This is a genomic window from Anderseniella sp. Alg231-50, assembly GCF_900149695.1.
Classification (GTDB): domain Bacteria; phylum Pseudomonadota; class Alphaproteobacteria; order Rhizobiales; family Aestuariivirgaceae; genus Anderseniella.
Genome location: NZ_LT703004.1, coordinates 57,672 through 519,044 on the forward strand (window position 1 = coordinate 57,672; position 461,373 = coordinate 519,044).

Annotated in this window: 449 protein-coding genes, 1 tRNA gene and 1 pseudogene (2 of these 451 running past the window's edge); 211 read left to right on the plus strand and 240 right to left on the minus strand. The window is 57.5% G+C overall.

Going from position 1 to position 461,373, the window contains the following annotated elements:
• The 4 genes from DHN55_RS12875 to DHN55_RS12890 all read right to left on the minus strand — a co-directional run.
• On the minus strand, positions 1–936 hold the 5' portion of the coding sequence (locus DHN55_RS12875) for a glutamate synthase-related protein (protein ID WP_108881908.1). Its footprint begins 438 nt before the window's first position; only the first 936 of its 1,374 coding nucleotides appear in the window; the start codon lies at positions 934–936; the stop codon falls past the left edge of the window.
• 43 nt (positions 937–979) lie between these two features.
• Positions 980–1,828, minus strand: coding sequence for a GXGXG motif-containing protein (locus DHN55_RS12880; protein ID WP_108881909.1), 849 nt, complete (start codon positions 1,826–1,828; stop codon positions 980–982).
• Positions 1,816–2,751 (minus strand): glutamine amidotransferase, encoded by a 936-nt coding sequence (locus DHN55_RS12885; RefSeq protein ID WP_108881910.1) that lies wholly within the window; start codon positions 2,749–2,751, stop codon positions 1,816–1,818. Before DHN55_RS12885 ends, DHN55_RS12880 begins: the two co-directional genes overlap by 13 nt.
• Positions 2,752–2,827: 76 nt before the next feature.
• Positions 2,828–4,306: a glutamine synthetase gene (locus tag DHN55_RS12890; RefSeq protein WP_108881911.1), complete on the minus strand. Its 1,479-nt coding sequence runs from the start codon at positions 4,304–4,306 to the stop codon at positions 2,828–2,830.
• 331 nt (positions 4,307–4,637) lie between these two features.
• Here DHN55_RS12890 and DHN55_RS12895 point away from each other — a divergent pair, with 331 nt between their 5' ends.
• Positions 4,638–5,339: an FCD domain-containing protein gene (locus tag DHN55_RS12895; protein ID WP_108881912.1), complete on the plus strand. Its 702-nt coding sequence runs from the start codon at positions 4,638–4,640 to the stop codon at positions 5,337–5,339.
• Between the two features lie 23 nt (positions 5,340–5,362).
• Here DHN55_RS12895 and DHN55_RS12900 read toward each other — a convergent pair whose 3' ends face one another.
• Positions 5,363–6,226 carry a nitrilase-related carbon-nitrogen hydrolase gene (locus tag DHN55_RS12900; protein ID WP_108881913.1) on the minus strand — a complete coding sequence of 288 codons (864 nt, stop codon included), beginning with the start codon at positions 6,224–6,226 and terminating at the stop codon, positions 5,363–5,365.
• A 377-nt stretch (positions 6,227–6,603) separates the two neighbouring features.
• Here DHN55_RS12900 and DHN55_RS12905 point away from each other — a divergent pair, with 377 nt between their 5' ends.
• From DHN55_RS12905 to DHN55_RS12925, 5 genes are all read left to right on the plus strand, one after another.
• Positions 6,604–7,557 carry a glycine betaine ABC transporter substrate-binding protein gene (locus DHN55_RS12905; protein WP_108882493.1) on the plus strand — a complete coding sequence of 318 codons (954 nt, stop codon included), beginning with the start codon at positions 6,604–6,606 and terminating at the stop codon, positions 7,555–7,557.
• Positions 7,558–7,675: 118 nt separating this feature from the next.
• Positions 7,676–8,716 (plus strand): betaine/proline/choline family ABC transporter ATP-binding protein, encoded by a 1,041-nt coding sequence (locus tag DHN55_RS12910; RefSeq protein ID WP_108881914.1) that lies wholly within the window; start codon positions 7,676–7,678, stop codon positions 8,714–8,716.
• Positions 8,713–10,887 carry an ABC transporter permease subunit gene (locus tag DHN55_RS12915; RefSeq protein ID WP_108881915.1) on the plus strand — a complete coding sequence of 725 codons (2,175 nt, stop codon included), beginning with the start codon at positions 8,713–8,715 and terminating at the stop codon, positions 10,885–10,887. The genes DHN55_RS12910 and DHN55_RS12915 overlap by 4 nt, the downstream gene beginning before the upstream one ends.
• A 14-nt stretch (positions 10,888–10,901) precedes the next feature.
• The gene (locus DHN55_RS12920; protein WP_108881916.1) at positions 10,902–12,242 is read left to right on the plus strand and encodes an NAD(P)-binding domain-containing protein; all 1,341 of its coding nucleotides are present in this window, start codon (positions 10,902–10,904) and stop codon (positions 12,240–12,242) included.
• A 3-nt stretch (positions 12,243–12,245) separates the two neighbouring features.
• Complete coding sequence (locus DHN55_RS12925; protein WP_108881917.1) at positions 12,246–13,034, plus strand: DUF1194 domain-containing protein; 789 nt, start codon at positions 12,246–12,248, stop codon at positions 13,032–13,034.
• A gap of 18 nt (positions 13,035–13,052) precedes the next feature.
• Here DHN55_RS12925 and DHN55_RS12930 read toward each other — a convergent pair whose 3' ends face one another.
• Positions 13,053–15,422, minus strand: a complete 2,370-nt coding sequence (locus DHN55_RS12930; protein ID WP_108881918.1) for a DUF1989 domain-containing protein — start codon at positions 15,420–15,422, stop codon at positions 13,053–13,055.
• A 296-nt stretch (positions 15,423–15,718) separates the two neighbouring features.
• On the opposite strand from DHN55_RS12930, the gene DHN55_RS12935 reads away from it, so the two are divergent.
• Positions 15,719–16,081, plus strand: coding sequence for a cupin domain-containing protein (locus tag DHN55_RS12935; RefSeq protein ID WP_337660261.1), 363 nt, complete (start codon positions 15,719–15,721; stop codon positions 16,079–16,081).
• Between the two features lie 149 nt (positions 16,082–16,230).
• Here DHN55_RS12935 and DHN55_RS12940 read toward each other — a convergent pair whose 3' ends face one another.
• From DHN55_RS12940 to DHN55_RS12975, 8 genes are all read right to left on the minus strand, one after another.
• Positions 16,231–17,226 (minus strand): nitronate monooxygenase, encoded by a 996-nt coding sequence (locus DHN55_RS12940; RefSeq protein ID WP_108881920.1) that lies wholly within the window; start codon positions 17,224–17,226, stop codon positions 16,231–16,233.
• On the minus strand, positions 17,226–18,095 hold the full coding sequence (locus tag DHN55_RS12945) for an oxepin-CoA hydrolase, alternative type (protein WP_337660262.1): 870 nt from the start codon (positions 18,093–18,095) through the stop codon (positions 17,226–17,228). Before DHN55_RS12945 ends, DHN55_RS12940 begins: the two co-directional genes overlap by 1 nt.
• A complete protein-coding gene (locus tag DHN55_RS12950) occupies positions 18,031–19,188 on the minus strand; it encodes an acyl-CoA dehydrogenase family protein (protein WP_337660263.1) in 1,158 nt (385 codons plus the stop codon). Before DHN55_RS12950 ends, DHN55_RS12945 begins: the two co-directional genes overlap by 65 nt.
• Entirely contained in the window at positions 19,185–20,375 is a 1,191-nt protein-coding gene (locus DHN55_RS12955) for an acyl-CoA dehydrogenase family protein (RefSeq protein ID WP_108882495.1), read from the minus strand. The genes DHN55_RS12950 and DHN55_RS12955 overlap by 4 nt, the downstream gene beginning before the upstream one ends.
• A gap of 305 nt (positions 20,376–20,680) precedes the next feature.
• Positions 20,681–21,184, minus strand: coding sequence for an Lrp/AsnC ligand binding domain-containing protein (locus tag DHN55_RS12960; RefSeq protein ID WP_108881922.1), 504 nt, complete (start codon positions 21,182–21,184; stop codon positions 20,681–20,683).
• 39 nt (positions 21,185–21,223) lie between these two features.
• A complete protein-coding gene (locus DHN55_RS12965) occupies positions 21,224–21,946 on the minus strand; it encodes a haloacid dehalogenase type II (RefSeq protein ID WP_108882496.1) in 723 nt (240 codons plus the stop codon).
• Between the two features lie 162 nt (positions 21,947–22,108).
• Entirely contained in the window at positions 22,109–25,528 is a 3,420-nt protein-coding gene (locus DHN55_RS12970; protein ID WP_337660264.1) for an acyl-[ACP]--phospholipid O-acyltransferase, read from the minus strand.
• Positions 25,521–26,438: an esterase/lipase family protein gene (locus DHN55_RS12975; protein ID WP_337660265.1), complete on the minus strand. Its 918-nt coding sequence runs from the start codon at positions 26,436–26,438 to the stop codon at positions 25,521–25,523. The genes DHN55_RS12970 and DHN55_RS12975 overlap by 8 nt, the downstream gene beginning before the upstream one ends.
• A 217-nt stretch (positions 26,439–26,655) precedes the next feature.
• Between DHN55_RS12975 and DHN55_RS12980 the strand changes: the two genes are divergently transcribed.
• Complete coding sequence (locus DHN55_RS12980) at positions 26,656–27,276, plus strand: TetR/AcrR family transcriptional regulator (protein WP_337660266.1); 621 nt, start codon at positions 26,656–26,658, stop codon at positions 27,274–27,276.
• On the opposite strand, the gene DHN55_RS12985 is transcribed toward DHN55_RS12980, so the two are convergent.
• The 5 genes from DHN55_RS12985 to DHN55_RS13005 all read right to left on the minus strand — a co-directional run bounded on the left by DHN55_RS12985 (position 27,273) and on the right by DHN55_RS13005 (position 31,874).
• Complete coding sequence (locus DHN55_RS12985) at positions 27,273–28,166, minus strand: EamA family transporter (RefSeq protein ID WP_108881925.1); 894 nt, start codon at positions 28,164–28,166, stop codon at positions 27,273–27,275. The genes DHN55_RS12980 and DHN55_RS12985 overlap by 4 nt on opposite strands.
• 57 nt (positions 28,167–28,223) lie before the next feature.
• Positions 28,224–29,024, minus strand: a complete 801-nt coding sequence (locus DHN55_RS12990; protein WP_108881926.1) for a crotonase/enoyl-CoA hydratase family protein — start codon at positions 29,022–29,024, stop codon at positions 28,224–28,226.
• Between the two features lie 64 nt (positions 29,025–29,088).
• Complete coding sequence (gene aguB, locus DHN55_RS12995; RefSeq protein WP_108881927.1) at positions 29,089–29,979, minus strand: N-carbamoylputrescine amidase; 891 nt, start codon at positions 29,977–29,979, stop codon at positions 29,089–29,091.
• 6 nt (positions 29,980–29,985) lie between these two features.
• Positions 29,986–31,017: an agmatine deiminase family protein gene (locus tag DHN55_RS13000; protein WP_108881928.1), complete on the minus strand. Its 1,032-nt coding sequence runs from the start codon at positions 31,015–31,017 to the stop codon at positions 29,986–29,988.
• Between the two features lie 68 nt (positions 31,018–31,085).
• A complete protein-coding gene (locus DHN55_RS13005) occupies positions 31,086–31,874 on the minus strand; it encodes an IclR family transcriptional regulator domain-containing protein (RefSeq protein ID WP_108882498.1) in 789 nt (262 codons plus the stop codon).
• A 151-nt stretch (positions 31,875–32,025) separates the two neighbouring features.
• Between DHN55_RS13005 and DHN55_RS13010 the strand changes: the two genes are divergently transcribed.
• The 4 genes from DHN55_RS13010 to DHN55_RS13025 all read left to right on the plus strand — a co-directional run bounded on the left by DHN55_RS13010 (position 32,026) and on the right by DHN55_RS13025 (position 38,024).
• Positions 32,026–33,627 carry a choline dehydrogenase gene (locus DHN55_RS13010; RefSeq protein WP_108881929.1) on the plus strand — a complete coding sequence of 534 codons (1,602 nt, stop codon included), beginning with the start codon at positions 32,026–32,028 and terminating at the stop codon, positions 33,625–33,627.
• On the plus strand, positions 33,627–34,277 hold the full coding sequence (locus DHN55_RS13015; protein ID WP_108881930.1) for a YjbE family putative metal transport protein: 651 nt from the start codon (positions 33,627–33,629) through the stop codon (positions 34,275–34,277). The genes DHN55_RS13010 and DHN55_RS13015 overlap by 1 nt, the downstream gene beginning before the upstream one ends.
• 137 nt (positions 34,278–34,414) lie before the next feature.
• On the plus strand, positions 34,415–35,533 hold the full coding sequence (locus tag DHN55_RS13020) for a TRAP transporter substrate-binding protein (protein WP_337660267.1): 1,119 nt from the start codon (positions 34,415–34,417) through the stop codon (positions 35,531–35,533).
• Between the two features lie 127 nt (positions 35,534–35,660).
• Positions 35,661–38,024, plus strand: a complete 2,364-nt coding sequence (locus DHN55_RS13025) for a TRAP transporter large permease subunit (protein ID WP_108881931.1) — start codon at positions 35,661–35,663, stop codon at positions 38,022–38,024.
• A 104-nt stretch (positions 38,025–38,128) separates the two neighbouring features.
• Here DHN55_RS13025 and DHN55_RS13030 read toward each other — a convergent pair whose 3' ends face one another.
• Positions 38,129–39,115, minus strand: a complete 987-nt coding sequence (locus DHN55_RS13030) for an alcohol dehydrogenase catalytic domain-containing protein (RefSeq protein WP_108881932.1) — start codon at positions 39,113–39,115, stop codon at positions 38,129–38,131.
• A 268-nt stretch (positions 39,116–39,383) separates the two neighbouring features.
• Between DHN55_RS13030 and DHN55_RS13035 the strand changes: the two genes are divergently transcribed.
• Complete coding sequence (locus DHN55_RS13035) at positions 39,384–39,833, plus strand: hypothetical protein (protein WP_108881933.1); 450 nt, start codon at positions 39,384–39,386, stop codon at positions 39,831–39,833.
• Between the two features lie 107 nt (positions 39,834–39,940).
• Here the strand turns inward: DHN55_RS13035 and DHN55_RS13040 are convergent, their stop codons facing one another.
• Positions 39,941–40,672, minus strand: a complete 732-nt coding sequence (locus DHN55_RS13040; RefSeq protein WP_337660268.1) for a hypothetical protein — start codon at positions 40,670–40,672, stop codon at positions 39,941–39,943.
• Positions 40,673–40,915: 243 nt separating this feature from the next.
• Complete coding sequence (locus DHN55_RS13045; protein ID WP_108881935.1) at positions 40,916–41,671, minus strand: hypothetical protein; 756 nt, start codon at positions 41,669–41,671, stop codon at positions 40,916–40,918.
• A gap of 114 nt (positions 41,672–41,785) precedes the next feature.
• Between DHN55_RS13045 and DHN55_RS13050 the strand changes: the two genes are divergently transcribed.
• Together DHN55_RS13050 and DHN55_RS13055 are read left to right on the plus strand one after the other, a co-directional pair.
• Entirely contained in the window at positions 41,786–42,520 is a 735-nt protein-coding gene (locus DHN55_RS13050; protein WP_337660269.1) for a uracil-DNA glycosylase, read from the plus strand.
• 92 nt (positions 42,521–42,612) lie between these two features.
• Positions 42,613–43,800: an aminotransferase class V-fold PLP-dependent enzyme gene (locus tag DHN55_RS13055; protein WP_108881936.1), complete on the plus strand. Its 1,188-nt coding sequence runs from the start codon at positions 42,613–42,615 to the stop codon at positions 43,798–43,800.
• 68 nt (positions 43,801–43,868) lie between these two features.
• On the opposite strand, the gene DHN55_RS13060 is transcribed toward DHN55_RS13055, so the two are convergent.
• The 8 genes from DHN55_RS13060 to DHN55_RS13095 all read right to left on the minus strand — a co-directional run bounded on the left by DHN55_RS13060 (position 43,869) and on the right by DHN55_RS13095 (position 54,170).
• Positions 43,869–45,140, minus strand: a complete 1,272-nt coding sequence (locus tag DHN55_RS13060) for an ABC transporter permease subunit (RefSeq protein WP_108881937.1) — start codon at positions 45,138–45,140, stop codon at positions 43,869–43,871.
• Entirely contained in the window at positions 45,137–45,943 is an 807-nt protein-coding gene (locus DHN55_RS13065; RefSeq protein WP_108881938.1) for an ATP-binding cassette domain-containing protein, read from the minus strand. Before DHN55_RS13065 ends, DHN55_RS13060 begins: the two co-directional genes overlap by 4 nt.
• Before the next feature lie 119 nt (positions 45,944–46,062).
• Positions 46,063–47,061, minus strand: a complete 999-nt coding sequence (locus tag DHN55_RS13070) for an ABC transporter substrate-binding protein (RefSeq protein WP_108881939.1) — start codon at positions 47,059–47,061, stop codon at positions 46,063–46,065.
• 164 nt (positions 47,062–47,225) lie between these two features.
• Positions 47,226–48,341: an FAD-dependent oxidoreductase gene (locus DHN55_RS13075; RefSeq protein WP_108881940.1), complete on the minus strand. Its 1,116-nt coding sequence runs from the start codon at positions 48,339–48,341 to the stop codon at positions 47,226–47,228.
• Between the two features lie 37 nt (positions 48,342–48,378).
• Positions 48,379–49,389: an Ldh family oxidoreductase gene (locus DHN55_RS13080; protein WP_337660270.1), complete on the minus strand. Its 1,011-nt coding sequence runs from the start codon at positions 49,387–49,389 to the stop codon at positions 48,379–48,381.
• A gap of 3 nt (positions 49,390–49,392) precedes the next feature.
• Entirely contained in the window at positions 49,393–50,505 is a 1,113-nt protein-coding gene (locus tag DHN55_RS13085) for an SAM-dependent methyltransferase (protein WP_108881941.1), read from the minus strand.
• A gap of 147 nt (positions 50,506–50,652) precedes the next feature.
• Positions 50,653–52,320, minus strand: coding sequence for an ABC transporter substrate-binding protein (locus tag DHN55_RS13090; protein WP_337660271.1), 1,668 nt, complete (start codon positions 52,318–52,320; stop codon positions 50,653–50,655).
• 278 nt (positions 52,321–52,598) lie between these two features.
• The gene (locus DHN55_RS13095) at positions 52,599–54,170 is read right to left on the minus strand and encodes a trimethylamine methyltransferase family protein (RefSeq protein ID WP_108881943.1); all 1,572 of its coding nucleotides are present in this window, start codon (positions 54,168–54,170) and stop codon (positions 52,599–52,601) included.
• Positions 54,171–54,381: 211 nt separating this feature from the next.
• Here DHN55_RS13095 and DHN55_RS13100 point away from each other — a divergent pair, with 211 nt between their 5' ends.
• The 6 genes from DHN55_RS13100 to DHN55_RS13125 all read left to right on the plus strand — a co-directional run bounded on the left by DHN55_RS13100 (position 54,382) and on the right by DHN55_RS13125 (position 60,455).
• On the plus strand, positions 54,382–54,792 hold the full coding sequence (locus DHN55_RS13100; RefSeq protein WP_108881944.1) for a universal stress protein: 411 nt from the start codon (positions 54,382–54,384) through the stop codon (positions 54,790–54,792).
• A 157-nt stretch (positions 54,793–54,949) separates the two neighbouring features.
• Positions 54,950–55,858, plus strand: coding sequence for a methylenetetrahydrofolate reductase (locus DHN55_RS13105; protein ID WP_108881945.1), 909 nt, complete (start codon positions 54,950–54,952; stop codon positions 55,856–55,858).
• A 115-nt stretch (positions 55,859–55,973) separates the two neighbouring features.
• A complete protein-coding gene (locus DHN55_RS13110) occupies positions 55,974–56,273 on the plus strand; it encodes a virulence factor (RefSeq protein ID WP_108881946.1) in 300 nt (99 codons plus the stop codon).
• 69 nt (positions 56,274–56,342) lie between these two features.
• Complete coding sequence (locus DHN55_RS13115) at positions 56,343–57,404, plus strand: dihydropteroate synthase (RefSeq protein WP_108881947.1); 1,062 nt, start codon at positions 56,343–56,345, stop codon at positions 57,402–57,404.
• A 48-nt stretch (positions 57,405–57,452) separates the two neighbouring features.
• Positions 57,453–59,498 carry an ASKHA domain-containing protein gene (locus DHN55_RS13120; protein ID WP_108881948.1) on the plus strand — a complete coding sequence of 682 codons (2,046 nt, stop codon included), beginning with the start codon at positions 57,453–57,455 and terminating at the stop codon, positions 59,496–59,498.
• A 114-nt stretch (positions 59,499–59,612) separates the two neighbouring features.
• A complete protein-coding gene (locus DHN55_RS13125) occupies positions 59,613–60,455 on the plus strand; it encodes an isocitrate lyase/PEP mutase family protein (protein ID WP_337660413.1) in 843 nt (280 codons plus the stop codon).
• Positions 60,456–60,634: 179 nt separating this feature from the next.
• Here the strand turns inward: DHN55_RS13125 and DHN55_RS13130 are convergent, their stop codons facing one another.
• A complete protein-coding gene (locus DHN55_RS13130; RefSeq protein ID WP_108881950.1) occupies positions 60,635–61,816 on the minus strand; it encodes a diaminopropionate ammonia-lyase in 1,182 nt (393 codons plus the stop codon).
• A gap of 101 nt (positions 61,817–61,917) precedes the next feature.
• On the opposite strand from DHN55_RS13130, the gene DHN55_RS13135 reads away from it, so the two are divergent.
• Entirely contained in the window at positions 61,918–62,397 is a 480-nt protein-coding gene (locus DHN55_RS13135; protein ID WP_108881951.1) for an Lrp/AsnC ligand binding domain-containing protein, read from the plus strand.
• Between the two features lie 147 nt (positions 62,398–62,544).
• Here the strand turns inward: DHN55_RS13135 and DHN55_RS13140 are convergent, their stop codons facing one another.
• Positions 62,545–63,153: a DsbA family protein gene (locus DHN55_RS13140; protein WP_108881952.1), complete on the minus strand. Its 609-nt coding sequence runs from the start codon at positions 63,151–63,153 to the stop codon at positions 62,545–62,547.
• A 290-nt stretch (positions 63,154–63,443) separates the two neighbouring features.
• Between DHN55_RS13140 and DHN55_RS22350 the strand changes: the two genes are divergently transcribed.
• Positions 63,444–63,812, plus strand: coding sequence for a hypothetical protein (locus DHN55_RS22350; RefSeq protein ID WP_337660272.1), 369 nt, complete (start codon positions 63,444–63,446; stop codon positions 63,810–63,812).
• 215 nt (positions 63,813–64,027) lie between these two features.
• On the opposite strand, the gene DHN55_RS13150 is transcribed toward DHN55_RS22350, so the two are convergent.
• The 5 genes from DHN55_RS13150 to DHN55_RS13170 form a co-directional block, all read right to left on the minus strand.
• Positions 64,028–64,888 carry a hypothetical protein gene (locus DHN55_RS13150; RefSeq protein ID WP_108881953.1) on the minus strand — a complete coding sequence of 287 codons (861 nt, stop codon included), beginning with the start codon at positions 64,886–64,888 and terminating at the stop codon, positions 64,028–64,030.
• Positions 64,889–65,040: 152 nt separating this feature from the next.
• Positions 65,041–65,463 carry a VTT domain-containing protein gene (locus tag DHN55_RS13155; protein ID WP_108881954.1) on the minus strand — a complete coding sequence of 141 codons (423 nt, stop codon included), beginning with the start codon at positions 65,461–65,463 and terminating at the stop codon, positions 65,041–65,043.
• Between the two features lie 5 nt (positions 65,464–65,468).
• Positions 65,469–66,191, minus strand: a complete 723-nt coding sequence (locus DHN55_RS13160; RefSeq protein WP_108881955.1) for a transporter substrate-binding domain-containing protein — start codon at positions 66,189–66,191, stop codon at positions 65,469–65,471.
• Between the two features lie 64 nt (positions 66,192–66,255).
• Positions 66,256–67,824, minus strand: coding sequence for a trimethylamine methyltransferase family protein (locus tag DHN55_RS13165; protein ID WP_108881956.1), 1,569 nt, complete (start codon positions 67,822–67,824; stop codon positions 66,256–66,258).
• On the minus strand, positions 67,821–68,753 hold the full coding sequence (locus DHN55_RS13170) for a LysR substrate-binding domain-containing protein (protein ID WP_108881957.1): 933 nt from the start codon (positions 68,751–68,753) through the stop codon (positions 67,821–67,823). Before DHN55_RS13170 ends, DHN55_RS13165 begins: the two co-directional genes overlap by 4 nt.
• A 197-nt stretch (positions 68,754–68,950) precedes the next feature.
• On the opposite strand from DHN55_RS13170, the gene DHN55_RS13175 reads away from it, so the two are divergent.
• Genes DHN55_RS13175 through DHN55_RS13190 form a run of 4 tightly spaced genes read left to right on the plus strand, consistent with a single transcriptional unit; the run spans position 68,951 to position 72,571 of the window.
• Positions 68,951–70,528, plus strand: a complete 1,578-nt coding sequence (locus DHN55_RS13175; protein ID WP_108881958.1) for a trimethylamine methyltransferase family protein — start codon at positions 68,951–68,953, stop codon at positions 70,526–70,528.
• Positions 70,521–71,204 carry a hypothetical protein gene (locus DHN55_RS13180; protein WP_108881959.1) on the plus strand — a complete coding sequence of 228 codons (684 nt, stop codon included), beginning with the start codon at positions 70,521–70,523 and terminating at the stop codon, positions 71,202–71,204. The genes DHN55_RS13175 and DHN55_RS13180 overlap by 8 nt, the downstream gene beginning before the upstream one ends.
• A 33-nt stretch (positions 71,205–71,237) precedes the next feature.
• Complete coding sequence (locus tag DHN55_RS13185; RefSeq protein ID WP_108881960.1) at positions 71,238–72,152, plus strand: homocysteine S-methyltransferase family protein; 915 nt, start codon at positions 71,238–71,240, stop codon at positions 72,150–72,152.
• The gene (locus DHN55_RS13190) at positions 72,149–72,571 is read left to right on the plus strand and encodes a GFA family protein (RefSeq protein WP_108881961.1); all 423 of its coding nucleotides are present in this window, start codon (positions 72,149–72,151) and stop codon (positions 72,569–72,571) included. Before DHN55_RS13185 ends, DHN55_RS13190 begins: the two co-directional genes overlap by 4 nt.
• Before the next feature lie 5 nt (positions 72,572–72,576).
• Here the strand turns inward: DHN55_RS13190 and DHN55_RS13195 are convergent, their stop codons facing one another.
• From DHN55_RS13195 to DHN55_RS13210, 4 genes are all read right to left on the minus strand, one after another.
• Positions 72,577–73,035 (minus strand): YtoQ family protein, encoded by a 459-nt coding sequence (locus tag DHN55_RS13195; protein WP_108881962.1) that lies wholly within the window; start codon positions 73,033–73,035, stop codon positions 72,577–72,579.
• Positions 73,036–73,137: 102 nt separating this feature from the next.
• Positions 73,138–73,779, minus strand: coding sequence for a DUF1638 domain-containing protein (locus DHN55_RS13200; RefSeq protein WP_108881963.1), 642 nt, complete (start codon positions 73,777–73,779; stop codon positions 73,138–73,140).
• A 109-nt stretch (positions 73,780–73,888) separates the two neighbouring features.
• Entirely contained in the window at positions 73,889–74,170 is a 282-nt protein-coding gene (locus tag DHN55_RS13205) for a hypothetical protein (protein WP_337660273.1), read from the minus strand.
• A 236-nt stretch (positions 74,171–74,406) separates the two neighbouring features.
• Positions 74,407–75,105: a cobalamin-dependent protein gene (locus DHN55_RS13210; RefSeq protein ID WP_108881965.1), complete on the minus strand. Its 699-nt coding sequence runs from the start codon at positions 75,103–75,105 to the stop codon at positions 74,407–74,409.
• A gap of 212 nt (positions 75,106–75,317) precedes the next feature.
• On the opposite strand from DHN55_RS13210, the gene DHN55_RS13215 reads away from it, so the two are divergent.
• Positions 75,318–76,571: a cysteine desulfurase-like protein gene (locus DHN55_RS13215; protein WP_108881966.1), complete on the plus strand. Its 1,254-nt coding sequence runs from the start codon at positions 75,318–75,320 to the stop codon at positions 76,569–76,571.
• A 13-nt stretch (positions 76,572–76,584) separates the two neighbouring features.
• Here the strand turns inward: DHN55_RS13215 and DHN55_RS13220 are convergent, their stop codons facing one another.
• The 3 genes from DHN55_RS13220 to DHN55_RS13230 all read right to left on the minus strand — a co-directional run bounded on the left by DHN55_RS13220 (position 76,585) and on the right by DHN55_RS13230 (position 80,316).
• On the minus strand, positions 76,585–78,258 hold the full coding sequence (locus tag DHN55_RS13220) for an MFS transporter (protein WP_108881967.1): 1,674 nt from the start codon (positions 78,256–78,258) through the stop codon (positions 76,585–76,587).
• Between the two features lie 109 nt (positions 78,259–78,367).
• Positions 78,368–79,396 carry a betaine--homocysteine S-methyltransferase gene (bmt, locus tag DHN55_RS13225; protein WP_108881968.1) on the minus strand — a complete coding sequence of 343 codons (1,029 nt, stop codon included), beginning with the start codon at positions 79,394–79,396 and terminating at the stop codon, positions 78,368–78,370.
• 80 nt (positions 79,397–79,476) lie between these two features.
• Entirely contained in the window at positions 79,477–80,316 is an 840-nt protein-coding gene (locus tag DHN55_RS13230; protein WP_108881969.1) for an MBL fold metallo-hydrolase, read from the minus strand.
• 97 nt (positions 80,317–80,413) lie between these two features.
• On the opposite strand from DHN55_RS13230, the gene DHN55_RS13235 reads away from it, so the two are divergent.
• The gene (locus tag DHN55_RS13235; RefSeq protein WP_108881970.1) at positions 80,414–80,881 is read left to right on the plus strand and encodes a DUF1203 domain-containing protein; all 468 of its coding nucleotides are present in this window, start codon (positions 80,414–80,416) and stop codon (positions 80,879–80,881) included.
• Positions 80,882–80,885: 4 nt separating this feature from the next.
• On the opposite strand, the gene DHN55_RS13240 is transcribed toward DHN55_RS13235, so the two are convergent.
• From DHN55_RS13240 to DHN55_RS13260, 5 genes are all read right to left on the minus strand, one after another.
• Complete coding sequence (locus DHN55_RS13240) at positions 80,886–81,557, minus strand: NAD(P)H-binding protein (RefSeq protein WP_337660274.1); 672 nt, start codon at positions 81,555–81,557, stop codon at positions 80,886–80,888.
• A 34-nt stretch (positions 81,558–81,591) separates the two neighbouring features.
• On the minus strand, positions 81,592–82,533 hold the full coding sequence (locus tag DHN55_RS13245) for a DmsC/YnfH family molybdoenzyme membrane anchor subunit (protein WP_108881972.1): 942 nt from the start codon (positions 82,531–82,533) through the stop codon (positions 81,592–81,594).
• A complete protein-coding gene (locus DHN55_RS13250; protein ID WP_108881973.1) occupies positions 82,533–83,288 on the minus strand; it encodes a 4Fe-4S dicluster domain-containing protein in 756 nt (251 codons plus the stop codon). The genes DHN55_RS13245 and DHN55_RS13250 overlap by 1 nt, the downstream gene beginning before the upstream one ends.
• Entirely contained in the window at positions 83,285–86,146 is a 2,862-nt protein-coding gene (locus DHN55_RS13255; RefSeq protein WP_108881974.1) for a molybdopterin-dependent oxidoreductase, read from the minus strand. The genes DHN55_RS13250 and DHN55_RS13255 overlap by 4 nt, the downstream gene beginning before the upstream one ends.
• Before the next feature lie 219 nt (positions 86,147–86,365).
• Entirely contained in the window at positions 86,366–87,379 is a 1,014-nt protein-coding gene (locus DHN55_RS13260; RefSeq protein WP_337660275.1) for a hypothetical protein, read from the minus strand.
• Positions 87,380–87,680: 301 nt separating this feature from the next.
• Between DHN55_RS13260 and DHN55_RS13265 the strand changes: the two genes are divergently transcribed.
• Positions 87,681–88,307, plus strand: a complete 627-nt coding sequence (locus DHN55_RS13265) for a VTT domain-containing protein (RefSeq protein ID WP_108881976.1) — start codon at positions 87,681–87,683, stop codon at positions 88,305–88,307.
• 18 nt (positions 88,308–88,325) lie between these two features.
• Here the strand turns inward: DHN55_RS13265 and DHN55_RS13270 are convergent, their stop codons facing one another.
• Positions 88,326–89,219 carry an EamA family transporter gene (locus DHN55_RS13270; RefSeq protein WP_108881977.1) on the minus strand — a complete coding sequence of 298 codons (894 nt, stop codon included), beginning with the start codon at positions 89,217–89,219 and terminating at the stop codon, positions 88,326–88,328.
• A 172-nt stretch (positions 89,220–89,391) separates the two neighbouring features.
• On the opposite strand from DHN55_RS13270, the gene pdxR (DHN55_RS13275) reads away from it, so the two are divergent.
• Entirely contained in the window at positions 89,392–90,891 is a 1,500-nt protein-coding gene (gene pdxR / locus DHN55_RS13275; protein ID WP_108881978.1) for a MocR-like pyridoxine biosynthesis transcription factor PdxR, read from the plus strand.
• A 7-nt stretch (positions 90,892–90,898) separates the two neighbouring features.
• A complete protein-coding gene (locus tag DHN55_RS13280; RefSeq protein ID WP_108881979.1) occupies positions 90,899–91,804 on the plus strand; it encodes an aminotransferase class IV in 906 nt (301 codons plus the stop codon).
• Between the two features lie 16 nt (positions 91,805–91,820).
• Here the strand turns inward: DHN55_RS13280 and DHN55_RS13285 are convergent, their stop codons facing one another.
• On the minus strand, positions 91,821–92,240 hold the full coding sequence (locus DHN55_RS13285) for a phasin family protein (RefSeq protein ID WP_108881980.1): 420 nt from the start codon (positions 92,238–92,240) through the stop codon (positions 91,821–91,823).
• A 136-nt stretch (positions 92,241–92,376) separates the two neighbouring features.
• Positions 92,377–92,844: an Lrp/AsnC ligand binding domain-containing protein gene (locus DHN55_RS13290; RefSeq protein WP_108881981.1), complete on the minus strand. Its 468-nt coding sequence runs from the start codon at positions 92,842–92,844 to the stop codon at positions 92,377–92,379.
• A gap of 140 nt (positions 92,845–92,984) precedes the next feature.
• On the opposite strand from DHN55_RS13290, the gene ald reads away from it, so the two are divergent.
• The gene (ald, locus tag DHN55_RS13295; protein ID WP_108882502.1) at positions 92,985–94,103 is read left to right on the plus strand and encodes an alanine dehydrogenase; all 1,119 of its coding nucleotides are present in this window, start codon (positions 92,985–92,987) and stop codon (positions 94,101–94,103) included.
• 94 nt (positions 94,104–94,197) lie between these two features.
• Here the strand turns inward: ald and DHN55_RS13300 are convergent, their stop codons facing one another.
• Positions 94,198–94,542, minus strand: coding sequence for a hypothetical protein (locus tag DHN55_RS13300; protein WP_337660276.1), 345 nt, complete (start codon positions 94,540–94,542; stop codon positions 94,198–94,200).
• A gap of 275 nt (positions 94,543–94,817) precedes the next feature.
• Positions 94,818–95,072: a DUF1127 domain-containing protein gene (locus tag DHN55_RS13305; protein ID WP_108882503.1), complete on the minus strand. Its 255-nt coding sequence runs from the start codon at positions 95,070–95,072 to the stop codon at positions 94,818–94,820.
• A 149-nt stretch (positions 95,073–95,221) separates the two neighbouring features.
• Between DHN55_RS13305 and DHN55_RS13310 the strand changes: the two genes are divergently transcribed.
• Together DHN55_RS13310 and xsc are read left to right on the plus strand one after the other, a co-directional pair.
• Positions 95,222–95,950, plus strand: coding sequence for a WYL domain-containing protein (locus DHN55_RS13310; RefSeq protein ID WP_108881982.1), 729 nt, complete (start codon positions 95,222–95,224; stop codon positions 95,948–95,950).
• Between the two features lie 163 nt (positions 95,951–96,113).
• Positions 96,114–97,895: a sulfoacetaldehyde acetyltransferase gene (gene xsc, locus DHN55_RS13315; RefSeq protein ID WP_108881983.1), complete on the plus strand. Its 1,782-nt coding sequence runs from the start codon at positions 96,114–96,116 to the stop codon at positions 97,893–97,895.
• A 93-nt stretch (positions 97,896–97,988) separates the two neighbouring features.
• Here xsc and DHN55_RS13320 read toward each other — a convergent pair whose 3' ends face one another.
• From DHN55_RS13320 to DHN55_RS13330, 3 genes are all read right to left on the minus strand, one after another.
• On the minus strand, positions 97,989–98,360 hold the full coding sequence (locus tag DHN55_RS13320; RefSeq protein ID WP_108881984.1) for a hypothetical protein: 372 nt from the start codon (positions 98,358–98,360) through the stop codon (positions 97,989–97,991).
• Between the two features lie 80 nt (positions 98,361–98,440).
• Entirely contained in the window at positions 98,441–100,246 is a 1,806-nt protein-coding gene (locus DHN55_RS13325; RefSeq protein WP_108881985.1) for a VC_2705 family sodium/solute symporter, read from the minus strand.
• Positions 100,247–100,258: 12 nt separating this feature from the next.
• Positions 100,259–100,519 carry a sodium/substrate symporter small subunit gene (locus tag DHN55_RS13330; protein WP_108881986.1) on the minus strand — a complete coding sequence of 87 codons (261 nt, stop codon included), beginning with the start codon at positions 100,517–100,519 and terminating at the stop codon, positions 100,259–100,261.
• A gap of 291 nt (positions 100,520–100,810) precedes the next feature.
• On the opposite strand from DHN55_RS13330, the gene DHN55_RS13335 reads away from it, so the two are divergent.
• From DHN55_RS13335 to DHN55_RS13350, 4 genes are all read left to right on the plus strand, one after another.
• Positions 100,811–101,467 carry a hypothetical protein gene (locus DHN55_RS13335; protein ID WP_337660277.1) on the plus strand — a complete coding sequence of 219 codons (657 nt, stop codon included), beginning with the start codon at positions 100,811–100,813 and terminating at the stop codon, positions 101,465–101,467.
• 13 nt (positions 101,468–101,480) lie between these two features.
• The gene (locus tag DHN55_RS13340) at positions 101,481–103,604 is read left to right on the plus strand and encodes a DUF294 nucleotidyltransferase-like domain-containing protein (RefSeq protein WP_337660278.1); all 2,124 of its coding nucleotides are present in this window, start codon (positions 101,481–101,483) and stop codon (positions 103,602–103,604) included.
• 294 nt (positions 103,605–103,898) lie between these two features.
• Positions 103,899–105,074 carry an acetate/propionate family kinase gene (locus DHN55_RS13345; protein ID WP_108881989.1) on the plus strand — a complete coding sequence of 392 codons (1,176 nt, stop codon included), beginning with the start codon at positions 103,899–103,901 and terminating at the stop codon, positions 105,072–105,074.
• A 3-nt stretch (positions 105,075–105,077) separates the two neighbouring features.
• Entirely contained in the window at positions 105,078–105,824 is a 747-nt protein-coding gene (locus DHN55_RS13350; protein WP_108881990.1) for a TSUP family transporter, read from the plus strand.
• Positions 105,825–105,840: 16 nt separating this feature from the next.
• Here the strand turns inward: DHN55_RS13350 and pta are convergent, their stop codons facing one another.
• The gene (pta, locus tag DHN55_RS13355) at positions 105,841–106,830 is read right to left on the minus strand and encodes a phosphate acetyltransferase (protein WP_337660279.1); all 990 of its coding nucleotides are present in this window, start codon (positions 106,828–106,830) and stop codon (positions 105,841–105,843) included.
• Positions 106,831–107,072: 242 nt separating this feature from the next.
• On the opposite strand from pta, the gene DHN55_RS13360 reads away from it, so the two are divergent.
• Positions 107,073–108,098, plus strand: a complete 1,026-nt coding sequence (locus DHN55_RS13360) for a hypothetical protein (protein ID WP_108881991.1) — start codon at positions 107,073–107,075, stop codon at positions 108,096–108,098.
• Positions 108,099–108,186: 88 nt separating this feature from the next.
• Here DHN55_RS13360 and DHN55_RS13365 read toward each other — a convergent pair whose 3' ends face one another.
• Entirely contained in the window at positions 108,187–109,833 is a 1,647-nt protein-coding gene (locus DHN55_RS13365) for a L,D-transpeptidase family protein (protein ID WP_108881992.1), read from the minus strand.
• Positions 109,834–110,136: 303 nt separating this feature from the next.
• Between DHN55_RS13365 and DHN55_RS13370 the strand changes: the two genes are divergently transcribed.
• Both DHN55_RS13370 and DHN55_RS13375 read left to right on the plus strand, forming a co-directional pair.
• On the plus strand, positions 110,137–110,886 hold the full coding sequence (locus DHN55_RS13370; RefSeq protein WP_337660280.1) for a DUF6969 family protein: 750 nt from the start codon (positions 110,137–110,139) through the stop codon (positions 110,884–110,886).
• The gene (locus DHN55_RS13375) at positions 110,883–111,767 is read left to right on the plus strand and encodes an SUMF1/EgtB/PvdO family nonheme iron enzyme (protein ID WP_108881994.1); all 885 of its coding nucleotides are present in this window, start codon (positions 110,883–110,885) and stop codon (positions 111,765–111,767) included. Before DHN55_RS13370 ends, DHN55_RS13375 begins: the two co-directional genes overlap by 4 nt.
• A 565-nt stretch (positions 111,768–112,332) precedes the next feature.
• Here the strand turns inward: DHN55_RS13375 and DHN55_RS22355 are convergent.
• Complete coding sequence (locus DHN55_RS22355) at positions 112,333–113,184, minus strand: hypothetical protein (RefSeq protein ID WP_337660281.1); 852 nt, start codon at positions 113,182–113,184, stop codon at positions 112,333–112,335.
• A 106-nt stretch (positions 113,185–113,290) separates the two neighbouring features.
• Here DHN55_RS22355 and DHN55_RS22360 point away from each other — a divergent pair, with 106 nt between their 5' ends.
• Both DHN55_RS22360 and DHN55_RS13390 read left to right on the plus strand, forming a co-directional pair.
• Positions 113,291–113,737, plus strand: a complete 447-nt coding sequence (locus DHN55_RS22360; RefSeq protein WP_337660282.1) for a cytochrome P460 family protein — start codon at positions 113,291–113,293, stop codon at positions 113,735–113,737.
• Positions 113,738–113,938: 201 nt separating this feature from the next.
• A complete protein-coding gene (locus DHN55_RS13390) occupies positions 113,939–114,283 on the plus strand; it encodes a RidA family protein (protein WP_337660283.1) in 345 nt (114 codons plus the stop codon).
• Between the two features lie 136 nt (positions 114,284–114,419).
• Here DHN55_RS13390 and DHN55_RS13395 read toward each other — a convergent pair whose 3' ends face one another.
• Both DHN55_RS13395 and DHN55_RS13400 read right to left on the minus strand, forming a co-directional pair.
• The gene (locus tag DHN55_RS13395) at positions 114,420–114,806 is read right to left on the minus strand and encodes a hypothetical protein (RefSeq protein WP_108881997.1); all 387 of its coding nucleotides are present in this window, start codon (positions 114,804–114,806) and stop codon (positions 114,420–114,422) included.
• A 76-nt stretch (positions 114,807–114,882) separates the two neighbouring features.
• Positions 114,883–115,506, minus strand: coding sequence for a TetR/AcrR family transcriptional regulator C-terminal domain-containing protein (locus DHN55_RS13400; protein WP_108881998.1), 624 nt, complete (start codon positions 115,504–115,506; stop codon positions 114,883–114,885).
• 97 nt (positions 115,507–115,603) lie between these two features.
• Between DHN55_RS13400 and DHN55_RS13405 the strand changes: the two genes are divergently transcribed.
• Together DHN55_RS13405 and DHN55_RS13410 are read left to right on the plus strand one after the other, a co-directional pair.
• The gene (locus DHN55_RS13405; RefSeq protein WP_108881999.1) at positions 115,604–116,203 is read left to right on the plus strand and encodes an OsmC-related (seleno)protein; all 600 of its coding nucleotides are present in this window, start codon (positions 115,604–115,606) and stop codon (positions 116,201–116,203) included.
• Between the two features lie 242 nt (positions 116,204–116,445).
• Complete coding sequence (locus DHN55_RS13410; protein ID WP_108882000.1) at positions 116,446–116,835, plus strand: tautomerase family protein; 390 nt, start codon at positions 116,446–116,448, stop codon at positions 116,833–116,835.
• Positions 116,836–117,042: 207 nt separating this feature from the next.
• Here DHN55_RS13410 and DHN55_RS13415 read toward each other — a convergent pair whose 3' ends face one another.
• Positions 117,043–118,551, minus strand: a complete 1,509-nt coding sequence (locus DHN55_RS13415; RefSeq protein ID WP_337660284.1) for a multicopper oxidase family protein — start codon at positions 118,549–118,551, stop codon at positions 117,043–117,045.
• Positions 118,552–118,865: 314 nt separating this feature from the next.
• Here DHN55_RS13415 and DHN55_RS13420 point away from each other — a divergent pair, with 314 nt between their 5' ends.
• From DHN55_RS13420 to DHN55_RS13445, 6 genes are all read left to right on the plus strand, one after another.
• Positions 118,866–119,264, plus strand: coding sequence for a hypothetical protein (locus tag DHN55_RS13420; protein ID WP_108882002.1), 399 nt, complete (start codon positions 118,866–118,868; stop codon positions 119,262–119,264).
• Between the two features lie 14 nt (positions 119,265–119,278).
• Complete coding sequence (locus tag DHN55_RS13425) at positions 119,279–119,923, plus strand: cytochrome P460 family protein (RefSeq protein ID WP_108882003.1); 645 nt, start codon at positions 119,279–119,281, stop codon at positions 119,921–119,923.
• A gap of 24 nt (positions 119,924–119,947) precedes the next feature.
• The gene (locus DHN55_RS13430) at positions 119,948–121,441 is read left to right on the plus strand and encodes a tyrosinase family protein (protein ID WP_108882004.1); all 1,494 of its coding nucleotides are present in this window, start codon (positions 119,948–119,950) and stop codon (positions 121,439–121,441) included.
• Between the two features lie 65 nt (positions 121,442–121,506).
• On the plus strand, positions 121,507–121,992 hold the full coding sequence (locus DHN55_RS13435; RefSeq protein ID WP_108882005.1) for a hypothetical protein: 486 nt from the start codon (positions 121,507–121,509) through the stop codon (positions 121,990–121,992).
• Positions 121,993–122,036: 44 nt separating this feature from the next.
• Positions 122,037–123,284, plus strand: a complete 1,248-nt coding sequence (locus DHN55_RS13440; RefSeq protein ID WP_108882006.1) for a S8 family serine peptidase — start codon at positions 122,037–122,039, stop codon at positions 123,282–123,284.
• Positions 123,285–123,403: 119 nt separating this feature from the next.
• Positions 123,404–123,760: a hypothetical protein gene (locus DHN55_RS13445; protein WP_337660285.1), complete on the plus strand. Its 357-nt coding sequence runs from the start codon at positions 123,404–123,406 to the stop codon at positions 123,758–123,760.
• Between the two features lie 112 nt (positions 123,761–123,872).
• Here DHN55_RS13445 and DHN55_RS13450 read toward each other — a convergent pair whose 3' ends face one another.
• Together DHN55_RS13450 and DHN55_RS22365 are read right to left on the minus strand one after the other, a co-directional pair.
• Complete coding sequence (locus DHN55_RS13450) at positions 123,873–125,222, minus strand: glutamine synthetase family protein (protein ID WP_108882008.1); 1,350 nt, start codon at positions 125,220–125,222, stop codon at positions 123,873–123,875.
• Between the two features lie 22 nt (positions 125,223–125,244).
• Positions 125,245–125,397: a hypothetical protein gene (locus DHN55_RS22365; protein WP_337660286.1), complete on the minus strand. Its 153-nt coding sequence runs from the start codon at positions 125,395–125,397 to the stop codon at positions 125,245–125,247.
• On the opposite strand from DHN55_RS22365, the gene DHN55_RS13455 reads away from it, so the two are divergent.
• The 3 genes from DHN55_RS13455 to DHN55_RS13465 all read left to right on the plus strand — a co-directional run bounded on the left by DHN55_RS13455 (position 125,396) and on the right by DHN55_RS13465 (position 128,458).
• Complete coding sequence (locus tag DHN55_RS13455; protein WP_108882009.1) at positions 125,396–126,787, plus strand: glutamine synthetase family protein; 1,392 nt, start codon at positions 125,396–125,398, stop codon at positions 126,785–126,787. The two genes, DHN55_RS22365 and DHN55_RS13455, sit on opposite strands and share 2 nt — an antisense overlap.
• Positions 126,784–128,070: an NAD(P)/FAD-dependent oxidoreductase gene (locus DHN55_RS13460; RefSeq protein WP_337660287.1), complete on the plus strand. Its 1,287-nt coding sequence runs from the start codon at positions 126,784–126,786 to the stop codon at positions 128,068–128,070. Before DHN55_RS13455 ends, DHN55_RS13460 begins: the two co-directional genes overlap by 4 nt.
• A 211-nt stretch (positions 128,071–128,281) precedes the next feature.
• Positions 128,282–128,458 (plus strand): Flp family type IVb pilin, encoded by a 177-nt coding sequence (locus DHN55_RS13465; RefSeq protein WP_108882011.1) that lies wholly within the window; start codon positions 128,282–128,284, stop codon positions 128,456–128,458.
• A gap of 22 nt (positions 128,459–128,480) precedes the next feature.
• Here DHN55_RS13465 and DHN55_RS13470 read toward each other — a convergent pair whose 3' ends face one another.
• From DHN55_RS13470 to DHN55_RS13500, 7 genes are all read right to left on the minus strand, one after another.
• Complete coding sequence (locus DHN55_RS13470; RefSeq protein WP_108882012.1) at positions 128,481–129,200, minus strand: TSUP family transporter; 720 nt, start codon at positions 129,198–129,200, stop codon at positions 128,481–128,483.
• Positions 129,201–129,247: 47 nt separating this feature from the next.
• The gene (speB, locus tag DHN55_RS13475) at positions 129,248–130,231 is read right to left on the minus strand and encodes an agmatinase (protein ID WP_337660288.1); all 984 of its coding nucleotides are present in this window, start codon (positions 130,229–130,231) and stop codon (positions 129,248–129,250) included.
• Between the two features lie 5 nt (positions 130,232–130,236).
• A complete protein-coding gene (locus tag DHN55_RS13480; RefSeq protein ID WP_108882013.1) occupies positions 130,237–131,319 on the minus strand; it encodes a polyamine ABC transporter ATP-binding protein in 1,083 nt (360 codons plus the stop codon).
• Between the two features lie 6 nt (positions 131,320–131,325).
• Complete coding sequence (locus DHN55_RS13485) at positions 131,326–132,201, minus strand: ABC transporter permease subunit (protein WP_108882014.1); 876 nt, start codon at positions 132,199–132,201, stop codon at positions 131,326–131,328.
• A gap of 1 nt (position 132,202) precedes the next feature.
• On the minus strand, positions 132,203–133,093 hold the full coding sequence (locus DHN55_RS13490; RefSeq protein ID WP_337660289.1) for an ABC transporter permease: 891 nt from the start codon (positions 133,091–133,093) through the stop codon (positions 132,203–132,205).
• Positions 133,094–133,163: 70 nt separating this feature from the next.
• A complete protein-coding gene (locus tag DHN55_RS13495; protein WP_108882015.1) occupies positions 133,164–134,234 on the minus strand; it encodes an extracellular solute-binding protein in 1,071 nt (356 codons plus the stop codon).
• Between the two features lie 138 nt (positions 134,235–134,372).
• On the minus strand, positions 134,373–135,749 hold the full coding sequence (locus DHN55_RS13500; protein WP_108882016.1) for an aminotransferase: 1,377 nt from the start codon (positions 135,747–135,749) through the stop codon (positions 134,373–134,375).
• Between the two features lie 317 nt (positions 135,750–136,066).
• On the opposite strand from DHN55_RS13500, the gene DHN55_RS13505 reads away from it, so the two are divergent.
• From DHN55_RS13505 to DHN55_RS13560, 11 genes are all read left to right on the plus strand, one after another.
• Positions 136,067–137,461 carry a circularly permuted type 2 ATP-grasp protein gene (locus DHN55_RS13505; RefSeq protein ID WP_108882508.1) on the plus strand — a complete coding sequence of 465 codons (1,395 nt, stop codon included), beginning with the start codon at positions 136,067–136,069 and terminating at the stop codon, positions 137,459–137,461.
• Positions 137,461–138,417, plus strand: coding sequence for an alpha-E domain-containing protein (locus DHN55_RS13510; protein WP_108882017.1), 957 nt, complete (start codon positions 137,461–137,463; stop codon positions 138,415–138,417). The genes DHN55_RS13505 and DHN55_RS13510 overlap by 1 nt, the downstream gene beginning before the upstream one ends.
• Complete coding sequence (locus tag DHN55_RS13515; RefSeq protein ID WP_108882018.1) at positions 138,414–139,226, plus strand: transglutaminase domain-containing protein; 813 nt, start codon at positions 138,414–138,416, stop codon at positions 139,224–139,226. The genes DHN55_RS13510 and DHN55_RS13515 overlap by 4 nt, the downstream gene beginning before the upstream one ends.
• A gap of 312 nt (positions 139,227–139,538) precedes the next feature.
• Positions 139,539–140,273 (plus strand): proteasome-type protease, encoded by a 735-nt coding sequence (locus DHN55_RS13525; protein WP_108882020.1) that lies wholly within the window; start codon positions 139,539–139,541, stop codon positions 140,271–140,273.
• A gap of 2 nt (positions 140,274–140,275) precedes the next feature.
• Positions 140,276–141,094 carry an alpha/beta fold hydrolase gene (locus DHN55_RS13530; RefSeq protein WP_108882021.1) on the plus strand — a complete coding sequence of 273 codons (819 nt, stop codon included), beginning with the start codon at positions 140,276–140,278 and terminating at the stop codon, positions 141,092–141,094.
• On the plus strand, positions 141,091–141,942 hold the full coding sequence (gene hpnC, locus DHN55_RS13535) for a squalene synthase HpnC (protein ID WP_108882022.1): 852 nt from the start codon (positions 141,091–141,093) through the stop codon (positions 141,940–141,942). Before DHN55_RS13530 ends, hpnC begins: the two co-directional genes overlap by 4 nt.
• Before the next feature lie 319 nt (positions 141,943–142,261).
• Positions 142,262–144,184, plus strand: coding sequence for a 1-deoxy-D-xylulose-5-phosphate synthase (gene dxs, locus DHN55_RS13540; protein ID WP_108882023.1), 1,923 nt, complete (start codon positions 142,262–142,264; stop codon positions 144,182–144,184).
• A 26-nt stretch (positions 144,185–144,210) separates the two neighbouring features.
• Entirely contained in the window at positions 144,211–145,143 is a 933-nt protein-coding gene (gene hpnD, locus DHN55_RS13545) for a presqualene diphosphate synthase HpnD (protein WP_108882024.1), read from the plus strand.
• A gap of 14 nt (positions 145,144–145,157) precedes the next feature.
• Positions 145,158–146,420 (plus strand): hydroxysqualene dehydroxylase HpnE, encoded by a 1,263-nt coding sequence (hpnE, locus tag DHN55_RS13550; RefSeq protein WP_108882025.1) that lies wholly within the window; start codon positions 145,158–145,160, stop codon positions 146,418–146,420.
• A gap of 87 nt (positions 146,421–146,507) precedes the next feature.
• Positions 146,508–148,490: a squalene--hopene cyclase gene (shc, locus tag DHN55_RS13555; RefSeq protein ID WP_108882026.1), complete on the plus strand. Its 1,983-nt coding sequence runs from the start codon at positions 146,508–146,510 to the stop codon at positions 148,488–148,490.
• A gap of 110 nt (positions 148,491–148,600) precedes the next feature.
• Positions 148,601–149,320, plus strand: coding sequence for a phosphorylase family protein (locus tag DHN55_RS13560; RefSeq protein WP_108882027.1), 720 nt, complete (start codon positions 148,601–148,603; stop codon positions 149,318–149,320).
• 72 nt (positions 149,321–149,392) lie between these two features.
• Here the strand turns inward: DHN55_RS13560 and hpnH are convergent, their stop codons facing one another.
• The 3 genes from hpnH to DHN55_RS13575 form a co-directional block, all read right to left on the minus strand.
• Positions 149,393–150,520, minus strand: a complete 1,128-nt coding sequence (hpnH, locus tag DHN55_RS13565; RefSeq protein ID WP_108882028.1) for an adenosyl-hopene transferase HpnH — start codon at positions 150,518–150,520, stop codon at positions 149,393–149,395.
• An 84-nt stretch (positions 150,521–150,604) separates the two neighbouring features.
• Entirely contained in the window at positions 150,605–153,460 is a 2,856-nt protein-coding gene (locus tag DHN55_RS13570) for an MMPL family transporter (protein WP_108882029.1), read from the minus strand.
• Positions 153,457–154,863, minus strand: coding sequence for an aminotransferase class III-fold pyridoxal phosphate-dependent enzyme (locus DHN55_RS13575; RefSeq protein ID WP_108882030.1), 1,407 nt, complete (start codon positions 154,861–154,863; stop codon positions 153,457–153,459). Before DHN55_RS13575 ends, DHN55_RS13570 begins: the two co-directional genes overlap by 4 nt.
• A gap of 243 nt (positions 154,864–155,106) precedes the next feature.
• On the opposite strand from DHN55_RS13575, the gene DHN55_RS13580 reads away from it, so the two are divergent.
• From DHN55_RS13580 to DHN55_RS13590, 3 genes are read left to right on the plus strand one after another with little or no spacing between them, the layout of a single operon-like run.
• The gene (locus DHN55_RS13580; RefSeq protein ID WP_108882031.1) at positions 155,107–155,652 is read left to right on the plus strand and encodes a helix-turn-helix transcriptional regulator; all 546 of its coding nucleotides are present in this window, start codon (positions 155,107–155,109) and stop codon (positions 155,650–155,652) included.
• A 32-nt stretch (positions 155,653–155,684) separates the two neighbouring features.
• Complete coding sequence (locus tag DHN55_RS13585; protein ID WP_108882032.1) at positions 155,685–156,785, plus strand: efflux RND transporter periplasmic adaptor subunit; 1,101 nt, start codon at positions 155,685–155,687, stop codon at positions 156,783–156,785.
• Positions 156,785–160,036 carry an efflux RND transporter permease subunit gene (locus DHN55_RS13590; protein ID WP_108882033.1) on the plus strand — a complete coding sequence of 1,084 codons (3,252 nt, stop codon included), beginning with the start codon at positions 156,785–156,787 and terminating at the stop codon, positions 160,034–160,036. Before DHN55_RS13585 ends, DHN55_RS13590 begins: the two co-directional genes overlap by 1 nt.
• Positions 160,037–160,100: 64 nt before the next feature.
• Here the strand turns inward: DHN55_RS13590 and arsC are convergent, their stop codons facing one another.
• The 5 genes from arsC to DHN55_RS22370 form a co-directional block, all read right to left on the minus strand.
• Positions 160,101–160,469, minus strand: coding sequence for an arsenate reductase (glutaredoxin) (gene arsC / locus DHN55_RS13595; RefSeq protein ID WP_108882034.1), 369 nt, complete (start codon positions 160,467–160,469; stop codon positions 160,101–160,103).
• The gene (locus tag DHN55_RS13600; protein ID WP_108882035.1) at positions 160,466–161,344 is read right to left on the minus strand and encodes a CDP-alcohol phosphatidyltransferase family protein; all 879 of its coding nucleotides are present in this window, start codon (positions 161,342–161,344) and stop codon (positions 160,466–160,468) included. Before DHN55_RS13600 ends, arsC begins: the two co-directional genes overlap by 4 nt.
• A 30-nt stretch (positions 161,345–161,374) precedes the next feature.
• On the minus strand, positions 161,375–162,073 hold the full coding sequence (locus DHN55_RS13605) for a phosphatidylserine decarboxylase (RefSeq protein ID WP_108882036.1): 699 nt from the start codon (positions 162,071–162,073) through the stop codon (positions 161,375–161,377).
• Between the two features lie 191 nt (positions 162,074–162,264).
• On the minus strand, positions 162,265–164,154 hold the full coding sequence (locus DHN55_RS13610; protein WP_337660290.1) for an ABCB family ABC transporter ATP-binding protein/permease: 1,890 nt from the start codon (positions 164,152–164,154) through the stop codon (positions 162,265–162,267).
• 11 nt (positions 164,155–164,165) lie between these two features.
• Positions 164,166–164,648, minus strand: coding sequence for an ArsR/SmtB family transcription factor (locus tag DHN55_RS22370; RefSeq protein WP_337660291.1), 483 nt, complete (start codon positions 164,646–164,648; stop codon positions 164,166–164,168).
• Here DHN55_RS22370 and DHN55_RS13620 point away from each other — a divergent pair.
• The gene (locus DHN55_RS13620; RefSeq protein ID WP_108882039.1) at positions 164,636–165,127 is read left to right on the plus strand and encodes a copper chaperone PCu(A)C; all 492 of its coding nucleotides are present in this window, start codon (positions 164,636–164,638) and stop codon (positions 165,125–165,127) included. The two genes, DHN55_RS22370 and DHN55_RS13620, sit on opposite strands and share 13 nt — an antisense overlap.
• A 34-nt stretch (positions 165,128–165,161) precedes the next feature.
• Here DHN55_RS13620 and DHN55_RS13625 read toward each other — a convergent pair whose 3' ends face one another.
• The gene (locus DHN55_RS13625; protein ID WP_108882040.1) at positions 165,162–167,129 is read right to left on the minus strand and encodes a LysM peptidoglycan-binding domain-containing protein; all 1,968 of its coding nucleotides are present in this window, start codon (positions 167,127–167,129) and stop codon (positions 165,162–165,164) included.
• A gap of 307 nt (positions 167,130–167,436) precedes the next feature.
• Between DHN55_RS13625 and DHN55_RS13630 the strand changes: the two genes are divergently transcribed.
• Complete coding sequence (locus DHN55_RS13630) at positions 167,437–168,057, plus strand: TIGR00730 family Rossman fold protein (RefSeq protein ID WP_108882041.1); 621 nt, start codon at positions 167,437–167,439, stop codon at positions 168,055–168,057.
• A 38-nt stretch (positions 168,058–168,095) separates the two neighbouring features.
• On the opposite strand, the gene DHN55_RS13635 is transcribed toward DHN55_RS13630, so the two are convergent.
• The 5 genes from DHN55_RS13635 to cysS all read right to left on the minus strand — a co-directional run bounded on the left by DHN55_RS13635 (position 168,096) and on the right by cysS (position 174,097).
• Positions 168,096–168,977, minus strand: coding sequence for an EamA family transporter (locus DHN55_RS13635; RefSeq protein ID WP_108882042.1), 882 nt, complete (start codon positions 168,975–168,977; stop codon positions 168,096–168,098).
• Entirely contained in the window at positions 168,974–169,879 is a 906-nt protein-coding gene (gene rarD, locus DHN55_RS13640) for an EamA family transporter RarD (protein ID WP_337660292.1), read from the minus strand. The genes DHN55_RS13635 and rarD overlap by 4 nt, the downstream gene beginning before the upstream one ends.
• A gap of 67 nt (positions 169,880–169,946) precedes the next feature.
• Positions 169,947–171,137, minus strand: a complete 1,191-nt coding sequence (locus tag DHN55_RS13645; protein WP_337660293.1) for an MFS transporter — start codon at positions 171,135–171,137, stop codon at positions 169,947–169,949.
• A 36-nt stretch (positions 171,138–171,173) separates the two neighbouring features.
• Positions 171,174–172,772, minus strand: coding sequence for a citramalate synthase (gene cimA, locus DHN55_RS13650; protein ID WP_108882045.1), 1,599 nt, complete (start codon positions 172,770–172,772; stop codon positions 171,174–171,176).
• Positions 172,769–174,097: a cysteine--tRNA ligase gene (cysS, locus tag DHN55_RS13655; RefSeq protein WP_108882046.1), complete on the minus strand. Its 1,329-nt coding sequence runs from the start codon at positions 174,095–174,097 to the stop codon at positions 172,769–172,771. The genes cimA and cysS overlap by 4 nt, the downstream gene beginning before the upstream one ends.
• 270 nt (positions 174,098–174,367) lie before the next feature.
• On the opposite strand from cysS, the gene DHN55_RS13660 reads away from it, so the two are divergent.
• From DHN55_RS13660 to DHN55_RS13680, 5 genes are all read left to right on the plus strand, one after another.
• Positions 174,368–175,240 carry an EamA family transporter gene (locus DHN55_RS13660; protein ID WP_108882509.1) on the plus strand — a complete coding sequence of 291 codons (873 nt, stop codon included), beginning with the start codon at positions 174,368–174,370 and terminating at the stop codon, positions 175,238–175,240.
• A 76-nt stretch (positions 175,241–175,316) separates the two neighbouring features.
• Positions 175,317–176,516 (plus strand): CoA transferase, encoded by a 1,200-nt coding sequence (locus tag DHN55_RS13665; protein ID WP_108882047.1) that lies wholly within the window; start codon positions 175,317–175,319, stop codon positions 176,514–176,516.
• 152 nt (positions 176,517–176,668) lie between these two features.
• Positions 176,669–177,670, plus strand: a complete 1,002-nt coding sequence (locus DHN55_RS13670) for a fatty acid desaturase (RefSeq protein WP_337660294.1) — start codon at positions 176,669–176,671, stop codon at positions 177,668–177,670.
• Positions 177,671–177,817: 147 nt separating this feature from the next.
• Positions 177,818–180,028 (plus strand): DUF255 domain-containing protein, encoded by a 2,211-nt coding sequence (locus tag DHN55_RS13675; protein ID WP_337660295.1) that lies wholly within the window; start codon positions 177,818–177,820, stop codon positions 180,026–180,028.
• A gap of 144 nt (positions 180,029–180,172) precedes the next feature.
• Entirely contained in the window at positions 180,173–180,853 is a 681-nt protein-coding gene (locus tag DHN55_RS13680) for a DUF3047 domain-containing protein (protein ID WP_108882049.1), read from the plus strand.
• Positions 180,854–180,857: 4 nt separating this feature from the next.
• Here DHN55_RS13680 and DHN55_RS13685 read toward each other — a convergent pair whose 3' ends face one another.
• Positions 180,858–182,252: a class II 3-deoxy-7-phosphoheptulonate synthase gene (locus tag DHN55_RS13685; RefSeq protein WP_108882050.1), complete on the minus strand. Its 1,395-nt coding sequence runs from the start codon at positions 182,250–182,252 to the stop codon at positions 180,858–180,860.
• Positions 182,253–182,513: 261 nt separating this feature from the next.
• On the opposite strand from DHN55_RS13685, the gene DHN55_RS13690 reads away from it, so the two are divergent.
• Complete coding sequence (locus DHN55_RS13690) at positions 182,514–182,768, plus strand: hypothetical protein (protein ID WP_108882051.1); 255 nt, start codon at positions 182,514–182,516, stop codon at positions 182,766–182,768.
• A 58-nt stretch (positions 182,769–182,826) separates the two neighbouring features.
• Positions 182,827–183,969, plus strand: coding sequence for a carboxylate-amine ligase (locus tag DHN55_RS13695; RefSeq protein ID WP_337660296.1), 1,143 nt, complete (start codon positions 182,827–182,829; stop codon positions 183,967–183,969).
• 9 nt (positions 183,970–183,978) lie between these two features.
• Here the strand turns inward: DHN55_RS13695 and DHN55_RS13700 are convergent, their stop codons facing one another.
• A complete protein-coding gene (locus DHN55_RS13700) occupies positions 183,979–184,200 on the minus strand; it encodes a DUF2093 domain-containing protein (RefSeq protein ID WP_108882052.1) in 222 nt (73 codons plus the stop codon).
• A 91-nt stretch (positions 184,201–184,291) separates the two neighbouring features.
• Positions 184,292–185,173, minus strand: coding sequence for an EamA family transporter (locus DHN55_RS13705; RefSeq protein ID WP_108882053.1), 882 nt, complete (start codon positions 185,171–185,173; stop codon positions 184,292–184,294).
• A gap of 77 nt (positions 185,174–185,250) precedes the next feature.
• Between DHN55_RS13705 and DHN55_RS13710 the strand changes: the two genes are divergently transcribed.
• Entirely contained in the window at positions 185,251–185,613 is a 363-nt protein-coding gene (locus tag DHN55_RS13710) for a winged helix-turn-helix transcriptional regulator (RefSeq protein WP_108882054.1), read from the plus strand.
• Between the two features lie 23 nt (positions 185,614–185,636).
• On the opposite strand, the gene xseA is transcribed toward DHN55_RS13710, so the two are convergent.
• A complete protein-coding gene (gene xseA / locus DHN55_RS13715) occupies positions 185,637–187,067 on the minus strand; it encodes an exodeoxyribonuclease VII large subunit (protein WP_108882512.1) in 1,431 nt (476 codons plus the stop codon).
• 126 nt (positions 187,068–187,193) lie between these two features.
• On the opposite strand from xseA, the gene purD reads away from it, so the two are divergent.
• Genes purD through DHN55_RS13735 form a run of 4 tightly spaced genes read left to right on the plus strand, consistent with a single transcriptional unit; the run spans position 187,194 to position 191,285 of the window.
• Entirely contained in the window at positions 187,194–188,477 is a 1,284-nt protein-coding gene (purD, locus tag DHN55_RS13720) for a phosphoribosylamine--glycine ligase (RefSeq protein ID WP_108882055.1), read from the plus strand.
• Positions 188,474–189,382 carry an alpha/beta fold hydrolase gene (locus DHN55_RS13725; protein ID WP_108882056.1) on the plus strand — a complete coding sequence of 303 codons (909 nt, stop codon included), beginning with the start codon at positions 188,474–188,476 and terminating at the stop codon, positions 189,380–189,382. The genes purD and DHN55_RS13725 overlap by 4 nt, the downstream gene beginning before the upstream one ends.
• A complete protein-coding gene (locus DHN55_RS13730) occupies positions 189,379–190,461 on the plus strand; it encodes a phosphotransferase family protein (protein WP_337660297.1) in 1,083 nt (360 codons plus the stop codon). Before DHN55_RS13725 ends, DHN55_RS13730 begins: the two co-directional genes overlap by 4 nt.
• Positions 190,458–191,285 carry a patatin-like phospholipase family protein gene (locus DHN55_RS13735; protein ID WP_108882058.1) on the plus strand — a complete coding sequence of 276 codons (828 nt, stop codon included), beginning with the start codon at positions 190,458–190,460 and terminating at the stop codon, positions 191,283–191,285. Before DHN55_RS13730 ends, DHN55_RS13735 begins: the two co-directional genes overlap by 4 nt.
• A gap of 14 nt (positions 191,286–191,299) precedes the next feature.
• Here DHN55_RS13735 and DHN55_RS13740 read toward each other — a convergent pair whose 3' ends face one another.
• Positions 191,300–191,755, minus strand: a complete 456-nt coding sequence (locus DHN55_RS13740; protein ID WP_337660298.1) for a nucleoside deaminase — start codon at positions 191,753–191,755, stop codon at positions 191,300–191,302.
• A gap of 64 nt (positions 191,756–191,819) precedes the next feature.
• Here DHN55_RS13740 and DHN55_RS13745 point away from each other — a divergent pair, with 64 nt between their 5' ends.
• From DHN55_RS13745 to DHN55_RS13755, 3 genes are read left to right on the plus strand one after another with little or no spacing between them, the layout of a single operon-like run.
• A complete protein-coding gene (locus DHN55_RS13745) occupies positions 191,820–192,833 on the plus strand; it encodes a pseudouridine synthase (RefSeq protein ID WP_337660299.1) in 1,014 nt (337 codons plus the stop codon).
• 16 nt (positions 192,834–192,849) lie between these two features.
• Positions 192,850–193,374 (plus strand): 16S rRNA (guanine(966)-N(2))-methyltransferase RsmD, encoded by a 525-nt coding sequence (gene rsmD, locus DHN55_RS13750; protein WP_337660300.1) that lies wholly within the window; start codon positions 192,850–192,852, stop codon positions 193,372–193,374.
• Positions 193,375–193,391: 17 nt separating this feature from the next.
• Positions 193,392–194,537 (plus strand): benzoate/H(+) symporter BenE family transporter, encoded by a 1,146-nt coding sequence (locus DHN55_RS13755; protein WP_108882061.1) that lies wholly within the window; start codon positions 193,392–193,394, stop codon positions 194,535–194,537.
• 28 nt (positions 194,538–194,565) lie between these two features.
• Here DHN55_RS13755 and mutL read toward each other — a convergent pair whose 3' ends face one another.
• The 8 genes from mutL to DHN55_RS13795 form a co-directional block, all read right to left on the minus strand.
• Entirely contained in the window at positions 194,566–196,317 is a 1,752-nt protein-coding gene (gene mutL / locus DHN55_RS13760) for a DNA mismatch repair endonuclease MutL (protein WP_108882062.1), read from the minus strand.
• Between the two features lie 103 nt (positions 196,318–196,420).
• Positions 196,421–197,740 carry a glucose-6-phosphate isomerase gene (locus tag DHN55_RS13765; RefSeq protein WP_108882063.1) on the minus strand — a complete coding sequence of 440 codons (1,320 nt, stop codon included), beginning with the start codon at positions 197,738–197,740 and terminating at the stop codon, positions 196,421–196,423.
• Positions 197,741–198,046: 306 nt separating this feature from the next.
• Positions 198,047–199,384, minus strand: a complete 1,338-nt coding sequence (locus DHN55_RS13770) for an insulinase family protein (RefSeq protein WP_108882064.1) — start codon at positions 199,382–199,384, stop codon at positions 198,047–198,049.
• Positions 199,385–199,421: 37 nt separating this feature from the next.
• Positions 199,422–200,822, minus strand: a complete 1,401-nt coding sequence (locus DHN55_RS13775) for a M16 family metallopeptidase (protein ID WP_337660301.1) — start codon at positions 200,820–200,822, stop codon at positions 199,422–199,424.
• A gap of 333 nt (positions 200,823–201,155) precedes the next feature.
• Positions 201,156–201,743 (minus strand): hypothetical protein, encoded by a 588-nt coding sequence (locus DHN55_RS13780; protein ID WP_337660302.1) that lies wholly within the window; start codon positions 201,741–201,743, stop codon positions 201,156–201,158.
• A gap of 112 nt (positions 201,744–201,855) precedes the next feature.
• Positions 201,856–202,362, minus strand: a complete 507-nt coding sequence (lspA, locus tag DHN55_RS13785; protein ID WP_108882067.1) for a signal peptidase II — start codon at positions 202,360–202,362, stop codon at positions 201,856–201,858.
• Positions 202,362–205,256 (minus strand): isoleucine--tRNA ligase, encoded by a 2,895-nt coding sequence (ileS, locus tag DHN55_RS13790; RefSeq protein ID WP_108882068.1) that lies wholly within the window; start codon positions 205,254–205,256, stop codon positions 202,362–202,364. The genes lspA and ileS overlap by 1 nt, the downstream gene beginning before the upstream one ends.
• Before the next feature lie 69 nt (positions 205,257–205,325).
• On the minus strand, positions 205,326–206,054 hold the full coding sequence (locus DHN55_RS13795) for a hypothetical protein (RefSeq protein ID WP_337660303.1): 729 nt from the start codon (positions 206,052–206,054) through the stop codon (positions 205,326–205,328).
• A 101-nt stretch (positions 206,055–206,155) separates the two neighbouring features.
• On the opposite strand from DHN55_RS13795, the gene DHN55_RS13800 reads away from it, so the two are divergent.
• Positions 206,156–206,749 (plus strand): DUF1989 domain-containing protein, encoded by a 594-nt coding sequence (locus DHN55_RS13800; RefSeq protein ID WP_108882070.1) that lies wholly within the window; start codon positions 206,156–206,158, stop codon positions 206,747–206,749.
• Positions 206,750–206,768: 19 nt separating this feature from the next.
• Positions 206,769–207,776, plus strand: coding sequence for an arginine deiminase family protein (locus DHN55_RS13805; RefSeq protein ID WP_108882071.1), 1,008 nt, complete (start codon positions 206,769–206,771; stop codon positions 207,774–207,776).
• A 5-nt stretch (positions 207,777–207,781) separates the two neighbouring features.
• Here DHN55_RS13805 and DHN55_RS13810 read toward each other — a convergent pair whose 3' ends face one another.
• A complete protein-coding gene (locus DHN55_RS13810) occupies positions 207,782–209,161 on the minus strand; it encodes a sodium:proline symporter (RefSeq protein ID WP_108882072.1) in 1,380 nt (459 codons plus the stop codon).
• Between the two features lie 138 nt (positions 209,162–209,299).
• Here DHN55_RS13810 and DHN55_RS13815 point away from each other — a divergent pair, with 138 nt between their 5' ends.
• On the plus strand, positions 209,300–209,581 hold the full coding sequence (locus DHN55_RS13815; protein ID WP_108882073.1) for an HlyU family transcriptional regulator: 282 nt from the start codon (positions 209,300–209,302) through the stop codon (positions 209,579–209,581).
• A gap of 11 nt (positions 209,582–209,592) precedes the next feature.
• On the opposite strand, the gene gor is transcribed toward DHN55_RS13815, so the two are convergent.
• The 3 genes from gor to DHN55_RS13830 are packed head-to-tail and all read right to left on the minus strand — an operon-like array spanning position 209,593 to position 213,128.
• Positions 209,593–210,957: a glutathione-disulfide reductase gene (gor, locus tag DHN55_RS13820; protein WP_108882074.1), complete on the minus strand. Its 1,365-nt coding sequence runs from the start codon at positions 210,955–210,957 to the stop codon at positions 209,593–209,595.
• A 6-nt stretch (positions 210,958–210,963) separates the two neighbouring features.
• A complete protein-coding gene (rpiA, locus tag DHN55_RS13825; RefSeq protein ID WP_108882075.1) occupies positions 210,964–211,656 on the minus strand; it encodes a ribose-5-phosphate isomerase RpiA in 693 nt (230 codons plus the stop codon).
• Positions 211,653–213,128, minus strand: a complete 1,476-nt coding sequence (locus DHN55_RS13830; RefSeq protein WP_108882076.1) for a succinate-semialdehyde dehydrogenase — start codon at positions 213,126–213,128, stop codon at positions 211,653–211,655. Before DHN55_RS13830 ends, rpiA begins: the two co-directional genes overlap by 4 nt.
• A 181-nt stretch (positions 213,129–213,309) precedes the next feature.
• On the opposite strand from DHN55_RS13830, the gene DHN55_RS13835 reads away from it, so the two are divergent.
• The 3 genes from DHN55_RS13835 to DHN55_RS13845 all read left to right on the plus strand — a co-directional run bounded on the left by DHN55_RS13835 (position 213,310) and on the right by DHN55_RS13845 (position 216,094).
• Positions 213,310–213,987 (plus strand): HAD family hydrolase, encoded by a 678-nt coding sequence (locus DHN55_RS13835; protein ID WP_337660304.1) that lies wholly within the window; start codon positions 213,310–213,312, stop codon positions 213,985–213,987.
• A 447-nt stretch (positions 213,988–214,434) separates the two neighbouring features.
• A complete protein-coding gene (locus DHN55_RS13840; protein WP_108882078.1) occupies positions 214,435–214,761 on the plus strand; it encodes a c-type cytochrome in 327 nt (108 codons plus the stop codon).
• Positions 214,762–214,771: 10 nt separating this feature from the next.
• Positions 214,772–216,094 (plus strand): PQQ-dependent sugar dehydrogenase, encoded by a 1,323-nt coding sequence (locus tag DHN55_RS13845; protein ID WP_108882079.1) that lies wholly within the window; start codon positions 214,772–214,774, stop codon positions 216,092–216,094.
• A gap of 102 nt (positions 216,095–216,196) precedes the next feature.
• On the opposite strand, the gene DHN55_RS13850 is transcribed toward DHN55_RS13845, so the two are convergent.
• From DHN55_RS13850 to DHN55_RS13865, 4 genes are all read right to left on the minus strand, one after another.
• Positions 216,197–216,730: a surface-adhesin E family protein gene (locus DHN55_RS13850; RefSeq protein ID WP_108882080.1), complete on the minus strand. Its 534-nt coding sequence runs from the start codon at positions 216,728–216,730 to the stop codon at positions 216,197–216,199.
• Between the two features lie 127 nt (positions 216,731–216,857).
• Positions 216,858–217,592, minus strand: a complete 735-nt coding sequence (locus DHN55_RS13855; RefSeq protein ID WP_108882081.1) for a glutamine amidotransferase — start codon at positions 217,590–217,592, stop codon at positions 216,858–216,860.
• Positions 217,593–217,650: 58 nt separating this feature from the next.
• Positions 217,651–218,838 (minus strand): MFS transporter, encoded by a 1,188-nt coding sequence (locus DHN55_RS13860; RefSeq protein WP_337660305.1) that lies wholly within the window; start codon positions 218,836–218,838, stop codon positions 217,651–217,653.
• 77 nt (positions 218,839–218,915) lie between these two features.
• On the minus strand, positions 218,916–219,368 hold the full coding sequence (locus DHN55_RS13865) for a DoxX family membrane protein (RefSeq protein ID WP_108882083.1): 453 nt from the start codon (positions 219,366–219,368) through the stop codon (positions 218,916–218,918).
• A 176-nt stretch (positions 219,369–219,544) separates the two neighbouring features.
• On the opposite strand from DHN55_RS13865, the gene pcaH reads away from it, so the two are divergent.
• Genes pcaH through queF form a run of 5 tightly spaced genes read left to right on the plus strand, consistent with a single transcriptional unit; the run spans position 219,545 to position 223,497 of the window.
• Positions 219,545–220,273: a protocatechuate 3,4-dioxygenase subunit beta gene (pcaH, locus tag DHN55_RS13870; protein WP_108882084.1), complete on the plus strand. Its 729-nt coding sequence runs from the start codon at positions 219,545–219,547 to the stop codon at positions 220,271–220,273.
• An 8-nt stretch (positions 220,274–220,281) separates the two neighbouring features.
• Positions 220,282–220,839 carry a protocatechuate 3,4-dioxygenase subunit alpha gene (pcaG, locus tag DHN55_RS13875; RefSeq protein WP_337660306.1) on the plus strand — a complete coding sequence of 186 codons (558 nt, stop codon included), beginning with the start codon at positions 220,282–220,284 and terminating at the stop codon, positions 220,837–220,839.
• An 8-nt stretch (positions 220,840–220,847) separates the two neighbouring features.
• Complete coding sequence (locus DHN55_RS13880) at positions 220,848–221,681, plus strand: 3-keto-5-aminohexanoate cleavage protein (RefSeq protein ID WP_108882086.1); 834 nt, start codon at positions 220,848–220,850, stop codon at positions 221,679–221,681.
• Positions 221,682–221,692: 11 nt separating this feature from the next.
• Entirely contained in the window at positions 221,693–223,033 is a 1,341-nt protein-coding gene (locus DHN55_RS13885) for an aspartate aminotransferase family protein (RefSeq protein WP_108882087.1), read from the plus strand.
• Between the two features lie 5 nt (positions 223,034–223,038).
• The gene (queF, locus tag DHN55_RS13890) at positions 223,039–223,497 is read left to right on the plus strand and encodes a preQ(1) synthase (RefSeq protein WP_108882088.1); all 459 of its coding nucleotides are present in this window, start codon (positions 223,039–223,041) and stop codon (positions 223,495–223,497) included.
• Between the two features lie 76 nt (positions 223,498–223,573).
• Here the strand turns inward: queF and DHN55_RS13895 are convergent, their stop codons facing one another.
• Complete coding sequence (locus DHN55_RS13895) at positions 223,574–224,014, minus strand: hypothetical protein (protein ID WP_108882089.1); 441 nt, start codon at positions 224,012–224,014, stop codon at positions 223,574–223,576.
• 448 nt (positions 224,015–224,462) lie between these two features.
• Here DHN55_RS13895 and DHN55_RS13900 point away from each other — a divergent pair, with 448 nt between their 5' ends.
• Positions 224,463–224,753, plus strand: a complete 291-nt coding sequence (locus tag DHN55_RS13900; RefSeq protein ID WP_108882090.1) for a hypothetical protein — start codon at positions 224,463–224,465, stop codon at positions 224,751–224,753.
• Positions 224,754–224,848: 95 nt separating this feature from the next.
• Here DHN55_RS13900 and DHN55_RS13905 read toward each other — a convergent pair whose 3' ends face one another.
• From DHN55_RS13905 to DHN55_RS13970, 14 genes are all read right to left on the minus strand, one after another.
• Entirely contained in the window at positions 224,849–225,823 is a 975-nt protein-coding gene (locus tag DHN55_RS13905) for a pyridoxal-phosphate dependent enzyme (protein WP_108882091.1), read from the minus strand.
• 54 nt (positions 225,824–225,877) lie between these two features.
• Positions 225,878–226,753 carry a KPN_02809 family neutral zinc metallopeptidase gene (ypfJ, locus tag DHN55_RS13910; protein WP_108882092.1) on the minus strand — a complete coding sequence of 292 codons (876 nt, stop codon included), beginning with the start codon at positions 226,751–226,753 and terminating at the stop codon, positions 225,878–225,880.
• Positions 226,754–226,865: 112 nt separating this feature from the next.
• Positions 226,866–227,888, minus strand: a complete 1,023-nt coding sequence (locus DHN55_RS13915; RefSeq protein WP_108882093.1) for a 2-dehydropantoate 2-reductase — start codon at positions 227,886–227,888, stop codon at positions 226,866–226,868.
• A gap of 252 nt (positions 227,889–228,140) precedes the next feature.
• The gene (locus tag DHN55_RS13920; RefSeq protein WP_108882094.1) at positions 228,141–229,265 is read right to left on the minus strand and encodes an amidinotransferase; all 1,125 of its coding nucleotides are present in this window, start codon (positions 229,263–229,265) and stop codon (positions 228,141–228,143) included.
• A 34-nt stretch (positions 229,266–229,299) separates the two neighbouring features.
• Positions 229,300–229,662 (minus strand): DMT family transporter, encoded by a 363-nt coding sequence (locus DHN55_RS13925; protein ID WP_337660307.1) that lies wholly within the window; start codon positions 229,660–229,662, stop codon positions 229,300–229,302.
• Positions 229,663–229,821: 159 nt separating this feature from the next.
• Positions 229,822–231,351, minus strand: a complete 1,530-nt coding sequence (locus DHN55_RS13930) for a tripartite tricarboxylate transporter permease (protein ID WP_337660308.1) — start codon at positions 231,349–231,351, stop codon at positions 229,822–229,824.
• Positions 231,352–231,396: 45 nt separating this feature from the next.
• Positions 231,397–231,900, minus strand: a complete 504-nt coding sequence (locus DHN55_RS13935) for a tripartite tricarboxylate transporter TctB family protein (RefSeq protein ID WP_108882515.1) — start codon at positions 231,898–231,900, stop codon at positions 231,397–231,399.
• Between the two features lie 142 nt (positions 231,901–232,042).
• A complete protein-coding gene (locus DHN55_RS13940) occupies positions 232,043–233,020 on the minus strand; it encodes a tripartite tricarboxylate transporter substrate-binding protein (RefSeq protein WP_108882516.1) in 978 nt (325 codons plus the stop codon).
• 497 nt (positions 233,021–233,517) lie between these two features.
• Positions 233,518–234,378 (minus strand): universal stress protein, encoded by an 861-nt coding sequence (locus tag DHN55_RS13945; RefSeq protein ID WP_108882095.1) that lies wholly within the window; start codon positions 234,376–234,378, stop codon positions 233,518–233,520.
• A gap of 13 nt (positions 234,379–234,391) precedes the next feature.
• Positions 234,392–235,342 carry a methionyl-tRNA formyltransferase gene (locus DHN55_RS13950; RefSeq protein WP_337660309.1) on the minus strand — a complete coding sequence of 317 codons (951 nt, stop codon included), beginning with the start codon at positions 235,340–235,342 and terminating at the stop codon, positions 234,392–234,394.
• A gap of 23 nt (positions 235,343–235,365) precedes the next feature.
• The gene (gene frc, locus DHN55_RS13955) at positions 235,366–236,637 is read right to left on the minus strand and encodes a formyl-CoA transferase (RefSeq protein WP_108882096.1); all 1,272 of its coding nucleotides are present in this window, start codon (positions 236,635–236,637) and stop codon (positions 235,366–235,368) included.
• A 93-nt stretch (positions 236,638–236,730) separates the two neighbouring features.
• A complete protein-coding gene (locus tag DHN55_RS13960) occupies positions 236,731–238,479 on the minus strand; it encodes a thiamine pyrophosphate-binding protein (protein ID WP_108882097.1) in 1,749 nt (582 codons plus the stop codon).
• A 65-nt stretch (positions 238,480–238,544) separates the two neighbouring features.
• Positions 238,545–239,255, minus strand: a complete 711-nt coding sequence (locus tag DHN55_RS13965; protein WP_108882098.1) for an FCD domain-containing protein — start codon at positions 239,253–239,255, stop codon at positions 238,545–238,547.
• Positions 239,256–239,557: 302 nt separating this feature from the next.
• On the minus strand, positions 239,558–240,592 hold the full coding sequence (locus DHN55_RS13970) for a HAMP domain-containing sensor histidine kinase (protein ID WP_337660414.1): 1,035 nt from the start codon (positions 240,590–240,592) through the stop codon (positions 239,558–239,560).
• 244 nt (positions 240,593–240,836) lie between these two features.
• On the opposite strand from DHN55_RS13970, the gene DHN55_RS13975 reads away from it, so the two are divergent.
• On the plus strand, positions 240,837–242,498 hold the full coding sequence (locus tag DHN55_RS13975) for an NAD+ synthase (protein WP_108882100.1): 1,662 nt from the start codon (positions 240,837–240,839) through the stop codon (positions 242,496–242,498).
• 18 nt (positions 242,499–242,516) lie between these two features.
• On the opposite strand, the gene DHN55_RS13980 is transcribed toward DHN55_RS13975, so the two are convergent.
• On the minus strand, positions 242,517–243,176 hold the full coding sequence (locus tag DHN55_RS13980) for an NrtR DNA-binding winged helix domain-containing protein (protein WP_108882101.1): 660 nt from the start codon (positions 243,174–243,176) through the stop codon (positions 242,517–242,519).
• Positions 243,177–243,263: 87 nt separating this feature from the next.
• Between DHN55_RS13980 and DHN55_RS13985 the strand changes: the two genes are divergently transcribed.
• Genes DHN55_RS13985 through gltX form a run of 3 tightly spaced genes read left to right on the plus strand, consistent with a single transcriptional unit; the run spans position 243,264 to position 246,490 of the window.
• Entirely contained in the window at positions 243,264–244,181 is a 918-nt protein-coding gene (locus tag DHN55_RS13985) for an SPFH domain-containing protein (protein ID WP_337660310.1), read from the plus strand.
• Positions 244,162–245,106, plus strand: a complete 945-nt coding sequence (locus DHN55_RS13990) for a sugar kinase (protein WP_108882103.1) — start codon at positions 244,162–244,164, stop codon at positions 245,104–245,106. Before DHN55_RS13985 ends, DHN55_RS13990 begins: the two co-directional genes overlap by 20 nt.
• A gap of 55 nt (positions 245,107–245,161) precedes the next feature.
• Positions 245,162–246,490 carry a glutamate--tRNA ligase gene (gene gltX / locus DHN55_RS13995; protein ID WP_108882104.1) on the plus strand — a complete coding sequence of 443 codons (1,329 nt, stop codon included), beginning with the start codon at positions 245,162–245,164 and terminating at the stop codon, positions 246,488–246,490.
• 114 nt (positions 246,491–246,604) lie between these two features.
• On the opposite strand, the gene DHN55_RS14000 is transcribed toward gltX, so the two are convergent.
• Complete coding sequence (locus DHN55_RS14000; protein ID WP_108882105.1) at positions 246,605–247,483, minus strand: LysR substrate-binding domain-containing protein; 879 nt, start codon at positions 247,481–247,483, stop codon at positions 246,605–246,607.
• Between the two features lie 122 nt (positions 247,484–247,605).
• On the opposite strand from DHN55_RS14000, the gene DHN55_RS14005 reads away from it, so the two are divergent.
• Together DHN55_RS14005 and DHN55_RS14010 are read left to right on the plus strand one after the other, a co-directional pair.
• A complete protein-coding gene (locus tag DHN55_RS14005; RefSeq protein ID WP_108882106.1) occupies positions 247,606–247,869 on the plus strand; it encodes a DUF1127 domain-containing protein in 264 nt (87 codons plus the stop codon).
• A 507-nt stretch (positions 247,870–248,376) separates the two neighbouring features.
• Positions 248,377–249,261: an EamA family transporter gene (locus DHN55_RS14010; RefSeq protein WP_108882107.1), complete on the plus strand. Its 885-nt coding sequence runs from the start codon at positions 248,377–248,379 to the stop codon at positions 249,259–249,261.
• A 112-nt stretch (positions 249,262–249,373) separates the two neighbouring features.
• Here DHN55_RS14010 and DHN55_RS14015 read toward each other — a convergent pair whose 3' ends face one another.
• Genes DHN55_RS14015 through DHN55_RS14025 form a run of 3 tightly spaced genes read right to left on the minus strand, consistent with a single transcriptional unit; the run spans position 249,374 to position 251,779 of the window.
• Positions 249,374–250,294, minus strand: coding sequence for an EamA family transporter (locus DHN55_RS14015; RefSeq protein WP_108882108.1), 921 nt, complete (start codon positions 250,292–250,294; stop codon positions 249,374–249,376).
• Positions 250,287–250,919 carry a glutathione S-transferase N-terminal domain-containing protein gene (locus DHN55_RS14020; protein WP_108882109.1) on the minus strand — a complete coding sequence of 211 codons (633 nt, stop codon included), beginning with the start codon at positions 250,917–250,919 and terminating at the stop codon, positions 250,287–250,289. Before DHN55_RS14020 ends, DHN55_RS14015 begins: the two co-directional genes overlap by 8 nt.
• A gap of 56 nt (positions 250,920–250,975) precedes the next feature.
• Entirely contained in the window at positions 250,976–251,779 is an 804-nt protein-coding gene (locus tag DHN55_RS14025) for a PhnD/SsuA/transferrin family substrate-binding protein (protein WP_108882110.1), read from the minus strand.
• 313 nt (positions 251,780–252,092) lie between these two features.
• Here DHN55_RS14025 and DHN55_RS14030 point away from each other — a divergent pair, with 313 nt between their 5' ends.
• Genes DHN55_RS14030 through DHN55_RS14040 form a run of 3 tightly spaced genes read left to right on the plus strand, consistent with a single transcriptional unit; the run spans position 252,093 to position 256,545 of the window.
• Positions 252,093–253,034: an ABC transporter permease subunit gene (locus tag DHN55_RS14030; RefSeq protein WP_108882111.1), complete on the plus strand. Its 942-nt coding sequence runs from the start codon at positions 252,093–252,095 to the stop codon at positions 253,032–253,034.
• Between the two features lie 12 nt (positions 253,035–253,046).
• Positions 253,047–254,003, plus strand: coding sequence for an ABC transporter permease subunit (locus DHN55_RS14035; RefSeq protein ID WP_108882112.1), 957 nt, complete (start codon positions 253,047–253,049; stop codon positions 254,001–254,003).
• Between the two features lie 4 nt (positions 254,004–254,007).
• Positions 254,008–256,545, plus strand: a complete 2,538-nt coding sequence (locus DHN55_RS14040; protein WP_108882113.1) for a dipeptide ABC transporter ATP-binding protein — start codon at positions 254,008–254,010, stop codon at positions 256,543–256,545.
• Between the two features lie 11 nt (positions 256,546–256,556).
• On the opposite strand, the gene DHN55_RS14045 is transcribed toward DHN55_RS14040, so the two are convergent.
• A complete protein-coding gene (locus DHN55_RS14045; protein ID WP_108882114.1) occupies positions 256,557–256,991 on the minus strand; it encodes a DUF1801 domain-containing protein in 435 nt (144 codons plus the stop codon).
• A gap of 18 nt (positions 256,992–257,009) precedes the next feature.
• Positions 257,010–257,723, minus strand: a complete 714-nt coding sequence (locus tag DHN55_RS14050) for a DUF1194 domain-containing protein (RefSeq protein ID WP_337660311.1) — start codon at positions 257,721–257,723, stop codon at positions 257,010–257,012.
• A 101-nt stretch (positions 257,724–257,824) separates the two neighbouring features.
• On the opposite strand from DHN55_RS14050, the gene DHN55_RS14055 reads away from it, so the two are divergent.
• The 5 genes from DHN55_RS14055 (at position 257,825) to DHN55_RS14075 (ending at position 265,481) form a co-directional block, all read left to right on the plus strand.
• On the plus strand, positions 257,825–260,257 hold the full coding sequence (locus DHN55_RS14055) for an FAD-dependent oxidoreductase (RefSeq protein WP_108882116.1): 2,433 nt from the start codon (positions 257,825–257,827) through the stop codon (positions 260,255–260,257).
• A gap of 26 nt (positions 260,258–260,283) precedes the next feature.
• The gene (locus DHN55_RS14060; RefSeq protein ID WP_108882117.1) at positions 260,284–262,713 is read left to right on the plus strand and encodes an FAD-dependent oxidoreductase; all 2,430 of its coding nucleotides are present in this window, start codon (positions 260,284–260,286) and stop codon (positions 262,711–262,713) included.
• 9 nt (positions 262,714–262,722) lie between these two features.
• Positions 262,723–263,829 carry an enolase C-terminal domain-like protein gene (locus tag DHN55_RS14065; RefSeq protein WP_108882118.1) on the plus strand — a complete coding sequence of 369 codons (1,107 nt, stop codon included), beginning with the start codon at positions 262,723–262,725 and terminating at the stop codon, positions 263,827–263,829.
• Between the two features lie 26 nt (positions 263,830–263,855).
• Complete coding sequence (locus DHN55_RS14070) at positions 263,856–265,109, plus strand: M24 family metallopeptidase (protein ID WP_108882119.1); 1,254 nt, start codon at positions 263,856–263,858, stop codon at positions 265,107–265,109.
• Between the two features lie 84 nt (positions 265,110–265,193).
• Positions 265,194–265,481, plus strand: a complete 288-nt coding sequence (locus DHN55_RS14075; protein ID WP_108882120.1) for a hypothetical protein — start codon at positions 265,194–265,196, stop codon at positions 265,479–265,481.
• A gap of 377 nt (positions 265,482–265,858) precedes the next feature.
• On the opposite strand, the gene DHN55_RS14080 is transcribed toward DHN55_RS14075, so the two are convergent.
• Both DHN55_RS14080 and DHN55_RS14085 read right to left on the minus strand, forming a co-directional pair.
• On the minus strand, positions 265,859–266,143 hold the full coding sequence (locus DHN55_RS14080; protein WP_108880410.1) for a hypothetical protein: 285 nt from the start codon (positions 266,141–266,143) through the stop codon (positions 265,859–265,861).
• Positions 266,144–266,779: 636 nt separating this feature from the next.
• Positions 266,780–267,406: a dimethylsulfonioproprionate lyase family protein gene (locus DHN55_RS14085; RefSeq protein ID WP_108882121.1), complete on the minus strand. Its 627-nt coding sequence runs from the start codon at positions 267,404–267,406 to the stop codon at positions 266,780–266,782.
• A 188-nt stretch (positions 267,407–267,594) separates the two neighbouring features.
• Between DHN55_RS14085 and DHN55_RS14090 the strand changes: the two genes are divergently transcribed.
• The gene (locus tag DHN55_RS14090) at positions 267,595–268,917 is read left to right on the plus strand and encodes an MmgE/PrpD family protein (protein ID WP_337660312.1); all 1,323 of its coding nucleotides are present in this window, start codon (positions 267,595–267,597) and stop codon (positions 268,915–268,917) included.
• On the opposite strand, the gene DHN55_RS14095 is transcribed toward DHN55_RS14090, so the two are convergent.
• Together DHN55_RS14095 and DHN55_RS14100 are read right to left on the minus strand one after the other, a co-directional pair.
• A complete protein-coding gene (locus DHN55_RS14095) occupies positions 268,914–270,923 on the minus strand; it encodes an oxidoreductase (RefSeq protein WP_108882518.1) in 2,010 nt (669 codons plus the stop codon). The two genes, DHN55_RS14090 and DHN55_RS14095, sit on opposite strands and share 4 nt — an antisense overlap.
• Before the next feature lie 134 nt (positions 270,924–271,057).
• Entirely contained in the window at positions 271,058–271,981 is a 924-nt protein-coding gene (locus DHN55_RS14100) for a LysR substrate-binding domain-containing protein (RefSeq protein ID WP_108882123.1), read from the minus strand.
• A 109-nt stretch (positions 271,982–272,090) separates the two neighbouring features.
• Between DHN55_RS14100 and DHN55_RS14105 the strand changes: the two genes are divergently transcribed.
• Together DHN55_RS14105 and DHN55_RS14110 are read left to right on the plus strand one after the other, a co-directional pair.
• The gene (locus tag DHN55_RS14105; RefSeq protein ID WP_108882519.1) at positions 272,091–272,510 is read left to right on the plus strand and encodes a DoxX family membrane protein; all 420 of its coding nucleotides are present in this window, start codon (positions 272,091–272,093) and stop codon (positions 272,508–272,510) included.
• 18 nt (positions 272,511–272,528) lie between these two features.
• On the plus strand, positions 272,529–273,038 hold the full coding sequence (locus DHN55_RS14110; protein WP_108882124.1) for a VOC family protein: 510 nt from the start codon (positions 272,529–272,531) through the stop codon (positions 273,036–273,038).
• Here the strand turns inward: DHN55_RS14110 and DHN55_RS14115 are convergent, their stop codons facing one another.
• The 5 genes from DHN55_RS14115 to DHN55_RS14135 all read right to left on the minus strand — a co-directional run bounded on the left by DHN55_RS14115 (position 273,039) and on the right by DHN55_RS14135 (position 278,589).
• Positions 273,039–273,782 carry a DUF1194 domain-containing protein gene (locus tag DHN55_RS14115; protein ID WP_108882125.1) on the minus strand — a complete coding sequence of 248 codons (744 nt, stop codon included), beginning with the start codon at positions 273,780–273,782 and terminating at the stop codon, positions 273,039–273,041.
• 29 nt (positions 273,783–273,811) lie between these two features.
• Positions 273,812–274,744 (minus strand): ABC transporter permease, encoded by a 933-nt coding sequence (locus tag DHN55_RS14120; RefSeq protein WP_108882520.1) that lies wholly within the window; start codon positions 274,742–274,744, stop codon positions 273,812–273,814.
• Between the two features lie 145 nt (positions 274,745–274,889).
• Positions 274,890–276,170 (minus strand): ABC transporter permease subunit, encoded by a 1,281-nt coding sequence (locus DHN55_RS14125; RefSeq protein ID WP_108882126.1) that lies wholly within the window; start codon positions 276,168–276,170, stop codon positions 274,890–274,892.
• A gap of 122 nt (positions 276,171–276,292) precedes the next feature.
• Complete coding sequence (locus DHN55_RS14130; protein WP_108882127.1) at positions 276,293–277,378, minus strand: extracellular solute-binding protein; 1,086 nt, start codon at positions 277,376–277,378, stop codon at positions 276,293–276,295.
• Positions 277,379–277,476: 98 nt separating this feature from the next.
• Positions 277,477–278,589: a polyamine ABC transporter ATP-binding protein gene (locus DHN55_RS14135; RefSeq protein WP_108882128.1), complete on the minus strand. Its 1,113-nt coding sequence runs from the start codon at positions 278,587–278,589 to the stop codon at positions 277,477–277,479.
• 308 nt (positions 278,590–278,897) lie between these two features.
• Here DHN55_RS14135 and moaA point away from each other — a divergent pair, with 308 nt between their 5' ends.
• The 4 genes from moaA to DHN55_RS14160 all read left to right on the plus strand — a co-directional run bounded on the left by moaA (position 278,898) and on the right by DHN55_RS14160 (position 283,012).
• Positions 278,898–279,929 (plus strand): GTP 3',8-cyclase MoaA, encoded by a 1,032-nt coding sequence (moaA, locus tag DHN55_RS14140; protein ID WP_337660415.1) that lies wholly within the window; start codon positions 278,898–278,900, stop codon positions 279,927–279,929.
• Between the two features lie 190 nt (positions 279,930–280,119).
• Positions 280,120–281,133 (plus strand): ABC transporter substrate-binding protein, encoded by a 1,014-nt coding sequence (locus tag DHN55_RS14145; RefSeq protein WP_108882130.1) that lies wholly within the window; start codon positions 280,120–280,122, stop codon positions 281,131–281,133.
• Positions 281,134–281,175: 42 nt separating this feature from the next.
• Complete coding sequence (locus DHN55_RS14150; protein ID WP_108882131.1) at positions 281,176–281,943, plus strand: ATP-binding cassette domain-containing protein; 768 nt, start codon at positions 281,176–281,178, stop codon at positions 281,941–281,943.
• Between the two features lie 250 nt (positions 281,944–282,193).
• The gene (locus DHN55_RS14160) at positions 282,194–283,012 is read left to right on the plus strand and encodes an ABC transporter permease subunit (protein WP_108882133.1); all 819 of its coding nucleotides are present in this window, start codon (positions 282,194–282,196) and stop codon (positions 283,010–283,012) included.
• A 16-nt stretch (positions 283,013–283,028) separates the two neighbouring features.
• Here DHN55_RS14160 and DHN55_RS14165 read toward each other — a convergent pair whose 3' ends face one another.
• Positions 283,029–283,781 carry an SDR family oxidoreductase gene (locus tag DHN55_RS14165; protein ID WP_108882134.1) on the minus strand — a complete coding sequence of 251 codons (753 nt, stop codon included), beginning with the start codon at positions 283,779–283,781 and terminating at the stop codon, positions 283,029–283,031.
• Between the two features lie 125 nt (positions 283,782–283,906).
• On the opposite strand from DHN55_RS14165, the gene DHN55_RS14170 reads away from it, so the two are divergent.
• The 3 genes from DHN55_RS14170 to DHN55_RS14180 are packed head-to-tail and all read left to right on the plus strand — an operon-like array spanning position 283,907 to position 286,115.
• A complete protein-coding gene (locus DHN55_RS14170; protein ID WP_108882135.1) occupies positions 283,907–284,263 on the plus strand; it encodes a septal ring lytic transglycosylase RlpA family protein in 357 nt (118 codons plus the stop codon).
• Positions 284,264–284,312: 49 nt separating this feature from the next.
• Positions 284,313–285,362: a pyridoxal-phosphate dependent enzyme gene (locus DHN55_RS14175; RefSeq protein ID WP_108882136.1), complete on the plus strand. Its 1,050-nt coding sequence runs from the start codon at positions 284,313–284,315 to the stop codon at positions 285,360–285,362.
• Positions 285,363–286,115, plus strand: a complete 753-nt coding sequence (locus tag DHN55_RS14180) for an SDR family NAD(P)-dependent oxidoreductase (RefSeq protein WP_108882137.1) — start codon at positions 285,363–285,365, stop codon at positions 286,113–286,115. It begins immediately after the preceding gene.
• 7 nt (positions 286,116–286,122) lie between these two features.
• On the opposite strand, the gene DHN55_RS14185 is transcribed toward DHN55_RS14180, so the two are convergent.
• The 4 genes from DHN55_RS14185 to gpt form a co-directional block, all read right to left on the minus strand.
• Entirely contained in the window at positions 286,123–287,034 is a 912-nt protein-coding gene (locus tag DHN55_RS14185; RefSeq protein ID WP_108882138.1) for an EamA family transporter, read from the minus strand.
• A 107-nt stretch (positions 287,035–287,141) separates the two neighbouring features.
• Positions 287,142–287,227: transfer RNA gene (locus tag DHN55_RS14190), tRNA-Leu, on the minus strand.
• Between the two features lie 15 nt (positions 287,228–287,242).
• The gene (locus DHN55_RS14195; protein ID WP_337660314.1) at positions 287,243–288,799 is read right to left on the minus strand and encodes an AMP-binding protein; all 1,557 of its coding nucleotides are present in this window, start codon (positions 288,797–288,799) and stop codon (positions 287,243–287,245) included.
• Positions 288,800–288,832: 33 nt separating this feature from the next.
• Positions 288,833–289,345 carry a xanthine phosphoribosyltransferase gene (gene gpt, locus DHN55_RS14200; RefSeq protein WP_337660315.1) on the minus strand — a complete coding sequence of 171 codons (513 nt, stop codon included), beginning with the start codon at positions 289,343–289,345 and terminating at the stop codon, positions 288,833–288,835.
• Positions 289,346–289,512: 167 nt separating this feature from the next.
• On the opposite strand from gpt, the gene DHN55_RS14205 reads away from it, so the two are divergent.
• The 4 genes from DHN55_RS14205 to DHN55_RS14220 are packed head-to-tail and all read left to right on the plus strand — an operon-like array spanning position 289,513 to position 293,304.
• Positions 289,513–290,445 (plus strand): DMT family transporter, encoded by a 933-nt coding sequence (locus DHN55_RS14205; RefSeq protein WP_337660316.1) that lies wholly within the window; start codon positions 289,513–289,515, stop codon positions 290,443–290,445.
• A gap of 19 nt (positions 290,446–290,464) precedes the next feature.
• Positions 290,465–291,553 (plus strand): MOSC domain-containing protein, encoded by a 1,089-nt coding sequence (locus DHN55_RS14210; RefSeq protein WP_108882141.1) that lies wholly within the window; start codon positions 290,465–290,467, stop codon positions 291,551–291,553.
• Complete coding sequence (locus DHN55_RS14215) at positions 291,483–292,292, plus strand: DUF1194 domain-containing protein (RefSeq protein WP_337660317.1); 810 nt, start codon at positions 291,483–291,485, stop codon at positions 292,290–292,292. Before DHN55_RS14210 ends, DHN55_RS14215 begins: the two co-directional genes overlap by 71 nt.
• Complete coding sequence (locus DHN55_RS14220; protein ID WP_337660318.1) at positions 292,279–293,304, plus strand: Ldh family oxidoreductase; 1,026 nt, start codon at positions 292,279–292,281, stop codon at positions 293,302–293,304. The genes DHN55_RS14215 and DHN55_RS14220 overlap by 14 nt, the downstream gene beginning before the upstream one ends.
• On the opposite strand, the gene pdxR (DHN55_RS14225) is transcribed toward DHN55_RS14220, so the two are convergent.
• Positions 293,295–294,734: a MocR-like pyridoxine biosynthesis transcription factor PdxR gene (gene pdxR, locus DHN55_RS14225; RefSeq protein WP_108882144.1), complete on the minus strand. Its 1,440-nt coding sequence runs from the start codon at positions 294,732–294,734 to the stop codon at positions 293,295–293,297. The two genes, DHN55_RS14220 and pdxR (DHN55_RS14225), sit on opposite strands and share 10 nt — an antisense overlap.
• Positions 294,735–294,806: 72 nt before the next feature.
• On the opposite strand from pdxR (DHN55_RS14225), the gene DHN55_RS14230 reads away from it, so the two are divergent.
• Genes DHN55_RS14230 through DHN55_RS14240 form a run of 3 tightly spaced genes read left to right on the plus strand, consistent with a single transcriptional unit; the run spans position 294,807 to position 296,613 of the window.
• Entirely contained in the window at positions 294,807–295,463 is a 657-nt protein-coding gene (locus DHN55_RS14230) for a pyridoxamine 5'-phosphate oxidase family protein (protein ID WP_108882522.1), read from the plus strand.
• 14 nt (positions 295,464–295,477) lie between these two features.
• Positions 295,478–295,924: a pyridoxamine 5'-phosphate oxidase family protein gene (locus DHN55_RS14235; RefSeq protein ID WP_108882145.1), complete on the plus strand. Its 447-nt coding sequence runs from the start codon at positions 295,478–295,480 to the stop codon at positions 295,922–295,924.
• A gap of 26 nt (positions 295,925–295,950) precedes the next feature.
• Positions 295,951–296,613, plus strand: a complete 663-nt coding sequence (locus DHN55_RS14240; protein WP_108882146.1) for an FMN-binding negative transcriptional regulator — start codon at positions 295,951–295,953, stop codon at positions 296,611–296,613.
• 83 nt (positions 296,614–296,696) lie between these two features.
• Here DHN55_RS14240 and DHN55_RS14245 read toward each other — a convergent pair whose 3' ends face one another.
• Together DHN55_RS14245 and DHN55_RS14250 are read right to left on the minus strand one after the other, a co-directional pair.
• Positions 296,697–297,107 (minus strand): ion channel, encoded by a 411-nt coding sequence (locus tag DHN55_RS14245; RefSeq protein WP_108882147.1) that lies wholly within the window; start codon positions 297,105–297,107, stop codon positions 296,697–296,699.
• An 18-nt stretch (positions 297,108–297,125) separates the two neighbouring features.
• The gene (locus tag DHN55_RS14250; RefSeq protein WP_108882148.1) at positions 297,126–298,514 is read right to left on the minus strand and encodes a dipeptidase; all 1,389 of its coding nucleotides are present in this window, start codon (positions 298,512–298,514) and stop codon (positions 297,126–297,128) included.
• Between the two features lie 86 nt (positions 298,515–298,600).
• On the opposite strand from DHN55_RS14250, the gene DHN55_RS14255 reads away from it, so the two are divergent.
• Positions 298,601–300,142: a DASS family sodium-coupled anion symporter gene (locus DHN55_RS14255; RefSeq protein ID WP_108882149.1), complete on the plus strand. Its 1,542-nt coding sequence runs from the start codon at positions 298,601–298,603 to the stop codon at positions 300,140–300,142.
• A gap of 10 nt (positions 300,143–300,152) precedes the next feature.
• On the plus strand, positions 300,153–301,163 hold the full coding sequence (locus DHN55_RS14260; RefSeq protein ID WP_108882150.1) for a universal stress protein: 1,011 nt from the start codon (positions 300,153–300,155) through the stop codon (positions 301,161–301,163).
• Positions 301,164–301,296: 133 nt separating this feature from the next.
• Here the strand turns inward: DHN55_RS14260 and DHN55_RS14265 are convergent, their stop codons facing one another.
• From DHN55_RS14265 to DHN55_RS14275, 3 genes are all read right to left on the minus strand, one after another.
• Positions 301,297–302,466, minus strand: a complete 1,170-nt coding sequence (locus tag DHN55_RS14265; RefSeq protein WP_337660319.1) for a hypothetical protein — start codon at positions 302,464–302,466, stop codon at positions 301,297–301,299.
• A 289-nt stretch (positions 302,467–302,755) separates the two neighbouring features.
• The gene (locus DHN55_RS14270; protein ID WP_337660320.1) at positions 302,756–303,445 is read right to left on the minus strand and encodes a DUF3306 domain-containing protein; all 690 of its coding nucleotides are present in this window, start codon (positions 303,443–303,445) and stop codon (positions 302,756–302,758) included.
• Positions 303,442–304,008, minus strand: a complete 567-nt coding sequence (locus DHN55_RS14275) for a DUF3305 domain-containing protein (RefSeq protein ID WP_337660321.1) — start codon at positions 304,006–304,008, stop codon at positions 303,442–303,444. The genes DHN55_RS14270 and DHN55_RS14275 overlap by 4 nt, the downstream gene beginning before the upstream one ends.
• 134 nt (positions 304,009–304,142) lie before the next feature.
• Here DHN55_RS14275 and DHN55_RS14280 point away from each other — a divergent pair, with 134 nt between their 5' ends.
• Positions 304,143–306,203, plus strand: coding sequence for a 4Fe-4S binding protein (locus DHN55_RS14280; protein ID WP_108882154.1), 2,061 nt, complete (start codon positions 304,143–304,145; stop codon positions 306,201–306,203).
• A 96-nt stretch (positions 306,204–306,299) separates the two neighbouring features.
• Here DHN55_RS14280 and DHN55_RS14285 read toward each other — a convergent pair whose 3' ends face one another.
• The 3 genes from DHN55_RS14285 to DHN55_RS14295 form a co-directional block, all read right to left on the minus strand.
• A complete protein-coding gene (locus DHN55_RS14285) occupies positions 306,300–306,926 on the minus strand; it encodes a LysE family translocator (protein ID WP_337660322.1) in 627 nt (208 codons plus the stop codon).
• Positions 306,927–307,173: 247 nt separating this feature from the next.
• On the minus strand, positions 307,174–308,208 hold the full coding sequence (locus tag DHN55_RS14290) for a permease (protein ID WP_108882155.1): 1,035 nt from the start codon (positions 308,206–308,208) through the stop codon (positions 307,174–307,176).
• A complete protein-coding gene (locus DHN55_RS14295) occupies positions 308,205–308,504 on the minus strand; it encodes a metalloregulator ArsR/SmtB family transcription factor (RefSeq protein WP_108882524.1) in 300 nt (99 codons plus the stop codon). Before DHN55_RS14295 ends, DHN55_RS14290 begins: the two co-directional genes overlap by 4 nt.
• 137 nt (positions 308,505–308,641) lie before the next feature.
• Here DHN55_RS14295 and DHN55_RS14300 point away from each other — a divergent pair, with 137 nt between their 5' ends.
• Positions 308,642–309,013, plus strand: a complete 372-nt coding sequence (locus DHN55_RS14300; protein ID WP_108882156.1) for a hypothetical protein — start codon at positions 308,642–308,644, stop codon at positions 309,011–309,013.
• Positions 309,014–309,110: 97 nt separating this feature from the next.
• A complete protein-coding gene (locus tag DHN55_RS14305; RefSeq protein WP_108882157.1) occupies positions 309,111–309,863 on the plus strand; it encodes an SDR family oxidoreductase in 753 nt (250 codons plus the stop codon).
• Here DHN55_RS14305 and DHN55_RS14310 read toward each other — a convergent pair.
• From DHN55_RS14310 to DHN55_RS14375, 15 genes are all read right to left on the minus strand, one after another.
• Complete coding sequence (locus DHN55_RS14310) at positions 309,860–310,186, minus strand: hypothetical protein (protein ID WP_108882158.1); 327 nt, start codon at positions 310,184–310,186, stop codon at positions 309,860–309,862. The two genes, DHN55_RS14305 and DHN55_RS14310, sit on opposite strands and share 4 nt — an antisense overlap.
• A gap of 86 nt (positions 310,187–310,272) precedes the next feature.
• Positions 310,273–311,292, minus strand: a complete 1,020-nt coding sequence (locus DHN55_RS14315; RefSeq protein ID WP_337660323.1) for a DUF6352 family protein — start codon at positions 311,290–311,292, stop codon at positions 310,273–310,275.
• Entirely contained in the window at positions 311,285–311,770 is a 486-nt protein-coding gene (locus DHN55_RS14320; protein WP_108882159.1) for a DUF6505 family protein, read from the minus strand. Before DHN55_RS14320 ends, DHN55_RS14315 begins: the two co-directional genes overlap by 8 nt.
• A gap of 3 nt (positions 311,771–311,773) precedes the next feature.
• Positions 311,774–312,511, minus strand: a complete 738-nt coding sequence (locus DHN55_RS14325) for a biotin/lipoate--protein ligase family protein (protein ID WP_108882160.1) — start codon at positions 312,509–312,511, stop codon at positions 311,774–311,776.
• A gap of 28 nt (positions 312,512–312,539) precedes the next feature.
• Complete coding sequence (locus tag DHN55_RS14330) at positions 312,540–312,731, minus strand: DUF6494 family protein (protein ID WP_108882161.1); 192 nt, start codon at positions 312,729–312,731, stop codon at positions 312,540–312,542.
• A 90-nt stretch (positions 312,732–312,821) separates the two neighbouring features.
• Entirely contained in the window at positions 312,822–312,944 is a 123-nt protein-coding gene (locus DHN55_RS22375; protein ID WP_337660324.1) for a hypothetical protein, read from the minus strand.
• 107 nt (positions 312,945–313,051) lie between these two features.
• Positions 313,052–314,461: a c-type cytochrome gene (locus DHN55_RS14335; protein WP_108882162.1), complete on the minus strand. Its 1,410-nt coding sequence runs from the start codon at positions 314,459–314,461 to the stop codon at positions 313,052–313,054.
• 18 nt (positions 314,462–314,479) lie between these two features.
• Positions 314,480–315,523, minus strand: a complete 1,044-nt coding sequence (locus tag DHN55_RS14340; protein ID WP_337660325.1) for a formate dehydrogenase subunit gamma — start codon at positions 315,521–315,523, stop codon at positions 314,480–314,482.
• Positions 315,524–315,676: 153 nt separating this feature from the next.
• Positions 315,677–315,874, minus strand: a complete 198-nt coding sequence (locus DHN55_RS14345; protein ID WP_108882164.1) for a hypothetical protein — start codon at positions 315,872–315,874, stop codon at positions 315,677–315,679.
• Between the two features lie 202 nt (positions 315,875–316,076).
• On the minus strand, positions 316,077–316,670 hold the full coding sequence (gene fdh3B / locus DHN55_RS14350; RefSeq protein ID WP_108882165.1) for a formate dehydrogenase FDH3 subunit beta: 594 nt from the start codon (positions 316,668–316,670) through the stop codon (positions 316,077–316,079).
• 12 nt (positions 316,671–316,682) lie between these two features.
• Positions 316,683–319,631 carry a molybdopterin-dependent oxidoreductase gene (locus DHN55_RS14355; RefSeq protein WP_108882166.1) on the minus strand — a complete coding sequence of 983 codons (2,949 nt, stop codon included), beginning with the start codon at positions 319,629–319,631 and terminating at the stop codon, positions 316,683–316,685.
• A gap of 80 nt (positions 319,632–319,711) precedes the next feature.
• On the minus strand, positions 319,712–319,906 hold the full coding sequence (locus DHN55_RS14360) for a formate dehydrogenase (protein ID WP_108882167.1): 195 nt from the start codon (positions 319,904–319,906) through the stop codon (positions 319,712–319,714).
• A gap of 78 nt (positions 319,907–319,984) precedes the next feature.
• Entirely contained in the window at positions 319,985–320,587 is a 603-nt protein-coding gene (locus DHN55_RS14365; protein ID WP_108882168.1) for a molecular chaperone TorD family protein, read from the minus strand.
• 151 nt (positions 320,588–320,738) lie between these two features.
• The gene (gene apbC, locus DHN55_RS14370) at positions 320,739–321,911 is read right to left on the minus strand and encodes an iron-sulfur cluster carrier protein ApbC (protein WP_108882169.1); all 1,173 of its coding nucleotides are present in this window, start codon (positions 321,909–321,911) and stop codon (positions 320,739–320,741) included.
• A gap of 114 nt (positions 321,912–322,025) precedes the next feature.
• A complete protein-coding gene (locus DHN55_RS14375) occupies positions 322,026–322,880 on the minus strand; it encodes an IclR family transcriptional regulator domain-containing protein (RefSeq protein WP_108882170.1) in 855 nt (284 codons plus the stop codon).
• Between the two features lie 230 nt (positions 322,881–323,110).
• Here DHN55_RS14375 and DHN55_RS14380 point away from each other — a divergent pair, with 230 nt between their 5' ends.
• The 3 genes from DHN55_RS14380 (at position 323,111) to speE (ending at position 325,451) form a co-directional block, all read left to right on the plus strand.
• Positions 323,111–323,689 carry a VTT domain-containing protein gene (locus DHN55_RS14380; RefSeq protein WP_108882171.1) on the plus strand — a complete coding sequence of 193 codons (579 nt, stop codon included), beginning with the start codon at positions 323,111–323,113 and terminating at the stop codon, positions 323,687–323,689.
• 365 nt (positions 323,690–324,054) lie between these two features.
• Positions 324,055–324,552, plus strand: coding sequence for an adenosylmethionine decarboxylase (speD, locus tag DHN55_RS14385; protein WP_108882172.1), 498 nt, complete (start codon positions 324,055–324,057; stop codon positions 324,550–324,552).
• A complete protein-coding gene (gene speE / locus DHN55_RS14390; RefSeq protein WP_337660326.1) occupies positions 324,549–325,451 on the plus strand; it encodes a polyamine aminopropyltransferase in 903 nt (300 codons plus the stop codon). The genes speD and speE overlap by 4 nt, the downstream gene beginning before the upstream one ends.
• Before the next feature lie 27 nt (positions 325,452–325,478).
• On the opposite strand, the gene DHN55_RS14395 is transcribed toward speE, so the two are convergent.
• Positions 325,479–326,189 carry a metallophosphoesterase gene (locus DHN55_RS14395; protein WP_108882173.1) on the minus strand — a complete coding sequence of 237 codons (711 nt, stop codon included), beginning with the start codon at positions 326,187–326,189 and terminating at the stop codon, positions 325,479–325,481.
• Between the two features lie 156 nt (positions 326,190–326,345).
• Between DHN55_RS14395 and DHN55_RS14400 the strand changes: the two genes are divergently transcribed.
• Together DHN55_RS14400 and sat are read left to right on the plus strand one after the other, a co-directional pair.
• Positions 326,346–326,969, plus strand: coding sequence for a phosphoadenosine phosphosulfate reductase domain-containing protein (locus DHN55_RS14400; protein ID WP_108882174.1), 624 nt, complete (start codon positions 326,346–326,348; stop codon positions 326,967–326,969).
• A gap of 28 nt (positions 326,970–326,997) precedes the next feature.
• Complete coding sequence (gene sat, locus DHN55_RS14405) at positions 326,998–328,188, plus strand: sulfate adenylyltransferase (protein WP_108882175.1); 1,191 nt, start codon at positions 326,998–327,000, stop codon at positions 328,186–328,188.
• Positions 328,189–328,227: 39 nt separating this feature from the next.
• Here sat and DHN55_RS14410 read toward each other — a convergent pair whose 3' ends face one another.
• Positions 328,228–328,593, minus strand: coding sequence for a nucleotide pyrophosphohydrolase (locus DHN55_RS14410; protein ID WP_337660327.1), 366 nt, complete (start codon positions 328,591–328,593; stop codon positions 328,228–328,230).
• Positions 328,594–328,893: 300 nt separating this feature from the next.
• Between DHN55_RS14410 and DHN55_RS14415 the strand changes: the two genes are divergently transcribed.
• From DHN55_RS14415 to DHN55_RS14435, 5 genes are all read left to right on the plus strand, one after another.
• On the plus strand, positions 328,894–329,739 hold the full coding sequence (locus tag DHN55_RS14415; protein ID WP_108882176.1) for an adenylyl-sulfate reductase: 846 nt from the start codon (positions 328,894–328,896) through the stop codon (positions 329,737–329,739).
• Positions 329,740–329,779: 40 nt separating this feature from the next.
• On the plus strand, positions 329,780–330,259 hold the full coding sequence (gene aprB / locus DHN55_RS14420; RefSeq protein ID WP_108882177.1) for an adenylyl-sulfate reductase subunit beta: 480 nt from the start codon (positions 329,780–329,782) through the stop codon (positions 330,257–330,259).
• Positions 330,259–332,214: an adenylyl-sulfate reductase subunit alpha gene (gene aprA, locus DHN55_RS14425; protein WP_108882178.1), complete on the plus strand. Its 1,956-nt coding sequence runs from the start codon at positions 330,259–330,261 to the stop codon at positions 332,212–332,214. Before aprB ends, aprA begins: the two co-directional genes overlap by 1 nt.
• A gap of 211 nt (positions 332,215–332,425) precedes the next feature.
• The gene (locus DHN55_RS14430; RefSeq protein WP_108882528.1) at positions 332,426–332,776 is read left to right on the plus strand and encodes a hypothetical protein; all 351 of its coding nucleotides are present in this window, start codon (positions 332,426–332,428) and stop codon (positions 332,774–332,776) included.
• Between the two features lie 28 nt (positions 332,777–332,804).
• Positions 332,805–333,335: a peptidylprolyl isomerase gene (locus tag DHN55_RS14435; RefSeq protein ID WP_108882179.1), complete on the plus strand. Its 531-nt coding sequence runs from the start codon at positions 332,805–332,807 to the stop codon at positions 333,333–333,335.
• 174 nt (positions 333,336–333,509) lie between these two features.
• Here DHN55_RS14435 and DHN55_RS22380 read toward each other — a convergent pair whose 3' ends face one another.
• Complete coding sequence (locus DHN55_RS22380) at positions 333,510–333,668, minus strand: hypothetical protein (protein ID WP_337660328.1); 159 nt, start codon at positions 333,666–333,668, stop codon at positions 333,510–333,512.
• Positions 333,669–333,849: 181 nt separating this feature from the next.
• Complete coding sequence (locus DHN55_RS14440) at positions 333,850–334,449, minus strand: TetR family transcriptional regulator (protein ID WP_108882180.1); 600 nt, start codon at positions 334,447–334,449, stop codon at positions 333,850–333,852.
• 144 nt (positions 334,450–334,593) lie between these two features.
• Between DHN55_RS14440 and DHN55_RS14445 the strand changes: the two genes are divergently transcribed.
• Both DHN55_RS14445 and DHN55_RS14450 read left to right on the plus strand, forming a co-directional pair.
• Positions 334,594–335,454, plus strand: a complete 861-nt coding sequence (locus DHN55_RS14445; protein WP_108882181.1) for a sterol desaturase family protein — start codon at positions 334,594–334,596, stop codon at positions 335,452–335,454.
• 193 nt (positions 335,455–335,647) lie between these two features.
• On the plus strand, positions 335,648–335,893 hold the full coding sequence (locus tag DHN55_RS14450) for a hypothetical protein (protein WP_108882182.1): 246 nt from the start codon (positions 335,648–335,650) through the stop codon (positions 335,891–335,893).
• A gap of 15 nt (positions 335,894–335,908) precedes the next feature.
• Here the strand turns inward: DHN55_RS14450 and DHN55_RS14455 are convergent, their stop codons facing one another.
• The 3 genes from DHN55_RS14455 to DHN55_RS14465 form a co-directional block, all read right to left on the minus strand.
• Positions 335,909–336,532: a DUF6151 family protein gene (locus DHN55_RS14455; RefSeq protein ID WP_108882183.1), complete on the minus strand. Its 624-nt coding sequence runs from the start codon at positions 336,530–336,532 to the stop codon at positions 335,909–335,911.
• Positions 336,533–336,605: 73 nt separating this feature from the next.
• Positions 336,606–337,199 carry a SagB/ThcOx family dehydrogenase gene (locus DHN55_RS14460; protein ID WP_337660329.1) on the minus strand — a complete coding sequence of 198 codons (594 nt, stop codon included), beginning with the start codon at positions 337,197–337,199 and terminating at the stop codon, positions 336,606–336,608.
• Positions 337,200–337,334: 135 nt separating this feature from the next.
• The gene (locus DHN55_RS14465; protein ID WP_108882529.1) at positions 337,335–337,928 is read right to left on the minus strand and encodes an isochorismatase family protein; all 594 of its coding nucleotides are present in this window, start codon (positions 337,926–337,928) and stop codon (positions 337,335–337,337) included.
• A gap of 126 nt (positions 337,929–338,054) precedes the next feature.
• On the opposite strand from DHN55_RS14465, the gene DHN55_RS14470 reads away from it, so the two are divergent.
• Positions 338,055–338,888 (plus strand): LysR substrate-binding domain-containing protein, encoded by an 834-nt coding sequence (locus tag DHN55_RS14470; RefSeq protein WP_108882185.1) that lies wholly within the window; start codon positions 338,055–338,057, stop codon positions 338,886–338,888.
• A 411-nt stretch (positions 338,889–339,299) separates the two neighbouring features.
• Positions 339,300–339,770: a type II toxin-antitoxin system HicB family antitoxin gene (locus DHN55_RS14480; protein WP_108882187.1), complete on the plus strand. Its 471-nt coding sequence runs from the start codon at positions 339,300–339,302 to the stop codon at positions 339,768–339,770.
• Here DHN55_RS14480 and DHN55_RS14485 read toward each other — a convergent pair.
• Genes DHN55_RS14485 through DHN55_RS14495 form a run of 3 tightly spaced genes read right to left on the minus strand, consistent with a single transcriptional unit; the run spans position 339,767 to position 342,062 of the window.
• Positions 339,767–340,780, minus strand: coding sequence for an alpha/beta fold hydrolase (locus tag DHN55_RS14485; protein WP_108882188.1), 1,014 nt, complete (start codon positions 340,778–340,780; stop codon positions 339,767–339,769). The two genes, DHN55_RS14480 and DHN55_RS14485, sit on opposite strands and share 4 nt — an antisense overlap.
• 50 nt (positions 340,781–340,830) lie before the next feature.
• Complete coding sequence (locus DHN55_RS14490; protein WP_108882189.1) at positions 340,831–341,451, minus strand: uracil-DNA glycosylase family protein; 621 nt, start codon at positions 341,449–341,451, stop codon at positions 340,831–340,833.
• Entirely contained in the window at positions 341,451–342,062 is a 612-nt protein-coding gene (locus tag DHN55_RS14495; protein WP_108882190.1) for a glutathione binding-like protein, read from the minus strand. The genes DHN55_RS14490 and DHN55_RS14495 overlap by 1 nt, the downstream gene beginning before the upstream one ends.
• 157 nt (positions 342,063–342,219) lie before the next feature.
• Here DHN55_RS14495 and DHN55_RS14500 point away from each other — a divergent pair, with 157 nt between their 5' ends.
• On the plus strand, positions 342,220–343,716 hold the full coding sequence (locus DHN55_RS14500) for a sensor histidine kinase (protein WP_337660330.1): 1,497 nt from the start codon (positions 342,220–342,222) through the stop codon (positions 343,714–343,716).
• 25 nt (positions 343,717–343,741) lie between these two features.
• Here DHN55_RS14500 and DHN55_RS14505 read toward each other — a convergent pair whose 3' ends face one another.
• Positions 343,742–344,692 carry a nicotinate-nucleotide--dimethylbenzimidazole phosphoribosyltransferase gene (locus tag DHN55_RS14505; RefSeq protein ID WP_337660331.1) on the minus strand — a complete coding sequence of 317 codons (951 nt, stop codon included), beginning with the start codon at positions 344,690–344,692 and terminating at the stop codon, positions 343,742–343,744.
• Positions 344,693–345,036: 344 nt separating this feature from the next.
• On the opposite strand from DHN55_RS14505, the gene DHN55_RS14510 reads away from it, so the two are divergent.
• The 3 genes from DHN55_RS14510 (at position 345,037) to DHN55_RS14520 (ending at position 347,422) form a co-directional block, all read left to right on the plus strand.
• Positions 345,037–345,531: a hypothetical protein gene (locus DHN55_RS14510; protein ID WP_108882193.1), complete on the plus strand. Its 495-nt coding sequence runs from the start codon at positions 345,037–345,039 to the stop codon at positions 345,529–345,531.
• 112 nt (positions 345,532–345,643) lie between these two features.
• Positions 345,644–345,883 carry a DUF1289 domain-containing protein gene (locus DHN55_RS14515; RefSeq protein ID WP_337660332.1) on the plus strand — a complete coding sequence of 80 codons (240 nt, stop codon included), beginning with the start codon at positions 345,644–345,646 and terminating at the stop codon, positions 345,881–345,883.
• 36 nt (positions 345,884–345,919) lie between these two features.
• Positions 345,920–347,422, plus strand: a complete 1,503-nt coding sequence (locus DHN55_RS14520; RefSeq protein WP_108882194.1) for a phosphomannomutase/phosphoglucomutase — start codon at positions 345,920–345,922, stop codon at positions 347,420–347,422.
• A gap of 469 nt (positions 347,423–347,891) precedes the next feature.
• On the opposite strand, the gene DHN55_RS14525 is transcribed toward DHN55_RS14520, so the two are convergent.
• The 4 genes from DHN55_RS14525 to DHN55_RS14540 all read right to left on the minus strand — a co-directional run bounded on the left by DHN55_RS14525 (position 347,892) and on the right by DHN55_RS14540 (position 352,553).
• The gene (locus tag DHN55_RS14525; protein ID WP_108882531.1) at positions 347,892–348,629 is read right to left on the minus strand and encodes an ATP-binding cassette domain-containing protein; all 738 of its coding nucleotides are present in this window, start codon (positions 348,627–348,629) and stop codon (positions 347,892–347,894) included.
• A 129-nt stretch (positions 348,630–348,758) separates the two neighbouring features.
• On the minus strand, positions 348,759–350,078 hold the full coding sequence (locus tag DHN55_RS14530; RefSeq protein WP_108882195.1) for an ABC transporter permease subunit: 1,320 nt from the start codon (positions 350,076–350,078) through the stop codon (positions 348,759–348,761).
• A 4-nt stretch (positions 350,079–350,082) separates the two neighbouring features.
• Positions 350,083–351,267, minus strand: coding sequence for an ABC transporter permease subunit (locus DHN55_RS14535; protein ID WP_108882196.1), 1,185 nt, complete (start codon positions 351,265–351,267; stop codon positions 350,083–350,085).
• A gap of 263 nt (positions 351,268–351,530) precedes the next feature.
• Positions 351,531–352,553: a transporter substrate-binding domain-containing protein gene (locus tag DHN55_RS14540; protein WP_108882197.1), complete on the minus strand. Its 1,023-nt coding sequence runs from the start codon at positions 352,551–352,553 to the stop codon at positions 351,531–351,533.
• Between the two features lie 290 nt (positions 352,554–352,843).
• Between DHN55_RS14540 and metC the strand changes: the two genes are divergently transcribed.
• The 5 genes from metC to DHN55_RS14565 all read left to right on the plus strand — a co-directional run bounded on the left by metC (position 352,844) and on the right by DHN55_RS14565 (position 357,091).
• Positions 352,844–354,019, plus strand: coding sequence for a cystathionine beta-lyase (gene metC, locus DHN55_RS14545; protein WP_108882198.1), 1,176 nt, complete (start codon positions 352,844–352,846; stop codon positions 354,017–354,019).
• Positions 354,020–354,046: 27 nt separating this feature from the next.
• Positions 354,047–354,577 carry a CreA family protein gene (locus tag DHN55_RS14550; RefSeq protein WP_108882199.1) on the plus strand — a complete coding sequence of 177 codons (531 nt, stop codon included), beginning with the start codon at positions 354,047–354,049 and terminating at the stop codon, positions 354,575–354,577.
• Entirely contained in the window at positions 354,574–355,569 is a 996-nt protein-coding gene (locus DHN55_RS14555) for a zinc-binding dehydrogenase (protein WP_108882200.1), read from the plus strand. The genes DHN55_RS14550 and DHN55_RS14555 overlap by 4 nt, the downstream gene beginning before the upstream one ends.
• A 137-nt stretch (positions 355,570–355,706) precedes the next feature.
• Complete coding sequence (locus tag DHN55_RS14560; RefSeq protein ID WP_108882201.1) at positions 355,707–356,597, plus strand: EamA family transporter; 891 nt, start codon at positions 355,707–355,709, stop codon at positions 356,595–356,597.
• A 47-nt stretch (positions 356,598–356,644) separates the two neighbouring features.
• Positions 356,645–357,091, plus strand: coding sequence for a DUF3574 domain-containing protein (locus DHN55_RS14565; protein ID WP_337660333.1), 447 nt, complete (start codon positions 356,645–356,647; stop codon positions 357,089–357,091).
• 43 nt (positions 357,092–357,134) lie between these two features.
• On the opposite strand, the gene DHN55_RS14570 is transcribed toward DHN55_RS14565, so the two are convergent.
• Genes DHN55_RS14570 through DHN55_RS14585 form a run of 4 tightly spaced genes read right to left on the minus strand, consistent with a single transcriptional unit; the run spans position 357,135 to position 361,090 of the window.
• A complete protein-coding gene (locus tag DHN55_RS14570) occupies positions 357,135–358,175 on the minus strand; it encodes an extracellular solute-binding protein (protein WP_108882532.1) in 1,041 nt (346 codons plus the stop codon).
• Between the two features lie 45 nt (positions 358,176–358,220).
• Complete coding sequence (locus tag DHN55_RS14575) at positions 358,221–359,042, minus strand: ABC transporter permease subunit (protein WP_108882203.1); 822 nt, start codon at positions 359,040–359,042, stop codon at positions 358,221–358,223.
• Positions 359,035–359,991: an ABC transporter permease subunit gene (locus tag DHN55_RS14580; protein ID WP_108882204.1), complete on the minus strand. Its 957-nt coding sequence runs from the start codon at positions 359,989–359,991 to the stop codon at positions 359,035–359,037. Before DHN55_RS14580 ends, DHN55_RS14575 begins: the two co-directional genes overlap by 8 nt.
• 7 nt (positions 359,992–359,998) lie before the next feature.
• The gene (locus DHN55_RS14585) at positions 359,999–361,090 is read right to left on the minus strand and encodes a polyamine ABC transporter ATP-binding protein (protein ID WP_108882205.1); all 1,092 of its coding nucleotides are present in this window, start codon (positions 361,088–361,090) and stop codon (positions 359,999–360,001) included.
• Positions 361,091–361,488: 398 nt separating this feature from the next.
• Between DHN55_RS14585 and DHN55_RS14590 the strand changes: the two genes are divergently transcribed.
• The gene (locus DHN55_RS14590) at positions 361,489–363,243 is read left to right on the plus strand and encodes an ATP-grasp fold amidoligase family protein (RefSeq protein WP_108882206.1); all 1,755 of its coding nucleotides are present in this window, start codon (positions 361,489–361,491) and stop codon (positions 363,241–363,243) included.
• A 328-nt stretch (positions 363,244–363,571) separates the two neighbouring features.
• Here the strand turns inward: DHN55_RS14590 and DHN55_RS22385 are convergent, their stop codons facing one another.
• The 15 genes and pseudogenes from DHN55_RS22385 to DHN55_RS14660 all read right to left on the minus strand — a co-directional run bounded on the left by DHN55_RS22385 (position 363,572) and on the right by DHN55_RS14660 (position 374,833).
• On the minus strand, positions 363,572–364,036 hold the full coding sequence (locus DHN55_RS22385; protein ID WP_337660334.1) for a hypothetical protein: 465 nt from the start codon (positions 364,034–364,036) through the stop codon (positions 363,572–363,574).
• 43 nt (positions 364,037–364,079) lie between these two features.
• A complete protein-coding gene (locus DHN55_RS14595) occupies positions 364,080–364,712 on the minus strand; it encodes a hypothetical protein (protein WP_108882207.1) in 633 nt (210 codons plus the stop codon).
• A gap of 423 nt (positions 364,713–365,135) precedes the next feature.
• Complete coding sequence (locus DHN55_RS14600) at positions 365,136–365,789, minus strand: hypothetical protein (RefSeq protein WP_108882208.1); 654 nt, start codon at positions 365,787–365,789, stop codon at positions 365,136–365,138.
• Positions 365,789–366,184, minus strand: a complete 396-nt coding sequence (locus DHN55_RS14605; protein WP_108882209.1) for a hypothetical protein — start codon at positions 366,182–366,184, stop codon at positions 365,789–365,791. Before DHN55_RS14605 ends, DHN55_RS14600 begins: the two co-directional genes overlap by 1 nt.
• A 161-nt stretch (positions 366,185–366,345) precedes the next feature.
• Complete coding sequence (locus tag DHN55_RS14610) at positions 366,346–366,891, minus strand: hypothetical protein (RefSeq protein WP_108882210.1); 546 nt, start codon at positions 366,889–366,891, stop codon at positions 366,346–366,348.
• A gap of 401 nt (positions 366,892–367,292) precedes the next feature.
• The gene (locus tag DHN55_RS14615; protein ID WP_108882211.1) at positions 367,293–367,553 is read right to left on the minus strand and encodes a hypothetical protein; all 261 of its coding nucleotides are present in this window, start codon (positions 367,551–367,553) and stop codon (positions 367,293–367,295) included.
• 15 nt (positions 367,554–367,568) lie between these two features.
• Positions 367,569–368,441 carry a phage capsid protein gene (locus DHN55_RS14620; RefSeq protein WP_108882212.1) on the minus strand — a complete coding sequence of 291 codons (873 nt, stop codon included), beginning with the start codon at positions 368,439–368,441 and terminating at the stop codon, positions 367,569–367,571.
• Positions 368,442–368,686: 245 nt separating this feature from the next.
• The gene (locus DHN55_RS14625) at positions 368,687–369,661 is read right to left on the minus strand and encodes a glycoside hydrolase family protein (RefSeq protein WP_108882213.1); all 975 of its coding nucleotides are present in this window, start codon (positions 369,659–369,661) and stop codon (positions 368,687–368,689) included.
• Positions 369,662–369,803: 142 nt separating this feature from the next.
• Positions 369,804–370,214: a hypothetical protein gene (locus DHN55_RS14630; protein WP_108882214.1), complete on the minus strand. Its 411-nt coding sequence runs from the start codon at positions 370,212–370,214 to the stop codon at positions 369,804–369,806.
• Positions 370,215–370,402: 188 nt separating this feature from the next.
• Positions 370,403–371,395, minus strand: coding sequence for a hypothetical protein (locus tag DHN55_RS14635; protein ID WP_108882215.1), 993 nt, complete (start codon positions 371,393–371,395; stop codon positions 370,403–370,405).
• Positions 371,396–371,686: a hypothetical protein gene (locus DHN55_RS14640; protein WP_108882216.1), complete on the minus strand. Its 291-nt coding sequence runs from the start codon at positions 371,684–371,686 to the stop codon at positions 371,396–371,398.
• Positions 371,686–373,320: a portal protein gene (locus tag DHN55_RS14645; protein ID WP_108882217.1), complete on the minus strand. Its 1,635-nt coding sequence runs from the start codon at positions 373,318–373,320 to the stop codon at positions 371,686–371,688. The genes DHN55_RS14640 and DHN55_RS14645 overlap by 1 nt, the downstream gene beginning before the upstream one ends.
• Positions 373,320–373,529 (minus strand): hypothetical protein, encoded by a 210-nt coding sequence (locus DHN55_RS14650; RefSeq protein WP_108882218.1) that lies wholly within the window; start codon positions 373,527–373,529, stop codon positions 373,320–373,322. Before DHN55_RS14650 ends, DHN55_RS14645 begins: the two co-directional genes overlap by 1 nt.
• A gap of 442 nt (positions 373,530–373,971) precedes the next feature.
• Positions 373,972–374,352, minus strand: a pseudogene (locus DHN55_RS22610) (DUF6362 family protein); the annotation flags it as partial.
• Between the two features lie 106 nt (positions 374,353–374,458).
• Positions 374,459–374,833 (minus strand): cupin domain-containing protein, encoded by a 375-nt coding sequence (locus tag DHN55_RS14660; protein WP_108882220.1) that lies wholly within the window; start codon positions 374,831–374,833, stop codon positions 374,459–374,461.
• A gap of 227 nt (positions 374,834–375,060) precedes the next feature.
• Here DHN55_RS14660 and DHN55_RS14665 point away from each other — a divergent pair, with 227 nt between their 5' ends.
• Entirely contained in the window at positions 375,061–375,423 is a 363-nt protein-coding gene (locus DHN55_RS14665; RefSeq protein WP_108882221.1) for a ribonuclease E inhibitor RraB, read from the plus strand.
• A gap of 38 nt (positions 375,424–375,461) precedes the next feature.
• Here the strand turns inward: DHN55_RS14665 and DHN55_RS14670 are convergent, their stop codons facing one another.
• From DHN55_RS14670 to DHN55_RS14685, 4 genes are all read right to left on the minus strand, one after another.
• Positions 375,462–375,953, minus strand: coding sequence for a hypothetical protein (locus DHN55_RS14670; RefSeq protein WP_337660335.1), 492 nt, complete (start codon positions 375,951–375,953; stop codon positions 375,462–375,464).
• 18 nt (positions 375,954–375,971) lie between these two features.
• Positions 375,972–377,798 (minus strand): vWA domain-containing protein, encoded by a 1,827-nt coding sequence (locus tag DHN55_RS14675; protein WP_337660336.1) that lies wholly within the window; start codon positions 377,796–377,798, stop codon positions 375,972–375,974.
• A 203-nt stretch (positions 377,799–378,001) separates the two neighbouring features.
• On the minus strand, positions 378,002–378,535 hold the full coding sequence (locus DHN55_RS14680; RefSeq protein ID WP_108882224.1) for a sigma-70 family RNA polymerase sigma factor: 534 nt from the start codon (positions 378,533–378,535) through the stop codon (positions 378,002–378,004).
• A gap of 109 nt (positions 378,536–378,644) precedes the next feature.
• A complete protein-coding gene (locus DHN55_RS14685) occupies positions 378,645–379,565 on the minus strand; it encodes a LysR substrate-binding domain-containing protein (protein ID WP_337660337.1) in 921 nt (306 codons plus the stop codon).
• A gap of 129 nt (positions 379,566–379,694) precedes the next feature.
• Between DHN55_RS14685 and DHN55_RS14690 the strand changes: the two genes are divergently transcribed.
• Entirely contained in the window at positions 379,695–380,858 is a 1,164-nt protein-coding gene (locus tag DHN55_RS14690) for a glycine cleavage T C-terminal barrel domain-containing protein (protein WP_108882226.1), read from the plus strand.
• A gap of 432 nt (positions 380,859–381,290) precedes the next feature.
• Here the strand turns inward: DHN55_RS14690 and DHN55_RS14695 are convergent, their stop codons facing one another.
• Complete coding sequence (locus DHN55_RS14695; RefSeq protein WP_108882227.1) at positions 381,291–382,826, minus strand: ankyrin repeat domain-containing protein; 1,536 nt, start codon at positions 382,824–382,826, stop codon at positions 381,291–381,293.
• Positions 382,827–383,252: 426 nt separating this feature from the next.
• Here DHN55_RS14695 and DHN55_RS14700 point away from each other — a divergent pair, with 426 nt between their 5' ends.
• Entirely contained in the window at positions 383,253–383,693 is a 441-nt protein-coding gene (locus DHN55_RS14700) for a glyoxalase superfamily protein (protein ID WP_108882228.1), read from the plus strand.
• A gap of 78 nt (positions 383,694–383,771) precedes the next feature.
• On the opposite strand, the gene DHN55_RS14705 is transcribed toward DHN55_RS14700, so the two are convergent.
• On the minus strand, positions 383,772–384,167 hold the full coding sequence (locus DHN55_RS14705) for a DUF1761 family protein (protein WP_108882229.1): 396 nt from the start codon (positions 384,165–384,167) through the stop codon (positions 383,772–383,774).
• A gap of 283 nt (positions 384,168–384,450) precedes the next feature.
• Between DHN55_RS14705 and DHN55_RS14710 the strand changes: the two genes are divergently transcribed.
• Together DHN55_RS14710 and DHN55_RS14715 are read left to right on the plus strand one after the other, a co-directional pair.
• Positions 384,451–385,452, plus strand: coding sequence for an agmatine deiminase family protein (locus tag DHN55_RS14710; protein WP_337660338.1), 1,002 nt, complete (start codon positions 384,451–384,453; stop codon positions 385,450–385,452).
• Positions 385,453–385,486: 34 nt separating this feature from the next.
• Positions 385,487–385,840: a VOC family protein gene (locus tag DHN55_RS14715; RefSeq protein ID WP_108882231.1), complete on the plus strand. Its 354-nt coding sequence runs from the start codon at positions 385,487–385,489 to the stop codon at positions 385,838–385,840.
• 27 nt (positions 385,841–385,867) lie between these two features.
• Here the strand turns inward: DHN55_RS14715 and DHN55_RS14720 are convergent, their stop codons facing one another.
• Entirely contained in the window at positions 385,868–386,152 is a 285-nt protein-coding gene (locus tag DHN55_RS14720; protein WP_337660418.1) for a winged helix-turn-helix transcriptional regulator, read from the minus strand.
• A gap of 195 nt (positions 386,153–386,347) precedes the next feature.
• Between DHN55_RS14720 and DHN55_RS14725 the strand changes: the two genes are divergently transcribed.
• The 5 genes from DHN55_RS14725 to DHN55_RS14745 all read left to right on the plus strand — a co-directional run bounded on the left by DHN55_RS14725 (position 386,348) and on the right by DHN55_RS14745 (position 389,825).
• Positions 386,348–387,028, plus strand: coding sequence for a glutathione S-transferase N-terminal domain-containing protein (locus DHN55_RS14725; RefSeq protein ID WP_108882233.1), 681 nt, complete (start codon positions 386,348–386,350; stop codon positions 387,026–387,028).
• Positions 387,029–387,070: 42 nt separating this feature from the next.
• Positions 387,071–387,775, plus strand: coding sequence for a DUF899 family protein (locus DHN55_RS14730; RefSeq protein WP_108882234.1), 705 nt, complete (start codon positions 387,071–387,073; stop codon positions 387,773–387,775).
• A complete protein-coding gene (locus DHN55_RS14735) occupies positions 387,762–388,520 on the plus strand; it encodes a DUF2182 domain-containing protein (protein ID WP_337660339.1) in 759 nt (252 codons plus the stop codon). Before DHN55_RS14730 ends, DHN55_RS14735 begins: the two co-directional genes overlap by 14 nt.
• A gap of 67 nt (positions 388,521–388,587) precedes the next feature.
• Positions 388,588–389,334, plus strand: coding sequence for an SDR family NAD(P)-dependent oxidoreductase (locus DHN55_RS14740; protein ID WP_108882236.1), 747 nt, complete (start codon positions 388,588–388,590; stop codon positions 389,332–389,334).
• Between the two features lie 89 nt (positions 389,335–389,423).
• On the plus strand, positions 389,424–389,825 hold the full coding sequence (locus DHN55_RS14745; RefSeq protein ID WP_337660340.1) for a GFA family protein: 402 nt from the start codon (positions 389,424–389,426) through the stop codon (positions 389,823–389,825).
• A gap of 40 nt (positions 389,826–389,865) precedes the next feature.
• Here DHN55_RS14745 and DHN55_RS14750 read toward each other — a convergent pair whose 3' ends face one another.
• Positions 389,866–390,534 (minus strand): aspartate/glutamate racemase family protein, encoded by a 669-nt coding sequence (locus DHN55_RS14750; RefSeq protein WP_108882237.1) that lies wholly within the window; start codon positions 390,532–390,534, stop codon positions 389,866–389,868.
• Between the two features lie 394 nt (positions 390,535–390,928).
• Between DHN55_RS14750 and DHN55_RS14755 the strand changes: the two genes are divergently transcribed.
• Complete coding sequence (locus DHN55_RS14755) at positions 390,929–391,825, plus strand: LysR substrate-binding domain-containing protein (protein WP_108882238.1); 897 nt, start codon at positions 390,929–390,931, stop codon at positions 391,823–391,825.
• A gap of 160 nt (positions 391,826–391,985) precedes the next feature.
• Entirely contained in the window at positions 391,986–392,384 is a 399-nt protein-coding gene (locus DHN55_RS14760; RefSeq protein WP_337660341.1) for a RidA family protein, read from the plus strand.
• A gap of 31 nt (positions 392,385–392,415) precedes the next feature.
• On the opposite strand, the gene DHN55_RS22390 is transcribed toward DHN55_RS14760, so the two are convergent.
• Both DHN55_RS22390 and DHN55_RS14770 read right to left on the minus strand, forming a co-directional pair.
• The gene (locus DHN55_RS22390) at positions 392,416–392,952 is read right to left on the minus strand and encodes an IclR family transcriptional regulator (protein WP_337660342.1); all 537 of its coding nucleotides are present in this window, start codon (positions 392,950–392,952) and stop codon (positions 392,416–392,418) included.
• A gap of 318 nt (positions 392,953–393,270) precedes the next feature.
• The gene (locus DHN55_RS14770) at positions 393,271–394,767 is read right to left on the minus strand and encodes a CoA-acylating methylmalonate-semialdehyde dehydrogenase (RefSeq protein WP_108882241.1); all 1,497 of its coding nucleotides are present in this window, start codon (positions 394,765–394,767) and stop codon (positions 393,271–393,273) included.
• Between the two features lie 173 nt (positions 394,768–394,940).
• On the opposite strand from DHN55_RS14770, the gene DHN55_RS14775 reads away from it, so the two are divergent.
• From DHN55_RS14775 to DHN55_RS14800, 6 genes are all read left to right on the plus strand, one after another.
• Entirely contained in the window at positions 394,941–396,110 is a 1,170-nt protein-coding gene (locus tag DHN55_RS14775; RefSeq protein WP_108882242.1) for an iron-containing alcohol dehydrogenase, read from the plus strand.
• A 68-nt stretch (positions 396,111–396,178) separates the two neighbouring features.
• Positions 396,179–397,276, plus strand: coding sequence for a TRAP transporter substrate-binding protein (locus DHN55_RS14780; protein WP_337660343.1), 1,098 nt, complete (start codon positions 396,179–396,181; stop codon positions 397,274–397,276).
• A 95-nt stretch (positions 397,277–397,371) separates the two neighbouring features.
• Positions 397,372–397,974, plus strand: coding sequence for a TRAP transporter small permease subunit (locus DHN55_RS14785; protein WP_108882243.1), 603 nt, complete (start codon positions 397,372–397,374; stop codon positions 397,972–397,974).
• A gap of 1 nt (position 397,975) precedes the next feature.
• On the plus strand, positions 397,976–399,337 hold the full coding sequence (locus DHN55_RS14790; protein WP_108882244.1) for a TRAP transporter large permease subunit: 1,362 nt from the start codon (positions 397,976–397,978) through the stop codon (positions 399,335–399,337).
• A 156-nt stretch (positions 399,338–399,493) separates the two neighbouring features.
• A complete protein-coding gene (locus tag DHN55_RS14795) occupies positions 399,494–399,763 on the plus strand; it encodes an usg protein (protein WP_108882245.1) in 270 nt (89 codons plus the stop codon).
• 303 nt (positions 399,764–400,066) lie between these two features.
• Positions 400,067–401,542 carry a DHA2 family efflux MFS transporter permease subunit gene (locus DHN55_RS14800; protein ID WP_108882535.1) on the plus strand — a complete coding sequence of 492 codons (1,476 nt, stop codon included), beginning with the start codon at positions 400,067–400,069 and terminating at the stop codon, positions 401,540–401,542.
• Positions 401,543–401,561: 19 nt separating this feature from the next.
• Here DHN55_RS14800 and DHN55_RS14805 read toward each other — a convergent pair whose 3' ends face one another.
• From DHN55_RS14805 to DHN55_RS14815, 3 genes are all read right to left on the minus strand, one after another.
• Entirely contained in the window at positions 401,562–402,059 is a 498-nt protein-coding gene (locus DHN55_RS14805; protein ID WP_108882246.1) for an isoprenylcysteine carboxylmethyltransferase family protein, read from the minus strand.
• A 1-nt stretch (position 402,060) separates the two neighbouring features.
• Complete coding sequence (locus DHN55_RS14810) at positions 402,061–403,260, minus strand: type III polyketide synthase (protein ID WP_337660345.1); 1,200 nt, start codon at positions 403,258–403,260, stop codon at positions 402,061–402,063.
• A 78-nt stretch (positions 403,261–403,338) separates the two neighbouring features.
• Positions 403,339–403,626, minus strand: coding sequence for a hypothetical protein (locus DHN55_RS14815; RefSeq protein WP_337660346.1), 288 nt, complete (start codon positions 403,624–403,626; stop codon positions 403,339–403,341).
• Positions 403,627–403,804: 178 nt separating this feature from the next.
• Between DHN55_RS14815 and DHN55_RS14820 the strand changes: the two genes are divergently transcribed.
• The 6 genes from DHN55_RS14820 to DHN55_RS14845 all read left to right on the plus strand — a co-directional run bounded on the left by DHN55_RS14820 (position 403,805) and on the right by DHN55_RS14845 (position 408,106).
• Complete coding sequence (locus DHN55_RS14820) at positions 403,805–404,740, plus strand: 3-keto-5-aminohexanoate cleavage protein (protein ID WP_108882249.1); 936 nt, start codon at positions 403,805–403,807, stop codon at positions 404,738–404,740.
• 26 nt (positions 404,741–404,766) lie between these two features.
• Positions 404,767–405,549, plus strand: coding sequence for a 3-oxoacyl-ACP reductase FabG (locus DHN55_RS14825; RefSeq protein ID WP_108882250.1), 783 nt, complete (start codon positions 404,767–404,769; stop codon positions 405,547–405,549).
• Positions 405,550–405,606: 57 nt separating this feature from the next.
• Positions 405,607–405,963, plus strand: coding sequence for a c-type cytochrome (locus DHN55_RS14830; RefSeq protein WP_108882251.1), 357 nt, complete (start codon positions 405,607–405,609; stop codon positions 405,961–405,963).
• A 108-nt stretch (positions 405,964–406,071) separates the two neighbouring features.
• Complete coding sequence (locus DHN55_RS14835) at positions 406,072–406,530, plus strand: hypothetical protein (protein WP_337660347.1); 459 nt, start codon at positions 406,072–406,074, stop codon at positions 406,528–406,530.
• Positions 406,531–406,606: 76 nt separating this feature from the next.
• Entirely contained in the window at positions 406,607–406,948 is a 342-nt protein-coding gene (locus DHN55_RS14840) for a hypothetical protein (RefSeq protein ID WP_108882252.1), read from the plus strand.
• A 387-nt stretch (positions 406,949–407,335) separates the two neighbouring features.
• A complete protein-coding gene (locus DHN55_RS14845) occupies positions 407,336–408,106 on the plus strand; it encodes an arginase family protein (RefSeq protein ID WP_108882253.1) in 771 nt (256 codons plus the stop codon).
• Between the two features lie 31 nt (positions 408,107–408,137).
• Here the strand turns inward: DHN55_RS14845 and DHN55_RS14850 are convergent, their stop codons facing one another.
• From DHN55_RS14850 to DHN55_RS14885, 8 genes are all read right to left on the minus strand, one after another.
• Positions 408,138–408,563 (minus strand): cupin domain-containing protein, encoded by a 426-nt coding sequence (locus tag DHN55_RS14850; RefSeq protein WP_108882254.1) that lies wholly within the window; start codon positions 408,561–408,563, stop codon positions 408,138–408,140.
• Between the two features lie 37 nt (positions 408,564–408,600).
• Positions 408,601–409,293 carry an alternative oxidase gene (locus DHN55_RS14855; protein WP_337660348.1) on the minus strand — a complete coding sequence of 231 codons (693 nt, stop codon included), beginning with the start codon at positions 409,291–409,293 and terminating at the stop codon, positions 408,601–408,603.
• Positions 409,294–409,570: 277 nt separating this feature from the next.
• Positions 409,571–410,014 carry a DUF2267 domain-containing protein gene (locus DHN55_RS14860; RefSeq protein WP_108882256.1) on the minus strand — a complete coding sequence of 148 codons (444 nt, stop codon included), beginning with the start codon at positions 410,012–410,014 and terminating at the stop codon, positions 409,571–409,573.
• 125 nt (positions 410,015–410,139) lie between these two features.
• Complete coding sequence (locus DHN55_RS14865) at positions 410,140–410,772, minus strand: MarC family protein (RefSeq protein ID WP_108882257.1); 633 nt, start codon at positions 410,770–410,772, stop codon at positions 410,140–410,142.
• Positions 410,773–411,020: 248 nt separating this feature from the next.
• Entirely contained in the window at positions 411,021–411,482 is a 462-nt protein-coding gene (locus tag DHN55_RS22395; protein WP_337660349.1) for a hypothetical protein, read from the minus strand.
• A gap of 239 nt (positions 411,483–411,721) precedes the next feature.
• Positions 411,722–412,447: a cytochrome P460 family protein gene (locus DHN55_RS14875; RefSeq protein ID WP_337660350.1), complete on the minus strand. Its 726-nt coding sequence runs from the start codon at positions 412,445–412,447 to the stop codon at positions 411,722–411,724.
• 194 nt (positions 412,448–412,641) lie between these two features.
• Positions 412,642–413,391, minus strand: a complete 750-nt coding sequence (locus DHN55_RS14880) for a hypothetical protein (protein WP_337660351.1) — start codon at positions 413,389–413,391, stop codon at positions 412,642–412,644.
• 99 nt (positions 413,392–413,490) lie between these two features.
• Complete coding sequence (locus DHN55_RS14885; RefSeq protein ID WP_337660352.1) at positions 413,491–414,360, minus strand: helix-turn-helix domain-containing protein; 870 nt, start codon at positions 414,358–414,360, stop codon at positions 413,491–413,493.
• Between the two features lie 193 nt (positions 414,361–414,553).
• On the opposite strand from DHN55_RS14885, the gene DHN55_RS14890 reads away from it, so the two are divergent.
• A complete protein-coding gene (locus tag DHN55_RS14890) occupies positions 414,554–414,832 on the plus strand; it encodes a hypothetical protein (RefSeq protein WP_337660353.1) in 279 nt (92 codons plus the stop codon).
• A gap of 77 nt (positions 414,833–414,909) precedes the next feature.
• Positions 414,910–415,347, plus strand: a complete 438-nt coding sequence (locus tag DHN55_RS14895; RefSeq protein ID WP_108882263.1) for a hypothetical protein — start codon at positions 414,910–414,912, stop codon at positions 415,345–415,347.
• Between the two features lie 334 nt (positions 415,348–415,681).
• Here DHN55_RS14895 and DHN55_RS14900 read toward each other — a convergent pair whose 3' ends face one another.
• Together DHN55_RS14900 and DHN55_RS22400 are read right to left on the minus strand one after the other, a co-directional pair.
• Positions 415,682–415,966: a DUF1971 domain-containing protein gene (locus DHN55_RS14900; RefSeq protein WP_108882264.1), complete on the minus strand. Its 285-nt coding sequence runs from the start codon at positions 415,964–415,966 to the stop codon at positions 415,682–415,684.
• Positions 415,967–416,025: 59 nt separating this feature from the next.
• Complete coding sequence (locus tag DHN55_RS22400; protein WP_337660354.1) at positions 416,026–416,193, minus strand: hypothetical protein; 168 nt, start codon at positions 416,191–416,193, stop codon at positions 416,026–416,028.
• 202 nt (positions 416,194–416,395) lie between these two features.
• On the opposite strand from DHN55_RS22400, the gene DHN55_RS14905 reads away from it, so the two are divergent.
• Both DHN55_RS14905 and DHN55_RS14910 read left to right on the plus strand, forming a co-directional pair.
• The gene (locus DHN55_RS14905) at positions 416,396–416,797 is read left to right on the plus strand and encodes an Rrf2 family transcriptional regulator (RefSeq protein WP_108882537.1); all 402 of its coding nucleotides are present in this window, start codon (positions 416,396–416,398) and stop codon (positions 416,795–416,797) included.
• Between the two features lie 246 nt (positions 416,798–417,043).
• Complete coding sequence (locus DHN55_RS14910) at positions 417,044–418,927, plus strand: SLC13 family permease (protein ID WP_337660355.1); 1,884 nt, start codon at positions 417,044–417,046, stop codon at positions 418,925–418,927.
• A gap of 42 nt (positions 418,928–418,969) precedes the next feature.
• On the opposite strand, the gene DHN55_RS14915 is transcribed toward DHN55_RS14910, so the two are convergent.
• The gene (locus DHN55_RS14915; RefSeq protein WP_108882265.1) at positions 418,970–419,413 is read right to left on the minus strand and encodes a hypothetical protein; all 444 of its coding nucleotides are present in this window, start codon (positions 419,411–419,413) and stop codon (positions 418,970–418,972) included.
• A 457-nt stretch (positions 419,414–419,870) separates the two neighbouring features.
• Here DHN55_RS14915 and DHN55_RS14920 point away from each other — a divergent pair, with 457 nt between their 5' ends.
• On the plus strand, positions 419,871–420,287 hold the full coding sequence (locus DHN55_RS14920; RefSeq protein ID WP_108882539.1) for a GFA family protein: 417 nt from the start codon (positions 419,871–419,873) through the stop codon (positions 420,285–420,287).
• Here the strand turns inward: DHN55_RS14920 and DHN55_RS14925 are convergent.
• The 3 genes from DHN55_RS14925 to DHN55_RS14935 all read right to left on the minus strand — a co-directional run bounded on the left by DHN55_RS14925 (position 420,280) and on the right by DHN55_RS14935 (position 422,529).
• Positions 420,280–420,639, minus strand: a complete 360-nt coding sequence (locus DHN55_RS14925) for a hypothetical protein (RefSeq protein WP_108882266.1) — start codon at positions 420,637–420,639, stop codon at positions 420,280–420,282. The genes DHN55_RS14920 and DHN55_RS14925 overlap by 8 nt on opposite strands.
• A 215-nt stretch (positions 420,640–420,854) precedes the next feature.
• Entirely contained in the window at positions 420,855–421,832 is a 978-nt protein-coding gene (locus DHN55_RS14930) for an alpha/beta fold hydrolase (protein WP_108882540.1), read from the minus strand.
• A 67-nt stretch (positions 421,833–421,899) separates the two neighbouring features.
• Positions 421,900–422,529, minus strand: a complete 630-nt coding sequence (locus tag DHN55_RS14935) for a pyridoxamine 5'-phosphate oxidase family protein (protein WP_108882267.1) — start codon at positions 422,527–422,529, stop codon at positions 421,900–421,902.
• Positions 422,530–422,656: 127 nt separating this feature from the next.
• Between DHN55_RS14935 and DHN55_RS14940 the strand changes: the two genes are divergently transcribed.
• Positions 422,657–423,562, plus strand: coding sequence for a LysR substrate-binding domain-containing protein (locus DHN55_RS14940; RefSeq protein ID WP_108882268.1), 906 nt, complete (start codon positions 422,657–422,659; stop codon positions 423,560–423,562).
• Between the two features lie 933 nt (positions 423,563–424,495).
• Complete coding sequence (gene katG / locus DHN55_RS14950) at positions 424,496–426,691, plus strand: catalase/peroxidase HPI (RefSeq protein ID WP_108882270.1); 2,196 nt, start codon at positions 424,496–424,498, stop codon at positions 426,689–426,691.
• A 206-nt stretch (positions 426,692–426,897) separates the two neighbouring features.
• Here katG and DHN55_RS14955 read toward each other — a convergent pair whose 3' ends face one another.
• The 4 genes from DHN55_RS14955 to DHN55_RS14970 are packed head-to-tail and all read right to left on the minus strand — an operon-like array spanning position 426,898 to position 429,070.
• Positions 426,898–427,077 carry a hypothetical protein gene (locus DHN55_RS14955; protein WP_108882271.1) on the minus strand — a complete coding sequence of 60 codons (180 nt, stop codon included), beginning with the start codon at positions 427,075–427,077 and terminating at the stop codon, positions 426,898–426,900.
• Positions 427,078–427,115: 38 nt separating this feature from the next.
• The gene (locus DHN55_RS14960) at positions 427,116–428,246 is read right to left on the minus strand and encodes a WD40 repeat domain-containing protein (protein WP_108882272.1); all 1,131 of its coding nucleotides are present in this window, start codon (positions 428,244–428,246) and stop codon (positions 427,116–427,118) included.
• Positions 428,247–428,294: 48 nt separating this feature from the next.
• Complete coding sequence (locus tag DHN55_RS14965) at positions 428,295–428,600, minus strand: hypothetical protein (protein ID WP_108882273.1); 306 nt, start codon at positions 428,598–428,600, stop codon at positions 428,295–428,297.
• Positions 428,597–429,070, minus strand: a complete 474-nt coding sequence (locus tag DHN55_RS14970; RefSeq protein WP_108882274.1) for a hypothetical protein — start codon at positions 429,068–429,070, stop codon at positions 428,597–428,599. Before DHN55_RS14970 ends, DHN55_RS14965 begins: the two co-directional genes overlap by 4 nt.
• A gap of 823 nt (positions 429,071–429,893) precedes the next feature.
• Between DHN55_RS14970 and DHN55_RS14975 the strand changes: the two genes are divergently transcribed.
• From DHN55_RS14975 to DHN55_RS15020, 10 genes are all read left to right on the plus strand, one after another.
• Entirely contained in the window at positions 429,894–431,564 is a 1,671-nt protein-coding gene (locus DHN55_RS14975; RefSeq protein ID WP_337660356.1) for an aromatic/alkene/methane monooxygenase hydroxylase/oxygenase subunit alpha, read from the plus strand.
• A 114-nt stretch (positions 431,565–431,678) separates the two neighbouring features.
• The gene (locus tag DHN55_RS14980; RefSeq protein ID WP_108882276.1) at positions 431,679–432,764 is read left to right on the plus strand and encodes a 2Fe-2S iron-sulfur cluster-binding protein; all 1,086 of its coding nucleotides are present in this window, start codon (positions 431,679–431,681) and stop codon (positions 432,762–432,764) included.
• Between the two features lie 63 nt (positions 432,765–432,827).
• Positions 432,828–433,880: an aromatic/alkene monooxygenase hydroxylase subunit beta gene (locus DHN55_RS14985; protein WP_108882277.1), complete on the plus strand. Its 1,053-nt coding sequence runs from the start codon at positions 432,828–432,830 to the stop codon at positions 433,878–433,880.
• Between the two features lie 31 nt (positions 433,881–433,911).
• A complete protein-coding gene (locus DHN55_RS14990; RefSeq protein WP_108882278.1) occupies positions 433,912–434,283 on the plus strand; it encodes an MmoB/DmpM family protein in 372 nt (123 codons plus the stop codon).
• Positions 434,284–434,381: 98 nt separating this feature from the next.
• The gene (locus DHN55_RS14995; protein ID WP_108882279.1) at positions 434,382–435,404 is read left to right on the plus strand and encodes an amidohydrolase family protein; all 1,023 of its coding nucleotides are present in this window, start codon (positions 434,382–434,384) and stop codon (positions 435,402–435,404) included.
• A 2-nt stretch (positions 435,405–435,406) separates the two neighbouring features.
• The gene (locus DHN55_RS15000) at positions 435,407–436,258 is read left to right on the plus strand and encodes an iron-sulfur cluster assembly protein (protein WP_337660357.1); all 852 of its coding nucleotides are present in this window, start codon (positions 435,407–435,409) and stop codon (positions 436,256–436,258) included.
• A 43-nt stretch (positions 436,259–436,301) separates the two neighbouring features.
• Positions 436,302–437,933, plus strand: coding sequence for a chaperonin GroEL (locus tag DHN55_RS15005; RefSeq protein WP_108882280.1), 1,632 nt, complete (start codon positions 436,302–436,304; stop codon positions 437,931–437,933).
• Between the two features lie 46 nt (positions 437,934–437,979).
• Complete coding sequence (locus DHN55_RS15010) at positions 437,980–439,023, plus strand: alcohol dehydrogenase catalytic domain-containing protein (RefSeq protein ID WP_108882281.1); 1,044 nt, start codon at positions 437,980–437,982, stop codon at positions 439,021–439,023.
• A gap of 142 nt (positions 439,024–439,165) precedes the next feature.
• A complete protein-coding gene (locus DHN55_RS15015) occupies positions 439,166–439,642 on the plus strand; it encodes a hypothetical protein (protein ID WP_108882282.1) in 477 nt (158 codons plus the stop codon).
• Positions 439,643–439,776: 134 nt separating this feature from the next.
• Complete coding sequence (locus DHN55_RS15020) at positions 439,777–441,849, plus strand: sigma 54-interacting transcriptional regulator (protein WP_108882283.1); 2,073 nt, start codon at positions 439,777–439,779, stop codon at positions 441,847–441,849.
• Positions 441,850–441,967: 118 nt separating this feature from the next.
• Here the strand turns inward: DHN55_RS15020 and DHN55_RS15025 are convergent, their stop codons facing one another.
• On the minus strand, positions 441,968–443,242 hold the full coding sequence (locus DHN55_RS15025) for an NAD(P)/FAD-dependent oxidoreductase (RefSeq protein WP_337660358.1): 1,275 nt from the start codon (positions 443,240–443,242) through the stop codon (positions 441,968–441,970).
• A gap of 44 nt (positions 443,243–443,286) precedes the next feature.
• Positions 443,287–443,550 carry a c-type cytochrome gene (locus DHN55_RS15030; protein WP_337660359.1) on the minus strand — a complete coding sequence of 88 codons (264 nt, stop codon included), beginning with the start codon at positions 443,548–443,550 and terminating at the stop codon, positions 443,287–443,289.
• A gap of 328 nt (positions 443,551–443,878) precedes the next feature.
• On the opposite strand from DHN55_RS15030, the gene DHN55_RS15035 reads away from it, so the two are divergent.
• Entirely contained in the window at positions 443,879–445,051 is a 1,173-nt protein-coding gene (locus DHN55_RS15035; RefSeq protein ID WP_108882285.1) for a cystathionine beta-lyase, read from the plus strand.
• On the opposite strand, the gene DHN55_RS15040 is transcribed toward DHN55_RS15035, so the two are convergent.
• Positions 445,048–445,938 carry a LysR substrate-binding domain-containing protein gene (locus DHN55_RS15040; RefSeq protein WP_108882286.1) on the minus strand — a complete coding sequence of 297 codons (891 nt, stop codon included), beginning with the start codon at positions 445,936–445,938 and terminating at the stop codon, positions 445,048–445,050. The genes DHN55_RS15035 and DHN55_RS15040 overlap by 4 nt on opposite strands.
• A 157-nt stretch (positions 445,939–446,095) precedes the next feature.
• Between DHN55_RS15040 and DHN55_RS15045 the strand changes: the two genes are divergently transcribed.
• Both DHN55_RS15045 and DHN55_RS15050 read left to right on the plus strand, forming a co-directional pair.
• On the plus strand, positions 446,096–446,749 hold the full coding sequence (locus tag DHN55_RS15045) for a class I SAM-dependent methyltransferase (RefSeq protein WP_337660360.1): 654 nt from the start codon (positions 446,096–446,098) through the stop codon (positions 446,747–446,749).
• A 55-nt stretch (positions 446,750–446,804) separates the two neighbouring features.
• The gene (locus DHN55_RS15050; RefSeq protein ID WP_108882287.1) at positions 446,805–447,581 is read left to right on the plus strand and encodes a methyltransferase domain-containing protein; all 777 of its coding nucleotides are present in this window, start codon (positions 446,805–446,807) and stop codon (positions 447,579–447,581) included.
• 235 nt (positions 447,582–447,816) lie between these two features.
• Here the strand turns inward: DHN55_RS15050 and DHN55_RS15055 are convergent, their stop codons facing one another.
• Genes DHN55_RS15055 through DHN55_RS15065 form a run of 3 tightly spaced genes read right to left on the minus strand, consistent with a single transcriptional unit; the run spans position 447,817 to position 449,644 of the window.
• Positions 447,817–448,413, minus strand: a complete 597-nt coding sequence (locus DHN55_RS15055) for a histidine phosphatase family protein (protein ID WP_337660361.1) — start codon at positions 448,411–448,413, stop codon at positions 447,817–447,819.
• Positions 448,410–448,982: a glutathione peroxidase gene (locus DHN55_RS15060; RefSeq protein ID WP_108882288.1), complete on the minus strand. Its 573-nt coding sequence runs from the start codon at positions 448,980–448,982 to the stop codon at positions 448,410–448,412. The genes DHN55_RS15055 and DHN55_RS15060 overlap by 4 nt, the downstream gene beginning before the upstream one ends.
• Positions 448,983–449,011: 29 nt before the next feature.
• A complete protein-coding gene (locus DHN55_RS15065) occupies positions 449,012–449,644 on the minus strand; it encodes an SDR family NAD(P)-dependent oxidoreductase (RefSeq protein WP_337660362.1) in 633 nt (210 codons plus the stop codon).
• A 539-nt stretch (positions 449,645–450,183) separates the two neighbouring features.
• On the opposite strand from DHN55_RS15065, the gene gcvA reads away from it, so the two are divergent.
• Entirely contained in the window at positions 450,184–451,134 is a 951-nt protein-coding gene (gene gcvA, locus DHN55_RS15070) for a transcriptional regulator GcvA (RefSeq protein WP_108882290.1), read from the plus strand.
• A gap of 176 nt (positions 451,135–451,310) precedes the next feature.
• On the opposite strand, the gene DHN55_RS15075 is transcribed toward gcvA, so the two are convergent.
• On the minus strand, positions 451,311–452,201 hold the full coding sequence (locus DHN55_RS15075; RefSeq protein WP_108882291.1) for an SRPBCC family protein: 891 nt from the start codon (positions 452,199–452,201) through the stop codon (positions 451,311–451,313).
• Between the two features lie 153 nt (positions 452,202–452,354).
• On the opposite strand from DHN55_RS15075, the gene DHN55_RS15080 reads away from it, so the two are divergent.
• From DHN55_RS15080 to DHN55_RS15095, 4 genes are all read left to right on the plus strand, one after another.
• Positions 452,355–453,077, plus strand: a complete 723-nt coding sequence (locus DHN55_RS15080) for a metallophosphoesterase family protein (protein WP_337660363.1) — start codon at positions 452,355–452,357, stop codon at positions 453,075–453,077.
• A gap of 55 nt (positions 453,078–453,132) precedes the next feature.
• Positions 453,133–454,296 (plus strand): enolase C-terminal domain-like protein, encoded by a 1,164-nt coding sequence (locus DHN55_RS15085; RefSeq protein ID WP_337660364.1) that lies wholly within the window; start codon positions 453,133–453,135, stop codon positions 454,294–454,296.
• A gap of 87 nt (positions 454,297–454,383) precedes the next feature.
• Complete coding sequence (locus DHN55_RS15090) at positions 454,384–455,304, plus strand: aldo/keto reductase (protein ID WP_108882294.1); 921 nt, start codon at positions 454,384–454,386, stop codon at positions 455,302–455,304.
• On the plus strand, positions 455,305–455,982 hold the full coding sequence (locus tag DHN55_RS15095; RefSeq protein WP_108882295.1) for a DUF6064 family protein: 678 nt from the start codon (positions 455,305–455,307) through the stop codon (positions 455,980–455,982). It begins immediately after the preceding gene.
• Between the two features lie 49 nt (positions 455,983–456,031).
• On the opposite strand, the gene DHN55_RS15100 is transcribed toward DHN55_RS15095, so the two are convergent.
• Positions 456,032–456,889 carry a LysR substrate-binding domain-containing protein gene (locus DHN55_RS15100; RefSeq protein WP_108882296.1) on the minus strand — a complete coding sequence of 286 codons (858 nt, stop codon included), beginning with the start codon at positions 456,887–456,889 and terminating at the stop codon, positions 456,032–456,034.
• 79 nt (positions 456,890–456,968) lie between these two features.
• Here DHN55_RS15100 and DHN55_RS15105 point away from each other — a divergent pair, with 79 nt between their 5' ends.
• The 4 genes from DHN55_RS15105 to DHN55_RS15120 all read left to right on the plus strand — a co-directional run.
• On the plus strand, positions 456,969–457,733 hold the full coding sequence (locus DHN55_RS15105) for a TSUP family transporter (protein ID WP_108882297.1): 765 nt from the start codon (positions 456,969–456,971) through the stop codon (positions 457,731–457,733).
• Positions 457,734–457,847: 114 nt separating this feature from the next.
• Positions 457,848–458,990, plus strand: a complete 1,143-nt coding sequence (locus tag DHN55_RS15110) for an amidohydrolase/deacetylase family metallohydrolase (RefSeq protein WP_337660365.1) — start codon at positions 457,848–457,850, stop codon at positions 458,988–458,990.
• A gap of 613 nt (positions 458,991–459,603) precedes the next feature.
• Complete coding sequence (ectB, locus tag DHN55_RS15115; protein ID WP_108882546.1) at positions 459,604–460,995, plus strand: diaminobutyrate--2-oxoglutarate transaminase; 1,392 nt, start codon at positions 459,604–459,606, stop codon at positions 460,993–460,995.
• A protein-coding gene (locus DHN55_RS15120; protein ID WP_108882298.1) for a Pls/PosA family non-ribosomal peptide synthetase crosses the window boundary here: on the plus strand, positions 460,995–461,373 show its beginning. It continues 4,004 nt past the right edge of the window; only the first 379 of its 4,383 coding nucleotides appear in the window; the start codon lies at positions 460,995–460,997; its stop codon lies off the right edge, out of view. The genes ectB and DHN55_RS15120 overlap by 1 nt, the downstream gene beginning before the upstream one ends.

Below are 461,373 nucleotides of genomic sequence, written 5' to 3' on the forward strand. Positions count from 1 at the left end.
GGCATAAACCAGCGTTATCTCGCCACGCTTGCCGATGTCGTCAATGGCACGCCGGGCCTGGCGGATGGCCGCCATGCCGGGCACCCCGGTTTCCTCGGTGGCCAGATGCGGACCGGCGCCGGTGCCGCCTTCCATGCCGTCGATATAGATCGAGTCCGGATCACACTTTGCCGCCATGCGTACGTCATCGTAGACACGTGCCGCGCCAAGCTTGAGCTGGATCGGAATCTGCCAGTCGGTCGCTTCGCGAATTTCCTGGATCTTCAGTGCCAGATCGTCCGGTCCGAGCCAGTCCGGGTGCCGGGCCGGTGAACGCTGGTCGATACCGGCAGGAAGCGAGCGCATTTCTGCGACCTGATCGGTTACCTTCTGACCCATCAGGTGCCCGCCAAGACCGACCTTACAACCCTGCCCGATGAAAAATTCGCAACCGTCAGCCAGTTGCAGATGGTGCGGGTTGAAGCCATAGCGCGACTGGATGCACTGGTAGAACCACTTTGACGAATACCGCCGCTCATCCGGGATCATGCCGCCCTCGCCCGAACACGTAGCGGTGCCGGCCATGGTAGCGCCACGCGCCAAGGCAGTCTTGGCCTCGAATGACAATGCACCGAAGCTCATGCCGGTAATGTAGATCGGAATATCGAGTTCAATCGGACGCTTGGCGCGCGGACCGATAATGGTCTTGGTCAGGCATTTTTCACGATAGCCTTCGATCACGAAACGGGTCAGCGTGCCCGGAAGAAATGTCAGATCATCCCAGTGCGGGATTTTCTTGAACAGCGAGAACCCGCGCATACGGTAGCGGCCAAGTTCCGATTTGATGTGAATGTCGTTCACCACCTCCGGCGGGAACACAAATGAATTGCCGAGCTTGTATTTCTTCTCGACCTGCAACTTGGAATGGCCAGTGTCTTTTTTGGTCTTGCCAGTCATCGAATTTACTTTCCTAAATTGTTGGAGCCTGAAAACCCGGTCGCTAGAGGACCAGTTTTTTCTCCGACGGTTCGAGGTTGTCGTAGCTCCACAGCTGCTTGCCGGCGACGATCTTGGTGAAATGATCTACGCCCTTTTCCGGCATCATTTCGTATTGCGTCAGCTTGCGGGTCAGCCATGCCTTGTCCAGATCGGTCAGTTCGGCAGGAACGGCATCCACACCGAGATCCTGGATTTCGCCACCGATAAAGATGGTGCCGTCATACATGCTGTCACCGAGGTTCTTGCCGGCATTGCCGCACACGACCATGCGGCCGCGCTGCATCATGAAGCCGGAAAACGCGCCGGTGTCGCCACCGACCAGGATGGTGCCGCCCTTCTGGTCGATGCCCGTTCTGGATCCGACCGAGCCCTTGCACACAAGGTCGCCGCCGCGAATGGCGGCGCCGAAAGTCGAGCCGGCGTTCTTTTCAACAACGCAGACACCGGCCATCATGTTTTCGGCAAAAGACCAGCCAACACGCCCGGAAATCCGTACCATCGGGCCATCGAGCAGGCCGCAGCCGAAGTAGCCCAAAGATCCGTTCACGATGAAATTCATCCGGTGCAGAATGCCGACAATGATCGAATGCTTGGCGCCGGGGTTTTCCAGCACGATGGTACCGTGGCCGGATTTAATGAGATCCCGGATCTCATTATTGATCTCGGTCGCTTCCTTGTCCTGGCAATCAACCGACCCGCGCTTGTTGAAGTCCACGTCCGGGGCAAATGCATAGGCATAGCCGCCTTCGTTCTCCAGCGAGAACATGGTCTTGATGTCACGTCCCTTGAGCGGCTCCGTATGGAGGCCCATCTCTTCGCCGGCGTGGCCGGAAGTGTCTAAGCCTGCCATACTCTTACCTCCTCGTCGTAAGGGTCCCAGGTATCTATTTCATGGGGAACGATTGCCCGGATCGCGACTTCTTCAGAGGCCAGGGCAACCATGTCATCTGTTTCGTACAGAACCATCGGTTTGGCCGCCATGGAATCCTTGGCCATGCCAAGCTGATCCTTGGTGGTCACCAGATAGGTGAATACGCCGTCGATCTCTTCAATGGATTTCTTCAACGTCTCTTCCAGCGTCATGCCCTTTTCCAGGCTGGTGGCCACGTAAACCGCCAGCAACTCGGAATCGCAATTGGACACGAAACGCTGTCCTTCACGCTCCAACTGCCGACGCATCAGCCAGTAGTTGGTGATCTGGCCGTTATGCACCACGGCGATATCGCTGTATGGGTAGGCCCAGTACGGGTGGGCAGAACGGATATCGACATCCGACTCTGTCGCCATGCGGGTATGTCCGATGCCGTGGGTCCCGGTGAAATCGCCCAGCCCGTAAGCGCTGGACACCACACCGGCATCACCCAGGTCCTTGATCAGTTCCAGAGCCGATCCGATCGACAAGATTTCCGCACCTTCGATGTCCTCGATATGATCGGACAGCAGTTTCATGTCGCCGTCATATTGAATTTCATATCGAAACGCGTACTCGGTGGCTTCATCCAGTTCCTTGACCTTGACCCCAAGCGTTTTCAGGGTTTCGTCAACGGCATCCTTGCGGCGCTTGATTTCCTCGTGAATCTTGAGCGCGCCATGCAGGTCTTCCTGCTCGGCAACCTTGAAGCGCAAGACAAAGGTGTTTTCTTCAGGTTCGCCGTAAATCGCAAACCCGGTTGAATCCGGCCCCCGGTGTTTCAGGGCCTGCAGCATGCTGGTCATTTCCTGACCGACATTGCTGGAGCCCTTCCGGTGTATCAGCCCTGCAATTCCGCACATGGGCATATCTCTCCTGTTAAGTGGTTGCACGGCGGGCCGGCGCCCGCCGAAAATCAGTCGTCAAAAAGGCCGCTGGTTACGGCAGGCATTCCATGTAGGTGTCTTTGTCCCAATCGGTGACGGAAGACATGAAGCGTCCCCATTCATCCGATTTGTACTCGTGGTAGAGCCGGTACATTTCGCCGGGCAGGCCACGCTGCACGACTTCGTCAGCCTCGAGCGCCTCAAGCGCTTCACCAAGCGACATCGGAAGCTTCTTCACATCCTTGCCGGCCTTGATGGCATCATAGATGTTTCTTTCTTCCGGCTCACCGGGGTCGAGCTTGTTGACGATACCGTCATCGGCAGCCGCCAGAATGCAGGCACCCATGAGGTAAGGGTTCACCATGGAGTCCACCGAACGGTATTCAAACCGGCCCGGTGCCGACACGCGCAAGCCCGTGGTGCGGTTCTGGAAACCCCAGTCCGCAAACACCGGCGCCCAGAAACCGGTATCCCACAAGCGGCGATACGAATTCACGGTCGACGATCCGATTGCTGTCAATGCCCGCAGGTGATGCACAATGCCGCCGATGGCCTCCAGGCCGGCTTTCTGCGGCATCTGGGGATCGTCGCCATCCGGCATGAAGGTGTTGTCTCCACCTTTCACGTACATGTAGTTGTCTTTCATGCCCGGCAGTGCTTTCGGGTCATTGCCGGTGCGGCAGAACTCGTCCTCGCCGCCATGCCACAGCGACATGTTGTGGTGACAACCCGAAGCCGAAACGCCTTCAAACGGCTTGGTCATGAAGCAGGCGAAGATGCCGAACTCGCGGGCGACCTGGGCGCAGATCTGGCGGTAAGTCGTCAACCGGTCGGCATTGCGCAACACGTCGTCGTACATCCAGTTGAGTTCCAGCTGGCCCGGTGCGTCCTCGTGATCGCCCTGGATCATGTCGAGGCCCATCGCGCGGGAGTATTCCATCACTTTCATGTAGACGGGGCGCAGGCTCTCGAACTGGTCGATGTGATAACAGTAAGGCTTGGAGTATCCGTGCTCCGGCTTACCGTCCTCATTGAACTTGAGCCACATCATTTCCGGCTCGGTGCCGACACGCAGGCTGAGGCCGTTGTGCTTCTTCTTGAAGTCGTCGTGCAGGCGGCGCAGGTTGCCGCGGCAGTCGGCGGTCAGGTACCCGCCTGGATCTTCCTTCTCCTCGCGGTTGCGGAACAGTGTGCAATAGAAGCGCCCGATGCGCTTGTCCCAGGGCAGCTGCATGAAGGTTTCAGGCTCAGGAATGCCGACAAGCTCTGCTGCTTCCGGGCCGTAACCGAGATACTCGCCGGCCCGGTTGGTGAACAGGTTCATGGTTGCGCCGTAAACGAGCTGAAAGCCTTTCTTGGCGACTGCTTCCCAGTGATCGGCAGGAATACCCTTACCCATTATTTTGCCGGTGACCGACACGAACTGGAGATAGAGATACTCAATCCCCAGCTCATCGATCATTTTCCGGACTTCCTTGACCTTTTCGGCCCTGCCCGGCGCATCAACAAAATTCTCAATATCCATTGCCATTGCACGGTTTCTCCCTGGTTGCGCACCAAATTGACCAATACCATACCAATGCTATACCAATTTTGACAACCTACAAAATGAACCCAAGCGTCTTTTCGCACAAAATTCCTCATCCGGAGCAGTCCTGACTTATCCAATCATGGAGTGAGAACAGTTGCCAAAGTTGCCTGTTCTGTGTGTACTCTATTGAGGTAACTTGACGAACCGCGATCGGAAATCGATTCAAAAATGGGCGGCAACAAGCTGATATAAATGGTAATTTATCAACTCTGCTCCTATATAAGTCATTACAGGAGCGCCTGCTCGAGGGTATGATTGCAAGGCAAAGGGAATGATTTCGATTGAACACAAGAGCGCCCGAGGAGCCCGGTCCATAACATCCGAGCTCCGCAAGGCCATCGAAACAGGCAGGTATCACGACGGGGACCAATTGCCTCCGGAGCGGGACCTTTCCGAGACCTATGCAGCTTCCCGCAATACAATCAGGAAAGCGCTGGACAACCTTGAAGAGGACGGCCTGGTGGTCCGGAAAGTCGGCAGCGGCACCTTTGTCAACTATGCCGGCCCGGCAGACCTTGAGACCGAAAACGTCGTCGAACAGATCAGCCCGCTGCAGCTGATCGATGCGCGTATCGGGTTCGAACGGCAGATGACCCGGCTGGCAGTGGTGCACGCGACCGGGCGGGATATCGAGAAAATGCAGGCCCTGCTGACCCAGCTCGAGGCTTCCGAGCAGGACCGCAACACCTTTACAAAGCTGGATTCAGAGTTCCACCATCAGCTGGCCAAGGCATCCGGCAATCCGTTAATTGTAAAATTATATCATCAAATCAATGAAGTACGCACGCATTCTCAGTGGAGAAAAGCGCGTGAACTGGTTCTCAGCCCCGAGAAAATCCGCCAGTACAACAAATTCCACAGGGGCATACTGGACGCACTGATAAACCGTGACACCAAGTCGGCCATCGATGCGTTGAATGCCCACATGGAGCTGGCCCACCTTGATCTTGTCGGCACAACCTCCGACGACTGATCAGCCCCCGCGCCACCCGGCACTCACCCGGAGCCGGCAAGCTTCGGTTTTTGCCCCTGCCCCCCGGTGCTCATGTGAATTGGCCGGTCGTGCTGAAGTGCGGGAATCCTGGCTCTCGCGGCTGCGACCCTGGACATATCCAGATCAGCCACAATGTATCCCTCACCATCGCCGGCATCGGCCAAAACCTCACCCCACGGGTCAATGATCAGAGAATGCCCGTAGCACTCGCCGCCACCGGATATTTTGCCGTATTGGCAGGGAGCTATTACATAGCACCCGGTCTCAATGGCCCTGGCACGCTGCAATACGTGCCAATGAGCCTGCCCTGTAACCTTGGTGAATGCGGCCGGAGATGCCAGCACCCCGGCGCCCTGCTTGGCGAGTTGCCGGTACAGTGCGGCGAACCGCAGGTCATAGCAGATCGACAGTCCCAGGGTTGCCCAGGGCGTGTCGGCCACGACGGCCTGGTCGCCCGGCGATATGGTCGCTGACTCACGATATGACCCACCGTCGAGATCCACGTCGAACATGTGGATCTTGTCATAGCGCGCTACCGTCTCGCCTTCGGCATTGATCAGGTACGAGCGGTTGGATATGCGTCCGTCATTGTTCTGCACGCCAATTGACCCGAGCAGGAACCAGACCCCGAGCCTGCAGGCCGCTTCGGCAAACGCCGGCAGCACCGGATGCTCTGCTTCCGGGTACGCACCGGGAAGAAACAGACCGTCCCTGGTTTCCAGACCGGAAAAGTACTCCGGCGTTGCAATCAACTGAGCGCCGTCTGCGGCGGCCTCACCGGCCAATCGCAGGCTTGTCTCTATATTGTGCAGAACATCCGGTGTGGCGCAGTTCTGCAGGCAGGCCACCGAAAATTTGTCGGACATCGCTTAATCCCATCGTGCTTGATGACAACCAATTCTATACCAATTCAACTTGCCTCAACATAATACGGCAAAGCAACTTGCAGACGTCAACCCGACAGTACGGGTCGCTTTGCGAAACAGGCAAAAAATTGGCATATTTCCCTGCACACCTGCTCGATCCGCACAATTCTCGGGCTCAGAGGCACCCCCCAACATGCTGCAAGTCAACCAATTTTACCAATTGGATCACAATCGGTTCTATTTTGGGTTGATTTGGTTCTGAAATCGGCCAATAGTGTGGGAGATGTCGCCGCTCAGAAAACGGAAAGAACATCCAATAAGCAAATTCAGCACTAGGTATGCCCAATGAGGGCTCATCAAATCCGGGAGGAATGACGATGAAGATTACAAAACTGCTGGCCACTTCGGCCATTGTTGCCGCCAGTCTGGCGTTTACTTTACCGGCATACGCAGAAGCAGAATCCGATGATCCGATCATCATGGTTCAAAACAACTGGACCAGCCAGCTGGTGCTGTCTTTTGTTGTCGGCAAGACGCTGGAAGGCATGGGATACACGGTCGAGTATGCGCCGTCGGATTCTCAGTTGCAGTTCAAGGCCATCGCCGATGGTGACATGCACTTCCAGGTGGAAGCCTGGGAAGGGTCCATGAAGACCGCCTTTGAAAAAGCCGTTGCCGAAGACGGCATGGTTGATGCCGGTGCGCACACAGCACTGACCCGCGAAGAATGGTGGATTCCTGACTACGTGCTGGAAAAGTGCCCGGAAGCCCAGAACTGGGAGGGCTTGAACGCCTGCGCGGAAATTTTCGCAACAGCGGAAACCAAGCCAAAGGGCCGCTTCGTTGGCCCGCCTGCAGACTGGGGCAAGAATTACGCAGCCCGGATTGACGCCCTTGAAATGAATTTCAAGGCAATCAATGTCGGACAGGCCGCGACCTTGTGGGCGGAGCTGCAGTCTGCCTATGACCGCAAAGAGCCGATTGTGCTGTTCAACTGGACCCCCAATTTCATCGAGTCGAAGTTCAAGGGCCGGTTTGTCGATTTCCCGAAGCCTGAAAAAGGTTGCATGGAAGACAAGGCCTGGGGACCAAATCCGAACGCGACCGGCGATTGCGGCGCACCACATTCCGGCTGGCTCAAAAAGGCTGCCTGGAAAGGGCTTGCTGAAAAGTATCCGAAGGCCTGGGGCGTGATGCAGAAAATTGACTTCAACAACGCACAGATCGCCGCTGCGGCACTAATGGTAGACGTGGACGGTTTGTCTCCGGAAGCTGCTGCCGACAAATGGATCGCCGATAACGCGGCGGTTGTCGAAGGCTGGAAGAAATAGCCTCACACCTCATGTGAACAGCGTTTCGAGGCCGGGCTGAAGACATCTTTTGCCCGGCCTTTTCATATGTGCAACGATAAGAAGACGATCCGGCAGGTTGTCTGCCGAAGGGGACAAAATGGGCGTCGACGCGCAAATCAAATGCCGCAACATCTGGAAGATCTTCGGGGCTGATCCGGAAGGTTTCATGCAGCGCCACAATGGCAACCCGACCGCGGACGATCTCGCCGCCGAAGGCTATATCGGCGCGGTGCGCGATGTATCCTTTGATGTGCATCAGGGGGAAATCCTGATCATCATGGGGCTTTCGGGATCCGGCAAATCCACTATTATTCGCTGCATTACAAGGCTGAACGACCCGACTGCCGGAGAGGTGGAATATGAAGGCCGCGACCTGCTCAAGGCGACACCGCAGGAACTGATCGACATCCGCCGCCACAAGATGGGCATGGTGTTCCAGAGCTTCGGCCTGTTGCCGCATCGCACGGTTCTGTCAAACGTCGCCTTCCCGCTTGAAGTACAGAATCTCGATCAGCTGGAGCGCGAAAAACGCGCCATGGAGATGATCGAGCTGGTTGGCCTGGGCGGCAGGGAAAACTATTTTCCGCGCGAACTGTCCGGTGGCCAGCAGCAAAGGGTCGGCATCGCCCGCTCACTGGCGGTGGAGCCTGACATCTGGTTTCTCGATGAACCGTTTTCCGCGCTCGATCCGCTTATCCGGGCGGAAATGCAGGACGAGTTCATCCGATTGCAGCAAATGCTGAAGAAAACCATTGTGTTCATCACGCATGATTTTGAAGAGGCCACCAAGCTGGCTGATCGCATTGGCATCATGAAGGACGGCGAGATGGTGCAGCTGTGCACGCCGGAAGAAATGGTGCTCAACCCGGCCGACGACTATGTGGCGGAATTCGCCCGCAACGCGCCGCGCGACCGGATTGTCTCCGCCGCCGCGATCATGAAAAAATCCACGGCAAAGGCATCCCGGAAAGTATCCGGTGCCTCCGTCTCTGCAACAGCCAAGATTGGCGAGATTGCAGAACAGGTCATCAACTCCGACAAACCTACACCGGTGGCCGACGCGAACGGGCACCTGCTGGGTCATGTGGACCGTGACCGTGTTACCAAAGCCCTGTTCGGCAAGGGCGAGATTGTATGAACAGCGCGATAACAGATCTCGGCAAGTCACCTCAGTCCAGCGTTGCCGGGCTGAACTCGTTCTGGGTGCAGATGGCCATAATGGTCTGTTTCACGGTGTTGTTGAGCCTGGTGCTCGACTTCATGAAAATCTGGCCGCAGGAATGGATCGTGCCCATCAAGGAATGGGTCACCCGATTCTTTACCTGGCTCGACAAGGAAGCCGGCATCGGACCGCTCAAGTTCAAGACCGTGACGCGCTCCATTTCCTGGCTGCTCGAGCAGCCGCTGGACTGGGCCGAGTACATATTGTACCGCGGCATCAAGACCAAGTTTGTCCCTGCAATCTTCTGGATGTTTGTGCCGGTCATCGGTCTGGCGCTGCTGCACAAACGCTTAGGCCTGCAGAAATGCCTGTTTGCCGTTTTGGCAATCTGGGCCGTTACGCTGGCCGACAATGTCCTGCTCCACACCGGCTTGTTCGAACTGCCGGCTACGATACTGGGTGCATTCGGCGTGAAGAAACTGGATGCGCTGCCCTGGATCGTCATCGTTGCCGGCGCCGGCATACTGGGACACTGGATCGGCGGCTGGAAACTGGCGCTGTTTTCGGCCGGCTGTATCGGCTACCTGGCCGTCATGGGGCTGTGGCGCGATTCCATGAAAACCTTCTCCATCGTGCTGGTGTCTGTGCCCTTCGCGGTCGTCCTTGGCCTTGCTCTGGGCATCTGGGTGACCCGGTCAAAACGGGCTGCTGCAATTATCTCGCCCATGTTCGATATCATGCAGGCGACCCCGCACATGGCCTATCTGGTGCCGGTGGTCGTGCTGTTTGGCGCAGGCCAGGTGCCTGCAATGATCGCAACGGTCATCTTCGCCATGCCGCCAATGGCCCGGTGCACCATACTGGGCATTCAGACGGTCTCCAGTGATGTTGAGGAATCCGGCCGCATGTCGGGGTGCACGCCGCGACAGCTTTTGTGGAAAGTCACGCTGCCATCATCACAGCGCATCCTCATGCTGGGGGTCAACCAGGTCGTCATGCAGACGCTGGCAATGGTGGTGATCGCGTCCATGGTCGGCGCCCAGGGGCTGGGCCACAAGCTGCTCTTCTCGCTGCAGCAATTGCGCCTTGGCGCAGCCGTTGAACAGGGCCTCGCCATTGTCCTCATGGCTGTGGTGCTCGATCGCCTTACGCAAGCCTACGCCAACCGGGCCCCCGGTGAACTGGCCTCGCGGGAAACCGGATGGAAAGCGAAAAAGCACCTGTGGCTTTTCCTCGGTGTCATGGTTGCTGCCTACGTCCTGGCCCAGTTCATTCCGATAGTGGAAAAATATCCAAGGGCATTTACCTTCACGCTTGGCCGGGACATTGATTTCGCGCTGCGCGCGTTTTCAAAACACGCCTATGACTACATCAATCCGATACGGGATTTCATCACGGTCTACATGCTGATCCCGTTTCGAGATTTCTTCCTTTGGCTGCCATGGAGCACGGTAATCGGTGTCGTCGGCCTGACCGCCTACTGGCTCGGCGGCATTCGCACCACCTTGCTGACCACCAGCCTGATCAGCGTCGTCATCCTCATCACCGGCAACTGGGAACAGGGCATGCTGACGCTTTATCTCGTCACATCCGCCGTCATACTGTGCGTGCTTATCGGTGTGCCGATCGGTATCTGGGCCTCCCGCTCCGAGCGCGCCGCGCGTCCCATCATGGCGACATGCGATACATTGCAGACATTCCCGTCATTCATCTACCTGATCCCGGTGATCATGCTGTTGAAGGTTGGCGACCTGTCGAATGTCATAGCCATCCTGGCTTACGCCACCGTACCGGCGGTGCGCTACACATACCTCGGCATCAAGCGCATTCCCGAAGTCACCATCGAAGCTTCCATCGCCAATGGCACCACCCCGTTCCAGCGGCTGTGGAAAGTGGAACTGCCGATAGCCCTGCCTGAAATCATGCTGGGCATCAACCAGACCATCATGATGGCGCTGGCCATGACCGCCATCACCGCGCTGATCGGGTCATCTGACCTGGGTCAGGAAATTTACCGCGCCCTGCCAACCGCAGACTCCGGTCGCGGCATCATGGCAGGCCTTGGTATTGCCGTTATCGGCATTGTTGCCGACAGGCTCATTCAGGCCTGGGCAGCAGAACGCAAGAAACAATTGGGAATAACCTGAGGAGAACAAAATAGATGTCAAAAAGAGTAGCTGTAATTGGAGCCGGCCCGTCCGGTCTGGCACAACTGCGCGCCTTCCAGTCTGCCGCAAAAGCAGGTGCAGATATTCCGGAAATCGTATGTTTTGAAAAGCAGGACAACTGGGGCGGGCTGTGGAACTATACCTGGCGCACCGGGCTGGATGAATATGGTGAACCGGTGCACTGCTCGATGTATCGCTACCTCTGGTCCAACGGCCCCAAGGAAGGCCTGGAATTTGCCGACTATTCGTTCGAAGAACATTTCGGCAAGCAGATCGCATCCTACCCGCCGCGCGCAGTTCTTTTCGACTATATTCAGGGCCGCGTGGAAAAGGCGGATGTGCGCAAGTGGATCAAGTTCCGCACGCCTGTGCGGCATGTTGAATGGGACGCGGGAACAAGCAAGTTCAACGTCACATCGCATGACCTCATAAACGACAAGGTAACAACTGAAGCCTTCGACAATGTTGTGTGCTGCAGCGGCCATTTCTCGACACCCAACGTGCCACACTTCGACGGCCTGGACCGCTTCAATGGCAGGGTTCTGCACGCGCATGATTTCCGCGATGCCGTGGAGTTCAAGGACAAGGACCTGCTGATTATCGGCACCTCCTATTCAGCCGAAGATATCGGTTCGCAGTGCTGGAAGTACGGCGCGAAATCAATCACGGTCAGCCACCGCACCGCCGCCATGGGCTATGACTGGCCGGACAACTGGCAGGAGGTGCCGCTCCTGACCAAGGTCGACGGTAACACCTGCACATTCAAGGACGGCACTACCAAGAACGTCGATGCCATTATCCTGTGCACCGGCTACCAGCATTATTTCCCGTTCATGGCCGAAGACCTGAAACTGCACACAGCCAACCGACTGGCCACGGCTGACCTCTACAAGGGCGTGGCCTACGTCGACAATCCGGCCCTGTTCTATATCGGCATGCAGGACCAGTGGTTCACGTTCAACATGTTTGATGCGCAAGCCTGGTGGGCGCGTGATGTTATCATGGGGCGTATTTCCATACCCGACAAAGCCGCCATGCAGGCAGACGTCGAAGACCGGATTACCCGTGAAGACGCCAACGAGGACGACTATGCCTGCATTCGCTACCAGGGTGACTATGTGAAGGAACTGATCGCGGAAACCGACTATCCAAGCTTTGACGTGGACGGCGCCAATGAAGCCTTCTTCCAGTGGAAGAAACACAAAAAACAGAACATCATGACGTTCCGCAACAACAGCTACAAGTCGGTCATCACCGGCACCATGGCACCCGCTCATCATACTCCATGGAAAGACGCGCTCGACGACTCGCTTGAGTCATACCTGGAGAACTGAGCAATGACGAGGCTGGCATGGGCAAGACGCTGTGCCAGCCTGGTCTGCCTGTGGTTTTTGGCTGCGTCCGGTCTATCGGTTCCTGCTGCACAGGCGCAGCAGGTTGATCTGGAAATCGTGCTGGCGATGGACGGGTCGGGCAGCATCAGTTCCGACGAGTTCCTGTTGCAGGTCATCGGGACCGCGGCGGCCCTCAAGGATGCGAGCGTCCAGCATGCTATTCTTTCGGGCCCGACAGGACGTGTGGCAATCGCCGCCGTCATATGGTCCGATGCGGCGTTTCCGAAATATCCCACTGAATGGCACCTGCTGAACTCTTCCCAGTCAATTGACGCGTTTGCCGAACGGCTGCTGAATTTCAACAATCCGGCAAATGCCAGCAAACGGCAGGGCAAAGGCGGCGGTGGAACCGGTATCGGAGACGGCATCGTCTACGCCCTGGAAATGATCCGAAGCAACCAGTTCAACGGCGCCCGCAAGGTCGTGGATGTTTCAGGAGATGGCGTTGAAACAGACCCATGGTTCAAGAAGGCTTTCACCCTGCCCGATGCACGCGAACTGGCCAGGGCCCAAGGCGTGACAATCAACGGCCTCGCCATTCTCACGGACAACTGGAAGCTGCATCAATATTATCGCGCCGAGGTTATCTCCGGGCCTGGCGCGTTCGTGGTCAAGGCAGTGAACTTCGATGCCTTTGCGGTCGCAATCCGCAACAAGCTGCTCAGGGAAATGTCCCCCGTGATCACCATGCATCCGCGGGACGATCAACTGCAGCTGGCTACAAGCAACTGAAGCCGGTTCCTTATCGGCCTAAGACCGCGGCCGCGTTTTCTTGGGGTCGTAATGCGCAAATGGAACGATGGTGGCCGGCAGGCGTTTCTGCTGGCCGTCCAATTTACCGACTTCCACCTTGGTTCCAACTTCCGCGTGCGCGACATCGACACGCGCCAGCGCGATGTTCTTTTTGAGTATGGGCGATCGCATCGAGGACGTGATCTCACCGATCTGGGCCCGGCCGATACGCACGCAATCGCCGTGCCCGACATCCACGGAGCTGTCTATGTCCAGCCCGACCAGCTTGCGCGACGGAGTTTCCTTGCGCCGGATAAGCGCATCGCGCCCGATGAAGTCATCGGTTTTGCTTTTCAACGGCACCGTGAAACCGATACCCGCTTCAAACGGATCGGTCTGATCAGAAAAATCATTGCCTGCGAATATCAGGCCGGCCTCGATGCGCACCATGTCCAGCGCCTCAAGCCCCATCGGTGTCAGGCCGTGCGGTTCACCGGCTGCCCAAAGTGCCTCGAAAACCGTCTCGGCATGTTTGGGGTGGCACCAGATTTCATAACCCAGTTCACCGGTATAACCTGTGCGCGACACCACAATCGGAACGCCCTGGTCGTCGCCCACCCGCCCGACGGTGAAGCGGAACCATTCCAACTCACCGAGCGCCGGCTGATGCGGCGGCGTCCAGACGAACTTCTTCAGTATGTCGCGGCTTTCAGGGCCTTGCACGGCAACGTTGTGCATCTGGTCGGTTGAGGATCGGATGTTGACCGTCAGGCCGAGTTTATCAGCCACTTCGCGCAACCAGACACCGCCGTAGTCATCGCCGCCGATCCAGCGGAAATTGTCCTTGCCCAGGCGCAAAAGCGTGCCGTCATCGATCATGCCGCCGTGTTCATAACACATGGCCGAATAGACCACCTCGCCCACCGCCAGTTTTGCGATATTGCGGGTCAGCGTGTATTGCATCAGCGCTTCGCTGTCCGGCCCGGTAATCTCGAACTTGCGCAGCGGTGACAGGTCCACCACAACCGCTTTTTCGCGGCAGGCCCAGTATTCGTCGATCGGGCCTGATTTTGAGAAACAGTTGGCAAGCCAGTAGCCCTTGTATTCTACAAAATTGCGGGTGTGCTTTTCGAAGCTGGAATGGAAGGCCGTTTGCTTGGTCATTTTCGGGTCCGAATCTGGTGTCGTACGCATGGCAATCGCGCGGGAGAACTTCTGCTCGCCCGAGTAGGTGCGCACGTGAATGTCTGTAGGGTTCCATCCGTTGGCAGCTGATGTGTCATCAGGACATGCGGACGTTACACAAATCAAATCCGTCAGCGCCCGCAGCAGCACATAATCGCCGGGCCGTGACCAGGGTTCATCGCTGAACAGGACGCCGTGGTCGTCTATGCCGGTATTGAAGAAGAAGTTGATCGCCATCCAGCCGGCCCGGGCGGTTACGCCATGTTCGGCCAGCACGGAGTTGAAGTTGTCGGAACAATTGACATGGCCCGGATAGCCGATGTCGTCATAGTATTTCGCCGCGCAGGCCAGCGCGAACGCGTCATGCCTGCCGACCGTATCCTGAACCACTTCAACCAAAGGCAGCATGTCCTGGTCATAGTATTTGGCATGCAGACCGGGCATGGGATAGGCATGTCCCATCAGCGCGCGCGTCGTGGTGACGTCAAGCGCATGTTCAACTCCCTTATCCAGCTTGCGCGCCGCGAAGCACTGGAAGTCCGTGCACTGGCGCCCGTCCACATCAAGAATCTGGATGAAATCACCCGCCTTCACGAAATAGCTTTCAGCCGTTTCGGTGTGAACGCGAAGATCGAGTACGGGATCAGCCAACGGGTCCGGCAGTTCGAATTTCACACGGGGCTTAACAACTGCCCGGGTTACCATGACGGTGAGCGGGGTGGAGGTGTCCTGGGCTTCCATGTCCATGGCCCCGCCGGGGGCCGCGATGATCACCATGCCATCGCGCTGAACCAACAATTCGGTCTCCTCGCCATGGCGGGTCCGGTCATCGAAAAAAATCAACGCACCGGCGCCGGCAAGATCAATATTCCGGCTCTCAAGCCCCATGCGCAATCCGCGCAAGCTGGTGTCCGGTCCGGCCAGAAGCGCCTTCAGGCCACCGGCGTCCGAGTTTGCCTTCGCGCCGAGCACGCCTGCATCAATCTTGCCGTTGCTGTCTGCTGCAACGATTTCGCAAACCTGGCCGCCTTCGTCGTTAGCGACGGTAAACCTGTCGCCCTGCTCTACCGGAATCAATATGGCACCGGCACCTTGAACCACATATCTTTCGGTGCCCGGCGGCATGGAGAAAACCCCAGGCTGAATGATATTGCTTGCAACGGGAGGCCCCGTTCTGACAACCGGATATTCTGTTTCCAGCATGCCTTGTTTCCTCGAGCCACATTCAGATGCAATCCACTATCTGCTTTTGCATGTGTGGAATAAAAATTGATCGATAAGAATAACCGCCAGCCTCCCCCTTAACAAGCTGTTTCTGGTGTTTTCATGGGGGCGGTGAGGCATAACGAGCCCACCGCGCAAGATGTATTGCTGCCACCATTGTGTTTGCAAACCTCACCGGTTTTGCGGCAATCTGGCAGCTCGTGAATTCACATGAAACCGCACGATCGCTGGCTGAGCTCAGACCTCACTTGCGGCAAACAAAAGCAGGAGACCCGATGCAAAAAATTCAACCTGCCGACCGTCGCGTCGTCAATATCTACAAGGATAACTTCAAGCCGTTCGGCACACAGGCTACCCCGTCCTCCCATGAAAGCGCCTTGCAGATAAACTCCCATGAAAAACTGGGGGTCGGGTTTCACGTCTACCGGATGCAGCCCGGCACAACCACAACGCCACATGAGCATACACAGGACGAGGAGTTCCTGGTGCTTGAGGGAGAACTTACCGACAATGATGGCTACGTTTACAAGACAGGCGACCTGGTCTGGTTGAAAAAAGGCACGCAGCATTCTTCTCATTCGGAACACGGCGCCCTGCTTGCTGTCTATATCGGCGCTGCCGAGAGGAATCTGGCCTAATTGTGCAGTCTGCCGACGGCTAGCCAGATTGGCCGGCATCGGCATTCTGGCGAGGGGCCTGGTAAAATCCACATGCCGAGCAGTGGTTGTTCAGCCCGCAATTGCGCTCCCAGCACTTGAGCATTCCTGCCTGTGCCAGCGCAGCGCGTTCACCGGTTGTTGGTGATTGACGCCAGCCGGTTTTGAGCCGCAACAGCCTCCTGCTCCATTTGTTTGACAATTTCGGCAATCGGGGCAACGGCGTGCAGGAAACCCAAAGCGTGACCGGCAGACAACAGGCCTTTGGATGTGTCGCCGGTTTCATAGGCCTGACGGCCGATCTTGCCGGATACATGAGGCAGCAGGTCTTCAATCCGGATATCGGGATTTTCAACCTCCATGCGCGTGACCAGGTCGGTTGTCTCATTACGCAAAGTCCGCACGGTGTTGCGCACACTCGCCATGGTGAGTGCGGTATCGCGCTCGGAAGCGTCAATCAGTGTCTGCTTGTAGCCCGCATGAGCCTTGATCTCTTCGGCAACCAGAAACCGGGTTCCAACCACAACGCCGTCCGCGCCCATTGCGAGGGCGGCGACAAGTTGCGAGCCGGTACCGATACCGCCGCCAATCAGGTACGGAATTGTCAGCCGCTGTTCTGCCAGGGCGGCATTGACCATGGTACCGATCATTTCCATGCCGGGATGGCCTCCGCACTCAGCCCCTACAATCGACACCATGTCGACGCCCACACTCTGCGCCTTCACAGCAAACCGGACACTTGGCACCTTGTGCAGAATGACGACACCGGCATCCTTGAGCATCGGCACATAGGCTTCGGGGTTGCGCCCCGAGGTCTCGACAAACCGAACGCCTTCATCAACGATCAGCTGGAAAACCTCTTGCGTCTTTTCACCCTGCACCAGCTTCGGCAACATTGAAACGTTAACCCCGAACGATCGGCCTTCACACAGATCACGGCACTTGTGAATTTCCGCCCGCAGGTCGTCAGGATCAGGGAAACTAGCGGCTGTTATGAACGATATGATACCGGCATGGGCAGCAGCAGCGACGTAATCCGCATCTGCCAGCCACATCAGTCCGCCGGCAACGATCGGGACCCGAATGCCGAACGCCCGGCATACCTGCGTGTCAAACTGCGCCGGCATCAGCTGTCGCCAGGCTTGGAGAAATCGGGTTTACGCTTTTCAAAAAACGCGGTTATGCCTTCCACAGCGGGACCTTCCGTGACCGCCGCGGCCATGTGATCGCGCTCCAGGTCCATCTGTTCCTCGAAAGTGGAATGCTCCGCTGCGTTCATCAGTTCCTTGACGCGCGACAATGCGCTGGTGGGAGACACCGCCAGGCGATCCGCAATTGCAGAGGCATGTGACATGGCCTCACCCGGTTCACTTAACTGGTTCAGGGCACCCAGCTGATACAGGCGTTCAGCATCAACGGGTTCGGCCAGCAGGCAAAGCTCGCTGACCAATGGTCGCGGCAGCATCTTCATCAGGCGATGGGTTATGCCGCCATCGGGTGTCAGGCCGACCCTGACATAAGAAACCGTGAACCTGGCCTCCCTGCTGGCCACGATAAAATCACAGGCATAGGCAAGCGAAACACCGGCGCCTGCCGCACCGCCTTCCACTGCTGCAATCACCGGTTTGGGGCAAGACCTGAACTTGCGAATGATGTCATGCAGTGCCTCGACAGCCAGCTTGCGTTGCTCAAGAGGTTCAAAGCGGCGGTTCCTGATCCGGTTGAGATCACCACCGGCGCAGAAGAAGGATCCCGCACCAGTAAATATCACCGATCTTACCCTGTCTGTTTCTGCGGCCAGGGCCAGCGCTTTCGAAATGACGTCATATAGCTCCAGGGTGATTGCGTTGCGGTTGGCGACGTTGGCGTTGTAGATAACCAGGCGGTCCCCAAGGTCCTCGAAGTACGCGGTTTTTTCACTGGTCATGGTCTCAGCCCCGAGTTTGAGAAAGCGCAATGAAGCGCTCCAGATGATGGTCGGTGTCTCCAAATTCATGATCCACCATGACCAGCCGGCGGGCATAGTGGGCCAGGGCATATTCCTGCGTCATACCGATGCCGCCGTGCATCTGGATGCACTCTTCCGCCACCAGCCGCCCTACCCGTCCGATGAGGTTTTTGGTAGCACTGGCATTGCGTTCGCGCTCATCACGATCCTTGTCCAATGCAGCAGCCAGGTTGAGCACCGCAGATCGTGCCTGTTCAATCTCGATCAGCAGATTCGCCATGCGGTGCTGCAGGACCTGAAATTTGCCGATGGGGCGTCCGAACTGGGTCCGGGTCTGCAGATAGGCTATGGTGAGTTCCTTGGCCGTCTCCATCGCACCCAGCGCATCTGCCGAAACAGCTGCAATCGCCGTGCATATGCGCGCCTCGATTGCCGGGAATGCGCCGCCGGGCGGGCCGAGCAGAGCCTGGGCCGGCAGCTTCAGGTCATGCAAGTCAATCTCACCTGCATAACCGCCATCGATCCTCGGATAACCGCGCACTGAAATGCCCGGTGCATCAGCAGGCACCAGGAAAAGTGAAATGCCGTCTTCAGCATCATCTGCACCGGCGACCCGCGCACTGACTACCAGTGTGCGCGCACCGTCCCCGTTCGAGACGACGGATTTGCGACCGTTCAGCACAACCCCCTGCCCGTCCGGCATGGCAGTGACCGTGACCCTGGACAGGTCATAGCGGCTGCCCGGCTCGGCATGCGCGAAGGCAAGCTGGTGTTCGCCTGACATCACTGTGTCCAGAAGCGCATGCTGATCAGCCGTTCCAAGATCGGCAATCAACCCGCCGGCAAGAACCGCATTTTCAAGCAGCGGTTCAACCACACCTGCACGCCCGATCTCCTCAAACACTGCGACAATGTCATAGCCCTGCCCGCCCAGTCCGCCGACATGGTCGCCGAACAAGGCGTGCAGAACACCCAGTTCGGCCAGCTGCGACCAGATCTCGGGCGATATGCCATGCTCTGTTGCGAGCGATGCTGAACGTTGTTCATGGGTATACACATCTGACAGGAACCGCCGCAGCGTATCGCGCAACATGGTGCGCTCTTCGGTTTCCCCGAAATTGGCTTGGTTTTGGGTGCTCACAGGTCCAGAACCTGCTTTGCTATGATGGTCCGCTGCACTTCATTGGACCCGCCATAAATCGTCAGCTTGCGATTGTTGAAATACTGTGCCGCCACAGGCGCAGCGTAGTCCGGCCCGATGGCCTCAGCGTTGGATCCCTCGTCAAGCGCCTCAGATACAAACGGGATCGCATACGGTCCCACGGCCCGCCTGGTCAGGTCGTTGATCTGCTGGCGCAACTCGGTTCCCTTGATCTTCAGCATGGAACTTTCAACACCGGGCGCCTGTCCGGCAGCCACTTGCGCGATGACGCGGAGATTGGTGGTCTCCATGGCCATCAGGTCAATTTCAATCTGCGCCAGACGCGCCGCAAAATGCGGATTTACCGAAAGTGGCTTCCCACCCGACATTTCCTGGTTGGCAATTCGCTTGACCGCATCAAGTCCGGCTTTGGCAAAACCGGTACCGGCTATATTGGTGCGCTCATGAGTCAAAAGATATTTGGCGTAAGTCCAGCCCTGATTTTCCTCACCGACCAGATTGCCGACCGGCACCCGCACATCGTCGAAGAAGACCTCGTTGACCTCCGCCTCGCCGTCCAGAAGCCGGATCGGGCGTATCTCAACGCCGGGACTGGCCATGTCAATCAGCAGGAACGAGATACCGGCTTGCGGCTTGACGTCCGTGTCGGTGCGCACCAGGCAGAAAATCCAGTTGGCGTGCTGACCCAGCGTAGTCCAGGTTTTCTGGCCGTTGACCACATAGTGATCGCCGTTTCGAACCGCCCGGGTCTTCAATGACGCCAGGTCTGAACCGGCACCTGGCTCGGAATAGCCCTGGCACCACCAGTCATCACCTTTCAGAATTCGCGGCAGGAAATAGTCGCGTTGCGCCTGCGAGCCGAATTTCTGCAATACCGGACCCAGCATCATCAGACCAAACGGAACAATTCTGGGCGCATGTGCAGCACACATCTCGTCTTCAAAAATGAACCGCTGATGGGCTGTCCATCCGGTGCCGCCAAACTCCACCGGCCAATTGACGGCAAGCCAACCCTTTTCATTCAGGATCGCATGCCACTCTTCATAGTCGGCCTTGGTCATGCGCAGGCCCGAACGCACCTTATTGCTTATTCGGCCGGGAAGGTTTTCATTCAGGAACCGACGAACTTCATCGCGAAACTCGTCGAGATCAACTTGTGCTGGCATTACATGACCTTTCGCGAAGTGTTCCGGCAGGTCTGGCACACACCGCGCAGTTCGACAGTAGATTTCTTCAATGCGAACCCCGTTTCCGCTGCGAGTGACTGCAGCCTTGCAGCTACAGTGTCATCACTGATTTCAGATACCTGACCACACTCGTCGCAAAATGTGAATGCTATGGCTTCGTATTCATCGCAACCGGGATGGTGGCATGCAACAAGTGCATTGAGGCTTTCCAGCCTGTGAACCCTCTACGGGCGTTTCGGGGACGCCTGTCGAAGCCCGAGTACCGATTACCGCCCAACCCGGCCCTATCGCGACGCGTCTTCGGGCGGCAGTACAACACCCAGCGCCACGCTGTCCCTGGTCAGGATGGACTTGATCACGATGTAGCTGAAGTATTTGTCGACACCGATATTTCGCTCCAGAATGTTCTCGATGATCTCCTGGTAGTGCGCCACGCTCCTGGCTACAAATTTCACCAGATAGTCGTAACCTCCGCTGACCAGATGGCATTCCTGCACGGAGTCGTAGCGCCGGATTTCCGCTTCGAATTTTATGAAGTCCTCGCGCCGGTGATCATTGAGCGTGATTTCGGTGAACACGGTGATGTAGTCACCCAGCTTGGCCAGGTTGATCTGCGCCTTGTAGCTGGTGATGTAGCCGGATTTTTCCAGGCGCTTCACGCGCTGCAGGCATGGGCTGGGAGACAATCCGACAGCATCCGCCAGATTGACGTTGGTCAGTTTCCCGTTCTGCTGAAGCTGAGCCAGAATGTTTACGTCAATCCGGTCAAGCTTTACGGCACCTGCCATCCGGTTTCACCCTGCAAATTTCCGTTTCCCGTCATCCGCTCATGACCGCAATGCGTCCTGGTGAGCTTTCACCAGGTCTGCCATGCTGTCGAAGCGAAAATCGTATTTCGGCATCTCACCCGGATTCATGGTCGCACCAAAACCCTGCTGGTCAAAGCGGCGATAAATCCAGCACGAGGTGAGCCCGTGCCGGTTGGCCGGACCGTGATCGTGGAACATGCTCTCTGCCGTATGCAGGATGTCGCCCTTTTCCACGCCAAGTGTTTTCAGCTTTTCGAGCATGTAATCAAAATTGCGGTCAGACGGTTTATAGGAGCCGACATCCTCGGCGGTATAGATTGCATCAAATTCAACATCCAGGCGGGCATTGCTGCCGGCAAAGCTTTCATTGTCGACATTCGACAGGATGACCAGTTTGTAGTGCTTTTTCAGATACTTCAACGCCCCGACTGAATCGGAAAAAGCAGGCCAGTTTTTCACCGACCTGCCATAGACGGCGCACTCTTCGGATGTAGCCGCCACGCCCCACTCTTCCGCCAGGCGCTTGTAGACAATCGGCAACAGCTCGCGATACCGCATTGACGGTGTCCAGGACTGCTGTGAGGATTCATGCCGGGCGTGGGCCTCGAGAATGTCGTCGCGCGACAGGTCACGATCAACCCGTGAGGTGAGCGGCTTAAGTCCTTCGACCATGCCTGTTTCCCAGTCGATCAGCGTTCCATAGCAATCAAATGTCAGTGCCTTGAAGTCGGTGAGTTTCATTGCCGGGTCCTTGATATCAAAATCGGCTGACGCCTTGGTCATCGGTACGTGTCAGCCTCATCTTGCAGAATTTTATAGCGTGTGAACCTTGAATATGCCGATCCGGTCAGCCTGATATATCAAACTGACCGGTTTGACAGCATAAAATGCTGTGACCGCCCATCAACCGCCTGCTGCGACGAGAGCACCTACACCGACATAATCGGTCTTGCCGGTGCCCAGTACCGGGACCGATTTCACGCTCATGATGGTTTTTGGCACCATCAGTTCGCCCAGCCCCTGCTTCTTGCAATGACTCTGCAACGCGTCGCGCTTGGCCTTGGCATTGTCGGTCACCAGCACAAGCTGCTCGCCCTTGCGGGCATCGGGTATCGAGATCACCGCATGCATGTTGTCCGGCCACAAGCTGCTGGCCTGGGCTTCAACAGCCGTCAGGCTGACCATTTCACCGGCGATCTTGGCAAACCGCTTGGCACGACCGAGAATGGAAATGAAACCGTGTTCATCAACATCAACTATGTCGCCGGTGTCGTAGGTCGAGTCTTCCGTAGGTTCCAGTACGCCGGGGTTTTCCGCGCGCAGATAGCCCAGCATGACATTGGGACCCTTGACCACAAGCCTGCCGCCCTCATCGATGCCGGGCACAGGCTGCAGTTCATACGAGATGCCCGGCAGGAAGCGGCCCACGGAACCAGCCTTGAAGTGCTGTGCGGTATTGGTTGAAATACCGGGCGATGTTTCAGTTGCACCATAACCTTCGAAAATGCGGATGCCGAATTTCTCGCTCCACACCTTCCGGGTCTCGTCCTTGACCTTTTCCGCTCCGGCAAATGCATAGCGCACCGAATAGAAATCATACGGATCGGAAGAGCGCGCATAACCCGCCAGGAAAGTGTCGGTCCCGAACATGATGGTGGAATTGGTGTCATAAACCAGCGCCGGCACGATACGGTAATGCAGCGGCGACGGGTACAGGAACGTCCTGACCCCGGCGAGCACCGGAAGCAGGGTACCGCCGGTCAAACCGAAGGAGTGAAACACCGGCAGCGCATTGAACACGATATCGCGTGGATTGAAGTCCACCCGCGCACCAAGCTGGTAGCAGTTTGCCAACAGGTTGGAGTGGCTCAGGACAACGCCTTTCGGAGTGCCCTCCGAACCGGAAGTGAACAATACGACGGCCGGGTCATCGGGCGAGATCGCAAGCCTGGAATGTGCGGCCCCGGCGAAAGGCGCCGTCAGCAGCGCCCGCGCCTTGTCCCAGCCACCTATGGAAGCCTTGATGTCTTCCAGATAGACCACCTTCACGGTTTTCTCGAATGCGGCGACCGTGTCTTCCATCTTGGCAACCTCGATGAATTTTCGCGAGGTTATGACCGTCCTGATGTCTGCTGCTGTGATGGCCGCCTGCATGTTTGCCAGGCCGGTGGAAAAATTCAGCATGGCCGGTACACGGCCTTGTGACTGCAGCGCAAAGAAGGTCACGACAGCGCCGACGGAGTTCGGCACCATCAGGCCCACTCGCTCCCCCTGGCTGCAAAACCGGGTCAGCTTGCGGCCCATGATGCGCGACCCCAGAACCAGTTTTCCATATCCGAGCGCCTGGCGCTCCAGGTCTTCCAGTATCGCATGCTTGCCGCCATGCACGACTTTGGCCTCCAGCAAGGCGTCAAACAACGACCGGCGGCGGTTGCAGGTTTCAAAAATCATGTCGCTCATGACATCATATAGCTGCTGGCCGGCATGACGGCGGCGGCTTTTGCCAACCAGGCCGTCCGGCACTTCCAGTTTGCGCGGCGGCATGACGGTCAGGGTTATCTTGGGGAACCAGCGGGCGCGCAGGGTTCCTTTCAACCGAGAGAAAAATGTGTACTGGGCACCATCGATGCGCACCGGCACCAGTTCCGCATCAGCCTGGTCCGCAATCATTGCCGGGCCTTCGAACACCTTCATCAGGGCGCCCGTGACGGTAATGCGTCCTTCAGGGAATATGACACAGTGCTTGTCCTGCCTGACTTCGCGCACCAGGGCCTTGGCGGCCATCGGGTTGGTCGGGTCCATCGGAAAGGCATCCACCAGCCTCAGGAACGGTTTCACCCACCAGGCATTTGCAATGTGTGTGTTGACGGCAAACAGGGGTTTGACCGGCAGGAACGCAGCCAGCAGGACCGGGTCCAGGAATGACACGTGGTTGACCACGATGACAGCACGCTTGCCGGCCTTTTCGTAATTTTCCAGGCCCTTCACCTCGACCCGGTAAAACAGCTTGAGGACGGCGATCAGAACCGTCTTGATCAACTGGTCCGGCAGCAGCACGCAGACATAGATCGCGACAATGAAATTGATCGCGGCGATACCGAGCAGCACTACAGGAATGCTCACCCCTGCCCCGATCAGCGCGGCAACTGCTCCGGCTCCCGCCGTCATGAAGAACGCGTTGACGATATTGTTGGCGGCTATGGTGCGCGACCGGTCTTCATCATCAGACCGCGCCTGCAGGATGGCATACAGGGGCACGATGAAAATGCCGCCACACAACGCCACGCCAATCAGGTCCAGCATCATGCGCAGATTGGTCCAGTCAGACAGGAAGGTCAGCCCGCCCATCAGTTCGCCGCCCGCAGGAGGTTGGTAGTTCATCAGCGCGAACGAGAAATCAGCGATAAACAGGGTTATGCCGAGCGCCCCGAACGGTGCGTGAATTGCCGTCACCTGACCTCTCAGCAGACGGTTGCACAGCATGGATCCGATGGCGATACCGACCGTGAACAGAACCAGGAACAGTGTGACAACGGTTTCGTCACCCTTGAGCAGGTCGCTGGCGATAGCCGGGAACAATGACAGCAAAGTTGCACCGACCAGCCAGAACCAGGAGATTCCCAGTATGGTCAGGCGCGAAAACCTCACCGATGCCGCTTTCGACACCATGCGCCAGCTTTCGGCAACCACATTCCAGTTGAGCTTTAAATCAGGGGCTGCGGCCGGCGCGTCCGGTATGAACCGGCTTGCCGCATAGCCGAGGCCGGCCAGCGTCAGAACCAGGCCGGAGACAACGGCAATGCCATAGCCCGTCAAAATCAGCAATCCACCGGCAATGGTGCCTGCCAGAATCGCAAGGAACGTACCAGCCTCGATCAGCGAGTTGGCACCGATGAGCTGACTTTCCTTCAGGTGTACCGGCAGAATTGAGTATTTCAGCGGGCCGAAGAATGCCGATTGCGTGCCCATGAGGAACAATACACCGAACAAAAACCATACATCGCCGGAAAACAACGCCAGCGCGCCCAGTGCCATGATGACGATCTCAGCAAGCTTGATCAGCCGGATAAGGCCCGCCTTGTCGAATTTGTCGGCAACCTGCCCGGCGGTGGCAGAAAACAGGAAAAACGGCAGGATAAAAACGCCACCGGCAGCAGTTGCCATGACGGCCGCGTTCAGGCCGGCTTCCGCGGCAATACGGTAAACCAGCAGAATGGCGAGTGCGTTCTTGAACACATTGTCGTTCAATGCGCCCAGTGCCTGGGTCACAAACAGGGGCAGAAAGCGTTTCGACCTCAGCAAGGCAAACTGCGAATTATCCATTGGGATGTCTCCTAACCTGTTTGAAACGGCCCGTCGTCAGGAAATTCAGGACCGACTGTTCAACCCCGTGGGACCTTGCAATAAATCCGTGAAGACCAGGTAAAACCATGAAATCCTGTGCACCTTCCAGACGGGTTTCCGCAACCGCCACCGTGCCGTCGTCATCACCCGGCACAAGCGGGTTATAGCCTTCGGGCGTTCCCAGACCACCGGCAATGATGCCGAAGGGAATGTCTGGAACGGAAAAGCCCGCGGCCTGTGCCGGCGTCAATTGCTGGCCGGCAGTGCCGTAAAGCAGTTTGTAAGGCCATGCGGGTTGCAGCGCCTGGGCAATGAGCGAGCCCTGGTTTGGCGGGGCAATCATAACCAGCCGCCCCGATACCAACGTTGATTTCCAGGCGCCGTTGCGAGCCAACAACCGACGCACAACTATGCCGCCCATGGAATGGGTTACGAAGGATACTTCATCCACATTCTGCACTCGCTGCAGCAGTCTTTCCAGTTGTGCGGCATGATCGTCAATCGATCCTCGTGTGCTGGGGTAGCTGATAGCGCGAGCCTCGAAGCCCGACTTGCGTAGCTTGCCCGGCAGGTCCCCGAATGTTGCCGGACCGCGTGCAATACCGTGCACAAGCAGTACGAGGTGCCGGGCTTGCGGTGCTGCAGATGTGTGGTCGTTCAACCTGATCAGGCAATCCGCATAGCTGCCCCAGGCGCGGCGAACGTCTTGTTCATCCAGCAGTCGATAGTGGCCGCTCCAGGCATGGCGCTGGATCCTCCAACCGCCTCGCAAGTGTTCGTCCGCCCATAATTGCGTCCCCCCTAACGTCGGCAGGGCAAAATTAGGGTTTTCAGCGCGCGCCTGCCCGGACAGCCCTCCCGTGAAGACGAGGCCTAGCAACACAAGCACACACACACACGTACCATATGTGAGTCCCGACAGGGATTTCACTTCATTCATTTGCCTTGGGCGACAGCTCAACATTTTAGGGGTCTCCTTCCGAACGATTACGAACCAGCTTGCAACATTCCAGAAATCAATTTATGAACGCTGTTCATGAACACATAACCCAAACATGAACAGTGTTCAAGAATTATTTTGAACGATGTTCATAAATGAGATAAAAATGGCTACCGGAAACAAAACCACTGAACGCCGGCATAAATTGCGCATTGAGCTGATCAATGCAGGCGAAGCAATCCTGAGCGAACAGGGCCTGAGCGCGCTGACGGCACGTGCCGCGGCATCAGCAGTCGGCTGCTCTGTCGGTGCCATTTACAATGTGTTTGAAGACATTGACGGCCTGATTATCGCGGTCAACTCAAGAACCCTTGCAAAGCTGGATCAGAAAATCAGCCGTTTTGTCCCCGGGGATGCCAGCGGGCTGGAGCCGGAAGACTGCCTGAGTGGACTGGCTGTCGCCTACTGCCAGTTTGCCATTGAACATACCAATGCCTGGTCTGCCCTGTTCGAACACGGCGAACGCATCAGCCGCAGCATTCCCGACTGGCACATGGACGAGCACGTGCACCTGATCGGCCATATCGTCAAGTCGCTCAGGCAATTACAGCCTGGCATTTCCGACGAGGACGGCAGGCAGCTTGCGGGGCTGTTGTTTTCCGCCGTGCACGGTGTGGTGTCGCTTGGTCTACAGGGATTTTTCTTCGCGGTGCCGCAGCGCGAACTGGAAACCCAGGTCAGCCTGCTGGTGCGGGCAACCCTGGCAGGGTTGAAAAAATCCGCCTAGGCCGACTGCTCGGTATTGCCGTAGATGTCGATGAGCACTGCGACCACAATTACCAGGCCTCCCACCACCGACAGAGTTGTCATCGAGGTTCCGATCAAGGCCCAGGCGCTGATCGTCGCGACCACGATCTCTGTCATGGTCAGCAATGCAGCCCGGGTTGCCGGCACCAGCCGTGCACCCCACAACTGCCCTATCATCGACGGCCAGAAAACAAGGATGCCGAACGCTAAAACACCAACGGCAAGTGTCGGTGTAAAAACGCCTGCAGAAAATTTGACGCTGCCGATCAGCACTGCGGCCAGGGCTGCAAACAGGGTTCCAAAGAAAACCGCCGAGGCCACATTCCAGTACGGATCGACCTCGGCCCGGCCGCGCACCATGGACAATGTGAAACCCCAGAAGAAACCTGCCACCAGACCTGCCCAGTCACCCGCATTGCGCGGCACCGGCAATCCGCCATCGCCACCAAGCAACAGCCACAAACCGGCGAAAGCCAGAAGAATTGCGAAAGCGCGCCAAGGGTTGAGCCGAACACCAAATACCACCCGGTCAATCAGGGTGGCCCAGATCGGCAGCATGTAGAACAGGAAGATTGCCCTGATGACGTCGGTGGACACGACGGCATAAAAGTAACACACCTCGGAGATGCCGATCCCGCCGCCCACCAGCGCCATCCAGCGCACATGATCCGACCGCCATTTGCCCCATCTCGACGCTGCCAGCAGCGCGACAGGCAGGCCCGCGCCCATGGCCATCGCGGCCGACCAGAACGGCCCGAAGCCGGCTTCAGACAGGTAGCGCAGCGGGATCCAGAACAGGCCCCACAGACCCGCGCCAACCCCGATAGCCAGCGCACCGCGAAGCTGCGGGGTGAAAAATGAATGTGTCATCGCTGACACTTATCTGCGCCGGTCGTTACAGGCAAGCGGCACAATGATAATTTCTATCTAGCTGATCTTGTCAAAGTCGCCATGGCGGCCCTTGCCGGCGCTGAAACGACCGGCGCCCTGCAAGCCTCCGGCAACCAGTTCCGGGCGCCCGTTGTGCCATTCGCGACGCAATGCATCACGCACGCCGAGACCGTGCTGGGCAACAACCGAGCGCCGGTCGGCACGCACGCAACTCTGCGGGAACCTTGCAATATCATGAGCCAGTTGTTCGGCCTTGTCTCGTGCACCGCCATCGTCCACCACATATTCACACAGCCCAATGCGTTCACACTCTTCGGCCGTTACCTTGCGGCCGGTCAGCACGATGTCCATGGCCCGCCCCTCGCCTACCAGGCGCGGCAGGCGCACGGTTCCGCCGTCAATCAGCGGTATGCCCCAGCGCCGGCAGTAAACCCCCATGTAAGCGGACCGCTCCATCACCCGCATATCAGCCCACATGGCCAGTTCCATGCCGCCGGCAACAGCCGGACCGGCAACAGCGGCGATCACCGGCTTGTCGAGCTCTAGGCGCGATGGCCCCATGGGACCGCGCGGATCGTTCTCCGGCATGCCCGCGAATTCCAGCTCCACCAGCGGGTCATCGCTCTCAAGGGCGGCTGCAAATTTCAAATCCCAGCCCGCACAAAACGCCCCGCCCTCGCCCCAGAACACGGCAACCGAAGCAGTGTCGTCACGGTCAAATTCAACAAATGCCTCCTGCAGGGCATCCGCGCTTTCCGGGTCCATGGCATTGCGCGCCTGTGGCCTTGAATGAATGACAGTCCACACTGCACCTGACTTTTCAACCCGCACCGTCAAGGCATCACCTCTCACTATATGCAGGACTCGCGAGGCCCTGTGCGAACCGGCAGCTTTCCGGCCATCAGTCAACACCAAACACGGAAGCACGGCCATCCAGGGAAATGACCGGATCGTACAACTCGGGACGACGGTCCCGGAAGATGCCCCAATATGCACGTTTCTCAGCCAGGTCATCCAGGTCGAATGTATGGGTCAATACCGTCTCGTCGGTGCGATTGGCTTCAGCGACCTTCTCGCCGGTGAAGTCGGCAATGAACGACGAGCCGTAGAATGTCATCTCGGTGCCGCTGCGGCCGGGTTCGGTACCGATCCGGTTGGAGGCTACCAGCGGCATCAGGTTGGCACCGGCGTGTCCCTGCTGGACCCGTTGCCAGTGCGCGGCGGAATCCCATGACGGATCCAGCAACTCAGACCCGATCGCGGTCGGGAAGAACAGCATCTCCGCGCCCATCACCGCCATGGACCTCGCTGTTTCAGGAAACCACTGGTCCCAGCAAATGCCGACACCAAGCCGGCCGAACAATGTCTCCCAGACCTTGAACCCGGTATCACCCGGAGAGAAATAGTACTTTTCCTGATAGCCCGACCCATGCGGTATATGGCTCTTGCGATAAACGCCTAAATCGGTTCCGTCGGCATCGATGATCGCTATCGAATTGAACCGTGCATTTCCCGCCTCCTCATAAAACGATATCGGCAGCACGACACCAAGCTCCCTGGCAACGCCCCTGAAATGTTCAATCGTGGGATGACCTTCGGCCGGTAACGCACGGGCATAGAATTCCGGCAGTTCGTCCTGGCAGAAATAGTACCCTTCAAACAGCTCCTGCAGCAGGACGACGTTGGCCCCCTGCCCCGCCGCATCGCGAACCAGCTTTTCGGCGCGTTCGACGTTCTCCGATACAACGTCCGTGCAAGCCATCTGCGTGGCCGCAATTGTTACATTACGCATATGACATCATCCTCCATTGGTCGCACACAGCGGTTCCTGCTGGGTGATGCAGTGCACACCGCCCCCGCCCTTGAAAATATCCACCGCCGGCACGGACGCAACCTCCCGGTCATTGAACAGCCGCCGGAAAACACCAGCCACCACCTCGTCCTGCGGGTCGTCGAACTCGCACAGAACGACCCCGCCATTCACAAACGAGAAGTTGACATAGGAACACGACAAGGGCTCGCCATGTTCATACCGTTCCTTTGGCGCCTCAAGCACAATCACTTCCAGTGCCCGGCCGTTGGCATCGGTTTCAGCCCGCATGATGGCTTCGATTTCCCGGGTGGTCTCATGATCAGGATGGTCCGGGTCCGGCTGGCCGTGCACCAGCACCACGCCAGGCTTGACGAAACAGGCCAGCGTATCGATGTGGCCGTCGGTTCCGGAGTCCGAGGTGTCGGCCGCCAGTCCGCACGGTACCCAGATGGCCTTGCGGGTGCCGAGCTTGCCATGCATCTCAGCTTCGATTTCCTCACGTGTCCAGTTTGGGTTGCGGTTCCGGTTCAACTGAACGCTTTCTGTAAGCAGCAAGGTGCCATCACCATCAACGTGAATGCCGCCGCCTTCGTTCACCAATGCGGACGGCAGTCTTTCAGCGCCCGCCTTGTCGGCCACGAACCTGGCAACAAGGGCGTCCGCCGAGCCCTCGGGAAAAGTGCGCCCTCCCCAGCCGTTGAATGTCCAGTCGACAGCGCCGAGCACACCCTGCTCGTTGACCACGAAGGTCGGGCCGCAATCACGCATCCAGCTGTCACCGAGTTCTCGTTCAACTATCGCGACACCGGCATCCAGGAATTTTCTGGCCGCTTTCTCTTCACCAGGACTGCAGACCATGGTGACCGGTTCGAACCGGGCGATTGTATTGGCTGCACCTGCCCATGCCTTGAAAGCTGCATCGGCGGAGCCGACCAACTCCAGCACAAACGGACTACAGGGCCAGGCCATCCAGGTGCGCTTGTGCGGGGTCCATTCGGGCGGCATCTTCCAGGTCATAAACGGAAATCCTTGCCTGATCACATTGAGCCGATAGGTGGCTCATACTGTGCCACCTAACCGGCAGCTCAATCAAACAGAACATTCAACAGTTTTGAAACCCCGTCTTTCAACACCGGCAAGTGCTGTTCAGCGGTTTCGCGGCTCACGCGCACTGTTGGAGCATGATAGGCCAAGGCACCGAAATACCGGTCACCCTGCAGGTAAATCGGCACGGCAACCGCAACCATCCCATCCATGAACTCTTCGTTGTCCACCGAATGGCCCTGTCTTGCCACCTTGTCCAGTTCCGCCAGCAGGCCACTTACGCTGGTGTGGGTATTGCCGGTGTGTGCTTCAAGCTTGAGCATTTCCACAAACTGCGTGCGGCGTTGCGGCGGCAGGCTGGCCAGGTAGGTCTTGCCACTGGCAGTACAATGAAACGGCACATTGGTACCAACCGGCAGCTGGATGCGGAACGGCCATTCCGTCTCCACCCTGTCGAGATAGCGCATGCCAGCATCTTCGGGCACGACAAGGTTGACGGTCTCATTGACCTTGCGCGCCACGTCCTGCAGGGCCTGGTGACGGGCAATCGACGTGTCGCTGGTGGACAGAAGCCCGGCCGCCATGCGCCGCAACCTGCGCGCCGGCCGCAAGCGACGCGGATCAGAGTCACGCGTCAGGTAGCCTTCGGCCAGCAAGGTCTGGCAAAGCCGGTGGATGGATGGTTTCGGCAGGCCCAGTTGCCGGTTGATCTCACTTGGTGTCATCGGCTTGCCGGCGTCGGCGACAATCTCGGCAATCATCAACAGGCGCAGATTTGTCGGCACCCTGTCGGTGTCCGCCGCCGTCTTTGAAGCTGCTTCAACAATCATGTGGTCCTCTCCCATGTTCGCTATGCCCGTTTGCTCGGGAAAAATTTGATTAACTAATCGTAATTTTTGCTTGCGATGAGGCCAGTTTAATGATCTTATCACAAAAAACAATAATAAAAGTCTCATTTTTTGAATTTTCGGGGAGTGTGCGTTGGAATTCGACTATGTGATCGTCGGCGCCGGTTCGGCGGGCTGTGCAATTGCTGCGCGCCTGTCTGAGAACCCGTCTGTCAGCGTGGCCCTTGTCGAGGCCGGCGGGCGCGACAGCTCACCGTGGATTCATATTCCGGTCGGATATTTCAAGACGATCCAGAACCCTGCCCTCAACTGGATGTACCGGACCGCATCTGACCCTGGCCTCAACGGACGCAAGCTGAACTGGCCGAGAGGCAAGACACTCGGCGGTTCAAGCTCAATCAACGGCCTGCTCTATGTGCGCGGTCAGGCCCAGGACTATGATCACTGGCGCCAGCTGGGCAATGCCGGCTGGGCGTGGAAAGACGTACTGCCACTGTTCAAGCGCGCCGAAAACTGGGAAGACGGAGAGAACGAACTGCGCGGTGGCGATGGCCCGCTTTCGGTCACTCACTCCCGAAAGTCCTGGAAAATCGTCGATGCGTGGGTGAAAGCAGCCCAGAACGCAGGCTTTCCCTACAACGCCGACTACAATGGCGCTGATCAGTATGGCGTCGGATATTTCCAGCTGACCGCCCATGGCGGACTGCGCTGCTCGTCAGCCAAGGCCTATCTCAAACCCATCCGTGATCGCAAGAACCTGGAAATCATCACCAATGTGATGACGGAGAAGGTGATTTTTGACGGCAAGCGGGCCATCGGCATCCAGGGTACACGTGGCGGGCAACCGATTGTCATAAAGGCGCGCAATGAGGTCGTCCTGTCGGCAGGCGCCATCGGCTCTCCGCAAATCCTGATGCTGTCCGGCATCGGGCCTTCAGAGCAATTGACCGGACACGGCATCGAGGTGCTTCACACAAGTGCCGGCATCGGCAAGAACCTGCAGGATCACCTGCAGGCGCGCCCGGTGTACAAATGCTCGGTTCCAACCATCAACACGCGTACCCGGGGCTTGTGGAACCAGGCCAAGATCGGTCTGGAGTACGCAACGAAACGCACCGGCCCGATGACCATGGCAGCCAGCCTCGGCACCGGCTATCTGAAAACCAGGCCTGAACTTGAAACACCGGACATCCAGTTTCATATCCAGCCGTTCAGCGCCGACAATCCGACCGAGGGCACCCACCGTTTCGACGCCTTCACGGCATCGGTACTGCAGATGCGTCCGGAAAGCGCTGGTGAGCTGGTACTCAAGTCCAGCAACCCGAACGACCATCCTGTCATTCACCCGAACTATCTGGCGACCCAGCTTGACCAGGATACCATCGTCGAGGGCATCCGGATTGCGCGGCATATTTGCAGGCAGCGACCGGTGGCCGACGTGATCACCGAAGAACACGCGCCGGGCAAGGCAATTGCCGACGATGACTATGATGCACTGCTCAACTGGGCCCGCGACACAGCCACCACGATCTACCATCCGACCGGCACCTGCAAGATGGGCCCTGACAGTGACAAGATGGCGGTTGTGGATGAGCGGTTGCGCGTCAAGGGCGTCTCAAACCTGCGCGTTGCAGACTGCTCCATCATGCCGCAAATCGTCTCCGGCAACACCAATGCGCCCGCCATCATGATCGGTGAGCGAGTGAGTGACATAATTCGTGAGGACGCTCGCTAATGTGGGAAAATGTAATTGACTTCGGCCAGATCGTTATCGCTGACATTATCCTGTCAGGCGACAATGCGCTGATCATCGGTATGGCTGCTGCCGGACTGGCGCCGGAACTTCGCAAGAAGGCGATAATGTTCGGCATGGTGATTGCGGCAGTGCTGCGCATCGTGTTTGCGATCGTGGCCACCAAGCTCCTCGGCATCCCAGGCATCCTGTTTGTTGGTGCGTGCCTGCTGTTCTGGGTATGCTGGCGGCTGTACAGCGACTTGCGCGAAGGAGTTGGGGAACATCAACTGCAACCTGCTGACGCAATGCAGATAGCGGAAGATGAAAGCCAGGGCTATACCGGCCCGCCGCGGCGTACCATGATGGCTGCGTTGATCTCCATCACCATCGCCGATGTTTCCATGTCGCTCGACAATGTACTGGCAGTTGCTGCAATCGCCGACGGAGACACTACTAAGCTGGTGTTTGGTCTGGGCCTTGCTATCCTGCTTATGGCATTTGCCGCCACAATGATCATGAAGCTACTGACCAAATACCCCTGGATTTCATGGCTTGGCCTCGTTGTCCTGCTGTATGTCGCAGGTGAGATGATGTATCGCGGCCTGCTGGATCCGTCATATGGAGTTCTTAAACTGATGGGAATGGCATGACGTAAGAGAATTACAGGCTGCAGTCCCTGTGGCAGTTACAAACTGCCTGAAGTCCCTGCAAGCAGAATGCTGGCCGAACTGGTTTCGGTCGGTGAAAAGTTGGAGTAGTTCCGAGAACGACAAAAGGGAGGAAAACCATGTCGATTTTCAAGAAGATGGTACAGGCAACCGCCGGTATCGCCCTCATGGCTACAGTTGCGGCAGCACCGCAAATTGCTGAAGCCAAAACCACTATCCGCGTACAGTCGGTGATCTCAGCCAAGGCTGACGAAGTGGTAATGCTGAAGAACTTTGCCCAGGACGTATCTGACCTGACAAGCGGTGAAGTCGTCATCGAAGTGCTTCCTGCCGGCGCCGTAGTCGGTGTCAAGGAAACCCTCGATGCTGTTGACAAGGGCCTGGTTGAAGGCGGCTTTGCATGGACACACTACTGGTCAGGCAAGCACCCGGCAGCCATGCTGTTCGGCTCACCTGTTGCGGGCGCCGGTGTCGGCATCGACAACATCGCCTTCATCTCGTGGTTCCAGTTCGGTGGCGGCAAAGAGCTCTATGAAGAGCTTTGGAAAGAAATGGGCATGAATGTTAAAGGCTTCATGCTGCAGCCTGTTGGCCCCGAAGCCCTTGGCTGGTTCAAAGAGCCGATCAACTCCATGGCCGACTTCCGCAAGTACCGTTTCCGCACACCTCCAGGCATCCCTGGCCAGACCTACAAGGACATCGGCGTAGCGTCGGTTGCCATGGGCGGCGGCGACATCCTGCCAGCACTTGAAAAGGGCACGATCGATGCCGCTGAGTGGTGCTGCCCGAAGCCTGACTCCGTGTTCGGTTTCCAGAAAGTGCTGAAGCACTACTACCTGCAGGGTCTTCACCAGGTTGTGGTGAACGCTGACCTGTACATCAATGGCGATGTATACAACAGCCTCACCGATCTGCAGAAGAAAGCGCTGGAAGTTGCAGCAAATGCTTCGCTGTCAAAAGCCATGTCTTACCGCATCTATGAAAACGGCAAGGCACTGAAAAAGCTGGTGGAAGAAGACGGCGTCATCCTGCATGACACACCTGCCGACTACTTCCCTGCCTACATGGGCGCTGCCAAAGCCGCGCTTGAGAAGAACGCCGCTGAAAACCCGTTCTTCGCCAAGGTCTGGCAGTCCCAGAAAGACTTCGCTGCAATCGCAGTGCCTTACTGGGCCGGTTCACAGGCCTCCAACGCGGCTCTCGGCAAGGCCTTTGCCGACAGCATCAAGAAGAAGTAATCCTTTGACGGATCGGCGGGCATCCAGTGTGATGCCCGCCAATCTTCTTCTGCTTTCAAGCCGGGCACAGAAACCGGCTATTTCATAAAAACCATTGAACACTTGGACCCTCTGGGAGGAGCGGCAGATGGCTGAGGAAATTGGCGAACTCGATATCACAGACGAGTTGATCGCGGAGCGACGCGCGGAAGAACCCGGACAGACGCCGGAAGACATGACGCCGTGGCAGAGGCCTATAACGGCGTTTATCGATGTCCTGAACCTGTGGGCAGGGCGGATCACCTGCTTTCTGTTGATCCCTCTCATCATCGCGATGGTGTTCGAGGTTGTATCGCGCAAGCTGTTCGCCGTGTTCACCGATTACGGCTACAACGAACTGGCCATTTCAATCGGGCTTGGCCCGACCCTCTGGGTCTATGATACCAGCCGAATGCTGGGCGGCGTGCTGTTTATGGCCGCTGCCGGTTACGCGCTGATGCGCGGTGTGCATATCCGGGCGGATTTCCTGTACCGGAACTGGACACCGAAGACCCAGGCCACCGTCGATGCAGCGCTTTATCTGCTGCTGTATTTCCCGGCCATGCTGTTCTTCTTCTGGAGTGCGCTCGATTTCACCATGGATGCCTTCGGCTGGAAAGGCTGGGGCCAACCTTTAGGAATTTGGGAACGCGCCAGTGATTCAACCTGGGCGCCGGTGCTGGGTCCTGCCCGAGCCGCCATGCCGATAGGTGCGTTGCTGTTGTTCCTGCAAGGATTTCCCGAACTGTTCCGGGCATTCCACCAGATGGGCAAGGAACGCGAAGCCAAGTTCGTCAAAATCCTGCCGGTCTACTTCATCGTACTGGCCGTCATCTTCGTCAGCGTCTTCTATCCCAACGCAACGCCAATCGACGACTGGTGGGCTTCGCTCACGTCATCTGCAGGCATATTCGACTTCTCCAAGCCGACCATCGGGTTGTTCATGCTCGCGGCCATGCTGTTTTCGATCTTCGTGGGCTTTCCGATTTCGTTCACGCTGATCTTCCTGGCCTTCACGTTCGGATCGTGGGGCGCCGGCAGTGCGCTGACCTTCTACCTGATGACGCTGCAGACCAACTCGGTCATGCTGGACGATCAGCTCGTAGCGGTTCCGCTGTTCATCTTCATGGGCATCATGATGGAACAGGCAGGCCTGATGGAAAGGCTGTTCAATGCCGTTCAGCTGATGATGTCCCGCACACGCGGTGCGCTTTATATCGCCGTGCTGTTCGTTTCCATGATCTTTGCAGCCGCCACCGGTATTGTTGGTGCGTCGGTGACGATCCTGGGCATCATGGCGGCAAAGACCATGAACAAGTCAGGCTATGATGTAAGGCTGGCCGCGGGCACGATTACGGCCGGTGGTACGCTGGGCATCCTGATACCGCCGTCGATCATGCTGATTGTCATGGGGCCGGTACTGGAGGTGCCGGTGACCGACCTGTTCCGAGCTGCAATCGTACCGGGCATCCTGCTTGCCGTGCTGTACATGGTGTATGCCATCGGCCGCTGCATGATCAATCCGAACCTGGGGCCCATACTGCCCGAAGACGAGCAGCCTGAAACCTCGCCTTACTATCTGCTTGAAGTAATCGGTGTCATGGCCTCGATTGTCGTTCTCACCTACCTGCTGGGTGCAGGTGCGGCCGGTACTCTCGCCTTCATTCCGCTTGGCGGATTGATCCTGCCGATCCTGTGGCTGGGCTTCATGTTCTTTGTCTACAGTTGGACACGCAAGAACAAGCCGGGCGGATTCTACTTCTCAGACCTCTGGTATGAGTTCTTCATGGGTCTGGTGCCGCCAACAGTGCTGATCGCCTTCGCGCTCGGCTCCATCCTGGCCGGCTGGGCAACGCCTGCCGAAGCGGCCGCATGTGGTGCCTTTGGTGCGATCGTGCTGTCATTTGCCTACCGGAAACTGACGGCACTCGGGTTCTACGATGCCATGATCAAGACACTGGAGATTTCGGTGCTGATCATGTTCCTGGTGGCAGCATCAAACTTCTTCGGTGCCGTGTTCTCCAACCTGGGTACACCGAAGTTCCTCACCGAACTGCTGCTGTCGATGGACCTGTCCACTGCTGCCATGCTGATCTTCGTCATGGCACTGGTGTTCCTGCTCGGCTGGCCGCTCGAATGGGTGCCGATCGTGCTGATCATCGTGCCGATCCTGGTGCCGCTGCTGGTATCGCTGAACGTGAACCTGACATGGTTTGCAATTCTGGTCGCGGTGAACCTGCAAACTGCCTGGCTGTCACCGCCGGTGGCGCTGTCCGCCTACTTCCTGAAGGGCGTTGTGCCTGAATGGGACCTGAAGGACATCTACTTCGGCATGATGCAGTTCATGGTCATCCAGGTGATCGGTCTGGCACTGATCTTCATGCTGCCCGGCTTTGCGCTGTGGCTGCCGGAGTGGCTGTCACCGGCCGGTGCGCAACCGTTCCTCAGTTATGTCGGATACGGCAGCAACTAGGACGGCACCAACGTGCAACAAAATCAGGGCCCGCTCTCAATCGAGAGCGGGCCTTACTGCATTGTCAAAAGCAAAACCGCTTCCCCCAAGGGAAATGTGCCAGATCAGGCAGGCTGCAGAATGATCTTCGGCGCTGCGCACTGGCCTGTCGAGATGTCATCAAACGCCTGCGCTCCGCTTTTCAGGGGCCGTTTTTCGATCCAGCTAAGCTTTCCAAGCTTGCCGGTGAAAATGGCTTCCGCAGTCGCTTCGAAGTCGTTCATTGTATAGGTGTAGGTGCCGATAAAGGTAACCTCCTGCAGCGTCATGCGGCGGATGTCCAGCCCGCCTTCAGCGGCGCCCAGGCCGATGTGCATGATCAACCCGCCCGGCTGCACCAGTTTGCTCGCCGATGCGCGGGTCGCCGCTATACCCACCGCGTCGATAACCAGGTCCGGCATCTCATGCTCATCTGCCTGTTTGAGGCACTTGATATCCTCCGTCTCGATGATCCGGTTGCGCCGTGACGAATTGGGCTCCACGATCGTCACCTGCCTGCCGCCCTGAGCCCTGAAAGCCAATGCTGCTCCCAGCCCTATGGCACCACCGCCCAGAACCAGGCAGCGCACCTGGGCCAGATCGCCGCCCAACGCGGTCCTGGCCAGCCTGACCGCATGCCATCCACAGGCCAGCGGCTCACACAGGGCCGCGCTTTCCAGCGCTACACTATCGGGAACATTGACAAGATTGCCTTCGGGCATGGCCAAAAGCTCTGCAAATGCGCCTTCGCGCGGTGGCATGGATATGATCTGGCGGCTGGAACACAGATTGTCCCTGCCGGCGATGCAGGCTTCACATTTGCCGCACGTTACCAGGGGGTTGACTGTCACCCGACGCACGGCACCGCCAAAACCGACAATCTCTCCGGCTGCCTCATGCCCCAGGACCAGTGGTGCGGGCCGGCGTTCATCGTGTCCTGCCCAAGCATGCATGTCCGAACCGCAAATGCCGGACGCCCTCACCCTGATCAACGCCTCACCCGCTGCCGGTGCCGGGTCGTCGACAGTCTTGAATTCCATCGTCTTGCTGCCAGTGTAAACCAGTGCCTTCATTTCGCTATGAAACCTCCATCGGTAGCGTGCTCCCTACCAATGACATAACAAACTGCTTCATGACAGCGAAACACTGCCGGCACGATCAATTCCGTGGCAGAATTCAGCGGTGTTTCCCAGCCCAACTGTCCAGCAGGCCCCCGACACCCCCAATTTCACGAACTTGCAGTAAATCCTGATTGACCGCAGCAATGTCCACACTTGGCCGCAATTGAGGTCTAACTCATTGTAGATATAGACAACTTATACCGATGAAGGGTTCACACTCATGATCCGCAAGTTCTGTTTATCACTGGCGCTTATGTGTGCCGTGTCTGTACCGGCCGTTTTTGCAACACTTGCCTCCGCCAATGCCGGGAGCAATGCCATCATCGAAATGACAATCGGCAAAATCGGCTTTCTGGTTGGCGTTTCGCGAGGCGACGGCAAGCTGTTCTACAACGGCAGACAGGCTGAACTTGACATCAACGGCCTGCGGGTCGGCCTGACCATCGGGGCGTCTTTTGCCAATATGCGCGGAGAAGTCTACAACCTTACCAGGATTGAAGACATTGCCGGTACCTACGTCAGCGCTCAGGCCTCGGCAGTGGCCATCAGCGGTGGTGGCCAGAACCTTGTGCTGATCAACGAACACAATGTGCGCCTTGTGTTGTGGGGCGAACAGCGTGGCCTTGATGCATCTCTGGATGCCGGCGGGATGCTGATTACGCTGAGGTAATTCGTAAGTTTTTGGCTTTTCCGCCTTTGGCGGGCTATTCTCCACGCCTGAACAAATCCCTGATCGCGTCCCGGCCAAATAGCGTCAGGCGAGCGGGAATGCCAGTTTCAGATCAGGCCCATTTTCTTCAATGAGCCCAGGTCCAGGGACAGTTCACGGCGTTGAAACTGACCAAATACTTCCGACAGAAAAGATCTCAGGCGCAACCGCAAGGACGGCGGCAGGCTGCCATAGACGCCCTCCTGAAATTCGATGAATGAAAACGGCGCTTCTTCCGCGGCCGCCATTGCCTCGCGGTCGAGCAATGGCAGACTGAACACGGTGTCCGGCTCGATTTCCTCATAAACCTCGCGCGCCTGACGCGTGACCAGCGGGTTGCCGTTCCATGCATTGCGGATCAGGTAAAACGTTTCGGTCGCATAGGCACCTCGCAGGTCCCTCGCGGTCATGACAGACGTCGCGGTCTGGTCCAGTACGTAGGCAATGACCATTTCAATGCGTGCATCATGAGCTGCGTTGATAAAATCAAGATCATCGACAACCGTAAAAAATGCTTCCAGTTCGTGCGACGGCAGATCAATGATGTAATCGCGATCCGGTTCAGCGAGAATCTTGTCGAACATCCTGATCTGGCCGCTGGTTTTTTCAACTCCAATGAGAGTTGAACGATCGGGATAGAAACGATTTATGCGACCGCGCGGTTCTTCGCAGTCAAACACGTGAGGATCATGCCCCGTCATCAGCAGGTGATCCATCAACAGGCGTGCGGTCAAAGTCTTGCCGTTGCGTGCCTCATCGGAACACACGACAATCATCCGACTTCCCGCACGTTCGCTCACATAAATCGTCCTGTTGATACCCCGGAATGACTGAACGGTCGAACACGCGACGCGAATCAAACGCAACCCCTGTCAGTCACACACCCAGTTTAACACGGTTGCGCCGCTGACCCGGCCAAATCGGACGGGAATTTGCAATGTACGTCCGGTTGGCTAAGCCTGCCGCCCGGCGGCAGACGAGCGACCGGGCAAGCAGAACCATTCGTAACATGCAGCGCCGAAAATCTACCGGCCTAAAGATAATCAGCTCTTGGCTTTTCCGGCTTCACCGGAACCACCCGACGTGAGCATCTGGATCAGGCGCAGCTGGTCAAATTCGTCATCGATTTCAGAGCACCACTTCTTCACATAGCCACGCAGCACGAACGAGAAGTCTGCAGACTTGCCCTGGCTGTCCTTGTTGTCGGTGAAGTTCTTGTATGTCACGTCGGCAAGATCAACCTGCTCCGCAGCCATTTCGTTGAGTTTCGGAATAACAATTTCGCGGGCTTCGTTTACGTTCGAGAAATACCGCTTGTAGGTTTTCTCGTCCCATTCAAAGAAGTTTGTTTCATTGATGAAGTTGCGGGCAACGGTGTAGTCAAGCCCCTCCACAAATGGCGTAACCTCCTGGAGCTCATCCAGTGAAGCGATCGCCGGTCCAACGACATGGATCAGGCCCATTTCAAACTGCCCGTCGCGAGCTGCTTGCAAAACACCAATCTTCTCGAATGTTTCAAGAGCGTAGGACAGGTTCCCCGCCTTGAGATCCACAACGGTTACCGGCACCTTGGCGGTTTCCAGAGTGTCGAGCACCTTCATCTGGTCTGCCACATTGTGCAGATCAATGATCTCGGTAATGGTCGGGTAGAACCGATGCAGCGTTCCGCGAGGGTTTTCCGTATCAAATGCACGGGCCAGAACATTGTTGCGGTGGAAGTAGTCCAGCAACGCACGTGAAATTGTTGTCTTGCCAACGCCGCCCTTGTCGGCCCCAACCATGATGACTACTGGTTTCATCTATCTTTTTCCCTCTATACCTCTAGAACACGCCCCCTGGGTCGGGCCTCAAAAACCGAATACCATGTCTTGCACGCCGATGCCACTGCTAGTAACGCACCAAGAGAACAGTCCTTGACGCAGTCCGTTGAAAAATCTGGCCTTGCGCCGATCACCTACAGTGGCGCCGTTGACGCCATTGCAACCGGCGGATGGGCAAATCTCGACTTCTTCCGGTCCGGTGCAGGCCGCGAAACGGCGGCGCGGTTGGATGCGCGGGTGGCTGCTGGCGTCCAGGTACTGCCGCCCCCTGCAGACGTTTTCAAAGCCCTCGAACTGACCCAGCCGGATCAGGTAAGGGCCGTGATCCTGGGACAAGACCCGTATCCGACACCAGGCGATGCACATGGCCTGGCATTCTCAGTTGCGGATCCGGAGCAGCGCATACCGGCATCCCTTCGAACGATTTTCACCAGTCTCGAGACCGACCTGGGCATCAGCCCGCCCGCCCATGGCAACCTCACCCGCTGGGCTCGTTCGGGCATCTTGCTGCTCAATGTGACGTTGAGCGTCGAGGCGGGCAAGGCAAACAGCCACAAGACCTTCGGATGGTCGGCGCTGGCAGGCGATATCATGGAACACCTGAACGAGCGCCCGGCACCAACCGTCTTCATGCTGTGGGGCAAGTTCGCCCAGCAGGCCGGTGCCGGCATTGATGCATCACGGCATTGCGTAATTGAAACCGCACACCCCTCACCGCTCGCACGTGGTCCAGGCCCGCAACACAGGTTTGTGACCTCGCAGCCGTTTACACAGGCTCAACAGTGGCTTTTATTGCGTGGCCTTCCACCAATCGACTGGCGACTGTAGAGTGCATGCAGGTCAGGACCGGGTGACGGTGATGGCATGAGTGATGGCGACGCATAAAGAAGTGGTACAGCAGATAAAGGCACACCTATCCCATGGCTCTTGCCGAAGAACACAAATACGCTCCTACCTTCAATGGCCCTGAAGGTCAGGAAGACATGCCCTGGCTCCTCACCATGGGACCGGTGACGACGTCGCGTGACGTCAAGCTCGCCATGCTGGCTGACTGGGGCATGCGGGATACCGAATTTGTTTCGCTTGCCCTGGGCGTTACCGAGCAATTGCTGGAACTTGTTGACGGGACCAGTGAGTATGATTGCATTCCGCTGCATTTGTCGGGCGACGCGATGCTGGAGAGCGTGTTGGGCGCACTGGCACCAACCGGGCGCAAACGCAAGACACTGATTGCAGCGCACGGGCCCCATGCCGAACAGGCAGCGAGTATACTGACCCACATCAAACGCCCGGTCGAGAACATCGCCGGCTCGGCTTTGAAGCCGGTCACCACCAATCGGCTGGCGAAACTGCTGGAGGCCGATCCGGACATCCACACCGTGTACCTGGCTGAGGTAGACGTTTTCACGGGATTGGCCAATCCGGTTGCCAAACTGGCAGCGGTTGCTCATGAGGCCGGACGCAAGGTTGTCCTTGATGCGCGGGCAAGCATTGGCGCCATGCCGCTCAATCTCGCCGACGGCACTGTGGATGCTGCGGTGGGTGTGCCGTGGGCATGTATCGAGAGCGTTCCCGGATTTTCATTTGTAATGGTGCGCCGAAGCCTGCTGGCAGACAGCCTGTTCCAGTCTCCATCTTCATCGTTAGACCTGGTTGAATTATGGAAGGGCATCCATCGCACCGGCTGGTTTCCCGGGACGCCACCTGCCCACTCCATTGTCGCATGTGGCGTTGCGCTGCGGCGGCTGTATCTTGAAGGCGGGCCGGAAATGCGACGCAAACGCTATCAGGAGCAGCATCTGAAATTGCTGTCAGGCATGGCGCAGCTGGGGTTCACCCCTGCTCTGGCGGATGGCACTGCAACATGCGGATACCTGACATTGTTCAGGGCTCCTGCAGACAGGCGATATTCACCAGCCATATTCATTCAGCGACTGCGCCAGATGGGCTTTGTCATCATGGACGGAAACGGCTGTCCCGGCGCTGAAGGCGGGTTCAGGGTTGCTACCGTCGGCGCCATCGATGAAACCGTCACGGACCAGTTTGTGCGGGCGGTTGAGAAAATCATGCGCGATCTCGGCATGAGATCGGGCGTACCGGCAAGATAGCGCCACAACGAAAAACGGGAGCCCGAAGACTCCCGAAATTCATCTCGTCAGTGATAATCGGCAGGCATCTAACCCCTGCCCTTCCAGGGCACCAGATAACGTTCGGACATACGCATCAGAATGTCGATGCCATATCCGATGATGCCGATCAGGATGATCCCCATGATCACGATGTCGGTGTTCTGGAACTTCGACGCCGCGATGATCATCTTGCCGGCTCCTTTTTCTGCCGCCACAAGTTCAGCAGCAACAACCGTGCCCCAGCAGACGCCCATGGCCACACGTGCGCCGGTGAAAATTTCCGGCAGTGAATTCGGCACGATCACCTTCCACAAAAGTTGGCTTTTTGAAGCACCAAGCGAATATGCCGCGTGAACCTTGGAAATGCTCACACCGGACACGCCTGCGCGTGCGGCAATGACCATGATCCACAAGGCAGCCAGGAACAACAGCGAGATCTTGCCGGTTTCCCAGATACCGAACCAGATGATGATCAACGGGATAAGGGCCAATGGCGGGACCGGGCGCATGAATTCGACGATCGGATCAAACCACCCGCGGAACCAGCCGTTCAGACCCATCGCATAACCCAATGGAATACCGACAATGCTGCCAAGAGCAAAGCCGATGATAACCCTGTAGATCGACCAACCGAGGTTCTCCCACAGGGTAACGTTCTGGTAGCCTTCACTCGAAATTTCGATCAGACGGCTCACAACGGCTTCCGGCGCCGGCAGCCAGATCGACTCCATCTGCCAGCCCTTTGTCGGTTCAAATGCCAGGCTGCCCTTGGCTGTCATGCGGACTTCCCCGGTATCGATCTGAACCGATCCGTTTGGCGCAATGGCCTTGCCATCGACCGACACAATCTCCTGTTCCTTGGGATTTTCCAGCAGGTCACTCCTGGACACCAGAGTTGAACGGTAGGTTATGACTTTTTCAGCGGCATCTTTTGCAAAACCGGTATTCGCTGCCTCGTCCAAAGTCGGTTTTTCTGCCGGTTCAGACACCGGGTGGACCACAGTCTTGATCGTGCCTGTGTCGGTGGCGCCGGATGCATCCCTGGCTTCATAGGTAAAGCTGGTTTCGCCAACATACGGCCCTGAAACGTGCAGGAAAGACGGCACGATCTTTGAGCCTGTGAACGACCCCCAGATCAGGAAGATTGCAACAATCGAGATTATCGATGCCGCGCGGTTTGATATGACGGCGCTCTCGTCACCGAAGGTCACCGTCTTGAGGCTGGTGAAATCATCTTTTTTGGTCAGAAAGCCACTGATCATCTTGTAGCCGATCATGGCTGCAATGAATATCGCGATATAGATGAGAAGGATGATCATGCCACTTCCTCCTGGCGGCCCATAATCTCTTCTTCCATATCCCAGATCATGGTCAGGATTTCCTCACGGACCTCGCCAAATTTCTTTTCTTTCTTGACCAGCCGGAGATCCTTGCCAACGCCCATTTCCGCGAACGGCAGGTTGTATTCCTTGTGGATACGTCCCGGCCGAGGCGCCATCACCACAAGGCGTTCGCCGAGCAACAGGGCTTCTTCCACCGAGTGGGTAATGAGGATGATGGTCTTGCCGGTTTCCTTCCAGAGCTTGAGCACCAGGCCTTGCATCTTTTCCCGCGTCAGCGCGTCAAGCGCACCAAGCGGTTCGTCCATCAAGATCACATCCGGATCGTTGGCCAGGCATCGCGCCAGCGCCACGCGCTGCTGCATGCCGCCCGACAGTTCGTAAATCATCTTGTCAGCAAAGTCCTTCAGGCCGACAATCTGCAAGAGGCTTTCAACCTTTTCCTGGGTCTCACCGGAAGGCTTGCCTGCCATGTCCGGACCAAATGCGATGTTCTTGCGCACATTCATCCATTCAAACAACGCGCCCTGCTGAAACACCATGCCGCGCTCCGCGGCAGGACCGGTTACAACATGATCGTTCAAAATGACCTTGCCTTCGGTTGGCGCCAGGAAACCTGCCACAATGTTCAAAAGCGTTGTCTTGCCACACCCTGACGGGCCGAGCACAGACATCAGCTCTCCCTTTTTCAGGTTGAGGGAAACATTCTGCAATGCCTGGACCGCGCCGCCGTTCGGCAGCTCAAATCGCATTGATATATCGTCGATATTGAGGCTAGACATGTACCCCTCCCTAGAGCCCTTACATGTTAGTTTCGCGGATGAGACCTTGACCGGTCTTCTTCCTGGCCGCAAACAAAAAACAGGCCACCCGAACCAACGGATGGCCTGCGCATCAGTTGTTACATGCCTGCTGCAGCTTTGAGGTAGCTGGAGTTAACAGCACCTTCGTAGGACGGCAGCGCCTTGACGGTGCCGCCTTCAGCCAGCTTGGCACCGGCTGCATTGAAATTCTCCACCAGGAAACCGCCCATCCAGCCATCGCTGAGTGCCTGTTTGGACGTGATGAACTTCATGCCTGTGGTCATGATAGCCTTTGCAGTGGCTTCATCCTGGCCGGCCATCTTGGCGATCTCACCAATCATTTCGCCTTCACCGCCGCCGTTGAACTTGTCGTTCATGTCGTTGGTGACTTTCAGGAACTTGGAGACAAGGTCAGCATTTTCCTTGGCCCAGGAACCGGTGGTGGAGATCACGTCGTAGACCTTGCCTACAACCTTTTCCTTTTCTGCGCCTTCAATGAGAACGTTGCCGAACTCCTTCATGCGACGCAGAGGACCACCCCAACCGCAAACCATGTCCATGTTGCCGTTTGCAAATGCTGCAGCGGAATCAACCGGAGCCATGTCCACGATCTTCATCTTGGATGTGTCAACACCGAAGTGTGCCATCTGGGCCAGGAAGCCCGTGTGAGCAGCCGTGCTGAGCGGAACACCAACGGTCTTGCCTTCGAGTTCCTTGGCATTGTCCTTGGTAATTTCAAGGTTCTTGCGAACCACGCAGTTGTCGTTGTCCGAATAGGTCAGGGCAACGTCAATAGCCTGCAGGTCCTGACCGGCAGAAACGGCGGTCAGGAACGGTGTCACACCTTGAGAAACGGCAATGTGAACATCACCGGAAGCCATGGCGGCAGACATCGCGGTGCCGGCATCGAAAGACACCCACTTAACCGTGACACCCAGTTCCTTGTCATAAATCTTTTTGGCTTGCGCATACTGGAACGGCATCGGCCATTCCGGGAAAAAGGCAACAACCAGTTCCTTTGTCTGCGCCTGAGCCGCAGTAAAGCTGACCGAAGCCAGGGCTGCTGCTGCAAGAGTTGCTGTCAGTAATTTCTTCATAGAGTACTCCCTCCGCTGATAAGCGTCCGAAAACGTGAATAGGTTGAAAAGCGTGCTTTCGGTGCTGTGATTATGAAACGTCAAAGGCATGTGGCGCAATGGCGCAAACCGTGTTGGTCCTACAAATCTAGCGCGTTGGTTCCATGCCAAAACAATGGGCAAAATCAAAGGCAAGAAGCCAAATTCATGACATATCGTCCAATCGCGAGACTGGACGTCAACCCCGGGCTTTCGATGCCGAACAGGTTGACCAGGCCGGGCACTCCGTGCGCTTTCGGACCGTCAATCCGGAAGTCCTGGATTTGATTGCCCGGCGGCACGATCTTGGGCCTCACCCCGGCATAGGACGGCTGCAGGGCGCCATCCGGCAATGCCGGCCAGTACCGCCTGACCAGCGCATAAAATTCATCGGCCCGCGCCGGGTCCACCTCGTAATTCGGCTCATCGACCCACTCCACATCCGGGCCGAACCGGGCCTGGCCACCAACATCGATTGTAAGATGCACGCCGAGCCCGCCGACGACCGGGCATGGATAGATCAGCCGCGTGAACGGCACCCTGCCGGCCATCGAGAAGTAACTGCCCTTGCCGTAATAGGCTTTTGGCACGTGAGCAGCAGCAAGACCCTGGAGATTTGCGGCAACCTGCGGCGCGTTGAGGCTTGCAGCGTTGACGAACAGGTTGCAACCGATGGTCATCGGTTCGGCACCGCCGATATCAACCTCGTTTTGCCTGCCGCCCACACGGCCACCGACAACCGGTGACCTGATCGCCAGCGTGGCGCCGGCGTTTTCCGCTTCGCCCAACAAGGCAAGCATGACGCCGGCAGAATCCATCATACCGGTCGATGGCGACAGTACAGCCGCTACACACTTCAGTTCAGGCTCCAGAACCCTGGCCTGTCGCTCATCAAGCAACTGCAGGTCATCAACGCCATTGGCAGCGCCCCTGGTGGTGATGGCTTCAAGCGTTGCAACTTCGTCCTGATCGCACGCCACAATAAGCTTGCCGCACTTGCTATGGGCGACATTGTGCTTGTCCATGAAGTCGTAGAGCAGCCATTTGCCCTCGACGCACAATTGCGCACGCAGGGAGCCCGGCGTGTAATACATGCCGGCATGAACGACTTCGCTTGACCTTGATGACACACCGCGGCCGAACGCCTCGTCAGCCTCGACGATCAGGACGTCACGGCCTGACTGGGCAAGCTCCCGGGCGACTGCCAGGCCGATTGCACCGGCGCCTGCCACAACACAGTCAATCTCGTAATCAACAGCCATTCGACCAAATGTCTTTTCAGAGCAATTCAGGATACTATCAACGTGTACAATCCCGCACCCGCTTCAACAGTTCACGATCCACCTCGATTGTTCCGCGGGCAAGACTTTCTTCCCGCGTTGCCAACCGGCTCAGGCCCGGCAGCCGGGTGCCCTCCTGCGCCGTGATCGAACCGGCAAGACCGGCAAAGCGATCAGCAAACAGCCCGGCCGAAAATCCTTCCGGATCTATTGCCAGGAAGAACTGCCCTGAATTGCAGGGCCCGCCGGCATCGGTGGCGAACGGAGACATGGCGCTGCCCAGTTGCGCGCCGCTCATCAGTGATGACATGGTTTCAACCATAAGCCCCTGCCCGAACCCCTTATAGCCGCCCGATGGAGCCATGGTGACCGCCTGCGCGGGGTCCGTGGTCGGGTTGCCGCCGGCATCGAGTGCCCAGCCTAAAGGTATCTCCTCGCCGCGCGCGGCATGACGCATAACCTCCGACTTCGCCACCACCGATGATGACTGATCTATCACGTAGCCCACTCCGCCCTTGCCATCAGGCGCAGCCATGGAAACCGGGTTGGTGCCGATAACCGCCTTGATGCCGCCCGGGGGCGCTATCGAGGCCGGCGCATTGGTGAACCCCATTGCCAGAAGGCCTTCGCGGGCCAGACGCTCGGTGTGTCCGCCCAGCCTGCCGCAATTGTAGGAATTGGTGACGGACAGCCCGGCGATGCCATATTTTTTCGCTGCCGAAATAATTTTCGCAAAGCCCTTTTCGATTGCCGGATGGGCGAAACCGGAACCGGCATCGGCGCGATAGGCCACCGGAGACAATCGGGTAATGACCGGCTTGGTCACGCCGTCAACCTTGCCGCACCTGAGATGCGAGCAGTAGACCGGCAGCCAGAAAAATCCGTGACTTGGCATGCCGACAAGTTCGCTATCAATGACTGCATCGGCAAGATATCGCACATTGGCACGCGCAGCGCCTGACTTGGTCAGTGCCCGAAGAGCAAGTCTGCGGGCTTTTTCAATTTCCAGAGTGGTTGTGGTCTTTTTCACGTTTTAAACTTCCTTGCTGCAAATCAGATAGGCGTGCACATAGTCCATCGCATGGCCTTCAGGCGCGGCGGCAACACTGGCCTGATAGCGTCCGTAAAATTCGTCCATGATGGCCTGCCTTTCGGCTTCACCGCGACCCGCATCAAGCCCGCCCAGGAACGTGGCTTCCGACCATGACCTCAGCGTTGGCAGATACTCCGTCGCAAACCGGGCCGCATCCTTGTGGTTTTCAGTAAAATCCTGTTCGAACGGGCAGCGCACCACCCGGGTTTCAACATGCTCCAGCCGCAGGCCTGCCTGGTACACCGGACTGTTCTTATCATTCAGCGGCGCCGTGAACTCTTCAACCGTGCGGTAGTGCTGCGGGAAATTGGTATTCAGATATTCATCCCGCGAGATGACGCCGTCATCGGCCAGTTGGCTCCAGAACCTGTTGAAGGTGTCGAACATGCTGACACCGCCGGTATCGCCAAGATAGCGGCCCTCCTCGTCAATACCGAAGTTGAACAGGCACAGCCGGCCACCGTGCTTCAACTCGCGGGTACGCTGCAGCAGCATGGTCTCCCAGTCGGTCGCGCCCTGCCTGGTGAACGCATCGCGTTCAGCACCGCTTGCACCGACCATATGCACATGGTCGGTGATGTTGCAGGGTGTCGAAGAAATGTAGTGAGACGCGGTTGCCGAAAACCCGAGATCCAGAGTCTGTGCCGGAAAGATGTTCTGGTGAAACGATGTGCCGGAGGCAAACACGTACAGGTCCTCGATTTCCGGGTAATAGCTTTGCGTGTCGGTTTGCCCGTGGATCATGCGGAAGACCTGGGCGAAGTCGTTGCGCGGCAGGTCGGTGTAGGTCATTTCAATGGGACGCGACGGCACACGGGCGCGCACATCGGCAAAAACCCGCCGCCAGAGATCGACAGATGTTCCGCCGTCAGCGGCTCCCATGTCGGTGGCGCGAAAGATGCTGCCATCGTCGACCGGGTCCATGCGCGCAACAGCTTCCAGTACCAGATTGGCCGCTTTGTCCATGACATGCTTGGCGCCAATGGTGGCTTTCGAGTAGTAGCCGTCGCCTTTCATGGCCATGAAGCCGGCGGTTCCCGGTGCCTTGTTCATGCTTGACTCCCTGATTTGTTTTTATGTCGGCATTACAGACTAGACGGAACTGACCCCGGAGCAAGCTTGCGGTGAACAACATCGACAAAAATACGCCCTCCCGACAGATCGGGAGGGCGCACTATTTCAATGATGCAATCGAAACGATCAGGCTTCGACGGCATACTCTTCACAGAAGAAGTAACGGGTCGGGTGGATGGCAAAGCCTTTCACCCGCTTGTCCATCGGAATGAACAGCTTGCGCCACAATGGCTGCGCAATCGGTCCGTCCTCCTGCATGATCGCTTCCAGCTTGCCGAGCAACTCGGTGCGCGCGGCAATATCGAGCGTACCTTCCGCCTGGGTCAAGATCTTGTCAAACTCCGCATTGGAATAATGGGTTTCATTCCACGGAACGCCTGACCGATAGGCAAGGCCAAGCACCATAAATCCGAGCGGCCTGTGCGCCCACGAGGTAAAGCCGAACGGTACCTTGTCCCAGACATCCCAGAACTTGGCCGATGGCAATACATTCATCTTGACGTTGATACCGGCTTCCTTCCACTGCTCAACACATGCCTCGACCACGGCCAGTTCCCAGGCGGGATCAGGTTTGCAGGTGATTTCCGCTTCGATGCCATCAGCATGACCTGCATCTGCGAGCAGTTTCTTGGCAGCTTCCACATCACGGGCCATTACCGGCAGTTTCTTATAGTCGGGATGGATCGGGCAGACATGGTGGTGTTCAGCAGTTGTGCCAAGATCGCCAACCGCGATTTCAGTGGTCTTGTCCACATCACATGCCAGACGCATTGCCTTGCGGACTTTCGGATCGTCAAACGGCTTTTTGTCAATCTGCATGCGCACGACACCGGTAGACGCGGTGGTCGTGTCAAACATATCGACATGATCCATGGCCTTGAACAGGTCAAACTGCTCAACATTGCCCTCATAGACACCATGCACCTGCTTGGACTGAACTGCAGCCGCAGACGCCGCGGTATTGTCACCAAGGTCAACGAACTCCACCATGTCCAGGTGGGCCTTTGAATTCGGGCGCTTCTTGAGAACCGCCTTGCGGCCTACTTCGAACTCCACCAGTTCAAAGTCACCGTGGCCGTTGGAGCCGAGGCCGAACTTGCCTTCTTCGGCCGGATCAAGGATGGCCAGCGGATAGTGGAACAAATGCTCCGGCACTGCGACCTGGGCTTCCTTGAGATTCAGGACAAGCGTCTTGTCGTCCTTGACTTGAATGGCGTTGGCATCCCACAGCTCGGTGGTCATGACCGTTTCGCCCTTGTCGTCCTTCTTGCCGGAGTCAATCTCGTTGAGCATGTAGCCCTTCATCAGGCCCACGACAGACGACCCGGTTGCCGGATCAAGGCAATGCCTGATGTTCCAGGCGAGCTGTTCCGCCGTCATCTTGCCGCCCTTGAACCACTCAATGTCGTCACTGACGGTGAAGGTCCAGGTTTTCAGGTCATCGGAAGCAGACCATGAGGCCAGGTCCGGGCGGGTTACGTTATCAACGCCGGTGCGAGTTATGTAACGCACCATCTGACGGGTGATGTTGGAGTCGTAAATCCATGAGAATGTGTGCGGGCTGCTGATCTTCGGCACACGCATGCCGATTTTCAATGTGCCGCCTTTGGGCATGTCGGCAGCGCGCGCAGGCGATGCGATCGGCTGACCGGTGATCTTGCCGGCCCACATATAGGCTGCACCGGCAGACATGCCGAGCAGTGTCGAGTAACGAATGAATTCACGGCGATCAATAAGCTTGTCAGCAAGCTGCTGTTTGAGTTTTGGAATCCAGATATTTTCTCTGTCAGACATAATTAGGCTACTCCTCCCGAGGTTACACATCGCAGATGCATGCCGCCACGACGCCATGTCATCGCACTACATGACAGCCTATCACCCGGACCTCCGGACGCAAGACCGCAAACCGGAATTACCTGCCATCCTGTGGCAGGTGTTTCCAGCGCAAATCATGGCAGGTCGGTACAACGTGTCGCACCACCCGTAAGCGACACTTGCATGTCGAATAAAGACACAATGGGCAGTTTGCATGTCTCGTGCGGGACGGTACGGCAATCTTCAGGCTACAGCCGCTATGAGACACTGTCGGGCAGAACCGACTTGCGCTGTTCCATAAACGTGCCGAGTTGCTCGTCTATCGCCTGATCAAGATCGGGCGCGACATAGTCGTTGAGCTGTCTCGTCCAGATTGCATTGGCGCGCTGGGCTGCGTCCATCGAGCCATCCGCCAGCCATTGCTCGAACGAATTGTTGTCGGCAATGCCGGAACGCCAGAACGCATCTTCAAAATTGCGCTGGGTGTGCTGGCAACCGAGATAGTGGCTGCCCGGCCCGACTTCTTCGATGGCGTCCATCGCCTGGCCGTTTTCGCTCAGGTCAACACCACCGGCAAAGCGCTGCATCATCGACAACTGGTCACAATCGATGATGAACTTCTCGTAGCTGGATACCAGCCCGCCTTCCAGCCAGCCGGCCGCGTGCAGCATGAAATTGACGCCTGCAAGCACGCCGGGGAAAACCGTGTTGGAGCTCTCATGGGCAGCCTGGGCATCGGGAAGTTTCGAGGCGCACAACGAGCCGCCGGAACGGAACGGAACACCCAGCCTGCGCGCCAGCTGGGCAGCGCCGAACAGCACGTGTGCGGGCTCCGGCGTGCCGAACGTCGGAGCACCCGACTGCATGGACATCGAGGAGGCAAACGTGCCGAACACGACCGGCGCTCCGGGACGGCACAGCTGCGAGAACGCAAGTCCCACGGACGCTTCGGCCAGAACCTGGGTCAGGGTTCCGATCACTGTCACCGGCGACATGGCCCCTGCCAGGATAAACGGCGACACGACGCTTGCCTGCCCGGCACGTGCATATACTTTCAAGGCGCCAACCATGGTGTCGTCAAACACCATGGGTGAGTTGGCGTTGATCAGGTTTATCAGCACGCAGTTGTTGTCGACGAAATCGTCGCCAAAAACCATTTTGGCCATGGCGACACTGTCTTCGGCGCGCTCCGGCGCGGTGACCGAACCCATGAAAGGTTTGTCGGAATAGCGAATATGGCTGTACACCATGTCGAGGTGGCGTTTGGCGACGGGAATGTCGACCGGTTCGCAAACCGTGCCACCGGAATGATGCATGGCCGGTGCCGTGTACGCCAGTTTCACAAAATTCCGGAAATCCTCGATGGTCGCGTAGCGGCGCCCGCCGTTCAGGTCATGCACGAATGGTGGGCCGTATACAGGTGCAAATACGGTATTCTTGCCGCCAATCTCTACACTGCGGGCCGGATTGCGGGCATGCTGGGTAAACTGTGACGGCGCCGTCTTGATCAGTGATCGCACAAGACCCTTGGGAAACCTGACACGCTCGCCTTTGACATCGGCTCCAGCGGCCTTCCACATCTCCAGCGCTTCGGCGTCGTCGCGGAAATCGATGCCGATTTCCTGCAATACCTTTTCACAGTTGGCCTCGATCAGAGACAGGCCTTCCTCGCCGAGTACTTCGTAAAGCGGAATTTGGCGCTTGATGTAGCTGAATGCCTGGATGCCACCACCAAGTCGCGCCGCGCGGCGGCCTTCCGCCCCGCCACCGCCCCTGCGGCTGCGGCGTGCAGGAGTGGCGTCAGACGGTGCTTCAGTTTCTGTAGACATCACGAATTTTCCACCTGTTGAGTAAAGCTAACCATGTTGTTAGGCCCATTACCAGCAGGCTTCTTCCGGTGATGCGTCCAGAAATGGTCATTTAGCGACCATGATCATCCGGTGTGCCCAATGATCTGGATCAACCCACTTGTCCCGCAATCATGGCATCCATAGACTTGAGTACTCGCCATATTGGCCATGAACAGGAAGGGCATTTGCAATGTTCAAGAAAATACTTGTACCGGTAGACCTCACTCACAACGAGCTTGGAGTGCAGATGATCAATCTGGCGAAAGAAATTGGCGGCGATTCCGCGGAAATAATCCTTACCCATGTGGTACACGACATACCTTCATATGCTGCGGTCGAAATTTCCGGCGAATTGCTGGACAAGACCCACAAATGGGCCAAGGCAGAGCTGGAAAAACTGGCGAAGGACAATAATGTATCCGGCCCCGCAGACCTGCGGCACGGCTCTGCCGGCTCGGCAATCCTGGAAGCTGCCACACAGCACGGCGCGGACCTTGTTATCATCGGCTCTCACAAACCCGGCGTTGCCGACTATTTCCTTGGCTCAACGGCCGGGCGCGTTGTGCGCCATGCCCAGTGCCCGGTCCTTGTCATGCGCTAAAGCGTGACGGGGTCCACGAACCCCAAGACCGTGTCCTGACAATCTGGAAGCGATCAGGTTCTGATTGCAGCAATCAATATGCTGATCAAAGCCAGAACCTGCTTGACCTCCATGCCTTCTTTTAATATATAAAGATATCTTTATATGGAGGGTGTGGATGTCGATAATTTCCCATGTGTCTGGCGGTTTTGCCCCTGGCGGCAACCCTCGTGTGTCGTTTGAAGTGTTCCCGGCCCGCTCAACCATGCAAAGCGACGGCATGGCAGAACTTGCCCGGGTCATGCGCAAGTACGATCCGGTTTTTGCATCTGTGACCTATGGCGCAGGCGGAACCAGTCATCAGGCGTCGTTCGGTACTGTTGGCCAACTGCTGGGCGTGGACGGCCTCGATGTGGTCGGACACCTGACATGTGCCGGTCAATCGCGAGCGCAAACCGATGCCGTGATTGAAAGGTATGCCGCACAGGGCGTGAAAGGCATTCTGGCCCTGCGCGGCGACATGCCGGGCATATCAGGGCCCTATCAACCGCACCCGGACGGGTATGAAAACGGCGCCGATCTGGCCACCGCTGTGATCAATCGCGGCAGCCTCGACACCTATGTCGCGGCCTATCCGGAAGTTCATCCGGCGTCCGGGTCCGGTCATGCCTGCATCGCCAATCTGAAAACCAAGCTGGCGACCGGCGCCAAAGCCGCCATCACCCAGTTCTTTTTCGACAATCGGGACTATTTTCATTTCATGGAGCAGGTTCGCGCAGCGGGTATCTACCAGCCTGTCGTTCCGGGCATCCTGCTGATCCACGACTTCGCCAAGGTGGCGAGTTTTGCCGGCAAATGCAAGGCGCGCATTCCGGACCATCTGCATGCCGCCTTTGACGGTCTGGCGCCCCACTCCACCCGGCACAAGGCGCTGGCGTGTGAACTGGCGGCCCAACAGATCATGCAACTGGGCGCGCAGGGTGTGGATCACGTTCACATCTACTCCATGAATCGTCCCGATCTGGTGGACCAGACCTGCGGGCTGGCCGGAATTGCCCAAATAACCGAGATGGCCGGTGCAATGTAGGCTTGTTGCAGTCGGTTTTGCGCGTGTGCTGGTCGCAAAACCTGCAGTGTTGTGGTGCGCCCGCGCCTATATCTGAGCCAGTACCAAACCCTGACCTGAAAAGCTGATTTCTTCGATGGCCAAATTATTCATCACCTACTGGCGCGACATCCCTTCACAGGTGACCGCCAAAGCCGGACGCAACAAGGCAGAAAAGAAAATGCTGTCAGACCGGTTTCAGGAGGCCATCGACATGGCCGCCATGCGCTCCAAGGCAGCAGACTCCGACGACTATCTGGACGAATGGCGCCGCGGTGATCCGGTTGACTGCGGCGACGATCTCATGGCCGCCGTCACCCAAACCGCCGAGCAACTTGAAACCGACTATGACCAGGATCGGATCAAGGCGCTTATTGCATCCGGTGGTACCGCCTGACGCAGGCTTGACCGACCAATGACTGTTCTGCTCCCCTCGTGTTCCGTGCTCTAAAAGGACGCCTCGCAAATGACCCGCACACTCGTCGCCTCAGCCACCAAGGAAGTCATCATCGGCTTTGACCAGCCGTTTTGCGTGATCGGTGAACGCATCAATCCGACGGGACGGAAAAAGCTGGCTGCGGAACTGCAGGCAGGGGATTTCTCGACCGTGGAGAAAGACGCGCTTGCACAGGTTGCCTGTGGCGCCACGGTCCTCGATGTCAATGCCGGTGTGGTTTACAACTCAAACCCGAACCCGAACGAGACCGAACCGCCCCTGATGCGGAAGATGATTGAGCTCGTTCAAGGGCTTGTCGACGTTCCGTTGTGCATTGACTCCAGTGTTCCCGCCGCTTTGACCGCCGGCCTTGAAACCTGCCAGGGCCGCCCGCTGCTGAATTCCGTAACGGGCGAGGAAGAGCGCCTCGAATCCATCCTGCCGCTGGTCAAGAAATACAATGTGCCGGTGGTGGCCATCTCCAATGACGACACCGGCATTTCGGAAGACCCCGATGTTCGCTTCGCCGTAGCCAAGAAGATTGTCGAGCGGGCCGCAGATTTCGGCATTCCGGCGCATGATATCGTGGTCGACCCGCTGGTCATGCCGGTCGGCGCAATGGGCACGGCAGGCCTTCAGGTGTTTGCCCTGGTGCGGCGCCTGCGTGAAGAACTTGGCGTCAATACAACCTGTGGCGCGTCCAATATATCATTTGGCCTGCCGAACAGGCACGGCATCAACAACGCCTTCCTGCCGATGGCGGCAGCGGCCGGCATGACGTCGGCCATCATGAATCCGGTACAGGCGGCCGCAACGCCAAAGAAAATCGAAGACCGCGTTGCAGAACTCGCCGCCATGGGAATCGTGATACCAGAAGGTATTGATATGGATGCGCTGGCTCCGCTTATAGGACTGGGATCCACCAAGGCGACACCGTCCAAGGAAATTGAGGCCATCAAGGCCGCCGACTTCCTGATGGACAATGATGCATCAGGTGGCAACTGGATCAGGTTCAACAAGCCGCCCGCCAGTGCCAACGCACCACAAGGCGCGCGTGGTGATCGTGAAGGACGCCGGCGGCGCAGAGGTTAGGATCGTTATCCGGGGATCATGACCCTGGATACTGGAACGGGGAGAGGTATGGCAGACGGCGGACGCAGCGACGCACTTATCGTTTTCACGCCTTCAGGCAAGCGCGGGCGCTTTCCGATAGGCACGCCGGTGCTGCAGGCTGCCCGTGCTCTCGGCGTTGACATTGACAGTGTGTGTGGCGGCCGCGCCATTTGCGGACGCTGCCAGGTCACCCCCTCCATCGGTGATTTCGCCAAGCATGGCATTACCTCGAAACCGGAAAACCTTGGCCCGGTCACCAGCGTCGAGATCCGATACAACGAAAAGCGCGGGCTGAAAGCCGATCGCAGGCTATCGTGCCAGACACTGATGCTAGGCGACTGCGTGGTGGATGTTCCGCCCGAAAGCCAGGTTCACAAACAGGTTGTGCGCAAGCGCGCCGAAGTGCGTGACATCAAGCTCGATCCGGTCACCAAGCTCTATTACATCGTCGTCGATGAACCGGACATGCATCACCCCTCCTCCGATCTGGAGCGCGTCTACAATGCGCTGAGGGCGCAGTGGGGCATCGATCAGGTTACCTGCGACCTGGCCATCATGCAGGCGCTGCAATCGGCCCTGCGCAAAGGCGAATGGCGCATTACGCTTGCTGTTCACAGCCGCATGGCCAGCAAGACCGCCCGGATCACGGCTATCTGGCCCGGGTTTCATGATCGTGCTTACGGCATGGCTGTCGATGTGGGCTCCACCACGATCGCAGCCCATCTGTGTGACCTGTCCACCGGCGAGATCAAATCTTCAGCCGGTCTGATGAACCCGCAGATCCGCTTCGGTGAAGACCTGATGAGCCGCGTTTCGTATGTGATGATGAACCCCGGCGGCGACAAGGAAATGACCGCTGTCGTGCGCGAGGCCCTGAACGAGCTGGCCCGCGAGGTTGCCGGTGAAGCCGACGTCGATCTGTCCGACATTCTCGAGGTTGTGCTGGTTGGCAATCCGGTCATGCATCATCTCATGCTGGGCATCGATCCGACCGAACTGGGCGGCGCTCCGTTTGCGCTGGCCACCGGGCTGCCGGTCACCCGCCCGGCGCGTGAATTCGATCTTGAACTCAACAATGGCGCCTATGTCTATGTGCTGCCCTGCATTGCCGGCCATGTCGGCGCAGATACCGCCGGTGTCGTGTTGTCGGAAAGCCCGCATCTGTCGGAACGGATGATGCTGGTCGTCGATGTCGGGACCAATGCGGAAATCGTGCTGGGCAACAAGGACCGGGTGCTGGCGTGTTCGTCTCCTACCGGACCGGCTTTCGAAGGCGCGCAGATTTCATGCGGCCAGCGCGCTGCCCCAGGTGCCATCGAGCGGCTGCGCATTGACCCCGATACGCTGGAACCGCGCTTCAAGGTCATCGGCTGCGACCTGTGGTCGGATGAGCCGGGCTTTGAGGACGAGATCGCCTCTACCGGCGTTACAGGTGTGTGCGGGTCTGCCATCATCGAGGCCGTGGCTGAGCTTTATCTGTCCGGGGTGATAAACCAGGACGGGCTGTTTGACGGCGCCATGGCCGCAAAATCACCCCGAGTGATACAGACCGGCCGCACCTTCGCCTACGTCATCCGCGAAGGCGAACCACTTATCTCCATCACCCAGAACGATGTGCGCGCCATCCAGCTTGCCAAGGCAGCGCTTTATGCCGGCGTTCAATTGCTGATGGACAAGCTGGAACTGGAAAAGGTCGATACCATCCGTCTGGCAGGCGCCTTTGGCAGCCACATTGATGTCAAGTACGCCATGATTTTGGGGCTGATCCCCGATTGTGACCTTGCCCATGTACATTCTGCCGGCAACGCTGCCGGCACCGGCGCGCGTATTGCTCTGCTCAACACCGAAGGCCGCGACGAGATCGAGGACGTGGTCACGCGCATCGAGAAGATCGAAACAGCCGTGGAGCCAATGTTCCAGCAACACTTTATCGAGGCCATGGCCATGCCGCACAAAACCGCGCCATTCCCCAACCTGGCATCTGTTGTGAATCTGCCGCAAATCAAGGAAATAACGCCGGTTGGAGCTGATGGAAGCGAGGGCCGCGAGCGGCGCCGGAAACGTCGCGGGTAATCCTTGGCGCAAACAATGTCTGCTGACACTTAACCCCTTGCACACGGCACAATTCCTGTCAGAGTCAGTACAGGGACGGCTTACGAACACGGCACGGGAGATCACGGCATGCCATTGACAAAGCAGAAGGCGGAGCACTTCGAGCAGCTGCATAGTCGCGAAGACAAGATACTGATTTTGCCCAATGCCTGGGACAAGGGTTCGGCGCGCATGATGCAGGCCATGGGCTTTGAGGCGATTGCCACGACCAGTGCCGGTTACGCCTTCAGCGTAGGCAAGCGGGACTGGCCCGGTGAGGTCAGCCGCAAGGAGGCACTGGAACATTGCGCCATGATGGTGAAAGCGACCTCCCTGCCCGTATCGGCAGATCTGGAAAACGGCTTTGGCGCCAGGCCCGACACGGTAGCCGAGACCATCCGCCAGGCAGCCGCCACCGGGCTTGCCGGGTGCACGATAGAAGACACCACCGGCAAATCCAATGAGCCGATTTTCGATTTCACCCACGCGGTGGAGCGCATTACCGCCGCCGTTGAAGCACGCCGTGCGCTGAAGCGGCCGTTCATGCTGACGGCGCGTGCGGAAAACTTCCTGCATGGCCGGCCCGACCTAGACGACACGATCTCCCGCCTGATTGCTTTCGAGGCTGCCGGAGCAGACGTGCTCTATGCGCCGGGCCTGGCATCCATTGAAGACATAGAGCGGGTTTGCAGCGCGGTTACAAAGCCGGTCAATGTGGTGATCGGTACCGCTGCTTCGCATTTCACCGTAACGGACCTGCTGGAGTGCGGTGTGCGCCGCGTCTCCACCGGGTCTTCGTTTGCCCGTGCGGCGATCGGCGGATTTTTGCAGGCAGCGCGCGAACTGCGCTACAAGGGCTCATTTGAATATGCCCAGTACGCGGCCAGCTTTTCCGAAATTGACGACCTGCTGGAAACAGCCAAGCAGGCACAAAATTAACTGGATAGATCAGTGTGATTTTTGCTTGAAACAATCAAAACCATAATATTGATCGTTTTTGAAATATTAGGGTCAGGCCCCATCAAATCATAACATCTGCAATGGCAGCTTGGAGCCCATTTTACCACTTTCTGCATCACCGCAAATCTCAATTCTCAAGTTGCTCAGTGAATCCGAACCTAGCTGTTCACAAGCGACGCGTAGATTGCAGGATCGGTTGCTCCTTCTGATCCTATCAACAATACCCGGGATTTTGTTGTCAGTCCGAGAGCATCGCGCAAGGAAGATTGTTGTGTCCCTGCAATCAATGCTGCGAGGCCTGCTATAGCAGACTCTCCTGCGACAATTTTTGGATCATCGCCAAGTGGCTGGGCCAACAAACGCATGGCGGGTGCAATCAGGCTTTCTGGAATTGTCACATAATCACTAGCTTCTGCTGACAGAATTTGCCACGCGATGCCAGAGGGCTCCCCAACTGAAAGGCCCGCCATTAACGTTTCCTCATGAACCTCAACATCCGTTTTTTCACCGGCTTTTGCTGACTCAAACAGGCAGGGTGCTAGTTCGGGTTCCACAATTACAACCCTAGGCGCAGCATCTCCCCAGAGTTGTCGAAAGCTTGCGGAGACACCCGCGGCAAGCCCACCGCACCCACATTGAATGAACACATGGGTTGGTGCTACGCGCATCTGCTCAAAGGTTTCGCGGGTCATTACTCCATACCCTGCCATCACATCGATCGGAGGCTGCGTGTAACCTTCCCAAGAAGTGTCCGAAACGACGAACCAGCCATTCTCATTGGCATCGTTGCGCGCTTCTTCGACCGACGCATCATAATCACCATCCACGCGAGTGACCGTTGCCCCAAAATCACGCATTGCCTGTGCACGGATTTCGCTCACCTCACGGTGTATATATATGCGGCAGGGCGCTCCAAATCTTTGTGCACCCCAAGACAAAGATTTGCCATGGTTGCCGTCTGTCGCTGAAACAAGTGTGATTTCGGCAACATCATCTGCATAAGTCCCTTTGCGGATATCGTGAGCACTGATGTCTTTGCCAAGCTGTTTTCTCAGCTCGCGTTGGATGACACGCAATCCGGCGTAGGAACCACCAAGGGCTTTGAAGCTACCCAGTCCAAATCGTGGTGCTTCGTCTTTGTAGAAAACGCCACCGATGCCCAGCGTATTGGACAAATCTCGCAGCGTATGCAGAGGCGTTTCTGTATATCCATTCCAAGATTTTATCTCAGCGACGGCATCTGCGTAGTTATCTCTGGTCACTACCAATTCGCTGGCTTGGCCCGACACCGGGACGACAGCTATATGTTTCAAGTTTGCGGCAGAAAAAATATCAAGCATCGTCGTTTTCCTTTACTAGTTGGTGCAAAGGTAACTCGCGAAACGAGAGTTGAATGCTCTAATTTTCATCTACTTGTGAAACAAAATTGCAGTCCAGGCCCATGAAAAAAATTCATTCTTCATCCACTCTGGATTCCTTCGATTTAGCGATTCTCAGAATTTTACAACAAGACAGCACTGTGCCGCAGCGCCTGATAGGTGAGAAAGTGAACCTCTCAACACCTTCAGTGCAGCGGCGGATCAAGAGAATGGAGAACGACGGTATAATCGCAGCTCAGGTTGCCCGTTTAGATCCAGCTAGTGTCGGCTTGCCACTTACAATTGTTGTGGAAGTCGAACTGAAGACTGAAACTGGGGGGAAAATTGACGACATAAAAAGACAGTTTCTAAATGCCCCAGAAATTCAGCAATGTTACTATGTAACCGGAGAAATTGATTTCGTTCTGATCGTTATCGTTGGTAGCATGGTCGAGTATGAAGAGCTCACTCAAAGGCTATTTTTTGGCAACGAAGACATTAGGAAATTCAAGACTTTCGTCACTATGGATCGAACCAAAGCGAATATGAGCCTAAATATCTGACTGGCACACGAAGCGCTGTCTCTTTGTGGCGAACCGGAAGTTGGTATATCAAACATCAATGACCGCAAAGCCCGCACAGCAGCCGTTCGCTGTTTTTCGAATTGTTGCATCCTAGCCCTGTAGCAACATGGGTTCAATTGAGCCCAGTTACTCCAGCGCCCGCTCCAGATAGTCCAGACGGTCCTGGCCGTAGAACATTTCCTCGTCCACGAAATATGTCGGTGCACCGATAACGCCGCGGATGATGGCCTCGGTGCAGTTGCGCATGAGTTCGGCCTGTGTGGCGTCAGACATGGCTTCCGCAATCAGTGCATCGGCATTCTTGAAACCAGATGCCTTGACCAGCTCTGCTACCACCGCTTCATCGGCGATATCGCGGTCATGCAGCCAGAGCGCTTCCAGAACTGCAACGCTCAAGCTGTCCACATCCCCCGCCTCACCGCGCAACACGGCGTTCTGCCCGGCAATGACGATACCCGACGGCAGTTCAACCGGTCCCATGTGATGCACCGGCTCACGCAATAACGGTATGCCCAGGTGCGCAGCCGTGCGCAGCGCATCGTGCATGGCGTAATTGCGCAGGATGGCCGGCCGCTTGTGGAAGGGTGTGGATTTCAGTGGTTTCATTGTCTCCGACAGCAGGATCGGACGATGCAATACGCGGCGCTTGTACTTTGCTGCCAGCGCATTCAGCCTGCCCGCGCCGAGCAGAGTAAAATTTGATCGGGTGGAATAGTAATAGTCGATGGTTTTCATGAAGTCGCTTGGTCCTGAAAGAGAGTTGGTACTCGGAACAATATCGTGTCACGGCCTGCAGCATCCATCAATGATCAACATGCGGGACACGGGACCGTGCACTGGAGATCACCCCGCCTCCCGGCCAAGTGATGCGGCTTGATTTCCCAATCTGAGCATCGAAAGCGTAACGTCTGGTCAATAGAGCTGGCGAGACCCTCCCTGTTTTCCGGCCAGGCTTTGATCATACCTGACAGGAACACAGCGGCCCTCTCTCCGGTTTATCCAAAACCAAAAAGGAGCAAACGCTCATGTTTAAATTATCAAACTCGACTTCCGTAACCGGACTTGCAATGGCGGGCGCACTCGCCTTCGCAGCCTTTGTGTCGACGCCTGCATCTGCAGCACCTGTGCCAGGTGCCGCCTTCGCCCCGGCAGGTCTTGAAACCACGACCGGCAAGGTAACCAAGGCGCACTTACGCAAACGCGGTTTCCGCTCGCGCCGGTTCCGCAACCGCAGATTCCGCTCGCGGAGCTTCCGCAGCCGCGGCTTCGGCTTTGGCCGTTACGGCTATTATGCGTCGCCCTATTACTATCGCGGCCACGGCTTCCGCAGAAGCTTCGGACATCGCGGGTTCGGCCGCGGCTTCGGCAGAGGCAAGGTCAGCGGCGGCAGGTAAGCCGTCGTTTTCTGCTCACTCATCTGATGCACGGCCTCATCAGGCAACCTGATTGAGGACCGGATCGGGGGAATGACGCGGTGCGTAGTCACCGCGTCATTCTTGCGAGTTGGCGTCTGCCTGCAGCAAGAAGGCAAAACGGCCCCAAGTTGCCTTGGAGCCGCGTCGGTTTCACCAGATCAGGTGAGGCAATCTGACTTGAATTCAGAACCACATTACTGGTCATCCGCCATTTGCAGCATACGTGAGTTCAGGAAACCCTGCGAAGCGCCCGAACGATCAAACGACATCAGCGTGTCTTGGCCAAAATGGATTCTGAGGCCGCCCATCACGGTGTGATTGGTGTGCTCATAACCATCTTCGTCTTCGCTGTATCCTTCATAAGCGGCAAACCAGCTTACCCGGGTGTCTTCAGGTTTATACTCCGCTTCAGCACGCCAAAACGGCATATCGACCGGGGTGTCGCCGTACTCGTCGCCGTTGAGAAAGCCACCGGATGCTTCGAGTTTCAAATTCGAAGTCGCGAAATAACGCACTCCACCCTGGACAAAATAAGTATCCTCAAACGACTCTCCTTCGGCACGATTGAACGTGTCCATGAAGCCCGCCTGTGCGAATACCGTAATCATGTCCAGATAGACGGCGGCTTCGCCACCCGCTACCCATTGATTTGAGTCATCGCTGTCGGCCCCGGCGTATCCGTAGCTTATCAGACCACCAAAAGCACCAATGTAGCCGCGCTCCGGGTCGCGCCACCCCGAATGCACAACCATCTCTATGGCGTGTTCGGTGTCATTATCCGGGTCATTTCTGAAAAAATTCAGATTGCCGTCAATCTGCACCGTGAAGCTGTCGCTCAGCCAGAAATTGACACTGCCGCCACCGCCGCCGCCAGTGTAATTATCATTGGCCCCGGATGAATTGTCCTCAATCGCGTCAGAGTGTGAGCCGAAAATTTCAACAAAACCGCTGGTGTCCATCGGCCCGAACGTGTCGGCTGAAGCCGCACTGGTAGAACCGATCATGCCGGCAGCCAAACCTGCTGCCAAAACCAAAGAATTGTACTTGAAAATCATGTGCCACCCCTGACCGAAATATTGCCCTGTGTAGATCTTTTCCCAAGATAACTGCCAAAAGTTGCTGTCATCTTTTTTTGCTCAACTAAAAGTTTAATCTACTGCGTGATGTATTTGCTGCACCATCGGTTTGGCCGGGCACCAACTCAATCTCACATTCCGGCTCCAAGCCACAACAACACCGCGTAGCGCGATGTCTTGGCGACTGCCACGATGACCGCGAAAATCAGGAACGGCGTGCGCAGCAGGCCGGCTATCACGGTCAGCGGGTCGCCCACGAACGGCACCCAGCTGAGCAGCAATGACCAGACGCCCCAGCGGGCATACCAGCGCTCAGCACGCTGCAACTGCCTGGAACTTGCCGGAAACCATGACCGGTCTCGCAGCCCGGTGGCAAACCGGCCCATCCCCCAGTTCACGCAGGCGCCGAGCGTGTTGCCGAGGCTGGCGACAGCCAGCAAAACCATGCCGGACGCGACACCATTTGCCTGCATGAGTAACAAAACAGCTTCCGACTGGGCCGGAAAAATTGTTGCCGCCAGAAACGCCGATCCAAACAGTATCAGGAGATCCAAGACAGTTATTCCGGTTGCCGGTTGGCAACGAGATCGATTTCGGCATCACTGAACCCGAAACCGGCCATCATCCGGCGATGCTCGGGCGAGCCCAGGTAATCTGCCAGCATCGCATCCACCTTGTGGCGCAAGTCATCATCCTTGCTGCTGAACGCAAACGAACCGAAGGCCGGTTGCTTTTCGCCGGCCGGCACCACGACCACTTCCAAATCAAGCTCAGCATGCTGCTCCAGAAAACCGGTATGCGCGCGCGCCACGCTGGCATAGGCGTCCGCCTTGCCGTCACGCACCGCATGACAGGCCTCGGTGTAGGTTTCGAAAATCATGATGCGGTCTTCCTGCACGCCGAATTCCACCGCCGAGCGATGTTGAAACTGGTCCCTGATCACAGCCAGCCTGCAGGTTCCGGACGCTGCCACTGACTTATATCCTGACAGCGCCAGCGGATTGCCGGCGGTGACCAGCAAACCATCCGGCAGCGCCCACACAGGTCTGCTGAATGAGGCAAGCTGGCGGCGTTCTTCGGTTGCAAACAGGCCCGTCGTCATGCGCCAGCGTCCTTCGGCGACGCCCGGCAGCAGTTCGGCAAACTCCGCTTCGACCGGTTCAAACGGCCCTGCTCCGATGGCGTCAAAAACCAGCCTGGCAAGTTCGACATCACATCCGGTTACCGTCCCGTCTTCTCGTTCATAGTTGAACGGCGGTTCGATCAGATAGGCAAATTTCATGGGTGAATCCGGCCTGGAATTTCAGTACCGGACCACAATGCGCGATGGCACGCCACAAGGTCAATCAGAAGTCGGTCGGTGCGCCGCCTTCTTCGGTGCGCCTGGCTACAAATGCCTCCAGCTCTTCCTCAACAGCTGGGTCAATCGCGGGTTTCCGGTAAGTTTCCAGTACCTGCTTCAGCACCGCGCTGGCCTTGTCGCCGGCACGCGGTGAACCCGCCGATTGCCATTGCTCGAAATTGCGCCAGTCTGAAATCAGCGGTGCGTAAAATGCGTTCTGGTAGCGTGCCATGGTGTGGGCGCAACCGAAGAAATGCCCACCGGGCCCAACCTCGTCCATGGCATCGAGCCCGAGCGCGTCACGCGTCAGATCCAGAGGCTGCAGAAACGATTTGACCATCTGTATCAGGTCGCAGTCGAGTACGAACTTTTCCAGTGACGCGACCAGCCCGCCTTCCATCCATCCGGCACCATGCATGACCAGATTGCCGCCGCCCATGGCGACACCCCACAGGGAAAACACACTTTCGTAAGCGGCCTGGGCATCCAGCGCATTGGCAGCACAGGTATTCGAGGTGCGATACGGAATGGCGTAGCGGCGGGCCAATTGACCACCAACCATCGCCGCCTTCATGTATTCCGGCGTGCCGAATGCAGGCGCGCCCGACTTCATGTCGACATTGGAGGTGAAGCCACCGTAAATTGCCGGTGCGCCGGGGCGCACAAGCTGGGTGAGAGCAATGCCGGCAAGGGCTTCGGCGTTCTGCTGCACCAAAGCGCCGGCAACCGTCACCGGGGCCATGGCGCCTGACAGCGTGAACGGCGTGACGCAGACGATCTGGTTGCGGCGCGCCATTTCAATGACGCCCTGCAGCATCGGCACATCCATTTTCAGGGGCGAGTTGGTGTTGATGATGGTGAACAGCGACGGCTCGGCCTCAAGCTGTTCATGGCCTACACCACGGGCGATGCGGGCGATCTCGATGCCGTCACGGATCCGCTCCAGGCCCAGCGAATAGGCATGGAACGGCTTTTCGGTCATCAACGCCATGTCCTTCAATGCGACCAGGTGGCGAACCGAGGCATGGACATCGATCGGCTCGACCGGATATCCCGATATGAAATCGATGCAGTTGAAACTCTGGGCGAGTTTCAGGAAACGCCGGTAATCTTCAAGGTTGCCCGGGCGGCGGCCATGCTCAAGGCCGGAAGAGTTCGGCGCCGAGCCAACAGTGCCGAATGCCAGCCAGCCATCGCCAATCTGAATTGTCTTGTCCGGGTTACGGGCGTGGAAAGTGAACTGCGACGGCACGGTTGCGATTGCATTCATGATTACATCGCCGGGAATGCACACCCGCTCGCCGTCAATTCGGGCCCCTGCCCGCGCAAAATAATCACGTGCCTCCGGCAGCATCACGTCAATGCCGATGGTTTCCAGCACCTCCAGAGATGCCAGATGCAGGCTTTCCAGCTGGTCATCAGACACAACTCTGGCCGCCTCAAACATGAGCCTTGCCTGACCTGCAGGCTGCTGCGCCAGTGTCGCCTGGCCTGCATCACCAGCCGCGGCGGCGCGGCGGGCATTTCCACGTCTGCGCGACTTGCGCGGTCCTGTATCCGTCACGTCGCTCATGCGTCACTCATCTCCCTGGTCGCTGCCGGAATGTCTTCATCACCGGCAACCTGTTCAACCAACCAGTCTTCAAACAGTTTTACCTTCGGCAACAGCCGATCTGTTGCGCGGCAGGCGAATGTCCACCAGTGCTGGTGCGGCACCTCAAGATCAACCGGCTGCACCAGTCTGCCCGACGCAAGTTCGTCACGCGCATAAGGGCCAATGGTCATGGCAATGCCCTGGCCTGCTACCGCAGCCTCCTGCGCCAGCAGGTAACTGTCGAAGGCGAGCGTGGCGGACAGCTTGGTTTCGCCGAGACCGGCCGCCTTCAGCCACAGCCGCCAGTCTTCTTCTGCGGAATAGACATAAAGAAGCTTGTGCCGCAGCAGATCCTGCGGCGTCTCTATCTTGCCGACGCGGGCCAGATAGTCCGGCGAGCAAACCGGTTTCAGGCGGGACCGGAACAGGTTCCGATAGTGATGTCCCTCGGTGCGCTGGCGCGCCAGGATGATCGCGACATCAGCGTTTTCGGCATCGAAATCCCAGTGAAAATACGACGTCGACAGGCGCACACGCATGTTCGGATGGCGCCGCTCGAAGTCATGCAGGCGCGGCAGCAGCCATTTCATCGCCACGGTCACATAGACCTGTACCGTCAACTCATTGCCCGACGCCCGCGGCCGTATCACCTGGGTCTGGCTTTCAATCTGGTCAAAAGCCTCGCGGACTGCCGGAAAATAGATCAACCCCGGCCCGGACAATTCAGCCCGTTTGCCGTCACGTGAAAACAAATCAACACCGAGGACCTCTTCCAGCGCCTTGATCTGGTGGCTGATGGCTGATCTGGTGAGACCAAGCTCATCAGCGGCACGGCGGAAGCTGCCCAGCCGGGCGGCGGCTTCAAACGCTGTCAGTGCGCGCAAGGGCGGCAGGTTTCGCTTGGTCACGTTTATTCACCCTGTTGGCGTCATTGATGTTCCGTGTCGGCAATATTGACCCGAAACTGCTTTGTATCAACAGGAAACAGCATCATCACGGTGAAAAAATTTCAACTTGAAATGAGAACTATGCGCTTTCCAAGATTCGCAGAAACGCGCACACTCCGGATCACAATAACAAGGCTCTTAGTCGAGGAAACCCGCGAATGTCCGTAGCTGAAGATACCAACCGCCGCCGCGGTGGGCGTGAAGCCCGCAAAGCCATGCGCTCGCGCGCCATTCCTGTCGATGAGGCTGCGGTTCGCCCCGGCATGAAAGGCGGGCAATACAAGCCGCTCTCCCAGGGCGAACTCGAAAAGATCCATGAAGCAGCCCTGACGCTTCTCGAGACCGTTGGTATCGGAAATTCTATTCCCTCGTGCATCGAAATGATGACCGAGAAAGGCTGCACGCTGGACGAAAACGGCCGCTTGCGGTTTCCACGTGCCCTGATCGAGGACACGCTGACAATTTGTGCGCGCCGCTTTCCGCTGTTTGCCCGCGATCCCAAATACGACCTGGAACCATGGGGCACCAATGTTCATTTCGGCACTGCCGGTGCCGCCGTTCACGTTGTCGAACCGGAGACGGAGGCCTATCGGGATTCATTGCTGGTCGACCTGTATGACGCTGCCCGCATTGTCGACAATTGCGAACACATTCACTTCTTCCAGCGCCCGTTGGTGGCGCGCGACATGGTTGAACCGCGCGACCTTGATGTGAATACGCTTTACGCCTGCCTGGCGGGCACATCCAAGCACATCGGCACCTCGATGGTGGAACCGGATCATGTGCGCGAGTGCCTGGATATGCTGCACGTGGTAGCCGGCAGCGAAGCCAAATGGCGCGAGCGCCCGTTCGTCAGCCAGTCAAACTGCTTCGTTGTGCCGCCGATGAAGTGGGCGGAGGATGCCTGCCGGTGCCTGGAAGTCGCCGTTCGCGGCGGCATGCCGGTGTTACTGCTGTCGGCAGCCCAGGCGGGTGCTACATCACCGGCCGCGCTGGCCGGAACCATAGTTCAGGCGGTCGCCGAATGCCTGGCCGGGCTGGCCTATGTCAATGCCATTCAGCCGGGTGGCTACGCACTGTGGGGACCGTGGCCGTTCGTTTCCGACCTCAGAACCGGCGCCATGTCGGGCGGCTCCGGCGAACAGGCCCTGATCTCGTCGGCATGTGCGCAGATGGGCCAGTTCTACGACCTGCCGACCGGATCCGCTGCCGGCATGGCCGACAGCAAACTGCCGGACATGCAGGCCGGTTGCGAGCATGGTGTGAACGCGGCCCTTACCGCATTGTCAGGCATCAACATGCTCTACGAAGCCGCCGGCATGCACGCCTCTCTACTCGGGTTCTGCTTTGAAAGCCTGCTGATCGACAACGACATGCTGGGCGCCATCAACCGCAATGTGCGCGGTATCGAGGTCAATGACGCAACCTTGTCCATCGACGTGATCACCGAGGTCTGCACCGAGGGACCGGGCCACTATCTGGGGTCAGGCCAGACACTGGACCTGATGCAGAAAGACTATGTCTATCCGGACGTCGGCAACCGCATGAGCCCGAAGGAATGGAACGAGGCGAAGAAGCCGGACGTGGTCAAGGTAGCCGCAGCGCGCAAGGACAAGATACTGTCGGGATACTTCCCGGACTACCTGCCGGAAGACCTGGACCGGCAACTTCGCGCCAACCACGACATCAAACTGGACAAGGCTTTGCTGCAGGCAGGCCATTCACGCTTTGCCTGACGCACCTCCAGACGCTGCAGCAATCGAAGCGCGCATCCGTGGCGAGAGCTTTGAGGTTCTGGGCTGGCTGGATCATGGGGACGGTGTAGAGTTTGAAGGCCGGTCGCTGGTTCTGATCGGCAATGCCGGACCTGCCATGTTTGGGCGCTTCGCGTCGGAGCGGGACCCGGCGCACGACCTGATGGACCATTGGACGCGAGACGTGCTTGCCCCGCTGGCCGATGAGCTTGGCGCGCACGCACAGTTTCCGTTCGACACGCCGCATCCGCCGTTCCTGACCTGGGCACGGGCTGCAGGGGCCGGTCACACGTCGCCTCTGGGCATGAACATTCATCCGAAATTCGGCCTGTGGCATGCCTATCGCGCCGCCTTCCTGTTTGATCATGGCATCACGCATCCATCTGTCACTGACAGCGGGTCACCATGTGACAGTTGTCCGGACAAACCATGCCTTGCGACCTGTCCCGTCGGTGCCTTCACGCGCGATGGCTATGATGTTCCAGCCTGTGCGGCACATCTGTCGTCGCCACAGGGTGAGCCCTGCCGGACAGGAGGCTGCATGGCCCGCAATGCCTGCCCGGTGGCTCTTGAGTATTTCTACTCGCCAGACCAAACCCGCTTCCATATGGTCGCTTTCATGAAAGCACGCGGCGTGGATCCCGAGACAATCGGATAGAGCTCGCTGCCTCTTAAAAGGAATACCCCCGGCATGTATGCGCACATAAAATCCAAACTCGACAATGGTGAACTGGTCATTCTGGACGGTGGCACCGGCACGGATATCCAGCGCCGCGGCGTGAAAATGGATTCAGATGTGTGGTGTGCGGAAGCCAACCGCACCCATCCGGAAGTGGTGCGGGCAGTGCATGACGACTACATCAGGGTCGGCGCCGAAGTCATCACGGCCAACACCTATGCATCCGCACCCTTGATGTTCAATGCGCATGGCCGAGATGCCGACCTGATCGAAACCGACACCATCGCCATGCGGGTTGCGCGCGAGGCCGCAGACGCGGCTGATCACACGGTGTGCGTTGCAGGCTCCATTTCCGTCATGCGCCCAATGACCAGGGGAACCGATGATTTCGATCCCAATTATTCCTGGGACGACGACACCGTGCGGCGCCTTTTCGACGCCAAAGCCGCCAACCTGAAAGCCTGTGGCGCGGATCTGCTGATCATGGAAATGATGCGCGACATGAAGTTTTCAAGCTGGGCAGTTGAGGCAGCGATCAATACCGGACTGCCGGTCTGGGTCGGCATTGCGGTTGAACGCAATGGCGACGGCGCACTGGCGGGCGTCAACCACCCGGACCAGTTGCTGGAACCGATCGTCGCGGAGCTGACCCGGTTCAATCCGGATGCCTGCCTGATCATGCATTCGCCGATCGACACCATACTGGAAGGTCTTGAGGTGATTTCCGCCAACTGGTCGGGTCCGACAGGCGCCTATCCGGAAGCCGGTGAGTTCACCATGCCGGACTGGCAGTTCGTTGACATTGCACCGGCAGACTTTGCCATTGCTGCCCAGGACTGGCGCAAGGCAGGCGCGCGGATCGTCGGCGGTTGCTGCGGTGTCACGCCGGATCACATTGCAGCCCTTTCGACCATGGGCACGCGATGAGTACGTCACACAAGGCAAGCTGCCTGTGTGGCGGTGTAAAGTTTGAAGTTACCGGCCAACTGCGCGATGTCGTTGCCTGTCACTGTGTGCAGTGCCGCAAGCAGACCGGCAACTATATGAGCGCCACGGGCTGTGATGATGATGCGTTGAGTATGAGCTCGTCAGACGGCCTGGCCTGGTATGAATCGACCCCCGGCTACAAGCGCGGGTTTTGCTCGACCTGCGGGTCAACCCTGTTCTGGAAAGCCGACGGGACTGACCGTATTGCAATTGCCGCCGGTGTGTTCGACGGCCCTCTCGGTGTTCCCCTCAAGGGCCACATCTACTGCGACTATGCCGGTGAGTATTATGAGATCGCAGGCGGCGAATTTCGTGAACCGCTAAGTGATGACTACTCGGACGCCAAGCCTGAAACCTGACCGGGTCAATACCCCTTCAGCTCGCCGTTGATCACATAACGCAGGATATCCACGACCTGGGCCGGTGTTTCGGTGACGGCAAGGGCGGCGGCATCGACTTCTTTCAAAGCATGCTGGTGGTCTGCGCCATGCATGATGATGACCGCCTTGCCGAGCGCCGATGCGTAACCTGCATCGAAGGCTGCATTCCACTGCTTGTACTTTTCACCGAAACGCACCACGACGACATCGGCTTTTTCAATCAGGGTACGGGTGCGAATGGCGTTGACATTGGCGCCCTTGTTGTCGTGCCAGAACTTGTTGGGTTCCTCGCCCAGGATCGCGACACCGCAATCATCCGATGCCGGGTGATTGGTGACAGGAGCGGAAAAACTGACCGGCAGCCCGGCAGCCTTGGTACCCTCTTCCAGTTCTTCGCGCCAGTTGGTGTGAATTTCGCCCGACAGGTAAACGTTCCAGGTCATATGCTTTAGGCCCTTATCGCTGATTGGAATTTGAACCCGGTATAACCGCCCTACCCCGGATTACGAAACCGCATGGCGGATTTGTTGGCCTGCAGCCGGTGTTCAGATGGTTTCCAGCCTGGCCATGTCCACCGCCAGGTCGCCATAGCCGGTGAACCGGTACTCATACTCAAGCTGCAGTTTCTCCGCTGCCGCCCTGGCCATTTCCTGCAAGGTTTCATCCTCGGTCTGTGCCAGATAGACAACCTTGGTGTAGTGGGCAAACATCATGTCACGCAGTTCCGGGTGCGCGGCCATGCCGAAGCCCTCCCAAACAAGCTTGTCAAAATGCCGGGCCAGATAGTCGGTCAGGTAAAAGGCGGTTATTTCGTCATCCTGGTGGGCGGCCCATTTATCGTTGCCGGAAAAGAACGAATAGCAGTGCGGCCCGTCAATGCGTTTTACGCCTTCCTGCTCGATGACCTTGTCCAGCAGTCCGCCGGTGCCACAGTCACCATAGGCAATGAAGATTTCGCGATAACGCCCGGTTGCCCGCGCCTTTCGGATGGCGTCGCGCACGCCGTCAGGGATCTTGTCCGGTGTATTGTGCCAGATGGCCGGCAGGCATTGTATATCAAGATGGGACCAGCGGTTCATCTCGATCAACGCCACCATTTCACGCCCCAGCGCGCCGCAGGCAATGATCAGCACATCGCCGGACTTCTTGCGGAACTCAAATTTTTCTTCCGGGCCGAGTTGTTTCATAGACGCCAGTATAGACCGGCCCGAGAGGCCCCGCGATGCTGAAAACGACAAACGCCGCCGAAAATGTCCGGCAGCGCTTGCGCAAGTTTGGAGAGATTAAACTGTGTGATCAGTAGCCGCGGCGAGCCATGCAGCGTTCCCAGCGCCATGTGTGCCAGCCAAAGCGGCGGGCGCAACGGCGGGCTGAACGGCGATAGTGGCGGCCACCGCGATAGCCGTGGTCATAGTAGCCGTGGCCGTGTGCAGCGCCGAGGGCACCAAATGCGGCCATCGTGCCGACACCGGCCCAGAACGCGCCTTTTTTCGAAATTGCATGGGCGGGAGAGGCCATTGCTGCAGCGATGGTGATAGCGGCGACGGCGGCGATTGCTGTATTGCGGATGGTAGTCATTGCTCTGTTTCCTCCAGTATAAATTTTTGTGATCTGTTTCATGTCAGTCACGTTGATGTCACTGAAGATGACAAAAATGTAATCGAAGTGATGTGCAGATCGTCACACGGCGGATGTTGAAAATCCGAATGCGCTGCGAAAAAACGCAGAAAAAAGCCGCTAAACGCCAAAAAAAATACGCCCGCAGTTTCAAGCTGCAGGCGCATTGACTTCGAAAAAGTTCAGAAAATACCGGCTCAGGCGGTGACCTGGTTGTGCTTGCGCGCCATGAATTCCTTGGCGGTTTCAACGGCAACGGCAGCATCGCGGCAATAGGCGTCCGCGCCGATGGCAGCGGCAAATTCCTCGTTCAGCGGCGCGCCGCCGACCAGCACGATGTAATCGTCGCGCATGCCCTTTTCCTTCAGGGTATCGATGACCACCTTCATGTAGGGCATCGTGGTGGTCAAAAGCGCAGACATGCCGAGAATGTCAGGTTTGTGCTCTTCAATGGCTTCCAGGTAATTTTCGACCGGATTGTTGATGCCGATATTGATCACTTCGAAACCGGCACCTTCCATCATCATGGACACCAGGTTCTTGCCGATGTCGTGAATGTCACCCTTGACCGTGCCGATGACCATTTTGCCGACGCGCGGCGCGCCGGTCTCAGCCAGCAATGGTTTGAGAATGAACATGCCCGCCTTCATGGCGTTGGCGGCCAGCAGCACTTCCGGCACAAACAGGATACCATCGCGGAAGTCGATACCGACAATGCGCATGCCCTCAACCAGGGCTTCGGTCAGGACCTTGTACGGGGTCCATCCGCGCTCAAGCAGGATGTGGACGCCTTCCTCGATCTCTTCCTTGAGACCGTCATAAAGGTCGTCGTGCATCTGCTGGGTAAGCTCTTCGTCATCCAGCGACCGCAGGTCAAGATCGTCTTCTTCAGTCATCGTCTTCTCCACTAGATGCGCCATGCGTGCGACGTGATTAGACATTCATAACCGTTAATGAATCAAGCATGCGCACGAACTTGCGACGAAAAGCTGCCCGATTGCGACTGGTGCAGTGCAAAAGAAATGCACCTGCTTGACTAAGCTGCTGATACCGCGCACCTTTAACCAACCAAGCACCCTTCCCCGACAGCTATCGTTTCAGGATCATCATGACCGGATTTTCTATTGCTGGCGTTCGCGCCCAATTCCCTGCCCTTTCCATCACCGATGACGGAAAATCACGCATTTACCTGGACAATCCGGCCGGCACACAGGTGCCTCAGCATGTCATCGACCGCGCCACCCGTGCCATGATCGAGCAGAATGCCAATCTGGGTGGTGCCTTTGTGACCTCGGAAAAAGCGCTGGCCCTGTTTGATGAAGCCCATGAGGCGGCAGCCCAATTCTACAATGCACCTGCAACCACCGACGTCTTTTACGGCGCCAACATGACTACGATAACACTGGCCATGTCGCGCAACCTGCAAAAAACCCTGGCCTTGAGCGAAGGTGACGAGATCGTGCTGTCGCGGATGGATCACGATGCAAACGTGGCACCCTGGCTGCTGGTGGCAGCCGATACCGGCGCCACCGTAAAATGGCTCGACTTCGATACCGATACGTTTGAATTCCCGGACGATGCCTTGGACAAGGTGTTGAGCGACAAGACCAAAATCGTCGCCGTGAGCTATGCCTCAAACTGCACCGGCACCATCAATGACGTGAAATCCATGTGCTCCAAGGCGCGCAGCGCCGGTGCAATCAGCTATGTGGACGCGGTGCAGTTTGCTCCACACGGCGTCATCGATGTGCAGGACATCGGCTGTGATTTCCTGGTGTCGTCCGCCTACAAGTTCTTCGGGCCCCACCAGGGTATCATGTACGGGCGTGGTGACCTGCTTGAGAGCATGTTCTCCTACCAGGTGCGGCCTCCGCTTGAGTATGGTTCCCCCGCCAAGTTTGAAACAGGTACCGCGCCTCGCGAAACCCTGGCGGCATCACTGGGGGCCATCGAATACATCGCATCGCTGGGCGATGGTGACACCGGTTTACCACTGTCGCGAAACCGGATTGCATCCGGCATGCACGCAGCCATGGGCCATGAAATGGCGCTGACCAGGCAGATGATCGGCGGCCTGACCTCCATAAAGGGCGTCAAAGTGCGCGGCATCACGTCGGACAACGCACTGGCGCGGCGGGTGCCTACCGTATCCATCACCATGGACGGGAAAAACCCCGAGGACATGGCCAAATCGCTGGCAGATAAGAACACGTTCCTGTGGTCGGGTCACAATTATGCGCTGGAGCCGATCAACCACATGGACCTGATGAAGGATGGCGGCGTCCTGCGCATCGGCCTGGCGCACTACAACACGGCGGAAGAAGTGGACACATTGCTGGAGCAGCTGGAAGACCTGGCCTAAGGCGAAATGAGGATCAGGAGGCCCGGGTAACGTCCGTCAGCGGATCGGCAAGCTCGCGGCCGCCCGGCGGTTGTGCGGTCGGCATCGAGCCGGGCTGGCGTTCGACCATGCGATGCACCACGGCGGGTGCCCCTTCGATATGAAGTTTTTCCACCTGCTCATAGATTGAAGCATCCGCCCTGGTCCGGCGCTGCGCATCGCGGACATAGTCCAGCCAGGTCGGAACGTGAAAGCGCTCCATCCACAATTGTGGGTCCGACAGGTCGCGCAACAGCGTCCAGCGTAAAAACCCGTCCCTGCGGCAGATGCGGCGGCGCTCGTTCATGACGTTCAGGAAGGCCACGACATCCTTTTCGGCAATACGGTGCTCGACCGTGATGACCACCGGGCCACTGCGCGGCTCCAGCGGTACGGCAATGTCCGGTTCGCGCCAGTGGTCGAGAGGAGCAAGGTCGACAGTCTCGATCTGCTGCAACGAACGCACGAGGCCCGGCAAAATGGCCACGGCCATCATCGCCGCAGCGGTGAACAACGCGATCGGTATGGAATAGTGCGAGGCCACATAACCGGACAGCCAGCTCCCGAACGCCATGCCGCCAAATGTCACCATCTGGTATATGGACAGCGCCCGGGCAACCACCCAGCGCGGCGCGGCCATCTGAACAGAGACATTGAACGTCGACAGCGCCAATACCCATCCCGCGCCGGTGAGCATCAACGCCGGCATTGTCAGGATCAATTGCGTACTCGCAGCTGTAATGATGGTACCGGCGAGCACCGCAACCGATGCAACGCGCACAATCCATTCCGTCGAGTATTTCTTGCGCAACCGCCCGCTGGACAGTGCGCCGCCGACGGCGCCGACACCGAAAGAGCCAAGCAACGCGCCAAAGACCAGCGGGCCGCCGGTTATGATATCGCTGGCGACGACCGGCATCAGTGCCGGCACGGCTGCCGCGGCCGCACCGAAAAGACAGCTGCGCAGCAACACGGCACGGATGTTGGGGGACATGGCCACGAACCGAATGCCCGCTGATATTGCAAGGTCGATCCGTTCACGCGGCAGCGTGCGCGGCATGGTGTCCGGCCGCCAGCGCACCAGCACGGCCAGCAATGCTACGTAACTGAGTGCGTTGGTGGCGAAAGCCGCGGCCGCTCCGCCTGCCGCAACGATCGCCCCGCCAACGGCGGGACCGACACTGCGGGCAATGTTGAAACCCATCGAGTTCAGGGCCACAGCGCCGGGCAACAGGTCACGCGGAACCATGTCACCGACCGAAGCCTGCCAGGCCGGATTGTTCAATGCGGTGCCGCAGCCAATGAGGAAAGTGAAGCCGATCAGCAGCCAGGGCGTCAGAACTCCGTACCATGCGCACACGGCCAGAACCACGGAGACAATCAACATGAATGCTTGCGCGCAGATCATCACGCGCCGGCGATCGAGATTGTCGGCAATGGCACCCGCCAGCAGCGCAAACAGCATGATCGGCAGCGCGGTAGAGGCCTGGACCAGCGCGACAAATTGCGGCGAGTCCGTCAGCGTGGTCATCAGCCACGATGCGCCCACCGCCTGCACGAGACCACCAAAGTTCGAACTCATGCTGGCCAGCCAGATAGACCGGAAAACCGGCACTCCCAGGGCCGAGGACGGAGCGGAATCCGGACTGTCTTCTAAATCGTCAGGCATGCACCTTTGTCAGGCCATCCGCGCCGATTTGCAAGGTCGCGACAGGGCTTACCGGAAATATTGCTGAAAGACGCGGGCCCGTGACGCCTAGATGGTCACAAGACCTGCACTACCCCCGGCGCCTGCCCCTGCCCTCGCGGCCGCGTCGGGCAGCGCCCTCGGCGGCAGTGTCCGTGCCGTGAGCCAGGGCGGAGACCTTGCCAAGCTTTGCCTCGACCTGATCGACCGTCGGACGGGCACCACCTGAATAGGTTTCCAGCGACGTGCGCATGGCGCGCACGTGCTCATAGGTCGTGCCGCAGCACCCGCCGATGATCTTTGCACCTGAATCAAACGCCAGCCGGGCATAATCGGCCATCAGTTCCGGCGTGCCGTCATAGTGGATGTGGCCATCCATCCAGGCGGGGATGCCGCAGTTGCCCTTGGCCACCACAATGGCGCTGCCATCGGCCTCGGTCATGCCCAGCACGGTCGCCACCAGTTCAGCAGCACCGGTGCCGCAATTGGCGCCGATGGCGTCTGGCGCGACCTGCTGTGTCGCCGCGAGAGCCGCGTAGGCCGCAGGTGTCAGTCCCATCATGGTGCGGCCATTGGTGTCAAAGCTCATGGTCGCCACCACCGGCAAGCTGGTGGTGCGAGCCCCTTCAAGGGCGGACTTGAATTCTTCTTCCGAGGAAATGGTTTCGATCCACAACACATCCGCGCCGCCTGCCTCAAGCGCCTGGGCCTGCTCGGCGAATGCCGCGACACCCTGTTCGTGGGTCATTGTGCCGACCGGCTCAAAAATCTCGCCCGTCGGACCCATGGAGCCAGCCACGATAACCGGGCGATCCACCGCGTCCGCCTCCATGCGGGCAAGCTGGGCCGCCTTCATGTTGAGTTCGCTCACGCGGTTTTGAGCATCATGCAGCTTGAGCCGGTAGGCGTTGCCGCCAAACGAATTGCTCAGCACGATGTCGGACCCTGCCTCGATGAAGTTGCGGTGCAGCGCGCGAACCCGGTCGGTGTGATCTTCATTCCACAGTTCCGGGGCGTCGCCGGACTGCAAACCCATTGCGAACAGGTTTGTGCCGGTGGCCCCGTCGGCCAGCAGCCAGTCACGGGAATTCAGGAGATCGAGAAAGTTTGCACGGGCCATGATTTGTAGGACTCACCTTGTCAGAATTGGAGCCCTCACATAACACATAAAGATTTCTTTATGTAGTTATTTCTGGACTGTTATGCTGTGAAGCTTTCGGCAGAAAACCGCAGGTCCATGCGCTCGTTCACCGGCACTTCGCCTGTACGGGGCTCATCCTTCAACAGCATGGCCACCACATTGCGCAAGGCATGCAGGTCGCCGTAGCCCAGTACTGGCGCATCATCGACACCATTTTCCGGCTGCCCGTGTGCACAGACAATCTGCACCTGTTCCGGCAGGTCGTCGAGCAACTGCTCGCAGATACGCAGATAGTCACGCAGTGATGCGCCCGGGGTCTGGGCATACAAGGCACCGCAATAAATGAAATCCGCCGCGTACAACCGGCTCCGCTCCGCCTCCCACAGCGATACAGAATCCGGCGAGTGCCCCGGCGTGTGCAGCACGTGCAGCGACCGGCCCCCTACTCTGACAACCTCATCGGGCGCAATCCAGCGGCCCACCTCAAATGTCGGCACCGGTACCGCTTCGCTTGCGCCCAGGAACATCTCATCGGTCGGGGTCAGTGTGCCATTTGTCTCGATGGCGCGCAGCATTGGCAGGTCGGCCACCGTGGCCGGCCCAAACGCATGGATATTGCCGAGATGATCAAAATGCATGTGGGACGGAAACGCGTCCACGCGCGCCCGGCCATGGCGCGCGACCAGGGGTGCAATCGACCGTCTGCCGGAGCCGGTATCAAACAGCAGGCTGTCATCGCCGTCCGATATCAGATAGCTCCAGTTGCGCTGGTGATAGGCAGGTTCACCAATGGCAATGGTTGCATCATCGATCGCCTTGACGCCGAACCAGCCATCTTCCAGCAGCACATCATCTGCCAGCGTAATGGTCTCTATTGCCACTTCAAGGTTTTCGCGCATGGGGTGACCGGATGTCCTGGTTGGCAGCTTCCGTAAATCGGGTCGTCAGCCAGATCATTCAATGCCATCGTGGGCCATCAATCAAGGAGAGCAGCACATGAAAATTCGTTATGAGGCCATTTCGACCGACACCGCGCGCAGTCTCCAGAACGGGGATCCGGATGCATACGGCAATCTACCGGAACGCGCCGTATCAGATGGCAGCCGGATACCGTGCCGGCACTGCCTGAAACTGGTCGATGAAGGTGACGAGTATCTGATTGTGGCGCATCGCCCGTTCGGCAATCTGCAACCCTATTCGGAAACCGGGCCGATTTTCCTGCACGCGGATTTCTGCGAGCGCGCCGCGGCGGACGCAAAGCTTCCGGACATGCTGGACAGCCCGGCCTACCTGGTGCGCGGCTATGATGCCGGCGAGCGGATTATCTACGGCACCGGCCAGGTGGTTCCAACCGCTGACATCGGCACTTATGCCGGAGCCCTGCTGAAAGACGACAAGGTTGAATTCGTGCATGTGCGCTCGGCAGAAAACAACTGCTTCCAGTGCCGGGTGGAGCGCGACTGACCGATCAGTCTGCCAGCGTGTGAAAATCATCCCAGCGCAGAGTTTCGACACCTGACTTGTCGAGCCTGGCGTTGAGCGCGATGGCCGTGCCCAGGGTCGCGACCTTTATGCCCCGGTATTTGGTGCGCGGCCCGGTCAGCAGGAAGTTGAGTTTCGGCCAGCCCCACAGTGTCAGTGCCTGCGTCAGGCCATAGCGGTTTTCAGGTGTCAGGATCATCGACGGCTGGAAAAGGCTCAGCCGCTCAAAATCCAGCGCTCTCAGTGCGTCTTCCAACTCACCCTTGGTGCGCAGGAAAAATGAACGCGACCTGGAATCCGACCCGATTGAACCGAGCAGTTGAAAATGCTTCACGCCCGCCTTCCTGCAGGCGGCAGCGAAATCCAGCACCGCCAGCTTGTCTATGCGGACAAAGTCCTCGCGCGACACCTTTGAAGGTTCGCCGACACCGAGCGTGCAGATAGCCGTCGTGTGACCATCCAAATGCTCTGCGTAGGAAGCTGCACCGAAAATATCTGCGTTGTGCTGGCGCAGGCCCTCATGTGCGACGCCTTCGACAGGCCGTCGGCCCAGCAAAGTCAGCCGGGCGAGTTCGGGCATCTTGACGAGCGTGGACACAACTTCAGTGCCAACAGCTCCGGTCGCGCCCAGCATCACTATGTTCAGTCTTCTGTCCATGTTCCTGTTCGCAGACGCTGCTCAGGTCAGCCGGCTACACGCTCTGCTCACCGTAAAACAGCGAGACAACATGCTTTGCCTGCGCAAAAAACAACCAGCGCTCGACGATTGCTGCAATGCCCGACAATACGACCGCGAGCACGGCAAATACCGGCGCTGCATCACCTTCAAAGCCAAACGCCGCCCACACCAGCACAAGCGCTGCAGCCAGGCAGCCCCCGACAATCATGCGCAGTTTCCGGGCGTGCTTGCGCGCAACCCTGAAACCCATTTCCGACTGGATGTAGTTCTCCGACGTATGCGGCAATTCCCACTGGCGCACATCGCTGCCGAGACCGGTGGCATCGCCCATGGTGTAGATCGGCTTCATATTGTCGATACTGGCCCAGTAAACCAGCTTGGCAATAGCTGCCAACACCAGCGCAACGATGGTGATGACACCGAGTGCGGGAATGCCGGAACGGCCGAACACACTAGCCAGTGCAAACAGCAAGACGGCGCCGGTGGCAATCGAGAAAATCAGGTAGACCGGCACCACCATCCAGTGCCGCCAGGCACGGATTGTCGCCAGCGATGCATAGATCATTGCGGTGCACACCACCGTCACCATGGCCAGGATGGCCGTGAGGATGCCCAGAACCATCAACAGGCTTTCATTGCTGTCCGGCAACACCCACAGCAATCCGAACAGGCAGGCGGGAATATAGGTGGCCACTGCCAGCACGCCTTCGCGTGACAGCCACGAAGACCGCCACTGCGAAAACGCCCGCCAGGCACGTTCCGGGTGACCAAGGTGGAACGTGGATGACAACAACCCGACGGTGATCAGGCCGAGGGCCAACAGCATGGACACGGTGCCAAACCAGAAGTCAGAAGCGCTGCCATGACTGGCACCGGTCAAACCCAGCAGCGCCAGCAGGCCATAACCGGCGCCGGACGCAGTGGTGAACAGGATTACGGAATATGCGGGATGCATTAGCTCAGGACCTCGTCAATCCAGGAAAAGACGCGCTCTGCCAGCGAGCCGTCACCCTTGCCGACCGTTTCCAGCGGTGTCGACTTTACACCGCCTGCCTTGTCACGGCGCGGCCGCGGCGGCAGGTACTTGTTGACCGGCTTGTAATCCATCTGCGGCAGCAGGTCGAAGCCGCCGCGGGCATTGACCAGCTTTGATACTTTGGAGTTTTCGTCCCCCAGATCACCGAAATGGCGGGCACCCGTAGGACACGCCCGCACGCATGCCGGCTGGCGGTCTTCCGGTTCCAGGTTTTCATTGTAGATGCGGTCCACACACAATGTGCACTTCTTCATCACGCCGTCGTCCTGGTCGTACTCGCGCGCGCCGTAAGGACAGGCCCATGAGCACAGCTTGCAGCCGATGCAGGTATCCGGGTTGACCAGCACGATGCCGTCTTCCTCACGCTTGTAACTGGCACCCGTCGGACAAACGGTGACACAGGCAGGCGTTTCGCAATGCAGGCAGGAGCGCGGGAAATGCAGGCCGCGGGCATTGTCACCGTCGCCGGTTTCGTAGCCGTGAATGCGGTTGAGCCACGCACCTGCCGGATCAGGCCCGTAAGGTTCAAGATCAGTGAGCGGCGCCGAGTAGCCCTGTGTGTTCCATTCCTTGCACGACACCGCACAGGCCTGACAGCCGACGCAGGTATCAAGGTCGATGACCAGGCCGAGCTTCTTCTGTCCGGGCTTTGTCGTATCTGGAAGGGTTGTCATGACCTGGCTCCCCGCAGCGCCCGCGAGCCGATTTTCATGGCCGCCTTGAACAGGCCCGGCGGCCGCTTGGTGGCCTCAAATTGCGGTTCCGTCATTTCCGCGCCGTCCGCCTTTTCAACGCGCACCCGAAGGTCGTACCACGCCGCCTGCCCGGTTACCGGATCGGAATTGGAATAGCGGTAACCGTCGCCGCGTGCCGGCAACAGGTCGGAGATGATGTGGTTGAGCAGGAAACCCTTCTTGGCTTCCGGCGCATTCTTGTCAAGGTTCCAGGCCCCCGACCGCTTGCCGATGGCATTCCAGGTCCACACGGTGTCCGGGTTGACCCCGTCCATCAGTTTCAGCTGCACCTTGATGCGGCCGTGGTGGCTGGTGACATGCACCCAGTCGCCGTCCTTCATACCGAGTTTCTTGGCCCGGCCACGCTCCATGTAGAGCCAGTTGCGGCCCAGAATCTGGCGCAGCCAGGCGTTCTGCGAACCCCATGAATGGTACATCGCCATGGGCCGCTGGGTGATGGCGTGCATTGGGAATTCGCGGGCATCGGTCATGGCTTCTTCAAACGGCGCATACCACATCGGCACCGGGTCGAAGAACGACTCCACACGACGGCGGTGCACCTGCGGCGGCACGACGTCGCCATGGCCGCGCGCGGCCTGGCGGAACTTCTGCATGGTTTCGGAATACAGGCTGAACATGATCTGGTTGGCATTGGGGTTGAAGCCGAAGCCCTGCGCCCATTCCAGGTAATCCTTGTTGGCCATGCGGTAGTAGCGCATGTGTTCCGGCAACTCGTACTTCCAGAAACAGCCGTTCTTGATGTAGTCGTCAAGCTGGTTCGGATTGACTTCGCCGGTGCCCTGCTTGCTGCCGTCTGCGCCCCTGAATCCGGCCAGCGGACCAATGCCCGGGCCGCGCTCGTGGTTGACAATATAGTCAGAATAACCGCCGGGGTATTTCGGCGTCATGTCTTCCTTGACCATACCCGGCAAACCCAGCCGGGCACCGAGATCCAGCATCACTGTCTGGAACGGCCGTACATCGCGGTCCGGCTCAACGACAGGCCGGCGAATTGAATCAGCCGGACCATGGGGTTCCGAAATGGGCCGGTCCAGCATGGAGATACAGTCCCAGCGTTCCAGATAGGTCGTGTCCGGCAGGATCAGGTCGGCATAGGCCACGGTCTCTGAGTAATAAGCATCCGAATAGATGAATTTCGGGATCACATAGTCCCCGGTCTCTTCATCAATTTTGGTCAGGTGCTCCATGATACCGGTGGTATTCATGGAGGAGTTCCAGCCCATGTTCGCCATGTACATGAACAAGACGTCGATACCATACGGGTCCTTGTTGGCCGCGTTGGTGATGACCGTGTGCATCAGGCCATGGGCGGCAATCGGCGCATCCCAGGAATAGGCCTTGTCGATGCGCCGGGGCGAGCCGTCGTCATTGACCAGCAGGTCTTCAGGTCCGGCCACAAAGCCAAGCGGCGGACCGGGCAGCGGCTTGAGCGGATTGACCTCGCCGACCTTGCCGGCCGGCCTCAGGCCGGGAGGGGCTGCCTTCGGGAATGGCGGCTTGTAAAGGAAACCGCCCGGCACATCGATGGTGCCCAGCAGAATCTGCAGGATGTGAATTGAACGGCAGGTATGAAAGCCGTTGGAGTGGGCCGAGATACCGCGCATGGCATGCATGGACACTGGCCGACCGGTCATCTTGTCGTGTTTGTTGCCATGGGTATCAGTCCAGGCAACGTCCAGTTCGAAGGCCTGCTCAAAGGCGGCGTGGGCCAGTTCGCCGGCAATGCGTTCGATGGTTGCAGCTTCTATGCCGCAATGAGTTGCAGCCTTTTCGGCAGAATACTCATCGGAGAGATAGCGCTCGGCAACAAACTGGAATGACGGTACGCCGATGCGCTTGGTCTTGCCGGGCAGTTTCACTTCGCCGTGCAGCGCCACCTGGTCTGCCTTGTCGACGGTCACGGGCTTTTTGGACTTCGCATCCAGCACCAGTATCTTGCCATAGCGGTCGCGTGCGATCAGGCCGTCGTCTGCCGCGCCGGGATCACGGATGACCAGGTGACCGGCATTGGTATAGCGGGCCAGGTAGTCGAGGTCGATCTTGCCTGCCTTGAGCAACTGGTGCACCAGCGCACCGACAAACAGTCCGTCGGTGCCGGGGCGAATGCCGACCCATTCATCTGCAATGGCGGAATACCCCGATTTCACCGGATTGATCGATACGATCTTGGCGCCGTTCTTCTTCAACTTGCCAAGGCCGGTCTTGATCGGGTTGGAGGCGTGGTCCTCGGCGACACCGAACAGCAGGAAGTACTTGGTGCGATCCCAGTCGGGTTCACCAAACTCCCAGAACGAGCCGCCAAACGTATACAGGCCAGCGGCCGCCATGTTCACCGAACAAAACCCGCCATGGGCGGCAAAATTCGGGGTGCCGAACTGGCTTGCCCACCAGCCGGTGAGTGCCTGTGACTGATCGCGCCCGGTAAACAGCGCCAGTTTTTTAGGATCGGTCGAGCGAACCTCGGACAACCAGGTGGTTGCCGTCCTCAGTGCTTCGTCCCATTCAACCTCGCGGAATTCACCAGAGCCGCGCGGGCCAACCCGCAGCAGCGGCTTGGTCAGGCGGGCCGGTGAATAATGCTGCATGATGCCGGCAGAGCCCTTGCCGCACAAAACACCCTTGTTCACCGGATGGTCGCGGTTTCCCTCAATGTATTTGACCGTTCCGTCTTTCAGGTAGACCTTGATGCCACAGCGGCAGGCGCACATGTAACATGTGGTGGTTTTCACCTCATCCCAGGTCTTCAGGTTGAGATCGACTTTGGGCTCGCTGGCCATGGGCGCAATACCATCCGCAGTTTTAAATGGAAGACGACTTCGATGGTCAAACTAGCAGAGCGCTGTGCCATCGCAATAGCACCAGCCGCGGCAAAGCGACCAACCAGATGGCATTTATTGAAACAAAAAGTCTCAATAATCAAAAATTGAAATGCGTATAATCAAAAAGGGCGCCGCAATCCTGCGGCGCCCTTTGTCTAAACTGCTGTGTTCGTCAGGCTATTCGAGAATTTCACCTGCGGCGACCCAACGACCGAAGTTCGGCAAGTCAAGCGTCGCACCATAACGGTCGGTTTCCCGTATTGTCTGGGTGCCAAAGCGATGCGTGAACCCGGCCATGATTGTATGTTCGGTGAATTCCGCCGAATCCGGGCTGCTTTTATCGAAGTGTGCGCCGCGATATCCGACAAATACATTGCTGTCGCCAAGAATCGGCAATCCCGCAATCATCGTATCGTAGCGAACACCCCATTCAAGGATTGTCATGTCCGACGGAGTTATCTCATTGAAATCATTTTGCCCATCCACATAAGCGATTTCAGCCTGCACGCGGGTATCGGGGTCCATGAACCAGCGAACAATGCCACGACCAAAAAAAGCGTCCCGCAAGGCATCGCTGTCTACTATCGTCGAACTGTCTGACGATGCACCATCAATGTAACCGCCCTGAACGTAGAGAGTGAAATCGCCTGCATAGAGCTGTGCCTCACCGCCAACTGCGTAGTAGCTGAAGTCTCTGGTGCTGTCGCTACCATTATCATCAGACGCTCCACCGCCAAACGATGCAAATGCACCGAACAACCCTGAATTCGGGTCTCTCCATGACAAATGCCCACCAGCCAGGAACGAGTGCGAAAAATGATCGTCCTCTCGCGAACCGGCCAATGCCTCAGAGGCATACTCGAACTCGACATCCGTCTGGATTGACAAATTCTCGCCAAGAGGCAGGCTCAATCGCCCGGTCAGACCGGAAACCAACTGGGAGTCGCCATCATCGAAATCGACACTGCCATCGCTGTCGTAGAAAGTGATCCCGGAAAAGGATTCAACCTCGCCGCCGACAACCAATCCGCGAATAGCCTCCTCGGCATCGAAATCCGCAGCGCTAACGCTGTTGGCTGACACTGCCAGCGCTATCGCCATTGCCGAGGTTGCGATTAGTTTTTTCATTATTTTTACCCTGCCCACTGATTTGAGTCGTGTATTTTTGAGTTGTACGGAGGAAAAAGCCATAACTGGCGGACCAGGTCAACGTGGTACACCGGCATGTGATGACTATTTTAGAAACCGTGACTTTTCTGCCACACTTCCAAAAGCACAAGCGGTGCTGATGAGTATCGCCCGGAATTGATCTGACGTGTGCAGATCATCACACGGACAAGTATCCTGGAGTGTTAGTCTGTCGCGGCGCGAGCATCACTAGTTCGGGACGGATACCGGCATTACCAGGCACCAGGAAAACAAAGACACGATCTGTGAATCCAGCAGCAAACCTGCCGGATTTGCATGGCGAACGTTTGCCGGTTTCGGCCTGATGCTGGCATTGCTGCTGGGCGGCGGCGCACTCGTGTGGTTCCTGAAGGATGGCACCAGTGCTCTTTCTGGCGACACATTGGCGGCCTACATAAAATCCTGGGGTATCTGGGGAAAACTGGGCGTTGTCGGGCTGATGGTGGCGCATTCGTTCATTCCGTTTCCTGCAGAGTTCGTCGCAATCGCGGCCGGCATGTGTTTCGGTACAGTGTGGGGAACGCTGCTGACCTGGGCGGGCGCCATGATCGGCGGGCTTGTAGCTTTCGGGATTGCCCGAAAGCTGGGCCGCCCGTTCGTTGCCGACATGCTGAAGCCCGAACAACTGGCGAAGATCGACAATGGAGCGGGCATAACAAGCGTACCGGCGATGATCGGCGTGAGGCTTATGCCGGTGATCGCCTTCAACCTGATCAATTACGGTGCCGGGCTGACCGATGTCAGCTGGTGGCGTTTCACCTGGACCATGGCAATCGGCATCCTGCCGCTGACACTCCTGATGGCGCTGCTCGGCGACCAGATGCGCGAGCCGACGATCGCCGACTGGATGGCGCTGCTTGGCGCAAGCGTAGCGATGCTGACAATCGTCCTGCTTGCCCGGCGCATTGGCACCCGCGGAACCAGCAACTAGACCGGTTGCTTCACCAGCTCAGCGCCTGGCAATCGCATGTTCGCGAAACACCACGTAAAGGCCCGCACAGATGGTGATGACAATGCCCAGAGCGGCGAGGCCGTTGGGCAGGTCTGCAAACACCAGATACCCGATGATGGTCGCGACCGGTATTTCAAGATACTGCATCGGGGCCAGCGTGGCAGACGGGGCAAACCGCAATGACCACGTCATCAGCAGATGAGCCATGGTGCCGACAACACCAATGGCCACCAGCAATGCCCCGGTGCTCAAGTCAGGTGCAATCAACCGCGTCTCCAGGACGCCGGTGATCGCGGTCAGGCAATAGACCAGGAGCAGGATAATTGTCGCCATGCCGCCGCTGACTGCCTGCAGGGAAACCGGGTCAACCTGCTTGGCAATTTGCCTGGTCACCAGCATGAACAGGGCGAAATCCACCGCGACCAGAAGCGGCAACAGCGCCGGCGCACCAACCTCTGAAAAACTTGGCTGGACGACGAGAAGAGTGCCCAGGAACCCGACAGCACACGCTGCCAGCCGGCGGCTGCCGACCTCTTCGTGCAGCACGAACCGGCCGAGCAACAACATGATGAACGGCATGACAAAGGCGATCGCCACTGCATCGGCCAGCGGCAGAAACTGCAAGGACAGAAACATCGCCCCTACCCCGACAATATGAAGAACTGTCCGGGCAACGGTCAGCCAGACGACACGCCGGGACATCCTGAAACTTCGCCCGCCCAGCAAAATCAGCGGCAGCAGCAAGACTGCCTGCAGGCCAAAGCGCACGATTAACAGTTGCAACAGCGGGACCGTACCGCCCAGCAGCTTTGCTATCGAGTCCCCGACAGGAGCCAACACACAAAATCCCAGCATCAGCAAAATGCCCAGTACAGGCCGATCAACAGTCATCCGCTACCCATAGGCGAAGCGTACGAGTTCAGCAATCGGACCAGATCCCGAATAGGGCAACCAGATGGCCGTCGTTCACCTTTCTGTCACAAACACTGATGACATCTGGTTGTTTTGGCGCTAGCGTGGGTCCAATTTTGTGACGATACAGGTCCAGAGGGGTCCAACTGCAATGCGAGACTGGCTTCTTCAAATCAAACGTGGCGAGTATGCCAGCCTGCAGACCCAGATCAGGGAAGCCTTTGTGTCTGCCATTCTGGACGGCCAGCTGGGCCGCGACGAGCCGGTGCCCTCAACCCGGAAGATGGCAAAAGTACTTGGCGTTTCAAGAAACACCGTCATGCTGGCCTATCAGGGCCTGCTGGACGACGGCTATCTGGTCGCCCGGGAGCGGTCAGGATACTACGTCTCCGACAAGGCTATTCCGCAACAGGCCGCACGGCCGACGCCAACCCAGCGCAGCGGCGCGTCAGAACACGATGCACCGGACTGGAATGCCCGGTTCGCGCGCACACCGGCCACGCTGGAAAACATTGCCAAGCCGCTGGACTGGTCCAGTTACAAATACCCGTTCATTTACGGCCAGGTGGACCATAACCTGTTCCCGATCGCCGAATGGCGCGAGTGCGCGCGCCAGACCCTTGGCAAACGCTGGTTCAATGCCTGGACCGATGATCACGGTTCGCACGACGACCCCCTGCTGGTGGAGCAGATCAGACGGCGTATCCTGCCCCGCCGCGGCATCATGGCCGGCGAAAACGAGATCCTGGTGACACTCGGCGCGCAGCATGCGCTCTACATGATCTCAAGCCTGCTGGCCAAACCGCAGACCAAGGTAGTTGTTGAAGATCCCGGCTTTCCCGATGCGCGCAACATCTTCTCGCTGCACACCAACAATATCCACCTGCAGGAAGTGGACTCACAAGGTATCGTGCCGGAAAACATCCCCGATGACACCGAAATGGTGTTTGTCACCCCCAGCCACCAGGCGCCCACGACCGTCACAATGCCGCTGTCGCGCCGCCTGGAACTCATAGAAAAGGCGCGCAAGAACGACTTTCTCATCATCGAGGACGATCATGAGTTCGAGACCAACTATGTCAATGAACCGTGCCCTTCGCTCAAGTCGCTGGATGATGATGGACACGTTATCTATATCGGCTCGCTTTCCAAATCGGTGTTTCACGGGCTCAGGCTGGGTTTCCTGGTGGCCCCCAAGGCATTCATCGATGAAGCGCGCGCCCTGCGCCGCCTGATGGTTCGCCACCCGCCCAACAACAATCAGCGCACTGCCGCCCTGTTCCTGTCTCTGGGCCACCATGACACCCTGATACGCCGGCTGCACCGGGCCTATCGCGCGCGCTGGGAGATCATGGCATCCGCCATGCAGGAGCATTTGCCAAACTCGACCAAGGTGCCGAGTTTCGGCGGCACAAGTTTCTGGGTGGAAGGCCCCAAGGGATTGGATTCAGAGCGGCTTGCCGCGGCGGGACGCGAACAGGGCCTGCTGATAGAGCCCGGCCGCATCTTCTTCGGCGGCCCAAATCCGCCGCGCAACTTCTTCCGACTGGGGTTCTCGTCGATAGATGAAACGCGTATCGAGCCGGGTATCGAGTTGCTGTCAAACCTGATTGACCAGGATCTGGACCTGGGCCAGGCCGCTGCGGAGTAGTTTGCCGATGAGCACTGATTTTTCAAAAGGCGCTGCCTGGATGGACGGCAAAATCACGCCCGTATCCGAGGCGAAAATCTCCGTACTGGACTGGGGTTTCACACGGTCTGACTGCACATATGATGTGGCCTCGGTTCGCAACGGCGCCTTCTTCCGGCTGAACGACTACCTTGAGCGGTTTCAGCAATCGCTTGCCAAGGTGCGCATCTCAGTTCCCCAGAAAACAGAGGAGATGCGCGACATCGTTCACAGCATCGTTGGCCGTTCCGGTTTACGGGATTCCTACGTGGCCATGGTGGCATGCCGCGGGGTTCCGCTTGTTCCCGGCACCCGGGACCCGCGCCAGTGCGGCAATCATTTCTTTGCCTGGTGCATTCCTTATGTACACGTAATCAAACCTGAGATTGCAGCGCGCGGCGCACATCTGTTCGTGCCGCGCGATGTGCGCCGCATCCCGCCCGACAGCGTTGATTCCACAGCCAAGAACTATCATTGGGGCGACATGACCAAAGGCCTGTTCGAAGCCCTGGATGCGGGTTTCGACACCGCCATGCTGCTTGATCACCGGGGCAATGTCACCGAAGGCCCCGGTTTCAATGTGTTTTCGCTGAAAGGCAATTGCGTGCGTACACCGGACACCGGCGTGCTCGAAGGCATAACGCGGCGAACTGTTCTTGAATTGTGCGGAGAACTGGGCCTGGAAACAGAAGTGCGCCCGGTTTCGCTCAGTGAGTTCATGGAATCCGATGAAGTCTTCACCTCCAGCACCGGCGGTGGTGTGGCACCGGTCACAAGGATCAATGAACGGGTGTTTTCGAACGACGCTCCCGGACCTGCGACGAGGCGCATTTCGGAAACTTACCTGTCATGGTTTGACCGGCCGGAACACCGCCAGCCGGTCACTTACGCATAATTCGGCAGTTGCTCAATCACGCCGCCTTGGTGTCATCGTCGTTTGCGTTGGCCGCCTTGAGCACCTTGCTGGTGGTTTCCGCCATCTCCTCGGCTTCCACTTCCACTTCGCGAACGAATTCTTCAACTGCCTCGGTGCCGGTCTCAGCCATGTTGCGGGCATGGTCCATGTAATTGTTCATCGCCGTGGAATAAAAGTCGGCCCACACGTCCATGATTTCCATGGGTGTCTTGCAGCCGGACAGGCGTTGCGGCATGGCAAAATCTTCCGACAGGCGCTGCTTCATGAACGCGGCATATTTGCCCTGGCAGCTGCTCAGGGTCTTGATCGCATCCGCGCTGTAGCGGCCGGCAAAATCCATGGCCGTTCGCGGTAGCTCACCGGCTGCATCAATGGCAGCTTGCGGGGCAGACGATGTGGTGGTTTTCTGTTTCATTAGGGCCTCCTGATGGTTGATGAAAACTCAAGTTGCCCCCCGGCCGTCGAACTCCAAGAATAGGCAGTACCGCATGTCAAGAAGATGACCGAGATCAAATGTTGCATAAAAAAGACGTATAAAAACGATCCGGCAGTCAGACCGGCAGGCCGGCCCATGGTTTGACGGTCCTGAGCGCAAGTGATGACTGGATACGCGCCACGCCCGGCAACCGGGTTATGGCCCGGCGATGGATGCGTTCATAGTCAGCCGCACTGGAGACTGCGATGCGCAACAGGTAGTCATACTGACCGCCCATGAGATGACATTCGAGAATGTCGGGCAGCCGGCGAACCGCATTTTCAAAGGCTTCGAGATTTTCCTCGGTTTGCGCAACCAGGGAAATCTCGACGAAGAATTCGATACTCAGGCCGAGCTCTTCACGGCCCAGCTGGGCGCCATAGCCACTGATCATGCCGCGCTGTTCCAGAAGCTTTATACGGCGGTGGCATGAGGACGCAGACAGATTGACCAGATCGGCCAATTCAACCACAGAAAGCGAGCTGTTGGCCTGGAGCTCTCGCAACAACCGACGATCTGCCTTGTCCAGGTCAGCGATACTCATTCTGAAAATTCCCCATTCATTGAAATTTTATCCGACAAAATTTGTTAAACACAGAATATTTGATAATAAATTCGACCACAAGAGATGTATCCTCGGGCCGGAAAACAAGCCAGACAATGCGATATCAGGAGGAAACGGCGATGCTGGTCGGTGTACCAAAAGAGATCAAGAACAAGGAATTCCGTGTCGGTATGACACCGACGTCGGTTCGCGAAGTGGTCGACGCCGGCCACAAGGTGATGGTTGAGACCGGCTGCGGTGTCGGCATCGGCATGGATGATACGTCCTACCGCAAGGCAGGCGCCAAGGTCGTCAAGACCGCAGCAGAAATATTCGCCAAGGCGGACATGATCGTGAAGGTCAAGGAGCCACAGGCCAGCGAGCGCAAAATGTTGCGGGAAGGCCAAATCCTGTTCACCTATCTTCACCTGGCGCCCGATCCAGCCCAGACCAAGGACCTGGTCAAATCCAAAGCCACCTGCATCGCCTATGAAACCGTGACCAGCCCGACCGGCGGCCTGCCCTTGCTGGCACCGATGTCGGAAGTAGCAGGCAGGCTGTCCATTCAGGCCGGCGCCTACTATCTGGAAAAGGCGCACGGCGGACACGGGCTCCTGCTGGGCGGCGTACCCGGTGTCGACCCGGCCAAGGTGGTGATCATCGGCGGCGGCATGGTCGGGCGCCATGCAGCACATATCGCGCTCGGCATGGGGGCGGACGTATGGGTGATCGACAGAAACGTGGATGTCCTTCGCTCGCTGTGGGCGCAGTTCGACCGCCCGCTCAATACGGTTTATTCGACCAAGGATGCTATTGAACGGCACTGCGCCGAAGCCGACCTGGTTGTCAGCGGCGTGCTGATTCCAGGTGCTGCCGCACCAAAACTGATTACGCGCGACATCCTGAAGACAATGAAGGCGGGTTCGGTCATCGTGGATGTGGCCATCGACCAGGGCGGCAGTGCGGAAACGTCCAAGGCCACCACCCATGACAACCCGGTCTATGTGGTCGACGATGTCATTCACTATTGCGTGGCCAATATGCCGGGCGGCGTGCCGAAAACATCAACCTACGCGCTCAACAACGCGACGCTGCCATTCATCCTGCAGATTGCGAATCGCGGATGGCGCAAGGCGCTGACCGAAAACAAGCACCTGATGGCCGGGCTTAATGTGCACGCGGGCCATGTGACCTACAAGGCGGTTGCCGATGACCTGGGCTACAAGTTCACAGCGCCGGAAGAAGCAGTTCGCATATAGCCTGAGACGCCGCACATGGTTTGAGAAAACGTCGAAGGCAGCGCGGATTACTCCGGCTGCCTTCTTCGTTTTCAGAGATTGCTCTCTTCTGCTCTTAGTAGAAGAACCTGTCGCGGCAGTTGTAGTAACGGTTCCACCAGTAGCGGCGACCGGTGCGACGGGCTTTCCGCTTCAGCCAATGGCAATTGCGGAAACCGTAGCCGTGACCCCAGCCGTAGCCGTGGCCCCAGCCCCATCCATGACGCCAGCGGCGACCATGACGATGCTTGCCGCCGACCAGAACAATGCCGGTCTTTGCCGCAGGTGCGGCAGAAGTTGTGGCAACAGCAGCGGCTGCGGATGACATGCCGCCGACAACGGATGCGTTGGCCGATGGTACGGCGGCAAATGCGGCAGCGGTTACAATCGCGGCTGCCATCAGGTTGGTCTTGTTGATCATGACTTCTTTTTCCTTCTTCTTGTTTTGTGACCGGCTGTCCCGGCCATCGTTGAAATGCAAACTAGCCGCATGAACACCCGCAGAATGTGCACATGATCACATGCCGTTCACCTGTATGTGATTGAGCCGGATGAGCCTGAGAACGCGAAAAGCAACACAGGGTCAAGCTACCCCGTGTTGCTCTGCTACGCTGAAAACGATCGGATTGATGGCTGCCGGGGTACAGGCACAGGACATGCCGGTCTGGTAAACCGGACGCGCGGTACCGGCACTTTCTACTGCCTGGGACCGGCAAGCCGCGACAGCTCACGGGTCGGATCATGCAACATCGATCCATTGAGTGCGTGGATCACGTCCGAGCGGGACAGGCCGATATCGGCGAGCTCGTGATCATCCATCTCCAGCAATTGCGCGGCTTCTCGGCGGTGGCGCACCAGCCTGGCAACTGCGCTCAGAACTTCAACAATCCAGTGACGCCGCTTTGTGCCGGTTGCAGCGTCGGTACGATTTGTATGAGTGGTGGTGGTCATTTTCGTTTCTCCTTCTGTTATCTGGAAACCACCATGAACCACCCCTGCTGACAGCATATTGTCAGCATGTGGCGGGCACTCCTGACAGCATGATGTCAGTAGGCTTATGCTAGGTGTCAGCAATCGATAACAAGGAGACGCCAGGTTCCATGCGCCGTGCCGACAGACTGTTCGAAATCATCCAGTTCATGCGCCGTCAACCGCTGACGCGTGCGCGTGACCTGGCCGAAAACTTCGAGGTTTCGGAACGCACCATCTATCGCGACATCCAGGATCTAATGACATCCGGGGTGCCGATCGAGGGCGAAGCCGGGATCGGCTATGTGCTGCGCGCCGGATATGACCTGCCACCACTAATGTTCAAGGAAACCGAAATTGAAGCGCTGGTGCTGGGCGCGCGTATTGTGCAGTCCTGGGCCGACAAGGAGCTGGCAGACGCTGCCACCGATGTGATTGCCAAAGTCGAAGCTGTGTTGCCCGATGCGTTGCGGGCCTACATGACCAATACGGCCCTGCTGGCCCCGTCCGAACACTATATGGCACCGCTCAAATTTGAACTGGGAGAGTTGCGAAACGCGCTGCGGGAGAACCGCAAGGTGACGATTGGATACGAGGATGCACGCGGTGATCCTACGAACAGGCAGGTCCGTCCGCTGTCGCTGGCCTATTTCGGCCCGGTCTGGCTGATGGCCGGCTGGTGCGAGCTTCGCGATGATTTTCGTACTTTCCGGCTCGACAGGATCGGCCAGTTTGAAGTCGCTGAAGACCGTTTCAAACCTGAACCCGGCAAGATGCTGAGAGACTTCCTAGCCCGTGATGACACATGGATTCGAGGCAGTGAAAAGCTGAAAGACACTCTGGACAGTGAAATTGGTTAATTATTGAGACTAAATATCTCAAATTTTGGCATCTGTCCATTACCTTTGGTGAATCTGGCACTGGCTGGCACCACAAACCCACACTAGAACACCCTCCACGGGTTGATTGATTGCCCGTGATAGCGCGCGCGGTATCCCGGCAGCACAGGAGAGGTAGTTTCCAATGAAGATGACAACAGAAGAAGCATTTGTAAAAGTCCTGCAGATGCACGGCATCGAACACGCGTTCGGTATTATCGGTTCAGCCATGATGGCGATTTCCGACCTGTTTCCCAAGGCGGGCATTAATTTCTGGGATTGCGCACATGAGTGTAATGCCGGCATGAGCGCGGACGGTTACACGCGCGCCACCGGCAAGATGTCAATGATGATTGCCCAGAACGGCCCTGGCATCACCAACTTCGTTACTCCTGTCAAAACCGCTTACTGGAACCATACGCCTTTGTTGCTGGTGACCCCGCAGGCTGCCAACAAGACCATCGGCCAGGGTGGCTTCCAGGAAATCGAACAGATGAAACTGTTTGAAGACATGGTCTGCTATCAGGAAGAAGTTCGCGACCCGTCACGCATGGTGGAAGTACTCAATCGCGTGATTGAACAGGCATTCCGTCTTTGCGGTCCCGCACAGATCAACATTCCTCGCGATTACTGGACGCAGGTTATCGACATTGACCTGCCGCAGATCGTTCGCCTTGAACTGCCAAGCGGCGGCAACCAGGCAATCGATGATGCAGCCAAGCTTCTGTCGGAAGCCAAGTTCCCTGTCATCCTGAACGGCGCAGGCGTTGTTATCGGCGGCGCCATCCCGGCTTCTGCTGCACTGGCTGAAAAACTGTCGGCACCGGTTTGCTGCGGCTACCAGCACAATGACGCTTTCCCCGGCTCGCACAAGCTGTCGGTCGGTCCGCTCGGCTACAACGGCTCCAAGGCCGCCATGGAACTGATTGCCAAGGCAGACGTGGTCCTGGCGCTGGGTACCCGCCTCAACCCGTTCTCGACACTGCCGGGCTACGGCATCGACTACTGGCCAAAGGATGCCAAGATCATTCAGGTCGACATCAACTCGGACCGTATCGGCCTGACCAAGAAGGTCACCGTTGCCATCCAGGGTGATGCCAAGGCAGTTGCTGAGCAGTTGCTGGACCGCCTGGCCCCGACGGCCGGCAATGCCGGACGTGAAGACCGTGAAGCCCTGGTCCATCAGAGCAAGTCGGCCTGGCTGCAGCAATTGTCCTCCATGGACCATGAAGACGATGATCCGGGCACCAACTGGAACGAACGTGCCCGCGGTCGTGAGCCTGAGCGGATGAGCCCGCGCATGGCATGGCGTGCCATTCAGAAGGTACTGCCGAAGGAAGCCATCATTTCTTCCGACATCGGCAACAACTGCGCCATCGGCAACGCCTACCCGACCTTTGAGAAGGGCCGCAAATACCTGGCTCCAGGACTGTTCGGTCCTTGCGGGTATGGTTTCCCGGCCATTCTGGGCGCCAAGATCGGCTGTCCGGACACCCCGGTCGTCGGCTTTGCCGGTGACGGTGCATTCGGCATCTCCATGAACGAGATGACAGCCTGCGGCCGCAACGACTGGCCGCCAATCACCATGGTGATCTTCCGCAACTACCAGTGGGGTGCTGAAAAGCGCAACACGACCCTGTGGTTCGATGACAACTTTGTCGGCACCGAGCTGAACCTGGGTGTTGAATATGCCAAGATTGCCGAAGGCTGTGGCCTCAAGGGTGTCCAGGTGACCAGCATGGACCAGCTGTCTGCGGCACTGGAAGATGCGATTGAAGGCCAGATGAAGCGCGGTGAAACAACCTTCATCGAATGTGTCCTGAACCAGGAACTGGGCGAACCGTTCCGCCGCGACGCCATGAAGAAACCTGTTTCTGTTGCAGGTATTGATCCCAAGGACATGCGTCCGCAACAGTCCCGGGTGTGACCCCTAATACTGTAACGGCATCTAAACCTGTTATCGGCAGCCTGCGTTCTTCACGGAACGCGGGCTGTTTTCATATGTATGCGATGGGTGCGCTTACGGGCCGGAACTCTTTGTGAACACCGTGTAGAGCATTCGCGCCACCTCACCTTCCAGAGGAAATGACAGCATGCCCATGACCGAATAGCCGAGCAGCCACGGCATCAGGTAAAACCGGACCATGTAGAAGAACCATGCCACGAACAGCGGCACCAGCGGCTTGATCAGGAAACCCGGTGTGACAGGTGCGAAGAACCTGATGATCGGGTCCGTGGATTTCACAAACACCTTCATGAAAAAAAAGTCGGAGTCCTCGGCAAGAAAGATGTTCATGGCGGCGCGGCCGATCAGCGTCCACATGACAACGCCAAGTGCGTAGTCAATGACCACGATCCAGACCGAAAAGCTATCCAGTGGATTGTTCTCCATGAAGCACCAACTGCCCTTTCAAGAAACCTGAAAAAGGCGGGGCTTTGACAGCCCCGCCTCTCATTGTTGCAGTCGAAGCGCTATTGGACGCGCTCGAGAACGGTCTTGCCTCCCGGCAGCCGGGTCTGATCCACCATGTCCTGTATCTCCTTGCTTGGTTCCGGTGTCATCAGTGACACGACAACCATGGAAATCAGGCTGACCGGCATGCCGATGATGCCGAAGCGCAGGCCATCAAGGCCGGCAATCTGGCCACCACCGTTCTGGATGTAGATCAGATACAGCGTACCTGACAGGAAACCGAGCACCATGCCGGCAATGGCACCTTGCCGGTTTGCCCGTTTCCACCACACCCCGAGTACCAGCGGGAAGAACAGCCCGGAACAGGCAAAACAGAATGCCCAGGCAACTGCACCGAGAATCCCGGTCAGCTTCAGTGATGCCACCAAAGCACCCGCAACACCGATAAACACCAGCAGGATCCGAGCCGCCATCAGACGCTTTTTGGTGTCTGCCTTGGGATCGATGATCTTGTAGTACAGATCGTGTGACAGGGCATTGGCGATCGCCAGCAGCAGGCCATCCGCAGTGGACATGGCAGCCGCCATGCCGCCTGCAGCAACCAGGCCGGAGATCACATAAGGCAGGCCGGCGATTTCTGGTGTCGCCAGAACAACGATGCCGCTTCGCATGAAGAACTCGTTGATCTGCAGAATACCATCACCATTGCCGTCAGTAACCTTGAGCATGCCGACGGCATCCCAGTTCTTGATCCACTCGATGTTGTTCACATCTGCAATGGACTTGCCGATGATGCTGGTCGCGAGTTGCGGGTCAAGAAGCTGCAACTTGGTCAGCGTGGCCAGGGCCGGTGCTGTGAAGTAGAGCAGGAAGATGAACAGCAATGACCACCCTACCGACCTGCGGGCCGCACGCACCGACGGTGTCGTGAAATAGCGCATCAGGATGTGCGGCAGCGATGCCGTACCGGCCATCATGCACAGAGCCAGCGTGAAGAACCGCCACGAGTCATAACCGCCCTGCGGCGAGTTGTGCAGCGTGGTAAGTGCCTTCAGACCGGCAAACGACTCGGTTGGAGCCGTGCCGACACCCAGCGTGGTTTCCAGTTCGGCAATACGCTGAACGGCGTCTCCGTAGCCGAAATGCGGAATCAGGCCAAAGCCCTGCACGTTGGACATCCAGATCACCGGCACCAGATAGGCAATGATCAGCACGATGTACTGTGCCACCTGGGTCCAGGTCACACCGCGCATGCCACCCAGCATCGAACACACCAGAATGCCGGCTATTCCAAACCAAACACCGACCTCGAACGGAATGCCGAGGGCGCGAGAGGCAATGGTACCGGTCGCGTTGATCTGCGCTGTCACGTACGTGAACGAGGCCACCACGAGGATAACGACCGCACAAAAGCGGGCCGTGTTGCCACCATAGCGCGTTCCGATGAAGTCCGGCACCGTATAACAGCCAAACTTGCGCAGGTAAGGCGCCATCAGCGAGTTCACCAGAACATAGCCGCCGGTCCAGCCGACAACGAAGCCCAGGTAAGGATACCCGCCAAAGTAAATGCCGCCTGCCAGCGCCACGAACGAGGCACCGGACATCCAGTCCGCTGCTGTCGCCATGCCATTGTACAAAGCCGGCACTTCCCTGCCCGCCACATAATATTCCTCCACTTGCGTGGTACGTGACAGCCAGCCAATCAGTGCGTAAATGGCGATGGTGAACAACAAGAACATAACGCCGATGAGACGGGCACTTGCTCCAAGCTGTTCAAAAATTGCCATAAGGGCGAAGAATCCGAGAAACCCCAGCGTGTACACTCCATACACTTTGCCAAGGTTGTCAGTGAATTTACCTTGCATTGTTCCTCTCCCCTATTCTTCGACGCCGAGTTCATCGTCGATTTGGTCCTGTCTCCAGTTTTGGATCCAGATCAGGGCCACAAAAATCGCCAATGAACCTTGCACGCAGAAATAATATCCAAGCGGAAAGCCCATGAACGACATCCCGTTCAGGGCCTTGGCGTTCCACGGCACTATGAAGGCAAAGACAACCCAGACCACCAAAACGATAATGGTGAGCGTTCGCGTCTTCTCCCAGTGTCGCTGCGCGCCTTGTGCGTTTTCGTCAGACATAATTGCTTCCTCCTGGACCAGGATGATCCTTGATCGAAACAATCAAGAATCGAAACCTGATCGCTAAGTGTTGTTTGGATTGGGGCGGCGGCGTAAAATCGCCTGAACTGTATGTGACCCCTCACCAGTTCGCGTTGATTTATCGCGTACGCTGCAAATTAGCGCATTTATTTGAGGTCGTGACAACGTAAACAAAGGTTTAACACACGGTAATGTTCCGTATGGGGTCGAGTTTTCGCCGCAAACCGGCTAAATTCTGCGAAGGATCCGGGGAAATTGAGCAACGCACTGTTGGATAAAATATCAGCATTGTCCCGATTGATCGGCTCCAGCATGGCGTTCCGGAGCGATTCGCTTTCACTCGACAATATCGACGGACTCGAGAAATTCGTTGCGGGCCGGGCTGCTTTTGTCTCCCAGAAAAAACTCTACGGCTACCTGAAAGAGCGTATCGGCACACGCTGGCCGTCAATGTTTGAAGACGAGGTGTTCAGGACCTCAATCGCCACCGCGTCGATGCAGGTGTTCGCAGCCAGCCTGTCCGACCTGACCATTCATGCCGTGGCGCATGCGCTTTCGGACTCTTCGGCGCCGGACGAGGTCAAGGCTGGCCTTGCGCACCAAATCTATGTGTCGGGACTACAGAAAAACCAGGAAGAGGCGACTGAAGATTTTGACCGGGACCAGGTAATTGCGGAATTTGACCGCCGGCTGCAGGGAACCGACTGGAACTTCGGGGCCTTGCTGCCGGAAAACTTCACCCGGTCTCCGGCAGCACTTTTGAAGTGGGCTCCCATTGCGGACAGGCACAAGAAATTCGACGCAGAGATCGTTGAAAACTCCCTGAAATTTGCATGGGTGGATATCCGCGAGCAGCTTGCCAGGCGCCTGGATGCAGACGCGATCGCGCGCGAGGTCAGCGCAAACAATCCCCGGCCGGAAGGATGAAACCTTGAGTTTCATGGTTGAAAGAACCGGCCTTTCCGCCCTGCCGCTGGCCCTGATACCGGCCGTGGTGATGGATACTGAAACGACCGGCCTGGACACCGGATCCGACCGGGTTGTCGAGATTGCCGCGATACGCGTTACCGATGGGCTTGCCGATCCTGCTGCCGCGTTTCAGATGCTGGTCAATCCCGGCATTGCGATCCCGGCTTCATCAACCGCCATACACAGCATCACCGATGCAGACGTGGCAGACGCAGATGATATTGCAAATGTGATTCCGCGGTTTTCACAGTGGACGGGAAACGCCGTCATGATCGGTTACTCGATCGGTTTTGATCTTGCCATCCTGAAAGCGGAACATCTGCGTCACGGCCTGCGCTGGAACGCGCCCAGGAGCCTGGATGTGCGGCACCTTGTTGAACTGGTGGCGGAAGACCTGCCGGAACAATCCCTCGACACTGCCGCAGCCTGGCTGGGCGTGCCGGTAGAAGACCGACACCGCGCACTGGGAGATGCCATGGTGGCACTTGGCGTGTTCCAGGCGCTTGTGCCGAAACTGAAACAGCGCGGCATAACCACCCTGGCGCAAGCCGAGCGCTCCTGCCTGGAGCGCGCTTCACGCTATCACGGCGAAGCACGCGCGGGATGGCATGATGTAGTGGACCCGGGGCGAACCTCACCTTTGAACGTCACAGACTATGCCCGCATTGACAGCTTTCCATACCGCCATCGTACCGGTGACATCATGCACTCCCCGCCCCTGAGCGTCTCCGGCGCCACAAAAATGTCGGAGGCACTGGCACTGGCGTTGCGCAAAGAGGTCAGCTCGGTTTTTGTCAATCCGGGCACCGGCGCCGGACAGCCCGGTATTCTGACCGAGCGCGACATGTTGCGCGCCATCGAGGCAACCGGCACAAAAGCACTGGATATGCCGGTCAGCAGATTTGCAGCTTTTCCTCTGGTCACCGTCGCCGCAGACGAATTCATCTACCGGGCCATCTCGATCATGGCCCGTCGCGGATTTCGCCATCTCGGCGTAACCGGGACGGACGGTAAACTGGTCGGTGCGCTAAGCGCCCGCGACCTGCTCAAGCAGCGCGCCGACACGGCAGTTGCGCTAGGCAATGACATCGATACCGCAAGCAGTACCGAAGAGCTCGGCAAGGTCTGGGCACGCCTGACAACAGTGGTGCGCGCGCTGGTGTCGGAAGACGTTGATCCGCGCGATATCGCGGCAGTGATATCGCGGGAACTGCGCTCTCTGACACAACGCGCATGCGAGCTGGGTGAAGCGGCCATGCAAATGCGGGGCAAGGGTCCGCCGCCGCAACCTTATACGATGTTCGTGCTGGGTTCCGGCGGGCGTGGAGAAAGCCTGCTGGCAATGGACCAGGACAATGCCATTGTATTTGGCAAGGGCGATCCCGGCGGCGATGCCGATCTGTGGTTTGCCGAACTGGGAGCCGTTGTGGCCGATACGCTCAACGATGCCGGTGTCAGCCACTGCAAGGGCGGCATAATGGCATCCAACAGTGATTGGCGCATGGACGCCGGTCACTGGCGCGACGTGGTATCGCAATGGCTGTCGAAATCGCGGCCTGAGGACATACTCAGTGCCGACATTTTCTTTGATGCCAAAGCTGTGCACGGTGACGATGCGCTCCTGGACACATTGAGCATGGATGCGTTGCACGGTGCACAAAAGGCGCACGGCTTCCTGAACGCCATGCAGCTGAGGGCCGGAGAGTTTACGTCGCCTGTGGGCTGGTTCGGCAAGTGGAAGCTTGAGGATGGGCGGGTGGATTTGAAACGGGCCGGACTGATGCCGCTGTTTTCAGCCGCACGGGTAATGGCCTTGCGCCATGGTGTTTCCGAGCCTTCCACGCCAGGACGCCTGGAAGCGGTGCGCGCGGCCGGTATCGAGGCAGCCCATGTCATCGACGATCTAATCGAAGCTCACAAGATACTGCTGTCTGCAATACTGCGTCAGCAACTTCGAGACATAGAGGCCGGCCTGAAACTTGGCAACAGCATGGACCCGTCCCAGATGACCGGTCACGACCTGCAGCAGGTACGCTGGGCGATTGACCAGATTCCGAAGGTTCGCGATTTGCTTGGCATCCCGGCGTATGGCTGAGACGATGAGATTGTCCGAGGGCTGCAATGAACGAGTTATTTTCGATCGAGGTCTTCGTCCACCCAGTATGGAGTGTGCCATGGATGACCTTCAAAAGTTGACCGAAAACATGTTGCCGTTTGCCGGGCATCCCGGGATAGAATTTGCAAGTGCCGACAAGGCTTCAGTCGCTGCAACGATGCTGGTGCGGCCTGAATTGTGCTTGCGACCGGTGATTGATAAATGGGCTACACAACCTTGAACATTCAAAGGGGCAGTTCGCTGGAGTGACCAGCGACTACCGATTCCAAAAAAATGAAAAACATTCTGGTGCTCAATGCCGGCTCGTCGTCGCTGAAATTCGCAATATTTTCAGGGCGTGAACTGGATGAAATACTGCACGGACAAGTCGACGGCCTTGGCAGCACACCTGTCTTTGCCGCCAAATGGCCAGGCGGGACAGCGCATTCAGGTGCAGTCCCTGACCTGCCCCGCGATGCGGGCCACGCCAAGGCGCTGGCTGCTGTTCTGGGCTGGCTGCGCGACAACCACAATGGGCCCGAAACCCTTGCCGGCAGCGGGCATCGCATCGTACACGGCGGCGACATTTATACAGGCCCGGTAATTGTCGACGACCTCGTGCTGGCCAACCTGGATGAACTGCGCTCCAAGGCGCCGTTACACCTGCCGTTTGGCATCTCCGCGCTGCGCCGGATGCGGCAACTGGCACCGGAGCTGCCGCAGGTCGCGTGCTTCGACACTGCTTTTCATGCCGACCAACCCGACACGGACGTACGTCTTCCCTTGCCCCGCAAGTTTCACGAAAAGGGGTATCATCGTTATGGCTTTCATGGCCTCAACTATGAGCATGTCGTGACTGCCCTGCCCGATCTCACCGGCAAACCACTGCCGAAACGCCTGCTGATCGCGCATCTCGGTTCCGGTGCCAGCATGGTTGCTGTAAAGGACGGCACAGGGGTAGCGACCACCATGGGCTACTCCACGGCGGACGGCCTCGTCATGTCGACACGGTCCGGCGCACTGGATCCGGGTGTCCTGATCGCCCTGATGCGCGATGAGGGCATGGACCTGAAACAGCTTGAAGACCTGCTGTACCGGCAGAGCGGTTTGCTTGGCCTGTCCGGCATTTCAGGTGACATGCGCGAACTCCTGGCAAGTGAAGACCCGCGCGCACAGGCTGCGGTCGATTACTACTGCTATTGGGCGGCGCGCCATGCAGGCTCGCTGATCACCGCGCTTGGCGGCATAGACGGGCTGGTGTTCACCGCCGGTGTCGGGGAAAATGCGGCGCCGGTGCGCGCTGGCATTGTCAATCATCTGAACTGGCTGGATGTGGCCGTTGAAAACCAGCGTAATGTGGCCGGCGAGATGGAAATCTCTCCGCCGGATGCAACCTGCCCGGTCTGGATCATCAAGGCCAACGAAGAACTGGCTATCGCGCACCATGTGAGGCGCATGCTGAAAGGATAGCCGATGCCGATTCCGTTTGATCTTGCCGGATGGCCACTTGCCTGGATGGCCCTGGTCGTGCTCGGCGCGGCCTATATTCGCGGCTATTCGGGATTTGGTTTTTCGGCGCTTGTCGTGTCGGCCTCTGCGCTGGTCACCAACCCGCTCAATTTCGTGCCGGTGGTCATGTTGCTGGAAATCGCGGCAACGGCGGGCCAGGCACCGGCGGTATTGAAGGACGTCAACAGGCCGCTGCTCGGCTGGCTGCTGGCCGGTGCAACAATCGGCATGCCGGTATCGATTGCCCTGCTGAGTTCGCTGGACACGGATCTGCTTCGCCTGATCATTTCCATCTGGATATTGATCATGTGTGCGGCATTGCTGAGCGGCTGGAGCCTGCGCCGGAAAGTCGGCACCGCCGGCACGGTGGGAGTTGGTGTTGTGTCGGGCCTGGCCAATGCCGCGGCAATTGGCGGGTTGCCCGTAGCCCTCTTCCTCACTGCGCAGAACCTGCTGGCAAGCGTGTTTCGCGCCACCATGATTTTCTACCTGTGCGCCATCGATATCGTGGCTCTGCCGATCCTGGGATATGCCGGCGTCATTTCCACCGATACATTCATTGCAGCTGCGCTGTGCATTCCGTTACTGGGTGCCGGGGTATGGCTGGGTGGCCGCAAATTCGTGTTGGCGGCGCCGGAAAATTTCCGGCGCATGGCAATCAGCCTGCTGGCATTCCTGGCCGTGCTGGGCCTGCTGAAATCACTGATATAGAGCTTGTCCGTGAGGGTCAGGCCGTGGCCATCAGGATCACTGCCGCCGATACGACGTCATCAACCGAGCAGCCACGCGACAGATCGCACACCGGTTTGTCAAAACCCTGGAAAAACGGCCCGATGGCATCTGCATTGCCCATGTACTGAACCAGCTTGTAGCCGATATTGCCTGAATTCAGATCCGGAAACACCAGCACGTTGGCATCACCTGCCACACCGGCGCCGCCAGTGACCTTGCGCTCGGCAACTGACGGAACCAGGGCTGCGTCCACCTGCAATTCACCTTCAATGGCGAGGTCGGGTGCCTGCTCACGCGCGATGGCAAGTGCGTCTGTCACCTTGGTGACACTGTCGTGGGCCGCACTGCCCTTGGTGGAAAACGACAGCAAAGCAATTTTTGCCGGCTCGCTCAGCAGCTTGGCTGCCGTCCTGCCTGTTGCCATGGCTATCTCTGCCAGGTCTTCGGCGGGTGGGTCGATGTTCACCGCACAATCTGCAAACAGGAAGTCCTTGCGCCCGCCACCCCGGTGATTCGGCACCGACATGAGGAAATAACTGGATAAACGCCTGGTACCCGGAGTGAGGCCAACGGTGCGCAGCGATGCCGAGATCACTTTTCCTGTCGCATTTGCGGCACCTGCTATCATCGCATCAGCCTGGCCGGAAGCCACCATGGCCCCGCCGAAGTAGAGTGGGTCCCGAACCATTGAGGCCGCCTTTTCAGGATCCATGTCCGGCTTTTTCTGCAACAGTTTCTGTTGCAGTCCGGGCAGTTCCGGCGAGGTTTCTATGTCGAGTATATCGATACCTTCAGAGGACAATTTCAGGTTGTCGAAAACTGCCGCTACGGCACTTGGCTTGCCGAGCAATACAGCCCTGGAAAGCCCGGATTTCTGCAATTTTACGGCGGCCTGGACAATACGGACATCTGTGCCTTCAGGATACACGATCAGGCCGTTTCGGGCGGCTGCTCTTTGGGTGAATGGTTCGACGATGCTTTGCACGCTGATTGCCTCATGGTTGTCGGATTTCTGAACTGTGGCCCGGTCAGCCAACAGACCTGATACATAGCGCTTTCGCACCTGCACACAAGCGCCAGTTGCTCACCTGCCGTATGCCAGAAACGTCGCAAGCTGATGATCTGCCTGCACAAAATTGCCTTATACCTATCATATTGCGGTCGTTATCGGCCCTAAAGTGCAGGCTGAGGGACGGCTCTCTTATTCGATCAAGGGAAACTCTCATTATGTCAGTCAGCGCCGAGCACCCCCTCGTCGGCAATGATGCTGCCAGTGAAGATGCGCACGACAATGCGCAGAACACGGTGCGCGCCAAACACGAGAATGAACAACTTCGCCCCCGCAGCGAGGATATGTCGTTTGCGTTTCGTATCGAACCTCCTCGCCAGGACGCTCAGACTGCAGACCCGTATGACGACGGCCCGATCATCAGGCGTATCGACGGCAAGCCCCAGGTCAAGCCACAGGTAAAGTCAAAGTTTGAACCGCCTAGAAAACGGGAAAGGCGGGATTTGCGGACACCGCGCCTGTTCACGCAACCGCATGGCAGAAGTGAAGCCGCACCGCGGGAAGATCTTTCCGCCAGTATCCCTGCGATGGAGGAGAGTCTGTTGGGTGATCAAGCCGAAGAGCAAAACAGCCGTGCAGCATACAATCGCCGCCCCGGCAATATGAACTTCTCCGTTGCAGCTATCAGAGCGCAGCGCATGAGGAAACCGGCAGGCACGCACAAACCGACCAGTATCCTGGCCAAAATGGCTATTGCCACCTTTGTCGGGATCACCTGTATTTCCAGTGGGGTTACCCTGGGCCTGTATGGCCCGGAACTGGGTTATCAGATTGAGCGCCAGGCCAGGCTGGCAAGCGCCTCTCTTGCCGGCGCACTGACTTGGCCCGGCAGCGACAGCAGCAAACCGGTTCAGACAACCAGCACCGCGGTCAGTCAGCAAAAGCCCGCAACCCCGAAGGTCGCTACAGCCGCCAGCTACAGCAAGCCTGCGGCCACGACCGGCGCGAAACGGTATTATGACCGCATCCTGCCGTCGAAACCGCGCACCACTGCCGACATCGAGCGGACTACTCCTACCCAGACGGCTGCTCCTACCCAGACGGCTGCTCCTACCCAGGCGGCTGCTCCTGCCGAGGCGACTGCTCCTGCGCAAGCCAAGCTGACAGGCCTGGAGAAGTATCTTGCGGTACCTCTTGACCTGCAGGCGGCAAGGATAAACGAGGCTTCGACAAGCACCGAGTGATCGGTTACCCCTGTTTCAGGCTCGGGTCGATTGAACCCGTACCGCAATTTACAAGGCCCGCCGTTTCGGCGGGCCTTTTGCTTGACGCCTATGATGAGGGTTTGCCGAACAGTGCGTTGTAGAGCTTTTTGTCACGGGAATAGATGTCCTTGCGAAACTCCACGGACCCGCCTTCACCCCGCCAGGCCGTTGCATAGACAATATGGACCGGCACCTTCTGTTTGAGCCGGACGCGGGTTGTCTTGCGGGTTTCAACGACCCGTTGCAGTTTCTGCAAATTCCAGCCGGGCTCATTTCTCAGGACCGAGACACCAAACTCAAGCGGCTTGTATACCCGGATGCAACCATGGCTGAAGGCACGCTGGGTTCTGCCAAACAAGGCCTTCGACGGTGTATCGTGCAGATAAATTGCATGGCGGTTCGGCAGCATGAACTTGATGATGCCAAGTGCATTTTTAGCACCGGGTTTCTGCCGGATGGTAAAGGGAAAATCACCACGCGAATAGTTGTTGAAATTCACCGATGTGAAGGGGATGGAACGACCGCCTGACAGGAGTTCAAAATTGCTGCCGAGATAACCCGGATTGGCCTTGAGCTTCGGCAACATCTCCTTGGTCGCAATCGAGTACGGCACTGTCCAGGTCGGATTGATATCGACATACTCAAGTTCGTCGGAGAAGATCGGCGTCTGATGGCGGTTCTTGCCGACCATCACCGGACGGGCTTCAATCTGGGTTCCGTCTTCGTAGGTGTAGAGTTCAAACGCGGCGATATTGACCATCAGATGGCGATCGCCCATGTCCCGCGGCATATGACGCCAGCGTTCCATGTTGATGACGATCTGGCGCATCCGCTCCTCGGCCGTGACATTGAGCATGGACAGCGATCCGGGCCCGATAATGCCATCGGCGTCGAGGCCGTTGCGTTTCTGGAACTGTTCGGTCGCCAGCACCAGGTCAGGCGAATAGAGCAGCGGATCCTGGACCTGGCGCGGCAAAACATCACCGGTTTTTTCCAGGCGGGCGCGAAGCTGCATCACGCGCGGATCGCTCATGCCCGGTTTCAGGGCCTCGCCGCGGGCAACTGTGCCCCACCCGCCCTGGCCGGCGATGGTGCGATACTCGCGCAGCAACGACTTGAGCGCCCGGTAATGGGCATTCTGCGGTTCGATAGTCTTCAGATATTGCGACGGATTACGCGCCGAGCCCAGGCCTTCGAGCAAGGCCAGAAGGTCCAGTTTGCGCGGCTTCTGAAAGTGGTCCCGATCAATTTTGGACAGAATGACACGACCTGTAGCAAGGTCGCTGGCATATCCCAGAAAGAACGCCGAATAGGCTATTTCAGCATAAGCGCCGGCCAGCGGGTTTGACGGGTCTATCTGATCGCGAAGTCCGACCAGGTAATCGACCGGATAATCTGCGCGCTTCAGGCCATCATCGTCGGCAAACTCAAGCCGTTGCACAAACGGCGTCATGCGGCTGGTGCCGACCCAGAATATTTCGCCATTGTTTTCGACATAGTGCTTGGTCAGCGTCTTGCGAACCCGCTGGATCGGCAACGGCAAACGGTCTTTGGTGTTCAGTATCTGAATGATTGCCTGGCGCGTCGTGGCGGCATCGGGCGCGGCATTACCCTTGGCAGCGTGCGCATAGCTGATTGTTGATGGTGCCGCTCCGGTCAGGCAGGCGGTGCCGACGCAGACCGCTGCGGCAAGCTTGATGGCTCGTGACCACATGAAATTTCTCCCCGTATTCCAATGGTCACGCCATCCGCAGAAATAACCATCTGTTAGTGTCTCCCTCAACAAAGATGCTCAATGGTATCCGTATTTGCACCTGCATCCTCTCGCCACCTGCAGGAAACGTTCAAATCAATGATACGGATTGTTTCAACCAAAGATCATCACGACGCAGTGTAGAGGTTCGGTTGCAATACATCAAACGGTTGCAACTTAAATTGATCACCGTTTGTCACTTTCACTTGAATTGCGGCGCGAGAGGCTTTTGCGGTTGCTGCCAATTGCTGTAATGTCCCGCCCATGATGACGATACAAAACATGCAGTTTGAAACGGCGCAGCATCTTGGCGTTCTCCCCCGCAGCCGGCTTGAGCAAATGGCCGAAGCCGGGCGCACGGTGAAAGAGATGTTGAGGGTGCTGACCAAGTCGAGCCAGAACATGGTCGGGCAATGTCTTGCCAATCAGGGAACGTTCTACGAACTCGACCATTACCCGAAGGGTGATGTGTATGATGATCAGACCCATTCGCAATATTACTATCACGCCCACCGTCCCGATTCCGGAGAGCACGGACACTTCCATACCTTCCTGAGGGCTGCCGGCATGCCGAAAGGCATCGAACCGGTTCCTTACAAGGGCAAGGCGAAACGTCCCGAAGGCAAGGATGCGCTGACGCACTTCGTTGCTGTGTCCATGGACCGGCCCGGCAACCCCATAGGCCTGTTCACCACCAACCGCTGGGTTACGGACGAAACCTTTTATGCTGCCGAGGACGTCATTTCACTGCTCGACCATTACGAGATGGACCTGACCTATCCGTGCCTGGCCACCAACCGTGCTCTCAGTGCGGTGATGCGGTTGTTCCGGCCGCAGATCGAGAAACTGCTGATCGAACGAGACAAGACCATGAAAAGCTGGGCCGCCATGAAGCCCGGCATCGATGTCTATGAAGATCGCGACCTGGAAGTGACCTCGATCATGGACATCAATATAGACAGGCAGATTGCCGCGGTTGAAAAGGCACTTGCCGACCTGCGCAACGTGGCATGACACCCGGCGCGGCAACGACAGCAGTGCGGGCCGGACTTGTATCTCTGACCATGCTGATGCAGTCAGTCACGCCAATACAGGCGCACGCCCCGGAAATCGACACGGTCGCCGTTGCGGCCGGACCGTTTATTCAGGGCTCGAACAGGGCGGAGCGCGAGGCCGCCTACCAGCTCGACGAAGCAGCTTATGGACATTCCGTTACCCGCAAAAACAAGTGGTACGAGTCAGAGCCGGCCAGAAGGTCTGTCGATCTTCCGGCGTTTCACATCATGCGCACGCCGGTTACCAACGCGCTGTATGCCCGTTTTGTAAAAGCCACGGGACACCGGGTACCGGATGTGGACAAGAAAACCTGGAAAGGCTACCGGCTCATCCATCCCTACAAGCGCACCAGGCAGTTTGCCTGGAAGGCAGGCAAGATACCAGGCGGGCGCGAGCAACATCCAGTGGTGATGGTGTCACGCGCTGATGCAGATGCATTTGCCAAATGGCTCTCGGAACGAACCGGCAAGCAGTGGTCGCTGCCAACCGAACAGCAATGGGAAAAGGCAGCACGCGGGCCGGACGGCAACCGGTTTCCGTGGGGCGATACCTTCAATCCCGGTGTGCTGAACAGCCATGACAAGGGGCCTTTCACCACCATGCCGGTCGGTAGTTTCGCCGATGGAGCGAGCCCATACGGCATGCTTGATTCTGCCGGCCAGGTGTTTGAATGGACGTCAACCTCGGCGTCGGCACAACGCAGCATCGTCAAGGGTGGGTCGTGGGATGACAGCGGTTGCGGCGTGTGCAGACCGGCAGCCCGGCATTCGCGACCCGACAGCATCAAGCACATTCTTGTCGGCTTCCGACTGGTTCACATGAGCCTCACGGCAAATTGAAAATACATGTGCCGAGTTTGACCGCAATGGTCACAATCCGCCGCTAAGGTTGCATTCGGGTCCAATACACAAACGCCATGTCGGCAAAACCCAAAGTGGAGAATACATTCATGAAAATGCACAAAACCAAACTTCTGTCAGGCGCTGCAGCTCTTCCTGTTGTCCTGGGCCTTGCTGCCGGTGCTGTTGTCTTGTCACCGGTTGTCAGCGACGCGCCTGCATACGCATCCTGCAACCCATGCCAGGCTGCCAAGAAGGCCGCTTGTGGTGCCTGCAACCCATGTGCTGCTGCCAAGAAGGCTGCCTGTGGTGCCTGCAACCCATGTGCTGCAGCGAAGGCCGCATGCAATCCTTGCAATCCCTGCTCGGCAGCAAAGCAGTAATATCTGCTGATACTGTAATCCCAGTTCAGGCCAATGAGCTCTGCTGAGCTCTGGTCACTGGTTGAAACCGCCGGTCATTTGCGTGGCCGGCGGTTTTTATGTGTTCACGGCAAGTTGAGCCTTTTGCCCTTGATCGTGACTAGGGTCTACCAGCCCTGCACATTACAGTGCCGTAATGTTCATTATGTCGCACCGGCATATTCAAGGAGGAAACCAATGAAGTCATTCAAATCCAACCTGCTGAGGAGCGCAGCCGCGCTTCCGGTTGCGCTCGGCCTTGCTGCCGGTGTGGTTGCAATCGGAACAGTCAGTGAGCCTCGCATGGCTGCTGCAACCTGCAACCCTTGTGCTGCTACCAAAGCTGCAGCGTGCAATCCATGCGCAGCGGCAAAGGCATGTAACCCGTGCAACCCATGTGCGGCGGCAAAAGCCTGCAACCCTTGCAACCCATGCTCGGCCGCAAAAGCCTGCAATCCGTGCAACCCATGCTCGGCAGCAAAAGCCTGCAATCCGTGCAACCCATGCTCGGCAGCCAAAGCCTGCAATCCGTGCAACCCATGCTCGGCAGCAAAAGCGTGCAACCCCTGCAACCCGTGCAAGGCATCAGCCTGCAATCCATGCAATCCGTGTAAAGCGGCCTGCGGGGCCTGTAACCCGTGCAACCCATGTAACCCATGCTCGGCATCGGCTGGCGGCGCGCCAACCGGCTGTTTCGTACCGCGCCTGCAGACAGCCGCGTTATGCAACCCTTGTGCGGCTGCGAAAGCCTGCAATCCGTGCAACCCATGCTCGGCGGCAAAAGCCTGCAACCCATGCAATCCTTGCTCGGCAGCCAAGGCCTGTAACCCATGCAATCCATGCTCAGCGGCAAAAGCCTGCAACCCATGCAATCCGTGTTCTGCTGCAAAGGCCTGCAACCCTTGCAACCCATGTGCGGCGGCCAAGGCCTGCAATCCGTGCGCGGCGGCAAAGGCCTGCAATCCATGCAATCCGTGCGCAGCGGCAAAAGCCTGCAACCCGTGCAATCCCTGCAAGGCGGCCTGTAATCCCTGTAACCCGTGCAACCCGTGTGCAGCAGCGGAAGGTCCTGAACTGACAAGCGAAGAAGCTGTTGCGCTCTACGATTGCCTGAAGCCTGTGATGGCCAAGTCATACACAGGTGGAAAGCACTGGGCAGCTACCAGGTGGAAAGGCTTTACCCAGGTCACTACGCAGCCTTACACCAGCGCCACCCACGGTGGCCGTCAGGTACAGAACCTGGTCAACAAGATTGGCCTCAAAGCCTACAAGAAGTTTGATGACATCAAGGCGGTCCCGATCGGATCGACAATGGCGAAACCAAGCTTCACGGTCGGCAAAGACGGCCAGGCAAAACTTGGGCCCCTTTTCATCATGGAAAAGATGACCCGAGGCTTCAACGCAGATACGTCCAACTGGCGCTATGCGGCTATCCTGCCAGGTGGTCAGACCATGGGCGTCACCAAGGCAACCAACTCTGCCGGCGTGACGTTCTGCCATGAGTGCCATGTGTCCGGTGAAGACAACGACTTCCTGTTGCTGGCGCCAGAAGAATACCGCGTCAAGTAATCAGCACTGACTGACATGCAAACAAGAAACCGGCGGGGTGGAAACACTCCGCCGGTTCCGGTTTTCCGGAGCGTTATTGCTGCGAGACACCCGAACGATGTTGAAAGCTGACGTTCATGAAGATGGCCAGCGGAAATCGGATCGTGTAGAAACCTAGTCTTTTGCTGTTCAGTTTTGCTGGTTGGCCAAGGGATGGTTGTTGTGAAGCGATTTCCAGTAGAGGGTAAGGGTCGATGCAGCGCGGTCGAGTCAGGCGGACTGGTCTATGCCGTTGCGACCGATCCGCATTGCGCGGATGGACTTACCGGGCAAACCCGCAACACACTTGATGAGCTGGACAAAGTGCTCGTCAAGGCAGGCAGCGGCAAAACCGCACTGATACAGGCAACTGTATATCTCAGCGACATTTCAGCTAAACCGGCAATGGATGCTGTTTGGAGCGAGTGGATCGGCCCAGAGGAAAACTGGCCGCAGCGCGCCTGTGTCGGGGTGGACCTCGATGCCGGGTACCTGATCGAGGTAGTGGTGGTCGCGACAGTGCTCTGAAGGCTCTTTGTCGCAGAAGATGTTGTTTGCCATCTGCGTCCCGACCGGCAGGCTGGAGTCCAACTCACCGGCTTCTGCGGCCTGTCCGGCGTCCGCCTTGGCCATTCATTCCCGGCCATCTCATTGCTTCGCAATCTCAACTCCCAAGGTAGAGAAGCCCGGAGCAGAGAAACCAGACCATCCAGTGCGGCAACCGCAACAGGCCCGCAGCCCGCCGGTTGAGGAATTTCAGTTGAATGACCCAAACCAGGCCCCAAAGAAAGAAGAGCAGGCTGAGTGAAAGCACGATAGGGCGTTCCAACTGCCCCAGATCAGAAAAGGCGACAGCAAAGAGTGCGACCGCAACGACCAGAAGGTCAACTGTCAGCATTTGAAATGCGCACATGGCCTGGACCCAATTTGCAGTCAGGTCCTCGTCTTGCGAAGCGGGAGCGATGGTGGCCGTTTCCTTTGTGCCAGCAAAGACATGTGCAACAAGCGCGAGCAAAGTGATGCAGGCGACGGTCAAAATCAGGACATTCATAAGCGGTTCTCCTCAACGTAACGATTGAAAATGCGTGTTCCGGACATCAGAAGACTTCGGAAAGACTGCGCATTCATCATCCGTCGCGGATGCATCCGGTCAAAAAGCCATCAACAGCGGTTTTTACAATTTGTTCGATCTCATCGTGGGAAGGAATTTGCGCAGTCAGCACCGCCAGCAGGTGTGCATTGCCACGAAGCATTCCCATAAACTGCGCCGCAGCCATATCCGGGTCAGCAATGTGTAAATTTTTTTGGTTTGACTGCTCGCGAAGATAATCTGCGAGATGTTTACTGGCCCGGCCCGGTCCGTTCTGTATGAAACTGTCCGCCAGGTCAGGAAAATGTATCGCTTCCGCCACCATTGCGCGGTACAGGGCAATTCCATCGGCCGAGGTCATGACCTGGAGATAGCGAATTCCCATGTCGATGAGCGTTTCCCTGATCTCTTTTGTTTCAATTTGAGGCGTCAGGGCAGACAGCACGCGGTCTGAAACCTGTGCGATGATAGCCTTGAACAACGCCTCCTTGTTCTCAAAATGACCATACAGGGTTCGCTTGGAACCACCGACAGCAGACAAGACGCGATCCATGGTTGTGCGTCCATATCCCTCTTTGAAAAATAGCGTTTTTGCCGCCGCCAGGATCGCGGCGCGCTTTTCCGATTGACGCCGCTCAAGGCCACTTTGTGTGTTTTTCATATCCCGTTTCCATATCGATCCTATTGACAGGTACGATATCGTATCCTATCTGTCAATTTGGGTACGATATCGTACCGTTATCCAAAGGAGAACACTCATGACGTCAGTAACCGGTACCACGACTTTTGACGGAACGCTTGTGAAGCGCATCCCCACAATGCCCGCCCCTGTCTCATTTGAAATCGAGCCCGCGAAAAAAACCAGGGAAGGTTTGGACCTTGAACTGCACACGATCGCCGAACTTATGCAGGGTCCCGGCTTGCTGAAGCGTTGCTACGTCAAACCGAACATCCCGTCATTTGGCGCTTTCGAAATGCACAGTGACGAAGGTACCGTGATTGGCGGGTCGGACCTCGCGCCAGCGCCGCTCTCCTATCTGGCAGCCGGCATCGCCTTTTGTCTGCTCACTCACCTCAAGGGCTGTGCCGACAGCCAGGGACTCAACATTTCATCGATCCGTGTTGAACAGAAAATGAAATTTCAGTCGCGCATTCCGGGCATGACCGCTGACATGGGTGGCCAGATGGAAGGGCATTCGAATGGCCTCGAGACATTTGTGCTGATTGAAACGCAAGAGGACGATGAAGTGATAACTCGAATGTCAGACATTGCCGAGCGCGCCTGCATGGCTGCCCAGACTGTTGTAAATGCGGTTCCCGCATCGCTGACTGTCACAATCAATGGGCGGCAAATCTAGTCAAAAGCCCGCGCTGTCTCGCAGCAGCGCGGACCCTTCCCCATTGCACTCTCTTGCCAAGTTAACTCGCCTGCAATTGTATCTGGCATTGGCTGGTCGCAACATTTAAACTATCCAGCCTGCCCGACATAACTCATGTCATAGCTAAACTTGATGATCATCTGACCAGGCGGTCAGGCAAGGGCTTCACCTCGCCTTCTCCTGCCCCCTTTCCACATGTTTCCCGGAAAATGAGGCCTCAAATGCCATTCAACAAACTTCATGTCCCAAAGACGCTATCAAGCGATATCTGCCGTTCGATCAACGATCAGTTGCACGCCAGCCTGGTCGAAATGTGCGGAGTGAATCCCGATGACTATTTCTGTTTGATCTGCCGATACGAGCCGGAAGATATGATCTTTCATCCAACATTTCTCGGGGAAAGAGTTCCCCGCGCCACCATCGTGATCGAAATTGCACTCCTGGGTGGCCGGTCAGACAACCAGAAAGAAAAGCTCTACAAGGATGTTCGGCACCGGCTTCGCGAAATCGGCTTCGATCCCGCGAACTCGATCATGTTTCTCGTCGAAAATGGCCCTGCCGACTGGTCATTCAGCGAAGCTGGTTCGGTGAAAACCGTGCTTGGTCTGTGACCTCCAGCAACTATGATGTGTCCGGAACCGGATCACACGTTGAGCAGCAGGAACTCCCGTTCCCATGACGAGATAACCTTGCGATACCGAACCTGCTCTTCTTCCTTAGCCGCCGCAAATTCCATCGCTGACACGGTTCGCTTCACCACGGAGTTTTGACAGTTCCCGGAACTTCATGAGGCCCGATCTGTCACGTTCTTTTCTGCATCAGATCACTTCAACCGCCTGCATCATACCCCGATCCTCGTGAAACAGAATATGGCAGTGGATGACAAACTTGCCTTTGAAATCGATGAACCGACTTCGACAGGTTATGGAACCAGGTTCACCATCACTGCCCACAGGTAAGGCGATAGTGTCCTGCCAGCGCCTTAGTGGACTGTCCAACGGAAGTTCTTTGCCATCGATATGGGTCACAAAAAACGGATTGACGTGAATATGGAAGGGATGCGTACCACTGGTTGTGTTCTGAATCCTCCATTCCTCCGACGTCCCCAGCGCCATTTTCTGTCGCACCTGACCGCTATAGAGCTCTCCGTCGATAGCGAGGCCTTCACTTATTCGCTCGAAGGTCACGACTCTTTTGGGTAGATCATCAGCCTGAATTGGTTCCAGGCCGGAACCAGGCAAAAGGTCATCGGTTGACCATTCGTTGTCAACCGGGTCTCCTTCGATTTCTATTCTGATTTCGGCCGGAGAAGCAGCCGCAAGGGATGCTCCATCCGTATGCAGGAATTTCGCATCGGCAGGCGCGGCAGATAATCTGACTGACTGGCTCGGGGCATCGCGTGGAATGTAGATCATGAGATCTGTACGATTTCCTGGCGCCAGTGCCGCGGGATTGTTCCAGGGTTCTTCATCATTCGACGGGTCGATTTTTATTCTCCGCGGCAATGTCAGGCCATCGAATGCAATCTGCCAGAGTTCCACCGTGGGCACATCAACCGCAAGGCTTACGAATGAATTGGCGAAAAGCGATCCGTTAATGATCCGCCAGCGCTGAACTGAACCTGGCCTCAGTTTTACGGTCGGATTGACATCACCACCACCATCTGCATTGACACGGATCATTTCAGCATTTCCAACGATCATAAATATCTGCTCTTCAGCTTTTTCAACGTATCCAGGCATCAATCCGGGCTTGTCTCTGATGATCAATGGACCAGCCAAACCGCTGCTCACCTGGGTTGCCGTCGAACCATGTTTGTGTGCGTGATACCAATAGGTTCCGGGAGGATGATCTTCAGGCAATTCGAAACGATATTGTGTTTCATGCCGGCGGAAATTCTCATCCCAGCAAGGCACGTCTTGATCCTTCGGAATTATTTTCAGGAAGATGTTGTCGGCATCGTACTTGCCGCTTGAATCCTTGTAGGGAGAAACGTGCAATCCATGTGTATGCAGATTTGTCGTATGATCGCCGTGGAATGTATTGTGGTTCAGGACGCAATCGTCATCTGCCCTGGGCAGGTTGTTGATAAGCCGGACATCTATCGTGTCGCCGGGGTTTGCAAGAATAGCCGGTCCAGGCGACTTGCCATTGTAAGTCATCCGGCCGCCATCTTTGGCAACTTCGAGATCCAGGCTAACCACATTTGATGCATTTGCGGGTCGCGGCAATCCAACTCCGAACGGAGATCCGGCCAGTGCAAACCCAACGCCGATCCCTGCTGTTCTTTTTACGAAAGTACGTCGGTTGACTTTGTTGATTGTCATGATTTCATTCCTCATGGTCACTACATTACACTCGAGATCAGAACCTTAAAAAAGCTTCCGTACTTCCCGATTTCAAGCGGGAAATATTTAAATGTCGCACCGTGAGCAGTAACGCATAGCCAATCAATCAATAAAACCGAAAATCTAAAATATATTATTCAATTTTTATTTGAATGAAACTGATTAACAATCAAATATACCAGGTTTTAATTTTTTGGAATGTGAAGCGCTTCACAGACCCCATTCTTTTTTCATTTATATTTCCCGATTGAAAACTCACGCCGGATATCGTGAGAAGAACGGAGGGATGTGAAATGACCAGCCCGATTGTAGGAACATGGAGTTATCGCAGCTTTCTGAACAATGCTGATTTGGACTTGGAGTTCAACAATCTCCGTTTCGGAGCGGGTACGCTTGAGATTACGGAACCGGAGAGAGGCATCGTTGCCGGCAGCCTTGGCGGAACCGGTTGGTCTCTCGGGCTTCAAGGCTGGCTCAGTTCCGGCAACCCCGGCACGATCCGTTTTCAGGGTTCAGGAGATATCGGTGGGGAGCATTGGGTTTATGATTATCTCGGATTTCTTTCTCCGCACTGGCCAAACGGGGTGGACCAGGTTCCCTCCATCGTCGGCACAATTGTGCGAACCGCACCACACAGCAATGGCAATGCTCCGGCCGGTTTCGTTGCTTCCTGGTATGCCGTGAAACAGTAAGAGAGAGCAAACGAATGAGCGAGCTCGAAAAACCCAGTTTAATAACCCGCACAACGAGGTGGGGTGGATTTGGCGTTTTGATCTTTGCCTTGTCCCTTTTCATTCCGAATTTCGCCACTGGTCAGCAAGCGCCCAACTTCGTGCCCCAATATGACAAAAGCGGGCGATTGAAGGTGCCTACCGGTTATGAAACCTGGGTCTTTGTCGGTTCGAATATAGGGCTGGGATACGCCGCGGAACTGCCCGCGATGACCGCGAAAGAAGCAAAACGGGTTGAGACAGGTTCCTTCCACAATATCTACATCAATCCTGCCGCACATCAACACTTCATCGAGACCGGTGAATTTCCTGATCCGACTGTACTTGTGATGGAGCATTACGAAGCCAAGGGAAAACAGCCCGAAGGCATCCTCGATAAAGGCGTTTTCAATGGCGCGCGCTCGGGATTTGAGGTGGCGGTCAAGAATCCCGCAAGGCCAGATGGCTCAAAGACACCATGGGCTTATTACATTTTCACAGACAGGAAAGATCCCAGCCAGGTCAAGCCGGTAGCCAAGGCCTTTCCCGATGCTGCCTGCTTCAGTTGCCACGAGAAACACGCGAGCACCGACAATGTCTGGGTGCAGTTCTACCCGGTGCTTAGGAAGCATCTGAAGTAAACCAGAAACCAACAGGAGGACAAAATGATCACTAGACGCACAATGCTAAGGACAACTGCCACCGCTGGCGCTTTGGCTTTTGCAGCAAACATGCCCGGCCTCCAAGCTTTGGCTCAAGGTACGGTGCCACTGCGGCGCAGCGTGGGTGAACTGGCCCTCAACGATCCTATTATCGAGACTTATCGCGAGTTCGTTGCGAAAATGAAGGAAAAGCCGTCCAACCAACCGGCCAGCTGGATCGGCTTTTCTGACGTCCACGGGACAGCCTCAGGCGGTTTCAATCTGTGTCCACATGGGAACTGGTACTTCCTGCCGTGGCATCGCGCCTATCTTCAGATGTATGAAATCATGGCCCGAGACACGACCGGCAATCAGGATTTCGCGATGCCCTATTGGGATTGGACGGCTGACCGGCAAATCCCTAAGGCTTTCTCGGATCCGACACTCACAAACGGTGATCCGAACCCGCTTTTTGACTCGTCCAGGACCATGCCTGCCAATGCGTCGCTACCCGACCATGTGGTCGGTCAATCGCAAGTGATGGATGGCATATTTTCCGAAACAAACTTCGAGACTTTCGCAACAACCAGGCCCGCAGGCCAAAATAACCTGGATCCATCCTGGATTACCGGAGGAGGCGGAAGTCAAGGAGCTATGGAAGGCAATCCGCATAATCAGGTTCACTGCCGAGTTGGCGGGGATATGTGTTCTGCGATCTCGCCGCAGGATCCGATCTTCATGATGCATCACTGCAACATCGACCGTATCTGGGCGGCGTGGAATGCCCTGGGCAGAACGAACACGACCGATCCTCTATGGCTCGATATGCCTTTTACCGACAACTTCATCGCGCCGGATGGAAGCCTGTACACAAAAGTCGTCAAAGACCTCCAACAAACGGAGCCCTTGGGATATACATACACGCCACCACCACCTGATCCCATACCGGTCGATCCTGATGTCAACAACAAGTACATTGCACTCTATGGAGGAGCATCCGCCGCGCTTGCAGCTGGTGCGGGGCCTCTTCGCGTTACCGCCGACAACAGCGCAATGGCGGAGGCGCTCAAACCGCTATCGGTGGCACTGGGCGTTGATCCCAAAGCAATCGCAAAAGCCGTTGCAGTTCAGACGCCCTCTCTGGCGGCATCCTCCAACGAGCCGTCACCCCAGGTACTCGCCCTGATAAAGGATATCAAGACCAACAATACCATGGTCACCGAGTATCGGGTTTTCGTGAACTGCGATTACCTTTCGCAAGCGGTTCCAACGACCGACCCGCATTATGTCACCACATTCGGATTCTTCGGTGATCACAAAGCAGGATCCGGCAGTAGTCACAAAAAAGACCCGTCCGTTGTCGTAAATCTCACTGACACTCTCAAGGCGCTCAGCCGGCAAAAACGCTTGGTGAACGATAAGGTGACCGTGCAGATACTGCCTGTTCCGTACCCGGGTGTTCCGCTTGAGAAAGCGGGAACGGCGGTTCCTGCCATGGTTGAGATCGCCGTCATATAGTACCAACATAGGTCCGGGGTAAGTCAGATGATCTGACTTACCCCGATTTGCAAAAAGTGGGAGACATGAAGGACAGACGATTTTTCCAGGTGTTCCTGATGTGTTGTGCGACGGGGGTAACCACTTTTGCGTGCAGCGCTGAGGAACCGGAGATAGGTGAAGATGAACAAAAATTTGTAACAGCGGCCAAACCCGCTTTGATCTGCCAGTCCATCAACAGGGCAGCGTTTGACACCCTGATGGCAGGTAATGGGAGATTGACGTTAGTTGTCAAATCCTATGAAGCCGGGAACAGCCAAAGTCATGAATTCAAGGTGTCTTTGGTGAATAGTGAAACGGATGAAAAGATAATTGCTACGAGATTTGGATTGTTTCCGGGCACATCATTCAAATCTGACACGCCGGAAGATTATCAGAGGTTCCAGGTCCCAGTGGCCAGGCACAAGGATGCGTTGACCTATTCGAAACAATTATGTCTCGAGGTTTCGTTCGGCACCCCCAACGCAAAAACAAAAAATTCAGCCGCCGAGGTGGATATAGAGATCAATTAGTGATGGCGAGCATTTCGCGCTAAGTTCATGAAAGGAAGCACAATATGTCAGTCCAATTAGACGCTACACTTGCGGCAAAAGGTCATGCGAAAGTTGTTGTTGCCCTCACGTCGGAGGCTGCGGCGGCTGCCGATACCAGCTCAATTCGCAACGAGTTGGAAGATTGTTTCATGGAGCCCGATTCAAGCCAGCAGGCAAGTCTGGCGACAGCCAATATGGCTTTGTCGGCAAGTCTGAGTTCCCAGAACGTAAAACCTGCACCGAAAATGCGCATCTATCCGCATCTGGGACTGGCGCTCGGCGTTGTCGATACTGATGGTGCGCGCAGGATAGCTGAAAGCAGGGCGGCAGCGGACGTCGTTGAGGCACCCGTTATCAGTCTAATTCGTCCGGTGCTGGTCCGGCCGGGGCGCCTTACGACGCGCCCAAGTTGGGGCATCAGGCGTATCAAGGCGGATAAATTGTGGGAAAACGGGTTCACGGGCGATGGCATCGTAGTGGGCCATCTGGATACCGGCATCGATGGAAAACACGACGCGCTTGTTGATGCTATTGATGAATTTGCCGAGTTTGACTTTAACGGCAATCGTGTCGCAGGCGCGACCGCCTGGGACAGCGGCAATCACGGAACTCATACGGCAGGAACGATCGTCGGCAGACCGTCCAACGACGCCTTTGGTGTCGCGCCCAAGGCCAAGGTCGCCAGTGGAATGGTGATCGAAGGCGGACAGGTGGTTGACCGGATACTTGCCGGAATGGAATGGGTCGCCAGTAAAGGTGTACGTATTCTAAGCATGTCGTTGGGCTTGCGTGGTTTTACACCAGCCTTTCAGGTCATTGTCGATGCGTTGCGCAATGCCGATATCCTGCCGGTCATTGCAGTGGGCAATGAATTTGCCAATTCCAGCCGGTCGCCGGGAAACTATGCCAATGTTCTGTCTGTTGGCGCGATGGACCAAGACGAACTTGTCGCCGGATTTTCGAGTAGCGACAGTTTCAACAGACCCAATGACCCCCTGGTTCCCGATATCGTTGCGCCTGGTGTAGATATACTTTCCTGTATTCCTGGCAACCGGTACAGAAAGATGAATGGTACATCGATGGCAACACCCCATATTGCCGGGATGGCAGCGCTTTTGCTGCAGGCCAAGCCAAATGCCAGTGTCGGTGAGCTTGAGATGTCCATTCAGAAGTCCTGCATCCGACCGGCATCCATGCCTGAAGCCAGAGCAAACCGCGGTGTTCCTGATGCTATGGAGGCGTTCTTCCACCTGACAGGCCGTCGACTCTAAGGGCATTTCTGCGATAGGATCAAAAGCACAAGCAATCTCGTCGACCGGTTTGGGTTCTAAGCAGCTTGAACCGGTGCATGAGAACCATTACATCCGGATCTGGATAGATGAGGAGAACAATGCCCGACGATCGAGATACTACTCCGCAATGGCAAAAGGAGACTGTGGTAGAGGAGATGCGAAGGCAGGCTCTGCCCGACCGCCCCCCCACCGCCCAGGTTTTTCTGGAAGCATCAGTGGAAGTTGACAGCAATTCGATGGAAGAGTTCGCCCGCAAAATGGTTGAAGACGCGGCTGCAAAATCACATACTCAGGCCGCAGAATCGCACATCGGAAAACTACACCCTTTAGCCAAGTCTTTTTCGGTAACGGCAGACCCGGAAGTTTTTGCTGAAATTGCAAAATCACCATCAGTCAAATCGATACTGCCATCGGAAATACACGACATTTATCCAAAACCGTTTGAATCGGACTGATAAGTTATTGCGATTATCGAACTGAACAGGATTCCCGTTCGCCCTTGCTTGTGATCCATGTCTGCAAGCAGCGTAGACCATGCCAAGCTCACTTCGGCCCACATCGAGCAGATCAGACGTTGAGCAGCAGGAACTCCCGTTCCCATGACGAGATAACTTTACGATACTGCACCTGCTCTTCTTCCTTCACCGCCATGAAGGCTTCGACGAAACGCTGGCCCAGAACCGTCTTCAGCGGCTTGGAATAGTTCAGCTTGTTCATCGCATCATCAAGGTTGATCGGCAGGGAATGCGCGTAGCGGTAGGCGGAGCCCTCGATCGGGGCCGACGGCTCCAGTTTCTCCATCATGCCGAGATAACCGCACGCCAGGGAGGCGGCAATGCACAGATAGGGGTTCGCATCGGCACCTGGCACGCGGTTTTCGATACGGGTGTTCTGCGGATCGGAATTAGGCATGCGCAAGGGCGCGGTGCGGTTGTCGATGCCCCAGTGGGTGTTGGTGGGGGCATCGGAGTTCGGCACCAGCCGGCGGTAGGAATTGACATTGGGTGCACAAAACCCCATTGCCGCCGGCAGGTAACGCTGCAGTCCGGCAACGTGGGCCATGAACAACTTGGACGGCTTCTTGCCACGTCCCTTGAAGAGGTTTTTTCCGGTTTCGACGTCCAGCAGCGACTGGTGCAGGTGCATTGACGAACCCGGTTCATCCTGATGCGGCTTGGCCATGAAGGTGGCATAGACATCATGCTTCAGCGCCGCCTGGCGGACAGTACGCTTGAACAGGAACACCTGGTCGGCCAGCTCCAGCGGATCGCCATGGTTGAAATTAATCTCCAGTTGCGCCGGTCCGCTTTCATGACTGATCGTGTCGATATCAATCTCCTGCGCTTCGCAGAAGTCATAGATATCCTCAACAATCGGATCAAATTCGTTGGCCGCGTCTATGCCATAAGCCTGGCCAACCTTCTCCGCCCGGCCACTGGTTCCAATGGGCGCCTCGAGCGGATAGTCCGCATCCAGGTTCTTCTTGACCAGATAGAACTCCAGTTCAGGTGCCACGACCGGCTTCCAGCCCTGCTCGGCATAAAGCTGCAACACCTGCTTCAAAACATATCGCGGCGAGATGTCCACCGGATCACCGTTCAGGTAATGAGCATCGCAAATCACCTGCGCCGTCGGGTTGACATGCCAGGGCACCAGCTTCAGCGAATTGATATCAGGAACCAGGTAAACATCACCCGATGCATCCGAGACCGGTGAATCCTGCCACGAATACTTGCCTGTAACGGTCAGAATAAAGATATCTTCCGGCAACCGCATCGAGGTACTGCCGATACCTTTGAGAAATTTCTTGGCCGGCAGTATCTTGCCGCGCGGTGTTCCTGCGGGATCAGGAACAAGGCACTCAATCTCATCAATGTTGTGTTTCGCGAACCATTCTTCAAATTTTGCTATCGACATGAACCACCAGAAGTAATGGCGGTCACCAGCCTGTTGCTGCCGAGCCGCCCGGAAAATTCATCATAACCTGATCGCTTGACGAAAAAAATGCCTTCATTGACAATGGTGGATAAGGCATGAACAGGTTCGATGGCGTACCCGCTTTGCCGAATTTTGTTTTCTGAAGGTATTTCATGAACTCCCCAACCAAGCCCGACAGTGAGGCGATCGCTTTCCTCGCTGACAATCCCGACGTGGTGACGATCGACATGCTGATCCCCGATATGAACGGGATACTGCGCGGCAAGCAACTGACCCGCGACTATTTGCCGAAACTGTATTCCGAAGGCGCCAGGATGCCGGGATCGAACTATCTCCTGGACTGGACCGGGCGCAATGTCGAGACCTTCGAATACGGCACCAGTGACGGCGATCCGGATTATCTGTGCTTTCCGGTCGCGGGCACGCTGACCTACATCCCGTGGGCCAAACGCCCGTCCGCCCAGGTGATCGCATCGATGGTGGATGCAAATGGTGATCCGCATTTTGCAGATCCGCGGCATTTGCTGAAAACGGTGCTCGACCGTTTCACGGAAATGGAGCTGACGCCTGTCGTGGCCATCGAATATGAGTTTTACCTTATCGACCAGGACGCGGCGGCCCGGGGCGAAGTCGTTCCGGCGCGCTCAGGCGAAACCGGATGGCGGGCCAGCACAACCAATGTCTATTCCATGGATGACCTGTATGACTTCGAGAGCCTGCTCGACGAAATCCAGGAAGCCTGCAAGGACCAGAACATACCTGCGGAAACGTTTGTTTCCGAGTACGCGGCCGGGCAATTCGAAATCAACCTGTACCATACGGACGACGCTCTCAAAGCGTGCGATCAGGCAATCATGCTGGAGCGCTGCATCAAGGCGGTTGCCCGCAAGCACGGCACCATTGCCAGTTTCATGGCCAAGCCCTTTGCAGAACAGGCCGGATGCGGCCTGCACATTCACTGCAGCCTGCTCGACAAGGACGGCAACAACATCTTCCTCGGGCCCCATGACCAATCAGTGGACCGGCCGATCTCCGACAAGCTGCGCAGCGCCATAGGCGGACTGCTGGAAACCATGCAAGAAGGCATGGCGATATTTGCACCCAACGCCAATTCCTACCGGCGCTTGCGGCCTGGCACCTATGCGCCGGTGCGCGGGCTCTGGGGCGGCGACAACCGTACGGTTCCGCTGCGCATACCCGGCGGCAGCGACAAGGCGATCAGGGTTGAACACCGCGTGTCAGGTGCCGATGCCAACCCCTATCTGGTCATGGCGGCGGTGCTGGCAGGCATTCACCACGGCATCACCAACAATGTCGTACCGCAGGACCCGATTACCGGTGACGGCTATGAAAGCGAAGACGGCGTGGACCTGCCGATCAGGTGGCCGGTTGCGCTGAAGGCGTTCGAAGACGGCACCATTCTGAAACGTTATTTCGGCGAGAAATGGTGCGATGCGTTCCACACCGCGCGGTCATTCGAGGCAGACGCTCATCACTACACCATCCATCAGCTCGATTATGAATGGTACCTGCGCACCTCATGACCGACAGATCCCTCGACCAGCCGACCTATTATGCAGAAACCGCCAACCGGCAGGTTGCAGCATCTGACAGCTCTGCGGTGCCGGACAAGGTCGATGTCTGCGTGATAGGTGCAGGTTTCACCGGTCTGTCCGCAGCCCTGGAACTTGCCCTTCGCGGACGCTCGGTCGCGGTGTTTGATTCAGGCCCGGTCGGATGGGGCGCCACAGGGCGCAATGGAGGCCAGGTCTGCACCGGGTTTTCACCCGGTATGGAAGGCTTTGAAAGACAACTCGGAGCAGCAGATGCGCGCATCTGCTTCGATGTTGCCGAACAGGGCAAGCGGTTGATCGAGGCCCGTGTCAGGAAACACAATATTGACTGTGACCTGACCTGGGGGTTCCTGCACGCAGCAGCTCGCCCAAGTCATATGTCAGGCCTTGCTGAACACATGGAAGAGCTGGAGAAGTATGGCGTGAAAGGCTGTACAATGCTGGATCGCGGGGAACTGGCGGCAAAAATCGGCAGCACGGCATATCACGGCGCACTGCGTGAACAGGATGCAGGCCATATTCACTCCCTGAATTACGCCCTGGGTCTCGCCGATGCGGTACTTGGCAATGGCGGGCAGATATTCGAAAACACTGAGGTCGGCAGCATTGAAGGCGGCAGTTCCCCTGCCCTCAAGCTGAGGTCGGGGAAGACGGTTGCATGCAATCAGATAGTTGTGGCCTGCAACGCCTACCTTGGCTCGCTGGTTCCCGGCCTCAACCATCGCGTGATGCCTGTGGCCAGTTATGTCGTTGCAACCAAACCGCTCGGCGAGGAACGCGCACGCAGCCTGATCCGCGACAATGAAGCGGTTTGCGACAGCAATTATGTTGTCGACTATTTCAGGATGACTGCGGATCACCGGCTGCTGTTTGGCGGCCGGTGCAGCTATTCCGGCATTCATCCGCGCGACCTGGGCGCCAACATGCGACCCAGGGTGCTGTCTGTTTTCCCGCAACTTGTTGATGTAAAGATGCAATATGCCTGGGGCGGTCATATTGGCATTACTCATAACCGGTTACCCAATATGGGACGAAGTGACGGCTCTATCTACTATGCGCACGGGTTCTCCGGACAAGGTGTTGTGCTGGCCGGTATGCTGGGCAAAGTGCTGGCGGACGCCATTGCCGGTGATACGGGGCAGTTCGACATATTTGCCCGTATACGTCACTTGCCGTTTCCAGGTGGTATGCTGCGCAGACCCGCTTTGACGCTCGGCATGCTGTATTATCGAGTACGGGATTTGCTGTCCTGAGCCAGTTTTCTGCCGAATATCTTCCAAATGCATAAAATTTTATCAAATTTCGAAGCATCTCCATAAATACAACCGGGACCAAGCATTTTTGTTCAGAATTCGTTTATATATGTGACGGATTATCAGTGTCGCTGAAAAACGAGGCAGCGGACCGGGGCCTGGGGTCACGAGAACACGCGGCTCATACGAATTGGGCAAACGGAGATTAGACATGTACAAAACAATTGCCGAGTTCATGAGCAATGAACGCGGAGCCACCGCAATTGAGTACGCGTTGATCGCAGCAGCGACCGGCGCGGCGCTGATTGTCTCGATGCCGACCATTGGCACAGCGGTACAAGATCTGCTCACTCCTCTTGGAGTAGCCTTGGCCGCTATTATAGGTTAGATCAGGGTCATGTTGCCCGACCCTAGAGCAGTCCCTTGCGCAACAGGTTCAGCGCCATGATGAAGAGGCCTGCCATGAGAACTTTTCGAAACGTCTCCGGCGCCATGGCGTCCTGAAGCTTGAAGCCAAGCCACATGCCGACAAACGCCGGTATGCAAGCCACGGTCGAAATGGCGGCCACGGCGGGCGTAATTGTGCCGTTCAGAATGTATCCGGCCAGAAGTGGCATGCTGCCGATGGTGAATGTTACCCCGACCGAAGGAGACCACTTGTTCTTCGGCACACCGGACGCCAGCAGAAACATGGTTATGGGCGGACCGTAGACCGAAGTCGCACCTCCCAGGGCGCCCGATACCACACCGACAATCGCACCCACCGGTTTTTCAACACTGGCCGGAACGCTCGGCTTCCAGGGTGATACGTTCGCCATCACAAAGACCAGCAGGGCAAGGCCAAGCCCGGTCACGATAACCGACGACGACAATTGCGTTGCAAACAGCGCGACTGTGAACAAGGTCGTGAAACAGGTGACAATGAGTGGCCAGAACCGCAACAGGGCTTCCAGAAGTTCATCTGCGCCGGAACGCATGGCCATCTGCAGGTTGGTCAGGAATATCGGAATGACAATCATCGCTACCGCCAGCTTCGGGTCCAGCAGCATGACCATGATTGATATGCCGACCAGCGGCAGAGCCACTCCGATGATGCCCTTGCACACTCCGCCGACGAACATCGCCAGCATCACCAGTATGACCTGGACAGGCGTGAACCCTTGCGTGAAAAACTCGATCAGCTGGTCATCTCCTCAGGCCGGGCACCTGCCGCATAAGCCTTGAGACACAACAGCTCCGCGGCAATCATGGCCGCAGCGTTCGATGTCATCTCGGCATGATCATAAGGTGGCGATACCTCAACCACGTCCATACCGACAAGGTCCAGTCCCTTCATGGCGCGAATGACAGACAGGGCCTGATAACTGGTAAACCCGCCAGGAACAGGCGTACCGGTACCCGGTGCCGTCGCAGGATCAAGAAAATCAATGTCGAACGTCAGGTAGGACGGCCCCGTACCCAGGCGCTCGCGTATTTCGGCGGCAACCTCTTGCGCGCTCATGTCATGGACCTGGTCTGCAAACAACACTTTCATGCCCATTGCGTCTTCGCCCTTGAAACAGGTGCGGATACCAACCTGAATGGACCGGGCCGGGTCAACAATGCCGTCCTGCAGCGCCAGGGAAAACATGGTGCCATGGTCTATTCGGTTGCCGGTCTCAGGTTCCACATCGCGATGGGCGTCAAACTGCACAAGGCCCAAAGGCCCGTGTTGTTTAGCAACAGCTTTCAGCACCGGATAGGTGATGTAGTGATCGCCGCCAAAGGTCAGTGGACACACGCCTTTTGATACGATCGCGCTGATGTGCTTCTCGATAACACGTGGCACGTCCTGCTTGCGGCCCCAGTCGAAGAAGCAATCGCCATAGTCGACAACCGCCAGGGTTTCAAACGGATCAAACCGCCACGGCCATACCGGGCCCCATGAATGCTGGGCCGATGCCTGGCGTATGCCCTGTGGCCCGAACCGTGTGCCGGGCCGGTTGGTCACGGCCTGGTCGAACGGTATGCCGGTCACGGCAACATCAACACCTTTGAGATTGCGGGTGTACTTGCGGCGCAGGAATGACAGGGCGCCCGCATAACTTGCCTCGATTGAGGACCCCATAAGATCCTTGCGGCGGAATGCGGCATCGCCCAGCGATGACTTGGGTGTCGACACGAATTTTACTCCTGAAGGATGAGCGTATCAGATGGATGCCAGCTTACATGAACCTCGCGGCCGTTTTCCAGCAAGCCCGCTGCAGCACGGTCGTTCTGCACATTAACCGCGAGCTCCAGGCCGTCCGCGCACGCGACGAAAACGTTGCTGACGTCGCCATAATAAGCGACATCGCGAATGACGCCCTTGGCGGAAAAATCAGAACCAGAAGCCGGCGCAGTGTCGGACAGGACGAGTTTCTCGGGCCGCACAGCCAGTGACACGCTGCCTGACGCGGTCCCCTCATGCGGCACAACAACCCGGCCCAATCCCTTCGCCTGACAGGTTACCCCCGTCTTTGAGGCCCCGGAGACGGTTGCATCAATCAGATTGATCTTGCCGATAAAGTCGGCCACGAAACGCGAGTGCGGCTTTTCGTAAAGTTCCTCCGGACCGGCGATCTGGCGCACGCCACCCTTCTCCATGACCGCGATGCGATCCGCCATCGACAGGGCTTCATCCTGGTCATGGGTGACAATGATGAAGGTGATGCCGATGACCTGTTGCAGGCGTGCCAGTTCAAGCTGCATGTGCTCGCGCAGCTTTGCATCAAGAGCCGACAGCGGTTCATCGAGCAGCAGCACCTTCGGGCGTTTGACCAGGGCCCGGGCCAGAGCAACACGCTGGCGCTGGCCGCCGGAAAGCTGGTCAGGCTTGCGGTCGGCCATGGCGCCCATCTGGACCATTTCGAGGGCTTCTTCGACACGCGGCAAAATTTCAGCCGCGGCAACACCGGTTACCTTCAAACCATAGGCGACATTGTCGCGAACGGTCATGTGCGGAAACACGGCATAGGACTGGAACACCATGTTCACCGGGCGCTTGTTGGCCGGTACGCCCTCCATGTCCTGCCCGTCCACGATTATGTCACCGGTACCGGACGTTTCAAGTCCGGCTATCATGCGCAGCAAGGTGGTTTTCCCGCACCCCGACGGACCCAGTAGTGCAAAAAACTCGTTGGGTAAGATGTCGAATGAAACATCATTCACGGCAACAACGCCGGGATAGCGCTTGGTGACGTTCTTGATGGAAATGATGGGTCTTGTCATCTTGCCCTAGCCTTCGGTTTTCGATGGTGCCTGCATGCGCATGGCGATGATTGTGGCAACCAGAGTAATGATGATGAGTACCGTCGAGGCAGCATTGATGTCAGGTGACACACCACGGCGAACCAGTGAATAGACCTTGACCGGGAAGGTGTTGGTCTCGGGCCCCGATGTAAAGAATGTAATGACGAAATCGTCCAGGGACAGCGTGAATGCCAACAGCGCCCCGGCAATGACACCTGGCATCATGACAGGCAGGACCACATTCCAGAACGTCTGCCACTCACTAGCTCCGAGGTCCTTGGAGGCCTCTTCGAGTTCTCGATTGAAACCGGCAAGCCGGGCCCGAACCACAACCGCCACGAACGGAAAGCTGAATGCTACATGGGCAGCGGTTATGGCTCCGAGGTTCAGGGGCCAGACGGAAAACAGCTCGTTCCACCAGTGGATCGGCCCCGACTCAAATCCGCGCATCCAGTTCCCGACACGGGAATACAGCACCAGCACCGCCACCCCCATGCAGATTTCCGGGATGACGATGGGAAGCGCCATGACGCCTTCAATCGCCGATTTTGCCGGAAACCGGAAGCGCCACAGCCACAGCGCGGTTGCCGTCCCTATGATGGTGGCGATCACCGTGCACATGACCGCGATAGTGATTGAGTTCACAAAGGCCTCCACGAGCGAAGCGTCATTCCAGGCCTTGGCATAATACTTGGTGGTAAACCCACGCCACACGATGGTGCGTTTTGAATCATTGAAGCTGAAGGCGATCAGCTGCGCGATAGGCGCATAGAGCAAAACGAAGGTGACTAGACCGAACCCGATCAGCCAGGGAGATTTTCCGTAGTCCAGCGGTCCGCGTTTCGACTTGCGTTGCGTCATGTCAGACCCCGACCCCGCCCTTCATGCGCGCACCGATAAAGGCGCGCAGCGCAAGGGCTGCAAAAGTGACGTACATCAGCAGGAACGAAAGGGCTGCACCAAACGGCCAGTCATTTGCGGCCTTGAACTGATCGGTGATGACATTGCCGATCATGATGGCGTTGGTGCCCCCCAGCAGGTCCGGCACCAGGAACATTCCGAGCGTCGGGATGAACACCAGGATGATACCTGACACGATACCGGGCATGGTCAGCGGTACGGTTACGGAGAAGAACGTCCTCCACTGGCTGGCGCCGAGGTCAAGACTGGCTTCGAGATAGGACCGATCAAGCCGTTCGATTGTGGCATACAGCGGCAACACCATGAACGGCATGAACACGTAGACCATGCCGATAACCACCATGCCGTTGTTGTAGAGCAGTTCAAGCGGCTGAAACGGACCAATGAGTTTGTCCAGGAACGCAACGTTCCACAGCCATTCCAGGGTGAAGTTGAGCGAGCCGCGGGTACGGAATACCGCTATCAGCGCATAAGTGCGGATCAACAGGTTTATCCAGAACGGCAAAATGACCAGCATCAGCAGCAATGGCCGCCATCTGGCCGGTGAAAAACAGATGCCGAACGCGACCGGATAGGCAATCGCCAGACAGACCGCGGTTGAGATGAAACTAATCCAGACGGACTTCCAGATTATCTTCAGATAAACGGCTTCGAACGACCGGATGTAGTTGGCCAGCGTACCGGTGATTTCAATGTCGATGATCGAGGTTTTCTCACCGAACGACATGCCCCAGATGAGGGCAAGCGGGATCAGGAAGAACACTAACAGCCATACCACCCCGGGCAACCCAGTTACCCAGAATACAGCCTTGTTCTGTTTCCAGTTTTCCACCCGCCCAGCACCTTGAAACAGGAAGGTCAGGACATTGTCACCTGACCTTCCCGATGTTTGTCACACCAGATCAGGCTGCCTGGATACGGGTCCAGGATTCGTTGCGCAGCTTGGTCTTTTCTTCCGAGTAGAGCGAAGCCTCGCACTTGGCGATAACCTCGTCAGGCGGGAAGATGCCCGGATTGCCGGTGTATTTGGCATCCATCTTGGCCTTGGCCGCCGCGTTTGCGGTCGCATACTGAATGGTGTCCGCGATATGTACACCGGCATCAGCGTCCAGCAGGTAGTTGATGAATGCATGTGCGTTTTCAGGGTGAGGTGCGCCCTTTGGAATGCAGACGCAATCCTGCCACAACAGGCTGCCTTCGCCCGGCACGGAATAACTCAGATCATCGTCCTCGCCCATCACCTGGATGATATCGCCGTTCCATTCCATGGCCAGGTCCACTTCACCGGACGCCAGCAGGTCCTGGCCGTTGTCGTCTGCATAGACCTTGACGTCTTTCTTGCCCTTGATGAGCAGTTCTTCGGCAGCCTTCATTTCAGCGGGAACCACCGAGTTGAACGAATGACCCAGGTATTGAAGGGTAACGCCGATTACGCTCTCGCCATCGCCCAGCAGGGAGATGCGGCCAGCGTTTTCACTGCTGTCCAGCACCGCCTTCCAGCTTGATGCGTCCTTCACCTTGGACTTGCGGTAACCGATCCCCATCGTGCCCCACATGTAGGGCACGGAGTGTTTGCGTCCCGGATCGAATGTCGCATCCTGGAAGGCATCGGCAACATTGGCCGTATTCGCAATCTTCGATTTGTCCAACTCATCCAGCATGCCGGCGGCAATCATGCGCTCAACATAATCGTTGGTCGGAATGATCACGTCGTAGCCGGGATTGCCTTCCTTGAGCTTGGCGAACAATTCGGCGTTGTCGGCATACAGATCCATTTTCACTTCGATGCCGGATGCCTTGTTGAAGTCAGCCAGTGTGGTCTCGCCGATATAGGTGTCCCAGTTATAGAAGTTGAGCTTCTTCTCCTCTTCGGACATCGCGAAACGCGGCATCATGGTCAGGCCGATAAAGGCAGCACCCGATCCCTTAAGAACGGACCGGCGCGATGCACGGAACTTTGGTGTGTATGTCATTTCATTACTCCCTGTTTTAATTTTTATGACTGTTTCAACTCACCCTCAACAACCCCGCTAAAACGAGTGTTAAACACAACACCAGCCGTTTCAACGGTAGTTTTGCTTAGCATTGCCTCCGATTTTCCAACTCTGGGGTCACGACAATTCGCCTTTCACATCCGCATAGGTCGCGTCGAGCGCTTTGCGAGTGAGATCCACCCACTCGTCCACCTCCGCTTCGGTTATGCACAGCGGCGGCGAGAACACCATTGTGTCCCAGCATGCGCGCATCACCAGATTATTGTCGAAGCAATGCTCGCGGCAGATTCCGCCGACACGGCCAAGATCGTCAAACCGGGCCCGCGTCTGCTTGTCCCTGACCAGTTCAATGGCGCCAATCAGTCCCTTGACGCGGACTTCTCCAACGATCGGATGGTCACTCAATGCTCCCATTTTCTCTTCCACGTAGGGCGCAATCGCCGCGGTGTGCTCAATCAGTTTTTCATCCTGCATGATGCGGATGTTTTCCAGGGCGACCGCGCACGCTACCGGGTGGCCGGAATAGGTGTAACCGTGGAAAAACTCACCGCCCTTGTCAAAGAAATCACCGATCAACCCGTCAGAAACCGCGACCGCACCAATCGGCTGATAACCCGATGACAGGCCTTTCGCCATGACGACGATGTCGGGATCGATGCCCATGGTCTCATGACCCCACCAGTTTCCGGTGCGGCCGAAACCACAGATCACTTCATCGGCCACAATCGGAATACCGTGTTCGCGGCAGACTTTTTGAACGTAGGGCCAGTAGCTGTCCGGCGGCACGATCACACCGCCGGCACCCTGAATGGGTTCGCCGACAAAGGCTGCAACCTTGTCAGGCCCCAGTTCCTTGATTTTTGCTTCCACTTCCCTGGCCGCCTTGAGGCCGAATTCCTCCGGGCTCATGTCGCCGCCATGCTGGAACCAGTCAGGTTCAAGCACGTGATGGAAGTTGGGCAGCGGCAGCCCGCCCTGGGCATGCATGGCCGACATGCCGCCCAGCGACGCTGAAATACAGGTCGAACCATGATAGGCGCGGTGGCGTGATACTATGTGCTGGCGCTCGGGCTGGCCCTGTACCTCCCAATAGCGACGGATAAACCGCACCATCGTGTCGTTGGCTTCCGATCCTGAATTGACAAAGAAGATTTGCTTGAACCGGTCCGGCAACAGGCTGGCAACCTTCTCCGCCAGCAAGGTTGCCGGCACCGTGGTTGTCTTGAAAAACGTATTGTAGAACGGCAGGTCCTGCATTTGCCGGTAGGCGGCATCGGCAAGTTCCTTGCGGCCGTAGCCAATATTTACACACCAAAGCCCGGCCATGGCATCAAACAGCTTGTTGCCCTTGCCGTCCCAGATATGGACGCCGCTGGCCTGGGTGATGACGCGTGCACCGCCTTCACTATGCAGGCTCTTGTGGTCGGTAAACGGGTGGAAATGATGGGCGTTGTCAGCCGCAACGAGTTCTTCGATATTGAGATTTTTGTTCATGGTTGCACTCCGCAAGTCTGGTCGACAGAAAAACGCGGCAAGGGTGCCGCACACTGTGAAACGTCATGGAAAGTGCGGTTTACGGATTGAAGCCAATACGGGCACAATGCAACAGCACTTCGTCGCGTGTAACGCGCTTTGCGGTTCCGCCCAAATGCCCTGTTTTGCCAATCCTGTAGAACATGATTGGAAGACTGCCACAATTCCGCAAGCCTTGGCAACAGGATGAAAAAAGCATCACCTGCGCGTAAATTTTAGGCTTTCGATTATGTCACAATTGCGCAACAGTGTTGGTAATGGGAGATAATTTCAACGAAATGCTCGAGGCGGACGGCAGTGTTCGCCCACCTTACGCCTTACTGCACAAGTGGCTGGAGACACAGACGCCGGGCGACCTGCGCGCCAAGATTCGCGAAGCCGAATCCATCTTCCGCAGGCTTGGCATTACCTTTGCCGTGTACGGCACCGAGGAAGCATCAGAGCGGCTGATCCCGTTTGACATCATTCCGCGCATCTTCGCTGCGAGCGAGTGGCGCCGCCTTGAAGCGGGCATCGCGCAACGGGTCGGTGCGCTCAATGCTTTCATTGATGACATTTATCACCGCCGCGAAATCGTGCGCGCCGGGAAAGTGCCTGGCGACCTGGTCTTGCAGAATGAAGCCTATCTGCCGCAGATGGCCGGCCACTCCCCTGCCCGCAACGTCTACTCGCATATCATCGGAACGGATATCGTGCGTGTGGGCGCCAACGAGTTCTACGTGCTGGAAGACAACTGCCGCACACCGTCCGGCGTTTCCTACATGCTGGAAGACCGTGAAGCGATGATGTTTCTGTTTCCCGAACTGTTCGCCAAGCACCGTGTGGCGCCCATCGAACATTACCCCGAACTGCTTCGGCAGACACTGGATTCCGTCGCCCCGCCGCAGTGTGACAGTGAACCGACCTGTGTTGTCCTGTCGCCGGGCATCTACAATTCGGCGTTCTTCGAACACGCCTTTCTGGCCGATGAAATGGGGGTGCAGCTGGTCACCGGTGATGACCTGTTTGTCCAGGACGGATGGCTTTACATGCGCACAACCCGTTCACCTGTGAAAGTTGATGTGGTTTACCGGCGGATTGACGATGACTTTCTCGACCCCCTGACATTCAACCCGGCCTCGACACTGGGGGTTCCCGGCATTTTCGACGTTTACCGCGCCGGGCGGGTCACCATTGTCAACGCGCCCGGCGCCGGTATTGCGGACGACAAGGCGGTGTACTCGTTCATGCCTGACATAGTCGAGTTCTATACCGGCGAAAAACCGATCCTGAACAATGTACCGACATGGCGATGTTCGGATAGTGACTCGCTTGCTTATGTGCTGGAGCACCTGGAAGAACTGGTGGTCAAGGAGGTCCATGGCTCAGGCGGTTACGGCATGCTGGTCGGCCCGACCGCCAGCAAGAAGGAAGTGGCCACGTTCAGGCAGATACTCAAGAACCGGCCCGGCAACTACATCGCCCAGCCGACACTGGCGCTGTCTTCGTGCCCGACCTTCGTAAAATCCGGGGTGGCGCCAAGGCATGTGGATTTGCGGCCGTTTGCGCTGACCGGCGACCGGATGCGTATTACACCGGGCGGATTTACCCGGGTTGCCATGAAACAGGGATCACTGGTGGTGAACTCCAGCCAGGGAGGCGGCACCAAGGATACCTGGGTGCTGGAGGACTGATGCTTTTAGGACGCACCGCTGCATCACTGTTCTGGATGGCCCGCTACATGGAGCGGGCTGAAAACATGGCGCGCCTGATCGAAGTGAGTTATCGCATTTCACTGATGCCGAAACCGTTCCGGGCGCATCAGGACGATTGGAGCTCAACGCTCAAGAGCGCTCATTGCGAGGCCACGTTCGCAGACAAGTACGACACGGCCAGCCAGGAGCATGTCATTCAGCACCTGGTACTGGACCGGGAGAACCCGTCAAGCATTCGCTCCAGCATGGAAACGGCGCGCAACAACGGCCGCGCGGTACGCACGGCGTTGAGCCGCGATGTGTGGGAGTCGCTCAATGCCACCTGGAACGAGCTGTCGTCATTGCGCATGAACCAGTTGTCGAGCGACAAGCTGCCTGGTTTCCTTGACTGGATCAAACAACGGTCCATGCTGTTTCGCGGTGCCATGCTTGGAACCGCCCTGCGCAGGGACAGCTTTCATTTCTGCCAGGCAGGCGCATTCATCGAAAGGGCGGACAATACGGCACGGATACTGGATGTAAAATACCACATCCTTCTGCCTCGCGGCGCCGGACCGGGCAGTTCCATCGACCGCCAGCAATGGGCTTCACTGTTGCGTTCGGTTTCTGCACACCGGGCCTACAGGTGGGCTTATCGGGACGCCAGTTACCAGCCCTGGAACGTGGCGCAGTTTCTGATCCTCAATCCGGCCATGCCCAGATCGCTGTTATTTTGCTATGACTGGATCAGCAACAACACCCTTTCAGAGATTGAAGAGGAGTACGGCGACGGAACATTGCCATGTCATGAAACAGCCACTGAAACGATGAACTTGCTGGCTAATGCCAACATGGAAAAAATTTTCCAGGACGGATTGCATGAATTCCTGTCCGATTTCATTGACCGGAACAACAGGCTGACATCCGAAATCGCCGCTGCGTACAATTTCCCATGAAAATTCACATCCGCCACGCAACAACCTATCACTATGACAATCCAGGGTCCCATCTGGTGCAGCGGCTGTATCTGACACCGCAGGACACTGCCAGCCAATCGGTGCTTGACTGGACCATCGAGGCACCGGGCATGGAAGGTGCCCTTGAGTATGTCGATGCATTTGGCAACGTGGCCCACCTGACAACCCCGCCAATTGATCTGACAGAAGTCACGGTTGTTGCAGCCGGCACTGTCAGAACCACCGATAACGCCGGTGTATCAGGGCATGACCGCGGTTCGGTGCCAGTCCAGGCCTATCTTGCGAGCACACCGGCAACTGAATCCAATGCAGCCATCAAAGCGCTTGCTCACGGCCATGACCGTTTGTCAGGCATTGAACAACTGCATTCCCTTTCAGCCGCCGTACTGGACAAGGTGGCCTATGCTCTCGGTTCCACCAATGAGCACACCACTGCCGCCGAAGCCATGCGTGACGGCAAGGGTGTGTGTCAGGACCATGCACATGTGTTCATCTCGGCTGCGCGGTTGCTGGGCGTACCGGCACGATATGTATCGGGTTACATGGTCGTGGGCGAAAATGAATTTGCCGAGGCAAGCCATGCCTGGGCGGAAGCCTATGCCGCCAACCTTGGATGGGTGGGCTTTGATGTTTCAAATCAGGTCAGCCCTGACGAGCGTTATGTGCGCGTGGCGACCGGCATGGATGTCGACAGTGCAACCCCCGCAAAAGGGGTTCGCCGCGGCCTGTCGACAGGGACAGAACGAATGGACGTGGAAGTGCTTGTTGAAAGGGTCGCGGAGCAGTAGTTTACCGCTGATTCCATCAAACTGTGCGTAGGGTCAGGACCCATTAATCTTATGCAATTCTGTTTGAAAGAAAACATTCGAATGATGGTGAAAAAGCGCAAGATAAGGCTTTGTGCCTTGTCGAGCATTTTTCGCCTTCAGGCGAGTGTTTTCTATCAAACCCGAAGGGCGGGGTCTATTTTGCCCCTGACAGCGTTGAAAGGTCTTGAAAACCGGACGGTTTCCTGCGACCTCTCGCCTTGCCGGAGGCAAAATATCCTCCCGCAGAATGTATAAGATTAATGGGTCCTGACCCTAACGACCGGAAACTTCATGACATATTGTGTTGGCCTGAAACTTGAGCGCGGCCTGGTTATGGCGGCCGATACCCGCACCAATGCGGGCCTCGACAACATTGCAACCTTCCGCAAGCTGCAGACTTTCGAAGTGCCTGGAGAGCGTGTGTTCATCATGATGTCGGCCGGCAACCTCGCCGTCACGCAAGCTGTGGTCGCCATGCTGGAAGAGGAGTTCGAGCATCCCGACGAAGACGACGGGAACAGCAGCCTGAAAACAGTGGCCAGCATGTTCCAGGCTGCGAAACTTGTCGGCGAAACACTCAAGTCGGTTCGCCAGGACCATGTGGACCAGGGCCTGAGCAGCGATGCTTTTTCAGCCTCGTTCATCTTTGGCGGCCAGATCAGCGGCGAAGAACCAAGGCTCTATCAGGTCTATTCGGAAGGCAATTTCATCGAAGCCAAGGAGGACACCCCTTTTTTCCAGATCGGAGAACACAAGTACGGCAAGCCGATTCTGGACCGGGTGGCCAATCAGGACATGCGGCTGGGCGAGGCGGCAAAGCTTGTATTGCTGTCTTTTGATTCAACAATTCGCTCGAACCTTTCGGTTGGCATGCCCATAGATATGGTGGTCTACAACACCGACAATCTGAGTATTGATCGGGTGCGGCGCATTGAACAGGATGATCCCTACTTCCGCTCCATTTCGGCGAAATGGTCCGAGGCGCTGCGTTCAGCGGTCGAGACAATCGAGGAGTTTGATATCTAGCGATGATCGATTTCGAGGTCGAGTATAACAACCGTGCACGGGTGCCGGATCATGAACCGGTGATCGCCGGCTGGGCGAGCGATGCCGCAAGTTATCGCGAGGCGGCCGCGTGTGACCTGGACATTGCCTACGGCGATCATGCACGGCAGAAGTTCGATTTTTTCCCGGCCAGCGGCCGTGATGATGCACCGGTGGTGGTGTTCATTCACGGCGGGTACTGGCAGGCGCTTGATCGCACATCGTTTTCGCATATGGCATCAGGCGTGGCAGCTCACGGGCTGGATATGGCTATTCCGTCATACCGGCTGGCGCCGGACGTGAACGTTCAAGACATCATTGATGACATGCGCAGTTTCTGCCTGGCCTTGTGGAACACCCATGGCCGCAAGCTGGTCGTGACGGGGCATTCCGCCGGCGGGCATCTGGCGGCGGCAATGTTTGCGACCGACTGGACGGCTCATGACGGACCCGACGGGCTGGTCAGCGCCGGCATGGGCATCAGCGGCCTGTACGACCTGCGCCCGCTGATGCCGACCGCTATCAATCAGCGCATCGGCATCGACGGCAAGATCGCCATGCAGTGCAGTCCCCTGTTGTGGCCGTCCCCGCAACACGGCCGGTTTGAGGCCTGGGTGGGTGGCGCGGAATCACGTGAATACCATCGCCAGAGCGAAACGCTGGCTGCCGGCTGGGGCGGCGCCGGTATTGCGTGCAGCTGGCATCCGGTCGGCGACGACAATCATTTCACCGTCGTCAGGCACCTGGCAGACGGTGCAAGCGAAATGACCAGCGCATTGGTCGCGCTATGTGAACCTGCATGAGCAACCAGCCCAAGTCAGTTGAAACGCCATCCGGCAAAGGCGCGGCAGACGAGAATTTTCCGGTCGGATCGTTCCTGTTGCCCAAGCGTCTTCGCCCGCATGTGATGACCTATTATGCCTTTGCCCGGGCCATTGACGATATTGCGGACAATCCGGATGCGTTGCCGCAGGACAAGATCACCGGTCTCAATGCAATGGATGATGCCCTGCTGGGCCGTGAAAAGAACCCGGATGAATCCTTGGCCAAGGCAACGGCACTGCGCGCCAGCATGCTGGAAACCAATGTCGATCTGGCGCACGGCAGCGACCTGGTGTCTGCGTTCCGGCAGGATGCCGTGCAGAGCCGTTACAATACGTGGGACGATCTGATCGATTACTGCCTTCGCTCGGCAGCGCCGGTCGGGCGCTATCTCCTGGAGCTGCACGGCGAAGACAAGGCGCACTTTGAATATTCGGATGCCCTGTGCAATGCGCTTCAGGTGATCAACCACCTGCAGGACTGCGCTGACGATTTGCGCGAACTCGACCGCTGTTACCTGCCGCTCGACTGGTGCGAAGAAACCGGTGCAAACATAGACATGCTGCGCGAGCAGGCGTCGCCGCCCGCCTTGCGCGCAGTCCAGATGAAATGCATTGAAGGCACCGAGAGCCTGCTTCGCCTGGCTGACAAACTGCCGGGAAAACTGAACAGCAAATCACTGGCAATGGAATCCGGTGTCATCATTTCCATTGCGTGGAAACTGGTCGACAAACTGAAACGCCAGGATCCGGTTGCAAAAAGAGTTGAACTATCCAAACCACAATTCATGCTTTATGGCCTCAAAGGTGCCATAAAGGGGCTGTTCTAACAAAGACGGGCGGCGATGCATGCTCTGGGCTATAGCAACATGGCTTCTTACGAAGCCGTAAAGTTGCTATACACTTTGGAAACGATCAGGTTTATGATTTTTGATTGGTTCAATCAAAAATCATCCTGATCTTGTGTTTGAGAGACGCGACCAAGGCAGAGGTTGGCTCGCATGCGATATTGGTATAAAGAGCGGGGTCTTGTGATGCGGCTATGCTTTGATGCCAGTCGCATAATTGCACTTGGAAACTGCCGTACCTACGTAAGTGCCGACGCGCCTCGCCGATTGAAGAACAACGCAAAAAGACAAAAGAGCTGACATGCCAATATCGACACCACTGCTTGACACCATTTCGTACCCTGCCGACCTCAGAAGGCTCAAGCATGAAGATTTGCTGCAGGTGGCGAGCGAATTGCGAGCAGAGACGATTGATGCGGCTTCACAGTCCGGCGGGCACTTCGGGGCGGGCCTGGGCGTCGTAGAGCTGACGGTTGCGCTGCACTATGTCTACAACACCCCCGCGGACCGGCTGATCTGGGATGTCAGCCATCAGGCCTATCCACATAAAATTCTGACGGGCCGCCGTGATCGCATCCGGCAGATCCGCCAGTCGGACGGGCTTTATGGCTTCACCAAGCGCGCGGAGAGCGAATATGACCCGTTTGGCGCAGCACACTCTTCCACATCCATTTCGGCTGGCCTTGGCATGGCCGTCGCCCGGGATCTGAAGGGCGCAGACAACCACGTCATTTCCGTTATCGGTGACGGATCGATGAGCGCCGGCATGGCTTATGAAGCCATGAATAATGCAGGTGCGCGGGACAGCCGTATGCTGGTCGTCCTGAACGATAACGGCATGTCGATCGCACCGGGTGTCGGTGCCCTGACCAATTACCTGTCCTGGCTGGTGTCCACACACCCATTCCTGTCGTTGCGCGACATCGCCCTGCAACTATCGAAGAAATTCCCGAAGACCCTGCGCACGGCTGCAGAGCGCGTGGACGAATATGCCCGCGGCATGGTGATGGGCGGTACCTTGTTCGAGGAACTGGGCTTCTACTATGTAGGACCGGTCGACGGTCATGACCTGGAAACGCTGGTGCCCATCCTGGAAAACATCCGCGAAGCCAAGGAAGTCGGCCCGGTATTGCTCCACGTAGTGACGGAAAAAGGCAAAGGTCATCCGTTCAGCGACACCAACAAGGAAAAACATCACGCGGTCGGCAAGTTCGATCCGGTCACGTTCGATGTCAAAAAAGGCACGTCCAACGCGCCCAGCTACACATCCGTGTTTGCCCGCTCGCTGATCTCGCACGCTGAAGCAGACGACAAGATCATCGCCATTACCGCTGCCATGCCGTCCGGCACCGGCGTCGACAAGTTTGAAGAACATTTTCCCGACCGCACGTTTGATGTGGGCATCGCCGAACAACATGCAGTGACATTTGCAGCCGGAATGGCGACGGAGGGTTTCAAACCGTTCGCGGCGATCTATTCCACATTCCTGCAGCGTGCCTATGACCAGGTGGTGCACGATGTGGCACTGCAGAAACTTCCGGTGCGCTTTGCCATTGACCGGGCCGGCCTTGTCGGTCAGGACGGTGCAACCCATGCTGGCAGCTTCGACGTGGCCTACCTTGCCTGCCTGCCGAACATGATGGTCATGGCCGCAGGTGACGAAGCAGACCTGATGCACATGGTGTCGACCGCGGTTGAATATGACGACGGTCCCTGCGCGTTCCGTTATCCGCGTGGTGAAGGCATGGGCGTCGAGATGCCGGAAACAGGTACTCCGCTTGAAATCGGCAAGGGCCGCATCATGGTGGAAGGCAACAAGGTTGCCCTGCTCAACCTGGGCGGGCGCCTTGGCACCTGCCTGAAAGCGGCTGAAGATTTGAAGCAGCGAGGCATATCCACAACGGTTGCCGATGCCCGCTTTGCCAAGCCGCTGGATACGGACCTGATCGCGACCCTTGTGAAAAATCACGAACTGGTCATTACCATCGAAGAAGGGTCAATCGGCGGCTTCTCCAGCCATGTTCTGCATTACCTTGCCGCGAACGGGCTGTTGCAGGGCGGCGCCGTGGTCAAGCCAATGACCCTGCCTGACGCGTTCATCGGTCATGGTGCGCCAGACTGGCAGTACAGGCAGGCCAGGCTGGAAGCCGATGACATAGTCGTGGAAGTATTGCGCGGCCTTAAACTTGACGAGAAGGTGCTGGAATTCGCAGCCAGGAACTGATCTCGCGTCTGTAAAGAACACAGCGCGTGACCAATCAGGAACTTCACCGGGCCGGCATCTGGAAGATCATGGCAAACAACACGCAGATAGCCTCGCCTGGCGCATCACCGGCCGCCGAAGCCCGCATGATAGCCCAAACGGTGCGCGACGCATCGACATCTTTCTACTGGGCGATGCGGATTCTTCCGAAATCCCAGCGCCGGGCGATGTTCGCCGTTTATGCGTTCTGCCGCAATGTCGATGACATTGTCGACAGCGAGCAGCTTGATGAGCCGGAAAAGCGCAGGCAGCTTACCGCATGGCGCCAGGAAATAGATGCACTTTATGCAGGCCACCCCAGACGGGCGGAAACCCGCGCCCTGGAAACGCCGATGCAGGAATTGTCATTGCGCCGCGATGATTTCATGGACGTGATTGCGGGTATGGAAATGGACGCAGGCGAGCCTATTGTCGCTCCGTCCACGGAAACATTTGACCTGTATGTCGACCGGGTGGCGTGCGCTGTCGGCCGGCTGTGCGTATGCGTGTTTGGCGATCCGACGGATTACGGTACCGCTGTTGCCCATCACACAGGCCGTGCATTGCAGATCACCAACATCCTGCGCGATGTGGATGAGGATGCCGGCATCGGCCGGGTCTACCTGCCGCGCGAACTGCTGGAAAAGCATGAAGTAGATTATTCGGACCCGGTAAAAATCACCTCACAACCGGGCTATATCGCCATGTGGCGGGAACTGGCCGAAGTTGCACACGGTGAGTTTGTGGATGCCGAACAGGCGATGAACCTGTGCCGCAAGGACGTTATGCGCCCTGCCCGTATCATGAAAGCCGTTTACCAGCGCAATCTTGAGCGCATGATGGCGCTGCCGGATTCCACCCTGGCCGACCCCAAGGTGTCCAAGCGCCTGGTGGGATCGAAAGAAAAGCTGCTGATCGCCGTCCGGCACGGATTCTTTTAGGGCAACCTGCAGCGATGGCAACCGCACATATCATCGGCGCAGGCGTCGCAGGGCTTGCCGCAGCTGTTGAGTTATCCACAGCTCAATTTCGCGTCATAGTCCACGAACAATCCGGCCAGGCGGGAGGCCGTTGCCGGTCCTTTCACGACAACACACTCGACTGCATCATAGACAATGGCAACCACCTGCTGTTGTCAGGCAACAAGTCGGCACTGTCGTACCTTGAAACCATTGGCGCATCCGATGAACTGATCGGACCGCCACACGCGGAGTTTCCATTTGTCGACCTGAAATCCGGTGAACGCTGGTCGATCGAACTGGATCGCGGCCCGATGCCATGGTGGATACTCAACAAGGACCGCCGGGTACCGGGCACAAGGCTCAGCGAGTACCTCAGCGGCCTGAAACTGTTGTCGGCCGGCAACCGCACTGTCAAGCAGCTGTTCGCAGGCCAGGGCCAGCTCTACGAACGGTTCTGGGACCCGTTCACAATTGCCGTCATCAACACCAGTGCGGACCAGGCCGCAGCGCGCCTGCTGACGCCGGTGATACGGGAGACCCTTGCCAGGGGTGCAGAGTATTCAAGACCGCTGATTGCCCGCCAGGGGCTGTCTGCCACTTTTGTGGATCCAGCCATCAAATGGCTGGAAAAACGGGGCTGCGAGGTACGTTTCAATGACCGTGTGTCCGGAATCTCGATGGACGACCGGCGGGTCACAGCGCTGGAGACCGGCAAAGGTTCAGAACCGATAAACCCCGGTGACGTTGTGGTGATGGCGGTTCCGGCATGGGTGGCGAAGTCCCTTATTGCGGACGTTTCCGTTCCCGATGCGTTTGTGCCCATCGTCAATGTTCACTACCGGGTCAACAACCCACGCATGCCGTTGATGAACAAGCCCCTGCTCGGCATGCTGAACTCACTTTCGCAATGGCTGTTTGTGCGTGATGATGTTGCGTCCGTTACAATCTCCGCCGGCGACGAAGCCGCCAGCCGTGACGCGGGCGACATCCTGGACACGGTCTGGCGCGAAATTGCTCCCGAGATCGGTCAGGACCCGGACAATATGCCGGCACGCGCACGGGTCATAAAGGAACGACGTGCCACCTTCCTGGGCACCCCGGAACAACTTGAAAAACGCCCATCTCCGTCAACAAAATGGCCAAATCTCGTGCTTAGTGGAGACTGGGTAGATAACGGGCTTCCTTCCACTATTGAAGGATCGATCAGATCGGGGCAAAGCGCCGCACGACAACTGGTTCACCGCATTGCGAGTTGACTCGGGCGGCTATTTTCTTTCTTTAGGTAAGCACCGGTAGTTGAGAGGGCGCGACTCTTCTGTTTGGTGTAATTGGGTTGAGGTAACATGCAGTCTAACGTTTACGTCCTGCGTCCCGAATCCGGGACTTCGCCGACACTTGTCTCCGATAGCGAAAACACCGCGCGTGACGCAGGTGAGCACCTGCTGGCCATGCAGCAGGACGACGGCCACATCGTGTTCGAGCTGGAAGCCGACGCAACCATTCCGGCAGAATACATTTTCCTCAATCATTTTCTTGATATGCGCGAGCCGGAGCTTGAAGTTGAACTGGGCGAGTATATGCGTTCGCTGCAGTCAAAAACCCATGGCGGCTGGCCGCTGTTTCACGAAGGCGGCTTCAATATCTCGGCCTCGGTCAAGGCGTATTTCGCTCTGAAGCTGCTGGGCGACGACAAAGACGCGCCGCACATGATCAAGGCTCGCAATGCAATTCTGGCCCACGGGGGTGCAGAAAAATCAAACGTGTTCTGTCGGTATTCTCTGGCTCTGTTCGGACAGATTCCGTGGCGCGGGGTTCCCGCCATGCCGGTTGAGCTTATGCTGATGCCGAAATGGTTTCCGGCAAACATCTGGAAGTTTGCCTACTGGTCACGCACGGTGATTGCACCACTGACCATACTGGCTGCGCTCAAGCCAATAGCCCGCAACCCGATGAAAGCATCGTGCCGGGAGATATTCTGCGAGCCGCCGGAAGACATCAAGGTGTGGAATTTCAATCATACCGGCAGCCGCTGGGGTGAATTCTTCCTGCATATCGACAAGCTGCTTCATCCGGCGGAAAAGCACATTTTCCCGCGCATGAAGTTCCGCAAGTGGGCCATTCAAAGATCTCTCGACTTCATCAAGCCACGGCTGAATGGAGATGACGGTCTTGGCGCAATCTTCCCGGCTATGGCGAACACGGCCATGGCCTATGATGCACTCGGCTACAGCCCCGACCATGAGGACTTTGTGACGGCACTCAGTGCATGCCGCAAAATGGTGACTGAAAACCGCCAGGTACGTGGTGACAAGCCGCGTTATGTGCAGCCGTGCGTATCTCCGATCTGGGATACGTCGCTTGCCGCCCATGGCCTGCTGGAGGCAGGTGTTGCGCCGGACGATGAACGCATCATCGCCATGTGCGACTGGCTGCGCGATCTTCAGATTCTGGACGTCAAAGGCGACTGGGCAATCAATGCACCCGACCTGGAACCGGGTGGCTGGGCATTTCAGTACCGCAACGATCATTACCCTGATGTGGACGATACAGCCGTTGTCGGCATGTTGTTGCACCGCGTCGATCCTGATCGATATGCAGAAAGCATTCGCCGCGCCGTTGTGTGGATCGAAGGCATGCAGAGCAAGAACGGCGGATGGGGTGCATTCGACATCGACAACAATGCCGATTTCCTGAACACCATTCCGTTTGCCGACCATGGCGCATTGCTTGATCCGCCGACAGTGGATGTGACGGCACGCTGCCTGTCTTTCCTGGCTCAGGTCGGCTACGAGCGCGATCACTCCTGCATTCAGCGCGGCATGGCATTTGTGCGCATCGATCAGGAAGAAGACGGTTCATGGTTTGGCCGTTGGGGAACCAACTATATCTATGGCACGTGGTCGGCGCTGAACGCGCTGAACGCCGTCGGTGAAGACATGGACGCTCCTTATGTGCGCAAGGCCGTCGACTGGCTCATCGCGCAACAGCGTGACGACGGCGGCTGGGGCGAGGATGGTGCGACCTACTGGAAGGAACGCCGTGGCGAGGCCAAGGCGTCGACACCGTCACAGACAGCCTGGGCCATGCTGGGCCTGATGGCAGCCGGTGAAGTCACCCACACAAGCGTGGCCCGTGGCGCACAGTTCATCAATGAAGCCCCGCGCACAGGCGGCAAATGGGACGAACCCTGGTACACCGCCGTTGGTTTCCCGCGAGTGTTCTATTTACGTTATCACGGCTACTCATCCTATTTCCCGACCTGGGCAGTGGGACGCTACGCAAATTTGATGCGCGGCAACACGCGCAGGGTCGAATGGGGCATGTAAGCGTCACCGCATGAGCCGGTGAGACTGCTCCAAGACGGCGAAAACATCTTCATGCAATGCACAAGGCGGGTTGACGAAACCGCCTTACTGTTGCACTTGCTTTGCCTCAAATGGCGACGTCAGATCACATCAGACCCATCGGGCTCATAACGGCACTTGCGCAGGAGTACTCTGTCGTAAGTGGTGTTGCGGCTCCCGTAAGCGACAGACTGATTGCAGTGCAGTCAGGACTTGGCCGTGCGGCCGGGTTTCTGGCGGCGGCGGAACTTGGCCGCCAGGAGAAACAATTGTCGGGACTGGTCTCAATCGGGTTTTGCGGCGCGCTTGATACTGCCATTGCCACCGGCAGCGTCATCCTGCCGAGCGCGATTGTCACCGCCGACAATGAGCACTTCGACACAGATGCCGACTGGACATCAGTGGTTGCAGCCAAGATGGCCGGCATGCCGCTTGTCACCGAAAGAGCCATCTATTGCGCAACCGAAGTGATTGAAACACAGGCCGGCAAACAGGCGACGCGTACACAATGCGGCGCCTGCGCGGTAGACATGGAAAGCGCCGGGATCGCCCATGCCGCCACGCGTTTCAACATCCCCTTCATCGCGGTTCGAATCGTACTGGATGAAGAGGCGGACACCCTGCCCGAAGCCACGCGAGACGCCGTTCACTCCGACGGCAATCTCAATGTCGGCGGCCTGTTGCGCGGCCTGGTGTCACGACCACAGGATGTCGGCGGACTGATACGGCTTGCCGGCAAGTCCGGCAAGGCACAGAAACAGCTCAAGGCCGTGTGCGAGGCCCTGCTGCCGGATTTTGGCTTTACGAGATAGAGATACCAAAAAAGCCCGGCACATCACTGCATCGGGCTTCTGACTGTTTCTGGAGGCTCAACTCGGCAGAAGTTACTCCGCAGCAACTTTCGGCGCGTGAATGTCCTTCATGACTTTTGCAACGTGTTCTTCATGCAGGTCATAGTCAGCCTTGCGGGCATGGGTCAGATCGATTTCCGGCGCAAAGTCGCCATCCGTTTTCACACCGCGAATTGCAACCGCCAGCGCTTTCAGCGGGTTTGCCGTGGCATCAAGGGCAGCTGTTGGTTCAAAACCGCAATGAGCCATGCAGTTGGCGCACTTTTCATACCGCCCGGTGCCATACGCTTCCCAGTCGGTGGTTTCGATGAGCTCCTTGTATGTGGAAACGTATCCCTCGCCGAGCAGATAGCAGGGTTTCTGCCAGCCGAATACGTTGCGGGTCGGCATTCCCCAGGGCGTGCACATGTATTCCTGGTTGCCTGCAAGGAAGTCGAGGAACAGGGTCGAGTGAGACAGTTTCCACTTCCTGCCCTTGCCGTGCTTGAACACCTCACGGAACAATTGCTTGGTCTTGCGGCGCGACAGGAAGCTCTCCTGATCAGGCGCGCGCTCATACATGAACCCGGGTGAGATAGAGACGTTGACGCCCATCTCGGTGGTCATGTCGAGGAACTTGGCAATGTCTTCCGGCGCGTGACCGTCAAAGATGGTGGCATTGGCATTGACCTGGAAGCCCTTTGCCTGAGCCGCCTTGATGGCTGAAATGGCGCGGTCATAGACACCGGTCTGGCACACCGACTTGTCGTGATGATCCTTCAGACCGTCGAGATGCACAGAGAAGAACAAAAACGGTGACGGTTTGAACAGATGCAGCTTCTTCTCCAGAAGCAGCGCATTGGTGCACAGCGACACATATTTCTTGCGTGCCACAATGCCTTCGACGATTTCGCCGATTTCCTTGTGGATAAGCGGTTCGCCACCGGGAATCGCTACAATCGGCGCACCGCATTCATCAACCGCCTCCAGGCAGTCCTTGACCGACAGGCGCTTGTCGAGGATTGGCTTCGGGTAATCGATCTTGCCACAACCGGCACATGCCAGATTGCATTTGAACAATGGCTCAAGCATCAGCACCAGCGGATAATGCTTGTTGCCCTTGAGCTTCTGCTTCATCACATAGGCGCCGACGCGCGCTTGCTGCATTAACGGTACCGACACAGGTCTACCACCTTTTGTTGTTCAAACTTGAGAATGCCCCTGCTAACCAGAAGACATGTTCTTAATTATGACCTCACGATCAGGTCAAGGCTTTCCGGTCGTGGTGTGCTCTTTAGCCACTGCCTGTCCATTGCCTTTCGAGAATGCCCAGTGCATCAGTTGAGGCAAGACCACCAGCGTACAAATTAGCGTGACCAGGATGGCAATTGTAAGCATTTCCCCCATGCTCGACATGCCGCGATGACCGGACAGCCACAAGGTACCAAACGATCCGATTGTTGTCAGTGCCGAAATCAGGACCGCTCTTGGAGTGGACGTACCGGTTACATCGGTTGCCACGGTTTCCTCGCGCGCGCGCATCACATAGTGGATCGAAGAATCAACGCCCAGCCCCAGCAACAGCGGCAGCACGATAACATTGGCAAAGTTGAACGGCGAGTCGAGCATGACGGTGTAACCCACCATCAGGCATGCTGCCAGGACCAGCGGAGACAACACCAGCAGAACATAGCGCACGCGCCGGAATGCAGGCCATGCCAACAGCACGACCATGACCAGAGCCGCGAGCGTTGCCATTATCATGGCCCGCGCAACTGCATCCGCCGATCCCGCAATATCCACAGGTGAACCTGATACCAGCGGGTCCACCGACTGCAGAGCGGCCACGAACTCTTCCAGATTGCCAGAATCACGCATGTTTTTGGCAGGCACCACTTCAAGCCGCCATCTGCCGTCCGGCGCCACGAAGCGCTCGCGCAGAGTTGCCTGCAGAGCATCGACACTCACCGTATTGGTTGTCGCAAGACGATTGATGTCAGCCAGCATGTCCGGCAGTCCGACAAACAATTGCCGTTCCAGCTTTGCCGTCGCCTCACCGTCATCGTCCTTGTTGTTCTCGTCAAATGCCGCAATGGCGTCCTGCAGGCGTTTGGCCGACGCCTTCAAAGGTGAAGGGGCATCCTCGGCTTCGGACAGCGCTTTCATGTTTCTGGAAATGCTGGCAATCATCCGCCGGCGCACTTCATCGCCGACATCGGAGCCTGAGTTCACCACCCGCGGCATCACATCGCGCAGCGGGTTGAGCTCGGCCAGCTTGGCTGCCTGGTCGTCGGGCAGGAAGTCGGATATGGCATGTACTTTCTTGACCTCCGGCAGCGCGTTCAGCTTTGCGATCATCTCACGCGCCGGCTGCCCGGGCTCAACCAGAACCTGGCCCGCATAGATTTCGCCGGGCTGGTCATCAAGTATCTTCATGAACGCCTTGACGGTTGGCGCGGCCGGGTCCTTCAGGTTTATCGGGTCGCCGTCAAAACGGGCGTCTGTGAACGTGAACAGTGAAGCTGCTGCAACGGCCAGAATGACCAGCGTGGCGCCGGTGCGCAGCCAGGAAGTGCCGGAAGACTTGTTGCCGTTCACCGTCTCAAGACCGGCCATGTTGCGGGCAAATTTTTCCTGCTTGCCGGGCAGCAAGGTGAGGATGGCAGGCACCAGCGTAATGGATGCGACAAATGCGATGACCAGGCCGCCGGCAGCAATGACACCGAGTTGGGCCATGCCCACGAAGTCAGTTGGTGTGAAGGCCAAGAACGCAAGCGCAGTGGTGACGGTGCACAAGGCAAGGGCCGGACCGGTCTTGCGAACCGCGCTCACGGCGGCATCGGAGCCTGTTTCACCCTTTGCCCGGTGTTCGGCGAACCGCAATACGACGTGAACCGCATAATCAATGCCAAGGCCGATAAACAACACGGCAAAAGCAACCGATATCATGTTCAGGTAGCCGACACTCAAGGTCGCAAACCCGGCATTGATCAGGAAGCCCAGAACGATGAGACTTAGTGCCGGAACAACAAGAACCATCGCCGGCAAACCAAAGAACACGGTCAATGTCACCAGCGTGAACGATATGATGCCGGCAATAGCTGCGCCCTTGGTCACCGCTTCGAACTCTTCAGCGTTCAACGCCGCCTCGCCCGTCAATTGTACGGTTACCCTGCCGGCAGCATTGATAGCCGGATCAGCCATAAGTCTGCGTGCTTCAGCCATCGGCCGGGCTGCAGATTCAATCTCGGAAAAATCGAGTATCGGCTGGCTCAGCACGAACCAGCGCTTTTCCGTAAGCTTCGGTCCGTCGTCAGTTCCACCCAGCCCCGACCAGTCCAGCGGCACCGGCTGCCCGGAGATTTCGCCGTCAACCGTCCTGGCGATGGCATTCAGAAACACGTCAACGCCTTCCGGTGCCCTGCCCGCCTGGGTGTAAGCGGTAATCTCGTTCAAGACACCCGACAGGCCGGCCATGTTCGGCTGATCGGCCAGCGCATTGAAGGTTGGCGCAGACTCCTTGATCTGGTCTGCCACCTTTTTCACATCGTCTGTATCCGCGTAGAGGATACCGTAATCGTCGAAAAACGCTCCGACACCGGGCGCGACCACATGATGAAACAGGTCGGGCCTGGCCAGCAGGGCCTTTTCGACGCGTTCTGCGCCCTTGCGGCTCTCCTCGGGATCATCGCTTTCCACGATGAACAGGAAATTGTTTTCAACCGCCGGGAAGGTTTTCGAAAACTGCTTGTACTGCTGGCGGAAATCCAGGTTGCCGGAAATCATCAGGCCGGGGTCAGTGTCAACTTTCAGTCTGGTTGCAGCCAGGCCCGCACCAAGCACGGCCAAAATGACAAACACGGCAATCACGGCCCAGGCGTGACCGGTACATGCGCGCGCGATGTGCGCGAACGCCTCACCTGACCTCAGGGCCGCAACCGCACCTTTGTCTTCGATTCCCGTTGTATCTTCAGATGTTCCGGTCTCGCTCGCCAATGGTTCAGGACTGCCCGTTTGCAGGTCCTGTCCAGACTCCGGCTGAGCGGATACTTTTTTAGGTTTCTTTTTCGCAGCAGCCTTGCGAGCGGCTGGCTTGCGCGCCGTACGCTTGATGGTCGTCATGCGGTCGCCTTGGCCTTTTCGTCCGGGCGCGTCAGCGCATTCTTGGCAATGCGGGTCAGGCTCTCCCACGCAGGCCCGGGGAATTTATGCAGATCTGCCATTACCTGGTCGAAACCGGAAACAAACCAGTCAACGTCTGCCTCGTTGATGGTCAGCGGCGGAATGAGCTTGATCGTGGTCATGCGGTTTCCCGCGACCTGGGTAAGGATCGCGTGATCCTGCAGCAGCGGAATGGTCACCGCCTGGCAGAACAGGTCCTCGTTCAGACCGTTGACGGTTGCCCATGCCGTGCGCAGCTTGAGGGATTTCGGTTTGCCAAACTCAACCGCCAGCATCAAACCGCGCCAGCGCACGTCTTTCATGAACTCGTATTTCGGCACCAGAGCGGATAACCGCTCGCCCAGCAGGTCGCCCATGGCGGTGGCATTTGAGCACAGATCCTCTTCATCAAGGACGTTCATGGCAGCAAGGGCAGCAGCCATGGCAAAATTGGATTTGCCAAACGTCGACGAATGCACGACCGCCCGGTCGAGCGATGAAAAGACCTTGTTGAAAACGCTATCTTTCATCAGGACGGCACAAACGGGCACGTAGCCTCCCGACAGGGATTTCGACAGGATAACCAGGTCGGGTTCAACGCCATCCTCGTGCTGGATTGCCAGAAACTTTCCGGTCCGCCCGATACCGGTCTGCACTTCGTCGACAACAAAAAGCGTACCGTATTTCCTGCACAGCCTGCCGGCACCGGCCAGATAGCCGTCAGGCGGGATGTTAACGCCCTTGCCCTGAATCGGTTCAACAAAAAACGCCGCGACATCACGCTTTGCAAGCACTTCCTCCAAAGCATCCAGATCCCCGAACGGGACCTTGTCGGTGCCCAGCAGTTCACCGAACTTTTCGCGGAACACTTCACCGCCGTTCAAGGCAAGCGCACCTGATGTCAGGCCGTGAAAGGCGGAGCTGGCAAACACCAGCTTGTCGCGTCCGGTGGCCCGGCGCACGAACTTGATGGCCGTCTCATTGCCTTCGGCGCCGGTTGAACAGAAGTAGACCTTGTCCAGCCCGTAGCCGCAGCGCTGTTTCAGCTGCTGCGCGACAAGTCCACACAGGATCGGCGTTTCCATCTGCACCAGGGAGCAAAAGTCCGCATCCATGAAGTCCTTCATCACCTGCCGGATGTCCGGATGATTCCGCCCCATATTGAAGGCGCCGTATCCGGCCAGCATGTCCAGGTACTTGCGGCCCTTGCTGTCCCACATATAGGCGCCGGATGCCGTGACATAGTTTTTGTCAAAGCCAATTATTTTCAATGCCTTGGCAAAGCGTGGATTGACGTGATCGGCATACAGCGCGTTGTTTGCGCCCGTGTTTTCTTCGACAATTTTCTTGATATCGAGAGGCATTTTGCCGTGTCTCCACGCCGGAATTTGTGAACCCTGCACGTCTTTTACACACAGTCGCTGCTTAACCCCATGCGACCTAGGGTCCAAAGCCCAGGTTAAAGTCTTACAAGACAGGTGTAATCCGGTTTCAGTTGAAAGGCGTAATCACAGGCAGCACTATCGTCTTGATATATTCATAATTGTTATATATCAGTTTGATATACTGCTTCGCGCCGCCACGTTAATGAAATGGGATATCGTCATATGAATGTGCGCACATTGTGTCTGGGCATCCTCGCATTCGAAGAGGCGTCGGGCTATGAAATCAAAAAGGCCGTTGAAGATGGAATGTTCTCACATTTCATTGAGGCGAGTTATGGCTCGATATACCCTGCCCTGACCCAGATGCTGGCGGATGGACTGGTCAGCGTGCGCGAACAGGCGCAGGAGGGCAAGCCGCTTAAAAAGGCCTATTCCATCACCGAGGCCGGCCGGAAAGCACTTAAGAATTCGCTGCATGAGTTGCCGCAACAGGACAAATTCAAATCGGAATTTCTGTTCCAGGCCCTGTTTCGTGACCAGGTTGATCCGAAACATCTGGAGGCCGTGTTCAACGGGCAAATGGAGTTTCTGTATGACGAACTTGCCACCATTGAAGAGTGCCGCCAGTCACTGGAACCCGGCTCCGGTCACGCGTTTGTAAACGGATACGGGCACGCGGTGGTATCAGCCGCCATCCAGTACATGGAAGCATCACGCAGCTCACTTGGCCTACCGCAAAAGCCAATATCGAGTGACGCTGCCGAATAACGGTCAATTTTTGAGAAACGGTTCAGGTAACAATGTCAAAATCATATTTATGGTCGGCGATTTTCGCCTTAGCGATCATTGGATGGTTTGGTTCAGGCTATGTCTTGCCCGCCATCGGCGATGGCGACAAAACAGCGGCCGGGCAGAAGCAGAAAGAGGAAGCGAAAGCAGCCAAACTGGCCAAACTGTTCCTCGTCGGCGTCAGGGAAAGCAAAGCCGTTGAACGTGTCAACGTGTTTCCGGTGCGCGGCATCACCGAGGCTTCGCGGAAAGTGGAAGTACGTGCGCGCACCAACGGTATCGTCGAGAAGCAGTCATTCGACGACGGTGACAAGGTCCAGGCCGGTGACCTGCTTTGCCAACTGGATACCGGTGCCCGCAAGGCCCAGATGGCGCGTGCCAAGGCGGCATTGGCGAGCGCAAAGCGCGATCTTGATGCAACGACCAAGCTGGCCAGCAGCAACTTTGCCGCCAAGGCCAAGGTGGCGTCCGACAAGGCCGCAATGGAACTGGCTCAGGCAGAACTTGCCCAGATCGAACTGGACATGAAGTGGACCCAGATACGGTCTCCGATCGTGGGCGTCCTGCGGGGCAAACCTGCCCAGTCCGGCAACTATCTGCAATCGGGTTCAATGTGCGCCACTGTACACGTCATGGACCCCCTGATCGTTGCGGCACAGGTGCCGGAACGGTTGTTGCCGAATGTGACAGAGGGCATGCAGGCCGGTGCCAAGCTGGTAACCGGCGAGATTATCGAAGGCAAGATAACGTCTATTGCGATGGCATCGGATCGGGAGACCCGGACATTCCGGGTTGAGCTTGAAGTCGCCAATACCGGTGAAAAGCTGCGCGAGGGCATTACCAGCGAGTTGTACATCAACCTGCCCAAGGTTGTGGCCCACAAGCTTTCCGCTTCCGCATTGACGCTTTCCGACGACGGCAAGCTCGGCGTACGCATAGTGGTGGACGGAAACAAGGTGAAGTTCGCGCCAATCGAGATCGTGTCGCAGGAGACGGACGGGGTCTGGGTGACAGGGCTTCCCGAAACCGCAATGCTGATTGTTGCTGGACAAGACTTTGTCGTCGACGGCCAGACGGTTGAAGTCGAAATCACCGCAGCGGAGGCCAGCTGATGAATTCCGCGCTTGCCGCCATACTGTCGCGTCCGCGTGCCGTACTGTCCATGTTGATCGTCATGCTCCTGGCCGGCGTCTGGAGTTTCGTGGAAATTCCGAAAGAGGCCGATCCGGACATTCAAATCCCGGTCGTCTATATTTCAGTGCCGCTGCCCGGCATCAGCCCGGAAGACTCTGAACGCCTGCTCGTCAAACCGGTGGAGGAGAAGCTGCGCGGCCTGGACGGCGTCAAGGAAATGACCGGCATTGCGTCTGAAAGCCATGGCGGCATCCTGGTGCAGTTTGAAACCGAGGTCGACATCGACCAGGCTATTCTCGACGTGCGCGAGAAGGTCGACCTGGCAAAGTCGGAACTGCCGACTGACGCTGAAGAACCAACCATCAACGAAATCAACTTCTCGCTGCAGCCTACCATCATTGTTTCACTGTCCGGCACTGTTCCGGAGCGCACTCTGTTCAAGCACGCGCGCGAACTGCAGGATGCGATTGAAGGCATCAACACCGTGCTGGAAGCCAAGCTCTCCGGCCAGCGTGAAGAGCTTCTCGAAATTGTCGTGGATCCGGTGAAGCTGGAAGCCTACGGCGTTACGCAGCAGGAATTGCTCAATTCGGCCAGCCTGAACAACCGGCTGGTTGCCGCCGGTGCCGTCAATTCACCGGCCGGAAAATTCAACGTCAAAATACCGGGCCTGTTTGAGAATGCGTCCGATATCTTCAACCTGGTTGTAAAGTCGTCCAACGGCACCACGGTCACCCTCGGCGAGGTGGCGCAGATCAAGCGTACCTTCAAGGATCGTGATCGTTATGCGGAGTTCAACGGCAAACCGACCATCGCCATTGAAGTTGTCAAACGCCTCGGGTCGAACATTCTGGTCAACAACAATGAGGTCAAGCGCGTTATCGCGGAGGTGACTTCGAAATGGCCCGATGCCATCAGGGTCGAGACCACGCTGGATCAGTCCCGTCTCATTGCCGACATACTGGGGTCGCTGTCCTCGTCGATTTTCCTCGCCATCCTGCTGGTGATGACCCTGGTTGTGGCCGCACTCGGACTGCGGTCCGGTCTTATGGTCGGGCTCGCCATTCCGACCTCGTTCATGATCGGCTTCCTGTTCTTCGGCTTCCTGGGATATACGGTCAACATCATGCTGATGTTCGGGCTTGTCCTGACCGTCGGCATGCTGGTGGACGGCGCGATTGTGATGATCGAGTACGCTGACCGCAAGATGGCGGAAGGCCTGCCGAAGCAAAAAGCCTACATTGCGGCTGCCCAGCGCATGTTCTGGCCGATTGTGTCGTCAACTGCGACAACACTGGCCGCGTTCCTGCCCATGCTGTTGTGGCCCGGCGTTGCCGGCGAATTCATGGGCTACCTGCCGCTGACTGTTATTGTTGTGCTGAGCGCATCACTGATAACCGCGATGATTTTCCTGCCGGCCGTGGGCACAATTTTCGGCAAGGCCGGCACAACCGACAAGGACAGTGCAGCCCGGTTGGCGGGAGACGGCGAAGGTGATCTTCTGACCATGCCCGGCATGACCGGGAAATACATCCGGTTCCTGAACGGCGCCATGAAGCACCCGGCCAAGGTCATGGTAGTCATCCTGCTCGCCATGGGCGGGATTATCGGGGCTTATGCCGCCAAACCAACCGGGGTGGAGTTTTTCGTGGAGACCGAGCCGGAAGTCGCAATCGTCTATGTCCGGGCGCGCGGCAACCTGTCGAACGACCAGAAGCTGACTATTGTCCGCAAGGCCTACAACAAACTCACCGGTCATCCGGCGATCGACAACCTGACCACTTATGCTGGCACCGAGACTGGCGGCAACAGTGGCCTTGGCGCATCACAGGACGTGCCTCCCGATGTGGTGGGCCAGGTGCAGATAGAACTGAAACCTGTCGGCCAGCGAGATGACTGGGTAACCGTCAAGAAGCAGTTCACCGAGGCCGTGCAGGGTATTCCCGGGACCATCATAGAGGTCCGCGAGCTGGCGGGAGGCCCGCAAACCGGCAAGGACATACGGTTGCAGATTCAGTCGGACAACCGCGATGACGCCACCGAGGCCGTTCGCAGGGTGCGGGCCTACATGGAAAACACCATGACCGGGCTCATCGACATCGATGACGACCTCCCCCTGCCCGGCTACGAGGTGCAACTCAAGGTCGACCGCGAAGAAGCCGGCCGCTTTGGTGCGTCGGTTGCCGCTGCCGGCTCTCTTGTGCAACTGATCACCAACGGAGCGCTGATCGGCACCTACCGGCCCGATGACAGCCGCGACGAGCTGGATATCCGGGTACGGCTTCCCGAAGATCAGCGTTCGCTGGCAAGCCTTGATACACTGAAACTGCAAACACCGGGCGGACAGCAGCCCTTGTCCAACTTCGTGACCCGCGAAATCAAGCAGCAGGTGAATACGCTTTACCGGTTCAATTCCAAGCCGTCCCTGTTCGTCAAGGCCAATGCCGGAGCCGGCGTACTGGCCAATGACAAAATCAATGAGCTGGATACCTGGCTGAAGCAGCAAACCTGGAAAAACGGGGTGAGCTTCAAGTTCCGTGGTGCGGACGAAGATCAGCAGAAGTCGGCAGCGTTTCTGCAAAAGGCGCTGCTGGGCTCGCTGTTCATGATGTTCATGATCCTGGTGGTGCAGTTCAACTCATTCTACCACACGGCGCTGACCCTCTTGACCGTTATCATGTCCGCCGTCGGCGTGATCCTCGGCATGCTGGTTATGCGGCACTATTTTTCGATCATCATGACCGGCACCGGACTGGTCGCACTGGCCGGTGTGGTGGTGAACAACGCGATCGTGCTGATCGATACATATCAAAGCCTGCTGAAGCGCGGCATGAATGCGAAAGACGCGACTCTGCGTGCGGCGGCCCAGCGTATCAGGCCAATCCTGCTGACGACGGTTACCACCATTCTCGGCCTGTTGCCGCTGATGTTCCAGCTCAATGTGAATTTCCTCGAGCGTACGGTGACGATCGGTTCCATGACATCAGCCTGGTGGGTGCATATGTCCACCGCAATGGTGTTCGGGCTGGCCTTCTCAACGGTTCTCACACTGGTATTTGCCCCGGTCATGCTGTCAGCGCCGACAGTGTGGAAGGAAAGCTGGCAGCGACTGCGAAACAGGTTCCGCAAGGGCGATGCAGCAACGGCTGGCGCTGCCGAAACAGGGGCCGGGAAGAAGCGCAAACCGGCCAGCGATGTGCCGGAGGCATTCCCCCAGGCCGCAGAGTAATGACGCAACGCCAGACGGGTAGCTGAAGATCAATGCAGGCAGCCGGGCCTGACGGGAGACAGTTTCAGGATTTGTCGCCGGCAGCATCCAGCAGATCGAGAACCAGCTCCGCCGGACGGCACAGGCGCACGCCCCTGGGGCTTGCGACTATCGGCCGGTTGACCAGCACTGGGTGCTCAACCATGGCGGCGAGGATCGTCTCGTCATCGACGCCGGGATTGGTCAGGCCAAGTTCTTCCGCAGGAGACCTCACGGTGCGCATCGCTTCGCGCGGGGTCAAGCCCGCAGCGGCAAACAGGGCCAGCAACTGCGCACGCGTCCAGCCTTCCGTGAGGTATTCGATGATTACCGGCTCTTCACCGGATGCTCGGATGAGCTCAATGGTGTTGCGTGACGTGCCGCACGAAGGATTATGATGGACCACTATTGTCATTTCTTGTCGTCACCTGCATGTGCTTCGTCTGTATCAAGGTCAGCCGGATCGATTTCGGCGGCAATGGCGTCTTCTTCACCGTTGGCAATGCGTTTTTCCCAGGCGCTTTTCTGACGCATATAACTCACGATAGAGACGGGAATAGCCGCAATGTAGGCAAACGCTGCAAAGGTCACCACTTCCCAGGTATAGGTCACCAGAAGTGCTGCAATGATGGTAACCGCTGCCAGGATCGGCAAGACCCATTCACGGCTGACCCGGCCCACACCCTTGCCGGAAAACGTCGGCACGCGCGACACCATGGAAAAGGCTATCACCGCAATATAGACCAGTACGAAATGCGCAATCTCACTGCCCGACGGGAGCAGGTCCAGAAACCCCATATACATCGGCAGCATGGCAAGCATGGCTCCTGCCGGCGCATTGACGCCGGTGAAGTAATTGATCTTCCAGGCGGGGCGGTCCGGATCCTCAAGCGCCACATTGAAGCGCGCCAGCCGCAACGCACAGCACATTGCCAATGCCAGGGCCACGATCCAGCCAAGGTTCTTCAACGCGCTCAGCGACCACATGTAGATCAGCAGGCCCGGCGCCACACCGAAGTTTACAAAATCAGCCAGGGAATCCAGTTCGGCGCCGAATTTCGATGAGCCTTTCAGCGCACGCGCGATACGCCCGTCCAGGGCGTCCAGAACAGTGGCGAGAATGACGCAGGCCACGGCCAGTTCAAAGCGGCCTTCAATTCCCAGCCGGATGGCGGTAACCCCCGAACACAGTGCCAGCAGCGTGACAATGTTAGGCACCAGGTACCTGACCGGTATCTGGCGCAGGCGCTGTTCGCCCGTGTATGCCGGTTCTTCGTCCTTGTTCATCATATCCAGTTTGCCTCGTATGGCATAGATTTGTCAGGCCTTGCGCCCGGTCGGCGCAGGCCCGGAGCCGGACAGGTCGGCAAGCACCGTCTCGCCTGCGACAGCGAGTTGTCCGACACAGACCCGGACGGCGGTTCCTTCCGGCAGATATACATCAACCCGCGAACCGAAACGAATCAGCCCGAAACGCTGACCTGCCTGCAGGCGCGCGCCCTGTGACGTGAATCCGACAATGCGGCGAGCCACCAATCCGGCAATTTGTACCACACCGATGCGACGCTTGTCCGGTAATTCCAGCGTCAGGGCCTGGCGCTCGTTGTGCTCGCTGGCCTTGTCGAGTTCGGCATTGATGAACTTTCCCGCGATGTAACTCATCTGCAGCACTTCACCGTCAACCGGTGACCGGTTCACGTGAACATCAAAGACATTCATGAAGACCGAGATCCGGGTCAGCTTGTCGCCTTCGAGCGCCAGTTCCGGTGGAATGGCAACCTGTTCGATGGCTGATATGCGGCCATCAGCCGGTGAGATCACCAGGTTCGGATCCTGCGGCGTGACACGCTCCGGATCGCGAAAGAAATAAGCACACCACAGCGTTGCGACAACGCCCAGCCAACCGAAAAAATCCGGCAACAGCCAGAACAACACCAGCGTAACGGCGGCAAAAATGGCGATGAAGCGATAGCCTTCGCGGTGAACGGGCACAAATATCGACAGGATCGAATTCAACATCGCTGGTAAATTTCTCCGGCAGTGGCGGATGATCAGAACGAAACACAGAACACGACAGGATCACCTGAACCTAAAAAACGTCCTGTCACTTTAAAACCTGGTCTAGGTAAAGCGCACTGGCGCGCAGTGCAAGAACCAAGACGCAACCTGCGGGACGAATATCAGGCGCGGCTGGTCACAGCATCCCGGTTTTATTTGTCAGCTTTCAGACTGAGGGCAATTTCCTCGGCCGTCATGCCACGGGCTTCATAGTTCTCCGCCAGCTTGCGCAATGCCTCGTCAGCCTCGCGCTGGCGATTCCACATGGATGAGTAGACGCCATCATGCTCAAGCAACTGGGCATGGGTACCGCGCTCCGCGATCCGGCCTTCTCCCAATACGATTATCTGGTCAGCGTCGACGACGGTTGACAGCCGGTGGGCGATAACCAGCGTCGTGCGATCTTTCGACACCAGCTTGAGCGCTGCCTGGATATCCTGCTCGGTCATTGTGTCGAGTGCGGAAGTGGCCTCGTCCAGTATCAGGATCGGAGGACCCTTCAATATGGTGCGCGCTATCGAGACGCGCTGCTTTTCACCGCCGGACAGTTTCAGCCCGCGTTCCCCGACCATGGCATCGTAGCCGTCCGGCAAATCAAGAATAAAGTCATGTATCTGAGCCAGTTTGGCGGCGGCCTCGACTTCCTCATCGGTTGCGTCCGGGCGGCCATAGCGGATGTTATAGCGGATCGTGTCGTTGAACAGGACAGTGTCCTGCGGCACCATGCCGACTGCGGCGCGCAGTGACTTTTGCGTCACTTCGCGAACATCCTGGCCATCAATGGAGATGCTGCCGCCGGTGACGTCATAGAACCGGTAGATGAGCCGCGAGATGGTTGATTTGCCGGCCCCTGACGGCCCGACAATGGCAAAGGTCTGTCCGGCGGGAACTTCAAAATCCAGCCCGTTCAGGATAGCGCGTTCAGCATCATAGGAGAAATCCACGCTGCTGAAGCGAATTACACCATCGCTGACTTCAAGCTGCCGCGCATCCGGTGCATCAACGATTTCCTCCTCAACGGACAGCAGGTCGAACATCTGTTCGATATCGGCCAGGCCCTGCCGGATTTCGCGGTACACGAAACCGATGAAGTTCAACGGCACAGACAACTGCATCAGCATGACATTGATGAACACAAAGTCACCGATCGTCTGCTTGCCGGCCTGCACTTCCAGCGCCGACATCACCATCACGATGGTCATGCCGGTTCCGAATATCAGTCCCTGTCCGAAATTGAGCCAGCCGAGCGAAGTCCATGTCTTGGTGGCCGAGGACTCGTAGCGCTGCATGGACTTGTCGAAACGGCTCGCCTCCATCTCCTCATTGCCGAAATACTTCACGGTTTCGAAGTTCAGCAGGCTGTCGATAGCCTTGGTGTTGGCCTCGTTGTCAGACTCGTTCATTTCCTTGCGGATGTTGATGCGCCAGTCGCTGGCACGCACGGTGAACCAGGAATACAACCACACCACTGCCGCGATAACGGCCACATAGCTCCAGCCATAGGAATAGGCGAAAATTGCCGCGGTGAGCGCGAACTCCAGAATGGTCGGTGCGGTGTTCAAAATGGTGAACCGCACTATGATCTCGATACCCTTGGTGCCGCGCTCGATAATACGGGACAGGCCGCCGGTCCTGCGTTCCAGATGAAAGCGCAGGGACAACTTGTGCATGTGCTTGAATGTACGGAAGGCAAGTTGCCGGACGGCATGCTGGCCTACCCGTGCAAACAGGGCATCGCGCAACTGGTTGAAGCCCCATTGCGTAACCCGGGCCACATTGTAGCCAAGCACCAGCATGACCGGTGTCAGGAGCCAGACCGGCAACAATGCCGGAGCCTCCAGCTTGCCGTTGAGGGCGTCTGTTGCGTACTTGAAAAAGTACGGCACTATGACAAGCACCAGTTTTGCAATCACCAGAAACAGCGTTGCCCACAACACCCGGATTTTCAGGTCCGGCCGGTCTGACGGCCACATGTATGGCCACAGATTACGGATCGTGCGGATCGTGGAACCGCTGTCGGCGGAAACTTTTTTACCGGTCAAAACTACATGCCTTAGGGGTTAGCGGATGCCTGCTGCATACAGCAATCATGAACGAGTTCATGGATTGCTGAAGATACGGACTGCAGCGCCTGCCTGTTCAATACGTAACGCGATTTGGGCCGCCGGGCTTCATAACTGACCAGACCGGCTTCGACCAACACTTTCAGATGTTGAGACACAGTGGACTGCGCCAGATTCAGGTGTTCAACCACTTCGCGGCAGCAACACTCGTCGCAACACGCCAGCCGGCGCAGGATGGTTACTCGCGCCGGATGTCCCAACGCCGCCATGACAGATGCCATTCGGGCACTATCCACACTGTCCCGGACATCGGGCGGAGACGTGTTTCGATTGTCTTTTCGAGTATTCATCGTAAATCGACGATATACGATGAAGCGGACCACCACAAGGGCTGTATGTCGCATGGCCACAGCGCAACCGGCTTGGCATTTTGTCCGACACCAGAAGGACAGCCAAATCCATGAAAAGAGCATACCTGATTGCCGCCCTCGCGGTACTCGGCGCAGCCGGCGGCGCCTACTCCGTCATGCATATGATGCACAGCGGACATCACGACATGACCGTGCAGGCAACGGCCGGTGCACTGTCAATCGGCAACGCAAAAGCGCGCTTCCTGATCGAAGGCCGCCCCGGCGCAGTGTTTTTGAGCATCAACAACAAAGGCAGTGCCGACAAGCTGGTTGCGGCATCATCCTCGTTGTCGCAACGGGTGGAACTGCACACTCATACGATGGACAACGGTGTCATGAAAATGCGCCCGGTCGATGTCATCGAAATCCCCGCCAACTCCATGACCGAGTTAAAATCAGGCGGGTATCACATCATGATGTTCGACGTGAAAACCAAGCCCGAGAAAGGTTCGCCGGTGCCTCTTACCCTGACCTTCGAAAATGCCGGCGACGTGCAGATCAACGCCATCGCCGGCGATGTTGGCGACACGCACAGCCACTAGGGCCTGCTGATACCAGTATAGCGTCTGCTGACTATCAGTTGCACTCCGCGAGGGGCCGCTTGCACGCGGGATCAATGGACTCCGGTGCATCCGAACCTGGAGTCTCGAAAATCTGTCCGGGATAAATCCTGTCCGGATCGCGGATCTGATCCTTGTTGGCATCATAAATCACCGTGTACTGGCGACCCTTGCCGTAGATCACACGCGATATCTGCCAGAGGTTGTTGCCCGGCTGAATAACCACTTTTCCGGTTGCAGGCGGCGCGGTTGCAACCTGCTGGGTTTCAGTCGTTACCGCAGCAGTTTCGGTAGCCGCTGCTTCCGGTTCCGGTTTGGCAGCGTCGGCCGTCGGTTCATCATCCTCGGTACCTGGTATCAGATCTGCAGGCTTGGCCGGTTCAGCATCCGGCTCAACGGCAGCGACCTGCTGCTGGCTTGTGTCAGGTTTGGCAGGCTCGGTGGCAGCATCAGATTCGGCAACCGGCTGGACCGTTTCAGGCTTGGCCGGTTCCACAGAAGGCTCGACCGCCGCAGTCTGCTGAGTTGCATCGGGCTCGGCCGCAGCCGGGGCAACGTCTGCCTTGACTGTTTCGGCATCACCTTTGGCCTCAGATGTCGGCTGGGCTTCAGCCACCTCAGGCTTTTCGGCGGCCTGAGTTTCTTCAGCCGTTTTCACACCGTCTGCCGCCTTGGTATCGTCTGCAGCCGGTGCTTCGGATCCGGTCGGTGCTTCGGTTCCGGTCGATGCGGCCTGCGTATCGGCTGCGGCAACCTTTGCGGTCGCGTCCGGGTCTTCAGTCGCAGTCGTCTTCGTTTCAGGTTCAACCGCAGCAGTTGTGGTTGCCTCCGGTTTTGCCTGCTCTTCCTCAGCCTCTGTCTTGCGCTGCGCCTGAAGGCTGGCAATGCGTTCCGCAGACTCACGGAAGAACGGCATTTCAATACGCTCTTTCACGTTTCCGTCCGATGCGAGTTCATCGGTGCGCAAGGTGTGAGGACCCGATGCAATTTCACGACCTGCTGTAAAAGACCATGCCCCATCGCTACCAGCGACCGTTTCGCCGGTGAACCGGTTGTCGACATAAACACGCACCCTGCTGTCAGGGGCCGATCGTCCCGAGAATGTAGTCAGTCCTGCCTCGTTGTAATCGACGACGTCAACGGTCAATCTGCGTGCTGTCGATGTGGGCTCCGGCGCAGTGGCCGTGGCAGGCGGTTCCAGGGCAGCGGTTTTCGATTCAGCGGCAGGTTGCTGGCCCGCAGCCGTGGAATCTTCAGCACTCTTGCTCGTGGTGCTTTCCGGTGCAGCCTCAGCCTGCTTGACTTCCGCGGCCTCCGGCTTCTGCAGCACCTTTGACGGTTTGGCAGTTTCACTCAACACAATGAGCGGTTGCGTGCCCGGCTGATCGGGAACCGTCAGCGCGACACTTTGTTCAGCGAGCTTGATTTCACCGGCGGCATTTTCAGTCTGTATCTGCATCTGATGAGCGCCGGCCGGCATGGGTTCTGCCGGTATCACGACCCATTCACCACGGTCATTGGCCTGTGTCTCGCCGGCAACTTTCTCGTTGATCAACAGGCGAACCGTAGCGCCCGGCTCTGCCCGGCCTGCAAGCACCGCTGATCCGTCTTCTTCAACCCGTACAATATCAAATGACGCCCCTTCCGGCTCCGCTTCGGCAGCTTCCGGTTTTGCGGTGTCATCGCCAAGTTTTGCTACAGGCGCCGTTTCAGCCGATGGAGCCGTTTCTACTTTCTCAGGCTCAGGCGCAACAACAGCGACTTTTTCCTCAGCCTTTTCCGCCGGGGCAGTTTTTGTTTCAGCAGATTGCTGGGTGGCCGGCGGTGTCGAAACCGCTTCGGCAGGGTTGATCTTGATGGTCTGCGAACCTGAAGACAGTGAAGTCAGGGCCGATGGATCGTCCTGCAAACCTTTATAGCTGAGGGCCATCAGGCCGCCCGCACAAAGCACAGCAAGTGAACTGAACAATACAAGAGGCTTCATTTTCGTTCCCGTCGCTGGATCAGCATGATTTTCAGACTGGACTACCCAAAAACCATAAATCTGATCGCTTCCAAAGTGTTAGAGCAACTTTGCGGGCCCACCTGAGCCCCCGTTGCCCCAATGTCCGCAATATGAACATAGAGTGCGTACAAGTTTGGCGCAATCTTTGCCTTACTACTTCCCTGCAAGGCTAAAGACAGACCTGCCTGATGTCATCCCCCGTGTAGGAAGACAAAAGAGGCCGTACCCTCAAATTACCACACGCAATGCTTGACGCTAGCCCCTCACCCTGTGACACAATGGTCACATGGTATCGAATCGTTTCCCCGAATCTAATCTGTCTTTGTGCGTTTATTGCGGCTCCGGCGAAGGCCGCAGCCCGTCATATATGCAGGCTGCGCGCGACCTTGGATCATCCATGGCGGAAAACAATGTCGGGCTTGTTTATGGCGGCGGCGGCATTGGTCTCATGGGCGAAGTGGCGCGCACGGTCATCGCAGGCAACGCGCATGTGACCGGCATCATCCCGAAGTTCCTGATGAAGCGTGAGCGGATGCTTGAAGACGGCGGTCATGAACTGTTCATCGTGGATGACATGCACGAGCGCAAAATGATGATGTTTGAACGTGCATCCGGATTTGTCGCCCTGCCCGGCGGTATCGGCACCCTGGAAGAACTGGTGGAGATCGCGACCTGGGCACAACTGGGGCGACACAAGAAGCCGATCATCGTCGCCAATATAGACAATTACTGGCAACCGCTTCTGACGCTGGTTTCCCATATGAAGGAGGAACTGTTCATCCGGGAAGGACTGGAAGTACATTTTGAAGTGGTTGATCGGGCAAAAGACATTGTGCCGGCGTTTCTTGACCGGCTGGCAACAGCAGGTACTGCGCCCGAGGACAGCGAGATTACAGAGTTGTTTTAGGATCATAACGCGTGTTTGCCGGTCTTGCCGGAAACACCCTATTCGGACCTCGCCTTGCTGGCGACCAGCACACCGGCACCGGCCAGCACCATGCCGGCCCACGCCAATGGCGGCATTGCCTCACCGAGCACGAACCAGGCCAGCAGCGATGCAACCGGCGGCACCAGAAACAAAAGCGCTGACACCCGGCTGACTTCGCCCGCCCGGATCATGTAAAGCAGTAACGATATGGCAATGATCGAATTGCCGATGACCAGATAAGCCAGGGACCAGAGAAGCTCAGGTGTGAAATTGACCTGCATGGTTTCGCGGAACCAGGCAATCGGCGCGATGGCCAGGAAACCGACTGCAAACTGCACCAGACTGGCAGTGATCGGATGCTGGTTCAGGCCAAAGCGCTTTTCATATATTGAGCCAGCCGACATGGCGACCAACCCGATTACCGCGAACACGACGCCGATATAGGATGATGTGGAAATGTCCTGCCGCGATCCTATGACCATGACTGCGCCCGCGAGCCCGAGCGCCAGCCCGATCCAGCGATAACGCGAGACCATTTCCCTGACAAAATAAGGCGCGGCGATCGCCACCAGGATCGGCTGCAGCGATACGATCAGCGCCACGCCACCGGCCGACAGACCGTCGGCAAAGGCAAGGTATGTCATGCCGAAATAGACCGCCTGCATGAGCAGCCCGGTCATGGCCAGGTGAAACCAGTTGATGGGCCGCTGTGGAACCCGCGGCCTGACGATGATGAACAGCGGGATCATCAACCCGAGCACACAGGCATAACGCAACGCCAGGAATGTCATGGGTTCCGCGTACTGCAAGCCCAGCTTGGCGAAGGTGTAACCGCCCGACCACAGCAGCAGGAATACGAACGGCGCCAGGCTGATGGCCCAGGTGCGCAACCCGCTCATGATGCCACCGGCTGGCGGAGACTTGAAAAGGAATACAGGGCCAGTGCGGTCCAGATGAAACCGAAGGTTACAAGCTGAGCCGGCTGCATGGGTTCTTTCAGAACAAAAACAGCGGTCAGAAACAACATGGACGGCGCGATGTACTGCAGCAGACCAAGGGTCGAGAAGCGGATGCGGCGGGCAGCGGTTGCAAAGAACATCAGCGGCAACGCCGTCATGGGGCCACATGCCAGCAATAATACAGTTGTTTTCCAGTCGGAGCCAAACGCCAGCGGGCCTTGCGTTCCGAGCCAGCTCACTACCGCAAGCCCCAGCACTGACAGGATGGCGCTTTCCACGAAAAAGCCCTGCACTGGCCCGACATCAATTGTCTTGCGCAGGAAACCATAAGCGGAAAATGCGGCTCCCAGCAGCAGCGAGAGCCACGGAAGTACGCCAAGCGCCCAGGTCTGATATGCAACGCCTACGACGGCCAGCGCTATCGCAACAATCTGCAGGGCCGTCATTTTCTCGCGCAGCACAAGATAGCCCACGGCCACGTTGAGCAGCGGATTGATGTAAAAGGCCAATGATGTCTCCAGCGCCCGCCCGACGGCGACCGCCCACACAAACACGCCCCAGGAAATGGTCACCAGAAGCGTTGTCAGACACATGAGCGCCAGCAATTTCGGGGTTTTCACCACCCGCAGCACGTCCTGGGTGCGGCCCATGACCAGCATCACTGCTGCTGCAATGGGAATTGACCAGAATGCCCGGTGTGCCACAACCTCCAGCGCGTTCACATGAGCCAGCAGCGCGAAAAACCCGGCATAGGTTCCCCACGTCAGATAGGCGATCAGCGCGCATATAATGCCGCTGCGGTTTGTAGCGGCTTCGTCGGGCGTGGTGGTTACGGTGGTCATAATGCAGCGACTATTGCCCGGCGAACAGAAAGGACGCAATGCGCGCCCGCGCATAGCGATACAATGTTCACTGCATGGCTCGTTCGCGCAGCGGCCACGTGGCAATAATGCCCAGTGCCGGGCCTGCGGTCATGACGGCAAGCGTTACCTGCCAGCCAACATACTCGGCAAGCACGGGCGTCAGTTGAACCGTTACGAAAGTCAGCAGAAATCCGAGCGCCGTCTGAAAAGTCATCAGGCTTCCGGCAAGTTGCGGCGGGGCGGCATCAGCCACGAGAGCAGAAAACTGGGCAGAGTCCGGGATGACCGTGATGCCCCAGAGTATGAAAAAGATGACGGTCAGCCACCATGGACCGCCAAAGCTTGCCGCCGTCGCCAGACCTGCAACAAGCGAACCGGCCATGGCCAATATGGCGACATTTGCCTTGCCGATGCGATCAGCTGACCGTCCCGCCCAGATGCACGCCAGAGCCCCCAGGGCAATCGACAGAAACGCTGTCAGGCTTGCCAACCGGTTGGCATCCTGGGTGTCGAGTGACACTGCAAAGGATGCAGCCGCAGCGACCGGCAGCCAGGCCCACATGGCGTAAAGCTCCCACATGTGACCGAGATAGCCGCCATAGGCACGCCGAATGCGTTTGTCGGTCCAGGCAAGTGTTATGGAACTGGCAGAAAATGACGGCGAGCGCGCGTGATGCGGACCGAGACCAGCCCCCAAAACAAACGCGCCGCCCACAAAGGCCGCGATGGACGTGGAATACACCGCAACCCGCCAGTCGGCACCTCCCATCAGCGTTGCCAGATGCGGCAGCGAGGATCCGAATGTCAGCGCGCCAACCAGGATGGCCACCAGCAGCCCGCGATCTTTCAGACCCCAGCCGGCGGCGATTTTCATGCCGACCGGATAAACCCCTGCCAGCATGACCCCGGTGACCAGGCGCAAAAGCACCGCAACAAGGCTCGCCGGCGAAACAAACGCAAGGCCAAGATTGGCGGCCGCCGCAATGCAGGCGCACAGCGCCAGTACGCGACGCGGGTCGAACCGGTCGGCGATACCCAGAAATGCCGAGATAAACGCGCCGAAGACAAACCCCAACTGCACTGCGCTGGACAATGCCGCCTGCTGGCCCGCACTCATGGTGACCTCGGCCATCATGCCGGGCAGTGTTGCCGACGACACGAACCACAGGCTGAGTGCAGCTACCTCCGCCAGAACCAGAAAGGTCATGGAGCGCAGTTTGGACGATGATGACGTCAAGACCTGTCCTCGACAGCCTGTAGAATCACACTCATTTCAGGATTCTGCACCTTCCTTGAGCAGCTTGTAGGTCACACTGTCTATGAGCGCTTCAAACGAGGCATCTACAATATTGGGCGATACACCAATGGTAAACCAGCGCTCACCGGTCCTGTCGCGGCTTTCTATGAGGACCCGGGTTATGGCTCCGGTGCCGCCATTGAGGATACGCACCTTGTAGTCGACCAGTTCCAGATCCTCGATGAGGGACTGGAATTTGCCCAGGTCTTTGCGCAGGGCGGTGTCCAGAGCATTGATAGGGCCATTACCCTCCCCGACCGACATGATGCGGTTGCCGTCAATAATGATCTTGACCACCGCCTCGGCAACAGAAGTTTCCTCGCCCTTGGCATTGTGGCGATGTTCGACGGACACCCGGAACGAGTCCACCTCGAAGAAATTCGTCACCGTGCCGAGTGCGCGACGCGCCAGTATCTGGAAAGATGCAGGCGCGGCATCATAGGCATAGCCTGCCGTCTCGCGCTCCTTCACTTCACGCAACAGCGTGTCGAGGCGCGGATCGGCCTTGTCAACGCTGATACCGGTGCGTTCGATCTCGGAAATCAGGTTGGATTTACCGGCCTGATCCGACACCAGGACGCGGCGAATGTTGCCGATGGTCTGCGGCGGCACGTGTTCATAGGTCTCCGGCTCTTTCAGCAGCGCGGATGCATGAATGCCCGCCTTGGTGGCAAAGGCGCTTTCGCCGACATAAGGCGCCTGGCGGTCAGGCGCCCGGTTGAGCAGTTCGTCAAATGCCCGCGACACCTGGGTCAGCCGCTCGAGGCCGTGTGCCGTGATACGGGTTTCAACCAGGTCTGAATAGGCCGGTTTCAGCATCAAAGTGGGGATCAGAGACACCAGGTTTGCATTGCCGCAGCGTTCACCGATACCGTTGAGCGTGCCCTGTATCTGGCGCGCGCCCGCCCTGACGGCGGCAAGAGAGTTGGCAACGGCCTGCTCGGTATCGTTATGGGCATGGATACCAAGATGGGTGCCCGGCACCTGTTCGCAAACCGCGCGCACAATCTCTTCAACCTCATGCGGCAGCGTGCCGCCATTGGTGTCGCACAGGATAACCCAGCGGGCACCGGCTGCATGGGCGGCATGTGCGCAGGCCAGCGCATAGGCCGGGTTTGCCTTGTAGCCGTCGAAGAAGTGCTCGCAATCGACCATGGCCTGCTTGCCGGCACCGATAGCGGCTGAAACACTATCGGAAATACAGGCCAGGTTTTCATCGTTGGTTGTCTTCAGCGCGACCTCGACATGATAGTCCCACGACTTGGCGACAAAGCAGACAGCATCGGAATTGGCTTGCAGCAGATCCTGCAGGCCGGGATCGTTGGAGGCCGACCTTCCCGGACGGCGCGTCATGCCAAAAGCGGCAAATGACGCCTTCATTTCACGCGGTTCGGCAAACAGTGCCGTATCAGTCTGGTTGGCGCCCGGATAGCCGCCTTCGATACAGTCCAGCCCCAGTTCGTCCAGCATGGCAATGATGGCAAGCTTGTCTTCCAGCGAGAAGTCAATGCCGGGCGTCTGCGCCCCGTCACGCAATGTGGTGTCGTACAGGTAAAGCCGTTCGCGCATACTCATCGCTTCATTTCCCAACTAGTCAGGCGTTCGCCGGTTTCTGCGTCCTTTGAATCCTTGAGTTGAATCCCCTGGGCCGTGAGTTGATCGCGAATACGGTCTGCTTCGGCGAAATCCTTGTTCGCGAATGCTTCCAGACGCAATGCGATAGCAGCATCGATTGCCGCGTCATCAACCTGGGCAGCGCGCGGATCGGTCAGGTCTCCGGCAAATCCCAGAGCGGCAAGGTTCGAGGCACGTTCAGTGTCGTCCATCTGATGCAGTGCCGCGATCGCACGCGGTGTGTTCACGTCATCCAGCAAGGCCTCGAGCACTTCGCCGCTCATGGCAGGGTCTGCATCCGCCGGAGATGCCTTGGCATACCAGCCGGCCAGCACATCCCAGCTTTCCTGAACCGACTTTTCCGTCCAGTCGATAGGCTGGCGATACTGGGTACGCAGCATGTTGAACCGCAAGACTTCCCCGGGCCATTTCTGCAGCAGCTCGTTGATGGTGATGAAGTTGCCCTCGCTCTTCGACATCTTCCTGCCCTCGACCTGCAGGAAGCCGTTGTGCATCCACACATTGGCCATGACATCGGTGTCATGGGCGCAGCGGGACTGCGCAATCTCGTTTTCATGGTGAGGGAACTGCAGGTCGATGCCACCACCGTGTATGTCGAACACTTCGCCCAGATGCTGTTTGGCCATGGCGGAGCACTCGATATGCCAGCCCGGTCGGCCCCGGCCCCACGGGCTGTCCCAGCCCGGGGTTTCAGAATCGGAGGGTTTCCACAAGACGAAGTCGGTCGGATCCTTCTTGTAGGTAGCCACCTCGACACGCGCACCGGCAACCATCTCGTCCAGCGAGCGGCGCGACAGCGCACCATAGTCCTTCATGGACGGCGTGTTGAACAGCACATGGCCATCGGCCTCATAGGCGTTGCCCTTGGCAATCAACACCTTGATCATCTCGACCATCTGCGGGATGTGACCGGTGCAGGTCGGTTCAACATCGGGCGGCAACACTCCAAGCGCTGCAATGTCTTCGTGAAACTGCCTCGTGGTCCGCTCTGTCACGTCGGAGATCGGCACGCCCTCTTCCCTGGCGCGGGCGTTGATCTTGTCATCCACGTCAGTGATGTTGCGGACATATTTTACATGGGCTGCGCCATAGACATGGCGTAACAGCCGGTAGAGCACGTCAAACACGATGATCGGGCGCGCGTTGCCGATATGGGCAAAATCGTAGACCGTCGGCCCGCATACATACATGCGGACATGTGCCGGATCGATCGGCTGAAACACCTGTTTGGCTTTGGTCAGTGAGTTATAGAGCGTCAGTTCCATGCGACATGTACCCTTAAGGCCACGCTGGCCAGGGTTGCTCATTTTCTCATGTTTGGAAAAGCAGAACCGTTACCAGCGCAAGATTGCGACTAGCTGATAATAATCCGGCAAATGTTGCAGGCGGATTTACGGATCGGTTTCATGGTGCGCAAAATGCGCGCGATAGGCCCTCGCGTCAAGCCCATGACCGGTTTTTGGTTATTCAGGTATGATTGCAGCCACAAAACCGGTTTCCAACGCAGCTGGAAACACCTATACGCTGCAACCATCATGACGACGCCTCCCCCCTCAAACCTGAAAGCGGCCTGCTGGATGGCCGGCTGGATCACCTTGATGCTGACCATGGCGGTTGTTGGCCGCGAGGTGACACGCGAGATCGATGCGTTCCAGGTGATGGAACTGCGCGCCCTGATCGGCATCGTGCTGATCTACCCTCTGGTCTACATGCACGGCGGCCTCAGGACCATGAAGACAGCGTATCCTGCTCGCCACCTGGCGCGGAATGTCGTGCATTACGGCGCGCAGTATTCCTGGTTCGTGGCCCTTGGCCTGATACCGCTGGCCCAGGTCATCTCAATCGAATTCACCATGCCGATCTGGACCGCAATCCTCGCCGTGATATTCCTGGGCGAACGCATGAACGCCTGGAAAATTGCGGCCATCCTGTTTGGAATTCTCGGAGTATTGATCATCGTTCGTCCGGAGGCCGGCAGAATTGACCCCGGCCAGGCATGGGCGCTGGCATCGTCGGTGGGTTTTGCGGTGTCGGTGGTCATGATCAAGGCGCTGACACGCACCGACAGCGTGGTGCGCATCCTGTTCTGGATGCTGGTGATACAGGCCATACTCGGCGCCGTGCCCGCCTACCTCGTCTGGCAACCGGTGCCGACCCACCTTTGGGGCTTCATGCTGGCGGTAGCTTTCTGCGGGACGTTTTCGCACTACTGCATGGCCCGGGCCATGCTGTATGCCGATGCGACCGTCGTGGTGCCGATGGATTTCATTCGCGTTCCGGCGACCGCCATTGCGGGCTGGCTGATCTACGCCGAAGGCATTGATGCATTCACCGTGTCAGGCGCCAGCCTGATCTTGCTGGGCAACCTGCTCAATCTCAAACAGGCAGGCACGGCACGCGTGCGATAAACCGGTTGCGTGAGTTTGCTGCTTGTGACGCAATGCCTGCAAAATCAGTGAACTCAATGTCCAGGGAATACAAGTCATGAAACCGTTGGAAGGTGTCCGGGTGCTGGATTTGACCCATGTACTGGCCGGTCCGTTCTGTACCTATCAGCTAGCAGTGCTTGGCGCAGACGTGATCAAGATCGAGCCGCCGGACAACCCTGACATGACCCGCAAGGAAGGTGTTGTGCCGGCGCTGAACCAAGCTGCGTACGGCACCTATTTCCAGGCCCAGAACGCGGGCAAGCGCGCCATCACGGTTAACCTGAAGGACGAGGCCGGGCGCGACGTGCTGCGTCGTCTGATCAAGACAGCCGATGTACTCGTACAGAACTATGCCGGTGACGCACTGGAAGAACTCGGCTTCGGCTACGACGCCGTCCTGAAGATCCAGCCGAAACTGATCTATTGCACGCTGACCGGCTTCGGGCGAACCGGCCCAAAGGCCAATCACCCCGCCTATGACGTGGTCATCCAGGCGTTTTCCGGTTTGATGAGCGCAAACGGGACACCCGACACCGGCCCGGTCCGCGTGGGACCTCCCATGGTGGACTATGGTACCGGAGCGCAAGCTGCGCTGGCGATCTCCGCGGCCCTGCTGCAACGGGAAAGAACCGGCAAGGGCCAGCGCATCGATGTTTCGATGCTGGATGCAGCCCTGATGCTGATGAGTGCCAATGTCACCGATACCCTGACCACGGGCAAGCCGCCGCAACCGCATGGCAACAATCACCCGCACTATGCCGGCTACCGGACATTTGAAACCGCAGACGGCCTGCTGATGGTCGGCGCATGGACCAACCAGCAACTGTCCCGGTTGTTTATAGCGGTAGGAGAACCTGAACGCGCTACGCAAATATTACAGGTGCCGCGTTCGCAGGTGGGCGAGATGGCAGCGGATGACGCCGGCATCCTGTCAGGCCATCTGAAATCCCGCAGTGCCGAGCAATGGGAAACCATACTCAATGATGCGCGAGTGCCTGCCGCCCGGGTGCGCACACTGGACCAGGCGCTCGCGCACGATCAGGTAAAGTCGCGACGAGTGGTGCAGCAGGCAGGCCGCGACCCGGCCGAACATGGCCCGCCGGCGTTCCCTGTGGCTGCGTTTTCCTATGACCACGGGAGCCCGGATCTCATGCGCCCGCCGCCACGAGTTGGTGAACACACGGATGAGGTATTGTCTGAACTTGGCTTCAGCAGCGCCGAAATCGGCGAGCTTCGGAAAGCCGAGACGCTCTAGAACGTAACGTCATCCGAACACATTTCGATCACAAACCCGGTAGAGAGGGCAGAAAGCGATTGCTCTCTTGGCGCGAGACTGCAATACAGAAGGCAACGACGGGGACAATTGATTCATACCGGGGTGGTATTCATTTTGCAAAGAGCATCGTTTTGACTGCCGCCGAGCGCGCATGGGTCCAGAAACTCGCACCCTACAGAAGCGCCGACGACCGCCAGGCTGTTGTGGAAATCATCCTGACACTGGTACCGTTCTTGGGCGTATGGCTTGCCATGTACGCGGTGATGAGCATCAGCTACTGGCTGACACTTGCGCTGGTACCGGTGGCAGCCTGCCTGATGGTCCGGCTATTCATCATCCAGCATGATTGCGGCCATCGCGCGATGTTCTCGTCACGCACCGTGAACAACTGGGTCGGGCGCTGCATGGGCGTGTTGACCATGACGCCCTACGAATACTGGCGATATGCACATTCCCTGCACCACGCCGGTTCCGGCAATCTCGACAAGCGCGGCTTCGGTGACATCGAAACCCTGACCATTGCGGAATACAACGCGTTGAGCACGCTCAACAAATTTCGTTACCGGCTGTACCGCAACCCGCTCGTGCTGTTTGTGATCGGTCCCGCCTACCTGTTCATCATCCGGCATCGCTTTCCACTCTGGGCACTGAGTCTCGGCCGTGACCAGTGGATCAGCATCATGACGACAAACCTCAGCATCGTGGTTTTGTACACCGCAGTGATTTACTTTACCGGCTTCACGGCATTCATCATGATCCAGGTACCGGTTGTTGCGCTGGGCGCGTCAATCGGCGTGTGGCTGTTCTACGTACAGCACCAGTTCGATACGACGCAGTGGGATCACACCGAGGACTGGGAACACGAACATTCTGCCCTGCATGGCAGTTCGTTCTATGATTTGCCGAAGCCACTGATGTGGCTGACCGGCTATATCGGCATTCATCACGTGCACCATCTTTCGAGCCGGGTTCCCTTCCACAAGCTGCCGCAGGTGATGAAGGATTATCCCGAGCTGAAGGAAATCGGCCGGTTGACGTTCTGGGAGAGCCTGAAATGCATCCCGCTGACATTATGGGATGAAAAGAGCCGGCGGCTGGTATCATTCAGACAAGCCATGGCAGCCCCGGCCTAAGCTGCCCCTGGGGAAGAAAACCCCACGCCATCGTGAATTCCTCCAGACAGGCAAGGCTGTTACCTATTCGGGTGACAGCCTTTTTCATTGCCCAGGGAAACTCATCAGATGTTGCATTTCAGGCCTGCTTTCCGTCCGGTTGCAATCTTGGCCGCTGTTCTTGCCCTGCTTGTCCATGCATCGATTGCCAACGCGAAATTTGTCGGCAAGGCAGACGACAACCCGCGCATGTCGCAAAGCAGTTCGCCGTATCTGAGATCTCATTCAAACGATCTTGTGCGCTGGTATGACTGGGGCGATGAGGCGTTCAAGCAGGCAAGGGAAAAGAAGCTGCCGCTGTTCGTTTCGTTCGGATATACCGCCTGCCACTGGTGCCACGTGATGCAGGAGACCCATTTCAACGAAGAGGCCATAGCCAAGACGATCAACGAGCAATTTGTGCCGGTCCTGGTGGACCGTGAACAGCGCACCGCGCTGGATGACACCTATATGCTGGTCACTGAACTGCTTACACAGCGCGGCGGGTGGCCCAACAACATGTTCCTGACACCGGACCTGAAACCGTTTTATGGAACCGGCTACATACCACCACAGGATTTTACCGGGCTGCTGAAGGGCGTTACCGACAGCTGGGCCAAGGACAATCCCGCCGTGCTGGCGGAAGGTGACCGGCTTGCCACGCTTCTGGAAGGCTATCTGAACCGCAAGCAGGAAGCCCAGAACCTGACCCCTGCCCTGATGGCGCAGGCGGCCAAGACGCTGTCCGGGCAATTTGACGCCTTCGCCGGCGGCCTTGGTGACGGCCCGAAATTCTTCCGGCCCACGGTACTTGCCTTCATGCTGCTGCAGGCCGAACGCACCGGTGATGCCGAGGTTCTTGACGCTGTGGAAAGAACGCTGCAGTCAGGCCTGAACGGCGGTATCCATGATCATATCGAGGGAGGTTTCCACCGTTATGCGATCGATCCCGGATGGCGCGTGCCGCACTTTGAGAAAATGCTCAATGACCAGGCACTCAACACCGAAGTGTACCTGACCGCCTATCGCCTCACCGGAAAGCCCGAATACGCGGCAACGGCGCGCAAGACCATCGACTACGTCATGGCCGATCTGACAGCGCCGAAAGGCGGCTTCTACACGGCCCGCGATGCAGATTCAGAAGGCGAGGAAGGCACCTATTATGTCTGGACGCCGGAACAACTGGAAAAGGTGCTGGGCAAGCAGGACGCCGAGTTCGCGCTCAACACGTTCGGTCTGATTGCCGATGGCGAAATGGCCGGCAAGGTCATCCTCAACATGGACAGCGTACGCAACCAGTCGGTTCCGAAACTTGACCAGGTCCTCGCCAAACTGGCCGAGGCCCGCAAGCCCCGGCAGAAACCGGTTCGCGACGAGAAGATACTGGCCAACTGGAACGGCATGATGATCGCCAGTGTGGCTCAGGCAGCGATTTTGCTTGATGACACCAACTACCGCAACGCCGCCGTCAAGGCCGGGGAATTCGTCTGGACCAAAATGCATGATGAAGACGGTGTACTGCATCGCAGCCACTTTGACGGCATCAATGATGTCGAGGGTGAACTGGACGATTATGCCCAGATGGCACGCGGCTACCTGTTTGTTCACGACGCCACCGGGGACAAGCTCTGGCTGGACCGTGCCAAGGCTCTGCTGGCCCAGATGCAAAAGAACTTCCAGGACGCCGACACAGGTGACTTTTTCGGCACGCGCGAGGCCGCCGGGTTTGCACGCACCAAGCCCCGCTCAGATGTTGACCAGCCTTCCGGCAACGGTGCGGCTCTTGACGCAATGGTGCGCCTTGCACAGCGCGCCGGCACACCGGACATGCGCCGGGCCACGGAGCAGACCATTGCCGCTCTGTCCGGGATTGCGGCCGGCACGCCAACCAGCGGCGCTTCCATCCTGTCGGCGTCAGACAGCTTCCTGCATGGCCAGACAGGCGTAGTGCAGTTTGCAGGCAACGGCGTGGTGGATGCACGGCTGATGCCGGGCGCAGACAGCAAGAGCCTCGTCATCCGGCTGCAGGTGGCCGACGGCTGGCATGTCAATTCCCATGCCCCCCTGGAAGACTACCTGGTGGCGACGAAGCTGGACATCGCGGGCAATGATGCCGCCAAGACAGCAAGTGTGTCCTACCCGGAACCGGAAACCAAGAAGCTGGCCTTCAATGAAAAGCCGATGGCGCTTCTGGAGAACCAGGTGGAGATCACGGCACGCTTTGACAAGCCGATCACCGGCCCGGTTGAAGCTCAGTTGCAGGTACAAACCTGTTCGGATGAAATATGCCTGCTGCCGGAGACACTGAAATTGCGGGTCGCCCTTCCCCCGGCGTCCTAGGATTCAGAGTTCCCGGATTCAAATGGACCGGATCGCTATATGCGGATCACGGCGGATTGAGTCTAAGTGAATTGTATTTGAGGTCGCGCGGGATGAAACATTCAATGACTGTTTCAACCATCTCTCAAGCGGGTCCCTCTCAAGATGCGTTTTTTCCCCGTGCTGCCTGTCGTGCTCGCAACCGTTCTGCTTGGCGCGAGCCCACCACCCGCCCAGGCAGCGTCCCAGGATCTGCTGGCGGGCAAAGGCAACTGGAAAGTGCTCAAGGTCGGCAGCAAACCGAAAACCCGGTTTGCCCTCAACAAGGGTATTCTCGACATATCAGCCGACAAGTCGGTGGCATTCCTTTACCGCGAGATCAATCCGCTCAGATCGCACATGCCGAAACTGCAGTGGCAGTGGCGGGTGGACCGTGACATCCCGGCCACGGACCTTTCGGCCAAAGGCAAGGATGACCGTCCGGCGGCTGTGCACCTGTGGTTTGAAGACAAGAGCGCGTCTGTGTCGGGTGCACTCAGCTCGCTATTGGGCAAGCCACGCGTCGGCTATCTCATGACCTATGTCTGGGGCGGCAAACAGCGCGCCGGGTCCATCATCAGAAACCCGTACTTCCCGGACAAGGGCATGGTCATCGTGCTTCGCGACAGCCGAGCCAAAACCGGCACATGGCAAATGGAAACGCGCGATATAGCCGCCGACTTCAAGGCCGCCTTCGGCATTGCGCCGGAACTGTCCGACCTGCGTCACGTGTCCGTATCTGCGGATACCGAAGACACCAGGACATCCAGCCGTTCCAGTATCCGCAAATTCCGTATCGTTGAGTAACCGGCTATTCAGCCGCCTCAAAACTGCCCTCACCGGCGTCGTCCGAGACCGGGCCTACCGACTTGCGCAGTTCTTCAGCGACGAGGAATGCAAGTTCGAGCGCCTGGTCCGCATTGAGACGCGGATCACAATGTGTGTGATAGCGGTGCGCCAGATCATCGTCCGACACTTCGCGGGCGCCACCGGTACATTCGGTAACGTTCTGCCCGGTCATTTCCACATGGATACCGCCGGCATGAGTGCCCTCGGCCCGATGGATGGACAGGAAGTCACGAACTTCCGACAGAATGGCGTCGAACGGCCTGGTCTTGTAGCCACTGGATGCCTTGATGACGTTGCCGTGCATCGGATCACAGGACCACAGAACTTTTCGTCCCTCGGCCTCGACCTTGCGGATCAGGCCTGGCAGATGATCTTCCACCTTGCCGGCACCAAAGCGTGCGATCAGCGTTAGCCGGCCGGCCTCATTGGCCGGGTTCAGCATGTCGATGAGGCGGATCAGTTCGTCAGCCTCAAGCGACGGGCCGCACTTCAGCCCGATCGGGTTCTGAACACCGCGGCAGAACTCCAGATGAGCATGATCAGGCTGGCGTGTCCTGTCGCCTATCCACAGCATGTGACCGGACGTGGCATACCATTCTCCGGACGTGGAATCGACACGGGTCAGGGCTTCTTCATAGCCCAGCAGCAGCGCCTCGTGCGAGGTGTAGAACTCGGTGGACTTGAGTTGCGGCGTGGTATCAGGGTTGATACCGCATGAGCGCATAAAGCCCAGGGTTTCCGAAATCCGGTCGGCCAGATGCTGATAGCGCTCCGACTGGGGTGAACCGCGAAGGTACCCTAGAGTCCAGCGATGAACATGTTCCAGGTTGGCATAGCCGCCCATGGCAAATGCCCGCAGCAGGTTCAGCGTAGCGGCTGATTGCCGGTACGCCATGATCTGGCGTTCAGGATCCGGCTCGCGCGATGTGGTGTCAAAACCGATACCATTGATGATGTCACCACGATAACTCGGCAGTTCAACATCGCCTTGAGCTTCAACATTCGATGACCGCGGTTTGGCAAACTGACCGGCAATGCGGCCGACCTTGACCACCGGCTGGCCACCGGCAAAGGTCAATACAACCGCCATTTGCAGGAACACGCGGAAGAAATCGCGAATATTGTCCGCTTCATGTTCGGCAAAGCTCTCTGCGCAGTCACCACCTTGCAACAGGAAACCCTTGCCTTCCGACACCTTGGCCAGCTTGCGCTTCAGCTTGCGTGCCTCACCTGCAAATACAAGTGGGGGAAACGTAGCCAAACGGGCTTCCGTGGACTTGAGGGCTTCCGCATCAGCATAGTCGGGAACCTGCTTGATCGGGAAAGAACGCCAGCTTGAAGGGGTCCAGTTGCTCATAGTACTTACTCTCTTAACTGCCCGCCACCTTGCGGACCGGTGGTTTCATTGCGCCATCATAACAAAAAAAGCAAGCGCTGTGCAGGTGAGCGCATGGCGATATTGCCTGCTGCCAGGCTCGATTTTGCGTCGGCATACGGTATTTCGTGCCATCCGTTGAATGCCCGGCATATACGATACAATGGGTTAAGATTTGCCTGATACAATGCCTCCGCCCGGGACGGCTGAGAAAATTTGACCTTTTGTATAGAGGTTTGAATCATGCTTGACACTCTGTTTTCGGATGGAAATCTGAACTGGATGAACGCTTTCTTCTTCGGAGGGCCGTACCCACTTGCATTGCAGCTCGGCATCATCAATGCGCTTTGCGTCATCGCAATCGTCCTGATGCGGGCATTGCCGGTCGAGGCCGCGCAAGACCCGAGGTTTTCACGCGTTTTTGCCTGGCTGATCATTGCGGCCAATGTCCTTCTGGTCTTGAACAAGGATCATCGCTTCGTCGGTTTCCTGGCCTGACGCGTGATGTGCGCCGAATGACTTGCAAGCGCGAGCGGCTTGAAGCAGACTTTGCGTCATGGAATTGCAAACGCCGACATTTACCCTGGGCATCGAGGAGGAATATCTCCTTGTAGACCGCAAGACCCGGGATCTGGTGGCGGCGCCCGATGCCTTGATGGCCGAGTGCACGAAAGTGCTAAAATCGCGCGTCAGTCCTGAATTCCTGCAGTGCCAGATCGAGGTCGGCACCGGGGTCTGCAAAACCATTCCGCAGGCACGGGCCGAACTGGTTGAACTGCGCAAGACCATTTCCGGCATTGCCGATGGCTATGGACTTGCGCCGCTTGCCGTGGCCACCCATCCGTTTGCCGACTGGCAGCATCAGACATTTACCAACAAGCAGCGCTATGAAGAACTGGCGCGCGATCTGGCAGGCGTCGCCAGGCGCATGCTGATCTGCGGCATGCATGTCCATGTCGGTATCGAGGACGAAGATCTGCGCATCGACCTGCTCGGTCAGTTGTCGTATTTCCTGCCACACCTGCTGGCGCTGTCCGCGTCGTCGCCGTTCTGGCAAGGCAGGGACACCGGGCTCGCCTCTTACCGGCTGAGCGTTTTTGACAATCTGCCGCGCACCGGGCTGCCACCGATGTTCAACTCCTATGCAGAGTACACCCGCGCGGTGGACAGGCTTATCGCGGCCGGGGTGATAGAGGATGCAACCAAGATCTGGTGGGACCTGCGGCCGTCTGCACGGTTTCCGACACTGGAGACCCGCATCTGCGATGTAACACCGCGTCTCGATGATACCGTTGCCATGGCTGCCCTGGTGCAGAGCCTGGCGCACATGCTGTACAGGCTCAGACTGTCAAACCAGCGCTGGCGCCAGTACGAGCGCTTCCTGATCAACGAAAACCGCTGGCAGGCACAACGCCACGGCGTATCGGGACGACTGATGGATTTCGGCAAGGCGAAGCTGGTCAACTACACCGACCTGCTTGAGGAATTGCTCGAGCTGGTCGCCCATGACGCGGAAGAGCTGGGATGTTCCAGGGAAATCGTGAAGCTGCGTGACATCATAACCAGCGGCAACAGTGCCGACAGGCAACGGGCCGTCTACAAAGCAGCAACCGACAATGGTGCCGATCACACAGAAGCCATGCAGGCTGTAGTTGACAGCCTGATCGAAGAGACAGTCAGCGGGCTTGACCAGAGCTGATCCGGATGACTAACCGGCGCCGTTGACTTCCAGGTGACGCTGCATGGCCACTTCAGCCGATGCGTAAGCTTCCTGGCGGTCCACCGACCAATAGCGCAGATCATCCAGGCGAATAGCCTGCCTGGTCACCGCACAGCGGACGAAATCACCATGACGCAGGACCTGGAAGTCAGCGTCAAGATAGCGGACCTTGGCTTCCTGGGCGGCGGCAAATGTTGGTTCAAAGTTCATGGCGCTTACTATTACAGGCAGAACCGCGGCTTGAGAAGGGGTTTGGGACCGGCCCGCCGCGAATTTGATTGCAGCCGTTTTCGGCCCACCGCTACAACAAGATCATCAGTGCAGTGCCCGCAATCGCCAAAACCGCCCCTGTCCAGGCAAGGCCGTGCGGCAGGACCCCGGTCCTGAGGCTTATCAGCGGCAACACCAGCACCGGCGACAACGAGCCCAGTATGGCGGCCATGCCGGCACTGAAATTGGCAAATGCATAGAGCAACAAAGAAGACGAAACGCCGTATCCGATGAAACCGGGCAATACAATCCTGAACAGAAGATATGGTGTCATCTCGGCGCCGGGCCGAAAGGCGCTGAACGGCCACAGGCCAATCAGGGATATCAGGAATGCGGCCCCGGTCAGCCTGACCGCAGATACCGCCAGGGGTTCTGTGCCGGCCAGCATTGCCGGTTTCACCAAAAGGTACCCGGCCCCCTGGCTGGCCGCCGCGACAACCCCCAATGCAATGACGACAGCGAGATTGCCATCGACGTCATCAGCCGGAGAATCAGCGAAGAAGATTGCCAGCACAATACCGGACAAAATGATTGCTCCGCCGATCATTCCGGCCAGGGAAACGGTTTCTCCCAGCCATACATAGGCCATCACGGCTACCAAAGGAGCCTTGAGCGCCAGCAACAACTCTGTGCGCCTCGGCCCGCCCCGCCTGAGACACTCGATCATCGCGAGATTACCGAGCAATATTCCCAAGCCAATACTTGTGGCAAATGCGAGCCACTGATCCCATACGACAGTGGTCCAGTACCCAAGCACGGCACAAGCAGCAGACAGGATTGCACTGCATGCAATGAGCTGAATTCTGGTGAACTCAAAAGCGCCCACCGCACGGGCTGGCGATTGCGCCAGAACTATGCCAACCGCCCATCCAAAAGATGCTGCCAGTGCAGCGAATGCCGGTAACACAAACATGGATGCCTCAAGGAATTTTTGCTACATTATTGATAGCAATATAGCGCTACAAATTTAATAGCAACAGAAATATAACCATGACACACAAGATACCGACCCCGGGACGCCCGGTTCGCGGATCAAAAACCGGCAAACCTATAATGGTGCTGTTCGACCTGCTGGGGCGCAGCTGGGCGCTGGGGATCATCTGGCATCTCGCAGGAGCACCCATGACTTTCAGACAGTTGCAGACCAGTTGCGAAGGGGTTTCACCTACCGTGCTCAACACGCGGCTGAAGGAACTCAGAGCCAGTGACCTGGTTCAGCATCAACAAGATGGTTACCTGCTCACGGCGACAGGCCGGGAGTTGTTTGCCCTTCTGCAGCCATTGGGCGGCTGGTCTGGAAACTGGGCCAGACAGTTGCTGAGCGGCGATGAAGACGGAGGCTCAAACACCTGAACAGCCACGGCAAAACGGCAACCCTAGAACAGGTCGCCCTGACCACCGCCAGGCTTTCCGGTTGCTGGCGGCTTGGTGGATGATCCCGGCTTCCTTGTCCCCTTGACCCCGATCACCGCATCAGCGCGCCCATCGGTGAACTCTATGCTGATGTCCATGCCCGCTTCGGTTGCCGCTGCGCTGCGAACCGGCTGGCCGTCACCGTCGCGCACCAGTGCAAAGCCCCGTTCAAGTACGGCCTGGTATGAAAACGCCCGCAACAGCTTGTCCGCTGCAGACAGGGCCTGCCGGCGCTGGTCCATGCGGGCATCGAGGCTGCGCCTGGCTTCGCGCGACAGGCGGATGACGGTTTCACGGTCACGGGTGATCTGCTGCTGCAGCGGCCTGACGCTGAGGCGCGCGGCCACCCGGTCAAACCGGCTGCGGCTGGCAGCTGTCGCGGCTTTCAGGGACTGCCCAAGCCTGCCGGATGCTGCGTCGAAACGTTGCCGGGCCAGCGCCAGCAAATCGTCCGGGCGCGGCAGTCCCCTGCCCGCTGCCGTAATACGCGTGCGCCTCTCGTCCATGGCGCGCGACACCGCACGGTGTTGGCGCGCACCCATGTCGGCCACATAGGCCAGCAGTTCAGAGCGCACCGGAACCGCGCGTTCAGCCGCGGCGGTCGGTGTCGGTGCGCGCCAGTCCGCGGCATGGTCGACCAGGGTCCAGTCGGTTTCATGGCCAACCGCAGAAATCAGCGGAATGGCGCTGTCAGCAGCAGCACGCACCACTTCTTCCTCGTTGAAGCCCCACAGGTCCTCCAGGCTGCCGCCGCCACGGGCCACAATGATCAGGTCAGGCCTGGGTATATCGCCACCAGGTTCAAATGCGTTAAACCCGCGAATGCCATTGGCAACCTCGCTGGCGCTGCTTTCTCCCTGCACCCGGACCGGCCACACCAGAACATGGCGTGGAAACCGATCCGACAAACGATGCAGGATATCCCGGATGACCGCGCCGGTCGACGAGGTCACCACGCCGATGACGGCGGGCAGATAAGGCAGTTCCCGCTTCCGGTCCTCGTCAAACAGGCCTTCTGCAGACAGTTTCTTGCGGCGCTCTTCCAGCAGCGCCATCAGCGCTCCGGCACCAGCCGGCTCCAGTGTATCAATGATGATCTGGTACTTCGACTGGCCGGGGAATGTCGTGATGCGCCCGGTGGCAATGACCTCCAGCCCCTGTTCAGGCTGGATCTTCATGCGCGATGCGGTGCCCTTCCAGATGACGCCTGAAAGCACGGCGCGATCATCTTTCAGGTCCAGGTAGACATGGCCGGATGCAGGCCTCGACACGCGGCCCAGTTCACCGCGCACACGCACATGGCCGAAAGTATCCTCCAGCGTGCGTTTCAGCGCGCTGGAAATCTCCGATACGGAGAACTCGGCAACATTGGAGGCCGCTTCGGGCTCATCCATAAGCTCGCCTGTGTCGGGATCAAACCCGGACGGAGGCCAATCGGTGGACATGGCTACAAGAATCCTTTCAATGACGCCCATTGGATGTCAAAACCAGTGGCATTGGCAAGGAGAGCTTGACACCTCATGAACATTCTTCTGATCGGATCGGGCGGCCGCGAACATGCGCTGGCCTGGGCAATCGCAAATTCACCCCTGACAGACACATTGTTCTGCTCTCCCGGCAATGCGGGTATAGCACGCGAAGCAGAGATCGTGGCGCTCGATCTTGATGATGCGGCCGCGATCGTCAATTTCTGCAAAGTGAACGCGATCGGCCTGGTTGTCGTCGGACCGGAAGCGCCGCTGGTGGCAGGCCTTGCAGACCGGTTGCGCGATGCGGGCATTACCACATTCGGCCCCGGTGCGGCAGCTGCCAGGCTGGAAGGCTCAAAGGGTTTCACCAAGGACATCTGCGCCAAGTACAATATCCCGACCGGCGCCTATGGCCGGTTTGGCAACGAGACCGATGCACTTTCATACCTGGCCGAACATGACGCGCCCATAGTGGTCAAGGCGGATGGTCTGGCTGCCGGCAAGGGCGTCACGGTCGCCATGACCATGTCGGACGCCGAAGCGGCCGTGCGCGAAATCTTTGCCGGGCGGTTTGGCGCTGCCGGCGCCGAAGTGGTGATCGAGGAGTACCTGGTTGGCGAAGAGGCCTCGTTCTTCGCCATCTGCGACGGCACCACCGCCGTGGCCTTCGGTTCTGCCCAGGACCACAAGTGCGTCGGTGAAGGCGACACCGGGCCGAATACCGGCGGCATGGGTGCCTATTCACCTGCCCCGGTGATGGACGAGACTGTGAGCCGCCGGACCATGGACGAGATCATCAAGCCGACACTGGCGGCGATGGCTGCGGAAGGCGCGGCTTTCCAGGGCGTGCTGTTCGCCGGCCTGATGATCACCGACACCGGACCACAGCTGATAGAGTACAATGTGCGCTTCGGCGATCCGGAATGCCAGGTGCTGATGATGCGGCTGAAAGACGACATCGTCACCATCATGCTGGCGGCCTGTTCCGGCACGCTCGACAAGGTTTCGGTACGCTGGCACGACACGACAGCCCTCACAGTTGTGATGGCCACGCAAGGGTATCCCGGTGACGTCGAAAAGGGTTCCGTGATCGGCAACCTGGATGCCGCATCGGCGATGGACGGCGTGCAGGTTTTTCATGCCGGTACAAAACGCGACGGCGATGACATCATGGCCAATGGCGGACGCGTATTGAACATAACCGCTGAAGCTGACAGCGTCGGCAATGCACAGAAACTGGCATATGCGGCAGTCGATACGGTAGACTGGCCGCAAGGCTTTTGCCGCCGCGACATTGGCTGGCGGGCCGTGGAACGTGAAAAAGGCAGTGCATGAGCGAACTTTATCCCGGTTTCAAGGAGCAGATGATCGACGGCGACGGCACACAGATATTCGTGCGCAGCGGCGGCAGCGGTCCGCCATTGCTGCTGTTGCACGGGTTTCCGCAAACCGGCGCCATCTGGCACAAGATTGCCGGTGAACTGAGCAAGCACTTCTCGCTGGTGATCCCGGACCTGCGCGGCTATGGCCGTTCCGGCAGACCGGCCAACGATGCAGAAAACCTTGCCTATTCAAAACGGACCATGGCGAACGATCTGATTGCCGTCATGCACACCCTCGGACATAAGGAATTCCACCTGTGCGGCCATGACCGCGGCGGCCGCGTGGCCTACCGGCTGGCGCAGGACCATCCGCAATCGGTCACACGGCTGGTCACACTGGATATTGTGCCGACGCTGGAGCAATGGAAAGCCATGTCTGCCATTGCAGGGGCCATGAACACCTATCACTGGCCGTTTCTGGCACAACCCTATCCGCTGCCGGAAAAGCTGATCGGCGCCGATGCGGATTTCTATCTGGACGAGAAACTCGGTGCCTGGAACAACGGTACCGGACTTGATGTCTTTGATCCTGCCGCGCTGGATGAATATCGCACGTACTTCCGCGACCCCAAAGTCATCCACGCCTTGTGCAATGACTATCGCGCCGGAGCCACCTGTGACGTAGAGCATGACCAGGCGGCACTCGGTCAGGGCATCAAGATCACCTGCCCCATGCTGGCGTTGTGGGGGGATGCCGGTATCCCCGGCAAATCAGGCGGCGGTCCGCTGGACACGTGGCGTAAATGGGCGACCAATGTCACCGGCGGCGGCATTGCCTGCGGGCACTTCCTTGTCGAAGAGGCACCGGCGGAAACGCTTGCCGCGATGATGCCGTTTCTGATGGAGAGTGCAGCTTGAGCCAGCCGATGGACAGACAGGCCGAGTTTTCCGGCACGCGTGACGTGCGCGCCGCACACCGGTTTGATGAGCAGGCGCTGACAGACTACCTGCAAACCCACATAGCCGGTTTCACGCCACCGCTGACGGTTGAACAATTCAAAGGTGGCCAGTCAAACCCGACCTACAAGCTGGTCACTGCGTCCGCCAGTTATGTGCTGCGCCGAAAGCCGCCGGGAAAACTGTTGCCGTCCGCGCATGCGGTTGACCGGGAATACCGTGTCATCAGGGCCCTGCATGCGCAGGGGCTGCCGGTTGCGAAACCGCATTTGCTGTGCGAGGACGCAGCCATCATCGGCACCGAGTTCTACGTGATGGATTTTGTCGGTGGCAGGGTGTTCTGGGAACCGTTCATGCCCGGCATTTCCGGCACCGAGCGGGCCGGCATTTTTGATGAACTCAACTCATTCATGGCAAACCTGCATGCGGTGGATATCGATGCCGCCGGCCTCACCGGCTTTGGCCGCCCTGAAGGTTATGTGGCCCGGCAGATCAAGCGCTGGTCAGAGCAGTACCGGGCATCGGAAACCGAAAAAATACCGGCCATGGACCGGTTGATGGACTGGCTGCCCGACGCCTCACCGTCATCGGGTCAGGTGTCACTGGTGCATGGCGACTTCCGTCTCGACAATTGTATTATCGATCAGGCGAGCCCGGAAATTCACGCCGTGCTGGACTGGGAACTGTCTACGCTGGGTGATCCGATCGCGGATTTCACCTACCACCTGATGCAGTGGCGCATGCCGCCGTCTGAAACCGGCGCCGGCGTCGGCTCGTTGATAGGCCATGAAGACCTTGAGGGTGTGCCTGCGCTTGAGGATTATGTTGCGGCCTATTGTCGGAGACGCGGCCTGAACTCCATTCCCGATCTGGATACCTATCTGGCTTACAATTTTTTCAGGATGGCAGCGATTTTCCAGGGCATTGTCGGCAGGGTAAGAGACGGCACGGCCGCCAATCCGCACGCTGCGGAAATGGCGGACCTGGTGTCTCCCATGGCCGACGTTGCCTGGGACTATGCCCGAAAGGCCGGCGCATGAGCGATCCCCGTATCGGTCTGGCACTGGGCGGTGGCGCGGCGCGCGGCCTGGCCCACATCCAGATACTGCATGCCTTCGACGAGCTCGGCATAAAGCCGCACCGCATGTCCGGCACCAGCATTGGCGCGCTGATCGGCGCCGGATACGCAGGCGGGCTCAGTGCCGCCGAAATCGAAGACCATTCGCGCCAGGTCCTGTCCAACCGGCTGGATGCGGCGCGCAGGGCGTTTTCGTCAGGGCGTGGCGGGTTGATGGACCTGATCAATTTCAATCCGCTGGCCTCGCCGATCCTTGAAGGTACACAACTGGTGAAGCTGGTATTACCGACCCCGCTTCCCGATGACCTGGCGGACTTCCAGATCCCCTTCACCATCGTGACCACTGACTTCTACAACATGAGCGAAGTCGCATTTTCGTCCGGCGACCCCGTTGCCGCCATAGCCGCCAGCATCGCCATCCCCGGCGTCATCTCGGCGCCGAAGCGCAACACGACATTGATCGACGGCGGTTGCGTCAATCCGGTGCCGATATCGCATGTGCAGGAAGACTGTGACATCGTGGCGGCGGTCAATGTTATCGGCAGGCCGCAGCCGTCCGATGGCAGCGGTGCGCGAACCACCGACCTTTTGTCGGGAGCCATGCAGATCCAGCAGCAGAAGATCGCCCAGCTGCAGCGTGACAGCCTGCGCTGCGACATCTGGATTGAACCCGCCATAAGCCAGTTTCGCATACACGATTTCTTCCACTTCGAAGACATCATGAGCGCGGCAAGACCGGCGCGTGACGAGATCAAGCGGTCACTTGAAGCTGCCCTGAACAGCTGAGTCAATTCAGGGACTTAGCGCCTGGTTCTGAAGAATTGAGTCAACATTTCACGGGCTTTTTTCTCACCCAGGCCGGAATACACCTCCGGTACATGGTGACAGGTGGCCTGCGCAAAAAACCGCGGCCCGTTTTCGACCGCGCCCATCTTCTCGTCTTCAGCGCCAAAATACAAACGCCCGATACGGGCAAACGAAATAGCGGCAGCGCACATGGCGCACGGCTCCAGGGTGACATGAAGATCACAACCGGTCAGCCGCTCGCTGCCCAGCAGCGTGCCCGCTTCGCGGATGGCCAGGACCTCGGCATGAGCCGTTGCATCGTTCAGCTCACGGGTCTGGTTTCCCGCGCTCGCGACAATGGCGCCATCGGGCCCGGTAATACACGCCCCGACCGGCACCTCGCCACGTTCGCCAGCGGCTTCGGCCTCTTCAAACGCCCGCGCCATGGCTGGGTGCAGCTCAACCTTCATCGTCTTTTCACACCTGTTTTTTGTGCCTGTGCAACAACACTGCCGTTCTGGTACAAGCAACTCCATGAATGCCAAACAATCAAGCCCGCCAGCAGGTTCACCCGCCGACGAAACAACCAAGCCCGAACGCGTCGCCAAGGTGATCGCCCGGGCCGGTCTGTGCTCACGCCGTGACGCCGAACGCTGGATCGAGATGGGCCGGGTCAATGTCAATGGCAAGCCGCTTATCACACCGGCCATGACGGTGCTACCCACTGATACGGTAGAAGTTGACGGCAAGCCGTTGCCCGAACGCGAAGCAGCCCGGCTGTGGCGCTACCATAAGCCTGCCGGTCTTGTGGTGTCGCATCGCGATGAAAAGGACCGCGCGTCGGTTTTCGACAAGATGCCGGAAGACCTGCCGCGCGTTATTTCGATCGGCCGTCTCGATATCAATACCGAAGGCCTTTTGCTGCTGACCAATGACGGCGGACTGGCCCGCCTGCTGGAACTGCCGGCAACAGGATGGGTGCGCCGCTATCGTGTACGAGCCAACGGCAAGGTCACCCCCGAAGCGCTTGAAGCCCTGAAAGACGGGCTGCTGGTGGATGGCGTGCAGTACGGCCCGATCGATGCCAAGCTGGACAAGGAGCAAGGGGCAAATGTCTGGCTGACAATTGCGCTGCGCGAAGGCAAGAACCGGGAAGTCAAAAAGATATGTGAACACCTTGGCCTGAAAGTCGGGCGGCTGATCCGTACCTCTTTCGGTCCGTTCCAGTTAGGCGAACTGGCCCGCGGTGCTGTGGACGAGATTTCACAGAAAGTGCTGAACGAGCAGGTGCGCGGCGGCACCAAGCGCAAGGAGGGCGCGAAATCGAAACGAGCCGCCAATCCGAAACTCGGGCCGGACGGCAAACCGTTCCGCAAGCCGAAACGAGCGACTGCGAAAAGCAAGCCAACGGGCAAGCCTGCCGCCCGCAAGCCCGCTTCAGGCAAATCTGCCTCAGGCAAGCCTGCTTCAGGCAAGCCTTCGACCGGCAAGCCCGCCGCAAAGCGCTCCGGTGCCAAGGGAGCGGCCCGTGCGGATCGTCGGCGGTAAGTTCAGGGGCCGCAGCTTGAGCGCGCCTGATGGCCGCGATACCCGCCCGACAACGGACCGGGTGCGCGAGGCGATCTTCAACCGGCTTGAACACGGCGTCCCGGGTTTCAGCATTGACGGCGCGCGCGTGCTGGACCTGTTCGCAGGCACCGGTGCCCTTGGCCTTGAAGCCTTGTCGCGCGGCGCCAAGCATGTGCATTTCATCGACAACAGCGACGCTGCCCGTGGCCTCATCAGGCGCAATGCCGACACGCTCGGTGTCATCGGGCAATGTAAATTGTGGCGCCGGGATGCCGCCAGCCTGGGGTCCTGCACGCCCATGAGTCCCTACTCCCTGGTGTTCCTGGACCCGCCCTATGGCAAGGATCTGGCGGAAAGCGCGCTCCAGTCACTGACGGCGGGCAGCTGGCTTGCAGAAAACGCAATTGTCGTGGTGGAAGAAACTGCCAAAGTGGATGTAGCGTTACCTGATGAGCTCACCTTGCTGGGCGACCATCAATATGGCGACACCAAAGTACTGACACTGCAGTTCAGGTCATGACCTAGCGGAGCTGATGAATGAGACCGTCGATGATTTCTGCAGCGCTTGTCGCTGCGCTGGTTGGCTATGGCTCGACGATTGCCCTCATTCTGGCGGCGGCCCAGGCAGTTGGCGCGAACTCAGCGCAAACGGCCAGCTGGGTTGCCGCCATTTGCTTCGCCAAGGCAATCGGATCCATGCTGCTGAGCACCTGGAAAAAAGTGCCGATCGTGCTGGCCTGGTCAACGCCGGGAGCTGCGCTCATCGCCGCATCGACCGGCATCAATATCAACGAGGCCGTCGGCGCCTTCGTGCTGGCAGGCGGCCTGATCGCCCTGACCGGGGCAGTGCCGCCGATCAACCGGGCTGTTTCCTCCATTCCCACCGGCATCGCATCGGGCATGCTTGCCGGCGTGCTTTTACCGTTCTGCATTGCGGTTGCCACTTACGCAGTCAGTGACTGGCGGATGGTGTTGCCGCTGATCGCGGTGTTCCTGATCGTGCGGCTGATCAGTCCGCTGTATGCGGTTCTGGCGGCTTTGGGCGCTGGCCTCATCATCGCCTTCACCTATGCAGGCGTGCCGGTTCCGGCGTTCCGGTTCGAGGCACTGTCGCTGGTGTTCATAATGCCCGAATTCAACCCCGCCGTCCTGATCGGTCTCGGCCTGCCCTTGTACCTTGTCACCATGGCGTCACAGAACCTGCCAGGCTTTGCCGTGCTGCGTGCGCATGGCTATACGCCGCCTGTTGCCGCCAGCCTTGGCGTGACCGGCATCGGCTCGATGATCGCCGGTGTGTTCGGCTCGCACACCTTCAACATGGCGGCGATTACGGCGGCCATCTGTCTCGGCGACGACGTTCACCCGGACAAGTCGAAACGCTGGCAGGTCGGCATTTCCTACGGCATCATCTGGATGTTGCTCGGGTTTTTCGGCCCGGTGATTATCGTCACCATCATCGCCATGCCGAAAGCCATCATCGCCGTAGTGGCCGGACTGGCCCTGATCACGCCGCTGATCGGCGCCCTGGCGTCGGCCTTCGATGCCCCGGCAACCAGGTTTGCCGCCGCAGCCACATTCATCGTCACCGCATCCGGTATCGCCGCATTCGGCGTCGGCGCAGCCTTCTGGGGCCTGCTGGCCGGCCTGCTGGTGCACCTGATGGATGGCCTGAAACGGCGTTGAGGGTGTTGCTTGCAGTACGGCAGCAGGTTCAACTCCGGCCGAACAGCCGCTCGATGTCCGACAGTTTCAGTTCGACGTAGGTGGGCCTGCCGTGATTGCACTGGCCGGAGTGAGGCGTGGCTTCCATCTCCCTGAGCAGCGCGTTCATTTCTTCCGGCTTGAGCCGCCTGCCGGACCTTACCGATCCGTGACACGCCATGGTCGACAGGACATGGTCCATCCTCTCGCGCACCCCGGTCGTGGCGTCGAATGTCTCCAGGTCATCGGCCACGTCCTGGATCAGCCTGGCGATATTGCCGCCAGCAATAAGCGACGGCACTTCGCGCACCGCGATCGCGGCCGGGCCAAAGCTGTCGATCACCAGTCCGGATGCCGCCAGATCGGCGGACGCATCGAGCAGGCGTTCGGCGGATGCTGCATCCAGTTCGACGATTTCCGGCACCAGCAGAGGCTGGGTGGCGACGCCTGACGCTGCGAACTGGGCTTTCATCTTCTCATATACCAGCCGTTCATGGGCGGCATGCTGGTCGACGATCACCACGCCGTCACGGGTTTGGGAAATGATGTAGTTTTCATGGACCTGGGTGCGTGGCGCACCGAGCGGCGTGTCCAGTTCATCCTCGGCCGGCGCCTCGCTGACCCCGGCTCCGGATGGCGGTGCAAACGCCTCGAATGCGGCCTGGGTTTCCTGAAATCCCGGACGCGATGGCGTTGTCCAGCTTTGGGGCTGTGGCTGGTAGGCACTGGTCTCGGGACGGAACGAATTGATGGTGCCCGCGCCGACTGTGTTGGATGCCCTGTGACCGGCATCGGCGAGAGCCTGACGGATTGAACCGACGATCAGCCCCCGCACCATGGCCTGATCGCGAAACCGCACTTCGGTCTTGGCCGGGTGGACGTTCACATCCACCTCGTCCGGCGGCACGGTGAGAAACAGCGCAACAGCCGGATGGCGGCCGCGCATCATGAAATCGGCATAGGCGCCACGCAACGCACCGGCGATAACCTTGTCACGCACCGGCCTGCCATTGACGTGCACATATTGCTGGTTGGCCTGGGCGCGATGGTAGGTCGGCAGGCTGACCAGCCCGGTCAGTTTGACGGTTTCACGCACTGCATCGATGGCAACCGTATTGCCCTGGAACTCTCGGCCCATCACCGCGTGAATACGAGCTTCAAGCTCACCGGCGCGAAGATCAACCAGTGATCGCCCGTCGGATGTCATGGTGAACCGGACGCCCGGGTGGGCCATGGCAAGGCGGCGCACCACATCGGCTGCTTCGGCAGTTTCGGCACGCTCGGACTTCAGAAACTTGAGCCGCGCCGGCACGGCAAAGAACAGGTCGGTCACTTCGATGACGGTGCCGTTCGAATGGGCCGCCGGGCGCACGGCATGCTTGCGCCCGCCCTCGACACGAATTTCATGCGCGTCACCGCCTGCGCGCGGGCGCGATAAAATCTTCAACCGCGATACCGCGGCTATGGACGGCAATGCCTCGCCGCGAAACCCCAAAGTCCTGATATTGACCAGGTCATCCTCGGCCAGCTTTGATGTGGCGTGGCGTTCGACAGCAAGTTCCAGTTCGGCGGCGGTCATGCCAAAGCCGTTGTCGGCAACGCGTATCATCGACCTGCCGCCTGCCGACAATGCCACCTCAATGGCGCTGCTGCCGGCGTCGAGCGCGTTCTCAACCAGTTCCTTGACCACACTGGCCGGGCGCTCGATGACCTCGCCGGCGGCGATGCGGTTGATCGTGTTTTCTGAAAGCTTGCGGATCATGGCTTCCCGCTTCTGGCCTTTCCCTCAAACAAGCACGCAGGTTTCAAACGTTTTAAATTGTCCCGATACCTTGTAAACAATCCGCACTGCACCGCCACCCGGTTTACGACTTCATGGCGGCAAGATAGTCCCGCGTCAGTATCTTTCCCTGCTCAACGGCCGGCTGGTCAAAAGGATCAATGTTCATCATGAAGCCTGCCAGAATGGTTTCAAGCATGAAATGCATCATGAGGGCACCGAGTGTGCGTTCATCCACCCGGTCCACGGCAAACACCCTGACCGGCCTGCCATTGCGCATCAGCACCTCGACCGCCGCACTTTGCTGGCAGGCGGTAACGTCACCGACAGTGCGCCCTGCCAGATAGCCCAGCATCGGATCCGAGGCCAGGCTGTCGGGCAGACGCGGCCCCTGCTTCTGGGTCGCCGGGAAAATGAGATTCACCAGCCGGCCTTCGGGACCGTCTATAAACAGTTGCATCTGGCTGTGCTGGTCGACCGGTCCGGCTGCCGCCACCGGTTGCGACCCCATGCCGTTCTTGCCCAGGCTCTCGGCCCACAATTGAACATACCAGTTGGAAAACAGCCGCAAGCGGTCCGCATAAGGCATCATCACGGAAACATTCATGCCGCGAATTTCCTGAAGTGCCACGCAGACGGCTGCCCCGACGACCGGAGACGCGTTGTCGCCGGCAAGCACGGCCTGCATGATATCGCCGGCACCTTTGCGAATGGCCAGTCCGTCGAGGCCCGCGACAAGCGCCGGCAGCAGTCCGACACTGGACAGGGCAGAATAGCGCCCGCCAACGTGCGGATCATGATCCAGCAACATCAGGCGGTGAATGCGGGCAAGCCGTATCAGCGGGTTGCGGTGAGGATCACCCGGCTCACTCAATGCAACAATGTGATTTGCGGGCGCCAAACCGGCACTTTCAAGCGCGCCAAGCAGGCACAGCACCTGCACCATTGTTTCAGGCGTACCGCCGGACTTGGAGGTAACGAGTATCTTGGTTGTCGGCAACGGCAGCGAAGCGAGCGCTTCGGCCAGCGTCGAGGCGTCCAGATTGTCAAAGAAATGCAACCTTGCGCCAATGCGGGCCTCACAACCCGGCACCCGATACCCCGCCAGTTGCATGATGGCCTGTGCGCCCAACGATGACCCGCCGGTTCCCAGGAAAACGATATCGGAGGCGCCGTCGCGCAGAAACATTGCCGCCATCTTGCAGGAGGCGAGATCATCTATCTTCTGCGGCAGACGCGTCAGCGGCAACGAGTGTTGCTTGTGCATGGCGCACAGCCGGGCGCGAGCTTCCCTCGCCATTTCCATATAGAGCGCCAGATCTTCATCACTCAATCCGGCATAGCCCACATGGGCCGCCATGCAGCCCGAAATATCGTGGATAAATGCGCCATTAGAAACGCTCATTCAGGCGAACCCCTGGATCAGGATGTGACATCCACATCGCTCCGGAGCTATTCAGGTTTCGATGGAATCAAACCCCTTGCCCCAGACTGTGGTTTTAGCACGTCTTCAATCGCAAAACCGCACGCACTTTTGCGACACCTGCTTTAGCGCAAGATTGCGCCAAGCGCAAACTGCCCCATCGAAGCGCTTGAGCCTAATCTGTTGAAATGAAACAGGTTTGTGATCTCCGCTCAATGCGGACGAAAATCATGGAGTCGACGTACTACTCAATGATCCGGGATGTTGTGTCTTTATCACAAGTCGCGACTAGCCCGGTGCTTCGCCGGTCCGCAACGGAATTCCTTCCGGCCGTCCGACAATGGAAATTGTCAGTGCCTCCGGATCGATCAGCCGTTTGGCGACGCGTTTTGCGTCTTCAACCGTGACCGCGTTGATCAGATCATTGCGCTTGTTCACATAGTCGATACCCAGATTGTCCTGCTGGATGCCCAGCAACTGGCTGGCAATCTTGCTGCCGCTGTCGAAGCGAAGCGCGTAAGACCCTGTCAAATAGGTCTTTGCCTGTTCGAGCTCTTCTTCCGTCGGACCCTTTTCCGCCATCTTGACGAGTTCTGCCCGCAGCACATCGAGCGTTTCGCCAGCCTTGGCATTCTGGGTGGACACAGATCCGATCAGCAAGCCACCGTTTGTCCACGAAGCAAGGCCGGTATAGATGCCATAGGTGAGGCCCCGCTTTTCGCGAACCTCCTCCATCAGGCGAGACCCGAAGCCACCGTCTCCCAGCACGAAATTCATCACATAGGCAGTGATGAAATCCGGGTCACTGCGCACCATTCCAGGCATGGCAAACGACATCACCGATTGCGGTATCTTGCGCTCGACAATGGTAATCGAACCTTTGTCAGGTGATTTCAGATCAGGTACAGAAATCTTCTTTCCCTTTTCCGGCAAGGCTCCAAACACCTTGTCGAGCAAGGGCGCAAGCTCTTCAGCGGTGATGTCGCCGACAACGGCGATCTGCAAGTGATTGCGCACGAAGATGGCAGACCAGGCGTCTTTAAGATCCTTGGGTTTCATGGCCGATACACTGTCGGCATCACCCTTTGGAACACGCGCGTAAGGATGATCGCCAAGCATGGTTTTCAACAGCGCATTGCTGGCGATACGACCAGGGTTTTCTTCATCACCCTTGATGCCAAGCAGTATCTGGCCGCGCACCTTGTCCATGGGTTCTGCATCGAAACGTGGCTCGGTAACGGCAAGCCGCAGCAGGTCAAATGCCGCGTCCTTGTTTTCCGACAATGTCTGGAAAGATCCACCGAAATGCTCGCGATCGGTGTCATATGACATGCGGATCGCCAGTTCCGACATGCGGCGCTGAAACTCTTCCGATTTCATGTCACCAGCGCCCTCGTCCAGCATGCCGGACAGAAAATAGGAACGCCCGGGCGCTTTCTCCGGATCATTGATCGTGCCGCCCCGGAAAGAGAACCGCATGGTAATCAAAGGCACCGTCTTGTCGGATACCAGCCAGGCTTTCAGGCCGCCCGGTGATTCAACTTCTTGAATTTCAAACGCCTGCAAATGGGCTACCTGCATCAAGCTCAATAGCAGCGTCAGAATGGTAAGTTTAAAGAATTTCATGCCTGCCGTCCGGTTCCGTGACTTGGAGGATAGGGGTTCAATTTGAGGTGGCACTGGCTGCCTTTGATGGGGCCGGCACCAGTACGCCCGTAGCCGAGTTTTTCAGCTTGAGATATTCACGTGCTGCGTCATTAACCTGCTCTGCGGTAACCTGCTTTATTCGGTTGGTCCACCCCAAAGTGTGTTCAACCGACTGCCCGATGGCAAAAGCAGCACCAAAGATGTAGGCCAATCGGAACTGGCTGTCGATGGCGTATACATTGCTGGCAACCAGTTGCTTGCGCGCGCGCTCGACCCGTTCTTGTGAAACGCCATCGTTGAAAAGCTTGTGCAACGCCGCATCCAGAGCCTCTTCGGCGACTTTCACATCAACCCCCGGTGCCGGTGCAACGCTTATGCTAATTTCACCACCGTCCAGTGTGTCGCCATTGTGCCACGATGACACCTGCGAGGCGATCTTCTGGCGAATGACCAGTTCGGTATAAAGGTAGGATGAAGAGCCGCTGCCAAGCACCTGGCCCAGGATATCGAGTGTGGCAGACACACCCGGAGGTGCCTGATTGACGCCGGGCACAAGATACTTGCGGGAAATGGACGGGCTGGCGACACGCGGGTCGGACATTTCGACACGCTTGGCGGCAATCGGCGTCGGCTCCTGCGTCCGCAGGCGCTTCGGGGTCGGTACGGTGTTTTCCAGTTTGCCGTAATACTTGACTGCAAGTTCGTGCACCTTTGCAGGATCCACATCACCGGCCACGACCAGAGCGGCATTGGACGGTGTGTAATACTTGCGATAGAATGCCTGGGCGTCAGCGGCGGAGAGCTTTTCCACCTCGGACATCCATCCGATCACGGGACGACCGTAGGTATGGGCAGTGTAAGCGGCAGCTGAAAGCTGCTCGCGCAGCAGTGCGGAAGGATTGTTGTCGGTGCGCGAGCGGCGTTCTTCCTTCACCACTTCCAGTTCGGTCTTGATGTCCCTGTCATCGAAAACAGTATTTGCAAATCGATCAGCACCCAAATCCATGACCAGTTCGAGCCGATCGGTCGCGATGCGTTCGAAATAGGCCGTGAAGTCGTAGCTGGTGAAGGCATTGTCCTCGCCGCCGTTCAGACGGATGACTTTCGAGAATTCACCGGGTTTCAGGCGCTTGGTTCCCTTGAACAGCAAATGCTCAAGATAGTGAGCAATACCGGATTTACCCAGCTCCTCATCGGCAGATCCGACACGAACCCAAACCATGTGAGTGACCACAGGTGCGCGATGGTCCGGAATGACAAACACCTTCATGCCGTTATCGAGGGTGTATTCGCTGACTTTGACATCCAGCGCACGCGCGGGGATAACTGTCACGGCCATTACAAGCACCAGCGCTAACAGGGCCAGGGATGCAGAACGGCCCTTTTCAGGCAGGCTGAGCAAAACAGATTTGAGCAAGGTAAACTCCCGATTGGCAACACGAAGCCGTTAAATGCTTATTGATTCACCTGTCTATGCGCGGGTTTTTCACAGGTCCATCCGAGCCTATGAAGTTTTCCTGACACATAAGCCGATCAGCTTTCCGGTTAGCGGTTGTTACACTCGCACCCCACACTGATCCAAGCAAATCACCTGCGCGCACTATGCATGAAGCGGTTTTTGAACGCTACTGAACTATTCGTAACCAATTTTGTGTTTCCGCGTGTGCGACTTTCAGGCTTCAGCGCCCCGATAATTTGCAGAACATCGACCAGATCAGCGTGATCGATCAATTCACAAACCTCAATCGCCCTAGTTACTTGACCAAAATTCGCCTGAATTAAACACGGTACCGTAATTCGGGTTTTTTGAGCGCTCCAGCTCGATTTTCTTGGCGCGTGCTTCCTTGTCCAGAACCGACTGCTTCTTGCGGGTGCCGTCGGCATTGTATGGATTTATGCCATGACGCAGATACGGTTCGTCTGCAGGGTTCCGGCTTTGTATGACACTGTTGGATATGCCGGCTGTGGTGTCACGCGGTTTCGGCGGCGCTTGATAGGCCTGTTGCTGCTGAGCAGGTGCGGTTGCGGAATTCTGCCAGGCCGGCTGCTGTGTTTGCGGCTGCGGTGGCGGCGGTGCCTGATAGGTTTGGTTGGTGGCCCGCTGACCCTGCTGGACCTGCAAACCATTGCCGGTGTAGGCCGGCGCGTTAGCGGCTCCCGGTTGGCGCAAAGACAGATCAGGAGGAACAGACAGCGGCTGATTGCTTACAATCGCGCCGTTCTCTTCACCACGATTACCTGAATCGAAGGCATCCAGGACACTGGTTTCCGAACACGCTGCCAGAAACGGCAGAGCAATAAGTGCCAGCCCGGTTCGCATGTTAAACTTAAGCGTCATCTCAGAAACACTCCCATTGCAATTCATGGCCACCATCAGTACGCGACCAAAACATGCGCCACGCCTGACAGCCGTTTAGGGCAAAAGCATGGCCGGATACAGTAACACAAAATCACTTATCCGTCTGTTTTTCCTCGTGCATCAACGAGTCATACATCAGCACCAGCACGCCTGCAACGATGGCCACATCGGCGATGTTGAAAACATACCAGCTAAATCCGGCGACATAGAGGTGGAAAAAGTCCGCAACCGCCCCATGCACCAGCCGGTCAGTCGCGTTGGCGAGCGCGCCACCCAGCACCAGTCCGATCGCGGCCGCGACCAGCGGCTTGGCCTGGCGGGCAAGCCATACCCACAACAAGACCGCCACCGCGACGGACAACACGATCAGGATCCACCGTGTCGCCTGGGAGTGGGACGCAAACCAACCATAGGAAATGCCGTAATTCCACACCATGACCAGATCAAAACCCGGAACCACCTTCACGGGCTGGTACCGGGCGATGTCGAATATGCTGATCATGTACCATTTATGCACCTGATCGACGAAGTAGGTCAGCGCCGCCAGTACTGCACCAACCGCAGACAGACGGCCCCACATCGCAGGTCTGGAGATCATCAAACGGTCACACCCAGCCTGGCCCATTCGCGCAGGGCATCAGCGTCGCGTGGCGTCACGTCGGGATACTCCGCATCGCTGCCAACCTCGGGCAGCACTTTCCAGGACCGGGCACACTTGGTGCCCGTGGCCATTGCCGGGATAACCGAGACACCGCGCACTTCGTCCAGCCGGTAGGCATCTGCAGGCCCTTCGCCCTGCTCGACGGCTGCAGCGGAGGTGATGCAGATTTCGGCCATGTCGATGTCGCTGACCGCAGCAGACAGGGCTTCATCGGCAATATGGACAATCGGCGCGGACTCCAGCGACGATCCGATACGCTTCTCGCGGCGTTCGATTTCCAGCGCGCCGGTAACCACGGAGCGCACCTTCATGATTTTCGCCCATTTGGCCTCAAGTTCCTGATCGCGCCAATCGGCGGACACTTCCGGAAACTGGACCGTATGGACACAGGCGTCTTCGCCGTGGCGCTGGGTCCAGGCCTCGTCGCAGGTGAACACCAGGACCGGTGCCAGCCACGACACGAGACAATCGAAAATACGATCAATGACGGTAAGCGCGGCCCGGCGCTGCATGGACGACGGCGCATCACAATACAGCGCATCCTTGCGCACGTCGAAATAGAACGACGACAGATCCGTGGTCATGAAGTTGGACAGCGCGGAATAGATGCGGCGGAAATCAAACTCGTCATAGCCCTTGCGCACCACACCGTCGAGGCGGGCAAGGTGTGACAGCATCAGGCGTTCCAGTTCCGGCATGTCGGCGTCGGATACCTTGTCTTCCGGTTTGAAATGCGCCAGCGAACCCAACATCCAACGCACCGTGTTGCGCAGCTTGCGATAGGCATCGACATTGGTCTTGATGATTTCCGGGCCGATGCGCTGGTCTTCCGCATAATCAACCGACGCCACCCACAAACGCAGGATATCGGCGCCATATTGCTTGATCACGTCCTGCGGTGCCGTGGAATTGTTCAGCGACTTGGACATCTTGCGGCCCTGCTCGTCCATGGTGAAGCCGTGAGTGAGCACCGTGTCGTATGGGGCCCGCCCCCGCGTGCCGCAGGATTCCAGCAAGGAGGAATGGAACCAGCCGCGATGCTGGTCGGAGCCTTCGAGATACAGGTCAGCCGGCCATTTCAGGTCTTCACGCTGCTCCAGGCAAAAGGCATGGGTGGACCCTGAATCAAACCACACGTCCAGAATGTCACGCACCTGCGTCCATTCATTGGTCGAATAGTCGCCTGCCAGAAAACGCTCCGCAGCCCCTTCGGCATACCAGGCGTCAGCTCCATCTTTCATGAAGGCATCAAAGATGCGCTTGTTGACAGCCTCGTCCTTGAGCACCTCGCCTGCCTCATTGGCAAACACGGCGATGGGTACACCCCAGGCGCGCTGGCGCGACAATACCCAGTCGGGCCGGTCTTCGATCATGCCGCGCAAACGGTTCTGTCCGGCAGCCGGCACAAAGCGGGTTTCATCGATTGCCTTGAGCGCGATGTTGCGCAAGGTGGAGCCGTTCAGGTCGCGGTCCATGTAAACAAACCATTGCGGCGTGTTGCGGAAGATCACCGGCTTCTTCGAGCGCCAGGAATGCGGATAGGTGTGCTTCAACCGGCCACGGGCAAACAGCATATTGGTTTCGATCAAGGCCCTGATAACGGCTTCGTTGGCCTTGCCCTTGTCACCCTTGTCGGTGATGACCTGTTCGCCTTCAAAACCCGGTGCATCCTTGGTGAAGCGTCCGTCCGGTCCGACGGTAAACGGGATTGACGGATCGATGCCGCGCGCTTCCAGGTCGGTTGCGTTGTCCATCCAGGCGTCAAAATCTTCCCGGCCATGACCGGGTGCGGTGTGCACGAAGCCGGTGCCGGCATCGTCGGTCACGTGATCACCGTTCAGCAACGGCACATCGAAATCATAGCCCCTGCCGCGCAAGGGGTGCGCGCAGGTAACGACCGACAGGTCGTCTGCCGTGACATCCGACAGGCGCTTGTACTGCAGCTTGGCCTTGGCGAAGGACTCTTCTGCCAGATTGTCGGCAAAGACAAGTATCTCGCCGGCTTGCGGTCCGAAATCGTTCTCCGCACCGGTGACTTCATAAAGACCGTAACTGATCCGGTTGGCATAGGAGATCGCCCGGTTGCCGGGGATCGTCCACGGTGTGGTTGTCCAGATAACGACGCAGGCGCCCTGCAAAGCGTCTGCTCCGGCAACCACCGGGAACTTCACCCATACCGTGTCGGACTGGTAATCCTGGTACTCGACCTCGGCTTCGGCCAGCGCGGTGCGTTCCACTACCGACCACATGATCGGCTTGGACCCGCGATACAGCTGGCCTGACATGGCAAACTTCATCAGCTCTTCGGCGATGCGGGCCTCGGCCTCGAAGTTCATCGTCAGGTAGGGATCGACGAAATCACCGACCACGCCAAGGCGCTTGAATTCTTCCGTCTGGACACCGATCCAGTGCTTGGCGAACTCGCGGCACTCCTCGCGGAATTCATTGACCGGCACGTCGTCCTTGTCCTTGCCGGCAGCGCGGTATTTTTCCTCGATCTTCCATTCGATCGGAAGCCCGTGGCAGTCCCAGCCCGGCACGTAATTTGAGTCATAGCCGCGCATCTGGAACGAACGAGTGATCAGGTCTTTCAGGATCTTGTTGAGCGCATGGCCGATATGAATGTTGCCGTTGGCATAGGGCGGGCCGTCATGCAGCACGTATTTCGGCCTGTCCTTCGACTGCTCGCGCAAAGTCTTGTACAGGTCCATGCCTTCCCATTTCGCCAGGATTTCCGGCTCTTTCTTGGGCAGGCCGGCGCGCATGGGAAATTCGGTCTTGGGCAGGAACAGCGTTGTGGAATAATCGCGTTCCGTCTTGGTATCGCTCATGGTAAAAATGCTTCCAGAAGTGCAGCGTCGCGCGCGTTCTAGCAGTGTTCGCGAAGGGATGGAAGGCGGCTATGCAGGGACCGTGTCCGGCATACCATCTGCGCGGAGGAAAGCGCGGGAGAGAATAACAGCGGTAAGCGCGGTCGCATATGCCTGAACTGTTAAGCACACCGACAACGCAAAAACTGCCAGTGGCTGAAAAACCCCGTCTTCGTTCCAAAACTCGTCATTGTAATCAACCGGGATCAACAGCAGAATCCAGAGCGCCAAAGACAAGGCCAGGACTACACCCGGACCAATTATCAATCTGCCTGCAATCCAACCGAATTGCATCTTGCCTCGTTTGACTGCTGCCCCCACGCTGCGCGCTCTATCTGCAACAAAAGCAGGTAAAACAGTCCCCAACAATACGAACACAGGCAGCCCCAGAATTGCGAATGCGGCGAGCCCGTACACAAAAAGCATTTCTGACTGTCCTGTTCCGAACACGGACGCAAAAGTGAACATCAGTACGGCGCTTGCAACCAACATCAGAGAAGCTATGCCAAACGATCTCATCGTAAAACCGATCATCCGGAAACCGTTCGTATCGGCGTTGCTATCGGGAGCCAACAATATCTGGGCATGAACGACGTATGCCAGGCAAGACCACAAAAACATTGATGCAAACGATCCACCAGATTCGGTGATGCCCATCGCCTCGATCAACAACTCGCCAAAAACCACAAGCGCCACAAACTTGCGTGCACTGATACCCTGTAGCCAGGCCTCTGCCCACATCCCGCGTCGAAATTCCATGCCGCCCCACGAATCATATTTGTACGAACTTTACCTTGACCCGTTTCGCTGCCGGAGTGAAGGTTCACGGCATTCAACACCAGATAGCAACGAGACCATTCATGAGCACCCTCCACACAGTACCCGCGCGGCGCGGTAAGGCCGCTTTTGTCAACAAGGGCCAGTCGATCAAGATCATCAATACCCACGGCACGCAGGTCGTTGACTTCTGGGCATTCGTGGCCGGTCACCTGACCGAGTTCACCGGCATGGAGCAATGCCGCGCGACCTGGCAACACCTGTATCCGCAAACCGGCGATGCGCTGTATTCAAATCGCCGCCGCGCGCTGATGACCCTGACCGAGGACACCTCGCCGGGCCGCCACGACACCCTGATGGCCCCGTGTGACAACGAACGCTACGGGCTTCTGGGCTGCACCGACTATCATGACAATTGCAAGGACAACATGCACGCAGGGCTTGCCGAACTTGGCTACACGGTTCCGTTTACGCCGGGGTCCATCAACCTGTTCATGAACATTCCCTGGCAGCAGGACGGTTCTCTGTCCTTCGACCCTGCCCTGTCCAAACCAGGCGACTATGTGACCCTGCGTGCCGAGATCGATGTGATCGCGGTCATGTCATGCTGTCCGCAGGACATTCTCGACATCAACTCGCAGACCACTACCGAAGCGCACTTCGAGATTCTGGACTGATTGCAACGGACCCCTGATCATGGCCTCATCTGCCCACGCCGAACACCTTTACCAGACCACGATCAAACTCTTCGGGTCGGAACCGGAGCCGCCGTTCGAGGACGAGCGCAGGCTGCTGGCGGACTGGGGCCGCAAATGGGGCGTCGACAATGATGTCGGCAAAATCCGCTCTATCCTGATGCACCGCCCCGGCTCCGAACTGGGCATGGTCGATCCGGCCAAGAAACTGGAAGAGACCGGCACGTTCGGCGACCTGGAAGAAGGCTGGTACTGGCAGTCGGACGAAATACCGCCGGCAGACGACATGCGCGCCCAGCATGACCAACTGGTGGAGGTTTTACGCGCTGAAGGTGTCGAGGTGCATTTCCTCGACGGCGGTACCGACCGGTTGTTAAAGGCGTGCTACACGCGCGATCCGGTGATCATGGTCAAGGGCGGCGCAATCGTGTGCCGCATGGCGCCGCGCATCCGCCAGGGCGAGGAACTCATTGTCACCAGGACACTGGCCAACCTGGGCATCCCGATCCTGCGCACCATTCATTCCAACGGCATGCTGGAAGGCGGCAGCTTCGCCTGGCTCAACCCGCAGACCGCCGTGGTGGGCCGCTCGATCCGGGTCAATGACGAGGCCATCAGCCAGCTGGACGACGTGCTGAAGCGGCAGGGAGTGGAACTGATCGTTGTTGATCTGTGCGGTTACCTGATCCACATCGACGGTGCTTTCGTGATGGTGGATCATGACCTGGCGCTGGTCGACCCGACACAACTGCCGTTCTGGTTCCTGGAGCGGCTGAAGGAGCTGAAAATCCGAACCATCGAGATCACACCCGCCGACAATGGCTGGATCATCAACGGGCTTGCCGTTGCACCCGGGCGCTACATCATGGGTGACGGCGCCAGCAACCGCACCCTGGACGCCATACAGCAGGCAGGCGTCGACATCATCCCGGTGCAGTACCACAAGATGCAACTGAACGGCGGTGGCATCCACTGTTCCACCACGCCGCTGGAACGCGACAGCCTATAGGGTCCTTAGCCTGTCTGGGCCACAGCACCTTTCGGTTTCAAGGCCAGGGCAAATGCCCCATTGCCTGCGGTCAGCACTGCGATGCAGATCACCAGCAGCTTGGTGTACTTATGCTCGATGCCGAAGGCTTGCGTCATGAAACCGAGATTGCTGGTTTCCAGGTAGTACAGCACCGCGCCCGACATGGCCGCGACGAAAGCCACGTGAAACGCCCACAGGGACACCCGCCTGCCGCCGATGATGCAGAACAGGATGACAGGCGTCAGGAACATGGATGCGGTGCCGGAGATGGCAACGGCGGCGTAAAGTTCCTTGGTATCGAGCAGCAGGAAGGCCAGGCCGCCGATCATGAACACCAACATGGCGATGCGACCGTTGAACAGCGTGGGAGCGGCAAGCCCCATATCCTTGATGGCAAGCTTCGATGCGCTCGACAAGGTTGAATCGAGCGTGGAAACCGCTGACACGATGAGTGCCAGGTTGAGTATCAGCATGGTTGGCTCACCCAGGGTACGGGTCAGGACAGCCAGCATGGCCTCACCCTCGCCGGCCTGTGTTCCGGCATAGACCCCGAGCAGTGCAAACAGGAAAATACAGCCCATCGACAGCCAACCGGCATGCAGGAAGGATTTCCAGGTGGTCCTGCGGTCGGCAAGGAAACCGCGGTCCATCATCACCGGGTCATGCATGGGATAGGAAATCACCTGCATCATGGCGACCATCAGCAGGATCCAGCCCGGATCCGAAACCGGTCTTGCAGTGTCGCCAATCAGTGAAATCGACCAGCCGGGCGCACCGACAAGCGCGAATACCAGCACCGCCAGCATGACCAGAAAGACACTCATCTGGAAGACATCGGTGCGCAATGAGGACTGCAGGCCACCGAGCATGGAATAACCCAGCGTGAATACTGCCGCCGCACTTGCCGCCAGCAGGTACAAGGTCGAGCCCTCCGCACCGAACAGGGTGCCGATCACGATGAGGTTGGCAAACACCTCCGACAGCAGGCGCAGGGCAACAACCAGGTTGTATGCGGTGGTGCCGGACGATCCGAAGCGATCCGCCAGGAACGCCTGCACGGAATCGAAACCGTGCCGGAAGCGGATCTGGTCGACGATGACGGCGCCGGTGAAAAACGACAGGTAATAGGCTGTGTAGGCGAGCGCACCGCCAATGCCATAGTAAAAACCGAGAATGGCTGCGGTGAGCAGCGAACGGGCAAAAATCCAGGTGGTCACCTGCGAAAACACCAGTGTTACCATGGAAGGCGCGGCACCATCGGCGCTTTGCCCGGCATAGAACCCGTCTACCGTGCGCTGGCGCGGGGTCAGCAAAAATGAAATTACGGCAAGCACACACAGTGTCAGCAGCAGGGGCGTCATCATTGATCAAAAAGGTCCTGGACAAGGTTGGCAACAGGACTTGCACATTGACCAATCCCAAGCCCCGCACAACACACATTTGGATCATCTGTTCGTGAATGCTAAGACTGGGAACAATCAGTCAGTAAAGGACACCGGGTCATGAGTGGATTTTTCTCGAAATTGTTCGGCGGCGGTGGCGAAAAGTCCGCGCCCGCCTTTGAAACAGAAACCTACAAAGGCTATGTGATCGAGCCCAAGCCGAAAGGTACCAGCGGCACCTATAACATCGCCGGCAGCATCCGCAAGGAAGACGATCCGGACGGACCGTCGCACGACTTCATCCGGGCCGATACGTTCACCTCAACCGAAGAGGCTGCGCGCTTTTCCATCATCAAGGCCAAGCAGATCATCGACCAGCAGGGCGAGCGCCTGCTTAACTAGCGCGCGCAGCGTTACCCGCTCCACTTGGTGCGCATGGTGACCAGTTCTTCCGATGCTGTCGGGTGCACTGCCATGGTGGAATCAAAGTCTGCCTTGGTGGCGCCCATCTTGACCGAAATCCCCAGCAACTGGGCCATTTCGCCTGCGTCAGGTCCCATGATGTGACAACCCACGACCTTGTCGGTCACAGGTTCCACAATAAGCTTCATCAGCATTCTCTCGTCGCGGCCCGACAGGGTGTGTTTCATCGGTCGGAAGGTCGATTTGTAGATGTCCACGTCGCCGAATTTTTCGCGCGCCTCGGCCTCGGTCAGGCCGACGGTTCCGATCTCAGGCTGCGAGAACACCGCGGTCGGGATCAGCGAGTGATCCATCCTGATATCCTTGCCATCGAACAGGTTGTCGGCAACGGCATGACCTTCACGGATGGCGACCGGTGTCAGCGCCACCCGGTCGGTGACATCGCCCACCGCATAGATGTGATCGACATTGGTCTGTGAGTATTCATCAACCTTGATGGCGCCGTTGGCCCTGGTTTCGACGCCGGCATGTTCAAGGCCCAGCCCTTGCGTATAGGGCGCACGGCCGATGGCGAACATGATCTGTCCGGCCTCCAGCACCTCACCGTTCTTGAGTGTCCCTTTAAGCACCTCGCCGTGCTTCTCGATCTTGGTAAAGACCTGGCCCGTGACGACATCAATGCCCTTCTTTTTCATTTCGGCGGTCAGATGATCGCGAACATCGTCGTCGAACCCGCGCAGGATCTTGTCGCCGCGATACAGAAGCGTTGTGTCCACACCGAGGCCTGCAAATATGCCTGCAAACTCGACCGCGATATATCCGCCACCTGCAATCACGATGCGTTCGGGAAGCGCTTCCAGGTGAAACGCCTCGTTTGACGTGATCACATGCTCGATGCCGGGCAGTTGCTCATCAACCTTCACAACACCACCGGTGGCAATCAGAATGTATTTCGCTGTCACATGGCGCTGTTCAGCGACCAGAAACACCGAATGGGGATCACGCATTTCAGCCCGGGTGTTGAACAGTTCGACGCCTGCCTTTTCAAGATTGGTGATGTAGATCTTGTTGAGCCGATCAATCTCCTTGTCCTTGTTGGAGATCAGGGTCCACCAGTCAAAAGACACTTTTTTCGTGGACCAGCCGAAGCCAACGGCATCTTCAAAACTCTCCGCAAAATGGCTGGCATAGACGAACAGTTTCTTCGGCACGCAACCGCGGATGACGCAGGTGCCGCCATAGCGGTACTCTTCCGCAATGCCAACCCTGGCACCATGAGTGGCGGCGATGCGGGCAGCGCGAACGCCGCCGGACCCGCCGCCAATGACGAAGAGATCGTAATCGTACTCAGACATGGAGTTTCAGCTTTCGATAATTTCCAGACCGTCGGGACCACCTAGTATCGCCATGCCGGCCATTCCAATAAACAAGCCGTGATCGACAACACCGGGGATGGTCGAGATCACCGACGCCAGCTTCTGGGCATCGGGAATTGTGCCAAACGCGCAGTCGATTATCACATTGCCATTGTCGGTTACAAACAGTTCGCCGTCGCGGATACGCAAAGCAAGCGCGCCATTGCAACCGGCCCATTTACCGGCGTGTTCCAGCTTCATGGCCGTGGCCTTGACGCCAAAGGGGACAATTTCGACCGGCAGCGAGAACGCGCCGAGCGTTTCAACCTTCTTGGTGTGATCGGCAATGACGATCATCTGTTTAGATGAAGACGCCACGATCTTTTCACGCAGCAGAGCCCCGCCCCCGCCCTTGATCAGGGTCAGGTTCGCATCCAGTTCGTCGGCACCGTCGACCGTCAGGTCGAGCACCGGCTCTTCATCGAGCCGGGTCAGCGGGATGTTGAGGCTTTCCGCCTGTTCGCGGGTTGCTTCGGAGGTTGGCACGCAAACGACATTCAAGCCGTCCGCGACCATTTCACCAAGTCCTGCGACAAATTTCTCTGCCGTGGACCCCGTCCCCAATCCGATCTTCATGCCTTCGCTTACGTGCTGCAATGCCTCGCGCGCGGCGGCTTCCTTGGCCTCGTCAGGTGTCACGTGTCCAGACCGCCCATCAGCATGTATTTCATCTCTACATATTCCTCTACGCCATGGATTGAGCCCTCGCGGCCAATACCGGATTCCTTGACACCGCCAAACGGTGCGACCTCGGTGGAAATGATGCCTTCATTGATACCGACAATGCCGTAATCCAGCCCTTCACCGACACGCCATACCCGGCCGATGTCGCGGGTATAGAAATAACATGCCAGGCCGAACTCGGTGTCGTTCGCCATCTTGATGGCTTCTTCCTCGGTCTTGAACCGGAACAGCGGCGCTACAGGTCCGAAGGTTTCCTCACGGGTTATCTTCATGTCTGTGGTGACATCACGCAGGATGGTCAGTTCGTGGAAATTGCCGCCGAGCGCCTTGCCGCCAGCCACGACACTTGCGCCATTGTCGACAGCGTCCTGGATATGCTCCTGCACCTTGTCGACGCCGGCCTGGTTGATCAGCGGCCCGGTGGTCACGCCGTCCTTGGTGCCGTCACCAACGACCATCTTGTCCACCGCTTCCTTCAGTTTCGCGGCAAACGCGTCATAAACACCGTCCTGCACCAGCAGGCGGTTGGCGCAGACGCAGGTCTGACCCGCATTGCGGTACTTGGAAGCCATGGCACCGGCAACCGCTGCGTCCAGGTCGGCATCATCGAACACGATGAACGGCGCATTGCCACCCAGTTCCATGCCGACCTTTTTCACCGTGTCGGCGCACTGCTTCATCAGCACCTTGCCGATTTCCGTGGAGCCGGTGAAAGTCAGCATCTTGATGGTCGGGCTGGAGGTCATTTCCCCGCCGATTTCCGACGCCTTGCCGGTCACCACATTGATGATGCCGGCAGGTATGCCGGCGCGCTCGGCCAGCTCACAAAGCGACAACGCGGACAAGGGTGTCTCGGAAGCCGGCTTGATGACGATGCTGCAGCCCACACCGAGCGCGGGACCTGCCTTGCGGGTGATCATGGCGTTCGGAAAATTCCACGGCGTGATCGCTGCAACGACACCGACCGGCTGGCGGGTGACGACAATACGGGCATCTGCCTTGTGGCTCGGAATGGTCTCGCCATAAATACGCTTGGCCTCTTCGGCAAAAAACTCGATGAAGGAGGCGCCGTAGGCAATTTCGCCACGGGACTCAGCCAGCGGCTTGCCCTGTTCGGCGGTCATGATCTGGGCCAGATCTTCCTGGTTCTCCATGATCAGATTGTACCAGGTGCGCATGATGTTGCAGCGCTCCTTGGCGGTCCTCGCGGCCCAGTCCGTCATGGCCCGGTCAGCGGCTTCGATGGCCTTCCTGGTTTCTGCGACACCAAGCTTGGGCACCGAGGCAATCACGTCTCCCGTAGCCGGGTTTGTGACTTCAATGATATCGTCACCCGAAACCCAGTTGCCATCGATATAGCACTGCTCTTTCAGCAGTGATTTGTCCTTCAGAATATCTCGCAGTGCTTGGGATTTGATCGCGTCCATTTTCGGGAACCTCCTCACTTGTCAGGTTTGTTGGCTGGCGGTGTAGCATGGCCGGCGTCACACTCCAAGCACATCAGGTTGCATCACGGACGTATCCAACGCATACCTGCAGCAACTAACAAACAGAGCGCCATGCGTGGCGGTGATGTCACCTGATCGCTGAATGCTCTTGCGAGGAAAAATGGCCAAGTCTGCAGTAATTTTCGATCTGGACGGGACACTTATCGATACGGCTCCGGATCTTTGGGGAGCCACCAATCACGTCCTGAAAGCGCATGGGCGGCGTGAAGTGTCTCTGGACGATGTTTACGAAATGGTCGGCATGGGCGCCAAGAAGCTGATAGAGCGCGGTTTCGAGCGCACCGGAGAGCCTGCCCGCGCAGACATGATCGATATCCTGTTTCGCCAGTTCATCGACTTTTATTCAGCCAACATCACCGCCCGGTCAAAACCCTATCCCGGCGTACTGGCACTGCTTGACGAATTGAAGGCGCGCGGCGTCGGCCTTGCCGTGTGCACCAACAAGCTGGAACGCCTGTCGGTCAAATTGATCAACGGCCTCGATATGGATCATTATTTCTCAGCCGTCATCGGACCGGACACAACCGGCGTGGCAAAGCCTGATCCAAGGCCGTTGTTCGCCGCCATCAAGGCAACCGGTTGCCTGCGTTCACGCGCCGTCATGATCGGCGACAGCGCCACCGACATCCGCACAGCACAGGCCGCAGCCATACCGGTGGTTGCCGTCAGTTTCGGCTACACGCATACCCACGTATCAGCGTTTGAGCCCGACCATATCGTGGATCATTTCGACGAGGTGCTGCCGATACTCGAAGGCCGGTTCGCAGCTCACGCCTAGGGTCGCGGCCCATTAATCCGAAAGACAGCGAACGATTGCTGTGCACACGAAGCGACCATTGATCTCGAGTGCCCTAATGTCCGCTCCTGACCCCAAGCGGTCATGCGGCTGCATCTGCCCGACTTCGGTTAGGCGCCATTTCCCGGCATCATTGAGCGCCGACGCTCATGTCCGTTTCTGAATGCAGAACAGACAAATGTTGTGAAGGTAGGACTTCGGGGAGAGGCCAAGAGTAGGACAATTCATGTAATTTCGACGCTCGTATCAACTAACACCAGCGACTGAGTGAAACGATTTGGGACCAATGTACAGTCGTGAGGCACCTTGACTCAACTGCCTGTATCTTTCACCGTGCGAGGCTTGCTGGTCCGTTTCGGGGGAAATGCGCTGAATTTTTCTTCCCCTATTTCAACCACTTACAACAGTTGCTAATTTGAGGAGCGCGTCTTGTTGAGATTTTCCAGTACACTATTGGTTTTAACAGCGTTAATCTCTCCTCAAACTGCGTACAGTGCCGACAAGGCACTAGGGGAAACCAGATATAACGAAACCTGTATTAACTGCCATGGACCAGCCGGAAAAGGCGTAGCCAGTTATCCAAAAGTTTCTGGCCAAGAGATTTCATATACGACTGCCAAACTAGAGGCCTACAGAAAAGGAATAGAACAAGGCTCAAACTCATTCCTCATGATTCCGATGGCCAAGCCATTGACTGATGAGGAAATTGCAAATCTGGCGGTGTATTTGAAAGATGCGAAGTACGTTGTTGAATAGGGAGAGAAAAATGAAAAAAATATCTAGTAGTTTTTTATCCGGAGCCCTGGCGTCTGCCTTGATCTTCGGTGTGCCTTTGGCTGCCCAGGCAGACGGTCACGAAGGCATGGACGTACCTAAGATCAAAGCAACGGTTGTGTTGAAAGGATTAGAGAATCCTTGGGACATGGCTTTCCTGCCGGACGGCACGATGTTCTACACCGAAAAATGCAAAGGTCTCTCTGTCAGAACTAAAGATGGGACCGTGAATGCACTGTATGGCGTGAAAGGGTCCTCAGGCTATGCCGCCACTGGCGATGACCTTTTTTGTGAAGCGCAAGCTGGTGTGCTTGGCGTGGTTCCAGATAGGCATTTCGCCAAGAACCGCATCCTCTACCTCTACTCGTCTTCGATGAAGTATCGCGGCGATGGCTGCAAAACCAATTTTGAAAGATGCGACGGCAACATCGTCATGAGGTTCAAGGTCAGCGATGACCTCAAGAGCGTTTCTGACCGGACGGATATCGTAACTGATATTCAGTATAAACCGTTCAAGTCCAATCAGCCTTTTGGTGACCCGGGCGCTCACAATGGCGGCAGACTCCGCGTTGGGCCCGGAGGCTATCTTTGGGTAGCTGGTGGCGACCGTCACAGAGGAGTTTGTCCTCAGGATCCAAAGCTACTGTGTGGTAAGGTTCTGCGGATCGATGGGGACGGCAATGCTCACCCGGACAACAATCCTCCCGAAGGCTTTGACAAGCGCATATACACGTATGGGCATAGAAACGTTCAGGGCATAGATTTCCGCGCAAGCGACGGCAAAGCGTTCACGGCTGAACATGGCCCGTGGCATAACGATGAAATCACCGCTCTTGTCAATGGCGGCAATGCCGGTTGGGACCCCGCGCAGAACACAGGCGGCAGAGGTGAGTGCCCGGACGAATACTGTGGTTACGAGCCAAATCAGAAAGAGGGAATGGACCCTGCGATTCGTGCTGCGTACACTCCGATGAGCGACACTCGCTTCAAAGACCTGATGCCGGCTACATGGAACAATAATGGGTTCTCCCAAGGAACCGGCTCTGCCGCTTTCCTCAAAGGTAGCAACTGGGGTATCTACGAGGGTCGCCTGGCGGTCGGCATCATGGGTATCGGTTTTGGTGGCACACCAGCAGGCTCGAGAGTTGACATGATCAGCATCACTCCTGATGGTCTGGGAATCAATGGAATCACGCGGATGCCTCTCGGATTCTCGAAGAGATTTCGTGGCCTAGTCATGGGGCCAGACAACGCGCTTTACGTTTCTGTCGATGCTGGCGAGATCTACAAAGTGACAGCGGAAAGCATGAAGTAATTCAGCAAAAATGAGCACCCGCGCCACAGAAATGGCGCGGGTGTTTTTTTGAATAAGTTGAGTGCGAAATCTCGGTGGCGAAGGCTCAGCTACTGAAACATTTTATTGATCGCACAAGATTCCGGAAAGGCGCTCCGTCGCTGAGCCCTTCGGTATCTGACGCTTTGGCTTTTCCGTCATGTCAGTGTTCATCGCAGGATTTTTCCAGTGCTTATCTGAGAAAAAAGTATTCTGCAATATTCTCACCGTGCGCTCAGAGCAGTCGATTTCCAATAAGCTTTGATAACTTGAAGCCCCCATGACGGACGTTTTGTACCGGACCCTACTCCAAACTCTATGTAAATTTTCGATCCTTTTCACGCGTGAAGTATCAGAAAAATAGACATCGCCATTCAATTCCTGGGAGTACATGCGCCACTCGCCTTCTCCATCGCCAGTAGCCGAGGCTTCACTCGCCATGATGGCTGTTAGCGCAGAGTAGATCAAAAATGCTGCTGTCTTATTTCTGGTCATCAAGAAGAAACTTCGAAAAGTCTTATTTAGGTGGGCGTCAAAATTTTGTGGTGTTTCAACTGTTCGAAGTTGCATGTCGTCGGGTACAACATCACATCGAACAAGGTCCAGTTCCTTGTTCATAATCTGGCTCAAGGGACTGCCATTGTAAAGCGCCCATCCTATGTACCACCCAGCGGTAGGTTCAAGGGATCAGCGGTTTCAGGTTGAGTGTTCAATTGTGCACAATTCACGCCGTGGCTAACCGGGACTATTTGTACGCATCCACGAAGTTCTTGAGAATCTGGCCCGGCACCCGGACGTCCTGCTGATGGCAGAACTCGATGATCCTGTCGGCGTCCGACGGCGGAAAGTAACCCTTGTTCTTGTAGATATTGATGCGCGCTTCAAAAACCTGGCTGTCGGCCTCCGGGTGAAACTGGGTCGCGTAGACGTTGGATTTGTAGCGGATCATCTGGTACGGGCACGGACCCGACGCCAACAGGTGCGAACAGCCGTCCGGCAGGCCCTGCACCGCTTCCTTGTGGCCGACAAAAGCCATGAACCTGTCCGGCAGGCCGGTGAGCAGCGGATCGACCTCCCCGTCTTCAGTCACCTGGCATTCAACGGCGCCGACCTCTTCGCTGAACCGTTCCTTGTTGACCTTGCCCCCCAGATGATGGGCCAGGATGCCGATACCATAACAACACCCCAGGTACGGAAAATCTGATTCCGTGATGGCCGGCATCAGGTTCAGGACCGCATCCTCTATGCGCTTTTCAATCTCGGATTTTTTGGTCTCCGCATCACTGACGCACCCCGGTCCGCCCCCGACGATGACGCCGGCATGATCCTCAAGCTTCAGATCGCCGGGAATGGGGTCACGCTCAAGCCTGATGCGAACCGTCTCGGATTGATCCAGCCGGCCCTGTTCGAGAATGGCCCGGTACTCGTCGTCCGACGCTTCCGTCTCGGGGCGAAGCTGCAGGATAAGAAATGGTTTCATGTGTCGTCTGCATTGCCTTTGTGATCCTGTCGGTAAATGCGGAGAAAACCGCTTCAAGTCAAGCAGGCGCGCGTTCGATACGCCCCAGCACCATGCCGGCAATTGCCGTCAGGGCCGCCATCGGCAGCAGGTAGACCAGTGACATGGTCCAGCTGCCGTTACCCGTCGCCACCAGCCAGGTGGTGACGGCAGGTCCGATGAGTTGCCCGATCGCCACGCACTGCAGCATCAACCCGTTGACGCTGGAAACATGAGCCCGGCTTGGTGCATGGCGGGCAACACCGGCAAACAGTGATCCCGGTATCATGCCGCCAAAGCTTGAGAACAGCACGGCACCAGCAATTCGCACCGGCACAGGCAAAGCGGCACTCATCACCATGACCGCGCCCAGCGCCATGGCCGCACTGGCCAGAAGAATGAGGGCTTGCCGGCGCACGCCCCGGTCGAGCAGGAAACCGGCAGCAATGTTGCCGGTTGTATTGACCACCATGATCATCGCGCCGACAGCAGCAGCCGGCGCCAAATCCCATCCGGCGCGTTCGACCAGGATCAGCGGGACAAACGACGTGACCGCCATGTACTGCCCCGAGTAGCATCCGAACACCGCCCCCAGCATGACGGCACCCGGCGTCTTCAGCACCGCTTTTACCCGCCCTTCCCCGACACCTGGCGCATCGTTGGGTTCGCGCGGCGCCGCCCAGACCAGCGCGGCAAAAAACACCACATAGCTCGCCGAAATCAGCAGCCACAGGCCGCGCCATCCAACGCTTTCGATGACGACCCCACCGGCCAGCAGGATCATCCCAGCACCAAGCGGCAGGTACGCACCCCAAAGCCCCATGGCCGTCTGGCGGGTACGGTCATCCGCCAGCCGCAGGACGAGACCGGGCAGCGACACGGATATCATGAAGAAGCCGACACCTTCGACAACCCTGCTGGCAATCAGCGTCACACCGGTGTCGACGGCCGCGCCCGCGGCACCGGCGGCAGCGGCCAGTACCAGACCGACCAGCGCAAGCCGCAGCTGTCCCCATTTGTCGGACAGGGCCCCGAAAAACAACCCGGCGACAGCGGCCACCAGTGAAAACATGGAGACAACAAGACCTGTCTGAAACAGCGACAGGTTCAGTTCGGTCCGCAATACCGGCAGCGCGGCAGGCGCCTTGCCGACCAGGAACGCAGCCGCCACCCCGGTGAGAAACACCGCCCAGATGCGCGGCCACTGACCACCATTTTCACTTGCCACCGACACGACTCTTGTTGCCCTACCCCGATTTGCCGGGATAGTGCCACCGCGCGCGGCTGATTACCATGGCGTGTGTGTCAGGTCTTTGTCTTGCGGGCTGCCAACACCGCATCCAGCGACCAGTGATCGCGGTGACGCAACAGCCACAGGGCTACCATGGCCAGGAACGCACACAAGGCAACGGTGACATTCCGGTTCACCGGAAAGCCGTCGTCATTGATTTCAAACGGGGCAAGGTATTGCGGCCACTGGCGGAATATCGTGAAGCCATGCATTGCCGCCAGGGCCGCATAGCTGACAATCCGGGCCCAGCCGGCAAACACCAGCAGGCAAATGACGATCTGCACTCCGGCAATGGCATATACCTGCCACAACCCCAGATCGATTGAGTCGAAATACCTGGCCAGTTTCTGATACTGCACCGGCGCGAAAATCTTGTTCACCGCCCATACCAAAATGAACCACGCACATCCAACGCGCAGCAACAACAGCGCCAGGGCCTCACTTTGGTACGGTGTCGGTAATCGCATCCTGAAACCTTCCGAATTGTTTGGGGAACAATTTGCACATCACCTGAGTATCAAGCCTGATGCTGTTGCGGGCTGACATATGCGTGAACTTGCGTCATCGCATGCGCAAACAGCCGGTTGACGGCACACGCACAGCGGTAGAGATTGGAATTTGAACGTTACATCAGGCTGACCAGATGGCTTCCAACGACAAACCCGCATTCTCCCCGCGAGACCGGACATGGCATCCCAAGGGGCTTACTCCCGCCTACAATTCCTCGGTGCTGCGGTCACCAAAGCGTGCCCTGCTGCAAATGCCGACTTCGCTGAGCGAGACCTCAGGCCCGGTGTTTGGCCACAACATGCTGGGCGAACACGATGCCGACATGTTGCGCAACGCCGTCGTCGACGGAGATCCTGTCGGTGAACGCATTGTAGTATCGGGCCGGGTACTGGATGAATATGGCCGGCCCCAGCCAGCGGTGCTGATCGAGGTTTGGCAGGCGAATGCCGGCGGGCGCTACCGGCACGTCCGCGACGGATATCTTGCACCGCTCGACGACAACTTTTCCGGCTATGGCCGATGCCTGTCAGACGAACAGGGCAACTATTCGTTCCGCACCATCCGACCCGGTCCCTACCCGTTTCCCAATAACGGACCTGCATGGCGGCCGGCCCATATCCACCTGTCGCTGTTCGGCGCCTCTTTTGCCCAACGCCTGATTACACAATTCTATTTCGAAGGCGATCCGCTGATCGAACATTGCGCCATAGTCAATGCTGTCAGCGACCCTGCCGCCGTCGACCGGATGGTTGCGAAGCTCGACCTCGACAACGCGGTGCCGTTTGACGCGCTCGCCTACCGCTTCGACATTGTGCTGCGTGGCCGCGATGAGACGCCGTTCGAAGCAGGCCACGGCCAATGAAGAAAACCATGAAGGAAACCCCCTCCCAGACGGCCGGTCCTTATGTTCACATCGGTCTGTTACCTGCTGCTGCGGGCATAGACGTTCCCGGGCACGGCATTACCGGCAATACCGGGTTGAGCGGCGGCACACCTGTCAGCATTGCAGGCGTCGTTCGCGATGGCGCCGGCGACATCGTCAAGGATGCGCTGCTGGAGATATGGCAGGCGGACGGTGACGGCGGGTTTGGAGACGGCCACAAGGGTTTTGCGCGCTGTCACACCGATTTCGAAACCGGCGAGTTCCGTTTCGAAACCGTGAAACCTGGCCCGGTTGCATGGATCAACGGTTCACCCCAGGCACCACACCTGACCCTGATGATCTATGCGCGCGGCATCAACATCCATTTGCACACCCGCATCTATTTTGCCGATGAAGCCGATGCCAACGCCGCAGACCCGGTGCTCAACGCAATTGCTGATGGCCGTGAAACCCTGCTGGCCAAACCTGACAATAGTTCCAACAACTCCTACCGGTTCGATGTGTCGCTTCAGGGCGAGGCGGAAACCGTGTTTTTCGATATCTGAGGAAGCTAATGACCGATCCCTGCATCATCTGCGTTGCCATTACCGGGTCCGTGCCGACCAAGGCGGCAAACCCTGCCGTTCCGATTACCATCACCGAACAGGTCGAGAGCACACAGGAAGCCTTCGAGGCCGGTGCCTCTATTGCCCACTGCCATGTCCGCAATGACGATGAAACGCCGACATCCGATCCGGACAAGTTTGCCCGCCTGGGCGAGGGCCTGCGCAAGCACTGTCCCGGCATGATCATCCAGTATTCAACCGGCGGACGCTCCGGCGCGGGCCATGAACGTGGCGGCATGCTGCCGCTGCGCCCGGACATGGCATCGCTGACGGTCGGCTCCAACAACTTCCCGACACGGGTCTACGAGAACTCGCCAGACCTGGTCGACTGGCTGGCTGCCGAAATGCTGAAACATGATGTCAAACCGGAGATCGAAGCCTTTGATCTCAGTCATGTTTTCCAGGCAGTGAAAATGGCTGAAGATGGCCGTCTGAAAGGACCATTATACGTTCAGTTCGTCATGGGCGTGAAGAATGCCATGCCGGTCGACAAAGAGGTTTTTGACTTCTATGTGAAAACCCTGAACCGGTTGGCGCCGGACGCGCAATGGTGCGGTGCCGGCATTGCGCAAAACCAGATTGTGCTGAATGACTGGTGCATCGCAGCAGGCGGCCATGTCCGGACCGGGCTTGAAGACAATGTGCGTCTTGACCGCAATACGCTGGCACCGTCCAATTCCGCGCTGGTGAAACGCGCTGTCGAACTGTGCGAAAAACATGAGCGGCCTGTCGCAAGCTGGCAGCAGGCGCGCGATATTCTGCAGCTCCCACTGGCTGCGTAAGGAGTTTACCGATGTCCCACGTCTTTCCGAGACATACCAGGTCCAAACTAGCCACTGCGGTGGCCGGCGATGGTCCCTACGTCATCGATGCAGACGGCAAGCGCTACCTGGACGCCTGTGGCGGCGCCGCTGTTTCATGCCTCGGCCACTCCAACGACGTCGTCCGCGAAGCCGTGAAAGAACAACTCGACCAACTGGCGTGGGCACACACCAGCTTCTTCACGTCCGAACCTGCCGAGCACCTGGCCGACATGCTGATCGAACGGGCGCCAAAGGGCATCGACCGGGTGTACTTCGTGTCCGGCGGGTCGGAAGCGACCGAAGCCTCGATGAAGCTGGCCCGGCAGTACTTTCTGGAAAAGGGCGAACCCAACCGGCGCCATGTGATTGCGCGCTGGCAGAGTTATCACGGCAACACCCTGGGTGCACTTGCTGCCGGCGGCAACCGCTGGCGCCGCAAGCAGTTTGAACCGTTCCTGACCGCAGCCATGCATCACATAGATGCCTGCTATTTCTGGCGCTGGGCGCAGGCCGGTGAAACGCCTGAAGCCTACGGCCTGCGCATGGCCAACCAGCTTGAGGAAAAAATCCTGGAGCTTGGCGCAGACAGCGTTGCGGCGTTCATTGCCGAACCTGTGGTCGGCGCCACGCTTGGCGCTGTTGCGGCAGAGGCCGGGTATTTCACGCGCATCCGGGAAATCTGCGACCAGTACGGCGTACTGCTGATCCTGGATGAAGTCATGTGCGGCATGGGCCGGTGCGGCACGCTGTTTGCGTCAGAACATGACGATGTCAGGCCCGATATGGTCTGTATTGCCAAGGGTCTCGGCGCCGGTATTCAGCCGATCGGCGCCATGTTGTGCTCTGCCGAAATCTATTCGGCAATCGAACAGGGTTCAGGCTTTTTCCAGCATGGCCATACCTATCTTGGCCATCCGGCCGCCTGTGCAGCCGGTGTAGCGGTATTGCAGGAGATCGAGAGCAACGACCTCTTGAGCAACGTCAACGCAATGGGGGCCAAACTGATGACGGCGCTTGAGGCCCGTTTCGGGCAACACCCTCATGTCGGCGACATACGCGGCCGGGGCCTGTTCCTGGGCGTTGAGCTGGTTGAGGACAAGGATACCAGGCAACCGTTTGATCCGGCGCTCAAACTGCATGCTGACATCAAGAAGCGGGCGCTGGCCGGCGGCCTGATGGTGTACCCTATGGGCGGTACTGTTGACGGACAGGCCGGCGACCACGTACTTATCGCACCACCGTACATTATCAACGAGAACCATGTTGGCGAAATCATCGACAAGCTCGATGCTGCCATCGATGGTGCCCTGGACGCCTGCAAGGCTGCATAACCTTCATGTCTGAAACAACCACGCTCACGCAACTTGGCGCTGACAGCGCCCTGCCCGGCTCACCAGATGAGGCGACGATGGAACGTGTGCCGGCGCCACACCAGGATACCGATTACCTGGTGCGGTTTGCGGTGCCCGAGTTCACCTCCATCTGCCCGGTCACCGGCCAGCCGGATTTCGCCCACCTGGTTATCGACTATGTTCCGCAAGAGTGGATCGTTGAGTCCAAGTCGCTGAAACTTTACCTCGGTTCGTTCAGGAACCACGGCGCTTTCCATGAGGACTGCACGGTACGTGTCGGCCGCGATATCGTGACCCTCCTGAAACCCAAATGGCTGCGCATCGGCGGATACTGGTATCCGCGCGGCGGCATTCCAATCGACGTTTTCTGGCAAAGCGGCGAACCGCCGAAGGGCCTGTGGTTGCCGGACCAGGGTGTCCCGCCCTATCGCGGCCGGGGATAAGTAATAAGGGGCAAACTGAAAACGCGGCACTCCTGAGGAGAACCGCGTCGGAAACCTGTATATCTTTGAGGGGTTTCTAGTCTCTGGACGCCCGGCGCCCTACCCGCGCGGTGTATACATCACGCTTGTTGATAGCCTTGAACTTCATGGTCTCGCCGTTCTGGCTGTTGGTGGCCACGAACCAGTCACCGTTCTGGGTGATGGCGCCGCACTTGTACTTGCCGCGGGTCCATGAGCGCCACGCAATGCACAATTGCTCGTCCTTGATGACCCAGACACCCTTGTCTTCCTTGCCGAACGCACGACCCAGCATGGTGCCGTCATCCTTTGCGGAAATCAGCAGGCGGTAGCCACCGGCGACACGGGCTTCATAATGACCGGGGAACAGTCCCTCCAGAGCATCTGGTTCCATGGAAAGCTCATCCGCCGGAGCGCCGGCGGGCTGTTCTGCCTGCGCGATACCTGCGAAAGAAAACGCAAGCATGGTTGCGGCAAAAGTTATAATCAGCTTTTTCATGGAGAACCCCTTGGACAACTAACTTTACTGGACACGACAGAGCGCAGATTCGGGCTGTCCCGTGCTCAACTCTGTATAATTTTCGCTGAGATCAGTATGTGCCCGTATGGTAACTATTGGATTAACGTATTGTCCAAAAGCTACGACATCATGCGGATTTCGTGTCACAATTGAGACCTTGAAGGCTTGGTTAACCTGCCTGGCAACCTGCTGAATTGCCAGCATTTTCCACTAAACCTCAGCGAAACTCTCGATAATCTCCAGGTGCTCTGTATCCAGACTACGGCCGGGGTTCATGCGGAATTCAGAACAACTTTGCGTGTTCACCCAAACAAGCGTCGCTACAACAGGTTGAAAAAGGCTTTGCGGCATACCCGAAGCTGGCTAGGCTCTTGGTGCGGCGGACGTGATGATCCGCTTTACAGGTATCCAATCGGAGGGATTAGCGATGGATTTAACCTCAATTATCGTACAGGCCATCGGCGGCGCAGCAGGCGGTACAGCCGGCGGCAAGCTTATCAGCGGCGGCAATATGGGTCAGGTGGGCAACCTGATTGCAGGCGCGGTCGGCGGTGTCGGCGGCGGCTCGCTGCTTGGCGGGTTGCTGGGTGCAGCCGGTGGTGATGCAGGCGGCGGAATGGACATAGGCGCCATTGCAGGCCAGCTCGTCGGTGGCGGTATTGGCGGCCTCGTTGTCCAGACCATTGTCGGCATGATCAAGAACAAGATGATGGGCTGACCATTTCGCCAACACCGAAGTCGGCCGGGGGTGTCGGGCTGACTGCTGCGACACCCTCCCTACTGCCTGATCTAGAATTCAGTTTTCAAACCTGGTCAGCCGGCAATGGCTTCCATAAGCGCTGACTTGTCGAAATTTGCACCGCACAACAACACCACATTGATCTGGCCGGCGTACTCCTGCTGATCTGCAAGGTAACCCGCCAGGGCAAGACCAGCAGCGCCTTCAACGATCTGCTTCTCGGTCCAGGCCAGCGCGCGCAGGGCAGCAACGATCTCTTGTTCATTGCAATGGACCACCCGGTCGATCACCTCTGATGCCAGTTCAAGAGTTATCGCATCTTCATCAACCCCACCGGCGATACCATCTGCAAGGGTGTCGAGATGTTCGGTTTCAACCACGCGGCCGGCTGTAATCGATGCTGCCAATGCGGCGGAGTTACTGGCACTGACGCCAATGATGCGGCAACCGGGAAGGAACGATTTTAGCACCGACCCGATACCGGAAATGAGTCCGCCGCCACCCATCGCGATGAAGACGTTATCGATGTGCGGCAGTTGTTCGAGAAGTTCCAGCCCGATGGATCCCTGTCCGGCGATGACTTCGGCGTCATTGTAGGGTGACACGTAGACGTAATCACCACCTGCGGCCAATGACTGGGCATGGGTTTCCGCGAGACCTGACTCGGCACCATGCAAGATCACCTCGGTACCAAAGTCCTTGATTTTGGCGAGTTTCGCCGGCGCCACGGTTTCAGGCAGAACAACCGTCAGTTTGTGCCCGGTGATCTGCGCGGCGTGCGAGCAGGCAATGCCGTGATTGCCTGATGAAGCGGTGATCAGCGGGCGGTCAAGCGGCAGCGATGTGAGCTTGGCCGTCGCTCCCCTGAGCTTGAACGATCCGGTGGTCTGGAAGTTCTCTGTCTTGAAATAGAGTTCCGTGTTGTCAGGTAAAACGGCGCACGACTTCAGCAGCGGCGTGTTGACCACATGGTCGGCAATCCGGCGCCGCACCGAAATGCTGCGCGCAGCCGATGCAAGCACCGAGTTTGAAGGTGTCGAAGATACCATGGGGCAAGTCTCTGTCTGTGAGAGGTTACATTGATCCGGTCGGCCGGCTGCAGTTCAGCCGAACGTGTCACACTGGCGAATGTCGCCAGTCTGAATGCCACGCTTGAACCATTCGACCCGCTGGGCGGACGTACCGTGGGTAAAGCTTTCCGGCACGACATATCCCTGGCTGCGCTTTTGCAGGCGGTCATCGCCGATCGCTGTCGCGGCGTTGATGCCTTCTTCAATGTCACCTTGTTCAAGAATGTTCTTGTTGTCGCGTGCCCACACGCCGGCCAGACAGTCGGCCTGCAATTCCATGCGCACCGACAGACGGTTGGCTTCGGTTTTTGAAGAGCGCAGGCGCGCGGCCGTCACCTTTTCTGCAATACCCAGCAGAGTCTGAACATGATGACCAACCTCATGAGCGATGACGTAGGCATGCGCAAAATCACCGGAAGCGCCAAGACGCGTGCTCATGTCACGGAAGAAACTGAGGTCGATATAGATTTTCTTGTCGCGCGGACAGTAGAACGGCCCCATGGCCGATTGGGCGGCGCCACAGGCTGACTGCACATAGCCGGAGAACAGCACCATGCGCGGCTCCTGGTATTGACGATTGTTTTCCTTGAATATCCGGGCCCAGGTGCGCTCCGTGGTCGACAGTACCTTGCTGGCAAACTTGCCCATTTCATCGTTTGCCGCCGGGGCGCCCTGTTGCTGTTGCGTCTGAGGCACCTGCTGCGTCTGCTGTTGCAGACCGCCGCCGCCCAGCATTTCCAGTGGGTTGACGCCGAACACCAGCCACATGATACCGAGGATGACGATGGTTCCGATGCCGATGCCACCGCCGCCACGCCGGCCCATGGGGATACGAAATCCTCCGCGCCGGCCACGCTGGCCGCGACGGTCTTCTACATTGGAACTTGCTTGTTCATCATCCAGCCGCATGGCTTCATTCCTTTATCGCACTCACAAACCCGTTTTTTGCAGTTTCGCCGCAACGGGGGCGAAACATCAAGTCATAAGTGCAACCGGAAGTGGATCGGACCGATTATTCCACCTAGGCGGTCCTGGCCAGGTCGTCGCCGTTTTCAGCCGGATAGGTCGGGTAAAGCCCGCGACCTTCGGCTAGCTGTTGTACAAGAGCCAGCACGCCGTCGATAGCCGGTGTCGCAATGTCGGCAACGCGGCCCATTTCCTGAACGGCCGTGACCAGTGCATCGATTTCCATCGCCTTGCCGGCATCAAGGTCCTGCAACATGGAGGTACGATGTGCACCCACACCGGCTGCGCCATTGATGCGGCGCTCCACATCGACGCGGAAGCTGGCACCCAGTTTCTCAGCCAGTGTCTGCGCCTCAAGCATCATGGATTTTGCCAGGGCACGGGTGCCCGGTTCGGTCGCAACCACGTCCAGGGTGGCACCGGTCAGGGCAGAAATCGGGTTGAAACAGAGATTGCCCCATAATTTGAGCCATATTTCAGAGCGGATGTCTTCCAGCACGGGGGCGCGAAGTCCGCCCTGCTGCATCGCCTTCGACAGGGCTTCACAGCGCGGCGACACCGTGCCGTCCGGTTCGCCGATCGAGAACTTGTCCCCGTAGACATGCTTGATCACGCCGGGCTCGATGATTTCGGTTGCCGGATAAACCACACATCCAATTGCCCGGCCCGGCCCGAACACGGTCCACTGGCGGTCGTCGCGGTCAACCGCATCCAGCCTGCTGCCTTCAAATTCCCCCGGAAGCTTGTGGAAATACCACCACGGCACGCCGTTCTGACAGGTGACAACTGCCGTATTCGGTCCCAACAGCGGTTTGATGCTTTCTGCGGACTGCCAGGCCTGGTGGCTCTTGAGCGCGATGACCACATAGTCCTGAGGCCCCAGGTCCGCCGGGTTCGATGTTGCCGTGACCGGTACGGAAACGGTTTCGCCGTCCCGGATCAGCGTCAGGCCGTTTTCCTGCATGGCCTTGAGGTGAGGCCCCCTGGCAATCAGCGACAGTTCGACGCCCGGGACCTGTGCCAGGGCATGGCCCATGAAACCACCAATTGCGCCAGCACCGTAAATGCATATTTTCATTGCAGAAAACCCTTCAAGCCAAACCGGATATGAGGTGTTTCTACCTGCGCGCGCGCGCGCGGACAAGCGACTCATTCCACCATATGGTAGAAATACGTCCTGTTATGCATTTCAAGAATTTTATTTTGATTTATCTATTTGAAAAATAATGACTAAATTTAACGGCCATTACCTAAACGAATGACAATTCGACTTCAAGCGTGGAATTCATCCCACATGGTGGAACGCGCCGGTGCGAAAACCAGCTGGCAGTCAACTGAAATAATCTTCCAGCCCACCCCGCCGGCGGATATCCAGTGTCGCGCAGTGAAACGCACCGCCGAAGGGTGCATAATGCAGGAACGAACACGGGATCGGTTCAAAACCCCAGCCTTCCAGCGCTTTGATCATACCGACGTGGTGCTTTTCACAGATCACCCGCTTTTCATCGATCATCATGACATTCATGCTGAGCCACTTGCCGCACATTGACGTCAGTTCGAGCATCCTGTCACCGACAATCGGATCCGGTTCCGGTGCCACGAGAATGTCCCAGTCCCTGAACATGTCAGGCAGATCATCCGCATCGATATACTCAGGATTGATCAGAACCTTGCCCGGCGCCAGCGGCATGAAGGTGGTATCAATATGCATGGGCTGAGGGCATTTTCCACGCAGGGTATGGATGCGGTATTCACTGCCCAGATGGCGCTGTAGCCACTGGATGCCCATTTCGTTTGTCACATTGCTCTTGATGACGAAAAGGTCCCGTCCGCACCGGACGAAGTCCGCAGCATCAAACACCGGCTCCCATTCATTGATGACGTATCTGACCTCTTCGCCATACTCCGGGATTGTATAATCCTGCACGAACAGCTCATCAGCCAGCTCGGGTTTCGGTGCGGATGTCCAGCGCGCACCTCTGCGGAAATAGTCCTTGAGGAGTTTGCGGTAGGAGTGGGTTTCGAAATAGCGGCAGGGCCAGGCCATCGGCGTTTCAATAATTTCATCGCCCACCACGATCATGGAATCACGCGGGCATGTGTTGCAGAAGCCACGCGACTTGAACTGCGGCGTTTGCAATTTCTGGCGGTAATTTACCGCATCGGGGCGAACCACCTTGATGTCGAGGCTTTCAAGCAGTTCAACGAAACCATCAAGTTCCTCCTGAGCCGGCCCGGTCATGATGCCGGGATACTTTATGCCCGCGAACAGTCCGAAAATCTTACCTGTCACACCCGGCACATTGCAGGTCACCACGGGATGGTTGGACGGAATGACGGCTCCGTCCAGGCGTCCGACCATTACCTCCTCCAGTGGGTCCCATTCATTGTGGGAGCTAACCGGGGAGACCACCTCGCACTCGGTAAGGTCGATTGCTTGCTCGATCTTGTTCATTTTCCTGGTTCCTTTTACCGGATGAGGCAGTGCTTCAGGTGCCGATCAGTTTCAGGCCGACGACGCCGGTTAAAATCATGCCGAGACAGGCAAATTTCGCGAGGCTGGCAGGTTCCTGCAGAAACAGCACACCGACGGCAACGGCCCCGGCGATTCCAATGCTTGTCCACACCGCGTATCCGGTGCTGATAGGAATTGATTTGAGAGCAATTGCCAGCATCGGGAAGCTGGCGACCAGGCACATGACTGTCCATGCGGTTGGCAGCGGACGGGTAAACCCGTCGGAAAACTTGAGCCCGACGGCCCAACCAATTTCGGCTATGCCGGCAGCAAGCAACCACAGCCACGCAGCGGTCGGACCGGGGGTGTAACGGGCGATCATATCAAAAAACTGCACGCGAAGCGCTCCTGCACATATTTGAAAGGGACAACGGGAGTGTCCTATATCGTGCGGGCGAAAGTCAGGTCAAACTGCGCGCGACGCAACGCAACTCAATTCACGATGACATGCATCTTTGTGAAGATTGCGTGACTGCCGGACGCGCACATCATTGAGCTATTGTGCAGGCGTCTCTGCCCTGGCGGATTTCACCTTCGTCCAGATAATCTTGAACAGAGGCAACAGGATCAGGATGATGGCGATAACCGTAATCGGCCCGGCGATCGGACGGGTGAAAAAGATCGACGGATCACCCGAGGACAACAGCAGCGACTGGCGCAATGTCGGCTCGGCGATGGGACCCAGTACAATGGCCAGCACGGCGGGCGCGAGCGGGTAGTCGAGTTTACGCAAGAAAAATGCACCAAGACCGAAACCCAGCATCAACCAGACGTCGTGCATGTCCTTCGTGGCAGCATAACCACCGACTACCGACAATACGAAAATCATTGGAGCCAGAATCGTGAACGGCATGCGCAGCATCCAGATAAACAGCGGAATAAAGGCTATATTGATCACCAGCGCGAAGAAGTTTGACACATAGAACGACCCGATCAGACCCCATACAAACTCACTTTGATCCGTGAACAGCCGCGGACCCGGTGTCAGACCCCAGATGACCATGCCGCCAAGCAGGATGGCTGTTGTGGGCGACCCCGGAATGCCGAGTGTCAGCATAGGCAGCATCGCACCGGTGGAGGCGGAATTGTTGGCCGCCTCGGGTGCCGCGACACCACCAGGATGACCCTTACCAAACTCTTTCGGTTGCCTGGCTACCATTTTGGCTACGCCGTAAGACATCAGAGAGCCCGGCGTCGCACCGGCAGCCGGCAGAATGCCGACAAAGAAGCCCAGGAAAGAACCAATGGCAGTCCCTTTCCAACCCCGCTTCATGCCTTCCTTCGCATCTGACGCAATACCCTTGACCGACATCTTTGCGTCCGTGGACGTGATCTTGCCGCGGGTGGAATCGATGGTCCAGAGCATCTCACCGATGCCGTACACGCCAATGGCCAGCACCAGGAAATTAACCCCGTGAAGGAAACCGGAAATGTCGAAAAAGATCAGCCGCGGCGCGCCGGATATCTCGTCATAACCCACTGCCGCAAACACCAGGCCTATGCAGATCGAGAAAACGGTCTTGGGAATATCGTCACCCCCCAAACCCACAAACGTGGCAAATGCAAGCAGCATCAGGGCAAAGATTTCCGGGTTGCCGAAACTCAGTGCGACCGTGGCAAGCGGCGGTGCAAATGCGGTGAACAGGACATTTGACACGGTTCCGCCGATGAATGATGCAATCGCAGCCGTGATCAGTGCCAGACTTGCCCTGCCCTTCAGGGCCAGCGGCCTGCCGTCAAACGTTGTGGCGACGGCCGTAGAAGCACCTGGAATTCCAAGCGTGATCGAACTGATCGCCCCGCCATACATGGCGCCGTAATAGATAGCTGCAAGAAATATGATGGCCGATGCCGGCGGCACCAGGAAGGTGATCGGCAACAGGATGGCCACGCCGTTCACGGATCCCAGCCCCGGCATGGCACCGATGAACAGCCCCAGCGTCACCCCGACAATAATCAACAGCAGGTTGGTTGGCTGCAATGACAACCATAAACCATCACTGAGCAGTCCGAGAATTTCCATCATGATGTCACAAGCCCCTCGCGTGCAGCGCCGTCAGGCGCGCTTCGGTCAATAAATGATCGTGTTGAGATAATTGAAAATCGGCTCAAGAAACTTCATGCCCTTGGGCAGCGTGATACGCATCAGCGCTTCGAAGAAAAAGAAGAAGACAATCGGCACCGACGTTGCGATTGTCATGGTGAGCATCCATGTATGACGGCCAAGGAAGCGCAAATAGTAGATCAGGAAGACAAACATCGCGCCGTACATGGAAATAATGTTGACCAGTGCGATGAAACCAAAGATCCCACCGCCAACCAGCAACAGCATCTTCTTGCCATAGCTATCGAGAAACGGTTCGGTTGACTGAGAGGGCGGTGAAGTTCGCCGAAAACAATTGACTGCAATGAAGCCGGTACAAATCAGCATGATGCCGGAAAGCCAGAACGGCCAGGCACCGCCGCCAGGGCCCTCGCCGGTTATGTAGCCAATTTCCAACTCTGAACTCTTCCACATCAGATAGACTGACATCAAAGCAAGAACAGCAGCCGTAACGAATTCTGCGCGCCGCATGGCGGCTCCTCCCATACGCCCTCGATCGAACGTGCCAAGAGGCTCGCACGTGAAGGCGGATATTTTGTATCAGGTGGCTGGAGCAGCCAGATCCACAGACCTGAATGCCCCAGCTTGTTGCGTTCGTCCCAGAGCGCCCGGCTTAACCGCCGATCGCCTTCAACAGTTCATTGTGCCGGTCGACCTGGGTTTTCCAGTATTCCTTCTGGGTCGCAGCGTCCATCGGCAACGGCTCAAGGCTTTCAGACTTCATATAGGTCTGCCACTCTTCAGTATCGTAAATTTTCCCGAAGAGATCGCGGTAATAGGCGGCAGCCTCGTCCGACATCCCCGGCGCACCAACAACAGCACGCTGGTTGTAGTAGGAGAAGTCCTTGCCGAGTTCCTTGACCGTGCGGGTGTCCGGCAGGTTTGGCAGGCGCTCATCAGAAAACGCAATCAACGGAACCACGTCACCAGATTCAAAGAAGCCCTTGGCTTCCGCCGGATTGTTCACAGATGCCATGATCTGCTGACCGGCGAGGTCCTTGGCAACGGCACCGCCGCCCTTGTACGGGATGTACTTGATCTTCACGTCGAAGTTCTTTTCCATCCACGCGATGACGATGGAGTCTTCCTGGCCCTTGCCGGTGCCGCCCATGACATATTCGCCATTGTCAGCTTTAACCTTCGCCAACCATTCCTCGAACGTCTTGATACCTGAGTCCTTGTGAACCCACAGAACAAACGGGTCTACGCCCATCATTGTAACCGGGGTGAATGTCTGAATGTCGATACCAAGGTTTGGCTGGCGAATCGGCGTGGTGAAGAAGGAATTCAAGGTCACCAGAATTGAGTGGTCCTTGTCGCTGGCGCCGTTCAGGGCGATCAGTGCTTCAGCACCTGAACCGCCACCCTTGTTGTTTGGCACGAGCGGGCGAACCGTCAGGCTCTTCTTTTCGGCCACTGACTGAAGGAAGCGGGCGATCTGATCGGCACCACCGCCGGCACCAGCCATGATGACGAAGTCAATCGGCTTTTTCGGCTCCCAGGCATGGGCCGGGGTTGTCGTTGTGACAACGGATGCCATCATCCCGGTTGCAAACATGAATCCGAGTGCAATTCTTCTAGTAAGTTTCATTTCAGTTCTCCCTTTGGGGTCGTTGACAACAACAACCATGTTAAGTTGCTGCTACAAAATTGAAACCCTGGCCACCAGACCGCCGTATCTGTTGCCGGCTTATTTCCGGTACCTGTCCACAATGTGGAACCATCTGATATACCAGCTAAAATTAAGAAATCTTGGCGTGTGGTATACCAGTTGACGGCCGGATCGTATCAGATTGGCGGTCGGCATCAAGCAAAACCGGACAGGTTGTCGCAGATTCCCCGATGTTTTTCCGCACAGTGGTTACTCCTTTCTCCTTTAGCTTACAGATCAGGCTGAATCCGGATTGAAACACCAAAATCCACATCCCTGACTGCCTCAAAACTGTTAGAGCAACATTGTGGGTTCATTCGGACCCAACTTGCTCCAGATCAGGACAAATTTTGATTTTACAACCAAAAATCCTTGGCCTGATCGCATCCAAATTAACAAAGCAACTCTTTGGCCTCGAACGAGCCCATAAAGTTGCCCTAATGCGCCATCAACACAGGCATAGCTGCATGATCGACAACATATTGCGTGGCGCCTCCAAACACCATCTCCCGACCCCGGCTTGAGCCGTAAGCCCCCATCAACAGACAATCGGCATCCACCGATTTGGCCCCCTCGAGCAATGCATGGCCGGCATTGCTGCCAGACTCGATTTCAGTGTGGTTCGCATTTATGTCATGATCAGACAGGAAGTTCAGCACGTGCTCGCCGGTAAGTTCCAGATTGTCGCCTGCCATCGTCATGACAGACACCGTGGATGCCGCTGTCAGCAGCGGCATTGCCAATGATACTGCCCGAGCGGCCTCGCGTGATCCATTCCATGCTACGGCAATATGGCTGCCGATCTTTTTGGGCGGCGATTGTGGCGGGCACATCATCACAAGTGAGCCTGTGTTCACCAGGGCCGCCTCAAGTGTATTGCGGCCCACCGCCCTGTCACGATCGGGACGTGCCACCGCTACGACATCAGCCAGCCGACCCCGCGCTGACACGATGTTTGCCTGCTTGCCGCGCTCGATGCGCCAGGTGGCAGACAGTTTGTTCTTGGGGTGAGGTTTTCCAATATCAACCAGGGTCAGTTTGTGGGTCGCGGCATAGTCCTCAAACTGTTTGGTGATCTGCGCTTCTTCCGCGTTGGCAAGGTCATCGCCGGATTTCGATATCTGCTCGCGAAGGATGGCTGGCACGGAAACGCCAAACGGGATCAGATCGTCCGGTGCCGGGCGGCAATGCACGGCTTCTATGTGGCCGGCCTTACCGGCCAGCGAGAGGGCGTGATCGAGCACGCTTTCACCTTTGCCGTCGTTTCTGATCGGAACAAGAATTCTGCGAATTGCCATAATACCCTGGTTCCTAACTGCCCAATACCGTTCCGGCTGCCACCCCTGCCTGCCCGGCCCAGTCCTGGGCAGCCATCTTTTCACCACCGGAAGGCCGGACCCGCATGATACAAATCCGACCGCCAATCAACTGTACGACAACGCCCTCATCCGACACACTGACGACTTTAGAGGACACACCGTCACCGGCCACTAATTTGCAGTCGTAGATCTGGACCTCGTTTCCATTCAGCGTTGTCCACGCCCCGGGACTTGGGTTGGTGCCGCGGATCAGATCGTAAACCTGCTTTACCGGTTTGTTCCAGTCAATCGCGGCGTGCTTCTTCGTGCAGCGCCGTTCATAGGTTGCATCAGCCTCGTCCGGCACAATGCGTGGCGGTTTGCCAGAGCGGAAAAGTTCACAGACCTCGATCACGCTTTCAATGGCGGATGGGTAGATCTTCTTGAAGTAGAGATTGATTACCGTGTCATCCGGTGCAATGTCGCACTCCCACTGCAGGAGACTGTCGCCCTCATCAAGCCCGTCGGTCGGATAGAACCAGCTATAACCCGACTTGGTTGCCCCCATGATGATCGGCCAGTTCACTGCGCTGGGACCGCGATGCAGTGGCAGCAGCGAGGGGTGGAAGCAGATTGATCCCAGTTTCGGTGTATCGCGGGCTGCTTCGGGTACGAACACGTTGACGAAAGCCATGACCATCAAATCGGCATTGCAGGCAGCCAGCGTGTCCAGCGCGTCCTGTGCGTCGAAATTCGCAGGCTGATGTACCGGCAAACCCTTTTCCTGAGCAAACTCCTTGATCGGGTCTAAGGGCCTTCCCTCCCGGTCGGGCTCGCAATACACAGCGACGACTTCGTCCTTGCCGGCCTCAAGTATCTTTGCCAGCGCGTCCTTGCCGAAGGCCTGCTGGCCCATGACGATGAGGCGCATTGGATCGCCGGGCTTTTGCCAGTTCATTGCCATTGTTATTGCTCCCGATCGTATTGTTATTGAGCCGCCTGCTTCATCTCTCCGATGGCACCGGATGCCCTGATCTGGTCGACCTCGTCGGCAGAGTAGCCCAGCACCTGTGTCAGAATTTCTTCAGTGTGCTCACCCAGCAATGGCGAGCGTTTCACATCAGCGGGAGAGTCCGACAGCTTTACCGGCATGCCCACGGTGAGGTAACTGCCGCGCTCGGGATGATCCACCTCAACCACCGTTTCGGTTTCACGAAGCGAAGGCTCTTCGGCGATCTCCTTCATCGACAGGATCGGGCCGACGGGAATGTCCTGCGGATTGCAGATTTCCATGACCTCGAACTTGGACTTGGTCTTGGTCCATTGCTCGATGCGCTCGAAGATCTGCTCCAGCTTGTCCAGACGCGCAGGCGGTGTTGCATAGCCCGGATCGGTCTTCCAGCCGGGCTCACCGATTGTATCGCAGACCTTTTCCCATACGGCTGCCTGGGTGATGAAGTAAGTGTAGGCATTGGGGTCGGTTTCCCAGCCCTTGCACTTGAGGATGGCGCCGGGCTGGCCACCACCTGAATCATTGCCGGCACGCGGCGTGGCATCGCCAAATTCGATGCCCTTGCCGAACTGGGTGTACTCGTTCAACGGCCCATGGGCCAGGCGCTGCTGGTCACGCAACTTCACCCGGCACAGGTTCAGAACACTGTCCTGCATGGCAGCCAGCACGCGCTGGCCCTTGCCGGAATTGATGCGCTGGTACAGCGCCGACACAATGCCGAATGCCAGGTGAAGGCCGGTACCTGAATCACCGATTTGCGCGCCGGTCACCAGGGGCGGCCCGTCCAGAAAGCCGGTCGTGGAGGCTGATCCGCCGGCGCACTGGGCCACGTTTTCATAGACCTTGCAGTCTTCGTACGGGCCCGGGCCGAACCCCTTGACCGAGGCATATATCATCTTCGGGTTCAGTTCCTGAATCCGCTCCCAGGTAAGCCCCATGCGATCAAGCGCGCCGGGGGCAAAGTTTTCCACCAGCACATCACAGGTTTTCACCAGCCGCTCGAGCACGTCCTTGCCCTGCTCGGTCTTGGAGTTGAGCGTGATCGAGCGCTTGTTGTGATTGAGCATGGTGAAGTAAAGCGAGTCGGCATTGGGTACGTCACGCAGCTGGCCGCGGGTCGCATCGCCTACGCCGGGACGCTCCACCTTGATCACGTCTGCCCCGAGCCAGGCCAGTAATTGCGTACAGGTCGGGCCGGACTGAACGTGTGTGAAATCCAGAACCTTGACGCCTTTGAGTGCCTGCATTTTATCCTCCCGTCTGGATCATTCAGCGATCAGGTTGAAAACCCGGTCTGCTGGAAAGATGATCCTTTGCAATGTTTGTCTCGTTCTGATCGGCTACTTGTACATGGTCTGGGCTTTGGTGCCGGGTGCATATTCGTCCGGGTCGACCCACACGTTCACAACCGCACATTTGCCGGTCTTCGCGATGGCTTCCCTGGCCCGCTGCAGGGCCGGCTGGATTTCTGAAGCCTCGCGCACTTCTTCGCCGTAGCCGCCGATCATCTCGCCGAACATCGAGAACGGAATGTCGCCGAGCTTGTTGCCGATATTGCCGCGCTGTTCGCCATACTTGGCGATCTGGCCGTAGCGGATCTGGTTCATGTGCGAGTTGTTTCCGACAACAGCCAGATAAGGCGCGCCAAAACGCTGCGAGGTTTCCATGTCGAATGCAGTCATGCCAAATGACCCGTCGCCATAAAGGCACATGACCTCCTTGTTTGGATTGGCCAGTTTTGCCGCCATGGCAAACCCGGTGCCGACACCAAGTGACCCGAGCGCGCCAGGGTCCATCCACTGGCCCGGACCGCGCGGCCGCACGGCCTGCGCAGAAATGGTGACGATGTCGCCGCCATCGCCGATGTAAATCGTGTCTTCGCCGAGGAACTCGTTGATTTCCCAGGCCAGACGGTAAGGGTGGATCGGATTGCGGTCCGACGTGAACAACGGCATCAGTTTTTCGAGTGCTACAGACTCAGCAGCGCGCAGTTTGGCCATCCATTGCTTGCGCTCATCCTGAGCAGACTTGTCGATGCGCCCGGACGCAGCCTGTTCCACCGCCGCCAGGATAGCGCCGGGATCGCCGCACAGGCCCAGGTCCACGTCACGGTTCTTGCCGACAGTGTTGTAACCCATGTCAATCTGCACCAGGGTTGCTTCCTTGGAGATGCGCTTGCCATAGCCCATGCGGAAATCGAACGGGGTGCCGACGATCAGGATCACGTCGGCTTCCTTGAACGCCATCGACCGGGTGCGGTCAAAGCCGTGCGGATCACTTGGATGCAGCATGCCGCGGCTGGCGCCGTTCAGATAGGCCGGAATATCCAGCGAGCGCACCAGCGAGATGGCTTCATTGTGGCCCTGGGCTGCCCATACCTGCTGGCCGAACAAGACCGCGGGCCGTTTTGACTTAACCAGGATATCGGCAAGTTTCTCGATATCGGCAGGATCGCCGATGGAGCGCACCGAGCCACGGTATTTGCCCGGTGTTGGCAGAACAGCCTTTTCAACCGGAATTTCAGCATCGAGGATGTCACGCGGAATTTCCAGGTAGGACGGCCCGTAGGCGCCATTGAAGCTTTCTCGCGCTGCCATGGCGATCATGTCGGCAACACGCTCTGTCGACAACACGCCTGCAGAAAACTTGGTGATCGGCGCCATCATGTCGACGTGCGGCAAATCCTGCAGCGACCCCATCTTGTGCTGGGTCAGCGATGACTGACCGCCAATGTGCAGGATCGGACTTTCCGACCTGAAGGCCGTTGCCACACCGGTGACGGCATTGGTGCAGCCGGGACCTGCTGTCGTGACAACACAGCCCAGCTTGCCGGTCTGGCGCGCATAACCATCCGCCGCATGAGCCGCGACCTGTTCATGGCGGACATCGACAATGCGGATACCTTCGTCGATGCAACCATCATAGATGTCGATGATGTGACCACCGCACAACGTGAAGATGGTATCGACACCTTCAGCTTTCAGCGCCTTTGCTACCAGATGGCCGCCGGAAACGACCGAACCATCCTTGGTCTTGGCCTTGAGGGTGTCATCTGCGGTCGTTGTCGGCGTTGCTGTCGTTGTACTCATTTGTCATTGGCTCCCTGAAATATCTTTGTGTCGTTCGGCCCACTGAGAAGGCCGCATTGTTGGGTTCAGCCTGCGCCTTCTTCAGCGCCGGAAAAAGTGTTCCAGTTCTTGCGGACATGACCATGCAGTCGCATGGTGTGTTCACGCACCAGCATTGAGGCAAGCTCGGCATTGCGGTCTTCAATCGCCTCAATGATATTCATGTGATCCACCACCGACCGGGTGATGCGGTCGCCTTCGGCCATGGCACGTTCGCGAATGGAGCGCATGTGCAGGAACAGGCCCTTGGCGATATCCAGCAGCATCGGGCTGCCCGACAGCTCCAGAATACGCAGGTGGAAAGAGATATTGGCTTCGGAATATTCATGCAGATGCGCGCGCAATTCTGTCTCCCCCTTTTGCTTGGGCAGCGCCTTGCGCAGGGACTCAATCTCCCGGTCACTGGCATTCTCAGCCGCCATGCGTGCAGCCATGCTTTCAAGTGACGCCCACACCACAATCATGTCGAGCACTTCATCCAGGCTCTTGCGGCGTATGAAAACACCACGGCGCGGCTGAACTTCGACGAAGCCCTCCTGCTCCAGCCTGGTCAGCGCTTCACGTACCGGCGTCCTGGAAATGCCAAGCTGCTCAGCGAGCGCGCGCTCATCGAGGCGCAGGTTGGCATCCGCATCATACAGGTTCATGCTGCTGATGGCGTCCTTGAGCACATCATAAATATGCTCCTTGAGGCTGAAATTGGTGCCGACAGGCTTGAGTTTCAGACGAGTTGCCATGATTTGTTGCGGGCCTTATCGCTGCGAACCGGACCTGTGCAGGCATTGGCGCCTGTGGTCCGTGGTATACCAAGTACCACGAACATGGCACGAGCGGGCATGCAAGCAGAGTCCGCATTCCACATTGTGGATACCCACGCAGGCTTAGCAGTGAAACAAGGCTACGATTATGGCTGCAACTGCCGGGACGCCGGTAAAAAGCGGGCTTTCAAATTGTCCAATTGAACCAGCCAACCTCCTCCAGAACGCATGAGCGGCGCCGCTCGGGAGCAGGTTGTGCCATCAGGACTTCCGTCAATCGGTCACTTTGAAGTGGAAAATGTCAATTCTATGCAGATGCCGCGCTCACCCACGGCAGCAGCGGCAATCTTGATCTCACACAAACGCAGCAGCATCGCTGCCAGCGCCATTCCATAGCCGCTGGCATTACCGGTCAGGCTGATTTCCTTCACCGGTTCGCCGCTTTCAATACTGTCCAGAATGGACTGCACATCGGTCCTGCCGACCTCGAATTCGACAATGACACTCAATGCATCAGGCTCAGACATCCGCGCACCAAGCTTCAACTGGCTGCCTGGTCCGCCAAGCACAGCTGATGTACGCAGCAGGCTGGCGATGGCGCGTCTGGCAACGCGCGCGTCCATGCGCACGCAACTGTGTCCGATCACCTCGAGCATGGCGGCTGAGTCAAGCTCGACGTCTTCTGCAACCAGCACGGCCTGAATTTCGTCAATGGCACCGGAAATCAGCGTTCGCAGTTCACGGACTTCCAGCTCAACCGATTGTTCATTTCGCTGCAGGCGGATGATTTCCATCATCTCGTTCATGTTCAGCAGCAGGGCTTTGGCAGATTCGCGGATAAAACCGAGATAGGAAGTGCGCGTACTGGCATCAATCTCATTGCCGTCACCGGCAGCCAGAATGTCGACATACCCGAGAATGACATTGAGCGGCGTGCGAAAGTGATGTGCGACCTGGGACACGAATGTCGTTCTGGCCTGCTCCATTACTTCCTTCTGCGCCAGCACATCGTGCATCGCCTGCTCGTTGCGGCGGCGCGAGGTAACATCATTCATCAGGATCAAAGTGCCGCCCAGCCGGTCCTGGACGTCAATATACTGCAGCTCAAACGCGCAGCCGGTCAGTCCGGCAACCTGCTTCGGACAATCCCGCAATTTGGGCGAAATATCGTAAAGAGACAGGGCGGCCAGATGTTCCCGTTTACTGCTGACAAACTCCAGTTTCAGCAATCCCGCGCGGCGGAGCATGTCATAAAACACTTCATTGCTGGTTATGACGCTGCCGTCGGCGCGAACGGATGCCACGCCGCAGGCCACATTATTCAAGGTGACCTGCAGGAGTTCCGCATCCGAGGATGCAACAGCCGTTTGATTTTGACTTGCAGTCAGCGCCACAAGGCGGGCCTCCACACCGGAATCGTAATTTCACCCCTGAATCAGCTGCGCCTGTCCCCGCAAAATACTCACTGTCCCTACAGGGTAATACACTTGCCTGCGAATTTACCCTTGAATTCTAAAGCAATCATTGATGGCAGGTCTGGATGACGCTAATAGAGCGGGCATGGTTGATAATCTCAAAATAATGCTGGCTCAATTGAACCCAACAGTTGGTGCAGTTGCGGCGAATTCCGACCTCGCACGTACTGCTCATGCCGAGGCGGCGGCGGCTGGGGCCGATCTCCTGGTATTCACGGAATTGTTCATTTCCGGCTATCCGCCGGAGGATCTGGTCCTGAAACCAGCATTCGTGGACGCCTGTCAGGAGGCGGTGAAAAACCTTGCCGAGCTGACCGGAAACGGCTCGCCGGCAATGCTGATTACCTCACCGTGGGCCGAAGACGGCAAGCTCTACAACGCAGCCATTCTGCTGGAAGACGGCAAGGTGGATGCGGTGCGCTTCAAATACGATTTGCCCAACTATGGTGTGTTTGATGAAAAACGGGTGTTTGACCCGGGCCCCGCACCGGGGCCGATCAACTTTCGCGGCATACGCATCGGGGTGCCTATCTGTGAGGACATCTGGACCGAGGAAACCTGCGAAACGCTGGAGGAAACCGGCGCAGAGTTGCTGATTGTGCCAAACGGCTCACCGTTTGAGCGCGACAAGCAGGATGTCCGTCTCAACCTGGTCGTGGCACGGGTGACCGAAACCAACCTGCCGATGATCTATGTCAACCAGGTGGGCGGTCAGGACGAACTGGTGTTTGACGGCGCTTCCTTTGTGCTGAATGCCGACCGTTCACTGGCCTGCCAGATGCCGGAATTTGAAGAAGCGATGCTGCTGACCGAATGGACCCGCGGCCCCGACGGCTGGGTGTGCGCCGGGGCTGATACCGCCCGGCAATTGCTGGGCTATGAGGAAATCTGGCATGCCTGCGTCCTGGGCACACGAGACTATGTGCGCAAGAACCGATTTGAAAGTGTCGTGCTGGGGCTGTCCGGCGGCATAGATTCCGCCGTGGTTGCGGCAATGGCGGTCGACGCGCTGGGACCAGACAAGGTGCACTGTGTGATGCTTCCTTATGAATACACCTCGTCCGACAGCCTTGAGGATGCCGAAGCCTGCGCGAAGGCGCTCGGTGTGCGCTATGACGTTGTGCCGATTTCCGAACCGGTTGCGGGTTTCCTGAATTCACTCGGGCCGATGTTCGAAGGCACGACCGAAGGGGTCACTGAGGAAAACATCCAGTCGCGCACCAGGGGCGCCATCCTGATGGCGATTTCCAACAAGTTCGGCTCAATGGTTCTCACCACAGGCAACAAGTCGGAAATGTCGGTCGGGTATGCCACGCTTTACGGCGACATGAACGGCGGCTTCAACCCGATCAAGGACGTCTACAAATCAGATGTCTACGCCCTGGCAAGCTGGCGCAACCAGTCGGACGGCACCGGCCTTGAAGGTCCGGCTCGCCGCGTAATCCCGGAACGCATTATCAGCAAGGCACCGTCTGCGGAACTCAGGCCGGACCAGACCGACCAGGACTCGCTGCCGGAGTACGACGTGCTGGATGATATCCTGGACGGACTGGTTGAAAGTGAAACCTCACTGGCAGACCTGGTTGCGAAGGGCCATGACCCGGCCGTGGTCGAGCGCATTCAGCATCTGCTCTACATTGCAGAATACAAACGCCGCCAGGCTGCGCCGGGCGTGAAGATTACCCGCCGCGCTTTCGGCAAGGAACGCCGCTATCCGATTACCAACGGCTTCCGGGACAAGGCCTGAAACTGCAGTGCGCCGGATCTAACGAATGATCTTGATTATGCCCGGGCTTTTCTCGCGGTACAGCTTTGCCGGGCGGTGAGCGCCTTCAATCCGCTTTGCACCGGTCTCTTCCAGGACGTCCAGCGCCAGCACCCATTTGCGAAAGTTGCGCTTGTCCAGCGGTTCCGCCTTGATGGTTTCATAGACTGACTGGAGATTGCCGAGCGTGAATTCCTGCGGCAACAGGCAGAACGCAATTGTGGAATAGTCCAGCTTGGCCTTCATCCGAGCGTGGGCCTCCTGCAGGATCACGGCATGATCAAAGGCCAGCTCCGGCAGGTCATCCACCGCGAACCAACGCGCGCTGGCCGCGTCCGTTGCCGCTTCCACTGTGTGTTCGTCAGCCGGCACCAGCGCGAAATAGGCAACACTTACGACCCCGCCTCTCGGATCGCGGCCCGGGTTGCCAAAACTCCCCAGTTGCTCCAGGTATACACCGCTGATGCCGGTTTCTTCCGTCAGTTCCCGTGCCGCGCACTGATCCAGGCCTTCATTTTCAGTCAGAAAGCCCCCCGGCAGTGCCCAACTGCCTTTGTACGGCTGGCAAGCGCGCTCAATCAGCAGCACGTTCAGCACATCTGCGCGAACGGTGAAAACCGCAATATCCGTTGCAACGTTGAAACTGGCCGGCATGCTCATGAAATCCGTATACCTGATAGTAAGTGTCTTGAAAACACTATCATGTAAGTGTATATATAACACTAACTGATGAAAAGGAGATGTGTCATGTTCGTGAGACGCTACAAGGGTTCGCCCGATACACACATAATTCAATTCGAGAACGGCAAGGTCAAACGCCATGGCCGCGGGCTCAGCTTTTTCTATATGCCGCTGACGACGGTGCTGATGGAAGTTCCGATGGTGAGCCAGGACGTTCCGTTCGTGTTCACTGAAACAACGGTTGATCATCAGGAAGTCGCCTTGCAAGGCGTCATGACCTACCGCATCACGGACCCGCTTCTGATGACCGCGTCCCATGACTTTACCATCGGTCATAGCAGCAAGATGGCGCGTGGCGACGGCCAGGAAAAGCTTACCATGCGCCTGGTCAACGCCATACAGGGCACAGCCCGCACGGTTATTGCCGAAATGACCCTTGAGCAGGCCCTGGCTGAAGCCGCCAATCTGTCAGTTATTGTGACTGAAGCCGTGTCGGGTCATCATGCCCTGCACGATGCGGGCATCATGGTTGAAGCCCTGCATTTCAGCAGTGTGCGGGCCATGCCGGAAATCCAGAAAGCCCTGCAGACCGATTACCGGGAACGGCTTCAGAAGCAGGCCGATGACGCGATCTACGCCAGACGCGCGTCTGCCATTGAGAATGAACGTGAATTGAAGCAGCGCGAACTGGCAACCGACGTCGAGATCGAGCAACGCCGGGTCGAACTGGTCAATACGCAGGTCCGCAACAAGCTGGCCGAAGCGGAAGCCGACGCCAAGGCCGAGCGCATGAAACTGGAGCCGTATGGTGAGGTGGAACCGCAAGTCCTGATCGGCCTCGCCCTGAAAGACTGGGCCGGACATGAAGGCAGCATCGGAAACCTGACCATTACGCCGGACATGCTGAGCGGACTGGCAGGCTGGATGAACTCGACCAGCGCGGCAAAACCCGACGGTATCAGCGATGAACACCAGCCCAAGTGACGTAAACCGGGTTGTACTGGTGACCAGAAAGACCGAACTGGACGAACTGGTCACCAGGTTCGCCACCCTCCCCCAGGCCAGGTTTTTTCTGGAACACGCAGGCACTGACTTTGCGCCCATACAACACGCCCACGACACATACCAGCGCGCCCTGGAGACGGTTAGCCGGGCGATCCCGCGCGACATCAAGGTATTGCGCATAGACCGCGATCAGGTGCCGTTTACCGAGTTTGATGATGACCTGGTTGTTGCACTTGGCCCGGACGGGCTGGTGTCGAACACCGCCAAGTACCTGCCGACACAGCCGTTGCTCGGCGTGAACCCGGACCCGGCTCAATACGATGGCGTATTGCTGCCGTTTGCACCTGAAGAAGCGGCCGGGGCAATCAGTCTCGCGCTGAACAACGAGGCGGTGCTGGCCCATGTCAGCCTTGCACATGCCGTGAGCCGCGATGGCCACAGCCTGCTTGCCTTCAATGACCTGTTCATCGGGGCAGCCAGCCACGTGTCGGCGCGTTACGAACTGCATCATGCGGGCAAGGCAGAACGCCAGTCCTCGAGCGGCATCATCGTTTCAACCGGCGCCGGTTCCACCGGCTGGCTCCGGTCTGTTCTGACCGGGGCCCGGTCCATTGAGGCCATTGCAAACGGACGGGCGGCGCCCTCGCCTGTCGACTACGCCCTGCCCTGGGATACCAGTGATCTCATCTACTGTGTGCGCGAACCGTTCCCCAGCAAGATGAGCGGCACCACACTCGCCTATGGCACGGTCAACTCAAAGCACCCGCTGGAGGTGACGTCTCATATGGCAACGGACGGTGTGATCTTTTCTGACGGCATCCAGTCGGATGCGATACCGTTTGAAACGGGTTCCATTGTTTCGGTTGGTGTCGCTCGACAACAGGCGCACCTGGTGGTGCAATGACGCTTTCAGCCATCCTCTGCTTGCGCTGGCCATGCACTGCCGCTAAACGAGCGTCATGACCATTACTGTTCGCTTCGCGCCTTCACCCACCGGCCGCATCCATATCGGCAATGCCCGCACCGCCATTTTGAACTGGCTGTTCGCGCGCAAGGCTCAAGGCCGCTTCATACTGCGGTTTGACGACACCGACCTTGAACGCTCAACAAAGGAATTTGCCGACGGGATCACAACCGATCTCAACTGGCTCGGCCTGACACCCGATGAGGTCTACCGGCAGTCGGAACGCTTTGCCCTGTATGACGCTGCCGCAGAGAAACTGAAAAGCGACGGCAGACTTTACGCCTGCTACGAAAGCGCAGAAGAGCTCGACTACAAGCGCAAGCGCCAACTGGCCCGGCACCAGCCGCCGATCTATGACCGAACCGGCCTGAACCTGTCAGATGAAGACCGTGCCAAACTGGAGGCAGAAGGCGGCAAGCCCCATTGGCGGTTCAAGCTGGATCAGCGTGACATTCACTGGGATGACCTGGTGCGCGGAGAGGTACACATCGACACCTCGTCACTGTCCGACCCGGTGCTGATCCGCGAGGACGGCAGTTACCTATACACACTGCCGTCGGTAGTGGACGATATCGACATGGGGCTGACCCATGTTATCCGCGGCGAGGACCACACCACCAACGCGGCTGTGCAGGTGGAGATTTTTGAAGCACTTGGCGCCAAGCCACCTGCTTTTGCGCATCATTCGCTGCTGGTAGGTGCAGATGGCAAGGGCCTGTCGAAACGGCTCGGATCCCTATCGGTCGCGGCCATGCGCGAGGATGGGTTGGAAGCCATGGCTGTGGTCAGCCACGGCGCGCTGATCGGCACGTCGGAAGCCATCGAGCCTCACACCCGGATGGACACCTTGCTCGAAGCCTTCGACCTGTCCAAGCTGTCGCGCGCACCGGGCCGGTTTGATATGATAGAACTTGAAAACCTCAACGCCCGCATCGTGCATCAACTCTCGTACAGCGATGTTCGCGAGCGCCTTGCAGACATGGGCGCAGATGGTGGTGAAGACTTCTGGCAGGCCGTGCACAGCAATCTTTCCAAGGTCCGCGACGCTGCCGAATGGCACGGGATCGTCTGTGGCCACGTCACCGGCGAGATTGCGGACGAGGATCGCGAGTTCATCTCACAAGCCGCCGGGTTGCTGCCGGAAGAACCTTGGGACGATACAAGCTGGAAGACCTGGACCGACGCGGTCAAGCAGGCCACCGGGCGCAAGGGCAAGGGCCTGTTCATGCCGCTGCGTCTGGCGCTGACGGGTAAACCGCACGGGCCTGAACTGGCGGTCCTGCTGCCGCTCATCGGCCGGGACCGGACGCTGGCGAGACTATGACCCTGTACTGCCACTGACACGCACTTGCGGCTTCGCAAGGCACGTCAGCGATGGCCGCCGGATGCAAGCTGTGTTGGAACTTTTTATGCCATCCACAGCGCTCGCCTGCCCCGGTCAACAGGCAATTTGGGAATGCGCAGGTGCCTGGAAAGCTTCACGAACCGCCTGTGCCATTCCAGTTTTGGTACTGCATTTGTTTTGCGTTCGCTGGCGAAGAACAATGTTCGTTCCCTGAAGGTTCGGGAAACCTTCTTCTGCGGTCAGTTCCCGGCAGTCAGGAGGAATTTGGCTCTGAGCCAGGACCGCCACGGCCATACCGGATGACACTGCTGCCTGGAGGCCGAACGTACTTCCGCTTACATAAGCGATCCGGTAATCCTTTTGTTGCTGATCGAGGCTGGCAATAGCCCAATCCCTCCACCAGCATCCGCGGTTGCACAGTGCAACAGGCATTGGAACGCACTCGTGTTGGAAATGCCTGTCCGATGTAACCCAGACGACGGGATCGTTGAGAAGAATCTCCCCTCCAACCCTTGCCGCTTCCTCATGAACCACGACAAGATCGAGTTCGCCCTTGTCGAGTTCGGCATTCAGTTCGGATGTGGGCGCACAGCGAACGGTTACTTCAACCTGCGGATGCAGCTTGGAAAAACGGGCCAGAACACGAGGAAGGATAGTGCCTCCATACTCCTCCGGAATGCCGATCCTGACAAATCCGTCCAGCGGTTCCGACTGAAGGGAAACCGCAGCCTGGTCGAGCAGCGACAGTATGCGTCTTGCGTCCCTGACCAGCCGTTCGCCCGGAGAAGTAAGCGTGACGCCGCGGGGGCCACGTTCGAACAATCGATCCCCGACTATGTCTTCCAGCTTCTTCATCTGAATGCTTACTGCAGACTGTGTGCGGCCGACTACTTCCGAGGCGCGGGTGAAATTCCTGGTCTCGGCAATCGCAACAAGAGTGCGCAGAAGATCACTCTCCAGGTTCGGGTTCATGACGGTATCCTCGGCAATATTAAGACATAAATTAAATGCATGTCTAGCATGATAATTACTCGTTTCACGAATGTCTAGTGCAAGTCCATATTGTCTTGTATCAGAGATAAGGAGTGCAACAGATGGCACACAGAACCGACGACACGTGCAATACCCGTTCAGTATCCTTGCAAGACAGTTTGCTTGGCGCAATTGGATCCTGGCTTCATGCGCGACGTGAAAAATACGCGAAAAATCGTGACATTCTGCAGATTTTGTCACACGACGCACGCCTGCTGAACGACATAGGCTTTTCACGCGAACAGCTGGTTGGAGAGCTTGGCTACGATCCCTGCGAGCTGCCCGAGCTGTTTAGCGGGGGAGGCTATCGGACGCCACGCCTGTGAACCGTATACAGCATAAATTCAGATCATGCTGACCCAATCTATCGCTCCCTTTCAAAGAGGAAGTCAATCATGTCCATAAAACATGACACCCGATCCCGGACAAACACCTTGCTGGTCGCAACGGGCATCGTGCTTCTGGCTGTCTTTTCACTACAGTCCCAGGACGTCCCGGTACGATACGACGTGACGAACACGCCAGATGCCGGGCCTGCCCGGGACGAGTTACCAGGAACGAGCGGCAGCATTCCTTCCGGACATCCCGTTCCGCCCGCTTTGCAAAAAAGGTTCCTGAGGTGACGCCCGCAACGGTTGAGCTGGCCGTTCGGCAGATGTGATGGCCCCAACGCGCGCGGGAAACCAAATGGACCGGGCCGGCCTCATTTCATCATTGGCCTCCGGTCAACGATGAACCGCCAAGTGCCGGCAATGGTCAAATGACTGCTGACACTATGTTGTCAGCACAGGCATGCTACGCTTTTTTTCAAGTTGCATGACTCGCGAGTGGCTATGTCAGACCATGATACCAGCGCACAAGACCAGATATTGGGAATTGCCCTGGTGCTGGCATCAACAGTGGTGTTCAGCCTGTCGGGAGTGCTGACCAAGGCAATCGTGAGCGATACCTGGACGATCGCCTGCTGGCGCGGATTGTTCGGCGCGGTTTTGATTGCAGCGTATGTTGTCTGGCAAAGACCAAAAGGCCATGGGTCGACTAGTCTGCGGCTGGGCTGGCGCGGGTGGCTCCTGGCCAGTGTCGGAAGCCTTGCAAGCCTGGCCTTCATCGCTGCGTTCAAGATGACTTATGTTGCCAATGTAGCGATCATCTATGCGACGGTTCCGTTCGCGGCAGCTTTTCTGGAATGGGCATTGATGCGCCAGAAGGTGCGTCACCCGACGATGGTTGCAGCCGCAATCTGTGTTGCAGGCGTAGTGGTCATGGTCGGAACGGGTGTTGGATCGGTCAATCTGCTTGGCGATTTTGTCGCCGTGCTGATGATGCTGGGAAATGCCCTCTACATGGTTCTCATCCGGGTGTTCAGCAAAACACCGGTTGTTCTGGCCGGAGCGGCATCGGCGTTGCAGCTGTTTGTCATTGGCTGGATCTTCACCGATCCGCTCGATGTAAGCCTGCATGATGGCCTGCTTCTCATCCTTTTCGGGGTCTGCTTTGCCATTGCCGTCATCTTGTGGACGGAGGGAACCAAACTGATCACTGCCGCGGAATCCGGTCTGCTGGGGTCGGCGGAAGTGCCGCTGGCCATTTTAATGGCATGGATATTTCTGGCAGAAATTCCACCGCTGGCAAGCTTCATCGGCGGTGTCATGGTTTTGGGTGCCATCCTCTGGCATGCCAATCGGGACTACCGGCAAGCCAAGTCTGTTCTTCAGTGAGAGACCACAAAACAACCATTCGCTGTATTGCAGAAAGCGTTCAAGCCAGGCTCGAAACTGCCGTTCGCGGCGATTGGAAACAAGACCCGGTCTTTCAATGGACCGACCAAGATCAGCCTCTCAACTTGGGCAATATCAGCACCATGAAGATTGCCAAGCAGACCAGCACAAGTGCCGTTGTCTCACGCCAACCCACCGGCTCACCGAGCAGCAGCAGACTGGAACAAACGCCAACCACCGGAACCGCCAGCACACCGATTGCGGCATAAACAGCTGGAAACATGCTGACGATCTTGAAGTAGGCCCACTGGCAGAACACCATGGGGAAAATCAGAACATAGGCAAACGCAATGATCGCCGGAGTGCTCAAGACAGCCAGGTCCGGCAGTGGCTCAAGCACCAGGGCCCCGATACCGACCGGTATCGACGCCAACAGCAACTGCCAGCCGATGATGGTGGCAACGGGGGTCTGCCAGTTGAACCGTTTGAACAGGACCGTGCCGAACCCCCATGACACTGCGGCGCCCAGCATCATCAATGCCCCAACGGGCGCCGCCCCCAGCACCGACATGTCATGGCCGATCAAAATACCAAGGCCCGCCATGCCCAGGCCGAGGCCGGCAAATACGGGAAGTGACACGCGATCTCTCAGGACGGGAATGGCAAACAGAGCTGCCCAGACCGGCATGGTGAAGGCGATGATGGATGCCCTGCCCGCCGGCACCAGGGTCAGCCCGTAGGCGGAAAACAAATGCCAACCGACCATGTTGAACACACCGCACAGCATCAGTGGCCAAAGATCAATTGTTGGTACGCGCAAACGGTTACCGGACAGGCCCGATATGGCAAGCAAGGCACTGCCGCCCACGGCAAGGCAGATAGTGCGAAACCACCACGGGCTGACTTCGCCGAGCACGATTTTCATACCCGGCCAGTTAACGCCCCAGAACAGGGTAACTGCCGCCAGCAGAGCAAACCCGGCAACGGGCATTCCTGCCGGCGACGGGTGCCGGGAAGCAGATGCGTCAGGCAACCTGCGGAATCTCGCGGTCAGGGTTCGGTACCTTGAAACCTGCCTGAACTGCCGGACGCGCAGCGATTGCCTGGTACCAGCGCTTGACGTTGGCGAACTCGTTCAGGTCGATGCGTTGCCATTCAAACCGTGAAGCCCACGGCCAGATGGCCATGTCGGCGATCGAATAGTCGCCTGCCACGTAGTCTTCTTCTGCCAGCCTGCGGTCAAGTACGCCATAGAGCCGTTTGCATTCCGCGGCGTAGCGGTCTTCGGCGTATTCAGCCTTGCCCGGATTGAAGTGCAGGAAGTGATGGGCCTGGCCGAGCATCGGTCCAAAACCGCCCATCTGCCACATCAGCCATTCCATGGCCTGCCAGTGACGAGGCCCGTCGGCAGCGAGGAACTTGCCTGTTTTCTGGGCCAGATACAAAAGAATTGCGCCGGACTCGAACACCGTCTGGCCATTGTCATTGTCATGGATCGCCGGGATCTTGTTGTTAGGTGAAATTTTCAGAAAGTGCGGCTGAAACTGGTCATCCTTCATGATGTTGATCGGATGAGTGGTGTATTCCAGCCCGAACTCCTCAAGCGCGATGGAGGCCTTGTAGCCGTTGGGAGTGCTCCAGGTATAAAGATCAATCATTTTAGTCGTAGTCTCCTTGGGGGGTCAAAAGAGTAATGAGGTTCGGTGAGACCGGTTCACGCCAGTGTCAGCCGGCTTGCCGCTGCTTCGAGATCGAGAATGACGTTGTAATGGGCCGGATCGGGAAATGTAATGCCTGACAACAGCAATTCTGCGCGAACGTCACTTAAGGCCGGATCGGCCATCGCCTGGCGCAGGGCTGTCCGCAGTCGCTCAACCGTTTCGGCGTTTGCCGTCAAGGACGTTATGTAGGGAAGCCCGGGAACTTTGGGGCTCTGTCCCAGCACCCTGACACGCGACACAAGCTCCGGCTCAATCCTCGACAACAGGGCAAACGTCACTGCGTCAATGCAGGCAACATCCGCCTTGCCGTCAGCGACTGATTGCAGCGAGCGGCGATGGCCACCGGAACGCGACAGCGACCTGAAGAACGGATCAGCCTGATCGTGTTGACTAGCGGCTGCCGCACGCAATGCCAGCAGGCCGGACATGCTGTCATCGGTATTGTAGACCGCCCGCGCACTTCTGCAGTCTGCCAGGGAGAACAGGTTCGATGACCCCGGCACCACGATCACCGATGAATAGAACCCGTCCCGGTCACATCCCTTGCAGGCATAAACCGGCAAGCCCAGCAGCCGCACCTTGCCGTTCAACTGGTGAGTGAGCGGGTAACCGCAGGTTTGCGAGAACAAGAGATTGGGCGAACACCAGTGCCGCTCAAGATCATCCGGCACCGCGCAGACTTCCGGCACATCAGCAATTCCCTGGCGCTGCATGTGAGCTGCAAGGCCGGCCCACCAGGCGCCGGTTGCCGAGGCAAGTTCCGGTAAATCATACATGGGCAGCGAGGCAAAATTCATCGCGCGACGGTAATCCTTGCTGACAGGCAGGAAGACAAGTTCAGTGTTCTAACAGTAAATTTACAAACCCACAAAGCTCGCCCGCAGTTTTCCCGGTGCATGGCACAAGGGTGACCGGAATGACTTGCAGTTGATGAAATACGCGTTAAGGTTGATGGAGATTTCGGCGCTTGATGGTAATTAAGTGTCTCTTTACAGCAATACCGGCACGCCCGGCGTGCTGTTACGGTTGGGATTACAATGCTGTTCTACAGCATCCGGGGAACTGAAAGACGCTTGTAAACAGCGCTTAACAGGGTGGGAAGACAGACACATGCTGCAATTGGCTGGCAAGCGATTGTTACAGATGGCATTGATAATGCTGACTGTATCACTCCTACTGTTTTTGGCGTTTGAAGCGGATAAATACAGCCTGGCAGGCAAAGTGCTCGGCCAGTACTCCACGGAAGACCAGCGGCTGCTGTGGCTGGAGCAGAACGGTTACAATGCACCGTTTGCGCAACGCTATGTCACCTGGGTGTTCAATGCTGCGCGCGGCGACTTTGGCGAGTCGGTTCAGTTCGCCACACCGGTTTCCAAACTGCTCAAGGACCACCTGCTAAATACTGCGGTTCTGGGCGGCTTGGTCTTTGCAATAACGGTTTCAATTGCCCTGGTGCTTGGCGTGCTGTCTGGCATTGCAGAAGGGTCTCCGCGCGATCGCGGCATCACGGTTCTGGCGGTGATCACCACATCTATTCCGGAATTTGCGTCCGCAACCATCCTTGTCGCCATATTCGTTTTCTGGCTGGACTTGCTGCCGGGGACATCTCCGTTCAGTAACGGGCTGACATGGACTGACGCCAACCAGCTGGTGCTGCCGGTGATGGTGCTGGTGATCTACAATTTCGGGTATTACACCCGCATGACACGCGCTTCGATGGCCGAGGTCATGACATCGCAGTATGTGCGAACCGCCATCCTCAAGGGACTTCCCTACAAACGGGTCATCCTGCGGCACGGTTTGCGCAATGCGCTGATCGCGCCGTTTACCGTCATGATCCTGCAGCTCAACTACCTGCTGTCGGGCGTTATCGTGACCGAGGTGTTCTTCTCCTACAAGGGCTTTGGCAAGCTGCTCTACGAGGCCGCCCTGTTCGGCGACATCTTCGTCATTGAGGCCTGCGCAATGGTGGCCGTGTTCATCGCGGTGTTTTCCCAGTTTGTATCCGACATCGGATACACGCTTCTCAACCCACGAATCCGGTTCAGCTGAGGAAACAGGTCCATGACAGATACAACAGCTGAACAAACCAACACCCCGGGCTCCTCGTCAGGATGGGGGCGTTTCTTGAAAGCATTTGGCCTGCTGCGCGAAAGCTGGGTCGGCATGATCGGGCTGTTCCTGGTGTCATTCTGGGTGCTGGTCGCGATTTTCGTTGACCTGCTGCCATTGCAGGACCCGCTGGCCCAGACCCGCGGCGCCATCAACCTGGCCATGCTGACTGAAGACAAGACCGGCGTGATGCACTGGATGGGCACCGATGATCGCGGCCGCGACCTGCTGGCGCGCCTGCTGCACGGCTCCCGGGTTGTGTTGTTCTGGTCGACGCTGGCGACAATAGTGGCCTATTCGGTCGGCATGATCATGGGGGTTACTGCCGGGTACCGCGGTGGCTGGTGGGACGAAATCATTTCGTTCATCGGCAATGTCCTGTTGTCGTTCCCGCAAATCGTTCTGCTGCTGGTGATCCTGACCGCATTCGGTCCGAATTCGAATATCGGCGTCTGGATGAACACGGCACTTGGGCTGGACAAGACAATCGTGTCCGGCGCCCTGATCATTGTCGCCATCACCTTTTCAACGGCACCGCAGGTCGCGCGTATCGTGCGCGGCATCGTGCTCGACCTGAAAACCCGTGACTACATTGCAGCCGCTGAAGTGCGCGGCGAAGGTCCGTTATGGATCATGCTGGTTGAACTTCTGCCGAATGCGCGCGGGCCGCTGATTGTGGACGCCTGCCTGCGCCTGGGCTACGTGATTATCACCATCGCCCTGCTCGGCTTCCTGTCGCTCGGCCTGCCGCCCCCGGATCCGGACTGGGGCAAGATGATCTCCGACGGGCGCCAGTGGGGCTATAATGGCCTGAACATGATGCTGTGGCCTGCCCTTGCGATCTCTTCGCTGGTACTGGGTTTGAACCTGCTGGCCGATGGCCTGCGTGAAATTTCGCTGAGGGATTGATCCTATGGCCGCACCGGACATGAACACACCTGTTCTGGAATGTAACAACGTCTCGATCTCGTACTATACGAGAGCCGGTGAAATACCCGCCGTGGTGGACTTCAATATGAAAGTGATGCCAGGCGAGGCGGTCGGCATTGTGGGTGAAAGCGGCTGTGGCAAGTCCACGGTTGCCCTCGCCATCATGCAGTACATGGGAAAGAACGGCGCCATTGTCGGCGGCGAGATCAAGTTCATGGGACGCGACATGCGCACCATGTCGGAAGAAGAGTTGCGCGATATTCGCGGGTCGCGCATTTCGATGGTCTATCAGGAGCCAATGGCATCCCTGAACCCGTCCATGCTGATCCGCGAACAGCTCAATGAAGTGCTGATTTTCCACGAAGGCATCAGTGACGAGGAAGCCTCCAAGCGGTCCATCGAAATGCTGGATGCGGTGCGCCTGCCGGATCCTGAGCGATTGATGGATTCGTTCCCGCACCAGATATCAGGCGGCCAGCAGCAGCGCGTCGTCATTGCCATGGCGCTGCTGTCCAAGCCGCAATTACTGCTGCTGGATGAGCCGACCACCGCGCTCGACGTCACCGTCGAGGCAGGTGTGGTGGAACTGATCAAGGATATCTCGAAGCGCTTCGGCACGTCGATGATCTATATCTCGCACAACCTGGGCCTGATCCTGGAAACCTGCGACAAGATTGCCGTGATGTATTCCGGCGAGGCGGTTGAATTCGGTTCGGTCAACCAGGTCTTCGATGAAATGCGCCACCCCTACACGCGTGGCCTGTTCAATTCCATTCCGCTGCCCGGTGCCGACCGGTATTCAAGGCCGCTGGTCCCGATCCGGGGACAGTTGCCGCTGCCGCACGAACGCCCGACAGGCTGCAATTTCGGTCCGCGCTGCGACCATTTCAAGGATGGTGTGTGCAATGTAGAGGCTTTGCACATGCAAGAGGTTGCCGGGCAAAAAGGCCAACAGGTTCGCTGCGAGCGATATCTGAGCATCGACTGGGAAGCCGCCAAGCCGAAAGCCGTTGCCGGAGAGGGCGTCAACTACGGCAAGACCGTTCTGCAGGTAAAGAACATGCAGAAATATTACGAGGTTCACGACCGCTCGCTGAAGGCGCTGATTTCTGGCAAGGCCTCCAAATTCGTGAAGGCAAATGAAAAGCTGGACTTCGAGGCTCGCGAAGCCGAAACCGTGGCAATCGTGGGCGAATCCGGCTGCGGCAAGTCAACTTTCGCCAAGGTGATGCTGGGCCTGGAGACCGCAACCGGCGGTGAAGTCATTCTCAACGGCCAGGAAATCGGGCAGATATCGGTCCACAAGCGCACGCCGCAAATGGTCGGTTCGATGCAGATGATCTTCCAGAACCCGTTTGAAACACTGAACCCGTCGCATACCGTCGGCAGTCAGATCAGTCGGGTGCTGCGCATGTTCGGCGTGGCAAAGAATAAGGAAGACGCGCTGGAGAAAACCTACAAGCTGCTTGATATGGTGAAGCTGCCGCGCGACTTCGCACAGCGTCGTCCACGCCAGTTGTCGGGCGGCCAGAAACAGCGCGTCGGCATTGCGCGTGCCTTTGCCGGCGAGGCCCAGGTGGTGGTTGCGGATGAACCGGTATCAGCGCTTGATGTGTCCGTGCAGGCTGCCGTGACCGGCCTTCTGACGGATATTCAGCGCGAACGGCGCACAACCATGCTGTTTATCTCGCATGACCTGTCGGTGGTGCGCTACCTCGCAGACCGTGTCGTGGTGATGTATCTCGGCCAGATCATGGAGCAGGGAAACACCGACGACATCTATTCACCGCCCTACCACCCGTACACAGAAGCCCTGCTGTCGGCGGTACCGATTGCCGATACGTCGATCACCAAGAAGCACATCGTGCTCGAAGGCGAACTGCCGTCACCGATGAACCCGCCATCGGGTTGTCCGTTCCAGACCCGGTGCCCGCGCAAGATCGGCTCGATCTGCGAAACGGACCTGCCGGACGTCAAGGACCTGGGCAATGGCCACAAGATCATGTGCCACCTGAGTGAAGACGAGCTCAGGGCCATGGAACCTGTGATTGCGATGCCGTCGGACAAGAAGAAAAAGGCCACCGCTTCCACAAGCCCCGGACGTGCCAAGGCGGCACTTGCTGCAGCTTCGATCGCAACCGTGCCGGGATCGGCGGCGAAATCCGCCACGCCGGACAAACCGGCCGCAAAGGCCAAGGCCGCGACCAAGAGCAAGCCTGCGAAAAAAGCTGCGGCCAAGAAACCGGCAGCAAAGAAACCGGCCGCAAAGAAAACCGCGGCCAGGAAAGCAGGCCCGGAGCGGCTCAAGAAAGCCCGTGGCAAGGCCGACGACCTGAAACTGATATCGGGCGTTGGACCGAAACTGGAGCAGACGCTCAACAAGCTGGGGTTCTGGCATTTCGACCAGATCGCCAGCTGGAAAAAGGCCGACATAGAGATTGTCGACGACGAGCTGTCGTTCAAGGGCCGTATCGAGCGGGACGACTGGATCAGGCAGGCCAAGGCACTGGCACGCAAATAGGCCGCGCCGGCTCAGCGTTTCTTGTTCAGGTGATAGGTAAGGGCCAGCGCTATGCAATGGCGCAACGGCTTTTCGGGGACCTGTCCGTCCAGGTCGATCAGAATTGCCCGGCGACCCTCATATTCGAAAACACCGGAGTATAGTTGCTGGTAGTCGTCGGCCAGTGTCGAATTGCAGCTAAAATAAAACCCGATCTTGCCAGCGCCGGTTGAGTGCTGGCCAAGGCGTATGGTGGTTCCGATGCGCGGTTTCACCGGCAGGTAACTCGGCTGGCCCCATTTCAGGGTTTCCTGCATCTCACCGATCTCGGGATGCCGGCCTGCCTCATCGATGATCATCTGCCTGAGCTCAAGCAAGCGCTCACGCACAGGCATGTCGAAACTCTCGAATACCTGCCGGATTTTCGCGTCCGCGAATTCCCGGCCTGAAACCGCTTTCGGGTTCATGGCAGGTCTCCTCCCCCCTTATTTCAGCCCAACGACCGGATCAGGATCGATTTCGCGCAGCAGCTTGCGCCGCATGGCTCGGGCGAAGTCATCATAATCTTCCGCCACCTCGACGAAACTGCCGTCGCCGACGGCAAGCCGCGCACGGTAATAGTCATCCAGTTCCTTGTCTTCATTCAGGATAGCCAACCCGTTCAGGGTCACATTGCGGGCGATCGCCATGGAGCGTGCTTCGCTCAGCACCGTCGAATACTGGCGTGGCGGTGTTTCACGGCCGTCACCCGACACATCCACGACACGCCGGTCGGACCGGATGGCGTTTTCATCAATCGACCTGATGGCGTTTGCGACACCGTCACCAATGCCGGTGCCGCCGACCTGGTTACGCGGCATGGCAGCAATAATGGCCGCTACCCGGTCCACTTCCGCCTGGTCGGACAGGATGAACCATCCGGTTTCATCCTTTGGCCGCCGGGCTTCCGCCCATATGAGTACGTTCAAAGCGATGCGTTTGTTCGGGCCTGCCGTGATGGCCCTGAGAACGGCCGGATCGCGCAAGGCGGTAGCAATGCCAGACAGCTGCAATCTGTACTCCGCATCATCAACGCTGCCCGATGCATCCACCGCGAGCACCAGCTCGAGATCAACTTCGTCACTGGCCAGTGCGGTGTGCGTTGCAGCACTTGCCAGCACAATCAGCACTGCTGTCAAAGCGCCAAAAAACTGTCTCACAGGGCCATGTTCCGAAAGCCGTTGTCGCTTGCAGGCATGACTTGGCTTACCGCTAAGTGATTGCATCGCTGCATGGAATATTTTCATCAAGGACATGGGTCATGAAATCGCATTATCGCGCAATTGTCATCGGCGGCGGCGTCGTCGGCTGTTCAATTCTGTATCACCTGACGAAAAAAGGATGGTCGGACATTCTGCTGATCGAGCGCGATGAACTGACGTCAGGCTCGACCTGGCATGCGGCCGGCGGCTTCCATACGCTCAACGGCGACCCCAACGTGGCCAAGCTGCAGGAATACACCATCAACCTCTACAAGGAGATTGAAGAGGTCTCTGAACAGTCGACCGGGTGCCATGTCACCGGCGGGGTCATGCTGGTGTCCAACAAGGATCGTTTCGACTGGCTGAAAATGGCTCATGCCCGCAACAAATATCTCGGCGTGGATACCCGCATGATCTCGGTGGAAGAAGCGGCTGAACATTTCCCGCTGATGGACAAGGACCAGTTTGTCGGTGCCATGTGGCACCCGCTCGAAGGCCATCTTGATCCGTCAGGCACCACCCATGCCTATGCCAAGGCGGCGCGGGTGAACGGGGCTGAAATCGTCCGCCAGAACCGGGTTCTGGAAACCAACCAGCTGCCCGACGGCACCTGGTCGGTGGTGACCGAAAAAGGCACCGTTACCTGTGAACACCTGGTCAATGCGGGTGGCCTGTGGGGCCGCGAGGTGGGTCGCATGGCGGGCCTTGAACTGCCGGTTCTGTGCATGGCGCACCAGTACCTCATCACCGAGGAGATGGAAGAAGTCGTTGCCTACAACAACGCCAATGACGGCAAGGAAATAGTCCACGCCATTGATTTCGACGGCGAGATCTACATGCGCCAGGAAGGCAAGGGCATGCTGATGGGTACCTACGAGCCCAATGGCATTCCATGGTCGCCAACCGAAGCGCCGTGGGACTTTTCCACCGAACTGCTGCCGCCGGACCTGGACCAGATTGCCGATAACCTGGAGCGCGGGTTCCAGCACCATCCGGCTTTCCAGTCTGCCGGCATCAAGAACATCATTAATGGCCCGTTCGCCTTCGGGCCGGACGGCAATCCGCTGATCGGACCGATCCGCGGCCTGCAGAATTACTGGGTAGCGTGCGGTGTCATGGCCGGATTCAGCCAGGGCGGCGGTGTCGGCCTGGCGCTGAGCAACTGGATCGTTGATTCCGATCCCGGCTTCGATGTATGGGCCATGGATATTGCGCGTTACGGATCCTACGCCAACATGGCCTACACCAATGAAAAGGTGCGTGAAAACTATGGCCGGCGCTTCCGCATCATGTTCCCCAATGAGGAGCTTCCCGCCGCGCGACCGCTGCGCACCACACCATTGTATGACCGGTTCAAGGCCATGGGAGCGTTCTTTGGCGCATCCTACGGTATTGAAAGCGCCCTGTGGTTTGCGCCAGAAGGCAAGAAGGCGGAAGAAGCCGTTACCTTCCGGCGCTCCGAAGCCTTTGATATCGTTGGCGATGAATGCCGCGCGGTGCGCAATTCGGTCGGCGTGCTGGAAATCTCCGGCTATGCCAAGTACGAGATCACCGGTTCCGGCGCCGAAGGCTGGCTGTCCCACATGCTGGCCAACAAGGTGCCCGCCAAGGGCCGCATGACGCTGGCCCCGATGCTGAAGGAAGACGGCAAGCTGATCGGCGATTTCTCTCTCGCCAAGGCGGACGATGAGCGCTTCTACATATTCGGGTCCGGTGCGGCGGAAAACTATCACATGCGCTGGTTCGAACAGCACCTGCCCGATAACGGGTCGGTCAAGGTGCACGCCTTCGGGCTGGAAATGTGCGGCCTGTCCATTGCCGGGCCAAACTCGCAGAAACTGTTGGCGAAACTGACCAATACCGACGTGTCGACCAGCGCCCTTCCCTTCATGTCATTCCGTGAAGTCGACCTGGGGCTGGTGCCGGCAAAACTGGCGCGCGTCAGCTTTACCGGTGACCTGGGCTATGAGATCTGGGTCGCTGCGGAGTACCTCACCACGCTGCACACCATGATCATGGAGACCGGCGCCGAGTTCGACATCAAGCCGGTTGGCGGCCGGGCGCTCATGTCACTGCGCCTGGAGAAGAACTGGGGAACATGGGCGCGGGAGTACCGCCCGATCTACGGACCTTTCGAAGCCGGTCTCGGCCGCTTCGTCGCCTTGTCGAAGAACGACTTCATCGGCCGCGAAGCAGCTGCCAAGGAAAAGGAAACCGGAGGCGAGCGCACCATGACCGTGTTCACCGTGCACGGCAATGAGGTAGACGTCATCGGTGACGAACCCATCTATCACAATGACAAGTGCGTCGGCTGGATTACCTCAGGCGGTTACGCCCACGCGGCGGACCAGTCGGTGGCGATCGGGTTCCTGCCAACCGAAATGGCCGGTGAGACCGATGGATTTGAGATTGAAATTCTCGGCCAAAACTACAAGGCTAGCCCGCAGAGGGATCCGTTGTTTGATGCCGACGCTTCACACATGAGGTCTTAGACCTTCGCACCTGTCAGGAGCCGCCAATGAAGTCGCATTACAGGGCCATAGTCATTGGCGGCGGCGTGGTTGGGTGCTCTGTGCTGTACCACCTGACCAAGGCGGGCTGGAGCGATGTCCTGCTGATCGAGCGGTCACAGCTGACATCCGGGTCGACGTGGCATGCAGCAGGCGGGTTTCTGACCCTGAACGGCGACCCCAACGTCGCCAAGCTGCAGGCTTACACAATTGAACTGTACGACGAGCTGGAACGCATCTCCGGACAATCCTGCGGCCTGCACCGGTGTGGCGGGCTGTTGATGGCAGACACCGAGGAACGCATGGACTGGCTCAAGATGGCCCATGCGCGGTCAGCCTATCTCGGGCTTGAAACCGAGTTGCTGAGCCCGGCCGAAGCCAAGGCCCGCATGCCGCTGCTCGACGATGCCAAGTTCACCGGTGCCATGTGGGACGCAGCAGAAGGCAATCTTGACCCGTCCGGCACGACCCATGCCTACGCCAAGTCGGCGCGCATCCAGGGCGCCGAGATCGTGCAGGAAAACCGTGTCGTCGAACTGACCCCGCGCGCCGACGGCGGCTGGGATGTGGTGACCGAAAAAGGCACCGTCACTTGCGAGCACGTGATCAATTGCGGTGGCCTGTGGGCGCGTGAGGTTGGCCGCATGGTGGGCATTGAACTGCCGGTGCTGGCCATGGAACACATGTACCTGGTCACCGACGACATGCCCGACGTCATCGCCTACAAGGAAGAACACGGCGCCGACATGCCGATGATTGCCGACTTTGGCGCGGAGATCTACATGCGCCAGGAACGCGCCGGCATGTTGCTGGGCACCTATGAGCAGGACTGCCGGCCATGGTCGCCGAAGGACACGCCGTGGGACTTCGCAGCGGAACTGTTGCCGCCGGACCTGGATCGCATAACGCCTTCACTGGAAAAAACCTTCGAGAGCTACCCGGCCATGGGCCACGCCGGCATCAAGAATGTGGTCAATGGCCCGTTCACCTTTGCGCCTGACGGCAATCCGCTGGTAGGTCCGGTACAGGGACTGTCGAACTACTGGTGTGCCTGCGGGGTCATGGCGGGTTTCAGCCAGGGCGGCGGCGTCGGCCTGACGCTGGCCAACTGGATGGTGAACGGTGATCCCGGCGGCGACATCTGGGCCATGGACATAGCACGCTACGGCGACTGGGCAACCCGCAGTTATACCAATGAAAAGGTGCGCGAAAATTATTCCAAGCGGTTTTCCATCCGCTATCCGAACGAGGAACGCCCGGCGGCGCGACCACACCAGACCACACCGCTGTATGACACCATGGTGAGCCAGGGCGCCGTCATGGGCGACAATTGGGGGCTCGAAGTGCCGTTATGGTTCGCACCTGAAGGTGTTGAGCCCGTCGACATCTTCTCGTTCCGCCGCTCCAATGATTTCGCCCATGTAAAGCGGGAAGTGCTGGGCACGCGTGAACGTGTCGGCGTCACCGAGATTGCAAATTTCGCCAAGTATGAATTCACCGGGCCGGGTGCGGAAAACTATCTGTCACGGCTGATGACCAACAAGATGCCGCGCACCGGGCGCATCTGCCTGACACCGATGCTGAACGAGCAAGGCAAGCTGATCGGTGACTTCACCATCGCCAAGGCGGCGGAAGACAGGTTCATGATGTGGGGATCGGCCCCGGCGCAGGTCTATCACATGCGCTGGTTTGAAAAACACCTGCCGGATGACCGGTCGGTGCGCGTCGAGCGGATCGACCTTGGTCTTGTCGGGCTGTCCATCGCGGGTCCAAAATCCCGTGACGTGCTGGCGGCACTGACCGATGAGGATCTGTCAAATGCCGGTTTCCGGTTCATGGATTACCGTGAAATCGACGTGGCAAGTGTCCCCGCCAGGGTCAACCGCATCAGTTATACCGGTGACTTGGGGTATGAAATCTGGGTGAAACCGGAATATGAACGTCGGCTTTACACGGCAATCATGCAGGCAGGCGAGGCCCACGGTATCGTCAATTTCGGCATGCGGGCGCTACTCACCATGCGGCTGGAAAAGAACTTCCCGACTTGGTACCGCGAACTGCGCCCGATCTACGGGCCATATGAAGCCGGCATGGATCGGTTTGTCGACCTCACCAAGAACGATTTCATCGGCCGCGGCAAGGCGCAGGAAGAACATGGCGGCGGCGGCAAGCTGGCACGAGTGACTTTTGTCGTGGATGCAGATGATGCGGACGTTATCGGCGATGAACCGGTTTCACATAATGGCAATGTTATCGGCTGGGTAACGTCGGGCGGATACGGCCACTTCGTCGATGCTTCACTGGCGCAAGGCTATGTTCCAAAGCAACTGACTGCAGAAACATCCGGGTTTGAGATCGAGATCATGGGCGAGATGCGCCCTGCACGCATCCAGCATGAACCGCTGTTCGACCCTGCCGGTGAACGGATGAGAGGGTAGTTCCAAATCATGAAAATCGCCAAACTGGAAACCTTTGCCAACGAATTCGTTGGTTTCGTACGGGTCACCACCGATACCGGCGACACAGGCTGGGGCCAGGTGTCTACCTATCATTCGGATATCACCGCGCAAATATTCCATCGCCAGGTGGCACCCTACTCGCTTGGCGAGGACGCTTACGATTTCGATGACCTGCTTGATCGTATTACCGAACGCGAACACAAGTTTCCGGGTTCCTACCTGCGCCGCGCCATGGCCGGGCTGGACACGGCATTATGGGACCTGCGCGGCCGGGTGGAAGGCAAACCTGTCGCGGCACTGCTCGGCGGTACGGCGGGACCGCTGCGCGCCTATGCGTCTTCCATGAAACGCGACATCACACCGGAAGATGAGGCTGCCCGGTTCGTCAAGCTGCGCGATGAGCTTGGCTTTGATGCGTTCAAGTTCCGCGTCGGTGCCGAGTGCGGCCGCGATGTGGATGAATGGCCGGGCCGCACCGAAGCCATTGTCTCCGTCGTGTGCAAGGCGCTGGGAGATGAAGCGGCCAAGCTGGTGGACGGCAATTCCGGGTTTTCCGCGGCACGTGCCATCGAAGTGGGCCGCGTGCTGGAAGCCGAAGGCGTTACGCACTTTGAAGAACCGTGTCCCTATTGGGAACCGGAGCAGACCAAGCGGGTAACCGACGCACTTGGAATTGATGTAACCGGCGGTGAGCAGGATTGCGACTTGTCCTGGTGGCGGCACACGATCGACATGCGCACGGTCGATGTCGTGCAACCGGACGTCATGTATATGGGCGGCATGAACCGAACGCTGCGTGTTGTGAAAATGGCCGCCGATGCCGGCCTGCCGTGCACGCCGCACTGCGCAAACCTTTCGCTGGTCACCTTGTGCACCATGCACCTGTTGCGCGCTATTCCCAACGCCGGAAAGTACCTGGAATTCTCCATTGAAGGAGAGGACTACTACCCCTGGCAGGACGGTTTGTTTGTCGAAGATCCTTACACGATTGCCGACGGCAAGGCGACGGTTACAGATGCGCCCGGCTGGGGTGTCGACATCAATCCGGCCTGGCTCGACAAGGCCACATACCAGGTAAGTGAGTTTGCAGCGTAAACAGCATCCAACCAGAAGGAAGCGCCATGCTTGATGCCGTGTTCAGTGACGACCGCAAAAAATCCTATTTCAATCCTGAGGGCAAGGACAAGCCGATGCGCTCGCCGGTGCCGCATTCGGTACTGGTAAAGGCGCGCGACTATCGCCGCCAGCGCATGCTGGACCAGGTGATCAAGCACGATTGTGCTGCCATCTTGATGTATGACCCGCTCAACATCCGCTACACGTTCGACCTGTCCAACATGCAGTTGTGGGGCACGCACAATCCGTTTCACTACGCCATGCTGTTTGCCGACAGCCATTCGATCAATTTCGAGTACCACGGTGCCGAACACTTGGCGGACGGTCTTGCAACCGTACGCGACATCAGGCCAGCCAAGAGCTGGTTCTATTTCTCTGCCGGCAACCGCCTGGATGAACGCGTCAACGCATGGGCCGATGAGGTGGTTGCCGAACTGAAAGCCCACGGCGGCGGCAATATGCGCCTGGCCGTCGACAAGCTGGAGCCAATGGGCACATTCGCCCTGGCGGAACGCGGGGTCACCATCGTCGAGGGCCAGGAGCTCACCGAACTGGCCCGCGAAATCAAGTCGGCAGACGAACTTGAACTGATGAAATGGACGATCCGTGTCTGCGAGGCGGGCATGGCGCGCATCTGGGAAAACTCGCTTCCCGGCAAGACCGAACAGGAAATCTGGGCCGAGCTTCATTATGAAAACATCCGCTCCGGCGGCGAGTGGATCGAAACCCGTCTGCTCACTATCGGCGAGCATTCCAATCCTTGGTTTTCCGAAGCTTCTGATTTCATTGCCAGCGAAGGTGACATCATCGCCTTTGATACGGACCTGATCGGACCTTACGGGTACTGCGCCGACATTTCGCGTACCTGGACCATCGGGCATACCAAGTTCGATGCCAAGCAGCATGAACTGTACTCAGCCGCGCTTGAGCAGATCGAGCACAATTGCTCAATTCTCAAGGCCGGCATGACCGCACGGGAATTCAACGAGAAGTCCTGGCAGATCCCCGAGAAGTACCAGCCGTGCCGGTACTCGGTGGCGCTGCACGGCGTTGGCCTGTGTGACGAGTACCCGTCCCTGCCGTTGCACCCGGACTTTGACAGAGCCTATGACTTCACCTTTGAGGAAAACAGCGTGATTTGCGTCGAAAGCCTGATCGGCGAAGAGGACGGAAAGGAATGCGTCAAGCTCGAAACACAGGTGGTTGTAACCCCGAATGGCGTCGAGGCACTGGATACTTTCCCGTGGGAAGATATTTGACGTGTGCCAAAACAACCACTTGGTAAGGCTTGCTTAAGACTTTGAAAACCTTGCGTTAACCCGACTCGCAGCATCACTTTCAACATGAGTGATGTGATTGATTTTCAGCGTAAGTCGCGTGAGCGTGAGTTGTCCCGACGCAAGTTGAGCGAACCACCTGCAGCTATTGTCCTGTTGACCGAGGCCGGCAAGATTGCCGCCTGGGCAAACGGCCTGGATGAACGCATAGAGGACGTCTGGTTCGGCGAGGACCATGAGGTTCAGTGGCAACCGTTTTCGGTAGCAAAGGAAATGGCCGAGCAGTTGCGACGCCATCCCGCGGCCCAGGCCATGGCACAGGCAGGTTTCCGCATCGAGGCTGTGAGGATTTAAGATCATTTCGCTCACGCAAGCAGCCTTCGGCCGCGCTCCGCGGGGGCGGGCCTGGTTGAGTCATTCTGGTCGAACAGCTTTACTCAGCACTACGTGCTTCGTGCCGTTCTCCGACCCTGAGCAACCGTAGTGGTGAACTCCTCCGAAGCACGGAACGTGGTGACGCAAGGCCGACTGGCCGCCGCACGAAGTGCACCCTAGCGGAGCGCAGCCGCCAGGCTGCTTGCGTGAGCGATATCATGCAAACCTTGCCCACAACCACTTACGACAATTAAAGCACGGAGAACGGCCCGCCGAAGGCGGACAAGTTGTTCGACTACAAAAACACCGCCGGAAATCTCCGGCGGCGTCTTCATTTGATCTTTAGCGAGGCTCAATCAGTACCCGCGGCGGTACATGCAGCGCTCCCAGCGGAATGTGTGCCAGCCGAACCGGCGTGCGCAACGGCGTGCTGAGCGGCGGTAGTGACGTCCGCCACGATAGCCATGGCCGTAGCCATCATAATATCCACCGTGGGCATGAGCACCAGCGATGGCAAAGGCAGTGCCAAGGCCAAGGCCGAGAGCAAACTTGCCCTTCTTGGAAAGGGCCTGTGCAGGTGAAGCCGATGCAGCAGCGATGGTCAGGGCGGCAATGGCGGCAATGGCGGTTTTCTTCAACATCTCTCGTCTCCTAAAGTCTGGTTTGCAGTTCTTGTTTCGTGTGGCGCCCCGTCGCCGGAGCAGCTGGTCTTCAAATCAACTGTCCCCAATCTAGTCATAAGGCCCTGAACCGAACCTGAGCCGGACGTTCATGTCCGGTTCATGTGACATTTATGCTGTTCGAACAGCTTTCTTCGCTTCGCTCAGGCCGTTCTCCGATCCTGAATTGTTGTCTGTTTTTCGAATCGGGATCTGGTTTATATCGCTCACGCAAGCAGCCTTCGGCTGCGCTCCGCTGGGGCGCACTTCGTGCGGCGCGCAGTCGCGCTTGCCTCAGCACTAACGTGCAAGGGTTTATTCCGCTCACGCAAGCAGCCTTCGGCTGCGCTCCGCTGGGGCGCACTTCGTGCGGCGCGCAGTCGCGCTTGCCTCAGCACGTTCCGTGCTTCGGAGGAGTTCACCACTACGGTTGTTCGAGGTCGGAGAACGGCGCGAAGCACGCAGTGCTGAGTAAAGCTGTTCGACCAGAATAATGGACCACAACCCGCACCTGCCTGCGTGATGAACGCCCACTAGGCCCGACGGGCCTCGGGCCGGTCAGGCCCGCCCCCGCGGAGCGCAGCCGAAGGCTGCTGGCGTGAGCGATGTGAAGCCCGCCTAAACCAGAAGGGCGCGCTGCTTCACATCCTTCGTCCACACATATGCACACAACAACGGGTGCATCCCGACATTGGTGGCGTGCGGGACATAGGGCTCGTGCCAGATGGTTTCGCCCGGTTCGCGCGGGGAAAACTCCTCGTCGCGCATCCGCCAGTCGCTCATGCCCGACAATACCCAGTACAACTCCGGGGCCGGATGCGAATGGTTGGGGTAATTCAGGCCAGGGCCCAGCAGGAACAGTCCCAGCAGAAAATCATCACCCGGATAAGCACCGTTCGGCCCGATGATCTCGGCATAGGCGTAATTGTCCATGTAATGGGGCTGGCCCATGGCTTCGTTCGAGTAGTTGGGGTTCTGGGCCCAGTGCAGGTCTTCCTCAACCGCTGCCAGCGATGCGGCCACATCCGGCGCGACCAATAAGGTCGAAGCGACCACATCCGGCAGAAACCGGCAGGCCGGCAAGCGCCTCGGCGAAGGGGTTGTCAGTGCTGTTGCAGATGTATCCTGCTGAGCCAGGCGCGCCAGAGCCTCGTCAACACCGTCTTCACCGGCATTGTTTGCCTGCAAGGTCGACCTGATTGCGCGGATCAGCCATTGTGCCGTGTCGTGGACATGCGATGTCATGTGCTGCTCTCCCCCAATACCAAAGGCCGATGCTCCCACACAATCGATACCGTGTCCTGCCCCCTGTCCGACAGTAAAATTCACCAACAAGATTAACGCTGGCGGGTTTTCAGCAACCGCTTTTCAGATCATTGAAACCGGTCCATGCTGGTACCAGTTATTTCCACCAGCCAGGGTCAGGTGAAATCATGGACGCAATCGACTTCGTACTGGGCCTTGAGGCATCTCGCATCCCGGCAACCGCACGTCATCACGCCACCCGAACCCTGATCGACACGCTGGGAGTGGCAGCCGCGGCAACACAAACGGACAATTCACGTATTTTGCGTGACTTTGCCAGCACGGCTTTCGGCGCACCGGGCAAGGCGGCAAGGCTGTTGTTCGACGGACGCGCCGTTTCCCTGCCGGGCGCCGGGTTTGCCAATTCGGGGTCCATCGATTCACTTGACGCTCATGACGGCCAGAAGAGCACCAAGGGCCATATGGGCGTGGTCGTCATCCCTGCCCTGTTTGCATTTGCAGAAGGTGAGATACCTGTGTCCGGCAGGGAGTTCATGACCCGGCTGGTGATCGGCTACGAGATTGCGACACGGGCCGGGCTGGCGCTGCATGCAAGCGTATCGGATTACCACACATCCGGGGCGTGGAACGCGGTTGCTGCTGCAGCCATCGGCGCACGGGCCCTGAAGCTTGATGCCGACTGGACCCGGCACGCGCTCGGCATCGCCGAATACAATGGACCGCGCTCGCAGATGATGCGCTGCATCGATCACCCGACCATGGTCAAGGACGGCGCGACCTGGGGCGGCTTTACCGGCATCGCGGCTGCACAACTCGCACAGCTCGGCCACACCGGTGCACCGGCCGTCACCATGGAGAACCCGGACCTGGCATCGTACTGGAACGACCTCGGCGGGCGCTGGTATGTCAGCGACCAGTACGTCAAGCTCTACCCCGTGTGTCGCTGGGCGCAACCGGCCATCGCGGCTGCCTTGTCCCTGAGCGACCGGTTTGATGTGGCAGACATATCCAGCATCCATATCGAGACATTTCACCAGGCAAAGCGCCTGCCGCTGGCGGAGCCGGAGAACACCGAACAGGCGCAGTATTCCATCAAGTTTCCGGTTGCTGCCGCCCTGGTGCGCGGGCGTATCGGCGTGGCAGAAGTAACCGGACCGGCGCTGCAGGACCCTGACATATTGCGGTTGGCCAACATGATCGAAGTGACAGAAGACGACGAAGCCAATGCGGCCTTTCCCGCAGACCGCCTGGCCCGCGTCCGCATATCACTGGCCGACGGGCGGACGCATGAAAGCGCGATGATGAAGGCGGTCGGTGACCCGGAAAATCCGATCAGCGACGGCGACCTTCATGCCAAGTTCACCAGCCTCGCCGCACCGGTGCTGGGTGAGCGCCGGGCTGCCCGGTTGCTTGAAACGTGCAACGGGCTCTGGGAGGCTGATACCGCTTCAGACCTGGTTGAGCAGGCAATGCAACCGATTTCAGACTAGGCGATCGCCAGTGCTGCCTTGCGGCCTTCGTAGATCGCCATGTGAGCCTTGCGCGGGGCGTTGCAGTCGCCGGCCACGGTGAACGGCGGGCAATCGCCGAGTGCCTGGATGTCGTCGGCAAACTCCGTGTTGGGGCTGGCCACGGTGGCAAGGACCAGGGTTTCAAAATTCTGTTCGAAGGTCTCACCGGTCAACAGGTTGATAAAGCGCGCTACAGAGCCTTCATTATCCGGTTTGCCCCATGACTGCAGCGCGGTGTCTGTCAACGCCACGCCGCCGTGGCGCGCAAATCGCGCGCGCGCCACATCGTCTGCCCCGGTTCCTGAAAGTTCTGCCGCCAATACGCCGTTGGCCGTCATGGCGGTCACCTTGTGACCGGCCTCGGCCAGGTATAGTGCCGTACCAATACCGCGCCAGGAATGCAGGTCGTCAAGCACCAGCACCCGCTCGCCGATCATCGCGCCGTTCTCGAGAACGGTGTGATAGCTGATGACATTCGCCTCGTCATGGCCCGGCAGCACATCGTTCATCGGCAAGGCGCGCTGGAACCCTGACGTTACCGGCTTGATGCCGGTTGCCGCAATGATGTGATCGGGGTGAAGGTGGCGTACCGTCAGCGGTGTTGCCGCTTCACCAAGCTTCACATCAACACCCAGGCGCTCCAGTTCATGGCCATACCATTTTATGTGTTCAGCAATTCTCGATCGTGTCGGCTGGCGCCCGGCAAGGTGCCACTGGCCGCCAATCATCGGACCGCGCTCGATCAGTGTGACCTTGTGGCCAGCTTCCGCTGCAACCCGTGCCGCTTCCAGGCCGGCCGGCCCGGCTCCCACCACCAGTACCGATTTGCGGCGTTCGGTCTTGGCTATCTTGTCGCCGCGCCATTCCCATTCGCGTCCCACGGACGGGTTGACCAGGCAGGAAATCCAGTAGTCCTTGTAGCGGCGCGCAATGCACTGCTGATTGCAGTGAATGCAAGGCCGGATACTGGCTCCGTTGCCGGCTTGTGCCTTGTTGGCCAGATGCGGGTCGGCAATCTGGGCGCGCACCATGGAGCAGGTGTCGGCCTGGCCGGTAGAAATGACCTGTTCGGCCTTTTCCGGTGAATGAATACCGGCTTCCGCCTGCACCCGGGCATGGCGCATTTGATGCTTGAGATGGTCGGACAGATGTGCGCCTTCGACACCTTCGTGGATGTGGGTCGGGATAATCGGCTGGTCGCGGAAATAACTGCCGGTGCCGCAGGTCACATAATCCATCAGGCCGCGCTCGTCGTGCCAGGCGGCAATCTCGCTCAAGGCTTCCAGCGACAAAGCCGGTTCGGCCATCTGATCGACTGACACCGCCATGCCGATGATGAAGTCGGAACCGCACGCCTCGCGAATGCGCTTGAGGATTTCAGCCGAAAACCGCACCCGGTTTTCCAGGCTGCCGCCCCACTTGTCATCGCGCCGGTTGGACCAGGGCGTCCAGAACTGATCGACCAGGGAATGATAAGCGGCAAAGATTTCGATGCCGTCAAAGCCTGCCTGCTGGGCGCGGTCGGCAGCAGCTACAAACGAGGCAATCAGTTCCTCGATCTCCGCCTCGCTGACCGCATGACCACCGTCTGAATCATGCATTGACGGCATGCCCGAGGCCGACCAATTGGCGTGGAAGGAGTTGGCGCCGTCACCATGTTGCCCGACATGGTAAAGCTGGTGCAGCATTACCGTGTCATAGTTGCTGCAGGCCTCGTTAATCTTGCGCAGCGGCGCGATAATGGCGTCGTCATTGGCGCGGAAATTGCCGCGTGTCAGCACGCCGGATGCATGCACCGGGACCGGCTCCACCACGATCATACCGGCGCCCCCCTTGGCGCGTTCGACGTAGTAGGCCTTGGTTCGGCGCGATGGCAGGCCATTCTCGGCCATGTTGTTGGTATGGGCACCAAACACAATGCGGTTTTTCAACCGCTTGTGATTGATTGTAATCGGCGTAAACAAATGCGGATATGGATTGCTCATGGGAAATTCAAATTCAGGTTGCCGTTGGAAATCAATTTCAAGTCGCCGTCGAAATTCAAGTCTCAGGGTGCCGCCCGTCACATTATTGTCATAGTTTTTCCACTGATTTGCCAAGTCCTCGTTGCAATTTTTTCTCATTTCGGCTCAAAATCAACGGTCCATGGCGGTTTCGGGCGATATAGTTCTGCGATCCAGTCCATAAAACTGCGCACTTTCAAAGGCTCATAAAGCTTGCCGGCGCACAGGGCATAGATACCCAGTACACCCCCCGACCAGTCCGGAAGCACCCGCACCAGCTTGCCCGATGCAATGTCCCGGTTGGCAATGAAGTCCGGCTGCAGTGCAAGCCCGCCTCCCGCAATGGCAATTTCTTCTATGGCATCACCGCTGTTGGCCGAGACCGCCGGCGATATACGCACCTGTTCAAGCGTGCCTTTACCGTCACGCAGCGACCATACATTGCCTTCATGGCCAAAAGTGTACCCAAGGCAACGATGGTCGATCAGGGCTTCCGGCGTTTCCGGGCAGCCATGGCTTGCAATGTAGCCGGGGCTCGCGCACAGGACCACTTCAACAGCGGCTATGCGCCTGGCAATCAGGTTGGAATCCGCCAGCTTGCCGGTAATGCGGATCGCGACGTCGAACCCCTCTTCAACCAGATCCACGGTACGGTCATTCAGCGATATGTCCACGGCGACGTTGGGGTTTGCCGACGTGTACTGCCTGAGATAGGGCGCCACATGGCGCACCCCGAATGACATGGGCGCCGACAGCGCAAGCCGGCCCTGCGGGGTCAGGGTCTGAAGGCCGGCAACCCGGTCTGCCTCGTCAAGCTGTGCCAGAATCTCCCTGGCGCGTTCAATGTAGGCAGCGCCCGTGCTGGTCAGGCTGAGCGAGCGGGTTGTGCGGTTGAGCAGACGGGCGCCGAGATAGGCTTCAAGATCAGCCACATGGCGCGATGCCATATTGCGTGAAAGACCGAGAGCCTCAGCCGCCGCTGCGAAACTGCCCTGATCGACAATGGTGACAAAAACCTCAATGGCGCGAAGACGATCCATATTATCTCCTTTTAAGGGATAATATATCTCACAATCGCCAGATTATCTCCAGCAGCAAATGCACTACCTATGCGGTATCGAAACCCATTTCATCGAAAGGTTCACTGAAATGAACAATGATCAACTGACTGCAAACGGTATCGCCCTGCTGCGCATCACCCTGGGCATCGCCGCCATCGCGCACGGGCTTCTAAAGGTCTTTGTCTTCACCCTGCCCGGCACGGCCGGGTTTTTCGAATCCCTCGGCCTGCCCGGATTCCTGGCCTACATCACCGCATTTGTCGAGATTGTCGGTGGCCTGGCCCTGGTCGCCGGTTTCCAGACCCGCCTGGTCTCTGTCGCCATGGTCCCCATCCTGCTCGGCGCAATGTGGGCTCATTCCGGCAATGGCTGGGTGTTCTCCAACCAGGGCGGCGGCTGGGAGTACCCCCTGTTCTGGGCGGTTGTCCTGATTGTGCAGGCCATGCTTGGCAGCGGCGCCTTTGCGGTAGATGATATGCAGGCCCGCAAGACATCGGCCAACGTGTAGCCTCAGGAGTTTACCCCAATGTTCAAGAATATCCCCCCTACTCCACAGGCACCGGTCGCGGCCGGTGTCCGCATCGGCCATGTTCACCTGAAGGTTGCCAACATTGACCGTGCGCTTGAGTTTTATGTCGGCGTACTGGGCTTCGGCGTAAAACAGCGCTATGGCGAACAGGCGGCGTTTATCGCTGCCGGTGACTACCATCACCATATCGGCCTCAACACCTGGGAAAGCGAGGGCGGCTCGCCGCCCCCGCGCGGCACCACCGGCCTGTTCCACCTGGCTATCGTGTATCCGGAACGGGCTGACCTGGCTGATGCCCTGAGGCGCGTCAGAAACGCCGGCTATGAGCTTGAAGGAGCATCCGATCACGGCGTGTCGCAGGCGCTCTACCTGCGCGATCCGGACGGCAACGGTGTCGAACTGTACTGGGACCGGCCGCAAGCGGACTGGCCGCAAGATGAAGACGGAACGCTTGCCATGGTCACCGAACGGCTGGACCTGGATGCATTGTTGGAAGAAGCGGCCTGATCAGGACAGTCCCGGGCCGGTGATTTCCTTGAGCAGCTTGCGGTAGATCGCTTCGCGGTAAGCATCATAATCATTGGCGGGCAACACAAAGTGGTACGGCCCGCCAATGATCGATTTTCGAAAATAGTGATCAAGCGTCGGCCATTCGTTCAAAATGGCCAGTCCGTTGATGGTAATGCCGCGCGCAATCACGTCATCACGTGCAACCTCGACAATCTCGCCCCGGTTGTTGCGGCCATCGGACGAGATGTCGATGACCCGCCGTTGCGCAGTGAACGGGGCTGCGGTTGCAGCGGCTGCGGCAAACTGCAGGGCAGCGCCGATTGCCGTCCCACCTTCGGCAAGTTGCCGCTGAACAGAAAAAATCTTCTGGGCAAAGGCATTGGCGGAAGCCGGGCCGTCGATCACGGTCCACGGCGTCGACAAAGCCTGGTTTTCGGCATCCGACCACTGAAACACCGTTACAGCGATGCGCCCGAGCGGCCCGCTCTCGATGGCGCGGTGCACTTCCCGGGTCTGGAACGCCTGACCGATCCCGTCCATCTGCAGCCGGAACTCGCGTGCATCCACCGAATAGGAACAGTCAACCGCCAGCACCAGTATCAGGTCTACCTCACCACCGGCCTGGGCCTTGCCGGGGCCGGCAAGGTGCACGGCACCAGCCGCGCCGCCGGCTGCCGCAGCACCCGACAGAACCAGCATCCGCCTGCGCGATAAGAGCTGACGAATGCTGTTACGGTTCATGGTGATATCGTGTCTCTGCCTGTATGTCTTTAACCGGGCGACAAGCCGCGAAGGCGTTCAGAGCGACGACGTAGCAGTTCCAATGTCGTCAACAGGCAAATAGAGATCAGCACCAACACCGTCGCAACCGCAAGAATGGTTGGTGAGATCTGCTCGCGAATGCCGGAGAACATCTGCCGGGGAATCGTGACCTGATGCACATCTGCCAGGAAGATCACAGCAACCACTTCATCCAGTGAAGTGATGAAGGCAAACAGTGCGCCGGAGATCATACCCGGCATAATCAAAGGCATGATAACACGGCGGAACGTGGTCCAGCCATTTGCACCAAGGCTTTTCGAAGCACGTATCAGTGAATTATCGAAACCGGTCAGGGTTGCGGTGACAGTAATGATTACAAACGGCACTCCCAGCGTGGCATGAGCCAGAACAATACCCAGATCTTCATTAATGAGGCCCCGGGGGAAGAACGGAAACGTGTCCTTCTTTGCATAAAAGAAGAACATGCCAGTTGCCGTGATCACCAGTGGCACAATCATCGGCGAAATCAACAAGCTTGTTATGGCTGATCTCCACGGCATTTCGGGGCGTGACAACCCAAGTGCTGCCAGAGTGCCGAAGAACGTCGCCATGATGGTGGCCAGAACGGCAAACTTGAATGAATTGAACGCGGCTTTCACCCAGGTCGCATTGTTCCACATGTCAGACCACCAGCCTTCGACACGATTGGGGTCATTCATGCCGAACAGCATGATGTCCTGATACCAGCGCGTCGAAAAAGCATTCGGGTCAAGTGACATCATCCCCTGCGTAAAGCTGAAATAGGGTTCCGAATTAAACGACAACGGCATTATTATAAGCACCGGCGTGATGAGAAAAATAAAGATCATCGTGCAAATCAGCAGGAATATGTACTGACCGATTTTCTCCAGCCACGTCGTGTAGGGCGGCATTTCACTCATGAAATACAGGGGCAGTCCTACAATCAGCGCGAAACCGATTGTGGCCACCAGTGTACCGGTGAACAGAAAAGCTATAACGCACGCCACCGCGAAAGCGATGTAACCGGGTGCTGGCAATTTATCCAAAGCAGTCATGACTTGCTCCTCACCCGAACTTCAGATTGTCGACGCCGACAAGCTTGTTGTAGATCCAATAGAAGATCAGCACTATTGCGAGCAGAATGGCACCAAGCGCTGACCCCAAACTCCAGTTGAGCGTCTTCTTGATGTGATCTGCGATGAGGTTTGAGATCAACAATCCATCGCTGCCGCCCACAAGTGCCGGTGTGATGTAGTAGCCGATTGCCAGAATGAACACGAGCAGAGTGCCGGCTGCAATTCCCGGTATGGTCTGCGGGAAATACACTTTGACAAATGAATAGGTCCCTGTGGCGCCAAGCGAACGCGCCGCGCGCATGTAATAGGGCGGAATGGTTTTCATGACCGAATACAGCGGCAGGATCATGAACGGCAACAAAATGTGCACCATCGCGACAATCGTACCGGTCTGATTGTAGATCATCTGAATTCGGCTTTCCTCGGATATGACCCGGGTGAAAACCAATATGTTGTTTACAATGCCTTCGGTCTGCAGCATCGCAATCCAGGCGGTCGTGCGCACCAGAAGCGATGTCCAGAACGGCAACAGAACCATGATCATCAGCAGGTTTGACGTTCTCAATGGCAATGTCGCCAGCAGGTAAGACACCGGATAGGCGACCAGCAGGCAAATGAACGTAATCAAAGCTGACAGCCACAATGTCTTGCCCAGAATTGGCAGGTAAATCTGGTACAACGGATCAGCCCGGACGATTTCGTTGTTCTCGTCATACTTCCTGTCCGTCGCGGCCAGATAGAACGAACCCGTGTAATTGCCTGAAATCCGCTGCAGTGTCCGCCAGATGTGCTGGTTTTCCCAACGCTTGTCCAACTCAATCAGGGCTTCCTTGTAGGGGCCCTCGGTAATGTTCTTGACCTTGCGGGCGGACTTGGTGAACAGCCCACGCGAACCGGGTATCTCGTAGTTCACTCGCGTTGCCAGATTGCCGACGGTCTTGCCGATTTCATTGCTCTTCTTGGCTTCCGTCATGTCCTTGACAAACACCTCGAACATGGCCTCAGGCGGGAGATCTTCACCATCCCACTCATGAATCACTTTTGAGAAGTTCGGCAACACATTTGGACCGATCGGACTATATATTGACCGGAACAACATCTCACCAATCGGCAGGACAAATGCGACCAGAAGGAACAGAAGCAAGGGCAGCACCAGCAGCAGCGCCTGCATGCGTTGGCGCCTGGTGGCGCGTGCCAAAGAAACCTTAAGTGGCACACCATCACTGGTGGTTATGCTTTCCGGCACGCCAGATGCAGGTACATCGGTCATGATATGCCTTCTTCCCCATCCCTGTCGGCAGGCTTTTAAACAACCCGTCCAACCATTTCAAAAAAGTACTCAATGAGACCGGACGGATGACAAGCACCCGTCCGGCCCAGGCTAAATAAGCCCTATTTTGCGAGCCAGGCGTTGAAACGCTCGTTCAACGCATCCTGGTTGTCTGCCCACCATTCAAAGTCGTTCTGAACAGCGTTGGTCAAGTTGTTTGCCGCGGTCGGCATCTGCGGACCCATGTCGATCTTGCCGTCTTCATATTTGCCCACGAGAGGCGCTGAAGACATGCGAGCCGGGCCGTACGCAATGTACTTGGCCTGGTTGGCAAGTTGCTGGGTTTCCGTGGAGAACTTCAGGAACTCCATGGCCTTGTCCTTGTTTGGAGCACCCTTTGGAATTGCCCAAAGGTCGATGTCCCAAACCTGACCATCCCACACGATGACGAATGGCTTGTTCTCTGCTGCAACGGCGTTGAAGATACGGCCATTGTAAGCCGTGGTCATCAGCACTTCACCATCAGCCAGAAGCTGTGGCGGCTGTGCGCCGGCTTCCCACCATACAGCGTCACCCTTGATGGTGGCGAGTTTGGCGAATGCACGGTCGATTGCTTCAGGCTTAGCCAGTTCAGCGTAAACGTCCTTGGCAGCGATACCGTCAGCGATCAAAGCAAACTCGAGGTTCGGCTTTGGACCTTTACGCAGACCGCGCTTGCCGGCCCAGGTCTTGGTGTCGAAGAAGTCAGCCATGGTGGTTGGCTTCTTGTCGCCGATCTTGGTGTCGTCATAGGCATAGATGGTTGACCACACGATGTTTGCCACTGCGCACTCATGCAGTGTACCGGGCAGGAAATCTTCCTGAGCCGGTTTACCGTCAGCACCTGCAGGCAGGGTTGATGCATCGATCTTTTCGAAGATGCCTTCATCGCAACCGCGAACAGCGTCGGACAACTCAACGTCAACGATGTCCCAGGACACATTGCCGGCTTCAACCTGGGCTTTCACTTCGGCAATACCGCCGGAGTAATCAACCGAATTGATCTTGGTGCCGGTCTTGGCGGTGAAAGGCTCATGATAGGCTTTCACCTGGCTCTTCGTGTAGGCGCCGCCCCACGATACAGCCGTAAGCGAGCCATCAGCGCTGGCAGCTGTAGAGACAGCTCCAAGTGCCAGAATCGACAGGCTTGTTGTTAAAAATTTCTTCATCCAGACTTACTCCCTTTGGTAGAACGGTGGCTCAACAAAACCCCCGGTAAACCGCCCTGCTCTCACTATTGAGAGCAGAACAGAATTCTATAATTCAATCAGGCTGCCATATCATCCAGCGCCCGGCAATCCTCAGCCTGCCAGCCCAAAGTCGTGGTCTGGCCCTGGGTGAGTTCGTGATGCTCGGCATTGTTGGGCACTTTGACAATAAAGTCGGTGTGACCGGCAACCGACATGCGCGTGCGAATGTGGTCGCCCAGATAAATCAGTTCCTCAACCTTGCCGGTCAGCGTAACTGTGTTCTTGGTTTTCTTCGGCTCAATTGCAACGCGTTCTGGGCGAACCGACAACAGTGTACGCTCTCCCTTGGCACTAATGCCAACTGCCAGCGCTTTGACGATATCACCAGAATCCAGCTTCACGGTGGCCAGCCTGTCCCTGCCAACCTCCTGCACCGTGCCGCGCAGCTTGTTGTTCTCGCCTATGAACTGGGCCACGAAGGAGTTCTCCGGGCGTTCATAGAGCTCTTCCGGGCTCGACAATTGCTGAATTATTCCATCCTCGAAGACTGCAACGCGATCCGACATGGTCAGCGCTTCAGACTGGTCATGGGTGACATAGACCACGGTCACACCGAGTGACTCGTGAATATGCTTGATTTCATACTGCATCTGCTCGCGCAGCTGTTTGTCGAGCGCGCCAAGCGGCTCGTCCATCAATACGAGATCAGGTTCAAACACCAGCGCGCGGGCAACCGCTACACGCTGCTGCTGGCCGCCTGAAAGCTGTGCCGGGCGCCGGCCGCCGAATTCCGGCAGCTCCACCATTTCCAGTACTTTCTTTACCCGCTCTTCCTGTTCGGCCTTCGACTGGCCTCTGACAGCCAGTGGAAACGCCAGGTTTTCCGCAACCGACATATGTGGAAACAGGGCATAGTTCTGGAACACCATGCCAATGCCGCGCTTGTGCGGCGGCACGTTGTTGATCGGATTGCCGTTGAGATAAATCTCGCCGTGCGTGGCAGGTTCAAAACCTGCAAGCATCATCAGCGTTGTTGTCTTGCCGGAGCCCGACGGGCCCAACATGGTGACAAACTCGCCTTGGGCGATATCGAGATTCAGATCTTTTACGACCAGCGTTTCGCCGTCATAACTTTTCTGAACGTTTTGAAAGCGAACCATCGGTTCGCCGGAAGCACCAGCATTACCCATTCAACACCCCGAACAACGTTCCACCCAGCTGACCATGCAATTTGACGCACGGTCTCGTTTTTTGTTGCGGCAAACATAAACTCTTGCCTGACAATTTAGCAACAGTGATCATTTTTTCACCATAATCAACAGCGGAAACGCCTTTTCCTGTTCAAATTGCGCCATATTGGCCAGATTGGTTAATCCCACGCAACAAGCGTGCCAATCAGGCCCTTGCAATCCGGGCATCATTCCACTGTGCGGCAGGGTTTTTCAAAACTGGCCGTTGCAGCTTGACGAGACCGTTTGCGGTCGCCAAATATGTCGGCATGAGCACATCCATACAAATGCCAGCCGATGCGGCGTCTGAAATGATCGATCCGTTCGGGCGCCATGTGAGTTATCTAAGGGTATCGGTTACCGACCGCTGTGATTTCCGCTGTGTCTATTGCATGTCGGAAAACATGACCTTCCTGCCCAAGAAAGACATCCTCACGCTGGAAGAACTCGACCGGCTGTGCACCGTGTTTGTCGAAAAGGGTGTCAAGAAACTGCGCCTGACCGGCGGTGAACCACTGGTTCGCCGCAATATAATGTCGCTGTTTGAAAACCTGTCGCGGCACCTGAAGTCCGGCGCGCTGGAAGAACTGACCCTGACAACCAATGGCTCGCAGCTTGAGAAGTACGCTTCGCAGATGGTCGACCACGGCGTCAGGCGGATCAATGTGTCGCTCGATACCATTGATGCCAAAAAATTCAAGGACATCACCCGCTGGGGCGACCTGGACAAGGTGATGGGCGGAATCCGGGCTGCGCAGGCCGCAGGCCTTGCAATCAAGATCAACATGGTCGCCCTGAAGAATTTCAACGAAGACGAAATCGAACCGATGATGAAGTGGTGTCACGGTGAAGGCATGGACCTGACATTGATCGAAACCATGCCGCTCGGCGAGATAGAAGAAGACCGTACAGACCAGTACCTGCCCTTGTCAGTGGTCCGCGCCAACCTGCTGGACAAATACTCGCTGGAAGACATCCCCTACAAGACCGGCGGTCCGGCCCGGTATGTCGAGGTCAGGGAAACCGGCGGCAGGCTGGGCTTCATTACACCAATGACCCATAATTTCTGCGAAAGCTGCAACCGGGTGCGGCTGACCTGCACCGGCACGCTTTACATGTGCCTCGGCCAGGACGATGCGGCCGACCTGCGAGACCCGCTGCGTGCATCTGAAGGCAACGAACTGGTGAGCGCCGCCATTGATGAAGCCATTGGCCGCAAACCGAAGGGCCATGACTTTATCATTGACCGGCGCACCAAGTCTCCCGCCGTGACCCGCCACATGAGTGTGACCGGCGGCTAGGGTACGGACTCCCGGCAACAATCGGTGCACTGAGAGACGGCAATTAAGTATACTTGTATTCGCTTGCCGTATTTTCGCCCAAAACCGACTCGGTGCCATTGACTTATCGCGGCTGGAAACCGAAACAGAAGCGGGGAAAATATTCCAAGCCTGACGGCCATGGGAAATTCAGGGAGACGTACCGGTGACAATGAACCGACGCAGGGCCATCACGCTTATTGGAGGAGCCGCTGCAACAGCAGGTCTGGCGACGCCGGCCCTGTCTCAGAACAGAAAGATCACCGTAGGCGCATTGCGCTTCACCAGTCACTCAGGAAGCTTCATCGCCTTTGAACGGGGATATTTTGCCGACGCCGGTCTGGATGTGGAACTGAAGTTCTTTCAGGCCGCCCAACCCATGGCCATCGCGATCGCATCAGGTAGTATCGATTACGCTGTTACAGCCGTTTCAGGCGGTTTGATCTCGCTGGCTCAAAAAGGTGCGGTGAAGGTCATCGGCGGCGCGCTTTCCGAGGAGCCGGGCATAGACGGGCAAAAGATCCTGGCCTCGGATGCCGCGTTCAAGGCAGGCCTGACCTCCCCGAAGAAGCTGGACGGCAAAATCTTCGGCATGTCCACGGCCGGGTCCAGCTTTCACTATATGGGCTCGAAGGTCGCCACAGCCGAAGGCGTATCCATGAAGTTCAAACCGCTGCAAAAAGTGGGGGCGATCATCGGCGCGCTGAAATCCGGTCAGATCGACGCCTGGTCCATCGTGCCGCACATCGCCAAGCCGCTGGCCAAATCCGGCGCGGCGCACATCATCGGCAGCGTTTCGGACTACCTGCCCAATTATCAGATTACGACGGTGTTCACCTCGGCCCGCAACGCTGCGGAACAGAAAACCATGACAGGTGACTTCCTGACCGGATTTTCCAAAGGGGTTGCCGACTATAACGCAACAATGATTGCCCGAACTCTCGGCAAGGACGGTGTCGACGACATGGTCCGGCTGATCCATAAATATGTCTACGCGGATCGCCCGCTGGCAAAGGCAGCCCCTTCCATCATCAACGGCACCATGCGACTGAACGAGGGAGCCGCGTTGAACGTGGCTTCGATCCAGGACCAGTTGAAGTGGTTTCAGTCCGAAGCGCTGGTCGATGCCGATGTAACAATGGATACACTTGTCGATACGAGTTATGTGAAAACGATCCGCGCCTAGAGTCAGGACCCTGGGACCACCACCACCGCCGGAGCACTGTTCATGGATATCCGTCTATCAGGGATCAGTCATTCCTACGGCGACTTCGAGGTCCTGCGTAACATCTCGCTGGACATTCCATCGGGCAAGATCGTCTGCATTGTCGGGCCTACGGGCTGCGGCAAGTCAACACTGCTCAGGCTGATCGGCGGGCTTGAGAATCCCGCCAAGGGCAGTGTCCTGCAACTGGGTGAGCCTGCTGAAGACTGCCTGAACCCGCTGACCTATGTGTTCCAGGATTTTGCCCTGCTGCCGTGGAGAACGGTTGCGGGGAACATTTCCCTGGTGCTGGAAGATCACGACCTTGCACGTGCAGACAATAAGAAGACCATCGCCGATGTGCTGGCCCGTACCAAGCTGACGGATTTTGCCCGTGCCCTGCCCAAGCAGCTTTCAGGCGGCATGAAACAGCGTGTGGCCATTGCCCGGGCGCTGGCAGTGAAGCCTGCCGTCATGCTGATGGACGAACCTCTGTCGGCACTGGACAGCCAGACACGTGAGCTGCTGATGGACGACCTGGTTGCGCTGTGGACGCGACAGCCTTTCACGGCCGTCTATGTAACCCACAACCTGGACGAGGCGGTTCGCATGGGGCATTCGATCGTCGTTCTGTCGCGCTGCCCCGGCCAGATACGGGAGATCGTGCATCTGGAGAAACCGCTGGATGAACGCAGTTACGGCGATAGTGACCTCCAGTTCCGGCAGAAGTATCTGTGGAATCTGATGCGCGACGAGGCGCAGGCTGCAGCTTCGGAGTTGATCAATGTCTAGGGTCAGGGCCCATTAATCTTATGCAATTCTGTTTAAAAGAAAACAGTCGAATGATGTTGAAAAAGCGCAAGGCAAGGCTTTGTGCCTTGTCGAGCATTTTTCGACTTCAGGCGGGTGTTTTCTTTCAAACCCGAAGGGCGGGGTTTATTTTGCTTCTGACCGCGTTGAAAGGGCTTGAAAACCGGACGGTTTCCTGCGCCCTTTCGCCTTGTCAGAAGCAAAATATCCTCCCGCAGAATGGATAAGATTAATGGGTCCTGACCCTAATACGGAAGAAACAGGCATTGCCCGCCAGGTCGCTTTTCGCGGCGGCGGCTTCGCGCCGACACCTTATCGCTGGATCGGACTGGCGGTATTCGTGGTGCTGGTTGGCCTGGCTGAAATCGGTACGCGTACCGGTGTGATTTCACCGCTGACACTGCCGAAGCCGTCGGACGTCCTGCTGACATTCCGAGAACTCTACGATTCCGGTTTATTGTGGACCCATCTGGCCCCTTCCCTGACGCGTCTTGCGGTCGGCGCTGCGCTTGGCGCAACGCTTGGCGTGGGCATGGGCGTGCTGATCGGCCTGTTTTCCTATATCCGCGCCGGCATGGTGCCGTTGGTAGCAGCCATATTCCCGATACCCAAGATCGCCCTCTTGCCGCTGTTCGTCATCTGGTTCGGTATTGATGAAGCCTCGAAGTATGCGTTGATCGCGTTCGGCACCTTCACCCCGACAGTTGTTGCCACCTATGGCGCGGTCGACAATGTGGACCGCACCCTGATCCGCATGGGGCAAAGCTTCGGCATGAGCTGGAAGTCAATTGTCCGCAAGATCATCCTGCCCGGCGCAATGCCGGGCATCCTGTCGGGTTTGCGGATTTCGCTTGCCATCGCCATCATCCTGCTGGTTGCCGCCGAAATGCTGGGCGCGGAACACGGCATCGGCGCCTACATCCTGGAGGCAGGCTCGCTGTATAATCTTGAGCGCCTGTTTGCGGGTGTTGTTATCCTGTCGCTGCTGGGCGTGCTGCTCAGTGCCGTAATCGGCGCGATTGAGCGCTATGTGCTGCGCTGGCGAACCTGAAACGGTCCGGCATCATTCACCGGCCACCGGTTACATCCAGCAATACACCGTTGACGTAGGACGCCGCCGGCGACAACAGCCAGACAACGCTCTCCGCCACCTCTTCCGCAGTCCCTCCCCTGCCCATCGGCACCTGGCCCTGCAAGCGCTCCACCCGATCCGGTTGGCCGGATGAGGCATGTATGTCAGTGTGGATCAGGCCGGGACGCACCGCATTCACCCGGATGCCCTGGCCCGCGACCTCCTTCGACAGCCCCAGCGTCATGGCATCAATGGCGCCCTTGGACGCGGCGTAGTCGATGAACTCGTTGGGCGAACCGATGCGTGCTGCCGCCGACGACAGGTTGACGATCACGCCTCCCTCGCCGCCCCGTTCGGTGCTCAAGCGGCGCACGGCTTCGCGCGCGCACAGGAAGCTGCCGGTCACATTGACCCGCAAGGTCTCGTTGATACGCTCGGCATCGAAGTCTTCAAGCCGGGCTTTTTCAAACAATACACCTGCATTGTTGACCAGCCCGGCGAGCGGCGGCATGGCCTCATCGATGTGCGCGAACATGTCCGTGACTTCGGTCTCCGAACCCACATCCGCCCTGACGGCGATACTGTGGCCTCCCATCGCCTTGACCTCACCGGCCAGTTTTTCTGCTTCAGCGGCAGAGCGGGCGTAATTCACAGCAACATCAAAGCCATCACGCGCCAGCAGTCTTACACACGCTGCACCAATGCCCCTGCTGCCGCCGGTTACCAGAACTGTGCCCTTGGATGTCATCTGAATTGTACCCTGCCATGTCGTTAACCGGTCTCAGGGCTATCAGGAAAACTCCCCAAACACGACAAGAATTAGCCTCAATCGAGGCGTTTAAGGAGGTTCAGCGTAAAAACCGGGGACTTCAAATGAACAAATACCTGTTTGCAGCCGGCGTTCTCAGCGCCTGCGCCGTCTTGCTGCTGGCAATGGCGCCTGCCAACGCGGCAGAGACCGGCAAGGCGTCGTGGTACAAGATGGGCACCAAAACCGCCAGTGGCGAGCGCTTCAGACCCAACGGGCTGACCGCGGCGCACCGCACCCTGCCGTTCGGCACCAAGGTGCGTGTCAAAAATCTGCGCAACGGCAAATCTGTTGTTGTGCGTATCAATGATCGCGGACCGTTCATCAAGTCCCGCATCATCGACGTATCAAAGGGCGCTGCACAGAAAATCGGCCTGGTCCGTGCCGGTGTGACCAATGTGTCGATCCAGGTGGTAAATTAGTCTCAATAAGCACTGGCAGTGGCGCCCGTCTCGCCATAAGTTGCCGGGCATGACAAAACAAATCGCAACCCTTGAAGATGTTCCGGCGTTTGCGCCCAACCCAGCTTCACCCCTCGCCCTGCTGGCAGCATGTCCGGCTTACGAATCCACGCCGCTGATCACCAAGACAGGCCCCACCGGGCGGACCATGCTGGTCAAGGACGAAACCAGGCGCATGAACCTGGGTGCCTTCAAGGCGCTGGGCGGCGTCTACGCCGTGGCCCGCATGATCGGCGACGCCTGGCAGGCCGCAGGCAATGATCCTCTCAGCCCAGAAGACTACATGTCCGATGCCGTCAAGGCATTTGCAGCAGAGATGACATTCGTGTGCGCCACGGCCGGCAATCACGGCATGGCAGTTGCCGCCGGTGCACGTATCTTTGGTGCACAAGCGCGCATTTACCTGGCGCGTGAAGTGCCGGCCGGGTTTGAGGCTCGCCTGAAAGAAACCCAGGATGCGCAGGTGGTGCGCGCCGGCGATGATTACGCGCAAAGCCTGGAGGCGGCCGAGGCAGACGCCGTCGAGACCGGCGCCATATTGCTGGCGGACGGATCATGGCCGGGATACAGCGAGCGGCCGCTGCTGGTAATGGAAGGCTATACCGTCATTGCCGAGGAACTGCGCGAAGCATTCGAGCAAAGCAATGACTGGCCCTCACACGTGTTCCTGCAGGCCGGCGTCGGCGGTATTGCGGGAGCGGTCACTCACATGATCCGGGAAAACTGGGCGGTGCAGCCGGAGATCATTATCGTTGAACCCAATGAGGCGCCCTGCCTGACAGAGAGCCACGCGGCGGGATACCCCGTGCAGGTGCAGGGCGGCGTGTCCAATATGGGCAGGCTCGATTGCAAGGAACCGTCCCTCATCGCGTTCGGCATTTTTGAGCGAACCGGCGTTCACTTCATGACCGTCTCCGACGCTGAAGCCCAGGACGCCGCCAACCGGCTGACCAGCCAGGGCATCGCGACCACGCCATCGGGTGCCGCCGGGCTTGCCGGCCTCAAGGCATTCGGCGAGGCCGATCGGCCCCTGATCATCGCCACCGAAGGAGCCGTGTGAATGGATGCCAGCGCGCTGAAGGGTAAGACAGTCCTGGTCACCGGTGCTGCACGCGGCCTGGGTGCTGCCTTTGCAGCCGTGCTGGCCGATGCCGGAGCCGATGTCATCATGACCGGTCGGCTGACTGAAATGCTTGAAGGCACGGCGGAAGCGATCCGGCTGCGCTGCGGCACCAAGCCGGAAACCCACCTGCTGGACCTGTCCGATCCAGGCTCCGTCAACGAGTTTGGCGAAATGATCGCCAAGGCTCATCCGAAACTCGATATCCTGATCAACAACGGCGCGCAGTGGCTGTCCGGTTCAATGGACGACTATGATGCCTACTCAGTCGTCAGCACCATCAATGCGGCGGCGACAGGCACATTCCTGCTGACCCGGCACTTGCTGCCGTCTCTGCTGGCGACCGGTGCCGGCGACATCGTCAATATCGTCTCCATATGCGGCATCGCAAACAGTGCCCTTCAAACTGCAGCGGTGCCCTATTTAATGGCCAAGCATGCACAGACCGGCATGACCGACGGGTTGCGCCAGGAACTGAAGGGAAAACCAGTGCGCGTGCACGCGCTTTACCCGCCCTACCTGGAAACCATCTCGCCGTTGAATGAAGAAGACTGGAATGCGGAACGTGGCGATGTGGCCATGACCACATCACGCGACGTCGTGGAAGCAGGCATCTTTGCACTGACCCGCCCGCGCCATGTCACCATGGCGTCGATCGTGCTCGACGCCGATGAAGGCGGGTTGTTCGGATAAACAACAATCACTCTTCGCCTTTGCGGCTTGGTTTGATGAGTGCGAGACCGGCCATGATCAACGCCAGTGCCAGCACGATCGACAAGGAAAGCGTTTCGGACAACAGCACCACGCCCCACATCACGGCTGCCGGTGAAACGATGTAGGAAACCTGGCTTGCGAACACCACGCCGCCATGACTGAGCATGTACAGCAGCCCGGAATAGGCGCCCAGGTGCACCACCGCCATCAGCAGGATCGCCAGTTCCGCCGTACTGGCGTCAAACGGCAGCAGGTATGGCGCATCGGCCAGCCACAATGTGACCAGCAGCATCAAGGTGCCGGCGACAGTCATGCCCCAAAGCGCGGTCACGGCGTCAAGCGCGGCAGGGCGTTTCAGGCTGATATAGACGTTTTCCACCGCATAGCTGGTTGCAGCCGCCAGTGACACCAGCGTCCAGAACACCTGGCCCGGCAACGGCACCTCAACACCGGGCAGGAACATGACCAGCATGGCCAGCAACCCCAGCAGGATACCGGTGAAGCGACGCGTGTTGGCCTTTTCCATGGACAGCATGATCGACAGCAACAGGGTGATCATCGGGATCAGCGCAAACACGATGGCCCGCATGCCTGCCGGCAGGTAAATGGCCGCATAGAATGACAACGCATGCGGGAACGCCGTGCCGAGAAACCCGGTCGCCAGATAAAATCGAAGATGCGCGGCGTCCATCGACGGGCGCTTGCGACGCACAAGCAATACAACGCTCAGGCCCAGAGCACCTGCAAGAGCAGACCACAAGGCCACGGTCAGCGGCTCAATTCCGGACGCGGTGGCAAGGGTTGCCAGGGAAATGGTCAGCCCCCAGCCGAGCCCGGTGAGCAGCAGAATCACAAGCAGCCAGAGCGACTTTGGTGACTGGATTGATGTTGCCGACATGAGTTGAGAACTTTCTGGCCGAAGCTGAAACAGAATTGACGCTGTGTGCCGGACACATGCGTACAGTTCTTCGCATGGCAGATTTGATCTGGCCGGAATTGTAATGTTGGTGCGGACGGCGGGACTTGAACCCGCACAGCCTTTCGGCCGAGGGATTTTAAGTCCCTTGCGTCTACCATTTCGCCACGTCCGCTTATTTTCCGGCACTCTATAACAGGGAAATACGGTCCTCTACCAGCTTTTGTGCGCCTGCGTAATCCGCCTTTCCAGACCCCAATACCGGAATGGCGTCAACCACCATGATCGCCTTGGGCACCCACAGTTCCGGCACGCCCTCCTGCTTGGCGTAGCTCAGCATTTCAGGGCGGGCGGCCGTCTCCTGATCGGTGACCAGCACAATGCGCTCGCCCTTGCGGCCGTCATTGATGGTCACGGCTATGTGGCTGTGCTCCGGCCATAACCCAGAGGCAAGCGCCTCGATGGCGCCCAGCGACACCATCTCGCCGCCCAGCTTTGCAAAGCGCTTGGCGCGGCCCTTGATGGTCACGAAGCGATCATCGCTCACGGTGACGATATCACCGGTGTCGTGCCAGCCGTCTTCCGGCGGCACCAGGTTGCCGTCACCACCCGGCAGCAGATACCCCAGCATGACATTGCCGCCACGCACCGCGAGCCTGCCGCCTTCATGGATACCCTTGACCGGTTCAAGACGATGTTCAATGCCGGGCAAGAGCTGGCCGACGCTGCCCGGCCGGTTGGTCTCCGGCGTGTTGAGCGCCACCACCGGCGCGCATTCCGTCGCGCCATAGCCCTCGACAATTTCAGTGCCGTACTTCTCCCACAGTGCGCGGGTTTCATCCTTGACCCGTTCCGCCCCCGCAACGATCATCTTCACCGATTTCAGGTCCTGCGGCGCGGCAGCCCGGGCGTAGCCTGCAATAAACGTGTCGGTTCCGAAAAGAAGATCCGCCTTGATCTCACCGACCAGTTTCGGGATCTCGCGATAGTGCAACGGACTTGGGTATTGCACGGCCCGGATACCCTCGATCAGCGGCAACAGCAACCCGCCGGTCATGCCGACCGAATGGAACACCGGCAGCGGGTTGAAGAAGGTCTTGAACCTGGACAGGTCGATGTGCTCGGCAATCTGGGCAATGTTGGACAGGATGTTGCTGTGGCTCAACACGACACCCTTGGGCTCGCCTTCCGATCCGGAGGTGAACAGGATGATGGCGGCATCGTCTGGTCCGGCTCCGCTTCGGGCCGCTATGGAGGCTGCCCGCAGCTTGTCGAAAACACCGCGCGCCTTGGCCAACAGCGACAGGGACTTGCGCACGTCTTCCAGATAGACCACGCGCACCTTGTCGCCCAGCGCCTCGATGACCGGTTCAAGCCCGGCCTTGGCGACGAAGACCCTGGATGTGATGACCAGCTTGATATTGGCTGTCGCGCAAGCTGACAGAATGTTTTTCTGGCCGGCAGAAAAATTCAGCATGGCCGCAGTGCGCCCGTGCCACAGAAGACCAAACAGGGTGACCGCCGTTGCGTTGACATTGGGCAGCAGCAGGCCAACCACCTCGCCCTTACCGGTCTGCCGGGCGAATACCCGGCCCAGCACCTGAGCGCCCAGCACCAGCCGGTCATAGGAGATGGGTTGCCGGGTCTGGTCTTCCAGAATGGCCATTGACTTGCCGTGCCTGGCAGCAGCGTTCAGCAGAGCCTGCGGCAATGTCAGATCAACGGGGCCTTGATATCGGGCGGTCACGGTTGGTTTGTCTTCCTGGTTCACATGCAGACGTTACACTTTGGCACCGTCGCGGATTGGCGGGGCAAACTGCAGGGTCATATCCCACGGCAGGTAAATCCAGGTATCCTGGCTGACTTCAGTGACAAACGTATCAACAAGCGGGCACCCGGACGGCTTGGCATATATGGTTGCAAAGTGGGCATTCGGCAACAGGTCGCGCACCGCCTTTGCGGTTTTACCGGTGTCAACCAGGTCATCGATGATCAGCACCCCCTTGCCGCCTTCCGCAGACAGGTCCTGTTTCACTTCCTTCAGGACCTGCAGATCGCCCTGGGCACCATAATCATACGACGCCACACAAATCGTATCGATAACCCGCAAGCCCAGCTCCCGGGCAACAATGGCCGCCGGAACAAGGCCGCCCCGGGTAATGGCGACAACTGCATGAAACGGACCATACTCGGCCAGCCGCCAGGTCAGTGCGCGCGCATCCCGGTGAAACTGTTCCCAGGAAACCGGGAACGCCTTGTCGTATCGATCATCTACATTGCCACCCTCAACCATGTCTGCCTCCTCCGCCATTTTAGAGTTTTTTTGTCGTGCCCTAGCTCTTCGCACAAGGCAGACCTGCGCGCAACGCTTGACGCACCTGCAAAAACGGCATCTGGCGCGATCCCGGGCGATGGCCTATTGGTGATGACAGGCAGAGTGTTTTTTGCATGAAGGACGTCATGAGCACGTCACCCGCCAGTTCGACAGACGATCAGGCCGCATTGCCGCCGGCAGTGCGAGGCGGGACACTGATGTCAGTTGCCATGCTGTGCTTCGTGCTCAATGACACCGTGGCAAAAACCCTGTCAGACCAGGTCAATGTCGGCGAGTTCATTGCCATCCGCGGTCTGTTTGCCAGCGCCATCATCGCCGTGCTGGTCATAGCGACAGGCCATGTGCGCGACATTCCGAAAGCGCTGTCCAGGCAGGTCCTCGTGCGTACCATGTTTGACGTGGTGTCGACTTTCCTGTTCATCATCGCCCTGTTTCACCTGCCGTTGCCCAATGTTACCGCCGTGCTGCAGGCGGTGCCGCTGGTGGTTACCGTCATGGCGGCCGCCTTCCTGGGCGAAGCCGTCGGCTGGAGGCGGCTCAGCGCCATTCTGATCGGATTTGCCGGCGTGTTGCTGATCGTCAAACCCGGCAGTGACGGTTTCAACAGCTACATCTGGCTGGCGTTAGCCGCCGTTTTCACCGTTTCCATAAGAGACCTCGCGACCCGGAAGCTTAACCTGACCGTGCCATCGATCATCGTGGCTTTTACAAACTCGATCTGTGTCATGCTGGGCGGTGTGTTGTGGATGTCGTTTGAGGGCTTTGAACCGATTACAGCGGCGCAAACCGGTTGGGTCGCGCTTGGTTCGATATTCCTGGTGGGCGGTTATCTGTTCACCGTCATGTCGCTGCGCGGCACCGAAGTGGCCTATACCGCGCCGTTCCGGTACACGCTGATCATCTATGCCCTGATCCTCGGTTATGTGGTGTTCGGAGACATACCGGACACCTGGTCGATGCTGGGTATCGTCTTGATTGTCGGCTCAGGCCTGTTCACGCTGTATCGCGAACAGCGCCTGAAAAAGCGCATTGGTTTTGGCAAACGGCCGGTCAGGTAAAAGGTGATCAAACAGGCACATGACAGTTCGCGTTGAATACATCTATCGCTATCCGGTGAAAGGATTTCGGGCCGAGCGGCTCAAGCGCGGCGCGCTTGCCGCCGGTGCCGGGCTTGCCTGGGACCGGGCATTTGCGTTTACCTCCGGCAACCAGCCGCCGCCTGAAAACAATACTGACTGGACCCAGGCCCGCAGCTTCATCCAGATGACGGTCTATCCGCAACTGGCAGGGTTCAGTGCACAGGTGAACGAAACCGAGGACACGCTGCACATCAAGTCACCAGACGACATCGAGGCAGCAACCGGTTTGGGCAGCGGCGACGACAGCGCTGTAAATGCCTTGATGAACCGGCATTTCAACCCCGGACCGCTGGGCTCCATCCAACTTCACCGTTTGGCCAACGCCCATGGCCACTGGGATTTCAGCGACACCAGCATTTCGATTATCAACCTGGCAACGGTGGAATGGCTTGAATGGGTCAGCGGGATGACGCTCTCTCACCTGCGGTTCCGGGGCAATCTGTACGTGACGGGGCTGGAACCATTTGAGGAGTTCACTCTGGCCGGCCAGACAATTCGATTCGGATCCGTGACAATGAAAGTGCTGCGGCCCGCCCTGCGTTGCGCCGCGACGGCTGCCGACCCGTGGAGCGGTGATACCAGCATCGATGTGGTCAACATTCTGCGCACTTATACAGGGCATGCCTTCTGCGGCATGTACGCTGAAGTCCTCACCAGCGGCGAACTTTTCGAAGACGATCACCTTCGGCCGGTGGAAGCCGACCTGTTCAATCCGTCCGGCATCATGCCTGATCGCACGCCTGATCCCGTGCTATGGCCGCGTCCGGCTGTTGTCCAGCGCACCAGCGAGGGTAGCGTCAACTTCAAGCCTGCAGATGCAAGCTGGCCGTTCGTACCGGCAAATGCAGGGGCGCGGGCCACACTGCATCCCGGGCTCGACTACACACGCGAACCGGTTAGACTTACCCTCAGCGAGCGTGGCGACCATGAGGTGATGCCGGTCAGTGGTGAGGCTCTTGAAGAACTGGTGGACGGGTCCCGGGTCATTTTGTCAGGCCCGGTGGAACGCCGTTCGGGCCGCGCTTGAGGCGCGCCTGCCGGCGTCCGGCAAAATCAATCCGGCGTTCATTGCCGCGCTGTGCCTGCTGCCGGCTCAAGCTCCGGCAATTGCGCAACCGGTCGCGATCGAACTGGTGCTCGCCGTGGATACATCGGCCAGCGTCGATGACATGGAATACGCCCTGCAAATGCGCGGAATAGCTGCTGCGCTGGAAAGCGATGACATCATTACAGCCATCGGCCAGCACAAGAACGGTGTCGCGATTGCCGTGTTGCAATGGAGCGGTGGCCTGCTCGGCAAGGTTGCCGTCGACTGGACCGTCGTGTCTTCCGAAACCTCCATAAGAGCACTTGCCGCAGAAATCGTTCAGGCACCGCGCGCCAATACCGGTAATTTCACCGCCATCAGCACCGCCATCAACCGGTCTGTGGAAATGCTTGAAACCAATGCCCAGGTCGGCGAATACCGCCGCATAGACATTTCCGGCGATGGCCGCAACAATTCCGGCCAGCACCCGTCAGAAGCACGCAGCGTGGCGATTTCAAAAGGCATCACCATCAACGGGCTGGCGATCCTTGACGGCGATGCGGGCCTTGCTGCCTATTATCGTGTCAACGTGACCGGAGGGCCAGGATCATTCGTCATAAGTGCGGACGACTTTGAGGATTTTGCAAAAGCCATGAAACGAAAACTGGGCCGCGAATTGAGCATACAATTGTCTTCCGCGCCCGCCTTCAAACCGGATGATCGTCATGCCGCACGATGAAACCCTCTCACTCGCCGACATCACCGATCTCGCGCATGGCGCACTGAAAGGATCAGGCGCGCGCGGCATCCAGCTTGAGCAGGCGACGCTTGCCATTGTCGAAGCGGAGGCCGATGGGCTTCGCACTGTCGGCCTCGGCTACCTGCCGAGCTATTGCGAACACCTGAGGTGCAGCAAGATTGCCGGCGGTGCGCAACCTACCCATGAACAGGTTGCCGGCTCCGCCATTGCCAGCGATGCGGCACAGGGGTTCTCGTTTGCGGCATTTCACGAGGCCATGGACGACTTCCACGCGCTCAGCCGCACACAGGGCATTGCCGCACTTGCCATCCGGCGCTCATCATCCGCCGGCATCCTGGGCTGGTTCGTGGAGCGCACGGCAAGCGCAGGCCTGATCGGCATCGGCTTTGCCAACTCGTCAACACTGATGGCGCCTCATGGCGGCAGCACGGCCTTTTTCGGCACCAACCCGCTGGCCTTTGCCGTACCGCGAGGCGACGGCCGCCCTGCCCTGATCGGTGACATGGCAACATCCCAGGTGGCCTATGTGACAGTGAAGCAACACGCGGCAGAAGGTAAACCGATCCCGCTCGGATGGGGACTGGATAAACACGGAGTGCCCACCACTGATCCCCATGAGGTTTTAAACGGTGGTGCCATGGCACCGGCGGGTGGGTACAAGGGCTCACTGCTGGCATTGCTGGTCGATGTACTGGCAGGCGGACTGGCCGGCCCCAACTTTTCGTTCCAGGCATCCCTGTTCGGCAACAATGAGGGCGGGCCGTGCGATGTGGGCCAGATGTTCATTGCACTTGCGCCCCAGGTGTTCACCGGCATCCAGGCAGGTCCGGGCCCGTTTGCCGAGCGCCTGGAAGTCATGTTGTCGGCACTTGCCGAAGATGACGGCGTGCGCCTGCCCGGCACCAGCCGTCATGCACATCGCGAAAAGGCAGCAGCGCATGGTGTCGCTGTGCCTTCCGACCTGATTGCCCGGCTGCAAACCTACGTGTGAAGCAGGCCGGAAAGCTGTGCGCAAGCTGCATCCAGCTCCGTTTCATCAAACCCGGAATACCCCATCAGCAACCCCTGGTGCCCGGCAGACCCTGCGCAGTACCCGGACAAGGCGGGCAACACCAGCCCGGCTTCACGAGCCTTGCGCGACACCTGCACATCATTCATCCGCTTGGCAAGGGGGACAGAAAGCCGGGCCGTCAGGTGCATGCCGCCGGCTTCTGCCTGCACAACCAGCAACCCGTCAAGATGACGCGAGACACTCTCGATAAGCGCCTGCTGACGTACACTGTACACCCGTCGCATGCGCCTGATATGGGTGGCGAAGCGACCGGAGGCCATGAACCGCGCCAGCGCCGGCTGGGCAATTGCCGAGGCCAGCGGGCCACGCTCGTTCAACACGTTTTCAAAAGCTGAGGCCAATGGTTCAGGCACCACCAGATAGCCCAGGCGCAATTGCGGCGTGAAGACTTTCGAGAACGAACCCATATAGAGCACCCGGTCATTGTCGGCCAGCCCGATCAGCGTGGGAAGCGGTGTTCCGCGATAGCGGTACTCGCTGTCAAAGTCATCTTCCAAGATGAGAGCCTGATGCCGGTCGCTCCAGGCCAGCAGATCCAGACGCCTTGCCAACGGCATGGTCACGCCGGTCGGATAATGTCGCGACGGAGTGATGATCGCCAGCCGGGCCGCCGGCATTGCCGCAGGATCCAATCCGTCCTCGTCCACCGCAACCGGAACCACTCCAACACCCTGCTGGGTTAGTTCACTGGCAAACAGTGGATAGCCGGGATCTTCCAGCACAACGTCATGACCGACCAGACCGATGGCCCGGATGATCAGTTGCGTGGTATCACCGCCGCCTGCTGTCACGAACACCTGCGACGGTTGGCAACGCAGTCCGCGCCATTCGTGAAGGTGGTGTGCAATGGCTTCGCGCAGGCCCGGATGGCCGCATGTGTCAATTCCCGTCGCTGCGCCATGATCCGGGTTCCGCCAGGTTTGTTCCAGCAGCTTGGCCCATTCATCGTGTGGAAACAGGCGCGCATCGTGGGCCGCCGGTTGAAACGGCACCGGAGATGATTGCTCCGCCTCGATGGGATGAATTTCAAACGGTTCGCCAAATCCGGCGATCTTGAGCGATGTATCAGGCAGATGAGGCGCCACGAACAGCCCCTTGCCATGGCGGCCTTCGGCAAACCCTTCCGCCACCAGTTGATCCATGGAGGTCGTGACGGTGATGCGCGACACGCCGAGGTCGCCGGCAAATGCGCGGCTGCCCGGCAGCCGCCCGCCTGGCGCGATGCGACCCGAAAGGATCATGTCGCGCAACTGTCCGGTCAACTGCACATGCAAGGGTGCAGCACTGGCGCGATCAAGCGCGATTGCGGCAATGGCCGCGTCCGTAGTGGATATATTGAATTTATCCATATTGGCCCTTTCTTCAAGGCCATTATTACGTTGATCTGGCGCAAAGTCGATATATCAGGAGAAGTAAATACAATGGCCCGGAAAACAGATGCACCAAGTGAACGCACCCGGCTCAGGCGGACACACGATCGCGGTCACTTTGATGCAGCATCAATCCACGCGGTCCTGGACGCCATGCCGTTGTGCCATGTCGGCTACCAGCTTGACGGAGCCCCGGTGGTGACACCGACGATGCAATGGCGCGAAGGTGACCATGTCTACTGGCACGGCTCGTCCGCAAGCCGGTTCCTGCGTGCCGCGAATGCCTGCCAGGCCTGTCTCACGGTTACACTGTGGGACGGCATGGTCATGGCGCGATCCGGCTTTCACCATTCCGCCAATTACCGGTCGTGCATGGTGTTTGGCGAGGTGGAAATTGTTGAAGACCGCGGCGACAAGGAAGCCCGGTTGAAGGCCATGTTCGATCTCTGGTTTCCGGGCCGCTGGGACGGACTGCGGGCCATGAATGACCAGGAACTGAAAGCCACGACCGTGCTGCGCCTGCCGCTCGACGAGACATCCGTCAAAATCCGCACTGGACCGCCTGTTGATGATGAGGAAGACTATGAACTGCCGATCTGGGCCGGCGTCGTGCCGCTGACGGTTACAACCGGTTTGCCGATCAACGACCCGCGCAACCATGACGGACTGACGGCGCCGGACCATGCGATAAACTTCAAGGCCGGATAGGAGCCGACCCGCAAATGCTTACCGACGAAATGCAAACGCTGATCCGCACCCACACTGCCGGATTTGTAGCAACCGTGCGGGCTGACGGATCCGCCGCGGTTTCACCCAAGGCGACCTTCGTGGTTGTGGATGAGCGCACAATTGCCTGCGGCAATATCCGCTCACCCGGCACGCTGGCAAACCTGCGGCGCCATCCGGCGTGCGAAATCTGCTTTCTTGATCCGCTGACGCGAAAGGCCGTGCGGGTATGCGGCACCGGCACCGTGATAGCCAAGGCGGTCGCGTCGCATGAACTGACCCGAGTGTTCGAGGAGTACTGGGCCGACTTCGTACAGCATATGACCGGCTTCATGGTGTTTGACCTCACATCAGCGGAACTGATCCTGTCACCTGCCTATGATCACGGCGCGACAGAGCAGGAACTGGCGAGCGCCAACAAAGCAAAGATGGCTGCCCTTTGACAGGCTGGGCCGTTCAGGAGATCCCCATGGCTGATATTGTCTATGCACGCGACACGTCGCGCGAAACCAGCCAGCCGGTGCTGCTGGAAGCCGCTCGCGCCATTCAACTCGCAGCTCTGGTTACATCAACATCCGATGGCAGTTTGAAAGTGTCGCACCTGCCATTGCTGGTCAGCGAACTGGCGGATGGCACGATCCGCTTGTGCGGCCATTTCGCCCGCGCCAACGATCACTGGAAAATTATCGAAAGCGGCGATGCATTGACCGTGGCCATATTCCAGGGGCCGCACACCTACCTGTCTCCATCCAACTATGCGAGCAAACAGGAAACCGGCAAGGTGGTGCCGACCTGGGCCTATGTGATTGTGCATGCACACGGTGTCGCCGGCACGGTGCATGATGCCGACCGGCTGTTGGCCCACGTCAACGCCCTGACCGACCGTAACGAAGCTGAACAACCTGCCCCGTGGAAAGTATCCGATGCGCCGGACGACTATGTTGCCAAGATGCTGCGCGGCATTGTCGGTGTCGAGCTCAGCGTCAGCCGGCTTGAAGGCGTGTGGAAGATGAACCAGCACAGATCGGATGCAGACAAGGCAAGCACCACTGCCGGGCTTGCTGCTTCCAATAACGATCGCGACCGCCAGCTGGGTCGGGTGATGACCGACACCCTTGCAACATTACGTTAACGAAACGAATCAAGAAGATGCATAAAATCACATAATTTCAATGTGATACAAGTGTTTCTCGACTACATCCCACTCGAGTTTTCCTACCGGCTCTTCCTGATAAGTTCCACCATGAAGGCTGTCGACCAGCCGAACATCAAGAACCCGTTGGCGCCGATCAAGGCGGACAGCAAGCGCCATTCGGTCGGCAGTGTTATGTCTCCGAAACCCAGCGTCGTGAAACACACGAGCGCGAAATAGACCGCCGGCTCAAGCGCTGTCACAGCACCTGTGGCGAGCAGCACGAAGGCCCACAACCATACTTCAATGGTCATGGTGAACAGCACCACCAGCATGGCCACGGTGATAAAGGCAGTGCCTGAGAAGCGGCGAAACTTGGTGCGCGTCCAGGTCAGAAACGGTTCATGCTTGCGGGTCAGCAGCGCAAACATTTCAGCCTGAATGGCAACTGTTGCAATAATGACAATGGACCCGATGATAAGCTGTTTGAGCATGCCCGGTGTTCAGCCCTTCTAACCCGCCAGTTCACCGATCACCCTCACCCAGCTTCTGATGCCTTTGTGGAAGCTCTGGAGATTGTACTTCTCATTGGGCGAATGCAACGCGTCGTCCGGCAACCCGAAGCCGACCAGCAGACTCTGCATGCCAAGGATGTCCTCGAACGAACGCACCACGGGGATCGAGCCGCCGCAGCCCATCAACACGGCAGGCTTGCCCCATTCATCCTCAAGCGCCTTGGCTGCCTTTTTCAGATGCGGATTGTCTTCGGCAATCTCGATGGCCGGAGAACCGTCCGCATCGCCGCCATAACGAACCGAGCAGCCGTCCGGGAGCCGGTCTTCGACGAACTTTCGGAACACCTTCAGAACGTGCTTCGGATCCTGCTGGCTTACGAGCCGCATCGACACCTTGGCCGTGGCTTCGGACGGAATGACGGTCTTGGTGCCGGTGGATGTGTAGCCGCCGAATATACCATTTACCTCAAGTGTCGGCCGCGACCAGATCATCTCGAGCACACTGCGCCCCTTCTCGCCTGCGGGGCCTTTCAGACCGATGTCGCCAAGGAACTCATCCTCATCAAAATTGAGCCCCTGCCACTGGGCAGCTGTTTCCGGCGGCAATTCCGGCACACCGTCATAAAAGCCGGGGATGGTGATGCGACCATCATCATCGCGCATGTCGGACAGAATCCTGGTCAGCACATGAATGGCATTGAAGGCGGCACCGCCATAAAAACCAGAGTGGAGGTCAATGCGCGGGCCAATAATGGTGATCTCGTCATGGGCAAGACCCCGCAGCCGGGTCGAGATGGCCGGGGTATCTGGATCCCACATATTGGTGTCGCAGACCAGCGCCACTTCGCGGGTCAGTTCAGCTGCATTTTCGGTGAGAAACGGATCGAGACTCGGGCTGCCGCTTTCCTCCTCACCCTCGCACAACACCGTCACCGAGAAAGGTAATCCACCTGTTGTCTTGATCCACGCGCGACTGGCCTCTATGAAGGTCATCAGTTGGCCCTTGTCGTCATTTGCGCCGCGGGCATATATGCGCTCTATTCCATCATCACCCGTCACGCGCTCCGGCTCGAATGGCGGGGTTTTCCATTTGTCGAGCGGTTCGGCAGGCTGGACATCATAGTGACCATAGAACAAGACATGCGGGCTTCCCGCAGGACCATCGTAGTGGCCGACCACCATCGGGTGGCCGGGCGTGTCGCGAAGGCTTGCGTCAAACCCCATGCCGGCCAGTTCGTCAGTGACCCATTGTCCCGCCATGCGGCATTCGTCGATGTATTGCGGATCGGTCGAAATGGATGGGATGCGCAACAGATCAAACCACCTGTCGAGACTGGCGTCGAGCTGGTCGTCAACATGGTCAAGAATTGCATCGAGTTTTGTCATCAGGCGGTTTTCCGTTCATGGCGAGTAACTGTATTTAGCGGCTCCGACCCTGTCACAGGCACGCAGAGCATCGCAAGGGGGATTGCATGAGCGATACCGATTTTCAGCTGGCCCGCGACAGCCTCCAGGCTGACTATGGCGAACACCGCCTGCACCGGCTGCAACGGCACGGGTATCAGCGCTGGGTCCACTTGCGCAGCCAGGTCAATCTTTATTACTTCTGGGAAAAGCGCTGGTTCTTCATCGCCATCATGCTGGCTTTTGCATTCCTTCAGACAGGGCCATATGAAGGACTGACCCGCGAAGGCCAGATCGTGCTGACCATGTCGCTGTTTGCCACCATCCTGTTCATCACCGAGCCGGTGCCGCTGCCAACGGTGGCGTTGATGATCGTTGTCGGGCAAGTGATCCTGCTGGGAATCGAATCCACAACCGTGGCCAAGAGTCTGATGACGGATTCCGTCCTGTTCATCATGGGCGCCCTGATGCTTGCGGTTGCCGTGGTCAAGCAGAAGCTCGACAGACGGATTGCCTGGGCGATCGTGCGGGTTACCGGCACAAGTACCTTCCGTATCAGTTTCGGCATTACGCTTACCTGCGGTGTACTCGCCTCGTTCATCGGTGAGCACACGGTTGCCGCAATGATGCTGCCGGTCGGCATCACGCTGATATCCCTCACATCCAACGAGCCGAAGAAAGTGAAGAACCTGGCCGCGGTCCTGCTGCTGTCGATCTCATACGGCTGTGCAATCGCCGGTATCGGTACACCGTCAGGTGGTGCGCGTAACGCCATCATGATCGGATACTGGAAAGACTTTTTCTTCGATCCGACCAACCCCGAGACCCGTCGCTTCCTCGTCGATTACGTGACCTGGATGATGTATGCCTACCCGATCTTCCTGATCCAGCTGCCGGTTGTCACGACAATACTGTTCTGGACCTTCAAGCCGGAATACCCAGATCTGTCGCGCGCGGTGTCGAGGCTGCGCACACAGGTGATCATGGACGGCCCGATCAGACCGGCCCAGTGGATGGCCATTCTGGTGTTCTTCCTTACCGTGGTTGGCTGGATTGCATTTTCCGAACAACTGGGCCTCGGGATTGTCGCCATCGCCGGTGCGATTGCGTTCCTGGTGGCTGGCCTGGTGCGCTGGGAGGACGTAAATTCCGGCGTCAACTGGGGTGTCGTGCTGCTGTATGCCGCTGCGATTTCCCTTGGTGTTCAGATGAAAGACACCGGCGCAGCAGAATGGGTCGCCCGGAACTTCGTGGAGCTCCTGCGTCCGATCGGCATGGCCACCGGTTACGGGTTGGAGATGGCCATCGCGATATTGACGACCTTCGTCACCAATACGATGACGGCAGGTGCCGCGGTTGCGGTTCTCGGACCGATTGTGCTGAAAACGGCAACCGCCGGTGGCGCCGACCCGCTGGCCGTTGGCTTCGTGACTGCAATCTCATCGGCGTTTGCCTATATCACCGCTGCGGCACACCCGGCCTTTACGATCATCTATGCTTCAGGCTATCTCACAGGCAAGGACTTCCTGAAATCCGGCTGGCGCATGACAATCGCGTCACTGCTTCTGCTCATGCTGTCCGCCTATTTCTACTGGCCGCTGCTGCGATAGGATCCAGACGATGTCACTGTTCAAGAAAACTGTGCTGAGTGAACGTACCGAACGCGCGGTACAAAAGACACTCGCAAACGTCTATGCGCAGCGGCGCAAGCGCTTCCGGGTACTTGCCTGCATCGACGAGACCGATGAATCGTTCTGCACCGTCCGAATGGCGGCAAGGCTGGCCAAGACGGATGATTGCGACATCATCGTGCTGTATGTCCGCTCCATCGACCAGGGCTTGTGGTCGGGCGGCCTGCAGGTTCGTGTTGCACGCCAGAACATGCTTGAAGCAGGCCTGGAACTGCCGGGCATCAACCGGTTGCGCATGGCGCTGGACGTTTTGCGCGAAGAAGGCATCGCGGCAGAGGACTGGACCCGCAGCACCGGCCACCAGGACGCCTGGGGAGACCCGCTGGGGGACAACAAGGTCGAGTTCATTTCCGACGAAGGCCGGTCGGTGGTGCTGAAGCTGAAAACCGCGCCGGACCCGGCAGCCGGCATTCTGGACCAGTATGAGCTTGGCCCGTACAACCTGATGATCATGGGCGAGCCGTCACGCTGGCGTGGCGAAATCCACTCGCTGTTTGATGCAGGGATCGTGCAACAGGTCACGGTGCATGCACCGTCATCGGTTCTCATTGTCCGCGAACCGCTGGACAAATCCGGCTTTTTCATCTGCACGGACGGGACGTCGCGTTCCATGCAGGCCGTGCGCCGTGCCGCGGTACTGGCGCATTCGGCTGGCGAACCCATCACACTGTTTTCCGCCAGTGCCCAGGAAGCAGGCCTACCTGCTGCAGAAGAGAACGTGAAGAATGCCCGCGCCCTGCTCAAGGCGATGGGGATCAAGGTCAAGGACGTCATAACTGCGGTTGGCCCGGCAGCACAGAAAATCGCCGAACTTGGTTCTGACCACAGCATCATCGTGGTGACTGACGAAGGCCGGTCGCGTCTGCAGCGCGCCATCAGGGGTTCAACCGCCGTTGACGTCGTGCGCACCGCGCAAACCTCGGTGCTGGACGTGCGTTGAAGCAGCATGGATTCGAAGCGAACTGATTTGGTCTGAGAGGCTTCTGTTCGCCGAGCAATACCTCGTCTGAAATGAAAAGGGCTGCACCAGCGTGCAGCCCTTTCCATCACTTGCATGATTTCGCCGGAAAACTTCAGGCAGTCGCCCGCATGGCATCGAGGTATTCCTCGACATGCTCGACGTTCTCGAACCGCATCCAGCCCTCATCGGTTTCAGCTTCAACCGTTCCATCCGACAACAGGCGCGCCGGACGTTCGCGAATAACACGCTCCTCGACCACGAACAGTTCATCTTCCTGCGGCAAGGCTTCGGGAGCGCTTTCGGCATCCGCTGGCGCCGTATCAGCCGCCGGTGCCGCTTCAGCTGCCGGTTGCGTTTCGACCTCCACCTCATCGGAACCTGCGGCAACACCTGCAGCAGCGTCTTCGTCCACGGGCACCGCCAGCGGCGCGTCATCCGCAGGGGTTGCACTTGTTGTGGCCGTGTCTGCCGTGGTTGCGTCCGCGTCACCGTCCTCGGCCTTGACGGGTGGAGCTCCGGCGAAGATGCTGGTGCTGCCTGCGTCGGCGTCCATGCTGGTTTCAGGCGTTTCCGGCTTTGTCTCTGCTTCAGCTTCGGCTTCTGCTGCTACCACAGCGTCCGGTTTCACATCGGGTGTCGATGCGAATGCCGGTCGCGGCGCGGCTTCAGGTGCCGCGCTGGTATCGGCAGGTTTGGAAAAAAAGGACGACAGATCGTCGCGAGCCTTGCCGACGGTGTCAGAGGTCACCTCTTCAACCTTGTCGGCTGCATCACCGGCGACTTCTTCTACCTCTTCGACCACCTCGTCAGCGACCCCGGCGGCTTTGCCGGTCACAGAGCTGAAAATGGAACCGGCAGACTCCGCAACCGGTTTCACCTCCGTCTTGATGTCATCCAATATATCATCCGCGACGTCGGCTGATGCGTCTGCCGTATTTTCCGCGGTGTCTCTCAATGCGCTTGCACCTGCGACGACACCGGCGGTTGCACCCGCGGCGGCGGCAGATGCCGGTGCCATGAAGTCAGGCAGGTCAGATTCTGCCGCCGGGGCCGGCGCATAATCTTCAGCCGCTGCTTCGTCCGGCTGGCGCCGGGTCATCGCTGACAGGTTACCGGCGACAACAGCAAGACCAAGCAGTACGCAACCTCCGGTAAACAGGGTTGCCGCCACATCCAGGTTCAAACCGACCGTCACGGTTCCCGGCGAAAAAATGTTTATCAGTCCAACCGCCCAGCCCGCGGCGATCAGCACAATAGCCAAAAATATCAATAGTGTTTTCATGCCTCTATACCCCTCAGTACCAACAGTGCCAACGCATGTCAGAAACCTTAGTACGCGCCGTCTGCAATATTACGCTAGCCCATATTACTACTGCAAGCGAGACACAACAGGCAAACACGCCCTGTTTTCCCAGTGACATTGACCAAGCTACAGTACCAACTCAAGCCCACACAAGATCGGTATGGATTTTGATCGTATCAATCAAAAGCCGAAAAACTGATCGTATCCATGGTGCCAGAGCAACTTTACCGGCTCAACTGAACCCCGTCGCCCCAGTGTTGAATGGCCGTCACGACTTCAGTTTAACGTCGTTTTGCGGCACTGCAATGGCCGTTTCGTCAACCTGCTGTTCCTGAAGGTCTTTAACTGCCGTATCAGCGTCGTCTGGCTGGACGCCATCTGCCTGCCCGTCATCATCCGGCAATGCCGCTTCCTCGCCTTCAAACTCGGGCAGATCATCTTCGCCTGCACCATGTTCATCATCGTCCAACACCTCGGCGAGCTTCTCGGCAACGTCCTCCAATGCCTTGTACCCGCTGCCCGGCACATAGCTGGACACCACCTTGCCTGCCTGCATGGCCGCATCTGTGTAGTCCAGGTCGTAATCGTTCAGCCCGTCCAGCACGGCAAGGGCCGGGTTGGTCGTCCACAGTTTGCGCAGGGCGCGCTGGCGCAACGGACCCGGCACCCAGGACTTCATGAATATGGTGAAGTCATTGTCATAGGTGAGCGTATCGATATCAACGGCTTCCAGTTCCTCGATCCAGCGCTGGCGCGTTTCGTCGTCGGGCGGCACGTCGCGGGCATCTTCATCGACGACGGCAGGCTGGCCATTGTCCGCATTCGCCGGCATGCCCCCTTCACCGGGCTGCGGTGCAAGCGCGGTCTTGCGCTCTTCGGTCTCGCGGGCCTCAGTTTCGCGGACATCTGCCTTGCGTTTCGCCCAGCGCGACAGGAAACCGTCTTCTCGCGAGCTCAATGCAATTCTCCTTCCGGCTTGCCGGACGCCAGCATGCGGCGTCGAAGCTCCACCAGGCTCTCCTGACCGAACTTGTACTCCTCGGTGTTGAGCTTGTCCCGGCGGCGCTTCTTGAACGTGCTGTCCTTGTAGTGCAGCGCTACAAACGCCTCGAGCCATTCACGTACATCGTCCGGCATGACCAGCTTGCCGATCAGCGCATCATCACCGGACATGTATTCTTCAGCCTCGTAGGAACTCATTGTCACAAGATGAGTGGTCCATATCAGACCATCCGCGACAGGGTCATCCAGTTCATGGGCCACCGTATACACGGACGGTTGCGGCGAGGTCAGATTATAGACATACGCATCAAGGTCTGTTCTGTGCAGGTCAAGCCGTGACGGTTCACCCAGCCAGCGGCACATCGTTTCGGCGCGTTCCAGCAGACGGGGTGGCGAATTGGTGTCGCTATCTGCCACCGGCATCATGCCGCAGACCGACCACTCCCAGTCCAGCCATGGATGGGAAGACGCTATGCGCTCATACACAAGCGACAGATGAATACTGTTACCTTCAGACAATGCCGTCTCCCACATGGCGGATTTTTATACTGCATAGCACAACACAGATAGGCTACATCACATCATACCACATTGCGAAACGGGCAAGATCGCGTGGTAACTTGGTATTTCTGCCCAATCTCTAAGGCCAGGCGATGAAACTGAACGACTATGAAACCCTGATCTGCAATTGCGAGCGCACCATGACGCTTGACGGCAAGAAGATATGCAAGGCAGCTGCGGGAGATGACGAGCCCGATGTCTTCAGCAATCTGTGCCGCGCCGAGGTCGGCAAGTTTGCAGAAGCCTTGTCAGGCAATGACAAGGTACTCGTGGCCTGTACACAGGAAGCCCCCCTGTTTGCCGAGCTTGCCGGGGAGCAGACGTTTGAAGGCGAGTTGAGGTTCGCAAATGTCCGCGAGCGCGCGGGCTGGAGCTCGGACAAGGCGGCAAACTCCGCAAAAGTCGCGGCCTTGCTGGCAGATGCGGCCCATTCCAGTGAACCGGCCGGATCAATCAGCGTAACCTCCAGCGGGCAGTGCCTTGTCTATGGTGCCGGCCAGCAGGCGCTTGATGCCGCGCGCAAGCTGAACCAGCGCATACCGACCACCTTGCTGTTGAGCGATGCCGGTGATGTCATTCCGCCCGTCAGTGCGGATGTCGCCGTGTTCAAGGGCAAGATCGCCAGGGCAGCCGGCCATTTGGGCGCGTTTGAAATCGTTGTCGACGGATATGCCCCGCTCATGCCGTCAGCAAAGCAATCAGCAGATTTCGTCATGGCCCGTGACGGTGCCTCATCGACCTGCGCGCTGATCCTGGATCTGTCCGACGGACCGTCCCTGTTTACCGGCGGCCACCTTCGCGACGGCTACAAGAAGGTGGATGCAGGTGATCCGGCCCGCGTCATGGAAGCCATGTTTGAACTGGCCGATATGGCCGGTGAATTCGAAAAACCGCTTTATGTGAACTATGATTCCGATATCTGCGCCCATTCGCGCAGCCTGAAAACCGGTTGCACTCGGTGCCTGGATGTCTGTCCGGCCGGCGCGATCACCTCGATCGGCGACATGGTCGAGTTTGACCCGATCATCTGCGGTGGCTGCGGGTCATGTTCGGCTGTTTGCCCGACCGGTGCGGCATCTTACGCCATGCCGCAACGGGCCGACGTGATCGGGCGGATTGATGCACTGGTTTCGACCTATCGCGGCGCCGGCGGCAAGACGCCGGAAATCCTGGTGCATGATAACAGTTTCGGCCTCGAACTGATCGCCATGAGCGCCCGCTTTGGCAAGGGCCTGCCGGTGCATGTACTGCCGCTGGGGGTCAACGAGATTACCCAGATCGGCCATGACGGACTGCTCGCCATGATGGCGGCAGGTGTGGCGCGCATTCACCTGATTGCAAACCCTGCCAAGGCGGATGAACTGTCCGGCAGCGAGGCACAAATCGAACTGACCAGGGCCATGGCGGAGGGCCTGGGATATGACTGTGCCATCAACATGATCTGCGAGGCGGACCCGGACGCGCTGGAGGCTGCCGTGTGGACAGACAAGCGCGCGCCTGCGCTTAAGCCGCATGCCATATCCGGTGTCGGCTCAAAGCGTGATGTCACCCGCACCATGCTGGGCCTGCTGCATGATGACGCTCCTGCGCCCAAGGACATCATCGCCCTGCCCAACGACGCGCCATACGGACAGATCATCGTCAACACCGACACCTGCACCTTGTGCCAGGCTTGCGTCGGGGCCTGTCCGGTCAATGCCATTGCGGACAGCCCGGACAAGCCGCAACTGAGCTTCACCGAAGCAGCCTGTGTGCAGTGCGGCTTGTGCAGCACGACATGTCCCGAAGGCGCCATCACACTGGACCCACGTTACAATTTTGCCGCTTCGGCCCTGTCACCGGTGATCCTGAATGAAGAAGAGCCGTTCGCCTGCATATCGTGCGGCAAGGAGTTCGGCACCAAGAGCACGATAGAGAGAATCTCCGCCCAACTGGCCGGCAAGCACGCCATGTTTGCCGACTCAGAAGCCTCGAAACTGATCCAGATGTGTGACAACTGCCGCATCGAGCACCAGGCCAACTCCAGCAACGACCCGTTCAGCGCAGGTACCCGTCCGGCCATCCGCAGAACCGAGGATTACATCGAGGCTGAAAGGAAAACCGCCGCCGGTGAACCACGCAGCGCCGATGACTTCCTGATAGATGACGACTGAAGCCGGACAGATGCACCAGGCACAACATCAAGCCGGCGCGGACCGGTTCATGGCACCACCCAGGTTGCAGGCGGTTTACGTGCAAAAGAGACACCGTTAGCGTTCGGCCCCGGTCAACAGGTTCAGTCCTTCGCGGAACAGGAGGATTGCAAATATTACCAGGGCAAGCGCAAGACCGCGCATGAGATAAGGGTAAACCCGCCCCGTCAGCAGGTTCCGGTAGCGTCCGGCAAGGGCCGCTACCGCAGCTTTCGAACCGACCAGGAGCAGATAAAAACCGACGATGAACCCCCAGGGTGCCAAGACCGACTTTTGATGTGCAGCCAATACGTAAGGCACACCCACCGTGATCCAGAACAGATAAGGGTGTGGGCTCAGGAAATTGGCAAGAGCCCCTCTACGCAGGGATGCCGGCGCAGATGCCGAGGCAGCGTCTCCCAAAGATTCGGCCCTGGCGGTTTCGTAAGCCAAGAAGAGTGCATAAAAAGCTCCCACCATGCCAAGCACGCCAAGTACCTGGCCGGGGAGTTCCCGAAGCACAAAAAACAGCAGCAGTACGATGGGAATATCTGTTACGAGCGGAGCAGCGGCTACCAACAATCCCTCCCTGAGACCATGGCGTACCGTCTGGGTGATGGCCAGTGTCATCAATGGCCCCGGTGCCATACCGGCCGCCAACCCCAGCGTGATACCGGTCAGAGCCGCCGAGAGAAGTTCGGTCAAGCAATAGTCTCCCATTTCAAGCTGAATCCGGGCGCAGAACACATCCGGCTATTTTCAGTCTCCTGGCAGAGCCACTCCGCCGATACCCGTCGTCAAGTGTTCGTCAGTGTAAAACCGCAACAGCGCTGTGGCAAACCCTGAGAGGGCCAAGCCATGGTTGCGAGCGGTTTCCAAACCCAGGTGCCCTGCAATCCACCTGGGGTGAAGATGAGCACACTGGGAGGCACAACAAGTCCGCCGACTTGCTTCAAACAAGCATCTGGAAGATGACACCTGAGATGATTGCTCCTGAGACGCCGAGGCAAAGATAGGCGGCGAAGACCCGCTTCTTCACCAGCGACCAGACCGCGGCCATTGCCGGGACTGAACTCACCGCGCCGGCGACCATGAAGGACATGGCAGCGCCTGCGCTCATGCCCTGTTCCATCAATCCGGAAAGCAAAGGCGGGGCTATATAGGAGTTCAGGTAGGCCGGCATGCCGACCAGGGCTGCCGTGGCAATCGGCACCACGCCTTCACCGCCAACAAGGTTGGCAATCATGGAGGCGGGAATATAGGTGATCAGCAGTGCTTCCAGGACGTAGGCCAGAGCCAGCCACTTGATCAGGAACAGTGCGTTGTTGATGAACTCGGTGTTGAACACCTGCCTGCGGCTCTCTTCGCGCCAGAACGACCACACCGGCTTTCCGTCGAACGGGTTTGGACCACAGCCGCAGCCTGACGCGATTTGTTCTCGCAACGGCTCGCCAAACCAGCCGCCCTTCAGCAACAGTTTTATGGCAAAGCCGCCGAACAGTCCCAGCCCGATGGCCGACACCGCCTTGCCAATGGCAAACGGCCAGCCCAGCGCAGCGGCTGTAATCAACAGCGTCGGCGGATCAATCAGTGGAGATGACAGCCAGAACGCCATCACTGCGGACAATGGCGCTCCCAATGCCAAGAGGCCGGCGATGAACGGGATGACCTCGCACGAACAAAACGGCGCCAGCCCGCCAAACAGTGCTGCCAGTATGATCATGCGGTTCTCACGGCCCTTGAACGCATTGGCAATGACAGCCTCTGCGCCCGCAGCCTTCAGCCCTGCAATCAGGAATACTGCAAAGGCGATGTAAGGCAGTGTTCCCAGAAACGCCTTCGCCGCAAAACTGATGACCGGAACCAGGTTGGGGAAATCCAGCACGGCAACCGCAATGGGCGCCAGCATGGTGATCGTCCACGGCGTGGCGAGACGGGACTTAATTTCATCTGCAAGCGGCAACTGCTCACGGGATACATCGCTCATGTCTCGATCTCCTGGTCTGCACAACACTCTTCCAGGATGAAAGCTGCCAGAGCCTGCAGATGCTGATAATTGGCCTGATTGATAATGGTGCGGCCCTGCCGGTTCTGCACGATCAGATCAGCCGACGTGAGAAACTTCAGGTGATGGGCAAGGGTTGAGCCCGGAATACCGGTACGCTGCTGGATATCACCTACCAGCAACCCGTTGTCCCCTGCCCTGACCAGGGATTGCAAAACCTCCAAGCGGGATTCTGACCCCATGGCCGAAAACCCCTGAGCAGCTGTGACACGGTCCATCTCGATCATCCTTATATTTCGATAAAACTAGAAATATAGAATTGATATCTTGCTGTCAACCCGGCCTTGCGGACAAATCAATGAAACACCTGCTATGAAAAACCGTAGACGGACGGCTGATATCGCAAAGAGCTGACATGACCCAATTCATTGCAAGCATCATCGGGCCTTACCTGCTGGTCACGGGCCTCGGCATGGTGTTGTCTCGCCGGTTTTATCTGCGGATGATGTCGGGGAATGACAGCGCAGACCCCATTCTGCTCAATCTTTCCGGTGCCGTGCACTTCGTGCTGGGCATGATTGTCCTGCGAAATCACTTCCTGTGGAACAATCTTGAGGCAGCATTGGTGAGCCTGTTCGGGGTCCTGCTGGTGCTTAAGGGAGTAGTCCTGATTGCCGTTCCCGAGAGGGCCGTGCAAACCACCGAAAAGATCGGCAATACACTCAGTGTCTCAACCGCCGGCTTCCTGATCGTCGGGTTGTACTTCTGCTACATCGGTTATCGGTGAATGTCAGGAGACTTGCTGCACTCCCGTAAATCGGGTCGATCATTGCGCCGGGCGTTCCTATCCAGAGATCACATTCGAAACCTTTGGAGATCAGGCCATGCAACTCAACGACAAGATTATCATCATCACCGGCGCCAGCAGCGGCATAGGCGAGACCGCAGCTGTTCTGTTTGCCGCTGAAGGCGCGAACGTTGTTCTCGGCGCGCGCCGCGAAAAACGACTTCAACAACTTGCAAAGAGGATCAACGACAGCGGCGGCAGCGCGGCTTTTCTGGCAGGAGATGTTCGGACGGAAGCCTATGCGGACGGGCTGGTTCAACTGGCAACAGCGGAATTCGGCGGCCTTGACGGTGCCTTCAACAATGCCGGGATGATGGGAGAAACGGTGCCGGTTCCCGACATGGAAAGAGCCAACTGGAACGAGGTTATCGCCACCAACCTGACCAGTGCGTTCTTTGCGGCAAAGTACCAGATACCGGCGCTGAAAAAGCGCGGGCGCGGATCCATCGTGTTCACCTCATCGTTTGTCGGATACGCCAATGGCGGCATGCCCGGCATGGGGGCCTATGCGGCTTCAAAGGCAGGTCTGATCGGCCTGGCGCAGTCCTTGTCAGCCGAACATGGCGCTGACGGTATTCGGGTAAACACCCTGTTGCCCGGCGGCACCAGAACGGCCATGTCCGGAGACGATGCTGAAATACACGAGTATATCGCAAGCCTTCATCCGCTCGGGCGCATGGCAGACCCGGAAGAAATAGCGGAAGCCGCCTTGTTCCTGATGTCCAACCGGGCGTCTTTCGTCACCGGCAGCGCACTGACGGTAGACGGCGGCATTTCGATCAGGCTCTAGCTCTCCGGCGGAAACATGCCGGCGCAGGTCTGCAGGGCATTGGCCAGGAAGTCATCGTGCTTGGCCTGGTCAATGACACCCTTTTTCAGCATGTCGGCAATATCGCCGCTACGCTTGGTGCGGCATTCTTCAAACTTCGGGTTAACCGCCGGCGCACTGACGGTGCCTGCACCGATTACACCGGCCGAGGAAGCCGGACGGCCAGCCGTATCGGTGTTGTTCTGCTTGTGCCAGGTAAGAGCCAGGCCGGACAGGGCCAGGACACAGATCAGGCCTGCTAAAAACCTGGCACCGTTTCTGTCCAGAAAATGACGACTATCCATTGCGCAGTTCCTCCCCGCGTTTACCCCAGTTTTCGACTTCGCAAAACCTGTCCCTGCCCGTTGCGAAGCCTGCACACTGTATTGGCTCAACTGCCACGCTGCAATGGCATGTTGATCAGCAGGTTCTGCGGCTTCATGTTCAGTTTGCCGGACTGTGATTTCGCCAGTCCAAGCCAGACCGGTTTTCCGCGGGCGCGCTCGATAACCGATTGCTGATCCAGAATATCCATGCGGAACAGGCCGATAATGCTGATTTCTTCCTCAAGCGACAGCTCTGCGCCTTCGTACAATTTGTTCAGCAACCGGGTGGCCTGCGCATCCATGCCGATATGCCAGGTCCATTTTTCATCATCAATGCGCTGCATCGGCTGAACCCGCACACTGACACCGGTAAAATGGTTGATCCAGTGCTCGATGACCCGGGCAAAGGCATCATTGGCGGGCTGGGTGAAGCGGAAATCGACAACCGTGTCAAAGCGCTCTGCCCGAGCCCAGTACATCTGCTTGTTGTCTTCATCGAGCACGTCCAGCTCGACCTGCTTGAGCGGTGTTTCCGCTTCCATGACCAGTTGGCCAAGCGCGCCCATGCCGCCGGTGTCAGCGAACATGTCGACAACTTCCTCATCCGCGAGCATGAGTTGACCGTCATCGGCAGACACGTTTTGCGACCGGAAGAAAACTTCAGCCGCGCGCCACCGCATCGGGTCGGTCTGGCCGTGCAGAATGCTGGCCAGAATGGCGTGCACGATCTGCTCGACAAACAGCGGCGGCACATTACCGGCTTCGCCGCGCACTATGGACAGGTAAGCCTTTTCAAGTGTCTTCGACGCTACCAGCAGATCACGGAAAGCCAAGAACACCTTGTAGTTCTGACCTGCATCCACGTCTTCAAACTCGGACAACTCCTGGTGCGAGAACTGCAAATATGGATCGTCAACCAGCCGGGCATGGGCCACGCGTTCTGCCTCGCAGCTTTCCTCGATCGGGGCCAGTTCGGGGCGCGCGAAATAGGCACGCAGATAATCCGCCGTCACTTCCAGTCCGCCGCGACCCGGCAGGCGGTTGAGCAGATACGCGCCGGATGAATGCCATGCACGTTCACTCATCAGCTATATCCCAGATACGTGTATGCGGGCGTTCCTGCCCGGGCGGTGTGATTTCGCGGTACTCTTCATGGATCGCACCTTCTTCCGTGAGCGTGCGGTGCACGGTCAGCAAGGTGTTGAGCGGCTTGCCGTCAGCCAGTTCGCATGCAAAGTCGATTTCTTCGCGCGCAGCGTCGCAGGCGACGGTGTGATCGGGTGCCTCGTAGTCTTCCACAAACAGCCGGGCCAGCGCCTCCACGGCCTCGGAGACTTCACTCTCGTCCGCCTCACCGACGGACACAAAAGTCGCCCGTCCCAGACTCGGCAACGCCAGAAATCCGTTGGCAAATGCCTGGCGTGTCTTTCCCCTGATTTCCTCGGCACCGATGCCGGCAAAAGCAAATGCGCCGGACAGGGCAATCTCATCCGGCCCTGCCGGCGTTACAAACACATTGTCGTCCGAACTGTCAAACCGGATGGTGCGCAATATCTTGGTCATGGCTTAAGCATGCCCTTCCACCGTCTCCACGAGCGCAAAGGCCTGCACCGGCTTGTCTGCCGGCGTAAACAGCAGGTTGCCCTCTTCATCCATGCCGGTCACCCGCCCGGACACGGTGATCCCGGCATGGGAAACCGTAATATCCTCGTCCGATCCCATGGCGCGGCCCAGCCAGTTTTCATGCACGCCCTTGAAACCTTCATTCATCCAGCCATCGATCCAGGTCAGGAAATGGCGTGAAACGGACTCAAGCAACATGGTGCGGGTAACTTCACCTGCACCTTCTTCATGCAAGGTGGTACGATCCGGCAGTTCGCCCGGGTTTTCGACGGACAGGTCAAGCGTAATGGCCACGTCAAGGCCGAGCACCATCCATTGCGGCTCATCATCTGCTGCGAGCCCGGCCGGGACATCCAGCGTGATGGCACCAGCCCGGGCGCCATTGACCAGGATGTCGCCCGGCCAGCGATAGTGAATACCTATTTCCGGCGGCGAGATGGCGCCAAAGGCATCACCAAACGCCACCGCCAGAACATGACGCACCTGAACAGCGCGCGACAGGGGCACATCCGGTTCCAGCACCACCGCCATATTGAGGCGGTCTTCCGACTGCGACCAGTACAGGTCGCCGGCACCTGCCTCACCTGCCATTGCAGCGGCGGTTGCCATCCGGGCAGTATCGGTTCCAGGCGCAACGGCAATGCCGTTCAGCAATGGCGGAAAAACCGGTTCTTCATTCATGAGGATAACCTGCAGGCCTGGCGCGGCATCACCCGAGGTCGATCTTGCCGGTCACTGTGTGATCCAGCGAAACGTCACCACATGTGATCGTCGCCGTTACCTCGACACTCCCGGAAGACTTGCCGGACGCACGGACCGCCTCTTCGATTTTCTGCTGCGATGTCACGCCGACCTGCTTGAGGAACTTGCGCATCGACATGTTGAACTTGTCGTCATCCATTTCCCGTATTCCCTGTTGTTGTTAGAGGCATCACTTCAGCAACGATCATGCTCATGGCTACTGAGCACAGCAACCAGAACCGGTCGCGTTCTATTGGCGAACATTGTCAGTTGCGTACACATTGCTCGCCGAAAATTGCAGCGAAGCCAGCCCGAAATGCGCGCCGACACCGATCACAGCCATGGCCGCGCATGCCAGTACAAATGCTTTCATTGTCTTGACCCTTCCTGTTTCCCCTTTAGCCGCAGCCGGTCAGGGCCGCTGCTCTTGCCATTGCCCTACTGATATAGGGACGCCACGCACCTATGTGCAAACTGTTTTCACTTGGCTGTCTGATCCTGCGGCGTTTTAGTTTGCTCTTTCAGCCACACGATCATGGCGTCGCGTTCTTCGGTGTTGGACATTTTCTGCAACGGCATCTTGGTGCCGGGCACCAGGTGCTGCGGGCCTTTTTCGAACAACTGGCCAATTGTATCTGCATTCCACACAATATCAGACTCAAGCAAGGCCTTCGAATAGGCATACCCCGTCAAAGTACCGGCCTTGCGGCCGAACACACCATAAAGGGTCGGCCCGGCGCGATTGGCGTCATCCGGTGACAGGGTATGGCAGACGGAGCATTTGCGGGCGAACTGGCGTTCACCGACGCTCAGGCCCTCATCGGCTTGAAAGCGGCGCGGAAACTTGCCGCGCGCCGGTTCAAAATCACGGCCCGGGCGGAATTGCCAGTAATGTACCGTGTCATCGAGCCCGCCCAGATAAAGCGTGTCGCCGTCACCGGAAAACGTCAGCGCCCAGATCGGGCCGTACGGATTGTCGAGCAGTTTCACCGGTGTCCAGTCGGTCATGTCATGTACCGACACAATGCCGTCGCCGCCACCGAACGCCAGAACCTTGTGTTCCGGCGACACCGCAACCGACAGGATGGGGCGGTCGCGCTGTGCCAGTTGATGAGCAATTTCACCGCTTTCAATATCCAGCACGGCCGCGGTTCCGTTGAGCGCACCAAAAGCCAGCTCCGTGCCGCCGGGCAAGGCAGCCAGCACGTTGATGCCCCAGCCATTGCGATAGATTACCCGTTCTTCAGCCCCGTCGCTGACCTGCCATTTACGGACGGTGGCGTCGGTGCCTGTGGAATAGACAAATTTTCCGTCGGTCGAAAATACCGCCGCGTTGACCGTGTTGCGGTGGCCCTTGAGCACATGCAGCAGCCGCTTTTCGGCCAGCGACCAGATCCGCAGCGTGCGATCCCACGACGCGGACACCAAAAGCCTGCCGTCCGGTGATACGGCGAGAGAGACCACCTTGAGATCATGGCCCTTGAAAACGTGCTCAACTTCCCCGGACTTAAGATCCAGCAGCCGCACCATGCCATCGTCGCTGCCGGTGACCGCGTGCCCGCCATCGGGCAGGACAGCCACCGCATTCACCGCGCCGTCATGATCAGAGAAGCGCTTGCGCATGGCGGGCTTTGTCGCATCGGCGACATCCCAATACATCATCGAATAGTCAAAGCTGCCGGAAACGATGCCGATACCGTCGGGAGACGTGGCAACCGACTTGACCGGACCGCCATGGCCTTTTAGATCGCCCTCACCGGGCTTGATCTCAGCCATGACCGGCAGGCTAAGCGTCGCAATCAGCGTGACGATTGCCACCTGCGCAATCCTGACCGACCGGATCTTCAGCAGGCTAAAGGCAAGAGCTTCGAAAACGCGATCACCGGTCAAGTTTTTAACCTCGGCAAGCTATTCCGCCGGCTGACCGGCGGAGGAGCCGGCAGCAGGCGCCGACTTGGCCTTCTGCTCCTCCTCTTCAACCCACAGGCTGTGATGTTCTCGCGCCCAGTTGGTATCAACCTCTCCGGACCCCATCGCGTCGAATGCGCCTTCCATGCCAACGGACCCGATATAGATGTGCCCCAGTATAATGATGATGAAGACAACGCCGACTATGCCATGCCAGATCTGGTTGAGTTGCTGTTCCTGGATCGGGGTCACGCTGGTCGGCAGCTCAAAGCCGATTGCGTTCAGGGCGGCAAAGGTCTTTGCCATGAACGCCGTTTCGAACGGGAACATCAGCGCAATGCCGGACAGGGATATGGAAATTGTCAGGACAACAACGCTCCAGAACAGGATTTTCTGACCCGCATTGAATTTCTTTGCCGGTGGGTGTGAGCCCCTGGTGAACAGTCCGCCACCTTTCAACAGCCAGACCAGGTCGTGCCGGTTCGGGAAGTTGTGAACAACCCACAAAATGAAGGCCAGCGCCACGCCCAGCATGAAGGCGAATGAGAGATAGTTGTGCAGGTACTTGCCCCACAAGGTGATGAACGCAAATGTTTCCTTGCCGATCACCGGCATCAGCGCATAACGGCCAAACAGCATGTTCAGGCCGGAAAGTGCAAGGATCACAAACGACCCAGCCATCAGCCAGTGGGCAAATCGTTCAAGGCCGTTAAAGCGCTGCATGGTCACGCCTGACCGGCCGTGGTCGATCTTGATGCGGCCGCGCAGCAGGAAGTACAAAGCCAGCAGGAACAGGATCGCGAGGAGCCCATAGGTTGCATACAGCTTCAGCGGGCCGTTGCGAAACGACCGATAGGCGGTATCGCCTTCCGACTGGATCAGCACACCGGCATTCTTGTCCGGGATGGAAACATTGCCGGTAGCCCCTTTTCGGATCTGGCTCCAGAAACCGGTATTCAGGTCCGTGCTCTGGGCTTCAGTCGCCACGTCCGGGCTGGTTGTCTGGGCAATTGCGGGCGTGCTGTTACCGCCGATCGCAAGCATTGCTACCGCAATGAGAGCCAAGCATACAGTACGTATGGATTTCACTAGGTCTGTGCTGGATTTCATAACGCTGATCCCCTTGGATTGCCCGTGTCAGGTATAAGATTGTCCCCTGCCTGATCTCTTTCTGTCAATCAGGCCTGTATGCCGTTGTTACACACCGCCGCCGCGCTGGATTTTCATGCGCCTGCGCAATTGCTCCCTGGTGTCATCATTCAATTCCTCATCCGCCGTGCCGCTGTAAACCCCTTTTTCTTTCAAAAACGGATTGTCGGCTTCCCGCTCCTGGCAACCGGCCAGCAGGCCGAGAAGTATCGCCAGCATGAAAAACCGAATGGTTCGCGTATCCATGAACAAAGTCACCCCTTCCAGGTGTGGCACGGCAAAACCATTGCCGGTGAAATTTCAACAAGTGCAGTCCGGCAATAGTGCAAGCTTGTGGACCAAGGGCGGCGATTTCTCGCCGCCCTGTCCGGACATCATCGACATGTCCATATCATCGATGTGACCGTCAGGAACCGCTATGCGGTTCCTGACTGTTTCATGTCGGCGGTTAAGAGCCGGAACCGGGATAGGCCTTGCCCCATCCCCAGGCACCGGAACCGAAGCCACGGCCAACCACACGCTCGCGGTAAATGTTGGCGACCTGGTCGCCATCACCTGCAAGCAGCGCCTTGGTCGAACACATTTCTGCACAAAGCGGCAGTTTGCCTTCGGCCAGACGGTTGCGGCCATACTTCTTGAACTCCTTGTCGGAGTTGGCTTCCTCGGGACCACCGGCGCAGAAGGTACATTTGTCCATCTTGCCACGTGAACCGAAGTTACCGACCTGCGGGAACTGAGGCGCGCCAAACGGGCACGCGTAGAAACAGTAACCGCAACCGATGCAGAGGTCTTTATTGTGCAGAACCACGCCCTCGGCAGACTGATAGAAACAGTCAACCGGGCACACGGCCATGCACGGTGCATCCGAACAATGCATGCAAGCCACCGAGATCGAGCGTTCACCGGGCTTGCCGTCATTGATGGTGACGACGCGGCGGCGGTTTACACCCCACGGGACTTCATGTTCGTTCTTACACGCGGTGACACAGGCGTTGCATTCGATGCAACGTTCAGCATCACACAGGAACTTCATGCGAGCCATTCTGTATCCTCCTTATGCTTTTGCAATTTTGCAGAGAGTGGTCTTGGACTCCTGCATCTGGGTGACTGAGTCATAGCCATAGGTTTGCGCCGTATTGGTCGCTTCACCCAGGACATACGGATCAGAACCCGCAGGATAATTGGCCCGCAGGTCTTCGCCCTGCATATGGCCACCGAAGTGGAACGGCATGAAGGCTACGCCCCTGCCAACCCGCTCGGTGATCATGGCCATTACCTTGACCTTGCCCTTTTCAGGACCCTCGACCCAGACCGTGTCTCCGTTCCTGATACCAAGATCGTTGGCATCAACCGGATTGATCTCGACGAACATGTCCTGCTGCAGTTCCGCAAGCCACGGGTTCGACCGTGTCTCGTCACCACCGCCTTCGTACTCCACGAGACGACCCGATGTCAGAATGATCGGATACTCTTTCGAGAAGTCGTTCTTCTGAATCGATTCATAAAGGGTTGGAAGACGATGCATATGCCGGTCTTTGAATGTGGCATACTTGGGCAGAAGGTCACGACGCGGCGTGTACAGCGGTTCGCGATGCAACGGCACCGGATCCGGGAACGTCCACACAACCGTGCGGGCCTTGGCATTACCGAACGGTGCACAACCATGCTTGATTGCGACCCGCTGGATACCGCCTGACAGGTCAACCTTCCAGTTGATCTTGTCGAGCTTGGCCTGATCGTCAGTGCCGGCAACCTTCTTGATGGCAGCAAGTTCGTCTGCCGTCAGGTCGCCGTCCCAGCCGAGCTTGCGCAGCATGCCGTAGGTGAACTCAGGATAACCATCCTTGATTTCGGAATCTACGGAGTAAGCGCCTTCGGCCAGCATGTTGGCACCGCCCCACTCGTCCGGCGCCTTGACACCGAAACGGGCACGGAATGTCAGACCACCCTCAGCCACCGGCTTGGAGTTGTCGTACAGGTTCGGCGTACCGGGATGCTTCATTTCCGGCGTGCCCCATGACGGCCATGGCAGACCGTAATAGTCGCCGTCTGCCGGGCCACCGCGAGCCTGCAGCGTCGTCCTGTCGAACGTGTGCTGGTTGGCCATGTGCATCTTGAGACGCTCCGGCGACTGTCCGGTGTAGCCGATCGTCCACATGCCGCGGTTGATTTCGCGCAGCGTGTCTTCAATGCTCGGCTCCTTGACGGTCAGCTTGCCGATCTTTGTCTCTTCGACCTTGATATTGCGGAAGAAGCGATCTGCAAAGCCGAACTTCTCGGCGAACATCTGCATGATGACGTGGTCAGGCAGGGACTCAAACAGCGGGTCCATGACCTTTTCACGCCATTGCAGCGAGCGGTTCGATGCGGTGACCGAACCATGGGTTTCGAACTGCGTGGTCGCAGGCAGCAGATAGACGCCATCCTTGCGTCCGTGCATGACCGCCGACATGGTCGGGAACGGATCAACCACGACCAGGAGGTCGAGCTTGGCCATTGCCTTTTGCATGTCGGGCAGACGGGTCTGCGAATTGGGCGCATGCCCCCAGAACACCATGGCGCGGACATTGTCCGGCTGATCAATGTTCTCTTTCGCTTCCAGGACACCATCGATCCAGCGCGAGACGGGAATACCCTTCTCGTTCATCATCGCCTTGTCCTTGCCGTCCTTGTCCTTGCGGGTGCCGAAACGGCCCTTCAGCCAGTCAAGGTCTTCTTCCCAGACACGTGACCAGTGAGCCCATGCACCTTTCGACAGGCCGTAGTAGCCCGGCAAAGTATCCATCAGGACACCAAGGTCTGTTGCACCCTGCACATTGTCATGGCCGCGGAAGATGTTGGCACCGCCGCCGGCAACGCCCATGTTACCGAGAGCAAGCTGCAGCACACAGTAAGCACGTGTGTTGTTGTTGCCGTTGGTATGCTGGGTACCGCCCATGCACCACACGATGGTGCCCGGCTTGTTCTGGGCCATGGTGCGGGCGACACGCTTCAACTGCGAGCCGGGAACACCGGTGACCTTTTCAACTTCCTCGGGGGTCCACTTGGCGACTTCTTCCTTGATGTACTCCATGCCCCAGACGCGGCGGGAAATGAAGTCCTTGTCTTCCCAGCCGTTTTCGAAGATGTGGTACAAGACACCCCAGATCAGTGCCACGTCGGTACCGGAACGGAACCGGACATATTCGGTGGCATGAGCCGCGGTACGGGTAAAGCGCGGATCACATACGATGAATGCCGCGTTGTTTTCTTCCTTGGCTTTCAGCATGTGCAGCAAAGACACCGGATGGGCTTCTGCAGGATTGCCGCCGATCAGGAAGATGGCACGCGAATTGTGCATGTCATTGTACGAGTTGGTCATCGCACCATAGCCCCAGGTGTTGGCAACACCGGCAACCGTGGTCGAGTGACAGATACGCGCCTGATGGTCACCATTGTTGGTGCCCCAGTAAGCGTAGAACTTGCGGAACAGATAAGCCTGCTCGTTATTGTGCTTGGCAGAACCCAGCCAGTACACAGAATCGGGACCGGACTTCTCGCGAATATCCAGCATCTTGTCGCCGATCTCGTTGATGGCTTCTTCCCATGACACCTGCTGCCATTTGCCATCCACCAGCTTGGTCGGATACTTCAGGCGGCGCTCACCGTGAGCGTGTTCGCGCACCGCAGCACCTTTGGCGCAATGTGCACCAAGATTGAACGGGCTGTCATAGCCTGGCTCCTGGCCAACCCAGACGCCGTTTGTGGTTTCTGCCAGCACGGTGCAACCAACCGAGCAGTGCGTACACACTGACTTCTTGATTTCAACCGCACCGGAAACCGATGCTGCTTCAGCCTTGCGCACCATTCCCGACGATAGTGTCGATGCTGCCGCGAGACCGCCTACTGCAAGTCCCGAACGGCGCAAGAATGTCCGCCTGTCAATCGCTCCACCGGTTAAATCGGTGAGGGCCGATGACAGTCGAGGGCCGAACGCCACCTCTCCCGTCTTCTTCCTGAGCATGATCTTCCTCCAGATGCGGCGCCTTTATTGGCGCCTGAATTTAAGTCCCTTAATTCCGCAAATTCAGTTCCGGTTGGAAACTAGAATGCGGCAAGCTTGTAGTACGTCTTGACGTGATCAGTTTCCTGATAGCCGGCATTGCCTTCAACAGGCGCTGCAGCTTCAGCCGCAACCGATCCGGCAGCAACAGCTGCAGTTCCGGTCACAGCGGACACACCAGCAAGCTTTAGGAAATCGCGACGGCCTGAGGCCACCTTGTCACTTCCTTTTGCCATTTTCCGCTCCTTCAGTTTTGGACGGTTGCCCGCCCGACAATCCGGACGGCAACAACCCGCCCGGTCACATAAAAGGCATCAGACCATCAAGAAGGCCTGATCCTCTACATCCATGAACGCCGCGCCCAGCTGCCCTATACAGGCGTAAAACACCGATGAGCGCGCACCTTCAAGATCTGTAAAAAAGTGTTTGGCCCACGATGCAATGTGAGCCTGGAAAAATTTCTTCTGTTCGTCGAGATCCAGCGCTTCGCCGAAATCACCCATTATTAGACCGGACATCATTTCGCACAGCGCAGCAATATGATCTTCGGGTTCAGCGACATCGTCACGCCTTTCAATGCCAAGCCGCGCCATGTCGTTACGCAAGCGCGCAAGCGGTTTCTCATGCAGGAAGCCGGTCAGATAATAAGAGCCGTAAGGCACCAGTTCGCCCCTGCCCACGCCGATGAACAGGTCATGATACTCGCGGGAAACTTCTTCCGGGCTGGATTTCGCAGCAACGCGGGTAATGGCGGCCACCGCCTCGCCAATCGGCGTGTCATCTCCATGCATGTCAGCAAACATATCAAGATCGTGCCGGGACGGACCCGCACGCAAGGTAGTTGCCAGCAACCTGTAGAGGTTTGCCCGCAATACATCTTCTTCGGAAACTGACAGCTCTAACTTGGCCTCACCCATACGTAATTTTTTAAGGCTGCACCCTTCAAACGGGGTACCTTGCTCGCCTTCCTCTCCTAGTTGCAGACAGGATGACGCAGCACGGGCGCGTAAGGCAAGCACATTCCAGCCCGATCCGGCAGGCTTTCACGATCTGGTAATGTGGAGTAAATTACTCAACAATTATACGTGGCGCAGCCCGCTTCTGGCCCGCAGAATCGCCCAAAACCGAGGCCCAGACTGTTTCTGCGATATTGCGATAAAGCCCTGCATGATGGGAATCCGGTGCGGAAACAACGATCGGCTGGCCGGAATCAGAGCGTGTGCGCAGATCCTTGTCCAGCGGCACCTCGCCCAAAAACGGCAAACCAAGCTTTTCCGCTTCATCGCGCGCACCGCCATGACCGAAGATTTCATGACGCTCGCCACACTTGGTGCAGGTGAAGTAACTCATGTTCTCGACGATGCCGAGCACCGGTACGTTGACCTTGCGGAACATGTTCAACCCCTTGCGGGCATCAATCAGAGCCAGGTCCTGCGGCGTGGACACGATGACCGCGCCAGACAGCGGTGTCTGCTGGGCCAGGGTCAGCTGGGCATCACCGGTTCCCGGCGGCATATCGACAATCAGGACATCAAGGTCACCCCAGTCGACCTCGCGCAGCATCTGTTGCAGCGCCGACATCACCATCGGGCCGCGCCAGATCATCGGCGTGTCTTCTTCCACCAGAAAGCCCATCGACATGGCCTTGAGGCCAAACCCTTCAAGTGGCTTCAGCGTGCGTGAGCCCGGTGACACCGGCTCCGGCCTGCCGGTAATGCCAAGCAGGCGCGGGACCGACGGGCCGTAGATGTCGGCATCGAGTATGCCCACCTTCAAACCATTGGCCTGCAGGCCAAGCGCCAGATTGACCGAGGTGGTCGACTTGCCCACCCCGCCCTTTCCGGACGCGACGGCGACAATGTGCTTCACACCGGGCACACCCGCCATTGTCTGCGCCGCCTGGGCTTTCGGGCCCGGCTGCTGCATGGGCGGCGGCGGCGCCATGTTGGCGCCTGCCGGCGGCGGGGTCCGGCCGGCGGCCGGACGTGAGCCCGGCTTGACCTCCGCAGTGAGCGCTGCCATGACCTTTTCGACGCCGTCCACCTTGCCGACAGCTTTTTCAGCAGCCTGGCGCAACGGTTCCAGTTCATTGGCCCGCGATGCCTCGACAGTGATGGCAAACATCACATTGTCGCCGCTGACAACCACATCTGAAACCAGGCCGAGCGACACCAGGTCACCTTCAAGATCAGGCCCGCGCACCTTTGAGAGCGCCGCCATGACTTGTTGTTTGTCTACCATCTGAAAACCCCTGAACGCGACCCGCCATCCGTGCGGCGGCCTGTTTCTTGTCTTTTGTTTGTGGAACGGTTCAAGCCATTGAAAAGTCCGGGCTTAACCTCTCACGTACCGCAGTTATCGCCGGCGCTGCGCGCCGCCCAATTCGGCGGTTATATCATTGGCGATCTTATTGACAAGCTCACCAAGTGCAAGCACCCGCTGATCAGTGACACGCGCTGTCGGGCCGGAGACCGAAACTGCGCCCAAGGGTTCGCCATGTTCGTCAAAGATTGCTGATGCCACACAGCGCAAACCAATGGCATTTTCCTCATCATCAATGGCATAACCGCGCTGCTGGGATATCTCAAGATCCTGAAACAGCGCTTCGATTGACGTATGTGTGTGTGAAGTTTCGCGGGTCAGCTCACGACCATGCAGCACCTTGCGGGTGGCTTCCGGGTTCATGTGGGACAAAATGGCTTTACCGACACCCGAACAATGCATCCGGGCGCGCCCGCCGGGCCCGGCAATGGCACGCATCATTTTCTGGCATTCGACCTGGGCCAGGTAGACGATCTCCCCCCTGTCGGAAATGCCGAGGTTCACTGTCTCGCCCGACTGCTCCATCAGGCGGCGCATATAGGGGCGCGCTATAGTGACGACATCGCGCGAGCGCACGAAAGCCGAGCCGACGCGGAATGCCTGAACACCAATGAGCCAGACAGAACGCTCGGTATCGAATCTCACGAACCTCTCGTTCTGCAAGGTGGTGAGCAGGCGGTGAGCAGTCGAATTGGGCAGTCCGACCTCCTGGGCCACTTCCGACAACGACAGACCCGATGCATGATAGGAAAGCGCGTTCAGCAGCTTCAGTGCTCGGCTCAGGGACTGCACCTGACCGGATGCCCGCAATATCTCCTTGCTTGGCACACGAAATTCTTCACGCCGTGCTGCGTCTCTGTCCTTGTCCGACACCTGGTTTTCGAGCATAGATATTCCCAATTCAAATTCGCCTGTCTTAGAGGTATATACGATGTTGTTCCACAATGTGGATCAAAAACCACAAACCGGACCGCTCTTCGTTCCAAAAGAACCGACAGAACCCAATATTCCCTTAAAATTTCCAAGATCTGCGGGCCATCTGGTCTAACGAACCCCGGTAGAACCTAGCCTCGAACTGGCCGCACCTTGTCACAGACCGAATTGGAACGCAATTCCATATGCTGGATGCACTCGTAAACAATGCCTACTGGCTCCTGTATGCCGGCACCGTAATGGAGGGCGAAACCGCGCTGCTGCTTGGTTCGCTGGCAGCACATCAGGGACTTATTGATCTTGTCTGGGTGATCGTTGTCGCGTTTGCCGGCGCCACTACAGGCGATCAGATCAGTTATCAGCTGTTCCGCCGGTTCGGACCGAAAATGGTGGAGCGCAGCGAAACCCTGCAGCGACGCACGAAAAAGGCCCGTCGGCTGCTTGCCGGGCACCCGCTAAAGTTCATTGTCCTGTCCAGGTTTTTCTGGGGCCTGCGCTCTGCCTGCATGCTGGCGCTGGCGGCGTCGGACGTGCCGACACGGGTATTCGCACCAGCCAACCTGCTTGCCTGCGCCCTGTGGGCCACAGTTGTCGGCTCGCTGGGCTATGTGTTCAGCAGCTGGGTCACCCGCATCGTCACCACCATGGACGGCCTGTCGGGCCGCGCGCCCGCCGTCCTTGCCGGAATCGTCGCGTTCCTGGTGCTGATCGTGCTGGCGCGCAAGGCAGTGCTCAAATTCTGGCGGTCACGCGAAACGCTGTGACCAGCTTGCAACCAGCGACCTCAAATGGCCTGTATGACCTCCCTCCAGACCCTGTCCTGTCCTGAACAAGCTGCGGCGTATTGACCGTCAGGTTCAGAAAATCTCCGGTCTCGGAATTTTACTCTTGAACATGACGGCAAACGGCCCTACATGGCGCCCACACAAGCCGGCAACATGGAGACACCGGCTTGTCATTCTCCGCTAGTGCGCGGGGAGCCATTGCTGCGGTTGGCGCAGTGACAGGTCTCGGGGCAACCCGGGGTTGGCAAGCTTCAGGTGGCGACCATGCGCCGGCTTTTTTGCGTCTGCAGGTCAATTGTGACCTGCGAGACAAACGACATCTACTGGCTGGGGAGGGACCCAAAATGACTGACACCAACGCCCTGTTCCAACTGGGGATGGACCTGGATGCTCCAGGCACCGCCCATGACGAAACACAGGCTGCAACAAACAATGTGGTCGCGTTCAACCGCGATGTGGAACCGGCTGACCATTTCATCGTGAAGAACGGTGTGTCGTGTGCGGGAACACACCTGATTATCGATCTTGTGGACGCCGAAGGACTGGCTGATATCGACCTGATTGATGAAGCCATGCGCGAGTGTGTGACCGAGGCCGGCGCAACCCTTCTGCATATCCACCTGCACCCGTTTACACCTGAGGGCGTATCCGGCGTGTCAGGCGTTGCGGTCCTGGCGGAGAGCCACATTTCAATCCACACCTGGCCGGAACGCGGCTATGCCGCGCTGGATGTGTTCATGTGCGGTGATTCACAGCCCGAAAAGTGCATCGACGTGCTGAAAAAGCATTTCCGGCCCGGCGAGGTGAAAGTCTCTGAACTGCTGCGGGGATCAAACCTGTGAGCCTGAAGCGAGAAGACGACGGCTCCGTGTGGATGCATGAACACCTGCATACGGGTTTCAGCACAACCTACCGTCTTGAAGAGACACTTTTCGACAGCAATACCCCGCACCAGCGGCTGGTTGTCGGGCGCACAGAAGCGTTCGGCAACGTGGTGTGGCTGGACGGTGTGACCCAGGTCACCGAGCGCGACGAGTTCTGCTATCACGAAATGCTGGCGCATGTGCCGATCCTGGCCCACGGCATGGCGAAGAGCGTGCTGGTCATAGGCGGCGGTGACGGCGGCATGGCTGAAGAAGTGCTCAAGCACAAGTCGGTTGAAAAACTGGTCATGGTGGAAATTGATGCAGGTGTCATCGATTTTGCCCGCGAGCACCTGTCTTCGATCAACAAGGGATGTTTCGACGACCAGCGGTTCGAACTGGTGATAGCCGACGGCAAGGACTTTGCCGCGACCTCCGAAAACCGCTTTGATGTCATCATTGTTGACTCCACCGACCCTGTCGGGCCGGGCGAGGTTTTGTTCACCCGCTCGTTCTACAGCGACTGCAAGCGCATGCTGAATGACGGCGGCGTGCTGGTGACGCAAAACGGCGTGCCGTGGTTCCAGTCGGACGAACTGCACAACACGATGTTCAATTTCGCCAACCTGTTTGCCGATGCCGGCTGCTACCTGACCGTGGTGCCGACCTATGCAGGCGGGTTCATGGCGCTGGGCTGGGGGACCGACAATTCAAACCTTCGCGCAGTGGACGAAGCCACGCTGCAGGCACGCTTCGAGGCAGTTGATCTCAACTGCCGCTACTACAATCCGGCAGTTCACAAGGCAGCTTTCGCCCTGCCCGGCTTCATTGCCGATATTGTGGACAAGGCCACGCAACAGGCTGACGAGACCGGGTGACTTCCTGATCGGCCATGGGCCGGCCTGTCAGAACGCAAGCCGGTACGTCTGCCAGGATTCCTCGAGGTGGCCCGGTTGTCCCACACGCAGGTCTTTGGCCGTGCATGAAATAGTAGATGCGGCAATTCCGGCAATCTGACCGTCCGCGGCCCTGTGACTGTGGCCACAATATATGCGCCGCACATCGGAGTGGCGCGACAGCAGCTCCGCGAACTCCGCCAGGTTGGCGCGATCCTCGAACTGGAACGGCACCGGAGCCACCGCAATCTCGAAGGGCGGATGATGCATGAAAATCACAACTGGCCGGCCATTGGCTTGTTCCAGCATTCCCTTGAGGTGATCCATACGGGCCCGACACAACCGCGCCTTGTTGCTCTGGGTACTCATTGTATCCAGCATAAGGACGCAGAGTTCATCTGTGCTGACCAGATACTGGACAAACTCTGGATGACAATTTGCCGGCAACCGGTCCGCGAATACCTCCCGGAGCTTGCTGCGATCATCCCGGTTGCCAGGTATGACGCACAGTTCCGCCCGCAGTTCCTTTAGTTTTTCCGCCGCTTTTTCGTACTCAACTCTTGCACCGTCGTGGGCGATATCACCGGTATGCACCACCAGGTCCGGCTGCGGATCCAGTCCGTTGACGAAATCAACGCATCGCTCCAGATCGCGCAACCGGTCGGTTCCGTCTGGCTGCGGCCAGGCGATATGGCAGTCTGAAATCTGGGTAATCAACATGTTAAATCCAACGGGAGGGCAAGAATGGCGGGGTTCGCTACGCTGACCTCGTCGGGTCACTCACGGACGCGGCGGCAAGATAATCACATCAAGCGTGCAGATTCAATTTGCTTATGGGCCTTGCGTGGCAAAATCCGATGGGTGTAGCTTTCGCTCATGGAATCCTTGAAAGAAATTCGCGCCGTGACCACCAGCCTGCCGGCATTTGACATGCTCCGGTATCTGTTGAAGGAAAAGTTTCCGGGCCAGGCAGTGGTAACCGCCTCGCTGAAATCACCAAGCGTCGTTGTGTTGAAAATGGTTTCGGATATCGATCCTGCCACACCGGTTGTCTTCTGCCATCCCAGATCAGTGTTTCCGGAAAGCGAGACTTATCGCGATCAGCTCGTGAAGCTTTTCGGACTGAGCAATGTCAAGGTGGTGACCCAGAGTGATTCAATGGACGGCAAACGGGATTTCGTGCGCAGTGAAAAATTGCTGAACGAGGCACATGGGAATACCGGAGGCAGTTGGGAAACGATTCACCTCCACGACACGCTGGCACCTTACAAGTGCTGGATCAAAGCTGTTTATCACGAGCGATTTGACGAGCCATCGGAGCAACGGGTCGATTGCTATGCCAACATGGTGACCGTGAATCTGCTGCGCCGGCGCACGATCGCGGTGATTGATCGCTTCATGAAAGACCACGACCTGCCCTACCATCCCAAGATCAGCCGCCAGAAGGAACTGGTTACCTTCACCCCCACAGATGAACCAATGACCGCGTATCATTTCTGACAAGAATTGCGGCTGGGAGAATACTTACATGGCAGACCTTATACCTCCACATGGTGGTGACACCTTGCAGCCGCTCTATGTGGACGATCTGGAAACACGCAGTGCTCTGGAGACAGAAGCCCGTGATCTGCCTGCACTGGTGATCAGTTCCGCAGCAGCGGCCAACGCCGTTATGCTGGCGGGCGGTTACTTTACGCCGCTGACCGGTTTCATGAACAAGGCGGACGCCATGAGCGTGGCGGAAACCATGCACACCACCAGCGGCCTGTTCTGGCCGACACCGGTGTTGAACCTGGTCGGGTCAATCGACGAAATCAGCACCAGTGACAGGATCGCGCTGCGCGACCCCAATGTTGCGGGCGAGCCGGTTATTGCAGTCCAGGATGTCTCGGCTGTCGAAGCGCTCAGCGACGCGGAAATAGCGAGCATAATCCAGCAAACCTATGGCACGACCGATCCCGATCATCCCGGCGTTGCAGAGTTTGTTGCCCAGGGCAGGTTTCTGGTTTCCGGACCGATCCAGGTTCTCAACTACAGCTATTTCCCGACCGACTTTCCCGACACTTTCCAGACCGCTGTTGAAATCCGCAACCAGATTGCGGCCAACGGCTGGAAAAAGGTTGTTGCGTTCCAGACCCGCAACCCGATGCATCGCGCTCACGAGGAGCTGTGCCGCATGGCCATGGACAGGCTTGAAGCCGACGGCCTGGTGATCCACATGCTGCTCGGCAAGCTGAAGCCAGGCGATATTCCCGCCGACGTGCGCGATGCCGCCATTCGCAAAATGGTTGAGCTGTACTTCCCGGCCAACAGTGCGATCGTGTCAGGTTATGGATTTGACATGCTGTATGCAGGCCCGCGCGAAGCGCTGCTGCACGCAATTTTCCGGCAGAACATGGGAGCAACGCACCTGATCGTCGGCCGCGACCATGCCGGGGTCGGCGACTATTACGGCGCTTTCGATGCCCAGACCATTTTCGACGAAATCCCCTCAGATGCATTGCAGATCGAGATATTCCGCGCCGACCACACGGCCTACTCAAAGAAACTCAACAAGGTTGTGATGATGAGCGAGGCACCTGATCACACCAAGGACGATTTCGTTCTGTTGTCAGGCACCAGGGTGCGCGAAATGCTGTCCGCCGGCGAGGCGCCTCCCGGCGAGTTCTCCAGGCCGGAAGTCGCGCAAATTCTGATGGACCACTACAGCTCACCCTAGCAGTGGAATACGGGTTCAGGTGAACTCATCAGGAAGGTGTCAGAGCTCGGTGTATTTGGTTGCACTGCCGCGCGACTTTTCAACCGGGTATTTCAGGTCGTTGGCGGCGATCTTTTCAGCCGCAGCAAGCTGCAAGTCAATCCCGGCACGTTCGGCAATCAGCAGGAGATACAACAGCACATCAGCACACTCTTCCTGCAGCCGCTGCCGCATCACACCATCAGCCGCCTCCGCCTCGAACACGGCCTCCTTTTTCCACTGGGCCAGTTCAAGCAATTCGCTTGCCTCCAGATTGAGAGACAGGATCAGGTCTTTAAGCGAATGGAATTGACGCCAGTCACGCTCATCGCGAAACCGGAGCAAGCGACAGGTGAGTTCGTCGAGTGACAATCTATCCTGGGTCATGGTGATAAAACGTTCCTCATGTCTATTCGGCACAGCGCGGCAGCGCATACGCCTATACCGCCTGTCGATGCAGATTCAAGAGTTCACCTGCCGCCTGATGCAAGAAACACCGGTGACAGGCATTGCAAGGTTCACTGGTACCAACGAAGAACTTTGACAGTACCCAGCTTCTGATGTCTTGTTAGGCAGGGAATTCGGCGACTCGTCACATTGGAATTGTGTTTTTGGCTGGTAGTCGAAACAGCCAGTTTACCGTTAGCTTGAACGGTTAAGCAGCGGGCCAGGAGAGGAAACTAATTAATGTTCAGCAGCAACCCTTTCGCAGAGCTTTCGGCGTCCATTCCGCCGTCTGTCATGCAGACCTACGTTATAATCATGATATTGCTGGTTGTTGGAGGCACTATCTTTGATGTCATTCACAAGCAGAGTGCGAAGTATTTTTTCCGGGCCGGGAAAAAATCCGAAGAAAACGCAAAAAGAGAAGTCAGCGGCGGAGAGAAAGTCTCCCTGGCTGTCCAGACCACCGCTTCGGAGGTTCTGACATCTTCTGAGTTCTGCAATCCGAAACGCCGGGTTGCCCATCTGCTTGGTATGTATGGCTTTGTAATCTACCTGATTGCTACAATCGTCATGGTGTTTTCGTATCCAACCGCAACATCCGGTACGCCGGCAATCTGGCCGGCACTGTGGTGCATCGGTGCGCTCATGGTGTGCGTCGGTGGTTACTGGTTCTGGTTCTTTATCAGGGTCGATGTGGCATCCGAAGGAAACTCTCCATTCCGGGTTGTTCGCGCTGACCTGTTCATACTTTCGCTTTTGGCAAGCTGCACCCTCGGCCTGATCTGGGCTTTTCTTCAGTCAGGCGGAGGCGGGGCCGGGGCGACCTTCTTCCTGGGGCTTTACCTCATTGCATCAACTGTTCTTTTTGCCGGAATTCCATGGTCGAAATTTTCACACATGTTCTTCAAGCCGGCAGCGGCCTTTCAGAAAAAGCTTTCTGTTGCCAATGGTTCAATGGCCAACCTGCCCAGTCCGGCGGACAGAACCAATTCGGAAGACAGCGACAGACATTCCATGGAACTGCTAAAGGACGCGCCTCTTGATATGGGGCTTGGAATTAAGCGCGAGCAACCGCACCACTACTAAGTGAACCACCCAATTCACATGAAATTTTGAGGAAACCAGAATGCCTACATTTGTTTACATGACAAGCTGTGACGGTTGCGGACATTGCGTTGATATCTGCCCGTCAGACATCATGCATATCGATCCGACCTATCGCCGCGCCTACAATATCGAACCAGACATGTGCTGGGAGTGTTATTCCTGCGTCAAGGCATGCCCCCAGAACGCCATTGATGTGCGCGGCTATGCCGACTTTGCGCCGTTGGGTCACAGCGTGCGGGTGCGCCGTGAAGAAGAAAAAGGCACCATCGCCTGGAAGGTCAAATTCCGCGACGGAACCGAAAAGAACTTCCTTTCACCAATCACCACCAAACCCTGGGGGACAGGTTATCCCGAGTTGAAGGAAGCCCCTGCTCCCAGCGAGGAAATGCGGGAAAGTCAGCACCTATACAGTGAGCCCAAATACATCCGTATGGATGATGATGACATACACACCCTGGAATCGAACAAACTCAAAATGAAGCTGGGAGTGTACTATTGATGTCTCGCAAAACCATAATTGAAGACGATATCGATGTGTTGGTCGTTGGCGGCGGGCTTGGCGGCAGTGGTGCTGCCTGGGAAGCACGCTTCTGGGGCCAGGACAAAAAGATTGTCATCGCTGAAAAAGCCAACATTGACCGTTCCGGCGCCGTTGCGCAGGGCCTTTATGCGATCAACTGTTACATGGGCACCCGCTGGGGCGAAAATAACCCGGAAGATCACGTGCGCTACGCCCGCATCGATCTGATGGGCCTGGTGCGCGAAGACCTTCTGTTCGATATGGCCCGCCACGTTGACTCGACTGTGCATCAGTTCGAGGACTGGGGCCTGCCCATCATGAGAAACCCGAAAACCGGGACGTATCTTCGTGAAGGGCGCTGGCAGATCATGATTCACGGTGAGTCCTACAAACCCATCGTGGCTGAAGCGGCCAAGAAGTCTGCTGACCAGGTGTTCAACCGGATTTGCGTGACCCACCTTCTGAAAGACGATGCAAAGGACAACCGTATTGCCGGCGCGGTCGGCTTCAATGTGCGTACCGGCAACTACCATGTCTTCAAATCCAAAACGGTTGTTGTGGCCGCCGGCGGGGCGTCCAATATCTTCAAGCCGCGCTCTGTTGGTGAAGGCGCCGGCCGCGTCTGGTATGCACCATGGTCGTCCGGGTCAGCTTACGGGTTGATGATCAACGCCGGTGCCAAGATGACCCAGATGGAAAACCGCATCGTCCTGGCCCGGTTCAAAGACGGCTACGGCCCGGTGGGTGCATACTTCCTGCACCTGAAAACCTATACTCAAAACGGGTTGGGAGAAGAATACGAATCCAAGTGGTTCCCGGCCCTTCAAAAAATGGTCGGCAAGGAGTACCTGGACCCTGAACTGTCGCACAGGACACACCGGCCGATCCCGACCTGTCTGCGCAACCACGCAATCATCAGCGAAGTGAATGCCGGTCGCGGGCCGATTCACATGGTGACCATGAAGGCTTTCCAGGACCCTCATCTGGAAGAAGTGGGCTGGGAAAACTTCCTTGGCATGACCGTCGGCCAGGCGGTGCTTTGGGCGGCTACAGACGTTGATCCGAAGAACGAGAATCCGGAACTCACGACATCCGAACCTTATGTCATGGGATCGCATGCAACCGGCGCCGGCGGCTGGGCCAGTGGCCCCGAAGATGTGTCACCGCCGGAGTACTTCTGGGGCTACAATCGCATGATGACGATTGAAGGCCTGTTCGGTGCCGGCGATGCTGTCGGTGGAACCCCGCACGCGTTTTCTTCCGGTTCGTTTACCGAAGGGCGTCTGGCGGCCAAGGCAGCCTGCAAATACATCGATGACGGCAAGGCCGAAGGCATCGTCGTCAACGACAAGCAGGTCGAAGACAGAAAAACCGAGATTTTCAAACCGATCGATCACTACAATATCTATCGCAACGAGATTGTCGCCGGTACGGTCAGCCCAAGCTACATCAATCCGAAGCAGGGCCTCGATCGGCTGCAGAAGCTGATGGATGAATATTGCGGCGGCGTGACTGTCAGCTACATGACCAACGAGAAACTTCTTCACATCGGTTTGAAAAAACTGAAGATCATGGAAGAAGACCTGGAAAGCCTGGGAGCGAAGGACATTCATGAACTGCTGCGTGCGTGGGAGTTGAAACACCGCCACCGCACAGCCGAGTGTGTCACGCAGCATACGCTTTTCCGTAAGGAGACCCGTTGGCCCGGTTACTATTATCGAGGTGATGCGATGAAACTGGACGACAAGAACTGGCACGTTCTGACTGTCTCGCGCCGTGACCCGGAAACAGGCGAGTACACCATGGAGAAAGCACCCTGCTATCACCTGGTGGATGAGGCCGAAGAAAAGGCCGCCAAGAAGGCTCCTGCAAAGGCCGCCAAAAAAGCTCCGGCAAAGGCTGCCAAGAAGACACGAGCAAGGGCTGCCAAGTAGACTCTGACTGACGATCAAAATCCGCGCCGGAAAACAAGCCGTACCAGCAATGGCAACGGTTTTCCGGGGCGGGTTTCTTTTATGTTCCAGAGCAACATGGGTTCAAGTGAACCCATAAAGTTGCTCTGGCGCTTTGGAAGCGATCAGTTTTATGGTTCTTGATTGTTTCAATCAAAACCATACTGATCCAGTACAACAGAAGGGTTCAACGATGAACATCGTGGACAACAGCGATGAAGAGATCATGGCGCTGGCAAATTCGATGTGGCGCGATCTGATCAAGAATTCAAATGACGGCAACTACTCAGAATTCATAAAGCACTTTTCGCCGTCGCTGATGTTGGGCCTTGATGAAGTCGAGGTGGGCAGGCAATTTGCCACCAGTGAACTGACCCGGAATCTGTCGGAAGACTTCGATCCGCTTGGCATAATTCGCAGAGGCGAGCATGTGACCGTGTTGTACCGGCAACGCAGTACAAAGCGGGAAGGTGAATGGCTGGGCCGGCTGGTTCTCGGATATCATGACGAAGAAGTCAGAGTGTTCGGGGCTTCAATTTTCTAAGGACCCTGGCCTGCAGCAGGTAAGTGATATGAGTGATCTAATCGAAGACGACAAGCTGGTCGAGCTCAGCTACAAAGTGACAGACGCAAAGTCGGGCCAGGTGTTGAGTACGGTTGACTTCCCGATCGCCTATGTTCATGGCCACAATGACATACTTGCCCCTCAGGTGCTCGACGAGCTGGAAGGCAAGACAGTCGGTGACATCATCGACGTGCCGATCGACTGCAACAGCATTTTCGGCCCCAGGGACGAGGCGCTTGTGTTCACTGACCTGCTCACAAACGTGCCCGAAGAATACCATGAGATCGGCACGACCATCACCATGGAAAATGACAAGGGCGAGGCCAAGAATTTCATCGTCACGCGCATGGACGACAAGACCCTGACCATTGACGGGAACAACCCGATGTGCGGCCGGCAGGTTATCTTTACACTTGAGATACTGACGGTTCGCGACGCCTCCGACGAGGAAATCGAAGGTGGTGGCAAGGCCAGTGATGATGTCGGTCTGGACGAAGCATTGATGTCACAAGGCGTTAAAGCACACAGCATCAACTGACAGTCAGCCGTGCCGGGCAACCCGCCTGCAACGGCAGCCAGCTTCAGTCTTTTCTCATCAGAAAATCGTCAGAAAACTTCTGCTTCACCTGACAGGGAGCAGTAATCCGGGGCCTCAGCCCAAAGCGGGCTGTATCAAATTTTCACTGTAAGCCCGCAAAGGCTTTTACTTTGCCTAAGGGCGTTTGGGGGTTTCGTAGGCGACTTCTTTTTGAAACGGCTCCCAAACGGTTTCATACCCGACATAGCCTTTTTCATTGGGCTCCATCTGACGCGTTTTGAAAAAGCGTGCCTGGCCTTCCGGGACCTTGGTTACGGGTTTCTTTTCGCTCATGAGTCCACCTTGCTTGCTAAAACCAATGTTCCATACGATGATTGTCCGCAAGCGCAATCTGCATGAAACAACTGTCCCAATTTTCTAAGCGAAATCATATACGTTTGATCCATGGTTGCAAAGAATTTTCTACAGTTCCCAATGGCGAGATCGACTGCGACGGGCTTGCGGTGATCGTGGTCTAGTTCAGCACGATCTTTTGAATGCCTGCCCTGAGACCAGCAATTTCTTTTCTGCCTGGCTGCCGGTTTTCGAATGCGCTGCGCATGGCCAAACCCTCGATGAGATCCATGACAAAGTCTGCACAGGCTGCCGGGCTGACCGCTGCCCCCTCGTCTGGTCGCCCGGGCAATTCAGTGATCAGCGCTGCAATCATGGCGTTGAGTTTTGAGCGATTTTGCATGAACCCGACGCCGACCTGCGGATTGCGCAAGCCTTCCGAACTGATTTCAGCAGACAGCAGAATGTTTTCCGGGACGCAGCAGTACCCGATGTAAAGAGCGACAAACTTGTCGAAGGCTTTTGACGGGTCGGAAATTCGCGACACCTGCCCTTCAATCGCGTGAATATCCTGCGCTTCCAGTTCCGCAATTTCCGCGATCAGTTCAGCCTTGCTCCGGAAATGGTTATAGAGATTGCCCAGGCTGACGCCGGCTCGTTTTGCGATATCCCTGATACTGGTCTGGTGAAAGCCCTGCTCTACAAAGCAGGCAGCAGCGGTTTCGACGATCAGGTGCCGCCTCGCCTGTGCCGTTTCAGTTCGTGTCGTCTTCGGTTTCATTCAATCCTTCCAGACAAGGTCTTGCAATCAGGTGTCATGCTTCATATATCAATGAACGATCGTTCGTTCAATATATTTCGCACCCTGACCTGCTGCTTGTTATCCGCGACTTCCGCCAACCACACTATATGAAAGACCACATTCATGGACCTCCTAGACTCCCGGTTCCAGGCCTTTTCCGGCACGTTTCAGGTGCTGGAGATCATCGGCCTGATCTTCCTGCTGCTCATCGTCTCAGAAACGGTGTGGGATTTTTTCACCGGCAAACGCAGGAAGCTTGGCGAAACATCTGCCAATTTCGCCATCCTGCTGGGGAATGCGCTTCTGGAACGCACCGCCTACGGGCTTGTATTCGTGGTCGGGCTGTTCCTCGTCGGTCCGTTCGCCCGCCTGGAAATGCCGATCACCTGGTGGAGCTGGGGACTGGCGCTGGTGGTGGCGGATTTCACCTACTACTGGATGCACCGGTGGGAGCATGAAATCCGCATTCTGTGGGCGCATCACAGCGTGCACCACTCTTCGCCGGAATATAACCTGACAACCGCGCTGCGGCTGGCGTGGGTCGAAAGCCTGATTGAGTGGGTGTTCTTCATCCCGATGATCCTGCTCGGATTTGACCTGGTCCAGACCATCATCGCCCTGTCGGTGGTGGTTGCCTACCAGACCTGGATCCATACTGAGAAAGTCGGGAAACTTGGATGGCTGGACAAAGTCCTGAACACGCCGTCCGTGCACCGGGTTCACCATGGTTCAAACGGCAAGTATCTCGACAAGAACTATGGCGGCATCCTGATCATCTGGGACCGGATGTTCGGCACCTACCAGGCCGAAGAAGAACAGGTCGTCTATGGTCTCACAAGGCAGATCGGCACCACCAACCCGGTCAAGGTCAATTTCCATGAATACATTCAGATAGCACGGGACCTCAGAACCGCCGACAGCCTGGCAAGTGTATTCGGATACCTTTTCAAAGGACCGGGCTGGAAACCAGACAACAAGGAGTAACGGCGGCAGCGTTACGGCACCTGCCAAAACGATCGTGAACCGGCGCTGGAAAAATGACACACAAGCCCCCTGCCCGCGCCCGACTACCGCCGCCTTGATCAGGCTCAATGAAACCATCGGACAACTATGGGTTTACTGACCTCGATCAGGAACAGGCACCGGGTTGAGGCCGGAGAAGGAAGTATCAAGTCACATGATTGAACAACAGACACACACCAAAGACCACCAGATGGGGACGCTGGAAATAGGACCCGGCCCCTGGCAGACACTGGGACAATTGCTGGACCAGCTTGCCTCGGCAAAAAACGGCGCGAGATTCCTTGCCAGAATGGATGCGTCCGGGTCAGGCATGACCCTGGCCCAGTTGATAGAAGCCGGGGAAATTCAATCTGTAATAGAGCAACTGGGCAAACATCTGGATCAGACATCCGGACGCTGACCGGGCCATGCGACCCTATTGCCCGGTTGCGCGGGCGACCGCGGCGTCCACCGTCTCCCGGTCGGCAGGATCGAGACTGTCCGGCACCACTACGGGTGCCCCCGTGACCGGGTCGAACAAAGGCGTGTCTTTATGCCTGCCGCTCAACCGCTCGCGCACCATTCGGTAGACGACGGAAAGCAGCATGCGTGTTCCACCTGCTTCAGTCTTGCCGGTCATGTCGCCAGTCGCTTCGGTGACAGACAAATGGCCAAGAACCGGCCCCATGGCACCATCACGCAGGTCCGGATCAGTGCAATGGCAGATCACGCTGAGGAACGGATACCTGCCGGATGGCGTCGTATTGAACAGCGGGCTGTTGCAGCATCCGGCAAACCATCGCAATGTCGGCTTGTCGGTCATCCTGATGCACTTCAGCTGATCGCCGCCATCAGTGATTGTCAACCGCGATGGGCGGGTCTGAAACACCTCGGTACCGGCGTTTTCATCCAGCACATCCGACTGCCGCTTGAGGAAGTGAATAAAGGCCTGGCAGTCTTTGCAGTGGCAGACATAGCGGGCTCCCGCGCCCGGCGATATAGCCCGCAGCTTGCCCCTCAATCCGCCGCAGGTACACGCAATTGCAAGATCAACAGTCATGGATCAGGAACTCCTCGATGGCATCTTTGACAAGTTGCAGCAAGCATACTGCAAGCTCCGGTAGAAGCGCCACTCAACCGGTTTCAGGCCAGCCGAAGCAGACGTGGAGAACGGGAGCAACGGGTGCTGCAAGTTTCAACACACCAGCGGTTGCTTCATCCTGAAAGCCTGCAACGAGAACACAGGCGATACCTTCGGCGGCGGCCTGCAGGTAAATGTTCTGGGCAGCGGCGCCTGCCTCGATATGAACATAGCGAAGCCCGCGCGTGCCATAAGGCGGCTGGTCGGCGAAGGCCGACGTAGCCGCAACCATATCCGCACAGATGGTGATGATGCCTGCCGAATTGCCAATCCAGGGTTGGTCTTCGAGCGCGGCCGCCTCCAGGTCGGAACGAACATCGCGCCCGATGTGTGGTCTCATGTCCTGTGCGTCCGGAGACACCGCATAAACACCCGGTTCCATGCCTTCAATCCGGCCTGCACAAGCATAAATACGCAAGGGGTGCAACGCGTGGGCAGACGGCGTGGTTCGCCTGCCGTCTTGTTCCGAAACGCCATATGCGGCCCACAGCAGTCGTTGCACGATTTCCGTTGACACTGCTCCCGGTGAGAATTCGCGCTGCGTGCGGCGCTTTACCAAGGCTTGCGCCAAAGTCGTGTTCTGCAAAATGCCCGCTCCCTGATTGCTCAAGCTGTTGTGGCCGACAGCTTGAAATCAGTAGATGACTTAAGCATTGGCTTCAACCGGTCACTACCGATCCGATGAACTGCTACGTCACTGAAAGCTCAATATCAGCCTGCTTCAGGCCCAGTCATGGTCACGTGCGATAACTGCAAACCGGTCCGACAACTCGACCAGCGCGACGTCGTTGAGGATTGCAGCATCAATGCGCCCTCCCCGCCCGTCGGGCAGATCGCGTGTCGCGCAGGCCTTGGCATCGATCGTGACCCGGAAACCAAGATCAAGCGCCGCACGGGCCGTTGAACTGACACACATATGGGTCATGAAGCCTACGACAATCACCTCCTTGCGCCCGGTTTCGACAATCAGGCTTGCCAGTTCGGTGCCGGCAAAAGCATTGGGCAGGGCTTTTTCTATCACGACCTCATCGCCGAGAGGCGCCAGTTCATCAACGATCCGGCCGCGCTCCCCATCACGATCGAACAGACTTCCCGCCCGGCCCTTGTGGGCAATGTGAAAGACGGGGCTTCCGGATTTACGCGCCCTGGAAAGCAGGGATTGTGCGTGTGCGATCGCAGCCCTGGCGTCGGGAAGTGCGACAGGTCCGGCAAGATATTCGTTCTGCATGTCGATGACGACAAGGCAGGCATCGTCGAGTTTCGGAGGTGCAAGATCGGCACCAGCCAGTTGAAGAAGTGTCTTGGGCTCGGACATGAAGGCCTCCATTCGGAATTGAGTAACCGTCCCGTCTTAGACCAAGTAGAGCCGGTACACATGCAGGAATAACCCAACCCCGGGCTGCATTTTTGCAGGAGGCAAAGCACTGTGTTATGACCGGCCATGAACTGGGACGACCTGAAAATAATAACGGCGGTTCGCAACAAGGGCACCTATGCGAAGGCCGGTGCAGAACTGCGAATGGACGAGACCACGGTTGCGCGTCGCCTGGGACGCATTCAGAAAGCGCTCGGCGTAACCCTGTTCGACGCGATTGACGGTGTACGAAAACCGACGCCGCAATGTGAAGTCGCGCTTGCCCACATAGAAGAGATGGCCAGAGCCGCCGACCAGATCAGCATGGTCGGCAGTCATTCGGCCGGGCCAGTCGGCAATATCCGGCTCACTTCGACGGCATCCATCGCAGAACAGATCCTTGCACCCGGACTGGGACAGTTTCTGCTCGCCAATCCCGGGCTATCGCTTGAGCTGGACACATCCGACCAGAACCTGAACTTTTCACATTGGGAAGCGGACCTGGCCATACGACTCGGCAAGCCGGACAAAGGTGCATTTTCAATGCGCAAGCTTGCCGACCTCAGGCTTCACCTGTTTCAACCGAAAGCCGTCAGCACAGACGCCGAAGTCCTGGTATGCGCCTATCCCGAAGAGCTTGGTGAAACGCCTGAAATGAAGGAGCTGAGCGCCAAGGGTTTCACGAAAGGACGGCGTCTGAAAACGAGCAATGTCCGGCTGATCAGGTCAATCATCAGCAGTCATGCCGGCGTCGGCGTGCTGCCGCAGCATCTGTCAGCCGACTTGCTGCGGGACAAGCGGCTGACGGCAACACCATTGAACACCCGCCGCGAGGCTTTCCTGCTGATCCAGCCGCATTTGAAGGACGATCCTGCGACCCGTCTGGTCGTCGACTGGATTGTAAGACAGTTCTCCGGCTGAAAAGCTGGTTGCAGAGAGCCATGGTGCGCACGACCTTCACGGCATTTTCCACCCTTTCTGGCCTGCTCGGGCAAGCGCGCGGCAATGCCGTCAGAGGCCGGATAAATTTTTCTGGCCCTTACGTCAAAAATTGACGTAACACCCAATTGACGCTGCGCTTTTTCGGTGTAACACTTCTGTGGAATTCTACAGTTGTGTTAAGTTGTGTCGAGAGCGTACCGAGATGAGAGCTGCCGAACTGAAACGCCTGCTCAAGAAGCATGGATGCAAGTTTGAAAATCATAATGGCGGCAGTGGGCACCAGACAGTCCGGCGCGGACAGTTCAAATCAACCTTTCCCGGCCACAGCGGCAGCGCGGAACTCGGCAATGCGCTGGGTCACAAAATCCTGACGGACCTGAGGATCAGGTAATGTCACGTTTCTACGAAGTTATAGTTGAACCGGACATGGCCGCAGACGGCAGCATGAACTGGCTGGTCACCGCACCGGCGTTTCCGGAGGTGACTACGTTTGGCACCAATCAGGCCAGCGCCTGCCAGAACGGGCTCGGTGCCATCGAAGAAGCCATGGCGGCCAGAATGGCCGACGGCGAAGATATCCCCACCCCCGTGAGCAGCACACATGGGCAGGGACGATATGTACATGTGCCGGGGCTGACTTATCTGAAGATCGCCTTGTACAAACTGTGCCGTCACCAGAAGGTTTCGCGGGCTGAGCTGGGCAGACGGCTGACCTGGCACCGCGAACAGGTGGACCGCCTGTTCCGGCTTGATCATAAATCACACCTAGAGCAGATGGAGGCTGCCTTCATGGCCATCGGCGTGCCGCTGTCGTTCTCCATCAGGGTGCCTGACGCCGGTGGCAACCACAGGGCCGCCTAGTCCGTCGAACTTGTTTTGCTTTGCCTGCCGGTTTCACTCACTCGCGAACGCAGTGCTGCCACAGGTGTCGCGACCTTGTCAGCACCGATCCAGCTGAGGATGTCGCGGTACACGATCTCTCGCTGCAAATCATGCAAGAGCATGTGATAGCCGTTTTCGTAGATCAGCTGCCTGTTGCGTGTGGTCAATGATGCCATCACCTTGCGGCTGGGAACTTCAGGCACCACCTGATCTTTCAGACCATACAGGTACAGGACTGGCGCGGTTATTTTCGGCGCAGCGGCTGCCGCCTCGTCCATCAGCGTGACCAGACCATAAAGTGTATCAAAGCGACCCTGCCTGATGTTGTACTTGTCCTTTGAGTAGGCCTTCAACCACTCAATATTGTCGCTCGGCCAGATCTCCAGTTGTGAACCGGAGGCGGTCTTGTCGGGCACAGTGTGAGCCGTGACCCACAATGCCGATTTCAAGATCGGGTTCATGGAGCGCCAGCCCCAGATTGCCGGCGCGACCAGAACAAGACCATCTGCCTTCAGGCCATGGTCGACGGATGCCTTCATGGTTACAGCACCGCCCATTGAGGTGCCGACTACATAGATGGGTACCCGCGGGTGCAGCCGGCGTACCAGTTCGACAAATCCGCTCAGATCCCTGGCCATGACATCACCACCGGCCCACTTGCCGAGGCGCTCGGCATCAGCGCGCCCAAAGCCGCGCTGATCATAGGCATAGACAGAGATACCGCGCCTGGAAAACCATGGACCCGGCAATTGGAAACTGCCTGCGTATTCGTTGAAACCGTGCACAGCCACTATTACGGCGCGCGGGCTTGCTGCCTTCCAGTTGGAAACCTGCAGTTTCTCACCATCGGTGGTGGTGTAGCCGGTGTCGTTCAGACTGGCCGCCGCGATGGCCGGACCGGTATCGAGCAGTTCAGGCTTGGCGCAGGCACTGACAAGCGCGCACAGGACGAGGCACACGGCGATGATTGCTGAACGACTGAGCTGCATGCCACCTCCTGTGTTGCGATGCCCGGGTCAAGCGGAAACTTCTCCCTGACTTAAGACACAAGCGCCTTAACATCCGCTTTCAATACCGGCAGGAGTTCTGCCTCAAACCACGGGTTTTTCTTCAACCAGCCGGTATTTCTCCATGACGGGTGTGGCATAGGGATGACCGATACAGGGGTCATTTCATGATATTGCCGCCAGTTTCTCACTGTTTCGGTCAATGTGGATTTCTGCTGGTTACCCATGTGCCATTTCTGCGCGTACATACCGATCGCCAGAACCAGCGTTACCTGCGGCATCGCCTGCATCAGGCCGTCACGCCAGAGCGGTGGGCATTCGGTGCGCGGCGGCAGGTCGCCACCCTTGGCATCCAGACCAGGAAAGCAAAACCCCATGGGCACGATTGCCAGCTTGTCCGGATCATAGAAAATATCTTCATCCATGCCCATCCAGTCCCGCAGCCGGTCTCCGGACGGATCGGTGAACGGTTTGCCTGATGCATGCACCCGGGTGCCCGGCGCCTGGCCTGCAATCATGATCCGTGCCTTGGATGACACCTGCAGCACCGGGCGGGGTTCATGCGGCAATGGCGGCTTGCCGGCCCTTGGCGTATCGCGACACACCCGGCATTGCCGGACCCGCGCGGCCAGGGCGTTGAGGTTTTCAGTCATTACGCGGCCGCGCTTGGGCGGGCAGAAACCTGATCATGCCAGCGCTTCAAATGAGTGTGCTCGTCTTTCAGGGCAACACGGGCAACGCGCATGAAGTCAACCGCACACAAGGCATCAATGTCAGCCACCGAAAAACTGTCACCTGCAATGAATGGCCGGGATGCAAGTTCACCGTTCAGGAAGTCAAGCATGGCCTCGATGCGCCCGACATTGACCTCGCTCCATTCCTTGATCTGCGGAACCTCAAGGTGCGCCATCCTGGGATGGGAGTGACGAAATGCAAAAGCGATAGGGTGCATCAGCTGCAGTTCAATTCGACGCTGCCACATATCGATCATGCCGATTTCCAGCGGGGTGTTACCGAACAGCGCAGGCTCGGGGTTCAGGGCCTCGAAGTACCTGCAGATCGCCATTGCCTCGGCGATGCAGGTGCCGTCGTCCAGCTCCAGAACCGGGATACGCATAAACGGATTGCGCTTCACCATGTCAGGTGTTTTGTGCTCCTCGACCATGATGTCGAGGTGCCGACGCTCAATCTCAATGCCTTTTTCTGCCAGGAAAACCCGCACCCGGCGCGGATTTGGGGCTCGATTGTCTTCTATCAATATCATACCCGAACGTTCCCTTCTCGCGATCATTGCCGCTCCATTTAGAACTGCCATCTTTGCGGTTTGCTAACCATTGCTGCAAGGCCGTTCTTAAGCAATTTCATTCATGATCAGCAGTTCGATTAGCCAAAACTGTGGTAAATCAGGGGAAAAAGCGGGTTTGACAACAAACGCCGAAACTCAACCGGAACAACCAGCTGTCGCGCCGGCTACGGCAGATGCAGCCGCTGGTGGTGTATGGGAACCTGATCTTCTGACATTGTTTGTCCGGAACCAGATCCGGGTCTCGCTGGCAATGCCCATCCTGTCGATATTCATGATGGCAGCTGTCTATTCCTGGACCAACTGGGTGGCCGCGACAAGCTGGTTTGGCAGTTATCTGACGGCCCAGGCGATACAGTACTATTTGTGCCACCTGTATGAACAGGCGCGCAGGGACAACAGCCAGTCCAGAGAGTGGATTGGCATGCTATGCGCCTCCGAGACGCTGATTGCCGTGTGCTGGGTGATCCCGCTGTTTGCCTACTGGGAAATCGGCAACCAATCACAACACATCTACCTGGTGTCCATTACACTGGCTGCCATTGCCGCCAGGGTGCTGACGGCGGGCAACTACATGCCGATTATTCTGGCCGGCACCGGCATAATCGCCCTGGCGACGATGACCCGATGCCTTCTGGAAACCGGCCTTGTCTACAACACGCTGGCGTCAATCGTTGTCCTTGCCGAAATTTTCTTTGTGCAGCTTGTCCGCCGCTTGCAGGGTACGGCTCAGGAAATGCTGGTGTTCAAGGCAGAACGTGAGGCCCTTATCGGTCAACTTGACGGGGCGCTTTGCGAAGCTGAAACCGCGCGCACCAAAGCCGAAGAAGCCAACCTTGCGAAGTCACGGTTTTTGGCAACCATGAGCCATGAACTGCGTACCCCGCTCAACGCCATACTCGGGTTTTCCGAAATCCTCAGCAAGGAAATGATGGGCCCGCACGCGGTACCCGTCTATAAATCATATTCAGACGACATCCATTATTCCGGCGATTATCTGCTCAAGCTGATCAACGACATTCTGGATCTGTCGCGCATTGAAGCCAACCGCAGCGACCTGGACATCGAACCGGTCGACCCTTGTGCTCTGGCAAAGGAAAGCGCTGAACTGCTGTCCATACAGACATCGCATAAAGCACAAGAGGTGGAGTTTGATTTTCCAGACCAGCCGGTGCGTCTGCTCGGCGACAACAGGGCAATGCGCCAGATATGGCTGAACCTGTTGTCGAACGCCGTAAAATTCGCCCCGGACGAGAGCCATATCTGCATCGGCGTACGGCAAAAGACAAATGGCTCTGTCATCTTGAGCGTCTCGGACAACGGTCCGGGTCTGCACGCTGACGAGCTTGACGTGATGCGAACGGCGTTTGTGCGCGGTGCCTATGCCCGGACAAAGGCCATCGATGGTGCCGGTCTGGGTTTGTCCATCGTCAATGGCCTGGCCGAACTCCACGAAGCCAGGCTGGCGCTGAAGTCAAATCACCCAACCGGACTGATCGTCAGCATCGAATTTCCATCGCACAAGGTATTGGGCACCGTGCGTGCCACCCTGGCCGACGCCAACCAATCCATGCCGCAGACCCAGCGCAGGTTGATCGAACTGACGTCCTGCTAGTGTTGCTCGACCAAAGAGTTTCAGTTCAGCCCGCCTCATCAAACATCGAGACCACGTCCATCACGACGCTCGCTGCCAGCGCGCCCGACGTGCCGTCCTGATCACCATAGCTGCCCGATAACAGAACCGGTCGCCCAAGGGCCTTGCACAACCGCGTGCTGTCCGGGTGCAAGTCACTGCATGACACCATGCAGTGATCCGAGATGCCCTGACGCAGTCTTTCCAGCAACAATGCCACACACACTGCCTGCGATCCGTCCAGGATAACCGGTACCCTTTGCAGGCGCGCTGCCACGATGGCCCCGGCAATGGCCGCAGCTTCCCGCCCACCCAGCCGGCGCAGGAGCTCCAGCGGCGACTGCAAGTGGGATTTGTGGGCGGCAATGGCTTTGCTGATGACTTCCGTTTCAACCGGGCTTCGCTGTTCTGGGTGACGGTCGTCTTCACCCAGCAGTGCCGCGGACATGGCAGCGGTCGAGGCCTGTCCTCCGGCGGCAACGCCGCATACCGCCAGCAGGTCGCAACCATCCGTTGTCGCTTCCATGCCGTAGGCGATGGTTGCGGCACAGTCGGTCTCCGCCATTGCTGCAGCAACAGAGAAATCTTCTACCGGCAATTCGAGCGCCAATTCAAAGACCTTCAGGCCAAGCTCTGCCCGCCCGCAAATTTTCGCGACCGGCCCTGAGCGGGCCTGGGCCTGTTCAACCAGTTCCATGACCTCACTGATCTGCAGTCCGTCATCCAGGTCTGCAGCCAGTGCGTGAGAGGCTGCGAACAGGGCAATTACCGGTCGCCGGACAACCGGTCTGCCCACAGCTTGCCAACCAGCCATCCACGTGCCGATTTCGACAATTCTGTCAGCCGGCCTGCGAGCATGGGCGGCAAATACATTTGCCGCCTTGGCATCAAAGCCGGGCAGTTCATCAACAAGTGCTCGAATATCATCAAACGGTAACAGGCCGGAGTTCTGGTTCATTCTCGACATTGCAGTTCAATTCCAGGCGGCAGGAGGAGTGAATGAGAGTTGGAGGTTCGCTTAGCATTGTTTTCCATAGTCGAACAGCTTTACTCAGCACGTGCCGTGCCGCACACCGTTCTCTGTCCCTGCACCATGATCGCCGCAGTTCCCAACCAGGTCCGACCGGGTTTCCGGCCGGTCGGGCTGCTGACATTAGCGGCAAACAAGCCAGCAGGGCTGTTCGACACAACAAACCTCCCGAAGGACGATAATTTGCAGGTTTGTTAACCGTGTTCCTTCACGGCGCGTTTGCCATTCGGGGGTAGTCTCAACTCAACCATTTCATTGAGAGAGGACTTATCATGCACGCGTGGATCGGCTTCATTTTTAGCTGTGCAATGATCATTGTGGCTGCCGTGGGCAAATCCGGATACCAACTGGTGCCCGGCAGCATCGCGGCGACACCTGCAATGGAGTTCATGTTTCTGATCGGGTGTGCCGGATTTGGTGCCGCGCTGGCCATGCTGGCACCAAGCTATTCAACCGCGCGTCTGGCCTCATTGTGGTCTTCTGCTGCCCTCGCCGTCGTTGTGTTGGTTATCAACCTTGACAACCTGAACCTGCAAGACGACGCGGTCCGGACGGTGGAACCTGCGGTTGTTGTTCCTGAGAAAGCTGAAGCCGAGGAGCCCAAAGTGGACTTCGTGCTGAAGAAGACCATCCATGAGGGCGAATGGGTTCCGTTCAGTGATCTTGAACACCGGATTCGGGCTAACGAACGCAGTCAGCCGACGTTGCCTGCAAACGTGGACACCCATGAGCCGGTCCCGCCGCCAGAACCGAATCCCGAACAGTAACAATTTCGAAATTCGCGCGGCTTTCCATGAGAGATGTTGCACACCAGATACTGTGCGTGCTACGCGGCAGGGCATAAAGCCCATCTGTCATTCATGGACTCCAGGCATCCAAATGAGCGATCGCACAATCCCTGAAATCCAGTCACCGTGCGTCAAGCTGTGCGTGATGGAGCCCGACAGCGGTTTCTGCATGGGCTGCGGCCGGACCCGCGATGAAATTGCCAGCTGGATATCCCTGTCTCCGGCACAACGCGAAACAGTCACCGCGCAACTGGATGACAGGCTGGCAAACCTTACCCGCAACAAACGCCGCAAGGGCGGGCGCCGCAACCGGCTGGCGAAAACCGGTTAAACGCCTGCCTGTCCCTCAATCAAAAGGAAACCCTCGATGCTTGCCAAACCCCGCGCCGATCTGGTTCCCAACACACCGGACTATGAACGTCTTCCGCTGGTCAAGGCGACAGGGTTTCGCGAATACGATGCGCGCTGGCTGTTCGAAAAGGAAATCAACCTTTACGGCATCCAGGCGCTGGGCCTTGGACTTGGCACTTACCTGCACCAGCGCGGCATCAAGCCCCACATCGTGACGGCGCATGATTTTCGCGGATATTCCATGTCCATCAAGCAGGCACTGACCACCGGCCTGATGGCCTCTGGCTGTACCGTGTATGACATCGGGCTCGGACTTTCACCCATGGCCTATTTCGCCCAGTTTGCACTCGATGTGCCGGCGGTTGCCATGGTGACGGCCAGCCACAATGACAATGGCTGGACCGGCGTGAAAATGGGCTGTGACCGCCCCCTCACCTTCGGGCCGGATGAAATGAGCGCGCTCAAGGACATCGTGCTGGGCGGCAAATGGCAAACCCGTGACGGTGGCGGCCTTGTGCATGTATCTGATCTGGAGGAAAAATATATCGCGGACCTGGTCAAGGGCGGACCGGTTACCCGTAAACTGAAAGTGGTATGCGCATGTGGCAACGGTACGGCCGGTGCATTCGCGCCTCAAGTGCTGGAAGCCATGGGGTGTGAGGTGGTGCCGCTGGACTGCGAACTCGATCATTCCTTCCCACGCTACAACCCGAACCCGGAAGACATGGAAATGCTGCATGCCATGCGCGATGCAGTGTTGGCATCAGGCGCAGATGTCGGCCTGGGGTTTGATGGTGACGGGGATCGCTGCGGCGTGGTGGATAATGAGGGTAACGAGATTTTTGCCGACAAGGTCGGCGTCATGCTGGCCCGCTTCATGTCGTCGGAACATGAAAACGCCCAGTTCGTCGTCGATGTCAAATCGACCGGCCTGTACAAAACCGACCCGGTGCTGAAAGCTCAGGGAGCGCGCACCGATTACTGGAAAACCGGACACTCCTATATGAAGCGGCGCACCAATGAACTGGGCGCAATTGCCGGATTTGAGAAGTCCGGCCACTATTTCCTGCGCGAACCCTACGGGCTTGGATATGATGACGGGCTGGCGTCTGCCATCGCCATCCTGCGCATGCTCGAACGCCAGCCTGAAAAATCCATGGCGGACCTGTACCGCGACCTGCCGCAGACCTGGGGTTCGCCCACCATGTCACCCCATTGCGCCGATGAAGAAAAGTACGGCATCGTCGACAAGGCTGTGGGCTATTTCCAGAGGATTGCCGCAGACGGCGGCAAGCTGGCCGGACAGGCAATTCGCGAGCTGATCACGGTAAACGGCATCCGCATCGTGCTGGCAGATGGCACATGGGGCCTGGTGCGTGCATCTTCCAACAAGCCGGAACTTGTCGTCGTGTGCGAAAGCCCGACGTCAGAGGACATGATGAAGGCAATGTTCAAGGCCATCGACATGCACCTGAGCGATTACCCGGAAGTGGGTGAATACAACCAGAAGATAGCCTGACCGAAAACTCGCCAGGCCTGCCTCGGCACCTGCGTGCTTTGTTGCATTCCACTCACGTAAGCAGCCTGACGGCTGCACTCCGCCGGGGCGCACTTCGTGCGACGGCCAGTCGGCCTTGCCTCGGCACTTGCGTGCTTTTTCATTCCGCTCACGCAAGCAGCCTGACGGCTGCGCTCCGCCAGGGCGCACTTCGTGCGACGGCCAGTCGGCCTTGCCTCGGCACTTGCGTGCTTTTTCATTCCGCTCACGCAAGCAGCCTGACGGCTGCGCTCCGCCAGGGCGCACTTCGTGCGACGGCCAGTCGGCCTTGCCTCGGCACTTGCGTGCCTCGGAGCGGAATTCATCACCAGGGTTGTTCAGGGTCGGAGAACGACCTGAGCGCAGCGAAGAAAGCTGTTCGACCAGCATAATGCAGAACGGCCCGCCAGACACGAAGTGTCAGGCGGACAAGCTGTCCGACCAGAAAAACCTAATGAAGGATCTGGCTCAGGAACAGCTTGGTGCGGTCTGACTTCGGGCTGGTGAAGAAGGCTTCAGGTTCGTTCTGTTCAACGATCTGCCCCTCGTCCATGAAGATCACCCGGTCGGCAACCTGACGTGCAAAGCCCATTTCGTGGGTCACGCACAGCATGGTCATGCCGGTCTCCGCCAGGTCCACCATCACTTCGAGCACTTCCTTGATCATTTCAGGATCGAGTGCAGATGTCGGCTCATCGAACAGCATGATACGAGGGTTCATGCACAGCGAGCGCGCAATGGCCACACGCTGCTGCTGGCCACCTGACAACTGGCCAGGATACTTGTTGGCCTGCTCGGGAATCTTCACCTTCTCCAGGAAACCCATCGCGATTTCCTCGGCTTCCTTCTTCGGCATCTTGCGCACCCAGATCGGGGCAAGAGTGCAGTTTTCCAGAATGGTGAGATGCGGGAACAGGTTGAAGTGCTGGAAGACCATGCCGACTTCACGGCGGATTTCGTCGATCTTCTTCAGGTCATCGGTCAGCTCTATGCCATCCACGATGATCTGTCCCTTCTGGTGTTCTTCCAGCCGGTTGATGCAACGGATCAGCGTTGACTTGCCGGATCCGGACGGCCCGCAGATGACGATGCGCTCGCCGCGGTAAACCGTGAGATCAATGTCTCTCAGCACATGGAAGTCGCCATACCACTTGTTCATGCTCGATATCTGGATCGCAACATCGTCCATACTGATATGGCCGTCATTTGCCTGCGCAGCCTTTGTTGCCGAAGATGCTGTCGTCTTGCTCGCCGCTTTTTTTGCAGGCGCTTTTTTGGTTGCCTTAGCCATGGTCGGTTTCCCTAGTCCTTGATCGGTTTAATTTTTGTGTCCGGTGTCGAGCTGGCGTTCCATGAACATGGAATAGCGCGACATGCCGAAGCAGAATATCCAGAACACTGCGGCGGCAAAGAAGAAGCCGGTCGAGTGGGTTTGTGGAGCCACCCACTTTTGGTCGGTATTGGCGGCCTGGACGATGAGAAGCAGATCGTACAATCCGATGATGCCAACCAGCACGGTGTCCTTGAACAAGCCTATAAAAGTATTGACGATGCCGGGAATGACCAGCTTCAACGCTTGTGGCAGCGTGATCAGGCCCATGTTCTGCCAATAGGTCAGACCAAGCGCCTGTGCTGCTTCCGTCTGACCCTTTGGAATGGCTTGCAGACCACCGCGCACCACTTCGGCCATATAGGCTGACGAGAACAGTGCGACACCGATGAGCGCGCGCAGCAGCTTGTCGAAACTGGTGCCCGGCGGCAGGAACAGTGGCAGTACGACGGATGCCATGAACAATACGGTGATCAGAGGTACACCGCGCCAGAGTTCGATAAACGCCACTGAAAACAGTTTCACCACCGGCATGCTCGATTGCCGCCCCAGCGCCAGCAAGACGCCTATCGGCAGAGACGCCACAATGCCGGTGATGGCGACGACCAGTGTCAGCAGCAGACCGCCCCATTTGGAGGTCTCGACATACGGCAGTCCAAAGTCGATCGACATGATAATCAGCAGCAGGGCGACACCACCTGCAATCGCGGCAGACGCGACCAGCGCATGACCTGGCTGAATGATCTTGGCGACAAATCCCAACAAAAGGATCGGGATGACGACTGCAGCGACAAAGGCGCCAACGGTCAGCCAGGTTGACATGTCGATATTGAAATTACCGCCGGTCAGCATAATCAATGTCAGGATGGGATAGATACCCAGCAGGAAAATGCCATTGATCCGCTTGTAAGGCAGTGACGGCATCATCATCGGCACCAGAGCCAATATGCCTATGATGCCAACAACGTCCACACGCCAGCGTTCGGTGAACGGGTAGAACCCGTACATCCATTGACCAAACTTGGCTCGTGCCATTGCCCAGCAAGCGCCGTGCGCGCCATCGCCAATGCAGGCTGACCGGTCTTCACCGCTCCATACCGCCTTGAAAACAGCCCAGTCGAGCGTAATCCAGATCACGTACAGCAGCAGCGCCCCGAATATGAGAGACATCACTGAATTTATCGGTGTCGGAAACAGGTTTTCCCGCATCCAGCCGATCGGTCCGCTGGCAGACATCGGTGCCGGCATGGCAGGCGCCTGTTCTGTGCGCACATAAGCTAGGTTTCTTTGAGAATGAATGTCTGACATGTGCTTATCTCTCCACCAGCTTCATTCGTGAATTGAACCAGTTCATAAAGGCCGACGTGAGCAGCGAAATGGTCAGGTAGACCGCCATCCAGATAGCGATGATTTCCACCGCCTGTCCGGACTGGTTCATCACGGTACCGCCGGCTGCCACCAGTTCAGGGAAGCCGATTGCAACCGCCAGAGACGAGTTCTTGGTCAGGTTCAGATACTGGCTGGCCAGTGGCGGAATAATCACCCGCATGGCTTGCGGAATAACAACCAGACGCAATGCCGGGTTAGGTCTCAATCCGAGTGCATAAGATGCTTCGGTCTGGCCCTTGTTTACCGCCAGGATGCCGGAGCGAACGATCTCCGCAATGAACGCGGCTGTATAGGCCGACAAGGCAAAATACAGCGCGGCAAACTCCGGTACGAGGCCGACACCGCCGCGCAGATTGAATTTGCCCTGCTCGGGAAATTCAAACTCAACCGGAGAACCCATGGCAAAATAAGTCAGCAACGGCAATCCGAACAAAAGGCCAAGAGAAGTGAGGAAAACCGGGAATTGTTCACCGGTTGCTTCCTGGCGTTTGTGAGCCCACTTCTTCACCACCACAATGCCGATAATGGCTGCAATCACCGCAACCGCGATCATCCACGCCCCGTCTCCCCAAATGAATTTCGGAATAGTAATGCCGCGATTGGACAAGTAGATGGTATCTGCGATGGACCAGGCATTTCTCGGGCTGGGCAACGCGGCCAGCACCACCTTGTACCAGATGAACATCTGTACCAGCAGCGGAACGTTGCGCATGACCTCGATATAGATTTCAGCAACTTTGGCGACCAGCCAGTTCTTTGACAGGCGCATAACGCCGGCAAAGAAACCGATTATCGTCGCTGTGATGATCCCGCAAAAAGCCACCAGAATGGTATTGAGAACACCAACTGTGATCGCCCGGCCATAAGTTGAGGATTCCGAATACGGGATCAGGGTAAACGACAGATCAAAACCCGCTGTCGTATTGAGGAAGCCCCAGCCGGATGCGATATTTGCCCGCTCCAGATTGGCCAGCGTGTTCTGAACCATCTGCCAAGCGAAGAAGATAACGACTGCGATCAATATCGCCTGAACCCCGATCGATCGGACTTTTGGATCGTTGAAAAATGCGACTTTTGGTGGGCCGTCGACGCCCGTGCTTACACTCATGCTGCTGCCTTCACCCTGCTGAGCCGAGCCGAGGAACGCCAAAATTGCGTAGCCTTCAGATCATTGCCCCATTTCCTCCCCGCAAACACGATAGCCTGTAGCGTGCGCGGGCCCTCACCCTTCGTTCCCGTCGCCCGGTCTTGCGCCGGGTCGTTCCACCACAGGAACATTCAATTCTCAAATCTCAGTATAAAAGTAATAAATGCTGCCCGGCAAGCTGCGCATCACAAACGCAAGATGCCGGACAGTTTCAAATGTCGTTGTTAGCGAACAGGCGGTGCATACTGGATGCCGCCCTTGCTCCACAGCGCATTTACGCCGCGGCTGATCTTCAGGTTGGTGTCAGGACCAACATTGCGATCAAACATTTCGCCATAGTTGCCAACAGCCTTGATCGCATTGGCAGCCCAGTTGTTCTCAAGACCGATGGCCTTGCCGAAGTCGCCTTCAACACCCAGCAGACGGCGGATGCCCGGGTCTGTCGAGTTAGCCATCATGTCACCTGCGTTCGCAGCAGTAACACCGGCTTCTTCAGCGTTGAGCAGTGCGAAGTAAGTCCACTTCACAACGTTGAACCAGGCATCGTCGCCCTGACGGACAACCGGGCCCAGAGGCTCTTTGGAAATGATTTCGGGAAGAACCACGTTTTCGTCAGGATTCTTCAGCTTGAGGCGCTCTGCATACAGGCCGGACTGGTCAGTCGTGAACACGTCGCAACGACCGGAATCGTATGCAGCGATAACTTCATCAGCCTTTTCGAATGCAACAACTTCATACTTCATGTTGTTGGCACGGAAATAGTCAGCCAGGTTGAGTTCGGTGGTTGTGCCGGTCTGCGTGCAAACCGATGCGCCATCGAGCTTCAGTGCGCTGTCGACACCAAGGGACTTCTTAACCATGAAGCCCTGGCCATCGTAGTAGGTCACACCAGCGAACACGAGACCAAGTGAGGTATCACGACCCATGGTCCAGGTAGTGTTGCGCGACAGGATGTCGATTTCACCAGACTGCAGAGCTGTAAAACGCTCCTTGGCTGACAGCGGTGTAAACTTCACCTTCTGACCATCACCGAAAACCGCACCGGCAACTGCGCGGCAGAAATCGACATCGAGACCGGTCCAGTTGTTCTTGTCATCCGGGTTCGAGAAGCCGATCAGGCCCTGGCTCACACCACACTGAATGTGTCCCTTGGATTTGACGTCATCGAGGGTGCCTGCTGAAGCAGCTGAAATGCCGGCAAGCGATACAGCTGTACCGAGAGCAAGCGAAAGCAACGTACGTTTCATTTGTATTTCCTTTGATCATTTGAGATTGGGCCATTGCTCCTGCAACAGGAGCGAATAGGCAACTCGGCAATCTGTTTTACCTGCCGTGTTACTTGGTTCCGGTTCAGCAATAGCCACCGTCCATGAGTATTTCAATTTTTACTCCCTGAGTACGCGCCTATTAAGCGCGCACGGAGAGTATCCTGCCCAAATTCCAACCATCGTCAAGCTGTTCAACAAAAAAATTCTTCTCAAAGCTGACAGAAACGGTAAACAAGGCTGATCCATTTCAGCCTGTGAAAGTCCATCCCATGAAAAGCCCCAAGGGTGCTCCGCACCAACCTGCAACCGATCTTGTTACTGCAGGCAGGCAGTATTCCGAGCATGGCATTGTCAGTCCCGGTGTCTACCATGCATCCACAATCCTGTATCCAAACACCGATGCACTGCGCGCGCAAAATCAGCCCTACACCTACGGGCGCAAGGGAACCCCTACGTCACGGGCGCTGGAAGAAACCATCGCCCAGCTCGAAGGAGGTCACGCCTGCAGGCTGACCCCGTCCGGCCTGGCCGCGGTATCCGCCGTCATGATGGCGTTCCTGAACAGCGGCGATCATGTGCTTGTAACCGACAGCGCCTATCGGCCTACCCGCAACCTGTGCAACGGCCTGCTCCAGCGCATGGGAATAGAAACAACGTTTTATGATCCTTTGATCGGGGCCGGCATTTCCGACCTGATGCAACCCAATACCAGGCTTGTGATGACCGAATGCCCGGGTTCGCAGACATTTGAGATGCAGGACATTCCCGCAATCGTCAAAGCGGCACATGCTCATGACGCCCTTGTAGCGATCGACAACACCTGGTCCGGCGGACATTATTTCAAGGCGTTTGAGCACGGTTGCGACATCTCTTTCCAGGCGGCCACCAAATACCTTGTCGGCCATTCCGACTGCATGATGGGGTGTATCACTGTCGCAGAGGAGCATTGGGAGCGGTTCAAGGACGCCTATGAGCAGATGGGACTGTGTGCCGGGCCGGACGACATGTACCTGACGCTGCGAGGTATCCGTACTCTGGATGTGCGCCTGGAACGCCACATGAAGTCAGCCCTTGATATTGCCGAATGGCTGGACGGGCGCGACGAGGTGGCGGAGGTTCTGCATCCCGGTCTTCCAGGCGCAGCGGGTCATGATATCTGGAAACGTGACTTCAAAGGCGCATCGGGCCTGTTCGGTTTTGTGCTGAAAACCCGCAACCAGCAGGCTGTTGACGCGTTCCTCAATACGCTGACCTTGTACGGCATGGGATATTCATGGGGAGGGTTTGAGAGCCTTGTAATTCCATGTGATGTCACCAGCTATAGGACAGCTACAACTTGGGATCGTGAAGGCCATCTGCTGCGCCTGCACATCGGGCTTGAGGACGTCAGGGACCTGAAGGAAGACCTGGAGAACGGTTTCAAGGCGATGGCAGCACTGGTCTGACCGGCACCCGATTTAACGGAGTTACCCATGACCTTTTGCAAATCCCTCATGGCCGCAGGCATTTCGGCCATGTTGCTGATCACCGCCGCCATCAGTCCGGCAATCGCGGCCGATGACGATCCGGAGCTGATCTTCAAGAAATCCACTGTGTTCCGGTTGCTCTCACCCAACGCCAAACTGTCCGTCTATGCGCTGGATGATCCGATCATCGAAGGCGTTGCCTGTCACTTCACCTTGCCGGAAATCGGTGGCTGGAAGGGCTGGGCGGGGTTTGCCGAGGAGCGCTCGGAGGTATCGCTGGCCTGCCGGCAGGTTGGTCCGGTGAGCTTCAAGGCGAAATTTGAGCAGGGTGATGAGATGTACAAGCAGCGCCGGTCACTGTTCTTCAAGAAACTGCAGATCGTGCGCGGCTGTGATCCCGAGCGCAACACGCTGGTCTATCTTGTCTATTCGGACCGCATCATTGAGGGCAGCCCGCAAAACTCCACGTCCACCGTGCCAATCATGCCGTGGGGCAATTCACCGGCTCCGAAGTGTGGTGAGTACATGGAAAAGTGAACACCGGCTCTTCCATACGCGCGTGGAGTTACGCAAAAGCCGGTTCGGCCCGTGATGTTATGCATTTGAAGCGCATGGCAGCGCCTGAACCTGCGGCAGGTGAAGTTCTTGTTGAAACCAAAGTGTCGGCCGTCAACCCGACCGACATAAAACGGCGAACCACCGGCCGCGAACTTGGCAGTTTTGGGCAAATCATACCCAATAATGATGGTGCTGGGATTATCGTTGCTGTTGGGGAGGGAGTGCCGTCGGGGAGAGTTGGTGAGCATGTCTGGCTGTTCGGGGCGCAAGCCGGCAGGCCGCATGGAACGGCAAGCAGCATGCTGGCAGTCCCCTCGCCGCTGGCGGTCGAGTTACCCAAATCCGCAAGCTTCGCAGACGGCGCCTGCATCGGAGTGCCTGCCGTGACTGCCTGGCACGGTGTGCTGGGAGATGGACCCGTAACTGGCAGAACAGTCCTGGTGACTGGTGCCGGCGGGCGCGTCGGGCGCTACGGCGTGCAGATTGCGAAAGCGGCAGGTGCCAGGGTGATTGCCCTGTCACGCCCGGAAAAGTCCGATGAGCTTGAAAAACTGGGCGCCAGCGCAGTGGTTGACTACACCACGCCTGATCCGGGCAGCAGGCTGCAGGCAGCGGCACCGGACGGCATTGACCGGGTCTGTGATGCCACGCTGGCCCTGACACTGGAACACGTCCTGCCGGCACTGAACATGCGTGCGGTTATCGCTGCATACGCATCCGACATGAACCCGGCCCCTGCCCTGCCGTTCGCGCAGATGCTGTATGCCAATATTGTGCTGACGCCGTTTTCTATCTTCGCGCTAAGCGATGTGCAGCGGGATGCAGCACTGACAGGTGTCAGTGAACTGCTCGGTTCAGGCAAACTGCGTCACCATGTCGGCGCCCGGTTTGAGTTTGACCAGATGATCGATGCTCATGAAGCCGTTGAGACCGGTCAGGTCGATGGCGCCTGCCTGGTGGCAGTGAGGTAACAAGCACTGTGCTTTGTGCAGTCAAGCCCTGCGCGCACAAGGGTTGCCGACCATCCGGTTTTGAGTTTTCCTGAAAAGCACGGTGCCTGTGTATCTTGAAACAGGCAACAATGGAACGAAACCGCTCGGGTTGAAACATGACCAGATCGCAGGCAGGCGCCTTTGCGCTGGTCGTAACTATAGGGGTTTTGTGGGGTCTCAACTGGCCAGCGGTCAAGTTCATCCTCGGCTCCATCCCGCCATGGACGTTCCGGGCGCTTGCGTTCACGCTGGGTGCCGTGCTGCTGGCAATCATCGCGCATCGCGGCGGTGAAAGCCTGCGCATTGAAGCCGGAGAACGCGTCCCGCTAGTGATCGCCAGCCTTCTGACCGTATTCGGCTTCAATGTGTTTACAGCATTCGGCCAGTTGCTGACGGAAACGTCCAAAGCTGCCATCATCGCATTCACTATGCCGATGTGGGCTGCATTGCTTGCCGTGATGTTCCTGGGAGAGAAATTTGGCCTGAACCGCCTCGCTTCATTGCTCCTGGGCATGGCGGGACTGGCAACACTGCTTGCAGGTGATGCGAGGCATTTCATTGATCACCCGGCAGGCTTTCTGTTCATGCTGGCGGCAGCCGTATCATGGGCAGCCGGCACTGTGCTGCTGAAGGCGCGGCACTGGATAATGGCACCGCTGGCCCGTTCTGCCTGGTTGGTTGGCGCCTCTGCCATTCCCGCCTGGGCAGGTGCACTGCTGTTTGAACAACCATGGTCTCTCAATTTCCCGGACGGCGCGGTTCTGGCGGTGTTTGCATTTCATGTCATCGGCCCGGTGGCGTTATGCTATGCGGCCTGGGTCAGCCTGGTTTCCCGGCTACCTGCATCAACGGCCGCCATCGGCACCCTGCTCATCCCGGTGGTCGGCGTACTGTCATCCAGCCTGCTGCTGGGCGATGTGCTGACACTGGACAAGATCGTCGCGCTCGGCTTGATTTTGTCCTCGGTTGCCTTGACCTTCATTCACCCGGCGCGATCACAAAAGTGATCAGATCGACCCGAACCGGATCAGCAAAGAGGGAGTTTATGAGACAAATGAAAAGGCTGAGTGTGTTCTGCTGCGTCATCGCTGTGGTGTTGCTCGCGACCCCCGGAAAGATTGTACATGCCCAAGGCAAGCCGCAGGCAAACTGCCCCTTGTCCAAATTCGAATGGATCGAGACCAAACTGTTTATGGGATTGAGCAGGAGTACAGGTGCTGCGGTTTCCAGGCGCGAGTGGGACAAATTCGTCACTGACAATTTCGTAGCCGAATTCCCCCAAGGTTTCACGATCATCGAAACGACCGGCTACTGGCAGCATGAAAACACCAAGGCAACCGTTTATGAGAACGGCAGGCAGGTGGTAATCCTGCACGAGGCGACGCCGGGCAATGAAGCCATGATCAACGAGATCGCGGAAAGATACAGATCCCGGTTTGATCAGCAGTCCGTGCTGATATCCAGCAACAGAACAAATGTGCGATTTTGTACGGCACCCTGAAACCTGCGATCAGGTGGTAACCTGATCGCAGAAATTAACCGACTTACTTGGTCAGTTCGGTCCAGATAGCCGTATAAAGTTCGGTTGCTTCCGGAGAGCATGTCTCTGCGACGAAGCCAGCCCCGCTCAACTCAGCCGGTACATTGACTTCCGGTGCCGTCTTCATGTCTTCCGGCATGAATTCCCCGGAACCGGCGATGCCGTTGGCATAACGGGCAAACTCGGAAATCAGGGCAGCGTTTTCAGGCTTCATGATGAAGTTCTGGAACGCCTTGGCATTGTCGACATTCTTGGCGTCCTTCAGCACGGCTACATTGTCGGTCCAGATCGGATAGCCTTCCTTCGGATAGCCGTAGACAATGTCCTTGTTCTGCAAACGGGCCCGGAAAGACGCACCGTTCCAGTAAACACCGGCAGAAATGTCGCCCTTGGCATACTTCTCAACTGTCCCGTAGTCGAGTGACAACCAGTCCGGTTTGGCGGCCACCAGCGTGTCGCGAACTTTCTTCAACACCGTCTTGTCGGTGGTGCACGGCTTGCCACCCACATAGGTGATGGCCAATGACATGACATCGCTCATTTCGGGCACGACATTGATCTTGCCCTTCAGTTCGGCCGGCGGATTGAAAACAATGGCGGAAGTGTTCACATCGCCCTTGTAGACAGATGTATTGACGGTGATGCCAACGGTTCCCCACTGCCAGGGCACCGTGTACTTGCGACCCGGGTCAAACACCGGATTGTTCCATTGCTCGGCCACGTTCTTGAAGTTTTCCATGCCATTGGGATTGGTTTCCATCAGGAGACCCTCGGCAATCCAGATCGGAATGAAGGTTCCCGACGGCACAACGATGTCATAGCCATGGCCACCGGCACGGATCTTTGCCAGAGCCGTGTCATTCGAATCGTAGTCGGTCACGGTTACCTTGACACCGAACTCCTTCTCAAACTTTTCGACCAACTTGGGGTTGGTGTAGTTGCCCCAATTGAAAATGTTGAGCTCGCCGGCAGCCATTGCGGCGGACGCGGAACACCCCACCGCCACGGCGGCGGCGGCCATTATTGCTGTAACTTTGTACTTCATCTCCCAAACTCCTTGCTTGTTAAACTCCAGGGCCATGGCCCTCACTCACGATGCACTGCTGCCTTTCCGGTTCAGCAGGAAAAACACCGTCACCACTGCCACGGAGATGGCGAGGAAGACGGTGGAAATGGCATTGATTTCCGGCGTTATGATGCGGCGCAACTGGCCCAGCATGTAAGTCGGCAGTGTGTCCTGACCGCCCGATTTCACAAATTCGGTGATTACTACATCATCCAGTGAAATGACGAACGCCAGCATGGCACCAGCCAGAATACCCGGCGCCATCAGCGGCAGGGTCACATGCCGGAAGGTCTGCCAGGGATTGGCGTAAAGATCAGCGGCAGCTTGCTCCAGCGACAGGTCCATATTCTCCAGCCGGGCCCGGATCGGCAGATAGGCGAACGGTATACAAAACGCCGTATGTGCGATGATCAGGTAGGCCAGACCCTGATATCCCGTGTAAACCTTGATCATGGCGAAAAAGATCAGCAAGGCAACCGCGGTGACAATCTCCGGCACCATGAGGGGCTGGTTGATGGCTGCATAAATTGCAGTGATCCCGCGATAAGGTTCGGTGCGAGTGGTGGCCAGGGCCGCGAGCGTGGCGCAAATGGTGGCCAGGAAAGCAGCCGAAGCAGCAATTTTCAATGAGGTTATGGAGGCATCCACCACGCGTTCATTCTGCCAGGCCGCCTCGTACCAGCGCCAGGAGAATCCCTCCCAGATGGCAATTGAAGTGCCGGCATTGAACGAATAGAACACGAGAATGAGAATGGGGGTGTAAAGCAGCATGAAGCAGCACAGGGCAATGAAGCCAAAACCGGGTTGGCGTCTGATGGAAAACGGTTTTGCGGGTATATCAGCCATGCGACTTTGCTCCCGACTTCGAGGCATTGCGCACATAAAACAGCAACGCCACCATGACAATCACCAGCAGCGTTATGGAAAGGGCAGCGCCCAATGGCCAGTTCCGGCCCTGGCCGAACTGCAGCTCTATCAGATTGCCCAGCATCATGTTCTTGCCGCCACCCAGCACCCGCGGTGTCACATAAGCTCCCAGTGACGGCACGAACACCAGGATTGATCCTGCAATAATGCCCGGTTTGACCATCGGCACAATGATCCGCCGCAGTACATCAAGCCGGGTGGCGTACAGGTCGTAACCTGCTTCAACCAACCGGAAATCGAGCCGTTCCATGGAGGCGTAGAGCGGCAGCACCATCAGTGGCAGGTACACGTAGACCATGCCAATCATGATGGCGAAGTCGGTGAACAGCATCTGGATAGGACTGGAAATCACACCCAGGCTCATCAGCAGCGTGTTGACGACACCTTCATTGCGGATCACTTCCATGATCGCAAATGTCCGGATCAACAGGTTGGTCCAGAAAGGAATAGTGATCAGAAACAGGAAAACCGGCCGCAGGTTGGCAGGCCGGGTCGCGATGTAATAGGCGGTGGGGAAACCGAACAGCAGAGCGAGTACGGTGGTACCGAAAGACAGCCGGAGAGACCGCCAGAAGATTGACAGATGACCGTCGGCAAAGCCCAGCGTGTCATCGAAAATATCGCGCTTCAGGAAAACATTGAACCAGCCATCGGAGGAAAAACTCCAGATGACGCCGCCATAAGAACCTTTCTGCAGGAACGAATAGACCAGCATGATCAGCAATGGTCCAAGTGCTGCAAAGAAGATCACCGTCAGTGCCGGGCTTGCCAGCAGCCAGCGATTGCGCACGTCTTTCCTGCGTGCCTCTATTCCGGCATCTGCCCCGCTGGTACTTGATTGCTGGCTGGCGGCTGCGGCGTCGGTCATGGCAACCTCAATCTCTCAACACCTGAGTGGCACCTGCATCAATGTCGATGCCCACCTTGTCGCCTTCACCGAATTCACCGGCACGACCGCGAGCGTTCTGCATGCGCACGGTGAAGTTGCCGCCGGTCGCCAACGCGACATGGTAGTGGGTGTCGGTGCCAAAATAGACAACATTTTCCAGCACTCCCGTCAGGACAGACGATGCTTTCGGTTTCGTCAGCGAGGCGTGTTCAGGCCGCACCACGGCGGTTACATTGCCCGCGGCGATATCGCCATCCGGCAGGCTGGCCGCAATCTGTTTGCCTGACGACAACTTTAACTGTGAATTGCCGGCAGCGCCGCTTCCGGCAGACATCAGCTCGGCGTCCATGAAGTTGGTCTCGCCGATGAAATCCGCCACGAAGCGTCTCGACGGGCGATCATAAATGTCCCTGGGGCTGCCGACCTGCAAGACCTTGCCGGCGCTCATCACCGCGATGCGGTCCGACATGGTCAGGGCTTCTTCCTGATCATGGGTAACGAACACAAATGTGATGCCGGTCTCATGTTGCAGACGCTTGAGTTCGATCTGCATTTCCTTGCGCAGCTTCAGGTCGAGCGCGGACAGCGGCTCGTCAAGCAACAGCACCTTTGGCTTCGGCGCCAAAGCACGCGCCAGCGCAACACGTTGCTGCTGCCCACCGGATATCTGTGCGGTGGAGCGATCACGCATGGCTTCCATCTTGACCAGCTTCAGCATGGAAGCGACTTCAGCTTCGATTTCGCCAGCGGGCTTGCCGAGCATTTTCAGGCCAAAACCAATGTTTTCGGCAACACTCATATGGGGGAACAGTGCATAGGACTGGAACACCGTGTTTACCGGGCGTTTGAATGGCGGCAGGTAGGAAATGTCGTTGCCTTCAAGATCAATCCGCCCGCTGGTGGGATGATCGAAGCCGGCAATCAGACGCAGGAGTGTAGTCTTGCCACACCCTGACGGGCCCAGGAGAGTAAAGAACTCGTTTCGCTGGATGTCGATGGAAACACTGTCAAGCGCCGTTACACTGCCAGGCCCCGCCCCAAACACCTTGGTGACCTTTTGCGCCGAAATCGCCGGCATGGCATCGAGATTTCCATGCAAACCGCCCACTCCCTCACTGGCTCCGGACCAAACACGACCGGGCCTCACATTCTCATGATCGAAAGCCTAGTCTGAATTCACCGGCGATGCCAAGACCATAGATTGTGCAGGCGGTGCCGGATTATAAGGCAGGTTGAAGCGGGAGCCGACGGATCACCAGCATATGCGCCTGACACATGATGTGTGGTTCAGGCAGAGCGCGAACAGATTTTCGGCGGACTAGTCATCAGGCAACACCTTTTGAACAACGAAATCCGGAGTATCCGTCTGCTGTGATGGAAGTCTGCTCTTTGCTTTTCCATATTGTCGCGAAATTTGTTAGTGAAATGCCGTGCGCGACCTGTGTTTGATGCTGTTCCGACCTCCGAGAGCCATACATGAAGCAGTCAAGAGTTCAGTCTTTCTGGTATGGAGAAAAGTTATCGCAATACGAGACAATGTGCATCAATTCATTCCTGGCAAATGGTCACGAATTTGACGTTTACAGTTATACGCCAGACCTGAATGTTCCGCACGGCTGCAATCTTGTGGACGCTGCCGAAATCATGCCGGAAAGCGAAGTCGTGTTCTACCAACATGGCGACGGCAAAGGCAGTGTGTCGCTTTTTTCCAATCTTTTTCGCTACAATTTATTGTTTCAAAAAGGCGGATGGTGGGTCGATCTGGATGTCGTCTGTCAAACCGATGACTTGCCATCCGACCCCTACGTATTCGGTTATCAGGATGAAGGCAGCCTGGTATGCAGCGCAGTGATCAAGGTACCTGCAGGTGACGATCTGATGGAGCGCTGTTTCAGAAAAGCCGCTGAAATCGGCACTCGAGCCAGTTGGGGACAAACCGGACCAAAGCTGTTAAGTGCCGAGATCACAAGTGCTGGTCTAGGCGACTTCGTGAGGCCCGCTTCAGAGATTTTTCCTTATAATTGGGAATCGGCCATGAATGCCCTGGAGCCGGCCCACGCAGGATGGCTCGAGCAGGCATGCAAAGATGCCCGATTTGTTCACCTGTGGTCTGAAATACTGCGGCGTTACCAGATCGACAAAAACAAACCTGTCCACCCTACTTCGCTGATCGGCAAATTCTTTCAGCAGTACGGTGAACCAGGGTCGATCAGCATCCCCGCACCTCACAAAGTCTGCAGCGACAAGGAATGCCTGCAGGCCGCATTTTCCATTGACGCTCCATTGTTGCACAAACTGGCGAACAAACTGATTGCGTCCAGGTGCATGCACAACACGAAACTCTACATCCGGGCAACGGGGCATGCTCCCAACTACATAACCCCAAGGACCTACTCCGAGAAACTGCAGTGCAGGAAGTTGTTCGACCGCAATGCCAAATTCACGATATTTTGCGACAAGCTGAGAGCGCATGAATACGCGGCAAAATCCGATGCTTCGGTCAGATCGCCCGAAATTCACTGGTCCGGCGAAGATCCCGAGCAAATTCCGTTCGATGATTTGCCTGTTCCGTGCATCATAAAGCCCAACCACCGCAGCGGCGCTAAATACGTTGTACAAAACGCCGAGCAGATTGACAGATCGACGATTGTGAAGCTTTGCCGAAGTTGGCTTGAGGAACCACACGGTCAAGCCATGGGTGAATGGGCTTACAGCAAGGTCACCCCGAAAATTCAGGTTGAACAATTGTTGCCTGCACCTATGTGGAAACCACATCCGGATCACTACGAAATTTCGGTGTTTTCCGGGAGGGTTGAATACATCCAGCACATTTCGTCAAAGGAGTATTTTGGTCGTTTTACCACTACGTTCGATCGAAACTGGAAGAGGTTGAAATTGCGTAAGTGGACGGGATGGGCGGAAGAGGGAAACCATGTCCGGGAGTATCTCGAGAATGTTGCGCGTCCGGAAAAACTTGACCAGATGATCGAGATTGCAGAATGCCTGGCGGAAAACCTCGATCATTTGCGGGTAGATTTGTACTGCGTGAACGAGACGGTTTTTCTGGGTGAGCTGACAGTGTATCCAGGTTCGGGACACGATTATCTGTACCCGCAAGACGCGCAATATGACCAATGGCCGCCCAGGGACATTGATCTTCAAATCGGCTCACTTTGGCAGCAAAAGCAGATGTCCGTTTTCTCCAAAGTGACTAGTCTTTTGTTTCGCTGAAAGTAAACGGCATCTGCGGCCATCTACGCGAGCAACTCGCTACCGACATGCCCACATAACATTCGTCCGGCAGAGTGGGGCAAAGCAATGGGCGCAATCCAAGGCACATCAGCACCAATTGTCCTCAATAGAAGTTATCTACATGCCGAATCCGGGCTATGGTATTAGAAAAGCGTTTTCCACACAGATTGCAGCTAAGTTGACATAAATTCTCATTAGCGCACTTTGCCTGAAAAAGGAAAACATCCATACCGGCAAACGATGCGCGAGCGAGTTGTTCTATTATCAGAATTAGTCTCAACAACATGTTATATTTACTAATGCATATTCATTTAATCCCAAATTTTTCAAACATCCAATTCACTAATTTTTCGAGTATTTGACTATAACTAGATTTTTCAATTTTATTTGACACTTCCTCTATGCAACCGTGTTTTGTAAAAATGTGACGCAGATGTAGAGCGGCCAAATGAGGCGTCATGTCTTGGGTTATAATTGCATGGGCATGATATGGGTTATCATCCGGTTCAGGATTTTTTACTGGTGACGATACCAAAAGTAGTTTTGGTTGTTGTCGAGCTTTTAACAACTCGCTAACTCTAACAACCGCCCAACCATTAAACTCTCTTGGTTTGTCGAATTTCCCGCCCGCGGCAAACGCCCTTTGAGAGACGAAGCGAACGACTTTCTTTTCAATCCCGATTCGTCCCAAGCGATCTAAAGAAAACTCTTTGTCTCGCTTTTCTGTAGAGTGATGCAGCTCAATTCCATTGTAAGAAGTCTGATTTTTCACCCCTCATAACATTGGTTCATCGAACAGTCGTCACCCGACTTGTTCAGACGGTCTGATCTGATTTTACTGCGTCCGGCGCGGCGGCTTCCTCAACAGAAATAATGCCCGTGTCAGCCATGTCCTGCAGCGTGGCACGCACACCGCCCATGATCGTCTTTGCATCCTCATCAGGCTGCGACGCAGCACTGTCAACCTGCTGCAGCAGAGACTTTTCCGTTTCTGCCCGGCGGGCAGTCATGCCGGCATCACGGGCTTGCTGGTCTATGTTGATACCCCCCTGCTCCAGATCATGCTGTGTCTCGGCCATGAACCGCTGGCGCACGCCGGGGTCAGAAATGGTCCTGGCAGCCTGTTTCTGCCAAGCGGTTGCGCGGGCTCTATATGTCCTGCCCCAGTTGTCAAGGTCCGGCTTCTGTTCAGGCGTGTAGGTTTTCTGTTCGGCAAACAGGCTTGAGTTCCACCGGGACCGCGCAGTTGCCAACTCAAGCGCTGACTGTTGCTGTTTGGCCTTTTCCTGTTGCCGTCCCTGGGCAGCCTGCTTCTTTGCGATATCAAACAGTTGCTTACCGGTCCTTTGAATAGCCGGGCCTATGAAATCACGCGGGGCAGTTACGATGCCGCCAGTCGGCTGCGGCACACCCTGGCGCAGATTGTCTCGTGTCGGGATACGGGGCATTGAAAAACCTTCTAATCATAGAAAAGGGCCGCTCCGAAGAACAGCCCAGTAACTCGCTTCCGTCGCACGTAAGAAGTTTTTGCTCTATGTGCATGTTGTGAGCGGCATGTTAGCTATTGTGTGTGCAATCAGGCAGCATCGAGAAGTTTGACCGGCAGTTAATTGGTTCAACCGCACAATCTGCGCTGGCGGTATATTGAAGCTGTCTCGAAGGGTCGCGATTACCTTTGGCTCCATACCCTTTGTCATAGGCATGGGGTGTTCTAATACATTGGAGCGTGAAGACTCATGGTCGGTGGGTTTTCCTGCCGCTTTTCGCAGCAGCCATCATCTTTGCCACATTCTTGGAACGACATAATGCCCGACGAGAAGCTAAAGGTTTAACCCCTTTTTGGCCCCAGTGGGACTAGTGAACGAGGCCACCTAATAGCGACACCGCTCTTGAGCGATTTGCCCAAGGTACTGGTTTCTGGCCGAGAGCGCCTGGCCTTCGGTTTTCGCCGTGCCCTGGGCGTCCAGAGCAAGCCAGCCCAGGCCAAGGGTGAACACACCGAGCGTTCCCGCCGTTATGTTCTGAGCGAGTTTCAGGTCTTCTTCTTTTGCCAACTCTTTAAGTCGAGAATTGTTGGCCTCAATTTCAGCCTTTATCTGAGCACAGTCTGCCAAGTGATCTGTTGGCTGTGTCGTCGCAACCGGCTGCGGCGACCTGCCCGCACACCCTGCGATGAATAATGCCGTTATCCCAATGACTATTGTATGCCTAAACACGTCGCTGCCCCCGTCCATCAAAACCCCAATATTCCGATTACAGAGTGTTGCCGAACTTGACCTTTCCGTCAACCGGCGATTGCAAAGAAACTGCTTGTCAGGCAGGTGAATGTTCCTGGCTTCATCGTCTCCCTCTGTAGACGACAGATAGGCGAGTCCGGGGCGCGCCGCCATCGGGCCGATCACCCGCGGAAAACAGTTCTTCATCACCTCGGCGGAAATCCGCATTCGCGACAGGTCAACGCGACCCAATGCGAGCGGCGACACCTCGCCGCCGTTCATGGCAAACAGATAGGACTTTTCGCGCATCACGCCCGCCTGTAATCAAGGTTTGAGCGACGGTCGGAAAACCGGTCGGTCATCCAGCGCCCCGGCCTGCCCAACGCCTTTACGTCATATTCCACATGCCGCACCACGGCGACGCGAAGGTAATTGCGCCCTGCCTCCAGCACCCGCAGGTCGGCTTCCCAGCGCAGCCGCTGGTCGATACAGGTGAGCAACGATTTCGGCGTAACCCGGGCCGCATGATGCGCCCAATAGGACGGCTTGCAGATATCGTCCAGCTGGTCACCTTCGGGGATCTGCACCATGAATCTGCTCTCGACATGACTGGCCAGCTGAAACACGCTGTGGCCGTTGGGACATGTTTTGACAAAGGCTGTTGCATTGGCTGCAGCCGGGCTGGAAGCGGGTTTCTTGGCCATTCTTGATTTGTTCCTTGTGGTTGAAATACGAAACGGGGCGTGGATCCATTGAAGAACCACGCCCCGTATTGGGCTTTAAATCGTCTGTTATCCGTAGTGGCAGCCGAAATTACTCATTTGGCTGAATGCCTCCGGGCCCGACCACTGATCGGCGCACCTGGTCAGCTTGGCGGCAGCCGGTACTGAAGCTGACTGCCTGAGCCGGGTGCTTGCTGGCGGAGATTGTCCAGCACAATCCGGTCGGTGAACGTACCGGCGCTGGTGTGCATGGTCATGTTGGCGACCGGGGTCAGTTTCGCATTGGTCAGGCTGTATTCCACCTCGACATATACTTTTTCAACATCGCCTTCCCGTACACCGGGGCGCCTGGGCTGGGTGAATGCCCACCGGTTGGTATCGATGACAAACTGTGCCAAAGAGGCGGTCGAGCACGCCACAACTCCGACGCTTGGATATCCGGTGATGCTGATTGAAATCCGCCTGCCGGTTCCTCTTTTCGAAACCCTGCCCTGCGCATCGGTAACGTGGCACCTGGTGGCTGCCGGAAACCCGTCCAGAGTCAGTTCATAATAGCGTTGTGGCGGCGGATATCTGCCGACGTTTGCAGGCAGTGCACCATTCGCCGGAGGCGGGGTGCCCGCCAGGTTCGCGTTACTTCCGCTGTTGGCGACACTGGCCGGTGTCTCGTCATCGTCGAATAATGACAATCCTGACGTTCCACACCCGGCCGCAAGGCCACACACCACACAAACACTGACTAACTCAATAATACGCTTCATGAGACGGACTTTGGAGCAGACTTACAACACACGCAATGGTATTTGTCGGATGTCCACCACAGATGACAACCTTTGCTTTCAAAAGAGACCAGAAGCGTGAACGGCAAGATGCAAACTTCTTCACTGTAACGCTGATACGCATGTGTTTGCCGGAATTTGTGCAAGCAGGTCAACAAGGCAGGCCAACAACGAAACTCACCTGTTGTTCAATTATCCGGTAACCTATTGAACGGCAGTGCTTTTTCGACACTTGAAAAACGCCACCCCCTTCTTCCAGATGCGATCCCGGCCCGGCAAAACTGCCGGACCGGATATGTCGTTTGAGATCGTCAGGCCAAAATGGCCGGCGACATGGAGGCGGCACCACCTGCGGTCACCGCGGTGACGACATGAGTGGTGGCCCCGACGGTCGCCGTGGTCTTCACATAGATCACCACGTCATTGATCTTCATGCCCTTGGCGGCACCGTCTTCGATGAAGTCGGCAGCGTCCACAGCGGTATGAATGTCGGTGCCGTATGCGAGCCAGACTTTCGGCTGGTCGCCCACGCACGGGATCACGCAGTTCCATTGTGCTGTTACATAAGCCATGTGTAATCCTTTCCTTTAAGACGCCACGATGGCGGAACCATCATGTGTCATCTGCACGATGCCGGTGTTCTGAAGCAGCTTGGCTTCGTGGTAGAGTGAGCAGCGCGACCACGACAGTTGCTGCTTGTCCTCATAGCCGATGGCCACGTCCATGCCCTTGGCGTCGGCTGCATGGCCGACGGCATTGCGGTGATACATGAAGCACAGCTCCGAACTGGTGCCGAGACCGGCGATCTGGTTGGACACGATCCACTTCACGCCGAGCCATTCATACCAGCCCTGCCCCATGCTCGAGGCCGTCTTGGCATCCATGGCATTCCAGCCGGGATAATTCACCGCCGGCTTGACGGTGACGAAATCCGCACTTGAGAAGGTCGGAATGGTCATCAGGTAGGCCAGAAAGGCCGGCGAGATCACCGCGAACACATTGCCGTCCCACGGAACGCCGTTGTTCATCAGGTATGTCGTTGCCTTCTGCACCATGGTCAGTGACGCGGTTGCCGTCGTACCGGTTGTAATGGTGCCGGTTTCAAGTTGCGCCAGAATGGTGGCGTCGATATCGCGGTTCAACACCGACATGGTGTTGATCTGCATGATTTCGCGCTGATCACCTTGTGACTGGAAGATATTGAATCCGGTCATTTCGATGAGGTCGTGTTTCTCCTTCAGCGTGACGGTGGTCTGGGTGTTGTTGTTGTCACGCGCCGGGATCAGGCCGCCGACACCGCGAGTGACGGTCGTGCCGGATGAGTCGACGATCAGGAACGTGGCCTGATTGCCCTTGGTCTGGCTTTCCTTGGTTGTTGTGTCCTTGAGAAGCGATTGCCGCTGACCAAAGGCCAGTACCATCTCTTCCCGATATTGAATCATTGGGGCTGCACCAGGCATGGTGTCCCTCCTCTATTCATGTGGGTTGAATGAAAGCCGGGTCCTGGACGGATGGCCTGTGGGGCAAGTTGCCGGGGTGTCTTCGCTTCAGCGAAGGGCCGGCTCACTTGCCCCACAGGGACGCGGGGGACAGTAGCGGATTGGTTCAGGCGTCGAACTGCGGGCGTTCAGACCCGTAGCCGTTGCGCCTGAGGTTCAGCCGGGGCCGCGATGTGCGGGATAACCGGTTTGAATGGAGTATCGGATCAAGGCGTCTCGGGCGGCGGGCCAAGGCCGGGCACCCATTTCATCCCGTCGGCAAACGGGTCGCGCCCGCCGAACGGATCATCGTCGTTCGGGATGACGGCCCAGTCATCCAGCGTGAGGCTGGAAAACACCTCTTCGGCCATCTGGTGGATTTCGAGCTCGTCGGCACCGGCCAGGCTCATCATGGGATCGGGATGCTCATTGCCCGGTTCGCCGGGTTTACTGACCAACAGATCACCACGACCCGGTTTAAACCAATCGTCTTTATCAGATCTTTCAGATTGCCGGACCGAATAGCCGCTGAACCCGGGCGTCGGCGCACCAGTATCGCTTTCAATATCGCCAAAGAAGTGCTCGTAGAATTCTCTGGACAGGTTCTTGTCCAGTGAAAGAATCTGATCAGTTCCAATGGTTCCTTCTTGCAGGCCCTGTCTGACAGCATCTCTGATAAAGGTTTTCAGTTCCGGTCTCTTCTCATAGTGATCGGTAAGATTTTGATCTCTTTGGGCGTCTCCGCCCATAAACAGTTCGATTTCATCGTTTCGGCGCTTCTTGATCCCACCGTAAAACTGCGTCCCGAAATTTCTCCACCCGGACCACTCGACCATGGCCTTGTCGAAATTTCCTTTGTTGATTTCTTCATAAACAGAGTCATCAGCGGGCGCCCCGGTATTGAAGGAAAATGATACCAGAGCATCAAACTGGTTTTGCGTCAGAGGTACTTTGACTGCCCTGCTTACCTGCTTTTCGTGCTTTCGCAGATCTTCCCGCAAATAGGCTTCTGCTTGCGCTTCGGTAATGATCATTCCCGCAGCCACACCCGGATCGTTGTAGTGACCATACCCAATGGTCAGCTTGCCTTTTCCCTCAACATCATGCGCATCCAGGCGAAGCGACTCGTAGTTTTTGATAAGGCCGATGCCGGCCTGGGAAGTTCTCATGCTCATATGTGGTTGCTTTCCAAGGTTGCCCATGTCGGATGACAATCCAGGCGATGAATGCAAAATTGACCGCTGCCGCCCATACAAAAGGTCGTTCTGCACTGCGCAGGAAGACGCGCAACGCTAGAGCTGCAGTGTGGTTCTCAAAGTGACTAGGTGAGCGGGGACAACAGAATTAATACCTGCGCTTACCATCAATTATGCGGTACAGCGCACAGTCCCATTCAGACGAAAGAGCATACCACTGGTCCCGGGTCGCTTCGGGGAACTCCGGCCCTTTGTACATGACCCGCATTGCGCCGTTTATCAAACGCCCCTCCAGATACTGGACGCCGTCCTTCTCCACAAACCGGTCCGGGTTAAACGAAAAGGTTGTGTCGAATACAAACTCGCGACCCAGACTTTTAGGATCAGGGGCGGTCAGGAGTGTCGGAGATTCCGTCTCCAATGCACAGGATATGTGATAGCCATCTACTATGTCTTTCGGCTTGTCAGAATGTGACGTGCTTTCTTCATTCGCATGAGCGGCGGCCATGAAGGATGAGAACAAGACGATCAATCCTGCCGTGGTTTTCTTCCAGTACATGAATCTTGATCTCCATCGGCTCCTGTTGTCTTTCAAGAACTGTTCGGCGACTACCCGCAAGCGGAATATACCGGCAGTCCATCAGCAGGCTGACAGCATGGGACTAAAACAAGAACATTGCAATACGGAAATGTGGTAGAATGACCAATGTCAGCATATGGCTGACATCCTATTTCCCGCCAGATGATTTACCGCCGCCCCTCCAGCAGTTTGCTGTACTCCACATCCAGGCCTTCGCGTTTGTACTTTGAATAGTCGGTGGACATGACTTTCCGGATTTCCTCGATGCGGGCCTGCACATTGTGGCCGGCGGCGGTTTCGCCGGTCTGCAACACGGTGCCGCCTTCCGAACGCGCCATCTGGTTGATGAACTTGTTGAATTTCGGATCGTCGGCCAGCCGCAACCCCTCCGGCGTGCGCGCGGTGACGAACGATTGCCAGCTGTCGCCCAGCTTGTCCTGCATGAACTGCGCGTTCAGCGCGATGTTCTTCTTGTAGTCCGCGCCCCAGTCCATGCGCAGGGAATCCTCAGTGCCCTCCTGGCGAATGGCGTCGGTTTCCGCCTGGCGCTCCATCTGCTGCACGGCCACGTCATTGGCCACCGACATGATCTTTTCCGCATGCTCCGGTGGCATGTCCAGTTCATGAAATGTGCCGCGAAACGCATCTATCGACGCCTTGCCGAACTCGTCCAGGTCTTCATATTTGCCGTCCAGCAGGATCGGCACATCATAATCCTTGGCCGTCTCCGGAATACCGTGTTGCAGCCGCCAGTCAGCGAGCTGTTCCTCTGTCGCCTCAGGACCCGGCCTCAGTTTCAATTCACCGGAACGAATGCGGTGCTGGGCCGACATCAGGGCCTTGCCAACCGCATCAGGCGAGGTATAGCGCTCCAGCAGCCGTGCCGCCTTGGCATCGCCATTGGCCATCTGCGCCCGCCAGTCATCCGGCCAATGGCCATCACCAGTTTTATCTGGAGCAGATCGATCTGCGTCGGACAATGCTGCATCAGGTGCAACCGTTCCCGCCTCATCATATAGCGAACCTTCCTTGCCATTATCCGACCAGGACAGGGTTCTGTCCTGGAGGCTCGACTGTGAGCTGGCATCGGCAACAGCATCGGCACCAGTGACGTCCGCATCAGCAGGACAACGATAAATTTCAGACCAGTGTGGTTTCACCTAGATTTTCTCCTGATTGGGGGCTGCGGGGGTGATCAGAGCTTCCTGGATCATCGCGCCCACATAACGTCGGCCCTCACCGAAGGCAGACAACCGTTCGCTGTGTTCGTGGAAAGTCAGTTCGTAATAACCGCAAAACCGCTTCATGATGACCTCGAGCGCTGTTTTCTGCTGCCCCTCGTTGGCAACCCCGGCGCCCAGGCTCTTGATTGCCAGAACTTCCGCGACGGTCAGGTCCCGCGGCCAGCTGTCAGCAAGCGGTTTCGGACCGGGGGATGGTTTGCCTGACATTATCGTATCCCCGCCTTGGCCGCCTGTGCCGCCACATCGGCCATCTGGCCGGCTTCTTGAATGGCACCCTGGCTTTGCGCGGCCTGTTCGATCTCTGCCTGGGCGGCTTCAACCTCCGGATCGTCTTCCTCGCGCATCCACTGGGCAGGTGCGATGGCGATCATGGTGTCGCCATAGGCCTTGGTGACGTTGAACCGGGCGGCGATTTTCGGATCGGCACCAGATGCCGCCTGGGTCAGTTCCATGGCACGGCCAAAGGACAGCGCGAGGCCGTCGCGCCGGGCATCCTCGATCGGATTGTCATAGGTCCAGTCGAATTCACGGCCGTCCACTTCCTCCGGCCGGTCCTCATCGCTTCCGAGCCAGCCCATGTTTGCTGCGACCTCATAGGTCAGGTCCAGCACCCGGCCGTTGCGTTCCGGTTCTGCCGGCTCGATGATCGGTTGCGTGGCGCGCTGGAACTCCTGCCAGCGCCGTTCCACTTCCTGCGCCGTCATCTCGCTGCCGCCCACCGGCAGGAACAGCTTGTTCAGATACCAGGCATCGCCGAGCTGCTGGCGGGTAGCCCCGTGCAGCGAAATACCGAGCTCAGGCACCTTGCCCAAATTGACCGGCCGGATGGCATCGCCGTTGCGCTCGTCATAATTCTTGTCGACCCAGGTGATGCCACCGGGAAACAGGTTGACCGGCCCCAGCACGACTTCGGATTGCCCCACCAGAGGCGGCTCGACCGCGTTCTCGCCGGCTTGCATGATCGACCATGTCATCGACTGCATGGTGCGTGCGTCCGGCGTCGAGATCACCGTACACGGCGACACTGCGTAAGGCGAGCCGGACAGCCGGAACCAGCGGCTGACCGCATAGCGAAACTCGTTGAGTTCCTCTTCAAACAGGATGTCTTTGCTGTCTTCGCAGATATAGACCGACACCCAGTCCTTGGCGGAGGATTTCGGTTTATCGGCCACGTAGTATGCATCAATCGGCATCGCCACATGCAGGCACTGCACCTTGTCATCAGGCGACTTTTTCAGCTTGTCGGTGATCTTTTTGGGGATCGTCCAGCCGGCGTTTTTCTTTGCGCACAAGTGCGCCACCTTCATCTTGAAGCGGCGGTAGACCGTATCCACCTCACCGTCGACATCTTCTGCCCAGGCGCAGTCGCGCAAGTGCCAGGTACGGTACAACATGCCAGAGCGGTCCGACCGCGGTTCGGCTGACGTGACGCAATTGCCGAAGGTGACGTACTGATGATCGGCCAGGGCCTGCGCTGAAATGAACTGGGACTTGTTGTCATACAGAAGCGCACGCATGCGCTTGTCGGTGCGCTCATAATGCGCGCGGATTTCCTGCTGGCCGTTGACCTCGTCATCACGGTCCCTGCCCTTGAACCATTCCCGGCCCTTGGGACGCAGCACCGAGCCCAGGTAATTACCGAAATCGCGACGGTACAGCGCCGGGGTTGAATCATACAGGTTGGAGGCAAAACCGTCATCGTTCTTGCTGGTGGTGAAGTCGGCATGCTCGGGAAAATGCAGTTCAGCCACTTCCTGCCAGAACGAGTTGAGTGCCTGCTTTGCGGCAAAGGCAGACGCCGCCATGGCGCACAGGCGGGTGGCGCGTTCGGGCAATGCCATCAGGCGGTTCCACCCAGGTTGGAACCGGAATAGGACTGGCCGGAATAGATGGTGGCGTCGCGCCCGCCGCGTTTATTGCGGCGCTCACGCACCTTGTCGCGCGCTGCAAGTTTGCCGGCAAATGAACCGGGATCGGGAATCTTGCTGATCGCAACTTCCGGGATCTTCGGCTTGAAAATCGAACCGATCGCCTTGATGGCCTTGGACATGGGATTGTCTCCTTTTTGGTTGGTCGAACAGCTTTATTAATTGGTCGAACAGCTTGTCCTCGCTTCGCTCAGGCCGTTCTCCGACCCTGAATGACCTCGTAATAGCCCCTCCGAGGCACGAAGTGCCGAGGCAAGGCCGACTGGCCGCCGCACGGAGTGCGCCCCAGCGGAGCGCAGCCGGAGGCTGCTTGCGTGAGCGGAATGAAACAAAGCACGTTAGTGCTGAGGCAAGGCCGACTGGCCGCCGCATGAAGTGCGCCCCAGCGGAGCGCAGCCGAAGGCTGCTGGCGTGAGCGGGATGAAGCAATGCAGTTTGTTTCAAGCCGGTTTCAATCGTATCGCTTATGCCCACGATTCTTGCCGCTATTTGTGTAACCGCGTCAATGTCGGCCCGGGACAAGGAAACCGCTTTGTTGTTCAGGCTCGATGCAACCTGTTGTGCCGCCTTGTCTTTTCGGTTGTAGGCAGTCCGCCGGTTCCAGCCGAGTTTTTTGCAGGTCCTGGAAAACCGCCAGCCATGGGCCTTGTCACGGCAGTAGGTCATCAGCGCCTTACGGTGTTCAGGGTCACCGACATGCACCATCCAGTCCATGCATTGATACATGCGGTCTATCTCGCCCGGGCGCGGCGGCGACAGGCGCGGCCGGTCCCGGCCCCGGGTCTCTTCCGAGCCGACACGGGCCAGTTGATCGGCCCATTCATCACGCACTGCCGGCCAGGCAGATGTAAAGCCTGCCGGGCGAAGCCCGCCGCCGGGCAGACGCCTGGTGGTGTCGGCGGCGCGGATCAGTCGATAAATTACAATTTCGGGGGTCCAGGTCATATGTGGGGGGGTCCTTTCAGGCAGCAGGGTTAACCGCTGAATTTTACCCGCACCACGTTTGCGCCTCCAGAAGTGGTGGACGGCCACTGTCAGAGTGCGCAACCGGTCAGCTCGCTGTCAGCTCGGGATCATCGAGGTCAGTCTGAATCCATCTGTCACTGACATGAATGTCGGTGGTTTCAAGCAGTCCGGGGCCAAGATTTTCATATTTGTGAGGAATGTCAGCCGGACCCAGCAGTATCTCGCCTGCACTTGCCTCCAGCTTCGTATCGCCGATGGTAAACAGGGCCCTGCCGGTACGAACTATGAAAATCTCGTCATAAGGATGCACGTGCCACCTGGGGCCAACGCCTGTCTTCTCGGTTGCGTAGAAAATAACCGTCACGCCGGTGCCGATGTCCCTGCCCTGCAACACGCCTTTCCAGAGGCGGTCGTCCGATGCCCAGTCACTGCGCGTCAAATGTACGGGTTTCCGGCTCATGCAAATACTCCTTGGATTCGTCATGATGTGGGGAGCGCCAGACAGCGAAACAAGGGAAACCGGCTGCATTCAGTACGCCACCAGGCAGTGACACTTCCCAGCTTCCGGCTTTGTGGTGCAGGACATGCGGACGATTGCCAACAGTCCGCTCTTTGCAAAAATTTTTACTCTTTCCTGCCAGCGTATCGTCATTGGGTTGTTTCAATACGGTCGCAAGGAGAACGGGCATGATCAAATGGCCATGGGGCAAAAAATCCGGGCATGCGCCCACTCGCTCGGAAAAGAATGAACTGGTCAGGGTCCAGCTGCGCAAGCATGGCGACGACGGAAAAAAGGCCAGGCATGTCATTCATTTTGCCTATCCGGTCGAAGGATCAAATGCCCAACCCAAGGCAGACGTCAAGTTATCGCTAAGCGATCTCGATGTACGCTTCACCGAAACGGACGACAGCGACGGCATTGTATTCGAACACGAGCGTGAAGTTGCCTCTGCAGGTTTTGATGACCTTACAGCAGATCTGCTGGAACGCTTCTCCAAGGCGGGATGGCATTATGACGGCTGGGAGTGCGCTGTCGAAACCGGTGACTGAGCAAACCTGATGACGGTTGCCCAGCCATACTCCGGCACTTAATCCGCATCCTTCAATGTAATGTTGAATTGAGCATTGCCGCTCACGTGCAGAAACTGCTCCTGGTTGTTGTTGCGGTAGTTCACCCGCGAAGAAACGTTAAGTCTGGTCAGGCTGCAGGTATCGGCAATGGTGTCCAGCAGAACAGGGCATTCGGTTACCGCCTGCCTGTAGATCATTCTCCTGCCGCGGGTCTGGGCGTCGGACAGGGTTTTCACCTCATTACCTGCAAGTGGCATCTGCATATCGAAACTGACGTTGACATTGACGAATGCAGAAGCCGGTGCGGCAATGGATCTGGCTTCCCCTGGTGATGAGGTGGCGGCAAGGCCGCAGACAGCTATCACAGTCAGCAGGGTTTTCGGAGCGAATGCAGCTTTGATTTTACAGTACATTTTTTCAAGTTCCTTGATTGCAACTGGATTGACCGGTTTCAAAAATCGGCACATTTCCCTGGGGTTGAATTGGGGATCGGTTCCTGCCTTTTTCACGCAGGAACCGCCGCCGCATTATTGCTTGCCGGGCTCCAGCGCCGCAGCGGACCTGGCCAGCCGCACCAGGTTGATGAACTCCGCCCGGTAGCCGAAACGATCCTCACCCTTGGCTGACTGCGCCAGCGCAACCACGTCGTCATAGGAGAAGCTGCCGGTATACCGGCCGCCGCGCAGCACCTGGCCGAACGCTGCCACGGACGCGGCAAACCGGTCGTCAGGTGATGCCTGAGCCACCGACGCTGCTTGCGAGCCCTTCGTCACCGGGGCGGTGATCAGGGTGCTGGTGTCGCTGTCCGGCAACTTGTAACGAATTTTCATGAAGGCATATTCGTCAGCGCTGTCGGCCTCCGGTTTCGCAGACTCGGTCTGATAGCGCAGGTCATCAACCAACCGTCCTTCAGCACCGGCAGGTGTGATTTCATACAGTGCGGTCACGGAATGTCCGGCGCCGATGTCTCCGGCATCGACCTTGTCATTGTTGAAGTCCTCGCGGTTCAAGAGCCGGGTCTCATAGCCGATCAGGCGATACTCGCTGACAGTTGCGGGATTGAATTCCAGCTGCAGCTTCACATCCTTGGCGATGGTGAACAGGGTCGAGCCTGCCTCTTCCACCAGCACCTTGCGCGCTTCGCTCAGCGTGTCGATATAGGCGGCATTGCCGTTGCCGTTCTGGGCCAGCGCCTGCATCAGCTCATCATTGTAGTTGCCGCGGCCAAAGCCCAGCACCGACAAGGTGACGCCGGACGCGCGTTTGCGTTCAATGAAGCTCTTCAGCTCGCCTGTGTCGGAAATGCCGACATTGAAGTCACCATCGGTAGCAAGGATCACCCTGTTGACCCCGGCACTGTCGATCTGGCGTTCGGCAAGCTGGTAGGCCTGGCGAATGCCCTCCGCACCGGCGGTCGAGCCGCCGGCATTCAAACGCTCGAGCGCGGACAGAATCTTGCTCCTGTCCGCCACCCGGGTCGGCTCCAGCACCGTGCCGGCAGAGCCTGCATAAGTGACGATGGAAACCGTGTCGTCCGGTTTCAGCGATGACAGCAGCAGCTTGAAAGAATTGCGCAGCAGCGGCAGCTTGTCCGGCGCGTTCATGGAACCGGACGTATCAATCAGGAACACCAGGTTGGCCCTGGGTGCATCGGTCTTCGGCAGCTCAAAGCCCTTGATACCGATGCGCAACAGTTTGGTATTGGTGTTCCACGGCGTCGGCATCACCGACACATTGGCCCGGAACGGTTCACTACGGCTGTCAGGGGCATCGTAGCCATAATCAAAGTAGTTGACCATTTCCTCGACACGGACAGCATCCTTTTGCGGCAGCACACCATTATTCAGGGCTTTACGCGCAAAGGCATAAGACGCCGTATCAACATCAATCGAGAATGTTGACACCGGGTCTTTCGCAACAACTTTAAGTGGATTGGGCGCTATGTCAGAGAACTTGTCGCGACCCTGTTCCCGGTACTGCCGGACCACAGCGTCATCACGGCTGCGCAAGCCCTGGGTCCCTTCGTACGCGGCAATACCGCCGACGATCTGCCTCGAAATACTGCGTGCTGCCTCATTCTCCCGCTTCGACAATAGCGCAGCATTCGGTTGTTGTTTCCCGGCTTCTTTCGTCTTGGGCATACTTTCTTCAAGCCGTGCAACAGGCGAACTATCCGTCAAAGCCGCAATGGCATCCTTTTCATCCGCAGGTGTGGCCTGGTCCACTTTGGTTTCAAGCGGCATGGGCACAATGTCGGGTCTGATGTGGTCGATACCAACAACTGCGACCGCCAGTACGGCAATGCTGGCGCCGCCGGCCATCAGGTGTGTGAGTTTGGGGTGTGCAAAGTCCATGAAAGGTCTCCTCTTGAGTGCGCTAAGCAATTGATTGCCCCGCTCTCTAAGACGGTTACCGATGGTCGATCCTTGGTGGGCTTGTGCATTTTCCTTCTGGAAAGCCTCAGTGGCTGCCCGCATTGCCGCCTGACGCGCAGCATCACTTGGACGAACGGCTGCCTGCCGCTCGAACGCCCGTTCCATCCTGTTCAGTTCGTCCTTCATGCTTCTGCTTTCGCCAGCGTTTTAAGTTCCTTGCGCAGCTCATGCATGCGCCAGGACACGGTGGATTCCTTGATTTCGAGCACGTCTGCGGCTTCGGCGTGGGTCAGGCCTTCAGCCAACACCAGAACTGCGGTTTCGCGCAAATCCCGGCCAACCGAGTTCAGCGCGTCATAGAGCCATGCCAGTTCGCGGGCGGTATCGGCCTCTGCGCCCCGCGCCAGTTCGGACACTTCGCCATAGGCCTGGTGCAGCCGGGTCGTGGCGCTTTGCCGGCGATGAAAATCCTGCGCTGCATTGACCACAATCCGATACAACCATGTGGTGAAGCGCGCCTCACCCTTAAAGGAGCGCAGTTTTCCCGCAAGCGATGTACAAACCGTCTGCGCCACATCTTCAGCATCCTCGCGCACGCCGGTAAAGCGCAGCGCAATTCGGAATATGCTGTCATAGTGACGTTCCAGCAGCACCTGGAAGGCCGCCATATCGCCACTTGCGGCCTGCGCGGCCAGCTCGCTGTCACTCGTGTTCATTCGCATGTTCTGTCATTGGACGCATGACAACAGCATTTCCTTGGCGGTTGCAGAACATTTTTTTGGAAACATGGTGTCGGCAACCCGGAATTCGGCTGGTTTGAGCCGATCAACCATCCATAATGAGCCCGGTCTGAGAAGACGCCTCCGCAATAATCCAGTCCATGAAGCTCCGGACTTCACGTCTGCGCAAACCCCGCTGTGTGGTCACCAGATCATAACCGATGTCGGTGACAACCCGCTCAGGAAACGGGCAGACAAGCAGACCTGCCTCTACCAGATCATGCAGGACCGGCTGGCTTCCCAGGACAACCCCCTGCCCTGCTATGGCAGCCTGTACAGCCAGATTGTAGTCACTGAAGCGAACGCCTGTTTCCGAACTGATATGTTCAGCCCCAACTTCCTTGAGCCATGGTTGCCAACCCATCCAGCGTCTGGTGGCTTGTGCCCAACTGAGCTCGGATAAATCCCAATGCAGCAAGGTGGCGTTTTGAAGGTCATCTATTGCGTTCAACTCCTGCGGACCGGACGCAAGTGAGGGACTGCAAAAGGCGCAAAGCTGTTCGTCAAACAGCCGGTGGGAAACCAGATCGCCCTGCGGCGTCTGGGCAAATCGGACCGCGATATCTGCCGCACTGTTTTCCAGGTCGACGATCTTCAACGAGGAATCGATCAGCACATCTATCTCGCCATTCGTCTCGCGAAAACTCTCCAGCCTTGGCACGAGCCAGGCTGTGGCGAAAGACGGTTCAACCGAAATGATCAGCTGTTTGCGGGTATCCGGGATGCGCATCACATCCACTGCATGCCGGACCTGAGCGAAGCCGGACGTGAGCATTTTGCAGCCTGAGCTTCCTGACGAAGTCAGTTCCAGGCCACGTCCGCTGCGCCGGACCAATTGCGTGCCAAGTGCTTCCTCGAGCTTGCCGACGAGCTGCTTCACCGCCGCCGGCGTCACCCGCAATTCTTCAGCCGCGCGGGCATAGTTCAGATGCCTCGACACAGCCTCGAACGCCTTCAGTGCATTCAATGATGGCAACCAGCTGTTCATGATAAAATATAGATAAACTAACTTTATTACGCAGATCAAATGATTTTCAGGAGTGGGTAGAAACCTGTATTTCTGAGAGAAAATCAGATCTGTATCCAGGGAAACCCGATGAGCAATTCTATACATTCAGACGTACAGCAAACAGTTCGTGTAGGCAGCAGGCGGTTTGAACTGTCTCCTTTCCATGACTGCTGGGCCAATGAGCACACGGTGATGGGTGTCTATGCGGGGCGTTATTACAGCGTGTTCAACGGTGAAGACATCACAGCTGCCTATTGGGCGCTGCGCCGCAAGGCGGCCCTGTACGATGTGCCGGAGCGCCCTGTGGAGATTTCCGGCCGTGATGCTGTGGCGTTCCTGGAGCGTGTTTTTGCCCGCAGGATTTCCAGCCTGAAAGAGGGACGTGGCCGTTATGCCATTGCCTGCACCCCCAAAGGCGGCGTTTTCATGGATGGCATCCTGTTCAGGCTGGCGGCAGACAGGTTCTGGTATGTGCAGCCAGACGGGGCGCTGGAGACATGGTTTCATGCTCACAGCGAGGGTTTTGACGTCACAATCTCCGACCCCCAGGCACGGGTGCTGCAAATACAGGGACCGACGTCATTCGACATCATGCACGCAGCTTCCGGCGGCGCGATTGATGAAACCATGGGGTATTTTCATTCCGGATTTTTCAGCATCGGCGGACAACAGGTCTACGTTTCGCGCACCGGATGGACTGGTGAACTGGGCTTCGAAATCTACACCCAGGGAGAGGCAACCGATTGCCCGCGTCTGTGGCGTCACCTGGTCGAAACCGGTGAACCTCACGGCATGGTAGTCAGCAGCATCTCATCCATGGAGATCCGCCGGCTGGAAGCCGGTATCCTGGACAACGGCACTGATTTCGACATGTCCATGACGCCTTTTGAAGCCGGTCTCGACGCCTTTGTGGATCTCGACAAAGAGGACTTCATCGGTCGGACGGCCCTTCTTGACGGCAGCCCCGGTACGCGGATTTATGGCGTGAAGAGTGCAGCTGCCACGCCACTCTATCACGGTGCAATCCTGGAAGGAGACAGCGACGTCGCCCGCATCACTGCCGGTGCATGGTCGCCTTACCTGGAAGCTGGCATCGGGTATGCGCGATTCCATGCGGCAGGGAGCTGGGCGGGGAAAACACTGATGATGCGAACAGCGGAAGGAGAGACGGTTGCCTGTGAGATTGTGGAACTGCCGTTTTACGACCGGGAAAAACGTATTCCGCGCGGCCTCGACAAAACTATTCCCTGAAGCTGAGGAAGCGGTGTCCGACTGGATTTGCAGAAACTCCGTGCCGGTAAACCTGAAAACCGCCTAAAGCCGCAGAAGCGCACTGACAACAAACAGGATAATCGAGGCCTTTGCACCAATCAGCAGAATCCGAAACAGACCGTTTGAAGCAAGGTTGGCTTCTTCGGTCGTTTCATCTGCCTTGTCGCATCGGGGTAGAGTCATCTCTGTTGCTTTCGTCTGGATACGGAATTTATTGACGTTAGGTTATCGACGAACTGCAAAGTTTTCGTTACCAGCGCGGGCTACATGCATTTTGATGGTCACCGGCACTGATAGCCCATAATGAAACCATTGAAATCCGCAGAATTTGAATTCTTTCCAGAAGCGTTCGGCTCGCCCCGGGTGCCCGCAAATCTCTGTGCTGGCACCCGGTGGTGTATTCGCTGAGGCTCACGCCACGCCGTGATCAACTGACTGATCGGGGTGGGTATCGGCCCAGTCCGCCAGAAACTCTGCCATGCTGTCTTCGCCGGCCAGCTCTATTGCCCGGCGCGGCAGTGGTACGCCGTTTTGCAGGGCCAGGCGGGCACACGCGACATGATCCCGGTTTACTGCTTGCGGAGCGTTTTCCGATCCGTGGATAACGGTGGACAGCAAGGTACCGCCATAGCCGTTGACATGATTGAGGTCCGGTTTCATGTCCAGAAAAAAGCTCATCACTTCCGGTAGCCCCGCCCAGCCGGCAAGTTGTACCGGCGTCATATCCATGTCGTCGGCTTCGTCAAACGCAAGCCCACCGGCAACCAGCCGCTTGATACGCGGCAAGGTGCCGGGAAGATGGATGAGGTTGTGCAGCATGTGGCGGCATTCCTTAGGCAGGCTGGCGGGGTCCACGGACACACCGGCGGCGCGGCCCTCAGAAATCGCGATCAGCGGCTGCAAACTTTCGGGAAGCTCGGTTGATCCACCGGCATCCTTGATGGCCTGCGCCACGTCCGCATTCTGGAACACCAGCGCCAGCGCATGGGCGGTCATGCCGTCATAAAGCAGGTCCGGGTCGGCACCTGCCTCCAGCAACAGGTTCGCCATCTTCGCATCGCACATGCGCCGGGCTGCCTGGTGCAGTGCGCTTATCACCATCGGCGCCTCGCCGGACGGATGCGGACTGACACCTTCATTGGGGTCGGCGCCTGCCTTCACGAGCAGATCCACCGCCTCATGATCATTGAAGTCCAGGGCGCGCAAGAGTGCATTGGTGCCGGCCGGGTCCGCGCCATGACGCAGCAGAAGACGCAACCCGTCGCGATGGCCAAGCTCGGTGGCATGATAAAGGCTTTCATTGTCGTTGGGGTTTGCACCATGTTCGAGCAACCACGCGGCAAGCCGCATATTGTCGGCATGGCCCAGCGCGCCGTACAGCGCAGACAGCAGGTGATCCGAACCAGGTTCGAAAGGGAAACCGTCATTGACGTCCGCGCCATGTCCCGCCAGCAGGTCGGCAATGGCCATCATGGCATCTTCTTTTTCCGGGTGGGCCTGGAAATGCTTTGAAAATGCCAGGTGCAGAATGGGCCGGCGCGGACCGAGCAGTGCAACGGCTGAACCCGGGTCCCGGCGCAGGGCCGCCTTCACAGCCGGCAGGTCATAAAGGGCAATTTCCAGTCCCAGCAACCCATGGGCCAGGTCCGGTGTGTCGGCCAGCAGGCGGTCCACCACGGAGTTGTGACCATGATACAGCGCAATTTTCAGCCTCTGCTGTTTGCGGGCCCGGTCCATGCCGTTTATCTCAACGGCCAGTTTCAGAGACGGCCAGCTGGCGAAATTATTTTCTTTCGCAATCACATGGAGAAAATCAGCATGGGTCAATTTGCCGGGATCACTGCGCGGCGGGTGAACAGCCAACCGTTCCAGCGCTGCCGGATCGCCGTCATTACAGGCCTTGCGCAAGGTTTTTGCCGCACGGCGAAGGGTATCAAGAGAGTGCATTGTCGGTCTCCTCACATAATGCCCGGGGCTCGCTGTCAGGGCATGAGATCAACCGATGGGTGACTTCGAATATGAGGGGATGCAGATACTGCTTTCCGCGAACCGGGCGGCCTTCCCAACAGGCCGGATCAGTATATCGGCCCGGCAGGTTTTCGCAACTGACGATGTGGCCGTGGGACCGGGTGCCTTTGGCACGTGTTGTATGCGTTCGGCCTGTAGTGGCGTTTAAAGGTGATCACCCTTGCATTTGACATTCTCATACCCATTTATTACCTAACAGACAGGGTTCAGGCCCCCGCCGCTCACAGGCTGATGCCACGGTGAAGTCCTGGAACTGATCTCATTCACCAACTTCGGATGTGTGCGGTCTAATGGCAATGTGAGCACCATTGGTTTTCCGCATTCGACACCTGAATGAGGTTTACAATGAACAGATCATCTCCCCTTCCCCCTATCGACGTCCTGAAAATCCAGGCGAAGCGGTTGCGCGAGGAACTCACTGCCTCAGGCACCGTCATCGGCCACAGCCGTTCACTTGAACTGCTGGCCCATCAGCACGGCTACAAGGACTGGAACACGCTGCATGCCGCAACCGGCAACCGGCCTCCGGCCAGTCCCGTTGCAGCCGGGCAAAGGGTCAGCGGCCACTATCTCGGACAACCGTTTATCGGTGAAGTCAAAGCTCTGGAAACATTCTCGCAGGCCGACAGATTCCGGATCGTGCTGCACTTCGACGAACCGGTAGATGTCGTCACGTTTGACAGTTTCTCAGCCTTTCGCCAGCGCGTTTCGTGCTTTGTCGGGCGCGACGGCATGACGGCTGAGAAGACATCCAACGGCGAACCGCAACTCAGGCTGCAGCTCTGATCCGTTGGGCTCAATCACTATGACAACTGCGGACATGACGCTCTCCAGGCGCCATGTCCGCAGCGTCGGCAATCCGCCCTACATGCTGCGGAAAATACCCTGGCAAACAATCATGATGACCAGGGACACAATCCAGTAACCGGCATCCACGTTTCGGGCATAGCCGGATTTCTTCGCAAACATGCCTCCTGAGTAGGCCAGGACAACAAATGCCAGTGTGGCCAGAATGACGGTGGCGAGAGTGTTTGAAACCGCCGTGACCCCGACAAACCAGCTCATCAGGAACAGTCCGGCCATCTGTGACACCATGGCGCCGATCGGCATCTCATCGGCCGAGCCCATTTCCACGCCAACGCCTTCTGCCCATTTGGGCCCAAACAGCTTTGGCGAGTACCAAAGCCAGCCCGCCAGAAACGAAACAACCGCACCTGCAACAACCGCAAGCCAGCTTACTCCTGTTGTCAATTCCGCCATGTCAGTGCTCCTTGAATGAGTTATTTCGGGAGGCCCTCAACAGGCCCTTCCCGCTCAGTACACTAAAACACTTCTCGCAGAATTGGGGATCGGATTTGCCGATGGACGCCAAGCTTTGCGCAAATCCGTGAATGTTCAGCGTTGACACCGCTCTTCTCAAGTCCCGGCCTTGTGTCGTAGCCTTGCACAGATCTACGTTGTCGGGATTATGCAATTGAACAGGCGAAGCATGCTGACCGGAAGCGCCGCCGCTGGGTTCACCGGTCTGAGGGGATGGCCGGCCATGGCAGCTAAACAACCGGCCCTTGTGGTGCCCGCCGAAGAAGACCGGCATGCGCGCACTTTCATGCAGTGGCCAAGCAGTCGCCAGGTCCATCCGGAAAAGGCGTTCCTGGATATTCTGCAGCAAACCATCGCCGATATAGCCAACAGGATTGCAGAATTTGAACCCGTGGCGCTGCTGGCCGGAGCGGAGGATCATATGTCGGCGCGTAAACGCCTGGCTGCTTCGGTTGAGTTATGGGACATTCCGACGGAAGACCTGTGGTGCAGAGACTCAGGTCCGCTGTTTGCCAGGCAGCCGGACGGCACACTCGCGGTCAGTCATATCCGGTTCAATGGCTGGGGCGGCAGGCAGATTCACAAGAAGGATGGCCTGGTCGCAGCACGGATTGCCAAGCGCCTCGGATTGCCGGTTATCGATTCAGGCCTCAAGGGCGAGGCCGGTGGTGTTGAACATGACGGGCATGGCCTGCTGATGGCGCATGAGAGTTCATGGGTGAACAACAACCGCAATCCCCGCCTGTCCCGTGATGATGTCGAAAAACGCCTGCTGGCCGCTTACGGGGCCGAACGCATGATCTGGTCTGCCGGCGTGGCGGGAGAAGACATCACCGACTACCATATTGACAGCCTTGCCCGTTTTACCGGACCGGGCCGGGTTCTGATCAACCTGCCTGACAAGCCTGACATGAAGGACCCTTTCCATGTCGCAGCGCTTGATACGCATGACACGCTGGTGGCGGCAAAGCTTGATGTCGAGGTCATTCCGGAACCGGTCAGACGGCGCGTCAAGGCCATCGACTTCGTGGCGTCCTACGCCAATTACTATGCCTGCAATGGTGGCGTGATCGCAGCTCAATTCGGTGACCGTGAAGCAGACCGGATCGCAGTCAAAGCGCTGCAGAAACATTATCCCGGCCGCGAAGTTGTCACCCTGAATGTCGATACACTCGGTGAAGTCGGCGGCGGCATTCACTGCGCCACACAACAGATGCCGGCATGATGAACCATCATGGCATGAACCCGACAGGATCGACATGACAGTCAAACGCATCGTTGCCAACATCGCAGCAAACCAAGTTGGCGAAGGCCACAAATTCTACAGCGAACTGCTGGGCCTCAAAGTGGTGATGGACCACGGCTGGATTGTTACCTTCGCAGCAGATCGACCGGCTCCAGTGCAGGTAAGTGTTGCCAGTGAAGGCGGCTCCGGCACACCGGTGCCGGACATCTCGATCGAGGTGGATGATGTGGATCAAGTCCATCAGCGGGCAAAGGCACTTGGATTTGACATCACATACCCGCTAACCAATGAGCCCTGGGGCGTTCGCCGGTTTTTTGTCCGCGATCCGTTTGACAAACTGGTCAATATCATTTCACACACCGGCTAGGGCCCACGCGTTCAGATGGCGGCAGGTTCAGGCCCCCTTTGTCCACCATTCGTGCATGGCATGAAACATGTCCTGCAGATCCATGGCCCTTTGAGTGGCTGAGTATTCCACCCTTGGCGGCACTTCCGCATAAACTTTACGGCTGACAAGACCGTCCTTTTCCAGCGCACGCAGCTGGTTGGTCAGCATCGTCTGGGTGACACCCTCTATCATTCGACGAAGCTCGCTGAACCGCTTGGTGCCTTTAAAAATGAGTATCTGCAGAATGATAAGTTTCCACTTGCCGCCAATCAGCTTGGCGATATCCGGCATAGGGCATAGCGCGCCGTCGTTATCAGACAGGATTGCGGTGCGAATTCCAGCGGTTTCTTCATGGTTTTCCAATGCGTTTTCGCCTTTCATGCCCAATAGTATGTTTTTTGATACTATATACGAAAATTCTGCCTTCTTGTAAAAAAATACTTACAAAACATATCATGCCAACCAACAAGATTTGAAAGGATTGGCATGACAATCACAGTACACACATTCAGCGGATCGCCGCGCGGCTGGCGCGTCCTGCTGGGGCTTGCATTCAAAGACCTCAGTTGGGACACCAATTATCTGAGCCTCGCAGACAGGGACCACAGGAAGCCGGAGTTTCTGTCCCTCAATCCACGGCACACCGTCCCGGTCGTTGAAGCAGACGGGGTTGTTTTACGCGACTCCATTGCAATTCTTGCGTGGCTGGACAGGGAAATCCCTGACAAGCCGCTGTTCGGCAACACACCCGGCCAAGCTGCGGAAATCTGGCAGATTGCAATGGAATGCTGTGACTATCTGCGTGACGCCAACCGGCAATTGCTGTCTGAGGTGTTCTTCGGTGACGATGCCGTGCCGGCCCGGGGAACCGAAAAGCACAAGAGCCTGCGCGCAGCCGTCAAACTTGTGCATGCGGAACAGCGTTATCTGGAAGACCTGTTGAACGATGGCCGTCCCTACCTGGCCGGCGGTGTTCCAAGCGCGGCGGATGCTGTCGCGTTCCCGGAAGTCCGGCTGCTGCAGCGCGCACTTGAAACCAAACATCACATGATGACCAGCCTCGGATTTGAAGCACCCGAACAAACCTGCCCGCAGCTGGCCGCCTGGAAGGTGCGCATCGAGGCGCTGCCGGGCGTTGCGGCAACCAGCCCGGCACACTGGAACTGACCTGTTGGCGAGCTGCAAAACAATCACTGAAAGGACCAGATCATGAAACCGACAAAGATTTCATCCCGCCGGGAGTGGCTGGCGGCGCGGCGGAAACTCCTGGCCCGGGAAAAGCTGCACACCCGCGAACAGGACGCCATTGCCGAAGCACGGCGCGAGCTGCCCTGGGTGAAAATCGACAAGTCCTACGTCTTTGAAGCAGAGGCCGGAAACAAGACACTGGCCGACCTCTTCGGGAACAGATCGCAACTGGTTGTCTATCACTTCATGTTCGGACCGGAATGGGAGGAAGGCTGCAAGAGCTGTTCGTTCTGGGCCGACAGTTTCAATGGTCTTGAAGCGCATCTCAACGAACGGGATATCGCGTTCGTCGCCATTTCACGGGCGCCGATGCACATGCTGATGCCCTTCAAGCAGCGCATGGGCTGGCGTTTTGACTGGGTATCTTCCTATCCGAATGATTTCAATGCTGATTTCCATGTCAGCTTCGGTTCGGATCACAAGCCCGAAAACCCTGTGACCTACAACTTCCGGGAGAACACGTTCTATCCCATGGACGAGGCGCATGGCACCAGCGTGTTTGCAAAAGATGATGCCGGCGCCATCTACCACACCTACTCCACCTATGGCCGCGGCCTCGATGCCGCCAACGCCGCGTATTGCTATGTCGACATGACACCCAACGGTCGCAATGAACCAGCCGAGGGCAATCCGATGGCCTGGGTCCGACACCATGACAAATACTGAAGACGGCCTCAAACGGTCAGGTTTTCGACCCCCGCCCGGCATGGTGCTGGTCATCGCGCTCGCTGTTGCCTGCTGGGTGTATTTCCTGACCGGCGCCGGCACCGGTATGGATGTCTGGTCCATGTCGACGCTGCAGTTTCCACCGCCGGTCAACCTGTTGCCGATGGCCAGTCCGCCGTCGCTCTATTCGGCGCTGCCGATGGTCGGCATGTGGTTCTCCATGATGCTGGCCATGATGATACCGGGAACATTGCGGCATTTTCCAAAGGCTGGAATGCAAGGCGCCACACCAAGCTCGACACTGCTCTGGTTCGGGCTGGGCTATGCGGCTGCCTGGCTGGTGTACTCAATTGCGGCAACCGGCTTGCAGTTTGTGTTCGTGATGCACGAACTGGTCCACGGCATGACATTGTGGAGCATCAGCGACCTGCTCAGCGCAGCGTTGCTTGTGCTTGCCGGTATCTATCAGTTCACTGGGCTCAAAATGCAAAGCCTGGATAGTTGTCGCAGGGCTACCAGAGTTTCACCCGGCCGCCTGGGCGGCTTTCGATACGGTATCAATTGCCTCTCATCGTCATTTGCACTGATGCTGCTGCTGTTCGTCGGCGGCGTCATGAATGTCTATTGGGTCATCCTGCTGACGGTCATCGTCTCAGTTGAAAAAACACTGACTGACCCCACACCTTTCAGGCGCACAATTGGCCTGACCTGCCTCACAGCCGGTACGACGGTGCTGGTCTTCTGAATTCCACGGACGTCCCGCCTGACAGCACATATTCCTCCACACAACACACACAACAGGATCCCTCATCATGGACAGAACGTTCGAAAAAGCCCTCATAGTAGGTGGCAGCCGCGGCTGCGGGCGAGAACTCGCCCTGGCCATTGCCGATCAGGGAACCGAGACAATAGTGGTGTCCAGAACCGATACGGCCCTCAATGAACTGAAGGCACGGGACCCCGGATTGCAGACGATCAGCATGGATGCGGCCACAGACGGGGCCGCTTCGAGCCTGCTGCAAGCCGTGGATCCCGATCTGCTTGTTCTGACTGCCGGGGCTGAACCGGAAATGGCGCCGTTTCATGAGCAAACATGGACCGAGTTCAGTCGCAACTGGAATGTCGACACCAGGATTGCCCATGCATTTTCATCTGCTGCGCTGACGCAGCCAATGCGTTCGGGAGGTGTGGTGGTCAGTTTTTCCAGCGGTGCCGGGCTGGCCGGTTCAAGACTGTCCGGCGGTTATGCAGGAGCCAAACGCATGCAGCATTTTCTGGCCGATTATGCCCAAAGAGAAGCTGAACTTCTTGGCCTTGATCTCACCTTCTACTCAATTGTCCCCAGCCAGCCCATAGACGGCAGTATCCTCGGGCAAGCTGCGGTCGAGGCGTACTCGGCCGCTGTGGGAAAGTCCCTGACCGAATTCAGGAAACAATGGGATGAGCCGCTGACAGCATCAAAGATCAGCGCTCATGTCATGAAGTTGCTCCGGCAATCAGGGCCACGAGACGCCAGGGTATTTTCCATTACCGGCACCGGAATGGTCGAGTGTGATTGAATTCATGCAACACCAGCGACCGTTTTGATTGACTTTGTCCGAGCCCGGAAAATAGTGTGACCGTGACCAGCACCAAGGGAGCGGGCCTCGTGGCAAAAAAACCCGAAATGTTTTCAGGCGGCTGCCTGTGCGGACACATCCGATTTGAAGCATCCGGCAAGCCGTCCTTTCCGCACCTGTGTTCCTGCCGCATGTGCCAGGCCTGGTCCGGCGCACCCACTGTGGCCTGGGTCGAGTTTCCGTTGGCAGATTCTGCCTGGACGGGTGCGGGTGGCGAGCCGTCAACGTTTCAATCGTCTGAAAAGACCCGACGCGGCTTCTGCCCGAAATGCGGCAGCAGCATTTGTGCGCTGGATGACGGGTATGACAAGATTTCCCTGACGATTGCAGTATTTGACGATCCGTCGCTGCTGGTTCCGGGTAAGCAGCACAGCTACAAGGCTGCAGCACCCAGATGGTGGAAGGCGGAAATCGACCGAACGGCCGGCTAAAGCCGTATTTGCCGACACCGAACCCTCCGGCCCGTCAGGGCTACTTGCACGCCATGCGCGCAATTGCATCGATATGAACCGTCGCGCAGTCCAGCGTGTCGAAACCCGGCTCATGATCGTCAAAGGCAAGGAACAGATCGGTTCCGCCCAGCAGCACGGTTTCTGCGCCTTGTTCGGACAACGCCCTGCCCGCCTCAAACACGACAGCGCGCTGCTCGTCGGTGACCTTGGCGTCCAGCGCCATGCCCACATAGGCGCGATGCACTTTGCTGATAACATCCGGTGGCGGAGCCAGAACCTCAACTGATTTGATACCGCCGTAAAACCGTGTCTCCATCACCGTATCGGTACCAAGCAGGCCGACTTTCCTGAATGTCTGCTGGTCAAGATAGCGATCCATTTCCGAAATGAAATCAATAATCGGCAATGGCGACAGAGGCCGAAATTCCTCAATGCAGAAGTGGCCGCCAATTGACGTGATGGCGACAGTGTCCGCACCGGCTGCCACCAGCCGTTCGGTCAGGCGGAGATAGATGGCAGCCTGGGCTTCCGCCTGCCTCGCCTCAAAGTTCCGTACCAATGTCGGAGCATCTGCATGGACAATCGTCATCTCAAGATCGGCGTCGAGTGCCTTCATCGAGTCGACAAGCCCACGATAATAAAGATCCGTCGCGGCAGGTCCGATACCGCCAATCAAGCCAATGTGCATATCCAGTCCTCATGTTCGCGCGGCATAACGAATTCAGCGAATCCTAGCACAAATCAATGACGGCAGAGATGATGTTCCGGCTAGACCACATTACTTTTTCCGCGGTGTATACACATCAGTTAACCCTATGTCTTGTTTCATGAAACCTGACCAATACCGAAATTCGGAATTGGCGGACCTTGCCAATTTCAATTTACTATCTGCAAGACGCCGTTTTCTGTGTTCCCGGCGCCATTCGTTGTATTTCTCTAAAATCAGGGATAAACCACTAGTGACGATATTGACTTTTCTCATATTAACCTGTGAATTGAACATTTATTCGGTACAATGATGAACTGGTCGCAGGGATATCGCCAATTGAACGCGAATGAGATGGCATAAGGGAATTTTATGAATGGCGCGATCGCACCTGCCACCACTGGCTGCCATAAGAGTGTTTGAAGCCGCTGCCCGGCATCAAAACTTCACGACCGCAGCCGCTGAACTCGGCATGACCCAGGCAGCGGTGAGTTACCAGATCAAGGTTCTGGAAGAGCGAGTCGGCTCGGCCTTGTTTCTGCGCCGCGCACGCGGGGTCGAACTTTCGGAGATCGGCACCCAGTTTGCGCAAAAATCAACCGATGCGCTGGACATTCTCAGCGATGCCTTTTCCAAGGCCAGGGGCCGTACCGAAGAGACACTCGTGATCAGCGTCATCCCGACGTTTGCGACCAACTTTCTGGCCCAGCGCCTGGGGTGTTTCCAGATCGACAATCCGTCGGTTGCGGTGCGGGTAGAAGTCAACCAGTCTCTGGTCGATTTCGCGTCCGAGGGTTTTGATCTCGCCATCCGCTCCGGCAAGGGCGAGTGGCCCGGCCTGAAAAGCCACTTGCTGGTGCCGGTGGAGTTTACTCCCATGTTGAGCCCTGCGCTTGCAGAAAAGGCTGGCGGTATCAGCCATCCTGCCGACCTTCTGAAACTGCCAATCATCGAACCGTCGGACCCGTGGTGGCATCAATGGTTTGACGCGGCCGGCGTGACGGACGCCAACCTTGCCACGCAACCGGGCCTGCAGTTCGGCTCGCAGGTGCTGGAGGCAAATGCGGCCATTGCCGGCCAGGGGATCGGCATACTCACACCCACATTCTACCGGGACGAGATTGAACAAAAGCGCCTTTACCAGCCGTTTGACCTGACCTGCAGCGATGGCCAGGGCTACTGGCTGGTCTATCCGGAAAGTCGCCGGAACCTCACAAAAATAAAACTGTTTCGACACTGGCTGGAGACCAAGGTGGCCGAGTTCAATCAGTAGAACACGCTGATAGAGCCTGCTGTTGGACGTTCCAGACCTCAATGTCGCTTATGCCAATGAGCGCAGTTTGATTGGTCCTTTCTCCCTGCATGTTTCACTGATGCACCAGTCATCAAATCGCCTGCCGCGACGACGCGGCAAAACTGTAGGAACCACGTTTATGCTGAAGCGACTGGCGCCGGACACAATTCGAAAAGTCCCTCAAACCTTCCAGAAAATCTACAGCCATGCAGTCGAAATAACGGCGGCGGAACGCCTGCTTTTCATGGCCGGGCAAATCGGTGTCGCGCCAGACGGCAAGGCGCTGGAGAGTTTTGATGAACAGTGCCACCAGGCCATGGCCAACGTGGAAGCCCTGCTGAGCGATGCCGGCATGACACAGGCCGACATGCTTCGGGTGACCTACTACCTGACCAATGCCGAAGATCTGCCGAGCCTTGGCAAAATTCGCAATACACGGTGGGGGTCGGACCAGCCACCAGCGGTAACAACCCTCGTCGTGGCGGCGCTGGCAGCCCCTGAACTGCTGGTGGAGATCGAGGTTGTGGCAGGTATCTGACCTCCTGCTCATTGCAGCAATTCGCCAGGTCTTAGCCGAGCAAGACTGACTTCAATTCACCCGCTGCTTTCTGCATAAACGGGATTTCATCTCTCAAGGTCTGGATCGGTTTACGCGTCACGAGTGCGTGCGTTGAAAGGCAAGCCACCAAGGCTCCGGAATCGCTGAATATAGGCACTGATGCGCCGACCATGTCATCGAACCATTCTTCGTTGTCCAGCGAATACCCGGCCGAGCGGATATCATAGAGCTCGGCTTCGAACCGGGTTGCTTCGACAATCGTGTTCCTCGCAGACACTTTGTGGGCAATCCGGTCAAACACCCCCAGCGCTGCTTCTGTATCCATCGTCGAAAGATACAATTTTCCGGATGCGCAACAATGAAGAGGCAACGCGTCACCAACCCTGAGATTGACCTGAAAGGGCCAATGCGACTCGAGACGGTCGAAATAGATGAGCTTGGTGCCCTGCGGTATTGCAAGGCTGACCGTCTCTTTCAATTTCTCTGACAGATCACGCAGAATGGACCGCCTGACAGTGACACTGGGTTCATAGCGCAGGCTGTTCAATGTCAGGTTTCTGAACCGCTCGCCCGGAATATAGTGTCCCGAAGCATGCGCTGCGATAAAGCGCTCTTCGCATAATGCGTCGAGCCATCGGTAAATCGTGGGCGCAGGAATATTCAACGCCTTCGACAATCCGGAAGCCGTCGCGGACTCCGGATTCTCGCATATCGCTTCTATGATTTCGAGAATTCGCCTGGGGGAATTGCGTGTGGATTTTTGCTCAGTCACGATGCTACCTAAGATATTTCCGTTGCCGGACGCAAGGCAATTTCTGAGTTGTGCGCCGGCACGTAAATACTGCGTGCCGGCGTGACCCAGCCATCACGATAATGTTGGAATGGAAAATTCCGGGCCGGTTTGTTTTCCACCCGGCCATGCAACGGTGGCCGTCTTCAATTTCGTGTAGAAGCGGATACCTTCCGGCCCATGCATATGATGGTCTCCAAACAACGATCGCTTCCAGCCGCCAAAGCTGTGATAGGCAACAGGCACCGGGATCGGGACGTTTACGCCAACCATGCCAATCTTGCTTTGTTCAACGAAATGCCGGGACACACCGCCATCATTGGTGAACAGCGCAGCCCCGTTGCCAAGTTCGTGCTCGTCCACCAGAGATAGCGCGTCAGCATAGCTGTTACTGCGCACAATGCCCAAAACCGGTCCGAAAATCTCTTCCTTATAGATCGTCATGTCAGGTGTGACATTGTCAAACACACATGGACCGACGAAGTAGCCGTCCTCATAGCCCTGCAGCTTCAGGTTGCGGCCATCGGTTACGAGATCAGCCCCTTCCGAAACCCCTGTGTCGATATAGGACAGCACTTTGGTCATATGCGCCTGATTGCTGAGCGGACCGAAATCGGAATCGTTATCGGTGTAAGGTCCGACATGAAGTTTTGAAGCCGCTTGTGATACTGCGTCACGAACATTGTTCGCCGTTTCCTCGCCCACGCAAACCGCGACGGAGATTGCCATGCAGCGTTCGCCGGCTGAACCAAAGGCTGATCCGATCAATGCATCAGTCACTTGCGGAATGTCAGCGTCCGGCATGACGATCATGTGGTTCTTGGCGCCGCCAAGTGCCTGCACCCGTTTGTTGTTGGCAGTGCCGGTGCGGTAAATGTACTCTGCGATCGGCGTCGAGCCGACGAAGCTGACCGCCTTTACCCGATCATCCTGCAGCAGTGTATCGACGGCTTCCTTATCACCATTCACCACTTGAAGAACGTCCTTGGGCACGCCTGCTTCATGGGCCAGCTCGGCCATGCGCAGCGGACAACTTGGTGTCTTTTCCGATGGCTTCAGAATGAATGTGTTGCCGCAAGCCAGTGCCACCGGATACATCCACAAGGGGACCATTGCGGGAAAATTGAACGGTGTGATTCCGGCGCAAACGCCCAGCGGTTGACGCAGGTTGAAACTGTCAACACCAGTGCCGACATTCGACGAAAACTCGCCCTTGAGCAATTGAGGAATACCGCACGCGAACTCGATGATTTCAATGCCGCGCGTGATTGAACCCTTGGCATCGGCGATAGTCTTGCCGTGCTCGCGACTGACCAGGACGGCAAGTTCATCCATGTTTGCCTGCATCAGTTCCTTGTAGGCGAACATGATCCGGGCCCGGTTGATCGGTGTTCGGGCCGACCATTCAGCAAACGCCGCTTCTGCCCGCATGATGGCATTTTCAACCGTGGCGCGGCCGGCAAGTTCAAGCTCAGCCGTCTGTTCTCCGGTAGCCGGATTGAAAACGGGCCCAATTCTCGCGTCTGCCGACGATGCCGACTCCCCGCCAATAAGATGAGCAATTTTAATCATTTACGGTCTCCGTATGTTGCAAAGATTCAACTTTCAGTTTGCCATCTCAGATGTCAAATTTCTTAAATGAGAATTATCTTATCACTTAATTGACAGCGAGGATCAAGCTGAAATAGTATCTGTCTCAAGGAACCGCGCTTAATGACGGCTCTGGATTGGCAGGAGGAAAACAGATGCGCGACACTGTTGGGATATGCGCACCGCGATACCTGGATGTTGGCAGCGGTGCTGTTAATGACATCGCCAACTTGCTCGGCAAAATCGGCAAGGTGCACAATCCACTCATCGTCACAGACAAGGTCATGGTCGATATCGGCATTGCAGGTCGCGTTCAGAAATTGCTTGCTGATGCCGGTATGGCCTCAGACGTGTTTGACAAAATTCTTCCTGACCCGACTGACGAAATGGTGCTTGCCGGTATTGATGTTTTGGAGAACGGAAAGCATGACTGTGTGATCGGTTTGGGCGGTGGCAGTCCACTTGATGCCGGCAAGGCAATTGCCGTGATGGCAAAGAACAGTCGTGACATTCAGGATTACCGTCCGCCCAGCCAGTTCAACGGATCGGGATTGCCAATGATCGCAATTCCCACGACCGCGGGCACCGGATCGGAGGTGACCCACCACACCGTCATCATCCACAATGCAACCCGTGAGAAGATATCCTGCCGCGGAGAGGGGTTCGTTCCGAGCGCGGCGATTGTAGACTTTGGACTGTCGCTTTCAAAACCAAGGCGGTTGATCGCAGACAACGCGCTCGACACCCTCACTCATGCCATCGAAGCTTATGTCAGCCGCAAGGCAACGCTGTACTCTGATCGCATGGCCCTGGACTGCATGCGTCTCGTCGCGGCCAACGTCGAAAAGGCATACAATGATCCCAAAGACATGCCCGCCCGCGAAGCATTGATGCTGGCGGCCACATTTGGCGGGCTGGCTTTCTCGAATGCGTCGATTGCCCTGGTACACGCGATGAGCCGGCCATTGGGCAGCTTGTTTCATGTGCCTCACGGCATGAGCAACGCGATGCTGCTTCCGACAATCACAGACTATTCCTGGCAAGCTGCCCCGCAACGTTATGCCGACTGCGGGCGGGTTCTTGGATTGGCCAGCGCCGACGACGATGACATGCAGGCATGCGATGCACTGGTCGCGGGGTTATACGAATACAACCGTCGGCTGGAAGTCCCGACACTGTCCAGGTTCGGAATCGATGAAGCGGCCTATCAGGCTGCAATGGCCCAGATGGCCGAAGACGCGGTGCGCTCAGGCGCGCCCGGCAACAACCCCAAAATAGCCGACCAGAACGAAATAACAGACCTTTATCAAAAGGCATGGGCCTGAGGGCTTGAAAGCAGAAGTTCCATAACCGTGGAACCAGTAGTTGAACGGATCAACAAGGAGGAAGTGAAATGAACTCATTGAAACGCAAGGCCTTGCGCATGGGACGCAGAGCATTTGGCATCGCGGCGGTGTCCGCATTTTGCTTTGGTGTCGCGGCAACAGCACCGGCACCGGCACTCGCCCAGGAAAAAATAAACTGGAAAGTGCAAGCCACTTTCAATACCGGATGGCCAGCGCTTGGCGATCCGATTGCGCGAGTTTCCAAAACACTCAAGGAAGCAACAGACGGTCGCATCAACCTGAAGGTCTTTGAACCGGGAAAGATAGTGCCGCCGCTGGAGATTTCGCCGTCAATCAGCCGGGGTGACCTGCCTGCAGCCTATAACTACATGGCTTATGATCAGGGCCGTATTCCGGCGGCCGTGCTGTTCTCGGCGGTACCGTTTGGCATGGAGCCCTGGGAATATGCGGCCTGGTGGTTCGAGGGCGAAGGCTCAAAACTCGCCGAGGAAATCTATCACAAAGAGAACATTCACCCGTTGCTGTGCAGCACAATTGGACCGGAAACAGCCGGTTGGTTCCGCAAGCCCATCAAGACCCTGGATGATCTGAAAGGTTTGAAAATCCGGTTCTCGGGCCTGGGCGGCATGGTACTTGACCGTGTTGGAGCTTCCGCAACACTGATGGCCGGCGGTGAGATTTTTGCAGCACTGGAGAAAGGCACGCTTGATGCCACCGAATACTCCATGCCCGCGATTGACGAGATCCTCGGGTTTTACAAGATTGCCAAATACAACCTGTTCCCGGGCTGGCATCAGCCCTCGACCTCAACTCACCTCATGATCAATCTCGATAAATGGAACGCCATGGGCAAGGCCGACCAGGCGTTGTTCGAGATGGCCTGTACCGCTGCCACCATGCGCGCGCTCACCACCGGTGAAGCACTGCAGGGCGCTCAGATCAAGAGCTTCCCCAGCAAAGGTGTAACCGCCGCAAAACTGCCGGATGAAGTCATAGAAGAGCTGAAAAATACAGCCGCGACAATTATGAAAGAAGAAGCCGCCAAAGACGCAAACTTTGCGAAAGTGTGGGAATCGCAGAAGGCGTTTCACGCCGATTATCAGATCTGGAAAGAGCTGGGCTACCTGCCCCGCGATTCCAAATAATCTGAAAACAAGTGTAACCTGAAACGGACTGCCTTACGATTTACCGATCGTGAGGCAGTCCTGGCAACGGCATTGATGCTAATTTTGGGGAACTCATGGTGCAAAATGAAGATGTCGACCTGAACGCAGCCTCGATCACGGCGGATGTGTTGCAGCATGACACGCCCTATCTACGCGACAACTCATTCTCGCGCAGCATCGATCGGATCGTCGGACTGATTGGCGAGGCCTTCAGCTGGCTGTGGATCGTCCTGCTCATCGTTATCATCGGCAACGTCATCCTGCGGTATGTGTTCAGTCAGGGGATGATCGAACTTGAAGAACTGCAATGGTATTTGTATGCCGCCGCCTGGTTGGCAGGATTGTCCTACACCTTCATTCATGACGGCCATGTCAGGGTTGATGTCATCAACGAACGCCTGTCGCCACGTGCTCAGATGTGCCTGGAACTGTTTGGCCTGCTGGTGTTCTTCATGCCCTTTGTCTGCTTCGTTTTCTATCAGTCGCTGCCGTTTGTGGAGTTGTCCTGGGTAACCGGTGAAACATCAACGTCGGCAAACGGTTTGCCTGCACGCTGGCTCATCAAGGGCTGCCTGACATTCAGTTTCATCTTGCTCTTTCTGGTTGGGTTGTCCCGGCTGATCCGGGTCGTGAACACACTGGTAAATGGGCCCGCAACTCCGTCCGAGGGGACATAGGATGATCTCCGACCCCGCCCAGTACCTGGCCATCGCCCTGTTTGTCTCCTTCGTCCTGCTGATCTTCACGGGCTATCCGGTCGCCTGGATAATGGGTGGACTGGCCGTGCTGTTCACGGCCATCTCGGTGTTTTCCGACGGTCACCTCGATACGTTCTTTGGTGTTGACTGGGGCTACAGTTCCATTGTCGTTGCGCGCATCTACGCCGTCATGAACAACTGGGTTCTGGTGGCATTGCCGATGTTTGTGTTCATGGGAATCATGATGGACAAGTCCGGCATCGCCGAAGACCTGATGACGGATCTGGCCAAACTGTTTGGACGGATCAACGGCGGCATAGCAATTACAGTTGTGCTGATCGGTGTGCTGCTGGCGGCATCGACAGGCATTATCGGCGCATCCGTTGTGCTGCTCGCCATACTGGGCGTTCCGATGATGCTCAAGCACAACTATGACGCATCCTTGGCTTGTGGCGTTGTCTGCGCGACCGGCACGTTGGGCATACTGATACCACCGTCAATCATGCTGGTTCTGATGGCTGATCAGATCCGGGTTTCTGTCGGGGACCTGTTCATGGGTGCGATGTTGCCCGGACTGATGCTTGGCGGCCTCTACGTCGCTTTCATTTTGATATATGCATGGTTGCGGCCGACAGTTGCACCAGCGCCTGAAAATGCCGAGCCCGTATCGTTTGGTCTCGTTCTGCGAGTTTTGAAATCCACGGTCCCGCCTGCAACCCTGATTGTTGCTGTTCTCGGCAGCATCTTCTTTGGCATCGCCACACCTACCGAAGCCTCCGGCGTCGGTGCGCTTGGTGCCACACTCCTCGCGTTGTTTCGCCGCCGGTTGTCATTTTCAGCATTGCACGAAGTCCTGCAGGGCACGATGAAAACGACCTCTTACATTTTCGCCCTGTTTGTCGGGGCCACGGCATTCTCGCTTGTGCTGCGCGGGTTCGGTGGTGACGCGTTGATAGAAGATAGCCTGACTGCTCTGCCGTTCGGCCCCAGTGGTGTCGTGGTTGTTGTGCTGCTTATCACCTTTCTGCTGGGCTTCGTCCTCGACTGGATCGAAATCACACTGATTATCCTGCCGCTCCTGGCACCGGTTTTGCTCGGTCTGGGTGTTGACCTGGTATGGTTCGCCGTTCTGTTCGCTGTCTGCCTGCAAACGTCATTCATTACACCGCCGGTCGGTTTTGCGCTGTTCTACATGAAGGGAGTTGCGCCGAAAGGCATTGACACAATGACCATCTACAAAGGCATCATTCCTTTCATGACAATTCAGCTGATCGGTGTTGCACTTGTGTTTTCTTTCCCCAAACTTGCAACCTGGCTGCCAACGGTTGCTTACGGACCATGAGTCCGGCAGTTGTTAGCACTCGCTTACGTTCGCTGCTAAATATATGAAAAATATAGCTGTTTTCTTTTCACAAGATATACTGAGTGAGTCGTTCCGGCGTGCCCCAGGCGCAATGGCCTGATGCAAGAACGACTGCTTCAGGGTGAAAGGAAACACATGCTCGAAAACCAACTGCACTGCCAACTGCTCGGCTGGAGTCTGACCACGGCCGAGATCACCTATCGGATGCCGGATCATCGCAATCTGCTGCAAAGCTATGTCTGGCAGGAATACGATCTCGCGCCGCGTTTTCCCCGGCTGGTGCGGTTTCTGGATTTCTGGACTGAAAACCTCGACGGCCCGTTGGCGGAAGTTCGCGTCGCACACAAAAAACTCATCGGTCCGGCCGAGTTGCGCAAGGTCGATGCGCAATGGCGGTTACACTAGACCAGCATGAGGTCAAGCAACCTAATTTGCTCCGGGGTCACGAGGCCCGGATGCCATCGGGTTGTCGAATTGATGTAGGCATCATCGGATGCGGGGCCAACAAGGGTGTGGAAAAGCCCGTTGCAATATGCGCTACTTCCGAAAACCGATCCGTCATGAAGGGGTATAATCCGTGACCACAATGCCTACTCCCGTTGCTCTACAGGGCCTGACGGCACCTTCAGCTACCACAAAGTGACAACCGCGCAGGCAGAGGTTTTGGGCGACCGCGTGCGTTGGCAAACCTGGGCAGGGTTTTCTGCCATGTGCGTCGGCATGTTCATGGCCATCCTGGATATCCAGATTGTGGCGACATCCCTGCCGGCGATCCGCGATGCCCTCAACATCTCTCCGGACCGGATGAGCTGGATTCAGACCGCTTATCTGATTGCCGAGGTGATCGCGATACCGCTGACCGGATTGTTGTCGCGCGCACTGTCCGGGCGGCGGCTTTTTCTGGGCGCGCTCACATTGTTCACCCTGGCCTCGATTGGCTGCGCGTTCAGCCCGGACTTTGCCACCCTCATCGTCTTCCGCATTCTGCAGGGTCTGGCCGGCGGGTGCCTGATCCCGCTGGTTTTTTCGGCTGTATTCCTGATGTTCCCCGTCCGCCAGCAGGGACTTGCCACGACGATTGCAGGTGTGTTGGCAGTGCTGGCGCCGACGCTTGGTCCCACCGTCGGCGGCTACATCACCCAGACTTACAGCTGGCCCTGGCTGTTCCTGGTCAACGTGCTGCCCGGCATTGCCTCGGTGGCCATAGCGGCGGTGTTGCTGCCCCGCGCCGCCGGCGATTTGAGGCTGCTGCGGCGCATGGACTGGATCGGGCTTGCAGCCCTCGCACTGGGCCTTGCATTGCTGGAAATTTCGCTCAAGGAAGCGCCGGAAAGGGGCTGGACCTCGCTGCTGATCCTGGGCCTGCTGGCAACGGTCATTGTATCGCTGGCAGGCTTTGTCGTCAGGTCGTTGCGCCGTGATCTGCCGATTGCAGACCTGGGCCTGTTTCGCGACCGCAACTTCGCCATTGCCTGTGCACTCAGTTTCATCTTCGGCATGGGACTGTTCGGTTCGGTTTACCTGATGCCGGTGTTTCTGGGACTGGTGCGCGGGCACGGACCGCTGGACATCGGGCTGGTGATGCTGGTGACCGGCGTCGCCCAGTTGCTCGCAGCTCCTGTCGCGGTCCAGCTGGAACAACGCGTCGATGCGCGAATTCTAACGGCGGGCGGATTCTTGTGTTTTGCAGCCGGGCTTGGCTGGAGCTTCTTCCAGACGGCAGCGACGGATTTCGACGGCATGTTCTGGCCGCAGGTGGTGCGCGGCTGCGCCATCATGTTCTGCCTGCTGCCGCCGACCCGTATCGCACTTGGCCTGCTCGCCGAGAGCAAGGTTCCCGACGGCAGCGCCCTGTTCAATCTGATGCGCAACCTTGGCGGGGCAATTGGCGTTGCCCTGATTGACACGGTGATCTGGCAACGGGTGGAGATGCATTCAAAAGACATCGGTACCAGGCTCGTAGAACTGGACCCGGACGCGGCCGCGTTTGCAGACATCTCTGTTCATGAAATTCCGTCCGTGGCGTTTGTGCCGCCGGAAAGCATCGTCGAGATGATCCGCCCGCAGGTGGAAAAGGCCGGGCTTACCCTGGCCATCAACGATGCCTGGGCGATGGTCGCCGCCCTGACGGCGATTGGCGTATTGCTCATTCCGTTTGTACGCCGCACCGACCGGGCGCCCTAGGGTCAGGCCCCATCGATATTCACCTGTAGCGCCTGATAGCGGCCTCTTCGGCGCTTATGCGGATGGTCAGCATGGCAGCATTGAGTGCCGAGAAAACCGCCGCCAGGACAGGCAGCCCCAGGATCATCGGCACGGTCAGCATTTCCGCAATCACCACCAGATAATTGGGGTGTTTGACCCAGGCAAACGGCCCCTTTGTGACCAGCGGATCACTGACCACGATGATCCGCGTTGTCCACCTGCCCCCAAGGCTGAAGATGATCCAGGCGCGCAGCAGCTGCAACACTGCAAACACTGCCAACCAGCCAATCGACACCGGCTGGCCGATACCGAAATACACCAGGGCCACCAGCCAGGACGCATGCAGGGCAATCATCAGGGGATAATGCTCGGCACCTACCTCATAGGCTCCTTTCGCCAGCAACCTCGCAGTGTTTCGGCGCGCCAGTACCAATTCGCCCAACCGCTGGATCACAAGAAAGATCAGAAGGCACAAGGCAGCAATGGAAATTGACATTCTACGCCCTTGTTATCGGCAGAAATGACGCTGTGAACCCCGGCCCGAGCGCGCACATCAGCATGTCGCCGGTGTGGTCATTGTCCAGCACCTGCTTGAGGACAAACAGCACCGTGGGAGCCGACATATTGCCGAAATTGCGCAACACCTCGCGCTCCTCGTTCAGGCTTTCGGGCTGCAGTTCCAGGCACTGTTCAATTGCCTGCAATACCTTGGTGCCGCCGGGATGGCAGACAAAGCGGTCAATTTCGCTGATGTCCTTGCCGAGCTTTGCCAGCGCGCCACTGACTGCCGAGGAGAAGTTGTCCTCGGTGAATGTGGGAATTGACTTGTCGAAAACGACGCCAAGGCTGTCCTCGTCGACTTCCCAACCCATGATGGACAATGTGTCCGGCCACATCTTCTGAGACCCCCTGCCGATGACAATCCTGTTGCCGTTGTGGAGGTTGTGACCCTTTCGACCATTGTGTCCGTTGACACCGTTGTGTCCGTTGGCACCGTTGTGTCCGTTGGCACCGTTGTGACCGTTGGCTCCGTTCAGGCTGTCGTGGCCATTGTGGCCGTTATGTCCATTGTGACCATTGCGACGGGGTTTTTCGCTGGTGACGCACACCGCTGCAGCGCCGTCGCCGAAAATGGCCGAGCCGATAATGTCCGCCTTGCGCGGAATGCCCGCACAAAACGATACTGTGCAGGCTTCAACCGCCACCAGCAGAACCTTTGTACCTTCATGGGCGGCAGCAAAGTCCCGCGCGATTGCCAGGCCCGAAACACCGCCGGCACAGCCCAGCCCGAAAACCGGTATGCGCGTTACATCCTCGCGAAACCCCATCTCAAGATGGGCCCGGGCCTCCAGTGTGGGCGTCGCGATGCCGGTGGATGACACGGTAACGATCGCGTCAACCTCATCTGCGTCCCAGCCCGCATCATCCAGCGCGCCGGTGGCGGATCTGACAAAAAGCTGGGTGGCGCCTTCGAGGTACACGGAATTTCGTTCCGGCCAGGACTTGGGGGTTTCAAACCAGGACATGTCAGCCACGGCGTAGCGCGACTCAATGCCTGCATTGTCGAATGCTTTGGACATCCGCTCAAACTGGGCAAACCTGCTGCCCAGGGTCCGGCGGGCCCAATCCAAAACCAGGGTTTGCGGCAATTTGGCGTCAGGAACAACCGTGGACATACCTGCTAAAACTACGTCCAAGCGATTTCTCCGCTGTAGGAAGGATAACGGGCTGCATTTATAAGCAAAGAATACGCTGAAAATGTGCTGGGACAAGAATCACCCATCAAGCTCCATTCCCTCATCTTCAATCTCACCGAGGAGTTTATCCACCATTGTTTCATGTTCGCTAAGCCTGTCTCTCCAAACCGGACTTAGGAGCACAATCCGTTTTGCCTCACCCAAGTCGATTTCATCCATCTCCCGCAATACCACGATACAATCCGACTGGAAATACTGGTGATGGCGCAGGCATGCCAGCACGGCATCAACATCACCGCCCTGCTCTCGAAGGTGCACAGCGATACACAGCCCCAGTCTGAGCTTTTCAAGCTGTTCTTCGTTCATGTGAGCGCTATGAATTTCCACGCCTGCCATCTGCAAATCAATCGCACAAGCCGTACCTGATACGACGCACCCAGGATACACTCCGTTTTCCAGTTAAAACAACACCGACATTGACCCGCGGTCCACGCATGATCATCATCTTCGTTGCGTCGCATGAGCACCAGGAACATTACCCCCCATGGCAAAGCCAAAACGCAAAGTCATCATTACCTGTGCTGTCACAGGTGCCATTCACACCCCATCCATGTCACCACATCTGCCGGTCACGCCGGATGAGATAGCCGAAGCCGGCATCGCTGCTGCTGAAGCAGGTGCCGCCATCATCCATCTGCATGCCCGTGATCCGGAAACCGGTCGGCCCACCCAGGACCCGGCGGTGTTCGAGAAATTCCTGCCGCGCATCAAGCAGTCCAGCAAAGCGGTGATCAACATCACCACCGGCGGCAGCCCGCACATGACGGTTGAAGAGCGCATGCGTCCGGCCGCTGTGTTCAAGCCGGAAGTCGCGTCCATGAATATGGGATCGATGAACTTCGGCCTTTTTCCCATGCTCGACCGGTTTTCTGATTTTACCCATGACTGGGAAAGATCGCATCTGGAAAACTCGCGTGACCTGGTGTTCAAGAACACCTTCAGTGACATCGAGACCATCCTGCGGGTCGGTAACGACAACGGCACTCGCTTCGAGTTCGAATGCTACGATATTTCCCATCTCTACAACCTGGCGCACTTCGTCGACCGGGGGCTGGCGCGGGCACCCTTGTTCATCCAGTCGGTATTTGGTCTGCTCGGCGGCATCGGCGCACACCCGGAAGACCTCATGCACATGAAGCGCACTGCTGACCGACTGTTCGGAGACAGCTATCGCTGGTCGATCCTGGGAGCCGGACGCAACCAGATACCGCTGGCCTCCATGGGAGCGGCACAAGGTGCCAATGTGCGTGTCGGGCTGGAAGATTCCTTGTGGATCGCACCGGGCGAACTGGCGAAATCCAATGCCGACCAGGTAAGCAAGATGCGCCAGGTTCTGGAGGGCCTGTCGCTTGATGTCGCGACACCCGACGAAGCGCGGGCAATGCTCGACCTGAAAGGCGGCGACCAGGTTGGTTTCTGACAACTTCAACGGTGCGGAACAGATCAATGACTGAAACAATGGGGTTGAAACCGGGTCTGCGCGTGCTGGTGACGGCGGGCGCCGGCGGTATTGGCCGGGTCATCGCAGAGACTTTTGCGGCGGCCGGCGCGCGTTTGCATGTGTGTGATGTGTCTGATGCGGCACTGGCCGACTGCAACAGCAATTTTCCTGACTGGGGCATCACACATTGCGACGTTTCCGACGAAGAACAGGTCGCAACGCTGTTTGAAGATGTCAATGCTCACCTGGGTGGACTGGACGTGCTGATCAACAATGCCGGCATTGCTGGGCCCACCGGCGGCATCGACGAACTCGACACACAAGCGTGGCGCAACACCATCGACGTGAACCTGAACGGCCAGTTCTACTGTGCGCGGCTTGCCGTGCCATTGCTCAAACAGTCATCCAATGCTTCGATTATCGGCATCTCCTCGGTGGCAGGCAGGCTCGGATATGCCTGGCGCACGCCATATGCTGCAAGCAAATGGGCCATCATCGGCCTGATCAAGAGTCTGGCCATCGAACTGGGGCCCGACGGCATCCGGGTCAACGCCTTGCTGCCCGGCATCGTCGAGGGACCACGCATTGAAAAGGTGATTGCCGCGCGCGCGGAGACAACCGGTGTGTCCTATGAGGATATGGAGCACGAATACATCAACAAGGTATCCCTGCGCCGCATGGTCACCGCGCAGGATATCGCCAACCAGGCGATGTACCTGTGCTCATCTTTAGGAGCCAACATCTCCGGCCAGGCCATCAGCATCTGCGGCAATGTCGAGGTGCTTTGAGCGTTGGTTTGACACTGATCAAGGCGGTTTGACGATTTATGCATTATCGTTTCAAAAATGCAGACAGAAACCAGTTTTCACTCCCCCGCCAGCCTGGCAGCAAGTATTTTGTTGCTGGCGCTTACCTGTTCGCCCGCTCACAGCCAATCCTACGGAGATGCCGCAAAGGGCAAGGCGTTTGTACAAAGCAATTGTGCCCGCTGCCATGCGGTCGGGCTGAACGACGACAGCCATATGCCTGAGGCACCTGCTTTTCGCACACTGCACAATCGCTATCCCATCGACAGCCTGGCTGAAGCCTTCGCGGAAGGGATTGTTACCGGCCATCCGGCAATGCCGCAGTTCGAACTCAGCATCGACACTATCAACGACATGCTTGCCTATATGAAAGGTCTGGCCGGGCCGGGAGACTGACCCCCGGTAGATCCGCACTTGCTCTACTGCCTGCTGACAGCAGGTTGTCAGCAGCAGGTTGCTAGCATGCCTGCCGGTACAGCGAGACAGCAAACGGAAGCAGGTAACATGAATGATCTCACCAGCTACAACGCACGGTCCGGTAAACTGATTCCGGTCTGGACACTGGAGGTTCAAACACTGCCGCAAGATACGGACAGGATCCTGGACGCGGTCATGCAGGTGCACCCGCTGAGTTTCGGGCGCTATCAGCGAAACGCCAGCATTTCAGGCGTCGGCGCGGAAACCGCCCGGCCCGAAGCCGGATCAACAACGACAACCCATGTCGACGGCTTCGAAGCCGGGGCAACCGAAACCTACCCGGTAGTTGAGTTGAAGATTTCCATAGAGCGCGACCTTGCTGTTCTGGAGAAGGTGATGGACGCCATCCTGCATGTCCACCACTATGAAGAACCTGTCATTTTCGTTCGCGAAGACTGGGCAAGCCGGGCAAATTACAACGTGGACAGCGACAATCCCAACCGCTGGTGGAACAACGGACGCGGATTGCCCGACAGGATCGGGTGACACCTGGTTCATGCCCCAGACCGGCAATATCGCATCTCAACGCGGGAAGTGCATCTCATTGCAAGGACATTTGCAGATGTATTCAGACATGCGCTCATCGAGCAACACGGTGTGCTGCGCCGCTTCGATCATTTGCTTCGTGGTATTCGCAAGTGCCGGGGCGGAAGCGCAAGACAAAGCCCAGGCAATTGATTGCCTCAGTCCGTCGCAGGTTGTGGCTGCCGGTGAGGCGTACGAAGCTTATTGCGCGCGGTGCCACAAGCCGGAGAACCTCGCCCGCAAGTGGTTTTCCCTTCGAGGTACCGGCGAGGACGCGGTAAACGCGCTGGCCGTGTTTCTGGACAGCCACGGCAGCTGTCCGCACAACCACCACGAAGTGCTGGCCAGATGGCTGGCTGAAAAAGCCGACGGCAACTAGGTGGTCCGGCCGCAGGCCTGAAGCATGTGCGGGCGGCGCTACCGAAAACGGCGCGGTCGCCACCGCCACTACCAACGCGGCTATTGGTATGCTGTTCCGTGGTGGACCATACCGCTGTATGCGGCACCGCGCAGGTATGGCCGCTGCGAACGCTGGCATCGCCGCTGTCGTGTCAGATGGGGTCGGGGCCGCGACTACCGAGGCTGCATACGGCACCACGGCTGCTGGTAAACTGCCAATCCGACAAGACACTGAGCCAGGTCACATGCGGAGACCTCGCGCTTTGGTCTGTATGCCACCCTGGAATGCAAGATAATTCCGGCGGCAAGTATTGTCGTGAGTTAGGACAGTCGGTACTTTTCCCACCCGCACAAGAAGGAGCCCGCCATGAAAGACGTTCGCATTGCCTCGCCGATGTTCCTGGATCGCCGTTCCGACGCGGTTGCCGCGATGAGCCGGCCCGGCGACCGGGTGATCGCGGCAGGGCCTGGCAGCGGCGACCAGACGGACAGCCTTGCACCCATTCACCGGGAACTGGCAGAGACGGTCTCTGGCGTCGTCGCCGGCGGAGACAGACCCTTCGCTATTCTGGGGGATTGCTGCCAGGCGATACCAGTGATGGCGGGGCTTGAACGCACCGGCCTGCACCCCACCCTGGTCTGGCTGGATTCCCACGGTGATTTCAACACGTGGGGCACAACACCATCCGGTTTCCTCGGCGGCATGCCGCTTGCCATGCTCACAGGACGCGGCGACCAGCGCATGATGCAGGCGGTGGAGCTTTCACCCATTGACGACAGCCGTGTGGTGTTGTGCGACGGACGTGATCTCGACCCCGGTGAGCGCACATTGGTGGAGGGTTCGGGAATCGTTTTCATTGACAGCCTTGATGACCTTGATCCGGGCGCGTTGCCGCAAGGTCCGCTCTATGTGCATTTCGACAGCGATATCATCGACGCGAACGAAGCGCCGGCATTTCTGTACCCGGCTAAAGGCGGGCCGTCGGCAGAAGCGATGCGGCATGCGCTGGAGCAGTTGCTGGCGACCGGCCGAGTGGGGGCAATCTCGACAACTGTGGGCTGGGATGTTGCCAGGGACAGCGACGGCGTGACCCGCAACGCGGTGGATCATGCTCTGAAAGGATTGCAGCCGGGATAAGGACCACGCGCCAGATCGCCTGCTGTGAAATCTATGCTGCTGGTGCGGGGGCCAGGTCCTCGCCACCTTGTCGACCATACATGATGACCCAGGTCCCGAAGTCATCGGTGAAACTTTCGAAGCGATGAACAGCTCCTGCCGGAGCAAAAATGGCATCGCCAGGACCGAATGCAACACGTTCCATGGCCTCTTCAATTTCACCGATAGCGAACAGTCCCGATCCGCGCATCACGACATAGATCTCATCCTGGTCATGCGGTGGTTGTCGATCCTGACCACGCGGCTCGTAGAAATAGAGCTTCAACGTCTCATGCTCGCGCAGAAGAGCGGCCGGCAGGCCCAGCGGTGCAGTGTCTGTCTCGACAGCTCGGCGCAAGGCGTTTCGGGCGTGGCCAAGCGGCGTTACGCAGTTTGAGTGCAGGGTTTTCCTTTCGCCTGTAACTGAAGTGCTGGTCATGGTTTCAACTCCTCGATAGATGGCTTTTTACACCACGCTATATTCCGCGGGGGTGTTTGTTTGCAGTTGACGCATCAGGCTGTGTGGCATGTTCAGTTATGTCAGGAGATTGTCCGGCCAACACGTCGGCGAATTCGTGATTTCGGTCTCTGTGGCCCGCCTCATCGGCGCGTACGGCCACAACAACGTCGCGAAGCCGTGCGTCGTCCGGCAGCTGCCAGTAATCAATTGCGATCTGCGGGGCGGGAACGTTCGGGTGACGCTTGGCGTCGATCTCCTCGAGATAGCCGGTGTAGCTTGTCACCGCCTCCTCTTCCAGATAACCGACGACGCGATGTGCCGTTTTCGGGAAGAACAGGTAAAGGAAAAAATACAGATTATAGAAGGCCGCCTGCGCCACCATTATCAGCAAACGCTCCAGCATGGTTGGCTTGGCGATTTCCACGAATGTCATCAGGTGCATGCGCTCGTTTTCCGCTTCGTCCAGCAATTCGCGTATCCAGCCCTGATCATCTCGAATATGGCGCAACGCTTTGAGGTGTTGCAGCAGCCCGCCAACCATGCCCGGCACAGCAGCTACTGTTTCGAGCACTACAGCGCGATGGCCGTAGCGTCTGGCAAAAAACAGATCGGCGAAGAAGCGAAGAAACTTGACCAGGCCAGATGCAAAAAGGTCGCTTGTTCCACGTGGTTTGTGATGGCTGTGGAGTGGTGCCTGTTGTTTGATCAAGACGTATCTCCTTTTCAGGTTATGGCCGGTTCGATGAAACGTGCCGTTGAAGATCGCGAACTGTTCATTCCTGCACGATCGCAGGCAGCAACTGGGCCTCAGCATCCGAATGCACAGCTTGGTTATCCGGGGACCTCAGCGGGCATGAGCGCTCTGGTTTTCATAATAATTCATATCAAATGTATATTATTCAATCGTAAAAACAATATTTCAAATGAATCTTTTATGCGCCCAAACGTCACAGCCGCACCTAACAGTCTGCATGGTCCGATGCGCTTCAATCGATGTTCTGGCCGGTGCACCAGAACTCCACTGCACCGTCGGGAAGGCGGTTCAGGACGTTGTCCAGGTCGTGTTTGTCGATTGAGGACCGCCGTAGCGCCGCGGCCACATCGGCAATGGCGCTGTCGGGCGCAAGGTTGTGGTCGCGCCGGATAGATTTGACTTCCGTTTGAAGTACACTGCGGTCCGGGAAGCCGGACGGACTGGCATTGACGTCAGGTTGCCAGCCCTCCACGAAGATGGCCCGAACCACCGGCGGAAGGATGCCTGCAAATGCCAAAGCCTGGTTGACAGACAGGTGACTGCGAAACACATGCAGCACGGCGCGCAGCGTATGATAGGCCTGATGATGGGTTTGCAGCATGCAGGTGTCACGCACGTCCTGCATGAACGCTTCAAATTCCTTCGACGCATTCCAGTACTCCGCAGGCATGGGCATTTGTGCGTGTCCTCAACCGACAAACTTGGCTGAGAGCGTAACTCCTGCAAACGGCAATTGTGGGTCAGTTTAACAGTATCCCGTCGGCTTTTTCAGTGCGGCCGAGCCCCTGCCCGCAAAAACTCCTAGCCCAGGCCCGGCAGGATGGCCTTGATGCCGTCCAATATCATTTCCACGGATATTGCCAGAAGGATCATCCCCATCAGCCTGGTCATGATCACGCGCATCGTGGTACTCAGCACCTGGCCGAAAAATGACGCGAAGTAGAGTACCAGGAACAACAGCACGAGTATGACAGCGAGAACCAGGCCGATGGACAACAGCTGCCCGGTTCCTGATGCATGGCCGGTGTAGATGATGATGGTGGCGATTGTACCGGGGCCGACCACCATCGGGAAGGTCATTGGATAAAACGCCATCCCGCTGAGTTCCGACATCTGCTCCTGTTCACTGCCGGAACCATGGTGCGAGGCTGCCGTCGAGCCTTGCAGCATCGACCAGGAAATACTGGCCAGCACGATGCCACCCGCAACCCTGAACTCATCCACCGTAATACCAAAAAAGTCGATGATCTTTTGCCCGAGCACAAGCAGAACAGCACACATTACAAAGGCGAACAAGGCGACCTTGATCGCCAGGCGACGCTGATCCGGCACGGACATGCCGCTTGTCATGGCCAGGAAAATAGGAAGATTGATGAACGGATTCATGATGGCGAAGAAGGCGCCGAAAGCCTTGATTATGACGACTTGATCCACGAGCCTCTCCCTGCTTCTTCAGATGCTGTCGCATGCAGGATGAACAACATTCAGCAGCTGACAGGCCGGACCAACATAGATCAGGATGATTTTTGGTTGAAGCCGCCGGAACCATAAATCTTTAGGCCTGAAAACCCGGCAATATCCGATTGCCGGGACATACAGGTTCAACACAGCCAATGCCCCCGACCGATGTTGGGTCGAGGGCACCGGATTGTTGTTTGCCCGGCAAACAGCCGGTGGTCCGGTTACAGCCGGCGGCGGCCGACGATTACACCGTCCAGCGAGTCCACGCTCAGGCGATAGACCCGTGATCCGCGTTTGCCCTTGTAGGTGTAGGTGTTGCCCCTGCACTCGATGACGCGAACCCTGCGGTAACCTGACTTGCGCACAATGCGCTTGCCGGTACGGCAGGAAATGCGGTCATCGTCGTAATAGCGCTGCGGGCCCGGATTGATGACAATGCCGAAGCCACCGCCACCCCAGCCGCCCCAGCCGCCGCCATTGCCGCCGCCACCGCCGCCTCCGCCGCCACCGGGAGCGAAACCGCCAGGGCCGGGAGGAATGCCGCCACCTCCACCGCCGCCGCCGCCGCCGCCGCCTCCGCCGCCTTGCTTAAAGCCCGGACCGGCAAGAGCCGAAGGGGCTGTTGGAGCAAAGGCCGCCAGAACAGCGACGGACAAAGCAATCGTCATGATTTTTTTGGTCATCTTCGAGTTTCCTTCCTTGGCAGGACCGCCCATAAACCTGCCGGGTTTGCGCGATAGACGCGTCAAATCCGGGATTGAAAACACCTGAATTTCACGCGCGCGATGTATCGCGACCGTTGGAGATGACCTTATCCAGGACCGTACAAGGACGATGTGTGATTTATCACAAGCCGGTGATCTGTGCGTGAATTACCGTGCAAATCCGCAGCGGCCCTGATCAAAAAAGGGCCAGTTTTCCGTCAGTTTTTCCGGTATTCTTCAGGGATGAAGAACAGATGATCCTGCTGTTCAACTGCCAGGTGACAGGAAATGCAGAACTTTACCCGCTCCGTTCCTTCACCATTTGTTGTACCGAAAAGACTGCCGTCAGGCATGATCATTGTATAGCGCCAGTCACCGCTGACATAATTGAAGCCGTCCGGCATCTTTTCCATCAGGAACAATGCCCCAGGCATGGCCTTCCCTTCCTTGCTCACCGTCATGCTGTCTTTGGCAAGTATCGAACCGACGGGCAGTTTTCCGGCCTGTTCATAGCGCCCGTAGGCATGGGATGCGGGATTCCCGTAATTATTGAGATAGCGGTTTCCGTGCGACACGCTCCGGTACGGTGCCCGATTGTAACGCTTCCATGTCTGGTAATCCGCAGCTCCCGACTGACCGGACAGCCCATAACGGGTCGCCATATCCGACCTGATCGCGTCATAAAGACGCTCGGCATCTTCTCCGCTCAGACGAGCCGGGTTTTTCAGCCGGAAATGCCGGCGCGGTCCGCTTGGGTCTTCCGGCTGCTTGACCGGGCCGGTCTGAACCGGCCTGTCTCCGTCTTCCAGGTCCCGTTCCGTCTCCTGCGCCACGGCAGCCAACCCGAAAGCGGCAGCAACAAATGCTGTCAGCGCAAATGCCGCCAGGTGTTTTGCGTGGGTCGCTCCCGTCGAGAAGGAATATCGGGAACGTTGACTTTGCACTAGATGCATCCGGTCCACGTCATGGTCTCCTGATATCTGGAAACCATTGTGGGGGCCGGCAAACCTTCAGGGGAAATCAATCCACGTCACGTCCAGGTGATTGCCATGTGAAGTCTGCTCAGGCTTGCTCAAACGCAGCCGTTCACACAAGCCCACCAATCGATTGGCACGCTTTTGAGTGAACCAGCATAAATTCAGGCGACTTTCGACACCTTGGCTGCCTTCTTGTCAGTCCTGGTTGGATAGAGTTTCGCCAGCATATCAAGGGACACCCTCATATTAAAGATGAAGTCGTCTCGGGTGGTCCAGACCAGCCATTCCTCAAACGTTTCTGATGCAGCACGGTCCCACCAATGGAGACCACCCTGCTCCAGATGCATGAACCCTTCACGTGCCGCCAGACCCTTGCAGGCGGCGAGAGGCTCCATGATCCCAAACACCACATTTGGCGACCATTTCGCAATCGCCATCGCGAACATCAAGCGTGGCATGACTGCGGTCAGGCAGCTGCCCCGATATGACCTGTCGATCCATAGTTCACCATAATAGCATAGGTTCCCCGACAATCTGGCGGCCCGATCAGTCAGATGTATCTGTGACTTGGCAATATCGAGCTTGTCACCCTTTGGCCTGTAGTCAGCCAGTTTGTTCTCGAAATGATCGAGAAAGCCGGACTTGCCAACCGGAACCAGTTTGATTGCCTGCGTCAGTACAATCTCACCTGACTCATTTCGTCCGATAAGCCAGAATCCGTTTGAGGACGAAATATCAGACTCTTCCGGATCGAAAATGGGGGAAATCGCATGCCGGCCAGGCTGCAGCTTGGGTATTGAACAAAAGAAGTCAAAATCCGATCCGACCTCAATGGTGATACCCAGTTCTGAAACTATGCTTTCAGCCCCGGCGATATACTTGGCAATCGACTTTGTGTCTCTAGTACGCACAATCGATTCCGTCTCCAACTGGACACTACTACTTGGATAAAAGGTGTGATTCGGGTGGTTCATGTCAACAATCCATGTTCAGGCCGTCCTGATCACAGCTTATAGCATGGCCGGGTCCATCGCAGGATAGTCATCAAGATTTACATTAACGATCTGAACCTCACTTGTTCTGTCAACCAGGGTTACGAGGGCATAATCACCGTTGGGAAACATGCACCTAAGGATGAGCCGCTGGTAGGTGATCGGTTCAGGCACACCGCCATGGGTCCTGGCTATCTTAGTATAGACGTGATCGATGCGGAGACCGCCGCTGCGCAGGATGCTGTCATATGACTGGCTGACATACTGGTCGGCGTCGCTGGCCATGGGGTCATCAGAAAGCGGCTTGCCGATCGCGCTTTTTGCCCATGACCAGCCCAACCAGGTTGCGTAGGAAGATTTCTCACCAATACTGACGCACAGCCATTCGCGGTGGTGCCGACGATATGCAAGGAGATAATCCCTGACTGCATCAAATTCGGGGGCTTCAAGCTGCGCCTTGGATTCAACCCAGCAAAGCAACCCCTTCTGTATCAGTGGTGTTCCGCTTGCCCAGATCGTATCGATGGAATGCTGCTGCGAGTAATAAGGAACCTCTGCATCGCTATCATACAGAACCGCGGTCAGGCCATCCACTACCCTGACTTCCTTGCGCATCCAGGCATCGTCAAGCAGCAGTATCTGTTCCGCTTCGACCAGCGCCAGGGCCCCTGCCCTGGTCAGCACATACTGGCGGTCAACAAATGCAAGCAGCTTTTCTCCCCTCAGAGACTGCAGCATTTCAATATGGCGCCGTACGGTTTGCCTGGTCGAGCCGAGGTGGTTGACAGCGTGTGTGAGGTTGAGAAACTTCGCAAGCGTCACGAACGAGCGCAACATTTCGTGCATAATGTTTGGCGGGCGCTGCGCTTTAGGCGGTTTCTTGTTCATGTCACGTTTCATGTTAGTGTAGCGACCCGGCCAGGCATTCAACGGCCATGCATCGACTGCATCTGTCACCTCTTTGGTAAATGAATTTACCATTGATGGGTGATCAATGCACCAACAATATGTCTCGTTTGTTCCATAGACGTTTGAATATCATCAATTGATATCTGCCGCTGCGTAACCGAACATGCCATGCATGTCACGTTTGAATTTCATGGAAGAGCAGGAACTGGCGGTCCAGGCAGTTGCCCACGAGCTTGCGCAACTTGAGCGATTGGTCCTGAGAGGTGAACCGATCACGGCGGAAAACGCCGTGCTTCTCGATCGCTGCATTGAAGACGCGGTGCGAATTCAACAAACCATCAGCAAACAGGCCGCCAGCCGTCCGTTGCGGAACTGGCTGCAGAAAGCCGACAGACGACCTGCAGCATCAGGCAGGAGACTCAGGTCGGAACTGGTCAAGAGAGCCTCATAGTCCAAGCAATCAAGCAGAAAATCAAAAGAGACCCTGGGCATACGGCGTTCATCCGGGACAGCAATGGTTAGGGAAAAATGACCGTAATTGGGGTACGCCGACGGACCAAAAAAAAGCGCAGGCTGGTTGAGATAATCGAGCATGCGCGCCGGCGGGACGCGATTTTTCCGGAACTGGAGGAGAACGACGAGCAGTTTCTGCGACTGATCATGTTGATCTGGGTGATTGGCGCGAGCGGTACAATCAGCATGCAGAAGCGCCGGCATCTTGCATCGATGTTCAGGCCAGACCTGAACCTTCGCGCTGATGACCTGAGGTTTGTCTCGCACAGGCTCGAAAGCTTTGGAATTTCCGACGGTCAGGTCAAATGGCTATGCGAATTCCTGATCAGCAGTTTCGCTCATGAATTGAGAACCAGGCTAGTAGAACAGCTCAATGTTATTGCTGCAGACGCCGGGACCGTAACCGTGGCCAGGCAGAAAAAAATCCTCCGGTACCTGGACCAGGCCGGTTGAGAATTTGTTACCGGTGCGCTGCCTGAACACGGAACCGGACGGCGCTGCGCGCCGGACAGTCGGACGAACATGACGACTTCCCGCATTCGGATTTTTCGACCTGTGCACTGTGAAGCGCAGTTTCCAGTTCGTACGGGCAAACAGAATGTGCACCACAACAGTGCTTGAACAATTCGATCTGGTCATGGCTGCAAACGCCACCTGCATCCGGCGTGGGGCCGGAACCAGCTGCTGCGCGAGAACTCGTCAACCGGGGTAAAAAACCCTCCGCAGACAGCGCAGCAGTGATGTTGCGGGAGATACAGGTATATCGGACGGGACCAGCAGCTGCATGTCATCGTTTCCGGAAGAATTCCAGTTGAAACTCGACCGGCCCGATAACGCGCACATGGTGCGGCACTTCCGGCTCGATCAGGGCATGCTGACCGGCAGAGACCACCAGAGGGTCACCCGGCATTGCCTCAAGGACATATTCGATTGAGCCGTGCGAGACGACAGCCCTGGCCCAGACACCTGCCTTGGTCCTGTGGTCTTTCTGCAGGGCAAGAGGCACAGAATCCTGATCGAAAACCGGAGATTGACTGTACTTGACCAGGCCCTCAGGCAGCGAGGCATCCATTGATCCCTAATCCTTCAACTTGAAGATTGACTGGAGCGAGCCAGGCAACCCGCGACGTTTCAGACGAAAAATGCCAGCGCGATCCAAAGGGCGATAGCACCCCAAAAACTGCTGTTAATGAACGACCGGAAAATGCCGCTGTCTTCCTCGACACTGATACCCATGCACCCCAGAACGAAAGTACCCGGCAGCAAAAATCCATATGCGAGCGCTTTTAGAATAGCCATGATGTTGTCCTTTCAACAATGAGACACCTGCAGTCCGGCATCCGTCACATCGCCATCCGGGCCAGCGTGACGGCAAACGGAATGGCGGTGAGGAGAGATCGGCATCGGAGAATTCCATAATACATTCATTTAATTTATATGTTTTATGTAACAAGGAAATTTGCTATTTGCAACATGCGATTTGAATGTTTTCGGAGAAACCATGCGCCTGAACCAAGCAAGCGATTTCGCCCTAAGGGTACTGATGTTGCTGGCCAATGAGAAAGAGCCAATCACGGTGGAGGAAATCGCCCAGCGATTGCAACTGGTTAAATCTCACGTGATGAAAATCGTCGCCAAGCTGGTGAAGGCCGGAATTCTGGAATCACACCGCGGCCGGACCGGCGGTATAAGCCTCGGAAAACCGCCAGCCCAGATCATGGTCGGTGATGTCGTCCGGGAGATTGAAGCCGATCTGGCAATTGTCGAATGCATGCTCGACAAGGAATGCGGTTGCGTGTTTTCTCCAAGATGCAAGCTGAAAGGCGTCATGGCTGATGCCAGATCCGCATTCCTCGACGTACTCGACACCCGATCGCTGCAATCGATTGTGATGCAGCCGTAACATCTGAACCCGGCCGGCCAAACGTCACCGGTCAGGCGGATCAGCCGCGATGGTGCCAACCACCAACATCACATGGACCTGAAGGCACAACCCCTTGTTGCAGGGGGGTCGTAGGTGCACAGTGTCATTCGCGGGATGATCGGCAGTTGCTGGGGGGCAGTTTCAAGGGAAGACCATGGTCTTTCTTTTCGTTCTGGCATGGCTGGAAGACCGCTCCTGTTGACCGGGCAAGAGGAGGGAATGGTATTGGCGGAGCTTGTCTTCACATTTGAGATGGGCGTGGTGGCGGCAACGCTGGCTTTCACTATTTTCCTGTTTGTTTCCGAGATCATACGCATCGACCTGGCCGCCATCCTGATCCTGGTTCTGCTGGGACTTTTGAGTTACGTGCCCGGCCTGGACAATCTCGCCGACCCGACCAGGCTGTTTGACGGCTTTGCGTCAAACGCGGTTATCTCGATCATCGCGGTGATGATTGTAGGTGCCGGCCTCGACAAGACCGGCATCATGAACAAGGTCGCCGCCACAATCCTGAAACGCGGCGGCACCACCGAAGCACGGGTCTTGCCCATTGTATCGGGCACCGTTGGAGTGATTTCCAGCTTTCTGCAGAATGTAGGGGCCGCGGCGCTGTTCCTTCCGGTCGTCAGCCGTATCTCCGCCCGGACCGGCATTGCGCCGGGCCGGCTGCTGATGCCGATGGGGTTTTGCGCCATCCTCGGCGGCACCATGACAATGGTCGGATCGTCGCCCTTGATCCTGCTCAACGACCTGATCCAAACGGCCAACGCCAACCTGCCTGCAACCCAGAAGATGCAACCGTTCGGGCTGTTTTCGGTAACACCCATCGGCCTTGCCCTGATCGTGACCGGCATTGCCTATTTCCTGCTTCTGGGGCGCTGGGTGCTGCCCGGTGGCCAGACCAAGATGAATGTGTCCGCAGGCCAGGGCACGTCGGATTATCTGGAACGGGTATATGGCCTACAGGCTGACGTGTTCGAGGTCGATGTGCCAGCCAACAGCCCGCTGGTCGGACAACAACTGGCCGACATCAACCTCAACAACAACCTTTACATCATCAGCACCTACCTCAAGGGCAAGGTATCGATGGTACAGGTTCTAACGGCAGAGATCGAAGCACCGTGCCGTCTGGCAATCATCGGAAAAAGATCCGTCGTTGCCAGGTTCGCCGACAAGAACAACCTGCGGATGCGGCCGGAACTGGATGTGTTCAGCGAGGAATTTGCGCTGACAAATGCAGGCATTGCGGAAGTCGTGGTACCGCCGGGATCAGGCGTTATCGGCAAATGCCCGCGCGACCTGCTGCTGCGCAAGACCACCGGCCTCAGCCTGCTGGCCATTTATCGCGGCGAGGAAATCCTGAGCCACGTGGAAACCGAAGATCACGAACCAACCGCAATCGGACTGGTGGAGTTCCAGGCCGGTGACATGCTGGTTGCACATGTCAAATGGGATATGCTGACACGGCTCAAACAGGACCGTTCGTGGGTTGTGGTCACCTCCGACTACCCACAGGAAGAATTGCGCCCGCAGAAGGTCAGTTGGGCGCTAGGGTTCTTTTTGCTTTCCCTGTCGATGATCCTGTTTACTGATGTGCGCCTGTCGCTGTGCCTGCTGACCGGCGCGGTGGGCATGCTGCTGACCAGGGTATTGAGCATCGACGAGGCCTACCACTCGGTCGGCTGGAACACGGTGTTCCTGCTGGCCAGCCTGATCCCGCTTGGCCAGGCGGTGCAGAACACCGGCACTGCTGCATGGCTCGCCCAGCAGATCCTGATCATTCTCGATGGCTGGCCGGTGTGGTCGTTGCAGGTCGGGATAGCGGTCCTGGCGACCGTGTTCTCGCTGGTGATGTCCAACGTCGGCGCCACGGTTCTGCTGGTACCGCTGGCGGTGTCAATTGCGGTTGCGGCAGGTGCCGACCCTGCCCTGTTTGCGCTGACCGTGGCGATCTCGACCTCAAACTCGTTCATCATTCCGACCCACCAGGTCAACGCCCTGATCATGGGGCCGGCCGGCTACAAAGTCATAGATTTCGTCAAGAGCGGCGGCATCATGACAATCCTGTTTCTGATCGTCTCGCTGGTCATGCTGAATGTCGTCTTCTGATCTTCCACCGACAATTCCCAAGCATAAAGCCAGTCAGGATTGTTACAGGTTCGGGAGTTCGTGCTGAAAACAAACGGCGATGCCCGGATTACAATCACTACCGGTGCAAATCCGCCATCGTCTGCCTCCAAATCCCTTGTGCCATTTACCACACCATTCGGCGTAATTGTCGGCCACGAAATCATTGAAACCGGCATTTTGGGTGCTGTCGCCTTCAATCTGCATGTTACCGTCCTGAGAAAAAATCAGGCACTGTGGCAGCAGTTCCTGTGATGCCGTTTCACGGAACTGGATTTGCGCCCGGCCATCTGAACGCGCAACAACTTCTGATACGAAAAAGCTGCCGGTGTCGTAGGGCTGTTTTTCGTTACCTTCGAAGTATATCACTTCCAGGGGAACCGGTCTGTTTGTCCCGAATTTTCTCACTATGGGAAAACTCTCGATCTTTCCGGGATATTCCAGGTCGTCGTGTACTTTCTTGTCCATTTTGCATCCACCTTCTGAACCATGTGACTTTGAACAATGAACGGGATACGCCCATACAAGACGGCGTTCCCGTCTGCAAAAGCAACTGCCCGGCGCATTGCACAAATGTCAGCGTGGTCAGGATTTCTGCCTGGTTTTGTTGCGCTCTACTCGATCTGCACGTGGAACCTCGGCAATGGAACCTGCCTGCCGGCGCAAGCCGCTGATGCTCTTCCGATCTCCAGTCTACGGATGCGGCTGTTTAAGTCGGTGGCAAAAATCACCGATTGCCTGTTCGCAGCCCACGGCACGCTCGCGCGGAGAGTTCTTGCCCCACGCGATGCTTGCAAAGTTGCAGCGAGCGGTTTTTTCAGACAGCATTGCCGGGTCGGAAAGGTTGCACCAGCACAGTCCGTGCGGCTTTCCTGATCGCGTTGATCATGTGACTGGTGGTAATGGACTTGTCGGGAGCACGCCTATGAAAATTGATGGCAACTGCCTGTGCGGCCACATCAGATACAAAGCGGTGATCGACCCGTCCATGGTGGCCATCTGCCATTGCAAGGACTGCCAGACCCATTCCGGCACTGCCTACGGCATCGTCGTGGGGGTTGTGGACCAGCAGTTCGAGCTGCTGCAGGGAAAATTGAAGACATACGAGAAAACCGCCGATAGCGGCACCATCAGGGCGCTGGCCTTCTGCCCGGAATGCGGCACGCGAATACACGCCACCACGCCCGGCGACAGTGCAAAATTTTTCGGCCTCAGGGTGGGCACCATAAACCAGCGTGACCAGCTGAAGCCGACCGTGCAGGCCTGGAACGGATCGGCACTGGACTGGGTGCATGATCTAAGCAGCATCCCGCGGAAAGACCAGCAGTCGACGTCTAAGTAACCGAGTATCTATCGATGACCCATAGCCAGGTTCCGTCACTTTGCCGCCGGGCGACTTCAGCGGTGACGCTGCCGTCGGGAAGATGGGTTGAGGTGAGCGCCAGGTCTCCGCTGATGACCGCCGGGCTCTGTTTGCCAGAAGCATATTTTTTGCCCGTTGCCGTGAACTCCACGAACAAGGCGCGGATCGCCTGCCTGCCAAGCGTCAACTGCCCCTCACCGCTGTCGAGTACAGCGTCGATCTCATACAGCGCCGCCATTCCATCGACATCCCCAACCCACTGCCGTTCTATCAGCAAGCGTTCCAGATCCTGAGGATCGCTAGCCAGTTCACAGCTTACTTTACTGGTCATCACAACACTCCTCTCACGGTGGCATCTGTAACGACCATTGTTCCAAATCTTAGCAAATGCAAATACCCAGTCATGCGGGACGGCTCATTTGCCGATATCCTGATCAGCTGCGTGGGATGTCAGGCAGGTGGCCTAAAGAAGAAGACGGTCCAGCAAAAACAACGCACCGGTCTGATGGCCGGTGCGTTGTCCGTCAAATTCGTTACCGAAGCTGCCTACTTCGTATTGCGGTCAAGGAAGCCGATCATGCGGCGGCCGATCCTGGTGCCGAATTCCTCAAGGGCAAAGTGGCCGGTATCCAGCAACTCAAACTGCAGGTTCTTCAGGTCGCGCTTGTAGGGGTGGGCACCTGCTGCCGGGAAGATGTGGTCATTCTTGCCCCACATCAACAGGGCCGGCACCTGGTGCTTGCGGAACAGGGCCTGCCATTTCGGGTATTCCGGTACGTTGGTGCCGTAATCCAGAAACAGTTCAAGCTGCACTTCCTGATTACCCTCACGGTCCAGCAGGTATTGCACGTGCCAGTAATTGTCCGGGCTGATCTGCTCGGGCTTCTGTGTGCCGTGGGTGAACTGCCATTTGGTGGCGTCCAGCTTCAGGAACCCGCGCAGCTTGTCGGCGTTTTCCGCCGACGGGTCAGCCCAGTAGGCCTTGAGCGGATCCCAGAACTCACCGAGGCCTTCTGCATACGCGTTGCCGTTCTGTATAACGAAGCCTGACACCCGTTCCGGATGCTGGGCAAACATCCGGAAGCCGACTGGTGCGCCGTAGTCCATCAGGTAGACCGCATAACGATCGACCTTCTTGATATCCAGCAGCCTGGTCATCATGCCTGCGAGGTTGGCAAACGAATACTCGAAATCTTCAGCTGCCGGCATGTCCGATGCGCCGAAGCCGGGATAATCAGGAGCGATTACATGATATTTCGCAGCCAGTTGCGGAATGAGGTTGCGAAACATGTGCGACGAGGTCGGAAAACCATGCAGAAGCAGGATGGTCGGCCGTGAGGGGTCACCGGCTTCGCGGTAAGCCACCTTGACGCCGTCTATGGTTTCAGAGCGAAACGAGACCTGCTCATGCTGGATGGTGACGACTGCATCAGCTGCAAGGGCCGGAGACGGCAGCAACACAGGCGAGGCAAATGAAAGGGCCAGCAGGCTGGCGCCGATGAGAGTTTTCAGGGAACGGGGCATTTTGGTGTCCTCCTTTCGAGGGCTGGTTGGACGAAGCATCTGTTGATGCCTGTTGGCGAATCGCTGGTCAGGAGCCTTGGCCAAGCGCGATTTTCAGGTCTCTGTTCTGCTCCTGGAGACGGGCAATCTCCTCGCGAACCGGCTGCAATTGCGCTTCCAGTTCATCAAGGGTCAGTCGTTGCGGAATGTGCTGCGGGCAGTTCCAGTCGAGCGCTTCAACGGTGATGACCACCGCGCGCTCAGACAGGCCCCGATAGCCCTCGTGCTTCAATTGCGCGATCAGCTCCGGGTCCTGCCTGGCATCAACCAGGCGCGCCCTGCCCCAGATCTTGAGGCGCCGGCGGTTGGGATAATCAACCAGGATCAGCGATACACGGTCGTTCTCGGTTAGGTTGCCGACGCTCAGATATTGCCGGTTACCACGAAAATCCGCGTAAGCAATGGTGGTATCGTCAAGCACCTTGAGGAAACCTGCAGGACCGCCCCTGAATTGCACATAGGGCCATCCGGTTTCCGATACCGTTGCCTGGAAAAAGCCGTCCATCCGGGAAACGAACTCCGCCTCGGCAGGGCCAATCCGGTCACCACGATCAGCGTCGGGATGCAGGAACTTTGCATAGCTGTCGGCTGATCCCTGGCGTTCCTGAACAGCCAGGACGGACGGGGTGAAACTGATTTCTGCAAATGCACGTGACATGATGCGCCTTTCGGTTGCCGATCATCTGATCGCTCGCGTTGATCCAGTGACTGCAAAATAAGCCCTTTCAAAAAACATTTGAATTAGCGTAATATTGAATTATCTATTCCAATAATTGGAACAATAAATGGACAAGTTTCGCGCCATCCAGGTGTTCATATCCGTCGCCGACAACCGGGGGTTTGCAGCCGCCGCGCGCAGCCTGAGCATGTCACCGCCTGCTGTCACCCGCGCCGTCTCCATGCTTGAAGAAAGCCTCGGGACGCCATTGTTCGTGCGCACGACCCGCTCGGTTCGCCTGACGGAAAACGGCGAACGGTTCCTGGAAGATGCCAGGCGTATTCTGCTTGATCTCGAAGAGGCGCAGGACGCAGCCGTCGGCACCCATGCAGCCCCGCGCGGGGAACTGCATATCACCGCACCGGTACTGTTCGGTCGTATGTACGTCATCCCGATATTAAGCGATTTTCTGAACCTGCACCCGCAACTGAGCGCCCGCACCCTGTTTGTCGACCGGGTGGTAAACCTGGTTGATGAAGGACAGGATGTGGCCATCCGCATCGGGGCATTGCCGGATTCGTCACTGGTTGCAGTGCGCTGCGGGACGGTGCGCCAGATGATGGTCGCCTCACCCGACTATATTGCCAGACACGGGTTGCCGACACTGCCGGAAGGCCTTGCCAATCACCAGATCATCCAGGCTACGGGCAACACTCCCGGCAATGACTGGAAGTTTCAGCACAACGGCAAGCCGATTTCGGTCCGGCTGAAGCCGCGGGTGCGCATGAATACCAACGACGCAGTCATTGAGCTGATCCTTCGCGGCGGCGGTGTTTCAAGGCTGCTGTCCTATCAGGTGGCGCCGTACCTTGCCGACGGGCGATTGCAGCCAGTGCTTGAAACATTTGAGGTGCCGGCACAACCTGTTCACGTCGTGCATCAGGAAGGCCGCCTGGTATCTGCCAAGGTTCGGGCATTTGTTGATTATATGGTGCAACACCTGCGGGAAGACATTGCCGTCCAACTGGGTTAAGGCGTTCGGGACCTTTGCACCATTGCCCCCGTAGTTGGATGGAAGAGGATCACAGTGACTCTAGCCGAAAGGCGGAACGTCCCTTTTCAGATCGGGTTCCTGGTGGGAAAATGTCAGCGACACTGTCCCGCGCACATCAGTTGCGTCGGCGACCGGAAGATCTCCTTCAATATGCGTCTTCAGGCCCTTCTCCCGCAGGGCTGCCTGAAATTTCTGGAGTGAACTCGACGGTAATTCAAAATTTACGGTTGCCGCGATGTTTGAGAAAAACGACTGATCAACAATCCAACCGCTCGCCTCCGAAACAGCGTCACACACCTGTGAAATGGCAGTGTTTCTGTTCGCTGAAGTGAAGATGCTGAAACGGGCGAATTTCATCTGTACGATTGTCTCATGGCGCATCTGTTGAATGCAAGCCGGGCCATTTCGGACACGTGCAGGAGTTGCAGGATTGCCGCAATTCTTGCGGTGCCTTGACCTGTATCAACAAAGCCGGCCGACAGATGGCACAAGCTCCAACAGTGTGCCAGCGTTACCCTTGGAGAGTCGACGCCTCGACTTCGAGACGCTCCAAAGGGTCGAATTAAAAATAAGATTTTCTAATCTCTACAATCAGCAAATACGATTTCAACTAATGACACGCATTTGCTATAAATCTGGCAACAAGGACAGGGAGGAGTACATGTCCAAAAAGCCCGGCAGAACAATCGCCGACGGCACATTGATCGCAAACATCCCGAGCAATCAGAATACCAACGCACCGGTCCGGTTTTGTTGTTGGGCATTCAGGTTGTGGACTGGCTGACCGCGAACTGGACATTTCACTCTCGTGCACCCTTGTCACATCGCAGGCCACGATTACCTGGATGACTTTCAAAGGCATCCACTATCACCGTCAACGGAACAGAAAACACATCATGATCGGAGACAAAAATGAATGATATGAGCGGCAGTAAGTGCCCCGTAATGAGCGGATCCAATGCCCAAAAGGCAACCGGCAGTACCGCGAACCAGCACTGGTGGCCGAACCAGCTGAACCTGAAGATGCTGCACCAGAACTCATCTATGATCGACCCGATGGGCGAGGCATTCAACTATGCCGAGGAATTCAAGAGTCTCGACCTGGCCGCAGTCAAGCAGGACATCGTGGCCTTGATGACGGATTCACAGGAATGGTGGCCGGCCGATTACGGACACTACGGACCGTTCTTCATCCGCATGGCATGGCACAGCGCGGGCACCTACCGGACCTATGACGGCCGTGGCGGCGCGTCTTCCGGTTCACAGCGCTTTGCACCACTGAACAGCTGGCCGGACAATGGCAACCTGGACAAGGCCCGCGCCTTGCTGTGGCCGGTCAAACAGAAATACGGCCGCAAACTCTCGTGGGCCGACCTGATGGTCCTGACCGGCAACTGCGCACTTGAATCCATGGGCTTCAAGACATTCGGATTTGCCGGCGGGCGCGCAGACGTCTGGGAACCGGAAGAAGACATTTACTGGGGCCCTGAAACCACCTGGCTGGGCGACGAGCGCTATAGCGGCGACCGCGAGCTTGCCAACCCCCTCGGTGCCGTCCAGATGGGTCTGATCTACGTGAACCCGGAAGGCCCGAACGGCAACCCGGATCCGGTCGCATCCGGCCGGGACATTCGTGAGACATTCGCCCGCATGGCAATGAACGACGAGGAAACCGTTGCCCTTACCGCCGGCGGACACACCTTCGGCAAGGCACATGGTGCCGGTGATCCGGAACAATTTGTCGGCCGTGAACCTGAGGGCGCCGGCATTGAAGAACAGGGCCTGGGCTGGAAGAACACCATGGGCAGCGGCAAGGGCGGCGACACCATCACCAGTGGTATCGAAGGTGCCTGGACGCCAACCCCGATTACCTGGGACAACAGCTATTTCGACACGCTGTTCGGGTATGAGTGGGAACTGACGAAAAGCCCAGCCGGTGCCAACCAGTGGACGCCGACGGACGCGTCAGCCGCGAGCACAGTGCCGGACGCACACGATGGCGGCAAAACCCATGCCCCGATGATGACCACGGCGGACATGGCCATGCGCATGGATCCGGCCTATGAGAAAATTTCAAGGCGCTTCCACCAGAACCCGCACGAATTCGCAGATGCGTTTGCCAGGGCCTGGTACAAGCTGACCCATCGCGACATGGGCCCGGTATCGCGCTATCTCGGCGCTGAGGTTCCCGAAGAAGAACTGCTGTGGCAGGACCCTGTTCCTGCAGCCGACCATGACCTGATCGGGGCGCAGGATATCGCTGACCTCAAGGCCAGGCTTCTTGCTTCAGGCCTGTCGGCTTCACAACTGGTGTCGACCGCGTGGGCCTCGGCGGCTACTTTCCGCGGCAGTGACAAGCGCGGCGGTGCCAACGGCGCCCGCATTCGGCTCGCTCCGCAGAAAGACTGGGAGGTCAACAACCCGGCCCAGCTGGCAAGCGTGCTGAAGACCCTGGAAGGCATCCAGAGTGACTTCAATTCGGACGGCACCAAAGTCTCGCTGGCCGACCTGATCGTCCTGGGCGGATGTGCAGCTGTCGAACAGGCGGCGAAGAATGCAGGCCACGATGTAACCGTGCCGTTCTCGCCCGGACGCACGGACGCCACACAGGACCAGACAGACGTGGAGTCATTTGCGGTACTTGAGCCTGCCGCAGACGGTTTCCGCAACTATCTCAAAGGTGGCCAGGGCCGTTCGCCGGAAGAACTCCTGGTGGACCGCGCCCAGCTGATGACCCTGACGGCGCCGGAAATGACGGTTCTCGTCGGTGGCCTGCGTGTTTTGAACACCAATGCTGACGGATCCAGCCACGGTGTCTTCACCGACAAGTCCGATACATTGAGCAACGACTTCTTCGTCAACCTGCTCAGCAGGGACACCAACTGGGAGCCGTCTTCGGCATCCGCTGAGGTGTTCGAGGGCAAAGACCGCGCATCCGGCAAGGACAAATGGACCGGAACCCGTGTCGACCTCGTTTTCGGTTCAAACTCGCAACTGCGTGCCCTGGCCGAAGTCTACGGATGCGAAGACGCGCAGCAGAAGTTTGTCAGCGATTTCGTGGCAGCCTGGGGCAAGGTGATGAACCTTGACCGCTTCGATCTTGCCTGAGGTGACCTGGTCACCGTGACGTAGTTCGAACAATCAATCAGGGCGGCGTTTCAATTGAATTTGGAACGCCGCCCTGGCTTATGCCCATGACCGGTGAGTGAGCACTAGATCAGTATAGTTTTTGATTGAATCAATCAAAAACCATAAAACTGATCGCTTTCAAAATGCTAGAGCAACTTTATGGGTTCAATTGAACTCATGTTGCTCTAGTGGTGTTGCGGCAGTTCGCTGAACGACTTTCCTTCGGCGATAAATCGCGCAGCAAGGACCAGTGCGCCCATGGTGAAGTCCTTGCCGTGTGCTTCGATCATCTCGCCGGAAAGCTCGGCCAGTTTCTCGAAAAACCGGTCCTTGTCCTGTTGTTCCTGTGACTTTTTCTCAGTCATGTGTGCGATCCTTTCTCAGGCTTGTTTGGCTGTGGACATCATTTGAACAATTGCTCGGGTATCGAAATGATCGCCGCGACATCGTTGCTGGTAGCAAGGACCAGGTGTCTGCCGTCGAGCGTCCACGCAAGATTTGTAATTGCGCCGCGATCCTCACTGTTCAGCACCAGTTCGTCACGCGCACCCAGCTGCATGACGACCACCAGCCCGTTTTTGTACCCCGCTGCAACCAGGTTGCGATCAGGATGACTGGTCACGGCACTTACCGGAACCAGGCCGGTCGTGCCGCTTTCCAGGGCGCCTGAGCTGCGGTCTTCCAGGGGAGCCTGGTCCATCGACCATGCCGCGACCCGGTAGGCACCGGATGTCACAAGTGCATCGACCTTCGTGTTCCAGTCTATGGCGTTGACCGGTTCAGGATAGTCAGTCAGGGCGTTGGTATTCCCGCCCCTGACATCTATCAACTGGAACCCTCCGTCCGCCAGCGGAACTGCCAGCCAGCGGCCATCCGGGCTCCAACTGGGGGTTCCGGGTTTTCCAGGAAATACAAAGTCGGCCAGCTTCCGGCCTTTGGTCTGCATCGACCAGATGGTCAGGCCATTTTCATGTGCGACCGCAATGCTGTCACCGGCAGGCGCACACTTGATTGCCGATATAGCGCCGACCTGCTCTATGGTCAGTCCGGTTGCAAGTTCGCCGCCCTCAAGCAGTGTCACCGTGCTGCCGCCGGCAATGGCCAGACATTGACTTATAGAGCAATAGTCCGTGGCCGTGACCGGCGCCTCTACTGCAATGCCAAGGTCAGTCTTTTCCCCTTCGGCGGACACTCGGTAAAAGGGGCCGCCGGGAGCGCCGGTGATAAAGTCCGCCGTCCCAAGCTGACCGAGAAGCAATGGCGCGTCGGTTTCCACATCAACTGATATCAGCGGCCTGGCAGGCGCCGTCCTCGGCCGGATGGCGGTTCGCCCGTCCTCTGCGTTCACATGCACACGCTGTTCGATCGGGTCGTTGTCAGCCACCGGTGCAATGGCGACAGCTGCATCACCCAGGCAATAGGCAATGGCGCTCTGGTCCGCATTGAAGATCATTGAGCTGATCGATGCACCGGTGGTCCAGGTACGGGCAAGCAGCTCAAACAGTGTTTGTGGCGCAGTGTCTTGTTTACTCATGGCTTCAACTCCAGTTCAGTTGCGCTGCGGACAGACGCTCGTTCGCATTCAAAGTGCGGCCAGCTTTCGGTCCAGTTCCTCGACTTCCCGTTCAAACCTCATTCGCTCCGCGTCGCACTGTTCCATCTCTGAAATGAGCTGCGCTTCAAGAGCACGGGATTGGGCGTACTCGGCGCGCAGAGCGGTGTCGGCGGTGTCTTCATGCACACTCTCGGCACAGCGTTGCACATCCAGGCGCACTCCCATCAGGTGTTGCGATTGCTGCAGGTGCTGTGCGTTCAATTGCGAGATTTTCAATGTGATATCCAACCTGTGCTGGAAAATTTCCTGTATCTCCCTGGAAGTTTCAGTCATGGCGCATCACCACGCTTGGCCTGCTGCACTGCACGTTCTTCGGCAATGGCGGCAAGGATGGAGTGCAGACCATCCATGTCGGAGAGGAACTGGCGCTCTGCAACGGCGATGTAGGACGACAGCGAATCCCACAGATCAACCCGGAACAGTTTCATCGGGTCACCAACCAGTTTTTCAAATTCACGAACCGAAAACTGGTGCTGTAACCCGACGCCGGTTGCCACAAATTCCGTGAGCTCGCTGGCATGGGTTTCGATGAACGGCAGCAGCAGCGGATGATCGTCAAAAGAGACGTCGCGCTTGTCCAGTTCCAGGCGTATGAAATTCTGAAAATGCTCCTGTAAAAAATTTCTGCTTTCGCCAAGAATTCTGATTGAGAAAACGATGTCCCGATCTGCCCGCGCGAGAATTTTCTCCGCCACGCCGTGGCTGCCGGATTGCAGATCGGAGAGTTTTTTTCCAGTTGGCATGACGCACAATCCTGCTTTCCGTTACACCTGCACCCCGATAAATAACTCATATTTTTCAATATATTATCCGAGCGTCCATTAAATTTATGGTGCCCGGCACAGGTCACGTACAGAAGAATTTCCGACGTGTTTTTCAAACCTATTTGATCTCAATCAGGATGCGTCAATTTTAAAAAGAGGCAACAACAATATTTCCGATTTTCAATTGAAGGTGCTTTTTTCACACCCGACGGCGACTGCTTTCCGTGCCTGGTCCAACCATCCTTTGAGCACTCACCGGAAGGGTCAAAACAGCGCTTTCAAAATTCGGAAAATCACCCCCCGACAGAGCCCCTGTTTTGAGCTGTGTCCGCCAGTGCGAAATACACCTGGCGCATTGCATGTCGATGTAGCTCCAGCCAATCCGGCCGTGTCATCTGCTGCGTACGATTGTCGCGATACAATCGTCCGATAATCGGACGAATTCTGAACTCCTTCCGAAATGAAAGCGCTGATATTCGGTGTTTTCGAGTTTGGCACGCCCCTTGCAGCGTTAACCTTAATCAACGAACCCCGCGACCATACCGCAGGGGTCATAAGAACGAAGAGTGGGAGGAATTTGCGTGGAGGTCTGAGCCACAGATGTGCCGATAGTCCAACCCGACAATTTTGGATTTTCGACCGTTCATGGCCTTGTCATCGTGCACGCCGGTTGCAACCGGCGAAATTGCTTTCTCCCAAATCTTTGCCGAACTGCCGGGTCTGCTTTTGCGCAGACCGACTTTCGATTTGTGCGCGCACACAAGGTGCAGAAGTAATTTGGAACGAGATGGAGAAACTGGAGATGTCCAAGACACTTACTCTGAATAAAATCACTTCGCAGCGTGGGATTTCGGTTGGTGACGCAGCGGCGAAGATTGCCGATTTGGGTTGGAACCCATCCTATGTTCAAGAAGCGATGACCTATCCCACCGACTACAAGATTACCAAGACCCCCAAAGATCCCATGAAACAGGTCCTGCGGTCCTATTTCCCCATGGAAGAGGAAAAGGACAACCGGGTTTACGGCGCGCTTGACGCGGCCCTTCGCGGCGACATGTTCCGCAATGTCGAACCACGCTGGATCGAATGGATGAAGCTGTTCCTGGCGATCATCCCATTCCCTGAAATTTCCGCTGCCCGTTCGATGGCAATGGTGGCGCGACTGACGCCGGGTGAAGAACTGCGTACCGGATTTACCATGCAGATGGTCGATGAATTCAGGCATTCGACGATCCAGATGAACCTGAAAAAATGGTACATGGAAAACTATATTGATCCTGCCGGGTTCGACATCACCGAAGAAGCGTTCGGCAAATGCTACGCCACCACCATCGGCCGCCAGTTCGGCGAAGGTTTCCTGACCGGCGATGCCATTACGGCCGCCAGCATCTACCTGACCATTGTCGCGGAAACGGCCTTCACCAACACATTGTTCGTGGCCATGCCGTCGGAAGCCGCCCGCAATGGCGACTATGCCCTGCCGACGGTTTTCCTGTCGGTGCAGTCCGATGAAAGCCGCCATATCGGCAATGGCCACTCCATGCTGATGTCGATGCTGAAAGAACCGGAAAACTACCAGCTTCTCGAGCGCGACATGAAATATGCGTTCTGGCAAAACCATGCCATCGTCGATGCCGCCATCGGGACGTTCATCGAATATGGCACCACCAACCGCGACAAGGACAAGGAATCCTATGCGGAAATGTGGCACCGCTGGATTTTCGAAGACTACTACCGCACCTACATGCTGCCGCTTGAAAAGTATGGCGTCAAAATCCACCACGACGACGTTCACGAAGCCTGGAAGCGCATCACCGAGAAGATGTACGTGCACACGGTGGCACAGTTCTTCGCCGTCGGCTGGCCGGTCAACTTCTGGCGCATCGAAGCCCAGACCGAAAAGGACTTCGAGTGGTTCGAGCACAAGTATCCCGGCTGGTATGCCAAGTTCGGCGAATTCTGGAAGTGGTACGAGAAGCTGAGCCACAAGGGCTCCAAGGTAGTCACGTTCAATGAAGAGGTCGGATACGTGTATCCGCATCGTTGCTGGAGTTGCCTGGTGCCGTGTCTCATTCGTGAAGACATCGTGGTCGATGAAATCGACGGTCAGCTGCACACCTTCGCCCATGAGAATGACCGCTGGACCGCGGTCGAAGCATTCGCCGATGAGTACCAGGGCCGCCCGACACCGGCGATGGGGCGTTTCAGCGGCAAACGCGAATGGGAAACCCTGTACCACGGGGTCGATCTGGCCGATGCCATAGTCGATCTGAACTTCGTTCGCTCAGATGGAAAAACCCTCATACCTCAGCCTCACCTGCGTTTCGACGACAAGGAAATGTGGACGCTCGACGATGTGCGCGGCCACACCCTGATGTCACCGCTGAAGCTGTTGCGCGACATGTCTCCAGCTGATCGCGAACAGCACCTGGCTGACTACAGAGCCGGTTTCACCATCAACAAGTGCAATTGACCCGTTGATTGCACGGGCGGGAACCGCTTACCCATCCCACCGCCGGTTCCCGCCCAGGCCCATAGTTTTTAAACAAATCAACAAGTTGAACTCCCCTGGAAGGCTTCAAGCAACATGACGGACACATATACAGTGCTGCTTCAGCCGGTTGGCGTGGAGTTCGAGGCTGAAGACGGCGAGACCATCCTCGATGCTGCGTTCCGCCAGGGCATCAGCCTGCCGCATGGTTGCAAGGAAGGGCAGTGTTCGGCCTGCAAGTCCATTCTCCTGGACGGCGATGTTGAACTGAAGAAGCACTCAACCTTTGCGCTGAGTGAAACAGAACGCGATGCCGACCATGTCCTTCTGTGCTGCAGCCTTGCCGAAAGCGATGTTGAAATCGAGCTGCTCAATTTCGACGAGGAACTGCTCTCCAAGTCCATCGCCGTCAAAGAATTCGCGGGCGCCATTACCGGTATCGAGAAGCTGACATCAGACATTCGGCAAGTGGATATCGAGCTCGAGAGACCCCTCAAATTCTGGGCTGGCCAATATGTCGAGATCACGGTCACAACGTCGCAAGGGCAGACGATTACGCGCTCGTTCTCCATGGCAAATTCGCCGCTCGAAGCCGAAAAACTCAGGTTCATCATTAAAAAATATCCGGAAGGAAAGTTCTCCAACGAACTCGACGAAGGCGGCATCCGGATCGGAGCCAAAGTCACCGTCAAAGGACCCTACGGAAGCTGCTTCCGGCGCGAAGCAAGACAAGGACCCCTGATACTGGTTGGAGCAGGTTCCGGCATGTCGCCGATCTGGGCCATCCTGAACGATCACCTCGCCAGCGGTGAGCAACGTGACGTCCATTTTTTCTATGGCGCACGCACCCGGGCTGATCTGTTCTACCTTGACGAGATCAGCAGCCTGACCGCTGCGAACCCCAGCCTCAAATTCATTCCGGTGCTTTCCGAAGCCTCAGACGATACCGGCTGGAACGGTGAAAAAGGGTTCGTGCATGAAGTTGTCGATGCACATCTCAAAGAGCTCGATGTGGACGGCAACGGCGATGTCTATGCCTGCGGACCGCCACCGATGGTCGATGCGCTCATGCCCGTCTTGTTCATGCACGACTTTGATGGCGACCGCACGTTCGTCGACCGCTTCACCATAGCCAACGAGGCCGATGAACTGCAGCAGAAACTGGAGGCTGTCAGCCGCTGAAGATGAATTCCATGCCTGCAAGCATGTCTGCAAAAACGAAACCGTAACCCAAGGGAGATCAAAATGCCTGCAACATCAAGCTCAGTTGGATCCGGCGCCGCAGGTGCCGCTGTCTTCGCCGATTCAGACAGTCGCAAGTACCGTTACTTCGACCCTCGCGGCAAGCGTGCCTCACACTATGAGGACATGACGGTTGACGTACAACCGGATCCCGAACGTTACCTGATCCAGGACTGGATCATTGCGTTTCCCAATGGCGAGGGCGCTTACGACAAGTCGGCCACCAAGGCGCTAAGTTCAAACTGGCATGCTTTCCGGGCGCCGGACCAGGAATGGGAACGCACCCACTATCAGCGCCAGTCAAAGATCGAGAGCCTGATCCAGGGCGTCATCTCGAACGCCCGCAAGTTCGGCGTGCATCGCAAGTTCGACAAAACCTGGTGCAAGGTCCTGCAAAACCAGCTCGGAGCGTGGAAACACGCCGAATTCGGGCTTGGCACATCGCTGATGCAGGCGCAGCGCTACGGCTACACCCAGATGATCAACAATGCGACGTTGACCAACTCGTCCTACAAACTGCGCCTGGCGCAGGACATTACCCTGTACCTGGCCGAGATCGGTCTGGACATAGACGGCTGGGATGACAGCGCCGGCAAGAAAACCTGGCTGGAAGATTCCATGTGGCAGGGAACCCGTGAGTTCATCGAAACCATCATGGGTGCGGAAGATTACCTGGAACAGTACTTCGCCATCAATGTGGTGTTTGAGCCGCTGGTGGGTGAATTGTTCCGCTCCGGTTTCATGGTCCAGGTCGCGGCTGCCAACGGCGACTCCATCACACCGCCGGTGATCTCTGCGGCAGAAGCCGACTATGAACGCAACCTGGCCAACACGATCGACCTGATGGACCTTCTGATCAGGGATGAAGTGCATGCCGCGCACAACAAGAAGCTGTTTTCCGGATGGCTCAAGAAGTACGAGGCGCTGGCCGACAAGGCAGCAACCGGCCTGCAACCTGTCTGGTCGCAACCGCACTCCAAACCGATTTCATTCTCCGACGTCCAGGAAGCCGCAAGAGAACGCTTCGGCAAGATCAAAGGCGAGCTCGGTCTCTAAACCCCAACAATTACCAACAGGAACAAGCACCATGTCTACAGTAGCAAGAGACGCCACGCGGCAGAATATCTTCAAGGATATGAAGCACATCAAATTCGAGGACACGATCTCTCATCAGTGTGGCGTGACCATGAGTGACTCTGTCGAGGCGCGCGCCATTGCGGAATACAAGGACCAGGACCCGGATGTCACGGTCACCTACCAGCCGGCGCTGATCCGCATCGACGGTGAAGGCCAGCTGGTTTTCAAGATGTCCGAAATTTCGGAGTTTCTCGGCAAGGAAATGACCGCCGAAACGTTTGAGGTCAATTCTTCAACCCACTACGGCCGGATGGTCCGGGTGGATGACGACACCATCATTCTGTTCGGCGACATGGAAGCAATGCGCTCCTACATCGAATGAGCGGACTACCTGCAGCACGCGCCCGTCCGTCCGGGCGTGCGTTGCGCGCATTCCCGCCACCGTCAGTTACGCAAGTTTCTATTTGAAGGATCACTCTCATGTACAAGACACCCGAAGGCAAAGAGATTTTTGTTGTCGACGGCCATACGCACTTCTGGGATGGCAGTCCGCAAAATCAGTCGAACATTCACGGCAAGCAGTTCATCGACTGCTTCTATGCCTATCACTCCGCGCTCAGCCCTCCCGAAGAAATCTGGGAAAAATCGCAGTTCGAAAAGTACACCGAAAACCAGCTTTACAACGATCTGTTTATCAACGGACCGGATGACGTGGCGATCGTGCAGTCCACATATTTGCGGGACTTTTACAAGAACGGTTTCAACACCATCGAGCGCAACGCGAAAGTGGCCGAAAAATATCCCGACCGCTTCATCGTAAACGGTGCATTTGATCCTCGCGACGGGAACAAGGCGCTTGAGTACATTCATTACATGAAAGAGACGTTCGACATTCAGGGCGTCAAACTCTACACGGCGGAATGGAACGGAAAGTCGAAGGGCTGGGCGCTCAATGATCCCAAGGCCTACAAATGCTTCGAGCTGTGCGAAAAACTCGGCATTCGCAATATGCATGTGCACAAGGGCCCGACCATCATCCCGCTGAACAAGGATGCCTTCGACGTTCACGATGTCGATTACGCCGCAACTGACTTCCAGAACCTCAACTGGATTATTGAACACTGCGGACTGCCCCGGCTTGACGACTTCTGCTGGATAGCCGTTCAGGAGACCAATGTGTATGCCGGGCTGGCGGTGGCATTGCCATTCATTCACAGCCGCCCGCGCTACTTCGCGGAGATCATTTCAGAACTGCTGTTCTGGGTCGGCGAGGACAATATCCTGTTCGGATCGGATTACGCCATTTGGACACCGCAATGGCTGGTTGAAAAACTGTGGGCGTTTGAGCTGCCCGAGGACATCAAGCAACAGGCCGGCGTGGACCTGACACCGGAAATCAAGGAGAAGATTCTCGGTCTGAATGCCGCCGAACTCTACAATATCGATGTGGAGCAGCGGAAGGCGACGCTGGCTTCATCGCCTGTCATGATCGCGGCTGAATAACCGTGAGCAAGCAACAGGAAACCCGGGTATTCGAGGTCGATCTGGAAGATCCGAAAGTGCGCACCGTGTGGGCGCAGATCGAAAAGGTGTGCGACCCGGAACTTGATGAACCGGTAACCGACATGCACTTCATCGAGCGGGTGGAAATTGACGGTGATGATCACGTGACCGTCAGTTTCCGGCTCCCGACCTACTGGTGTTCGGCCAACTTCGCCTTTCTCATGGCCAACGATATCCGGGTGCAAGTCGAGCAACTGGACTGGGTTTCACACGCAAGCGTGCAGCTTGAAGACCACATGTTTTCAGAACAGGTGAACACCGGCGTAAACACCGGCCTGTCGTTTCAGAAAACCTTTGCCGATCTTGCTCCCGATCAGGGGCTCGATGAAATTCGCGAGAAATTTCGTGAAAAGGCCTTTCAGCGGCGTCAGGAAATCCTGCTGCTGGCATTGCGAAAAATCGGCTGGAGCGACAGCCGGATTACCGCAATGACGCTGGAACAACTTGCGGCATTCCGGTTTGACGAAGATGAAGCGGCGAAGCAGAAACCGCGCTACCTGGCACTTGCCGGAGAGCTTGGATACGCGCCTGCCCCCGATGACCGTGTGTTCACCGACTATGGCGGTTCGCCATTGGCCGCAGCCGGCCTGGACGACCATCTGAAGGATCTCAGGTCGGTTCGCATCAATATGGAATTCAACGGCGCCCTGTGCCGGGGCCTGTTGAACGCCCGGTACAAGGAACTGGAACCGCACGACGGCGAACCGACGCTGCTTGACTTCATACTGGACAAAGTACCGCCGGCAGCATCCGGCGGACAAAACAACAATACCCGGCAGACTACATCGGATTAACGCCATTCAGGTGGCCAACAACAGTGAGTAACGGGAGAACGACATGTCAAAGCTGCTTCTGCATAACAACAAGGCGCGCCAGGCACTTGCCGCAGGCGTGGGCAAACTGGCCGCGGCGGTCACGCCGACGCTTGGTCCCAAGGGCATGAATGCGATGATTGACCGACCGATCGGCACTCCGATCATCTCGCGCGACGGCGTCAGTATCGCTTCCGAGGTCGAACTCTTCGACCGGTTTGAAAACATGGGCGCCCAGGTGGTGCGTGAAGTGTCGATGCAAACCAATGAAGTTGCCGGTGACGGTACGACGACGGCCATCGTTCTGGCGGACTCGCTGATCCAGAAAGGTGTGAAAGCCCTGGAGGAAGGCGGTCGGCCCGTAGACCTGTGCAAAGGCATTGACATGGCCATCGCGGTACTTGTCGACAAGCTGAAATCTTCTTCGCGCAGCGTAACCGATCCGGACGTTCTGGAACGCGTCGCGCAGATCGCCGCGACTGATGACAAACTTGGATCGCTGGTGGCCAAGGCGTTCAACACCGTTGGTGCTGACGGCGTCATCACCACCGATTACGGGGTCACCATCGACACGGTTCTGTCGATCATCGAAGGCATGTCCTTCGAGCGTGGATATGTGTCACATCACATGGTCACCGATGTCGAGCAGATGCTGGCGGTCCTCGACAACCCCTACGTCGTGATAACCGACCAGAAGATCAGGTCTCCCGAGCAACTGGACACCGCAAGAGCCATTGCGAAACAGGATAATCAGCCACTGCTGATCATTGCGGAAGAGATCCAGCCGGAAACTGTTCAGGTGTTGCTGGAAGACGGAAGCCCCGGGCAGTATGTGGTTGTTCACCCGCCCGAGTATGGTCAATGGCGCACGGCCATGCTGGATGACCTTGCCATATTGCTGGACGGCAGGGTCCTGGCCCGGGATCTCGGCAAGCGGCTGGAAGACATCACCCGGGATGACCTGGGCAAATGCGAGCAGGTACGCGTTTCAGCATCCGAAACGGTCATCATCCGTGGCAAGGGAAAACCCGAAGTGATCGCGGCCAGGCGCAATCAGGTACAGCGCCAGTATGAACTTGCCCCGCCAAACATAGAACAGGACAAGCTGCGCGAACGGCTGGCCAAACTGTCCGGCGGCACCGCCATAATCTATGCCGGCGGCGTTACGCCCGTTGAGCAGAAACGAACAGTCCAGCTGATCGACGATGCACTTAGTGCAGTGCGTGCCGCCCATGAAGAAGGCGTGGTTTCAGGCGGCGGTTCGGCGCTGATCCACTGCGCATCAGCCCTTGATGAAGTTGCCGCCCAGAGCAAGGGGGACGTCGCCCGCGGCGTCGAAATTGTGCGGGAAACCCTGTTTCAGCCCCTCACCCAGATTGCCCGCAATGCGGGTCGCGAAAGTGGCGGCATCGTCGAGGAAGTGACGCGGAAGAACAGCGGCTATGGCTATGACGCTTCCATCGACGAGTTCGTCAACATGTACGATGCCGGAATCATAGACCCGGTCCGGGTGACCTATAGCGCCCTGAACAACGCGGCCTCCGTCGCCACTTTGATCCTGACAACGGAAACCCTGATCGGGGACCTTGGCGAAGATGAAGATCCCACCGCGGGTGCCGCGCTCGGCGGAGGTGCTGAAAACCTCGGACGGGCATGAACCAACTGCCGGACACAGAACAGGACCAAGAAGTGAGGAACGTTCCATGAAAGCTGCACTGCTCCACGATTATGACCCAGCGATGAATGTTCAACTGGCGCTGGAAGAGGTGAAACCGCCGACTATCAACCGGCCGGACGACGTGATCGTCAAGGTCGGCGCTGCCGGGCTGTGCCGCACGGATCTCCATATCATTGAAGGTGTGTGGAAGAACATCATGGACACGGAAGGCTCCTTGCTGCCCTACATAATGGGGCACGAGAACGCCGGATGGGTCGAAGACGTCGGCTCGGGGGTCACATCGGTCAAACCGGGCGATGCTGTCATCTGCCATCCGCACCGTTCGTGCGGTATCTGTCTCAACTGCCGGTACGGGCATGACATGCATTGCAGCGATTCCCTGTTTCCCGGCCTGGGGCTTGATGGCGGATTTGCCGATTATTTCATTACCAATGAGCGTGCCCTGATCAAGCTCAACCCCAATGTGACCCCGCTGGAAGTCGCGCCCATGGCCGATGCCGGCATTACTGCATACCGGGCAGCGAGGCGTGCGGCCGCCCTGCTGCGGCCGGGGGCTTACTGCGTCATGGTCGGTATTGGCGGGCTTGGCCACATAGCACTGCAATCCCTGCAGGCAATCTCCGGCTGCAGGACGATTGCCGTGGACCGTGAACCGGCCGCGCAGGCTCTGGCCAAGGAACTCGGCGCAGACTTTGTGCTGGACGGCGGACCGGACGTTGTCGAACAGGTTCACGAAATCACCGGTGGCGGGGCGCAGGTTGTCCTGGATTTTGTCGGCGAGCTTGGCGTCGAAAATGTCTGCTGGAAAATGATGTGCCAGGGCGGGCAGATGTTCGTCATTGGCTATGGCGGCGCCGTTGAAGTGCCAACGGTCGACCTTGTCGTGCAGGAAATAAACATCGGCGGCAGCCTTGTCGGCAACTTTACCGAGCTGGTTGAGCTGATGGAGCTGCATGCCGATGGCAAAGTGAGAATGCACTACACCGAGTACAAGCTGGATGACATAAATGTTGCGATTGATGACTTCAAAAACCGGCGGTTTGCCGGGCGCGGGGTGCTGGTGCCTTAAATTTCAGCATAAAAATGTCAAAAAATGATATAAAGTGCATAATATCAGCGTTGCATGGCAGGAACTGATCAGAATTGCGCCATTGGAAAACGTTGGATCGTGCCCAGGTTTACCGCTCAGTCAGTAACGGGGAGGACCACAGTTGGTTACAATCATTTCGAAAAAGGATGGCCCGCGCCGCGAGCACGCTGATCCCAGACGACTTCTGTCGGAAAACCACTCTACAATCAGGGCACTGGCAGATCACATTTCCGGCGGCGCCTATTCTGCAAACCAGCACAAGCCCGAACCTCCCAAGCCTGATGGGCTGGTGATCCATCATTTCGGTGCCGCCGCGGCACCGTCAGTAGACCATCCGCCTTATGTGCGCATCAGCCTTAACGGAAGAGTTGTCGTCGTTGATGGCGAGACCCACAAACAGCAGCATCATATTGGCGAGGTGCGCCGGTTCGAAGATCGCAATGAATTCTTCCTCGCTACCCGGGAGAACAATTTCTATTCGCCGCTGGAAGATGAAATCAGCAATTTGCTGAGTGACTTTGATCATCAGATCATTGACGGGGATTTTTCCGAAGACGATCTGGTTGAGAAAATCGGGCAGGCATTGGGGTTGAAATAACCCGTTGCACGGACCTGGCTGCAGTCAGGAGCGGACGGCTGCTGGAACTGTAAAGAAGGTTGTCATGAGTACCTCGGTAACAAAGACAAGGGAACTGTCAGGCGCACGGCCAACGCTCGGAGATCGGCAAGCCCATGATCAATAAGCCGACTATTCCCGACAACCCGGTGACATCCGACACCGAGGAAGCGCTGTCTCTGATAGCCGGAACCGGCAAGCTGAACTACAGCGAAAACCAGATCATGACCGCCTGGGAGTCGTTCCTGACGGACACCGACAAACAGGACTGTCCGGGTGTGCGTTCCGTGGTGAAGGACTCATGGATGCGCTGCAAATCGGTTGGCATCGATGCCCGCGGCACCGGGGCTGTCGTGCGCAATGACGATGACTACCTGCATCACTTGCATGAAAACAATCATGAACTGATCAAGGCCGCCGCAGACTCCATGTCGATCATGAAGAACCTGCTCGACTGTACGGCAGCGATGATCATCCTGACGGACCGCGACGGCGTCATTCTCGAAAACTATGGAGACAATCGGGTCCTGGAAGCTGGCCGTGACATTCATCTGGAAGTCGGCGGGCGCTGGAATGAAGAAGTGGCCGGCACCAATGGTATCGGTACGGCGTTGCAGACCGGCAAGCCGATGCTGATCCATGCAGCGGAACATTACTGCCAGGACGTCAAAGGCTGGACATGCGCCGCAGCGCCGATATTCGACCCGTTTGACGGCAGTGTACTCGGGGTGGTCGATCTGTCCGGCCCGACAAAAATCTTCCAGCGTCACAACATGACTGTGCCGGTAATCGCAGCGCGTCAGATTGAGCAGAACCTGTTTCAGCGTGGTGCGGGAGAACGCCTGCGGCTGATGGAGACATTTCTCGACAACGCGCCAAGCCACAATCAGGAAGACGGATTGGTGCTTCTCGACCGTGCCGGCAAAGTGGTCTGCCACAAGAACATGTCCGCCTTGAATGTGTGTGGTTCAGTGCGCTCGGCAGTCAATGTGGGCGATGTCCTGTTTAAGCCACGGCCGAACATGACAGAGGCAGATGTCGCAGATTCGCTGACGCTCAGTGTCACGCCGCAGATCATCAGGCAGTTGCGGCTGAATGGTGCAATAGCCGGCACGGTCCTGGTCTACAAGAACCAGCGGGCGTCGACGGCCAGACTATCACCGGTGCTGCCCGGCAAACCGGACGGAAAACTGACGCCCATTGAAAAGACCGGTGTTCCATTGCCGGTCATCCTGGGAGAGTCTCCCGAGGTCAGACGGGTCATTGACCTGATTGACCGGGTTGCTGCCGGCAAGGGATCGGTTCTGATCGAAGGCGAGACCGGTGTCGGCAAGGAACTGTTCGGCCAGCTGTTTCATGCGCGCACTGCAGTATCGCCGAAGACACCCTTTGTAACGGTGAACTGCGGTGCCATCACCAAGGAACTGATTGCCAGTGAATTGTTCGGACATGTGCCCGGCGCTTTTACAGGCGCCCTGCGCGACGGCAAGCAGGGCAAGTTCGAGCAGGCGAGCGGTGGGGTGTTGTGCCTTGATGAAATCGGCGAACTGCCGCTGGACATACAACCGTTCCTGCTTAGGGCGCTTGAAGAAAATGTCATCTACAGAGTTGGGGACAACAAACCCCGCCGCGTTGATGTGCGGGTGGTAGCCCTGACCAATCGCGACCTCTTGCAGGAAGTCGAGGCAGGCCGGTTCCGCAGGGATTTGTACTATCGCGTCGGCGCCATCAAAATTGCTGTTCCCCCATTGCGAGAGCGTGGGGATGACGCCGCTATCTTGCTGGATTATTTCAGGCACCAGATTGCAAAGGACCTGGATGAACCGCCGCTGGAGTTCTCAGAGCCTGCCATGGAGGTGCTGAATCGCTATCGCTGGCCCGGCAATGTGCGCGAACTGCGCAATCTGGTCGAGAGCCTGCACCTGACATCGCCGGCCGGATTTGTCGATGCGTCTGATGTGTTGAATGCCGGCATTGCCGCTGGAGAACCGGATCGCCCGGGCGGCGTGGATTCACCTGACCCGTCACCTGGCGGCAGTGATCTGGCCTCAATGGAATGCCTGATGATCAAGGCTGCAATTGAATCCAATGGCGGCAACCTGACCCTTGCAGCCAAACAGGTCGGCATTGCCCGCAGCACGCTGTACCGCAAGATGCAACAGTTCGATCTCAAGAAGAGCTACAACTGAACCGCCCGACCTCCTGCTCGCCGCCGGACCGACACGACAGGAAAGCGACGGGCCGCCCGGTCACGAGGAACGGGCGGCCCGGCATTTAACGGTCAACAATCACCAACCGGTGCAAGGGCTAGCTGAACATGTCCGCTGATATGGCAGTGTACCAGGATTCAGATTCTTCGTAGGTCGCCTTGCGCAGCGCCTCGTCTTCGCCGGTCTTGGAAATGAACTTGTCGGCGACTTCAATCTTCTCCGCTCCGGCCTTGTAGTTGGCCCCGACCTTCACGCCGTCATTGGCGTCAATCAGGCTCCAGCAGGTGTTTGCAAAACGCGGATCAAACACCTTGGAACCGGTCAGAGCGCCGCGGATTGCCATGGCCGCTACCTTGGCCTGGCTGTTTGCGGAGAAGCCTGACTTCGGCATTGCCGATGCGACGGATGCATCGCCCAGCACATGAATGTTCTCATCCGCCTTGGTTTGCATGGTTGACGGCACAATCGGGCACCAGTCACCATCGGTTATGCCTGCACGGTCGCAAATTGCGCCAGCCTTTTGAGCCGGCACGACCGAGGCCGCATCAGCCTTGAAGGTGTCAATATCGGTTTCGATTTCCATCGTATCCATATTGATGTTCTTCACACCGCCGGAAACCGAAGCGGGAATCCATTCGATCATATCGGGGTAGTGCTTCTGCCAACCTTCCTCAAACAGGCCCTGCTTGGAGAATTTCTCCTTCGGATCCAGAACGATAATTTTTGCAGTCGGATTTTTCTTCGACAACACATGCGCAATCATCGAGATGCGCTCGTACGGCCCGGGCGGGCAACGGAACGGGTTGGGTGGCGGCACCATGACGAAGGTACCGCCTTCGCGCATGTTTTCAACCTGCGATTTCAGCAACGCCACCTGGGTTCCGGACTTCCAGGCATGCGGCATGGTATCCTGTCCGTCTATCGAGTAACCGGGAACGGAGTCATATTTCATGTCGATGCCGGGCGAAACCACAAGCCGGTCATAGGCCACCTTTGCGCCGGAGCCCAGTTCCACCGTCTTCGCAGAACCATCGACGGAAACCGCCCAGTCATGAATGACGTTTACGCCGTGACCGGAAGCCAGTCCGTCATAGGTGTGACCAATGGAGTCATAGTCACGCAAACCACCCAGATACAGGTTGGAAAAGAAACAGGTGTAGTACTTCCTTGTCGGCTCAATCAGCGTAACGTCAATTGCGCCTTTGGAGTCCTTGGCAATGTAACGCGCAGCGGTCGCACCACCGGCCCCTCCTCCAATCACAACAACGCGGGGTTTTTTGCCCTGGGCATAAGCCGGCAAACTCAAACCGGCGGACACAGCACCCACTCCAAGCAGACCGGTGGTAAATTTTCGTCTGTCTACGATAGCCATTTTCATCCTCCCAGATTTCCTGATTGTTGATTTGACCTGCGCTCCTAGTCAGGAGCTTTGAGCGCTGAAAAATAAGCAGCCAGTGCTGCAATGTCTTCATCAGACAGCCGCATGGCGACAGTTTGCATCGTTGGATTGTTGAGTTGCTTGGATCGATAGAGCTTCATCAGTGCGATGAAACCATCCTCATTCATGCCGGCGATTGCGGGTATCGTCCCGGTGACGGAAGACTGATGGCACGTCACGCATTCGGACGAAAGGTATTGCCCATATTCGGGGTCACCCTCCGCGAATGCTGCCCCCATCATGCTGATACAACTGACGGCCGCAGACGCAATGCGCATAAATTCACCCACCATACATATTCATATTTATCTATGTGACAGTGTGGCAAAACTTCTGTCACGTCAAGTCTCAGGGATTTCTGACCAGGCTCCAGGATAAACGTACCTGCAGCGGTGGTCCGGCATATTTCAACAGAGGCCACAGCTATGTCGGCACAAAGGTTACGCGTGAATGATCTGAATGACAACGCAGGTCCCAAACAGACAGGCGGTGTTGACACCACAGCGGAAATCCACTTGAAAACAATCGGATCGACGCTCGGTACACATGTCTCAACAGGGAGCCTCAACAATGGACTGGCGAACAAAGCTGTTAAATCCCGCGCCGCGCGCACGACGGGATTACAAATCCCTCGCCACGCCCGTCTACCGGGGCTCCACGGTCGTGTTCGATAATCAGGGCGCGGTGTCCGATGACTGGCAACAGGCCGAGAACGGCTATACCTATGGCTTGTACGGCACGCCGACCACCCTGGAACTTGCCGCGCGAATTGCCGATCTGGAAAACGCACGCCACACTTTCATTGTCCCCGGCGGACAGGCCGCGATTGCGCTTGTCTACCTGGCGTTCTGCAAGGCAGGCAGCCACGCGTTAATTCCGGTATCGGCATATGGTCCCAACCGCGAAATGGCAGACGGCCTGCTGCGCGGATTTGGGGTCACGGTCGAACCCTATGACCCGCTGATCGGCGGCGGAATAAGAGACCTGATAAAGGACAATACAACGCTGATCTGGTGCGAAAGCCCGGGATCGGTGACCATGGAGGTCCAGGACATCCCGACCATTGTCGAAGCCGCGCATGAAAGCGGTGTTGCGGTCGCGCTGGATAACACCTATGCCGCCGGCGTGCTGTTTGACGCGTTTGCCCATGGCGTGGACGTCAGCATGCAGGCGCTTACAAAATATGTCGGCGGCCACAGCGATATACTTCTCGGCTCGGTCTCGGTACGTGATGAGGCGGCCTACCAGACGTTGGGGCCCATCTACCGGCAACTGGGCCTGGCGGTTTCTCCCGATGACTGCAGCCTCGCCCTGCGTGGGCTGCAGACACTGGCCGTGCGGCTTGATCAGCTGGAGAAATCAACACTTACCGTTGCCAACTGGCTGGCTGAACACCCGAGCATTGAGACAGTTTTTCATCCAGCGCTTGCCTCCTGTCCCGGTCACGACAGCTGGAAAAGGGACTTCACCGGCTCTGCCAGCGTCTTCTCTTTCATGTTCAAGGACGATGTATCGCCTGCCCAGGTTGAAGCGATTATCAACAGCCTGAAAATATTCAGGATCGGCCTAAGTTGGGGCGGCGTGACCAGCCTGGCAGTCGTCTATCCGGATCTCGACAGGCCCGGCAAGGATTATGGCGGCCGGTTGGTGCGGCTGAATGTGGGGTTGGAACAGGAATCAGATTTGATCGGTGATCTGCAGGACGCGATCACGGATGTCCTGGACCAGACAGGCGCCAACTAAAGGCTTTCCAGTTCTCCGGCCAGGAAATCGAAAACAAGCCGCACGCGCCGGCTGGTATTGAGTTCCCGGTGCGCCACAAGCCAGACCTCGATCTCGAACGCCGGAAGCCACGGTGCCGCCAATCGTACACCGGGTTCTGCGTCACCGACCTGTGAAATCATCACACCGATACCGATGCCCTGCTTGACCATCTGCCACTGGACGATGTGATTGTTGCATATGACGGGGAAGTTTTGCGACGTCACTTTCAAACCCAGCTGGTTCAACCCGTCAATATACTGCTGCTGTTGTTCAAACCCCATGAACTCGCCCTGCAACAGTTCCTCGCTGGTTTGCGGATTCCCGATCCGCTCAAGATAGTTTTCAGAGGCATACAGGCTGGCCGTGTTGCTGCGCAGCATGCGCGCAATCAGGTCCGGATCGGTCGGCCTGCCGGAGCGAATGGCGATGTCGGCTTCACGGCGCCGCAGGTCACTTACATTGTTGGTTGCAACGACCTCTACCGTGATGCCCGGCTCAGCCGCACGCAACTTCGCCACGATCGGCGGAAGAATATATGCTGCTGCGACCTCGGTTGCGGTTATGCATACCGGGCCTTCCACCTGCTGCGACTGGCCCGAGGCGGTCAGGGAGACACGGCCTGCGGCCTCGCCCATGACCCGGACATGCTCGACCAGTTCGAGACCGCTGGTGGTCAGCTTCAGGCCGTTGCCAATCCGCTCGAAGAGCAGGACCCCGACTTCCTCCTCGAATGCCCTGACCTGCCGGCCCAGCGTCGGTTGCGCCATGCCCAGTGCCCTGGCTGCAGCCGAAAGCGATCCTTCTTCAGCGGTTACCAGGAACGCGCGTGCGCGGTTCCAGTCGAATTTTACAGAACGCCAATCCATGCAATTTCGCATATAGCATATTCGAATTTAGTCAATTCACCATTCGAATTTGCAGAGCTACTTAGATACCCAACATCGCGCCGTCTCCGATCCGGTTAGTAGTGGGCAAACCGGAGCCGACACGGGAAAATCATTATCTGAGTTTAGGAACTGCACCATGACCTCAACGGATTACACACCTGCCATGACACCACCATCTTCGCGTTTCTGGGATAAAATCGCCGACCGCTATGCGCGGCAACCGGTCAAGGATGAAGCGGCTTATCAGAAAAAGCTGCAGATCACGCAAGACTACCTGCGACCGGACATGACGCTGCTGGAGTTTGGTTGCGGCACGGGCACCACCGCGCTTAAACATGCACCGCTGGTCGACCGTATCCTGGCAATCGACATATCTGCGAGGATGCTGGAGATTGCTGAACAAAAGGCCCAGGCAGCCGGTATACGCAATGTCGCGTTCGCCCGCGCCGCCATCGACGACTTCACTGCGCCTGACAGCAGCTTCGACATGGTGCTGGGCCTGAGCATCCTTCACCTGCTGGCTGACCGGGACCTGGCCATCGCCAAGGTTCACAAGATGCTGAAACCCGGCGGTGTCTTTGTGTCCAGCACCGTCTGCCTCGGCAATACGATGAGTTTCTTCAAACTGATCGGCCCGCTGGGACACGCGCTTGGCGTATTGCCGCTGCTGCGGGTATTCACGACACAGGAACTGGTCGCCAGCATCAGGAACCAGGGCTTCGTCATTGAGCAGGAGTGGACCCCGGGCAAGGGCACGAGCGTATTTGTCGTGGCCAGAAAACCGGTTTGAAACAAGTACTCGTTGCCGGACACCATAATCATCCCAAGACGCCAGCAGGCCGCTCATGCTCACCCCTACCCGTTCCACCTCGTCCAGCGCACCTGCAGGCGGCGATACCGACAACGGCGGCAGAATACCTGTATTCGCCCGCCGGCTCGGGTCCTGGCACCTGTCGCTGCAGCGCCAGCCCTATGACGCAGCCAACCTTGTCGCCAACTACGATCTCGCCGCTGCCGGGTGGCACAAGATAATCGACCGGCTGGACTATATGCCCGCCTACCGAGCCCTGCTCAAACAGGCGCTTGCACATTGGCCGGCAGCTCGATCATCGCAGCATTTGAGGGCGCTGGACTGTGGAACCGGGACAGGTGCCCTGTCGGAAGCCCTGGCGGGGGCATGCGCCGTGCCCGTGGAAATTGATGCGGTCGACATCTCCCCTGTCATGCTCAGCAAAGCCGGTGAAAGACTGCGAAAAATCGGCCTTAACGTGGCACTGCGCCAGGCTGACGTCCAACGGCTTCCCTACGCCAACAACAGTTTCGACATTGTCATGGCCGGGCACATTCTGGAGCACCTTCCAGATCCGGTTGCAGCCCTGAGCGAGATGGTCCGCGTTGCCCGTCCAGGCGGCCTGGTTTTTGCCTGCATCACGCGCCGTACCCTGCCAGGCTTGTGGATCCACTTTCTGTGGAGAACTCACATGGTCTCGCCCGCTGACGCTGAAAACTGGCTTCATCGTGCCGCTCTTCAGGATGTGACAAGCGTATCGCCAAATTGCCGGGGTCTGTTCCGGCAACTGAGCCTTGCGTGTTGTGGCGTCAAGCCGGACAACCAGTGTTGATTTTACAAAGAGCGGTGTATTCCGGAGTTTACCGAATCCGAAGCGACGCTGCACTTTTCCAGACAGACGGTTATGCTGGTTGACTTGGGATTCACCGCGGGTGACACTCCGCAAAATCAAGTTTGTCGTAAAGTCAATTGCGGAGTGAACCGAATGAATCGTAGCAGATTTTCCCCCGAGCCTAAGCCGCAAGACGAACCCGGTCCGGAGCAAGTTTAGGGCCGCTCCACAGAAATCACTCTATAATTCCTGCGCGATCAATAACGCGCAACGAATTGTTTGCGCCCATCTCGACAAAGATCATTTCACCCGACTTGGGATAGATGCCCGTCAGGGCGGTGATGTTGACCTGATGTGTTACCAGAACCAGCGGGTTGCCGTCTGGCCGTGCCTGCAGCCAGTTTTTCAGTGCTGCAGTTTGCGCATCGCGCCTGTCGCGCCGGCGAAAGAACGAATTAAGCGGTTCAAGCGTCCGAACCTGGCCCAGAGCGAGTAATTTCGCGGTTTCAAAGCATCTGCACCAGGCGCTTGTCCAGACTTCGGCGCTGGCGATCCCGTTGCTTTGAAACAGCTCGCCGGTCCTGAGTGCCTGCTGCCTGCCCTTGTCCGACAGGTTCCTCTGCGTGCTGCAGTCATCCACGTCGAAGTTTTCAGGATCGCCGGTTCCCGGTGCCAGCGCATGGCGCATGATCACGAAGGCTGAGCCGTTCTTCAGTGCGTCCCAACCTGCACCTGCCTGTCCGGCTGAAGCTGGAAGCGCAGGGACAAGCAGCGAGGTAAAAACTGCAAGCAAGATTACCCTGAGAACTGCAGCCCGGCAGGCAGTGCTCAAGAACCTGCTCCCAGTGCCTTGTCAATTGCGGCGCGAACTTCTGTGCTTGTCGGTTCCACGGCAGTCGCAAATGTCGAGGTAATGTCGCCATTGCGGCCCATCAGGATCTTATGGAAATTCCAGCGTGGCCGGGCTTTTTCTCCGGCCTGCTCAATCGCCCACTTGTAGAACGGATGAGCGGTGCGCCCCACCACGTCAGTGCGATCAGCCAGCGGGAATGTCACGCCGTAGTTCAATGTGCAAAAGTGTTTGATCTGCTCGCCCTTGAGCGGCTCCTGGCCACCGAAATTGTTTGACGGGACACCGACGACCGTCAACCCCTTGCCCTTGTAGTCCTGCCACAGTTTCTCAAGCCCCGCATACTGACCGGTATAGCCGCATTCACTTGCCGTATTCACCACGAGCACGACACGGTCGCGAAACCTGTTCAATGGCAAGGGGTTGCCGTCAAAGCCATCGAAGCTGAATTGAAACCCGGACATCTTGTCCGCCTTCAGTTCGAAGCCGGGAAGGCAAACGGCGCAGGCAATGAAGCCGGCGGCAATCAATCTGCGATTTAAATTCATCATGAACTCCCGTTCAGGTCAGGACAGACATATCACCAGTCAATCTCCTGGCCGTCATAAGCGAGGAATGAGCCGGTGGCGTCGCTGTCGGCCTTGTCGATCACGTCAAGCAACAGTCTGGCAGCTACATTTGCCGAAAGCAGGGCCCTGTCACCGGCAAATGGTGCAGACAGCCGCGTTTCGACTGTTCCGGGATGCAGAGCGAGGCAGACTGCATGTGGCCGCTTGCGGGCTATCTCGATAGAGGCCGTTTTGAGAAACATGTTCAGCGCCGCCTTTGACCCCCGGTAGCCGTACCAGCCGCCAAGCCGGTTGTCCTTGATGCTGCCGACACGCGCTGAAATTGTAGCGAACACACTGCGCTCATGACGCGGCATAAGATGATGAAAGTGTTTCAACAGCAACAAGGGCCCGGTGGCATTGACGGCAAACGAGCGGGCAATAGTTTGCGGGTCGACAGCGGAGATCGATTTTTCCGGTTGCATCTGCGCATCGTGCAACAGGCCTGTAGCGTCAACAATCAGATGGACCGGGCCTGTGTCGGCCATGGCTGTTGCAGCCCGCTCAATCGATGCTTCGTCTTCCAGGTCGAAACCCGGAACCGTCGATCTGGAATAACCGGTAACGCTACCGCATGCAGGCTCAGTCTCAAGGATGTCAAACATCTCCCGGCCAATTCCGCCACTTGATCCAAAGACAACGGCGCGAAACCCGGTCGGGAAATTCTGAACAGACGGCATCGTTGTTTCGGCCCTTACAGCATTGTGTTGCTGTAACATTACGGCTCGAAAGGTGTTCCGGATTAGGGCCACGCCCTAACCCTGAGTTCCATACGGTGTGACCAGGCATCGTCCAGATCTGTTTGGTCCCGTCTGTCACGAACAATTCGGGGGTTACCAGGCCCAGCCCCTACTCTTCATGCCTGTTCCGTCTCGTGAATCGCGCCACAAGCCAGCCGATAATACGCCGGAGCCAGGGTTTGGGTTTCGGGCTCTCAGGATCCGGCGGCAGAGGGGCAATCGGTTCACCCCAGCGGTCCCGGACAACGCGTCGACCGATCCGAGGGTCCATTGTTGCTCCATCTCCATATCAATCATTGATTTCATGAATTTCCTTCATGTACGGATCGATAATTTCGCACTGCCAATCAGTTTTTCCAAAGGAATTGTCCTCATGAATAACATGAGTTAATACTCATGTTGTTATGCCCGATCATTTGCCACCGCTTGCGGCGCTGCGAGCGCTCGAAGCCGCCGCTCGTCACGGCAGCTTCACCCGTGCTGCAGCCGAGCTGAACGTGACCCAGAGTGCGATTAGTCATCAGATCCGTCATCTCGAGGCACTCTGGGGCCTTGAGTTGTTTGCACGGGATGCCCGTCCCCTCGCCCTGACCAAAAGCGGTGCGGCGCTGGTGCCGGTGGCGCGGGACTTCTTTGCACGACTGTCGGCGACCCTGGAAAACCTGCGCATCGAAGATGCACGCGGCGCCCTCAAGATCAGTACGCTGGAATCATTCGCACTAACCTGGCTGGTGCCCCGCCTCAGCGACTTCCGGGAACGCCATGACGGGATTGATGTGTGGATCTCTACGATGGACCAGTTCGTCGATTTCGCGGTGGACGATGTCGATCTGGGAATCCGGCTTGGCCACGGCGTCTATCCCGGGCTGCACAGCACCTTGTTGCTCCGTGAGTATGTCTTCCCGGTCTGCAGCGTGCAATTGGTGAAGCGCCTCGGCATGCCGGCAAACCCTGCCGACCTGGTACGGTTCCCCCTGCTGCTGCGCCACGACGAAGTGATGAGCTCGAACTGGGACACCTGGCTCGCAGCTGCCGGTGTGCCGGGTCTGCCAATCGACCACGGCCCGCGCTTTCCCAACTCGAATATGGCCCTGCAGGCAGCAATCGCTGGCCAGGGCGTAGCGCTGGTGCGCAGCGCGCATGTGGACGGCAGTCTGGAAGCGGCCGGCCTGGTGCGCCTGTTCGACGTGCACTTCCCAGCCGACGCGGCCTACTATCTGGTCTGCCCGGAAGGCGCTCAATCGCGCCCCCGGATCGCCGCATTCCGCGACTGGATCCAGGCTGAAGCCGCCCGCTCGCAGCAGCGTTACGATCAGGAAATGGCGTCGGCAGAACACCTGCCGCCGGACAATTGACCGCGACGAGCAAATTGCCGGTATTGTCTCAATGAACTCAAGGGTTATCCCAACAATATAAAACAAACCCGGTTCCGGTTGGTCGCCATTATATGCTGGACATCACAAACCGGCATGTGAACCGGCATCCGGTGCGGTGACAAACGTACCCGCACCGGTTGCCAGGCGTCTGCAGCTCAAGTCCGTGCTTCATGCTCCATCCGTTTTGCCCATGCGTCGGCCAGGTCAACCAGTATGGATTTGAACTGGCGCCTGGCCACCGAGGCAAACAGCGCACGGGAAAGAAAACCGCCCTTCGGTTTTGCCTCAATGTCTATTGAGAATTCTGACCCGGGCCCTTTGGGCTCAACTGACCAGCGGCCCTGGAGATCGGAAATCGGATACGGATAATCAGGCGCTTCCGTGTGGATCCTGAAACCGTATGACCGGCCTTCTTGAAATTGATTGCAGGTTTCTGTCCAGTTTTCGCCCTTCGGGCCGAAGCAGCGGCGCGTCATGCCGATGCCCTCGCCTGCAAGCACCTCGACTTTTGAAATATTGCCGGCGACATCAGCATAACCTGGATGATCTGTCATGACCTCCCAGGCCGTCTCGGCCGGCGCGGCAACCACCCGCCTGACGCTGGCACTTAGTTTTCCATTTTTCGAGCGAATGCTGACCCGGCTTTGCGGGGCGACAATCCTGCCGGCACCGACATACTGGCCGGCTGCAAAGACGGCTACGAAAGCAGCGACAATGCCGATCATGAGCAGGCCTGCGTCTGAGAACAGATATCCGGTCAGAAGAACAAGTGCAGCGCTGGCGATCAACCAACCGATGTCTGCCAATATGATCAGCATCACCTCGCCTTTCGTCACAAAGCGGTTTGTGGCCATCAGCAACAGGTCCAGCGCAAACAGGACCAGGCCCACGCCAAGCAGCCTCAGCGCCAGAGTTGTCCAGCCTGCAGGATCTGAGAACATCAGATGCGCGACGGCGAAGGGGAAAATGATCAGCTCCAGTCCGGTGAGTGCAGAGAACGCAGCGTTCAGCCCTATGAAAGTCCTGGCTGTGGTGGTTGTAGACATATCAAATCCTTTCCTGGTCGGAGTTTGCCGAAAGGATTTCAGTCATGCTGCATGGTATCAATTACCTCCAATGTCATGGGCAATGACCGGCCCGATCGGCAAGGTGTCGCCGGTTGTATTGGCGGCACGCGGCAGCTCTGCTAAATGATGGCCATGAACAAACTTGCGGTTATTGCGGACACTCACGGAAACAGCTGGGCTCTGACAACCGTTCTGGATGACATCCGGCAGCGCGGTATTGCAGATGCAGATATTGTCAATCTCGGTGACAGCGCGGATGCGGATATGGACCCTGGCGGAACGCTCGCGCAATTGATGGATCATGACATAGCGAGCATTGCCGGCAACTATGAAACCTATGTTGAAGGTCAACTCACCCCGGACCAGATCACCTGGTTGAGCGGACTACCGAAAACCCTCGACCTGGGGCCGGTTTTCTGTTGTCACGGCACCCCGGCCAGCGACACCTCGGAACTGATCGAAAAAATAACACCTGGACGGGTTGAAATTGCCGACGTCGAAGAAATCAGGCAGCGGCTGGGCGGTGTTGAAAACGATGTCGTTGTGTGCGCGCACAAGCATGTTCCGCGCTCGGTGTGGCTGCCGAACGGCCAGTTGGTCATGAACCCAGGCAGCGTCGGGCTACCGGCCTACTGGAATGACGAACCGGTATTGCACACGGTGGAAGCAGGCAGTCCACACGCCCGCTACGCCATACTTACCAGGTCAGCATCGGGCTGGAACGTCGATCATATCGCGGTGACGTATCGCTGGGACCTGGCGGCTGCCGCCGCGCGCAAATCAGGCCGCGAAGACAGGGCCTGCTTTATCGAAACCGGGCGGGCGCAAATTCCCGATGGCCTGCTGGCCAAATGACCGGTCAACTGACCGGCAACGAACATTCCAACACTTTGTTCTGGAGGAAAAATCCGTGAGTACCATCAGCCGCGTCGCCGTTCATGCGTTTTCTTACGAGCTTGAGAATTTCGGCGCCAACATCATGACCTATGTCAAAAACGGCAATTTGCCGGTCACAAAATTCGTCACGGTGATCGAAACCGATGACGGGTTGCGCGGCGAGTTCGCGCCCCACTACATGGCCAATGCCATGACATGCGCGCAGGTCAGCCAGATGGCCCCTATGCTGATCGGGCGGAATGCCGAACACCGGGGCAAAATATTCGAAGACCTGAAAAATGCATTCCGTCACTTTGACCGTGCCGGTATTGCAGCAATAGACGGGGCGCTGTGGGACCTTGCCGGGAAAAAATACAACTGTTCCGTCGCCCAGTTGCTCGGCGGATACCGGGATCGGATACCGGCCTATGCCAGCACGTTTCCCGGCCAAAGCCTGACGGGAGGACTGGACAGTATAGAAGCCTATGCGGATTTTGCGCAGCAGTGCGCTGAGCTGGGATATCCGGCATTCAAAATCCATGGTTTCTGGGACGGCAAACCGAAAAGCGAAATCGCCATCATGACGGCGGTGCGCGAACGGGTCGGAGACAGTATGCGGCTGATGACGGATCCGGCATCATCGCTGCCGACTTTCCTTGACGCCGTCGAAGTCGGCCGGGCCTGCGACGACCTGAAGTTCTTCTGGTATGAAGATCCTTATCGGGATGCCTCTTCAAGCGCGTTCGGACAGAAAAAACTGCGCGACTTCATCACGACACCACTTCTGGTGTCGGAACACATCAGGGGATTTGAGCAAAAGGCGGACTTCCTGATCGCGGGCGGCACCGACATCGTCCACATCGACCCGGAACTGGATGGCGGCATAACCGGCACCATGAAGATCGCGGGCTTTGCCGAGGCTCTGGGCATCGATGTGCAGATCCATACCGCCGGTCCCATGCACCGGCACTGTCTCTCGGCAATCGTCAACACCTATTACTATGAGATGGGACTGGTTGGGCCGGGCATGTTCAATTCGATGCAACCGCCCATCTATACATGTGGTTATGGCGACCAGCTCGAAGACATCGACAGCGATGGCTGTGTGTCGATTCCGGCCGGTCCGGGTCTCGGGGTCAGCTATGACTGGGATTTCATAAACAGCAGGCAGACCGGCCTGAGCGAGTTTGCCGTGTGACCTTTACCGCGTTTTAATTAGGTCGATATCTGAGGGTATCTATATGAAACACATGATGAGTGCCGTTCTACCGTTAGGAGACTGACCATGCAGATCAACCGACGCAGCGTGTTGCAGGGATCGATGGCCGCCACCTTTGCAGGAACCGCAGCGGGCCTGATGCCCGCACGCGCAGCCACCACCCCGCTCGCAAAACCTCTGGCCTCAACAGGCGAAATGCTGCCGCTGGTCGGTCTGGGCAGCTGGATCACCTTCAATGTCGGCAACAACCGGAAGTTGCTTGATGCCAGCAGCGACGTGATGGCGGCGTTTTTTGAAAGCGGCGGCCGGATGATAGATTCATCCCCCATGTACGGCTCATCGCAGGCAACCATAGGTTATGGCCTGAAAAAACTCGGCATGCCCGGAGCCCTGTTTTCTGCCGACAAGGTGTGGACGTCTTCTGCGGGCAATGGCAGCCGCCAGATCGAGACATCACGCAGTCACTGGGGCGTGCCCGGCTTTGACCTGGTTCAGGTGCACAACCTTGTCGCGTGGCGTGAGCACCTTGAGTTGCTGCAATCCATGAAGGCGGCAGGCGACGTAAAGTATATCGGCATCACCACGTCACATGGTCGCCGGCACGCTGACCTGGAAGACATTATGGCGTCGCAGCCGGTCGACTTCGTTCAACTCACCTACAATATGGAAGACCGTGAGGCGGAGCAGCGATTGTTGCCGCTGGCGAAGGAACGCGGAATTGCGGTCATCGTAAACCGGCCGTTTCAGCGCGGTTACCTGGTCGAGCGGCTCAGCTCCAGCCCGCTGCCGGATTGGGCGACGGAAACCGGCGCGTCCAGCTGGGCACAGTTCCTGCTGAAGTTCGTCATTTCCCACCCGGCCGTTGCTTGCGCCATTCCTGCCACCAGCAAGGTGGCACATGTCCGGGAGAACCTGGCGGCGGCATCCGGGATATTGCCGGATGCAGCTTTGCGCAAACGCATGGCGGACTATGTCGGGCAGCTTTGAATGGCTGAGTGGTCGAGCTACTCGCTGTCAGATCTGCTGCTGTTTTCACTGCAGGCCTATATCGGGCTGTTCGAACCACTGAACACAACGCTGTGGCCTGCCCATCTGGCCACCCTGGCCCTGGGGCTCACTGTTGGACTGCTTGTGTTGAAGCAAGGCAGCGTAAACAACCGTCTCGTCTGGAGCATGCTTGGCCTGTTATGGATATGGACCGGTTCACACTTCTTTTTCGTTCAATATGCAGCGATCAACCTGGCTGCAGGATACATCGCGCCCGTGTTCTGGCTGCAGGGGCTGTTGTTTGCCTGGTTCGCTGCCGCCCCGAAATGTCCTGACATCAGGTATACCGGGACGGCGGCAGGCAGGACTGCCATGGTGTTGTACCTGTTTGCCCTGATCGGTTATCCGGCAGCAACTCTTGCGCTGGGCCGATCACTGGACAGTGTCGAATTCATTGGCATTTCCGCCGACCCCGGCGTCGTCGCCACACTTGCCGTTCTTGTTTTGAGCCACGGAAGCCTCACCCTGCTGGCATGGATCGTGCCATTGGCATGGTGCGCGTTGACCGGTTTGACGCTGTGGATGTTGGGATCGGCGGAGTTCTTCATTGCCCCGCTGTCCGGGGCAATGGCCGTTGCCGCAACTATTGCAGGCAGGCGCGTTTCACAAACGCAGTGAGATGGCTGACAGTTTCACAAGGGCCACAGGCGGGCTTGATAATACTTCCTCAATGCATGGCTCCTCGAATGGCTTCGGCCATTGCCCGGGCCAAGTCCGCCGGCGCGTCTTGGGCAATGAATATGGCTCGCTTCGAGACGGGCAGTGACGGAAAACCGTGATGCTCAGTCAGCTCAGTCATGCACTCTTCAATAGTACATCTCGGCAACACTCCGACGGCAAGGCCTGCCCGGATCGCGGCCTTGATGCTGGCAAAGCTCTCACTCGTGTAGGCCGGCTTCCACTTGCGGCCCAGACCATCCAGCGCGTCGACAGGCAGTTTCGACCACCAGCAACCACGATCGAGAATGGCAAGAGGCACCGGCTGTGTCCTGTCGAGTTTGAGGCTTTCATGTGCGACCCATACATTGGGTTCGCTGGAAAAAACGTCGGCGGCATTCAAATCGGGTCCGGAGCAGACAGCAATATCCAGCTGGTTGGAACGAACCGCTGCTTCGAAGCCCGATGTGCAGCCTGATTGTGCGACAACCTCCACGCCGGGATGGCGCGTGGCGAACGCCACGAGCGCCCTTTCCAATATGGTATCTGCGTAATCATCCGGGATGCCAACGCGCAACCGCCCTTTCAGGGGCGGTTCAAACAGACCGCCCAAACTGTGTATTTCCGAAACTAAACCACGGGCGATCGGTTCCAGTTTCCTGCCATGTTCGGTGAGTTCCATACCTCGCGCGTGGCGCTCGAAAAGCCGCGTCGACAGGTTGTCTTCCAGTTTGCGAACCTGAACACTTATGGCTGATTGAGTTCGGCCCAGAATATCTGCAGCCTTTGTCAAATTTCCGCACTCTGCGATGACCACGAAGGTTTGCAGAAGCTCGCTGCTTGGACCAATACGTTCGCTTTTGTTCATGCCTTCTATAATAACTATTCATTTTATTTAATACAAGGCCGCACCTAGTTTCCTGACCTCACAACCAGCGAGGTCATACATGTCGATTGATACAGCTTTGTTTTTGATTGGAATTGGTATTCTGGGAGGCGCCTGGAATGCCGTCGCAGGCGGTGCGACCCTCTTCACTTTTCCTGCTCTTGTTGCAGCAGGCCTGCCCCCGGTCGTGGCGAACGCTACAAATTACCTGGCGATGCTGCCATCCAACGCAGCTGCCCTTCCAGCCTATCGACGCGAACTGGCAGGGGTCGGAGCTGCTGTCTGGCCGTTGCTGATTGTGTCGGGTGCGGGAGCCATCGCCGGCTCCCTGCTGCTCCTGGTGTCCGACCCGGCCGTGTTCGAGGCTCTGATACCGTTTCTGATTTTGGCCGCGACCGGCTTGTTTGCCTTCGGAGACAGAATACGCCGGTGCCTCATGAAACTGTTCGAGGGACGGTCTGCAACATGGTTGCTGTACTCGGTCCTTTTCCTGTTTTCCATCTATGGAGGTTATTTCGGCGCAGGCCTCGGCATCATCATCCTGGCCATCGTTCAAATCATGGGATTTACATCGTTTCACGTGGCCAACAGCCTGAAAAACCTGCTCGCCACAAGCTTCACGATCCTGAGCATCGTTGTCTTTGGTATTGGCGGCATCATCGCCTGGCCACAAGCTGGCGTCATGATGCTCGGCAGCAGTATCGGCGGCTACCTGGGCGGCCGCTATGCCCGGCTGGTCAACGACGCCTATCTCCGGGTTGGCGTCATCGCGTTCGGCCTCGTGCTTTCAGCAGTTTATTTCGTCAGGATGCTTGAGAATTCATGACAGGCTTGCAGTGCGTATTGCGTTGCGACCATCACTGAACTTGGTACGCCACGCTCCCATTTGACATCAGACGAACGGTGGTTTCAGCTTGTTGGCGTAGCAAGGGGTATCGCCATGGCAATGTATGATCTGGTTCTCAAAGGCGGGCATGTTGTCGATCCCGCTCAGGCCATAGACGGACCCATGGATGTGGCCTTCCGGTCCGGCAAGGTAGCGGCAGTACAACGAGATATCGACGTGCCGGCCGGTGTCGAGACGCGCGATGTCAGCGGGCATTATGTGACACCCGGCCTGATCGACATGCACACACATGTCTATTGGGGAGGAACTTCGCTTGGCATAGATGCCGAGGAGTACTGCAGAACAAGCGCGGTAACCACGGCAATCGATACCGGTTCCACCGGGCCTGGAAATTTCGCCGGCTTTCGAAAACATGTCATCGAGAAATCCGACGTGAGAGTCCTCGCTTATCTGCACATATCCCATGCCGGGATTTTCGGCTTTTCCAACCGCATCATGGTTGGCGAGAGTGAAGAACTGCGACTGATGGATCCGCAGACGGCTGTCGAGGTCGCACTGGCCAACCGCGACCTGATTGTCGGCATCAAGATAAGGCTGGGGAAATGGGCGTCCGGCATTCATGGCATGGCGCCTTTTGAACATTCCATACAGGTCGCAGAAGAGACCGGACTTCCCATGATGGTTCATATCGACGAGCCACCGCCTTCATACGGTGAAGTGGTTGAGAGACTGCGGCCCCACGATGTGCTGACCCATTGCTTCAGGCCGTTTCCAAACACACCTGTCACGCCGGACGGAAAGGTTCGCCCGGAGGTGCTGGCTGCACGCCAGCGCGGTGTCCTGTTCGACGTCGGTCACGGCATGGGATCGTTCTCGTTCAAGGTTGCGCGCATGATGCTGGATAACGGGTTTTACCCTGACACGATCTCGTCCGACGTTCATGCATTGTGCATTAACGGTCCGGCATTTGATCAGGTAACCACCTTGTCCAAGTTTCTCAACCTCGGAATGTCGTTTCCTGAAGTCATCCGCACGACCACCGAGAACGCCGCGCGGGCCCTGTCCCGGCCGGACCTCGGCAACCTGAAACCGGGCTCGATTGGCGATGCCGCCATCCTCAGCGTGGATGACGGCAGGTTTAACTATGTCGATGTCACAGGCGAGACGCTGGCAGGTGATAAAAAGGTTAACGTTCACGGCGTTGTGCTGGCCGGCAAATGGTGGCACCCGAACTGAACCGGAAAACCGTATCGCAATCTTCACTGCAGGTGCAGATTTCAGGCTTTATCCATGAAAACGTACGGAAATCCCCAATCCTGGCAAAACCGTTGCTTCTCAATATACCAATGGATGCATCTTCGCGCCCAATGTGAAATTGACCCAACCCCCATTAGCGTAATTTTCACTGTTAACACAACAGGTTAACAAAAATCTGAGTCAACTTCAGGTGGCATAGTTGTTGCTATGGAATTGGGCAGCAACCAAAGCTTAACGGCTTGTATCAAAATGAAACGGGGCTACGGCGATGACTAACGGCGAACCTGCGCAAGCAGGGATCTACAAGAAGCCTGTAAAACAGGCACAGGTGTTTATGTGTGAAGTTCGGCCATCTGTCTGGTCGGTCCGCGATGAGAGCAACACCAAGGGCGGATTGTTTCGATCAAAACTCGATGCATTCCGGTTTGTGCATTCACAATTTTCTGACGATGCCAAGGTCATCCAGACCGGCAGCACGCCGATTGCACCTGCCACCTGCAATTCCACATCCCGCACCAAACATTCACGCAACGCTGTCGCGGACCGTCAGTGTCACCGTATCCAACGGGATATTTCACCAAGGAGATCTGCAATGAAAAACAATCAGAACACTACCCCTGCCCCGCAGGCAGATATCTTTGCGTTGAAGGAATCGTCGGTGCAGTCATACGCGCGCGCCTTCCCGCTATTGTGCAACCAGGCCAGGGGCGCAGCGATCTGGGACACCGATGGCCGCAAGTATATCGATTTCCTGGCCGGTGCCGGCTCGCTCAATTACGGGCACAACAACCCGGTGCTAAAGCAGGCGCTTGTGGATTACATATCAAGCGATGGCATTACCCACTCGCTGGACCTGCACACCTGTGCCAAGGAAAAATTCCTGCAGTCTCTGAATGATGCAATCCTGGAACCGCTCGGACTTGACTACAAGGTTCAGTTCACCGGACCGACGGGTACGAACGCAGTCGAGGCCGCAATCAAGATTGCCCGCAAGGTCACCGGAAGAACCACGGTGATCTCGTTCACCAACGGCTTCCACGGTGTCAGCATGGGATCTCTCGCGCTCACCGGCAACAGCCACTTCCGCGGCGCCGCCGGACTGCCGCTGCAAGGTGCTGTCTCGATGCCGTACGACAAATACCTGGGCGCGAAAACCGATACGCTCGATTACATGGAAGCCATGCTGGGCGATCCGGCCAGTGGCCTGGACCATCCTGCCGCGGTGATCGTCGAAACCGTCCAGGGTGAGGGCGGCATCAACACGGCCAGCTTCGACTGGCTGTGCCGGCTGGAGGCGATCTGCAAACGCCACAAGATCCTGCTCATCGTTGACGACATCCAGGCAGGTTGCGGGCGCACGGGCAGCTTCTTCAGCTTCACACCCGCCGGCATCGAGCCTGACATCGTGACCTTGTCCAAGTCGATATCCGGCTTTGGCCTGCCGATGGCGCTGGTGCTGCTCAAGCCGGAACACGACCAGTGGAAGCCTGCAGAGCACAACGGCACGTTCAGGGGCAACAACCACGCCTTTGTGACAGCTGCTGCAGCACTTGATCATTACTGGGGTACGCCTGACTTCGCCGACAGCATTGCGGAAAAGAGTGCGCTTCTGGAAACCCGGCTGCAGAAGATCATGTCGCTTTACTCGCATGAGGTGGTTGAGCTTCGCGGCCGCGGCATGATGCGCGGCATTTGCTGCAAGCATGCCAAGAAGGCTGCTGCCATTACTGCGCAGGCTTACAAGAACGGCGCCATCTTTGAACGTGCCGGTTCGCATGACGAGGTCATCAAATTCCTGATGCCGTTGACGATCGAGACCACTGAACTCAATGAAGGCCTCGACATTCTGGAAAACGCTTTCCGCGCTGTCCTTAATCCTGCTCCGTGCAGGAAGGAACGCCGTCCCGCAAAGACAGGGAATGCTTCCCTGGCAGCTGCGCAGAACAAGGCAACCATTCCATCCCTGCAGCTTGAGAATATCTGATGACTGTTCAAGACTTACCGATGCGGACCCGGCGGCGGGTCAAACGTTCCCACAAGGACCGTAAAGCCAAATATGGTACCCCTCACCAGCAGCAACTGGCAGCTGGCGAACCCGCAACTTTCGGCGTCCCGGAAGCTTCCGGTGTTCGCTGGTCAAAGGGCGAGCGGCTGGAGGACCTCTTCGAGACCCTGTGCGACAGGCTCGCTGAGACTGGTGAAGACACCAGTCCAGCGGTCATTGCCGAGGGCATAGAGTACAGCTTCCGCGAACTGGATAACCGGGCCAACCAGGCAGCCCGTCATCTGCAGCAAAAGGGCATCAAGCCGGGCGACCGGGTCGCCCTGCTGCTGGATAAGTCGTTCAACACTTATGTTGTGC

Coding starts and splice junctions, on each gene's coding strand:
- DHN55_RS14530 (WP_108882195.1), bottom strand. CDS start 350,078: ATGTCAGACATTCATTCTCAAAGAAACCTAGCTTATGTGCGCACAGAA.
- DHN55_RS14515 (WP_337660332.1), top strand. CDS start 345,644: ATGAGCGATCGCACAATCCCTGAAATCCAGTCACCGTGCGTCAAGCTG.
- DHN55_RS14450 (WP_108882182.1), top strand. CDS start 335,648: ATGATTGAACAACAGACACACACCAAAGACCACCAGATGGGGACGCTG.
- DHN55_RS14130 (WP_108882127.1), bottom strand. CDS start 277,378: ATGAAGAAATTTTTAACAACAAGCCTGTCGATTCTGGCACTTGGAGCT.
- DHN55_RS13685 (WP_108882050.1), bottom strand. CDS start 182,252: ATGAGCAACTGGACCCCTTCAAGCTGGCGTTCTTTCCCGATCAAGCAG.
- DHN55_RS14075 (WP_108882120.1), top strand. CDS start 265,194: ATGAGTGATGTGATTGATTTTCAGCGTAAGTCGCGTGAGCGTGAGTTG.
- DHN55_RS13755 (WP_108882061.1), top strand. CDS start 193,392: ATGAGACCGTCGATGATTTCTGCAGCGCTTGTCGCTGCGCTGGTTGGC.
- mutL (WP_108882062.1), bottom strand. CDS start 196,317: ATGATCCGCAAGCTTTCAGAAAACACGATCAACCGCATCGCCGCCGGC.
- shc (WP_108882026.1), top strand. CDS start 146,508: ATGCAGTCTAACGTTTACGTCCTGCGTCCCGAATCCGGGACTTCGCCG.
- DHN55_RS13620 (WP_108882039.1), top strand. CDS start 164,636: ATGAAAAGAGCATACCTGATTGCCGCCCTCGCGGTACTCGGCGCAGCC.
- DHN55_RS13480 (WP_108882013.1), bottom strand. CDS start 131,319: ATGACAAGACCCATCATTTCCATCAAGAACGTCACCAAGCGCTATCCC.
- DHN55_RS15060 (WP_108882288.1), bottom strand. CDS start 448,982: ATGATGAATTTAAATCGCAGATTGATTGCCGCCGGCTTCATTGCCTGC.
- DHN55_RS13590 (WP_108882033.1), top strand. CDS start 156,785: ATGAATTCCGCGCTTGCCGCCATACTGTCGCGTCCGCGTGCCGTACTG.
- DHN55_RS15110 (WP_337660365.1), top strand. CDS start 457,848: ATGGCAATGTATGATCTGGTTCTCAAAGGCGGGCATGTTGTCGATCCC.
- DHN55_RS15065 (WP_337660362.1), bottom strand. CDS start 449,644: ATGTTTGACATCCTTGAGACTGAGCCTGCATGCGGTAGCGTTACCGGT.
- DHN55_RS13105 (WP_108881945.1), top strand. CDS start 54,950: ATGTCGATAATTTCCCATGTGTCTGGCGGTTTTGCCCCTGGCGGCAAC.
- DHN55_RS14645 (WP_108882217.1), bottom strand. CDS start 373,320: ATGGCATTGCCCGAACGCGCCACCCGCCTGTGCGCCATGGCGGCGTCT.
- DHN55_RS13845 (WP_108882079.1), top strand. CDS start 214,772: ATGAAAAAAATATCTAGTAGTTTTTTATCCGGAGCCCTGGCGTCTGCC.
- DHN55_RS13160 (WP_108881955.1), bottom strand. CDS start 66,191: ATGAAATTTGCCTATCTGATCGAACCGCCGTTCAACTATGAACGAGAA.
- DHN55_RS14080 (WP_108880410.1), bottom strand. CDS start 266,143: ATGTTGAAGAAAACCGCCATTGCCGCCATTGCCGCCCTGACCATCGCT.
- DHN55_RS14120 (WP_108882520.1), bottom strand. CDS start 274,744: ATGAGTGAAATGCCGCCCTACACGACGTGGCTGGAGAAAATCGGTCAG.
- DHN55_RS14600 (WP_108882208.1), bottom strand. CDS start 365,789: ATGCGCGAAAAGTCCTATCTGTTTGCCATGAACGGCGGCGAGGTGTCG.
- DHN55_RS14825 (WP_108882250.1), top strand. CDS start 404,767: ATGACTGAAACAATGGGGTTGAAACCGGGTCTGCGCGTGCTGGTGACG.
- DHN55_RS22370 (WP_337660291.1), bottom strand. CDS start 164,648: ATGCTCTTTTCATGGATTTGGCTGTCCTTCTGGTGTCGGACAAAATGC.
- DHN55_RS13405 (WP_108881999.1), top strand. CDS start 115,604: ATGACGTCAGTAACCGGTACCACGACTTTTGACGGAACGCTTGTGAAG.
- DHN55_RS12890 (WP_108881911.1), bottom strand. CDS start 4,306: ATGGCAATGGATATTGAGAATTTTGTTGATGCGCCGGGCAGGGCCGAA.
- DHN55_RS14375 (WP_108882170.1), bottom strand. CDS start 322,880: ATGCTCGAAAACCAGGTGTCGGACAAGGACAGAGACGCAGCACGGCGT.
- DHN55_RS12955 (WP_108882495.1), bottom strand. CDS start 20,375: ATGCCAGCACAAGTTGATCTCGACGAGTTTCGCGATGAAGTTCGTCGG.
- DHN55_RS14640 (WP_108882216.1), bottom strand. CDS start 371,686: ATGTCAGGCAAACCATCCCCCGGTCCGAAACCGCTTGCTGACAGCTGG.
- DHN55_RS14030 (WP_108882111.1), top strand. CDS start 252,093: ATGCTGCAATTGGCTGGCAAGCGATTGTTACAGATGGCATTGATAATG.
- DHN55_RS13605 (WP_108882036.1), bottom strand. CDS start 162,073: ATGTTGAATTCGATCCTGTCGATATTTGTGCCCGTTCACCGCGAAGGC.
- DHN55_RS22375 (WP_337660324.1), bottom strand. CDS start 312,944: ATGAAAGCATTTGTACTGGCATGCGCGGCCATGGCTGTGATCGGTGTC.
- DHN55_RS14365 (WP_108882168.1), bottom strand. CDS start 320,587: ATGGGTGAGGCCAAGTTAGAGCTGTCAGTTTCCGAAGAAGATGTATTG.
- DHN55_RS14455 (WP_108882183.1), bottom strand. CDS start 336,532: ATGACTGTTGATCTTGCAATTGCGTGTACCTGCGGCGGATTGAGGGGC.
- DHN55_RS13440 (WP_108882006.1), top strand. CDS start 122,037: ATGTCAGTCCAATTAGACGCTACACTTGCGGCAAAAGGTCATGCGAAA.
- DHN55_RS13285 (WP_108881980.1), bottom strand. CDS start 92,240: ATGAAACAGAAAACCACCACATCGTCTGCCCCGCAAGCTGCCATTGAT.
- DHN55_RS14510 (WP_108882193.1), top strand. CDS start 345,037: ATGCACGCGTGGATCGGCTTCATTTTTAGCTGTGCAATGATCATTGTG.
- DHN55_RS14255 (WP_108882149.1), top strand. CDS start 298,601: ATGAGCGATACCGATTTTCAGCTGGCCCGCGACAGCCTCCAGGCTGAC.
- DHN55_RS15095 (WP_108882295.1), top strand. CDS start 455,305: ATGGCTGAGTGGTCGAGCTACTCGCTGTCAGATCTGCTGCTGTTTTCA.
- DHN55_RS13215 (WP_108881966.1), top strand. CDS start 75,318: ATGACCGGATTTTCTATTGCTGGCGTTCGCGCCCAATTCCCTGCCCTT.
- DHN55_RS13505 (WP_108882508.1), top strand. CDS start 136,067: ATGCTCGAGGCGGACGGCAGTGTTCGCCCACCTTACGCCTTACTGCAC.
- DHN55_RS13305 (WP_108882503.1), bottom strand. CDS start 95,072: ATGACCACCACCACTCATACAAATCGTACCGACGCTGCAACCGGCACA.
- aprA (WP_108882178.1), top strand. CDS start 330,259: ATGTCTCGCAAAACCATAATTGAAGACGATATCGATGTGTTGGTCGTT.
- DHN55_RS14575 (WP_108882203.1), bottom strand. CDS start 359,042: ATGGCTGATATACCCGCAAAACCGTTTTCCATCAGACGCCAACCCGGT.
- DHN55_RS13410 (WP_108882000.1), top strand. CDS start 116,446: ATGCCATTCAACAAACTTCATGTCCCAAAGACGCTATCAAGCGATATC.
- DHN55_RS13075 (WP_108881940.1), bottom strand. CDS start 48,341: ATGGCTGTTGATTACGAGATTGACTGTGTTGTGGCAGGCGCCGGTGCA.
- DHN55_RS13100 (WP_108881944.1), top strand. CDS start 54,382: ATGTTCAAGAAAATACTTGTACCGGTAGACCTCACTCACAACGAGCTT.
- DHN55_RS14150 (WP_108882131.1), top strand. CDS start 281,176: ATGGATATCCGTCTATCAGGGATCAGTCATTCCTACGGCGACTTCGAG.
- DHN55_RS14000 (WP_108882105.1), bottom strand. CDS start 247,483: ATGAACCCGAACCTGGAGAGTGATCTTCTGCGCACTCTTGTTGCGATT.
- DHN55_RS14540 (WP_108882197.1), bottom strand. CDS start 352,553: ATGAAACGTACGTTGCTTTCGCTTGCTCTCGGTACAGCTGTATCGCTT.
- DHN55_RS14960 (WP_108882272.1), bottom strand. CDS start 428,246: ATGAGTAAACAAGACACTGCGCCACAAACACTGTTTGAGCTGCTTGCC.
- DHN55_RS12960 (WP_108881922.1), bottom strand. CDS start 21,184: ATGGCAGGTGCCGTAAAGCTTGACCGGATTGACGTAAACATTCTGGCT.
- DHN55_RS13950 (WP_337660309.1), bottom strand. CDS start 235,342: ATGGCAATGAACTGGCAAAAGCCCGGCGATCCAATGCGCCTCATCGTC.
- DHN55_RS14740 (WP_108882236.1), top strand. CDS start 388,588: ATGGACAGAACGTTCGAAAAAGCCCTCATAGTAGGTGGCAGCCGCGGC.
- DHN55_RS13025 (WP_108881931.1), top strand. CDS start 35,661: ATGGCTGAGGAAATTGGCGAACTCGATATCACAGACGAGTTGATCGCG.
- DHN55_RS13830 (WP_108882076.1), bottom strand. CDS start 213,128: ATGGACGCGATCAAATCCCAAGCACTGCGAGATATTCTGAAGGACAAA.
- DHN55_RS14760 (WP_337660341.1), top strand. CDS start 391,986: ATGCTGAAGCGACTGGCGCCGGACACAATTCGAAAAGTCCCTCAAACC.
- DHN55_RS14060 (WP_108882117.1), top strand. CDS start 260,284: ATGAAGTCGCATTACAGGGCCATAGTCATTGGCGGCGGCGTGGTTGGG.
- DHN55_RS14465 (WP_108882529.1), bottom strand. CDS start 337,928: ATGTCCGAGCCCAAGACACTTCTTCAACTGGCTGGTGCCGATCTTGCA.
- DHN55_RS12885 (WP_108881910.1), bottom strand. CDS start 2,751: ATGTGCGGAATTGCAGGGCTGATACACCGGAAGGGCTCCAGCAATGTC.
- DHN55_RS13350 (WP_108881990.1), top strand. CDS start 105,078: ATGCCGATTCCGTTTGATCTTGCCGGATGGCCACTTGCCTGGATGGCC.
- DHN55_RS14915 (WP_108882265.1), bottom strand. CDS start 419,413: ATGGACAAGAAAGTACACGACGACCTGGAATATCCCGGAAAGATCGAG.
- DHN55_RS13560 (WP_108882027.1), top strand. CDS start 148,601: ATGGCGACGTCAGATCACATCAGACCCATCGGGCTCATAACGGCACTT.
- DHN55_RS13945 (WP_108882095.1), bottom strand. CDS start 234,378: ATGGCAATTCGCAGAATTCTTGTTCCGATCAGAAACGACGGCAAAGGT.
- DHN55_RS14250 (WP_108882148.1), bottom strand. CDS start 298,514: ATGACAAAACTCGATGCAATTCTTGACCATGTTGACGACCAGCTCGAC.
- DHN55_RS14105 (WP_108882519.1), top strand. CDS start 272,091: ATGAACAATGATCAACTGACTGCAAACGGTATCGCCCTGCTGCGCATC.
- DHN55_RS22380 (WP_337660328.1), bottom strand. CDS start 333,668: ATGAGCGAAAAGAAACCCGTAACCAAGGTCCCGGAAGGCCAGGCACGC.
- DHN55_RS13930 (WP_337660308.1), bottom strand. CDS start 231,351: ATGATGGAAATTCTCGGACTGCTCAGTGATGGTTTATGGTTGTCATTG.
- DHN55_RS13175 (WP_108881958.1), top strand. CDS start 68,951: ATGTCCGTAGCTGAAGATACCAACCGCCGCCGCGGTGGGCGTGAAGCC.
- pcaG (WP_337660306.1), top strand. CDS start 220,282: ATGAAGGAAACCCCCTCCCAGACGGCCGGTCCTTATGTTCACATCGGT.
- DHN55_RS14770 (WP_108882241.1), bottom strand. CDS start 394,767: ATGATTAAAATTGCTCATCTTATTGGCGGGGAGTCGGCATCGTCGGCA.
- DHN55_RS13095 (WP_108881943.1), bottom strand. CDS start 54,170: ATGTCTACAGAAACTGAAGCACCGTCTGACGCCACTCCTGCACGCCGC.
- queF (WP_108882088.1), top strand. CDS start 223,039: ATGTCTGAAACAACCACGCTCACGCAACTTGGCGCTGACAGCGCCCTG.
- DHN55_RS13240 (WP_337660274.1), bottom strand. CDS start 81,557: ATGGACAGAAGACTGAACATAGTGATGCTGGGCGCGACCGGAGCTGTT.
- DHN55_RS14085 (WP_108882121.1), bottom strand. CDS start 267,406: ATGACATCGCATGTCCACGACACGGCACAATGGCTGATCCGCGCAATC.
- DHN55_RS14845 (WP_108882253.1), top strand. CDS start 407,336: ATGAAAGACGTTCGCATTGCCTCGCCGATGTTCCTGGATCGCCGTTCC.
- DHN55_RS13690 (WP_108882051.1), top strand. CDS start 182,514: ATGCTTGACACTCTGTTTTCGGATGGAAATCTGAACTGGATGAACGCT.
- DHN55_RS14170 (WP_108882135.1), top strand. CDS start 283,907: ATGAACAAATACCTGTTTGCAGCCGGCGTTCTCAGCGCCTGCGCCGTC.
- DHN55_RS14045 (WP_108882114.1), bottom strand. CDS start 256,991: ATGAACCCGAAAGCGGTTTCAGGCCGGGAATTCGCGGACGCGAAAATC.
- DHN55_RS13135 (WP_108881951.1), top strand. CDS start 61,918: ATGAAAAAAATTCATTCTTCATCCACTCTGGATTCCTTCGATTTAGCG.
- DHN55_RS14615 (WP_108882211.1), bottom strand. CDS start 367,553: ATGGCTTATGTAACAGCACAATGGAACTGCGTGATCCCGTGCGTGGGC.
- DHN55_RS12900 (WP_108881913.1), bottom strand. CDS start 6,226: ATGTCCGACAAATTTTCGGTGGCCTGCCTGCAGAACTGCGCCACACCG.
- DHN55_RS12980 (WP_337660266.1), top strand. CDS start 26,656: ATGGCTACCGGAAACAAAACCACTGAACGCCGGCATAAATTGCGCATT.
- DHN55_RS14710 (WP_337660338.1), top strand. CDS start 384,451: ATGGCAGCTAAACAACCGGCCCTTGTGGTGCCCGCCGAAGAAGACCGG.
- DHN55_RS13185 (WP_108881960.1), top strand. CDS start 71,238: ATGTATGCGCACATAAAATCCAAACTCGACAATGGTGAACTGGTCATT.
- DHN55_RS22400 (WP_337660354.1), bottom strand. CDS start 416,193: ATGGCTATTCTAAAAGCGCTCGCATATGGATTTTTGCTGCCGGGTACT.
- DHN55_RS14775 (WP_108882242.1), top strand. CDS start 394,941: ATGCGCGACACTGTTGGGATATGCGCACCGCGATACCTGGATGTTGGC.
- DHN55_RS13300 (WP_337660276.1), bottom strand. CDS start 94,542: ATGATCAACAAGACCAACCTGATGGCAGCCGCGATTGTAACCGCTGCC.
- DHN55_RS13740 (WP_337660298.1), bottom strand. CDS start 191,755: ATGAAGGTTGAGCTGCACCCAGCCATGGCGCGGGCGTTTGAAGAGGCC.
- DHN55_RS14220 (WP_337660318.1), top strand. CDS start 292,279: ATGCCGCACGATGAAACCCTCTCACTCGCCGACATCACCGATCTCGCG.
- aprB (WP_108882177.1), top strand. CDS start 329,780: ATGCCTACATTTGTTTACATGACAAGCTGTGACGGTTGCGGACATTGC.
- DHN55_RS13360 (WP_108881991.1), top strand. CDS start 107,073: ATGTCAGTCAGCGCCGAGCACCCCCTCGTCGGCAATGATGCTGCCAGT.
- DHN55_RS14680 (WP_108882224.1), bottom strand. CDS start 378,535: ATGAACACGAGTGACAGCGAGCTGGCCGCGCAGGCCGCAAGTGGCGAT.
- DHN55_RS14185 (WP_108882138.1), bottom strand. CDS start 287,034: ATGTCGGCAACATCAATCCAGTCACCAAAGTCGCTCTGGCTGCTTGTG.
- DHN55_RS12985 (WP_108881925.1), bottom strand. CDS start 28,166: ATGACACATTCATTTTTCACCCCGCAGCTTCGCGGTGCGCTGGCTATC.
- DHN55_RS13340 (WP_337660278.1), top strand. CDS start 101,481: ATGGTTGAAAGAACCGGCCTTTCCGCCCTGCCGCTGGCCCTGATACCG.
- DHN55_RS13900 (WP_108882090.1), top strand. CDS start 224,463: ATGGATTTAACCTCAATTATCGTACAGGCCATCGGCGGCGCAGCAGGC.
- frc (WP_108882096.1), bottom strand. CDS start 236,637: ATGCAGGCACTCAAAGGCGTCAAGGTTCTGGATTTCACACACGTTCAG.
- DHN55_RS14850 (WP_108882254.1), bottom strand. CDS start 408,563: ATGACCAGCACTTCAGTTACAGGCGAAAGGAAAACCCTGCACTCAAAC.
- DHN55_RS13500 (WP_108882016.1), bottom strand. CDS start 135,749: ATGAACAAAAATCTCAATATCGAAGAACTCGTTGCGGCTGACAACGCC.
- DHN55_RS12905 (WP_108882493.1), top strand. CDS start 6,604: ATGAAGATTACAAAACTGCTGGCCACTTCGGCCATTGTTGCCGCCAGT.
- DHN55_RS14925 (WP_108882266.1), bottom strand. CDS start 420,639: ATGACCAGTAAAGTAAGCTGTGAACTGGCTAGCGATCCTCAGGATCTG.
- DHN55_RS13580 (WP_108882031.1), top strand. CDS start 155,107: ATGAATGTGCGCACATTGTGTCTGGGCATCCTCGCATTCGAAGAGGCG.
- DHN55_RS14900 (WP_108882264.1), bottom strand. CDS start 415,966: ATGGATGCCTCGCTGCCTGAGGGCCTGGTCAAGTACAGTCAATCTCCG.
- DHN55_RS13445 (WP_337660285.1), top strand. CDS start 123,404: ATGCCCGACGATCGAGATACTACTCCGCAATGGCAAAAGGAGACTGTG.
- DHN55_RS14715 (WP_108882231.1), top strand. CDS start 385,487: ATGACAGTCAAACGCATCGTTGCCAACATCGCAGCAAACCAAGTTGGC.
- pdxR (WP_108882144.1), bottom strand. CDS start 294,734: ATGGATAAATTCAATATATCCACTACGGACGCGGCCATTGCCGCAATC.
- ectB (WP_108882546.1), top strand. CDS start 459,604: ATGAAAAACAATCAGAACACTACCCCTGCCCCGCAGGCAGATATCTTT.
- DHN55_RS15040 (WP_108882286.1), bottom strand. CDS start 445,938: ATGGATTGGCGTTCTGTAAAATTCGACTGGAACCGCGCACGCGCGTTC.
- DHN55_RS14660 (WP_108882220.1), bottom strand. CDS start 374,833: ATGAGCCGGAAACCCGTACATTTGACGCGCAGTGACTGGGCATCGGAC.
- xseA (WP_108882512.1), bottom strand. CDS start 187,067: ATGGATGAGCCCGAAGCGGCCTCCAATGTTGCCGAGTTCTCCGTATCG.
- DHN55_RS13575 (WP_108882030.1), bottom strand. CDS start 154,863: ATGCCTCTCGATATCAAGAAAATTGTCGAAGAAAACACGGGCGCAAAC.
- DHN55_RS13865 (WP_108882083.1), bottom strand. CDS start 219,368: ATGCGATTACCGACACCGTACCAAAGTGAGGCCCTGGCGCTGTTGTTG.
- DHN55_RS13200 (WP_108881963.1), bottom strand. CDS start 73,779: ATGAAACAACTCGGCCCGGAAGAAAAATTTGAGTTCCGCAAGAAGTCC.
- DHN55_RS13245 (WP_108881972.1), bottom strand. CDS start 82,533: ATGCATCCCGCATATTCCGTAATCCTGTTCACCACTGCGTCCGGCGCC.
- DHN55_RS13365 (WP_108881992.1), bottom strand. CDS start 109,833: ATGTGGTCACGAGCCATCAAGCTTGCCGCAGCGGTCTGCGTCGGCACC.
- DHN55_RS14930 (WP_108882540.1), bottom strand. CDS start 421,832: ATGCCCCGTTCCCTGAAAACTCTCATCGGCGCCAGCCTGCTGGCCCTT.
- DHN55_RS14490 (WP_108882189.1), bottom strand. CDS start 341,451: ATGACTGAAAACCTCAACGCCCTGGCCGCGCGGGTCCGGCAATGCCGG.
- DHN55_RS14830 (WP_108882251.1), top strand. CDS start 405,607: ATGCAGACAGAAACCAGTTTTCACTCCCCCGCCAGCCTGGCAGCAAGT.
- DHN55_RS14725 (WP_108882233.1), top strand. CDS start 386,348: ATGACAATCACAGTACACACATTCAGCGGATCGCCGCGCGGCTGGCGC.
- DHN55_RS12915 (WP_108881915.1), top strand. CDS start 8,713: ATGAACAGCGCGATAACAGATCTCGGCAAGTCACCTCAGTCCAGCGTT.
- DHN55_RS14735 (WP_337660339.1), top strand. CDS start 387,762: ATGACAAATACTGAAGACGGCCTCAAACGGTCAGGTTTTCGACCCCCG.
- DHN55_RS13370 (WP_337660280.1), top strand. CDS start 110,137: ATGATGACGATACAAAACATGCAGTTTGAAACGGCGCAGCATCTTGGC.
- DHN55_RS12930 (WP_108881918.1), bottom strand. CDS start 15,422: ATGCTGGAAACAGAATATCCGGTTGTCAGAACGGGGCCTCCCGTTGCA.
- DHN55_RS15075 (WP_108882291.1), bottom strand. CDS start 452,201: ATGTCTACAACCACCACAGCCAGGACTTTCATAGGGCTGAACGCTGCG.
- DHN55_RS14340 (WP_337660325.1), bottom strand. CDS start 315,523: ATGCTTGCGATCGGCGGTAACAGCACGCCCGCAATTGCCCAGACAACC.
- DHN55_RS13990 (WP_108882103.1), top strand. CDS start 244,162: ATGAACACCAGCCCAAGTGACGTAAACCGGGTTGTACTGGTGACCAGA.
- DHN55_RS13270 (WP_108881977.1), bottom strand. CDS start 89,219: ATGACTGTTGATCGGCCTGTACTGGGCATTTTGCTGATGCTGGGATTT.
- DHN55_RS14675 (WP_337660336.1), bottom strand. CDS start 377,798: ATGGACTTTGCACACCCCAAACTCACACACCTGATGGCCGGCGGCGCC.
- DHN55_RS13510 (WP_108882017.1), top strand. CDS start 137,461: ATGCTTTTAGGACGCACCGCTGCATCACTGTTCTGGATGGCCCGCTAC.
- DHN55_RS14305 (WP_108882157.1), top strand. CDS start 309,111: ATGCAACTCAACGACAAGATTATCATCATCACCGGCGCCAGCAGCGGC.
- DHN55_RS14495 (WP_108882190.1), bottom strand. CDS start 342,062: ATGATATTGATAGAAGACAATCGAGCCCCAAATCCGCGCCGGGTGCGG.
- DHN55_RS14905 (WP_108882537.1), top strand. CDS start 416,396: ATGCGCCTGAACCAAGCAAGCGATTTCGCCCTAAGGGTACTGATGTTG.
- DHN55_RS13800 (WP_108882070.1), top strand. CDS start 206,156: ATGAGCACCCTCCACACAGTACCCGCGCGGCGCGGTAAGGCCGCTTTT.
- DHN55_RS14565 (WP_337660333.1), top strand. CDS start 356,645: ATGAAAAGGCTGAGTGTGTTCTGCTGCGTCATCGCTGTGGTGTTGCTC.
- DHN55_RS14585 (WP_108882205.1), bottom strand. CDS start 361,090: ATGCCGGCGATTTCGGCGCAAAAGGTCACCAAGGTGTTTGGGGCGGGG.
- DHN55_RS13290 (WP_108881981.1), bottom strand. CDS start 92,844: ATGAGTATCGCTGACCTGGACAAGGCAGATCGTCGGTTGTTGCGAGAG.
- DHN55_RS13250 (WP_108881973.1), bottom strand. CDS start 83,288: ATGACAACCCTTCCAGATACGACAAAGCCCGGACAGAAGAAGCTCGGC.
- DHN55_RS13680 (WP_108882049.1), top strand. CDS start 180,173: ATGCGTTTTTTCCCCGTGCTGCCTGTCGTGCTCGCAACCGTTCTGCTT.
- DHN55_RS13435 (WP_108882005.1), top strand. CDS start 121,507: ATGAAGGACAGACGATTTTTCCAGGTGTTCCTGATGTGTTGTGCGACG.
- DHN55_RS12925 (WP_108881917.1), top strand. CDS start 12,246: ATGACGAGGCTGGCATGGGCAAGACGCTGTGCCAGCCTGGTCTGCCTG.
- DHN55_RS13055 (WP_108881936.1), top strand. CDS start 42,613: ATGGCTCTTGCCGAAGAACACAAATACGCTCCTACCTTCAATGGCCCT.
- DHN55_RS14550 (WP_108882199.1), top strand. CDS start 354,047: ATGACCTTTTGCAAATCCCTCATGGCCGCAGGCATTTCGGCCATGTTG.
- DHN55_RS15080 (WP_337660363.1), top strand. CDS start 452,355: ATGAACAAACTTGCGGTTATTGCGGACACTCACGGAAACAGCTGGGCT.
- DHN55_RS14445 (WP_108882181.1), top strand. CDS start 334,594: ATGGACCTCCTAGACTCCCGGTTCCAGGCCTTTTCCGGCACGTTTCAG.
- DHN55_RS13035 (WP_108881933.1), top strand. CDS start 39,384: ATGATCCGCAAGTTCTGTTTATCACTGGCGCTTATGTGTGCCGTGTCT.
- DHN55_RS14230 (WP_108882522.1), top strand. CDS start 294,807: ATGGCCCGGAAAACAGATGCACCAAGTGAACGCACCCGGCTCAGGCGG.
- DHN55_RS14840 (WP_108882252.1), top strand. CDS start 406,607: ATGTATTCAGACATGCGCTCATCGAGCAACACGGTGTGCTGCGCCGCT.
- DHN55_RS14095 (WP_108882518.1), bottom strand. CDS start 270,923: ATGAGCAATCCATATCCGCATTTGTTTACGCCGATTACAATCAATCAC.
- DHN55_RS14525 (WP_108882531.1), bottom strand. CDS start 348,629: ATGGACGATGTTGCGATCCAGATATCGAGCATGAACAAGTGGTATGGC.
- DHN55_RS13770 (WP_108882064.1), bottom strand. CDS start 199,384: ATGAAATTCTTTAAACTTACCATTCTGACGCTGCTATTGAGCTTGATG.
- DHN55_RS12880 (WP_108881909.1), bottom strand. CDS start 1,828: ATGGCAGGCTTAGACACTTCCGGCCACGCCGGCGAAGAGATGGGCCTC.
- DHN55_RS14980 (WP_108882276.1), top strand. CDS start 431,679: ATGACGGACACATATACAGTGCTGCTTCAGCCGGTTGGCGTGGAGTTC.
- DHN55_RS13045 (WP_108881935.1), bottom strand. CDS start 41,671: ATGAAACCAGTAGTCATCATGGTTGGGGCCGACAAGGGCGGCGTTGGC.
- apbC (WP_108882169.1), bottom strand. CDS start 321,911: ATGGTAGACAAACAACAAGTCATGGCGGCGCTCTCAAAGGTGCGCGGG.
- DHN55_RS14520 (WP_108882194.1), top strand. CDS start 345,920: ATGCTTGCCAAACCCCGCGCCGATCTGGTTCCCAACACACCGGACTAT.
- DHN55_RS14145 (WP_108882130.1), top strand. CDS start 280,120: ATGAACCGACGCAGGGCCATCACGCTTATTGGAGGAGCCGCTGCAACA.
- DHN55_RS13140 (WP_108881952.1), bottom strand. CDS start 63,153: ATGAAAACCATCGACTATTACTATTCCACCCGATCAAATTTTACTCTG.
- DHN55_RS14175 (WP_108882136.1), top strand. CDS start 284,313: ATGACAAAACAAATCGCAACCCTTGAAGATGTTCCGGCGTTTGCGCCC.
- xsc (WP_108881983.1), top strand. CDS start 96,114: ATGAAGATGACAACAGAAGAAGCATTTGTAAAAGTCCTGCAGATGCAC.
- DHN55_RS13630 (WP_108882041.1), top strand. CDS start 167,437: ATGGTATCGAATCGTTTCCCCGAATCTAATCTGTCTTTGTGCGTTTAT.
- DHN55_RS13735 (WP_108882058.1), top strand. CDS start 190,458: ATGAGCGATCCCCGTATCGGTCTGGCACTGGGCGGTGGCGCGGCGCGC.
- DHN55_RS13780 (WP_337660302.1), bottom strand. CDS start 201,743: ATGACGCTTAAGTTTAACATGCGAACCGGGCTGGCACTTATTGCTCTG.
- DHN55_RS14650 (WP_108882218.1), bottom strand. CDS start 373,529: ATGTCCAAGGCCATCAAGGCGATCGGTTCGATTTTCAAGCCGAAGATC.
- DHN55_RS14400 (WP_108882174.1), top strand. CDS start 326,346: ATGGAATCCTTGAAAGAAATTCGCGCCGTGACCACCAGCCTGCCGGCA.
- DHN55_RS13745 (WP_337660299.1), top strand. CDS start 191,820: ATGAATGCCAAACAATCAAGCCCGCCAGCAGGTTCACCCGCCGACGAA.
- DHN55_RS14035 (WP_108882112.1), top strand. CDS start 253,047: ATGACAGATACAACAGCTGAACAAACCAACACCCCGGGCTCCTCGTCA.
- DHN55_RS14440 (WP_108882180.1), bottom strand. CDS start 334,449: ATGAAACCGAAGACGACACGAACTGAAACGGCACAGGCGAGGCGGCAC.
- DHN55_RS13960 (WP_108882097.1), bottom strand. CDS start 238,479: ATGAGTACAACGACAGCAACGCCGACAACGACCGCAGATGACACCCTC.
- DHN55_RS14630 (WP_108882214.1), bottom strand. CDS start 370,214: ATGTACTGGAAGAAAACCACGGCAGGATTGATCGTCTTGTTCTCATCC.
- DHN55_RS14805 (WP_108882246.1), bottom strand. CDS start 402,059: ATGTCAATTTCCATTGCTGCCTTGTGCCTTCTGATCTTTCTTGTGATC.
- DHN55_RS14160 (WP_108882133.1), top strand. CDS start 282,194: ATGGGTCCTGACCCTAATACGGAAGAAACAGGCATTGCCCGCCAGGTC.
- DHN55_RS14240 (WP_108882146.1), top strand. CDS start 295,951: ATGGCTGATATTGTCTATGCACGCGACACGTCGCGCGAAACCAGCCAG.
- DHN55_RS14965 (WP_108882273.1), bottom strand. CDS start 428,600: ATGACTGAAACTTCCAGGGAGATACAGGAAATTTTCCAGCACAGGTTG.
- DHN55_RS13195 (WP_108881962.1), bottom strand. CDS start 73,035: ATGACCTGGAACGTTTACCTGTCGGGCGAAATTCACACCAACTGGCGC.
- DHN55_RS13855 (WP_108882081.1), bottom strand. CDS start 217,592: ATGAAACCATTTCTTATCCTGCAGCTTCGCCCCGAGACGGAAGCGTCG.
- gcvA (WP_108882290.1), top strand. CDS start 450,184: ATGCCCGATCATTTGCCACCGCTTGCGGCGCTGCGAGCGCTCGAAGCC.
- DHN55_RS14560 (WP_108882201.1), top strand. CDS start 355,707: ATGACCAGATCGCAGGCAGGCGCCTTTGCGCTGGTCGTAACTATAGGG.
- DHN55_RS14415 (WP_108882176.1), top strand. CDS start 328,894: ATGTTCAGCAGCAACCCTTTCGCAGAGCTTTCGGCGTCCATTCCGCCG.
- DHN55_RS13460 (WP_337660287.1), top strand. CDS start 126,784: ATGACCGACAGATCCCTCGACCAGCCGACCTATTATGCAGAAACCGCC.
- DHN55_RS22350 (WP_337660272.1), top strand. CDS start 63,444: ATGTTTAAATTATCAAACTCGACTTCCGTAACCGGACTTGCAATGGCG.
- DHN55_RS13310 (WP_108881982.1), top strand. CDS start 95,222: ATGCGCCGTGCCGACAGACTGTTCGAAATCATCCAGTTCATGCGCCGT.
- DHN55_RS13115 (WP_108881947.1), top strand. CDS start 56,343: ATGACCCGCACACTCGTCGCCTCAGCCACCAAGGAAGTCATCATCGGC.
- DHN55_RS14265 (WP_337660319.1), bottom strand. CDS start 302,466: ATGAAAACACTATTGATATTTTTGGCTATTGTGCTGATCGCCGCGGGC.
- DHN55_RS15030 (WP_337660359.1), bottom strand. CDS start 443,550: ATGATGGGGGCAGCATTCGCGGAGGGTGACCCCGAATATGGGCAATAC.
- DHN55_RS13905 (WP_108882091.1), bottom strand. CDS start 225,823: ATGGTATCTTCGACACCTTCAAACTCGGTGCTTGCATCGGCTGCGCGC.
- DHN55_RS13005 (WP_108882498.1), bottom strand. CDS start 31,874: ATGATTGTTGAAGCAGCTTCAAAGACGGCGGCGGACACCGACAGGGTG.
- DHN55_RS13465 (WP_108882011.1), top strand. CDS start 128,282: ATGTACAAAACAATTGCCGAGTTCATGAGCAATGAACGCGGAGCCACC.
- DHN55_RS12965 (WP_108882496.1), bottom strand. CDS start 21,946: ATGAAACTCACCGACTTCAAGGCACTGACATTTGATTGCTATGGAACG.
- DHN55_RS12935 (WP_337660261.1), top strand. CDS start 15,719: ATGCAAAAAATTCAACCTGCCGACCGTCGCGTCGTCAATATCTACAAG.
- DHN55_RS13695 (WP_337660296.1), top strand. CDS start 182,827: ATGGAATTGCAAACGCCGACATTTACCCTGGGCATCGAGGAGGAATAT.
- DHN55_RS14165 (WP_108882134.1), bottom strand. CDS start 283,781: ATGACATCCAAGGGCACAGTTCTGGTAACCGGCGGCAGCAGGGGCATT.
- DHN55_RS14310 (WP_108882158.1), bottom strand. CDS start 310,186: ATGGATAGTCGTCATTTTCTGGACAGAAACGGTGCCAGGTTTTTAGCA.
- DHN55_RS14940 (WP_108882268.1), top strand. CDS start 422,657: ATGGACAAGTTTCGCGCCATCCAGGTGTTCATATCCGTCGCCGACAAC.
- DHN55_RS13110 (WP_108881946.1), top strand. CDS start 55,974: ATGGCCAAATTATTCATCACCTACTGGCGCGACATCCCTTCACAGGTG.
- DHN55_RS14795 (WP_108882245.1), top strand. CDS start 399,494: ATGCTCGAAAACCAACTGCACTGCCAACTGCTCGGCTGGAGTCTGACC.
- DHN55_RS14750 (WP_108882237.1), bottom strand. CDS start 390,534: ATGCACATTGGCTTGATTGGCGGTATCGGACCTGCCGCGACGGATCTT.
- DHN55_RS14435 (WP_108882179.1), top strand. CDS start 332,805: ATGAGTGATCTAATCGAAGACGACAAGCTGGTCGAGCTCAGCTACAAA.
- speD (WP_108882172.1), top strand. CDS start 324,055: ATGACTGACACCAACGCCCTGTTCCAACTGGGGATGGACCTGGATGCT.
- DHN55_RS14620 (WP_108882212.1), bottom strand. CDS start 368,441: ATGCCTGGTGCAGCCCCAATGATTCAATATCGGGAAGAGATGGTACTG.
- DHN55_RS14025 (WP_108882110.1), bottom strand. CDS start 251,779: ATGAATTTTGCCTCGCTGCCCATGTATGATTTACCGGAACTTGCCTCG.
- DHN55_RS13325 (WP_108881985.1), bottom strand. CDS start 100,246: ATGCAAGGTAAATTCACTGACAACCTTGGCAAAGTGTATGGAGTGTAC.
- DHN55_RS15020 (WP_108882283.1), top strand. CDS start 439,777: ATGATCAATAAGCCGACTATTCCCGACAACCCGGTGACATCCGACACC.
- DHN55_RS13345 (WP_108881989.1), top strand. CDS start 103,899: ATGAAAAACATTCTGGTGCTCAATGCCGGCTCGTCGTCGCTGAAATTC.
- DHN55_RS13495 (WP_108882015.1), bottom strand. CDS start 134,234: ATGACATACACACCAAAGTTCCGTGCATCGCGCCGGTCCGTTCTTAAG.
- DHN55_RS13415 (WP_337660284.1), bottom strand. CDS start 118,551: ATGACAATCAACAAAGTCAACCGACGTACTTTCGTAAAAAGAACAGCA.
- DHN55_RS13985 (WP_337660310.1), top strand. CDS start 243,264: ATGTTCGTGAGACGCTACAAGGGTTCGCCCGATACACACATAATTCAA.
- DHN55_RS14730 (WP_108882234.1), top strand. CDS start 387,071: ATGAAACCGACAAAGATTTCATCCCGCCGGGAGTGGCTGGCGGCGCGG.
- DHN55_RS14110 (WP_108882124.1), top strand. CDS start 272,529: ATGTTCAAGAATATCCCCCCTACTCCACAGGCACCGGTCGCGGCCGGT.
- DHN55_RS14040 (WP_108882113.1), top strand. CDS start 254,008: ATGGCCGCACCGGACATGAACACACCTGTTCTGGAATGTAACAACGTC.
- DHN55_RS13515 (WP_108882018.1), top strand. CDS start 138,414: ATGAAAATTCACATCCGCCACGCAACAACCTATCACTATGACAATCCA.
- DHN55_RS13065 (WP_108881938.1), bottom strand. CDS start 45,943: ATGTCTAGCCTCAATATCGACGATATATCAATGCGATTTGAGCTGCCG.
- DHN55_RS14780 (WP_337660343.1), top strand. CDS start 396,179: ATGAACTCATTGAAACGCAAGGCCTTGCGCATGGGACGCAGAGCATTT.
- DHN55_RS13635 (WP_108882042.1), bottom strand. CDS start 168,977: ATGAGCGGGTTGCGCACCTGGGCCATCAGCCTGGCGCCGTTCGTATTC.
- DHN55_RS14590 (WP_108882206.1), top strand. CDS start 361,489: ATGAAGCAGTCAAGAGTTCAGTCTTTCTGGTATGGAGAAAAGTTATCG.
- DHN55_RS14090 (WP_337660312.1), top strand. CDS start 267,595: ATGGACGCAATCGACTTCGTACTGGGCCTTGAGGCATCTCGCATCCCG.
- DHN55_RS14920 (WP_108882539.1), top strand. CDS start 419,871: ATGAAAATTGATGGCAACTGCCTGTGCGGCCACATCAGATACAAAGCG.
- DHN55_RS14070 (WP_108882119.1), top strand. CDS start 263,856: ATGCTTGATGCCGTGTTCAGTGACGACCGCAAAAAATCCTATTTCAAT.
- DHN55_RS13220 (WP_108881967.1), bottom strand. CDS start 78,258: ATGCCTGACGATTTAGAAGACAGTCCGGATTCCGCTCCGTCCTCGGCC.
- purD (WP_108882055.1), top strand. CDS start 187,194: ATGAACATTCTTCTGATCGGATCGGGCGGCCGCGAACATGCGCTGGCC.
- DHN55_RS14505 (WP_337660331.1), bottom strand. CDS start 344,692: ATGAACCAGAACTCCGGCCTGTTACCGTTTGATGATATTCGAGCACTT.
- DHN55_RS13455 (WP_108882009.1), top strand. CDS start 125,396: ATGAACTCCCCAACCAAGCCCGACAGTGAGGCGATCGCTTTCCTCGCT.
- ypfJ (WP_108882092.1), bottom strand. CDS start 226,753: ATGCGGCTGGATGATGAACAAGCAAGTTCCAATGTAGAAGACCGTCGC.
- DHN55_RS14115 (WP_108882125.1), bottom strand. CDS start 273,782: ATGAACCGTAACAGCATTCGTCAGCTCTTATCGCGCAGGCGGATGCTG.
- DHN55_RS14345 (WP_108882164.1), bottom strand. CDS start 315,874: ATGGATACGCGAACCATTCGGTTTTTCATGCTGGCGATACTTCTCGGC.
- bmt (WP_108881968.1), bottom strand. CDS start 79,396: ATGGCCCGTGCAAACTTTCTCGATCTCCTGAATTCCCGTGACTGGCTG.
- DHN55_RS22365 (WP_337660286.1), bottom strand. CDS start 125,397: ATGAAATACCTTCAGAAAACAAAATTCGGCAAAGCGGGTACGCCATCG.
- DHN55_RS12945 (WP_337660262.1), bottom strand. CDS start 18,095: ATGAATTTGGAGACACCGACCATCATCTGGAGCGCTTCATTGCGCTTT.
- DHN55_RS13090 (WP_337660271.1), bottom strand. CDS start 52,320: ATGTCTGACAGAGAAAATATCTGGATTCCAAAACTCAAACAGCAGCTT.
- DHN55_RS13660 (WP_108882509.1), top strand. CDS start 174,368: ATGACGACGCCTCCCCCCTCAAACCTGAAAGCGGCCTGCTGGATGGCC.
- DHN55_RS15045 (WP_337660360.1), top strand. CDS start 446,096: ATGACCTCAACGGATTACACACCTGCCATGACACCACCATCTTCGCGT.
- DHN55_RS14290 (WP_108882155.1), bottom strand. CDS start 308,208: ATGAGCGATGTATCCCGTGAGCAGTTGCCGCTTGCAGATGAAATTAAG.
- DHN55_RS14595 (WP_108882207.1), bottom strand. CDS start 364,712: ATGCCCCGTATCCCGACACGAGACAATCTGCGCCAGGGTGTGCCGCAG.
- DHN55_RS14955 (WP_108882271.1), bottom strand. CDS start 427,077: ATGACTGAGAAAAAGTCACAGGAACAACAGGACAAGGACCGGTTTTTC.
- DHN55_RS14970 (WP_108882274.1), bottom strand. CDS start 429,070: ATGCCAACTGGAAAAAAACTCTCCGATCTGCAATCCGGCAGCCACGGC.
- DHN55_RS13015 (WP_108881930.1), top strand. CDS start 33,627: ATGTGGGAAAATGTAATTGACTTCGGCCAGATCGTTATCGCTGACATT.
- DHN55_RS13935 (WP_108882515.1), bottom strand. CDS start 231,900: ATGCGGCGCGCAGAATTCGTTACGGCTGCTGTTCTTGCTTTGATGTCA.
- DHN55_RS12970 (WP_337660264.1), bottom strand. CDS start 25,528: ATGGATAATTCGCAGTTTGCCTTGCTGAGGTCGAAACGCTTTCTGCCC.
- DHN55_RS14280 (WP_108882154.1), top strand. CDS start 304,143: ATGAAACTGAACGACTATGAAACCCTGATCTGCAATTGCGAGCGCACC.
- DHN55_RS13320 (WP_108881984.1), bottom strand. CDS start 98,360: ATGGAGAACAATCCACTGGATAGCTTTTCGGTCTGGATCGTGGTCATT.
- DHN55_RS15050 (WP_108882287.1), top strand. CDS start 446,805: ATGCTCACCCCTACCCGTTCCACCTCGTCCAGCGCACCTGCAGGCGGC.
- DHN55_RS13395 (WP_108881997.1), bottom strand. CDS start 114,806: ATGAATGTCCTGATTTTGACCGTCGCCTGCATCACTTTGCTCGCGCTT.
- DHN55_RS13020 (WP_337660267.1), top strand. CDS start 34,415: ATGTCGATTTTCAAGAAGATGGTACAGGCAACCGCCGGTATCGCCCTC.
- DHN55_RS13965 (WP_108882098.1), bottom strand. CDS start 239,255: ATGGCAACTCGTCTGAAACTCAAGCCTGTCGGCACCAATTTCAGCCTC.
- moaA (WP_337660415.1), top strand. CDS start 278,898: ATGAGCACATCCATACAAATGCCAGCCGATGCGGCGTCTGAAATGATC.
- DHN55_RS14180 (WP_108882137.1), top strand. CDS start 285,363: ATGGATGCCAGCGCGCTGAAGGGTAAGACAGTCCTGGTCACCGGTGCT.
- DHN55_RS13470 (WP_108882012.1), bottom strand. CDS start 129,200: ATGCTGGCGATGTTCGTCGGCGGAGTGTGCAAGGGCATCATCGGAGTG.
- DHN55_RS13700 (WP_108882052.1), bottom strand. CDS start 184,200: ATGAACTTTGAACCAACATTTGCCGCCGCCCAGGAAGCCAAGGTCCGC.
- ald (WP_108882502.1), top strand. CDS start 92,985: ATGCTGGTCGGTGTACCAAAAGAGATCAAGAACAAGGAATTCCGTGTC.
- DHN55_RS13880 (WP_108882086.1), top strand. CDS start 220,848: ATGACCGATCCCTGCATCATCTGCGTTGCCATTACCGGGTCCGTGCCG.
- DHN55_RS13280 (WP_108881979.1), top strand. CDS start 90,899: ATGAGCACTGATTTTTCAAAAGGCGCTGCCTGGATGGACGGCAAAATC.
- DHN55_RS13980 (WP_108882101.1), bottom strand. CDS start 243,176: ATGAGCATGCCGGCCAGTTTCAACGTTGCAACGGATATTGCGGTTTTC.
- DHN55_RS13895 (WP_108882089.1), bottom strand. CDS start 224,014: ATGAAAAAGCTGATTATAACTTTTGCCGCAACCATGCTTGCGTTTTCT.
- DHN55_RS14245 (WP_108882147.1), bottom strand. CDS start 297,107: ATGCTCAAACAGCTTATCATCGGGTCCATTGTCATTATTGCAACAGTT.
- DHN55_RS12920 (WP_108881916.1), top strand. CDS start 10,902: ATGTCAAAAAGAGTAGCTGTAATTGGAGCCGGCCCGTCCGGTCTGGCA.
- aguB (WP_108881927.1), bottom strand. CDS start 29,979: ATGCGTAATGTAACAATTGCGGCCACGCAGATGGCTTGCACGGACGTT.
- DHN55_RS13000 (WP_108881928.1), bottom strand. CDS start 31,017: ATGACCTGGAAGATGCCGCCCGAATGGACCCCGCACAAGCGCACCTGG.
- metC (WP_108882198.1), top strand. CDS start 352,844: ATGAAAAGCCCCAAGGGTGCTCCGCACCAACCTGCAACCGATCTTGTT.
- DHN55_RS15010 (WP_108882281.1), top strand. CDS start 437,980: ATGAAAGCTGCACTGCTCCACGATTATGACCCAGCGATGAATGTTCAA.
- DHN55_RS14320 (WP_108882159.1), bottom strand. CDS start 311,770: ATGACCAAGATATTGCGCACCATCCGGTTTGACAGTTCGGACGACAAT.
- DHN55_RS13085 (WP_108881941.1), bottom strand. CDS start 50,505: ATGAACAAGGCACCGGGAACCGCCGGCTTCATGGCCATGAAAGGCGAC.
- DHN55_RS13150 (WP_108881953.1), bottom strand. CDS start 64,888: ATGATTTTCAAGTACAATTCTTTGGTTTTGGCAGCAGGTTTGGCTGCC.
- katG (WP_108882270.1), top strand. CDS start 424,496: ATGAATGATATGAGCGGCAGTAAGTGCCCCGTAATGAGCGGATCCAAT.
- DHN55_RS14820 (WP_108882249.1), top strand. CDS start 403,805: ATGGCAAAGCCAAAACGCAAAGTCATCATTACCTGTGCTGTCACAGGT.
- rarD (WP_337660292.1), bottom strand. CDS start 169,879: ATGACCACCGTAACCACCACGCCCGACGAAGCCGCTACAAACCGCAGC.
- DHN55_RS14355 (WP_108882166.1), bottom strand. CDS start 319,631: ATGCTCAGGAAGAAGACGGGAGAGGTGGCGTTCGGCCCTCGACTGTCA.
- DHN55_RS13525 (WP_108882020.1), top strand. CDS start 139,539: ATGACATATTGTGTTGGCCTGAAACTTGAGCGCGGCCTGGTTATGGCG.
- DHN55_RS22360 (WP_337660282.1), top strand. CDS start 113,291: ATGGCCAAGTCATACACAGGTGGAAAGCACTGGGCAGCTACCAGGTGG.
- DHN55_RS14065 (WP_108882118.1), top strand. CDS start 262,723: ATGAAAATCGCCAAACTGGAAACCTTTGCCAACGAATTCGTTGGTTTC.
- DHN55_RS12940 (WP_108881920.1), bottom strand. CDS start 17,226: ATGCCGGCGCAGTTTGACACGCAGGTATGCCGGGCGTTCGGCATTCGG.
- DHN55_RS14885 (WP_337660352.1), bottom strand. CDS start 414,360: ATGAACAAGAAACCGCCTAAAGCGCAGCGCCCGCCAAACATTATGCAC.
- DHN55_RS14995 (WP_108882279.1), top strand. CDS start 434,382: ATGTACAAGACACCCGAAGGCAAAGAGATTTTTGTTGTCGACGGCCAT.
- DHN55_RS13600 (WP_108882035.1), bottom strand. CDS start 161,344: ATGATGAACAAGGACGAAGAACCGGCATACACGGGCGAACAGCGCCTG.
- DHN55_RS15090 (WP_108882294.1), top strand. CDS start 454,384: ATGCAGATCAACCGACGCAGCGTGTTGCAGGGATCGATGGCCGCCACC.
- DHN55_RS14395 (WP_108882173.1), bottom strand. CDS start 326,189: ATGTTGATTACCCAGATTTCAGACTGCCATATCGCCTGGCCGCAGCCA.
- DHN55_RS14895 (WP_108882263.1), top strand. CDS start 414,910: ATGACCGTAATTGGGGTACGCCGACGGACCAAAAAAAAGCGCAGGCTG.
- DHN55_RS14410 (WP_337660327.1), bottom strand. CDS start 328,593: ATGACCCAGGATAGATTGTCACTCGACGAACTCACCTGTCGCTTGCTC.
- DHN55_RS13120 (WP_108881948.1), top strand. CDS start 57,453: ATGGCAGACGGCGGACGCAGCGACGCACTTATCGTTTTCACGCCTTCA.
- DHN55_RS14535 (WP_108882196.1), bottom strand. CDS start 351,267: ATGAGTGTAAGCACGGGCGTCGACGGCCCACCAAAAGTCGCATTTTTC.
- DHN55_RS13330 (WP_108881986.1), bottom strand. CDS start 100,519: ATGTCTGACGAAAACGCACAAGGCGCGCAGCGACACTGGGAGAAGACG.
- DHN55_RS13765 (WP_108882063.1), bottom strand. CDS start 197,740: ATGAGCGTTTCTAATGGCGCATTTATCCACGATATTTCGGGCTGCATG.
- DHN55_RS14665 (WP_108882221.1), top strand. CDS start 375,061: ATGATCAAATGGCCATGGGGCAAAAAATCCGGGCATGCGCCCACTCGC.
- lspA (WP_108882067.1), bottom strand. CDS start 202,362: ATGATCTCCAGACCTGCGATGTGGGGCCGTCTGTCTGCGGTTGGTGCA.
- DHN55_RS14800 (WP_108882535.1), top strand. CDS start 400,067: ATGTGCGTCGGCATGTTCATGGCCATCCTGGATATCCAGATTGTGGCG.
- DHN55_RS14055 (WP_108882116.1), top strand. CDS start 257,825: ATGAAATCGCATTATCGCGCAATTGTCATCGGCGGCGGCGTCGTCGGC.
- DHN55_RS14430 (WP_108882528.1), top strand. CDS start 332,426: ATGAACATCGTGGACAACAGCGATGAAGAGATCATGGCGCTGGCAAAT.
- DHN55_RS14135 (WP_108882128.1), bottom strand. CDS start 278,589: ATGGGTAATGCTGGTGCTTCCGGCGAACCGATGGTTCGCTTTCAAAAC.
- DHN55_RS14325 (WP_108882160.1), bottom strand. CDS start 312,511: ATGAATGAAGAACCGGTTTTTCCGCCATTGCTGAACGGCATTGCCGTT.
- DHN55_RS13060 (WP_108881937.1), bottom strand. CDS start 45,140: ATGATCATCCTTCTCATCTATATCGCGATATTCATTGCAGCCATGATC.
- DHN55_RS14815 (WP_337660346.1), bottom strand. CDS start 403,626: ATGAACGAAGAACAGCTTGAAAAGCTCAGACTGGGGCTGTGTATCGCT.
- pdxR (WP_108881978.1), top strand. CDS start 89,392: ATGCGAGACTGGCTTCTTCAAATCAAACGTGGCGAGTATGCCAGCCTG.
- DHN55_RS14690 (WP_108882226.1), top strand. CDS start 379,695: ATGAGCAATTCTATACATTCAGACGTACAGCAAACAGTTCGTGTAGGC.
- DHN55_RS13030 (WP_108881932.1), bottom strand. CDS start 39,115: ATGAAGGCACTGGTTTACACTGGCAGCAAGACGATGGAATTCAAGACT.
- DHN55_RS14005 (WP_108882106.1), top strand. CDS start 247,606: ATGGCACACAGAACCGACGACACGTGCAATACCCGTTCAGTATCCTTG.
- DHN55_RS13235 (WP_108881970.1), top strand. CDS start 80,414: ATGAAAATTCGTTATGAGGCCATTTCGACCGACACCGCGCGCAGTCTC.
- DHN55_RS13940 (WP_108882516.1), bottom strand. CDS start 233,020: ATGAAACTTACTAGAAGAATTGCACTCGGATTCATGTTTGCAACCGGG.
- DHN55_RS13710 (WP_108882054.1), top strand. CDS start 185,251: ATGACACACAAGATACCGACCCCGGGACGCCCGGTTCGCGGATCAAAA.
- DHN55_RS13920 (WP_108882094.1), bottom strand. CDS start 229,265: ATGAACAAGATCGAGCAAGCAATCGACCTTACCGAGTGCGAGGTGGTC.
- DHN55_RS14605 (WP_108882209.1), bottom strand. CDS start 366,184: ATGGCCAAGAAACCCGCTTCCAGCCCGGCTGCAGCCAATGCAACAGCC.
- DHN55_RS13795 (WP_337660303.1), bottom strand. CDS start 206,054: ATGGAATTTCGACGCGGGATGTGGGCAGAGGCCTGGCTACAGGGTATC.
- DHN55_RS13485 (WP_108882014.1), bottom strand. CDS start 132,201: ATGACGCAACGCAAGTCGAAACGCGGACCGCTGGACTACGGAAAATCT.
- DHN55_RS14260 (WP_108882150.1), top strand. CDS start 300,153: ATGTCACTGTTCAAGAAAACTGTGCTGAGTGAACGTACCGAACGCGCG.
- DHN55_RS15100 (WP_108882296.1), bottom strand. CDS start 456,889: ATGAACAAAAGCGAACGTATTGGTCCAAGCAGCGAGCTTCTGCAAACC.
- DHN55_RS13850 (WP_108882080.1), bottom strand. CDS start 216,730: ATGAACAAGGAACTGGACCTTGTTCGATGTGATGTTGTACCCGACGAC.
- DHN55_RS13975 (WP_108882100.1), top strand. CDS start 240,837: ATGGTTGATAATCTCAAAATAATGCTGGCTCAATTGAACCCAACAGTT.
- DHN55_RS12910 (WP_108881914.1), top strand. CDS start 7,676: ATGGGCGTCGACGCGCAAATCAAATGCCGCAACATCTGGAAGATCTTC.
- DHN55_RS14010 (WP_108882107.1), top strand. CDS start 248,377: ATGTCAGACCATGATACCAGCGCACAAGACCAGATATTGGGAATTGCC.
- DHN55_RS14300 (WP_108882156.1), top strand. CDS start 308,642: ATGACCCAATTCATTGCAAGCATCATCGGGCCTTACCTGCTGGTCACG.
- DHN55_RS14705 (WP_108882229.1), bottom strand. CDS start 384,167: ATGGCGGAATTGACAACAGGAGTAAGCTGGCTTGCGGTTGTTGCAGGT.
- DHN55_RS13705 (WP_108882053.1), bottom strand. CDS start 185,173: ATGTTTGTGTTACCGGCATTCGCTGCACTGGCAGCATCTTTTGGATGG.
- DHN55_RS13885 (WP_108882087.1), top strand. CDS start 221,693: ATGTCCCACGTCTTTCCGAGACATACCAGGTCCAAACTAGCCACTGCG.
- DHN55_RS13205 (WP_337660273.1), bottom strand. CDS start 74,170: ATGACTACCATCCGCAATACAGCAATCGCCGCCGTCGCCGCTATCACC.
- DHN55_RS14975 (WP_337660356.1), top strand. CDS start 429,894: ATGTCCAAGACACTTACTCTGAATAAAATCACTTCGCAGCGTGGGATT.
- DHN55_RS14380 (WP_108882171.1), top strand. CDS start 323,111: ATGCTGGATGCACTCGTAAACAATGCCTACTGGCTCCTGTATGCCGGC.
- DHN55_RS14785 (WP_108882243.1), top strand. CDS start 397,372: ATGGTGCAAAATGAAGATGTCGACCTGAACGCAGCCTCGATCACGGCG.
- arsC (WP_108882034.1), bottom strand. CDS start 160,469: ATGACAATAGTGGTCCATCATAATCCTTCGTGCGGCACGTCACGCAAC.
- DHN55_RS14890 (WP_337660353.1), top strand. CDS start 414,554: ATGTCACGTTTGAATTTCATGGAAGAGCAGGAACTGGCGGTCCAGGCA.
- DHN55_RS15035 (WP_108882285.1), top strand. CDS start 443,879: ATGGACTGGCGAACAAAGCTGTTAAATCCCGCGCCGCGCGCACGACGG.
- gor (WP_108882074.1), bottom strand. CDS start 210,957: ATGTCTGAGTACGATTACGATCTCTTCGTCATTGGCGGCGGGTCCGGC.
- DHN55_RS15025 (WP_337660358.1), bottom strand. CDS start 443,242: ATGGCTATCGTAGACAGACGAAAATTTACCACCGGTCTGCTTGGAGTG.
- DHN55_RS14330 (WP_108882161.1), bottom strand. CDS start 312,731: ATGGATGACGACAAGTTCAACATGTCGATGCGCAAGTTCCTCAAGCAG.
- DHN55_RS13425 (WP_108882003.1), top strand. CDS start 119,279: ATGAGCGAGCTCGAAAAACCCAGTTTAATAACCCGCACAACGAGGTGG.
- DHN55_RS13260 (WP_337660275.1), bottom strand. CDS start 87,379: ATGGCTTTTTCCTCCGTACAACTCAAAAATACACGACTCAAATCAGTG.
- DHN55_RS13230 (WP_108881969.1), bottom strand. CDS start 80,316: ATGCGCGAAAACCTTGAAGTGGCAATAGAGACCATTACGCTGGCAGAT.
- DHN55_RS13450 (WP_108882008.1), bottom strand. CDS start 125,222: ATGTCGATAGCAAAATTTGAAGAATGGTTCGCGAAACACAACATTGAT.
- DHN55_RS14985 (WP_108882277.1), top strand. CDS start 432,828: ATGCCTGCAACATCAAGCTCAGTTGGATCCGGCGCCGCAGGTGCCGCT.
- DHN55_RS14580 (WP_108882204.1), bottom strand. CDS start 359,991: ATGACCGACGCCGCAGCCGCCAGCCAGCAATCAAGTACCAGCGGGGCA.
- DHN55_RS14485 (WP_108882188.1), bottom strand. CDS start 340,780: ATGCAGCTCAGTCGTTCAGCAATCATCGCCGTGTGCCTCGTCCTGTGC.
- DHN55_RS14790 (WP_108882244.1), top strand. CDS start 397,976: ATGATCTCCGACCCCGCCCAGTACCTGGCCATCGCCCTGTTTGTCTCC.
- fdh3B (WP_108882165.1), bottom strand. CDS start 316,670: ATGGCTCGCATGAAGTTCCTGTGTGATGCTGAACGTTGCATCGAATGC.
- DHN55_RS13530 (WP_108882021.1), top strand. CDS start 140,276: ATGATCGATTTCGAGGTCGAGTATAACAACCGTGCACGGGTGCCGGAT.
- DHN55_RS14315 (WP_337660323.1), bottom strand. CDS start 311,292: ATGAGTGAACGTGCATGGCATTCATCCGGCGCGTATCTGCTCAACCGC.
- hpnC (WP_108882022.1), top strand. CDS start 141,091: ATGAGCAACCAGCCCAAGTCAGTTGAAACGCCATCCGGCAAAGGCGCG.
- DHN55_RS14700 (WP_108882228.1), top strand. CDS start 383,253: ATGAACAGATCATCTCCCCTTCCCCCTATCGACGTCCTGAAAATCCAG.
- DHN55_RS14020 (WP_108882109.1), bottom strand. CDS start 250,919: ATGATTGATCTTTATACCTGGAGCACTCCCAACGGCTACAAGGCCTCC.
- DHN55_RS14695 (WP_108882227.1), bottom strand. CDS start 382,826: ATGCACTCTCTTGATACCCTTCGCCGTGCGGCAAAAACCTTGCGCAAG.
- cysS (WP_108882046.1), bottom strand. CDS start 174,097: ATGGAACTGACGCTCTATAACTCACTGACCAAAGCCAAACAGGTGTTT.
- DHN55_RS14990 (WP_108882278.1), top strand. CDS start 433,912: ATGTCTACAGTAGCAAGAGACGCCACGCGGCAGAATATCTTCAAGGAT.
- DHN55_RS14625 (WP_108882213.1), bottom strand. CDS start 369,661: ATGGGCAACCTTGGAAAGCAACCACATATGAGCATGAGAACTTCCCAG.
- DHN55_RS14935 (WP_108882267.1), bottom strand. CDS start 422,529: ATGTCACGTGCATTTGCAGAAATCAGTTTCACCCCGTCCGTCCTGGCT.
- DHN55_RS13375 (WP_108881994.1), top strand. CDS start 110,883: ATGACACCCGGCGCGGCAACGACAGCAGTGCGGGCCGGACTTGTATCT.
- DHN55_RS13585 (WP_108882032.1), top strand. CDS start 155,685: ATGTCAAAATCATATTTATGGTCGGCGATTTTCGCCTTAGCGATCATT.
- sat (WP_108882175.1), top strand. CDS start 326,998: ATGGCAGACCTTATACCTCCACATGGTGGTGACACCTTGCAGCCGCTC.
- DHN55_RS13835 (WP_337660304.1), top strand. CDS start 213,310: ATGGCCAAGTCTGCAGTAATTTTCGATCTGGACGGGACACTTATCGAT.
- DHN55_RS13210 (WP_108881965.1), bottom strand. CDS start 75,105: ATGACTGAAGAAGACGATCTTGACCTGCGGTCGCTGGATGACGAAGAG.
- DHN55_RS13130 (WP_108881950.1), bottom strand. CDS start 61,816: ATGCTTGATATTTTTTCTGCCGCAAACTTGAAACATATAGCTGTCGTC.
- DHN55_RS14860 (WP_108882256.1), bottom strand. CDS start 410,014: ATGCCCATGCCTGCGGAGTACTGGAATGCGTCGAAGGAATTTGAAGCG.
- DHN55_RS14570 (WP_108882532.1), bottom strand. CDS start 358,175: ATGAAGTACAAAGTTACAGCAATAATGGCCGCCGCCGCCGTGGCGGTG.
- DHN55_RS14100 (WP_108882123.1), bottom strand. CDS start 271,981: ATGGATCGTCTTCGCGCCATTGAGGTTTTTGTCACCATTGTCGATCAG.
- DHN55_RS14210 (WP_108882141.1), top strand. CDS start 290,465: ATGACAGTTCGCGTTGAATACATCTATCGCTATCCGGTGAAAGGATTT.
- DHN55_RS22395 (WP_337660349.1), bottom strand. CDS start 411,482: ATGACCAAAAAAATCATGACGATTGCTTTGTCCGTCGCTGTTCTGGCG.
- DHN55_RS13810 (WP_108882072.1), bottom strand. CDS start 209,161: ATGATGACGCCCCTGCTGCTGACACTGTGTGTGCTTGCCGTAATTTCA.
- DHN55_RS13430 (WP_108882004.1), top strand. CDS start 119,948: ATGATCACTAGACGCACAATGCTAAGGACAACTGCCACCGCTGGCGCT.
- DHN55_RS13255 (WP_108881974.1), bottom strand. CDS start 86,146: ATGGCCAGCGAGCCCAAAGTCGATCTCAACCTGAAGACCTGGGATGAG.
- DHN55_RS13400 (WP_108881998.1), bottom strand. CDS start 115,506: ATGAAAAACACACAAAGTGGCCTTGAGCGGCGTCAATCGGAAAAGCGC.
- DHN55_RS13265 (WP_108881976.1), top strand. CDS start 87,681: ATGCTGGCATTGCTGCTGGGCGGCGGCGCACTCGTGTGGTTCCTGAAG.
- DHN55_RS14235 (WP_108882145.1), top strand. CDS start 295,478: ATGCTTACCGACGAAATGCAAACGCTGATCCGCACCCACACTGCCGGA.
- DHN55_RS14125 (WP_108882126.1), bottom strand. CDS start 276,170: ATGACCGATGTACCTGCATCTGGCGTGCCGGAAAGCATAACCACCAGT.
- DHN55_RS13665 (WP_108882047.1), top strand. CDS start 175,317: ATGAAACCGTTGGAAGGTGTCCGGGTGCTGGATTTGACCCATGTACTG.
- DHN55_RS12895 (WP_108881912.1), top strand. CDS start 4,638: ATGATTTCGATTGAACACAAGAGCGCCCGAGGAGCCCGGTCCATAACA.
- DHN55_RS15005 (WP_108882280.1), top strand. CDS start 436,302: ATGTCAAAGCTGCTTCTGCATAACAACAAGGCGCGCCAGGCACTTGCC.
- DHN55_RS14755 (WP_108882238.1), top strand. CDS start 390,929: ATGGCGCGATCGCACCTGCCACCACTGGCTGCCATAAGAGTGTTTGAA.
- hpnE (WP_108882025.1), top strand. CDS start 145,158: ATGGCAACCGCACATATCATCGGCGCAGGCGTCGCAGGGCTTGCCGCA.
- DHN55_RS13625 (WP_108882040.1), bottom strand. CDS start 167,129: ATGAAGCCTCTTGTATTGTTCAGTTCACTTGCTGTGCTTTGTGCGGGC.
- DHN55_RS15105 (WP_108882297.1), top strand. CDS start 456,969: ATGTCGATTGATACAGCTTTGTTTTTGATTGGAATTGGTATTCTGGGA.
- DHN55_RS14295 (WP_108882524.1), bottom strand. CDS start 308,504: ATGGACCGTGTCACAGCTGCTCAGGGGTTTTCGGCCATGGGGTCAGAA.
- dxs (WP_108882023.1), top strand. CDS start 142,262: ATGCCAATATCGACACCACTGCTTGACACCATTTCGTACCCTGCCGAC.
- DHN55_RS13190 (WP_108881961.1), top strand. CDS start 72,149: ATGAGTACGTCACACAAGGCAAGCTGCCTGTGTGGCGGTGTAAAGTTT.
- DHN55_RS13805 (WP_108882071.1), top strand. CDS start 206,769: ATGGCCTCATCTGCCCACGCCGAACACCTTTACCAGACCACGATCAAA.
- pcaH (WP_108882084.1), top strand. CDS start 219,545: ATGGCTTCCAACGACAAACCCGCATTCTCCCCGCGAGACCGGACATGG.
- DHN55_RS14205 (WP_337660316.1), top strand. CDS start 289,513: ATGAGCACGTCACCCGCCAGTTCGACAGACGATCAGGCCGCATTGCCG.
- DHN55_RS13815 (WP_108882073.1), top strand. CDS start 209,300: ATGAGTGGATTTTTCTCGAAATTGTTCGGCGGCGGTGGCGAAAAGTCC.
- ileS (WP_108882068.1), bottom strand. CDS start 205,256: ATGAGCGATACCAAGACGGAACGCGATTATTCCACAACGCTGTTCCTG.
- DHN55_RS13915 (WP_108882093.1), bottom strand. CDS start 227,888: ATGAAAATATGCATTTACGGTGCTGGCGCAATTGGTGGTTTCATGGGC.
- DHN55_RS14835 (WP_337660347.1), top strand. CDS start 406,072: ATGAATGATCTCACCAGCTACAACGCACGGTCCGGTAAACTGATTCCG.
- DHN55_RS14360 (WP_108882167.1), bottom strand. CDS start 319,906: ATGGCAAAAGGAAGTGACAAGGTGGCCTCAGGCCGTCGCGATTTCCTA.
- DHN55_RS14470 (WP_108882185.1), top strand. CDS start 338,055: ATGAACTGGGACGACCTGAAAATAATAACGGCGGTTCGCAACAAGGGC.
- DHN55_RS14720 (WP_337660418.1), bottom strand. CDS start 386,152: ATGCCGGATATCGCCAAGCTGATTGGCGGCAAGTGGAAACTTATCATT.
- cimA (WP_108882045.1), bottom strand. CDS start 172,772: ATGAGTATGCGCGAACGGCTTTACCTGTACGACACCACATTGCGTGAC.
- DHN55_RS13420 (WP_108882002.1), top strand. CDS start 118,866: ATGACCAGCCCGATTGTAGGAACATGGAGTTATCGCAGCTTTCTGAAC.
- DHN55_RS13165 (WP_108881956.1), bottom strand. CDS start 67,824: ATGAGCGACGTGACGGATACAGGACCGCGCAAGTCGCGCAGACGTGGA.
- gpt (WP_337660315.1), bottom strand. CDS start 289,345: ATGGTTGAGGGTGGCAATGTAGATGATCGATACGACAAGGCGTTCCCG.
- DHN55_RS13570 (WP_108882029.1), bottom strand. CDS start 153,460: ATGACGACCATCAAGCGTACGGCGCGCAAGCCAGCCGCTCGCAAGGCT.
- DHN55_RS14480 (WP_108882187.1), top strand. CDS start 339,300: ATGTCACGTTTCTACGAAGTTATAGTTGAACCGGACATGGCCGCAGAC.
- DHN55_RS13725 (WP_108882056.1), top strand. CDS start 188,474: ATGAGCGAACTTTATCCCGGTTTCAAGGAGCAGATGATCGACGGCGAC.
- DHN55_RS13070 (WP_108881939.1), bottom strand. CDS start 47,061: ATGAAGAAATTACTGACAGCAACTCTTGCAGCAGCAGCCCTGGCTTCG.
- gltX (WP_108882104.1), top strand. CDS start 245,162: ATGACCATTACTGTTCGCTTCGCGCCTTCACCCACCGGCCGCATCCAT.